The sequence below is a fragment of the Sphingomonas sp. IC081 genome, assembly GCF_006874585.1.
GTDB lineage: Bacteria > Pseudomonadota > Alphaproteobacteria > Sphingomonadales > Sphingomonadaceae > Novosphingobium.
Genome location: NZ_CP029762.1, coordinates 341,922 through 797,421, shown reverse-complemented (window position 1 = coordinate 797,421; position 455,500 = coordinate 341,922). Strand labels below are relative to the sequence as shown.

At 66.1% G+C, this 455,500-nt stretch carries 364 protein-coding genes, 1 pseudogene, 2 riboswitches and 1 other annotated feature (1 of these 368 running past the window's edge); of the genes and pseudogenes, 184 read left to right on the top strand and 181 right to left on the bottom strand.

From position 1 onward, the window contains the following. Positions 1–16 precede the first annotated feature (16 nt). Both DM450_RS21660 and DM450_RS21655 read right to left on the bottom strand, forming a co-directional pair. The gene (locus tag DM450_RS21660; protein ID WP_142639028.1) at positions 17–928 is read right to left on the bottom strand and encodes a 3'-5' exonuclease; all 912 of its coding nucleotides are present in this window, start codon (positions 926–928) and stop codon (positions 17–19) included. A 76-nt stretch (positions 929–1,004) separates the two neighbouring features. Further along, positions 1,005–1,673, bottom strand: a complete 669-nt coding sequence (locus DM450_RS21655) for an NUDIX hydrolase (protein ID WP_142639026.1) — start codon at positions 1,671–1,673, stop codon at positions 1,005–1,007. 72 nt (positions 1,674–1,745) lie between these two features. Here DM450_RS21655 and DM450_RS21650 point away from each other — a divergent pair, with 72 nt between their 5' ends. The 6 genes from DM450_RS21650 (at position 1,746) to DM450_RS21625 (ending at position 10,205) form a co-directional block, all read left to right on the top strand. After that, positions 1,746–2,645 (top strand): hypothetical protein, encoded by a 900-nt coding sequence (locus tag DM450_RS21650; RefSeq protein WP_142639024.1) that lies wholly within the window; start codon positions 1,746–1,748, stop codon positions 2,643–2,645. Position 2,646: 1 nt separating this feature from the next. Further along, positions 2,647–3,846 (top strand): adenylosuccinate synthetase, encoded by a 1,200-nt coding sequence (locus DM450_RS21645; protein ID WP_142639022.1) that lies wholly within the window; start codon positions 2,647–2,649, stop codon positions 3,844–3,846. Positions 3,847–3,859: 13 nt separating this feature from the next. Next, positions 3,860–4,432, top strand: coding sequence for a cysteine hydrolase family protein (locus tag DM450_RS21640; RefSeq protein WP_142639019.1), 573 nt, complete (start codon positions 3,860–3,862; stop codon positions 4,430–4,432). A 168-nt stretch (positions 4,433–4,600) separates the two neighbouring features. Next, positions 4,601–6,058, top strand: coding sequence for a Wadjet anti-phage system protein JetA family protein (locus DM450_RS21635; protein WP_142639017.1), 1,458 nt, complete (start codon positions 4,601–4,603; stop codon positions 6,056–6,058). After that, complete coding sequence (locus DM450_RS21630; protein WP_142639015.1) at positions 6,055–6,753, top strand: DUF4194 domain-containing protein; 699 nt, start codon at positions 6,055–6,057, stop codon at positions 6,751–6,753. Before DM450_RS21635 ends, DM450_RS21630 begins: the two co-directional genes overlap by 4 nt. Next, positions 6,750–10,205: an SbcC/MukB-like Walker B domain-containing protein gene (locus DM450_RS21625; RefSeq protein WP_142639013.1), complete on the top strand. Its 3,456-nt coding sequence runs from the start codon at positions 6,750–6,752 to the stop codon at positions 10,203–10,205. The genes DM450_RS21630 and DM450_RS21625 overlap by 4 nt, the downstream gene beginning before the upstream one ends. Before the next feature lie 16 nt (positions 10,206–10,221). On the opposite strand, the gene DM450_RS21620 is transcribed toward DM450_RS21625, so the two are convergent. The 3 genes from DM450_RS21620 to DM450_RS21610 form a co-directional block, all read right to left on the bottom strand. Beyond that, positions 10,222–11,142, bottom strand: coding sequence for a LysR family transcriptional regulator (locus tag DM450_RS21620; protein ID WP_142639011.1), 921 nt, complete (start codon positions 11,140–11,142; stop codon positions 10,222–10,224). Between the two features lie 397 nt (positions 11,143–11,539). Next, positions 11,540–12,475 (bottom strand): DUF4198 domain-containing protein, encoded by a 936-nt coding sequence (locus tag DM450_RS21615; RefSeq protein ID WP_242526485.1) that lies wholly within the window; start codon positions 12,473–12,475, stop codon positions 11,540–11,542. A 13-nt stretch (positions 12,476–12,488) separates the two neighbouring features. Further along, positions 12,489–12,995, bottom strand: a complete 507-nt coding sequence (locus DM450_RS21610; RefSeq protein WP_142639009.1) for a DUF2271 domain-containing protein — start codon at positions 12,993–12,995, stop codon at positions 12,489–12,491. Positions 12,996–13,437: 442 nt separating this feature from the next. On the opposite strand from DM450_RS21610, the gene DM450_RS21605 reads away from it, so the two are divergent. The 3 genes from DM450_RS21605 to DM450_RS21595 are packed head-to-tail and all read left to right on the top strand — an operon-like array spanning position 13,438 to position 17,672. Then, positions 13,438–14,067 carry a (2Fe-2S)-binding protein gene (locus DM450_RS21605; protein ID WP_142639007.1) on the top strand — a complete coding sequence of 210 codons (630 nt, stop codon included), beginning with the start codon at positions 13,438–13,440 and terminating at the stop codon, positions 14,065–14,067. Beyond that, positions 14,067–16,334, top strand: coding sequence for a molybdopterin cofactor-binding domain-containing protein (locus tag DM450_RS21600; RefSeq protein WP_142639005.1), 2,268 nt, complete (start codon positions 14,067–14,069; stop codon positions 16,332–16,334). Before DM450_RS21605 ends, DM450_RS21600 begins: the two co-directional genes overlap by 1 nt. Before the next feature lie 12 nt (positions 16,335–16,346). Then, a complete protein-coding gene (locus DM450_RS21595) occupies positions 16,347–17,672 on the top strand; it encodes a c-type cytochrome (protein WP_142639003.1) in 1,326 nt (441 codons plus the stop codon). Between the two features lie 62 nt (positions 17,673–17,734). Here the strand turns inward: DM450_RS21595 and DM450_RS21590 are convergent, their stop codons facing one another. After that, the gene (locus DM450_RS21590; protein ID WP_142639001.1) at positions 17,735–18,853 is read right to left on the bottom strand and encodes a PLP-dependent cysteine synthase family protein; all 1,119 of its coding nucleotides are present in this window, start codon (positions 18,851–18,853) and stop codon (positions 17,735–17,737) included. A 168-nt stretch (positions 18,854–19,021) separates the two neighbouring features. Between DM450_RS21590 and DM450_RS21585 the strand changes: the two genes are divergently transcribed. Beyond that, positions 19,022–19,477, top strand: coding sequence for an Lrp/AsnC family transcriptional regulator (locus DM450_RS21585; RefSeq protein WP_142639498.1), 456 nt, complete (start codon positions 19,022–19,024; stop codon positions 19,475–19,477). Between the two features lie 42 nt (positions 19,478–19,519). Here DM450_RS21585 and DM450_RS21580 read toward each other — a convergent pair whose 3' ends face one another. Both DM450_RS21580 and DM450_RS21575 read right to left on the bottom strand, forming a co-directional pair. Continuing rightward, on the bottom strand, positions 19,520–19,930 hold the full coding sequence (locus tag DM450_RS21580; RefSeq protein WP_142638998.1) for a cupin domain-containing protein: 411 nt from the start codon (positions 19,928–19,930) through the stop codon (positions 19,520–19,522). 26 nt (positions 19,931–19,956) lie between these two features. Further along, positions 19,957–20,940 (bottom strand): aldo/keto reductase, encoded by a 984-nt coding sequence (locus DM450_RS21575; protein ID WP_142638996.1) that lies wholly within the window; start codon positions 20,938–20,940, stop codon positions 19,957–19,959. 145 nt (positions 20,941–21,085) lie between these two features. On the opposite strand from DM450_RS21575, the gene DM450_RS21570 reads away from it, so the two are divergent. From DM450_RS21570 to DM450_RS21520, 11 genes are all read left to right on the top strand, one after another. Then, the gene (locus DM450_RS21570) at positions 21,086–21,979 is read left to right on the top strand and encodes a LysR family transcriptional regulator (protein WP_142638994.1); all 894 of its coding nucleotides are present in this window, start codon (positions 21,086–21,088) and stop codon (positions 21,977–21,979) included. A 253-nt stretch (positions 21,980–22,232) separates the two neighbouring features. Beyond that, positions 22,233–22,544: an STAS domain-containing protein gene (locus tag DM450_RS21565; RefSeq protein ID WP_142638992.1), complete on the top strand. Its 312-nt coding sequence runs from the start codon at positions 22,233–22,235 to the stop codon at positions 22,542–22,544. Further along, on the top strand, positions 22,541–22,909 hold the full coding sequence (locus tag DM450_RS21560; protein ID WP_142638990.1) for a response regulator: 369 nt from the start codon (positions 22,541–22,543) through the stop codon (positions 22,907–22,909). Before DM450_RS21565 ends, DM450_RS21560 begins: the two co-directional genes overlap by 4 nt. Further along, complete coding sequence (locus DM450_RS21555; RefSeq protein ID WP_142638988.1) at positions 22,906–24,960, top strand: chemotaxis protein CheA; 2,055 nt, start codon at positions 22,906–22,908, stop codon at positions 24,958–24,960. The genes DM450_RS21560 and DM450_RS21555 overlap by 4 nt, the downstream gene beginning before the upstream one ends. Before the next feature lie 2 nt (positions 24,961–24,962). Beyond that, complete coding sequence (locus tag DM450_RS21550) at positions 24,963–25,490, top strand: chemotaxis protein CheW (protein ID WP_142638986.1); 528 nt, start codon at positions 24,963–24,965, stop codon at positions 25,488–25,490. Between the two features lie 13 nt (positions 25,491–25,503). Next, positions 25,504–27,210, top strand: coding sequence for a methyl-accepting chemotaxis protein (locus tag DM450_RS21545; RefSeq protein ID WP_142638983.1), 1,707 nt, complete (start codon positions 25,504–25,506; stop codon positions 27,208–27,210). A 76-nt stretch (positions 27,211–27,286) separates the two neighbouring features. Then, a complete protein-coding gene (locus DM450_RS21540) occupies positions 27,287–29,095 on the top strand; it encodes a methyl-accepting chemotaxis protein (RefSeq protein ID WP_242526483.1) in 1,809 nt (602 codons plus the stop codon). Next, positions 29,092–29,577 (top strand): chemotaxis protein CheW, encoded by a 486-nt coding sequence (locus tag DM450_RS21535; protein WP_142638979.1) that lies wholly within the window; start codon positions 29,092–29,094, stop codon positions 29,575–29,577. Before DM450_RS21540 ends, DM450_RS21535 begins: the two co-directional genes overlap by 4 nt. An 84-nt stretch (positions 29,578–29,661) precedes the next feature. Further along, positions 29,662–30,474, top strand: a complete 813-nt coding sequence (locus DM450_RS21530) for a CheR family methyltransferase (RefSeq protein ID WP_142639496.1) — start codon at positions 29,662–29,664, stop codon at positions 30,472–30,474. Positions 30,475–30,478: 4 nt separating this feature from the next. Next, the gene (locus DM450_RS21525) at positions 30,479–31,579 is read left to right on the top strand and encodes a chemotaxis response regulator protein-glutamate methylesterase (RefSeq protein ID WP_142638977.1); all 1,101 of its coding nucleotides are present in this window, start codon (positions 30,479–30,481) and stop codon (positions 31,577–31,579) included. Positions 31,580–31,678: 99 nt separating this feature from the next. Then, the gene (locus DM450_RS21520; protein WP_242526482.1) at positions 31,679–33,409 is read left to right on the top strand and encodes a hypothetical protein; all 1,731 of its coding nucleotides are present in this window, start codon (positions 31,679–31,681) and stop codon (positions 33,407–33,409) included. 433 nt (positions 33,410–33,842) lie between these two features. Here DM450_RS21520 and DM450_RS21515 read toward each other — a convergent pair whose 3' ends face one another. Beyond that, positions 33,843–34,520 (bottom strand): TetR/AcrR family transcriptional regulator, encoded by a 678-nt coding sequence (locus DM450_RS21515; RefSeq protein ID WP_142638975.1) that lies wholly within the window; start codon positions 34,518–34,520, stop codon positions 33,843–33,845. Positions 34,521–34,631: 111 nt separating this feature from the next. Between DM450_RS21515 and DM450_RS21510 the strand changes: the two genes are divergently transcribed. From DM450_RS21510 to DM450_RS21500, 3 genes are read left to right on the top strand one after another with little or no spacing between them, the layout of a single operon-like run. Next, entirely contained in the window at positions 34,632–35,744 is a 1,113-nt protein-coding gene (locus DM450_RS21510) for an LLM class flavin-dependent oxidoreductase (RefSeq protein WP_142638973.1), read from the top strand. A 55-nt stretch (positions 35,745–35,799) separates the two neighbouring features. Next, positions 35,800–36,387, top strand: coding sequence for an NADPH-dependent FMN reductase (locus tag DM450_RS21505; RefSeq protein ID WP_142638971.1), 588 nt, complete (start codon positions 35,800–35,802; stop codon positions 36,385–36,387). Continuing rightward, positions 36,384–38,777 (top strand): beta-glucosidase, encoded by a 2,394-nt coding sequence (locus DM450_RS21500; protein WP_142638969.1) that lies wholly within the window; start codon positions 36,384–36,386, stop codon positions 38,775–38,777. Before DM450_RS21505 ends, DM450_RS21500 begins: the two co-directional genes overlap by 4 nt. Here the strand turns inward: DM450_RS21500 and DM450_RS21495 are convergent. Then, positions 38,757–40,919 (bottom strand): FUSC family protein, encoded by a 2,163-nt coding sequence (locus DM450_RS21495; RefSeq protein WP_242526481.1) that lies wholly within the window; start codon positions 40,917–40,919, stop codon positions 38,757–38,759. The genes DM450_RS21500 and DM450_RS21495 overlap by 21 nt on opposite strands. 320 nt (positions 40,920–41,239) lie before the next feature. On the opposite strand from DM450_RS21495, the gene DM450_RS21490 reads away from it, so the two are divergent. Beyond that, positions 41,240–42,208: a LysR family transcriptional regulator gene (locus tag DM450_RS21490; protein ID WP_142638967.1), complete on the top strand. Its 969-nt coding sequence runs from the start codon at positions 41,240–41,242 to the stop codon at positions 42,206–42,208. Between the two features lie 76 nt (positions 42,209–42,284). Here DM450_RS21490 and DM450_RS21485 read toward each other — a convergent pair whose 3' ends face one another. Beyond that, positions 42,285–43,451 (bottom strand): winged helix-turn-helix domain-containing protein, encoded by a 1,167-nt coding sequence (locus tag DM450_RS21485; protein WP_260610487.1) that lies wholly within the window; start codon positions 43,449–43,451, stop codon positions 42,285–42,287. A 109-nt stretch (positions 43,452–43,560) separates the two neighbouring features. On the opposite strand from DM450_RS21485, the gene DM450_RS21480 reads away from it, so the two are divergent. Beyond that, positions 43,561–45,612, top strand: coding sequence for a carbon starvation CstA family protein (locus DM450_RS21480; RefSeq protein WP_142638963.1), 2,052 nt, complete (start codon positions 43,561–43,563; stop codon positions 45,610–45,612). Next, positions 45,609–45,794: a YbdD/YjiX family protein gene (locus DM450_RS21475; RefSeq protein WP_142638961.1), complete on the top strand. Its 186-nt coding sequence runs from the start codon at positions 45,609–45,611 to the stop codon at positions 45,792–45,794. The genes DM450_RS21480 and DM450_RS21475 overlap by 4 nt, the downstream gene beginning before the upstream one ends. A 9-nt stretch (positions 45,795–45,803) precedes the next feature. Here DM450_RS21475 and DM450_RS21470 read toward each other — a convergent pair whose 3' ends face one another. Then, entirely contained in the window at positions 45,804–47,027 is a 1,224-nt protein-coding gene (locus DM450_RS21470) for an MFS transporter (RefSeq protein ID WP_242526479.1), read from the bottom strand. A 365-nt stretch (positions 47,028–47,392) separates the two neighbouring features. Here DM450_RS21470 and DM450_RS21465 point away from each other — a divergent pair, with 365 nt between their 5' ends. The 3 genes from DM450_RS21465 to DM450_RS21455 are packed head-to-tail and all read left to right on the top strand — an operon-like array spanning position 47,393 to position 51,134. Then, a complete protein-coding gene (locus DM450_RS21465; RefSeq protein WP_142638957.1) occupies positions 47,393–48,025 on the top strand; it encodes a gluconate 2-dehydrogenase subunit 3 family protein in 633 nt (210 codons plus the stop codon). Positions 48,026–48,027: 2 nt separating this feature from the next. Beyond that, a complete protein-coding gene (locus DM450_RS21460; RefSeq protein WP_142638955.1) occupies positions 48,028–49,722 on the top strand; it encodes an FAD-dependent oxidoreductase in 1,695 nt (564 codons plus the stop codon). After that, the gene (locus tag DM450_RS21455; RefSeq protein ID WP_242526478.1) at positions 49,719–51,134 is read left to right on the top strand and encodes an MFS transporter; all 1,416 of its coding nucleotides are present in this window, start codon (positions 49,719–49,721) and stop codon (positions 51,132–51,134) included. The genes DM450_RS21460 and DM450_RS21455 overlap by 4 nt, the downstream gene beginning before the upstream one ends. Before the next feature lie 62 nt (positions 51,135–51,196). On the opposite strand, the gene DM450_RS21450 is transcribed toward DM450_RS21455, so the two are convergent. Both DM450_RS21450 and DM450_RS21445 read right to left on the bottom strand, forming a co-directional pair. Further along, positions 51,197–53,659: a TonB-dependent receptor gene (locus DM450_RS21450; RefSeq protein WP_142638953.1), complete on the bottom strand. Its 2,463-nt coding sequence runs from the start codon at positions 53,657–53,659 to the stop codon at positions 51,197–51,199. A gap of 502 nt (positions 53,660–54,161) precedes the next feature. Further along, positions 54,162–55,025, bottom strand: coding sequence for a DMT family transporter (locus tag DM450_RS21445; protein WP_142638950.1), 864 nt, complete (start codon positions 55,023–55,025; stop codon positions 54,162–54,164). Between the two features lie 110 nt (positions 55,026–55,135). On the opposite strand from DM450_RS21445, the gene DM450_RS21440 reads away from it, so the two are divergent. Continuing rightward, the gene (locus DM450_RS21440; RefSeq protein WP_260610481.1) at positions 55,136–56,521 is read left to right on the top strand and encodes a PLP-dependent aminotransferase family protein; all 1,386 of its coding nucleotides are present in this window, start codon (positions 55,136–55,138) and stop codon (positions 56,519–56,521) included. Here the strand turns inward: DM450_RS21440 and DM450_RS21435 are convergent. Continuing rightward, on the bottom strand, positions 56,473–57,615 hold the full coding sequence (locus DM450_RS21435) for an AraC family transcriptional regulator (protein WP_142638945.1): 1,143 nt from the start codon (positions 57,613–57,615) through the stop codon (positions 56,473–56,475). The two genes, DM450_RS21440 and DM450_RS21435, sit on opposite strands and share 49 nt — an antisense overlap. A gap of 298 nt (positions 57,616–57,913) precedes the next feature. On the opposite strand from DM450_RS21435, the gene DM450_RS21430 reads away from it, so the two are divergent. Genes DM450_RS21430 through DM450_RS21415 form a run of 4 tightly spaced genes read left to right on the top strand, consistent with a single transcriptional unit; the run spans position 57,914 to position 60,769 of the window. After that, on the top strand, positions 57,914–58,444 hold the full coding sequence (locus DM450_RS21430) for a nuclear transport factor 2 family protein (RefSeq protein WP_142638943.1): 531 nt from the start codon (positions 57,914–57,916) through the stop codon (positions 58,442–58,444). Continuing rightward, positions 58,441–59,331, top strand: a complete 891-nt coding sequence (locus DM450_RS21425; protein WP_142638941.1) for an SDR family NAD(P)-dependent oxidoreductase — start codon at positions 58,441–58,443, stop codon at positions 59,329–59,331. Before DM450_RS21430 ends, DM450_RS21425 begins: the two co-directional genes overlap by 4 nt. Then, entirely contained in the window at positions 59,328–59,882 is a 555-nt protein-coding gene (locus tag DM450_RS21420) for a nuclear transport factor 2 family protein (protein ID WP_142638939.1), read from the top strand. The genes DM450_RS21425 and DM450_RS21420 overlap by 4 nt, the downstream gene beginning before the upstream one ends. Positions 59,883–59,887: 5 nt before the next feature. Continuing rightward, on the top strand, positions 59,888–60,769 hold the full coding sequence (locus DM450_RS21415; RefSeq protein ID WP_142638937.1) for an SDR family NAD(P)-dependent oxidoreductase: 882 nt from the start codon (positions 59,888–59,890) through the stop codon (positions 60,767–60,769). Between the two features lie 6 nt (positions 60,770–60,775). On the opposite strand, the gene DM450_RS21410 is transcribed toward DM450_RS21415, so the two are convergent. Further along, positions 60,776–61,819 carry a Gfo/Idh/MocA family protein gene (locus tag DM450_RS21410; RefSeq protein WP_142638936.1) on the bottom strand — a complete coding sequence of 348 codons (1,044 nt, stop codon included), beginning with the start codon at positions 61,817–61,819 and terminating at the stop codon, positions 60,776–60,778. A 326-nt stretch (positions 61,820–62,145) separates the two neighbouring features. Between DM450_RS21410 and DM450_RS26370 the strand changes: the two genes are divergently transcribed. After that, the gene (locus DM450_RS26370; protein ID WP_260610478.1) at positions 62,146–62,457 is read left to right on the top strand and encodes a hypothetical protein; all 312 of its coding nucleotides are present in this window, start codon (positions 62,146–62,148) and stop codon (positions 62,455–62,457) included. Next, on the top strand, positions 62,372–62,773 hold the full coding sequence (locus tag DM450_RS26060) for a TIM barrel protein (protein WP_260610477.1): 402 nt from the start codon (positions 62,372–62,374) through the stop codon (positions 62,771–62,773). The genes DM450_RS26370 and DM450_RS26060 overlap by 86 nt, the downstream gene beginning before the upstream one ends. A 3-nt stretch (positions 62,774–62,776) precedes the next feature. Here DM450_RS26060 and DM450_RS21400 read toward each other — a convergent pair whose 3' ends face one another. The 3 genes from DM450_RS21400 to DM450_RS21390 form a co-directional block, all read right to left on the bottom strand. Further along, entirely contained in the window at positions 62,777–63,397 is a 621-nt protein-coding gene (locus DM450_RS21400; protein ID WP_142638935.1) for a hypothetical protein, read from the bottom strand. 185 nt (positions 63,398–63,582) lie between these two features. Next, positions 63,583–64,416, bottom strand: coding sequence for an IS5 family transposase (locus tag DM450_RS21395; protein WP_142632654.1), 834 nt, complete (start codon positions 64,414–64,416; stop codon positions 63,583–63,585). 238 nt (positions 64,417–64,654) lie between these two features. Beyond that, positions 64,655–65,548, bottom strand: coding sequence for a LysR family transcriptional regulator (locus tag DM450_RS21390; protein ID WP_142638934.1), 894 nt, complete (start codon positions 65,546–65,548; stop codon positions 64,655–64,657). Positions 65,549–65,690: 142 nt separating this feature from the next. Here DM450_RS21390 and DM450_RS21385 point away from each other — a divergent pair, with 142 nt between their 5' ends. Beyond that, on the top strand, positions 65,691–66,638 hold the full coding sequence (locus DM450_RS21385; protein WP_221889493.1) for an alpha/beta hydrolase: 948 nt from the start codon (positions 65,691–65,693) through the stop codon (positions 66,636–66,638). Positions 66,639–66,673: 35 nt separating this feature from the next. Then, a complete protein-coding gene (locus DM450_RS21380; RefSeq protein WP_142638933.1) occupies positions 66,674–67,600 on the top strand; it encodes an alpha/beta hydrolase in 927 nt (308 codons plus the stop codon). A gap of 149 nt (positions 67,601–67,749) precedes the next feature. Here the strand turns inward: DM450_RS21380 and DM450_RS21375 are convergent, their stop codons facing one another. After that, positions 67,750–68,220: an Lrp/AsnC family transcriptional regulator gene (locus tag DM450_RS21375; RefSeq protein ID WP_142638932.1), complete on the bottom strand. Its 471-nt coding sequence runs from the start codon at positions 68,218–68,220 to the stop codon at positions 67,750–67,752. Positions 68,221–68,318: 98 nt separating this feature from the next. Between DM450_RS21375 and putA the strand changes: the two genes are divergently transcribed. Together putA and DM450_RS21365 are read left to right on the top strand one after the other, a co-directional pair. Beyond that, complete coding sequence (gene putA, locus DM450_RS21370; RefSeq protein WP_142638931.1) at positions 68,319–71,912, top strand: trifunctional transcriptional regulator/proline dehydrogenase/L-glutamate gamma-semialdehyde dehydrogenase; 3,594 nt, start codon at positions 68,319–68,321, stop codon at positions 71,910–71,912. Positions 71,913–72,296: 384 nt separating this feature from the next. After that, on the top strand, positions 72,297–72,845 hold the full coding sequence (locus tag DM450_RS21365) for a dihydrofolate reductase family protein (protein ID WP_142638930.1): 549 nt from the start codon (positions 72,297–72,299) through the stop codon (positions 72,843–72,845). A gap of 16 nt (positions 72,846–72,861) precedes the next feature. Here DM450_RS21365 and DM450_RS21360 read toward each other — a convergent pair whose 3' ends face one another. After that, positions 72,862–74,070: an MFS transporter gene (locus DM450_RS21360; RefSeq protein WP_142638929.1), complete on the bottom strand. Its 1,209-nt coding sequence runs from the start codon at positions 74,068–74,070 to the stop codon at positions 72,862–72,864. A 140-nt stretch (positions 74,071–74,210) separates the two neighbouring features. Between DM450_RS21360 and DM450_RS21355 the strand changes: the two genes are divergently transcribed. The 3 genes from DM450_RS21355 (at position 74,211) to DM450_RS21345 (ending at position 77,041) form a co-directional block, all read left to right on the top strand. Beyond that, positions 74,211–74,975 (top strand): hypothetical protein, encoded by a 765-nt coding sequence (locus DM450_RS21355; protein WP_142639486.1) that lies wholly within the window; start codon positions 74,211–74,213, stop codon positions 74,973–74,975. A 102-nt stretch (positions 74,976–75,077) separates the two neighbouring features. Next, positions 75,078–76,217, top strand: a complete 1,140-nt coding sequence (locus DM450_RS21350; RefSeq protein ID WP_142638928.1) for a GNAT family N-acetyltransferase — start codon at positions 75,078–75,080, stop codon at positions 76,215–76,217. Continuing rightward, positions 76,214–77,041, top strand: a complete 828-nt coding sequence (locus DM450_RS21345) for a proline dehydrogenase (protein ID WP_142638927.1) — start codon at positions 76,214–76,216, stop codon at positions 77,039–77,041. Before DM450_RS21350 ends, DM450_RS21345 begins: the two co-directional genes overlap by 4 nt. Positions 77,042–77,048: 7 nt before the next feature. Here the strand turns inward: DM450_RS21345 and DM450_RS21340 are convergent, their stop codons facing one another. The 5 genes from DM450_RS21340 to cobA are packed head-to-tail and all read right to left on the bottom strand — an operon-like array spanning position 77,049 to position 81,023. Beyond that, the gene (locus tag DM450_RS21340; protein WP_142638926.1) at positions 77,049–77,849 is read right to left on the bottom strand and encodes a phosphoadenylyl-sulfate reductase; all 801 of its coding nucleotides are present in this window, start codon (positions 77,847–77,849) and stop codon (positions 77,049–77,051) included. A 49-nt stretch (positions 77,850–77,898) separates the two neighbouring features. Beyond that, positions 77,899–78,330, bottom strand: coding sequence for a DUF934 domain-containing protein (locus DM450_RS21335; RefSeq protein ID WP_142638925.1), 432 nt, complete (start codon positions 78,328–78,330; stop codon positions 77,899–77,901). Continuing rightward, on the bottom strand, positions 78,323–79,957 hold the full coding sequence (locus DM450_RS21330; RefSeq protein ID WP_142638924.1) for a nitrite/sulfite reductase: 1,635 nt from the start codon (positions 79,955–79,957) through the stop codon (positions 78,323–78,325). The genes DM450_RS21335 and DM450_RS21330 overlap by 8 nt, the downstream gene beginning before the upstream one ends. Beyond that, positions 79,957–80,253, bottom strand: coding sequence for a DUF2849 domain-containing protein (locus DM450_RS21325; RefSeq protein ID WP_142638923.1), 297 nt, complete (start codon positions 80,251–80,253; stop codon positions 79,957–79,959). The genes DM450_RS21330 and DM450_RS21325 overlap by 1 nt, the downstream gene beginning before the upstream one ends. Next, the gene (gene cobA, locus DM450_RS21320; RefSeq protein ID WP_142638922.1) at positions 80,250–81,023 is read right to left on the bottom strand and encodes a uroporphyrinogen-III C-methyltransferase; all 774 of its coding nucleotides are present in this window, start codon (positions 81,021–81,023) and stop codon (positions 80,250–80,252) included. The genes DM450_RS21325 and cobA overlap by 4 nt, the downstream gene beginning before the upstream one ends. 571 nt (positions 81,024–81,594) lie before the next feature. On the opposite strand from cobA, the gene DM450_RS21315 reads away from it, so the two are divergent. Together DM450_RS21315 and DM450_RS21310 are read left to right on the top strand one after the other, a co-directional pair. Beyond that, positions 81,595–82,302, top strand: coding sequence for a helix-turn-helix domain-containing protein (locus DM450_RS21315; protein WP_142638921.1), 708 nt, complete (start codon positions 81,595–81,597; stop codon positions 82,300–82,302). 293 nt (positions 82,303–82,595) lie between these two features. After that, positions 82,596–83,543 (top strand): GGDEF domain-containing protein, encoded by a 948-nt coding sequence (locus tag DM450_RS21310; protein ID WP_260610475.1) that lies wholly within the window; start codon positions 82,596–82,598, stop codon positions 83,541–83,543. On the opposite strand, the gene metC is transcribed toward DM450_RS21310, so the two are convergent. Continuing rightward, positions 83,511–84,731 (bottom strand): cystathionine beta-lyase, encoded by a 1,221-nt coding sequence (metC, locus tag DM450_RS21305; protein ID WP_142638919.1) that lies wholly within the window; start codon positions 84,729–84,731, stop codon positions 83,511–83,513. The two genes, DM450_RS21310 and metC, sit on opposite strands and share 33 nt — an antisense overlap. An 89-nt stretch (positions 84,732–84,820) precedes the next feature. Further along, positions 84,821–86,245: a hypothetical protein gene (locus DM450_RS21300; protein ID WP_142638918.1), complete on the bottom strand. Its 1,425-nt coding sequence runs from the start codon at positions 86,243–86,245 to the stop codon at positions 84,821–84,823. 206 nt (positions 86,246–86,451) lie between these two features. Here DM450_RS21300 and queF point away from each other — a divergent pair, with 206 nt between their 5' ends. Then, positions 86,452–86,913 carry a preQ(1) synthase gene (gene queF, locus DM450_RS21295; protein ID WP_142638917.1) on the top strand — a complete coding sequence of 154 codons (462 nt, stop codon included), beginning with the start codon at positions 86,452–86,454 and terminating at the stop codon, positions 86,911–86,913. A gap of 148 nt (positions 86,914–87,061) precedes the next feature. On the opposite strand, the gene DM450_RS21290 is transcribed toward queF, so the two are convergent. Then, positions 87,062–87,316, bottom strand: a complete 255-nt coding sequence (locus tag DM450_RS21290; protein WP_142638916.1) for a hypothetical protein — start codon at positions 87,314–87,316, stop codon at positions 87,062–87,064. A 118-nt stretch (positions 87,317–87,434) separates the two neighbouring features. Here DM450_RS21290 and DM450_RS21285 point away from each other — a divergent pair, with 118 nt between their 5' ends. Continuing rightward, positions 87,435–89,000 (top strand): bifunctional GNAT family N-acetyltransferase/carbon-nitrogen hydrolase family protein, encoded by a 1,566-nt coding sequence (locus tag DM450_RS21285; protein WP_142638915.1) that lies wholly within the window; start codon positions 87,435–87,437, stop codon positions 88,998–89,000. Positions 89,001–89,013: 13 nt separating this feature from the next. On the opposite strand, the gene DM450_RS21280 is transcribed toward DM450_RS21285, so the two are convergent. Both DM450_RS21280 and DM450_RS21275 read right to left on the bottom strand, forming a co-directional pair. Beyond that, entirely contained in the window at positions 89,014–90,303 is a 1,290-nt protein-coding gene (locus DM450_RS21280; protein WP_142638914.1) for an HD-GYP domain-containing protein, read from the bottom strand. Between the two features lie 146 nt (positions 90,304–90,449). Then, entirely contained in the window at positions 90,450–92,102 is a 1,653-nt protein-coding gene (locus DM450_RS21275) for an alpha-amylase family glycosyl hydrolase (RefSeq protein WP_142638913.1), read from the bottom strand. A 299-nt stretch (positions 92,103–92,401) separates the two neighbouring features. Between DM450_RS21275 and DM450_RS21270 the strand changes: the two genes are divergently transcribed. From DM450_RS21270 to cobJ, 9 genes are all read left to right on the top strand, one after another. Then, positions 92,402–94,783, top strand: a complete 2,382-nt coding sequence (locus DM450_RS21270) for a glycogen/starch/alpha-glucan phosphorylase (RefSeq protein ID WP_185928850.1) — start codon at positions 92,402–92,404, stop codon at positions 94,781–94,783. Positions 94,784–94,797: 14 nt separating this feature from the next. After that, positions 94,798–96,987 (top strand): 1,4-alpha-glucan branching protein GlgB, encoded by a 2,190-nt coding sequence (glgB, locus tag DM450_RS21265; protein WP_142639484.1) that lies wholly within the window; start codon positions 94,798–94,800, stop codon positions 96,985–96,987. 63 nt (positions 96,988–97,050) lie between these two features. Then, entirely contained in the window at positions 97,051–98,310 is a 1,260-nt protein-coding gene (gene glgC, locus DM450_RS21260; RefSeq protein WP_142638911.1) for a glucose-1-phosphate adenylyltransferase, read from the top strand. Positions 98,311–98,369: 59 nt separating this feature from the next. Next, positions 98,370–99,827: a glycogen synthase GlgA gene (gene glgA, locus DM450_RS21255; protein ID WP_260610473.1), complete on the top strand. Its 1,458-nt coding sequence runs from the start codon at positions 98,370–98,372 to the stop codon at positions 99,825–99,827. Beyond that, complete coding sequence (gene glgX / locus DM450_RS21250; protein ID WP_142638909.1) at positions 99,824–101,641, top strand: glycogen debranching protein GlgX; 1,818 nt, start codon at positions 99,824–99,826, stop codon at positions 101,639–101,641. The genes glgA and glgX overlap by 4 nt, the downstream gene beginning before the upstream one ends. Positions 101,642–101,710: 69 nt before the next feature. After that, a riboswitch (cobalamin riboswitch) is annotated at positions 101,711–101,937 on the top strand. A 174-nt stretch (positions 101,938–102,111) separates the two neighbouring features. Next, positions 102,112–103,269: a precorrin-3B synthase gene (gene cobG, locus DM450_RS21245; protein WP_142638908.1), complete on the top strand. Its 1,158-nt coding sequence runs from the start codon at positions 102,112–102,114 to the stop codon at positions 103,267–103,269. Beyond that, positions 103,269–103,898, top strand: a complete 630-nt coding sequence (locus DM450_RS21240) for a precorrin-8X methylmutase (RefSeq protein ID WP_142638907.1) — start codon at positions 103,269–103,271, stop codon at positions 103,896–103,898. Before cobG ends, DM450_RS21240 begins: the two co-directional genes overlap by 1 nt. After that, positions 103,895–104,656 carry a precorrin-2 C(20)-methyltransferase gene (gene cobI / locus DM450_RS21235; RefSeq protein WP_142638906.1) on the top strand — a complete coding sequence of 254 codons (762 nt, stop codon included), beginning with the start codon at positions 103,895–103,897 and terminating at the stop codon, positions 104,654–104,656. Before DM450_RS21240 ends, cobI begins: the two co-directional genes overlap by 4 nt. Next, positions 104,653–105,402, top strand: a complete 750-nt coding sequence (cobJ, locus tag DM450_RS21230) for a precorrin-3B C(17)-methyltransferase (protein WP_142638905.1) — start codon at positions 104,653–104,655, stop codon at positions 105,400–105,402. The genes cobI and cobJ overlap by 4 nt, the downstream gene beginning before the upstream one ends. Here cobJ and DM450_RS21225 read toward each other — a convergent pair. Then, positions 105,378–106,127: a cobalt-precorrin-6A reductase gene (locus tag DM450_RS21225; protein ID WP_142638904.1), complete on the bottom strand. Its 750-nt coding sequence runs from the start codon at positions 106,125–106,127 to the stop codon at positions 105,378–105,380. The two genes, cobJ and DM450_RS21225, sit on opposite strands and share 25 nt — an antisense overlap. Between DM450_RS21225 and cbiE the strand changes: the two genes are divergently transcribed. The 4 genes from cbiE to cobF are packed head-to-tail and all read left to right on the top strand — an operon-like array spanning position 106,126 to position 109,266. Next, positions 106,126–107,334, top strand: a complete 1,209-nt coding sequence (gene cbiE, locus DM450_RS21220; RefSeq protein WP_142638903.1) for a precorrin-6y C5,15-methyltransferase (decarboxylating) subunit CbiE — start codon at positions 106,126–106,128, stop codon at positions 107,332–107,334. The genes DM450_RS21225 and cbiE overlap by 2 nt on opposite strands. Continuing rightward, positions 107,331–107,702 (top strand): cobalamin biosynthesis protein, encoded by a 372-nt coding sequence (locus DM450_RS21215; RefSeq protein WP_142638902.1) that lies wholly within the window; start codon positions 107,331–107,333, stop codon positions 107,700–107,702. Before cbiE ends, DM450_RS21215 begins: the two co-directional genes overlap by 4 nt. After that, the gene (gene cobM / locus DM450_RS21210; RefSeq protein WP_142638900.1) at positions 107,699–108,484 is read left to right on the top strand and encodes a precorrin-4 C(11)-methyltransferase; all 786 of its coding nucleotides are present in this window, start codon (positions 107,699–107,701) and stop codon (positions 108,482–108,484) included. Before DM450_RS21215 ends, cobM begins: the two co-directional genes overlap by 4 nt. 8 nt (positions 108,485–108,492) lie before the next feature. Continuing rightward, positions 108,493–109,266, top strand: a complete 774-nt coding sequence (gene cobF / locus DM450_RS21205) for a precorrin-6A synthase (deacetylating) (protein WP_142638899.1) — start codon at positions 108,493–108,495, stop codon at positions 109,264–109,266. Between the two features lie 243 nt (positions 109,267–109,509). On the opposite strand, the gene DM450_RS21200 is transcribed toward cobF, so the two are convergent. The 9 genes from DM450_RS21200 to DM450_RS21160 form a co-directional block, all read right to left on the bottom strand. Beyond that, the gene (locus tag DM450_RS21200) at positions 109,510–110,133 is read right to left on the bottom strand and encodes a response regulator transcription factor (protein ID WP_142639482.1); all 624 of its coding nucleotides are present in this window, start codon (positions 110,131–110,133) and stop codon (positions 109,510–109,512) included. Positions 110,134–110,135: 2 nt separating this feature from the next. After that, positions 110,136–111,812, bottom strand: coding sequence for a sensor histidine kinase (locus tag DM450_RS21195; RefSeq protein WP_142638897.1), 1,677 nt, complete (start codon positions 111,810–111,812; stop codon positions 110,136–110,138). Positions 111,813–111,903: 91 nt separating this feature from the next. Continuing rightward, positions 111,904–113,550, bottom strand: a complete 1,647-nt coding sequence (locus DM450_RS21190; protein ID WP_142638895.1) for a family 43 glycosylhydrolase — start codon at positions 113,548–113,550, stop codon at positions 111,904–111,906. Positions 113,551–113,567: 17 nt separating this feature from the next. Beyond that, a complete protein-coding gene (locus DM450_RS21185; protein ID WP_221889492.1) occupies positions 113,568–115,133 on the bottom strand; it encodes a GH39 family glycosyl hydrolase in 1,566 nt (521 codons plus the stop codon). Positions 115,134–115,301: 168 nt separating this feature from the next. After that, positions 115,302–116,882 (bottom strand): tryptophan halogenase family protein, encoded by a 1,581-nt coding sequence (locus DM450_RS21180; protein WP_142638893.1) that lies wholly within the window; start codon positions 116,880–116,882, stop codon positions 115,302–115,304. A 62-nt stretch (positions 116,883–116,944) separates the two neighbouring features. Continuing rightward, a complete protein-coding gene (locus DM450_RS21175) occupies positions 116,945–119,881 on the bottom strand; it encodes a TonB-dependent receptor (protein ID WP_142638891.1) in 2,937 nt (978 codons plus the stop codon). A 247-nt stretch (positions 119,882–120,128) separates the two neighbouring features. Then, complete coding sequence (locus DM450_RS21170; protein WP_142638889.1) at positions 120,129–120,929, bottom strand: GDSL-type esterase/lipase family protein; 801 nt, start codon at positions 120,927–120,929, stop codon at positions 120,129–120,131. After that, positions 120,926–121,864 (bottom strand): alpha/beta hydrolase, encoded by a 939-nt coding sequence (locus DM450_RS21165; RefSeq protein WP_142639478.1) that lies wholly within the window; start codon positions 121,862–121,864, stop codon positions 120,926–120,928. Before DM450_RS21165 ends, DM450_RS21170 begins: the two co-directional genes overlap by 4 nt. A gap of 76 nt (positions 121,865–121,940) precedes the next feature. Beyond that, on the bottom strand, positions 121,941–124,370 hold the full coding sequence (locus DM450_RS21160) for a glycoside hydrolase family 3 protein (RefSeq protein ID WP_142638887.1): 2,430 nt from the start codon (positions 124,368–124,370) through the stop codon (positions 121,941–121,943). Positions 124,371–124,507: 137 nt separating this feature from the next. Here DM450_RS21160 and DM450_RS21155 point away from each other — a divergent pair, with 137 nt between their 5' ends. After that, complete coding sequence (locus tag DM450_RS21155; RefSeq protein ID WP_142638885.1) at positions 124,508–125,602, top strand: LacI family DNA-binding transcriptional regulator; 1,095 nt, start codon at positions 124,508–124,510, stop codon at positions 125,600–125,602. A 35-nt stretch (positions 125,603–125,637) separates the two neighbouring features. Here DM450_RS21155 and DM450_RS21150 read toward each other — a convergent pair whose 3' ends face one another. From DM450_RS21150 to DM450_RS21130, 5 genes are read right to left on the bottom strand one after another with little or no spacing between them, the layout of a single operon-like run. Then, positions 125,638–126,486, bottom strand: coding sequence for an aldose 1-epimerase (locus DM450_RS21150; protein WP_142638871.1), 849 nt, complete (start codon positions 126,484–126,486; stop codon positions 125,638–125,640). Further along, on the bottom strand, positions 126,483–127,886 hold the full coding sequence (locus tag DM450_RS21145; RefSeq protein WP_142638868.1) for a sugar porter family MFS transporter: 1,404 nt from the start codon (positions 127,884–127,886) through the stop codon (positions 126,483–126,485). The genes DM450_RS21150 and DM450_RS21145 overlap by 4 nt, the downstream gene beginning before the upstream one ends. Before the next feature lie 58 nt (positions 127,887–127,944). Beyond that, positions 127,945–128,817: an SMP-30/gluconolactonase/LRE family protein gene (locus DM450_RS21140; protein ID WP_142638866.1), complete on the bottom strand. Its 873-nt coding sequence runs from the start codon at positions 128,815–128,817 to the stop codon at positions 127,945–127,947. 5 nt (positions 128,818–128,822) lie between these two features. After that, positions 128,823–129,608 (bottom strand): SDR family NAD(P)-dependent oxidoreductase, encoded by a 786-nt coding sequence (locus DM450_RS21135; protein ID WP_142638864.1) that lies wholly within the window; start codon positions 129,606–129,608, stop codon positions 128,823–128,825. Positions 129,609–129,625: 17 nt separating this feature from the next. Next, positions 129,626–130,753: a fumarylacetoacetate hydrolase family protein gene (locus DM450_RS21130; protein WP_260610470.1), complete on the bottom strand. Its 1,128-nt coding sequence runs from the start codon at positions 130,751–130,753 to the stop codon at positions 129,626–129,628. Positions 130,754–130,950: 197 nt separating this feature from the next. On the opposite strand from DM450_RS21130, the gene DM450_RS21125 reads away from it, so the two are divergent. From DM450_RS21125 to DM450_RS21105, 5 genes are all read left to right on the top strand, one after another. Further along, positions 130,951–133,176 carry a hypothetical protein gene (locus DM450_RS21125; protein WP_260610469.1) on the top strand — a complete coding sequence of 742 codons (2,226 nt, stop codon included), beginning with the start codon at positions 130,951–130,953 and terminating at the stop codon, positions 133,174–133,176. Next, positions 133,173–134,810 carry a DUF5597 domain-containing protein gene (locus tag DM450_RS21120; RefSeq protein ID WP_142638860.1) on the top strand — a complete coding sequence of 546 codons (1,638 nt, stop codon included), beginning with the start codon at positions 133,173–133,175 and terminating at the stop codon, positions 134,808–134,810. Before DM450_RS21125 ends, DM450_RS21120 begins: the two co-directional genes overlap by 4 nt. A gap of 27 nt (positions 134,811–134,837) precedes the next feature. Then, on the top strand, positions 134,838–137,735 hold the full coding sequence (locus DM450_RS21115; protein ID WP_142638858.1) for a TIM-barrel domain-containing protein: 2,898 nt from the start codon (positions 134,838–134,840) through the stop codon (positions 137,733–137,735). 230 nt (positions 137,736–137,965) lie between these two features. Next, entirely contained in the window at positions 137,966–139,615 is a 1,650-nt protein-coding gene (locus DM450_RS21110; RefSeq protein ID WP_260610468.1) for an alpha-L-fucosidase, read from the top strand. Between the two features lie 41 nt (positions 139,616–139,656). Next, positions 139,657–141,297, top strand: a complete 1,641-nt coding sequence (locus DM450_RS21105) for a DUF5597 domain-containing protein (RefSeq protein WP_142638856.1) — start codon at positions 139,657–139,659, stop codon at positions 141,295–141,297. 6 nt (positions 141,298–141,303) lie between these two features. On the opposite strand, the gene DM450_RS21100 is transcribed toward DM450_RS21105, so the two are convergent. From DM450_RS21100 to DM450_RS21060, 9 genes are all read right to left on the bottom strand, one after another. Next, positions 141,304–142,419 (bottom strand): pectinesterase family protein, encoded by a 1,116-nt coding sequence (locus DM450_RS21100; RefSeq protein ID WP_142638854.1) that lies wholly within the window; start codon positions 142,417–142,419, stop codon positions 141,304–141,306. Beyond that, positions 142,416–143,366, bottom strand: coding sequence for an alpha/beta hydrolase (locus tag DM450_RS21095; RefSeq protein WP_142638853.1), 951 nt, complete (start codon positions 143,364–143,366; stop codon positions 142,416–142,418). The genes DM450_RS21100 and DM450_RS21095 overlap by 4 nt, the downstream gene beginning before the upstream one ends. Positions 143,367–143,440: 74 nt before the next feature. Further along, positions 143,441–146,488 (bottom strand): TonB-dependent receptor, encoded by a 3,048-nt coding sequence (locus DM450_RS21090; protein ID WP_142638851.1) that lies wholly within the window; start codon positions 146,486–146,488, stop codon positions 143,441–143,443. A 58-nt stretch (positions 146,489–146,546) separates the two neighbouring features. Then, positions 146,547–147,554: a FecR family protein gene (locus DM450_RS21085; RefSeq protein WP_142638849.1), complete on the bottom strand. Its 1,008-nt coding sequence runs from the start codon at positions 147,552–147,554 to the stop codon at positions 146,547–146,549. Then, positions 147,551–148,156: an RNA polymerase sigma factor gene (locus DM450_RS21080; protein WP_260610467.1), complete on the bottom strand. Its 606-nt coding sequence runs from the start codon at positions 148,154–148,156 to the stop codon at positions 147,551–147,553. The genes DM450_RS21085 and DM450_RS21080 overlap by 4 nt, the downstream gene beginning before the upstream one ends. A gap of 101 nt (positions 148,157–148,257) precedes the next feature. Beyond that, entirely contained in the window at positions 148,258–149,973 is a 1,716-nt protein-coding gene (locus tag DM450_RS21075; RefSeq protein WP_142638847.1) for a methyl-accepting chemotaxis protein, read from the bottom strand. A 343-nt stretch (positions 149,974–150,316) separates the two neighbouring features. Beyond that, positions 150,317–150,958, bottom strand: a complete 642-nt coding sequence (locus tag DM450_RS21070) for a response regulator transcription factor (RefSeq protein ID WP_142638845.1) — start codon at positions 150,956–150,958, stop codon at positions 150,317–150,319. Positions 150,959–151,041: 83 nt separating this feature from the next. Further along, on the bottom strand, positions 151,042–151,410 hold the full coding sequence (locus DM450_RS21065; protein WP_207080205.1) for a response regulator transcription factor: 369 nt from the start codon (positions 151,408–151,410) through the stop codon (positions 151,042–151,044). A gap of 82 nt (positions 151,411–151,492) precedes the next feature. After that, a complete protein-coding gene (locus tag DM450_RS21060; protein ID WP_185928806.1) occupies positions 151,493–153,133 on the bottom strand; it encodes an ATP-binding protein in 1,641 nt (546 codons plus the stop codon). A 377-nt stretch (positions 153,134–153,510) separates the two neighbouring features. Here DM450_RS21060 and DM450_RS21055 point away from each other — a divergent pair, with 377 nt between their 5' ends. Both DM450_RS21055 and DM450_RS21050 read left to right on the top strand, forming a co-directional pair. Then, positions 153,511–154,191: a DsbA family oxidoreductase gene (locus DM450_RS21055; protein WP_185928805.1), complete on the top strand. Its 681-nt coding sequence runs from the start codon at positions 153,511–153,513 to the stop codon at positions 154,189–154,191. A gap of 84 nt (positions 154,192–154,275) precedes the next feature. Beyond that, a complete protein-coding gene (locus DM450_RS21050) occupies positions 154,276–157,350 on the top strand; it encodes a TonB-dependent receptor (protein WP_142638838.1) in 3,075 nt (1,024 codons plus the stop codon). Positions 157,351–157,418: 68 nt separating this feature from the next. On the opposite strand, the gene DM450_RS21045 is transcribed toward DM450_RS21050, so the two are convergent. After that, positions 157,419–157,694, bottom strand: coding sequence for a hypothetical protein (locus tag DM450_RS21045; protein WP_142638836.1), 276 nt, complete (start codon positions 157,692–157,694; stop codon positions 157,419–157,421). Between the two features lie 202 nt (positions 157,695–157,896). Here DM450_RS21045 and DM450_RS21040 point away from each other — a divergent pair, with 202 nt between their 5' ends. The 7 genes from DM450_RS21040 to DM450_RS21010 all read left to right on the top strand — a co-directional run bounded on the left by DM450_RS21040 (position 157,897) and on the right by DM450_RS21010 (position 167,663). After that, positions 157,897–158,451 carry an RNA polymerase sigma factor gene (locus DM450_RS21040; RefSeq protein WP_185928804.1) on the top strand — a complete coding sequence of 185 codons (555 nt, stop codon included), beginning with the start codon at positions 157,897–157,899 and terminating at the stop codon, positions 158,449–158,451. Beyond that, the gene (locus DM450_RS21035) at positions 158,448–159,470 is read left to right on the top strand and encodes a FecR family protein (protein WP_142638833.1); all 1,023 of its coding nucleotides are present in this window, start codon (positions 158,448–158,450) and stop codon (positions 159,468–159,470) included. Before DM450_RS21040 ends, DM450_RS21035 begins: the two co-directional genes overlap by 4 nt. Positions 159,471–159,937: 467 nt before the next feature. Further along, a complete protein-coding gene (proP, locus tag DM450_RS21030) occupies positions 159,938–161,437 on the top strand; it encodes a glycine betaine/L-proline transporter ProP (protein WP_142638831.1) in 1,500 nt (499 codons plus the stop codon). Positions 161,438–161,518: 81 nt separating this feature from the next. Then, positions 161,519–162,082 carry an RNA polymerase sigma factor gene (locus tag DM450_RS21025; RefSeq protein WP_185928803.1) on the top strand — a complete coding sequence of 188 codons (564 nt, stop codon included), beginning with the start codon at positions 161,519–161,521 and terminating at the stop codon, positions 162,080–162,082. Next, positions 162,082–163,047, top strand: coding sequence for a FecR domain-containing protein (locus tag DM450_RS21020; protein ID WP_142638827.1), 966 nt, complete (start codon positions 162,082–162,084; stop codon positions 163,045–163,047). Before DM450_RS21025 ends, DM450_RS21020 begins: the two co-directional genes overlap by 1 nt. A gap of 126 nt (positions 163,048–163,173) precedes the next feature. Then, positions 163,174–166,389: a TonB-dependent receptor gene (locus tag DM450_RS21015; RefSeq protein ID WP_142638825.1), complete on the top strand. Its 3,216-nt coding sequence runs from the start codon at positions 163,174–163,176 to the stop codon at positions 166,387–166,389. Between the two features lie 11 nt (positions 166,390–166,400). Beyond that, positions 166,401–167,663, top strand: a complete 1,263-nt coding sequence (locus tag DM450_RS21010; protein WP_142638823.1) for a purple acid phosphatase family protein — start codon at positions 166,401–166,403, stop codon at positions 167,661–167,663. Positions 167,664–167,760: 97 nt separating this feature from the next. On the opposite strand, the gene DM450_RS21005 is transcribed toward DM450_RS21010, so the two are convergent. After that, a complete protein-coding gene (locus DM450_RS21005; RefSeq protein WP_260610463.1) occupies positions 167,761–168,654 on the bottom strand; it encodes a glycoside hydrolase in 894 nt (297 codons plus the stop codon). A gap of 74 nt (positions 168,655–168,728) precedes the next feature. Continuing rightward, positions 168,729–171,665 carry a TonB-dependent receptor domain-containing protein gene (locus DM450_RS21000; RefSeq protein WP_142638821.1) on the bottom strand — a complete coding sequence of 979 codons (2,937 nt, stop codon included), beginning with the start codon at positions 171,663–171,665 and terminating at the stop codon, positions 168,729–168,731. Between the two features lie 308 nt (positions 171,666–171,973). Here DM450_RS21000 and DM450_RS20995 point away from each other — a divergent pair, with 308 nt between their 5' ends. Continuing rightward, positions 171,974–172,681: a hypothetical protein gene (locus tag DM450_RS20995; protein WP_221889491.1), complete on the top strand. Its 708-nt coding sequence runs from the start codon at positions 171,974–171,976 to the stop codon at positions 172,679–172,681. Here DM450_RS20995 and DM450_RS26360 read toward each other — a convergent pair. After that, entirely contained in the window at positions 172,664–172,795 is a 132-nt protein-coding gene (locus tag DM450_RS26360) for a hypothetical protein (RefSeq protein WP_260610462.1), read from the bottom strand. The two genes, DM450_RS20995 and DM450_RS26360, sit on opposite strands and share 18 nt — an antisense overlap. Positions 172,796–172,960: 165 nt before the next feature. On the opposite strand from DM450_RS26360, the gene DM450_RS20990 reads away from it, so the two are divergent. After that, positions 172,961–173,392, top strand: coding sequence for a hypothetical protein (locus tag DM450_RS20990; RefSeq protein WP_142638817.1), 432 nt, complete (start codon positions 172,961–172,963; stop codon positions 173,390–173,392). On the opposite strand, the gene DM450_RS20985 is transcribed toward DM450_RS20990, so the two are convergent. From DM450_RS20985 to DM450_RS20920, 14 genes are all read right to left on the bottom strand, one after another. Beyond that, positions 173,389–173,808 (bottom strand): TadE/TadG family type IV pilus assembly protein, encoded by a 420-nt coding sequence (locus tag DM450_RS20985; protein ID WP_185928802.1) that lies wholly within the window; start codon positions 173,806–173,808, stop codon positions 173,389–173,391. The two genes, DM450_RS20990 and DM450_RS20985, sit on opposite strands and share 4 nt — an antisense overlap. After that, on the bottom strand, positions 173,805–174,287 hold the full coding sequence (locus DM450_RS20980) for a TadE/TadG family type IV pilus assembly protein (RefSeq protein WP_142638813.1): 483 nt from the start codon (positions 174,285–174,287) through the stop codon (positions 173,805–173,807). The genes DM450_RS20985 and DM450_RS20980 overlap by 4 nt, the downstream gene beginning before the upstream one ends. A gap of 1 nt (position 174,288) precedes the next feature. After that, positions 174,289–176,376 carry a pilus assembly protein TadG-related protein gene (locus DM450_RS20975; RefSeq protein ID WP_142638810.1) on the bottom strand — a complete coding sequence of 696 codons (2,088 nt, stop codon included), beginning with the start codon at positions 176,374–176,376 and terminating at the stop codon, positions 174,289–174,291. Between the two features lie 214 nt (positions 176,377–176,590). Next, positions 176,591–176,983, bottom strand: a complete 393-nt coding sequence (locus tag DM450_RS20970) for a DUF6379 domain-containing protein (protein ID WP_142638808.1) — start codon at positions 176,981–176,983, stop codon at positions 176,591–176,593. Continuing rightward, complete coding sequence (locus DM450_RS20965; RefSeq protein ID WP_142638806.1) at positions 176,983–177,987, bottom strand: sugar phosphate isomerase/epimerase family protein; 1,005 nt, start codon at positions 177,985–177,987, stop codon at positions 176,983–176,985. The genes DM450_RS20970 and DM450_RS20965 overlap by 1 nt, the downstream gene beginning before the upstream one ends. 254 nt (positions 177,988–178,241) lie before the next feature. After that, positions 178,242–180,305 carry a TonB-dependent receptor domain-containing protein gene (locus tag DM450_RS20960; RefSeq protein WP_185928801.1) on the bottom strand — a complete coding sequence of 688 codons (2,064 nt, stop codon included), beginning with the start codon at positions 180,303–180,305 and terminating at the stop codon, positions 178,242–178,244. After that, entirely contained in the window at positions 180,302–180,613 is a 312-nt protein-coding gene (locus DM450_RS20955) for a hypothetical protein (RefSeq protein ID WP_221889490.1), read from the bottom strand. The genes DM450_RS20960 and DM450_RS20955 overlap by 4 nt, the downstream gene beginning before the upstream one ends. Next, a complete protein-coding gene (locus tag DM450_RS20950; RefSeq protein ID WP_142638804.1) occupies positions 180,610–180,933 on the bottom strand; it encodes a DUF3325 family protein in 324 nt (107 codons plus the stop codon). Before DM450_RS20950 ends, DM450_RS20955 begins: the two co-directional genes overlap by 4 nt. Further along, the gene (locus DM450_RS20945; protein ID WP_142638802.1) at positions 180,930–182,504 is read right to left on the bottom strand and encodes a PepSY-associated TM helix domain-containing protein; all 1,575 of its coding nucleotides are present in this window, start codon (positions 182,502–182,504) and stop codon (positions 180,930–180,932) included. Before DM450_RS20945 ends, DM450_RS20950 begins: the two co-directional genes overlap by 4 nt. A 38-nt stretch (positions 182,505–182,542) precedes the next feature. Further along, positions 182,543–185,035: a TonB-dependent siderophore receptor gene (locus DM450_RS20940; protein WP_185928800.1), complete on the bottom strand. Its 2,493-nt coding sequence runs from the start codon at positions 185,033–185,035 to the stop codon at positions 182,543–182,545. Between the two features lie 119 nt (positions 185,036–185,154). Next, the gene (locus DM450_RS20935) at positions 185,155–186,111 is read right to left on the bottom strand and encodes a FecR family protein (protein ID WP_142638797.1); all 957 of its coding nucleotides are present in this window, start codon (positions 186,109–186,111) and stop codon (positions 185,155–185,157) included. Next, complete coding sequence (locus DM450_RS20930) at positions 186,108–186,617, bottom strand: RNA polymerase sigma factor (protein WP_142638795.1); 510 nt, start codon at positions 186,615–186,617, stop codon at positions 186,108–186,110. Before DM450_RS20930 ends, DM450_RS20935 begins: the two co-directional genes overlap by 4 nt. Beyond that, entirely contained in the window at positions 186,614–187,228 is a 615-nt protein-coding gene (locus DM450_RS20925; RefSeq protein WP_260610656.1) for an energy transducer TonB, read from the bottom strand. The genes DM450_RS20930 and DM450_RS20925 overlap by 4 nt, the downstream gene beginning before the upstream one ends. Before the next feature lie 105 nt (positions 187,229–187,333). Further along, on the bottom strand, positions 187,334–189,532 hold the full coding sequence (locus DM450_RS20920; protein ID WP_260610461.1) for a TonB-dependent siderophore receptor: 2,199 nt from the start codon (positions 189,530–189,532) through the stop codon (positions 187,334–187,336). Between the two features lie 407 nt (positions 189,533–189,939). On the opposite strand from DM450_RS20920, the gene DM450_RS20915 reads away from it, so the two are divergent. Next, a complete protein-coding gene (locus DM450_RS20915; RefSeq protein ID WP_142638791.1) occupies positions 189,940–192,108 on the top strand; it encodes a TonB-dependent siderophore receptor in 2,169 nt (722 codons plus the stop codon). 4 nt (positions 192,109–192,112) lie between these two features. Here DM450_RS20915 and DM450_RS20910 read toward each other — a convergent pair whose 3' ends face one another. The 10 genes from DM450_RS20910 to DM450_RS20865 form a co-directional block, all read right to left on the bottom strand. Beyond that, positions 192,113–192,517, bottom strand: coding sequence for a Dabb family protein (locus DM450_RS20910; RefSeq protein ID WP_260610460.1), 405 nt, complete (start codon positions 192,515–192,517; stop codon positions 192,113–192,115). A 40-nt stretch (positions 192,518–192,557) separates the two neighbouring features. Beyond that, positions 192,558–193,607 (bottom strand): LacI family DNA-binding transcriptional regulator, encoded by a 1,050-nt coding sequence (locus tag DM450_RS20905; RefSeq protein ID WP_142638789.1) that lies wholly within the window; start codon positions 193,605–193,607, stop codon positions 192,558–192,560. A 68-nt stretch (positions 193,608–193,675) separates the two neighbouring features. Continuing rightward, positions 193,676–195,358 (bottom strand): GMC oxidoreductase, encoded by a 1,683-nt coding sequence (locus DM450_RS20900; protein WP_142638787.1) that lies wholly within the window; start codon positions 195,356–195,358, stop codon positions 193,676–193,678. A gap of 24 nt (positions 195,359–195,382) precedes the next feature. Next, positions 195,383–196,222, bottom strand: coding sequence for a sugar phosphate isomerase/epimerase (locus DM450_RS20895; RefSeq protein WP_260610458.1), 840 nt, complete (start codon positions 196,220–196,222; stop codon positions 195,383–195,385). A gap of 2 nt (positions 196,223–196,224) precedes the next feature. Next, complete coding sequence (locus DM450_RS20890) at positions 196,225–196,806, bottom strand: gluconate 2-dehydrogenase subunit 3 family protein (RefSeq protein WP_142639463.1); 582 nt, start codon at positions 196,804–196,806, stop codon at positions 196,225–196,227. After that, positions 196,803–197,642 (bottom strand): DUF1080 domain-containing protein, encoded by an 840-nt coding sequence (locus DM450_RS20885; RefSeq protein WP_142638784.1) that lies wholly within the window; start codon positions 197,640–197,642, stop codon positions 196,803–196,805. The genes DM450_RS20890 and DM450_RS20885 overlap by 4 nt, the downstream gene beginning before the upstream one ends. Before the next feature lie 14 nt (positions 197,643–197,656). After that, positions 197,657–198,583 carry a hydroxypyruvate isomerase family protein gene (locus DM450_RS20880; protein WP_142638782.1) on the bottom strand — a complete coding sequence of 309 codons (927 nt, stop codon included), beginning with the start codon at positions 198,581–198,583 and terminating at the stop codon, positions 197,657–197,659. Next, complete coding sequence (locus tag DM450_RS20875; RefSeq protein WP_142638779.1) at positions 198,580–199,884, bottom strand: MFS transporter; 1,305 nt, start codon at positions 199,882–199,884, stop codon at positions 198,580–198,582. The genes DM450_RS20880 and DM450_RS20875 overlap by 4 nt, the downstream gene beginning before the upstream one ends. A 61-nt stretch (positions 199,885–199,945) precedes the next feature. Next, positions 199,946–200,989 carry a sugar phosphate isomerase/epimerase family protein gene (locus DM450_RS20870; protein ID WP_142638777.1) on the bottom strand — a complete coding sequence of 348 codons (1,044 nt, stop codon included), beginning with the start codon at positions 200,987–200,989 and terminating at the stop codon, positions 199,946–199,948. A 14-nt stretch (positions 200,990–201,003) separates the two neighbouring features. Beyond that, positions 201,004–201,339, bottom strand: coding sequence for a c-type cytochrome (locus DM450_RS20865; RefSeq protein ID WP_142639461.1), 336 nt, complete (start codon positions 201,337–201,339; stop codon positions 201,004–201,006). Positions 201,340–201,518: 179 nt separating this feature from the next. Here DM450_RS20865 and DM450_RS20860 point away from each other — a divergent pair, with 179 nt between their 5' ends. Then, positions 201,519–202,673: a Gfo/Idh/MocA family protein gene (locus DM450_RS20860; RefSeq protein ID WP_221889489.1), complete on the top strand. Its 1,155-nt coding sequence runs from the start codon at positions 201,519–201,521 to the stop codon at positions 202,671–202,673. Here the strand turns inward: DM450_RS20860 and DM450_RS20855 are convergent. Further along, positions 202,668–203,471, bottom strand: coding sequence for a sterol desaturase family protein (locus DM450_RS20855; RefSeq protein ID WP_142638775.1), 804 nt, complete (start codon positions 203,469–203,471; stop codon positions 202,668–202,670). The genes DM450_RS20860 and DM450_RS20855 overlap by 6 nt on opposite strands. 272 nt (positions 203,472–203,743) lie before the next feature. On the opposite strand from DM450_RS20855, the gene DM450_RS20850 reads away from it, so the two are divergent. After that, positions 203,744–204,580 (top strand): LytTR family DNA-binding domain-containing protein, encoded by an 837-nt coding sequence (locus DM450_RS20850; RefSeq protein ID WP_260610455.1) that lies wholly within the window; start codon positions 203,744–203,746, stop codon positions 204,578–204,580. 21 nt (positions 204,581–204,601) lie between these two features. Here the strand turns inward: DM450_RS20850 and DM450_RS20845 are convergent, their stop codons facing one another. Further along, on the bottom strand, positions 204,602–206,839 hold the full coding sequence (locus tag DM450_RS20845) for a PKD domain-containing protein (RefSeq protein WP_260610454.1): 2,238 nt from the start codon (positions 206,837–206,839) through the stop codon (positions 204,602–204,604). A 278-nt stretch (positions 206,840–207,117) separates the two neighbouring features. On the opposite strand from DM450_RS20845, the pseudogene DM450_RS26355 reads away from it, so the two are divergent. Next, a pseudogene (locus DM450_RS26355) lies at positions 207,118–207,258 on the top strand (NAD(P)/FAD-dependent oxidoreductase); the annotation flags it as partial. 68 nt (positions 207,259–207,326) lie between these two features. Here DM450_RS26355 and DM450_RS20835 read toward each other — a convergent pair. Genes DM450_RS20835 through DM450_RS20825 form a run of 3 tightly spaced genes read right to left on the bottom strand, consistent with a single transcriptional unit; the run spans position 207,327 to position 213,110 of the window. Next, positions 207,327–209,153: a response regulator gene (locus DM450_RS20835; protein ID WP_142638773.1), complete on the bottom strand. Its 1,827-nt coding sequence runs from the start codon at positions 209,151–209,153 to the stop codon at positions 207,327–207,329. Continuing rightward, entirely contained in the window at positions 209,143–210,027 is an 885-nt protein-coding gene (locus DM450_RS20830; protein WP_142638771.1) for a CheR family methyltransferase, read from the bottom strand. Before DM450_RS20830 ends, DM450_RS20835 begins: the two co-directional genes overlap by 11 nt. After that, the gene (locus DM450_RS20825) at positions 210,012–213,110 is read right to left on the bottom strand and encodes a response regulator (RefSeq protein ID WP_142638769.1); all 3,099 of its coding nucleotides are present in this window, start codon (positions 213,108–213,110) and stop codon (positions 210,012–210,014) included. Before DM450_RS20825 ends, DM450_RS20830 begins: the two co-directional genes overlap by 16 nt. Positions 213,111–213,344: 234 nt before the next feature. Here DM450_RS20825 and DM450_RS20820 point away from each other — a divergent pair, with 234 nt between their 5' ends. Further along, the gene (locus DM450_RS20820; RefSeq protein ID WP_409529377.1) at positions 213,345–215,474 is read left to right on the top strand and encodes a prolyl oligopeptidase family serine peptidase; all 2,130 of its coding nucleotides are present in this window, start codon (positions 213,345–213,347) and stop codon (positions 215,472–215,474) included. 126 nt (positions 215,475–215,600) lie between these two features. Beyond that, positions 215,601–215,656, top strand: a sequence feature (sul1 is cis-regulatory element that is thought to sense ions involved in sulfur or methionine metabolism; They are found in Alphaproteobacteria). 72 nt (positions 215,657–215,728) lie between these two features. Next, positions 215,729–217,207 carry a SulP family inorganic anion transporter gene (locus DM450_RS20815; RefSeq protein WP_142638767.1) on the top strand — a complete coding sequence of 493 codons (1,479 nt, stop codon included), beginning with the start codon at positions 215,729–215,731 and terminating at the stop codon, positions 217,205–217,207. A 41-nt stretch (positions 217,208–217,248) separates the two neighbouring features. Here the strand turns inward: DM450_RS20815 and DM450_RS20810 are convergent, their stop codons facing one another. Further along, positions 217,249–217,713: a MarR family winged helix-turn-helix transcriptional regulator gene (locus DM450_RS20810; protein ID WP_142638765.1), complete on the bottom strand. Its 465-nt coding sequence runs from the start codon at positions 217,711–217,713 to the stop codon at positions 217,249–217,251. Positions 217,714–217,825: 112 nt separating this feature from the next. On the opposite strand from DM450_RS20810, the gene hmgA reads away from it, so the two are divergent. From hmgA to DM450_RS20785, 5 genes are all read left to right on the top strand, one after another. After that, complete coding sequence (gene hmgA, locus DM450_RS20805; RefSeq protein ID WP_142639450.1) at positions 217,826–219,133, top strand: homogentisate 1,2-dioxygenase; 1,308 nt, start codon at positions 217,826–217,828, stop codon at positions 219,131–219,133. After that, positions 219,130–220,422 (top strand): fumarylacetoacetase, encoded by a 1,293-nt coding sequence (gene fahA, locus DM450_RS20800; RefSeq protein ID WP_142638763.1) that lies wholly within the window; start codon positions 219,130–219,132, stop codon positions 220,420–220,422. The genes hmgA and fahA overlap by 4 nt, the downstream gene beginning before the upstream one ends. After that, the gene (maiA, locus tag DM450_RS20795; protein ID WP_260610451.1) at positions 220,419–221,063 is read left to right on the top strand and encodes a maleylacetoacetate isomerase; all 645 of its coding nucleotides are present in this window, start codon (positions 220,419–220,421) and stop codon (positions 221,061–221,063) included. Before fahA ends, maiA begins: the two co-directional genes overlap by 4 nt. Before the next feature lie 140 nt (positions 221,064–221,203). After that, complete coding sequence (locus tag DM450_RS20790) at positions 221,204–223,090, top strand: methyl-accepting chemotaxis protein (RefSeq protein WP_142638759.1); 1,887 nt, start codon at positions 221,204–221,206, stop codon at positions 223,088–223,090. A 312-nt stretch (positions 223,091–223,402) separates the two neighbouring features. Continuing rightward, positions 223,403–224,188 (top strand): BON domain-containing protein, encoded by a 786-nt coding sequence (locus tag DM450_RS20785; protein ID WP_142638757.1) that lies wholly within the window; start codon positions 223,403–223,405, stop codon positions 224,186–224,188. Between the two features lie 48 nt (positions 224,189–224,236). On the opposite strand, the gene DM450_RS20780 is transcribed toward DM450_RS20785, so the two are convergent. The 4 genes from DM450_RS20780 to DM450_RS26345 form a co-directional block, all read right to left on the bottom strand. Continuing rightward, positions 224,237–225,022 carry an EF-hand domain-containing protein gene (locus DM450_RS20780; protein ID WP_312846181.1) on the bottom strand — a complete coding sequence of 262 codons (786 nt, stop codon included), beginning with the start codon at positions 225,020–225,022 and terminating at the stop codon, positions 224,237–224,239. 196 nt (positions 225,023–225,218) lie between these two features. Further along, positions 225,219–226,226 (bottom strand): alcohol dehydrogenase catalytic domain-containing protein, encoded by a 1,008-nt coding sequence (locus DM450_RS20775; RefSeq protein WP_142638755.1) that lies wholly within the window; start codon positions 226,224–226,226, stop codon positions 225,219–225,221. Beyond that, the gene (locus tag DM450_RS26350; RefSeq protein WP_260610450.1) at positions 226,223–226,762 is read right to left on the bottom strand and encodes a sulfotransferase family protein; all 540 of its coding nucleotides are present in this window, start codon (positions 226,760–226,762) and stop codon (positions 226,223–226,225) included. The genes DM450_RS20775 and DM450_RS26350 overlap by 4 nt, the downstream gene beginning before the upstream one ends. A gap of 144 nt (positions 226,763–226,906) precedes the next feature. After that, complete coding sequence (locus DM450_RS26345; protein ID WP_260610449.1) at positions 226,907–227,236, bottom strand: hypothetical protein; 330 nt, start codon at positions 227,234–227,236, stop codon at positions 226,907–226,909. Positions 227,237–227,480: 244 nt separating this feature from the next. On the opposite strand from DM450_RS26345, the gene DM450_RS20765 reads away from it, so the two are divergent. Both DM450_RS20765 and DM450_RS20760 read left to right on the top strand, forming a co-directional pair. Continuing rightward, a complete protein-coding gene (locus DM450_RS20765) occupies positions 227,481–228,674 on the top strand; it encodes a hypothetical protein (protein ID WP_260610448.1) in 1,194 nt (397 codons plus the stop codon). Positions 228,675–228,691: 17 nt separating this feature from the next. Beyond that, complete coding sequence (locus DM450_RS20760; RefSeq protein WP_185928798.1) at positions 228,692–229,378, top strand: TetR/AcrR family transcriptional regulator; 687 nt, start codon at positions 228,692–228,694, stop codon at positions 229,376–229,378. Here the strand turns inward: DM450_RS20760 and DM450_RS20755 are convergent. From DM450_RS20755 to DM450_RS20740, 4 genes are all read right to left on the bottom strand, one after another. Further along, a complete protein-coding gene (locus tag DM450_RS20755) occupies positions 229,315–230,991 on the bottom strand; it encodes an ABC-F family ATP-binding cassette domain-containing protein (RefSeq protein ID WP_142638751.1) in 1,677 nt (558 codons plus the stop codon). The two genes, DM450_RS20760 and DM450_RS20755, sit on opposite strands and share 64 nt — an antisense overlap. 212 nt (positions 230,992–231,203) lie before the next feature. Next, positions 231,204–231,671: a YbaN family protein gene (locus tag DM450_RS20750; RefSeq protein WP_142638749.1), complete on the bottom strand. Its 468-nt coding sequence runs from the start codon at positions 231,669–231,671 to the stop codon at positions 231,204–231,206. Further along, complete coding sequence (locus tag DM450_RS20745) at positions 231,655–232,257, bottom strand: biliverdin-producing heme oxygenase (RefSeq protein WP_142638747.1); 603 nt, start codon at positions 232,255–232,257, stop codon at positions 231,655–231,657. The genes DM450_RS20750 and DM450_RS20745 overlap by 17 nt, the downstream gene beginning before the upstream one ends. A gap of 44 nt (positions 232,258–232,301) precedes the next feature. Next, entirely contained in the window at positions 232,302–234,572 is a 2,271-nt protein-coding gene (locus tag DM450_RS20740) for a TonB-dependent hemoglobin/transferrin/lactoferrin family receptor (protein ID WP_221889488.1), read from the bottom strand. Positions 234,573–234,880: 308 nt separating this feature from the next. Here DM450_RS20740 and DM450_RS20735 point away from each other — a divergent pair, with 308 nt between their 5' ends. Both DM450_RS20735 and DM450_RS20730 read left to right on the top strand, forming a co-directional pair. Beyond that, the gene (locus DM450_RS20735) at positions 234,881–235,687 is read left to right on the top strand and encodes a DUF4198 domain-containing protein (protein ID WP_142638745.1); all 807 of its coding nucleotides are present in this window, start codon (positions 234,881–234,883) and stop codon (positions 235,685–235,687) included. Next, complete coding sequence (locus DM450_RS20730) at positions 235,684–236,145, top strand: EF-hand domain-containing protein (protein WP_142638743.1); 462 nt, start codon at positions 235,684–235,686, stop codon at positions 236,143–236,145. Before DM450_RS20735 ends, DM450_RS20730 begins: the two co-directional genes overlap by 4 nt. A gap of 74 nt (positions 236,146–236,219) precedes the next feature. Here the strand turns inward: DM450_RS20730 and DM450_RS20725 are convergent, their stop codons facing one another. Together DM450_RS20725 and DM450_RS20720 are read right to left on the bottom strand one after the other, a co-directional pair. Beyond that, positions 236,220–238,604, bottom strand: a complete 2,385-nt coding sequence (locus DM450_RS20725) for a TonB-dependent receptor plug domain-containing protein (RefSeq protein WP_142638741.1) — start codon at positions 238,602–238,604, stop codon at positions 236,220–236,222. Positions 238,605–238,947: 343 nt separating this feature from the next. Beyond that, a complete protein-coding gene (locus DM450_RS20720; RefSeq protein WP_142638739.1) occupies positions 238,948–240,516 on the bottom strand; it encodes an EAL domain-containing protein in 1,569 nt (522 codons plus the stop codon). Between the two features lie 231 nt (positions 240,517–240,747). Between DM450_RS20720 and DM450_RS20715 the strand changes: the two genes are divergently transcribed. Further along, a complete protein-coding gene (locus DM450_RS20715) occupies positions 240,748–241,263 on the top strand; it encodes a GNAT family N-acetyltransferase (protein WP_142638737.1) in 516 nt (171 codons plus the stop codon). A gap of 48 nt (positions 241,264–241,311) precedes the next feature. Here DM450_RS20715 and DM450_RS20710 read toward each other — a convergent pair whose 3' ends face one another. The 3 genes from DM450_RS20710 to DM450_RS20700 form a co-directional block, all read right to left on the bottom strand. Further along, positions 241,312–242,343 carry a dipeptide epimerase gene (locus tag DM450_RS20710; RefSeq protein ID WP_142638735.1) on the bottom strand — a complete coding sequence of 344 codons (1,032 nt, stop codon included), beginning with the start codon at positions 242,341–242,343 and terminating at the stop codon, positions 241,312–241,314. Continuing rightward, positions 242,340–243,350 carry a DUF1611 domain-containing protein gene (locus tag DM450_RS20705; protein ID WP_142638733.1) on the bottom strand — a complete coding sequence of 337 codons (1,011 nt, stop codon included), beginning with the start codon at positions 243,348–243,350 and terminating at the stop codon, positions 242,340–242,342. Before DM450_RS20705 ends, DM450_RS20710 begins: the two co-directional genes overlap by 4 nt. 87 nt (positions 243,351–243,437) lie before the next feature. Further along, positions 243,438–244,325: a LysR family transcriptional regulator gene (locus DM450_RS20700; RefSeq protein ID WP_142638731.1), complete on the bottom strand. Its 888-nt coding sequence runs from the start codon at positions 244,323–244,325 to the stop codon at positions 243,438–243,440. A 153-nt stretch (positions 244,326–244,478) separates the two neighbouring features. Here DM450_RS20700 and pip point away from each other — a divergent pair, with 153 nt between their 5' ends. Further along, positions 244,479–245,429 (top strand): prolyl aminopeptidase, encoded by a 951-nt coding sequence (gene pip, locus DM450_RS20695; RefSeq protein WP_142638729.1) that lies wholly within the window; start codon positions 244,479–244,481, stop codon positions 245,427–245,429. On the opposite strand, the gene DM450_RS20690 is transcribed toward pip, so the two are convergent. Next, on the bottom strand, positions 245,411–246,334 hold the full coding sequence (locus DM450_RS20690; RefSeq protein ID WP_142638727.1) for a LysR family transcriptional regulator: 924 nt from the start codon (positions 246,332–246,334) through the stop codon (positions 245,411–245,413). The genes pip and DM450_RS20690 overlap by 19 nt on opposite strands. Positions 246,335–246,471: 137 nt before the next feature. Between DM450_RS20690 and DM450_RS20685 the strand changes: the two genes are divergently transcribed. From DM450_RS20685 to DM450_RS20665, 5 genes are read left to right on the top strand one after another with little or no spacing between them, the layout of a single operon-like run. Beyond that, entirely contained in the window at positions 246,472–247,587 is a 1,116-nt protein-coding gene (locus DM450_RS20685; RefSeq protein ID WP_142638725.1) for an FAD-dependent oxidoreductase, read from the top strand. 25 nt (positions 247,588–247,612) lie between these two features. Further along, entirely contained in the window at positions 247,613–248,515 is a 903-nt protein-coding gene (locus tag DM450_RS20680) for a VOC family protein (RefSeq protein WP_142638723.1), read from the top strand. 3 nt (positions 248,516–248,518) lie between these two features. Continuing rightward, positions 248,519–249,676, top strand: a complete 1,158-nt coding sequence (locus tag DM450_RS20675; RefSeq protein WP_142638721.1) for an alpha/beta hydrolase family protein — start codon at positions 248,519–248,521, stop codon at positions 249,674–249,676. Further along, positions 249,673–250,464, top strand: coding sequence for a cyclase family protein (locus tag DM450_RS20670; RefSeq protein WP_142638719.1), 792 nt, complete (start codon positions 249,673–249,675; stop codon positions 250,462–250,464). The genes DM450_RS20675 and DM450_RS20670 overlap by 4 nt, the downstream gene beginning before the upstream one ends. 2 nt (positions 250,465–250,466) lie before the next feature. Further along, positions 250,467–251,423: a fumarylacetoacetate hydrolase family protein gene (locus DM450_RS20665; protein ID WP_142638717.1), complete on the top strand. Its 957-nt coding sequence runs from the start codon at positions 250,467–250,469 to the stop codon at positions 251,421–251,423. 7 nt (positions 251,424–251,430) lie between these two features. Here the strand turns inward: DM450_RS20665 and DM450_RS20660 are convergent, their stop codons facing one another. Beyond that, positions 251,431–252,333, bottom strand: coding sequence for a LysR family transcriptional regulator (locus tag DM450_RS20660; RefSeq protein ID WP_142638715.1), 903 nt, complete (start codon positions 252,331–252,333; stop codon positions 251,431–251,433). A 121-nt stretch (positions 252,334–252,454) separates the two neighbouring features. Between DM450_RS20660 and DM450_RS20655 the strand changes: the two genes are divergently transcribed. From DM450_RS20655 to DM450_RS20585, 15 genes are all read left to right on the top strand, one after another. Further along, positions 252,455–253,246 (top strand): type 1 glutamine amidotransferase domain-containing protein, encoded by a 792-nt coding sequence (locus tag DM450_RS20655; protein ID WP_142638713.1) that lies wholly within the window; start codon positions 252,455–252,457, stop codon positions 253,244–253,246. 90 nt (positions 253,247–253,336) lie between these two features. Continuing rightward, positions 253,337–253,633 carry a putative quinol monooxygenase gene (locus tag DM450_RS20650; RefSeq protein WP_142638711.1) on the top strand — a complete coding sequence of 99 codons (297 nt, stop codon included), beginning with the start codon at positions 253,337–253,339 and terminating at the stop codon, positions 253,631–253,633. Positions 253,634–253,891: 258 nt separating this feature from the next. Next, a complete protein-coding gene (locus DM450_RS20645) occupies positions 253,892–254,365 on the top strand; it encodes a CopG family ribbon-helix-helix protein (RefSeq protein WP_409529376.1) in 474 nt (157 codons plus the stop codon). Positions 254,366–254,486: 121 nt separating this feature from the next. Next, positions 254,487–255,566: a putative urea ABC transporter substrate-binding protein gene (locus DM450_RS20640; RefSeq protein ID WP_142638709.1), complete on the top strand. Its 1,080-nt coding sequence runs from the start codon at positions 254,487–254,489 to the stop codon at positions 255,564–255,566. 40 nt (positions 255,567–255,606) lie between these two features. Further along, positions 255,607–256,422, top strand: a complete 816-nt coding sequence (locus DM450_RS20635; RefSeq protein ID WP_142638707.1) for an ABC transporter permease — start codon at positions 255,607–255,609, stop codon at positions 256,420–256,422. Next, on the top strand, positions 256,419–257,186 hold the full coding sequence (locus DM450_RS20630) for an ATP-binding cassette domain-containing protein (RefSeq protein ID WP_142638705.1): 768 nt from the start codon (positions 256,419–256,421) through the stop codon (positions 257,184–257,186). Before DM450_RS20635 ends, DM450_RS20630 begins: the two co-directional genes overlap by 4 nt. A 27-nt stretch (positions 257,187–257,213) precedes the next feature. Beyond that, the gene (locus DM450_RS20625; protein WP_185928797.1) at positions 257,214–257,687 is read left to right on the top strand and encodes a CopG family ribbon-helix-helix protein; all 474 of its coding nucleotides are present in this window, start codon (positions 257,214–257,216) and stop codon (positions 257,685–257,687) included. After that, a complete protein-coding gene (locus tag DM450_RS20620) occupies positions 257,687–258,511 on the top strand; it encodes an urea amidolyase associated protein UAAP1 (RefSeq protein ID WP_142638701.1) in 825 nt (274 codons plus the stop codon). Before DM450_RS20625 ends, DM450_RS20620 begins: the two co-directional genes overlap by 1 nt. A 14-nt stretch (positions 258,512–258,525) precedes the next feature. After that, positions 258,526–259,161 carry an urea amidolyase associated protein UAAP2 gene (locus DM450_RS20615; RefSeq protein WP_142638699.1) on the top strand — a complete coding sequence of 212 codons (636 nt, stop codon included), beginning with the start codon at positions 258,526–258,528 and terminating at the stop codon, positions 259,159–259,161. After that, positions 259,158–262,754: an urea carboxylase gene (gene uca / locus DM450_RS20610; RefSeq protein ID WP_142638696.1), complete on the top strand. Its 3,597-nt coding sequence runs from the start codon at positions 259,158–259,160 to the stop codon at positions 262,752–262,754. The genes DM450_RS20615 and uca overlap by 4 nt, the downstream gene beginning before the upstream one ends. After that, on the top strand, positions 262,751–264,520 hold the full coding sequence (atzF, locus tag DM450_RS20605) for an allophanate hydrolase (RefSeq protein ID WP_142638694.1): 1,770 nt from the start codon (positions 262,751–262,753) through the stop codon (positions 264,518–264,520). Before uca ends, atzF begins: the two co-directional genes overlap by 4 nt. A 29-nt stretch (positions 264,521–264,549) precedes the next feature. Further along, the gene (locus tag DM450_RS20600; RefSeq protein ID WP_142638692.1) at positions 264,550–265,479 is read left to right on the top strand and encodes a YncE family protein; all 930 of its coding nucleotides are present in this window, start codon (positions 264,550–264,552) and stop codon (positions 265,477–265,479) included. Positions 265,480–265,660: 181 nt separating this feature from the next. Next, entirely contained in the window at positions 265,661–267,073 is a 1,413-nt protein-coding gene (locus DM450_RS20595; protein WP_142638690.1) for an aldehyde dehydrogenase family protein, read from the top strand. 6 nt (positions 267,074–267,079) lie between these two features. Next, entirely contained in the window at positions 267,080–267,451 is a 372-nt protein-coding gene (locus tag DM450_RS20590; RefSeq protein ID WP_242526427.1) for a gamma-glutamylcyclotransferase family protein, read from the top strand. Between the two features lie 9 nt (positions 267,452–267,460). Beyond that, positions 267,461–268,354: a bestrophin family protein gene (locus tag DM450_RS20585; RefSeq protein ID WP_142638688.1), complete on the top strand. Its 894-nt coding sequence runs from the start codon at positions 267,461–267,463 to the stop codon at positions 268,352–268,354. Positions 268,355–268,359: 5 nt separating this feature from the next. Here DM450_RS20585 and DM450_RS20580 read toward each other — a convergent pair whose 3' ends face one another. The 5 genes from DM450_RS20580 to DM450_RS20560 all read right to left on the bottom strand — a co-directional run bounded on the left by DM450_RS20580 (position 268,360) and on the right by DM450_RS20560 (position 273,623). Continuing rightward, entirely contained in the window at positions 268,360–268,974 is a 615-nt protein-coding gene (locus DM450_RS20580) for an alpha/beta hydrolase (RefSeq protein ID WP_142638686.1), read from the bottom strand. Further along, positions 268,971–269,975 (bottom strand): glutathione S-transferase family protein, encoded by a 1,005-nt coding sequence (locus DM450_RS20575; RefSeq protein ID WP_142638684.1) that lies wholly within the window; start codon positions 269,973–269,975, stop codon positions 268,971–268,973. Before DM450_RS20575 ends, DM450_RS20580 begins: the two co-directional genes overlap by 4 nt. A 58-nt stretch (positions 269,976–270,033) precedes the next feature. Further along, positions 270,034–270,651 (bottom strand): YceI family protein, encoded by a 618-nt coding sequence (locus tag DM450_RS20570; RefSeq protein ID WP_142638683.1) that lies wholly within the window; start codon positions 270,649–270,651, stop codon positions 270,034–270,036. Between the two features lie 148 nt (positions 270,652–270,799). Further along, positions 270,800–272,764, bottom strand: coding sequence for a TolB family protein (locus tag DM450_RS20565; RefSeq protein ID WP_221889487.1), 1,965 nt, complete (start codon positions 272,762–272,764; stop codon positions 270,800–270,802). Between the two features lie 106 nt (positions 272,765–272,870). Next, a complete protein-coding gene (locus DM450_RS20560; RefSeq protein WP_142638681.1) occupies positions 272,871–273,623 on the bottom strand; it encodes an SDR family NAD(P)-dependent oxidoreductase in 753 nt (250 codons plus the stop codon). 208 nt (positions 273,624–273,831) lie between these two features. On the opposite strand from DM450_RS20560, the gene DM450_RS20555 reads away from it, so the two are divergent. Then, entirely contained in the window at positions 273,832–274,644 is an 813-nt protein-coding gene (locus DM450_RS20555) for an SDR family NAD(P)-dependent oxidoreductase (RefSeq protein ID WP_185928796.1), read from the top strand. A gap of 54 nt (positions 274,645–274,698) precedes the next feature. Here DM450_RS20555 and DM450_RS20550 read toward each other — a convergent pair whose 3' ends face one another. The 4 genes from DM450_RS20550 to DM450_RS20535 are packed head-to-tail and all read right to left on the bottom strand — an operon-like array spanning position 274,699 to position 283,308. Further along, entirely contained in the window at positions 274,699–275,499 is an 801-nt protein-coding gene (locus tag DM450_RS20550) for a FadR/GntR family transcriptional regulator (protein WP_142638677.1), read from the bottom strand. A 58-nt stretch (positions 275,500–275,557) separates the two neighbouring features. After that, positions 275,558–277,090, bottom strand: a complete 1,533-nt coding sequence (locus DM450_RS20545) for a GH39 family glycosyl hydrolase (protein ID WP_142638676.1) — start codon at positions 277,088–277,090, stop codon at positions 275,558–275,560. Positions 277,091–277,125: 35 nt separating this feature from the next. Next, a complete protein-coding gene (locus tag DM450_RS20540; RefSeq protein WP_260610644.1) occupies positions 277,126–279,858 on the bottom strand; it encodes a glycoside hydrolase family 2 TIM barrel-domain containing protein in 2,733 nt (910 codons plus the stop codon). Positions 279,859–279,888: 30 nt separating this feature from the next. After that, positions 279,889–283,308: a glycosyl hydrolase gene (locus tag DM450_RS20535; protein ID WP_142639437.1), complete on the bottom strand. Its 3,420-nt coding sequence runs from the start codon at positions 283,306–283,308 to the stop codon at positions 279,889–279,891. A 488-nt stretch (positions 283,309–283,796) separates the two neighbouring features. Here DM450_RS20535 and DM450_RS20530 point away from each other — a divergent pair, with 488 nt between their 5' ends. The 4 genes from DM450_RS20530 (at position 283,797) to DM450_RS20515 (ending at position 289,220) form a co-directional block, all read left to right on the top strand. Beyond that, the gene (locus tag DM450_RS20530; protein ID WP_142638674.1) at positions 283,797–284,114 is read left to right on the top strand and encodes a 2Fe-2S iron-sulfur cluster-binding protein; all 318 of its coding nucleotides are present in this window, start codon (positions 283,797–283,799) and stop codon (positions 284,112–284,114) included. 55 nt (positions 284,115–284,169) lie between these two features. Beyond that, positions 284,170–285,774 (top strand): cytochrome P450, encoded by a 1,605-nt coding sequence (locus DM450_RS20525; protein WP_142638672.1) that lies wholly within the window; start codon positions 284,170–284,172, stop codon positions 285,772–285,774. A 182-nt stretch (positions 285,775–285,956) separates the two neighbouring features. Beyond that, positions 285,957–288,473 (top strand): TonB-dependent receptor, encoded by a 2,517-nt coding sequence (locus DM450_RS20520; RefSeq protein ID WP_185928844.1) that lies wholly within the window; start codon positions 285,957–285,959, stop codon positions 288,471–288,473. A gap of 36 nt (positions 288,474–288,509) precedes the next feature. Then, positions 288,510–289,220, top strand: a complete 711-nt coding sequence (locus DM450_RS20515; protein ID WP_142638668.1) for a TetR/AcrR family transcriptional regulator — start codon at positions 288,510–288,512, stop codon at positions 289,218–289,220. Here DM450_RS20515 and DM450_RS20510 read toward each other — a convergent pair. Further along, positions 289,204–289,701 (bottom strand): TetR/AcrR family transcriptional regulator, encoded by a 498-nt coding sequence (locus tag DM450_RS20510; RefSeq protein WP_260610642.1) that lies wholly within the window; start codon positions 289,699–289,701, stop codon positions 289,204–289,206. The two genes, DM450_RS20515 and DM450_RS20510, sit on opposite strands and share 17 nt — an antisense overlap. On the opposite strand from DM450_RS20510, the gene DM450_RS26340 reads away from it, so the two are divergent. After that, complete coding sequence (locus DM450_RS26340) at positions 289,700–290,329, top strand: hypothetical protein (RefSeq protein ID WP_260610640.1); 630 nt, start codon at positions 289,700–289,702, stop codon at positions 290,327–290,329. The two genes, DM450_RS20510 and DM450_RS26340, sit on opposite strands and share 2 nt — an antisense overlap. A gap of 87 nt (positions 290,330–290,416) precedes the next feature. Here DM450_RS26340 and DM450_RS20500 read toward each other — a convergent pair whose 3' ends face one another. The 6 genes from DM450_RS20500 to DM450_RS20475 form a co-directional block, all read right to left on the bottom strand. Continuing rightward, entirely contained in the window at positions 290,417–291,481 is a 1,065-nt protein-coding gene (locus DM450_RS20500; protein WP_142638664.1) for a glycosyl hydrolase family 8, read from the bottom strand. 78 nt (positions 291,482–291,559) lie between these two features. Further along, positions 291,560–292,021, bottom strand: a complete 462-nt coding sequence (gene bcsD / locus DM450_RS20495; RefSeq protein ID WP_142638662.1) for a cellulose biosynthesis protein BcsD — start codon at positions 292,019–292,021, stop codon at positions 291,560–291,562. Further along, positions 292,018–295,473: a cellulose biosynthesis protein BcsC gene (locus DM450_RS20490; protein ID WP_142638659.1), complete on the bottom strand. Its 3,456-nt coding sequence runs from the start codon at positions 295,471–295,473 to the stop codon at positions 292,018–292,020. The genes bcsD and DM450_RS20490 overlap by 4 nt, the downstream gene beginning before the upstream one ends. Beyond that, a complete protein-coding gene (gene bcsA / locus DM450_RS20485) occupies positions 295,470–299,960 on the bottom strand; it encodes a UDP-forming cellulose synthase catalytic subunit (RefSeq protein WP_142638657.1) in 4,491 nt (1,496 codons plus the stop codon). Before bcsA ends, DM450_RS20490 begins: the two co-directional genes overlap by 4 nt. After that, complete coding sequence (locus DM450_RS20480) at positions 299,957–300,694, bottom strand: cellulose synthase operon protein YhjQ/BcsQ (protein ID WP_142638655.1); 738 nt, start codon at positions 300,692–300,694, stop codon at positions 299,957–299,959. The genes bcsA and DM450_RS20480 overlap by 4 nt, the downstream gene beginning before the upstream one ends. Continuing rightward, positions 300,694–301,110: a hypothetical protein gene (locus DM450_RS20475; RefSeq protein WP_142638653.1), complete on the bottom strand. Its 417-nt coding sequence runs from the start codon at positions 301,108–301,110 to the stop codon at positions 300,694–300,696. Before DM450_RS20475 ends, DM450_RS20480 begins: the two co-directional genes overlap by 1 nt. 370 nt (positions 301,111–301,480) lie before the next feature. Here DM450_RS20475 and DM450_RS20470 point away from each other — a divergent pair, with 370 nt between their 5' ends. Both DM450_RS20470 and DM450_RS20465 read left to right on the top strand, forming a co-directional pair. Continuing rightward, the gene (locus DM450_RS20470; RefSeq protein ID WP_260610637.1) at positions 301,481–303,382 is read left to right on the top strand and encodes a bifunctional diguanylate cyclase/phosphodiesterase; all 1,902 of its coding nucleotides are present in this window, start codon (positions 301,481–301,483) and stop codon (positions 303,380–303,382) included. Positions 303,383–303,487: 105 nt separating this feature from the next. After that, positions 303,488–304,819, top strand: a complete 1,332-nt coding sequence (locus tag DM450_RS20465; RefSeq protein ID WP_142638649.1) for a metal-dependent hydrolase family protein — start codon at positions 303,488–303,490, stop codon at positions 304,817–304,819. 56 nt (positions 304,820–304,875) lie between these two features. On the opposite strand, the gene DM450_RS20460 is transcribed toward DM450_RS20465, so the two are convergent. Next, on the bottom strand, positions 304,876–306,171 hold the full coding sequence (locus DM450_RS20460) for a sugar MFS transporter (protein WP_142638647.1): 1,296 nt from the start codon (positions 306,169–306,171) through the stop codon (positions 304,876–304,878). Between the two features lie 365 nt (positions 306,172–306,536). Between DM450_RS20460 and DM450_RS20455 the strand changes: the two genes are divergently transcribed. From DM450_RS20455 to DM450_RS20425, 7 genes are all read left to right on the top strand, one after another. Further along, the gene (locus tag DM450_RS20455; protein ID WP_142638645.1) at positions 306,537–307,529 is read left to right on the top strand and encodes a LacI family DNA-binding transcriptional regulator; all 993 of its coding nucleotides are present in this window, start codon (positions 306,537–306,539) and stop codon (positions 307,527–307,529) included. A gap of 75 nt (positions 307,530–307,604) precedes the next feature. After that, positions 307,605–307,934, top strand: a complete 330-nt coding sequence (locus DM450_RS20450) for an ArsR/SmtB family transcription factor (RefSeq protein WP_142638643.1) — start codon at positions 307,605–307,607, stop codon at positions 307,932–307,934. A 10-nt stretch (positions 307,935–307,944) separates the two neighbouring features. Next, complete coding sequence (gene arsC / locus DM450_RS20445) at positions 307,945–308,358, top strand: arsenate reductase (glutaredoxin) (protein ID WP_142638640.1); 414 nt, start codon at positions 307,945–307,947, stop codon at positions 308,356–308,358. Further along, positions 308,355–308,891, top strand: a complete 537-nt coding sequence (locus DM450_RS20440) for a GNAT family N-acetyltransferase (RefSeq protein WP_142638638.1) — start codon at positions 308,355–308,357, stop codon at positions 308,889–308,891. The genes arsC and DM450_RS20440 overlap by 4 nt, the downstream gene beginning before the upstream one ends. A gap of 4 nt (positions 308,892–308,895) precedes the next feature. Beyond that, the gene (arsB, locus tag DM450_RS20435) at positions 308,896–309,927 is read left to right on the top strand and encodes an ACR3 family arsenite efflux transporter (protein WP_142638636.1); all 1,032 of its coding nucleotides are present in this window, start codon (positions 308,896–308,898) and stop codon (positions 309,925–309,927) included. A 286-nt stretch (positions 309,928–310,213) separates the two neighbouring features. Then, the gene (pncB, locus tag DM450_RS20430; protein ID WP_142638634.1) at positions 310,214–311,527 is read left to right on the top strand and encodes a nicotinate phosphoribosyltransferase; all 1,314 of its coding nucleotides are present in this window, start codon (positions 310,214–310,216) and stop codon (positions 311,525–311,527) included. A 58-nt stretch (positions 311,528–311,585) separates the two neighbouring features. Beyond that, positions 311,586–311,693: riboswitch (SAM-I-IV-variant riboswitch) on the top strand. A 57-nt stretch (positions 311,694–311,750) separates the two neighbouring features. After that, complete coding sequence (locus DM450_RS20425; RefSeq protein ID WP_142638632.1) at positions 311,751–312,803, top strand: threonine aldolase family protein; 1,053 nt, start codon at positions 311,751–311,753, stop codon at positions 312,801–312,803. 30 nt (positions 312,804–312,833) lie between these two features. On the opposite strand, the gene DM450_RS20420 is transcribed toward DM450_RS20425, so the two are convergent. The 4 genes from DM450_RS20420 to DM450_RS20405 all read right to left on the bottom strand — a co-directional run bounded on the left by DM450_RS20420 (position 312,834) and on the right by DM450_RS20405 (position 315,830). Continuing rightward, positions 312,834–313,370, bottom strand: coding sequence for a hypothetical protein (locus tag DM450_RS20420; protein ID WP_142638630.1), 537 nt, complete (start codon positions 313,368–313,370; stop codon positions 312,834–312,836). Positions 313,371–313,570: 200 nt separating this feature from the next. After that, on the bottom strand, positions 313,571–313,840 hold the full coding sequence (locus DM450_RS20415) for a DUF3325 domain-containing protein (protein WP_142638628.1): 270 nt from the start codon (positions 313,838–313,840) through the stop codon (positions 313,571–313,573). Next, positions 313,837–315,396 (bottom strand): PepSY domain-containing protein, encoded by a 1,560-nt coding sequence (locus tag DM450_RS20410; RefSeq protein ID WP_142638626.1) that lies wholly within the window; start codon positions 315,394–315,396, stop codon positions 313,837–313,839. Before DM450_RS20410 ends, DM450_RS20415 begins: the two co-directional genes overlap by 4 nt. After that, on the bottom strand, positions 315,393–315,830 hold the full coding sequence (locus tag DM450_RS20405) for a hypothetical protein (RefSeq protein WP_260610635.1): 438 nt from the start codon (positions 315,828–315,830) through the stop codon (positions 315,393–315,395). Before DM450_RS20405 ends, DM450_RS20410 begins: the two co-directional genes overlap by 4 nt. Before the next feature lie 288 nt (positions 315,831–316,118). Between DM450_RS20405 and DM450_RS20400 the strand changes: the two genes are divergently transcribed. Next, complete coding sequence (locus DM450_RS20400; protein ID WP_142638624.1) at positions 316,119–319,340, top strand: autotransporter domain-containing protein; 3,222 nt, start codon at positions 316,119–316,121, stop codon at positions 319,338–319,340. Positions 319,341–319,391: 51 nt separating this feature from the next. On the opposite strand, the gene DM450_RS20395 is transcribed toward DM450_RS20400, so the two are convergent. From DM450_RS20395 to DM450_RS20380, 4 genes are all read right to left on the bottom strand, one after another. Then, positions 319,392–320,189, bottom strand: coding sequence for a transporter (locus tag DM450_RS20395; RefSeq protein WP_142638622.1), 798 nt, complete (start codon positions 320,187–320,189; stop codon positions 319,392–319,394). Positions 320,190–320,265: 76 nt separating this feature from the next. Beyond that, positions 320,266–321,369, bottom strand: a complete 1,104-nt coding sequence (locus DM450_RS20390; protein WP_142638620.1) for an MBL fold metallo-hydrolase — start codon at positions 321,367–321,369, stop codon at positions 320,266–320,268. After that, positions 321,366–322,280, bottom strand: a complete 915-nt coding sequence (locus DM450_RS20385) for a MipA/OmpV family protein (RefSeq protein WP_142638618.1) — start codon at positions 322,278–322,280, stop codon at positions 321,366–321,368. The genes DM450_RS20390 and DM450_RS20385 overlap by 4 nt, the downstream gene beginning before the upstream one ends. A gap of 71 nt (positions 322,281–322,351) precedes the next feature. Further along, the gene (locus DM450_RS20380) at positions 322,352–323,167 is read right to left on the bottom strand and encodes a tetratricopeptide repeat protein (protein WP_142638616.1); all 816 of its coding nucleotides are present in this window, start codon (positions 323,165–323,167) and stop codon (positions 322,352–322,354) included. A gap of 436 nt (positions 323,168–323,603) precedes the next feature. Between DM450_RS20380 and DM450_RS20375 the strand changes: the two genes are divergently transcribed. Next, complete coding sequence (locus DM450_RS20375; protein ID WP_242526433.1) at positions 323,604–323,870, top strand: hypothetical protein; 267 nt, start codon at positions 323,604–323,606, stop codon at positions 323,868–323,870. Between the two features lie 106 nt (positions 323,871–323,976). Here the strand turns inward: DM450_RS20375 and DM450_RS20370 are convergent, their stop codons facing one another. Beyond that, a complete protein-coding gene (locus DM450_RS20370) occupies positions 323,977–324,561 on the bottom strand; it encodes a TetR/AcrR family transcriptional regulator (RefSeq protein WP_142639429.1) in 585 nt (194 codons plus the stop codon). A 120-nt stretch (positions 324,562–324,681) separates the two neighbouring features. On the opposite strand from DM450_RS20370, the gene DM450_RS20365 reads away from it, so the two are divergent. The 3 genes from DM450_RS20365 to DM450_RS20355 are packed head-to-tail and all read left to right on the top strand — an operon-like array spanning position 324,682 to position 330,509. Then, positions 324,682–325,869 carry an efflux RND transporter periplasmic adaptor subunit gene (locus tag DM450_RS20365; RefSeq protein WP_142638613.1) on the top strand — a complete coding sequence of 396 codons (1,188 nt, stop codon included), beginning with the start codon at positions 324,682–324,684 and terminating at the stop codon, positions 325,867–325,869. A 3-nt stretch (positions 325,870–325,872) separates the two neighbouring features. Further along, the gene (locus DM450_RS20360; protein ID WP_142638611.1) at positions 325,873–329,088 is read left to right on the top strand and encodes an efflux RND transporter permease subunit; all 3,216 of its coding nucleotides are present in this window, start codon (positions 325,873–325,875) and stop codon (positions 329,086–329,088) included. 2 nt (positions 329,089–329,090) lie between these two features. After that, positions 329,091–330,509 (top strand): efflux transporter outer membrane subunit, encoded by a 1,419-nt coding sequence (locus DM450_RS20355; RefSeq protein ID WP_142638609.1) that lies wholly within the window; start codon positions 329,091–329,093, stop codon positions 330,507–330,509. 143 nt (positions 330,510–330,652) lie between these two features. Here the strand turns inward: DM450_RS20355 and DM450_RS20350 are convergent, their stop codons facing one another. Both DM450_RS20350 and DM450_RS20345 read right to left on the bottom strand, forming a co-directional pair. Further along, on the bottom strand, positions 330,653–331,297 hold the full coding sequence (locus tag DM450_RS20350; protein ID WP_260610633.1) for an OmpA family protein: 645 nt from the start codon (positions 331,295–331,297) through the stop codon (positions 330,653–330,655). Then, positions 331,294–333,132, bottom strand: a complete 1,839-nt coding sequence (locus tag DM450_RS20345; protein ID WP_142638607.1) for a cation:proton antiporter — start codon at positions 333,130–333,132, stop codon at positions 331,294–331,296. Before DM450_RS20345 ends, DM450_RS20350 begins: the two co-directional genes overlap by 4 nt. Positions 333,133–333,293: 161 nt before the next feature. Between DM450_RS20345 and DM450_RS20340 the strand changes: the two genes are divergently transcribed. Next, positions 333,294–333,764 (top strand): MarR family winged helix-turn-helix transcriptional regulator, encoded by a 471-nt coding sequence (locus DM450_RS20340; RefSeq protein WP_142638605.1) that lies wholly within the window; start codon positions 333,294–333,296, stop codon positions 333,762–333,764. Between the two features lie 55 nt (positions 333,765–333,819). Beyond that, a complete protein-coding gene (locus tag DM450_RS20335; RefSeq protein ID WP_142638603.1) occupies positions 333,820–334,728 on the top strand; it encodes an aldo/keto reductase family oxidoreductase in 909 nt (302 codons plus the stop codon). Between the two features lie 101 nt (positions 334,729–334,829). On the opposite strand, the gene DM450_RS20330 is transcribed toward DM450_RS20335, so the two are convergent. Then, complete coding sequence (locus tag DM450_RS20330) at positions 334,830–336,203, bottom strand: FAD/NAD(P)-binding protein (protein ID WP_260610631.1); 1,374 nt, start codon at positions 336,201–336,203, stop codon at positions 334,830–334,832. A 517-nt stretch (positions 336,204–336,720) separates the two neighbouring features. Here DM450_RS20330 and DM450_RS20325 point away from each other — a divergent pair. The 7 genes from DM450_RS20325 (at position 336,721) to DM450_RS20295 (ending at position 345,860) form a co-directional block, all read left to right on the top strand. Further along, on the top strand, positions 336,721–338,046 hold the full coding sequence (locus DM450_RS20325; RefSeq protein WP_142638601.1) for a dicarboxylate/amino acid:cation symporter: 1,326 nt from the start codon (positions 336,721–336,723) through the stop codon (positions 338,044–338,046). 108 nt (positions 338,047–338,154) lie between these two features. Next, positions 338,155–338,604 carry a heavy metal-responsive transcriptional regulator gene (locus DM450_RS20320; protein WP_142638599.1) on the top strand — a complete coding sequence of 150 codons (450 nt, stop codon included), beginning with the start codon at positions 338,155–338,157 and terminating at the stop codon, positions 338,602–338,604. Then, positions 338,604–341,051 (top strand): heavy metal translocating P-type ATPase, encoded by a 2,448-nt coding sequence (locus DM450_RS20315; protein ID WP_142638597.1) that lies wholly within the window; start codon positions 338,604–338,606, stop codon positions 341,049–341,051. Before DM450_RS20320 ends, DM450_RS20315 begins: the two co-directional genes overlap by 1 nt. Next, complete coding sequence (locus tag DM450_RS20310) at positions 341,051–341,263, top strand: heavy-metal-associated domain-containing protein (RefSeq protein WP_142638595.1); 213 nt, start codon at positions 341,051–341,053, stop codon at positions 341,261–341,263. The genes DM450_RS20315 and DM450_RS20310 overlap by 1 nt, the downstream gene beginning before the upstream one ends. A gap of 119 nt (positions 341,264–341,382) precedes the next feature. After that, complete coding sequence (locus DM450_RS20305; protein ID WP_260610629.1) at positions 341,383–343,884, top strand: TonB-dependent receptor plug domain-containing protein; 2,502 nt, start codon at positions 341,383–341,385, stop codon at positions 343,882–343,884. 8 nt (positions 343,885–343,892) lie between these two features. Further along, entirely contained in the window at positions 343,893–345,038 is a 1,146-nt protein-coding gene (locus DM450_RS20300) for a cytochrome-c peroxidase (protein ID WP_260610628.1), read from the top strand. Between the two features lie 297 nt (positions 345,039–345,335). Further along, positions 345,336–345,860 (top strand): energy transducer TonB, encoded by a 525-nt coding sequence (locus DM450_RS20295; protein WP_185928842.1) that lies wholly within the window; start codon positions 345,336–345,338, stop codon positions 345,858–345,860. A gap of 72 nt (positions 345,861–345,932) precedes the next feature. Here DM450_RS20295 and DM450_RS20290 read toward each other — a convergent pair whose 3' ends face one another. Next, positions 345,933–348,728 carry a TonB-dependent receptor gene (locus DM450_RS20290; RefSeq protein ID WP_142638588.1) on the bottom strand — a complete coding sequence of 932 codons (2,796 nt, stop codon included), beginning with the start codon at positions 348,726–348,728 and terminating at the stop codon, positions 345,933–345,935. Between the two features lie 197 nt (positions 348,729–348,925). Here DM450_RS20290 and DM450_RS20285 point away from each other — a divergent pair, with 197 nt between their 5' ends. Both DM450_RS20285 and DM450_RS20280 read left to right on the top strand, forming a co-directional pair. Continuing rightward, a complete protein-coding gene (locus DM450_RS20285; RefSeq protein WP_260610627.1) occupies positions 348,926–349,627 on the top strand; it encodes a response regulator transcription factor in 702 nt (233 codons plus the stop codon). Next, positions 349,624–350,952, top strand: a complete 1,329-nt coding sequence (locus DM450_RS20280) for a sensor histidine kinase (RefSeq protein WP_142638586.1) — start codon at positions 349,624–349,626, stop codon at positions 350,950–350,952. The genes DM450_RS20285 and DM450_RS20280 overlap by 4 nt, the downstream gene beginning before the upstream one ends. Here DM450_RS20280 and DM450_RS20275 read toward each other — a convergent pair. The 3 genes from DM450_RS20275 to DM450_RS20265 are packed head-to-tail and all read right to left on the bottom strand — an operon-like array spanning position 350,939 to position 355,515. Next, complete coding sequence (locus DM450_RS20275) at positions 350,939–352,342, bottom strand: efflux transporter outer membrane subunit (protein WP_260610626.1); 1,404 nt, start codon at positions 352,340–352,342, stop codon at positions 350,939–350,941. The genes DM450_RS20280 and DM450_RS20275 overlap by 14 nt on opposite strands. Positions 352,343–352,346: 4 nt before the next feature. Beyond that, complete coding sequence (locus DM450_RS20270) at positions 352,347–354,296, bottom strand: MacB family efflux pump subunit (protein WP_142638582.1); 1,950 nt, start codon at positions 354,294–354,296, stop codon at positions 352,347–352,349. 22 nt (positions 354,297–354,318) lie between these two features. After that, on the bottom strand, positions 354,319–355,515 hold the full coding sequence (locus DM450_RS20265) for an efflux RND transporter periplasmic adaptor subunit (protein ID WP_142638580.1): 1,197 nt from the start codon (positions 355,513–355,515) through the stop codon (positions 354,319–354,321). 325 nt (positions 355,516–355,840) lie between these two features. On the opposite strand from DM450_RS20265, the gene DM450_RS20260 reads away from it, so the two are divergent. Next, positions 355,841–356,074, top strand: coding sequence for a hypothetical protein (locus DM450_RS20260; protein WP_142638578.1), 234 nt, complete (start codon positions 355,841–355,843; stop codon positions 356,072–356,074). A gap of 158 nt (positions 356,075–356,232) precedes the next feature. Here the strand turns inward: DM450_RS20260 and DM450_RS25945 are convergent, their stop codons facing one another. After that, the gene (locus DM450_RS25945) at positions 356,233–356,409 is read right to left on the bottom strand and encodes a hypothetical protein (RefSeq protein ID WP_185928841.1); all 177 of its coding nucleotides are present in this window, start codon (positions 356,407–356,409) and stop codon (positions 356,233–356,235) included. Positions 356,410–356,747: 338 nt separating this feature from the next. Between DM450_RS25945 and DM450_RS20255 the strand changes: the two genes are divergently transcribed. The 8 genes from DM450_RS20255 (at position 356,748) to DM450_RS20220 (ending at position 364,346) form a co-directional block, all read left to right on the top strand. After that, positions 356,748–357,419: a hydrolase gene (locus tag DM450_RS20255; RefSeq protein ID WP_142638576.1), complete on the top strand. Its 672-nt coding sequence runs from the start codon at positions 356,748–356,750 to the stop codon at positions 357,417–357,419. A 113-nt stretch (positions 357,420–357,532) separates the two neighbouring features. After that, the gene (locus DM450_RS20250) at positions 357,533–358,369 is read left to right on the top strand and encodes an alpha/beta fold hydrolase (RefSeq protein WP_142638574.1); all 837 of its coding nucleotides are present in this window, start codon (positions 357,533–357,535) and stop codon (positions 358,367–358,369) included. Positions 358,370–358,395: 26 nt separating this feature from the next. Continuing rightward, the gene (locus DM450_RS20245; RefSeq protein WP_142638572.1) at positions 358,396–358,668 is read left to right on the top strand and encodes a DUF1427 family protein; all 273 of its coding nucleotides are present in this window, start codon (positions 358,396–358,398) and stop codon (positions 358,666–358,668) included. A gap of 92 nt (positions 358,669–358,760) precedes the next feature. Further along, a complete protein-coding gene (locus DM450_RS20240) occupies positions 358,761–360,608 on the top strand; it encodes an amidohydrolase (RefSeq protein ID WP_142638570.1) in 1,848 nt (615 codons plus the stop codon). A gap of 220 nt (positions 360,609–360,828) precedes the next feature. Then, positions 360,829–361,734: a glyoxalase gene (locus DM450_RS20235; protein ID WP_142638568.1), complete on the top strand. Its 906-nt coding sequence runs from the start codon at positions 360,829–360,831 to the stop codon at positions 361,732–361,734. A 3-nt stretch (positions 361,735–361,737) separates the two neighbouring features. Beyond that, positions 361,738–362,166: a DoxX family protein gene (locus tag DM450_RS20230; protein WP_142638566.1), complete on the top strand. Its 429-nt coding sequence runs from the start codon at positions 361,738–361,740 to the stop codon at positions 362,164–362,166. Between the two features lie 43 nt (positions 362,167–362,209). Then, the gene (locus DM450_RS20225; protein WP_142639418.1) at positions 362,210–363,532 is read left to right on the top strand and encodes an alginate export family protein; all 1,323 of its coding nucleotides are present in this window, start codon (positions 362,210–362,212) and stop codon (positions 363,530–363,532) included. A gap of 109 nt (positions 363,533–363,641) precedes the next feature. After that, positions 363,642–364,346, top strand: coding sequence for a YoaK family protein (locus DM450_RS20220; protein WP_142638564.1), 705 nt, complete (start codon positions 363,642–363,644; stop codon positions 364,344–364,346). A gap of 168 nt (positions 364,347–364,514) precedes the next feature. On the opposite strand, the gene DM450_RS25940 is transcribed toward DM450_RS20220, so the two are convergent. After that, positions 364,515–364,691 carry a hypothetical protein gene (locus DM450_RS25940; RefSeq protein ID WP_185928840.1) on the bottom strand — a complete coding sequence of 59 codons (177 nt, stop codon included), beginning with the start codon at positions 364,689–364,691 and terminating at the stop codon, positions 364,515–364,517. Positions 364,692–364,824: 133 nt separating this feature from the next. Beyond that, a complete protein-coding gene (locus DM450_RS20215; protein ID WP_142638562.1) occupies positions 364,825–365,718 on the bottom strand; it encodes a LysR family transcriptional regulator in 894 nt (297 codons plus the stop codon). A gap of 117 nt (positions 365,719–365,835) precedes the next feature. Here DM450_RS20215 and DM450_RS25935 point away from each other — a divergent pair, with 117 nt between their 5' ends. Continuing rightward, a complete protein-coding gene (locus tag DM450_RS25935; protein WP_185928853.1) occupies positions 365,836–365,976 on the top strand; it encodes a hypothetical protein in 141 nt (46 codons plus the stop codon). A 149-nt stretch (positions 365,977–366,125) separates the two neighbouring features. Here DM450_RS25935 and istB read toward each other — a convergent pair whose 3' ends face one another. Both istB and istA read right to left on the bottom strand, forming a co-directional pair. Then, positions 366,126–366,854 carry an IS21-like element ISSsp4 family helper ATPase IstB gene (istB, locus tag DM450_RS20210; protein WP_013831348.1) on the bottom strand — a complete coding sequence of 243 codons (729 nt, stop codon included), beginning with the start codon at positions 366,852–366,854 and terminating at the stop codon, positions 366,126–366,128. Continuing rightward, positions 366,841–368,355: an IS21 family transposase gene (istA, locus tag DM450_RS20205; protein ID WP_142632652.1), complete on the bottom strand. Its 1,515-nt coding sequence runs from the start codon at positions 368,353–368,355 to the stop codon at positions 366,841–366,843. Before istA ends, istB begins: the two co-directional genes overlap by 14 nt. 99 nt (positions 368,356–368,454) lie before the next feature. Between istA and DM450_RS20200 the strand changes: the two genes are divergently transcribed. Continuing rightward, on the top strand, positions 368,455–369,303 hold the full coding sequence (locus DM450_RS20200) for a LysR family transcriptional regulator (RefSeq protein ID WP_221889508.1): 849 nt from the start codon (positions 368,455–368,457) through the stop codon (positions 369,301–369,303). A 129-nt stretch (positions 369,304–369,432) separates the two neighbouring features. Here DM450_RS20200 and DM450_RS20195 read toward each other — a convergent pair whose 3' ends face one another. Then, positions 369,433–370,347 carry an alpha/beta hydrolase gene (locus DM450_RS20195; RefSeq protein WP_142639414.1) on the bottom strand — a complete coding sequence of 305 codons (915 nt, stop codon included), beginning with the start codon at positions 370,345–370,347 and terminating at the stop codon, positions 369,433–369,435. A 366-nt stretch (positions 370,348–370,713) separates the two neighbouring features. Continuing rightward, positions 370,714–371,589: a LysR family transcriptional regulator gene (locus DM450_RS20190; RefSeq protein WP_221889507.1), complete on the bottom strand. Its 876-nt coding sequence runs from the start codon at positions 371,587–371,589 to the stop codon at positions 370,714–370,716. Positions 371,590–371,697: 108 nt separating this feature from the next. On the opposite strand from DM450_RS20190, the gene DM450_RS20185 reads away from it, so the two are divergent. The 5 genes from DM450_RS20185 (at position 371,698) to DM450_RS20165 (ending at position 378,775) form a co-directional block, all read left to right on the top strand. Beyond that, a complete protein-coding gene (locus tag DM450_RS20185) occupies positions 371,698–372,756 on the top strand; it encodes an alkene reductase (RefSeq protein WP_185928839.1) in 1,059 nt (352 codons plus the stop codon). A gap of 110 nt (positions 372,757–372,866) precedes the next feature. Continuing rightward, positions 372,867–373,298, top strand: coding sequence for a hypothetical protein (locus DM450_RS26055; protein ID WP_221889506.1), 432 nt, complete (start codon positions 372,867–372,869; stop codon positions 373,296–373,298). 5 nt (positions 373,299–373,303) lie between these two features. After that, positions 373,304–374,017 carry an ImuA family protein gene (locus tag DM450_RS20175; protein ID WP_142638556.1) on the top strand — a complete coding sequence of 238 codons (714 nt, stop codon included), beginning with the start codon at positions 373,304–373,306 and terminating at the stop codon, positions 374,015–374,017. Next, positions 373,977–375,494: a DNA polymerase Y family protein gene (locus tag DM450_RS20170; RefSeq protein ID WP_142638554.1), complete on the top strand. Its 1,518-nt coding sequence runs from the start codon at positions 373,977–373,979 to the stop codon at positions 375,492–375,494. Before DM450_RS20175 ends, DM450_RS20170 begins: the two co-directional genes overlap by 41 nt. After that, positions 375,491–378,775, top strand: coding sequence for an error-prone DNA polymerase (locus DM450_RS20165; protein ID WP_142638552.1), 3,285 nt, complete (start codon positions 375,491–375,493; stop codon positions 378,773–378,775). The genes DM450_RS20170 and DM450_RS20165 overlap by 4 nt, the downstream gene beginning before the upstream one ends. Before the next feature lie 77 nt (positions 378,776–378,852). On the opposite strand, the gene DM450_RS20160 is transcribed toward DM450_RS20165, so the two are convergent. Next, entirely contained in the window at positions 378,853–379,158 is a 306-nt protein-coding gene (locus DM450_RS20160; protein WP_142638550.1) for a tyrosine-type recombinase/integrase, read from the bottom strand. Positions 379,159–379,293: 135 nt separating this feature from the next. Between DM450_RS20160 and DM450_RS20155 the strand changes: the two genes are divergently transcribed. The 4 genes from DM450_RS20155 to DM450_RS25930 all read left to right on the top strand — a co-directional run bounded on the left by DM450_RS20155 (position 379,294) and on the right by DM450_RS25930 (position 381,431). Continuing rightward, positions 379,294–379,584 (top strand): helix-turn-helix domain-containing protein, encoded by a 291-nt coding sequence (locus tag DM450_RS20155; protein WP_221889505.1) that lies wholly within the window; start codon positions 379,294–379,296, stop codon positions 379,582–379,584. Further along, on the top strand, positions 379,581–380,156 hold the full coding sequence (locus tag DM450_RS20150; RefSeq protein ID WP_260610624.1) for an IS3 family transposase: 576 nt from the start codon (positions 379,581–379,583) through the stop codon (positions 380,154–380,156). Before DM450_RS20155 ends, DM450_RS20150 begins: the two co-directional genes overlap by 4 nt. Then, a complete protein-coding gene (locus DM450_RS20145; protein ID WP_142637381.1) occupies positions 380,104–381,036 on the top strand; it encodes an IS5 family transposase in 933 nt (310 codons plus the stop codon). Before DM450_RS20150 ends, DM450_RS20145 begins: the two co-directional genes overlap by 53 nt. A 158-nt stretch (positions 381,037–381,194) precedes the next feature. Continuing rightward, positions 381,195–381,431 carry an integrase core domain-containing protein gene (locus DM450_RS25930; protein WP_409529375.1) on the top strand — a complete coding sequence of 79 codons (237 nt, stop codon included), beginning with the start codon at positions 381,195–381,197 and terminating at the stop codon, positions 381,429–381,431. 255 nt (positions 381,432–381,686) lie between these two features. On the opposite strand, the gene DM450_RS20135 is transcribed toward DM450_RS25930, so the two are convergent. Together DM450_RS20135 and DM450_RS20130 are read right to left on the bottom strand one after the other, a co-directional pair. Then, the gene (locus DM450_RS20135) at positions 381,687–382,457 is read right to left on the bottom strand and encodes a hypothetical protein (protein ID WP_142638542.1); all 771 of its coding nucleotides are present in this window, start codon (positions 382,455–382,457) and stop codon (positions 381,687–381,689) included. A gap of 14 nt (positions 382,458–382,471) precedes the next feature. Next, positions 382,472–383,164 (bottom strand): hypothetical protein, encoded by a 693-nt coding sequence (locus DM450_RS20130; protein ID WP_142638540.1) that lies wholly within the window; start codon positions 383,162–383,164, stop codon positions 382,472–382,474. A gap of 218 nt (positions 383,165–383,382) precedes the next feature. Here DM450_RS20130 and DM450_RS25925 point away from each other — a divergent pair, with 218 nt between their 5' ends. After that, positions 383,383–383,556, top strand: a complete 174-nt coding sequence (locus DM450_RS25925; RefSeq protein ID WP_185928837.1) for a hypothetical protein — start codon at positions 383,383–383,385, stop codon at positions 383,554–383,556. 63 nt (positions 383,557–383,619) lie between these two features. On the opposite strand, the gene DM450_RS20125 is transcribed toward DM450_RS25925, so the two are convergent. Then, the gene (locus tag DM450_RS20125) at positions 383,620–385,044 is read right to left on the bottom strand and encodes a sensor histidine kinase (protein WP_142638538.1); all 1,425 of its coding nucleotides are present in this window, start codon (positions 385,042–385,044) and stop codon (positions 383,620–383,622) included. 492 nt (positions 385,045–385,536) lie between these two features. On the opposite strand from DM450_RS20125, the gene DM450_RS20120 reads away from it, so the two are divergent. After that, a complete protein-coding gene (locus tag DM450_RS20120) occupies positions 385,537–387,480 on the top strand; it encodes a rhamnogalacturonan lyase (protein WP_185928836.1) in 1,944 nt (647 codons plus the stop codon). Positions 387,481–387,568: 88 nt separating this feature from the next. Here DM450_RS20120 and DM450_RS20115 read toward each other — a convergent pair whose 3' ends face one another. Beyond that, positions 387,569–388,624 (bottom strand): LacI family DNA-binding transcriptional regulator, encoded by a 1,056-nt coding sequence (locus DM450_RS20115; protein ID WP_142638536.1) that lies wholly within the window; start codon positions 388,622–388,624, stop codon positions 387,569–387,571. After that, positions 388,621–389,886, bottom strand: a complete 1,266-nt coding sequence (locus DM450_RS20110; RefSeq protein ID WP_142638534.1) for an MFS transporter — start codon at positions 389,884–389,886, stop codon at positions 388,621–388,623. The genes DM450_RS20115 and DM450_RS20110 overlap by 4 nt, the downstream gene beginning before the upstream one ends. Positions 389,887–390,049: 163 nt before the next feature. Between DM450_RS20110 and DM450_RS20105 the strand changes: the two genes are divergently transcribed. The 3 genes from DM450_RS20105 to DM450_RS20095 are packed head-to-tail and all read left to right on the top strand — an operon-like array spanning position 390,050 to position 396,374. Next, a complete protein-coding gene (locus DM450_RS20105) occupies positions 390,050–392,515 on the top strand; it encodes a TonB-dependent receptor (protein ID WP_142638531.1) in 2,466 nt (821 codons plus the stop codon). Between the two features lie 23 nt (positions 392,516–392,538). Beyond that, complete coding sequence (locus tag DM450_RS20100; RefSeq protein ID WP_142638529.1) at positions 392,539–394,095, top strand: tryptophan halogenase family protein; 1,557 nt, start codon at positions 392,539–392,541, stop codon at positions 394,093–394,095. Next, positions 394,092–396,374 (top strand): beta-glucosidase, encoded by a 2,283-nt coding sequence (locus tag DM450_RS20095; protein ID WP_142638527.1) that lies wholly within the window; start codon positions 394,092–394,094, stop codon positions 396,372–396,374. The genes DM450_RS20100 and DM450_RS20095 overlap by 4 nt, the downstream gene beginning before the upstream one ends. A 37-nt stretch (positions 396,375–396,411) precedes the next feature. Here DM450_RS20095 and DM450_RS20090 read toward each other — a convergent pair whose 3' ends face one another. From DM450_RS20090 to DM450_RS20080, 3 genes are read right to left on the bottom strand one after another with little or no spacing between them, the layout of a single operon-like run. After that, positions 396,412–397,908: an NAD-dependent succinate-semialdehyde dehydrogenase gene (locus DM450_RS20090; protein WP_142638525.1), complete on the bottom strand. Its 1,497-nt coding sequence runs from the start codon at positions 397,906–397,908 to the stop codon at positions 396,412–396,414. An 11-nt stretch (positions 397,909–397,919) separates the two neighbouring features. Next, positions 397,920–398,930 carry a dihydrodipicolinate synthase family protein gene (locus DM450_RS20085; RefSeq protein WP_142638523.1) on the bottom strand — a complete coding sequence of 337 codons (1,011 nt, stop codon included), beginning with the start codon at positions 398,928–398,930 and terminating at the stop codon, positions 397,920–397,922. Positions 398,931–398,968: 38 nt separating this feature from the next. Continuing rightward, the gene (locus DM450_RS20080; RefSeq protein ID WP_142638521.1) at positions 398,969–399,973 is read right to left on the bottom strand and encodes an ornithine cyclodeaminase family protein; all 1,005 of its coding nucleotides are present in this window, start codon (positions 399,971–399,973) and stop codon (positions 398,969–398,971) included. 150 nt (positions 399,974–400,123) lie between these two features. Here DM450_RS20080 and DM450_RS20075 point away from each other — a divergent pair, with 150 nt between their 5' ends. The 3 genes from DM450_RS20075 to DM450_RS20065 all read left to right on the top strand — a co-directional run bounded on the left by DM450_RS20075 (position 400,124) and on the right by DM450_RS20065 (position 404,478). Then, a complete protein-coding gene (locus tag DM450_RS20075) occupies positions 400,124–400,780 on the top strand; it encodes a FadR/GntR family transcriptional regulator (protein ID WP_142638519.1) in 657 nt (218 codons plus the stop codon). Positions 400,781–401,026: 246 nt separating this feature from the next. Further along, positions 401,027–403,804 carry a Tat pathway signal sequence domain protein gene (locus DM450_RS20070; protein ID WP_142638517.1) on the top strand — a complete coding sequence of 926 codons (2,778 nt, stop codon included), beginning with the start codon at positions 401,027–401,029 and terminating at the stop codon, positions 403,802–403,804. Next, positions 403,801–404,478, top strand: coding sequence for a DUF6250 domain-containing protein (locus DM450_RS20065; RefSeq protein ID WP_142638515.1), 678 nt, complete (start codon positions 403,801–403,803; stop codon positions 404,476–404,478). The genes DM450_RS20070 and DM450_RS20065 overlap by 4 nt, the downstream gene beginning before the upstream one ends. Positions 404,479–404,509: 31 nt before the next feature. Here the strand turns inward: DM450_RS20065 and DM450_RS20060 are convergent, their stop codons facing one another. From DM450_RS20060 to DM450_RS20050, 3 genes are all read right to left on the bottom strand, one after another. Next, positions 404,510–405,499: an alpha/beta hydrolase gene (locus tag DM450_RS20060; protein WP_142638513.1), complete on the bottom strand. Its 990-nt coding sequence runs from the start codon at positions 405,497–405,499 to the stop codon at positions 404,510–404,512. A gap of 68 nt (positions 405,500–405,567) precedes the next feature. Then, positions 405,568–406,569: a glycoside hydrolase family 43 protein gene (locus DM450_RS20055; protein ID WP_260610619.1), complete on the bottom strand. Its 1,002-nt coding sequence runs from the start codon at positions 406,567–406,569 to the stop codon at positions 405,568–405,570. 183 nt (positions 406,570–406,752) lie between these two features. Continuing rightward, positions 406,753–408,423, bottom strand: a complete 1,671-nt coding sequence (locus tag DM450_RS20050) for an alpha-N-arabinofuranosidase (RefSeq protein ID WP_260610618.1) — start codon at positions 408,421–408,423, stop codon at positions 406,753–406,755. Here DM450_RS20050 and DM450_RS20045 point away from each other — a divergent pair. Beyond that, a complete protein-coding gene (locus DM450_RS20045) occupies positions 408,411–408,704 on the top strand; it encodes a hypothetical protein (protein WP_142638511.1) in 294 nt (97 codons plus the stop codon). The genes DM450_RS20050 and DM450_RS20045 overlap by 13 nt on opposite strands. Before the next feature lie 140 nt (positions 408,705–408,844). Here the strand turns inward: DM450_RS20045 and DM450_RS20040 are convergent, their stop codons facing one another. Together DM450_RS20040 and DM450_RS20035 are read right to left on the bottom strand one after the other, a co-directional pair. Continuing rightward, positions 408,845–411,622 carry a TonB-dependent siderophore receptor gene (locus DM450_RS20040; RefSeq protein WP_142638509.1) on the bottom strand — a complete coding sequence of 926 codons (2,778 nt, stop codon included), beginning with the start codon at positions 411,620–411,622 and terminating at the stop codon, positions 408,845–408,847. 64 nt (positions 411,623–411,686) lie between these two features. Next, positions 411,687–412,838, bottom strand: a complete 1,152-nt coding sequence (locus DM450_RS20035; RefSeq protein WP_142638507.1) for a mannonate dehydratase — start codon at positions 412,836–412,838, stop codon at positions 411,687–411,689. A 350-nt stretch (positions 412,839–413,188) separates the two neighbouring features. On the opposite strand from DM450_RS20035, the gene kdgD reads away from it, so the two are divergent. Both kdgD and DM450_RS20025 read left to right on the top strand, forming a co-directional pair. Then, positions 413,189–414,118: a 5-dehydro-4-deoxyglucarate dehydratase gene (gene kdgD, locus DM450_RS20030; protein ID WP_142638505.1), complete on the top strand. Its 930-nt coding sequence runs from the start codon at positions 413,189–413,191 to the stop codon at positions 414,116–414,118. Positions 414,119–414,180: 62 nt separating this feature from the next. Continuing rightward, a complete protein-coding gene (locus DM450_RS20025) occupies positions 414,181–415,068 on the top strand; it encodes a LysR substrate-binding domain-containing protein (RefSeq protein ID WP_142638503.1) in 888 nt (295 codons plus the stop codon). Positions 415,069–415,254: 186 nt separating this feature from the next. Here DM450_RS20025 and DM450_RS20020 read toward each other — a convergent pair whose 3' ends face one another. From DM450_RS20020 to DM450_RS20010, 3 genes are all read right to left on the bottom strand, one after another. After that, positions 415,255–416,592: an MFS transporter gene (locus tag DM450_RS20020; protein ID WP_142639408.1), complete on the bottom strand. Its 1,338-nt coding sequence runs from the start codon at positions 416,590–416,592 to the stop codon at positions 415,255–415,257. Between the two features lie 106 nt (positions 416,593–416,698). After that, positions 416,699–417,880: a PAS domain-containing sensor histidine kinase gene (locus tag DM450_RS20015; RefSeq protein WP_260610615.1), complete on the bottom strand. Its 1,182-nt coding sequence runs from the start codon at positions 417,878–417,880 to the stop codon at positions 416,699–416,701. A 37-nt stretch (positions 417,881–417,917) separates the two neighbouring features. Next, entirely contained in the window at positions 417,918–419,255 is a 1,338-nt protein-coding gene (locus DM450_RS20010; RefSeq protein ID WP_260610613.1) for a sigma-54-dependent transcriptional regulator, read from the bottom strand. Between the two features lie 42 nt (positions 419,256–419,297). On the opposite strand from DM450_RS20010, the gene DM450_RS20005 reads away from it, so the two are divergent. From DM450_RS20005 to DM450_RS19990, 4 genes are read left to right on the top strand one after another with little or no spacing between them, the layout of a single operon-like run. Further along, positions 419,298–420,593, top strand: coding sequence for an efflux RND transporter periplasmic adaptor subunit (locus DM450_RS20005; protein WP_260610611.1), 1,296 nt, complete (start codon positions 419,298–419,300; stop codon positions 420,591–420,593). Positions 420,594–420,607: 14 nt separating this feature from the next. Further along, on the top strand, positions 420,608–421,285 hold the full coding sequence (locus tag DM450_RS20000) for an ABC transporter ATP-binding protein (RefSeq protein WP_142638501.1): 678 nt from the start codon (positions 420,608–420,610) through the stop codon (positions 421,283–421,285). Between the two features lie 11 nt (positions 421,286–421,296). Beyond that, positions 421,297–423,717: an ABC transporter permease gene (locus DM450_RS19995; RefSeq protein WP_142638498.1), complete on the top strand. Its 2,421-nt coding sequence runs from the start codon at positions 421,297–421,299 to the stop codon at positions 423,715–423,717. Next, positions 423,710–424,972, top strand: coding sequence for a TolC family outer membrane protein (locus DM450_RS19990; protein ID WP_142638496.1), 1,263 nt, complete (start codon positions 423,710–423,712; stop codon positions 424,970–424,972). Before DM450_RS19995 ends, DM450_RS19990 begins: the two co-directional genes overlap by 8 nt. Positions 424,973–424,992: 20 nt before the next feature. Here the strand turns inward: DM450_RS19990 and DM450_RS19985 are convergent, their stop codons facing one another. Further along, entirely contained in the window at positions 424,993–425,994 is a 1,002-nt protein-coding gene (locus DM450_RS19985; RefSeq protein ID WP_142638494.1) for a bile acid:sodium symporter family protein, read from the bottom strand. 97 nt (positions 425,995–426,091) lie between these two features. On the opposite strand from DM450_RS19985, the gene DM450_RS19980 reads away from it, so the two are divergent. Both DM450_RS19980 and DM450_RS19975 read left to right on the top strand, forming a co-directional pair. After that, positions 426,092–426,970: a LysR family transcriptional regulator gene (locus DM450_RS19980; protein WP_260610610.1), complete on the top strand. Its 879-nt coding sequence runs from the start codon at positions 426,092–426,094 to the stop codon at positions 426,968–426,970. An 82-nt stretch (positions 426,971–427,052) separates the two neighbouring features. Continuing rightward, entirely contained in the window at positions 427,053–427,835 is a 783-nt protein-coding gene (locus tag DM450_RS19975) for an IclR family transcriptional regulator (RefSeq protein WP_142638491.1), read from the top strand. Between the two features lie 612 nt (positions 427,836–428,447). On the opposite strand, the gene DM450_RS19970 is transcribed toward DM450_RS19975, so the two are convergent. From DM450_RS19970 to DM450_RS19945, 6 genes are all read right to left on the bottom strand, one after another. Beyond that, positions 428,448–430,022 carry an MFS transporter gene (locus DM450_RS19970; RefSeq protein WP_260610609.1) on the bottom strand — a complete coding sequence of 525 codons (1,575 nt, stop codon included), beginning with the start codon at positions 430,020–430,022 and terminating at the stop codon, positions 428,448–428,450. Between the two features lie 150 nt (positions 430,023–430,172). Beyond that, the gene (locus DM450_RS19965; protein WP_142638489.1) at positions 430,173–431,288 is read right to left on the bottom strand and encodes a glycoside hydrolase family 105 protein; all 1,116 of its coding nucleotides are present in this window, start codon (positions 431,286–431,288) and stop codon (positions 430,173–430,175) included. 62 nt (positions 431,289–431,350) lie between these two features. Continuing rightward, the gene (locus DM450_RS19960) at positions 431,351–434,377 is read right to left on the bottom strand and encodes a beta-galactosidase (protein WP_142638487.1); all 3,027 of its coding nucleotides are present in this window, start codon (positions 434,375–434,377) and stop codon (positions 431,351–431,353) included. 4 nt (positions 434,378–434,381) lie between these two features. Continuing rightward, positions 434,382–434,675, bottom strand: coding sequence for an L-rhamnose mutarotase (locus DM450_RS19955; RefSeq protein WP_142639398.1), 294 nt, complete (start codon positions 434,673–434,675; stop codon positions 434,382–434,384). Positions 434,676–434,783: 108 nt separating this feature from the next. After that, positions 434,784–436,271: a glycoside hydrolase family 28 protein gene (locus DM450_RS19950; RefSeq protein WP_260610608.1), complete on the bottom strand. Its 1,488-nt coding sequence runs from the start codon at positions 436,269–436,271 to the stop codon at positions 434,784–434,786. A gap of 55 nt (positions 436,272–436,326) precedes the next feature. Continuing rightward, on the bottom strand, positions 436,327–437,541 hold the full coding sequence (locus DM450_RS19945) for a rhamnogalacturonan acetylesterase (protein ID WP_142638483.1): 1,215 nt from the start codon (positions 437,539–437,541) through the stop codon (positions 436,327–436,329). A 310-nt stretch (positions 437,542–437,851) separates the two neighbouring features. On the opposite strand from DM450_RS19945, the gene DM450_RS19940 reads away from it, so the two are divergent. Further along, on the top strand, positions 437,852–440,755 hold the full coding sequence (locus tag DM450_RS19940; RefSeq protein ID WP_260610606.1) for a TonB-dependent receptor: 2,904 nt from the start codon (positions 437,852–437,854) through the stop codon (positions 440,753–440,755). 74 nt (positions 440,756–440,829) lie between these two features. Here the strand turns inward: DM450_RS19940 and DM450_RS19935 are convergent, their stop codons facing one another. The 13 genes from DM450_RS19935 to DM450_RS19875 form a co-directional block, all read right to left on the bottom strand. After that, the gene (locus tag DM450_RS19935; RefSeq protein ID WP_142638479.1) at positions 440,830–441,798 is read right to left on the bottom strand and encodes a glycoside hydrolase family 43 protein; all 969 of its coding nucleotides are present in this window, start codon (positions 441,796–441,798) and stop codon (positions 440,830–440,832) included. Between the two features lie 445 nt (positions 441,799–442,243). Then, positions 442,244–442,999, bottom strand: a complete 756-nt coding sequence (locus tag DM450_RS19930; protein WP_142638477.1) for a FadR/GntR family transcriptional regulator — start codon at positions 442,997–442,999, stop codon at positions 442,244–442,246. A 127-nt stretch (positions 443,000–443,126) separates the two neighbouring features. After that, entirely contained in the window at positions 443,127–444,335 is a 1,209-nt protein-coding gene (manD, locus tag DM450_RS19925) for a D-mannonate dehydratase ManD (RefSeq protein WP_142638475.1), read from the bottom strand. 516 nt (positions 444,336–444,851) lie between these two features. Then, positions 444,852–446,129 carry a phosphatidylinositol-specific phospholipase C1-like protein gene (locus DM450_RS19920; protein WP_221889504.1) on the bottom strand — a complete coding sequence of 426 codons (1,278 nt, stop codon included), beginning with the start codon at positions 446,127–446,129 and terminating at the stop codon, positions 444,852–444,854. A 198-nt stretch (positions 446,130–446,327) separates the two neighbouring features. Beyond that, complete coding sequence (locus DM450_RS19915; protein WP_142638473.1) at positions 446,328–448,412, bottom strand: prolyl oligopeptidase family serine peptidase; 2,085 nt, start codon at positions 448,410–448,412, stop codon at positions 446,328–446,330. A 72-nt stretch (positions 448,413–448,484) separates the two neighbouring features. Next, positions 448,485–448,964, bottom strand: coding sequence for a TonB-dependent receptor (locus tag DM450_RS19910; protein ID WP_142638471.1), 480 nt, complete (start codon positions 448,962–448,964; stop codon positions 448,485–448,487). Beyond that, the gene (locus DM450_RS19905; RefSeq protein WP_185928834.1) at positions 448,870–451,173 is read right to left on the bottom strand and encodes a TonB-dependent siderophore receptor; all 2,304 of its coding nucleotides are present in this window, start codon (positions 451,171–451,173) and stop codon (positions 448,870–448,872) included. The genes DM450_RS19910 and DM450_RS19905 overlap by 95 nt, the downstream gene beginning before the upstream one ends. 68 nt (positions 451,174–451,241) lie before the next feature. After that, on the bottom strand, positions 451,242–452,906 hold the full coding sequence (tnpC, locus tag DM450_RS19900; protein WP_142635963.1) for an IS66 family transposase: 1,665 nt from the start codon (positions 452,904–452,906) through the stop codon (positions 451,242–451,244). Between the two features lie 60 nt (positions 452,907–452,966). Then, positions 452,967–453,287: an IS66 family insertion sequence element accessory protein TnpB gene (gene tnpB / locus DM450_RS19895; protein ID WP_260610419.1), complete on the bottom strand. Its 321-nt coding sequence runs from the start codon at positions 453,285–453,287 to the stop codon at positions 452,967–452,969. Between the two features lie 17 nt (positions 453,288–453,304). Next, positions 453,305–453,661: an IS66-like element accessory protein TnpA gene (gene tnpA, locus DM450_RS19890; protein WP_142632478.1), complete on the bottom strand. Its 357-nt coding sequence runs from the start codon at positions 453,659–453,661 to the stop codon at positions 453,305–453,307. Positions 453,662–453,735: 74 nt separating this feature from the next. Beyond that, entirely contained in the window at positions 453,736–454,200 is a 465-nt protein-coding gene (locus DM450_RS19885; protein WP_185928833.1) for an STN domain-containing protein, read from the bottom strand. A 159-nt stretch (positions 454,201–454,359) separates the two neighbouring features. Further along, entirely contained in the window at positions 454,360–455,400 is a 1,041-nt protein-coding gene (locus DM450_RS19880; RefSeq protein ID WP_142638465.1) for a FecR domain-containing protein, read from the bottom strand. Beyond that, positions 455,397–455,500: the final stretch of an RNA polymerase sigma factor gene (locus DM450_RS19875; protein WP_260610605.1), read on the bottom strand. The gene runs 487 nt beyond the window's last position; the window shows 104 of its 591 coding nt (coding positions 488–591); the start codon falls outside the window, past its right edge — the gene reads right to left on this strand; its stop codon occupies positions 455,397–455,399. The genes DM450_RS19880 and DM450_RS19875 overlap by 4 nt, the downstream gene beginning before the upstream one ends.

The following is a 455,500-nucleotide window of genomic DNA, read 5'->3' as shown; positions in this document are numbered from 1 at the left end:
CCCCCCCCCCCCCCGGTCAAAAGCCCTTGTAGCGGTCGCAAGCGGTGACCGGGTGCAGCGCCGGGCTGCCGTGGCCGGTGTAGACCTCGGTCTTCAGCCATAGTTCCTCGGTCTCGCGCTCGGCTTCGGGAATTTCCTTCGACCAGAAGCGCATGATAGCATTCCAGCGGTAGCCGCGGGCCTTGAGCAGGTCCTTGGCGCCGAATGGGGCATCCACTGCATTGACGCGACAGCCCGGCTGCTCGGAGCGGGCGATGAGTTCCGCCATCACCGTGCGGCCGTCCGGCAGGCCGTGGGCCAGCAGGTAGATCAGCGCGAGGATGTCGTTCTCGGCCCGGTGGCCTTCGTAGAACCAGCCGCATTGCGAGACGAGGTACGCCAGTGCCCGCCCGTCGAAACCGAGTTCCAGCCAGTCGGGTTCGGCCATCGAACAGGCCCAGGCCTTGTCGGCGATGGCAGGCAGACGCCTGTCGACAAAGGGCCGGTCGAATGCGGCATTGTGGGCAACGATGAGGTCTGCCGAGGCCAGGATGTCAATGGCAGCCGCTTCGTCGATCGCCTGTCCGTCGAGCATGGCATTGGTGAGCCCGGTCAGCTTGGTGATGCGCGGATCGAGCACGCGCTCGGGGTCCTCGCGCCAGACGCGGGGCTGTCCGACCTGTACGATGCGTCCGGCCTCATCGTAGCGGAAACGCTGGACGGCGAGTTCGATGATGCGGTCCGCCTCATGGTCGAGCCCGGTCGTCTCGACGTCGAGGGCAACGCCGATGCGGCCCTCGCTGCCGGGGCGCGGCACGTGGAAGCGCGCAATCGGGCGCAGCTTGCGCAGCACGCGGTAGTCCTCGCAGGTGGCGAGAAAGTCGGCCGCGCGGGCAAGATCGTGGGCGGATGCCGCGCGGGGGGCTGCGGCTTGGGGGGAAGCAGGCATTGGAACAATCGATAGCGGCCCGCGCCGGTCAGGAAAAGGTGGCAGCAGCGCAGGGCGCGTCGGGGGGCGGTAGCGGTTACATCCGGCGGTCGAACACCGCGTGACCCGCTTTCAGCCGATAGAGCAGGGAGGGCCTATTGGCGCCGGGCTCGCGGCGTTTGGCGCCGCTTTCCTCGATGAAACCACGCTCCATCACCTTGCGGCGGAAGGCATCGATGTTGAGCGCTTCGCCAAGCGCGATCTCGTAGACCGTGTGCAACTCGGCGAGGGTGAACTCCGCCTCCAGAAAACGCGCGGGCAGGTCGGAATAGGCGCCCTTGCCGCGCAGCCGCGCCAGCGCGGCGGCGAGGATCGTGTCATGGTCGAACGGCATGCCGCCCGCCTCGTTCGCAGGCACCAGTTCGAGGCCGGGGACCTCCAGCGCCGGTTGCAGCGCGGCGAGCGGCGAAAGCGAGAAATAGGCGACGCTGGCAGACCAGCCGCGCGGATCGCGATTGGGACCGGAAAAGGTGGATAGCTGCTCCACGTAGAGTGCGCTGAGCCCGGCCTTGGCGGCCAGCACGCGGCGGGCGCTATCGCCGAGATGGCGGTCCTCGTCGGTGTGGACGTAACCGCCGATCAGCGCCGCGCGGCCCGCGAACGGGGCCTCGGGACGCACTGCGCGCAGCACGCAGAGACGGCCATTTGCGAGTGTCAGGGGCACGACGTCGACAGTCAGGATCGGTCGATCAGATTGATTGTTCATAAACTGCATATTGCATCTTATAAATTAAAATGCAAAATGACGTTTATTGAGTCGGAAGATGGAGACCAAGCGATGGGACATGGCAACTGGAGCGCGCGGGATTGGGATGCCTATGCTGCCGGATCGATCCACGGGCGGAGCCGCCGCGAACTGTTCGGCGCGCTGGGCATGGACAAGGCTTACGATCCCGCCCGCGTGACCTTGCGGGAATCGCGCGACAGCGGGCAAAACCCGGAAGCGACGCCGATCATCATCGGCGTCGACGTCACCGGATCGATGGGCATGCTCGCCGAGGAACTGGTCGTGCGCGGTCTCAATGAAACGTTCACCGCGCTGATGGACCGCCGCCCGGTAAGTGATCCGCACGTCATGGCCATGGCGATCGGCGATGCCTATTGCGACCGGGCGCCACTGCAGGTCACCCAGTTCGAGGCTGACTTGCGCATCGTCGAGCAGCTCCGCCAGCTCTGGCTGGAAGGCGGCGGGGGTGGCAACGACGGCGAGAGTTATTGCCTTGCCCATGCCTTTGCCGGATTGAAGACGGTGCATGACGCGCAGCAAAGACGCGGTCGCAAGGGTTTCCTGTTCACGGTGGGTGACGAGCCGGTGCTTGACGGGATCGAGCGTGACCAATTGGTACGGGTCCTGGGTCTTGATGCAAGGCGCGGCATTTCCGGGCGCGAGGCGGTGCGGTTGGCGAGCGCTGGATACGAGGTGTTTCACATCATCGTCGACGGCAGCTACGCGGCGCGTAACATGGCCAAGGTCAGGGCGTCCTGGGAAGCGATCCTGCCGGAGCGGGTGATCCACTTAAAGGACCCCACGCGGCTGGCGGAAACCATTGTCGCCACCATCGAGGCGGCGAGTGGTCGTCCTCGCCGCGCTGCCGGAGGCTTGGCCGCGCTGCTGCCGGAGCCGCTGCGGCGGTTTGCCGAAGGCGGGCTTGGCGGCCGCGGATGGGGGAGCGAGTGACATGCGCGCGCAGGCGGTGATCGGCGCCAGCTACGGTGACGAGGGCAAGGGGCGCACGGTCGACTGGCTCGCTGCCTCGCTTGGCCCGGAGGTGGTCGTGGTGCGCAGCAATGGCGGTGCGCAGGCCGGGCACACGGTCGAGACCGGCGGGCAGCGGCACGTGTTCCACCATATCGGCTCGGCGGCATTTCGCGGCGCGGCCACGCATTTCTCTCGCTTCATGGTGTCGCACCCGATCCTGCTCGCCGAGGAGTGCGCGGCGCTGGGCGCCAAGGGCCTCGCACCCCTTATCACCGCCGATCCGCGCGGCTGGGTGACGACGCCCTGGGACATGATGGTCAACCAGGCGGCCGAACTGGCGCGCGGCAAGAGGCGGCACGGCAGCTGCGGCCTCGGGTTCGGGGAGACGGTGGGGCGCTGCCAGCAGACGGCCTTTGCACTCACTGTCGCCGATCTGTGGAGCGCGGATCTGCGCGGCAAATTGCACGCGATCCGGAGTGCATGGTTGGGCGCTCGGGCAGCCGAACTGGGCCTCGATCCGCATGGCGGCCCGCTGGAACATGCATCGGCGGATGGCGTGCTGGAGCGTTTCCTGGACCAATGCGCCGCCTTCCGCTCACGCGTGGAACTCTCCGGTGATGCCGTGCTCGGCAGGCAGGGGACGGTGATCTTCGAGGCGGCGCAGGGGCTGCTGCTCGATCAGGGAGCCGAGGGGTTCCCCTTTGTTACCCGCTCCAGCACGGGGCTGGCCAATATCGCCGCGATTGCCGGCGAGGCGGGGATTTCCGCGCTCGAGGTGACTTACGCCACGCGTTGCTATCTGACCCGGCACGGGCGCGGGCCGATGGAGGATGAACGTGCCATCGATGGGTGGTTCGTGGTGGAGGATGCCACCAACCATGCCAACCCCTGGCAGGAGACGCTGCGGTTCGGCTTGCTCTGCCCCGAACGGCTGGGCGAACGCATTGCCGCCGATCTCGGGCTGGGTCGCGGCCTGGGCGGGGAACTGGCGATCACCGCTTCGCTGGCCCTGACCTGCCTTGATCAGGCGCGGGGCGGGTGTCTCGCCTGGCTTGAGCAGGGCACGGTTGTCACTGGGGATGCCGATGCACTTGCGGCAAAACTGGTGGCGGCGGCGGGCTTGCCGCTTGCCGTGCAGTTCGCCTCGCCTAACAATGATTTCACAGCCCAATACCGATGAAGGACCATCCGCCATGCGCAGTTTCGTAATCGTCGTCGACATGCAGCGCGATTTTGTCGAAGCCTCTGGCGCGCTGCCGGTGCCGGATGCCGAGGCCATCGTAGCGCCCATGCAGCAATGGCTTGCCGCGCTGACGCCTGCGGAAACGGCCGGCGTGCTGCTGACCTTCGACACGCATGATCCGGTGACTTATGCCGCCTCCAGCGAGGCCCGGCAGTTTCCGATCCACTGCGACAAGGCGACGCCGGGCTGGCAGAGCGTGCTCGACATTGCCGCCGTGGATGCGGGCATTCCTGTCTATACGCTCGACAAGGGGGTGTTCGACATGTGGGCGGAGCCCGGCCTGGAACTGGTGACGGAACAGGGCACGCGCATAGAGCGGGACCTGTTTTTCGGGACCTTGGTGGCATCGGGGATCGACAGCGTCACGGTCGTCGGTGTCGCCGCCGACTTTTGCGTGCGCTGGGCGGTAGAGGGGCTGGTCACGCGCGGGTTTGCAGTTGCAGTGCCAAGGGCGCTGACGCGCGGGATCGTCAGCGGTGTCGATGCCGTGTTTGCGCAAAACCCCGAGGTGGCGGTGGTGTAGGAGCGGACATCCGCCGGGTGGCGTTGCGTGCGGAACGGGTCGCCGCATCCCTGTTGATCGCCCTGTTTACAGTCTGCTCCATGCAGTTGCCGTGGCTGCCGCGCGCTCCTATGTGCCGCCCCCTTGCGCCGACCCGCTGATTCTCGCGGAGGCGATCATGGGATTTCGATGCAGAGCGGCGGTACTGGAGAAAATGGGCAGGAAAAGCGGGATGCGCTGTTCGGGCACCTGCCGCCCAGCCTTTTCGGGGTGCTGTCCTCGCCCGCGCGGCGTGACTATGCGCGCCTGATCCTCTGGGTCTACCGCGCGTTCTTCGGCGAGAACTACGCCGACCAGGTCCGCAAGGATGATCTTGTCGCCTTCATCGCCACCCAGATCGACCGGCTTTCCGACATTGCCGAGGACTTTTCGTCCGATGCCGCCAATGCCGATGCCAGCCAGAATCCGCACAACGTCTACCTCCGGCTGAAGCAGGCAGGCTGGCTGGTCGAGCATTCGCGCGGCTATGTGCAGATGGTCGATCTCGACGCCTCGGTCTCGATGCTGCTCGAAACGCTGAGCGCGATCGAGGAGGGCGAGGCGGTCCACTTCGGCGGGACCATCGCCGCGCTCGAAAGCGTGATCGAGCGGCTGGGCGACAATCCGCTCGACAAGGCATCCTCGCTGGCGGACGCGGCCTTGCGTGCGCGGCGGTTCCAGCAGCACCTTTCGGCGATCATCGGCAATTTGCGCGCGCACGAGCAGCGCATTGTTTCCGACCCGCAGCCCACGCGCATCCTGGCCAGTTTCTTCCACTTCGTGGAGGACGTGCTGATCTCGGATTACCGGGTCATCAAGACCACCAACAATCCGTTCCGCCACCGTAACCGGATCATCCAGATGATATCCGACTACGAGCATGATCCTGCCGTGGTGACGGCCTTTGCGCAGGGCTACGTGGCGCAGGGGCTGGCGGGAAGCCACGAGGCGGCGCTGTCGAAGGTCCGGCAGCATCTGGCGCAAGTGAAGCGGATCTTCGATGCGGCGGAGGAACGGCTCGACGATATCGACGCCTTCCGCAGCCGCCTCGAACAGCGGATTGCCCGCACCGTCAGCTACATGAACGAGGTCGATGGTTCGAGCCTGCTTCGGGTCACGCACCTGCTGCGCGATGTGGCCGCCGTGCCCTGCGACTGGGAGGAGCCTGTCGAGGTTCCGTCCGAACTCACCGATCCGGTACGGCACTGGGGGCCGGAAAGCCTTGCCTCGCCGACGATGCGGCGGCCGATCGCGGCGCCCAGCCCGGTGCGCCGGGCCGAGGTCGATCCTGCGCTTATTGCCTACGACCAGTCGCAGAAGGTCTATCTGCTGCAACTGGCGGTCACGCCGCAGAAGATCGCTGATTACATCGAGCGCAATCTGGGCGCGCGCGAGGGGCTGGATGCGGGCCAGTTCCGTATCGACAGCCCCGAGCAGGCGTTGCTGCTGCAAGGCGCCCGCCAGCTCGACATGTTTGGCAACAAGGAACTGCTGCGGCGCTTCCGCGTGGTCCACGATCCGGGCCGCGTCGTCGAGACTGACTGGTCGGCCTTTTCCGCCTTCCGCATCGAACGCATTTCCCCCGATTACCCGAGTGCAGAACAATGACCGCCGCCACGCTGTACGACCTTGAAGAGCTGCTGGAACGCCCGCAGAACCGCGATGTCTCCAAGGAGATGATGGTGCGCGCGGCGGATCGCCTGCTCGCCCAGCAATGCCTGTTCCGCGACGATTACAATGCCGCTGGCACCTACGACCTCGTCGTGCGCCACGCGGCCTATTTTCGCGGGCTGTTCGATGCGCTCGGGCGCGATCTGGTGATCCGGGCCGATGAGATGATGATCGAGCTGCGCCCGCAGGAGAGCCTTTCGCGCACCGTGCTTTCGGTCGACGAGACGATCGTGCTGCTGGCTTTGCGCGCCACGTTCGAACAGGGCGTGCTGACGATGAGCCAGGAGGAATTCGGCCACATCGAGACGACCTCGATGGAAGTGATGGAGCGCTATGACCAGTGGGTCGCCCGGCCGCGTCCGCCATGGGCGCGCGTGCGCAAGATCCTAGACGCGTTCCGCCGCCGCCGCTTCATCGATCTGGGCGACGAGATCGCGCTGGAAAACGGCGTCGGCATCACCATCCGTCCCTCGATCCGCAGCGTGACCGGCGATGCCTGGCAGACCCGCATCGAGGAATGGATCGCCGCGACGCAGGCAAGGCTCGCCGCCGAGGCGCAAGGGCAATTGCCCGGGAGCCATGCGGAAGAAGCAGCCCCGATTGAAGCGCGCGAACAGGAGATTGCGGAATGATCAAGCTCAGCCGCATCAACCTGATCAACTGGTACACCTTCGAACGCCTGTCGATCGACCTGAGGGGCAGCACCTCGCTGATCGGCCCCAACGGCGCGGGCAAGTCGTCGATTCTCGACGCGATCCAGGTCGTGCTGACCGGCAACAACCGCAACTACTTCCAGCTCAACGCCAGCGCCAATGTCACGGCCGGGCAGACGCGCAAGGTGGGCGAGAACCGCTCGGTCTTCGACTACTGCCTGGGCCGCGTGGCGGGCGAGACGCTGCGCTCCAACTGCATCAGCTACGTCTCGCTGGTGTTCGAGCGCGAGCACGACGGCAAGTGCTGGACCGTGGGCATCGGCATGAGCGCGGTCGATGGCGAGCAGAACGAGGAAGTGCTCGGCGCCTTCATCGCCCCCGACCAGTCGCTGCGCGACAGCGACTTTCTGGAGGACGTGGACGGTGCGCCCTACGTCCTGCCCTGGGGCGAACTAACGGCGCGGCTGCGCAAGGTTCCCGGCTTCGAGAACCTTGGCCACCGGCCCACCCACTTCACCCGCCGTGTGCTCACGGTACTGGGCGGCAAGGGGCATCACGCGGACCCGGAAAAGTTCCTCAAGACGCTGAAGAACGGCTTGCGCATCCGCGAGATGAAGTCGGCCACCGAATTCGTGCGCGAATTCCTGCTCGATCCCGCCGGGCTCGATGTGGAGGCGCTGCGCAAGTCGGTCTCGACGTGGCGCGGGCTGCTCAAGAAGATCGAGGACCTCGAAGTCCAGAAGCAGCAGGTCGGCGAGGCGATTGCCGCCTACCGTGAATTGGCCGACAAGACTTCCGAGGAAACCCGGCTGCGCTGGGTGGCCGGCAAGGCCGAGCGTGACCGGCTGGAAGAGCACTTGCGCCTCGTCACTATCCAGCACGAGAGCAAGCTGGAGGAACAGGCGCTGGCCGACCGCCGCCTGACCCGCACGCGCGAGGCCATTGCCCGTGTGACCGAGGAAATCCGCGAGATCTCGCGCGCGCTGGAAAACGACACGCGCGAACAGGCGATCCGCGAGTTCCGCGACCTCAACCTGCCCATCGCCCAGCGCGCCCATGCCGAGGCGGACAAGGACTATCAGGCCTATTTCGCCGCCATCGGCGGCGCGGCGGGCCTCGCCGACCGGCTGGTGCTGACGTACGGCGAGGGCGAATATCTGCGCGCGAAGGAAGCGCTGGAGGCGCTGCGCAGCCGGGTTGCGGGCGAGGCCGGGCTTGCCGCGCGCGATATCGACCAGATCGTTACCCGCCTTGTCGATCCGCTGGCGCGCTATGTGGCCAAAGCGCAGGACGCGCGCGAGGGCCATCTCCGGACCGGCGCCACGCTGCGCGGCCAGCTCCGCGAGAACCGCGAGCAGTTGCAGACCCTCGCCCGCGGGGGTGCGCTGGTCGAGGGCCCCACGGCGCGGCTGATCGACTATCTTGAAGCGCACGGCATTGCCGCAAGGCCGATTGCCGAACTGGTTGAGGTGACCAACGAGCGCTGGGTTGATGCGGCCGAAACGCTACTGGGCGCCGCGCGCGATGCGCTGGTGGTCGAGCCGCGTCAGGCGCAGGAAGCCATCGCCCTGCTGCGCCGCCAGCGCCGCGACTATCCCGGCACCCAGATCGTCAACACGACGAAGACGGGCGAGGGCACGCAAAGCGCCACGGCGGGCAGCCTTGCCGACGTGATCGAGACGGACAATCCCCACGCGCGGGCCTTCATCAACCGCCGCCTCAACACCGTGCGCCGGGTCGAGACCGAGCAGGACCTGTTGCGGCACGACCGCGCCGTCACCCCGGATTGCCTCTTCGCCTCGGGCGGCTCGATCGAGAACCGCCGCCCCGCGCAGGTCCATCGGCTGGGCAAGGAAGCCAGCCGCAAGAACATCCCGGTGCTGGAAGAACTGGTCGCCGGGCAGGAGCGCTCGCTCGCCAGCAGCGAAGCGCAGGCAGGTGCGCTGAAGGCGCTGGTCGAGGACATCCAGCGTTTCCTCGATGTCGCCGGAAGCCGCAGCCTCGACGACCTCGAACGCGCCCGCCAGAGCACGGCTGAAAGCGTCGCCCAGATCCGCGACAATATCCGCACCCTCGAAGGCGAGCGCCCGGTCGAGATCCGCGAGCGGCTGGTCGGCCTCAGGGCGGACCTTGCCGAATACGAGGAGGAACTGAAGAACGATGAGAAGGCGCAGCGCGTCTCCGGCCACCTCGTCGGCAGCGCCGCCGAAAAGCTCGCGGTCGCGCGGGACGAGTTCGCCAAGGCCGAAGCGATGTTTGCCGAACGCGATGTCCTTGCCGCCGCCGAGCGGGAAGCCGCGCTGAGGGACTTCGATTTCCTGCTGGCCGAACATGGCAAGGTGCTGCCCGCCCTGCGTAACGCCGCGCAAGATCAGGCCGCCAAGGCCCGCACGCGGGTCAACCAGCTGCTGGGACAGGCGCCGCAAAAGGCCTATGCCTATGCCCACGATGCCGGGATCGCCGGACAGTTCGACCGCGAGGCCGGGCCCGAGGCGCAGCTGGCATGGCTGGAAGGCCAGCAGGCTTCCATCGTCAACAATACGCTGAGCGAATACCGCGATCAGGCGCAGGAAGCGCGGACCTCGATCGAGACCTCGCTGAAGACCGACATGCTGGTCAAGCTGCACGACCGGATCGAGGGCGCCAAGCGGCAGATTCGCACGCTCAACCGCAGCCTGCAACTGCGGCCGTTCCACGGCGAACTCTACCGCATCGAGGTGAAGCCGGACCGCTTCTATGCCGAGATCGTCGAGATCGCGCGGCGGGTGCAGCTCAACAGCATCGACGTCGGCGCGCTGTTCGAGGAGGGCGGCGCCACGTCGGGTCTCGAACCCAGCCTGATGAAGGGCGTCGAGCGCATCAAGCGCATGATCGACGAGGGCGAGAACGTCGAGCAGATCAGCGACTATCGCAACTATCTGCAATTCGAACTGGTGACGACGACGCTCGACGGCCAGCGCGTGACTTCGGACTATGCCAAGCGGCAGGGCAGTGGTTCGGGCGGCGAGAAGCAGGTGCCGTTCTACATCGCCATGGCCTGCGCGATGTCGAGCGTGTGCCATTCCACCGAGGACAATCGCGACAACCTTGGCCTTGGCATCATCCTGTTCGACGAGGCGTTCAACGCGCTCGACGGCGGTAACGTCAATTCATGCCTGGCGCTGCTGCGCGAGTTCAACCTCCAGGTCTTCGCCTGCGCGCCGATCGAGAAGCTGGGCGTGTTCATGGAGCAGATGGACACGGTGCTTTCCGTACGCCGCGTCGGCACCACGACGATGCTTTACGCCGACTATCTCAAGGACGAGGGGCGTACCAAGTTCCGGGAGGCCAACCCGGCAAACGAGCCGTTCGACCTGTTCAAGCAGCGCTTCGAGGAGGACCGGGCCGAAACGGGTGACGTTCGAAATGCGGAGCCGCAAGTCGTGACGTGATCCGAGGCCGCACCCTTCAACGGGTTGCGAGCGGCGGGGCTTCCAGCGTGAAGAACGGCTGATCGGCATAATGGTCGATGAAGGCGCGCAGCGCCGCCGACATGCCGAGGCGCGTGGCGAAGACCATGTGCAGCACGGCGGCGGCAGTGTGCCATTGCGGCAGGACCCGTTCGAGGCGGCCGGCAGCAACGTCCTGCCGGCAGGCGCGTTCGTGCAGCAGGGCGACGCCAAGGCCTTCGAGCGCGGCGTCACGCACGATGCTGGAATCGTTGCTGCAAAGGCGCGGATGATGGAGGATGCGCCGCTGCTCGCCCTCGTCGTCGACCAGCTCCCAGCGGTGCTGCTCGGCATGTTCGCCGACGGAGAGGGTGGGCATCTTTGCCAGCATGTTGATCGAGACCGGTGCGGTGAGATCGGCGAGGAAGCGCGGGCTTGCCACCAGGATGCGCTGGCCGCGGCCTAGCTGGCGCATCGTCAGCGACAGGTCGGTTTCCTTTTCCAGTTCGACCCGCAAGGCGATGTCATAGCCTTCGCCGATGATGTCCACCCGGCGGCTGGTGAGGTGCATGTCGACCCGCACTTGCGGATAGCGGGTGAGGAACGAGGCCAGGCCCTCGGCCCCGAGGAAGCGGGACAGTCCGGGCGGGCAGGCGATGCGCAGTAGCCCGCTGACATCCTCGCGCGAGCGCTGGGCCACTGCGCGCGTGGCGGCGAGCCCTTCCTCGATGATCTCGCACTGGCGGTAGACTTCGAGCCCGACATCGGTGACGCGCACGCTGCGGGTGGAGCGTTCGAGCAGGCGTGCGCCAAGATCGCGTTCCAGCTTCGCCACCCGTTTCGACAGCTTGCCGCGCGCGTCGCCGGTGACGCGCTCCGCCGCCGAAAATCCACCGTGACGGACCACCATCGCGAAGCTGCGCAAGTCCTCGAGATCCATCCGGCGTCATTCCCTGTGCGGTTGTTGCCATTGCCTTGATTGTATCCCTTGGAGATACAGAATATTTCCCCAGGGAAACATGGTAATGCGCAGATTCCTGTAAGATTGCCCGTGGATTATGAGATTTTCAAGGGATTTTACGTCTCGCGGCGGTGTGCTAGACGGCGTCTTGCCTGATGTTTTTCAAGGTATTGTTTCCCGTCCGGTCACAATGATGTCTTTTCCAAAGGCCTGAGCGCTATAGCCGGTTTGCTGCGGCTTCGTCACGTGCGTTGCGCGGGCAACGCCATGATGTCTGCGCAAGGGGCACGCACGAAGAAGGCCGGCAGACGAGGTCTCGATCGGGACCTCGTCTGCCGGCCGTTCTCGCCTTCCGGGCGGCGGATGTCGGCCGGATTTACGGCGTCATCACTTCCAGCGTGGCGGCATAGGACATCTTGCGGGCCTCCGCGCGCTTGTCGCTCGGGCGCTTGTCCTGGGCCTCGGCGCTGATCCAGTACAGCCCGGCGCTTGGCCAGTTGATCGTCACGACGCCGTCGGCGCCGGTGGTGAGTTCGGTTTCACCCGTCTCTTCACGGTAGCGCACACCGCCGGCGATGACGGTGACCTTGACCCCGGCCGCCGGCTTGCCGTCGATCAGGAAGCGGAACTGCGCCACTTCGCCCGCCGCCACCGAGTTGGGGTGGGTGATCGGGACGAATTCCAGTCCGGTGCCGGTGGGCTTGAACACCGTGTCCGTCGGTGCGCCCGCCGTGACGAAGGTTTCGGTCTTGGAGATGTTCTCTGTCAGGTGGATGTCGGTCGCGTTGGCGGGGATGTCCTGCAGCGCAACCGGCGGCAGGCGGCGTTCGCCGCCGGGGCCCCCTGGGCCACCGGGGCCTCCCGGACCGCCGGGGCCGGCCATTCCTTCAGGGGCGCCAGCCGGGCGCGGCGGACCACCGCGGCCGCCGACGCGGCGCTCCACGCCGTCCAGCATGAAGGTGCCGCTCACCTGCGTCTGGCCGCTCGAAATCTTCCAGGTACCTTCCTGGTCGATCTTGAGGTCAAACACCGAGCGGAACCGCCCCTGGACCGCGTTGTAGGGCTCGGCGGGCGTGCCATCGGGACGGGTGGCGGTGATCGAGGCGAGCTGGATCGGTCGGTGGTCCATCGAGAAGACGTGGTCCGATCCGGCGGCGTCGAAGGTTACCACGCCGCTGGTTCCGGCGAGGCTGGTGGTCGAAGGCAGGATGAACGGGCTGTCCGCCTGCGCGGAAGGCGCGCCAATTGCGGCGAGCATGGGGCCTGCGAGCAGGGCGGCGGATCGGCGCCAGCGGCGAAGGGGCGAAATCATGGTCCTGGCTTCCTCAGCGGGTGGAGACGGTGACGGCGCCCAGTTCGGTCTTGCCGCTGGCCCGGCCGCCGCTCTTGGGTACGGTGATCGGCACCGAGACGAGTTCGCGCCCGCCGTGTTCGCGCGCAGCCTCGACGTTGAATACGTAATTGCCGGGGGCGAGGTCCTTGGGCAGCGGAATGGTGTACGTTCCGGGGCTGCGCGTCGCGCCGCTGATGCCGTCGGCGGGAAGGCGCATCGAGCGTCCGCCCTTGCGCCACCACGAACGCAGGTCGGTGAGCCACTTGGTGCCCGCCTCGTTGCCGCCGCGCTTGGCTACCTCGTACCACACAAAGACCGAGCGGATCTGGCCATTGCCGCCCACCGGCTCCAGCCAGCCTGCGACATAGGGCTTCTTGTATTCGGCGACAGGCACGCGCGGCAAGGTGACGGTGACACTGGCGGCGGACGCTGGGCTGGCGAGCGGGGTGACAGGGGCGACAAGCGCGCCGGTCAGCAATGCAAACTTGGCGTGACGCATCGGAATTACGCTTCCCTTCGTGAATGCAATGATCACCGGGACAGCGTCATCCCGAAGCGCCGCCATGCGCTGCGCCGCCCCTTTCGAGCTCCCCCGGTGCGAAAGGCCGTGCAGGCCCTCTGTTCCGTCGATTACGGCGATTGCGTAGCATTTGCAATAAAGGCACCATGGGTGGACCCGTAATAAATGGTATCAGCGCCATACCGCGCGGTGGTGAGATGGGCTCATCGTTCTGTTGAACGGAACGGTCCGGTCCGGCAGCGAAAAACATCGCGGCGGCATTGCCTTGGCAGCGAACGCGCGCGATACAATGTGCAACAGGGATCGCCCCGAATATCGGCCAGATCCGCGTTTCGATCGGCGACGGGTGACGTCTATTTCGCCGGCGCGGCGCGGATGATGTTCGCTGGCGGTCGCACGATTGGCGGACAGGTGAACCACGATGCAACTCCAGGTCAACGGACAGGCGCATGAGCTTGAGGCGGAGGCGGACATGCCGTTGCTTTGGGTGCTGCGCGACGAACTCGGCATGACGGGTACAAAATACGGCTGCGGGTTGGCCCAGTGCGGCGCCTGTTCGGTGCTGGTTGACGGGGTCATCACCCGCTCCTGCGTGACGCCGCTGGAAAGCGTGGCGGGCAAGGCCGTGACCACGATCGAGGCGGTGGAACAAGATGGCCTTGGCAAGCGCGTGGTGGATGCCTGGGTCCGGCACCAGGTGCCGCAGTGCGGCTATTGCCAGTCTGGCCAGGTCATGGCCGCCCTGGCGCTGCTCAAGGAAAAGGCAAGGCCCAGCCAGGAGGATGTCCGCGCGGCAATGGTGAACTTGTGCCGCTGCGGCACCTACAACGCCATCCATGCGGCGCTGACCGATCTTGCCGGGCTTTCCGACACCGCTGCCGCCGTGCCTGCAGACGGGGCGCAAGGCGGTGAGGGGCCGTCGACCGCGACAGTGGCTGCCGCCGTGGCAGGCGGCGCTGCGGTTGTCGCGGGCTCGGCCTATCTGCTGACCCGGCGCGGCAAGGCAGGCGAGACCGGGCAAGGCGCCGCGGATGGACAGGAGGACGCGTGATGGCCACTCTCCTCGACAGCGATACCGTAACCGATAGCGAGGCTCGCTTCGTGGCGCAGGATCCGGTCAACATCTCGCGCCGGGGCGTGCTGCTGGGCACGGCCGGTGCTGCGAGCGGCGCGCTGGTGATCGGTTTCGGCCTGCCTGTGGGCACTGCCCGCGCGCAGGCCGCAGCCCCTGCGCCGATTCCGGTGCGCGTCCCCGCGTTCCTTGAAATCCGCCCCGACAACACCGTGCGATTCCTCAGCCCGTTCATGGAAGGCGGGCAAGGCGTTTTCACCGCGATGGCGCAGATCGTCGGCGAAGAACTGGACATGGACCCGGCACGCTTCGTGGTCGAGGCGGCGCCTGCGGGCAAGGTGTTCCAGGTCATGGACGGGGGCATGCGCATCACCGGCGGCAGCATGTCGGTGCGCCTGACTTACGAGACGATGCGGCGGCTCGGCGCCAGCGCGCGCATGATGCTGCTTGAGGCGGCGGCGCACCGGCTGGGCGTGGCCGCGGCCGAACTCACCACCGAGCCCGGGCGGGTGCTCCATGCCGGTTCCGGGCGTTCGCTGGCCTATGGCGAACTGGCGGGCGGCGCGCTCGACCTCGCGGTGCCGGATCCCGCGATCGTCAAGCTCAAGGACCCGGCCACGTTCCGCTGGATCGGCAAGCCGGTCGCGCGGCTCGATATGCACGACAAGGCCACCGGCAAGGCGATCTACGCGATCGACTGCAAGGTCGAGGGCATGCTCCACGCAGCTGTCCAGCATGCGCCGCGCCTGGGCCTGACAGTGGCGGGCATCGCCAACGAGGAGGAAGTCGCGGCCATGCGCGGGGTCCATTCGGTACACCGTATCGGCGGGGCCGTGGCCGTCGTTGCCGAGCGCTGGTGGCACGCCAAGCGTGCGGCCGAGGCGCTGCGGGTGGAGTGGCAGGATCCGGGCAAGGACACCGATGTCCGATACATGCCCGCCGACTTTTCGACCGAGGCCTTTGCCGAGCGTCTCGCCAATGAAAAGGGCAATGGGCAGGACGCGGAAATCAGCGGGGACGCGGCCAAGGCGCTGTCCGGCGCTGCCACTGTGGTCGAGGCGACTTATCGCAGCCAGTACGTCCACCATGCCCAGTTGGAGCCGCCCTCGGCGCTGGCCAGTTTCAACCCGGACGGTTCGCTGGAACTGTGGATGCCCAACCAGGCGCCGGAGATGTTCCAGGCGGAAGTGGCCAAGTTTGCCGGGCTTGCGCCCGAACAGGTCAAGATCCACAGCCCGCTGCTGGGCGGGTTCTTCGGCCGCCATTTCCTCTATCCCGGCGGCAACCCCTATCCGCAGGCGATCCAGTTGGCCAAGGCGGTGGGCCGTCCGGTCAAGCTGATCTGGAGCCGCGAGGAGGAATTCCTGCGCGATCCGCTGCGGCCGATGGCGGTCGTGCGGTTCCGCGGCGGGCTCGACGACAAGGGCCGTCCGGTGGCGCTGGAAGCGGTCAGCGTGACCGAAGGGCCGAGCGAGGGCATTGCCAACAAGCGCAGCGCCGAACTGGACGATTCCGCGCTGGAAGGCATCACCAAGAAGGCTTACGCGATACCCGACAAGCGGATCGCCCAGCTTTTCGTCAAGAACCCGACGACGCTCGCCTACTGGCGCTCGGTCGGCAATTCGATGAACGACTTCTTCTACGAGTGCTTCCTTGACGAAATGGCCGACAAGGGCGGGCAGGACCCCTATGAATTGCGCCTTGCGCTGCTGGAAGGCAATGCGCGACTGACCAACCTGCTCCATGCCGTCGCGGAACTGTCGGGCGGTTGGAAGCGGGGTCCCTTCACGGCGGCGGACGGTAGCCGGCGGGCGCGAGGCATCGCCATGGCCTCGCCGTTCGGGACCGAGGCGGCGGCGATTGCCGAAGTCTCGATCGTCAAGGGCCAGGTCATGGTCCACGATGTCTGGGAAGCGATCGATCCGGGCAGCATTGTCAATCCGGCCATCGTCGAGGCGCAGGTCAATTCGGCCGTTACCCTCGGGCTCTCGCAAGTACTGCTCGAGGAGACCGTCTACGAAAACGGCATGCCGACCGCGCGCAACTACGATCTCTACCCGATCCTGCCGCCCGACCGCATGGCGCGCGTGCATGTGAAGATCGTCGAGAGCGGTGCAAAGATGGGCGGCATCGGTGAGCCGCCGTTGCCTGCGGTGCCGCCGGCGGTTGCCAATGCGGTCTCGGCGCTGACCGGACGGCGCGTGCGCAGCATGCCGCTGTCCCGCCACAGCTTCGATGCGGCGTAAGGAGAGGCGGCGTTGAAGACACGATACAAGATCCTGCTGCCCGCGCTTGCCGTCGTGGCAGCCGCGACGGCCTGGTATGTGAACCGCACCCCGGCTTCGCCGTTCGACGGTGTGGCCGCACCCGCCTTCACTCCGGCGCTGGTCAGGCAGGGCGAACAACTCGCCCGCGCGGCGGATTGTGTGGCTTGCCACGGCCTGCCGGACAAGCCTGCGTTCAGTGGCGGGCTGGAGATGGCGACGCCGCTCGGCTCGATCTTTGCCACAAACATCACGCCGGACAAGCAGGCCGGCATCGGCCAATACACCCTCGCCGATTTCGACCGCGCGCTGCGCGCGGGCGTCGCGGCGGACGGCCACCGGCTCTATCCGGCGATGCCCTATCCCTCCTACGTCAAGCTCACCGATGGCGATGTGAAGGCGCTCTATGCCTTCTTCATGGCCGGGGTGCCGGCCGCGCGGCAGCCCAACCGTGACAGCGAGATCCCCTGGCCGCTGAGCATGCGCTGGCCGCTGGCACTGTGGAGCGGGGTCTTCGCGCCTTCGGCCACGTTCGAGGCGCGCAAGGACAAGGATGCCCTGTGGAACCGGGGAGCCTATCTGGTGCAGGGTGCCGGACACTGCGGCAGCTGCCACACCCCGCGCGGGCTGGCGATGAACGAGAAGGCCTATCACGAAGGCAGCCGTCTCTACCTATCGGGTGGGCTGCTGGACGGCTGGTACGCACCGAGCCTGCGCGGCGACAGCAATACCGGCCTCGGCCGCTGGAGCGAGGAGGAACTGCACCAGTTCCTGAAGACCGGGCGCAATCGCCACGCGGTGGTGTTCGGCTCGATGACTGAGGCCTTCAACAACTCGCTGCAGTTCATGCCGGACGAGGATCTGCGGGCCATCGCGCATTACCTGAAGTCCCTTCCGGGCAATCCCGGCAAGGACGGCGCGGCCTGGAGCTACAGTGCGGCCGCGGGGGACAACCGCGCGGGCGCGCAGACCTATCTCGCCAAGTGCAGCTTCTGCCACGGCGTCGACGGGCGCGGGCAGGGGCAGTGGATTCCGCCGCTGGCCGGTTCCGCCTCCTCGCTGGCGAGCGAGGGCGCGGCCTCGGGCATCAATGCCGTGCTGAACGGGTCGGCGCGCGTCGTCGCGCAGGGCGTTCCCGATGCCTACCGGATGCCGCCCTTCCGCAACCAGCTGTCCGATCAGCAGATCGCCGATGTTTTGAGCTACGTCCGCAGTTCCTGGGGTAATACCGGCGGCACGGTTTCGGCCAAGGACGTGCGTAAGCTACGCAAGCGCACCGATCCGGCCAGCAGCGAAGTGATCGTTCTGCAGATGCATTGAGGCGAGCAGCGTGCCGGCGGCCGGGACTAGCCGGTGCCGGCGCGCTTTCGCTTCGGAAAAAGTCAGGCGGCCGCCCGCCGTGCAAGATCCGGCATCAGCGGCAGGAAGTGGCCGAGCCCGGGATGGGCATCGGCAGGGGTGAAGCCCCTCGCCTCGCACCATTGCGGATCGTGGCAGGTCGAACGGTATCGTTCGCCGGAATCGCACAGGATCGTCACCAGATTGCCGGTTTCACCGCGTGCTGCCATCTCGGCGACGATCTCCATGCAGGCGTGAAGGTTGACGCCGGTCGAGGGGCCGCAGCTCCGCCCCAGCAGCGCGCTCAGATGATGCGCTGCGGCCATTCCGGCGCCGTCGCGCACAACCACCATGCGGTCGATGACTTCAGGTGTGAACGAGAGTTCCACCTTGGCGCGGCCGATCCCCTCGACGCAGGACAGCGCGCCTTCGACGCGGCAGACCGAACGGTCGGCGAAGTGGCGATGGAACACCGACGCCTCGGGATCGGCCACGGCAAGGTGGGCGGAATGGCCCATGTAGCGGATGTGGCGTCCAAGCGTGGTGGCGGTACCGCCGGTGCCCGCGCCGCAGACGATCCAGCGCGGCAGGCCGCCCGGCACTTGGGCCATCTGTGCAAAGATGGCCTGCGCGATGTTGCCGCTGGCGCGGTAGTCGGTGGCCCGTTCGGCGAGGGTGAACTGGTCGAGGTGATAGCCCCCGCATTCGCTGGCGATCCGGGCAGCTTCGGACTGGATCGTGCGGGGATCGGCCACTTCCCGGCATGTGCCGCCCAGCGCCTCGATCTGCACGATCTTCTCGCGCGCGGTGCAGGCGGGCACGACGGCGAGGAAGGGCAGGCCGAGCAGCCGCGCGAACCACGCCGCAGAAACCGCAGTCGATCCCGAGGATGCCTCGACGATCAGCGTGTCGGGGCTGATGCGGCCATTGCAGAGCGCGTGGAGAAACAGCGAGCGGGCCAGCCGGTGCTTCAGGCTGCCGCTGGCATGGGCTGATTCATCCTTGAGAAACAGGCGGATACCCGGTGCATCGGTGAGCGGCAACTCGATTAGCGGTGTTTCGGGTGCGCTCGCCTGCTCGGCGCGCAGGTGGGCGATGGCCTGTGTCTGCCATTCCCGGACAGTGTGGTCCTGCTCCGCCGCGTATTCGATGTCCTGTGCCATGCGCGCTACTCCTCGTCTGCGCTGACTTTAGTGCGCTTGGCGTGGAAAATGTGTGCGAAGTTTGCGCAAAATAGGCGAATTGGCTTCCGTGTGATGCGGTATTTTTGACTTTTGCGCGTTAATTGTGCATTGGAGTGGGATTCCGTGATGAATCCGTGGACTGTCCTCATGCTCGACGACCGTGACTATCGCATTCTCGAGATGCTCCAGAGCGGTGCGGACATGCCGGTCCATGCCATTGCCGAACGGGTCAACATTTCGCCCTCGGCCTGTTCTCGGCGCATCGCCCGGCTGCGCGACGATGGCTACATCCGTCGCACCGTCGCCGTGCTCGACCGGCCGCTGCTGGACTTGCGCGGCACCGTTTACGTGATCATCCGCGCCCGTCATTCCGGGGATTGGCTGGAGTGTTTCCGTGCGACCGTGGCGAGTATTCCCGAAGTGCTCGAATGCCACCGGCTGGCGGGCAACTTCGACTATCTTCTCAAGGTCGTGGTCAGGGACGTCGCGCACTACGACGCGGTCTACAAGCGCCTGATCGCACGGCTCGATCTGAACGACGTTTCCGCCTACATCTCGATGGAGACGATCAAGGACGAGCAGGCGTTGCCGATCAGGTCCTGACCGGCAACGCCTGCTTCAGCGCCAGATTAGGAACCTGGGCGGTCAGCCCGTCGGCGGTCCGGCCAGATAGTCGTCGTCGCTGACCTGTTCCAGCCAGTCGACGGCACGTCCGTCGAGCATCTCGGCAATGGCGACGTGGGTCATGGCGGTAGTCGGCGTGGCGCCGTGCCAGTGCCTGTGGCCGGGCGGGCACCAGATCACGTCACCGGCGCGAATCTCGACGATGGCTTCGCCTTCGCACTGGGTCCAGCCGCAGCCCGATGTGACGATCAGCGTCTGGCCAAGCGGGTGGGTGTGCCAGGCGGTGCGAGCGCCGGGCTCGAAGGTTACGATGGCGCCGCCGGCGCGCGCGGGGGGCTCGCCTTGGAACGGGGAATCGATGCGCACGTTGCCGGTGAACCAGTCGGCGGGCCCCTTGATCGAGGGCTGACTACCGTTGCGGATGAGTTTCATACGAGGATGTCCTTCGGACGTCTGGATCAGCGGCCGACGCGGCCGGCGATCGAGGCGGGATAGCGCGCACCTTGCGCCGGGAAGGCGGCGAGCGCTTCCTCGATTTCGGCAAGGTCCGCAGGGGAGAGGGTGATGGCGGCTGCGCCGAGGTTTTCGGTCAGGCGATGCCGCTTGGTGGTGCCCGGAATCGGCACGATCCACGGCTTGCCGGCGAGCAGCCAGGCAATTGCGATTTGCGCCGGGGTGGCGCCGCGTGCCTCGGCGATGTCCTTGAGCCGGAAGACGAGCGCTTCGTTGGCCTTGCGGTTCTCCTCTTCGAAACGCGGCACGACATTGCGGAAGTCGTCGCCGCCGAAGGTCGTCTCGGCAGTGATGGCGCCGGTCAGGAAACCCTTGCCGAGCGGACTGAACGGGACAAAACCGATACCGAGTTCCTCACATAGCGGCAGGATCTCCGCCTCGGGCTCGCGCCACCACAGCGAGTATTCGCTCTGCAGCGCGGCAACCGGTTGCACTGCATGGGCACGGCGCAGCGATTCCGCGCCTGCCTCGGACATGCCGAAGTGGCGCACTTTGCCCTCGGCAATAAGGTCGCGCACAGTGCCGGCAACTTCCTCGACCGGGACGGCAGGATCGACGCGGTGCTGGTAGAGCAGGTCTATATGATCAGTGCCGAGACGGCGGAGCGAGGCTTCAGTCATGGCGCGGATCGTTTCGGGGCGGCTGTCCAGTCCGTCCATCGGCTTGCCCCCGGAAAAGCCGAACTTGGTGGCGATCACCACTTCGTCGCGCACGTCGGCAAGCGCCTTGCCGAGCAGTTCCTCGTTGGCATAAGGGCCATAGGCTTCGGCGGTGTCGAAGAACGTCACCCCCTGGTCGAAGGCCACGCGGATCAGCGCGATACCGTCGCTTTCCGAGACCGGTGGGCCGTAGCCGTAGCTCAGCCCCATACATCCAAGGCCGATGGCCGAGACTTCGAGGCCGCTCTTACCGAGTTTGCGCTTCTGCATGGATAACTCCTGGTTACATGCCCGCCGAGTTCGTGGCTTTGAACATTGTTCGGGCCTGGGCTTTGGGCTGAACCTGAAGATAGGTTGCGCGCGTCTGTGTGATTAGTACATCATTGATGCATGCGGCTATCAACATGAGTCATCAATGCAGCGCGACGAACTGAACGACCTTCACGCCTTCATCGCCATTGCGGAGGAGCGCAGCTTCACCCGCGCGGCGGCCAAGATGGGGATCTCGCAATCCGCGCTGAGCCACAAGATCCGCCGGCTGGAGGCACGGCTCGGCGTGCGCCTGCTTTCGCGCACGACGCGCAGTGTCTCGCCCACGGATGTCGGCGAACGGCTGCTGGGCGGCCTCATCCCGGCTTTTGCGCAGATCGAGGATCATCTCGATATGCTGGGCGAACTGCGTGAGAAACCGGCGGGCCTGATCCGCATCACTGCGCCGCTCCATGCCACCCGCACCGTGCTCTGGCCGGTCGTCGCCCGGCTCATGCAGGACTATCCGGAGGTGGAAATCGAACTGAGTGTGGATTCCGGGCTGCGCGACATTGTGGCGGACAAGTTCGACGCTGGCGTACGCCTTGGCGAACAGGTCGCACGGGACATGATCGCGGTGCCGATCGGCCCCGAACTGCGCATGGCCGCCGTGGCCGCGCCCGGCTATTTGCGCGGCCATGGCATCCCGCATGCACCGCAGGATCTTGCCGCGCATCGCTGCATCAACTTGCGCCTGACGACCGCTGGCGGATTGTATGCCTGGGAACTGGAGAAGGGCGGCCGCGAACTCAACGTGCGGGTGGAGGGGCAATTCACCTCGAACAATGTCGAAGTCATCATCGATGCCGCGATCGACGGGTTCGGGCTCGCCTTCGTGCCCGAGGACTATGTGGCACAGCACATTGCCGAGGGAAGGCTGGAGCGCGTGCTGGACGAATGGTGCGACCCGTTCCCAGGTTACCACCTCTATTACCCCAGCCGCAGGCAGCCGAAGCCTGCCTTTGCGCTCCTGATCGACGCGCTGCGGTACCGCACCTGAACGTTCCCGGGGACTGATGCGCCGGCATCATCCTCGTTTACCCTGAAAGCCATGCTTCGCGAGGCGCCCGATGGCGGCTTGCGGGAACCAGACGCGTGCCGCCGCGGATCGGGGCCAGCCTTTCGTTTCCCGAAGTTGGCTCAATGCTAAAAAATGTTCATCGCCGTGCGGTGAGGTCGGAATTTCTTTCTAAAAAACACACATCCCCGCGTTCCGACACGTTCGCACTCATCTTTCATGTCCAGTGGAAGCGATGCAACAGGCCATAACTGTACCATCTTCCGTAACCGTGCGTAGTGCGCATGAATTCGTGCAGGCAATTCTTGCCGGCTTTGAAAATGGCGAAGACGCCGTTCTCGACGTATCCGCCGTCGTTGAGGCCGATCTTGCCTTTGTCGAGATCCTCTACGCCGCGCGTGAGCAATGGGCCCGGGCCGGACGGGAATTGCGCCTCGTCGCACCCGTTACCGAGCCGGTCGTCGCCTTGCTTCGGCGCGCGGGATTCCTTGCCGAGCCCACCCCCCAGGACATCGATTTCTGGTTTCACGGAGACCTTCCGCAATGACTGCCGCTATCCTTACCGTCGACGATTCCCCCAGTCTGCGCATGGCGATCCGCATCGCGCTGACCGGCGCGGGCTATGACGTCACCGAGGCGGGCGACGGCGTGGAGGGGCTGAGCGCGGCCGCCGCGAAGAAGTTCGATCTCATCATCACCGACCTCAACATGCCGAACATGGATGGGCTGACGATGATCCGCGAACTGCGCAAGGCGCCGGAGCAGGCGGGCGTGCCGATCATCTTCCTCACCACCGAAAGCGACGATGCCATGAAGCAGCAGGCCAAGGCGGCGGGCGCCACCGGCTGGCTGGTCAAGCCCTTCGTGCCCGAACAGCTCATCAAGGTTTCGCGCAAGGTGCTGGGCCGGTGAGTTCGCAGGACCCGGTCGCAGCTTTCCGCATCGAGGCGGGCGAACTGCTTGACCAGATCGAGCAGGGCCTGCTCGATCTCGGCCACCGGCTCGACGACCGGGACCTTGTCGACGAAGTGTTCCGCGGGCTGCACACGCTCAAGGGCTCGGGTGCGATGTTCGGGTTCGATGCGCTGGCCGAGTTCACCCACCACTGCGAGACCGCGTTCGACCGCGTGCGCAAGGGGCTGGCCCCGGCGACGCAGGAACTGGTGGCGGTTATCCTTTCCGCGCGCGACCACATGCGTGCGCTGATCGACGGCGACGGCAGCGGTCTTGAAGCTACCGGCGCGGCCATCCTTGCTGAGCTTCAGGCCGCCATCGATGGCGTGTCGGATGCGCCGCTGGTAGCGGAGTCCACCGGGGCGGTTCCGGCTGTGCCGATGGCGGCTGCGGGTTCTGGTAGTGGCTGGCGCCTGTCGTTCCGCCTCCCCGCCGATGCCATGGCCAACGGCACCAATCCGCTGATGCTGCTCGACGAGCTGCGCGAGCTTGGCGAATGCCGCATCGTCGCGCGCACCGACAAGGTGCCGCCGCTTGCCGACCTGGTGCCGACCGAATGCCATATAGGCTGGGACGTCGAGCTGCGCGGGGACATCTCGCGCGCGGACATCGACGATGTGTTTATCTTCGTGATGGACGACATGGAGCTTTCCGTGACACCGCTGGAAGCTGCGGCGGACGACGGTCCGGGCGCGGCTCCCGTCGCCGGTGCCGATGGCTCGGCTGCCGTTCAGGATATCGCCCCTCCTGTCTTGGCCGCGACCGATTCCGCAGCCCCTGGAAAGTCCCCCGCTGCTACGCCGAGTGCTGCGCCAAAGTCCGGTGAAAGCGTGCGCGTGCCAGCCGAACGCCTCGACGAGCTGATGGACCGGGTGGGCGAGTTGGTGATTGTCCAGAGCCGCCTGTCGCAGCTCGCAAGCGGGCAGGCTTCGGCCTCCGGAAACGAGCTGGCGCTGCGCTCGATTTCCGAGGAAATCGAGCGGCTTGCAGGCGAACTGCGCGATACCATGATGGTGCTGCGCATGGTGCCGGTCGCCAGCCTGTTCAGCCGTTTCCGCCGTCTCGTTCACGACCTTGCGCGCGAGACCGGCAAGACCATCGCGCTGTCGACCGAGGGCGAGACCACCGAGGTCGACAAGACGATGATCGAGCGGCTCGCCGATCCGATGGTGCATCTCATCCGCAATGCCTGCGATCACGGTCTCGAAACGCCGCAGGACCGCCTTGCCGCGGGCAAGCCGGCTGCAGGCCAGGTCCATCTCTCCGCGCATCAGGCAGGCGGCGAGGTGCTCATCACCATCCGCGACGACGGGCGCGGCATCGACCGCGAGCGGGTCCGCGCCAAGGCCGAGGCGCAAGGGCTGATCCAGCCCGACCAGGCGATTTCCGACCACGACCTGCTGCAGATGATCTTCCATCCCGGTTTCTCCACCGCCGCGCAGGTGACCAACCTTTCCGGGCGCGGGGTCGGCATGGACGTGGTGAAGCGCACGATCGAGAGCCTGCGCGGCACCATCGACGTCACCTCGAAGCCGGGCGAGGGCTCAACCGTCGTGCTGCGGATCCCGCTGACGCTGGCGATCATCGACGGTCTGCTCGTGCGCGTAGGCGAGGGGCGCTACGTGATCCCGCTCGGTGCGGTCGAGGAATGCCTCGAACTCAGCCTCGAGGAAGACCTGCGCTCACGCGGGCGCAGCTTCATCACCTTGCGCGACCGGCTGGTGCCGTTCCTGCGCCTGCGCGAGATCTTCGATACCGGCACGCGGCCCGATCCGCACCAGAAGATCGTCGTCATTGCCACCGGCGCCGAGCGGGTGGGGCTGGTGGTCGACCAGATCATCGGCAGCCACCAGACGGTCATCAAGTCGATGTCGCCGCTGCACCGCGACGTCGCGACCTTTGCCGGGGCGACGATCCTCGGCGACGGCGGCGTCGCGCTGATCCTCGATGTCGTCCAGCTCGTCACCCTCGGCCAGCACCAGGAGGAGCGGCTGCGCGCCGCCGGATAACGATGCCTCAAGCAAATCCTGCCCAGTCCGCCAAGCATTGGGATGCCGACGGCCATCTCGAAGTGCTGACCTTCAACCTCGGCGAGGAGACCTTCGCGCTGGAGGCCACGCTGGTTCGCGAAATCCTTGACCTCCTGCCGGAAACCCGGGTCCCGGGTGCCGCGCCCTTGCTGGGCAGCGTGGTCAACTTCCGCGGCAAGATCATCCCGATCGCCGACTTGCGGCTCGCGTTCGCGATGCCTGCGGCCGAGGCCACGCTCGACAGCCGCATCGTGGTGATCGAGACCGAGACCGAGGGAGAGACCTTCCAGATCGGCATCCGCACCGACAAGGTACACGAAGTAGCGACCCTCAGCCGCGATGCCAGCGAGGAGCCGCCCGCCGTCGGCATGCGCTGGCGCCGCGATTTCGTGCGCGAACTGGTGCGCCGCGGCGACGGCGTGGTCGTGCTGCCGGATCTCGCCGCGATTTTCCGTTCCCTGACCGTCGCCGCCGAGGCCGCCGTCAGCCCGTCATCCACTCTTCACTGAAGCCGGGGGTTCCATGCGCGCAACCATCAAGCTGAAGCTCGGGGGGACCTTCGTGCTCCTCCTGATCCTCATGACCGCCACCATCGTTGTCGGGATTTCCCGCCTGACCACGCTCAACGATGCCATCGGCGAGCTTGTCGCCGGACCAGCCAAGCAGCTCGACCGGGCGCGGGCCGTCGATGGCGGCATCAGCATGATGATCCGCGCCGAGAAGAACTTGACCTTGGTCGACGACGCTGCGGCGCGCCGCGACCTCGAAGGGCAGATCGTCACCTGGCGCGAGAAGGTTGAGCAAGAAGTCCTGGATGGCGGAAACAACGCCTCGCCCGAAAGCAAGGCTGCCTGGGCGCAGCTGCGCGAACAGTGGGACGCCTTCAAGCCGGTCAATGCCCAGGTTGCCGAACTCAGTAAGTCCGACAAGGCCGCCGCCGTCGCCCTTACCCTGGGCGAATCGCGCGAGCGCGCCAAGGTGGCGAGCAAGACGGTGGAAGCGCTGATCCAGGCCGAACAGCAGGCCATGGCCCGGGCGGATGACGATACCGAAGTCACATACGGCGCGGCGCGCTCGCTGATGATCGCGATCGGCGTGGCGGCCTTTGCGCTGACGGCGATGGCAGCCGGCTATCTGGCGTTGTTGATCTCGCGCGGGCTGAACGCTGCCGGCGATGCCATGCGCCAGGTTTCCGAAGGGGATCTGACGCGCACGGTCGAGGTCCGCTCGAACGATGAGATCGGCGATCTGCTGGGCCATGTGAACATGATGATCGAGCGGCTGCGCGGCGTTGTCGGCGATGCCACGGTGGCGGCTGAGAACGTCTCGAACGGTAGTCAGGAGCTGTCGGCCAATTCCGAACAGGTCTCGCAAGGGGCCACGGAACAGGCCGCTGCTGCCGAACAGGCCTCGGCCTCGATGGAAGAGATGGCCGCCAACATCAAGCAGAACGCCGACAACGCGGCGCAGACCGAGAAGATCGCGCGCCAGTCGTCCAGGGATGCAGAAGCCAGCGGGGTTGCCGTCAACCGCGCGGTCGGCGCCATGCGCACGATTGCCGAGAAGATCGGCATCGTCCAGGAAATCGCCCGCCAGACCGACCTCCTGGCACTCAACGCCGCCGTCGAGGCCGCGCGCGCCGGTGAACATGGCCGTGGTTTCGCGGTGGTCGCCTCGGAAGTGCGCAAGCTGGCCGAGCGCAGCCAGCAGGCCGCCGCAGAAATCAGCTCGGTGTCGGGCGAGACGGTCGAGGCCGCCGCCGAGGCGGGCGAGATGCTCACCAAGCTGGTCCCGGACATCCGCCGCACCGCCGAGTTGGTGTCCGAGATCAGTTCCGCCTGCCGCGAACAGGACATCGGTGCCGCGCAGATCAACGAGGCGATCCAGCAGCTCGACCAGGTGACCCAGCAGAACGCCGGGGCCTCCGAGCAGATCTCGACGACCTCGGAAGAGCTTGCCGCCCAGGCGGAAGAGCTGCAGGCCTCGATCGCCTATTTCCAGGTTTCCGGGCAGGGAGGGCGTACCACTACCCGTCCGCAGGGCCAGCCCAGGGCCGGGTTCCAGCCGGTCCGCCCGACCGGGGGCATCGTTCGCAAGCCGGCGTCCTCCCGCCCCGCCCGTGCGCTGTCGGTTTCCGACCAGCAGGCCCGCGCCCGAGGTTTTGCCCTCGATCTCTCGACCGGTGGTCCGGACAGCGAGGACGAGGCCTTCAGCAGCCACGCGGCCTGATCTGCACTGATTTTTCGGCAATTACCCTCGAAGCAGGGTTTCCAAGGTTCCAACTCGCATGCGCGCAACGATAAAAATGAAGCTTGCCGTCACCTTCGGCATCATCCTCATCCTGCTGGCGGTGCTCGTCGGCGTCAGTGTCTCGCGTCTCAGCACGCTCAATACCGCGATCACCGACCTGATCGCGGGCCCCGCGGCCCGGCTCGAGCGCGCGCAGCAGGTTCAGGTGGCATTCGGCACGGCAGCGCGCAACGAACGCAGCATGACGATGACCAACGATCCGGTCCAGGTTAAGGAATTCGACGAAAAGGTCGTGCGTGCCCTGACCGAACTCGACCGCCTTAACGAAGAAGGCGAGGCGGATGCCCCTCCTGCGTCCGTGCAGGCCTGGCGTGAGATGCGCTCCGCGCTCGACAGTTTCAAGCCGGTCGATACGCGCATTCGCGATCTTGCGCGGGCGAATAGCAACGAGGAAGCAGCAAGGCTTGCCCTCGGCCCGGCACGGGTCGTGCTCGACAAGGTGAACAAGCAGGCTGACCTCCTGGTCGAGCGTGCCCGCGCCGACATGAAGCAGGTCGATCAGGACACCAACGCGCTTTATGCCTCCGCCCGCGCGACGCTGCTGACCGTGGCCGCGATCGCCATTCTCGGCGCGCTGGCAGGTGGTGTCTGGATCTCGCTGATCGTTTCGCGCGGCCTTGCCCGTGTCGCCACGGTGATCGACGCGGTGGCCATCGGTGATCTCGACAAGGACGTCGAAGTAACCTCGAACGACGAGATCAAGGATCTGGTCGATACCGTCAATCGCATGACCGCCAACTTGCGCGTGAGCGCCGGTCTGGCCGACAAGATCGCCGACGGCGACCTCACCGTCAGCCACAAGCCGCTGTCCGATGAAGACACGCTGGGCCATGCACTGGTGCGCATGATTGACCGCCTGCGCGGCGTCGTCGGCGATGCCAGCGTGGCCGCCAACAATGTCGCCAGCGGCAGCCAGGAACTGTCCTCGACGTCCGAACAGGTCTCGCAGGGCGCCACCGAACAGGCCGCGGCCGCCGAGCAGGCCTCGGCCTCGATGGAAGAGATGTCGGCCAACATCAAGCAGAACGCCGAGAACGCCGCGCAGACCGAGAAGATCGCGCGCCAGTCGGCGCAGGACGCCGAAGCCAGCGGCATCGCGGTCGACCGCGCGGTTGGCGCGATGCGCACGATCGCCGAGAAGATCGGCATCGTCCAGGAAATCGCCCGCCAGACCGACCTCTTGGCCCTCAACGCCGCCGTCGAGGCTGCGCGCGCGGGCGAACATGGCCGCGGTTTCGCGGTGGTCGCCTCGGAAGTGCGCAAGCTCGCCGAGCGCAGCCAGGGTGCCGCTGCGGAAATCAGCGCGGTTTCGGCCAATACCGTCGATGCGGCGACCGAGGCGGGCGAGATGCTTTCCAAACTGGTGCCCGACATCCGCCGGACTGCCGAACTGATCTCGGAAATCAGTGCCGCCTGCCGTGAGCAGGACATCGGTGCCGGTCAGATCAACCAGGCGATCCAACAGCTTGACCAGGTGACCCAGCAGAACGCCAGCGCTTCCGAACAGATCTCGTCGACCTCCGAGGAACTGGCCGCGCAGGCCGAGGAACTGCAAGCCAGCATGGCCTACTTCCGGGTCGATGATGTCGCGATCAAGGCTTCCGGCCGCCCGGCTGTCGCGGCGCGCGGCGGTGCCCCGGCTCGCAAGCCGGCGGTCAAGGGCGCGATCAAGGCTTCCGTAAGCACGGGCGCCAAGCGTCCGGCTCCGGTCAATGGCCATGCCCGCTCCAACGGTTTTGCACTCGATCTCGCGATGGGCGGGGCCGATGACCGCGACGACGCTTTCGGGATGCACAACGCATGAACGACACGCAGGAAATCCAGGCCGTGACGTTCGGCCTGGGGGCGGAAGTCTTCGCGGTGCCGGTCACGCTGGTGCGCGAGATACTCGACTACCGCGAGACCTTCCGCATCCCGGGCGGCCCGGATTACCTGCTCGGGCTCACCGACATGCGCGGCGAAGGGGTGACCACCATCGACTTGCGGCTGCGCCTCGGCCTGTCGCCGGTCGCGCCGACGCCGGCCACCCGTATCCTGGTGATCGACATTCCGCTTGAGGACCGCGTGCTGGTGCTCGGGCTGGTGGTCGACCGGGTGATCGAGGTCACCAGCTTCCGCGCCGACCAGATCGGCGGGGCCCCCGATGTCGGTGTGCGCTGGTCGTCGGACTACATCGGCGGCGTGGTGAAGCGCGACGAAGGCTTCACCGTGCTGGTCGAGATGGCGCGGATCTTTTCCTCGCAGGAGGTGGCGCAGCTGTCCTCCTGCGCTGCCGCGGCGGCCTGAGCCATGCCTGCCGCCGCGCCCCTCGCTTCCTCGCCGCCTGCTGCCCGCAGCGGTGCATCCGGTTCACCCGTCGCGGGCGACCGGTTGAGTTCGCGCAACTTCGCGCGGCTGGCGGCCTATATCTACGAATATTCGGGCATCAAGATGCCCGAAAGCAAGCAGACGATGCTGGAAGGGCGGCTGCGGCGGCGCCAGCGCGCGGCTGGTGCCGCGACGCTCGACGCTTATTGCGACTACCTGTTCGCGCAGGACAATCTGGCCGAAGAAGGCTCGGCACTGATCAACGCGGTGACCACCAACAAGACCGACTTCTTCCGTGAACCGGGCCATTTCGAATATCTGAGCGCGGTGATCCTGCCCGAACTCGCCGCGCGCGGGGTCAGGACCATCCGTGCGTGGAGCGCAGCCTGCTCGACCGGGCCGGAGCCCTATACCATGGCCATGGTGCTCGACGACCACGCCGAAAGCCATGGCGGTCCGGCCTACGGCATCCTCGCCACCGATCTCGATACCGACGTGCTGGAAACCGCGCGCAGCGGAATCTATCCGCGTGAACTGGTCGAGCCCGTGCCCGAGCACTTGCGCCGCCGCTACATCATGACCTCGCGCGATCCGGTGCGGCGCGATGTGCGCATGGTGCCGCAGCTGCGCAGCGCGATCGGTTTTGCGCGCCTCAACCTCATGGAGCCCCATTACCCGGTGGGCGAGCCGATGCATCTGGTGTTCTGCCGCAATGTCCTCATTTATTTCGACAAACCGACCCAGCGCCAGGTCGTCTCGCGCCTCGTCGATTGCCTGAAGCCGGGCGGATACTTGTTCCTGGGGCATTCGGAATCGATCACCGGCCACGGATTGCCGCTGACCCAGGTCGCCAATACCGTGTTCCGGAAGGCCTGATCCCATGCCGCTGGGCCAGAAGATCCGCGTGCTCGTCATCGACGATTCCGCCAGCGTGCGCCAGACGATGACGGCGATCCTCCAGGAAGACCCCGAGATCGAGGTGATCGGCGCGGCGCCCGATCCTTTCAGCGCCGCGCGCCGGATCCAGGAGGAAGTGCCCGACGTCATCACCCTCGACGTCGAGATGCCGCGCATGGACGGCATCACGTTCTTGCGCAAGCTGATGGCGCAGTGCCCGGTGCCGGTGGTGATGTGTTCCTCGCTCACCGAAGAGGGCTCGGAAACGCTGCTGCAGGCGATGGAGGCGGGCGCGGTCGATGTTATCCTCAAGCCGCGCATCGGTGTGGCCGACCATCTCGCCGAGCATCATCTCCAGATCCGCGATGTCGTGAAAGGCGCCTCGCGGGCCCGCGTGCGCGGCCGCCCCGCTCAACGTGACGGCGGGCGCGACGCGCAGCCGGACGGGCCGGCGAAGAAGCTCACAGCCGATGCCGTGCTGCCACCGCCGAGCGGGCGGGCGATGAGCCGAACCACCGAAATGGTGGTCTGTCTCGGCGCGTCCACCGGCGGTACCGAGGCGCTGCGGGAGGTTCTGGAGGCGCTACCCGCCAATGCCCCGGGCGTAGTTGTCGTGCAGCATATGCCCGAGAATTTCACGCGGGCCTTTGCGAGGCGCCTCGATGGGCTATGCGAAGTCGGCGTCAAGGAGGCTGCCGACGGCGATCCGGTGCTGCGCGGCCACGTGCTGATCGCGCCGGGCGGCAAGCACCTGATGCTGGAACGGCAGGGCGCGCGGTATCATGTTTCGGTCCGCGACGGGCCGCTGGTTTCGCGGCACCGGCCTTCGGTCGACGTGCTGTTCCGCTCGGCGGCGCGCTCGGCCGGGTCCAACGCGGTGGGCGTCATCATGACCGGCATGGGTGACGACGGCGCGCGCGGCCTGCTCGAAATGAAGCAGGCGGGGGCGCGCACCTTTGCGCAGGACGAGGCGACATCGATCGTTTTTGGCATGCCCAAGGAAGCCATCGCCCGCGGCGCTGCCGACCGGGTTATCCCGCTCGGCGCCATCGCCCGCGAAGTCATGACGGCGACCGCGCGATGATTCGCCGCCTTTGCGTCCCATCGGCGCCGCGAGTGCCGTTTTTGCCGCTTCACCACGATCCATTTGCAAAGCCCGGCGTCGTCCGGTTCGGAGGATGTCTTGTATCTCGCCACGCTCTCTGAGGATGCCGCCCAGGCCCCGCTGTCGCTGGCCGAACTGCGCGACGGGCTGTTCGCGATCGCCAGTGGACTGGACGCACGCTTCGTGGAGGCCGGCACCGCGCTGGCGCGGGCCTATGAAATCGTCGAGACCCTGATCGGCGCGCTGGAAAGCGTCACCAACGCCTTCCAGCGCGATGAGGCCGAGGCGGCTGTGGGCAATATGCGCAGCACCGCCGACCGGTTGATGCGTCTCCCGGAGATTCAGTCCGACCGTCGCGGTGCGCTTGTCGCCATCGAAAAGGCCGGCGCGGCGCTGGCGGCGCAGATCGAGCAGGTCAACCGCACGCTGAGCTTCCTGCGCATCTGCGGCCTCAACATCAAGGTGGCGGCGGCGGGTTCCGGCGACTTCTCGGGCTTTGCCGACATGATGTTCGACAAGATCGATCTCGGCGAGGCGGAAATGGCCAGCATCTCGCGCGAGATCGGATGCCTTACCGAAGCCGTGCCCGGCATGTACGAGGTCGAGGCGCAGCTCGGGGCTGAATGTGCGCGGGTCATTCCTCATATCCCGCAGCGTCTGGCCGACGATGCCGCCGGGCTTCAGCAGCACCAGTCGGCGCTTGCGGAGCGCGCGCTCAGGATCGCCGATGTCGCTCGCCAGATTCGCAACCAGGTAGGCACTGCGCTCGGTGCCCTGCAGATCGGTGACATCACCCGCCAGCGGCTTGAACACGTGGCCGACGGCCTCAACGACATCGAGCTGTTCCTGGGCGAGCCCGCAGGGCTTCCCGTCGCGACCGCCGAAGTGGTGAGCGGCCACGCAGTGGCCCTTCTGGCGGCGCAGGCGGCCGATACGCTGGAAGCGTTCCAGGGCGAATCCCGTCTGCTCGCCAGCAGTCTGCGCGGTCTCGGGCCGCAGGCGGCGAGCTTGCTCGACTTGCGCGCGGCTGGCGAAGAGACCGGGGGCGGAGCGGACGATGGGGTGTTCCTGCGCAAGCTGGAACAGAGCGTGGAGGAAGTCGCCAGCGTCACCGAACGGTTGAGTGAAGCCGACGCGCGCTCGACCCGGCTCAGTCATGTAGCCTCGACTACCGCGGAGCATCTCGCCCAGCGTCTGGCTACCGTGCACCGGATTACCCGCGACGTGCAGCAGATGGCGTGGAACACCGATCTCAGGTGCTACAGGCTGGGTGTGGACGGTCGCGGTCTTGCCGTCGTGGCGCAGGAAATCCGTGGGTTCGCCGCCACCCTGGGGTCGATCGCCAGCGGTATCGCCCAATCGTTCGAGGCGCTGGAACTGGCGGCAGTGGTCATGCGCGGTGCCGAGCACGAGGCCCCAGCTGACGCCGGGGTCGCGCTGTCGGAATCGCTCGGCTGCATCCGTGACGGCGGTGAACGCATGCAGTCAGGCCTCACCGCGCTCGATCAGGGCGCCCACGCGGTAACGGAGATCATCGCGGAGACGACCGGTAAGGTCGACTGCGAGGCCGAGGTGGGAACGGCGCTCATTGAGATCGCGGACCGGATGGCGATTCTCGGCAGCAAGAGCGAGGACATCCCTGAGGAGGGCCAGGTCATGTTGGAGGCGCTGCTGGGCACGATCGGCGCGCGCTACACGATGGCCCGCGAACGCGAAGTCCATCGCCGCTACCTTCCTGGTAGCGAAACGGAGGAACTGACGGCCACTGTCGACGGGGACGATGACGACTTCGACGACGGGTTGTTCTAGGTCGTAAACTCATAAACGGCACCATCGAGGCGCCCAAATGGCGAACAGCTCGGGCCGAAGTTGCCGCCGGGCGGGCTCGTTGCCCGTCCAAGGCAGATTCGGTTCCAGATGGAAGCCATTTGGGCGCCCCTCCGGGGTTTGACCAAAATGGCCCAGCGCGGCGTCGGGAAGTCTTGAAATATCGACATATTCCAGCGCCTTCCCTCCTGCCGCTGAGCCATTTTGCCTCAAACCTCGATGGTGCTGTTTATGAGTTTACGACCTAGCTTGCGACAGATCCGCATTGTCTGATGAATCGGAAAATGCGGAAAACCAAGGCCCTTGGAGCAGTCGGTTCGATTACATCGGATCAACTGCTCCAAGGGCTTCGTTCGTAGCCGGCGCTGCGAAATTCATGGTTCGCACATTCCCCGATGGTCGTTCGGGTGCTGCCTCAAAGATTTGTGGTGAGGTAGGCCAGGCACATTCGGCCGAGCTCTATCTTGAGTTCCTTCCAGTCCTGAGGATGAACCGATTCGCCGGTTGAACCGAGGCTCAACTGCCGGGCAAGGGTGGCGAAGATGATCTGGTATGCGGCGTTGGCCTTGCGCTCCTGATCGGAGCCTCCGAACTGGTCACGATATTCCAGCATCGCGTTGATGCCCAGCGCAGCGGCACGATTGGCGCTCTCCCTGCCAGGTCCGGCAACCAGGGGGTCGAAGGCGGCGCGGGCCATGCTCTGGCGCAGCAGCGGGGCCTCTTCACGCAGCAGTTCGGCATAGTTTTCAACGAATGCAGGCACGACCGTCGCCAGTGAAGATGATTGCTCGCGCACGCGCTCCATCATCGCGTTTTCACGCTCTTCCATGCGCTGCAAGTGGTTGCCGATGACCGCGCGGACAAGGTTCTCCTTGCTTTCGAACCGCAGGTAGATCGAGCCGATCGAGACATTGCCGGTCTGGCTTACCTCCTGGAGGGTGAATTCCTCGCTGCCACGCTCAAGCATCAGCTTTTCCGCAGCGGAAACCATGCGTTCGAGCGAGGCCTTGCTGCGTCCTTGCTGCGGTGTGCGGCTGACGGTGTCGACCGCCAGTTCTTTTTTGGCGGTCTTGGGTTTTGGGCGTGTTGACATGACAGCAACAAACAGCCTATCGAAATGCGAACGTCAATTCTAATTCGATCTTGTTTCACATGAGACCGTACGCCATCGCGGCGGCGGCGATGCCCCAAGGGAGGGGAGAAGATGCGTTTTTCCGTATTTCTGAATGCGCGTTCGCTCGGTCCGGATCAGGACCGGAAGCTGATGAAGGATCTGGAGGCCCATGCGAAGTTGGCCGCGGATCTCGATTACGACGCCATTTTCCTGCCGGATCACCACTTCAACGGGTACATGCCGGTGGCGAGCGACAGCTTCATCTTTGCCGGCTACCTTGCCGCGCAGATGCCCAAGATGCATTTCGGTTTTTCGGTCGTTTCGGTGCCGCTCCACCACCCGGTGCGGCTTGCCGAGCGAATTAATATTCTCGACCAATTGACCGACGGGAAGCTGCTGGTCGGCGTCGGTTCAGGCACGACGCCGGAAGAAATGATCGGTTTCGCGGTCGACTACAAGGATGCCGGCCGCATCTCTGACAACAACCTGGCGCTGGTCGAACAGCTCTGGGCCAAGCAGATGGAAGATCCTGCCGTCGTCATCGACAACGGCCCCTACAAGGGGCGTGTTCTCCAGCGGATCACGCCGTCGCCGTTCACGCCGGGCCATGCGCGGCTGATGCCGGTAGCGATGAAGGAAGCCAGTTCGCGCCGCGCGGCCGAAAACGGCTGGCCGGCGTTCATTCCCGCCTTCACTCCGCCAACGATCGGCGGGACCGAGCCGTTCACCCACGTCAAGAAGTGGTTTGACATCTACAAGGGTTTCCTGCTGGAAGCCGGGCACAGCGAGGACGTGGTGAAATCCGCGCTCGACTGGACGACGCACACCTATCAGGTCGTCCACGTGGCTGAAAGCGACGATCAGGCGCGTGAGGAACTGGAAGTGATCCTGCGCAGCTATCAGGATGCCATCGAGCGTGAAGCCGAATTCAACGCGCGCGCCGAAAGCGACGATGCCAACAGGAAGACCGACAGGACGCCCAATGCCCTGACCGACGACTGGATCGGTACCTGGTGCCTGTATGGTTCGCCGGAGACGGTGCTGGAGCACCTCACGCCTTATGCTGAACTCGGTATCGGTAACGTGCTGTGCGGCACCACCACCGGGCCGCTGACCGAGCAGCGGCTGGCCTACGGCGATCAGACGCTGCGGCTGATGGCGGAAAAGGTGATGCCGGCGTTCAAGGCCGCGGTCCCGGCCTGAACAAGGATAGGATGGCGCGGCCCGCAAGAAGACCGCGCCGCTTGAGGAGAAAGCGATGACCGAGAATTCGACCGCCGCGCCCCGGCGGATCGTCGGGCTGGGCGGAACCTTCCGTCAGGCCTCATCCAGCGAACGGATCGTGCGCGCCGTACTGGCAGAATGCGCCGCAATGGGCGCCGAAACCGTGATGTTCGACGGTCCCGCGCTCGCGGCGCTGCCGCATTTCAATCCGGAGCAGCCGGAGCGTACGGCGGAAGAACTGGCGCTTGTCGAAGCGGTTCGGATGGCGGACGGTATCGTCATCGGCAGCCCCGGCTATCACGGCGGCTATTCGGGGCTCGTCAAGAACGCCATCGACCTGCTGGAAGACTTGCGCGGCGATGCCCGTGTATATTTTGATGGACGACCTGTGGGGCTGGTTGTCACGGCGGCCGGATGGCAGGCCTGTGGAACCACGCTTTCGGCACTGCGCGACGTTGTCCATGCCATGCGCGGTTGGCCGACGCCGGTAGGTGTCGGGGTCAATTCGGCCGAGCAGAGGCCGTTTGCGCCCGACGGTTCGTTGATCGACGAAGCGGTTGCGCGTGCAGTGCGCGCCCAGGCTGAGCAGATCATGGGTTTCCGGGTGGAGGCCCTGGCATGAGCGCGTTTTCTCTTTCGCAGGCCTGCGCGCTTACGGCAGGCGAGGCGATGTGGTCCTCGTGTGCGGTGCCTGAGGCGGGCATTCCCTCCTTCACGATGTCCGACGGCCCGCTTGGGATCGCCAGCGGCAAGGTGGACGAACGCGATATTGCCCTGCTTAGCCCCTGCTCGACGCTGCTTGGAGCGACCTGGGATCGCGATCTGTCCCGCCGTATTGGCGCGCTGGTTGGCAGCGAGGCCGTTTCGCGCGGCGTGGATGCCGTGCTGGCGCCCAACCTCAATCTCGCTCGCAGCCCGCTGGCAGGGCGGGCCTTCGAGTACTTTTCGGAAGATCCGGTGTTGACCGGGGTGCTCGGCGCGGAATGGGTCAAGGGCCTGCAATCGACCGGCACCGGATCGATCGCCAAGCACATGGTCTGCAACGACAGCGAGACTGCGCGCGACGAGGTGGACGTTCGTGTCGACGAGCGGACCTTGCGCGAGGTGTACCTGCTGCCCTTTGAATATGCCGCAAGCGAGGGCTGTGCGGGGCTGATGGCGGCCTATAACCGTGTCAACGGGGCGTGGTGTTCGGAACAGGCCCATGTGCTGACGAAAGTGGTCAAGCAGGACTGGGGCTTCGACGGTCTCATCATGAGCGACTGGTTCGGCACCCATTCCAGCGAAGGCACGATCAATGCCGGGCTCGATCTGGAAATGCCCGGCCCTGCGCGCTTCATGGGGGAAAAGCTGGAGGCGGCGGTGGCGATGGGCGCGGTTGACGCCGCGCGCGTGGAAGACGCGGCAGCCCGCGTCGCATCGGTGGCGCGCCGGATCACCGGCAACAAGTCCCAGCCGGTGTCGCCGGATGCGGCGCAGGCTCTGCTTGTGGAGGCGGCGGCTGCCGGCTTTACGCTCCTGCGCAACGAAGGGGATATGCTGCCGCTCGCTCCGGGGGCGGTGAAGCGTCTGGCCGTGATCGGCCCCAATGCCTGGGCGCCGTGTTTTCAGGGCGGGACTTTCGCCAAGATCTCGATCTCGCCTGATGCGCCGACGCCGGTCGAGGTGCTGCGCGAGACGTATGGCGGCTGTTCGGAGATCCTGTTCGAGCCTGGCGTCGATCCGCAGCCGCGCCTGCCCAGCATGCGCGTTGTGCCGGCGCTGGATATCGGCGATGGTTCCACGCGCGGAATGACACTCGAATACTTTGGCGCGCCAGACTGTGCGGGTGAAGTGGTGTCGCGCGAGACACGCGATACGAATTCGCTGGTCTGGTTTGTCGGCGTGCACGATCAGGCCGATTTCGCGACGCCCGGTTCGGTGCGGGCAAGCGGGCGCTACAAGGCAACCCGCAGCGGAATGCACAATCTGCACCTTGGCTCCACGGGCGCCGCGCGTATTCTTGTCGATGGCGAGGAAGTGATGCGCGCGGGTGGCGAAATCCCGGCAGGTGACGTCATGGGCGTGCTCAAGCGCGGTGATTCCGATGTCCTGGCCCTGGACCTGGCCGAGGGGCAGACGGTCACGGTGACGGTCGAGTTCTCGTGGATCGGCGGGCGCGTGCAGGGGCTCTGGTACGGGCTGCGCGGTCCCGGCAGTGCGGAAGAGATGTTGCAGGCTGCTGTCGACGCCGCACGATCGGCCGATGCGGTATTCCTGATCGTGGGTGAAACATCCGACTCCAGCGTCGAAAGCAAGGACCGTGCGGACACTTTGCTGCCGGCCGAGCAACTGCGCCTGATCGACGCAGTGACGGCGGCCAATCCCCGTACCGCGGTGATCGTCAACGTCGGCCATGCCTTCGACTGCTCCTGGGAGCACCGGACGGCCGCGCTGCTCTCGGTCTGGTATCCGGGAGAAGGCTTCGCCCGGGCGCTCGCCGATGTGCTGTCGGGCGCTCGTGAGCCTGGCGGACGCCTGCCGGTAACGTTCGCGGCCAGCGAGGACGATTACCCCGCCTTCCGGCTGAAACCTGCCGCCGATGGGACGCTGGCCTATTCGGAAGGTACTCTGCTGGGCTATCGCGGACTTGTCGCCAAAGGAAAGGCGGCGCGGCATCCGTTCGGTTCCGGCGCTGGTTACGCCTGCTTTGCCTGGTCCGATGCCCGGATCGAGGACAACGTGGTAACGCTTACCGTCGCGAACGTCTCGGACCGCGACGGCAGCGACGTCGTGCAGGTCTACCGCGATTCTCCCGAATGCGCGCTGGTGGGTTTCACCAAGGTAGCCCTGGCCGCCGGGGAAAGCCGCCGTGTATCGGTACCGCTGGAACCCCGCGCACTGCAACGCTGGGGCGTTGAGGGGTGGGAATACCTTGCCGGCCCCCTCGGCCTGCGGGTGGCGCGCCACAGCGAAGAGGCGGGCATGGCGCTTGACGCAGCTGCCCTGGATCTATCCCGGGAGCACGGCTGAGCCATCCTCCCGCTGGCGGCGCATGGCCGGTGGAGGCGGCGCGTAGGATGCCAGATTGCGCCTGAGGCTGGTAAGCGCCAGCACGCCAAGGCGGCGCTGCTCGAGATCTTCCAGCGCCGCCACTTTCGCCAGAACCAGGTCGATCGCCCGAACCAAGGCAGGATCCGGGTCGATCGGCCGGTCGTCGCGTAGCTGCGTGAAGTGCTGCTCGACGTGCTTGAGCACGACCGCGACTTGCCGGGCGCTCCACGGCGATGCACGTTCCTGGAACGTGCGAAGGTCGTGGATGGCCATGCCAATGCGGGTGTCGGCGAGGATGTCGAGCAGGGGTTGGGTAGGGTCGATTGCGAGGTATTTGAGGCGCGGCGTCAACATCGCCACGCGGTCGATCATACGGCCGATCCAGGCATTGAGGTCGAGGCTGTCCCTGCCCCCCGCCATGCCCGCGAGCTCGCGCCAGCCCGAACGCACGAGCCGGATCGCACTGGAGCGTGTTCCGACCGAACTGGCGAAATTGAGTACAAAGACGGCAATGCCAACCCCTACGATTTGCGCGATGGCGAAGTTGGTGAAGGTCTGGAAATTGGCGTCGTATTCCTCGTTGAGGCCTACGAGGCCCGGCAATGTCAGCATGATGCCGATGGCAAAGATCGCGGTCGACGGGCGGGCCTGAAGGCTGCCGACGATCAGCATGACCGGCGCCAGAACGCCGACCATTGCCGGAAAGTCACTGAGCCGGGGCATCAGGACAAAGGCGTAGAATGCGCCGATCGGCATGGCGGCAAGGGTACCGTACAGCAGGCGGCTGGCGGTCGGTCCAGGGTTGTCGAGGTGGCTGAACAGGGCGCAGATGATGCACGCGATCACCACGGCGGTGCTGCCATCCGGCCAGGCCGTGGCGATCCACATGGCTGTGCCGATGCCCAGGGTTGCCATCGTCGCCAGCGCCGATCGCAGCGCCAGGCCATGGTCACGGTGCAGCGGCATGGCGCGGGCATTGCGGATGGCGGCGGCAATGTTCGGTGATGGCGCGGTGGTCGGGGAAAGGATGATCGCATGCAATTCACGCGCATCGCGGTGGATACGGATCAGATCCTGCAAGCGGTCGAGCAGGCTTAGACACAGCCCGGTCTCCCAGTCCCATTCGCTTTCGTCCCGCGGTTCCAGTGCATGGGCGCGGGCGATAAGCGCGTCGGCTTGGGGTATGGTCTCGGCGGCCGAGGAAAGGTCGTTCAGCCACAGGGTGATGTCGGCGATGAGGGCTGCGATATCCGGTGGCATGGCTTCAGCGGCGTGAAGCTGGCCGATGCGATCCTCGATGCCGCTCGCCAGCGGGAGAAGCATCGAGAGTCGGTCCTGCAATACGCGCAGAACCGCGACCCGCACGGTGAAGCGGGAGAGATCGAAAGGCAGCTGGACCGCCAACTGGTGCAATTCGTGGAGATCAAGAGCGAGCCTGCGGCGATCGCGGTCGAGCGTCGCCGCGTCCTCTGCATTGTCCTGCGCGGACAGCGCATCGCGCGACCAGCGTTCGGCGTCGGTCAGGATCTGGCTGGCGCGTTCGGCCAGCTTTGCCGAGACGGTGCGCGGGAATATCAGTGCGTTGACCACGGCACTGGACCAGATGCCGATGATGATTTCCTGCACGCGCAGGCTGGCGATGTCGAAGATCGTGCTCGGGTGGCTCACGGCGGCGAAGCCGATGATGCTGGCGGTGTATCCGGCGAGCAGGAACACGTAGGATCGCGGGGTGCGGTCCAGCATCGCCACATATGTGCACAATGCCAGCCAAAGGCCCAGCACCCAGGTCAGCAACTCCGGCGAGTTCACGAACTGGGGGACGAGGATGATGGCGACAAGCGCGCCGAAGACGGTGCCGATCATGCGGAAGACCGCTTTCGACAACATGGCGCCGGCCAGCGGCTGGGCCACGATGTAGCAGGTGATGACCGACCAGTAAGGCCGGTGCAGGCCGATCCGCAGCGCGATGTAGTAGGCCAGGATCGCCGCCGCGTAAGTCTTCAGGGAAAACAGGGCATCCGCCATCCCGGTCAGCGTTTCCGCCAGAACGGGACTTGTTTCCCGGGAACGCGGCAAGGCTGGCGTGGTGATGCTTTGCAGACGCGCGGTGCCGACGGCCATGGTGTCAGGCCGTCATCGGAACGATATGGCTGGATAAGGTTGCCGCCGGGGGTAGGCGCACGCCGATGCGGGGTTCAAGACAGGCAACTCTTGTTGTCTTATATCCACCGTTGCAGTCTTGGGGCATGAACATCAGCGCAGTTTAGGGGGAAGTCCGCCTGTTCGGCGGCAACCTGTCCAGGATTTGTCGGTCTCGCCGACCGCGCTGCCCTGGACCTTTCACCGAGTCGATGGAAGGACTGTGTTGAACTGACATTATATCGCTGCGATATGGATGGTGAGCGCTTGGCCCGCAACGAGCGGCTCTGGAGCGACGTGAAATGCAGAACATCGACATTCGCCAGCTGCGCTATTTTCTCGCGGTCGCCAACGAACGCAGCTTCACGCGCGCGGCGGAGCAACTGCACATGACGCAGCCGCCGCTCAGCCAGCGTATCCAGGAACTTGAGGTCTCGCTTGGATTGACCCTGTTCGAGCGCGGCACTCGCCCGCTGAAGCTGACCGAGGCGGGCAAGCTGCTCTATGAGCGGGCCAGCATGGTCATGCGCGGCATGCAGCAGCTGCAGGTCTCCATGCAGAACCTGGCGGCGCGGAAATCACCGCGCTTTGTGTTCGGGCTGGTGCCCTCGACGCTCTATGCGCGACTGCCCGAGGTAATCCGGCAGTTCCGCGAGATCGTGCCGCAAGTCGAGATCGGCGTGACCGAAATGGGCACCGAGGAGCAGATGGCGGCGCTGAAGGATCGCCGCATCGATATCGGTTTCGACCGGATCGTTGTCGAGGATCCGGGTATCCGTCATGTGCTGGCTCGCAATGAACCGCTTGTGGTCGCAGTCGCGAAGGACCATCCGCTGGCATTGCTGGGGGAGCCTGTGGAACTGGCAAGGCTTTGCCGGGAGCCATTGATCTTCTATCCCAGCGAGCCGCGTCCGAGTTTTGCCGACCTGGTACTCTCGGCGTTCGTTTCGCACGGGTTGATGCCTGATCAGATCCAGGAAGTGCGGGAACTGCAGACCGGGCTGGTCATGGTGGCGGCGGGCGTCGGTGCATGCATCGTGCCGCAATCGGTGCGGCATCACGGCCGGGGTGACGTGGCCTTCATCGACATCGCCGAACCGATTTCAGCGCCGCTGTTGATGCGTTTCAGGCAAGATGACACCGCGCCGGAACTGCGCCAATTGCTGACCCTGCTCGCACGGCTTTACGAGGAATGGGGCTGGCCGATCCCCGCCGAACTCGCGCGGATGCGCGCCGTTTCCGATCCGGCAGTATCGCGTCACGTTCCATAAAATTCCTGTTTTCCGCGTTCTCTGAGATATCAGGAAGGCCAGCTCGATTGGAAGGCGGGCTGACGCATCGGCAGGCTCATGGCTTCAGCGGTGCGAGTTCCAGCCCCAACCACGCAGCCATGGTTTCGAGTTCGGCGGACAGTTGCTCTCTTGCATCTTCTGGCGCGTCGGGTTCGAAATGCGCCGATTGCACGATCAGCATTGCAGCCTTGCGGTCGGCCTTGAGGTCGACCCGTGCGACCAAACGGTCGCCCAGCAGGAACGGCAGCACGTAGTAGCCGTGAAGGCGCTTTTCCGCAGGCACGTAGATCTCGATGCGGTAGCGAAAGCCGAACAGGCGCTCGGCGCGGTCGCGCTCCCAGACCAGCGGATCGAAGGGGGCCAGGAGAGCACGGCCGTCGATGCGGCGCGGGCGGCGGGCATCGCGGTGCAGCCAGCCATGCTTTCCGCCCGCCACGGAAACCGGAATCAGCACGCCTTCCTCGGCCAGCGCATGGATCGCGGGCCGGGCTTGTTCGGGCGACTGGCGGAAGTAGTCGCGCAGTTCCTTGTCGGTGGCGATACCGTGGGCGGCGGCGGCATGGGCGATGAGCGCGCGGTGGGCGTCGGCATCGGCGGGCGTGGGGAGCGCCATGACGGTGGCAGGGATCACCCGCTCGGTCAGGTCATAGAGGCGCTCGAAGCTGCCGCGCCGTGCGGCGGTGGTAATGTGACCCGCCCAGAACAGCCATTCCAGCGCGCGCTTGGTGTCGCTCCATTCCCACCAGCCGGACTTGCCCTTGTGGCTTTCGAAATCCGATGCGGCGAGCGGGCCGTCGATCCGGATGCGGTCAAGCAAGGCCATGGCCTCGGCGCGTCGTTCGCTGGCGTAGAGCCGCATCCGTCCCCAGCTGGCTTCACCGCGATCCGCCTGGTTCATGCGCCAGCGCAGCAGTGGCTGCAATTCGAACGGCAGCAGCGAGGCTTCGTGCGCCCAGTATTCGAACAGTGCGCGTTGGCGCCTGGGGCCCCAGGCCAGCGTTTCGAGATCGGCGCGATCATAAGCGCCGAGGCGCGAGAAGGCAGGCAGGTAATGCGCACGGACCAGCACGTTGACGCTGTCGATCTGGTGAAGGTGAACCTTGCCCAGCACGCGGCGCAGGTCGGCCGGTTTCGGCGCGCGCGCAGGCCGGGCGCCAAAGCCCTGCGCGGCAAGGGCGATGCGCCGGGCAAGCGGGGCGCCGATCTCTTCGAATTTCGTCACCGGACGAGAGGTATGGCCAAGTCCCGTCAGTGGCAAGCGGCCGACAGGGGGTTGCAGGCTCAGCCCATTCCTGCGCAAACGGCATTTCGAGCCGATATGGGAAGAGGATATGACCGTGCATCGAATTGGCTGGATCGTCATGGCCCTGGTGGCGACCGGATCGCTGGCGGTCGTGGCCCTGTCGCGCGGAGAGACGATCAGCGCGCTGTGGATTCTGGTCGCGGCGGTCTGTTCTTTCCTTGTGGCCTATCGCTTCTATGCGCGCTTCATCGCCCGGAAGGTCATGCGCCTCGATCCCGGACGAGCGACCCCGGCTGTCTACCGTGCCGACGGGCTGGATTATGTGGCGACCGACAAGCGGGTGCTGTTCGGGCACCACTTTGCCGCTATCGCCGGGGCCGGACCGCTGGTGGGGCCGGTGCTGGCCGCACAGATGGGCTATCTGCCGGGCACGCTGTGGATCATCGTGGGCGTGGTGCTGGCCGGTGCCGTGCAGGACTTCATGGTGCTGTTCATCTCGATGCGTCGCGACGGGCGCTCGCTGGGGGAGCTGGTGCGCATGGAAATGGGCCAGGCGGCAGGCGTGATAGCGCTCTTCGGGGCGTTCCTCATCATGATCATCATCCTGGCGGTACTGGCTCTGATTGTCGTCAAGGCGCTGGCGGCCAGCCCATGGGGGCTGTTCACCGTGGCGGCAACCGTGCCCCTGGCGCTGGCGATGGGCGGTTACACCCGGTGGATCAGGCCCGGGCGGATCGGCGAAGTCTCGGTGCTGGGACTGATCGGCCTGATCGCGGCGCTGGTCTGTGGGCAGTGGGTGGCGCAGTCGCCGTTCTGGGGGCCGCTGTTCACGCTGACACCGATCCAGCTGTGCTGGATCCTGATCGGCTATGGCGCGGTCGCCTCGGTGCTGCCGGTCTGGCTGCTGCTCGCTCCGCGCGACTACCTCTCGACTTTTCTCAAGATCGGCGCGATCGCGGCGCTGGCGGTGGGTATCGTCATCATGGCACCTGCGCTGCGCATGCCTTCAGTGACCGCATTCGCGGCGGACGGCGGCCCGGTCTGGGCGGGATCGCTGTTCCCGTTCCTGTTCATCACCATCGCCTGCGGCGCGGTATCCGGGTTCCACGCGCTGATCGCCAGCGGCACGACGCCCAAGCTGATCGCCACCGAGGCCGATGCGCCGATGATCGGCTATGGTGCGATGCTGATGGAGGCGTTCGTGGCGATCATGGCGCTGATCGGCGCTTCGATCCTCGATCCCGGCATCTATTTCGCGATGAACAGCCCGGCCGCGGTGATCGGCACCGAGCCGCATCAGGTGGCGCAGGCGGTGACCGCGATGGGGTATCCGCTGTCCGCCGACACGCTGGTGCAGACCGCGCGCGATCTGGGGGAGCACACGATCATTTCACGCGCGGGCGGGGCGCCAACCCTGGCGGTCGCCATGGCGGAGATCTTCTCGCATGTTGTCGGCGGGCCGGCGATGAAGGCGTTCTGGTACCACTTCGCGATCCTGTTCGAGGCGTTGTTCATCCTTACCGCCGTTGATGCGGGCACCCGCGCGGGACGGTTCATGCTACAGGACCTGATCGCCATCGCCGCGCCGCGTTTCGGCAAGAACGAAGGGGTGGTGCCCGGGCTTGTGGCGACAGGGCTTTGTGTGGCGGCCTGGGGGTTTTTCCTCCATCAGGGCGTGTCCGATCCGCTGGGCGGGGTGAACACGCTCTGGCCGGTCTTCGGTATCGCCAACCAGATGCTGGCGGCAATCGCCCTGATGCTGGGGACGGTGGTGCTGTTCCGCATGAAGCGTGATCGTTATGTCTGGGTGACGGCTCTCCCGGCGGCATGGCTGCTGCTGTGCACGGGCACGGCGGGCTGGCTAAAGCTGTTTGCAGCCGATCCCAAGGTGGGCTTCCTGGCTCATGCCGCCAGGTTCGAGGCGGCGGCGGACAGGGGGCAGGTTCTGGCGCCGGCAAAGTCATTGTCGGAAATGCGGCAGGTGATCCTCAATGACCGTATCGATGCCGCACTTGTCGCGGTGTTTCTGGCGGTGGTCCTTGCCTTGCTGGTGTTCAGCCTGCGCAGCGTCCTTGCGGCGCGTCGCAGCGCCGTGCCGACTGCCTGTGAGGTGATCGATGAAACGGTGGCGGCGGCATGAGCGATCCTCTCGCCACGCTGCGCAAGGCGCTGCACCTGATGGTCGGAATGCCCGATTACGAGGATTACGTCAGGCACATGCAGGCCCGCCACCCCGACCGCCCGGTCATGGACCGGAAGGCCTTTTTTCGTGATCGGCAGCAGGCCCGCTATGGTGGAAGAAACGGCGGGCGCTGCTGTTGAGGCTCTGGATCAGGCCGCGTTCGGGGCTCCGTGCGGCGTCTTGCCGCCCGTGAAGCCCACGCCGAGTGCGGCCAGTGCCACCACCAGCGACACGGTGCCCGCCGTCACGAAAGCGCCTTGCATGGAGCCGGTCGCGCCGCTGGCCTGATGGACGAGTGCGGGCGATATGAACTGGCCGAAGAAGAATGAGCCGGTCCAGATGCCCATGCCCCGGCCGCGATGCTCGAAGGGGAACTTGGTCTGGGCCCAGGCGATCAGCGAGGGCACGGCCATGCCGGCGCCGGTCTGCTGGATGGCAAGGCCGACAATCATCTCGCCCGGGTTGCGAGCCAGGCCGATGACGGCAAGGCCGGTCCCGAGGATGGCGAGGAAAGCACCCAGTTGCACGCCGTTGGAACGGCCCGACAGGATGCGGAACAGCAGCGCGCCGAGGATGACGAACAAGCTCGGCAGGAAGCTCATCTTGGCGACGGCGGCAGGATCGGTCACGCCCACTTCGCCGAAGGCGATGCTGCCGTTGACGATGAAGACATAATACTGTGCCGCCGAAAACAGCGTCAGCGCGCCGACGCCCAGCGCGGCGCCGAGCGGGAAGCGGGCCTTTTCGCCCGCCGGTGCGGTTGGCGCTTCGTCATGCGCGGCACGGCCCTGGGGTTCGTAGAGGAACACCAGCATCGCCAGATAGATCGGGAAAGCGACGAGGTAGACGAGGAAGCCGCCGTTCCAGCGGACCGAGGCGACAAGGCCGGACATCAGGATCACGCCCGAGGCCAGGAACGGCCCGATCACGCCTTGCAGAAACAGCCAGTTGCGGCGGCTTTCGTTATCCCAGTAGTCGCCGATCAGGGTGTTTACGATGGTGAGGATGCCCGCCTCGCACACGCCCAGCGCCAGACGGCTGGCGAAGATGTGGTTCAGGTCGTCGAGGAAGAACGGCAGGGTGCCGAACAGCCCGTAGAAAAACGTGCAGATCAGCAGCAGCCTCCGGCGGCCGAAGGTGTCCACGAACCAGCCCGCGAATGGTGCGAGGATCGCGATGGTAAGGCCCGGCGCAGTGACCATCAGAGGCACTTTTGCCGCTGCATCGGGGTCCGTTTTGAAGTGCGCGATCATCGACGCCACGATCGGGAACATCGAGACGATCGCGAAGATCGGGAGGAAAGCCGCGATGACGATCGTCATGCCCTGCGGCTTCATGGTGAGCTTTCTGAAGAATCGGGAAACCGGGTTCATGCCTCTCCGCCCGTGCCGCTGCCCGGCACTTAATTAGAATTTGTATTCCTGTTTGTTATCGGCGAATTTGATCGCGGTCAATGCAATCGAAGGCCTTGACCGATCGCCTCATCTAAAATTAGAACGATAATTATAAAAAATGTGAGAGGAAGCATGACAAGTCCGCGCCTGAGAACGGGTATGGTGGCCGGCGGATCAGGGATAACCATCGGCCTGATGCCCCGAATCGCCGCCAAACCGGGCCCCGAGATCGAAGGGGGTGCCGGCATGGGCGATGGTCAGCACGCAATGCGCCTCCTCGAAATGACTGCTCGGCCCAGCCGCAACGATCTCGCGCGCAACGCAAAACTGATGGGAGGCGGCCGATGAGCGGAGCCCACAAGGGCTGGAACCGCCGTGAGTTCACGGCCGGCGCGGCGTTGCTGGCGCTGGCGCTGGGCATCCCCGCGGCGGGCGTGAAGCTCACCGATCTCGATGCCGAAGACCTGCCGAGTGATCGCCAGCGCCGCCTGATCGCGGAAGTGTCCGACCTCGTGATCCCGCGCACCGATACGCCGGGAGCGATGGAGGTCGGCGTCGGCGATTTCGTGGTGCTGGCGCTTGCCCATGGGCTTGGCGGAACGCGCACGCCGATGGCTGCCGAGATGGTAACCGCCGCCACCGCTCCCTTCCGGCGCCGGGACGGATCGCTGCGCTATCTGCCCTGGCTGGAACATGTGCTCGACCGTGCGGCAGGCGGCGATTTCCTGCGCCATAGCGCCGCCGAGCGCACCCGCCTGCTGACCGCACTCGACGATGCGGCTTTTGCGCAGGGCGCGCCGCCTTCGCCGTGGAACGCACTGAAGGGGCTGATCCTCACCGGCTACTACACCAGCGAGGCAGGCGGATCGCAGGAGCTTCGTTACGAACTGGTCCCCGGTAAATGGGAATGGGACATCCCGCTCACCCCGGAGATGCGCGCTTTCTCCAGCGACTGGACTGCAGTGGATTTCGGCTGACAATGGAAAACAACACGCAATTCGATGCGATCGTCGTCGGCTCCGGCATAACCGGGGGCTGGGCGGCCAAGGAACTCACCGAGGCGGGATTAACCGTGCTCATGGTAGAGCGCGGGCGCAATATCGAGCATCAGACGGGCTACGAGACCGAGCTCAAGGCTCCGTGGGAAATGGAATATCGCGGGCAGGGCGACGCGGCGCTCTACGCCCGTGAATACCCGGTGCAGATGCTCAACCGGCATTTCAACGAGTTCACCGAGAACCACTTCGTCAACGATACCGAACAGCCCTACCAGAAGGCACCGGGCAAGGAGTTCGACTGGTTCCGCTCCTACCAGCTTGGCGGTCGCTCGCTGACATGGGGGCGGCAGTGCTATCGCTGGTCGGACTATGATTTTGGTGCCAACAAGCGCGACGGTTTCGGCACCGACTGGCCGATCCGCTATGCCGATTTGGCGCCGTGGTACGACAAGGTCGAGGAATTCGTCGGCGTTTCCGGCGCGGCGGAGGGACTGGCTCAGCTTCCCGATGGGCGCTTCCTGCCGCCGATGGAACTGAACTGCGTAGAGCAGGCCGCGCGTGAGCGTATTCGCGCGAAGTACCCGGACCGGGTGATGACCATCGGCCGCACCGCCAATCTCACCGAAGCGCGCCCGGAGCAAGGCCGCGGACATTGCCAGTACCGCAGCATCTGCGCGCGGGGGTGTTCCTATGGCGCCTATTTCTCCACGCAATCGGCCACGCTGCCGGCGGCGAAGAAGACCGGGCGGCTGAAGGTCGTTACCGATGCGCAGGTCCACAAGGTCGATTACGACCCGAAGACCGGCCGTGTCACCGGAGTACGCTGGATCGACACCAAAACCGGCGAGCACAAAGTGGCTTATGCGCGGGTCGTGTTCCTCAATGCAGGTGCGTTCAATTCGGTTCATCTGATGCTGAACTCGGCCAGCGAGGCGATGCCGCATGGCCTTGCCAATTCCAGCGGCGTGCTCGGCACGCATATCATGGACCATGCCAATACGATGGCGGCCATGGCGGTGATGCCCGGTTACGAAGGGCGCACCAGCTTCGGCAACCGCCCGACCGGCATCGTCATCCCGCGCTTCCGCAATCTCGATACGCTGGACGGGGACGGCTTCACGCGCGGCTATTCATTCCAGGGCGGTGCGCTGCAGGGCACCTGGACGCGCGGCAAGCGGATGGGTGGCATCGGCAAGGACTACAAGGAGGAACTGCACAAGATCGGCCCGTGGACGATGGTGCTGGTGGTCTTCGCGGATTCGATGCCGCGCGCCAGCAACCGCCTGACGCTGAGCAAGCGCGCCGATCCGCGCGGCGTGCGCCAGCTCGAGATCGCCTTCGAGCATGGCAAGGAGGAGCTGGCCGCGCTGGCCGATGCCCACCGCGAGGCGACCGCGATGCTCACCGAAGCGGGCGGGCATGTCATCATGGGGTTCGACCGGCCCGGTCACGGTGGCACCTCGATCCACGAGATGGGCGGCGCGCGCATGGGCTGGGACCCGAAAACCTCGGTTCTCAACCGCTTGAGTCAGGCCCACGATATCCCGAACCTGTTCGTCACCGACGGCGCGCAGATGAGTTCGTCGGCCTGTCAGAACCCTTCGCTCACGTACATGGCGCTTACCGCGCGGGCCTGTGCGACGGCGGTTTCGATGCTGAAGGAAGGCGTGATTTGACGGCGATCGTGTCGTCGGCACTACCGGCGGAACTGACCGAACGGCAAAAGTCGCTTGCCTACCTGACGCTGATGGTCGCGCTGGTGCTGGAGATCGTCGACGTTACGATCGTCAACACTGCGCTGCCGGTCATCGAGCGCGATTTCGGGGCGGCGGCAGCGCAGGCGCAGTGGGTGGCGGCGGGCTATTCATTGGCATTTGCATTGCTGTTGATGCTGGGCGGGCGGCTGGGCGATGCCTTCGGCTACAGCCGCCTGTTCATTGGCGGTGTGGCCGGCTTCACACTGGCGTCGCTGTTGTGCGGCCTATCCGCGAGTCCAGGGCAATTGATCGCCGCGCGCGTACTGCAGGGCAGTGCGGGCGCGATGATGGCGCCCCAGGTGATGGCGCTGATCCAGGTGCTGTACGGCCCGATGGAGCGGGTGGCCAAACTGGCTTGGGTCGGTGTGATCGGCGGACTATCCGCGATTTCGGGGCCGATCCTCGGCGGGATCCTGATCCACGCAAACCTGTTCGATACCGGTTGGCGCAGCGTATTCCTGATCAACGTGCCGGTAGGGCTGGCAGCGACGATGTTGGCTGCCCGGCTCCTCCCGGGCGCACGTTCCCCGCTTCCGCGGGGGATTGACGGCCGCGGTACGGCCTTGCTGGGTGTGGCCATGGCGGCTTTGCTCTACCCGCTCGTGCGCGGGCACGATCTTGGCTGGAAGCCATGGCATTTCGCGTTGCTGGCAGCTTCGCCCATTGCCTTGGCACTGGTATGGCGGCGGACTGTCCGCCGGGAGGGCAAGGGGGAGGCGCCGGTCTTTCCGACCGCGTTGGCGCGGCAGCGGCAATTCGTGATGGGGCTTTCGATTGCGCTTGCCTTCGGAATTGCGACGGGGGGATTCCTTTTTGTCTTTGCATTCGGCGCGCAAACCTTGCGTGGATATTCACCGCTTGAAACTGGACTTTTGCACGTGCCTTTCAGTGTCGGCGTGATGTTCGGGATCGCGTTTCTTGGCCGAAAGCTATTGGCTTTCTACGGAAGGTGGGTCATTTTCGGCGGCATTTCCTTGATGGCGATCTTTGCGGGCATGACGCTCTGCTGGATCGAGGGCAACATGCCCTACATATGGGCACTACCATGCCTTGGACTGGCAGGGGTGGGCATGGGCATGACGAGCGGCCCGCTGACGCCGGTGATGCTCGCGCGCGTCGATCCAGCGCACGCCGGTGTGGCCAGCGGCATCGTCAAGACGGTCCAGGAACTGGGAATGGCTCTTGGTGTCGCGATGGTCGGAACGGCGTTCTTCGCCGGAAGCGGGCGCACGATGCTGCCTGCCATTGCCGTGATCGAGGTGTTGCTGGTCATGGCGCTGGGCTTAGCGATCCGACTGCCCAGCGCATTGTTTCCAGAGCAGGAACGCTGACGCAAGTCAGGCCCGGAGTTCGAAAGTTCCAGTTCGAAAGCTCCGGGCCTGTTGTTGTCGTATCAGAACTGGAAGTTTACCGATGCCGAGAAAGTGCGCGGAGCACCGATGTAGGCGTAGGTCGTTGCGGTATTGGTGATGCCTGCATCGTCGAAAGCGCCGTAATAGAACTTGTCGAACAGGTTGGTCACGTTGAGCTGAACGAACGTCTTGTCGTTCAGGCCGAGGAAGCCCAGATTCAGGCGCGCGTCGAGATTGACGACGGTATAGGCCGGCACCTTGGCATCCCAGAGCTTGTTGCCCGAGCTGTCTTCGACAGCAACGTTCAGGCTGTTGTAGTAACGCGAGCCAGTTTTCTTGACTTCCACGCCCAGTGATGCGGGGCCGGCATTGCCTTCCAGGCGGCCACCGACGGTGTAGTGCGGGACGCCGCCTTCCATTTTGCCGGACGTTGCAGCGTAAGTGGACGTGCCGGTCTGTACGTCGTCGCGGATCTTCGACCAGAGATACGAGCCGAAGAGATAGGCGGAGATGTGTTTCTCGGGCCGGAATGCCAGGCTGCCGTCGATGCCGTAACGGTCGACCGTGCCGAGGTTGGTGTAGGTAGAGGTCTGGGTATCGGGGTTGTAGGCCGAGGAAAGGCGGTTCGAGAAGATCGTGTACCAGCCCGCGACCGAGGCCTGGAACATTCCCGAATGGTAACGCAGGCCGACGTCGAAGTTGTCGGTGGCTTCGGGCTTCGGATCGGCGGAACCGTCCGAATAGTAGAATGCGTTCGTGTAGAGATTGTCGGTGCCCGGGACCTGAAGGCCCTTCGAGTAGTTGGCGTTCAGCGACAGTGCCGGGGTGAAGTCGTAGGTGAAGCCCACGTTCGGCAGGACCCGGCTATAGTCGAACACCTTGTTCTGCGGCGCTGCGTAAGTCGTGGTCAGGCCGGCTTCGTAAGCGGCCAGACTGTCGGCGTCGGCAAGGCAGTTCACCGAACCGGTGCTGGTATAGGTCACGCAGTTCTGTGTCAGGTTGCGGCGGAAGAACGGCACACGCAGGCCTGCGACAAGATGGAGGGCGTTGCTGGCAAAGTCGCCCGAATATTCACCCGAAACCTGGTGCAGGATCGCATAGGAAAGGCGATCGCGCTTTTGCAGGACGTTGCCGTTGACGTCCGTCAGGGCGTCGCTGGTGTTGAAGTAGTTCGACGCGAAGCCGTCGGAATCGAGGTAGCCCAGTTCGCCTGTCTGGCGATGGCGGCCGCGATCATAGGTGTAGGCTACGCGGACGCGCTGGTTGTCGGACAGGTCGTAGCGGAGCGAGGCGATCACGCCGATGCGGTAGGTTTCGGTCTGGCTCGGGGCCGAGAGGCGGACCGAGTCCAGGGTGTCACCGTCACCGTTGAGGTCGACGCCGCCGAAGTAGGGGGTGCCGTTGATGTATCCGCTGGCAATGGTGCTGCTGTAGCTGCCTTCCTTGGCCACCACGGTGCCGCCACCGTTGGCCGAGGTGTACTGGAAGTAGGGATCAACCGTAAGCGTCAGCTTGTCGCTGAGCGTGAAGCGCGAATTGATGCGGATGTTCGCGGTCTTCGACGGGTTGTAGCGATATTCCCAGGCCGAACCGCAAGAGCTGGCGGCATCCGCCACGCTTTCCGTGCCGGAAGGGATGGTGCAGCGCGCGACGGTATAGGCGTCACGCTCATCGGCATTGGTGGGAATGCCGCTGGTATTGGTCAGCGCCCAGTCTGATGCCATGGTGTTGTGGTTGACGTTGTAATGGCCCGAGATCGCGATGAAGTCGCCGTTGTTGCCAATCGGCTGGTAGACCTTGGCGTTGAACTGGGTCTTGTCGATCTTGCCGATACCGCCGTAAAGGGCGTTGTAGGTGTCCTTGGAGGCCGAGACCCATGCGCGGGTCCCGGACGAATTCAGATCGCCGGTGTTGATCATGCCAAAGATGCGCATCTTGCCGTAGTCGCCAACCGTGCCGACCATGCGAGCGCCGAATTCGTGACTCGGATCGATCGAACGGTAGTTCACGGTCGATCCCGATGCCGATGCAGTCGGCGAATCGACGTCGGTGGTGCCAAGATTGACGTTGACCTGCTCGATCAATTCCGGATCAAGCTGCTGATTGGTATAGAGCGCGTAGTTTCCGGTGTCGTTGAGGGGAATCCCGTCAAAGGTCTGGGAAATGCGCGTATCATCGAAACCGCGGATCATCAGGCTGCCGCCCGAGGAGCCATAGCCGTCATAGCTCTGGAAGCTGACGCCAGGGATCAGGTTGATGATTTCGTCGATCGACTGGCCCGGCGTCTCGCGGCCGATCACGTCCTTGGTCAGGACCTGCTTGGCCTTCGGGGTGGCCGGGATGACGATGCCGGCAATGTCGTTCTGGGCCTTGCCGGTGACGACGATGTCCGAATTCTCGAAATCGAGCGAACCGGTGGATTGGGCGCGCGCCGGGGCGGAACCGAGCGCGCAGGCGATCGCGAGGCTCGCCGCCGAAGCGACGAGAAGGGAGCGTTTCTGCATTGGATCTACGACCTCATAGGTGCTCCCCCGCAAGGGGGAGCGTCATGGCTTCAGCATGCGTCTCCAAGCTCCTGGAAGCACAATCGTCCGCCAACGGTCGTCTTCAGCAGCCAGGGCGTCGCTGCTGCCGAAGTCATAATCGCCCCTGCATGACAGTGTCGAGACAGTGGTGCAGTGGTTTGGCGGCGTTTGTTGTGAAATTCTTGAAGTGAGGATTATTGGCAACGGTAAATTTCAACATTCATTTTTATTTCATTACTGTTGCTATTTGTCATTACCTTAATTTTGTGAAGAAATATTGATGACACTTGGTGGTTATTTTGTCGAAATAAGGAATATTGTTCAGAAAGGCCGTTCGAAAATGGCCAGCAGGGGCTTTCTCGAGGCGGTGCCGGCCCTTTCCCATACCCCTGTCACTCGCAGGACATTATCGATCGGTGGCGGGGGATGGGAAAGGACCGGTGCTGTTAAATTCGCATGTCGCGAATTTTCAAACGGTCTCTCAAGCGAAGCGCTTTGCGCCAGCGACACTGCCGATTACGACCATCGTAGCTGCCAGCATGAGCGATGAGACGTGCTCGTTCAGAAGCACGGACGCGAGTCCGAGGCCGAGGAATGGCTGGAGCAGTTGCAGTTGTCCGACCCGTGCGATTCCGCCCAGGCTTAGTCCGCGGTACCAGAAGATGAAGCCCACCAGCATCGAGAAGACCGAGACATAGGCCAGCCCGAGCCAACTGGATGTGCCGATTGCGGCGAGCCCGGCCTGGGGCCAGAACTGGATGGCGCCGAGAGCCGCGAGTGGTATGCACAGCGCCAGGGCCCAGCTGATGACCTGCCACCCGCCAAGTTCGCGGGTCAGCACCGCGCCTTCGGCATAGCCCAGGCCGCATACGGCGATGGCCAGGATCATCAGACCGTCGCCAGCGGCCGAGGAATGTCCATCGTTGGTAAGGGCAAAGCCACCCACCGCGAGCGCACCGATCAGGGCGAAGATCCAGAACGCCGGAGAAGGGCGCTCACCGGCACGGATTACTCCGAAGATCGCGGTACTGAGGGGGAGCAGGCCCATGAACACCAGTGAACGGGCCGACGACATGTGCTGGAGGGCAAGCGCAGACAGCAAGGGAAAGCCGATTACGCAGCAGCCCGCGACAACCGAGAGTTTTTGCCACTGCCGTCCTGTCGGAAGCGGTTGGCGCAGTGCCAGCAGCAGCAGGGCGGCCAGCAGGCCGGCAATCAGTGCACGTGCGCAGGTCAGCAGCAGAGGTGATATTCCCAGCACGGCAAGGCGCGTCGCCGGCATCGAGCCGCTGAAGACGATGACGGCCATGAGGCCGCTTCCCCAGCCTCTAAAGGAATTCTGCATGTGTGATCTCTCCAGGTCCGAGGGGGCGTGATCTAGCGAAAGCCGCTGGTCTTGCCAGCTACAGAGCGATACAGAATGATTCATCTGTACTGATATAGAGAGCGATACAATTGGCTGAGGTAACCCAGACTGGACGAGTCATCGAGGGCATCCGCAGTCGCATTGCGACGCGGTCGCTCTGTGCGGGGGACCGGCTGCCTTCGGTTCGGCGCAGCGCGGCCGATCTCGGCGTTTCACCGGCTACGGTGGTGGAGGCCTATGACCGCCTGGTTGCCGAAGGCCTGATCGCGGCGGTCCCCCGCTCGGGCTTTTTTGTCAGCCATCTGGCGGGGGCACCGCAGGGACCGGCCGCCCATGCGCCTTTGCGAGAGCATGAGATTGATCCTTTCTGGGTGTCTCGTCAGTCGCTCGATTCCTCCCAGTCGAGCGACAAACCGGGCTGCGGCTGGTTGCCGCCTGACTGGATGCCGCAGCGCGCCTTGCAGAAGGCGCTGCGCGAGGTCAGTCGGGATGGCGATCTGTTGACGCTTTACGGGACCACGGCAGGTGACCCCGTGCTGAGGCGCCAGATCGCCTTGCGATTTGCCGCCGAGGGGCTGGAGTGCGATCCGGATCGGATCCTGCTGACCCAGTCGGGATCGCAGGCGATCGACCTGATCTGCCGCCTGCTCTTGGCTCCCGGTGATACGGTGCTGCTCGACGATCCGTGCTACTTCAATTATCAGGCACTGATCGCCGCCCACAAGGTGCGGGCCGTCAGTGTGCCGTTTCTGCGCTCCGGGCCTGATCCCGCCGCGTTCGAGGCGGTTGTCGCGGCACAGCGGCCGCGCCTCTACATCACCAATTCGAACCTTCATAATCCGACGGGAGGCAGCCTCAGCCTGACGACCGCCCACCGGCTTCCGGGCATCGCGGCGGCGCATGGCATGGTGATCGTCGAGGACGATATCTTTGCGGATTTTGCGCCGGGCGTGCCTACCATGGCGGCGCTTGATGGTCTTTCGGGTGTGATCCGCATCGGCAGCTTTTCGAAGACGCTGTCGGCCGCCTTGCGCTGCGGCTACATCGCGGCGCGGCCGGAGTGGATCGATGCCTTGACCGACCTGCAACTGGCGACAGGTTTCGGCGGCCCGCCGCCGCTCGCCACGAGCGCGATTAGCAGGGTTCTCGCCGGCGGGGGGTTTCGACGCCACATGGAAGAACTTCGCCGCCGTCTTGCCAGGGCGCGGCAGGCCATGGCGCCTCGCCTCACGGCGATGGGGATCGTGCCGCAGGGAGAGCCAGTGGGGGGCTTCACTTTGTGGTGCCGCTTGCCCGATGGGGTGGACAGTGCCTTGCTTGCCAGGCGCTGTCTGGCCCGAGACGTCGTTCTGGCGCCCGGCAATGTCTTCAGCCCGAGCCAGAGCGCGACCTCGTTTCTGAGGATCAACGTCGCGCAGACGAGCGATCATGCGCTCTTGCAGTTGGCACTGTCGATGCGGGGCGAAACCCCTTGACCTGTTGCGACGTTCCCATGGTTCGACGGCCTGCCTGAAGCTGCGGTTCGTAGATCGGTGGGGCTCATGGCAAAGACCTGTCTGGAAAAGTGACTCAGCGCAGATTGCTCGGCGAAACCCAGCTTTTGGGAGATCTCGCAGATCGGGAGATCTGTCTGCTCCAGATAGAAGAGCAGGCGGTCGGCCCTGACCTCATCCTTGATCCGCTGGAATGTCAGACCTTCCTCGCGAAGGCGGCGGTTCAGCGTGCGCGGGTGCATGCCGAGGAGACTTGCCACAAGTTCGGTATTGCAGCCGTTCATCCAAAGCCGTGGCATGATGATCGCGCGGACTTGCATGCTGGCTGGGTGAGGCGATCCGCCGTGGTTTTTGTGTAGGTGTGCCACGGCCCGTGTCAGTTCGTGCCGATCGGCTTCGTGCACCGGGCAGGCCATGTCGTCGGCACGAAAGACGATGCCGTCCTCGTCCCGGACAAAGCGCACATCGCATCCGAAGTTGCGCCGGTAGGTTCCGGGGGAAGCAATCGCGTTGTGACGCAGGTGAATCGCGCGCGCCCGAACGCGTCCGGAGGTCAGCGCCTGGGCGCCCAGATGACCCAACAGGAGAAGTTGCTCGATGCTCTGGCTGCGTCGGGAATGGCCGGAAATCAGGAGGTCATGGCCGACAAAGACATGGTCTCGCGAGGCGCTTTGCCCGCGCCAGATCCGGCTGGCGCGCGAATGCGCGCCGCTATGGCGAACGGCCTGATCGATTGCTGCACCAAAAGTTGGCGAATGGCGCATCGCCCTGCCAACGACGGCGTGGGCACCCTGTCCGCCCTGCCGCCGCGCAAGACGCATGCCAAAATCGGGGAGGCCGAGGCGCGCGGCAGCGGTTTCCATGGCGAGGATCCACTGGGCACAGGTGACTGCGTTTTCCTCCTCGCAGCCAAATGGTTCGATCCCGGCCGTTTCAAGGATTTCGGCGGACTTGCCGCCAAGGCTGGCGACCAATTCGGGGAAATGGCGCAGGAGCCGGGCCCGTATGAAGTCGTCGCCTTGCAGGCATGCACTGCGGTGATTGGCGCCCCTGTGCGTGTTGCGATAGTCTTGCATCTCCACCTCGCGCGGCCCGCCGATCCGGTCTGCTTCTTGCTCTCATCATGGAGCCGACCGAGACGACGAACCGGGAGCTTGCCCCCTTCTTGTCGTTATGTCTGCACGGAGCGCGTCGCCTGTGCGTTTTCCGGCCAGGGTGCGGGTCGTGGCTGGCGGGCAGGGCGGATTGTCCGGATTCAACAAGCGGGGCCATGACCACATGCTCCATGAATGGGCGGGAATCGGGCGGCCTCCATGGATCTGCGCTCGACGACGTTCTGGCCACTCCGGCAAGGAGGGCTTCGGGAGAGGACAGATGGAAGCCTTGGTCCAACGGATGATTGACCGCGAGATGATCCGCGATTGCATCGCCCGTCTCGCCCGCGGAGAGGATCGGCGCAGTGCTGACGTTATCCGGACCTGCTGGTGGCCGGAAGCGCGTTTCGACTACGGCGTGCACAGCGGCAATTTCGAGGCTTATCTGGCCTGGGTGGTGCCGGGCGCCGATGCGATCAAGGATACCCAGCATCTGATCGGGCAGTCGGTCATCGAACTCGCCGGCGAGGTGGCGCAGGCCGAGACCCACGTATTCTCTTATCACCGCATCGATATGGGAAAGGGAGACCGCGATACCTGCATCGGCGGACGCTATCTCGATCGCTTCGAAAAGCGCAGCGGGGAATGGCGCATTGCCGATCGGGTGATGCTCTACGATTGGGAGCAGGATTGGGGCGCAGCGGCGGACTGGTCGCAGGGAGTTATGGGTTATCCCTTCGGTGCAGGGCATTTCACCGGCCGGGCCAATGGCGATTACAGCGAGCGCTGGTTCGCGGGAGACGTCGGATGAGCGCGCCGCTGGCAGGCAAGGTTGCGCTGGTCACCGGCGCGAGCCGGGGCATCGGCAAGGGGATCGCACTGGTGCTGGCCGAGCAGGGGGCGAGGGTCTACGTCACCGGGCGCACGGTCAACGAGGGGGATTATTATCTTCCCGGCACCGTTGGTGGGACCGCTGCCGAATGCGACGTGCGCGGGGCGGCGAGCGGTGGACGCGGTATTGCGGTCGCCTGCGATCATGGCGATGACCTAGCTGTCGCGGCTCTGTTCGAGCGGATCGCTGCCGAGGCAGGGCAACTCGACATTCTTGTCAACAACGCCTTCTCGCTGTCCGACGACCTGCTCGAACCTAAGGGTTTCTGGGAAAAGCCGCTGGCCAATCTGGAAATGTGGGATGTCGGCGTCAGGTCCAACTATGTTGCCGCCTGGCATGCGGCGCGGCTGATGGTGCCGCAAAAATCCGGGTTGATCGTGGCGATCTCGGGCTTTGCCGCCGTCACGTACACGTATGGGGTAATTTTCGGGACGTCGAAGACGGCGGTAGGCCGGATGGCGCGGGACATGGCGGTGGAGCTCGAGCCGCATGGCGTCGCCTCGCTCACGCTCTGGCAAGGACTTACGCTGACCGAGAAAGCCAGGGACAATCTGGCAAGGATGGGTGAGCGGATGACGACGTCGATCACCCAGATGCAGGGAAGCAGCGACGAGCATCCCGGCCGTGTGGTGGCTGCGTTGGCCGCCGATCCCGAGGTAATGAAGCGTTCCGGCGGGGAGTTCATCACGGCGGAACTGGCGCAGGATTATGGGCTGACCGATATTGACGGACAAGTGATAGCCTCCGCGCGGGCCTTGCGCGGATCGCCGCTCTGGCAGCCGATCGCGCAAGGAGTGGAGGCATGACGGCGGATCGTGACGCTCGGATCGATGCCTTGCTCGACAAGCAGGATATCCTAGAATGCCTCGCCCGCTTTTCGCGCGGGATGGATCGGTTCGACCGGGCCATCTACCTTTCTGCCTTCTGGGGCGATGCGGAAATGGCGGCGGGGCCTTTTGTGGGCAGTGCCGCCGACTGTTGGGACTGGGCTGCGCCGATGCACGAAGCGGGACAGCTCCTCACCCACCACGCCTTGCTCCAGAGCAGCATCGATCTGGATGGTGACACTGCCCATAGCGAGACGTACTACCAGTTTGTCGGCCGCAACCGCGACGAGAGCCTGTGGATCGCCGGCGGGCGGTATGTCGACCGGTTCGAACGGCGCGGCGGCGAATGGAAGATCGCGCTGCGCACCAATGTGATCGAATGGGGCTGCCTGCCGCCGCCAATGCCGGTACCTTTTGCCGATGTGCCCGATCTTGCGCTCAACGGCGTGTCGTGCCGGAGCAAGGATGACCCCTCGTATCAGCGGCCACTTACAAATCGGCGTGCCCCTGCCAATCCGGCGAAGGGGTGAGCGGCATGGCGCGCATTTCGGATGGATTGGCGGGCCGGGTCGCGGTCGTTACCGGAGCCAGTCGCGGGATCGGCAAGGGCATCGCCTGTGCGCTCGCGGACCATGGGGCGACGGTCTATATCACCGGCCGCACGGTTGCCGAGGGGCAGAGCGTCTTGCCGGGGACCCTGGCACAGACCGTCGAGGAAGTCGAAGCGCGTGGCGGCAAGGGCGTTGCGGTGCCGCTCGACCTGATGGACGATGCGCGGATAGACGCGCTGTTCCAGCAGGTGCGCCGGGACGAGGGGCGGCTCGACATCCTCGTCAACAACGCGATGGCCATTCCCGAGACGATGACCGGGCGTGAGGGGTTCTGGGAAAAGCCGCTGGACGAATGGCAGATATGGGATACCGGTATGCGCGCGGCCTATGTCGCGGCCTGGCATGCCGCAAGGATCATGGTGCCACAAGGATCGGGTCTGATCGCGGCCCTGTCGGGTTATGTTGGCGTGACTTATACCTATGATGTCGTGTTCGGCACCACCAAGGCGGCGACCGACCGGATGATGCGCGACATGGGCCACGACCTGCGCGGAACCGGCGTGACGGCGCTGTCGTTGTGGCAGGGTTTCACGTTCACCGAGCGGGCGACCGAGAACCTCAAGTTCGTGCCGGGTATGGCAGCGCAACTTGGCAGCACCGCAGGGTCCTCGCCGGAGTTTCCGGGGCGGGTGATCGCGGCGCTGGCGATGGATCCGGCGGTCGCTGCGCGCTCTGGCGGAACTTTCATCAATGCCGAACTCGCGGCGGAATATGGCGTGACCGATCGGGACGGAAAGGTCGTCGCATCCCTGCGCGATACGCGCGGCGCACCGCTCTGGGCGCCGGGCGATACGACGCGGGCCTGATCGGCGTTACGCTAATATTTGAAGCGCCCCGCGTTCGGCGGCGGAGGCGCGCATGGCATCCATCACTATCATGCAGGCGAGGCCGTCATGGAACGTGGGCGGCGTGATCGCGCCGGGCTGCGCTTTGGTTTCTATCGCCGCTTTCAATGCCTTGGCGAGACGGGTGAAAGGCTCCAGTTCGAAGGACGTCCGGGCGTCTGCCGCCAAGGGCAGGGCAAGCTCTGGCGGTACGTCCAGTTGGCCGGTTCCCGAACGGTTCGCTACGAAAACCTTGCCCGCCTCGATCCAGACGGTCCCTTTCGATCCCGCGCATCGGCACAGACCAGCGCCTTGCCCCCATGCCCCGGCGCTCTGCTGCATCGTGCCTTCGACCCCGCCTTTGGTGAGGAAGCGCATGGAATAGGTGTCTTCGGCCACATCGGTCCGGTCCGATATGGTGAGCAGATTGGCGCTCAGCGACTCGAAATCGCCCAGCCAGGCGCGGATCTGGTCGATCAGGTGCGAGCCGCTTGCGCCGAGCCAGCCGCCGCCTGCCTGCCTGTCGAACCACCAACGCGGCAAGCGGGCGGCCGGGTCGGCGCAGAAGGGGATGAACTGATCCATCGCGAGGAAACGCGGCTCGCCGATCAGGCCCTCACGGATAGCCTGCCCGAACAGGGCGCGTTCCGGAAGCCAGCGAAACTCATGCGAGACCATGTGTACGATCCGCGCATCCTCGGCGGCCTTGAGCAGCGCGGCGCCTTCCACGGCATCGAAAGCAAAGGGCTTTTCGCACAGCACATGGCATCCCCGCGCGATGGCGCGGTGCGCGAGCGCGGCATGGGTATCGGGCGTCGTCGCGATGGTGACGAGCCGGGCTCCCGTGGCGGAGATTGCTTCGTCGAGGTCGGTGAAGCAGGCCGGAACCGCATTTTCCGAAGCCTTGCGTTGTAGGCGCTCCGTATCGCGGCCCACAAGCGCCAAGACATTGAAGCCGGCGGCACGCAGCGCGGGTATGTGAACACGGACGCCGAAACCGGTTCCCACGACCATCGCTGCGATCTTGCCCATGCCAGCGTCTTCCTTGAACCTATGCGGACTGTCGAGCTGGCTGGGTAATATCCGCCCAAGCGATTTTCGGTGATGCCGGAGTAGCTCCCGACGAAACAGGATAGCATGCCCGTTCTTTTGCCGACCGCGAGAGTGAGAATGAGGCCGATCAGCCTGGAATTCGCGAGCACCTTTGGTTTGCCGCCGGTCGAGGCCGTGCGGCTGGCTCTCGGCTGGGCTTCCGGCACATCAGTACGCCACTTCAGCCTGCGCGTGCCAGCCTTGCGGGTTATCAGCGTTTCTCGCTGCGCGATGACATCGTGCTACGCCGGGATCTGCGTGCGGCGATGGCGGAAACGGGCGTAACGATTGCGTCCGGTGAAGGGGTTGCGATTGTGCCGGAACACGATGTGCGCGATCTTTATGCGGGCGATCTGGTGATCATGGAGGGGCTCGGCATTCCCCGCATCAATGTCGTCAGCCTTGATCCCGATTTGCCCCGTAGCTTCGATCATCTGGCGACGCTGTGCGAACTGGCGAGCGGTTTTTGGCATCGAGACGCTGATCGAATTCGTGCCGATCTTTCCGATCTGCAATCTGGAAACAGCACAACGCGCGATCGCCCATGTGGGCCGCCAGGATTGCCGGGTGGTGTTTGACACAATGCATTTCTGCCGGACGGGCGGGCGTACTGCGGATCTCGCAGCCCTTGATCCCGATGTGATCGGCTATATCCAGCTTTGCGACGTTCCTGCCCAGCGGGTTCTGGCCGACTACATGGAGGAGGCCATCTGCGAACGCCTGGCGTGCGGCGAGGGGGACCTGCCATTGGTCGAATTGCTTGCCTTGCTGCCGCAAGACCGGATCGTCGGCCTGGAAGTGCCGCAGCGCTCGCAGGAATTGGCCGGAGTTCCATTGGAGGAACGACTTGCGCATTGCCTCGCGGCAGCGCGGAACTTTGTCCACGCCGCCTAGACGCTATTGGACCTTTTTAACGCAGTCCGCGATGACCTTGCCGCTTCCTTCAGCCGTCAAAGGGATGTCCATGTCCACAGACGGATATTGCGAATAGAATTGCACTGTCCGGTCAAAAGAAGCGGGCGGGGCACCATAAACGACACGCAACCCCAGATTGTGTGGAATCGGGCTTCCATCCCTTGGTACCATGTTGAACAGATCGATCTTGTAATTCTTCGTCGCCAGCATGTCTGAAGGGTCGTAGATTGCAACATCTGAATTATCGATCTTGTACATCAAAGCGTCAAGATAGGGGCTGTTGTCTGATGTTGCCGCTTTATTGTCGGCCATAGACGAAAGGTAAATGGATAGCGTGGATTGACTGTCATCCGAATTATTTTTGATGCACTCGATTGTTACATCTACGTACTGCAGCTCATCCTCATTAATCCAGAATGATTTTTTTGAGAATGAGGTGGTGATTTTTGTAAAATCATCACTCCTGCTCTCGTAGCTAAATTCATCAGAAGGATCTTTTGAGCGACCTGTATAGATGGAAGGGTCGCAGCCAGCGAGGACGAACGCCAAAGCCGCAACGGTCACAGGGCGCATATTCGCATGCTCAGATCGCAGAAAAATCATAGATAGCCCCAGTATTCAAATTGAGTTTCTAATTACATAGCGCATCTCTGCGATCAACTGCCCGTGGCGATATGTCGGCTCTAGCCGGCCAGCAGATTCTCGCTTGATCGACCGCGGAGCCCGTTTGAAAATTCGCTTTTCGCGCATTTTTCAAACAGCCTCTTAGAGCCCGATTCAAAAGTGTCTCAAGCGTAGCAATATCTTGCGGTTCTGCGGATGAGCATGCGGATAGAAGCGATCGTGGCCCAGGCGGTAGACGAGGCGATGGTCGCCTCCCAGTCCTTTGCGAGGCGGCGGCACCGCCCCAGCCAGGCGAACGTGCGCTCGACGACCCAGCGGCGCGGGAGGACTTCGAAGCCCTCGGCCTTGTCGGAACGCTTGATGATCTCGATTACCCAATTCCCGACTTTGGCGAGTGCTCTCCTGAGCTTGTCTCCGGCGTAGCCACCATCGGCGAAGATATGGCGCAGCCAGGGGAAGCGCTGGCATATGCCTTTGAGCACGTCGACGGCGCCATCACGGTCCTGAATATCGGCGGTGTGCACGAGGATGGAGATCAGAAAACCGGAGGTGTCGGTCAGGATATGACGCTTGCGGCCTTTGACTTTCTTGCCCGCGTCATATCCACTCGGGCCGCCGCTTTCGGTCGTTTTCACGCTCTGGCTATCGATGATGCCCGCACTGGGAGAGGCTTCGCGCCCCTCGATCTCTCGCAGGTTCATGACCAGCAGCGTGTTCATCACCTCGAACAATCCCGCGTTACGCCAGGCGTAGAAATAGCGCCGAACCGTCGAGACCGGTGGAAAGCACTTGGGCAGCAGGCGCCAGGCACACCCGGCCGAAGCCAGATAGAGCAGCGCGTTGGCCACTTCGCGCATATTCGTGCTGCGCCGCCGACCGCCTTGCTTTGCCGGGGGAATGAACGGGGCCACCAGCGCCCACTCCTTATCCGTCATGTCGCTTGGATAACGCAGTCCCTTGCGGCTATGCTCCTCTCGAGCAATGCCAGTCCATGCCATTGATCACTCCATCTCTCGCAAGGACGGCGTGAATCATAACATGCTGGTATTGCTCAACAACTTTTGGATCGGGCTCTTAGGCAAGTGACTCAGCAGACGGACAGCTGTCTCCCCTTCCCCAATAACGACGAGATATTCCGCTACTCGCTCGTCTTCCGCATGCGGAAAGGGAAAGCGGCCGGTCCGCTCCGGGAGAGCCAAAATCGGCGGCTAAATGCCTTGGAAGGGGCGACCTCGGCTAGCCTCGGTGGCGTAGAGTATCGATCAACATCGTGAATGCGGCCGATGAATGCCGACGGTGCGGATAGTAGAGGTGATAGCCGGGCAGGTCCGGCGTGAACCGATCAAGGATCCGGATCAGGCGGCTATCGTTCAAATCGCGCTGAACCTGATCCAGCGGGAGATAGGCCAGCCCTAGGCCATCGAGAGCGGCATCGCGGATGAGGTCGATCGAGTTCAGCACCAGCGGGCCGTCGACGCGCACGCGCGTCTCCCGATCTGCTCCGACGAGACGCCATGCATTGAGAGTGCCTGAACTCGGCAGACGCAGATTGACGGCGCGATGGTCGATGAGTTGGGCTGGAGAGACGGGCGGTGCAGATCTGCTGAAGTAATCGGGTGATCCAACAATGGCCATCGGCGTGTCCGGCCCGATGCGGACCGCAATCATGTCCTTGGCGATCTCGCCGCCAAGTCGGACGCCCGCATCGAAGCGATCGGCTACGACATCGGCAAGGCCATAGTCGATGGTGATTTCCACGGTGATGTCGGGATTGTCGATCAGAAGGCGTTTCATGGCGGGGACCAGAATGGTCTTTGCGGCATGCTCGACGGCGGTGATGCGGATCGTTCCGGTGGGGCGGTCGCGCAAGTCGCTGAGTGAAGCCACGGCCGTATCAAGATCATGCAGCATGGGCCCCAGAGTCGCGATCAGGCGCTCTCCGGCCTCGGTTGGTGCAACACTACGCGTGGTTCGCGAAAGGAGCCGCACGCCAAGCCGCCCCTCAATTCGCCTCACGATCTGGCTGACGGCGGATTGCGCCATGCCAAGACGCGCAGCCGCACGCGTGAAGCTGCGTTCTTCCGCCACGACCACGAACGTCGCGAGATCGGCTATTTCGTCGCGCCTCATTGATCACCTCAATGATGAAACCAATACAAATTATCCATCTAATCGGTTCAATCCTGAAGGTCTAGGTTGCTTCTTGTCAGCAGCGAGCCGGGAAGCCGGTCACATGCCGACCAGCGCGGAACGGACCCGCAGGAGACTGGAAATGGAAAAGATCAGCTTCTTCAATTCGAACAACCCGACACTCGTCATGTCAGCTGTCATCAACGTTCCCGAAGGCTTCGACGCCGGCTGCCGCTACCCGGCCATCGTCGTCTCGCATCCTGGTGGCGGGGTGAAGGAACAGACCGCCGGGACTTATGCGCGCAAGCTTGCCGAACTCGGCTTCGTCACCGTGGCCTACGACGCCTCCTACCAGGGCGAAAGCGGCGGCGCGCCGCGCCAGCTCGAGAACCCGCATGTCCGCACCGAGGACGTCAGCGCAGTTATCGATTACCTTTCGACGCTGCCCTTCATTGACCAGGAACGCATCGGCGCCATGGGTATCTGCGCGGGTGCTGGCTACACCGTCAATGCCGCCATCCAGGACCGCCGGATCAAGGCGCTGGGTACCGTCAGCGCGGTCAACATCGGCTCGATGTTCCGCAACGGCTGGGACAATTCGGTCCGCTCGATCGATGCGCTGCCCTATGTCGAGGCGGGCTCGAATGCTCGCACGGCCGATGCGTCCGGTGGTGACATCGCCACGATGCCGTTGGCGCCGATGAGCGAGGCGGATGCGCCGAACGAGGAACTACGCCAGGCCTGGGAATACTACCACACGCCGCGCGCGGAATATCCAACCGCTCCCGGCTTTGCGACGCTGCGCAGCCTCAACCAGATCATCACCTACGACGCCTACCACATGGCTGACGTCTATCTTACGCAGCCGCTCCAGATCGTCGCGGGCTCCGTGGCGGGCAGCAAGTGGATGAGTGATGACCTGTTCGACCGGGCCGCCGCGACCGACAAGGCGATCCATGTCGTCGAAGGGGCCAACCACATGGACCTCTACGATGGCGCAGCCTTCGTCGAAGAGGCGGTTGCCGTACTCGGGACCTTCTTCCGCGACAGGTTTGCGGCAGCCGCCGCCGTCGAAACCGTCGCACAGTGATCGAACAGACCTCGGCCAATAGGCAGGAGAATTCCATGGAAACGGTCCGCATTCGCAATCCCGGCATGTACTGGGACATTGCCGCCAACATCCACGTCCCGCCCGCGTTTGACGCCAGCAAGCGCTATCCAGCGGTTATATCCAACCACCCAATCGGTAGCTGTAAGGAACAGACCGCTGGCAACGTTTACGGCGAGGCGTTGGCCCGGGCCGGCTTCGTGGTCATCGTGCCCGACGCCAGCTTCCAGGGCGCGAGCGGTGGAAGCCCGCGCTGGATCGAAGACCCCGAACAGCGCGTGAAGGACTATCGGGACGTCATCGATTACGCCCAGGCGCTCCCTTATGTGGATCCCGAAAGGATCGGCATCCTCGGGATCTGCGGCGGCGGCGGCTACTCGGTGAAGGCGACGATCATCGACAAGCGCATCAAGGCGCTGGTCACGATTACCGGCGTCAATTTTGGGCGGCTTTTCCGCGAAGGCTTCAGCGCCTTCGATCCGGTAGCGGCGCTTGAAAGCATGGCCGCACAGCGTTCGGCCCAGATTGCGGGCGGCGATGAACGGGTCAACAACTTCCTTCCTGCCAGTGTCGAGGAGGGCAAGGCCGTGGGCATCACCGACATCGATGTGCTCGAGGCGACCGACTACTATCGCAACCGCTGCGTGGCGGAAGGATCGGGGACCCGCATGCTGGTCTCGCACGGTGCGCCTGCCATCGCCTGGGATGCCTTTGCCTTTGCCGAGACCTTGTTGATACAGCCGATGATGGTCGTGGTCGGGGACAAGCCCGGCGGTTTCGGAGCCTACCGCGATGGCCTCGAAATCCACGGCCGCGCCGCCTCGACGGACAAGGAACTGGTCGTCGTCGAAGGCTCGTCGCACTACGACCTCTACGATCAGCCCGAGCCCGTGGGTGAAGCGCTGGAAAAGCTCATCCCGTTCTTCGAGAAGCACCTGGGCTAGGCGAAGCCGGTGTCACACTGAGTAGCCCCCATTTGCCCCCCGGCAGCGTTGCACGGCCTTGAAAGAGAACCACTCTTCCCGCGTCCGCGCGGCTCGCCGGGGGGGGCAAATGGGGGCTATCGTGACCTCGAGGAATTTGTCAACGCCGCCTAGCTACCGGTGTCCTTGACCGTTTCCATCGCCACATAAGTGGAAGTGCTGGAGACGTGCGGCAGGTTGGACAGCTTTTCGCCCAGAACCTCGCGATAACGGCGGATGTCGCGGGTACGTACCTTGAGCAGATAGTCGAAGTGGCTGGCAAGCATGTGGCATTCCTCGACCTCGGGAATGCGTTGGACCGCGGCGTTGAATTCCGTGAGGGCCTGTTCGCGGGTGTCGGAGAGCTTCACTTCGGTGAAGGCCACGTGATCGAGCCCGAGCGCTGCTGGATCGACCACGGCCTGGAATCCGCGGATCACGCCCGAATCGACCAGTCGGCGCAGACGTACCTGGCACGGCGTCTTGGACAGGCCGACCACGCGGGCGAGTTCGGTGACGCTCATCCGCCCGTCGTTTCTGAGCGCGGCGATGATCTTGCGATCGTGCTCATCCAGGGTGACTGATTTGACTGTTTTTGCCATTCATTTTGCCTACGTTGATCCGGAACATAAGTCCATATGGACTGATTTTACCTCATGAAAAGTCGGATTGCCAAGCGGACTCGCGATATTCTGCGCACATGACCCAGACCGCGCCTTTTGCCGCTTTCGCTCCTGCCGTTCGTGAACCCACCGAACTGCGCCGTGCCATCACCGCTGCCTATCGCAGGGACGAGGCCGAATGCATGGCCCCGCTGCTGGCCGCCGCGACGCTGCCCGACGCCACCCGCGCCGCAGTTCGTGCGACCGCCAGCAACCTCGTCACTACGCTGCGCGCCAATCACAAGGGGACCGGTGTCGAGGGGCTGGTGCAGGAATACTCGCTGTCGAGCGAGGAGGGCGTCGCGCTCATGTGTCTGGCCGAGGCGCTGCTGCGCATTCCCGACGATGCCACCCGCGACGCGCTGATCCGCGACAAGATTGCCGGCGGCGACTGGGGCGCACACCTTGGCAAGGGCAAGTCGCTGTTCGTCAATGCCGCCACCTGGGGCCTTGTCGTTACCGGCAAGCTGGTCGGTTCGGTGGACGACAAGGGCCTTGGCGCCGCGCTGACGCGCCTTGTCGCGCGTGCCGGTGAGCCGGTGATCCGCCGCGGCGTCGACATGGCAATGCGCCTGATGGGCGAACAGTTCGTCACCGGCGAAACCATCGACGAAGCGGTGAAGCGTGCCCGCGAACTGGAAGCGCAGGGCTTCCAGTACAGCTATGACATGCTGGGCGAAGCGGCGACGACGGCGGCCGACGCGGACCGCTACAACACCGACTACGTCAACGCGATCCACGCCATCGGTAAGGCCAGCGCCGGGCGCGGCGTCTATGGCGGCCCCGGCATCTCGATCAAGCTTTCCGCCCTCCACCCGCGCTATGTCCGCGCGCAGGCGAGCCGCGTGATGGGCGAACTGCTGCCGCGCGTGAAGGCGCTGGCGGTGATCGCCAAGGGCTACGACATCGGCCTCAACATCGATGCCGAGGAAGCGGACCGTCTCGAACTCTCGCTCGACCTGCTGGAGAGTCTGGCGCTCGATCCCGATCTGGCAGGCTGGGACGGCCTCGGCTTCGTGGTGCAGGCCTATGGAAAGCGCTGCCCCTATGTGCTGGACTGGATCATCGATCTGGCCCGCCGCGCCGGCCGTCGCATGATGGTGCGTCTGGTCAAGGGTGCCTACTGGGATGCCGAGATTAAGCGCGCGCAAGTCGATGGCCTTGCCGATTTCCCGGTGTTCACCCGCAAGGTTCATACCGACGTGTCCTACGTCGCCTGCGCGCAGAAGCTGCTGGCCGCGCCGGACGCTGTGTTCCCGCAGTTCGCCACCCACAACGCGCAGACGCTGGCGACGATCTACCAGCTTGCCGGGCCGGACTTTGCCATCGGCAAGTACGAGTTCCAGTGCCTGCACGGCATGGGCGAGCCGCTCTATTCGCAGGTTGTCGGCAAGGATAAGCTCGACCGTCCCTGCCGCATCTACGCGCCGGTCGGCACGCATGAGACGCTGCTGGCCTACCTTGTGCGCCGCCTGCTGGAGAACGGCGCGAACTCCTCGTTCGTGAATCGCATTGCCGATCCGGCGGTGCCGGTGGAGGAGATGGTTGCCGATCCGGTCGACGTGGTCCGTGCCATGCCGCACCCCGGCGCGCGCCATAGCGAGATTGCCGCACCTGCCGGTCTCTACACCGGCCGCCGCAACTCGGCCGGTATCGATCTGGCCGACGAGACGGCGCTCACCGCGCTGACCGCCGCGCTTCAGGCTTCCGTGACGCGCGAATGGTTCGCCATGCCCGCCAATGCGCAGGGCAAGGTGCGGGACGTGCTGAACCCCGCCGACCACCGCGACGTGGTGGGCAAGGTGATGGAAGTGGCGCCCGCAGCCGCCGCCGTCATGGTCGCGCGTGCTGCCATCAGCCGCTGGGGCGGTACGCCGGTGTCCGACCGCGCCGCCATGCTCGATGCCGCCGCCGACGCGATGCAGGCGCGGATCGGTGAGCTGATGGGCCTGGTCATCCGCGAAGCCGGCAAGTCCGCCGCCAACGCCATTGCCGAAGTGCGCGAGGCGATCGACTTCCTGCGCTATTATGCGCAACAGGCTCGCGCGACGTTCGGGGTCGAGCAAGTCGCCCTTGGCCCGGTGGTCTGCATCAGCCCGTGGAACTTCCCGCTGGCGATCTTCGCCGGGCAGGTTGCCGCCGCGCTCGTCGCCGGCAACACCGTGCTGGCCAAGCCCGCCGAAGAGACCCCGCTGATCGCCGCCGAAGCCGTGCGCATCCTGCACGAAGCCGGCGTTCCGGCCGACGCGCTGCAACTGGTTCCGGGCGACGGCAAGGTCGGCGCCGCGCTTGTGGCCGCGCCGCAGGTGGCCGCCGTCATGTTCACGGGCTCGACCGAAGTCGCCCGCCTGATCCAGAAGCAGCTTGCCGGTCGCACGTCGGCGGATGGCCGCGCCATTCCGCTGATTGCCGAGACCGGCGGCCAGAACGCGATGATCGTCGATTCCTCCGCGCTCGCAGAGCAGGTGGTGGCGGACGTCATCGCGTCGGCTTTCGACTCCGCCGGTCAGCGCTGCTCGGCGCTGCGCGTGCTGTGCCTTCAGGAAGACGTGGCCGACCGCACCTTGAAGATGCTGAAGGGCGCGCTCGCCGAACTCTCGGTCGGCAACACCCAGACGCTGGCGACCGACATCGGTCCCGTCATCACCGCAGAGGCGCAGACCAATATCGCTGCGCATATCGAGACGATGAAGGCGCGCGGCTGCAAGGTGGAGCAAGTGGCGATCCCCGCCGACTGCGCGCGGGGTACTTTCGTCGCGCCCACCATCGTCGAGATCGACAGCATCGCCCAGCTTGGCAGTGAGGTCTTTGGCCCCGTGCTCCACGTCGTCCGCTTCCGCCGCGACGATCTGCCGGGCCTGATCGATGCGATCAACGGCACCGGCTACGGCCTGACCTTCGGCCTGCACACCCGTCTCGACGCCACGGTCGAGCGCGTCACTTCGGCGGTGAAGGCGGGCAACCTCTACGTCAACCGCAACACCATCGGCGCCGTCGTCGGCGTGCAGCCGTTCGGCGGGCGCGGGCTTTCGGGTACCGGCCCCAAGGCGGGCGGCCCGCTTTATCTCGGCCGTCTGGTCACCAAGGCACCCGAAGTGCTCGGCCCGGCAGGACATGGCGCGCCGCTGGTGGAGGCCTTCGCCGCGTGGCTGGAGAGCGTGGGCGAGGCGAGCGCGGCTGCCCAGGCGCGCAAGATCGGTGCGGCATCCGCGCTCGGCACCGAGACCGAGCTGACCGGCCCGGTGGGTGAGCGCAACCTCTACGCGCTGCATCCGCGCGGCCGCGTGCTGCTGCGCCCGGCGACCCGCGCGGGCCTCTTCGCGCAGATGGCGGCGGTGCTCGCCACCGGCAACACCGCGACGGTCGAGGGCATGGCGGTTCCCGGCGGCCTGCCTGCCGGGATCGAGGCGCGCTTCCACCTCCACGCCGGTGAAGCCTTCGCGGCCTGCCTTGTGGAAGGGGATGCCGAGGCCGTGCGCGCGGCCTGCGAGGCCGTGGCCGAACTGCCGGGGCCGATCGTGCCGGTGCATGTCAGTGCCGGACCCAATGGCGCCTGGCTGCTGGAGGAGGTGTCCACCTCGATCAACACCACGGCGGCGGGCGGCAATGCCAGCCTGATGATGATCGGCTGAGGCGCGGCGTCATTGCTGCGATTCGGGCAGGCCGCTCCCTTCGCAGGGGGCGGCCTGCTGTCGTTTGAACGGCGCATTCGCGGCCAGCAGGCTGGGCTGGTTGACACAGTTGACACGGTCCACGGCAAAAAAGTCCGGGCTGTCACCTTGTCCCTCATCGAGAGGCCAAGCCGTTCAAACTGAACATGAAAGATTCGTCGTTCGGAGCATGGCGGCAGCCTGCCAGAACATGGCTAGGTAGGAAAACGATAGTCCCCCGCAACAATCGCCGCACCCCGTTCTGCGACCGACTCGTCCTTGTTCTTTCCGATTCCGGATATGGGCATTCTTCACAAGTAGGCGGCGAGCCACCACAGGAGTATGGTGTCTAGCGGAGAAATACCTATGGGCAGGATGATCGTAGAGGCCGCCACGAGCATCGACGGCTATTGGGTCGATGCCGAAGGCGTCAGCGTTTTTCCCATCGATGCGCAGCGCCGCGCTCGCATGGTGGCGCGTCTGTCGCAGTCCTGCGGGGCCGTGGTCATGAGCGCAAAGGCCTTTGCCGCCGCCGGCGAGCCGGACTGGTATGCCGACAACTACGAGCTTCAGGTACCGATCTTCGTGGTGACCGAGCGCGTTCCGGTGCCCGCCCCGCGCGAAAATGCGCGGCTGCGCTTTCATTTTCTGCCTGATTTTGCCTCGGCGCTGGCGGCGGCCGAGCGCGAGGCGGGGGACAAGGCGGTGCTGGTCATCGGTGGCGCCCGCACGGTGACTGCTGCGCTCAGCACCGGCAGGACCGACGAGATCTGGCTCCACGTCATGGCGCGCACGCTTGGCAGGGGCGCTCCTCTGTTCGACGAGGACATGCCTTTCGCGGACTATTTTGTGTCCGAGATGGAGAATACCCCCAGCGCCGTCCACATGCGGCTGGAGCGGCGCTGCCAGGCCTGATCGGGCAGCAACGGTTTCAGGCGCAGGCGGGCACCGCGTCGAGTTCCACCCCCCGCTTGTGATGCACCAGCGTCAGCAGGAAGATTGCCAGACCGCCGAGCGACAGGCCCGCGCCGATCCAGCCGGTGGAGGTAAGCCCCCACCCTGCCGAGATGGCCAGGCCGCCCAGCCACGGCCCCAGCGCGTTGGCGAAGTTGAAGGCGCTGTGGTGCGCGGCGGCGGCAAGCGCCTGCGCCTCGCCGGCCACGTCCATCAGGCGGGTCTGGAGGATCGTGCCGAGCCCGCCGGAGAAACCGACCATCAGGATCACCGGGATCAGCGACCACAGGCTTCCCGCGGCGAAGGGGAACAGGGCAAGGCTGAAGGCGCTGAACAGCAGGGCGCCGATGGCGGCACGGCTCTGTGCGCGGTCCGCGGCCCAGGCCCAGAACAGGTTGCCCACGGTCATGCCCACCCCGAATACCGCAAGCACAACCGGGACGAGCCCTTCCGACACCTTGGTAACTTCGATCATCGTCGAGGCAACATACGTATAGACCGCGAAGAGCCCGCCAAAGCCGATGGCGCCGGTCAGCAGCGTCAGCAGCACTTGCGGGCGGCGCAGCGCGCTGAGTTCGCGCGCGGCGCTGGCGCCTGCGGCGGGCGGCTGATGGGGAGCGAACAGCGCGACCGATGCCATCGTCATCAGCGCCAGCACCGAAACCACCGCAAAGCCCGCGCGCCAGCCCAGCGCCTGCCCCAGCCAGTTGGCGGCCGGCACCCCGATGATGGTGGCGACAGTCAATCCGGACATGACCATGGCCACGGCCTGGGCGCGGCGGTTCTCCGCCACCATCGAGGCCGCCACCAGCGCGGCGACGCCGAAGTAGGCGCCGTGCGGCAGTCCGGAAAGGAACCGGAACGCGATCAGCATCGGGTAGCTCGGTGCCAGCGCCGAAAGCCCGTTGCCCAGCGCAAACAGCGCCATCAGCCCGATCAGCAATGCCCGGCGGCCCATCCTGGCGGCCAGCACGGCGATGATCGGCGCGCCGACAAAGACGCCCAGCGCATAGGCGCTGATCGCGTGGCCTGCCTGCGGCTCGGTCAGGTGCAGGTCGCGCGCGAAATAGGGCACGAGGCTCATCGCCGCGAATTCGGTGGTCCCGATCGCGAAGGCACCCATCGCCAGCGCAAAGGTGACGAGGGCAGGGTGAGTATGGACGGTCTTGTTAAGCTGATCGGTCATGTTGCACTGCAATATTGGGGGCATTTGGCACTTAGTGGAGCCCGGCGCAAAGCCAAGGGATGATGTGTGTGCGTTTTTTGCACCTGAAAATTCGCGGCTTGCAACTGGGGGAGCGGGAGCCCGGTTACGTCCTCCAGGATATGAAGCAGGAAAATCAGGCCGGCACGGTCCTCAGCAAGGTTCCCGAGGTCACGCTTGGCTTCTGGATCATCAAGATTTTTGCAACAACGCTGGGTGAGACCGGCGGCGATACGCTGTCGATGACCTGCGACATGGGATACCTGCTCAGCAGCCTTGTCTTTGTGGTGCCGCTGGTCGTGCTGGTGCTGCTGCAGGTGCGCGCGCGAGGGTTCATCCGCTGGCTCTACTGGGCGACCATCATCGCTTCGACCACGGCCGGGACGACGATGGCCGATTTCGCGACGCGCTCGCTGGGGATCGGCTATCTCGGCGGCTCGTTGCTGCTGGGGGCGCTGGTCATGGCATCGCTGCTGACCTGGAAGCACGTGACGGGGACGATCGCGGTCGAAAGCATCGTCTCGGCGCGGGCGGAGTGGTTCTACTGGATCACGATCACCTTTTCGCAAACCCTGGGGACCGCGCTGGGAGACTGGGCGGCCGATGACGGCGGGCTGGGCTATCTTGGCGGCGCCGCGCTGTTCGGCGGATCGCTGGCGGCGCTGGAGGTGCTGCGCAGGTGTTCGCCGGTAAGCCCGGTGCTGCTGTTCTGGGCGGCCTTTGTCCTGACCCGGCCGCTGGGGGCGACGCTGGGCGATTTCCTCGACAAGCCGCTTGCGCATGGCGGGCTGGACCTCAGTCGACCCTGGGCAAGTTCTCTCCTCGCCTGCGCCATCGTGGTCATGGTGGCGGTCCTGCCGCAGCGTGCGGGCAGGCATCCCGGCTGATCCGGGACAAGGACGGGAGGTTGCGCAGATTTTAACTTCGGATAAGCAGATTTGCGCTATTCTCTTCGAGGGCTGCGAGATAGCCGCGAGGGGAACGAGGCCATGCGTCACGATGCATCGGTGGCCGAAGGAGTGGGCGAAGCATTGCTGGGGGCGCTGTCCGGCCTTGCAAAGTCGGTAAACGGCGCGCGTTCCCGCCAGGTTTCCGGCGTCGCCGACGAGGACTGGCGGGGGCTGGAACGGCACGCGCGGTTGCCTTCACAGCTTCTCGCGTTTCACGAAGCCTTGCGTGTGACGATGCTGGCAGGGCGCGTTGGCCTGCTTGCCCGGGTGCGCGATCACGGGCGTACGGTCGCGCTGCTGCCGCTCTGCCGCCGTCGTGGATGGATGTCGCGCTGGCATGCCGCCGGGGAACGCCAGGTCTACGAGCCGGTGGACGCCCTCTACCGTGACGGGGCGGCGGTCGCGGCCTTGGGCCGCGAACTTGCGCGGCTGCGGCGCCCCTTGCGGTTGGAACGCATCCCGGAGGATTCGCTGCTGGTCGGCGCGCTGCGGGCGGCGATGAAGGGCAGGGGCGTGCTGGTGATCCGGCCGGCCACCGGCTGCCCGACGATCGCGATCGAGCCCGGTGGCGGCGACCCCGAAACCCGCTTCAATGCCGGGCGGCGTTCCGACTTTCGCCGTGCCCGGCGCAAGGCGGACGCCGAAGGGGCGGTCACGTTCGAGCTGCACGCGCCCTCGCGAGAGCAATTCGGCACGCTGTTCGACGAGGCCATGGAAATAGAGCGTCGCGGCTGGAAGGGCGATGCCGGCACGGCATTGGCGTGCGATCCGGTGAAGGCGGCGTTCTTTCGCGATTTTCTGGGCCGCGCCAGCGATGAAGGGGCCTGCCGCATCGCCTTCATGCGGATCGACGGCAAGGCTGTCGCGACACAGCTCGCGGTGGAGTTCCAGCAGCGCTACTGGCTGTTCAAGATCGGTTTCGACCGTGCGTTCTCTCGGGTTTCGCCCGGCAACCTGCTGATGCTTCACGCGCTGAGCGATGCCACCGCGCGCGGACTGCTCGGCATCGAGCTGCTGGGTGAAGTGGAGCCCTGGATCATCGAGGGGTGGACGCGGGAAGCGATCGCCTGTCTCCGGTTGCAGACCTATCCGTTCAATCTCCACGGCCTCGCCGCGCTGGTGGCGGAGGCGGGCAACTGGGTGTGGCAGCGGCGACCGGGACGCAGGGTTCCCGCATGAGCGCAGGACTGGGCACAAGGCTGCGCACCGGATTGTCGCGCACGGTCGAGGCGCTGGCGCCCGCGCCGGACGCGGCTGCGGCGGCGAGGGCGGCGCTTGCCCTTCAAGCGCGCGGCATGGCTGCCACGCTCAGTTATTTCCCGGCATGGGACGGAGAGCCAGAGGGCATCATCGCAGCCGGTGAAGCGTTGTCCGCGGCGCTGGGCGAAGGGGCTCCCGGTACGTGCCTTGCCATCAAGGCATCGCCGCTGCATTTCGACAAGGACCTGCTGCGCGCCGTGGCCAGTCCCGCGGCATCGGCGGGCATGACGGTGGTGTTTGATGCACTCACCCACGTTCAGGCCGGGCCGACGCTGGATCTGGTCGAGTGGATGGCCCAGGCCTACGGCGCCAGCGGCGCCGCGCTGCCCGTGCGCTGGCGGCGCAGCCTTGCCGATGCCGAACGGCTGCGCGAAACGCCGGTGCGTCTCCGCCTGGTCAAGGGCGAGTGGCCCGACCCCGAGGGGGACGCCGGCGAACCGGGGCAGGCTTACCTCAATCTCGTGCGCATGCTCGCGGGCCGCAAGGCGCCGGTGGGTGTCGCCACGCACGATCCGGCGCTTGCCCGCGCCGCGCTGGAGATCCTGAAACCCTCGGGAACGCCTTGCGAACTGGAGCAATTGCGCGGCTTGCCGATGAAGCGCAGCACCGCGGTCGCGGCGCGGCTCGGCGTGCCGGTACGGCTCTATTGGCCATTCGGCCCCGGCTGGTGGCCCTATGCCGCCGAGAAGCTGATCGAGCGTCCCTACCTGCTGAAGTGGTGGGTTGCCGATCGCCTCGGTTGAGGCTGGGTCAGAGATCCAGATCGAATTCGGGAGCGCTCTGGCCGGTGCGGTCTGACGGGAGGGCGACGTGGATGCCGCACTCGGTCTTGTCGAACCCGCGCCAGCGGCCCGAACGCGGGTCTTCGCCGGGTGCGACCTTGCTCGTGCAGGGCATGCAGCCGATCGAGGGATAGCCCTGTGCCACCAGCGGGTGCGGCGGCAGGTCGTGCTCGGCGATATAGGCGGCGAGGCGCTCGGGCGACCAGTCGATCAGGGGGTTGATCTTGAGGCGGCCCTGCGTGTCGCTGGTGTCGATCTCGAAGCGGGGCAGCGTGGCGCGGGCCGAGTTCTGGAAGGCCTTGCGACCGGTGAACGAGGCGTCGTAACCCAGCAGCGCCTTTTCCAGCGGCTTGACCTTGCGGATCTCGCAGCAACCGTCGGGGTCGTAGGACCAGCGCAGCCCGTTCTCGTCCTTCTTCGCCAGTTCCGCAGCGTCGGGGACGAGGTTGATGAGGTTGGTCAGGCCGAGACGCTCGACCAGCAGGTCCCGGTAGGCGAGCGTCTCGGGAAAGTGCTTTCCGGTCTCCAGAAACAGCACCGGCACGGAAGGGTCGACCGCGGCCAGCAGGTGCAGCAGCACCGCGCTTTCGGCGCCGAAGCTCGATACCGTCGTGACGTCGCCCGCCATGCCTTCCTTGAGCAGCGTCTCGAGCATCTCGCTCGTGTCGGTGCCGCGGAACAGGCGGTTGAGCCGCACGGCATCGGCCTCGTCGAAACGAGGACCGGTGTCGATGCGGTCGCGGATACGGGTCACTTCGGTATGAGTCATCGGGTGGTCCCTTTTGACGGCGGTTTTCCGGTTGCTCTGGAGCGGAAAATCAGCCGTGGCGCTTGGCCCAGATCGCCGGGCGACCGTCAACGGCGGTGGCCTGGTAGACGTTTTCCCAACGGTCGAACGCGGTGCGGGCGTCCTGATCGTTGAGCGCCTTGTCGGGCGCGAAGGCATCGAAGCCGCAGCGCTTGAGGTGATGGAGCATGTCGATCACGAGATCGCCCACGGCGCGCATCTCGCCCTGGTAGCCCGCTTCGCGCAGGATACGGGCGGAGGAGTAACCGCGCCCGTCGGTCCAGGCCGGGAAGCTGACTTCCACCAGCGAGAGACGGTCCAGATGCGGCAGCAGGTCGCGCGCATCGTCGCCCGGCTCGATGCGCACGGCGGTGGCGTTGGTCTGCGCGGCGAAGGCATCGACGGTCACCGCCGGATCGTTGACCGCTTCGTCTTCACGGAAGCGGAATTGGACTTCAACCATAGATCGCTTCCTTGAACGGAGCCATGCCGATACGGCGATAGGTGTCGAGGAAGCGTTCCTCGCCCTGCTTGTTGGCGAGATAGACCTGCGTGGCCTTTTCGATGGCATCGACCACGCCGTCCTCGGTGAAACCGGGGCCGGTGATCTGGCCGAGCGAGGTATCCGCGCCCTCGCTGCCGCCGAGCAGGAGCTGGTAGTTTTCCAGACCCTTCTTGTCGACGCCGAGGATGCCGATGTGGCCCGCGTGGTGGTGGCCGCAGGCATTGATGCAGCCGGAAATCTTCAGCTTCAGCTCGCCGATCTCGGCCTGACGCTCGGCACTGCCGAAACGCTCGGAGATCTTCTGGGCCACCGGGATCGAGCGGGCATTGGCCAGCGCGCAATAGTCGAGGCCGGGGCAGGCGATGATGTCGCCCACGGTGTCGAGATTGGCGGTGGCAAGGCCCGCTTCGTCCAGCGCCTGCCACACGGTGTAGAGGTCGGCCTTCTTCACGTGCGGGAAGACGATGTTCTGGGCGTGGGTCACGCGCAGTTCGTCGAAGCTGTAGTCCTTGGCCAGCTGCGCCATCAGGCGGATCTGGTCGGCGCTGGCGTCACCGGGGATGCCGCCCACGGGCTTCAGCGAAACCGTGGCGATCACATAGCCTGCCTGCTTGTGGGCATGCGTGTTGCGTTCCACCCAGAGGCGGAAGTCGGGATCGGTCAGGTCCAGATCGTCCGAAGCGCCGGCTTCGAAGCCGGGATCGACGAAGTGCGCCTTGATGCGCTCCAGCTCGGCCAGCGGCGGCTCGATCGGCTGGGTCAGCAGGTGCGCGAACTCTTCCTCGACCTGGCGGACATATTCGTCGCGGCCCAGTTCGTGGACGAGGATCTTGATGCGCGCCTTGTACTTGTTGTCGCGGCGGCCATAGCGGTTGTAGACGCGCAGGCAGGCCTCGGCATACGTGATCAGCTGGTCCAGCGGCACGAAATCGCGGATCAGCGGGGCGATCATCGGGGTGCGGCCCATGCCGCCGCCGGCGTAGAACCGGGCGCCGATCTCGCCCGCGTCGTTACGCACCATCTTGATGCCGATGTCGTGCAGGCGCATCGCCGCGCGGTCGGTTTCCGAGGCGATGACGGCGATCTTGAACTTGCGCGGCAGCACCAGGAATTCCGGGTGGAAGCTGGACCACTGGCGCAGCAGTTCGGCATAAGGGCGCGGATCGACGATTTCTTCCGCAGCCGCGCCCGCATACTGGTCGGACGAGATGTTGCGGATGCAGTTGCCGCTGGTCTGGATGGCATGCATCTCCACCTTGGCGAGTTCGGCCAGGATGTCGGGCGTGTCTTCCAGCTTGATCCAGTTGTACTGGATGTTCTGGCGGGTGGTGAAGTGGCCGTAGCCGCGGTCATACTTGTCCGCGATATCGCCCAGCAGCGTCATCTGCGCGGAATTCAGCGTGCCATAGGGCACCGCGACGCGCAGCATGTAGGCGTGAAGCTGGAGGTAGAGGCCGTTCTGCAGGCGCAGCGGCTTGAACTGGTCTTCGGTCAGGTCGCCGGCAAGGCGGCGGCGCACCTGGTCGCGGAATTCCGCGACGCGCGTATCGACCATCTGCTGGTCGTATTCGTCGTACTTGTACATCAGATTACCCAGTCTGCGGCTGCGGGGTCGGAGGGCTTCAGCGTCAGGTCGAGGCGGACGGTCGGCCCGAGGGCGCGGATGCGCTCCTTGATATGGGCGGGGCGGACGCCTTCTTCGGTCTTCGCACCGTCGACGACATAGGCGCCGACGACATTGCGGGCCCCTTCCTCACGCGCGGCAAGGGCGGCGCCATGGTCGCCGACATCGGCGGAATCGTTGACATCCAGCGACCAGCTTACGCCGGTCCACCAGATGACCGCCCCGGTCTTGAGGTCGTTGCCCGTCAGGATCTTCACTGTTGTACTGCCTCCAGCGCTGTTGCGCTTACGATGGTGTCGGGCTGCGCGGTGACAGCACCGATGACGATGAGCGCGGGGCTGGCCACCCGTTCCCGCTCAACAAGCTCTGCAAGGCCGGCAAGCGACGCGCGCAGTACGCGCATGTCGCCGCGCGTGGCCTTTTCGATCACCGCGACGGGAACCTCGGGGGTCAGGCCGTCCGCAATCAGCTTTTCGGTGATCTGGGCGGCGGTCGCAAGGCCCATGAAGATCACCAGCGTCCGGCCCTTGCCGGCAAGGCCGGACCAGTCCTGATCGGTCAGGCCCTTGCACTGGCCCGCAACGAAGCTGACGATCGAGGCGTGGTCGCGGTGCGTCAGCGGGATCTGCGCGGCGGCGGCGGCGCCCAGCGCGGACGAGATGCCGGGCACCACTTCCACCGGAACCCCGGCGGCGCGGCAGGCTTCGGCTTCCTCGCCCCCGCGGCCGAACACGAAGGGATCGCCGCCCTTCAGGCGCACGACGTCATGGCCGGCCAGCGCCTCGCGCACGAGGAGGGCGTTGATCTCCTCCTGCTTCATGGTGTGACGCGAGCGGGCCTTGGCCACCGAGATCAGGCGCGCGGAGGGGCGCGCCATCGACAGGATCGCCGGATCGACCAGCCCGTCGTGCACGATCAGCGCGGCGTTCATCACCAGCCGCGCGGCGCGCAGGGTAAGCAGATCGGGATCGCCGGGGCCGGCGCCGACCAGGAAGACTCGTCCGGGAGAGGCGGGATTCGCTTGCATGATGGCGCACATGATACCGCAAGACCGGGGATACCAGCCAGAATGGCTTTGCAGGCAGAAAGGGAGGGTTTTAGGGGTATGAGCGGAGCGCGATTTTGTCCGGTTTTGGCCGGAATTTCGGGTTTCGTGCGTTTTGTCGGGGCGTTTGTGCACGTTAAGTCGCGGCATCTGCTATTATTAACTATGTGCGCCATGTCGTGACCGGTTCGTGACGGCATGGCGAGGGGTGAGTGACGATGATTCGAGGAAAGGCGGATGGCTATCCGTAGTAATTGAAGCCGCTTTTGATGCGGAATTGATCTTCGCATCGATGAACATGGCGTGGATACGAACGCATTGGTCGTATCGGAGGTCTTAACGGACTTCTCGACCTGACCCGTTCTGCGTATACATCCACTGTGGGTTACGACATTTTTCCAGATGTCGCTGTCGTGGGTGGATCGAACGGGTTGGCGCTCCAATTCGGCCGGGCCGAGCAGATCGGGCCGCTCCGGATAGGGAGGGTATTAGTCGGCGCGCTAACCGAATCTTAACCCAGGGAGGGGATTTTCTGCCTCCTGGAGAATGCGCAATGCCCATCGAGGCACATTTCGAAGTTAACCCCGAGGCTGCCGCATTCGTCGGCGATCGCGCCCGTGCGCCTCGTCGCAAGCTGATGCTGGAGACCCAGGGGGCCAGTTCGTCAGGGGCAGAAATGCCCGTTCTCATCCACAACTTCTCCGAAAGCGGGCTCCTGCTTGAAAGCGCCACGGCGCTGGCCGTGGGAGACACGATCGAGCTCGAACTGCCCGAAGCGGGGCAGACGCCGGCTCGGGTGATCTGGACCAGCGGCAACCTCTACGGCTGCGCGTTCGACCGGATCCTGCCGAAATCGGCACTGAGCGCGGCGCAACTGCGCAGTGCCGTCCAGCCGGGCATAGCGCTGGGCGATCAGTCCGGCGCGGGCGAGACATCCGGTAATGCGCCTGCGGCCATCGGCGGCGAAAGCCTGGGCGAGCGGTTGCATCGCCTGCGCAAGGAGCGCGGCTTCACGCAAGGCGAACTCGCGGCCCGTCTGGGTGTCAGCAAGCCCACGGTCTGGGCCTGGGAGCAGGGCCGTGCCCGTCCGATCGAGGAGCGGCTTGAGGCCATCGCCCGCGAATTGGGCGTCAATATCGCGGATCTGCGCCCGGGACGAACCGTGGCGGGACTGCCCGAGCTCATCGCGCGTTGCCGCGAGCAGATCGCGGCAGCGGTGGAAACCACGCCGGACAAGATCCGCATCATGATTGAACTGTGACCGGGGGCATTGCGGGCATCCGTCCGGCGGTGCCCGCAAATTCTCTGGCCGGCTTGAAATGTTGATGGTAAATATCGGAATAACAAGAATTTATTTCTATAAAGGTTGAATAACAGAACTAATCCGCCTTTCAGTTAAGGCGTTGTTCGGGTCGTTGCGGGGGGCGTTCGAATGGTGGGTGTATCAACTCATTTTTATGGGTGTGTATCTGCTGGTCGGCTCACTCTGATGGCTGCTTGTTCCTTGGGGTCGTTTCGCGGCCCAATGGCACTGGGGCACTTTTGAGTATGGGAATGGAATTCACATTCCGGGAGTCGTGGACACTTTTCGGCCTGCTGGCCGAGACGACCTCGGATATCATTCTCAAGACCGATCTGCAGGGCTGCATCGTGCAGGCCTCGTCCGGTATTGCCCGGCTCGGGGTGCGTATCGATCCGGCCGTCACCGGTCCGCACTTGCTGGATGTCGTCTCGGATTCTGCGCGCGCCGCAGTGGCCGAGGCGCTCGACGCGGCACTCGCCGGCGCGCAGACCGGCAACTGGGTCGAATTTCCCGCGATCAGCCTTGACGAGCGCGATACCTGGTACGAATTGCAGGCGCGGGCGCTGCTCGATGATGCAGGCGTGGTCTATGGCGCCCTGGCGGTAATGCGCAGCATCGACGAGAAGCGTGTGCTGAAGGACCAGCTGTTCGCCGCGACCTACACGGATCCGCTGACCCGGCTGACCAACCGGGCGGCCTTCATCTCCATGCTCGAACACATGATCGACACGCAGATGGATGGCTGCCTGGCGATGTTCTCGATCGATTTTTTCCGCACCATCAACATGAAGTACGGCCAGCATACCGGCGACGACGTGCTGCGCGTGTTTGCCGACCTGCTGCGCGAGATGCTGCGCAGCGACGACCTTATCTCGCGGATCGGTTCGGAGCGTTTTGCCGTGCTGCTGCCGCGCACCAGCCCGGAACAGGCGCAGGCGATCTGCAGCCGTGTGGTGGCGACGCTGGCGGACTTGCGGCAGACCGTAGGCGAAAGTCGCATGGCGATCACCGCCAGCGGCAGTGTCGCGCGGATCGGCGACAGTCTCGACAGCACGATCGAGCGCGCGGAACTCGCGCTGTTCTTCGCCAAGGCGAAAGGGCGCAACCGGCTTGAGATGGAAAAGCCGCGTGCGGTGCAGATGCAGCCGGACGCGGCTCTTTCCGGATCAGCCCTGTCCCATCGCTTCCAGAGCCTGTGAGATATCGGCGATAAGGTCGCCGGCATCTTCCAGCCCGATGGAGAAGCGCACGCCGTAGACGTCGGCGGGATTTTCCGCTTCCGGCGGCCAGGGCATGATGGAGCGATAGCCAGCCGGTGCGATGGGGATGCACAGGCTTTCGAAGCCGCCCCATGAATAGCCGATCCCGAACAGCTTCAGCGCATCGACGAAGCGGTTGCGCCGGGCCATCGTCACGTCCTTGAACACCACGCTCATCAGCCCGCTGCCGCCGGTGAAATCGCGCCGCCACAGGTCATGCCCGGGGGCGCCCGGCAGCATCGGGCAGAGCACTTGCGCGACTTCGGGGCGCTGGGACAGGAACTGGGCGATCTTCAGGGCGGTCTCGGTGCCTTGCGTGAGGCGGACGCCCAGCGTGCGCAGGCCGCGCAGCGCCAGCGCGGCATCGTCGGGAGAGACGATATTGCCGAGCTGCTGGGCGCGTTCACGCAGCTTGCCGTAGAGTTCCGCCCCGGCGCTGGCCGAGCCCATCATCAGGTCCGAATGGCCGCCGACATGCTTGGTCAGCGCCATCACCACGACGTCCGCGCCCTTGGTCAGTCCCTGGAAGCCGAGCGGGCTGGCCCAGGTATTGTCGAGTACCGAGAGTGCGCCCTTTTCGCGGGCGATGCGGGTCAGCGCGGGCACGTCGCAGACTTCCATCGACAGGCTGCCGGGCACTTCCAGCATCACCGCGCGGGTCTTTGTCGTGAAGGCGGCCTCATAGGCGGCAAGGTCGAGCGGATCGAAGAACCGGGTGGTGACGCCGAAGTCGGTCAGCAGGCCGAGGCCCATCGAACGGGTCGGGTCATAGGCATTGTCGGTGATGAGCAGTTCGTCGCCGGGGCGCAGCAGGGTGAGCATGACACCGACGATGGCTGCAACACCCGAAGGGTAGATCACCGTGCCTGCCGCGCCGGGTTCGAGCTGGGTGAGCGCATCGCAGAGCGCCCATTGCGTCGGCGCGCCGCGGCGGCCGTAGAAGAAGCGGCCGTCCTCATTGTGGCGCGGCCCTTCGGCCAGCGCGGCGGTATTTTCGTAGAGGTGCGTGCTGGCGCGCCAGACCGGGGGATTGACGACCGCGCCGGTCCAGTCCTTGCGGCGCCCGCCGGCAACGAGCTTGGTTGCGGGGGACAGGTCGCCGATATTTTCGAAATCGCTCAAGGGAATCTCCGCAAAATCCGCCCCTGGCGGATTTCAAATCGCACTTTGGGGAGCGTGACCCTAGACGCGGCGATCCGAGCGGTCGAGGGGCTGCGTCACTCCGCTGCTTGCGGAACGCCGCCTGCTGGCGCGGGCCCGGCATGGGAGCGGGCGCCGACGATCTCGCGGGCCTGGATCGGTGCATGGTCACGCGGGCCGGTGTCGATACGCAGGGGGGCAAGGCCTGCACCTTCGCCGGGTTGGCCGAGCGAGAACACGCGCCGCTCGATCGACCCGTCGGGCAGAGCGACAAACAGTCGCAGCAGCGGCACGAACAGCGTCGCATTGCCCTGCCGCAACGGGCGGATGGCATTGAGCGGAAGCTGGATTTCCCCCTTCACTTCGCGCGTTTCGCCCGGTGCAAGAGCATCGAAACGGTGGCGGACCGGGATCGAGGCGGGATCGGGGGCGAGTTGCTCGGCCTGCGAGAGCGAGGCGTGGGCGGAGATCATGTCCGCCGCGATCACCGCGCCTTCGGGAATACCGTCGGCCGGCGCGGTCAGCGCGGCGCGGTAGACCAGTGTCGCATAGACCAGCGACTGCCGCATCAGCACGGTTTCAAGAGCGATTTCCGGCTTTTCAATGTCGGCGGGAGAGGGCGCGAGGGGAGGCGTGGTGGTCGCGGCTGGAACCTGTGCAGGGACCAGCAGCGGTGCGAGCAGCGGATTGGCGCGCGGCGGGGCGGCAGGTGTGACAGGTGTAACGGGCACCGTCGTGGCCGCTTCGGCCTTGGGCTGAGCGGGCGCGGTGATGACGGGGCCTGTCGGCACCTTTGTGGCGGGTGCGACCTCCGCTTCGGGTGCCTGGGCAGTATCGCCGACTTCGGGTTCCGGCTCCGGCTCCGGCTCCAGGCCGGCCTCTGTCCAGGCCGTTGCCGGGGTAGCGCGACGGCGCAACAGGGCGAACACGCCGCCCGCTGCCAGCAGCAGCGCGACCGGGATTGCCAGCCACCATTCCGGCCAGTGATTTGACGGTGCGGCAGTCGGCTCGGTTTTGGGGGCATCGGCCGCGGCGAGGCTCGGCGTCGCTGCGAGCGGCGATGCCGAAGGCGCGGGCTGGGCGGCGGGCGGGGCTGGTGTCGGGGCCGGGGCCGGAGCCGGAGCCGGATTCGGGGTCGGGGCCGCCGGGCTTGTGCCCGCGCGCGGGGCAGGCGCGTCGGTGCGGCGAGCCGCTTCACCGGCGGGCGCGGTTGGTTTTGCGGCGGGCTTCTCCGGTGCCCTGGCCGTCGGAGTGCCGATCGCCGGGGGCGGCGGCGCAGGCAGCGTGACCTTCGTGCTGGGCGTTTCCTCGGGCGTATTGGCGGGGCGCGTGACGACCGGATTTTGCGAATCGACCGGGCCGGCAGGGCGCGCCGGGGCCTGCGTGGAATCGGCGCCGGGCTGAAGGCTCCATGTCGCCTGTGCCAGTGCGGGCGTCGTGCCCGCGACGAGAAGGACGCCCGCCAGCGCCGCCGTTGTAGAAAGAGTAGCCGTCCTGATCATCTTGCCCCGCATCATCCCTTCAGTGCGGAAGCCTTCGCGCGCTGAACCTTGTCTTAATGGAGGTCGCATATAGTCCATCGGCGCGATGAGGCGAGGGGCATCATAGCCGAATTGCGGCCCGGCTAGAAGGGCGCCGATGGCTCGCCAGCCCCCGGATGGGGCGCCAAGCCTTGAAGGAAGCAGGGCGGGCAATTATCAAGGCGCTCATGACCGACACATCCATCGCTCCGCTGCATCTCGGCCAGAACGTGCCGCTGCCCACCTCGCCCGAGGAGGCCGTGCTCGATTACGTTCCCAATCCGCGCCAGGGCAGCCTCTATCTGGTGCGTTTTGCCGCGCCGGAATTCACCTCGCTCTGCCCGGTCACCGGCCAGCCCGATTTTGCGCATCTCGTGATCGATTATGCGCCCGGCGAGACCATCGTCGAATCCAAGAGCCTCAAGCTGTTCCTCGGCTCGTTCCGCAACCACAACGGGTTCCACGAGGATGTGACGGTCGGCATCGGCCAGCGTCTGTTCGACGAGATGAAGCCGCGCTGGCTGCGCATCGGCGGCTACTGGTATCCGCGCGGCGGCATTCCGATCGACGTGTTCTGGCAGTCCGGCACGGCGCCGGAAGGCCTGTGGGTTCCCGATCAGGGCGTTCAGGGCTACCGCGGCCGGGGCTGAGCTTTCCCGATTGCCGATGAAACGGGAGCGCCGGTCTGTTCCGGCGCTCCCGTATTCCCCGATCTTTCCCTCCAGACGGCCTTGCTGGCCGTTTCCCCGGAAGTCCGCGTCGGGCGACGTTGGCCTTGGCTCCTCTCCAAGCCGTACCTTAGCGTAGACTGTTGATTTTCGAGAGATCGATCGACCTGCTGCCCAGAGCGGCCAATTGCCGCGTGGTCAGGCACTGGGCCTGCACGGTGGGAGCATCCGCCCCCAGTGCCACGTCCGAGCCCAGCGCCTCTTCCAGCCGCGCGGCGCAGGCGGCACGGGTCGGAAAGGTCTGCACGGGAACGGCGAGGCGCTGGCAGGCAGAGCCGTCGTCGCTGCAGCCGAACAGGGCAAGGGCGATGAGAGTGGTGCTCAAGTCTCTCTCCTTTCATCCCAAAGAACGGCAAAGACGCCGGAAATATCCCGTGAGGGCGCGAAAAAAGAGTCGCCGCCAGGGCTGGAACCCTCCGCCGTCCCGCGCGTAAGGTTGCTCCATGGACCAGATCAAAGCCAAGCTCATCATTCGTCCCGCCACCGTCGCCGACGCTCCCGCCATCGCCCGCCTCTCCAGCAAGGTCTACGGCACCGCCGATGCCTTCACCCGCGCGGAGATTCGGGGGCAGGTGATCAATTTCCCCGAAGGCCAGTTCGTGGCCGAGTACGAGGGCAAGGTGGTTGGGCACTGCGCGACGATGATCGTCACGGCCGATCAGGCCTTCCGTCCGCATACCTGGGAGGAGATCAGCAATGGCGGTTATGGCCGCCCGCCGGCCGACGATGGCGACGTGCTCTATGGTTTCGAGGTCTGCGTCGATCCCGATTACCGGCGCCTGCGCATCGGCCAGCGTCTCTATCGCAAGCGCAAGGAAGTCTGCCAGTATTTCGAGCTCAAGGGCATCGCCTTCGCCGGCCGGATGCCCGGCTATTCCCGCCGCAAGCGCCAGTATCCGAACCCGGCGGACTACCTGGAGGCGGTGAAGAACAAGAAGGTCCGTGACGCCGTCATCCAGTTCCAGATGAACGAGGGGTACGAGCCGCGCGGGATCCTGCCGGACTATATCCCGAACGACAAGGAAAGCGGCGGCAACGCCGTGATCATGTACTGGACCAACCCGCTTGCCCCGCGCGATACCGGCAAGGCCATCCCGGGTTTCAAGGAACGCGTGCCCTCCAGCGTGCGCGTTGCCACCGTGCAGTTCATGATGCGCAAGATCGAGACGATCGACCAGTTCGAGGAGCAGGTCGAATACTGGATCGACGTGGCTTCGGATTACGAGAGCGACTTCGTGGTGTTCCCGGAGCTTTTCACGCTGGAACTGCTCTCGATCGAGGAAACCAAGCTGGAACCCGCCGCCGCCATCGAGAAGATCGCGGACTACACAACGCGTTTCGTGGAATTCATGCAGCGCATGGCGGTCAGCTACAATATCAACGTGATCGGCGGCTCGCACCCCACCCGTGTGAAGCTGGGCGGGGGCAAGAGCGAGATCCGCAACATCGCCTATACCTTCCTGCGCGACGGCGCGGTGCATGAGACGCAGAAGCTGCACCCCACTCCGTCCGAGCGCAAGTGGTGGAACATCAAGGGCGGTTACGGCGCCAATGTGATCCCCACCGACTGCGGGCCGATCGGCGTGATGATCTGCTATGACAGCGAGTTCCCCGAACTCTCCCGCCACCTCGTCAACCAGGGCGCGCTGATGCTGTTCGTGCCGTTCTGCACCGACGAGCGGCGGGGCTTCCTGCGCGTGCGCTACTGCTGCCAGGCGCGTGCGGTGGAGAACCAGTGCTACGTCGTCACCTCCGGTGTTGTCGGCAACCTGCCGAACGTGGAGAACATGGACGTCCACTACGCCGAAAGCGCGATCCTGACGCCTTCGGACTTCCCCTTCGCGCGGGACGGCGTGGCGGCGGATACGGCGCCCAATACCGAGACGATCGCGATTGCCGATCTCAGCCTCGATGCACTGCTGACCGCGCGCCAGTCCGGCGCGGTGCAGAACCTCAAGGACCGCCGGTTCGATCTCTACCGCGTCGAATGGACCCAGCAGCCGGGCTGACGCGGCGCTGGCGTCAAAGGGTGCGCTGCAGGGTCGCCAATACCTTTTCACGCAAGGCGGTAGCCGATGGCAGGCCGTGGCTTTCGAGGTCGGCGATGCCGTCGATGGCATCCTCGCCGAAGCAATGACCGAGCGGAATGGTGTGTCCAGCGACATGGCGGCCCATCGCGGTGGAAAAGAAGGCATGGACGACAGGGAGTTCGGGCGCCTCGGGGTCCTGATCGACGACCATCGCGATCCGGCCGCTGCGCAGCGTGACAAAGGTGCCGATCGGGTAGACGCCCAGCGATTCCACGAAGCGGGCAACGATCTTCGCGTCGAAGCGCTCCGGCTGGCTCTCCATGTCGCGCAGCACTTGCGCCGGGTCGAGTGGAATTCCGGTGAGCGCGCCGCCGACGGCGAGGTCGAAATGGTCGCAGATCGCCGCCATGCGCGAAAACAGGTCGAGGTCGCCGCCCGCGACCATGAATTCGCTGCCTGCATTGGCGACGGATTCGTGGTGACGCGAGACGGCCCGAAGCACTTCGCCCGGCATGTCGCCCGCCGCCTCCAGCAACTGGCGCCCCACGACGGTGTGACGGGCCCACAGTTCGGCGGGGACCTCGCTGGCGATGCCCATGCCTTCGGAAAATTCGATGTCGAGCTGGCTGACGCCGACGTCGAGCAGGAGCCCGGCCAGTCCGGCGAGGCGGGATTCTCCGGGCGGCAGGCGCATCTGGCGGGCGAGCGAGACCATCAGCGCGCTGGTCGCCAGCATGTGGCGATAGATCGGTTCGTTTTCCGACTTGCAGCGCATCAGGCCGGAAAAGGCATAGGGATTTCTCTCTATGGAGGCGTGGATGTCCTCGACTACCGGTGCCACTTCGACCACGCGGGGGGCTTTGCCGAGCCGGGCTTCGAGGAAGACCCTGGAGATGACCTTGCGCGATTTGCCTGCCACCAGCCGGGCATTGCCGAATTCACGGGTGATCGGAATCGGGCCGGAGCGCAGCGCAGCACCGTTGGCGACCGGCGATCCGCGTAGCGGAGGCATGACCCGGCGCGGTGCGGGGCGCATGCGGAGCGGTCCGGACGGGGCTGCGGCAACGGCCATTTCCGCTTCGGCAGGAGTGTTTACATCGATACCGCGTTCGGTATCGATGATCACGGCGTCGATCTCGCTGGCCCTCACGATGTCCAGCCGCTCGCGATCGTCCACCACGAAATTGGCGCGCCAGAACGGATGGCGCAGCCAGTTGCCCTGGAACGACTGGATGTACATTCCCATTTCGACTTGCGACGGCAATATGCGCTTGAGAACCATTCCAAACCCGCGAGTGGAGGAGCCTACTTCGCGGATAGCGCGAACAAGGCTTTCCCGGCGTTCGCGCAAGGCTCGGTAAGTTCACGTATTATAGACGGATTTCTGGTTAACCGGAGTGCAGGGATAGGGCAAATTATCGTTTTTGTTCAGTTGGTTCCCAGCCATATGGCGCCATAGGCGGGGAGATGGTCGTGATCGGCCCCGTTTACCGATAGCACGATCATTCCTGTGGCGGACTCTGGCAGGTCGATAGGGCTGGCAGAGAGGTTGAACAGGCAGCGCACACGCGCGGTCCCGGCATCGCGTTCGAACATGAGCAGGTCGCCGTCTGCGGACCAGTCGACCAGCGAGCCATGGCGGAGTGCCGGGATCGCCTTGCGCAAGGCCAGCAGGTGGCGGGTGAAGTGCAGCAGCGATGCCGGGTCCGCTTCCTGAACGGCCACCGCGCGCGACAGGTTTTCAGCGGACATCGGTAGCCACGGCGTGCCGGTGGTGAAGGCGCCCTGCGCAGTGTCCTCCCATGGAATCGGCGTGCGGACACCATCGCGTGACAGCGTGAGCGGCCAGTTGGCGATCGCCTCGGGGTCCTGAAGCTGTTCATAGGGGATCTCGTCCTGCACGAGGCCGAGTTCCTCGCCCTGATAGACGATCACGTTGCCGCGCAGCGCCGTCAGCAGCGCCATTTTCACGCGGGCAAAGGCTGTGCGGTTCTCCGGCGCGCACCAGCGCGACACGGCACGAGGGGCGTCGTGGTTCTCGAAAGCCCAGCTTGGCCAGCCGCCAACCTCTCCGGGCGCGAGTTCCCAGCGGTCCAGCACATCGACCACGATGCCTGCCGTCAGTGCCGGGGCATAGAGGAAGTCGAAACCATAGGCGCTGTTGAGCCGGTGATTGCCCGAGGTATAGGCGCGCCGGTCCGCCTGAGGATGGTCGCCGCCGATTTCGGCGACGGTATGGATGGCGCAGAATTCGTCGCAGACCCCGCGCAGCTTCTCGACCACGGCAACCATGCCCGGGTGCGACTGGCTGTATTTCTTGATCTGGTAGTCGAAAGGGCGGGATCGCACGCGGCCATCCTCGGGCGCGGGCGGATTGTCGCGCAGTTCGGGGTCGTGCATCGCGTGGTTGAGCGCGTCGAGACGGAACCCGTCCACCCCGCGCTCCAGCCAGAACCGGGCGACGTCCATGATCGCGTCCTGCACATCGAGGTTGTGCATGTTGAGCTGCGGCTGTTCCTTGAGGAAGGTATGCATGTAGTACTGCCGCCGCCGCGCGTCCCAGGTCCAGGCCGGGCCGCCGAACACCGACTGCCAGTTGTTGGGCGGGGTGCCGTCCTCGTTCGGATCGTGCCAGACGTACCAGTCTGCCTTGGCGTTGTCGCGGTTCTGGCGGCTTTCCGCGAACCATGCGTGCTGGTCGGAAGTATGCGCGTAGACCTGGTCGATCAGGACTTTAAGGCCCAGTTCGTGGGCGCGCGCGACCAGCGCGTCGAAATCGGCCATGGTGCCGAAGACCGGGTCGATGCCGCGATAGTCGGCTACGTCGTAGCCGAAATCGCGCATGGGCGAGGTGAAGAACGGCGAGATCCAGATCGCGTCGACGCCCAGCGCCGCCACATAGTCCAGCCGGCGGGTGATCCCGGCAAGGTCGCCGACGCCGTCGCCATCGCTGTCCTGAAAGCTGCGCGGATAGATCTGGTAGATTGCAGCGCCCTGCCACCACGGCCGCGGCGGTGTTTCTTGGGCTGTTGCCGCAGGAACGGTCTCGGGGGAAGCCGCGTCGGTAGGATCGAGAGTCATGCGCACCTTTCGCGAAGGCCGGCGGAAGCGTCCGGTATAACAGCCGCGATCTTCGCTGGCGAATTTTTTGCGGCACCGCACAATCGCTCTTGCCGCGTCGCGATGCTGTGCTAGCCATGGTGGAGGAAGTCGGGAAGAGATGGGCGCGCACCGGGTTCGGGGCGTCCCGAAGATGACGTAAACCGCCGTTTCCGCCGACTTTTTTCAGTCCGGCGATCGGCCTGTTCAGGAGTGTGCCCGTGGCTACCGATCCTGTGTCAGACACTTCTCCGCTGGCTTGCGTGCAAACCCCGTCCGAAATGGACAAGCATATCGTTCGCGTCCTGCGAAACCGCGTGGGCAAGGACGAACGCGCGGCCAAGCAGTACGACTGGTACACCGCCTCGATCTACGCGCTGCGCGACAAGATCATCGACAGCTGGTTCGAATCGACCCGCCGCACCTACGATACCGGGGGCAAGCGGGTCTATTACCTCTCGATGGAATTCCTGATCGGTCGCCTGCTGCGCGACGCGCTCTCGAACATGGGCATGACGCGCGAGTTCGAGAAGGCGCTGGCCGCGCACGGGCTGGACCTGGCGGCGCTCGAGGAGCTTGAGCCCGACGCGGCGCTCGGAAACGGTGGCTTGGGGCGTCTCGCTGCCTGCTTCATGGAGAGCCTCGCCACGCTGGACATCCCGGCCTACGGCTACGGTATCCGCTACAAGAACGGCATGTTCCGCCAGCGCGTCGACGATGGCTGGCAGGTCGAGCTGCCCGAGACATGGCTGGCCCACGGCAACCCCTGGGAGTTCGAGCGGGTGGAAAGCACCTACCGCATCGGCTTTGGCGGTGAAGTGGTGGCAGAGGGCGAGGGCGTGTTCTGGCACCCGGCCGAGCAGGTCGAGGCGACCGCCATCGATACCCCGATCGTCGGCTGGCGTGGCAAGCGCGTGAACACGCTGCGGCTCTGGACGTCGAGCCCGCTCGATCCGATCAAGCTCGATGCCTTCAATGCGGGCGACCACTTCGGCGCGCTGGCGGAGCAGGTGCGGGCGGACAGCCTTGTGCGGGTGCTCTACCCCGCCGATTCCAGCCCTGCCGGGCAGGAACTGCGGCTGCGGCAGGAGTATTTCTTCACCGCCGCTTCCATTCAGGACATCGTGCGCCGTCACGTCCAGTACGAAGGCGATATCCGCACTTTGCCGGACAAGGTCGCGATCCAGCTCAACGACACGCACCCCTCGGTCGCGGTGGCCGAACTGATGCGGCTGCTGGTCGATGAAAACGGCCTTGAGTTCAACGAGGCCTGGGACCTGTGCCGCCAGACGGTGTCCTACACCAACCACACCCTGCTGCCCGAGGCACTGGAATCCTGGCCCCTGCCGTTGTTCGAGCGGATGCTACCGCGCCACATGCAGATCATCTATGCGATCAACAGCCGCGTGCTGAGGGAGGCGCGCAAGGCGGGCTGCGATGATGCGCAGATCGCGGCGATCTCGCTGATCGACGAGGGCGGAGAGCGGCGCGTGCGCATGGCCAACCTGGCTTTCGTGGGGTCGCATTCGGTGAACGGCGTGGCCGCGCTCCATACCGAACTGATGAAGGAGACGGTCTTTGCCGATCTCCACCGGCTTTATCCCACGCGAATTAACAACAAGACCAACGGCGTCACCCCGCGCCGCTGGCTGCAGCAGTGCAATCCGGGCCTGACCCGGGTGATCCGCGATGCCATCGGCGATGGTTTCCTTGACGACGCGGAAAGACTGTCCGACCTCAATGCGCTTGCGGGCGATGCGCAGCTGGGCGAGCGCGTGGCCGAAGTGAAGCGCGCCAACAAGGTGGCGCTGGCGGACTACATCAAGAAGACGATGGGCGTGCGCCTCGATCCCGATGCGCTGTTCGATGTGCAGATCAAGCGTATCCACGAATACAAGCGCCAGCTGCTCAACCTGATCGAGACGGTGGCGCTCTACGACCAGATCCGCAGCCATCCTGAGCGGGACTGGGTGCCGCGGGTGAAGATCTTCGCGGGCAAGGCGGCGCCGAGCTATCACAACGCCAAGCTGATCATCAAGCTGGCCAACGACATAGCCCGGCGCGTCAATGCCGATCCTTCGGTGGGCGGGCTGCTGAAGGTGGTGTTCGTGCCCAACTACAACGTCAGCCTGGGCGAGCGGATCTTCCCGGCGGCGGACCTGTCCGAACAGATCTCGACCGCGGGAATGGAAGCCTCGGGCACCGGCAATATGAAGTTCGCGCTGAACGGCGCGCTCACCATCGGTACGCTTGACGGCGCCAATGTCGAGATCAAGGATCATGTCGGCGACGACAATATCGTCATCTTCGGCCTTACTGCCGAAGAAGTCGCCAGAAAGCGTGCGGACGGTTACAATCCCCGCGAAGTGATCGAGGGATCGCGCGAGTTGAGCCAGGCGCTCTCGGCGATCTCGTCCGGGGTATTCTCTCCGGACGATCCCGATCGCTACAAGGATCTGGTTGGCGGCATTTACGACCATGACTGGTTCATGTGCGCGGCCGATTTCGATGCTTATGCGGCGGCGCAACGTTCAGTTGATGCCTGGTGGGAGGATACTTCCCGCTGGCGCAGCGCGGCGATACGCAATATTGCGAATGTAGGCTGGTTCTCGTCCGATCGGACGATTGCCGAGTACGCGAGAGAGATCTGGAAGGTTCTGTGACGTCACCGGAAAGTCTGAAACCACCCGAAAGTGCAATTGAGGCTCTCCTTCAAGGCGTTCATGCAGACCCGTTCTCGCTTCTGGGCGTGCTGCCTGGACCGGACGGCACGTTCCTGCGCGCGATCCTGCCGGGCGCCGAGGAGGTCGAGGCGTTCAGCCTCGACGGGCGCCGGATGGGGCGCCTCGGCAAGATCGACGACCGGGGGCTGTTCGAAGGGCGGCTGAGCGTAAAGCCGCAGCCGATCCGCTATCGCTGCTCGGCGGGAGAGAACGACTGGCTGGTCACCGACCCCTATACCTTCGGTCCGGTGCTGGGGCCCATCGACGACCTCCTGATCGCGCAGGGCACGCATTTCCGCCTGTTCGACAAGCTGGGCGCCCACATCATCGCGCATGAGGGCGCCAAGGGCGTTCACTTCGCGGTCTGGGCACCCAATGCCCGGCTCGTCAGCGTGGTGGGGGACTTCAACGACTGGGATCCCAAGCGCCACGTCATGCGCGATCGCAAGGACATCGGCGTCTGGGAAATCTTCATCCCCGACATCGGGGACTATCGCGCCTACAAGTATCACATCGTCGGCGCCGACGGGGTGGTGCAGCCACTCAAGGCCGATCCATTCGCGTTCATGTCGGAAATCCGCCCGGCCAATGCCTCGATGACCGCGCATCCGGCCAAGCTGGACTGGGGCGACGAGGCGCACCGCGATCACTGGGCCTCGGTCGATCCGCGCAAGGTTCCGGTCTCGATCTACGAAGTTCACGCCGGTTCCTGGCAGCGCGACCGCTTCAACTGGTTCCTGAGCTGGGACGATCTGGCGGAGCAGCTGATCCCTTATGTCGTCGAGATGGGTTTTACCCATATCGAGTTCATGCCGATCAGCGAGCATCCCTATGACCCGTCATGGGGCTATCAGGCGACCGGGCTCTACGCGCCGTCCTCGCGTTTCGGCGAACCGGCGGGGTTCGCGCGCTTCGTGGACGGTGCGCACCGGGCCGGGATCGGCGTGATCCTCGACTGGGTGCCCGCACATTTCCCGACCGACCAGCACGGCCTCGTCCGTTTCGACGGCACCGCGCTTTACGAGCATGCCGATCCGCGCATGGGTTTCCAGCCGGACTGGAACACGCTGATCTACAACTTCGGCCGGCGCGAAGTGGTGAGTTTCCTCGTCAACAACGCGCTGTTCTGGGCCGAGCGCTATCACGTCGATGGCCTTCGCGTGGATGCGGTCGCCTCGATGCTCTACCGGGACTATTCGCGCAAGGAAGGCGAATGGATCCCCAATGCGCAAGGCGGGCGCGAGAACTGGGAGGCGGTGGATTTCCTGCGCGCGGTCAACCGCGCGATCTACGGCCAGCACCCCGGCGTCATCACGATCGCCGAGGAATCGACCGCCTGGCCCGGCGTCACCCAGCCCGCCTACGAGGCGGACGATGGCCAGGCTGGTGCGGGACGCGCCAGTTCGCTGGGCTTCGGCTTCAAGTGGAACATGGGCTTCATGCACGACACGCTGCGCTACATGGCGCGCGATCCGGTGCATCGGCGCTACCACCACAACGACATCACGTTCGGGCTGACTTACGCGTTTTCCGAAAACTACGTCCTGCCGCTCAGCCATGACGAAGTGGTTCACGGCAAGGGATCGCTGCTTGGCAAGATGAGCGGGGATGACTGGCAGCAGTTCGCCAACTTGCGGGCCTATTACGGGCTGATGTGGGGCTATCCCGGCAAGAAGCTGCTGTTCATGGGCCAGGAATTCGCCCAGCGCCGCGAGTGGAGCGAGGAGCGCGCGCTCGACTGGAAACTGCGCGAAGCCCCCGCGCATGAAGGCGTGCGCAACCTGGTGAAGGATCTCAACCGCCTCTACCGCACCAAGCGCGCCCTCCACGCGGGGGACTGCGATGGCGGCGGGTTCGAGTGGCTGGTGGTCGACGATGCCGCCAATTCTGTCTTTGCATGGCTGCGCAAGGCGGCGGGTGCAAAGCCGGTCGCGGTCGTCGCCAACATGACCCCGGCAATGCTCACCGGTTACCGCCTGCCGCTGCCCCATGCGGGCAAGTGGCGCGAGATCCTCAACACCGATGCGCTGATCTACGGCGGCACCGGCAAGGGCAACATGGGGCAGGTCAAGGCGGCTGACGGCTATGCGACCGTCACGCTGCCGCCACTTGCCACGATCATGCTGGAATTCGACGAAAACTGATCAGGTCGTGAACTGGCCCCCTGTTCGGCACGGGGCCGAAGATGTGCAAGGAGAGTGTTTCAGATGCGTACCTCGGGATCGCCGCTCGCACGCGACGCCATGGCCTATGTGCTCGCGGGGGGGAGGGGTAGCCGGCTTGCCGAACTGACCGACAACCGGGCCAAGCCCGCGGTCTATTTCGGCGGCATGAGCCGCATCATCGACTTTGCGCTGTCCAACGCGATCAATTCGGGCATCCGCCGCATCGGCGTGGCCACGCAGTACAAGGCGCATAGCCTGATCCGCCACATGAACCGCGCGTGGAACTTCATGCGGCCGGAGCGCAACGAGAGTTTCGACATCCTGCCCGCCAGCCAGCGCATTTCCGAGATGCTGTGGTACGAAGGCACGGCGGATGCGGTGTTCCAGAACATCGACATCATCGCATCCTACAGCCCGAAGTACATGGTGATCCTGGCGGGCGACCACATCTACAAGATGGACTACGAATTGATGCTGCAGGAGCACGTCAATTCGGGCGCGGACGTGACGGTGGGCTGCCTTGTCGTACCGAAGAAGGAAGCCAGCGGTTTCGGCGTCATGCATGTCGACGAGCACGACGTGATTACCTCGTTCGTGGAAAAACCCAAGGATCCGCCGACGATCCCCGGCGATCCGGACAATTGCCTCGCTTCCATGGGCATCTACGTCTTCGATACCGAGTTCCTGTTCGAGCAACTGCGGCGCGATGCCGCCGATCCCGATTCCAGGCGCGATTTCGGCGGTGACATCATTCCCTACATCGTCAGGCACGGGAAGGCGCAGGCGCACCGTTTCACCAATTCCTGCATCCGCGCGGCGGAAGAGATCGAGGAGTACTGGCGCGACGTCGGCACCGTGGATGCCTATTTCGACGCCAATCTCGACCTGACCGACACCGTGCCCAAGCTCAATATGTACGACCGCGACTGGCCGATCTGGACCGACACCGTCGTCGCCGCGCCCGCCAAGTTCGTGCACGACGAGGAAGGACGGCGCGGCGAGGCGATTTCCTCGCTGATCAGCCAGGACTGTATCGTCTCCGGCTCGCTGGCACGGCGTTCGCTGCTGTTCACCGGGGTGAAGATGGGCAGCTATTCTTCCGTCAACGAAGCGGTGATCCTGCCTTACTGCAACATCGGCCGCCATGCGCGGCTCAGCCGGGTCATCATCGATTCCGGCGTGCGTATTCCCGAAGGGCTGGTGGTGGGAGAAGACCCCGTTCTCGATGGCCAGCGTTTCCGCCGCACCGACAATGGCGTATGCCTCATTACCAAGCGCATGATCGAGCGGCTGGAAATCTAAGGATTTGTTTGAAGATTCCGGCACAGGCGGATTTTCAGACACCGGAAGGGAAGAGTGCATTGAAGGTTCTGTCGGTCGCATCCGAAGCAGTTCCCCTGATCAAGACCGGCGGGCTGGCCGATGTTGCCGGCGCGCTTCCCTCGGCGCTGGCGCCAAACGGGGTGGAAGTGACGACGCTGCTGCCGGGCTACCCCTCGGTGCTCAAGGCGATCGGCCGGTCCCGCGCGGTTCATGCGTGGGATTCGCTGCTGGGGGTGCCGGCGCGGCTGCTTTCCGCGAAGATTGACGGCCATCCGCTGCTGGTGCTCGATGCGCCGGCCCTGTTCACCCGCGACGGCGCGCCCTACACCGATGGCGCCGGGCGCGACTGGGGGGATAACTGGCACCGCTTTTCCGCCTTTGGCCGCGCCGCAGCCGACATCGCGGGCGGCGCCATGGTCAGCCGGGGCAAGGCGAAGCGTTATGACGTTGTCCACGCGCACGACTGGCAGGCGGCGATGGCCTGCGCCTATCTGCGCTTCGCTCCGTTCGGCGGAGATGAGGGGCGGGTGCCTTCGGTGGTCACGGTCCACAACATGGCGTTTCAGGGCTGGTTCGGTTCCGAAGTGTTCTCCGGTGTCGGCCTGCCCGCCGAGGCATGGACGATGGAGGGCGTGGAATATCACGGCGGTCTCGGCATGCTGAAGGCCGGGCTCGCCTGTGCCGATGCGGTCACCACCGTCAGCCCCACCTATGCGCGTGAAATCCGTGCGGCGAACTTCGGCATGGGGCTGGAAGGGCTGGTGATCGCGCGGGGCAATGCCGTCAGCGGCATTCTCAACGGCATCGATACCGCGCTGTGGAACCCGGCCGAGGACGCCGCGCTCGCCGCGCGTTATTCCGCTCGGACGCTGGACAAGCGCAAGGCCAACAAGCGCGCACTGGAGGCCGAGTTCGGCCTCGACGAGGATGACGGCCCGCTGTTCATCGCGGTCACGCGCCTCACCTGGCAGAAGGGCATGGACGTGCTGCCCGAAGTGCTGGATCATCTCGTCGGCATCGGTGGACGGCTGGCGCTGCTGGGCTCGGGAGACCGTGCGATCGAGCGTCAACTGCGCGAAGGCGCGGCGCGCCATCCGGGCCGGGTGGGCCTGCGTTTCGGATACGACGAGGATTTGTCGCACCGCATGCAGGGCGGCGGCGATGCGATCCTCATTCCCTCGCGGTTCGAGCCTTGCGGGCTGACCCAGCTTTATGGCCTGGCTTATGGCTGTCTCCCCGTTGTTTCCCGCACCGGCGGTCTTGCCGATACGGTGATCGATGCCAATCCGGCCGCGCTCGCGGCGGGTGTTGCCACCGGCATCCAGTTCGACGGCGTGCATTACGACGCACTCTCGGCGGCGCTGACCCGCACGGTGGAATTGTGGAACGAACCGGACGTCTGGGCCGCGCTCCAGAAGAACGCGATGAAGGCCGATTTCTCGTGGACGGCGAGCGGCGCGGCTTACGCCCGGCTTTACCGCAAGCTGGCTGCATGAACCCGCTCGGCGTCGAGATCGGGGCCGACGCCACGCGCTTCACGGTGCGGGCGCCGCTGGCCGACATGGTCTGGTTGTGCCTGTTTTCCGGCGCCGAGGAAACGCGCCACGCGATGCTCCGGCAAGGCCCGGAATGGACGCTGGCGCTGCCGGGCAACCTGACCGGCGCGCATTACGGCTATCGCGCTGCCGGGGAGTGGGCGCCCGAGCGCGGGCTGTGGTTCGATCCGGCCAAGCTGCTGGTCGATCCCCGGGCGGTGGAACTGGACCGCCGCTTCGTGCAGGACCCGCGCCTTGCCGTCCACGGCGAGGATACCGCAGACATCGTTCCGCGCGCGCTGGTACCCGCCGCCGCGCCGCCGCCGGCACTCGATCCGCCTCGCTTCCGCTCGGGCGGGCTGGTCTACGAACTCAACGTCCGCGGCTTCACCCGTCTCCATCCCGATGTGCCCGAGCACATGCGCGGCACGGTCGCGGCACTGGCCCATCCGGCTGTGCTCGCACATCTGAAGAAGCTGCATGTGACGGCGGTGGAACTGATGCCGATCGTTGCCTGGGTGGACGAGAGGCACCTGCCGCCGCTCGGCCTCGTCAACGCATGGGGCTACAATCCGGTGGCGATGATGGCGCTCGATCCTGGGCTGTGTCCCGGCGGGGTGGCAGAGCTGCGCAATACGGTCGCCGCGCTCCATGCCGAGGGGATCGGCGTGCTGCTCGATATGGTGTTCAACCATACCGGCGAGAGCGACGGGTCGGGCGGCATCCTTTCGCTGCGCGGACTGGACAACGGCGCCTACGCCCATGCGCCCGATGGTGCGCTCATCAATGATACCGGCTGCGGCAATACGCTGGATTTCGCCAATCCGGCCGTGCGGCGGCTGGCGCTCGACGCGATGCGGCATTTTGCGAGCGCCTGCGCCGTGGACGGCTTCCGCTTCGACCTTGCGCCAGTCATGGCGCGCGGACCCGGGTTCGATCCTGCCGCGCCGATCTTTGCGGAGATCGCCGCCGATCCGGTGCTCTCGACGCGGGTGATGATCGCCGAGCCGTGGGATATCGGCCCGGGCGGCTATCAGCTTGGCAATTTTCCCGCCAACTGGCTCGAATGGAACGACCGCTTCCGCGACGACGTGCGCCGTTTCTGGCGCGGGGACGAGGGCATCGGCAAGCTGGCGACGCGGCTGGCGGGCTCGTCCGATGTGTTCGGCCCGCTTGCCCCGCATTCCGCCTGCCGTTCGGTCAATTTCCTTGCCGCGCACGATGGCTTCACGCTGGCCGATACCGTCGCTTACGAGCGCCGTCACAACTGGGCCAATGGCGAGAACAACCGTGACGGCCACGGCGAGAACTTCAGCTGGAACCACGGCGTCGAGGGTAGCACCGACGATGCGGCGGTGCTGGCGGCGCGCCAGGCCGATCTCAAGGCCATGCTCGGCACCCTGTTCGCCTCCACCGGCACCATCATGCTGACCGCGGGCGATGAATTCGGCCGCACCCAGCACGGCAACAACAACGCTTATTGTCAGGACAATGCGATCGGCTGGGTGGATTGGGAAGGCCGCGACCATGAACTGGAGGATTACGTCGCCGGGCTCGGTGCCGCGCGGATGACCTATCTGGCCGCCTTCCAGCGCTTCGAGGATCACGGCGCATGGCATGCCCCGGACGGCCGGGAAATGACCGTGGCTGATTGGGAGCGCCCCGGCGAGAACCGTCTCGACTGGGCCTATACCGGGGCGGAAGGCACCTTGCGCTTCACCGTCGACCGGCTTGAGCGGCGGGTTTTTGCCACCGCACGTGCGGCCACGGCCTGATTTCGGGAAGGCGCGTTGGCAAGCGCGGGTTTTTGTAATAAGCGATGCTCGCTCGCAGGCTTCGGCCTGCCGGGCAACGATCGCGCCGGTGCCCCGAAAGGGGCTTAAAAGGGAACGCGGTGCGGGTGGATCGTTCCATCCGAAGCCGAGGCTGTCCCTGCAACTGTAAGCGGTGAGCGAGATGACGAGGTCTTCCTGAGGGGAAGGCCGGCCACTGGACCTGCCAGGTCCGGGAAGGCCGTGCATCGAGCTTCGACCCGCGAGCCAGGAGACCTGCCGGCGCGTCGGTCGCTCTTGCCTTGGTCCAGGGAAAGGCCATGGCTCGGTACTCCGCGTGAGCGACGAAACCGTGCGGCTGGGGCTGCATCGGCGCGCAGGGAAGGGCGTAATGCGCGCGCCCCCTCCCTGTGTGCGGACCGGCGCGAGCCGGCAGGCCCCGGCCATCGTCGCTGCGCGCGTGGACCCTTGGCATGCCCGTTTCCGGGACGACCAAATGTGCGAGCCCCTTCGTGGTGCGTGGATGGTGCCCTTCGGCCTGGCGGCCGATGGAATCCGGCGACGGGCTGATCGTGCGCCTGCGCCCGCCGCTGGCCCGGATGACCCGTGCGCAGGCGCTGGGCCTGTGCGGCCTTGCACTGGGCCATGGCAGCGGCACGCTCGACCTGACGAGCCGGGGCAATCTTCAGCTGCGCGGGGTGCGAGAAACGGCCTTGCGCCCGCTGCTCGAAGGGCTGGCAGCCTTGGGGCTGATCGACGGCGATGCCGAGCGCGAGGCCCGGCGCAATCTGACACTGGCACCGGACTGGTCCGAGGGCGACGAGACCGAGGGTATCGCCCGCGCTTTCATGGACCGGCTGGACCGGTTACCCCCGCTGCCGGGCAAAGTCGGATTTGCCATCGATGCCGGTTCGCAGCCGGTTCTGGGACTGATCCCGGCCGATTTGCGCATTGAACGCGGTGAGACCGGCGCGCTGATCCTGCGCGCGGAGGGCCGCGAGACCGGGGTGCCGATCGCCATGGACCATGCCGCCGAAGCGCTGGTTGATCTTGCCCACTGGTTCGTGGATAGCGGCGGTGCGGTGTCGGGGCGGATGGCGCGCCATCACGCCGAGCTCCCCGCTTGGGCGCAGGGGGCTGTTCGCCCGGCTGCCCCGCGCGCGCCACTGGACCCGGGCCTTCACCCGCTTGGCGCCGCGTTCGGGGTGGCGTTCGGCAGCTTGCACGCCGAGGCTTTGGCAGAACTGCTGGACAAGACCGAGGCCCGCGCCGTCCGGCTCACGCCATGGCGCGTGCTGCTGCTGGAGAACGCCGCGCTTGTCCCGGCTGAGGGTTTCGCCACTGAGGCGTCCGATCCGTCGCTGCGTGTCGATGCCTGCCCCGGAATGCCGGCCTGCCCGCAGGCGAGCGTCGAAACGCGCGCTCTCGCCGAGCGCCTCGCGCCCCATGTGGCCGGGCGCCTGCATGTCTCGGGCTGCGCAAAAGGCTGCGCCCGGTCGCTTCCTGCCGCGGTTACCCTGACCGGACGCGGCGGCGCATTCGATCTTTCGTTCGATACTCGCGCAGGCGCCCCGGCGGTCATCGCCGGGCTCACACCCCACCAGATTCTCACGCATTTCGGAGCCGATTGATGCCGCACCATTACGAGACCGACGGCGCGGCGATCTATCGCCAGTCCTTCGCGACGATCCGCGCCGAGGCCGATCTCGCCCGCTTCGATGCCGACGAGGAGCGCATCGCGGTACGCATGATTCACGCTGCCGGGCTGGTAGACCTCGCCGCGCACATCCGCTTCTCGCCGGGTTTCGCGGCTGCGGCGATGGCGGCGGTGGCGAGCGGGGCGCCAATTCTCTGCGATGCGCGCATGGTCAGCGAAGGCATCACCCGCGCCCGCCTGCCTGCGGGAAATCCGCTGGTCTGCACCCTCAATGCGCCGGAGGTTCCGGCGCTGGCGCAGGCGATCGGCAATACCCGTTCGGCCGCCGCGCTCGAACTCTGGCGGCCGTATCTGGACGGGGCGCTGGTGGCGATCGGCAATGCGCCGACCGCGCTGTTCCATCTGCTGAACATGCTGGAAGATCCGCAATGCCCGCGTCCCGCGGCGATCATCGGCTGTCCGGTCGGCTTCGTCGGCGCGGCGGAATCGAAGGCGGCCTTGTGGGCGGAGCAGCCGGTGCCGTGCTGCGTGGTCGAAGGGCGGCTGGGGGGAAGCGCCATCACGGTTGCGGCGGTCAATGCGATCGGGAGCAAGGCGGAATGAACGCGGAAACGAGAATCGAGGCGAACGTCGCGGTGAAGACCGGAACGATCTACGGGGTTGGGCTTGGTCCCGGCGCGCAGGACCTGATGAGTGTCCGCGCCGACCGGCTGGTGCGCGGCGCACGCCACCTTGCCTATTTCCGCAAGGCCGGCCGCCCCGGACAGGCGCGCCGGATCGTCGAGGGCATGTTGCACGCCGATGTGGCCGAGTTCGCCATGGAATACCCGGTCACGACCGAGATCTCGCTGGCCGATCCGCGCTACAACGCCTGCCTGTCCGAGTTCTATGCCGCCTGCACCGAGCATCTCGGCACCCTGGCGCGCCGCGGCGAGGATGTTGTCGTCCTGTGCGAGGGCGACCCGTTCTTCTACGGTTCCTTCATGCACCTTCACGCACGGCTTTCGGGCGTGGTTCCGGTGGAAATCGTGCCGGGCATCACCGGCATGTCGGGCGCATGGACCGCCAGCGGTGCACCGATCACCTGGGGTGACGATGTGCTGACGGTGCTCATGGCCACGCTGCCCGAAGCCGATCTCGCGCGGCGGATCGCCGATACCGATGCGCTGGTGGTGATGAAGATCGGCCGAAATCTCGCCAAGCTGCGCCGCGCGGTCGCGGCGGCGGGGCGCGAGCATGAGGCATGGCTGGTCGAGCATGCCGCCATGGCCGAGCAGCGCATCACCCCGCTGGTCGAAGCGGAAGCCGTGACGCCCTATTTCTCGATCCTGCTGATCCACGGCAAGGGCCGCCGTCCGTGAGCGGGTGGATCGCGATCGCCGGGCTCGGCCCGGGCCGCGAGACGCTGGTCACGCCGGAAGTGTCGCAGGCGCTGGCCGAGGCCAGCGATGTGGTCGGCTACATCCCCTATGTCGCGCGGGTCGCCCCGCGCGCGGGGCTGGTGCTCCATGCCAGCGACAACCGGGTGGAACTCCAGCGCGCCGCCCATGCGCTGGAGATGGCGGCGGCAGGGAGGCGGGTGGTGGTCGTCTCTTCCGGCGATCCGGGGGTTTTCGCGATGGCCGCGGCCGTGTTCGAGGCACTGGAGCAGGGGCCGCCGGAGTGGCTTTCGCTGGACATCCGCGTGCTGCCGGGGATCACCGCGATGCTGGCGGCCAGCGCCCGCGCGGGGGCGCCACTGGGGCATGATTTCTGCGCGATCAACCTTTCGGACAACCTCAAGCCATGGGCGCTGATCGAGCGGCGCCTGCGTCTTGCGGCGGAGGCGGACTTCGCGATGGCATTCTACAACCCGCGCTCCCAGTCCCGCCCCGAAGGGTTCGCCCGCGTGCTGGACGTGCTGCGCGAGGCTTGCGGCGCGGATCGGCCGATCCTGTTTGCCCGCGCGGTGTCGACGCCCGAGGAACACCTGCGGGTCACGACGCTGGGCGAGGCAAGCCCGGACATGGCCGATATGCGCACCGTGGTCATTGTCGGGTCGAGCCGGACGCGGCTGATCCCGCGCGAGGGTGCGCCGATCCTCTACACGCCGAGATCGGCGGAATGAGGGAGCCAGTCGAACACGGCCTCCACGGTGTGCACGGTCTCGGTCGGCGCGGCGGCCGGGCGTTCGATCATCATGACCGGAATGCCGAGGCGGCGCGCGGCGATGAGCTTGGCCTCCGCGCCGCTGCCGCCCGCGTTCTTGCAGACGACAACGTCGATCCGGTGCTGTGCCAGCAAGTGCATGTCGTCTTCCGCCGTGAAGGGGCCGCGATCGCCGACAAGATGATGATCGGGAAGCGCGGGCTGCTGCCGGGGCCGGTCGACGAAGCGCAGCAGGTAATGGTGCTGGCCTTGCGCGGCGAAGGCCTCGACATGCATGCGGCCGAGCGCCAGCATCACCCGGCGCGGCGGTCCGGCCAGCGCGGAGACGGCGGCGGCGACATCGGGCACGGATTGCCAGCGATCACCCGGCTGCGGCGCCCAGCCGGGGCGGGTGAGCGTGAGCAGCGGCGTGCCGGTCGCCTCGGCGGCGGCCAGAGCGTTGCGGCTCATGGTGGCCGCGAACGGATGGGTCGCATCGATCAGGTGGGAGACGCGGTGGTCCTGCAGGTACTGCGCAAGGCCGTCCGCTCCGCCGAAGCCCCCGATCCGCACCGGGATCGGCTGGGCGCGCGGCGCCTCGGTGCGTCCGGCGTAGCTGAGCGTGGCGTCGAGGCCCCGATCCGCCATGGCGCGGGCGAGTGCGCTCGCTTCGGTGGTGCCGCCCAGGATGAGGATATGGGACATGACTGATTCTCCCGGGCGGGCCTGGCTGACGCTGATCGGCATCGGCGAGGATGGCCTTTCCGGCCTCCGCGCTGATGCCCGCGCGGTGCTGGCCCAAGCCGATCTGGTGACCGGCGCCGAGCGGCACATGGCGCTGGTGGGCGGACTTAAGGCCGAATGCCGGACATGGCCAGTGCCCTTTGCCAGCGGCGTCGACGGCCTGCTCGCCGAGCGCGGGCGGCGCACGGTGATGCTGGTGTCGGGAGACCCGTTCTGGTTCGGCGCGGGTTCGGTGATCGCGCGCCATCTGGCGCCGCACGAGTGGACGGCGATGCCCGGACGCTCGACCTTTTCGCTGGCGGCGGCGCGGCTGGGCTGGGCGCTGGAAACGACCGTCTGCCTTGGCCTTCATGCGGCCCCGCTGGCGCGATTGCGCCCCCATCTGGCGCCGGGCATGCAGGTGCTGGTCCTGGTGCGGGACGGCGCGGCGGTGGCGGAGTTCATGGCCTATCTGACAGCGCAAGGTTTCGGCGCGTCCGAGGTCACGGTGCTGGAAGCGCTGGGCGGCCCGCGCGAGCGCATTCGATCGATGCGCGCGGATGCCGAGCCATTTGCCGACACCGTACATCCAGTGGCGCTTGGCATCCGGTTCGCAGGGGACGGGGCGGTTCTGCCCCGAGCCAGTGGAGTGGCTGACGACTGGTTCCAGCATGATGGGCAGATCACCAAGCGCCCCGTGCGCGCGCTCACGCTCTCGGGGCTGGCGCCGCGTGCCGGCGAAAGGCTGTGGGACATCGGCTGCGGGTCGGGCTCCATTGCCATCGAGTGGCTGCTCGCTCATCCCGCCATGCAGGCGACCGGGTTCGAGGCCGATCCCGAGCGGGCGGAGCGGGCGCGGAGCAATGCCCGGGCGCTGGGGGTGGACCGGTTGGAGGTGGTGGAAGGGCGCACGCCCGAAGTTCTGGCAGACCGGCCGCCGCCCGATGCCGTGTTTATCGGCGGCGGGCTGAGCGAGGCCCTGCTCGAAACGCTCTGGGGGTTGCTCGGCAAGGGCACACGCATCGTCGCCAATGCGGTGACGCTGGAGTCGGAAGCCCTGCTCGCGAAGTGGCAGGCGGAGAAGGGCGGCGAATTGCTGCGGATCGAACTCGCGCAAGCGGCCCCGCTCGGCACGCGGCGCGGGTGGAAGGCGCATTATCCGGTGGTGCAGTGGAGCGCGGTGCGATGATCGTGGCCGGTTTCGGCTGCCGGCAAGGGGCGACTCTGGCCTCGCTCGAGAATGCGCTCGAGCTTGCCAGCGGGCAGGTGCCTGCCGTGCGCATCGCCATGCTCGCCGCGCCTGAGGACAAGTGCGGGTTGGTGGCCGAACTGGCCGCGCGGCTTGGACTTCCGGTTCTCGGCATCGCCCCGCACGCGCTGGAGGCGGCGGCGACAGTCACCCGGTCTGCCGCCAGCCTCGCCGCCCGCCGTACCGGCAGCGTGGCCGAAGCCTCCGCGCTCGCCGCGATAGGCGCGCCGTCACGCCTGATCGTCCCCCGTATCGTTTCGTCAGACCGGATGGCCACTTGCGCCATTGCCGAAGGAGCCTTGTCTTGACTGTCCACTTCATCGGCGCCGGTCCCGGCGCGCCCGATCTGCTTACCTTGCGCGGACGCGACCTGATCGCCGCCAGCCCGGTCTGCCTCTATGCCGGATCGCTGGTGCCCGCCGCCGTGCTTGGCCATTGCCCGCCGGGCGCGCGCATCGTCAACACCGCGCCGATGGACCTCGACGCGATCATCAAGACGATCCGCGAGGCGCATGAGGCCGGGCAGGACGTGGCGCGGCTTCATTCGGGCGATCTTTCGGTCTGGTCCGCCATGGGCGAGCAGGTGCGGCGCCTGCGCGCGCTCGCCATTCCCTTCACCGTGACGCCGGGGGTTCCGGCTTTTGCCGCCGCTGCCGCCGCGCTGGAAACGGAACTGACAGTACCGGCGCTGGCCCAGTCGGTGGTGCTGACCCGCACCCCCGGCCGGGCCAGCACGATGCCCGAGCGCGAAAGCCTGGAACGCTTCGCCGCGACGGGCGCGACGCTGGCGATCCACCTCTCGATCCACAATCTGGAGGCGGTGGTGCGCGATCTCCTGCCTTCCTACGGCGGCGACTGCCCGGTGGCGGTGGTCTGGCGGGCGAGCTGGCCGGACGAGCGGATCGTGCGCGCCACGCTGGCAACGGCGGAGGCGGCGGTGGCGGGCAGCATGGAGCGTACCGCGCTGATCCTTGTGGGGCCCTCGCTGGGCGCGCATGTGGAAGGTGAAAGCAGCCTTTATGCTGCGGGCTACGACCGCCGCTTCCGCCCGCAATCGGCGCAGTCGGTCTTTGCCGGCCGCGAGGACTGAGCGGGGCGATGATCGATCTGCACCTGATCGGCATTGGCACCGGCAATCCCGATCACCTGACGATGGCGGCGATCCGGGCCATGAACGGGGCCGACCTGATCCTGCTCCCGCGCAAGGGCGGGGAAGGGGATGGCAGAAGCGATCTCGTCGATCTGCGCCGCGTCCTTTGCGGCGCCGTGCTGACCCGGCCGGTGCGTGTGGTGGAGTTCGATCTTCCCGCTCGCGCCGCCGAGGGGCCCTATATCGAGGCGGTGCGCGACTGGCATGCCGCCATCGCCGCGGCCTGGCGGGCCGAGATCGATGCCCATCTCCCGCGCGGGGGCAAGCTGGCGCTGCTCGTCTGGGGCGATCCCTCGCTCTATGACAGCACCTTGCGCATTGCCGCGCGATTGCAGCGCGAAGGACTCGATCTGCGGACCCATGTCGTTCCCGGGATCAGCAGCGTGCAACTGCTGACGGCGGCCCATGCGATCCCGCTGAACACGCTGGCCTCGTCCGTCACCATCACCACCGGGCGGCGGCTGCGCGAACGGGGCTGGCCGGACGGCGCGGATACATTGGTGGTGATGCTTGACGGGGGCTGTGCGTTCGAAACGCTGCCGCCGGAAGGTATCGAGATCTGGTGGGGGGCTTTCCTGGGCTTGCCGCAGGAAGCGCTCGTCAGCGGGGCGCTGGCCGAGGCCGGGCCGCGCATAGCCCCGCTCAGGGCTATGCTGCGCGAGAAGCATGGCTGGATAATGGACATCTATCTGCTGCGACGGCCAGCGGGTTCGCGGCCTTGAGCAGTTTCCGATCCGATTGCATCGGATCAGCTGCTCTAAAATTCTGGTTTCGAAAAATGGCTGACAGGATGGGGTCGCCCATCCCGCCAGCCAGTCCAGGGTAAACCCGTGAAACGGGTCGCCCTTCGGGTCGCCTCGTAAAATCGTCGCACCTGGCGCAAAGCGCGGATCGCGCTGCAGCCTCTGGAAACAGGGACTGCTGCATGGCTGAAGGGAGTACCATCCGGGAAATTCCCGGAGACGTTATCGCGGCAGGGGAGGCGTTCCCTCACCGCGGCTGAGTGCGATCAGCTGGGCCAGCCCGTTGGTCTGTGTCTTGGCCACGATCGCGGCGCGGTGGTCCTCCACGGTGCGTGCCGAGATCGCCAGGCGGTCGGCGATTTCCTTGTTGCTGTGTCCGCGCACCAGCAGGTCGAAAACCTCCCGTTCGCGCCGGGTGAACAGGGACGTCAGGGTCAGGATCCGCCGTTCGCGTTCCGACCAGTTCAGCCCTTCGGAGACGGCGCTGACAAGGCGGTCGGTGTCGATCGGCTTCTCCAGATAGTCGAGCCCGCCATGGCGGCGCACGGCGTCGACGGCGTGGGTGGTGGTCGGCCAGGCGGTCATGAACACCAGCGCGAGCGCCGGGACGCGGCTGCGCAGGCTTTCCGCGAAAGCGAAGCCATCGGTGGTGCCGAGCTGGATGTCGCTGACGAGGCAGCCGAATACCTGTCCGTCCAGTGCCGTGGACACGGTTGCGGTGTCGAAGAACGCCTGCGCCGCGAAGCCGTGTCGGGTCAGTAGCCGGGCAATGGTGCAGGCGAGGTCTTCATCATCGTCCAGCACGGCGACCATGGCGGGCGGGGGCGCCGTGTGAGGGGATTGCATCGTCATGTCGGGGTTCCGGAACGCGGCGTGTAGAGTGGCAGCGAAACCACCATGTGCACGAAGCCCGGCTCGTCGTCGCGGACCAGCATGCCGCCGTGGGCCTCGATGATGGTGCGGGCGATGATGACGCCTATGCCCATCCCGGCCCCTGAGGCCGAGGGCGGAACGGGGCGGGCCGAAACGGCGTTGGTGATCCGGATGACGGCATCGTCGCCCCGCATCTGCGTGCTCATCCGCAGGGTGCGGTCCGCAGCAGCGGTGATGGCATTGCGCAGCAGGTTGACGATCGCCTGCGAGAGCTCGATTTCCTGGGCATGGACGGTGAGGTCGGGCGGAACCGGTGCCAGCACGAGCTGGCATTCCGCGCTGCGCAGTTCCGGCGCGACCATCTGCACGGATGATTGCAGCAGCATGCACAGCGGCAGGGGAGACGGCTCGTCCACGGAGCGGCCGCCGAACCGTCGCAGCCGCCGGACCAGTTCGGAAAGGGCATGGGCCTTGCGGTCGACCAGTGCTGCGCTTTGCGCGATGTCGGCATCGAGGTCGGCCGTGCGGCTCCTGAGATGGCCTGCCTCGATCGCCAATGTGGAGAGCGGTTGGCTGATCTCGTGGATCACCGCCACCGACATTGCCCGCAACGTCTTCAGCCGCTCCGCCTGGAACAGCAGGCGGTTGCGCCGGGCGAGCATGTCCTCGGCAATCTTCTGGGTGTCGGCGTAACAGCCCGACAGCCAGGTGACGATGGCGACGGCGGCGAGGCTGAGGTGCAGGTTCAGCCGCTCTCCATCGCCGAGCGGCCCGGCGGAATAGGGGAGGAACAGGGCAATGACGGCCAGGATCGTGAACCAGGCGGCGGTGCGGCCGTGGCGCAGGCCGATCCAGGCGCCTGCCAGGAGCAGCGGTGTCGGTTGCGCGCCGAGACCGGCGCGCCATAGCGCGACGGTCAGCCACATGGAGGCGCCGAGGATGACGGCGCCGGGCACGAGCAGGCGCCAGCCGGGCATGGCAAGGGCGCGGGGTTCGGTCGAGCGATAGAAGCGTGCGAGTGACAGCAACGGCGGTGCCAGCACCATGATGCCGAGCAGGTCGCCGAGAGCAAGGCCGGTCAGCGACACCACCAGCTGCACCCGGATTGCCGATGGTCCCGCCGTGGCAGGAAGCGCCAGTTCCAGCGGTACGAATAGCAGCGCATTGAGGGCTGGGGCCAGCAGCGCGGCGATACCCAGGCGCATGGGGGCAGCGGTAACCGGTTCGCTGCCGCCTTCGGCTCGGTGGCCCGACAGGCGGCCGGCCATGGAGCGGGCAATCGCGATCGCGGCAGCGTAGGCAAGGGCCGGGCGCATGATGTTGATGCTGTCGTGAATGACGCCGGAGCCGGTGAGCGGCAGCACCCCGGTCATCGCATCGACACAGAGTTCCGTGGCCATCAACCAAGGGGTGATCGCCAGGCCTCGCCGCCAGAGTGCCGCAAAACGCAGCCCGGCGGCGGGATACCATAGCGAAAAGAATCCGCCTCCGCCCCATGGGTGGGCAGCCCAATGCAATGCGGCGAAGGCCAGCCCGTAAAGCGCCAGCAGCAGAAGATCCGAGGCGTACTTGCGGACAAGATCCGCCGTCAGGTCTGCCGCGCCGGTCTGTGCGTCGCCTGCCTTCGCGGAAATCGTCTTGGTCCAGTCCATCACGGCACGTGCTTTGGCCGGTTTGTCGGAAGCGGGAAACCCGGAATATTCACGGGGCCCCGCTTCCGGCAAGCCGGGCTCGCGCAACGTGCTATGCGATCATGGCATTGGCACGGTAGCGGAAGTCGCGCAGGCGCACTTCGCCCTTTCCGGCGGCATAGATGCCCAGGCGCAGGCTGAGGAACCCGCCGAAGGTGTTGTGGTGCATTCCCGAGACTTCCATGCGCGTATCGTGGCGCTGCCAGCTGCGGCCCTCGTCATGTGAGAAGTGCCAGGTCACGACATTTTCCCGGTTGGTGAGGCGCAGGCGCAAGGTACGGGCGGAATGGGGGATCCCGGCCCACGGCAACTCCTGCGAGTATTCGAAGAGCTTGAGCGTCCTGGCCGTGAAGCCCAGCCCGACAAAGGCCTTGTGGTTGTAGAACAGCAGCAGGCCCGCCTCGGCATCCTCGCTCAGCAGGTCGAGCGTGATCTCGGCCTGGTAACTGCGATCCCCGGCGATGCAGGTGAGCGGCGGGGAATCCGCAGGGGAAGTGCCGCTCGCGGCGAGCACCAGGCCGCCGGGCCGGTATGCCGAGCGCTTGGCATCGCCGTCCGGCGCGAAAAAGGTCCACTGCAGGCCCATGCGATCCGCGGAGAAGTCGTCGGACAGAGCTGGAAGCGATGGACCCGGCTTGCCGCCAGCCGGTTTGGCAAGCGGCTGCGAGAGGTCGCCGCCGCGTGCCCTGAACCAGCCGTCCCCGGTCCACTCGATCGGTTCCAGCAATGTCTGGCGGCCAAGCGTGCGCAGGCCGTTCTCGTAGCCGTGGTAGACCATCCACCAATCGCCCGCCGGTCCTTCGACCAGCGTGGCATGCCCGCGCGACCACCAGGGCTCCGCCGTGCCTTGCGTGCGAACGATGGGATTGTACGGGCAATGCTCCCATGGCCCATGGACGGAGCGGGAGCGGGCGGTGATGACCATGTGCCCGGTGACCGGACCGGCAGTACCGCCGATGGCGGTGACAAGGTAGAACCAGTCGCCGCGGCGCAGCAGCTTGGGTCCTTCCGGCGCGAAGTTCTCGACGATCCAGTCGTCGGGATAGCGCCAGGGATCGTAGGCCTTTTCCAGCGGACCATCGGTGGTAAGGCCGTCATCGGTCAGCCGGACCTTGCGGATGCCGTTGGTGAAGAGATAGCGCCGCCCATCCTCGCCCACGACATGGCCCGGATCGATGCAGCCGGGAATGTCGAGGTCGACCGGATCGCTCCAGGGGCCGCGGATGTCATCTGCCCAGATCACGTAGATCGACCAGGGTTTGCCATCGGGGGCGGCCGGGAGATAGATGAAGTAGCGGTCCTTGTGCTTCACGAGATCGACAGCCCAGACGCTGCCGAGATTGTGCGTGAGGGCCGGGCCGATCGGCGACCAGTTCACCAGATCGCGCGATTGCCAGATCACCAGCCCGGGGTAGTAGTCAAAGGAGGAGAACGTCATGTAGTAGACGTCGCCGTCCTTCAGGATCGACGGGTCGGGATGATCGCCGGACAGGATCGGGTTGCGATACGTGCCGTTGCCGAGATCGGCCTTGCGCTGGCCTTCGGGGCCTGTTCCCCAGGTCGGCGCGCGGCCAGGCGCGCGTGCCGCCGCCTCGCTCGCGAGTGCAGGGGCCAGAGCGGCCAGAGCGGGGGGAACGGCGGCGGGCAGGGCCGCGCCGGCAAGCGCGCCCTTGAACATGGTGCGGCGGGTCAGGCTCATGGTATTTCCCTGGTCGGTCACGAGGCGGGTTTCAGCGTTACGAGCACGACGTCGTTGGTCTGCATCGGCAGTTCGACCAAGGCGGTGCCGTCACGGCCGACGGAGATGGTCTTGCCGGTTTCCGCCGTGTCGGCGGTTTCCTGGCGCAGGCGATCGAGCTGTGCGGCATCGACGGATTCCGGCATGCCCATGTCGATATAGAGCGAGAGCGGATCGTTGTGCCGATAACCGGTGCGGTGCGTCTCGAGCCGGTAGCGGCCCGGCGCGAGGTGCTCGAAGCGGATCGTTACCGGATCGCTCGCCCTTGATGGCTGGAGGCGGGTGTAGAACGGCTTGTTGCTCAGGGTCTGCTCGGGCTGGTGCCAATCCCAGACCACCGCGCTGACGGCCTTGCCCTCGCGCGAGGCGAACGTGAATTCGTCCGCCACCGGGATGGCCCGGCCGCGCAGGGCATGGAGGTACTTGTAGGCGAACCATGCCGGCTTGCGGATGCCCTCGCGGTTCATCAGTCCGAACCCGCCGTGGAAGGGCGTGGGCGGCGGACCGGGCTCCTCGAACAGGTCGGTGTAGGTCCAGTAGCTCATGCCCTGCACCATGCCGGCGGTCTTTTTGAGTTTGGTGAGGATGTAGGGCGCACTGACATAGCTGTCGTGCACGAAGTCGCGGGGGGTGTAGCTGGTGCTCCACTCGGTGAAATAGAGCGGGATGCCGGGATAGGCGGAAGCCTCGATCTGCTCGCGCACGCGCCGCACATCGCCGATGATCGCGTCGGGCGAGGAGGAGAGCTTGGTGTCCTGCTTGCCCTGTTCGTCGAGGAAACCGCCCTCGACGCCGTAGGTATGGGTCGCCACGAAGTCGACCGGCAACTTGTGCTCGGCCGCAAAGGCCAGGAATTCGGGGACCCAGGCCGCCCCGGCGGTTGCCGGGCCGCCGACACGCAGGCGCGGGTCGATGGCCTTGATGGTCCTTGCCGTATCGGCGTAGAGGTCAAGATAGGCGCGCTGGTCGGCGCCTTCCCAGAACCCGTCGAGATTGGGTTCGTTCCACAGTTCGAAGTACCAGCTGCGCACTTCCTCGGCGCCGTAGCGCGCGCGCAGATGGGTGACAAAGGCATGGATCAGCTTGCGCCACTCTGCCGGATGGGGGTGCGAGGTATTGCCCTTCCAGTAGAACAGCTGCTGGTCCGAAGTGCGGATCGCGGCCGGGCTCCAGCCCAGCTCCACGAAAGGTCGGATCTTTCTGGCGAGCAGCGCGTCATACAGCGCGTCGATGCCGCTCCAGTCGTAGACGATCTGCCCGTTTTCCTTGCGGACGGTACCCAGCACATCATGGAAGATGTCGTGGAAACGGATGTAGCGGAAGCCGAGTTCGTCGGAGGCGACCTGCAATTGCGCCTGGCTGTCGACGCGCCTCAGAGTGCCGGGGTAGTCCGATCCGACCGAAAGATCGTAGAACCGATCGACCGGCGCGCCGGCACGGGCAGCGTCGATGCGGACTACACGTTCGGCCGAGCTGGCGGCGCCAGCCGGTCCGGCACAGAGCATCGTGACCGGCGCAATGATGGAAAGGGCCAGAGTTTTCATGCATCTCCCTCAAGCAGATCCGAGCTGCTGTTTTGCGGAATGTTAGCGCAATCATTATTGATTGCAAGGTGTCACGTCGCTGGCGTTTCGGCTTGATGGACCCGTTTACTAGGACGGCGGCAAGAACGGGTTCTTGCCGCCGCTAGTCGCTGTTCCTGTCCTGCGAGGCTACGCGCGGATCCCGGCAAAGGCCTGGATCGTTGATCCCGGTTGCGGTGCGAGCATCTGGCGAGTGAGTTCGCGATTGCCGGGCAGGTTCGTTACGGCATATTCGCTCTGACGCCGCACTTGCTCGAAGGCTTCGCGGGCTTCGGGCCTCAGGCGCATGATTCCGGCCTTTGCCGACAGATCGGTCTTCCAGCCCATCCCGTAGAGGATGCATTGCCAACTGGTGGCGGGGAAGATGTCGACGTTGGGGTTGAAGTCCTTCTCGTTCGGCGGCCGGTGACGCCATCGGTCGAGCAGTTCGTTCAGGCTGTCCGGAACCGTTTCAGCCCGCACGTTGTCGCGCCAGAAATCGGTGTCCCGGCGCTGTGTCAGGCTGTAGTGAAGCTTGAGGAAATCACGGGCGCGTTCGTACCGTTCGAGCATGCCCCTATTGAACTGGCGCGCCGAAGTCTCATAGTCGCCTGCCCAGGGGAACAGGTTGGCAATCGCACCTGCAGCGATTTCCGCAAAGACGATGCCCGTTGCCTCCAGAGGTTCGAAAAACCCGCTGGAAAGTCCGACCGCGACGCAGTTCTTGTACCAGTTGACTTCGCGATATCCGGCATTGAACTGCAGGCGCCGCGTTGAGGCGGTTTCGCCGTGCGTGCCAAGATAGCTGCGCAGGGTTCGTTCTGCCGTTTCCGGATCGCAATGGGCAGAGGAGAAGACATAGCCAGTGCCTCGCCGGGTCTGGAGGCCGATGTCCCAGATCCAGCCGGCATCACGGGCTGTGGAAAGAGTGCAGGACTGGATCGGGGTGGTCGGCGTGTCGTAAGGCACCTGCGCGGCAATCGCGCTGTCGCAGAACAGCACGTCGGTGCAGCTTTTCCACTTCTGCCCCAATGCCTTGCCGATCAGTTCGGCTCGGAAACCGGAGCAATCGATAAAGAGGTCGGCTTCCAGCACCCCGTGCGCTTGAGTGCGCACACCCGCGATGGCGCCGTCCTCGGTGCAGAGCACTTCCTGCACGGTATCGGCAATGTGCAGAACACCGTTGGCGATGCCCTGGTCACGAAGCAGCAACGCCAGCGCCCCGGCATCGAAATGGAACGCGTAGTTAAGTACCCCGGCATATTCGGGATGATTGGCCAACTTGGGCGCACGCAGTGCGTCGACCGCGCGTTTCTGAGGTGTGCTGGCCTCATCCCAGGGCATGTCGCCGGCTTCGCCCAATAGCCAGTAGGGCAGGTATTCCGGCCCTCCCTTGCGATCGTCCGCTTCCTGGAAGCCGTGAAGATAATTGTCGGCACCGCCATGACCGGCGGGGTGCAGCCAGTCGACGAACTTCACGCCTTGCTTGAAGGTCGCTTCGCAGCGGCGAAGCAGGTCCTTTTCACGGACGCCGATACGCTCCAGCGTGCGGCGAATGGTAGGGAACGTGCCTTCGCCTACTCCGATGATCCCGATGTCGGGGGATTCGACGAGTGTGATGGAGATCCCGCCGGGCAGATCGGCCCCCAGCATCTTGGCGAGATAACCGGCCGTAAGCCAGCCAGCCGTACCGCCGCCTACCACGAGAATCCGCTTCACCTTGGCATCCATGAAACCACACGCTCCCCGATGTGGATCGGGCGGACCGTTTGGCCCGCCCGATGTTTCTTTTATCAGAACGTGACGTTGATGCCCATTCGGTAGCGACGGTCGCTCTGGAACCAGCTGCGTCCGTAAAGTTCGCCGCCGGGGTAGCCGCCCATCACGGTCTTCTGCGTGGCGTTCAGGATGTTCTGGGCCTGAAGCTGGAAGTTGAAATGGTCGTTCACGCGGAAGGTGATGCCGGCATCCAGGGTGCCGTAGCTGGCGCCATAGACCGGCAGGTTGGTTGCAACGCTGGTGGTAGCACCCGAAGCGTCAGTATAGACGTAGCTGTTGTTCGTGCCGCTTGCCGTGGTCGACTGCAGATAGCGCGAGCGCCAGCTGTAGGCGATGCGCAGCGAGAACGGGTCCTTTTCGTAAAGGAGCGCGGCGTTCACGTTGTGCTTCGACAGGCCCTTCAAGGGCACGTCGTTACGCTTCACGCCGTCGATGTCGAAGTAGAGGTCGCCGGGGTTCTTGCTGTCGATGAAGGTGTAGTTCGCTTCAACGCCGAAGCCTGCGAGCCAGCCGGGAAGCTGGTCGAAGAACGTGCGGCCGCCGAGTTCGATGCCCTTGACCGTTGCGGTTTCATCCGAGGTGTGGGCATCGTTGGTCGTGGCGAGCGCCTGTTCCGATGTGCCGTCGGCGAACTGAACCGTGATGGCGCGCTGGGCGGCGCCAAAGACGACGAGGTCCTTGATGCTCTTGTAGAAGCCGGCGATGTGCAGCGTCGTCCCGGGCTTGGGATACCATTCGAGCGACAGGTCGAAGTTGTTCGACATCGTCGGTTTCAGCGTCGGATCGCCGCTGGTGGTGGTGTAGTTGGCGAAGGTATTGGGAGCGCCATTACCACCCGAACCGGCGATCGTGTTGACCCCCAGGGTTCCCGATGCGCGCAGGTCGTAGAACGAGGCGTTGTCCATCGTGATGTTGTATGCGGCGCGAACCTTGACCGATTCCACGGGGGCATACGTCACGTTCACGGCGGGCAGGACACGGGTGTATTCTGCACCGGCACTGCGGATTTCCGCAGTATTGGCGACCGTATAGATCACACCGTCGCGTTCGAACTGCGTCGAGGTCTGCTGGAAGTAACCCGTGCTCTGGTTCTTCACGTTCACCACGCGCACGCCGAGGTTACCGGTCAGTTCGGATTCACCCCAGTTGGTGCCGAAGTTGACCATGGCGTAACCGGCCAGTGTCTTGGTCGAGTAGTTGGTCTGGTCGCCCGGCAGGATGAACCCGGGCGTACGACCCGGCGAACCGCCGTACAGGTCGAAGAAGCCCTGTACGCTGGTGTTGCGGATGAAGTCGATGGCAGGGAAGTACTGCGTTCCGGGCAGTTGGATATCGCCGCGGAAGAAGTCCTTGAACACGTGCGATTCGTAGTCGCCCGAACGCCCGTCGGCAAACGACACCACCGGCGAGCCGTTCCAGCCCTGGCCCAGTGCCGACCACGCGTAGCCGTTATCGAGGTCACGCTCGGTCCGCTTCGCCCAGCGTCCGCCGACCTTGACGGCCTTGAAGAAGCCTTCACCGACGTCATAGGTGAGGTCCGCCTGTGCGGAGTCCATCTTGCCTGCGTTGTCGTTGTTGTGGGGCATCACCGCCTGCCATGCGTAATTGGCAGGGTCGAGCAGCGCGGCTTGGGTGCTGTCGGGTACCGAGATCTGCGGCAGGCTGCCGCTCAGGTCGAGCCCGTAGCTGGTCGGGAAGTTGACGGTACGGAACACCGAGATACGGTCAACCGAGGCGGTGGACTTGGTGTGCTGGTACGAGGCCTGGACGGTGATCGGCAGGTTTGCCGGCTTCCAGTTCAACGAGCCCGAAATGTCTTCGGTCTTGTTCTTGCCCTTCCAGAACGCGGAAGTGCCGCCGCTCGAAATCGGTGCGCCGGTCGGCAGGCCGGTCGCCGGGTCACGCTGGAATACGGCCGGCGAGGAAATCAGGCCGCCATTCTCGTTGAACTGGCTTTGCGACGGATCGACTGCGAGGCTCTGCGAGGTGACGAACGAGCCGTACTCGAAGTCGGTGTTGCTGTACTTCGACTGGAAGTAGATGCCGGTTAGCGTCAGGTCCTGGGTCGGCGACCACTGCACGGCACCGTAGATACCGTCGCGCTTGCGCTGGTAGTTTTCCTCGCCGTAGGTGTAGCCGCCCGGAATGAAGTAGTCGTTGCCCTGGATATTGGTCCGGTAAAACTCCTCCATGCGCACGAACTGCGACTTCGTCGACAGCTGGCTGTGCGCGTAGTCGAAGACGAAGCCGAGATCGCCGATGCCGGTGTTGAACTTGCCGGCGACCAGGCCCGAGGCGGAATAGTCCGACTTCTGGGACAGATCGCCCATGCTGAGGTCCGCGCTGCCAGCGAAGTGCAGGCCGTAGCCATAGTCGAACGGCAGCTTGGTGCGCAGGTCGACCGCGCCGCCGGTACCGCCTTCGATCTGGTCGGCGGTCGACGACTTGTAGACGTCCACGGCCTGCATCAGTTCGGGGGTGACGTCGCTGAATTGAAGCGAGCGACCGCCATTGGCGCTGAAGATGTCGCGGCCATTGAGGCGCGAGGCGACGCCGGACATGCCACGAACCTGAATGCCGGAGCCTTCGGCCGAATAGTGGTCGGGGTCGTTCAGCGACTGGAAGCGGACGATCGTAACGCCGGGGACGCGTTGCAGGACTTCGGTGATCGAGTTGTCCGGCAACTTGCCGGCATCGTCGGCAACGACCGAGTCGACGATGGAGATCGCGTTCTTCTTGCGATCATCGGCGGACTGAAGCGCGGCGCGGCGACCGGTGACGACGATGGCGTCGGCCTCGGCAGTGGTCGGCGCCTGCGCGGCATCGTCTTGCGCAAAGGCCGCAGTCGGTGCTGCACATGCGAACAGCGCTGTGGCGGAAACGCTCAAACCCAGCGCGCTGCGACGATCAAGAGTCGCGATTCCGCGACGAATCTGTGTGAAAAACGCCATAACTGTGTCCCCTCCGGTCCCATGTGATATTGCGCTGCAACATGGTGATAGCGCTATCACTTCGTATTACATCTAGCTTTGCGGCGATTCTTTGACAGATTTGCCGTCGCTATGAGGATTGCCACTACCATCGGCGTAATAATGGCGCAACATGCGATTTGTTGACCGCTAACATCTTGCGGCAAACTGTGTCGATTTTGCTTCACTGTGTCGGGCGAACGCCCGTCAGCCGTGGCCGGCGTTGCCGTTATTTGCGACTTAGCGTCCGTTCGATTGCGACTTTTGCGATGGGTGCCATCCGGGCGTAACCCTCGGCCAGGGGGTGGACGCCGTCCTTGGTAAAGCGCTGATCCATCAGGCCCTGCTTGTCCGCCAGCGCCGAATAGTAGTCGGCAAAGGCGTAGCCGCGCGCCTTTGCCAGCGCCTGAAGCCGCGTGTTGATGCGGCGCAGTTCATCCGGTTTGCGCTCGCGGATGACGTAGTCCGCCGTGGGCGTGTTGGTGACCGGCAGGATCGAGCAGAGCACCACGCGGATGCCATGGCGATCGGCGATGTCGGCCATGGCTTCGATATTGGCGACGATGCCGTCTTCGCTCTCCATCTGGAGGAAGCCCGAAACGTCGTTGACGCCGCCCAGGATCACCACTGCGCGGGGCTGCAGGGCCACGACGTCCTGCTGGAAGCGCACCAGCATCTGTGCGGTGACCTGGGCGCCGATGCCGCGGTTCACGTAAGCCTTGCCGGGGAAGTACCGGCCGAGGTCCCACATGTCGGTGATCGAATCGCCCAGGAAAACGACACGATCGTCCCCCTTGGTCGCGGGCTTCAATGCCGCATTGGCGGGTGCGTAGAGATAGCGCTCGCCGAAGTCCTGCATCATCGAGGGTACCAGCTTTTCGCGGAACGGACCCGCCCATGGCCCCCAGTCGCGCGTGTCGGTAACGGTGCGGCGCTCGGGGCTGGACTGGTAATGTTGCGGTTCGCCAGCGCCGATCAGCAGCACGGCCGCGGGCAGCAACAGGGCAAGGGGGGCCTTCGGGGCCTTCATGCGGTGAAGACCCCGTGGCGCTTGCCGTAGGCGTGGAACAGGTCCGGCCAGGCGTGGGCGGGGGTATCGTTGCCGAGCCGGGCGCCAAAGCCATGCCCGCCCTTGTCGAAGCCGTGGAACTCGACCGGGCGCTGCTTGGCAAGCATGGCCGTGTACATGGCCATGCTGTTGCCGATGGGGACGAGGCCGTCGTCGCTCGAGGCGGTGAGGAAGACCGGCGGGGTGTCCGCGGTCACCCGGTTTTCGACCGAACCGGCCTGGCGCAGGGCCTCGCTTGCGTTCTGGCCGAGCAGATTGTCGCGTGAGCCGCCGTGGGTGAAGGGCTGCGAAAGGCTGACCACCGGATAGATCAGGCCGGCAAGGTCAGGGCGGGCCGAAAGCGTGTCGGCCTTGTCGACAGGCGCGTAGACCTGCTCGTCGAACCGAGTGGCGATCGACCCGGCAAGGTGGCCGCCGGCGGAAAAACCGAGCACGGCCACGCGCTTGGGGTCAATGCCGAATTCGGCGGCACGCGACCGCACCAGTCGCACCGCGCGCTGAGCGTCCTGCAGCGGCACGGTTTCGCGGTTCGCCCAGCCCTCGCAGGGGAGGCGGTAGGAGAGGATGAAGCAGGTGACGCCGCGCGCGGTGAGCCAGCGGGCCTGTTCCTCCCCCTCGTTGTCCCAGGCGAGGAAGCCGTATCCGCCGCCCGGCAAGAGGATCACCGCCGAGCCGTCACGATAGGCGGGCTGGCGCACTTCGAGGCTGGGGGCGGCGATGCCGGTGACCCAGCGGTCATCCCAGGCCGCGTCCTTGCTCTGCTGCTGAATCTTGCGGACGGGCAGCTTGGCTGGTGCGCCGGGGGCCTTGCCGGGCCAGAGCGGAAGCGAGGGGCCGGAATAGCCGATGGCGGTCGGCCCGGCCATGGCCTTGCCGGAGGTCATCGCCGCCGCCATGCCGGCAGCGGCTATTCCGCCCAGAAGGGCGCGGCGCGAAGTCGAGGGTTTGTTGTTCACGACGAGGCTTCCTTGATTACTGGGGGCAGACGGCACCGGCCGGATCGGTGGCGATGCGCAAGTCGGAAATCGTGATGGTGAACGGCGTGCTTGCGCTCAGGGTGAAGGGCTGGCTGATGCCGCCCAGATAAGTGCCGTGATTGCCGAAGCACTTCAAGGGAATGCGCAGCGAGGCCCACTTGCCCGGCTGTGCCAGCGCGGTGTCGATCCGGACCGGGCCGGAGCCCAGCGCCAGCGTGACCGGCCCCGTTGCTGCCTTGTCGACGCGGTAGACCACCTCGACGTTCATGTCGGCGTTGGCCTCGCGCTCCAGCGTGAGGTTGGGGCCGAGCACCGAGGCCTTCCCGGTGGGCGCAAAGGCCAACTGGATCGCGCCTTCCTGCCGGTTGGCACTGTCGACCAGCTTCTGGGTGACGCCGGCGCCGGTCTCGAGGCGGAACGGCTTGGCAACGATGCCGTCAACCACGAACAGGCTGGAATTGGAGGCCGAAGCGTCGATGCCCGGCTCCTCTCCAAGGACGCCGACATGACCGCCCTTGGCATAGGTCAGGCCATAGCCCAGCGCGAACAGCGGATCGTAACCCGCCTGACCCTTGTTGAGATTGAACTGGGCCGCCGTCTTGGGCCAGGAGAAAGACAGGGTGCCGCGGAAGTCGGTCTTGCCGCCGACCAGCACGTCGGCCACGCCGTTGCCTTCTGAGCCCGGGAACCAGGCGGCCACGAAGGCGTCGGAGGCATTGAGTTCCGGATTGACCCAGAGCGGGCGGCCGGAGAGGAACACCGCCACCGTCGGGATGCCGGCGGCCTTCAGCTTCTTCAGCAGCGCCAGCGACTTCTTGTTGCCGGGCTGGAATTCCAGCGAGCGGATATCGCCCCGCAGTTCGGCATAAGGTTCCTCGCCGAAGACGACCACGGCGACGTCGGGTTTTGTTGTAAAGCTGCCGTCGGGCGAAAGCACGGCCTTGCCGCCGCCGGCCTTCAGGGCATCGGCGATGCCGGTATAGATCGAGGTGGCGCCGGGGAAATCGGCATTGGTGTTGCCGTCACCCTGCCATGAGAGCGTCCAGCCGCCGGACTGGCGGCCGATGTCGTCCGCGGCGTCGCCGGCGACAAGCACGGTGGCGCTGCTCTTGATCGGCAGCACACCCTCGTTCTTGAGCAGGACAAGGCTCTCGCGCACGGCCTGGCGGGCAACGGCGCGATGCGCGGCGGAGCCCATTTCCTCGGGCTTGCCCTCGAACGGACGCGCGGCGTCGAACAGGCCGAGCTTCATCTTCACGCGCAGGATGCGGCGCACGGCATCGTCGATGCGGCTCATCGGGATCGTTCCCGCCTTGGCCGCGGCGAGGGTCGAATCGAACAGGCCCTTCCAGCTGTCCGGCGCCATGGCCATGTCGAGCCCCGCGTTGAAGGTCGCCGGGCAATCGGTGTTGGTGCAGCCGGGGATCTGGCCGTGGCCGTTCCAGTCGCCCACCACAAAGCCATCGAAGCCCATGCGGCCCTTCAGGACATCGGTGAGCAGCGCCTTGTTGCCGTGCATCTTGGTGCCGTTCCAGCTGGAGAACGAGGCCATGACGGTCATGGTGCCGGCGTTGACGGCGGCGGGATAACCGGCGTCGTGGATGCGGATCAGCGTCGCCTCGTCGACGCGGGTGTCGCCCTGGTCGATGCCGTCGTGGGTGCCGCCGTCACCGAGGAAATGCTTGACGCTGGCGGCCACGCGGCCTGCCTGGATGGTGGTCCGGGTGCCGGGCGCGCCCTGGAGGCCCTCGACCATGGGCCCTGCATAGGCGGCGACAAGGGTGGGGTCTTCCGAGTAGCCTTCGTAGGCGCGGCCCCACCGGTCGTCCTGCGGGACGGCAAGGGTCGGCCCGAAAGCCCAGTCGATGCCGGAGGCGGCGGTTTCGGCGGCGGTGGCCTTGCCGATCTCGCGCATCAGCGCGGGGTCATGCATGGCGCCCAGCGCGCTGTTGTGCGGGAACAGCGTGGCGCCCACGACATTGCTGTTGCCGTGCACGGCATCGATGCCGAACATGATCGGGATCGGCTCGTGCCCGGCGCGCTTCTCCAGCGCAACCGCATTGAAGGCGCGCGACGTGGCAACCCAGGCCGAGGCAGGCGAGCGATCCGGCGCGCCGATCGGCGGCGAATTGCCGCCCGCAAGGATCGAGCCGAGAGGGTATTGCTTGAGATCTTCCGGCTTGATCGAGGCGGTGTCGGCCTGGATCATCTGGCCGATCTTCTCGCGCAGGCTCATGCGCGCGATGATCGCGGTGATGCGGGCTTCGGTCCTGGCATCGACGAGTCCGGGGCTCTTTGCCGCAGGCCACAGCTCGGGATGGACCGGGGTCGGGGTGGGCGCCTTGGGCGTTTCAGCCTGGGCCAGCGCCATGGAGGCGCACGAAGCCAGGACAACAGTCTGCAACACGCGGTGAATACGCTTCATGACATCCTCGATATTTCCCAATGGGCCCTGTCTAGGCGATCCATGATGATTGCGCTACCATAAACCGTTCCCGCGGTTTTTCCGGTTTGCGTCACGCAGGCGCTTTGCAGGATTGAAAGTCGTGCTACAGGACGGTCATGTCCGACAGTGAGCGCAAACGCCGCAGCTCGAAATCCCGCCAAACCGGGGCCCCGACGATTGCCGACGTGGCCGCGCTTGCGGGCGTGTCGATGATGACGGTTTCGCGCGTCATCAATTCCGAGCCCAAAGTGCGCCAGGCCACCCGCGATGCCGTCAACGCGGCGATCGCGCAGCTCAACTACGCTCCGAATCGCGCGGCGCGCAGTCTTGCCGGGGCCTCGCAACTGCGGCTCGGGCTGCTCTATTCGAACCCGTCCGAGGCGTTCCTCAGCGCCTTTATCGTCGGCAGCCTCGAGGAAGCCGGACGGTCCGATGTTCAGATCATCGTGCAGAAGGTCGAGGACGGGGAGGATCTGGCGCAAGTGGCCGAGCGCATGGTCGCGGGCGGCATCCACGGCGTGATCCTGCCGCCGCCGCTCAACGAGGCGATGGAAGTGCTCTCGGTGCTGCGCAAGGCCAACATGCCGACCGTGGCGGTGACCACCGCCGAGCCGCACGAGGGCATCGCCACGATCATGATCGATGACCGCAGCGCCGCGCGGGAGATGACCGGGCATCTGATCGACCTCGGTCATCGCCGGATCGGCTTCATTCTCGGCCACCCGGATCTTTCCGCGAGCGGCGCGCGTCTCGAAGGTTACCGCGAGGCTCTGGCAGAAGCGGGCATCGCCTTTGATCCGGCGCTCGTTGCCCAGGGCTATTTCACCTATCGTTCGGGGCTGGATGCGGCCGAGGAACTGCTGTCGCTCGAGGACCAGCCTTCGGCCATCTTTGCCAGCAACGACGACATGGCCGCCGCCACCGTGGCGATCGCCCATCGCCGCGGGCTGGACGTGCCGGGCGACCTGACCGTCTGCGGTTTCGACGACGTGGCGCTGGCAACCACGATCTGGCCCGAACTCACCACGATCCAGCAGCCCATCGTCGAGATGAGCCGCCGCGCGGTGGAACTTCTGGTCACGATGCTGCGCAACAAGCGCAAGGCCGAGATCGGCGACCAGCGGATCGAGATCGAGTACAAGCTGGTGCGCCGTCAGTCCGACGCCGCCCCGCGCCGCCGCCCCGTCCTGCGCCCGTCCCTGGGCAACTGATCCGCCCCCTCGCGCGAGGGGGCAGAGCGGCGGCCTCAGGCGCTGCGGATTCGCATCGTGACGGTACGGGTCTCGCCGGGGAGCAGCGGTGCCGGGGCCTCGCGGTTGACGGCGTCGGGCATCGTGCTCTGCGGTTCGGCGCAGAAAAAGTCCTGCCCCGGCGGCACGTAGAGGTGCAAGTACGGGGTGTCCTCGCCCTCGAGCACGATGTCGCCGTCGCCGCGCTCGATGCGCAGCTGCCCCGCCCAACCGGCATAGCAGTGATCGACAAGGTCGGGACGCTCAAGGGCGGCGCCCTGTTTCCAGTCGCCCAGCGTATCCGCCGTGGCCCGCACGGTGGGCAGCATCTCGGCATCGGCCAGCCAGACGGCCTTGGCGGTAAAGGCGATCGCGCTCACGCCCCGGCGGGTGAACCAGGGGTGGAAGCCGAGGCCTGCAGGCATCGCATTGTCATCGGTATTGGTCAGTTCCAGGCGCGCTTCGAGGCCCTCGGCGGTAAGCCGGAAATGCTGGCGCAGGGTGAAGGCCCAGTTCCAGTCAGGCCCGGCGGCATGGTGGTGGAGCAGGGTGGCGCGGTCTGCTGCTCCGGTTTCCACCGACCAGGTGCCAAGCCATGCGGTGCCGTGCAGCGGATGCTTCTGCCCCGGCGCGTTGGGCGCCAGCGCATGGGACTGGCCTCGCCAGGTGAAGCGTCCGCCCGCGATACGGTTGGCGTAAGGGGCGAGCGGGAAGCAGGCGCTGTCGAAAGGCGCCTCGGCGCCTTCGGGCATCGGCCGCAGGATGTCCTGTCCGCGCCGGGTGAGGGCGCGGACCATGCCGCCATGAAGGGGATCGAGGACGAGGCGCCAGTCGCCTGCGCTCAGGACCACCCCGGTGCTGTTCATCCTTCCATGTCCTCAAGCTCGCGCCCGCGCGTCTCGGTGACGGTGGCCCGCACAAAGAAGAACGAGACGGCGGCGGCCAGGGCGTAGAACACGTACGTCACCGCCAGGCCCGGGCGTTCTGCGAGCGAGGGGAAGCTCACCGAGATCGCGGCGTTGGCAATCCACTGCGCAAAACCGGCAACGGCAAGCGCAGAGCCGCGGATCTGGTTGGGGAACATCTCACCCAGCATGACCCACATGACCGGGCCCCAGCTCATGTTGAAGAACACGACATAGGCATTGGCCGAAATCAGCGCGATCAGGCCCGAATGGCCGGGCAGGGCAAGCGCGCCGTCGGCGCCGGGAACGGCGGTGGAGAAAGCCCAGGCGACAAGGCCGAGCGTCACCGCCATGCCCGCCGAACCGATCAGCAGCAGCGGCTTGCGGCCGATCCTGTCGATCAGCGCGATCGCGGCAAGGCAGGCGCCGATCGATAGCGCACCGGACAGGATGTTGATCTGCAGCGCATTGTCTTCGGTAAAGCCGACTGCCTGCCACAGCGTCGCACCGTAGTAGAACACCACGTTGATGCCGACCAGCTGCTGGAACACGGCAATGCCGATGCCCACCCACAGGATCGGGCGGATCTTGCCGGTGGTCTTTTCGACGAGGTCCGACAGGCGCGGGCGGTGATGGTCGGCGGCGAGCGAGGCGTTGATTTCGGCCACCTTGCGGGTGGCCTGCGCCTCGCCGAACAGGCGCGTCAGCACTGCGTGCGCCTCATCCTTGCGGCCGCGCGCGACGAGGTAGCGGGGGCTTTCCGGGATCGAGAGCAGGGCCACGAGATAGATCGCGGCGGGAATGGCCTGGAGCCAGAACATCCAGCGCCAGGCGGGGAAGTTCAGCCAGAGGCTCGCGGTCGACCCGCCGGCCCAGCGCGCCAGCACGAAGTTGGCGACAAAGGCACCGGTGAGGCCGGAGATGATCATTACCTGCTGCACGCTCGAAAGACGCCCGCGCAGGTTCGCCGGGGTCATTTCCGAGATGTAGACCGGTGACGTGACGCTGGCAGCGCCAACGCCAAGACCGCCGATGATCCGTGCGATGATGAAGATCGCCGAAGAGCCGGCTGCGCCTGCCAGCAGCGCGGAAACCAGGAACAGCACGGCGGCCAGCATCATCGTGCCGCGGCGGCCGATGAGGTCGGACAGGCGTCCGGCGATGAAGGCGCCGATGGAGGAGCCGACAAGAATCGCGCCGACGTTGACGCCGATGCCCAGGCGGCCCAGCGCAAAGGCGGCTTCGAGGCCGTTCTGGGTGCCGTTGATGACGCCGGAATCGTAGCCGAACATGAAGCCGCCGATCGTCGCGACCGCGACGACGAGCGCGACCAGGCGCTTGTTGATATCGATCCTGTCCATCAGGATGTCCTTTCCCGGGGGCCCGCCTGCTGTTGTCTATGGCTGGGCCCGGTTGAATTCAGGTGTTCGCCTTGCGAGGCGGCGCGGCCGGGACGGCCGTACGGAAAGTGAAAAGATCGCCTGCAAGTGGCTGGCTGGCAAGCTGTTCTTCCGAAAGGCCCTGCCGCGCGCTGGTGGCGAAAGCGGTGCGCCCGTCGTTGCCGCCAAGCGCGATCTTGGTGACGTTGGAGACCGGGAAGCGCACTTCGTCGGTCAGGGTGCCGTCCGGGGCGAACCGCCGCGCGGTGCTGCCGGCATAGAAACCCAGCCAGACGCCGCCTTCGGCATCGCAGATCGCGCCGTCGGGATAGCCCCAGTCGGCACGGTCTTCGCCGTTGAAGTCGAGGAACAGCGTGCCCGCATCGGCCATGCCGTCTTCCGTGATCGCGTGACGGATGACCTTCCGGGCCAGCGTGTCGACATGGTAGACATGCGATCCGCAGGGCGAGATTGCCGGACCATTGGTGATCGTGACCGCAGCGAGCCCGGCCTCGTGCACGGCGCCGTTGTCGAGCACGAAGACCTTGCCGGTCTCGCTTTCCTCAAGGTTGTCCATCGTGCCGAACCAGATGCGGCCCCCGGCATCGATGGCGGCGTCGTTCAGGCGGTTGTCGGGCAAGTCGGCCTGGATGTGGGCGATCCGCTCGAACGTGCCGGATTCTGGCAGGAAGCGGTGCGGGCCGCTCCGGAGACCTGCGATCAGGCCGCCTTTCGCAGAGGGAAGCACCCAGCCGACATGCTCGGGAGCGGGCCAGTTTGCCAGATCGCGCGTCGCGGGATCGAAGCGGAACACGGTGTTGCGCTTGATGTCGACGAACCACAGGGCGCCGTCGATCCACACCGGGCCTTCGCCCAGTTCGGCGCCGACCGAAAGGAGATGTTCAGCCTGCATGGCGATCAGCGCCAGCCGGCGTCGACGAAGTAGTCGTGGCCGGTGCACATGCGCGCGCCATCGGAGCTCAGGAACAGCACCAGCGCGGCCACGTCCTGCGGCACGATGCGTCCCGGTAGGCACTGCGCGGCCATGATTTCGGCCTCGCCTTCGGGGGTGTACCATTTTTCCTGACGCGGGGTCTTCACGTTGCCGGGAACGATGGTGTTCACGCGGATGTTGTCGCCGCCGAGATCGCGGGCCAGGCTGCGGGTCAGGCCGGAAATCGCCGCCTTGGTGGTCTGGTAGAGCACCAGGTCGGGCAGGGCGAGATGCCAGGAGATCGAGCCGAAGTTGACGATCACGCCGCCGCCGGCCTCGCGCATCGCCGGCGCCACGGCCTGGGCGGCAAAGAACAGGTGGCGCAGGTTCACGTTCATGCGCTCTTCCCAGAACGCTGGCGTGACGTCGGCGATCTGGTGGCGGTCGTCGTTGGCGGCGTTGTTGACCAGCACGTCGATGCCGCCGAACTCCGCGACGATCGCGGCGATCGTTTCGCGCACGCTGTCGATGTCGACAAGATCGAGATGGCGGTAGACCGGCGCGTGGCGTGCGCTTTGCGCCAGGCGTGCGGCCAGTGCCTCGCCTTCGGCATCCTGGATGTCGACAAAGACCACTTGCGCGCCCTGCGCGACAAAGCCTTCGACAAGGCCCGCGCCGATGCCGGTGGCGCCGCCGGTGATGATGACGCGGCGATCCTGAAGTTCGGGGTAGATGGCGGTGAGGCCGCCCGAGGAAGTCTGAGTGAGCATGGTTCTGTTATGGTCCGTCATGCCGCCAGCAGGCCGCGGCGCGCCAGATTGGAAAAGAGTTCGCCGATCCCGAAGGTCCACGGTGCGGCCTCGGCCGAAGTGGTGACCGGGTTCACCAGTGTGCCGAGACGAGCGCTGGTGATGGTGACGGTATCGCCCACCTTGTGGGTGAAGCCGCGGCCCGGTTCGTCGCGGTCCTGGGTGGGGGCGAACAGCGTGCCGCAGAACAGCGCGAAACCGTCCGGGTACTGGTGCTCGCTCATCGACTGGCGGAGCAGGTCCTCGGGATCGCGGCTGATTTCGCGCATCGTGCTGTGGCCTTCGAGGACATAGCCGTCCTCGCCCTCGATGGTCATGGCAACGTCCGCCGTGCGCACGTCTTCCATGGAGAAGCCATCGTCGAACAGGCGGATGAACGGGCCGAGCGAACAGGACGCGTTGTTGTCCTTGGCCTTGCCCAGCAGCAGCGCCGAGCGCCCTTCGAAGTCGCGCAAGTTGACGTCGTTGCCGAGCGTCGCGCCTGCTGCCTTGCCGTCGGGGCCGGCGATCAGCACCACTTCCGGCTCAGGGTTGTTCCAGCCCGAATCCGAACGCACGCCGACCGGCGCATCGTGGCCGACCGAGGCCAGCACGGGGCACTTGGTGAAGACTTCGGCGTCGGGGCCGATGGCCACTTCGAGGTACTGCGACCACATGCCTTCGTCGATCAGGGTCTGCTTGAGGGCGTCAGCTTCGGCCGAGCCGGGCACGGTGGAGCGGACCGAACCGCCCAGCACCGCTTCGATCTTGCTGCGGATCTCGGCAGCCACGGTATGATCGCCGCGCGCACGTTCCTCGATCACGCGCTCCAGCGCGGAGACGGCAAAGGTCACGCCGCAGGCCTTGACGCACTGGAGATCGACCGGGCTCAGCAGATGTGCGGTTTCCAGCACTTCGATGCCGCCCATGAGTTCGCCGCCGCTGCGGGCATCGAGGGCGATCAGGGCCGAGGTGGTGGGGGCGACGCGGGCCATGTCGAAAACCTGGCCGCCGCGAATCAGGATCGGGGTCGGACCTTCGGCGGTCTCGATGCGTCCCAGGAAGATTCCGTCACGCCAGTCTTCGGGCAGGCCGCGATTTGCAACCGAACCATTATTTTTTGTCACCGCTATTCCTCTCCAGGTGTGTTAGCGTTATCTACGACGAGCAGCGCAACGTCAAGACGGGTCAAGGAAGCCGTCGCCCGCTGGTTTGGAAGCGAGAGGAAAAAGGGGAGGTCGTGAGCATCAGCGGGGCAAGGGGCGCGTCATTTGTGGCGCTCACAATGGCGATTGCGGCAGGGCTTGCTGCAGGCGCCGTGCCCGTGTCCGCAGACTCCAGTCCGACTTCTGGAATCGTTTCTTCGCCAAGAGTCGCGGTAGCCTACGACTGGCGTAGCGTGCGCGTGGGCGGCGGCGGGTTCACGCCCGGCATCGTTTTCAGCCCGGTCGAGCGCGGTCTGGCCTGGCTGCGTAGCGACATGGGCGGGGCCTATCGCTGGGATGCGGCCGCAAGGCAGTGGGTGCCGCTGCAGGATCGCGTGTCCGAAAGCAGCTTCATGGGCATCGAGAGCATTGCTGCCGATCCCGTCGATGCCGGGACGGTCTACCTTGCCGCCGGCATGAACTGGTCGGCGCCTGCCGCGATCTTCCGTTCCACCGACTATGGCAAGACCTGGCGGGAAACGCGGGTGCCCTTTGCGATGGGCGGCAACGAGAACGGACGCGGGCTGGGCGAGCGGCTTGCCATCGATCCCTTCGCACATGGCCGCCTGTTGTTCGGATCGCGCCATCAGGGCCTTTGGGCCAGCGACGATGCCGGGGCGAACTGGCGCAAGCTGGATGGCTTCCCGCTTGCCGGGCTGGGCCTGCCGACCAATCGGCGCGAGACGCATGGCGGGCTGTCGTTCGTGGTCTTCGACGCCAATGTGCGCGGCCGCGTCTTCGTGGGCAGTGCCGATCCGGGCGAGCGCCACCTGCTGCGCTCCGACGATGGCGGCAAGACATGGAGCGCGGTTGCCGGCGGTCCGGCGGCCGACATGCTGCCGGTCAAGGCCGTCATCGGCAGCGACGGCCTGCTGACGATCACCTATTGCGACGGCATCGGCCCCAACGGCATCACGCGCGGCGCGGTCTGGCGGTTTGACCCGGCGCGCGGGGCATGGCGCGATGTCACGCCGAAAGTCATGCCTATAGGGGGGCCGCAGGCTCCCGTCGGCGGCTACATGGGCGTGGCGGTAGCCGCGAGCGATCCGCAGACCATCGCGGTCAGCACCGTGGACCGGGGCAATCCGGTCGATACCGTCTGGCTCAGCCATGACGGCGGGGCGCATTGGGACGAACTCTGGAGGCGTTCGGTGCGCGACGTTTCGGCGACGCCCTTCCTCGATTTCGGCGGCAAGGCGAACTTCGGGCACTGGATCGCGGGTCTGGCCATCGATCCCTTCGACGCGAACCACGCGGCCTATGTCACCGGCGCGACGGTCTATGCGACGGGTGAACTGCAGAAGAGCGGCACCATGCAATGGGCGCCGTGGACGGGCGGGATCGAGCAGACCGCGATCATCACGCTGGTCAGCCCCACCGGCGGCGCGCATCTGGTTTCGGGTTTCGGCGACATCGGCGGCTTCCGCCATGACGACTTCACCGTCTCGCCCGCGCATCAGCATATCAACCCGTTCCTGTCGAACACCAACACGCTCGATTACGGCGGCCGCGCGCCGCTGGTGATGGTGCGCAGCGGCAATACCCATGCACGGGTGGTGCCCGATACCTCGCTGGCATGGTCGGCCGATGGCGGCGCGACGTGGAGCCCGCTGCACGTGCCCAAGGGCGCGCCGCACGGCGATGGCACGCCGCTGCCGGAGGAGACCGGTAATGCCGCGATCACCGTCTCGGCCGATGGCACGGCCTTCCTTGTCGAGACCGACCAGCCCCGCCTGACCCGGAATCGCGGCGCGACATGGCAGGTGGTGGGCGGATTGCCCAGCCGCACCCGCGTCACGTCTGACAAGCAGGACGCCAAGCGCTTTTACGCCATCGACTTCGCAAGCAACCGCGTGGTGCGCAGCGACGATGGCGGTGCCCGGTTCCACGCGCTCGCAGGCAAGGGCCTGCCCGCAGACCTTTCCGCGGCCCACAGCGCCAACCGCGAAGCGCCCGCGCCGATCCTCGCCGATCCGAACCGCGCCGGGGCCTTGTGGCTCAATCTGGGCGGCGCGCTCTATCGTTCGGCCGACTTCGGGGACAGCTGGCAGCGCACCGGGCAGGCCATCACCATCGAGCGCTACGGGCTTGGCAAGGCTGCGCCGGGGCGCAAGGATGCCGCGCTCTTTGCGCTGGGCACGCTGGGCGGGCTGCGCGCGGTCTGGCGCTCCATCGACGGCGGCACGACATGGCAGCGGATCAATGACGAGGCCCACCAATGGGGCCTGCGCATCCGCGTGATTTCAGGCGACCCGCGGCAGTTCGGGCGCATCTACATAGGAACCGATGGCCGGGGGATCGTCTATGGCGATCCCAAGACAGGGCCTGCGGAGGGGACGGAATGAAAAGCAAGGATTTCATCGCATCGCTCATGCTCGCGGCTGCCATCGGCGTGGCCGCGCCGGTTCAGGCGCAGGATGCCGCCACGCAAGTGCCGCGCCTTGAAAGCAAGAACGGCCGCCACGCGCTGATCGTCGACGGCAAGCCGTTCCTGATGCTGGGTGCGCAGGCGAACAATTCCAGCAACTATCCCGCGATGCTCGATGCGGTCTGGCCGGTGCTCGATGCGATGCACGCCAATACGCTGGAAATCCCGGTGGCCTGGGAGCAGGTGGAGCCGGTCGAGGGCAAGTTCGATTTCACTTACCTGCAGAACCTGCTCGACGCCGCCCGCGCCCATGACAAGCGGGTGGTGCTGCTGTGGTTCGGCACCTGGAAGAACACCAGCCCGAGCTATACGCCGTCGTGGGTGAAGCTGGACAACAAGCGCTTTCCCCGGATGAAGGCGCCGGACGGTTCGGACCACTACGTGCTGACGCCGCTGTCGCAAAGCACCATGGCGGCGGACCGCCGCGCCTTCGTGAAGGTGATGGAATACTTGCGCGATCATGACCGGCAGAACACCGTGATCATGGTCCAGCCCGAGAACGAGACCGGCTCCTACCGCGTGCCGCGCGACTTTTCGGCAGAGGCGAACGCGCTCTTCGCCAAGCCGATCCCGGCCGCGCTGGCGAAGAAGGTCGGCAAGTCCGGTTCGTGGGACGCCGCCTTCGGCAAGCAGGCCCCGCGCGCGTTCAACACTTGGTACGTCGCCCAGTTCGTCAATGCCCTGGCAGAGGCGGGCAAGGCGGTGAAGCCGCTGCCGATGTACGTCAACGCCTCGCTCGCCGGGCCGTCGAACGTGCCCGATCCCACCGGCGTCGCCAGCGGCGGTCCGCAGTGGGACGTGCTGGACATCTGGAAGGCCGCCGCTCCGGCGATCGACTTCGCCGCGCCCGACATCTACGATCGCAACAGCGCCAACGCCGTCCAGTACCTCGACAAGTATGCCCGCCCGGACAATGCGCTGATGGTGCCGGAAATCGGCAATGCGAAGGAATTCGCGCGCTTCTTCTGGCCCACCATCGGGCGCGGCGGCATCGGTTTTGCGCCTTTCGGCATGGATGACACCGGCTACTTCAACTACCCGCTCGGCGCGACCGCGCTGGACAAGGAGACCTTGGCCGCTTTCGCATTGCCCTATGGCGCGCTGGCGCCGATCGCCAGCGACTGGGCGAAGATCGCCTATGACCGTCCCACCTGGGGCGCCGCCAAGCCGGACGACGGCGCGGTGCGCGAAACGGTAATGGGCAAGTGGAAGATTTCGGCCGACTGGGGCCAGTGGCAGTTCGGCCAGAAGGACTGGACCTGGATCCCCACCAAGCCCGCGCCCTGGGCCGATCAGCCGGTCGGCGGCGTGGCCGTGGCCCAGCTTTCGGACACCGAATACCTCGTCATGGGCGATCACGTCCGCGTCAATTTCTCGCCCGCGAAGGGGGAGAGCAACGGCGTGATCGTCGCCGTGGAGGAAGGCACGTTCAAGGACGGCAAGTGGGTAACCACGCGGGTCTGGAACGGCGACCAGACCGACTACGGCATCAACCTGATCGACCGGCCGCAAGTGCTCAAGATCACCACCGGTTTCTATTCTTCCAAGTAATCGCCTGAACTGGCAGAGGATCTTAACATGAAGCAATTCACAATGGCCGCGCTGCTTGCAGGTTCGGCAATCGGCCTGATCCCGGCCGTGGCACTGGCGGCCGACGGCGGCGTGGAGAACGTGCCCGGCGGCGTGGCGGTGACGCCGCAGAGCGGCCCTTCGGACCGCGTCGAGGTGACGCTGCACGGTGACGGCATCTTCCACGTCGTCGCCCATCCGCGCGGCCTGCAGGCCCCGGCCGCCAGCGCCAGCCTGATGGCGCCCAATCCCCCGGCCTCGGGCAAGTACACGGTCAGCCAGAGCGGCGGCCACGTGCAGGTCAAGGCGGCCAAGGCAACCGCCGACATCGACCTCGCCAGTGGCCAGGTGCGCTTCCTCGACGCGGCCGGCAAGGAACTGCTGGGCGAGACGGCCTCCACCGTCTTCACCCAGACCAGGGCGGACGGCACCCCTTACGTCACCGTTTCGCAGCAGTTCAACCGCGGCACGGGCGAGGGGCTCTACGGCCTTGGCCAGCACCAGCAGGCGGTGATGGACTTCAACGGCGAGGACGTCGAGCTCGCCCAGCACAACATGGACATCGGCATTCCGTTTGTCGTCTCCAGCAAGGGCTACGGCCTGCTCTGGGATAACGAGAGCATCACGCGTTTCGGTAACCCGGCGCCCTATACGCTGGTTGGCGACAAGACCGGCATGAAGGTGACGAGCGGCGGCAAGCCCGGCTTCACCGCGCGCTATTACCTTGACGACAAGCTGGCGGTGGAGCGCCAGGAAACCTCGATCGACTACCAGTACCTCGACGATCAGGCGAAGTGGCCGGAAGCCGCCAAGGCCAGGACCGTCGCCTCGGAGCAGGGCCAGAACACCGCCGGCAATGCCGTGCAGACGCAGAAGGTGGTGTGGGAAGGCGATCTCCAGCCCGACAAGACCGGCACCCACAAGTTCCAGCTCTACGGATCGAGCTATTACAAGGTCTATGTCGACGGGGAGCTGAAGCTCGACCGCTGGCGCCAGAACTGGAACCCCTGGTACGCCAATTTCGAAGTGCCGATGACGGCGGGCAAGCCCGCGCACATCCGCATCGAATGGGACCCCAACGCGGGCTACATGGCGCTGCTCCACAACGATCCGCTGCCCGAGGCGGACCGCCATTCGGTCTGGTTCACCAGCGAGGTCGCGCGTGACAAGGACTACTGGTTCATCGCCGGCGGCGACATGGACGGCGCGGTGGCGGGCTATCGCCAGCTGACCGGCAAGTCGGAAATGATGCCCAAGTGGGTCTATGGCTTCTGGCAGTCGCGCCAGCGCTATGACACCGCGAAGGAACTGGAAGGCGTCGTCGCCGAGTACCGCAAGCGTCAGTATCCGCTCGACAATATCGTGCTCGACTGGCGCTACTGGACCGACGATTCCTGGGGTAGCCACAAGTTCGATCCCAGCCGTTTCCCCGATCCCAAGGCGATGGTGGACATGGTGCACGGCGATCACGCCAACATCATGATCTCGGTCTGGCCCAAGTTCTATCCGACCACCGACACGTTCAAGGAACTGGATGCGGCGGGCGCGATCTATCACGGCAATCTGCGTCAGGGTAACAAGGACTGGGTCGGCGTCGGTTACGCGAATACCTTCTACGATCCCTACTCGGCCAAGGGCCGCCAGATCTTCTGGCGCCAGGTGGAAGACCGCATCGCCAAGTTCGGCTTCGACGCCTGGTGGGCGGACGCCAGCGAGCCCGACATGCATTCGAACCTGTCGATCGACAAGCGCATCGATACCATGGGCCCGACGGCGATGGGCCCGGCGGCGGAGTTCTTCAACTCCTACCCGCTGATGAACGCGCGCTCGTTCTTCGACGGCTGGCGCGCCTTCAAGCCGGACGTGCGTCCGTTCCTCTTGACCCGCTCGGGCTTTGGCGGCCTCCAGCGCTACGGCGCGGCGGTGTGGTCGGGCGACGTGGCGACGCGCTGGTACGATCTGCACGCGCAGATCTCTGCCGGCGTGAACACCGCGATGTCGGGCCTGCCGAACTGGACGCACGACATTGGCGGCTTCTCGGTCGAACCGCGCTTTGCCGCCGAAAAGCCCAAGGCGGCGGACCTCGACGAGTGGCGCGAACTGAACCTGCGCTGGTTCCAGTTCGGCGCCTTCAGCCCGCTGTTCCGCAGCCATGGCGAGCAGCCCTGGCGCGAGATCTACGAAATCTCGCCCGAAGGCTCGCCCATGCGCGCCTCGATGGTGTGGTATGACGAGCTGCGCTACCGCCTGATGCCCTACATCTACACGCTGGGCGCGGACACCTACCAGAACGACGGTTCGATCATGCGCGGCCTCGTGATGGACTTCCCGAACGATGCGAAGGCCCGCAAGGCCAATGACCAGTTCCTGTTCGGCAAGGCTTTCCTGGTCGCCCCGGTCACCACCTACAAGGCGCGCGAGCGTGAGGTCTATTTCCCCGGCGATGCGGGCCTGACCTGGTACGACTTTGCCAGCGGCAAGGCCTATCAGGGCGGCAGCAGCGCCACCGTTCCGGCCCCGGCCGAACGCATGCCGCTGTTCGTGCGGGCGGGCTCGATCGTGCCGATGGGCCCGGTCATGCAGTACACCGACCAGAAGCCCGATGCCCCGGTGACGCTGGTCGTCTACACCGGCGCGGACGGTTCGTTCTCGGTCTACAACGACGATGGCCGCTCGGAGCAGTACCGCACCGGCGCCTGGGAGCGCATGCCGGTGCGCTATGACGATGCCACCGGCACCGTCACCATCGGCGCGCGTGAGGGCAAGGGTTATGCCGGCATGCCGCAGGCCCGCACCGTGCGGATCAAGTGGATCGTCCCCGGCACCGCCGTCACCGACCAGAACGGCTTCGACAGCGAAGTGCGCTGGACCGGCAAGGCGCTGCAGGTGAAGCGCCCCAAGCGCTGAGGGTTTGTTTGAAAATTCGCTGAAGGCGAATTTTGCGGCACCGGCCCACTCCCGCACCCGACCACCCACGAGCGTACCGTGATGGGTGGTCGGGCGGGGGAGTGGGCCGGTACCGCGCCGAAAATGCCCATCCGGGCATTTTCCAAACAATAGCCAGGCAAGATTTCAACGGGACCAGGAAGAGGATCTAAAACGATGGCCGGCGCACTCCTTCGCAGCAGGTGCACCCCGTGAAGGGGCTGAGGCCGGATCGTCGCCGCTTTCTGGCGGGCGCCCTTGCCGCAGGGGCCGCAGCACGGCCGCTTGCCGCGGCTGCTGGCTCGACGGGCGCGGCTGCCGGGCCGGTGCAGGCCAGCTGGGCCTCGCTGGTCGAGCACTATCGCTATCCCGACTGGTTCCGCGATGCCAAGTTCGGCATCTGGTCGCACTGGGGCCCGCAGGCGGTGCCCGAGCAGGGCGATTGGTACGGACGCTTCCTCTACATGCAGGGGCATCCGATGTACGAACACCACCTGAAGACTTACGGCCATCCGGCCGATACCGGCATGATGGAGATCCAGAACCGCTGGAAGGCGGAAAGCTGGGATCCGGAGGCGCTGATGCAGCGCTATGTGAAGGCGGGCGCGAAGTACTTCGTCTCGCTCGCCTGCCATCACGACAATCTCGACTGTTTCGACAGTTCGCACCACGCCTGGAACTCCAAGCGCGTGGGGCCGGGCCGCGATGTCGTCGGCACATGGGAGAAGGCCGCGCGGGCAGCCGGGCTGAAATTCGGCGTTTCCAACCATATCTCGCACGCCTGGCACTGGTATCAGCCGGCCTATGCCTACGATCCCGAGGGCCCGCGCAAGGGCGAGCGTTATGACGCCTATCGCCTCACCAAGGCCGATGGCGCGGGCAAGTGGTGGGAAGGCCTCGACCCGCAGGAACTCTATACCGGCCGCCACATGGTCGCTCCCGACGGCATCGATTCCATCGCGGCGATGAACGAATGGCACGACAGGAACGACGGCCAGTGGCTCGAAACCGCGCCGCCGGGGGACGAGACTTTCGCGCGCCAGTGGCTGCTGCGCCAGATGGACCTCGTAGCCAAGTATCGCCCGGATTTCTGCTATTTCGACAACTACGAACTGCCTTTCGGGCAGTACGGCCTTGCGGCGGCGGCGGACTACTACAACCGCTCGATCGAATGGCACGGCAAGATCGACGTGGTGCTCACCGCCAAGCAGCTGAAGTCCTACGCCCGCTTCGGGCTGGTGCAGGACGTGGAGCGCGGCTTTACCGACCATCTCTGGGACGAGCCCTGGCAGACAGACACCTGCATCGGCGACTGGTTCTACAACCGCGATCGCTTTACGCAGAAGAGCTATGTCGGGGCGCAGGGCGTGCTCCAGCGGCTGGCCGATGTGATCTCGAAGAACGGCAACCTGCTGCTCTCGATCCCCCAGCGCGGTGACGGCACCATCGATAGCGAGGAGGAGAAGATCCTCGACGACCTCGCCCGCTGGATGGCGGTGAACGGTGAGGCCGTGTTCGGATCGCGGCCCTGGCACACCTATGGCGAGGGGCCGACGGTGCTTTCGGTGGGCATGCAGAATGAGGGCGGATTCAAGGGCTTTGTCGAGGGCGACGTGCGCTTCACGGTGAAGGACGGCGCGCTCTACCTGTTTGCGCTGGCGGCGCCGAGGAAGCCGCTCTCCGTAAAGGCGCTGGGCCGCCGCGCGATGGCGCAGGCGGGCAAGGGACAGGTGGCGCGCGTCACGCTGCTCGGCGGCGGTGCGGTGCCGTTCCGGCAGGGGGCGGAGGCGATGGAAATCGACTTGCCGCAAGGGCTCGGCACGGTGCCGGTGGTGAAGATCGAGGGTCGCGGGATCGCCTGACCCTAAACGCACAGAACGATACCCTAAAGGAACCTAACGCGATGAGAGGCACCTGGAAAACCGCCACGATCTTTGGCGCGGCCCTCTGCGCCGCGCTGGCCGCAGCGTCGCCAGCGGCATGGGCCGCATCCGACGAGGTGCCCCATATCGTCACCCGCGATGGCCGTCATGCGCTGATCGTTGATAGCGCTCCCTTCCTGATGCTGGGCGCGCAGATCAACAACTCCAGCGCATGGCCCGCGACGCTGCCCAAGGTCTGGCCGATGATGGCGGCGATGCACGTCAACACCGTCGAGGTGCCGGTGGGCTGGGAGCAGATCGAGCCCGAGGAAGGCCGCTTCGATTTCGCCATCGTCGACCAGCTTCTCGAACAGGCCCGCGCGCAGAACGTGCGGCTGGTGCTGCTGTGGTTCGGCACCTGGAAGAACACCAACCCGCAATATACCCCGCGCTGGGTGAAGCTGGACAATGCCCGCTTCCCGCGCATGCGCCGCGCGGACGGCACCCTGCATTACGGGCTCTCCCCCTTCGGCAAGGCGACGCTGGCGGCGGACAGCAAGGCCTTTGCCGCGCTGATGAGGCGTCTGGCAGAGGTGGACCGGCAGAACACCGTCATCATGATGCAGGTGCAAAACGAGGCCGGTTCCTACGGCCTTGCGCGCGATCACTCGCCCGAGGCTGATGCCGCCTTCGCCGCGCCCGTGCCCGAAGCGCTGAGGAGGCGCCTCGGCAAGCCCGCCGGCAACTGGACGGCGCTGTTCGGCCGCGATGCCGAACTCTATTTCCATGCCTGGCAGGTCGCCGGCTACATCGACAAGGTCGCGGCGGCGGGCAAGGCGGTGAAGCCGCTGCCGATGTACGTCAACGCCGCGCTGCCCGGCGATCCCTTCACCTGGCAGGACCCGAACACCTACGCCAGTGGCGGCCCGGCCAATACCGTGATCGACGTCTACAAGGCCGCCGCCCCGCACCTCGATCTGGTGGCGCCGGACATCTACAATCCGAAGCACAAGGCCTATCTCGGCTTTCTTGACGCCTACACGCGGCCGGACAACGCACTGTTCGTGCCCGAGACGGGGCATGCGCCCGAATATGCGCGTCACTTCTTCGCCGCACTTGGCAGAGGTGCGATCGGCTGGTCGCCCTTCGGTCTCGACCCGCTGCGCTATCGCCCGAGCCTGCCGCTCCGATCGAAGCTGGATGACGAGGCGATCGCGCCGTTCGCGGCCAACTACGCGCTGTTCGCGCCGATGGCGCGCGTCTGGGCAAAGCTGGCCTTCGAAGGCAAGGTTTGGGGCGCGTCCGAGCCGGAAGACCCGGCCGATGGCCACCGGCAGGTGATCCCGCTGGGCAAATACGTCGCCACCGCCAGTTTCGGCACCGGCGACTTCGGGCCGACCGACCCCAAGGGCAATGCCCGGCCCACCGGCGGCGTCGCGATTGCCGAGATCGGGCCGGACGAATACCTCGTCACCGGCTACTTCGCCCGCGTGGAGTTCGGGCTGACCGATCCAAAAGCCGCCAACCTCATCCTCGACCGCGTGGAGGAGGGCACTTACGATACCGCAGGCAAGTGGCAGTTCCTACGCGTGTGGAACGGCGATCAGGTGGACTGGGGCCTCAACTTCACGGCGGCGCCGCAAGTGCTGCACGTGAAGCTGGCGCGTTATCCGATCCGCTAGGGCCGCCTAGGGCCGCTCTGGCATCCCGGCCATGATGTCGCGCCGGATCGCGGCGATGGCATGGGGGGAGACCCAGGTCATGCCGATGGCGTGGGCCGGGGCGCCGGGGCCGGTCGATCCGGTTTCGGCGAAGCGCGAATCCTGCGCCCGGAACACCTGCGTCATCGTGCCGTCGCGCGCGGTGCCGTTCATTTCGGTCCAGTGGTCGGGGTGGATGTGGCGATCCAGGAAGCAGTCGATGAACAGCGCCTGCCCCACCGCCTGCGGATCGGCGTAGCGGCCATCGGCAAAGCGGGTGGTGGGGTGCCAGGGCCGGGCGAGCGCCACCGCATGGTCGGGCACCCCGGCCTCGCGGGTCAGGCGCGAGCGGTAGAAGACGAGGCCGTGCGCCTGCGACAGCGGGGTCGAGGGGGCGGCGACAAAGGACTGGAATTCGCCGGGTGTGTAGGGCGCTGCGCGGATGCGGGTGCGCACTTCGCTGTCCTCGATCAGCAGCTGTCCATTGCCGAAGATGAAGTCGACATTGCCGGCGATCAGGCTCTCGCGGATCAGCGCGCGGCCGCCATTGGTGAAGACCGTGTCCTGATAGCCGAGCAGCGCTACCCGGTCGAACCGCACGCGGTCGCTGTCGATGTCGAGCAGCAGGGCGGCGGCCTGCGGGTTGGCGATCCTGGCCTCGGCACCTTCGGGCAGGCGGTCGTTGGCGAGGTAGTCGTAGGTGTTCTCGATGGTGAGGTCGCGCACCGCGATCTCGCGCGCGTTGATGGTGAGCGTGGCCGATCCCGGCGTGCCCCAGCCATTGCGGTGATAGGCCCTGGCGGTCTGCGCGACGGCGCCGAAATGGACGCGCGTGGCTTCGCGCCCGGCACCGATGAGGCGGACCCGGTCGCGGGTGATGACGGGTTTTTCGGCATAGTCGCCCGCGGCCACGCGGATGGTGATCCAGCGCCCGCTGTCATCGCGCACGGCGGCTTCGAGCGCGCTGCCGATCGAGGTGTAGCAGGGGGTCTTGCTGCCCTTGCAGTCCGGCTTCACGGTGAGTTCGGATGGGGGCGTAGCGGCCATGGCAGGCAGGGCGACGGCGCAGGCCAGCGATAGGGTGAGCAGGCGCAAGGCGATCATTTCGGGGCCTTTGCAGGGGTGAGGGGGCGCAGGAACGTGTCGATCTCCTCGGCGGTGCGGGAGAGCCAGGGCTCGAACAGCCAGAAGTCGTGCGGGGCGCCGGTGAAGGCGAATTCGCGGTTGGCGATGCGGTGCCGCTCGAGCGCGGCCAGTACCTTGTCCTTGCCCACCGTGAAGCGGGCGATGCCGCTGCTGACGATCAGCGTGGGCGGCGATTGCGGCCCTGCATGGCCGGCGGCGCCGGCCTCTCGCCAGCGCTGCGGCATGGCTTCGAAGCGGCCGCCCAGCCAGCGGGCGAAGGGGGACTCGGCGCCTGCCGCGTTCTCGAAATGGAGGGCGTCGGGATCGGCCATGTCGAGCACGCCGTCGAGGTCGACGAGGGCGTTGGCATGCACTTTGCCGAAAAGACCGGAAGGCCCCGCATAAGCGAGCAGGGCGGCCATCTGTCCGCCGGATGAGGCGCCGCCGACCGCGATGTGGGCGCCGTCGAGGCCGAATTCGGCGGCATGGGCCCGGGCCCAGCGCAGCGCCTCGGCAATGTCCTCCATTCCGGCGGGGTAGGGCGCTTCGCCGGAGAGGCGGAATTCGGGCAGGAACACGGTGTAGCCGCGCTGTGCCAGCAGGTTGGCAAGCGCGTAGAAATGCGTTTTCGCGCCCGAGCGCCATGCGCCGCCGTGGACCAGCATCAGGCCCTGCCCGTTGGCCGCTGCCGGGCGGAACACGTCGAGATGCAGCGTGCGGGTGCCCAGCGTCTTGTAGGGACGGTCGAACAGCACCGATTGCCCCTCGCGCCAGGTCACGGCGGGCCAGGCGATGCCCGGATACTGGTCGCGGTATTGGGCAAAGCGCTGGTCCACGGTGTAGCTATCGTCCACCTCGCGGGCCGGGGCGGGCAGGGCGAGCAAAGTCATGGCAAGCGCAAACGCCGGGCGGAACGGATGGGCCATCACGTCTCCTTCAGCAAGACAAGGGGGCCGCCGTCCGGGGGAGGACAGCGGCCCAGGGAGCAACTGATGCCGCGTCAGAACTGGTAGCGTGCGCCCACGAACCACTGCGCGCCGGTGCGGGAGAACTCGCGCACGAGGTACTGTGTGCCGTCGCCGGTGCCGTAGATCCGCTCGCGCTCGTTGGTGATGTTGATGCCCTGGATGTTGAAGCTGAGGCGTTCGGTCAGGTTGTAGTAGGCCGAGAGATCCACTTGCGTCGGGCCGTACTTGCGTTCCTGCACGTGGCCGTTGCCGCCCGGTTCGCTGAGCAGGTAGTCGTCGCGCTTGTTGACCGAGAGGCGCAGGCCCATCTTGCCGGTGTCGAAATAACCCGTGAAGTTGTACGAATTGGGCGAAAGCCCGGTGGAATCGTGCGCTTCGACATGGGTGTAGTTCGACGCGATGCCGAAGTTGGAGAAGATCCCCGGCAGGAACGTGAAGGGCAGGTTGAGCGTCACCTCGACGCCTTTCACCTTGTCGCCGTCCGACGAATTGACCGCCTTGTAGAAGGTGTAGGGCACTGAGGCCGGATCGGCATTGTAGGAGGCGTCGTAGCGCGGATCGGCGTAGATCGCCGCCCAGTATTCCTGCGGCACCATCTGCTCGACCACCGAGGTCTTGAGCGAGCGGATGATGTTCTTCTGGAACAGCCCCACGGCAAAGAGACCGCTCTTAGAGAAGTACCATTCGAGGCCGAGATCGAAGTCGTCCGAGAGGTAGGGCTTGAGATCCGGACTGCCGAGGTTGCTGACCGTGCGGGTGGTATATTCGAAGACCGGGCTGGCGATGTTGAGCGAAGCGAGGCCCGGGCGCGTCATCGAACGGGCATAGGCAAAGCGGGCAACCACTTGCGGCGTGACGTTGAGCGCGGCGTTGAACGAAGGCAGCAGGTTGTCGTAGTGGCGTTTCACCTCCACCGGCGATCCGGCGATGACCGCGCTCGATTCCACGTCGGTGCGCACATAGCGCAGGCCTGCGTCGAGGCGCAGGATCATCGTGCCGATGTCCATGTCGCCCATGACTTCGCCGTAGCCGCCGGTGGTCTTCTCGACCACTTTCCACCCCGCAGCGACATTGGCGGTGTAGCCGTCGTCGAACATGCCCGAGCCAGCGATGGCATCGAAGTCGATCACCGCGAAGGTCGGCAACCCGCCCGAGACCACGCCGTCGCCGAAGTGGCTGATCGGGAAGGCGGTCATGTAGTCCTGCGGCGCGAAGCTGGGCAGCGCGCCCTGTGCTTCGGAATAGCGCACCATGCGGCGGCTATAGGCAAGCCCCGCCAGCGCGGTGAAGCGGCTCTGCTGGAACCTGGCATTGGCCTTGGCGGTGAAGTTGTCCTTCACCACCTTGTTGAGCCGGTTGGCCGCGGTCAGCGCGTTGATGTAGTTTTCGGGATCGTTGGGATCGTAGTCGCCGTAATCGACCGACGCCACATCGCGGCTGCCGGTATAGTCATAGGCATAGTAGTGCGGCACCGAGCGGGCGTAGAAGCGCAGTTCGCTGCGGTCGGCGCTGTCGCGCGCCTTGCCGATCATGCCGTCGAAGGTCAGGTTCGTGCTGGCCTCGTATTCGCCGGAGAACACGAACTGGCTGAACTTCGAGGTCGAGGTCTGGTGGCGGCTTTCGTACCACGAGGTGACATCGTCGAAGGCGGCGGCGACGAGCTGCTTGCCGTCCGGCGCGACGGTGAAGGAAAGCGGGGTCTGGCCGACATAATTGCCCGCCGGGCCATGCGTGAGCAGCCACTCCATCGAGTTGTAGCTGTAACGGTCGTTGTCGAGCTGCGAATAGAGCGCGTCGAACGTCAGTTTCAGCCCGTCGAGCGGGCGCGCCTGGATCGAGCCCGAGAGGCCGAGGCGCTTCTGGTCGTTGCCGAAGAAGTCGGCGCGCGGCAGGCGCGGCGCCCAGAGGCAGTCGAGGCTGTCGGCGGCGCCGCAGTTCTCGGGGGTGCCGGTGACCTCGGGGTCGGTATCGGCCCAGCTGTCGCCGTTGACGAAGGGCGAGGTCCAGCGGACGCTGGAGAAGCCTTCCTGATAGACGGTGCGCTTGGAATAGGCGGCGGAGAACAGCACGCCGATGGTGTCGTCGGCAAAGGTGTCCGAGACCATGACCGTGGCGCGCGGGTCGATCTTGCGCGAGACGGTATTGTAGCCGCCCTGGCCCGAGGCGACGACGTGGAAGCCGGGATGGTCGAAGGGCTTGGCCGAATAGAGGTCGACGGTGCCGGCGATGCCGCCTTCCTCGATCGAGGCGCGCTGGGTCTTCTGCACGTCGATGCGGTTGAACAGTTCGGAGGCAAAGACGTGGAAGTCGAAGGCGCGGCCGGCGTTGAGCGTGAAGCCGCCGGAATCGAGGCCGTCGCTGCTGGCGGGCACTTCCATGCCGTTGAGCGTGGTGCGGGTGAAGTCGGGCGAGAAGCCGCGCAGCGTGATGTTGCGCCCTTCGCCGCCCTCGCGCGAGATGGTGACGCCGGGCAGGCGCTGGATCGATTCCGACAGGTTGAGGTCGGGCATCTTGGCCATGTCCTCGGCCATGATGCTCTCGACCACGTTGATCGACTGGCGCTTGACGTCCTGCGCGCGGATCAGGCTGCCGCGAAAGCCGGTGACGATGATGTCCTCACTGGTGACCGGCGCTTGCGGATCGGCAGATGCAGGTTCGGCCGCCGCGACCGGCTGTGGGGCAGCGGCGGGCGCGGCCGCCAGCGCGACCGGAACGGTGACAGCAGCCGCGCGGACCGGACTGGCGGGAGCGCGGCCATTGCCATTGGCGCTGCCGACAATCGCATAGGAGGCCGGGCCGGTGCGCCGCGCGGCCAGTCCGGTGCCCGCCAGCAGCCGCGCCAGTGCCTGGTCGACGCTCATTTCGCCGCGCACGGCATTGGTGCGCACGTCGCGGGTCAGCCGCCGCGCGGCGATGATCTGGATGTCCCCCTGGCGGCCCAGCTGGGTGATTGCCGTCTCGGCGCTCTGGGCATCGATGGCGAATTCGCGGGTCTGGGCTGCCGCCTGGACCGGAGAGGCTACGGCGTAGACGATGGCCGCAGTCGAGAACAGTGCGTGACGCACCTTGTTGTTATACATTATTATCCGCCCCAAAAATTGATTTTGCGGACTTCTTCGAGTCCGTACTATTCAAGAGTCACTCCGCCGAAAAATCCTTCCCGGAAAATGCATTTTCTTCGGCGGTATCGAGGAAAATACGGATGACCTCGGGATTGCTGGTGTCCAGCGCCACGCCAAGGCTGGCTTTCACCGCCTCGGCAAAACCTTCCGGGTCGTTGATGCGGAACAGCCCGTCGAACTGCTCGCGCGCGACGCGCGGGTCGGCGATGACGATCTGGCGGGGGTTGTAGCGGTTGAACTCGTTTGCGGCTTCGTAGAGCGTGCGCCCGTCGAGATCGATCATGCCGCCGCGCCAGGCCAGCGAGCGGTCCACCGACGTGGGAATGCCGGCTTCGTAATCGATCACCGCATGGGCGCTGAGCGTCGCGCGGTCGCCCGCCTCGAGGCGCAAGTGCAGGTCCGGCCCGCCCGCGGGCGCGGTGCTCCAGGTCTCGACCACGCCTTCGGTGACCAGCACTTCCACGCCGGTTTCGCGGCGCCGCACCGAAAAGGCGGTGCCGACCGCGCGCACCCGGACGTCGCCCGCCGCCACCACGAAGGGGCGGCTGGCATCCTTGGCCACTTCGAACCAGGCCTCGCCTTGCGCAAGTTCGATCTCGCGGCTGCGCGGGGCCATCGTGACCGCCAGTTCGCTGCCCGAATTCATCGTCATCACCGAACCGTCAGGCAGCGGCAGGCGGCGGATCTCGCCGAGTTTCGTTGCGTAGACGGACGGCCCGCCGCGCCAGTGCAGGCCGGTCATGACGAGCGCCGCCGAAGCCGCGATCCCGCCCAGCAGCCCGCGCCGCGCGAAGCGGGCGGGCCTGGCGGGGGCCGCTTCCCCGTTGTCCTGCATGAGCGCAGCGGTTTCTTCGGCGGGCGCGGCAGACAGCGCATACCACTGCGCCTGCACTTGCAGCAGCAGCCCCTGACGCAGCGGATCCTCGGCCAGCCAGGCCTGGAGTTCGGCCTCGTCCGCCTCGCTCCATGCCGCGCCGTCCATGCGCGCGACAAAGGCGGCGGCGCGATCATCGGCGCCGGTCATCGCCGGACCTCCCGGCGCGGGCCATCCGTGAGGCGCTGTTCGTTCTCGGCTTCGCAGGCGGCAAAGGCGGCACGGATCGCGCGCACGCCGTTCCACACCTGCTTTTCCACCGCCTTCTCGGTCATGCCGAGGTGGGCGGCGATTTCCTTCTGCGACCAGCCCTCGATCTTGCGCAGTTCCACCACCCGGCGGCAGCGTTCGGGCAGGCGGGCGATGACGGCGAGCACGCGCTCGTAGCTCATCCGGCTGGCGGCCTGCTCCTCCGGGGTGGGGGCATCCTCGTCATACCAGTTCTCGATCTCGCTGAAGGCTTCCAGCACCACGACCTGCTGGCGCTTCATCCGCCGCAGCAGGAGGTTGCGGGCGATCGCGAAGATGTAGGAGAGCGGCCGGTCGATGTGCTCGACCGAGGGCAGCATCGCTATGCGGCAATAGGCTTCCTGCATCACCTCGTCGATATCCTCCGGCGAGAGGCGCGAACGGGCCAGCCAGCGCCGGACCCGCGCCTCGTGGGGCACGATCTCGCGCGCGGTCCAGATCGCGATCCGGCGCCTGCGCGCGAGTTCCTGTTGTGCCTCCCCTGGCGTATCGCCCTCCCTCACATGCCGGGTTCAATTCCCGTTGTGCCACGTAAGAGACCGGGGGCGAGGATTTCCTTCCGGGAATGCGCAAATATTTTTCGAGGTGATGGGAAAGGGCGCTTTTACGCGACCTTGAAGGTGCTTGCCTGGGCGGCCAGGCGGTCGACTTCGGAGGTCAGGCTGCGCGCGGCGGCGGAGGTCTGTTCCACCATCGCGGCGTTCTGCTGGGTGGCGAGGTTCATCGCGCCGATGGCGGTGGTGATCTCGCTGACCGTTTCCGAGGCGGCGGCATTGTCGCCGGCGACGCCGCCGAGCAGGGCATGGACCTGTCCCATGTCCTGGGCGATGCCGGTGAAGGCCTCGTCCACCTGCTCCACCGCGCCCACGGCCGTCAGGATGCCGGTGCGGGTGAGGGTGAGCTGCTCGCGGGCGCTGCGGGCCTCTTCCTCCGAACGGATCGCCAGCGCCGAGACGAGATCGGCGACAACCGCGAAGCCGCGCCCGGCATCGCCGGCCTGCCCGGCCTCGACCGCCGCGTTCATCGCCAGCACGCGGGTCTGGAAGGCGATCTTGTCGAGCCCTTCGATCACGTTGTCGATGTCGCGGGTGCTGTCGGCCACCTGGCGCATGGCGTCGACGGCGCGGGCGGCAATCGTGCGGCCTTGGTCGACGGTGGTCATGGCCTGGTCGGCGCGGGCGACGGTGGCCGTGGCCGAAGCGGTGCCGGTGCGCAGGCGCTGGTCGATCTCGACCAGCGCGGCCGAGCTCTGTTCGAGGTTGGCCGCGTTGGCTTCGGTGCGGCGGGCAAGGTCTTCGGAGGCCTGGGCGATTTCGGAAGAGCCGCCGCGGATCGCATGGGTGCTGGCGGTGGTCGCGCCGATCAGTTCGCGCAGGCCCGACAGCGCCGAGTTGTAGTTGAGGCGCAGTTCCTCGTAGGAACCGGGGAAGGCGCGTTCGATCGCGGCGGTGAGATCGCCCGAGGAGAGCTGTTCGAGCCGCGCGGCGAGGGTCTCGACGACGTCGCGCTGCTGGCGGTCGGCCTCTTCCTTGGTGATCGCCGCATCGCGGAACACCAGCAGGGCGCGGGCGATGTCGCCGATCTCGTCGGGGCGCGCGGTATCGGCGATCTCGATGTGGTTATGGCCCTGCGACAGGCTGGCCATCGTCTCGGTGGCCGACTGCAGCGGCTGGAACAGGCGCCTCGCCGCGCGCATGCAGACCGCGGCGCAAAGCGCGGTGAGCACCAGCGCGATGATCAGGATCTGCCAGCCGAGCCGGGTCACGTGCGCATAGAAGCTGTCCTTGGGCACGCCGACGTAGAGAATGCCGATCACTTTGCCGCTGTCGTCGCGGATCGGGTCGTAGGCGGCGAAATAGGGCTTGTTGAGGATGCGGGTCTCGCCCCGGTAGGGCTGGCCCTTGCCAAGCACGGCGTCGCGCGCCGGGCCGGGATCGAGCGGCGTGCCGACCGCGCGGGTGCCGTCGTCCTTCTTGATGTTGGTGGCAACGCGGGTGGCGCCGCTGAAGATCGTGGCATTGCCGCCGACCAGCGCCTTGATCCGGTCGACCGCGGCATCGTCGCCGTCGAGGCGGGTATTGCCGACGTGCAGCACGCCGTCGCGCAGGCTGTAGCCCTTGCCCTGCGTTTCCAGCACGCTCCAGGCGACGCGCATGTTGGTGTCGAGCTGGGTCGCGCCCTGTTCACGGGCCGAGCTCATCAGCATCACGCGGGTGCTGATGAACAGGGTGCCGGCCAGCAGGGCCAGCGCGCTGACGGTCATCAGCGTGACTTTGGTAGACAGGTGCTGTCGGGCAAGGAAGGTGCGCAAGGAGGTCATGGTTGTGCATATCCAGAGGCAGCGGGCTGGACGAGGCCGCTGACGGTGGGGCCGGGGGAGGCTATGCAAACGTTATAGGCGGCCGATGGGTGGTATGGTCCGCAAACACAGCAAATTCCGACTTTTGCGCGCGCTCCGGGCACGGTGGTCTGGCCCGGCAAGCGCGGTGTTGTTGCCGGTGTCCGGGCATTATCCCGCTGTATTGGTATACTTTTCCGGGATGAACCGCCGCCCCGGCCCCGGCCTTGTTGCCGCTATGTAATTTTTCCCGTCTGCGCGCCGCCGGTCCGGGCCGGCCTCATCCCAGGGCAGGCGCCGGGCAATAGGCTCGGGAACCCATCAATCACGCCTTCTGGCGGGCCAGGAAATCGTGGATCCGGATGAGCTGCGCGAACGTTTTCGCTCCCAGCTTCTTCATCAGGCTGGATCGATGCAGCTTGACGGTGATTTCCGAGATGCCCAGTTCGCCCGCCACCTGCTTGTTGAGCAGGCCCCGGCAAACCCCGGCCATCACTTCCTTTTCACGCGGGGTCAGGCGGTCGTAAAGCTGCTGGCCGGCCTGCGCCTCGAGCCGGTCCGAGCGGCGTTCGCGGTCCCGGTTCAGGGCGGTGGTCACGGCGTCGAGCAGATCCTGATCGCGATAGGGCTTGGGCAGGAAGTCGACGGCGCCGGACTTCATGGCCATCACGCTCATCGGAATGTCGCCATAGCCGGTGACGAATATGACCGGAATGTCGTCGCCGCGCTCGACCAGCCGGGATTTGAATTCGAAGCCGCCGATCTGCGGCATGCGGACATCGACGACGAGGCAGCTGGTGACATCGGGAAGCGCGGCGTCGAGCACGTCCTGCGCGGTGCCGAAGCACAGGGTCTTCAGGCCGACCGACCGCAGCAGGCTGTCGATGGCTTCGCGAACCAGTTGGTCATCGTCGAGAATGATCACGAGGCCGGCTTCGGTATCGGCCGCGCCACTGCACGCGTTCATGCCATGGACTCCGTAGAGAGGGTGCTTTTGCGTGCTGTCCCGGTCACGGGGGATCTCCCGTATTTCGAAAGGGAAGGCAAGGCTCATGGGGCGATGGCCCTGGCGATCGCATCCAGCAGTTCATCGGGATCGACCGGTTTGGTCAGGAACATCATCGCGCCGGCCGCCAGGGCCTGCGCCTCGGCTTCCGGGGTGGGGAACGCGGTCATGAAGATGATCGGCACCTGCCAGCCCTGCCGAGCGATCCTCCTTTGCAGTTCCAGCCCGGTCATGCCCGGCATGTTGAGATCGGTGACCACGCAGCCGACTTCATCGCTCCGCTCGAATGCCAGCAATTGGCGGCCGCCTGCGAACATCGCCGTCGCCAGCCCTTCGGAGCGCACGAGGCTGTCGATGGATTCGCGAACCAGCGGATCGTCGTCGACGATGGCGATCAGGCGGGGAACCGGCACGATGCGCTCCCGATCTCGAGGGAAGGGCTCGGACGCAAGGGCATTGTCCGGAAAAAGGGGGGGGAGGGCATCTTCATGGGGCTCAGGCAGGTTCATGGGCTGGTGTGATCGGTATGGAAAAGCGGAAACGCGCGCCTCCTTCCTCCCGGTTGGCGGCCGAGATGGCACCGCCGTGCTGCTCGACGATGGACCGGCTGATGGACAGGCCGATGCCCATGCCGTCCTCGCGGCTGCTGAAGAAGGGTTCGAAGATGGTCTGCGGGTCGCTGAGAATGCCGGTGCCGCTGTCGGCGACGTCTACGGCGATGCTGTCCGCGGTCCGGAAGGCGTCGATCCGCAGGTCGCGAGGGCCGTCCGGGACCATGGTCATGGCCTTGCCGGCGTTGAGGATGAGGTTCACCAGCACTTGCTGCAACAGGATCCGGTCGCCCGTCACCGGGGGCAGGTCGGGCGGCAGGTCTAGATGCAGGGTAACCGCACTCTCGCGCAGTTCGCGGTCGAGCAGGGATGCGGTTTCGCGGATGAGCGAGGCCAGATCGAGTTCGCTCTGCTCGGCCTCGCCCTTGCGGAAGAGGCGGCGGACGCGGGCGACCACGTCGGCCGCGCGGGCGCCGCTGAGCGCGATCTTCTCGAGGCAGTCGGCCACCTCGGCCGCGTCCGGCGCTTCGCGGGCCAGCCAGCGCTTGCCGGAACTGGCAAAGGCCGAGATCGCGGTCAGCGGCTGGTTGATCTCGTGCGCGATGAATGCCGCGACCTGCCCCAGCGTCGTGGCGCGGTTGACTTCGGTCAGTTCGCTTTGTGCCTGCGCGAGGCGCCGCTGCATGCGGTAGCGCTCGGTCACGTCGATCGCCAGTATCAGCAGGCGGCTCCAGTTGTTGTCATCCTCCAGCACCGTGAGGCGCAGGACGACATCGACGATGGCGCCGGTTTCGGTAAGGAATTGCGCCTCTTCCTCGATGTCGCGCTGACCGGCTGCCAGCGCGCCGAGCAGGCGGCCGAGCGATCGCTCCGCGGCCGGGGTATGAAATCGCAGGAGGGAATGACCGATCAGCTTGTCCGGCGCGGAAACGCCGAAAAGCTGGATTGCCGCTGCGTTGGCATCCCTGACGAGGGAACGGGCCGCGACACGGTTGATCCCGTCGAGGTCGAGGGTTTCGGCCTGCTCCATCGTCGTCTTGGCGGCGGACAGGTCGATTTCCATCATCGGAAGGCCGGCGGCATGGAATATGGTGTGGTAGCGTTCTTCGGAACGGCGGCGGGCGACGGCTTCCGCGCGGGTCCAGCCGTAGAGCCGTTCGGCGCCTTCGTTCCAGTAGCGGATGGTGTCGTCCATCCCGCGCACCACGACGGTATCGTGGGTCAGTTCCAGCATCCTGGCCTGTTCGGACAGCGTATCGCGCGCGGAGCGATGCCGGATCGAAAGCATCGTGATCATGCCGATCGCAAAGAGAGCGACGCCGAGCCGCATGGCGGGCGAGCCGAAGGGCTCGTCCCAATGGCTGTACCAGAAGCCGAGCATCGCCAGCAGGCTGCACGAAGCGCCCGCCAGAAGTGTCGCCGCCGGACGGTTCGACCATGAGGCAATGAGCACCGTCGAGGTGTAGAGCACGGCCACCGCGCCCTGAAGGGGGCTGGCGATGTCGAGCGACAGCACGACCAGTGCGGAGACCAGTGCGGTCAGGCCGATCGATCGGTCCGATCGAAAGAGTGGTTTGCCCTTCAATTTCGTTGTGATCCCGGCACAATACCCTCCCGTTCGATCCATCGCTACGTCCGGCAAGGCCGCAGGGCGGGTGCCGCCCTTGAAATGCGCGGGCGGGCACATTCCGAACAGGCTCTCATAACGTCATGGTGCAACCCTATGCCAGAGCGGAGAACCCGCCGTAACTATACGCTGGTTGGGGGAAGCCCGCCGCGTGGCCGGGCGGCTGCTTGCTAGAGGAACCCGGAACGGCGTTCGGTCTCGACGATCCAGGCTTCCAGCAGGCTGGCGCTATCCAGCGGAATTTCACGCAGCCCCTCCTCGAAGGCTTGCCGTGTTCCTATGTGAGCGGGGCATCTGCCCGAGGTGGCGGACATTCAAGTTGAAGGAATGACGGCGTGGCACAAGACCTGAAAATCGATTTTGTCTCGGACGTGGTGTGCCCGTGGTGCGTGATCGGCCTCAAGGGATTGCAGGCGGCCCTGACGCGGCTCGAGGGCGAAGTCGCGGCGCAGATCCATTTCCAGCCCTTTGAACTGAACCCGCAGATGGTGCCCGAAGGCGAGAATATCGGGGAGCATATCGCCCGAAAATACGGCTCGACCCCGGAGCAGTCGGCCGCGACCCGGGCGATGATCCGGGAACGCGCCGATGACGTGGGCTTTACCATTGCCATGTCGGCGGACAGCCGGATCTACAATACCTTCGATGCGCACCGGCTGTTGTATTGGGCGGGGCTGGAAGGCGGCCGCGAGCCGCTTGAACTGGCGCTCAAGCTGGCGCTGTTCGAGGCCTACTTCACGCATGGATCGAACGTTTCGGATCGCGATGTCCTGCTGGCCGCCGTCAAGGATGCCGGTCTGGACTCCGAACGCGCGGCGCACATCCTTGACGGCACCGAATTCGCCGAGGAGGTGCGCAGCGCGCAAGAGCTTTGGCGCTCGCGGGGTATCAGCAGTGTTCCCGCGGTCATCGTCAATGACAAGTACCTGATCAGCGGCGGCCAGCCTCCGGAGGCTTTTGAACGGGCGCTGCGTGCGATCGTGGCGGAAATGCCCGACAAATCCAGCGTCGCATGAGCCCTGCGAAATCCGGGTATTGCGGGGTTTTCGCAGGGCCGTAGCCACTTTGTTGCACGTGCGAAATGTGGGATAGGCGCGGTGATGCGCCATCTCGCTACCGTCCTCACCGCTTCGTTCGTGCTGGCGCCCCTTGTGTCTTCTCCCTCGCTTGCCCGGACGGCGACGACGCAGCGCGTCAGCGTGCGCGCGCAGCCGCTCAAGGCGGCGCTCCAGGACGTGGCGCGGCGCTACGGGATCGAACTGCTGTTTTCGAACGATGTCGTGGCAGGGCGCGATGCCCCGGCAATCTCGGGGGACTTCACCGCCGAGCAGGCCCTGCAGGCGCTGCTGGCCGGATCGGGGCTGGAACTGAAGGGATCGGTCGAGGCGGGTTTTGTCATCGCGCCGGCCGAGATCGCCGGGCCTCCGGCACCGCCTCCCGTCCCGGACATTCTGGTCGTCGGCAAGCGGACGCAGAATACCGACATCCAGCGCCGTTCGAACGATGTGCAGCCCTATCAGGTGCTGACGCGGGAACTGGTGCGCTCCAGTCACACCCGAACGCTGGAAGAACTGCTGGGCAAGTATTCCTCGCAGGACGCCCTGGGGCTTACGTTGGCGCAGCAGCCCCTATCGTCGGCCGGGGCGCCGCGTTCCAATTTCAACCTGCGCGGGCTCGGAGGCGAGGACACGCTGGTTCTGGTCGACGGACGGCCGATGCCGCGCGTGCCGGGGCAGGGTTTTGTTCTCGGCCAGCCGGACGTGAACGCGCTGTCGCCCGAGGCGATCGAGCGCGCCGAAGTCCTGACGTCCACGGCGGGCGGCATCTATGGTCCCGGCGCCATCGGCGGCGTGGTCAATCTGGTCCTGCGCCGCGACTATCGCGGGGCGGAGGTTGCCGCGACCAGCGGGCTGACGTCGCGCGGGGATGGCCTGTACCGGCGCGTCGATGCGCGGCTGGGCTTCACGCCCGACGATGGCGCCACCGATGTCCAGATAACCTACAGCGGCGCGCGGGGCGATGGACTGACGAACGGGGATCGCGGCTTCGCCGAGAACGAGCGCAAGCTGCGCCACGCGAGCGGCGTGCCCTATTCCTGGAGCGAGTTGCCGTTGTCGAACTCGGCCAATGTCGCCAGTCTCGATGGGCGCGCGCTGATCCTGAAAGAGGCTTACGGCGGCCAGTCCCTCGGCAGCAACATCACCTACCTGTCGCCGCAGGATGCCCGTTCGGCCGGCGGCGTCGGCGCCGCCTTGAACGCCCATGCCGGCCGTCTCGACCTGTCCCTGCCGGATGGCAGGAGCGGCCGGGAGAGCAGTCTGGTCGCCGGGCAGCGCTCCAGCATGGTGCTGTTCAACGTGCGGCACACATTCGCTCCCGGGCTTGAGGCTTACGTCGATCTTGTCCGGCTCGGCAATCGCGGGCGGATCGCGTACGCACAAGGCGGGATCTACCAGCAGTTGAGTGCGGGCGATCCCCGCAATCCTTTCGATCAGGACATAGAGGTCGTTCGCGCAGTGCCCGGTATCGGCACCAGCGGCGGTACGCGGACATTGACCACCCGCCTGAGTGCGGGCGCGATCGTCGAACTTCCCGAAGGCTGGCGATCCAACATCGATTATAGCGTGGGTTCGGTCCGCCAGCGGACGGCCTTCAGCGGCACGACATACGGATTGAACGCGCTTTATGCCTTGTACGGCATTCCGCTGGCCGGTTATCCCGCGATAGATCCCTTTGCGGATGCCGCGGATTTCGGGGCCGCCATGGGCGCTTACGCGGTCCCCGCAGGCTATGATTTCAGGCAGGTCAACCGGATGACCGATGGCGCCGCGCGGTTCGCCGGACCGCTGGCCGACTTCGGGGCGGGGCCGGTCACTGCGACGATCCTGCTGGAACAGCGCAAGGAAAAGGTCGCGCAGAGCCGCTATGACGAACTGATTTCGCCCTACGGCATCCCGAACGGCGACACGGTTCCGGGCTATTCCGAACGCATCCGCTCGGCCTATCTCGAACTGCGCGCGCCGATCCTGGGCAACATGAGCCGCGCAGGGCAAGGCCGGGGGCTGGAACTGCAACTGGCGGTACGGCGGGATGCCACGCAGGTCAGGCTGCAACCGGGTTATCTCCAGGACCGGACCGGCGCGGCCGATGCTTTCGACAAGGCCGGCCGGGCCGCGATGACCTATACTTTCGGTGCCAGGGGCATCGTGGTTCCCGGCGTCCTCCTGCGCGCCAGCATCGCCACCGGCGAACAGACCCCGCCGATCCATGAACTGACCGGTGCTTATGTCATCGGCGAGAACGGTCCGGATCCCAGGCGGGGCAACACGGTCATCCAGGCACCTTACGATCTGGTGATGTTCTCAGGCGGCAAGATCACGCCGGAAAGGGCACGGGCCCTGTCCGCGGGCGTGGTGTTCACGCCGTTCCGCCAGGACGGCCCCTCCTTCAGCATCGACTACACGCACTTGCGCCGCAGCCGTGAAGTGGACGGGCGCTTCATCGGCAATGCCGGCTATTTCCTGTACCACGAGGATGACTACCCCGGCCGGGTGACGCGTCTGCCGCTGACGGCCGAAGATGCGGCGCGCGGCTATACGGGCGGCGTCATCACCCGCATCGACACGTCGTTTCTCGATCTCGGCTGGACGATCATCGATGCCGTCGATGCGCGCGCGCGCTATCCTGTCCGCACGGCGGCGCTGGGTGCCTTCACCTTGCGCGCCAACGTGACCTGGCAGCCGCGATTTACCCGGTTGCTCACGGCGGGAAGTCCAACCGTAAACTATGTGGACTATGCCGATGGCGCGCTGGAGTGGCGCGGCAATGGGGGTATCGACTGGACGGACGGGCCGATGAGCTTGTCCTTCAACGGACAGTTCTATGGCCGCTATCGCCCCATTCCCTCGGACGCGGCGCCTTCCCTGAAAGCCTCAGTCCTGGCTGCCCAGGGGCGGGAATGGATCGCCGCGCAAGCGATTTTCGACCTTGCGCTGGCGTACCGGGTGGAACTGCAGGGCCATGCTTCGCGGCCGCGTTTCATGGATGTGCGCCTCGGCGTGCTCGACCTTTTCGACCACAAGCCTGCCACCGTCGTCACCGCCGAGGGAAGTTACAGCTATTACGCCAATCCGCTGCGCCGCCGGTTCGAACTGACCGTCGCCATGGGGATATAGTGCGTCGGCACATGGATGCCTGCGTCGAGGTCCGAGAGAGCGTTTGGAAATTCGCCATTCGCGCATTTTCAAGCGGTCTCCCGGCTTTCCTGTTCTGCCGAGCGGATGATCTGCGCAATACTGCTGCCGCAGCTATCCAGCAGCCTGAGCAGGCTGCGCACCTCTTCGATGTCCGGTTCCTGGCGATCGACCCAGCGCTTGCACGCGCCGGCGATGAACAAGAGGCTCGTCACCGGCCCGCGCAGGCGGGTTATCAGGTCCGCCGTGTCCTCGCATGGCAGGGGCGGGTCGAGAACGCAGGCTTGCCCGTGCGTCTCGCCAGTAGGTCCAGCCGGTTCAGGCACGTTCTGCTCTCCAGGGATGAAATCTCGACATCGACAAGAAGGGACGCAGACAAAACGCAAATCCGCACGGCAGGACGAAAATAATTGCGCCTGGCGATGTGGATCGCCGGTCCGGGTGCGTCCCTTGTTCCGCAAGCCCCTGAAATTCTATGGATGGACGTAATCGCGCATGTGCCGGGCAGGGCTGGATTTCGAGCTTGAGATGGCGCAAACGCGCGTCATGGCCGATGATGAGATTCCGTCTGACATCCCGTCCGGAAAGGAAGGTCTGACCCCGGCCCAGGTTCAGGAACTGCGGACCGGTCTCCAGCGCTTCTTTCGGTGGCGGGTGAAGGAGACGGAGGACATTCCCGACCTCGTGCAGGATGTCTTCGTGCGGGTCCTTGGGCGAGTGCAGCCGGGGGATATCGAAAACCTGCGCAGCTATGCGTTCCAGGTGGCGGCCAGTGTCCTGGTCGACCGTAACCGGCGGTGCGCCGTTCGCCATCATGACGCCCATGTCGAGTTCGATCCGACCCGGTCCGCCCCGACCGAGATCGGCCCCGAACGGATTGTTGCCGGGCGCGAGGAACTGCGGGCATTGATGGCGCTGGTCGCGCAGATGCCGGAACGAACGCGCACGGTCTTCGTGCTGCGCAGGCTGGAGCACATGTCCTACAAGGAGATCGCCAGGCAGCTCGACCTTTCGGTCAGCGCCGTCGAAAAGCACATGGTGCGGGCGGCCGAGCGGCTTGCCGGGTTTGGAGAGCGGCCATGACGGTCAGGATCACCAGGGCCGAACTGGCGCGGCTTTCGCCCGGTGAGGCGGCCGCGCTGTGGCAGGTGCAGCGCGACACCGGGAGTCCGGTCGAGGCGGGCCTGTTCGATGAATGGCTGGCTGCCGATGCGGCCAATGCGGCGGCATGGGAGCGGCTCGGTTCGGCCTGGTCGCTGTTCGAGGACGCCGACGATCCGCTGTTCGCCGAACTCCGGCGCGAGGCATTGGCCGCAGGCCCGCAGGACGGTGTGCGGAACGCGGGCGGGCTATGGAAACATGCACTTGCCGCCTGTCTGGTGCTGGGGCTGGTCGCGGGCGCGGTCCTGTTCTTCGGGCGGAGCGACTGGGCGCCGGCCGGACCGGACATGCTGGCCGGGGAAGAAAGCGGCCAGCGCTACACCGCGCCCGAAGCGAGCAGGACGTTCGCCCTGGCGGACGGTACGCAGATGACGCTAGCCAGGGGCAGCGCGGCGCGCGTGGCCTTTGCCGGGGGCGAACGGCGGGTGTTTCTCGATCGGGGGCAGGCGCGCTTTTCGGTGACGCACGATGCGCGGCACCGTTTCAAGGTCATGGCCGGGCGCTGGTCGGTTGTCGATTTCGGCACCCGGTTCGAGATCGGAATTGCCGGTGACGAACTGCGCGTGGCACTGTTCGAAGGTTCCGTGCAGGTCGCGGGCAATGGCAATCCGCCGACGATGCTGGTTCCCGGCAAACAGCTCGTCGCCCGGACCGGAATGCCGGACACCGTCTCGGATATCGGCACCGTCGGTGCTCCCGCCGCGCACGGCGGGCTGGCCGAGTTCGAGGATGTGGCGCTGTCGGAAGCGGTCAAGCGGTTCAATGCGCTCAATGTCGTCCAACTGGTGATCGTCGATCCGCGCGCGGGGGCCTTGCGCATCACCGGCCAGTTCCGGCTCGACGATCCCATGCGGTTTGCCCGCACGATCGCGCAATTTCTGCCCGTGCGGGTGTCTCGCGTGAAGGCGGACAGGATAGAGATCGGCTATCGGGGCCGGTAAGAGCCCGTTTGAAAAATGCCTTTAAGGGCATTTTTTAGGCGGCACCGGCCCGCTCCCCCACCCTACCACCCGCAGGATACTACCAATGGGTGGTAGGGTGGGGGAGCGGGCCGGTGCCGCAAAATTCGCGTTTCGCGAATTTCCAAACGGGCTCTAAGGCCGAGCTGAAAGCCCCGAACCCGGCATGCCACTTTCGCCGCCTCGAACATGCCGTGCAGGGCAGTGGGACGAAGTGGCATGCCGGAGCGCCCGCCGCTTCGCGATGAAGGGCGGGATCGTCCTGCCCCGGCTGCCGCACGGCTCGTCCATCAACGTCCCCATGCATGCGATTACCCGTCTAGAGGCGCCCGGACCCGCTAGATGCCGCTTCCCGGCGTCGCTTCAGATCCATGGTCGAACATCGGCCTCATCCGCCATGTGCCGGGTGCGTCCTTTCGCGCCCGCTTTCGGCGGGAACGGAGAAAAACATGTCCGACAGACCGGCGCACAGCGCCAAATTCGGCTGGTTCAAACGTAGCAGCGAATTGCACATCGCCGACATCACCGTCGTCGACCGATCCACTCTCAACCGTGCCGTCGGCGCCGCTGCGCTTGGCAATGCGATGGAGTGGTTCGATTTCGGCGTTTACGGCTACATTGCGATCACGCTGGGGCAGGTGTTTTTCCCTTCCGGCAGCCCGACTGCACAGTTGATCGCCACTCTGGCGACGTTCACGGCCGCCTTCCTTGTCCGCCCATTGGGGGGGCTGGTGTTCGGACCGCTGGGGGACCGTTACGGTCGCCACAAGATCCTGGCGCTGACGATGATCCTGATGGCGGCGGGCACGTTTGCCATCGGCCTTATTCCGCCCTACGCGCAGATCGGCATGGCGGCGCCCCTCCTGCTGCTGGCCGCACGCTTGCTGCAAGGCTTCTCGACCGGGGGCGAATACGGCGGCGCGGCGACGTTCATCGCCGAATATTCGACGGACCGCCGCCGGGGGCAGATGGGCAGCTGGCTGGAATTCGGCACGCTTGGCGGATACATCGCCGGCGCCGGTACGGTCACCGCTCTCCAGATGACGCTCACGCCCGCGGATATGCTGGCGTGGGGCTGGCGCATTCCGTTCCTGATCGCGGGGCCGCTTGGCCTGCTGGGCCTCTACATGCGGCTCAAGCTGGAGGAAACGCCGGCGTTCCAGGCCTATGCCGACGAAGTGGACAAGCGCGAGGCAGGGCGTCCGAAGCTGGGCGACCTGTTCCGCGTACACCGGACGCAGCTGCTCAAGTGCATGGGGCTGGTTCTCGTCTTCAACGTCACCGACTACATGCTGCTGACCTACATGCCCAACTATCTCAGCGTCACCATGGGCTATGCGCAGAGCAAGGGCTTGCTGCTGATCATCCTGGTGATGGCGGTGATGATGCCGCTCAACGTGGTGGGCGGCCTCTTCAGCGACCGGCTCGGGCGCCGTCCGATGATCATCGGCGCCTGCGCCGCGCTGATCGTCCTGTCGATCCCCTGCATGCTGCTGATCGGCACGGGCAACGACGGGCTGATCTTCCTGGGCCTGATGCTGCTGGGCCTGGCGCTGGTCTGCTTCACCAGTTCCATGCCGGCGACGCTGCCGGCGCTGTTCTATACGCCCGTGCGCTACAGCGCGCTGTCGATCGCGTTCAATGTCTCGGTCTCGCTGTTCGGCGGTACGACGCCGCTGATCACCGCCTGGCTGGTCGAGCGGACCGGCGATCCGCTGATGCCGGCCTATTACCTGATGGGCGCCGCGGCGATCGGTCTTGTCACCATGCTGACGGTGAAAGAGACCGCCGGGATGCCGCTGCGCGGATCGCCGCCGGCCGTGGAAACCAAGGCGGAAGCCGTGGCCCTCGTGCAGGGGGACGATCCGGTTACCGTCGACCGGGCGCTGCCGGGAGAGGGCGGCGCGGCGGTCCATGCGGGGGCAGTCCCGACGGCCAGCGCCGCGTAAGACCCGCCGCGTCGCGCGGTGCATACTCAAACTGTCATGCTCTTTGGCTAACGGCATCGCTTTGCGAACGGGGGGCTGCCGGTGCTGGTTTCGATCAAGGAGGTGTCAGGCGAGCACGAGCCCGCCGCCGACAGGCGTGATGGGGACGCCGAAGGGCGCGACTGGGATGCCATTCGCGCCGCGGTGCTGCGGTTCGTGCGCGGCCGGGGCGCGCGGCCCGACGTTGCCGAGGACATCGCGCAGGAGACCGTGACGCGGCTCATCGACATCCTGCGGGCGGAGCAGGTCGGCAGCATTTTTGCGCTGGCCTTCCGGATCGCGGACAATCTTCTGGTCGATGTCTATCGCCGCGACAGCCGGCTATCGGAAGAAGTGGACGATGATTGGCGGAGCGAGGAGCCCTCGCTCGAACGTGTGCTCGATTCCCGCCGTGCCATCGAGGTGTTCCATCGCTGCCTGCGGCGGATGCCCGCCTTGCGGCGAGAAGTGCTGGTGCGCCGCCGGGTCAATCAGGAAAGTTGCAGGGCCATCGGCGATGACTTGTCGATGAGCGCCAAGGCCGTTGAAAAGCATATTACCCGCGGGATGGTCGATCTGCGCAAGGCTCTGGAAAAAGCCGGGATCGACCTGGGGGGAGAGGCGTGATGGCGGGCGAGGGCAACGTGATCGAACTTCAGGCCGCACGGTGGGTCGACCGCATGAACAGTCCGGTGCTCGACGCTGCCGATGCCGCCGCGTTCGATCGGTGGATCCTGGCCGATCCGCGCCATTGCGACAGCTATGCCCGGCTGAGCGCCTTGTGGCACTCCGAGGGGCTGGCTCAGGGCATGACATGCGCGGCAGGCGAGGCCGAAATGGCTGTCGAAGAAGACGAAGCGCCATCGGCGCACTGGATTACGCCCGGCACCACGAGGATCGCCGCGTTTCTGGCGATGGCGGGCTGCGCGGCCCTGGCGGCGATGCTCATGCCGGCGATGCTGGTGCGCGAGACCAGCTTCTCCACGCCGCGCGGGGTGACCCGGGACGTGGCGCTGGCCGATGGATCGCGCGTTCGCCTCGATGGCGATACCCGGATCCATGTCCGCATCACGCCATGGTCCCGGCAGGTCGCGCTTGCGCGGGGAGAGGCCTTTTTCGACGTGGCGCATGAAGGCTGGCGCAGCTTCACGGTGGACATGGGCACGGCGCGGATTTCCGTGCTGGGCACCGCCTTCGACGTGGACCGGGTCGATGCGGCGACGCACGTGATCCAGGTCTATCGCGGCCTGGTCAGTGTCGAAGCCGGCGCCGGACGGGAATGGCGGTTGCCGGCGGGCACCGGACTGGAGCTGATCGGGCACCGCGTGCGCAGCCTGCGTGACGTCACCGGCGTGCGCCCGGCCTGGACCGATGGCTGGTACGAAGCCAACGACACGCCGATCTGGCAACTGATCCAGCACGTGAACCGCAATGCCTCGCATCCGATCGTGCTGGCCGATGCTGGACTTGGCGAATTGCAGGTGACCGGCCGCTTCCGCACCGAGCGGCCGGAAGAAGTGCTGGAAGCGATCGGCGCGCTGCACGATCTTCACTGGCAGCGCATGGCGGATCGCTATGTGGTGCGCCGGTGAGATACTGCCGTGTCATCGTTTTTTCATAGTAAAGCCATGAAAATGTAAGAAAATTATTTTGTCGGGTTTGTTCGTGCTGGTCCGTCTGCCGGTTGAACAGTTTGTACTGACAGGGGGTTTTCTTCGATGTTTCGTTTCACTGGGCGCTTTGCCGGGGTGTCTTCGCTTGCCTTGACCATGGGTGGTCTGGCGGCCAGTTTGGCCGTTGCACCGCAAGTGCAGGCCGCGGATGCCCATCTGTATGCTTTCGCGATTCCCTCGCAGGACCTGGCGCGGGCCCTGCAGGAATTTTCGCGGGTGACCGGAACGCCGGTGGCCGCCTCGCCCGATGCGCTGCGGGGGCGTCGCAGCCAGGCGATTGCGGGCACCATGTCGGCGCAAGCGGCACTGGCGCGCCTGATCGATGGCGCCCATGTCGCCGCCCAGCGCCGCGGCGGCACGATCATCGTCAAGCCGCTGCCGGTTGCCGTCACCCCTGCGGCGGTGGCATCGCCGGCCCGTCGTGCGGCGACGTTCGGGCCTGCCGGGGCCCAGCTTGCACCGGTGGAACCGGCCAGCGAGGACATCGTGGTGACCGGCTATATCGAGGCCGTCGAGCGGTCGCTGGAGACCAAACGGAACAACGATACGGTGTCCGACACGATCACCGCGGACGACATGGGCAAGCTGCCCGCCAACAACGTCTCCGAAGCGCTGGCGCGCATGCCCGGGGTCAATGCCGTGCGCGATGCCACTACCGGTGAGGGCGACCGCATCACCGTACGCGGGCTGTCGACCGAACTGAACAACTACTCCATCAACGGCGTGCGCCTTGGCGGCGCCGGTTCGCGGGACAACAACTTCTACCGCGGCGTGCGCCTCTCGGTGCTGCCGCCGGACGGGATCAAGCAGATCACCGTCTACAAGACGCTGACGCCGGACCGCGACGGCGATGCGCTGGGCGGATCGGTGGACATCTCCACCCCCACCGCCTTCGATCAGGATCCCCGGTATGTGCGTCTTTCCGCCGAAGGAGGCATGCTCGACAAGTACGATCACCGCAAGTACGGGCAGGTTTCGGGCGCCGTCGCCCGCCAGTTCAGCGACAATTTCGGCGTCTATGTTTCGGGCAACTGGAGCCACCGCAAGTCGCAGTTCGAGCAGAACGGGGTCGACGGCGACAACCAGCCGGACACCTGGTATTCGGACAGCGAGACGCTGGGCTGGGATCCCAACCGCTTCGTGATGCGCGGCATGGACCTGGGCTTCGGGGAAACCGACGTGCGGCGCTGGGGCTTCAACACCAGCATCGACTATCGCTCGGATCACCACGATTTCCACGTTCGCGGCCAGTACAACAAGTACCAGAAGAAGGAATTCCTCAACCGGCTGAACTTTCGCAACGATACCGGCAAGAATTCGACCCGGCTGGTGCAGGTCGATTCCGCCAATGCCGGGCTTGCCCAGCCGGACGACACCGTCGTCGGCTATGACGACAAGCTGGGCCGCATCTACGGTTATACCACCGCGCAGATCGTCGATCAGGATGGAGACGGCCTGATCACCGATGCCGACCGCAAGAGCAAGTCGTTCTACAGTCTCTACGGGGGATCGGGCACCTGGGACCCGCAAGGTTTCCGTCTGCGCCGGTTCTGGGAAGCCACCAACGAGAGCGGCAACCTTGCAACCGCAAACGTTGGCGGCGTTTCCCGGTTCGGCACGGTGACGCTCGACTACGATGTGTCCTATTCGCAGTCGCAGGACAATCTGGACGACGGCTATACGCTCGAATTCCGCAGCGACAAATACGGCTGGCTGAGCAACACCGGGGTGCTGTTCAGCAGTTCCGACGATGCCCGTTTCCCCAAGTGGCTGCTGAATGCCGCCGGCATGGAGGCGGTGCAGGATCCATCGCAATATGCTTTCAGCAGTCTTGAAGGCGAAGTGGGGGGCAGCCGCGAGAAGCTTTGGCAGGCCCAGCTCAACCTCGAATGGAAGCCCGACATTTCCTGGCTGGAATCGATCAAGGCGGGCGGCAAGTTCTACGATTCCCGCCGTCACACGTTTTCCGGATCGTTCCTCGAACTGGAAGCCGACGGCACCATGGCGGACTTTTCCGATTTCTACGGCAAGGAAGTCACCAGCCTGTTCGGCGGCGCCTATAGCGGCCTCTATCGGCTGGGTACGACGATCGACAATTCCAGCATGCTGGCCGAACTCCAGCGCGCGGAAAAGGGTGAAAGCTCTATCTTCGAAGGTTTCGCCGTTGATCCCGCCAATGCCGAGATTTCCGACGAGGACAGCTTCCGCTTCAACGAGCGCGTGATCGCCGGTTATGCCATGGCCACTGCACGCTTCGGCAAGGCGCAAGTGATCGCCGGCCTGCGCCTCGAAGCCACCCGCAACCGGATCGAGGCCTACAACCTCGACCAGGTGCAGGGCCGGCGCTACACCACCGACAGTTCCAGCTTCTCCAACCTGCTGCCTTCGGTCCACGTCAACTACGATCTGGACGGCAAGACCAAGCTGCGCGGCGCGGTCTGGACCAGCTTCGCGCGCCCGGACATCGCCCGCATGAGCTCGGCGCGTGAATATGGCTATGACACCGATCCCGATGGCGACGGCGAACAGAACCCGATCTCGCAATGGATCCTGACGTCGATTTCGCAGGGCAACCCGAACCTGAAGCCGATGCGCTCGCTGAACCTCGACATGTCGCTGGAGCACTATGCGGGCCGGACCGGAGCCTATTCGGTGGCGCTCTACTACAAGCACATCACCAATTTCCTGTTCCGTTCCTCGTCCAGCAACATCCGCAACGGAACCCTGGGCGAGAACGTCAATCCTGAAGGCGTGGCGATCTCCATGCCGAACAATGGCAAGTGGGCCGAAGTCTACGGCGTTGAATTCAGTGCCCAGCAATTGCTGCACTGGCTGCCGGGCGTGCTGAGTTCGCTGGGCGTCGGCGGCAACCTGACCCTGCAACGCTCGAAGGCGGTGACCGGCCTGTCGTGGCACCCGGAAGGCTATACGCTGCCGCTGATGGAGACACCCGATACCATCGCCAACCTCCAGCTGTTCTGGGAACGCAAGGGTTGGGAAGTCTACGGCGCATGGAACTACCAGTCGAAGTTCATGGGCGGCATCCAGGACTTCGGCAACAACCCTTATGAACAGGCCTATAGCTTCGTGGACCTGACCTTGCGCAAGACCTTCCTGAAGAAGTCCTCGGTGCAGCTTCAGGTCCAGAACCTCTTCGATGCGCATACCTATTGGGAAACCGTATCGTCCGGAACCGGGGCGAGCCGCGCCTACATCAAGAACGGGCGCACGATCTCGCTCGGCTTCAATCTGATCTTCTGAAGGTATCGACAATGACCGTTCGCATCCTTGCCGGTGCCCTGCTTCTGGGCGCCGCTGTTCCCGCCGCCCTGCACGCACAGGAGACGCCGGTTCCGCTCGCCGCGGCAACCATCGCGCCCGAGCGTATCGTGCTCAATCTCACCGCCCGGTCGGCCACCGAGATGGCGGTGACCTGGCGTTCCGCTCCGGGATCGGCCGGACTGGTGCAATATGCCCGGGCGACCAGCGGCCCCGACTATGTGAAGACGCCGAAAACACAGGCGGCAACGACCGATGACGCCACCCTGCCCGTGCGCGAGGATCCTGCCTTTCGCGCCGCCTATCATTCGGCGGTCCTGAAGGGGCTCGATCCCGACACCGTCTATGCCTACCGCGTGGGAGACGGCGCACACTGGTCCGAGTGGTTCCAGTTCCGCACCGCGAAGAAAGAGGCGGCGCCGTTCCGCTTCATCTACATGGGGGACATGCAGAACAACATTCTGTCCGAAGCCTCGCGCACCTTGCGCATGGCGTTCCGGCAGGCGGGCGATGCGGCTTTCGTGATCCACGCCGGCGATCTGGTCAACCGGCACGACAGCGATGCCGAATGGGGCGAATGGTTCGCGTCGGGCGGGTTCCTCTATGCCCAGACGCCGCAGATGCCGACGCCGGGAAACCATGAATATGTGAAGGATGAAACCGCGCGGGCCGGCTCCTCGATCACCGGGCAGTGGCGCCGCCAGTTCACGCTGCCGGACGATGGCCCGGCGGACGTGCCGGCCGGGCGGGAAACCAACTGGTACACCGATTACCAGGGGCTGCGCCTGATCTCGATCGATTCCATGCAGGTGGACCGCGACGAGAGCGCCCGCAAGGCGATCGTGACCTGGCTCGAGGGCCTGCTGGCCGACAATCCGAACCGCTGGACGGTCATGTTCCTGCACTTCCCGCTGTTTTCCAGCGATCCCGACCGGGACAATCCCAAGGTGCGGGCGGCGCTGAAACCGCTGATCGACAAGTACCATGTCGACCTTGTCCTGCAGGGGCATGACCATGGATATGCCCGCGGAGCGATCGGCATCGACGGTCCCGTGGCCGATGGGCAAGGGGCGACTTACGCCGTCTCGGTGGCGGGGCCCAAGATGTACGATGTCGGCGCGCTGCCCTGGGCGCGCAAGTCGGCCTCGCGCACCCAGGCGTTTCAGGTAATCGACGTCAGCCCGGACGCGCTGACCTACCATGCCTATACCGCGACAGGTGAGGATCTGGATTCCGTGACGCTTCGTAAACGCTAGAGCGTTTTCCCGGCAGGCACCGGACGGCTCCATGCCGCCCCGTGCCTGCCGCCAGACGATGGACCGCGAGGAGCGTTGCCGGGCGGACGAACCGGCGTCAGCAGGCGCTTGCCTTGCGCGGTCTGGGCGGCGTCAGGCGGGCAGGGTGGTTGTAGAACGCGTCCGCGGCGATGTGGTGGCCGGGCGCGTAGACTTCGGCGAGAACCGCATGGAGCATCGGGTCGTAGGCGCGCAGGTCGCGGTCGGACAGCAGCACTGTACCGTCATGACGGAAGGCCATGTTGGAATTGAACCAGAACTGGGTACCTTCCGCCCAGTATTCCTGGATCGTCACCGAGGCATAGTCCCCTTTCCACAGGCCCTGGTCGAGGGCGTGGCGGTAGGCCTGCTCGACGCGGCCGTAGAGCGCCGGGTCGATGCGCTCCACCGCCGAGAGGATGTTGTGCGAGAATTCGTGGACGAGGATGTTCTCGCCGTAATAGCGCGTGCCCGGCACCGCGAGCAGGTTCTCGGCGGCGCCGGTGGTGTAGAGGCCGCCCATGCCGCGCGCGCGGGCGTTCCAGTACTGGGCATCGGTCATCGCCGCGATCCCGGTGGCGTAGTTGGCCCGTTCGCACGGTGTCAGGCGCGGATCGTCGGCGGCGGGTTTTTTCCAGTCGCGCTGTTCGGGCAGGTCCATGGTGCCCTCGTCGATCGCCATGACGCCGACGCGCGCGCCGCTGCGTACCAGTTCCGCCCGGATGTCGGGGCGCCTGGCGGTTTCGGCCAGCACGATGTCCCGCGCTACCCTCAGGGCCTCGTCGGGAACCTTCGCGGACGAGACGACCGGGATCCCGGCGGCATCGAGATACTTGGCGTAGAAGGGATCGAGGCCGAGCGAGGCCGGCGGCGGGGCGACTGCGGCGCCCGCCCCGGTGGTGCCCGGCGAGGCGGCGGCCAGCGCCGACCAAAGCGAAAGGGCCAGCAGGCCGCGCGGGAATGGGTGGGGCATAGCTCTTGTCTGGAAGGAAGGAAAAAGGGGGCGCTCCGGGAGCGTGTGTGCTCCCGGAGCGGAACCGGCCTCTCTTAGCGGTGGAACCGCAGCGAGAGGAAGAACGTCCGGCCGATGACGTCGTAGACGCCCGACTGGTAGCTCAGTTCGAAGTTGGCGCCGCCCGCTTCGGCGCCGGGGATCCGCGGCGGCTTGCGGTCGAAGGCATTGTTGAGGCCGCCCGAGAGTTCGATGAAGTCCGTCAGCGGAACCGATGCCGAGAAGTCGTTGTAGAAGACGTCCGGCGTCCAGACCTTGTTGTACTGTGCAGAGGTGATCGAAGTGCTGCTCTTCATCGGCGAGAAGTGGCGTAGCGTCCAGGTGAAGTTGAAGCCTTCACGGTTGTAGCTGGTACGCACCACGCCCTTCCACTTGGGCGAACCGAAGATCCCGGCATATTCGGTGATCGAGTTGGGATCGGCGGGGTCGAGCGTGTAGCGGCGGTTGAGCAGGCGCGTGTAGTTGGCGTCCAGCGACAGCGTGCCGGCATTGGCGCCGAGCCCGATCCGCTCCAGCGGCAGCGAATAGGCCAGGCCGAAGTCGATGCCGCGCGTCAGGTACTGCGCGAGGTTGAGCTTCTGGGTCTTGACCGATTCCAGGTTGCCGTTGGCATCGCGCTGGATCAGCGGGCAGAAGATGTTGTCGAGCGTGGGCTGGTCCACGCACTTCTCGATCAGGGTCTGCGCGCCGAAGGCGTCGATCGCGTTGCGCAGGTCGATGTTGTAGTAGTCGACCGTGAACGACAGGCCGGGCACGAAGCGCGGCTGCAGCACGGCGCCGATCGTCAGCGTCTTGGCGGTCTCGGGCTTGAGGTCGAGATTGCCGCTGGCGATGATGTCGCGGTAGAGCCAGTAGCTGGCGGTGTCGGCCGGGTTGATCGCCGCGCAGTTGGCCGCGGTGTACTGGGTCCGGGTGGAGCGGTTCGCCAGATTGTAGGTGTTGCACGGGTCGGTGATCCACAGCCCCGAGACGCTGTTGGCGGTGTAGAGTTCGCCGATGTTGGGGGCGCGTACCGCCTGGCCGTAGGTCGCGCGGAAGCGGATGTCGCGGATCGGTGCCCATTCGCCGCCGACCTTCCAGGTCGTGGTGGAACCCGCGGTGCTGTAGTCCGAGAGGCGCAGTGCGCCGTCGAGGGACAGCGTCTCGAAGAACGGCACCGCCTTCAGGATCGGCACGTGGAGTTCGCCGTAGACTTCCTTGACCGAATACTTGCCGACCAGCGTGCTGGCGGTGGTGCCGATCGTGGGATCGTAGAGCGGGCTGTCCGGGTTGTACTCGGGTATCGCGCCGATGTCGTTGCGTTCCTTGCGGTATTCGCCGCCGAGCACGACCTGCACCGCGCCGCCCGGCAGGTCGAACAGGCCGCCGGTGACATAACCCGAAAGCACCTGCTGGGTCAGCGTCGATTTCGACCAGTGCGAGGTGTAGGTGATGTAGTCGATCATCTCCGGGGTCAGGGTGACCAGCGGGTTGATCGGCACGCAGCCGTTGCCGGGATCGGTGAGGGTGCTGCGGCAGATGGCGTTGCCGTTGGCGTCGGTGGTGCTGTCGAGGCCGTTGTACCAGCGGTCGTAGGCGGTGGAGTTGACGTCGCGGACCTTCTGGGTGGTCTTGCCGTAGGAGTAGTAGGTCGAATAGGTCCAGGGCTTCGAGAACAGGGTGAAGTCACCCTCGGCGCCGGCCACGGCCTGGAACAGGGTGCGGTCGTATTCGGTGGTGGGGGCGGGCAGTTCCATGAAGCGCCGCGCGAACTGGACGCCGCCGGCGGGTACGGTGCCGCCGCTGGCCGCCTTGATCGCATCGGTGATGTAGGGGCTGTCGGCGGGGACCACATCGGTGCCGAACGCCGTCATCTGCAGGTAGCCGGCCTCGGACTTGTTGTGCGCGAAGGTGGCGTTGGCAAAGAGCTTGAGCGCGTCGCTGGCCTCGAAGCTGACCGAGGCGCGGGTGTTGATGCGCTGCGAGGGGACCGAGAGATACCAGCCGTCGTAGCGCCCGTTGTACTCGCCGCCGTCGGTCAGCAGGGTGCCGAGCGGATCGGTGGCGGTGTCGAGGTTGACCGGGACGGCATTGACGAAGCCGCCGGGGCCGAGGATCGGATCGCGCAGCGCGCCGGTCGTGCGGTCGATCGCATAGAGCTTGCCGCCCAGCACGACCTGGGCCGAATCCGAGGTGTTGATGTTGCGGACGTGGTCCTGCACGACATAGGGATTGTCGCGGCTGGAGCGCGAGTAGATCGGATAGCCATCCGCCGTCCACGGGCGGTCGGAACCGCTGACGGTGCCGGGGGTGTTTTCGTAGAAACCGTAGAGCGTGACGTTGCCGCGATGGTCGGCGAAGTTGGCGCCGGCCAGCATGTCGAACCCGTAAGTGTCCATGTCGCCGCGGGTCGAGGCGCTGTAGCGGGTATTGGCCTCGATCCCCGAGAAGTCCTTCTTGAGGATGAAGTTGGCGACGCCCGCGACGGCGTCGGCGCCGTAGAGCGCCGAGGCACCGCCGGTGATCACTTCCACGCGCTGGACAAGGCTGGAGGGAATGTTGCTGAGGTCGACCGCGGACGTGCCGGGGATCGCCGCGACCTGACGGCGGCCGTCTACCAGCACGAGCGTGCGCTGCGTGCCCATGCCGCGAAGGTCCAGGGCGTTGATGCCGGCGTTGCCGGCCAGGTTGCTGGTCTGGTTGGTCTGGGTGACCGCCAGCGCGGGCAACTGGTTGACGACATCGACGATGTTCTGGGTGCCGGCGGCCTTGATCTGGTCGGCATCGACGACGGCGATCGGCGAGGGACTGTCGGCGGCGGCGCGGCGGATGCGCGAACCGGTGATGACGATGTCGTTCGCCTGCGCGGTGCCGTCGCCGCTCGCAGAGGCGTCATCGGGCAGGTCCTGCGCAAGCGCGGTGGTAGACAGGCTGAGGCAGCTCAGCAGCAAGGCGCTGCGAAACACTGCCCGGGACGTTCCCCTGGACTTCATAACAATCTGCTCCCTGTTTGACCGCCGACGTCCGAGTCTACGGTAAATCGTATACCATATTACGGATATATGAATGTCAAGTAGCAGTGGCGTTTCAATCGTTTGGGCAAAGCGCACTCGGAATGCATCGGCGCTGTCAGGTACGGAAAAGGCGCGGAAGCGGGTCTGATCGGTGCTGAATGTGCCTTGAGCCCGGGGCGTCAGGGTACCGCGCGCGGACGACCGAAACGGGATTTCGCGGCGTCGGATTGTGCCCTTTGTCCACGCCGCCTAGAGTGCCGGGGTTTGGGACATGGGAGACGGCGCCAATGGCATGGTTGCACAGGGGGCGCGTGCTTGCTTGCGCAGTGGGGCTGTGGACGGCGTGCACGCCGGTGCTGGCCCAGACGCAGGACCAGGACCAGGACCAGGACCAGGACCAGCCCTCTGTCGCGGGCGACTATTCCCATTCGGAGATGGAGCTTGTTGCCGGGATCCGCCTGCAGGCGGACGGCAGGTTTCTCTACGGCCTCACCGTCGGCGCGCTGGACGAGACGGCGCAGGGGCGCTGGCGATGGGTCGGCAACCGGATCGAATTCGAAAGCGACCCGCGTCCGGTGGCGCCCACGATCACCGCAGGAAAAGTGGAAAGCGCGCCGGGAGAGCCGTTTTCCCTGCGCCTGCTGACGCCTGACGGCCACGACATGCCGGGGGTCGATCTGCGGATTGACTATGACAAGGGCGATCCGCTGGTTTCCTACATGGCGGGCGGGCCCTGGGTCGTGCCGGGCGATGAAGCGCACATCGCCCGTTCCGTGACTTTCAGCATGGCGCCCGTCCGTCTGCAGTCGCCGCCGCTTCCGCTCGATCCCAAGGACGGGACGGTGGCGATCTTCCTGCTGATACCAAACGATTTCGGCGTCGTTGACATGACCGGCAGCTATGCCGAAGTAGCGGGCGACGTGCTCACCTTGCATCGCGCCGAAGGGGAAATGCAGTTCCGGCGCGTGCGCGGCGGCTCAGAAATGGGCGAATAGCTGTCCCAGCGCCAGCAGGGCGCCGGTGGCGGCGACGGTGCTGCCGGCGGCCAGCTGCACCAGGTTGACGTTGCGCTGCAAAGGCAGGGCGAGGGCGTTTTCGATCGTGCTCATGGCATTGATCTAGCAGGCTTGACGTGCCGGTGATTGCGGGCAAATCCGCTCACACTCATGGCCATTTCCGCTTGACGATGTCTGGCGATTGTATCCGCTGTGGCAACAATTTGTCGTCCGCAGCGGGACTAACCGCGTCTGGCGCCGCGCGGTACGGCGGTGTCCATGACGCAAGACAAAAAACACGCGGGGATGAAAGTGGTCGCGGCCAGGAACGAGGCGCCCGAGGTGGCCGTTGCCGCTTCGCCGCTGGCCCTGTTCGATGAACAGGAGCGCAGCGTACTGGCATTGGCCGCGCGTGATCCGCTGGCTTCGATCGCCTTCGACAAGCGCCGGCGGCGTGGATGGCGGGCGCTGGTGTTCGGGGCGCCATTCAACTTCTGCCTGGCGAACGACCGGCTGGAAGTGCTGCGGGTGACGGCGATCCTGCTGCGCGAAGGCCGCATCGCCGCCGAGCCGTTCCAGCGGTTCCGCATGGCGGGTTTCTCGCGCGGCCAGTTCGATGCGCTGGCGGTGCTGTTTGCGGGAATTTCGGCGAACGTCCCGAGTTCATCCGCGTTCGCGTTCGATGTCGCGCACTACCGCGAGGCCGCTTAATCTTCGCTTGGAAGGACCGGGAAGCAGGCCTCGGCGGAAAGCGTGGTGGGCGCGCCGGGGACGAAACCGGTCAGCGCGGAACTGTAGGGGATCGTGATGGCGACCCGGTTGGCGCCGGTCAGCCCCTTGCAGGCGGTGTTCTCGGCGATCGTCACGTTGCTGGAGGCGACCCTCAGCCCCTCGTTCGCGGCGCAGTTGGCGGCATAGGCAAGCCGGGTCTGGCTGGTGGCGCAATCGGACGAGACGCTCATGCAGCGCACGGTCGCGTAGGCGACGTCCTTGAGCACATGCTGGCTCCACAGGAACCGCCCGGTCTCGATCAGGCCGATCAGCATGAAGATCAGCACCGGGCCGACGATCGCGAACTCGATCAGGGTGGCGCCGCGGGTGTCGCGCCGGAGGCGGCGGGCGATCATTGCAGGCGCACCGTCGTCTGCCGCACGATGTCGCTGGTCAGCGAGCGCGGCACCATGAACGGGGTGTATCCCGCGCGGGCGCGGATCGTCAGGTAATAGCCGGCGGTGGTGGTCATGCCCGAGCATGCGGAGGCGCAGGCCTGGGCGTGATAGGTGCCGTCCGCCTGCAGGCAGGCACATTCGCGCGCGGTGTTGCTGCAGGCATTGGCCTGCCCGTTGCAGCTGAGGCCGACGTCCAGCGCGGGGGTCTCGGACAAGGCGCGCATGGTGGCGGGAAGCTCGGCGTAGGGCACGCTGAGACGCGCGTTGAAGGCGCTGATCGCGGTGGCCGAGAGCGCCTCGTCCACCTTGGAGCGCTGGATGTAGTAGAGCGCGAAGTCGAGCCCGATGGAAATCACCAGGAACAGCAGCGTGCTCCACAGCGCGAATTCGACCGCGACGACGCCGCGCTCGTCGGCCAGCAGGGCGCCTCTGGCCATGCTACTTCACCAGCCGGATCTGCGGAGCGGTGGTGTCGCTGCCGCTGGCGCCGTCAATGTTCGACTTGCAGGCCGACCCGGTGGTGGTGCCGCCCGAGGCGTTGATCTTGTTGGCGATCAGCATGAAGCAGGTGCCGGAATTGCCGGAATCCCCGGTCGAGTTGCCGCCGCTCATCGTCACGGTGGCATTGGGCACGTGGACCACGCCGCCAAAGACATTGCTCGAGCCGCCGCCCCAGTTGATCGCGCTGGAGGTATTGGTGTGCACCAGCAGGCCGCCGATGGCACCGCCGGACACGGAACTGGCAGGGGCGGAAAGTTTGGTCTTGGCGCCGCCGGAAAGGTTGAGCGCGCCCGACAGCACGAAGGACACGTCATAGCCCACCATGTCGTAGCCCGAACCGTTGGCGCCGTAGGTCAGGCCGGTGCGCGGCGAGGTATAGGGCCAGGTGGTGCCGCCGGTGCCGTTGGTGAAGCTGCCCGCCACGGTATAGCGCCCGGCGCCGAAATAGGCGGAGCCGGCAATGGTCATGTTGCCGGCGATGGTGTGGTTGGGGGTCTGGCCGAAGACGATGCGGCTGCCGCCTTCGGTCGCGACATTGCCGATCGCCGAGAACGGCCCGTCGCCCATCAGCAGCTTGGCCGATCCCGACAGGGTGATCGCATTGCCGGAACTGCCCGCACCGATGACGATATTGCCATTGCCGATGACGAGTTCGCTGCCGCCGCCGACACTGACGCCGGACAGCACCGAGAAGTCGCCGTTGCCCAGCGCCGAACTGCCGCCGCCCGAGAGGGTCAGTGAACGGAAGGCATGGTTGCCCGCGCCCATGTCGAGATAGATGCCGCCGCCCAGCGATACCGGCGCGTTGATGGTGACATCGCCGCTTCCCTTCCTGTTGGTGCCGCTGAACGTCACGGTGCCGCTGCCGATCCACAAGGTGCCGTTGCCGATCGTGACCCCGTTCGAGCCGCTGTTGAAGCCGCCGTTCACCCAGATGTTGCTGTCGCCGAAGTTCACCGTGGAGCCGCCGCCGATGTTCACCCCATTGGCGATGGTGATGTTCGAGCCGGAGGCGAAGGTCACCTTGATGCCGCCGCCGACGATGAAGGCACCGATCGTGTAGTTGCCCTTGGGGATCACGTATTCGCCGGTATAGGGCCCGGTGCGGTAGGCGGTGACGGCCGCGCTCGGGCTCCACGACAGGTTCCATTCGCTGCCCGCGGGCGTGACCGGGTCGGACAGCGCGGGCAAGGGCGCATGATTGCCGATCTGGGCGATGGCGCCCTGCAGTTCGCTGCTGTTCGCCCAGGGGTCCGACAGCGCCGTGGCGACGTTGTGGCGGTCCTTGGCAGGCGGCAGGTTGGTGTTCCATGCCGGCACGTTGAGGCCGTTGGCGTAACGCAGCGAATTGGCGGTCAGGGTGCCATAGTCGAGCGAGATGCTGCCGCTGCCCGAGATGATGTCGCTGGCCTTGATCAGCGTGCCCTTGTTGGACACGTCCCCGGCCGCGGCGACCGAGCAATCCGAGGCGACGATCGAGGCCCCGCCCTGGACTTGCAGGGCGTCCGCGCCGTTGCTCAGCGCCAGGAAACAGGGCGCCGCATAAGGCGCCTCGCTGCTGACGATCGCGGCGGCATCGGCGGCGACCGAATAGTTGCCGGAAAAGCCCAGCACGGCAGCCAGCGTGAACGGCACCGCACGGGTGACGGTGACGCGTACCGAGGTGTCGCCGGCATTGGGAAAGTCGGTTAGCAGTTCGGTCCGGATGGTGGCGTCCGACAGGCCGTTGGCCACCGAGATCGAGCGGGCGGCGGCATCGATGTCGGCGCTTTCGCTGGCGCGGTATTCGAGCGCGGCGCCGAGCGCGGCCATGTCCGCCACGCGCTGGTTGAACAGGCGCTGGTTGTAGCCGCGGTTGAAATCGTAGCCGAGACCGACCGCCCCGATCACCAGCGGCAGCGACAGCGCCACCAGGGTGGAGACACCGCCAAGGGTCTCCCGCTGCAGTCGCCTGCCGCCCCAGAGCAGCGCGGCGAGCGCCTCGCGGCACCTCGCCGTGAGGAGGGGCGGAAGGGGGAGGGGCATCCCGAAAAGTTAGCTGACGAGCACAGGCATTGCGGGCGCTGGCGCTACAGTGTTTCCCCTATTGCAACAAGGAGTCCTTGTATTTCAAAGTATTGATTATACTGCAATGACCGTGCGCCCGCATGCAACCAGGGCGCGGTGATATGGCGGGGCGGGGCCTGTGCGCGCTGGTCGCGCCCCACCCCGCCCCGCCCCGCCTCGCCGCGCCTCAAGCCTACCGGCTCACCGAGACTGTCTTGGTATCGGTGTTGACCGCCGGAAACGGCAAGTAGGAAACCCGCAGTTGCTGCAGCATGCCCAGCTCGTGCTCGCCCTGAGGGAAGCCGCCGGGATGCGCCACCAGGATCGTGGCGGCAGCTCCGAAAGGCCAGCGGCGCTCGTAGGCGGTTTCCATCTCGTCGAGCGACAGGGCGCCTTCGCCCTCGTCGAAGCGCACCGCGTCGCGGGGCAGGGTCTCGCCATCGATGGACACGTCCAGTTTCTCGATCATCGAGAGGCCGAGGCCGCGATAATAGCCGAGTTTGGCCTCGAACGCGAAACCGGTGGGGGCCCCCTCGGGGCCGGTGTTGCGCAGCGAGGCGGCGTCGATCAGGTACTTGTCGAACATCAGGCGATCTCCCGCTGGCCCTCGGCCCTGGCAATGAGGTTTTCGAATAGGACGTGCTGGCGGCGCACCTGCTCGCGGCTGTCGACCGGCATGACGTCCTGCACCCAGCGATTGCCTTCGTATTCGCTGGAAAGCGTGCCTTCCCAGCCGCACTTCACCAGTTCGGGGATCACTTCGTCATAGGCGATGGTGGGGTCGGTACAGTCTTCCGTCATGCCGTAGAACTTGGCCTGGATGTGGCGGAAGTAGGGGGCGTAGTCCTTGATCCGCCGGGGGTTGGCGAAAGGCGCGTGGCGCAGGGTTTCGGCCATGGCGATCTCGGCCTTGTTGCCGCCCATCTTCACCGCGACTTCGTAGATCGTGTATTCGCACATGATCTTCGCCTCGTGCTGGTCGACGATGAACTGCGCCACTTCCGGCCGTGCCCCCTGTCGCTCGAAGCGGGCGCGGAATTCGGGCGGGTAGTGCTTCATGAAGATGCCCATGTCGGGCAGGATGCCGAGATGCTGCGTGCCCAGCCGGTCGGCGACCTCGATCGTGCGCAGGATCCAGGCATGTTCGAGATGCCAGGGGGCATGGACTTCCACGCCCATGTGGACGTCGAGCTGCTCGGCATAGGGCACGCACTTCTCGAGGATGTCGGGCCGCACGAAGACCAGCACGCGCATGTTGCGGATGCCGAGGCGGTTGCACAGCACCAGATCGCGGCGGATGCTCTCGACCTGCTCCTCGTCCGACATCGTCTCGCCCTTGCGCAGCTTGGTGTCGAGGAACATGTCGTAGCAGGTGAAGTGGGCGCCGTGGCGGGCCAGCATGTCCTGCCAGCGGGCCACTTCGCCGTCGTCGATGTTCGGAAAGCGCGGCATGTTCTGTTCGGGCAGGATCTCGATGCCCTTCGCGCCGATGGAGGCGGCGAAGGCGACGCAGTCCTCCACGCTCATCTGGCCCAGGAACATCTCTTCCTGAAAGCTGTAGAGGCTGACGCCCCGCTGGATCTTGGACATGGAAACGGCTTCTCCCGGGCGGGCCGTGACGGCGCACCATTATTAGAATTACAATTCTGTTTTATGATCCGGTCGGGGCTGTTGTCAACGCCTTGATGGAGCGCATCGAAAAGGGAATCACAAACTGGATGGCAGCGGGAGCGGGAACCCCTGACGCGGACGGCGGGGACTGGGAGGCGGGGACTGGCCGCGATGGCGCTGTTCCGTTCCCCGCCCGCGTCACCAGCGCAGAAAGAGGCTTTGTCCGACCTCTCTCACAGCGCCCTGGCCAGCGTCAGCGTCACCGAGGCGCCTTGCCGCCGACGTCGTTCCTCGCTGCCGGTCGGCGTGCCCGCGCGGCTGGGGGAATAGAAACGGCGCATCCGGTAGAAGTCCTGCCCGCCCAGCGCGGAGACGGCGAGCGTGGTCTTGAAGCCGGGGAGCGCGGTCGTCTCGACATAGCCGCCCCAGCTCTGGCCATCGCGCCAGCGCAGCCGTTCGGCGGTGTAGAACACATCGGCATATTCGGCGGCGGTGTAGGTCACCCCCCAGGAGGACCTGAGCGCGGGGAGGTCATGGCGCAGCTCCGCGGTGATGCTGCGCGGCAGCACGTCGTCCATGCGGCGATCCTCGCCGGTCACCGGATCGCGCATGCGCGAACGGCGCAAGGCGGCGTCCACGGTCAGCCGGGCGCCGCGCAGCACGGCCTCCAGCGGCAGCGTGCCCTGCGCCGTCACGCCCCATTGGCGGGCGTTGCCGATCGTCCCCAGCGCCTCCTCGCCGCTGGGCAGCAGGACATAGCCGAGCAGGCCGGTGTGCCACTGGTGCCAGCCTTCGAGGGCGAGGGCCCCGCCCTTGCCCCAGCGGTGGTCGAGCCGGGCCAGCGCGCGGGTCACGCGGGCGGGGCGCAGCCGCGAATTGCCGCCGAGCGGGCGCCCGTCGGTCTGGTTGACCGAGGCGGCGAAGTCGCTGAAGTCCAGCTGGTCGACCGTGCGGCGCATGGCGAGGCGCAGCTGCGTTTCGGCCGATGGCGACCAGACGAGGGCCGCCGAAGGCTTGAGGTAGGACAGGCTCTGCGCGCTGGCGGCCTCGCCGCTCACCGTGATCTTCGAGAATTCGGCCGCCATGCCCGCTTCCAGCGAGACGCGGCGGGCCAGCCGTACGGTGAGGTTGGCAAAGGCCTCCGCGCGCTGTTCGGACACGCGGGTGTCGGCGTTGCTGAGCGCTATGGGCACAAGGCCGGCGCCGCTGTCCTGGGCATAGTCGAGCCTGCTGGTCAGGCGGTTGTAGGCCGCTTCCGCGCCGAATTCGGGCCGGAACGCATGGTCACCCTCGCGGGTCAGGGTCAGGCGGCCGACCAGTTCGACCGGTTTCTCGCGCTGGCTGGACACGCCGCGATAGCCCGGTTCGACCAGATCGTCCGCGGTGACGTAGCGTTCGAGCGTGCCCAGCGCGACCAGCTTGGTGCTCCAGTCGTTGCCGAGGTGGCGGGTCCAGTCGGCGCCGAGTTCGCCGCTGCGGCTGCTTTCGCGGTAGGCGATGGTGCGGACGGAATCGGGCACTGCGTCTTCGGCGCCGTCGAAGATGTCGTAGCCGGTGTGCGAGGCGTAACTGTCCTTGCCGAGCCGCAGGTTCACCGTCAGCGTCCCCCCGCCAAGGGCGCCCGAGGTCGAGAGGGCAAGGCCATATTGCGGGGCATTGGCCGAGATCCGCTCGCGGCGCGTGCGGGTGAGGGCGGCGGCGGCATCGCGCTCCAGATAGACGGCGTGGGTGGGGTAGCGCACGGTCTGGGCGGAAAGCTCGACATTGGTCTGCCAGCCTGCGACCCGCCGCGCGTAGCTGATGCGGGCATCGGGCGAGACATGGCCGTCGGCGGTATGCGCCAGTGCCAGCGAGGCATTGCCGGAACCGCCCGCATCCGCGCGCAGGATCAGGTTGGCGACCAGCGTCTGGCCCTGCGCCTCGGCGGCGTCACTGCCACGCAGCAGCACCACCCGCTCGACCCGCGAGGCGCCGATCCGCCGAAGGACTTCGGTGATCCCGCCGCCTTTCACGGTCGGGCGCTGGCCGTCGATCAGGACATTGCCCGCAGCGCCGCCGAAACCGCGCACCGAGGAGCCCTCGGTGAGGAGGAAACCCGGCGTGCGCTCCAGCATGTCCAGCGCGGTCTGGGGCTGGAAGGGCTTGTAGAACTCGGCCGGGTAAACCGGGTCTGGCCCGCTGGGGGCAAGGGCGTGGGCCGCGTTTGCGGGCACCGGATCGCCGCTCTGCGGTTCGTCGCCGGAGGTGCCGGATGCCATGGCCGCGGCACCGGCGAGAAGCAGGGAAAGCGGGGTCATCGCGGGGTCGCCAGCAGCCAGCAGATCAGGCCGAGCGGCGCGGCGGCAGCGAGCAGCCCGCCCCAGGCGCGGGCGGGGCTGGCGGCATGGAACACCGCGATGGCGATCACCGCGAACACCGCGTAGCTCGCCAGCGTCGCGGCCGTGACCGCTTCGGCCCGGTCCATGCCAAGCGCGGCGAGGACAAGCGAGAGCGCCGCGGTGCCGATTGCGGTCACGCCGTAGGCGCCGAGCGTGCCGGCCAAAGTGCGCGAAGCGACCGTCCAGCGGCGGCGCGCCGGCGAGGGGTCGGGGAGGGGCTTGGTCATGCGCGGTTGTCCGGGTTTGCTGTCGGCTTTGTGGGGCGGAGACGGGCGAGGATAACCTCGCGATTGGTCTGGGCGGCGAGCGTGACGGCGGCGCCGAACGAGAGCCAGCCGAACCATGCAACCGTGCCATAGGCCCAGCCAAGGCCGGTGCCTGCGGCCAGGAAGGCACCGGCGAGCAGGGCGAAGCCGGCGAGCCGCAGCCGCCCACTGGTGCGGGCGGGCAGCTTGCGGCGCAGCCAGTCCTGCTGGTGTCGGGGCATGGCCAGGAGCAGCAGCGCAAAGCCGGCCAGCGCGAGACCCGCAACGATGATATGGGTCATGCCATGGCCTCCTCGTCCCGCCGCTTGCGGGCGGGCATCGCGCGGGGCTTGTGGCGGGCCAGGGTCCAGCCGGTGAAGGCAAAACCGGCGGCCAGCGCCAGCATCATCAGGTCGAACACGGCGAAAGTCCGGTCGCCCGCCAGCAGGCTGGGGATGACCCCGCGCGTGGTGGTCGCGGCATTGACGAGCGGGATCGCCGCATAGAGGGCCGTAGCCGCGGCCAGTGTCTCCAGCCATGCGCGCCGTGCCGGGCGCAGGAACGCCCAGACCAGCGTGCCACCCCAGGCGATGAACAGGGCGTTGATTTCCCAGTCGGCATGGCCGGGCAGGGTGGTGGGCAGCAGACGGTTGGCCAGGAAATAGGCGGCGATGCCGATCGGTGCGCCGCTGATGAAGCCGATGTTGAGCCGCTCGACCAGGCGGAAGCCGAAATGCGGACGGGCCGGATCGGGCAACCTGGCTCGCCGTTTCACGCACCACAGGCACAGCCCGGTCGCGGCCATGGCGACGCCGCCGAGCCCGGAGAGGAAGTAGAGCCAGCGCAGGCCGTAACCCGCGAACCATCCGGTGTGCAGGTCCACCATCACCCGGTGTGTCGCGGTCGCGCCGCCGGGATGGGACGGGGTGGACGGCAGCCGCGTTGCCGTCGCCGCGTCGAGATAGACGGAATCGGGCCGGCCTTCGCCCCATTGCGACCTTGCGGTGTAGAGCGTCGCCACGCCGGCCCTGTCGCCGGGGCTTGTGACCGAGATATAGGTCGGCAAGGCGCCGCCCCATTGCTGGCGGGCGGCGGCGATCATCCGGCCGATCGGGGCAACCGGCGCCGGCTCGCCGCTGGCTTCGCGTTCGGGGCCCTGCGGGAAGGTCGTGGCATAGAAGGCCTGCCGGTCCGGGAAGTTGGCGGAGATCGCCCAGGGCATCAGCGTGAACAGCAGGGTCGCCAGCCCCGTGTAGGTGATCATCAGGTGGAACGGCAGGGCCAGAACGGCGGCGGCGTTGTGCGCGTCGAGCCAGCTGCGCTGGCCCTTGCGCAGGCGCAGCATGAAGAAGTCGGTGAAGATCTTCTTGTGCGTCACCACGCCCGACAGGATCGCCACGAGCATCGCCAGCGCCGCCACGCAGACCAGATAGCGCGCCCACATGACCGACATGAAATGCAGGTCGAAGTGGAAGCGGTAGAGGAAAAAGCCGCCCCGGGTCTCGCGCACCGGGATCTCGGCGCCGGTTGCCGGATCGAGAGTGACGCGCGGGCCTTCGCGGCGGCCGTGGCCCCGGTCAGCCCCGGGCATCTGCCAGGATAGCTCCAGCCCGCTGCCGCCGCGCGCGGCGGGCAGCGAGACCGACCAGCTTTCCGCGCCTGCCGCGCGGGTCCGCAGCAGGGCATCGGCAGCGGCGAGGGCACGCGGGGTCACGCGGGTTTCGGCCGGCAGTTCGGGGCGCATCCAGGCATCGATCTCGTGCTGGAAAAACGCGGCGGTGCCGAACACGAAGATGACGTAGAGCACCCAGCCCGGCACCAGTCCGGCCCAGGTGTGCAGCCATGCCATCGACTGGCGCAGGCTCTGCTTCATGAGGCGCTCCTTGCGCGCCGTTGCGGGAACCGCATCGCTCAGAACCCGTACTTGACCGCGAAGGCCACGCTGCGCGGGCTGCCCAGCGAATAGGACGTTGCCCAGTAATCGAGCCCGCCGAGGTTCGCGACGTTGAGGTCGAAACGGATCGGATGACCGTCGATCTCGGTCTTGTAGTGCATGCCGAGGTCGACGATCGTGTAGCCGTCCATCTTCTGGAGATTGGCGCTGTCCTTGTACATCTTGCCGGCGTGATAGACGCCGCCGCTGACCGAGAAACCGTCGAGGCCGGGGATCTCGTAATCGGCATAGACCTTGGCCAGCGTGTCGGCGACGCCGGTGGGCTTCTTGCCCAGCAGCGCGGCGGTGCTGGTCTTCGTCACCTTGAGGTCCATCACGGTGCCGCCCAGCATCACGTTGAGGCGCGGGGTGACATGGCCGGTGACGGTAAACTCGACGCCCTGGTGGACCTCGACGCCGTCCTGGGTGCGGGTGATCTTGCCGTTCACCGTCTCGTCGAAGGAATTGGCCTTTTCGATACGGTAGAGCGCACCGGTGATCATGAGCGCGTCTATGGGCGCATACTTGGCGCCGACTTCGTACTGTTTCGAGACGTAGGGCTTCATGATCTCGCCCGGGTTGTTGTAGAGCGTGGCATCGTCGGGGACCGTCGAGCCCTGTTCCAGCCCTTCCATGTAGGTCGCGTAAGTGGTCACGCGCGGCGCGGGCTTGAACACCAGCGAGACGGTGGGCGTATAGGCGCTTTCGTTGTAGCTCGACGTGCGCGTGCCGGTCGCGCCGAAGTTGCGGGCCTTCACGGTGCTGCGGTTGACGCCCACCATGGCGCTCAGCTGCTCGGTGAAGCGGATGTCGTCACCCAGGATCACGTTGGTGTTCCGCGACCGGCTGGACGTGTAGAGCGCGCCCCAGGAATACGTGTTCAGCGTATCGGGCATGGCCCAGGTATTGAGGCCGTCGGGGTCGGTGAAGGCGGGCGAGAAGCCGGCGCTGACCGAGTTGGTGACATGGCGCTGCACCTGCAGCACGTCGCCCGAGGCGCCCAGCGTCAGGCGGTGGTGGATGCCCAGCGTCTCGAATTCGCTGTCGAGGTAGGCATAGGCGCCCTGCGCGGTGTTGTAGGACGGGGCGCTGCGCGAGGCCCAGCCCACTTTCCAGCCCACGTCCTCGAAATAGGCGGGATAGACGTTGATCGATTCCTGCGCGTCCCGCTTGTAGAGATAGGCGGCGCGCAGGCTGAAGGTATCGTTGAGCTTCCACCGTGCATTGGTGCCGATGCGGTCGGTCTTGACCTGGAGATAGGTCCAGTCCGGCGTCCAGGTCTTGCTGGAGTCCAGCGGTTCGATCCAGTGGTCGAGCGCGGCATAACTCGTATCGGCATAGGCGTAGAAACGCGAATCGATGCCGTCGATCCGGTAGTAGGTATGCGCCGCTTCCACTTGCAGCAGCAGGTCCGGCGTCACGTTCCAGTCCACCGCGCCGCTGAACAGGCTGCGGGCGACGTTCTGGTTCTGCTTGGCCGTCTCGCCATCCTGATAGGACAGGTTCAGGCGGTAGGCGAACACCCCGTCGCGGTCGATCCTGCCGCCGAGGTCGGCGTGGACAAAGAACTGCCGGTTGCCATAATCGCCCACGGTGATGTCGCGCGTGGGGCTGTAGGTCGGCCGCTTGAGCACATAGTTGGTCACCCCGCCCGGATTGCCGACGCCGTACAGGAAGCCGGACAGGCCGTTCATGATCTCGACATTGGCGAGTTCCTCCATCGAGATGCCGGTGAGCGTGGAGGACAGGCGCACGCCGTCCACCACGCCCTTCTGGGAATCGAAGCCGCGGATGGTGACGTAAGGCGTGCCGTAGACGGTCGATGGCGCGGAGTTCTGGACGACCGGGTTCATCTTGAACAGCTGGTCCATGTCGCCCGCGACGACACTCTCGATGAGGTCCTGCGAGAGCACGCTGATCGCATAGGGCGTGTCGATGACCAGCTTTTCGCCCCATGGGCCGGAGGCCGAGCGCGCGTCGATCGTGTCGGTCTGGCCCAGCACGACGATCGAGCCGTCCGGCCGCGCCTCGTCTGCGGCAGCGAAGCTCTCGTCCCCGCCGGACGGGACGGCGACGGCACTTTCCGCGCTGGCCGGGATAAGCAGCGTGTCGAGCGTCATCGCCCCGGTGGTGGCGCGGGCGATGGTCACGGCGGCGGGGCCGTTCGTGCGGGCGACAAGGCCGGTGCCCGACAGCAGCCGGGCCAGTGCGTCGCGCCAGGGCAGGCGGGCGTTGAGGCCGGGCGAGCGGCGTCCCTGGGTCAAGGCGGCATCGTAGTTCAGTTGCAGCCCGCTCTGCTGCGCAAAGCTGTTCAGGGCATCGCTCAGCGATCCGGCGGGAATCGCATAGACATTCACGTCCTGCGCGGCGGCATTGGCGGCAAACGCGGTCATGCCCCCTGCCAGGGTGGTGCCTGCCAGCAGCGCGGCGGCGAGCAGGCGCGCGCCGCCATGGCCGATTTTCTTGTACATTGGATTGACCCCCTGATGTTCACGAGGCGGCGCAATCACGATGTTGCGACGCATTCTCAATAATGAAGACGGGGCGGATCCGGAAAAGACGACCATGGGCGGAAAATAAATCTTGCACGTCAGCGGTGCAGCACGATCAGTCGATCCGAAAGCCGGAAGGACCTGAGCTTCAGGCTGCGTTCGATGCTGTCCACGGCGGCGAGCGGGTGGTCGAGGTCGTAGACCCCGCTGACCTTCAGCTGGGCCGCTGCGCCGACGACCGACAGATAGCCATGGCGGTGGCGGGCAATCTCGGCAACGACCTCGCCGAGCGGCCGGTTCACCGCGACGAGGCGGCCCTGGGTCCAGGCCGTGGCGCCGTTGCCGGCGGCCTCGACGGGCCCTAGTGCCTGCGCGCCGAAATCGACCCGCTGGCCTTCGTCGACAACTCCGGATTGTCCTCCCGCGCGGACCCGGACCCGGTGCTGGGTCACCACGAGTTCGGCGCTCCCGTCCCGTTCGCGCACGGCGAAGGCGGTTCCCAGAGCGGTGGCGCTGCCTCCCGCCGCCTCGACCGTGAAGGGGTGGCGGCGGTCCGGCGCGACCTCGAAGAAGGCGCTGCCTTCGAGCAGGGTAACCGTGCGTGCGTTGCCGGAAAAGTCGTGCGCGATGGCCGAACTGCTGCCCAGCGTCACGCGCGAGCCGTCTTCCAGCGTCACCACGCGGCGTTCGCCGACCCCGGTGGCGAAGTCCGCGCGCAAACGGGCCGGCCAGTCGCCGAGCGCGCCGAAGGCCGCCAGCACGATGGATGCGGCGACGGCCGCGCTGGTCCAGCGCCTTGTTCCCGCTGCACGCGGGGCGGCGGGGACGCGGGGGCGACGGGGCATGGTCCGGCGCACGGCGGGCAGCGGCGCCAGTGATGGGGCCGGTTCGGCGTCCATCAGCCCCCACAGCGCGGCCAGCTGTTCGAAGGCGCGGCGATGGGCGGGCTCGGCCAGCCAGTCCTGGAAGGCCCGTTCATCCTCGGCAGGCAAAGGTCCCGCGTCCCGGCGCACGATCCAGTCGGCGGCGGTTTCGGCGACGGCGGCGGGAATCATGCTTCCTCCTCGATTTCGCCGAGGCGGCTGGCCAGCGTCAGCAGGGCGATGCGCAGCTGCTTTTCGACCGCGCCCCGGGTGATGCCGAGGCGATCGGCGATGTCGGCCTGGTCGAGCCCGTCGAACTTGCGCAAGGTGAACACCTCCCGGCATCGCGGCGGCAGGTCCGCGACGAGGCCGCGCACCATGCGCAGCCGGTCCGCGGCAAGGACGCGGCGTTCGGCGTCGGGGCTGTCATCGGCTACGGCGATGCCGGCTTCCTCGCCGGCCAGCCAGGGGCGCCACTTGCCGCTCTCCCGCGCCCGGTCGTTGACCAGATTGCGGGCGACCCGGCAGAGGAAGGCGCGTGGGTTCTCGACCCGCCCCGATCGCAGCGCGGGGATCGCCCGCGCCCAGGTCTCCTGCACGATGTCGGCGGCGACCGGAGGCGAATCCACCAGCGAGCGGACGTAGGCGGAAAGGGCGGCCTGATGGCAACCGACGATGGCCGTGTCGCCCCCGCTCATGGCACGACCTGCCCATCGTCGATGAGGAAGGCGAGGGGCAGGGTCACCGCCAGTTCGTCCGGCAACCCGGCCGGGATCGGCGGGAACGGCGCGGCGCGCGAGACGATGTCCAGCGCCGCCTGGTCAAGCGCGGCATGACCGGTGCCGGAGACGATGGCCGCGCCGAGCAGGCGTCCTTCGCGGTCGATACGGAACAGCAGCGAGCCTGTCCCCTGTGCCTGCTGGCGCAGCGCCGCCGCCGGATAGCGCCGCTGGCCTTCCAGCCGCGCCATCAGGGCGCGGCGATAGGACAGGGCAAGGTCGGGCAGACCGTCCGCCATGCCGCCGTTTGCCGCAGGGGCGGGCTGCTCGCCGGCCGGGGGGCGGATCGGTGCCGCGGTGTGCGCGGGCAGGGGCAGGGCCATAGCGGCTGGCGGCGTGCCCGGAACTTGCCGCGGGCGCGCCGCAGGGACCCTGGGCTGCCTTCGGGCGGGATCGGGGGCGTGCACATCGAAGGTCACCAAGGTGGGCGGCGCCGGGTGATCGGCCCCGCCTGCTTGCAGCCAGCCGAACGCGAGCGCGGCCACCGCGACCGCCGCCACGTGGACCCCGGCGGTGACGGCAAGGGCCATGGCGCGCACCGACGCGCCGTTCCCGCCTTGTCGGGGCGGACGGCGCAGCCGGTACGGGAGGTGCGGCGCAGGCATTGCGCGATGTGCCGGCCTACCCGCCGGGCGTCACAGCGTGCCGCGCAGCGTCAGCGTGGCCGCGCGCGGTGTCGCATAGCGCGAACTGCCGATGTAGAGGCCCGAATAGTACTTCTTGTCGAAGACGTTATCCACGTGGGCGGTCACCGAGAAGCGCTCCGAGATGCGGTAGCTTGCCAGCAGGTCCAGCGTGGCGAGGCTGCCCTGCGTGTAGATTTCGCCGTTGGGGCCGGTGCCGTCCGCCGTCGTCTTGCCCTGCCACTTGAGATTGCCGCCCACCATCAGCGCCTCGAGCGCGCCGGGCAGCCGGTAGGCGGTGAACATCTTGAAGGTGTTCTTGGGGATCTGCGGGAGCTGGCGAACCCCGTCGCGGTCCTCGGCACGGGCATTGGCGAAGCCGCCGGCGACGCGCCAGCCGGGCAGGATCTCGCCGTTGACCTCGAGCTCGAAGCCGGACGATTTCATGCCGGATACCGCGTGATAGGCCGAACTGCCGTCGGGCGCGAAGATGCCCGGTCCGTCCGCCAGCGCGTAGTTGTCCTGCTTCATGCGGAATAGGGCGGCGCTGGCGCTCAGCCTACCGTCCAGCAAGTCGGCCTTGAGGCCTGCCTCGTAGGTATTGCCTTCCAGCGGCGCGATCATGTCGCCGTCGACGGTGCGCTGGGTCTGCGGTTCGAACACGCTGGCATAGCTGACATAGGCCGACACGGTGCGGGTGAGGTCCAGGACAAGCCCGCCGTAAGGCGTCAGCACCGCCTTTTCGTTTGATCCCGGCGTCCAGCTGCGGGGGCCGGACGCATCCTGCGTGTAGCTGTCCTGCCGCCACCAGGTGAGGCGCCCGCCCACGATGACCGAAAGCGGAGAGATCGGCTTCAGCCGCGCGACGCCCGAGGCGGCGGTGGTCCTTACGCGGTTGCCCGCGTAGCCGCCGCTGGGCGAAAGGTCGGGCCGGGCCGTCTCGCCGGTCGCGAAGAATTCGAAGGCGTTGACCGACTTCATGTAGTCGCCGCCTGACCACCAGCCGGGATAGGGCGTCTGGTCGTCGTCGAACTGCGCATGGCTCAGCGTCAGCGCGACGTGCTGTTCCTGGCCGAGCGCCTCGAAGCGGCCGCGCAGGTTCGCGTAGACGGCGTTGAGGGTGAGGTCGGAGGCCCAGCGGGTGGAATAGAGTGTGCCGCCAAGTCCGGTGTCCTTGTCGATGGCCCGGCCGAAGAAGTAGCCGATGGTCTCGTCATAGGAGCCGGCCTTGTGTTCGGCGTCGATCCGCAGCTGCCAGTTCTTGTCGAAATCGTGGGTGAGCGAGGCGAAGAGGTTGACGCTCTTGCGGTTGAAGTCGGACCATTCGGCGCCGCCGTTGGTCGAACGCGCGAAGTCGGTCGTCGTGCCGTCGGTGTAGAACAGCGGCACGCCCCCGCGCGAGGCACCGGTGTTGGTGAAGTTCTGGTACTCGATACCGGCGGTCAGCAGCGTGGTGGGCGTGAGGTCCGCCTCGACGACGCCGTAAAGCGCCTGGCGCTTGGCATGTTCACGGTCGATGAAGGTCTTGTTGTCCTGCCAGGCTCCGGCAACGCGGGCACGGATGCGCCCGTCAGCGGTCACCTTGCCGCCCACGTCGCCTTCGATGCGGACCATGTCCCAGGACCCGACGGTTGCGGCGGCGCTGGCGCTGAAGTCGGCCGCGGCGCGCTTGCGGACCATGTTGATCGCGGCGGAGGGCTGGCCGGTGCCGGTCATCATGCCCGCCGAACCGCGGATCACCTCGATCCGGTCGTAGGCGATCATGTCGGCGGTATCTTCGGTGAAGCCGTAGAGGTTGGTCGGGCGGGCAACCCCGTCGACAAGGTAGTTCTGCACGGCAAAACCGCGGGCGGTATAATTGGTGCCGTCGGTGCCGAGCGCGCTCGAGCGGTTGGACTGCACGCCGACGATCTGCTCCATCACCGCGGAGATGTCGTAAAGGCCCTGCTCCTCCATCCGCAGGCTGTCGACGACGGTGACCGATTGCGGGGTTTCGCGCGAGGAGAGGCTGAGGCCGGTGGTTTCGGTCTCGCCGGTGACAACGATCGTATCGTTTTCCGGATCGGCCGGCGCGGTTTCGGCCGCTGATGTTTCGGCAGCCAAGGTTTCGGGCGCCAAGGTTTCTGCCTTGGCGGAGGCGACGTCCATCGCCGCGAATGCCAATGCGGATGCGACGCAATAGCGAATAGAATGCGTGGTGATGCGGATCATTCGATGCCCCCTGTTCCCCCCGCCGGCCCTCCCGGCGTCGTTATGCGGGCGGGTCATTAATGCGAATAAGTCGCAATCGCAATACTTACGGTGAAATTTAAGTGCTTGATATGGCGCAGTGGGAATCGCGTCCGTGAGGTCTGCCGGTGATCCCGCGCACGCGTAATGCGTCGTTGCGGCAAGGCCCTCTGCCAGTCGGGTGAAGCGATGAGCGGGAACGCCGGGCCCTAAAAGCTTTGGTGAATATTTCGAAGGATGTCGTCCCTTTGCAGTGGGCAGGTTCCTGTGAATATTTCGATGTTATGATGCAACATTACATTGACCGAACCTCACGGCCCTGACACAAGCCCGCCCGATCACGGCGCCGGTGCGCCGCTTTTGCCGGGCAAATTCTCGAGGGGGGCTGCATGCATCGATTTACCGGAAACCGCAGGCGGCTCGCGCGAACCGTGCCTCTTGTCATCGCGCTGGCGCCGTTCGCACCGTTCGATCAGGCCGCCGCCGAGGAAGCGCAGCGGGAGAGTGACGAGCGCGCCGAAGCGATCACCGTGACCGGCGTGCGCCAGGCCTATCGCGGCAATTTCGCGGTTTCGGAAATTCCCCAGTCGATCGGGGAGATCTCGGCCGAGACCCTTGAGCGCAGCGGAATCCAGCGCCTGACCGATGCGCTGGACCTCAATGCCTCGGTCGTGCGGCAGAACACGCTGGGCGGGCTGTGGGACTCGTTCGCGATCCGGGGCTTCACCGGCGACGAGAACCTGCCGAGCGGCTACCTGGTGAACGGCTTCAACGGCGGGCGCGGCTTCGGCGGGCAGCGCGATACCGCCGGGATCGAGCGGGTCGAAGTGCTCAAGGGCCCGGCGGCGGCGCTGATCGGGCGCGGCGAGCCGGGCGGCACCGTCAACCTCGTGACCAAGCAGGCCGAGATCGGCCGCAGCTTCGGCAGCGCCTCGGTGCAATACGGGAGCTGGGGGCGCCTGCGCGGCGACGGTGACGTCAATGCCCAGCTGACCGGCGGCCTCACCGCGCGCCTGATCGGTTATGCTGAGCAGGGCGACACGTTCCGCGATCATGTCCACCAGTCGCGCTGGGGGTTCCTGCCCTCGATCGGCCTCGCGCTCGGCCCCGATACGCGGCTTACCTATGATTTCGAGAAGACCCGCGTGGACGTGCCGTTCGATCGCGGCATCGTGGTGCTTGACGGAAATTTCCGCACGGTGCCGCGTTCGCGCTTCCTGGGCGAGCCGGGTGACGGCGATACCACCGCCCGCGCCAGTGGACACCAGCTGCGCCTCCAGCACGAGTTCAGCGACCGCTGGAGCCTGCTGCTTGGCGGGAGCCTTCGCGATACCTTGCTCATCGGTTCCTCGTCCGATGCCGAAACGGTTCCCTCGCGCCAGGCGCTCTACGGCGATGGCCGCTCGCTTTCGCGCCAGCGCCGGACGCGCTACTACGATGCAAGCCACAAGGTCATCCGCGCCGAGCTGGCCGGGGAGTTCGAAACGGGGGGCCTGCGCCACCGCGTGCTGATCGGTGCGGATCATGACGCGTTCACCTACGATCAGGTGTTCCGCCGCTTTCGTCCGCCCAGCCTGACCACGGACCCGAGCGACGAGCAGGGCAACGTGATCGACATCCTCGATCCGGTCTACGGGCGCTTCGCGCTGCCGCAGACCAGTGTCATCACCGACCGCGTCGACCGGCAGCGCGCGAGCGGCGCCTATGTCCAGGACCAGATCACGATCGACGCGCGCCTCCAGCTTCGCATCGGCGGCCGCTACGACCACCTGACGCTGGAGACCGACAACCGCCTGAGCGGCGTCGACAGCCGCCGCCGGCGCAGCCGGTTCAGTCCGCAGGCCGGTCTCGTCTACCGGTTGAGTGCGCCGCTGACGGCCTATGCCGCTTACGGGCAAGGCTTCCGTGCCAATGTCGGCACCGATGCGGCAGGAGCGATCTTTGATCCGGAAACCAGCGAATCCATCGAGGCGGGACTGAAGTTCACCGTGCTGGGCGGGGCGCTGAGCGGGACACTCGCGGCGTTCCAGCTGACCAAGGCCAACGTGCTCGCCACCGATCCCAATGCGCCGGGCTATTCGCTGGCGATCGGCAAGGCGCGCAGCCGGGGCGTGGAATTCGATCTTGGCGGGCACCTGCCGGGCGGTATCGAGGTGCTGGTGAGCTATGCCTACCTCGATGCCGAGGCACGCTCACGCATGCAGGATCCCAATTTTCAGTTCCAGATCAATCCCGGCGATCCGCTGGTCAACATTCCCCGCCATAACCTTGCCATGCAGCTTGCCAAGGCCTTCACCATCGGGAACCGTCAGGCGCAGGTCGGCGCCGGCATGCAGCACCTGGGCAAGCGCCTCGGCGAGACCGGCAGCGACTTCACGCTTCCCGCGCATACCCTGTTCCGGGTTTTCGGCAGCGTGGAGGTGATGGACCGGCTCGAACTGTTCGGCTCGGTTGCCAACCTGTTCGATGCGCATTGGTATGCGAACAGTTACTCGCCGCTATGGGTCCAGCCCGGCGCCCCGCGTACCGGCACGCTGGGCCTGCGCGCGCGGTTCTGAAGGGTCATCTCAGGGCCATGTCGTAGACCACGACCCTTGCCCACAGATGGCTGCAAGCCTTGACGAAGGCCTGATGGATCGGGTGGTCCTGGTAGACCTTCTGGTCTTCGACGCTATCGAAGAACATCAGTTCGGAGACGTCGTAGCTGCCATCGACGACGTCGCGCGCCTCGGTGTCGGCGGGAATGCCGATCTGCAGGTTCCGGATCACGGGAATGGCTGACAAGGTGCGCAGGCCCGCCATCAACTGGTCGCGGTCTTCCGGTGACCCGGGGCGCTTGAGCCAGAAGAACACGTGGTGGACCAGCCCGGGCCGGGTCGCGGCGGCTTCGGCCCCGGCCGCCGAGAGCGCCATGGCGCTGCCGCCCAGCGCGATCATGGCCGCGACGTCCCGTCTGCTTGCATCCATGGTCTTGTTGTCCTTGTTCCGAGGTTGGCGGTGTCGGCGGTCATGACAAAGGCTCCGAAGTCCTGTGCGGGGCGATCGAGGCCCGTGTCACGATCGTATGGTCGAAGATCTCGTCGCTGACGTCGCTTCCGGTTTTGCCGAGCGCGGCGATCAGGCACTGGGCGGCGCGGTAGGCCATGTCCTCGACCGGCTGGCGAACGACCGTCAGCGGCGGCCAGAGCCGGGAGGCGAGGACGGTGTCGTCGAACCCGGTGACGGACAGCTGGCCAGGCAATTGCAGGCCCTGCCGGTTGGCTTCGGCGACTACCCCGGCGGCGAGGTCGTCACTGCTGCAGATGATGGCGCTCGGCGGGGAGGGCAGGGCGAGGAGCTGCCGTGCCGCCGTCTCGCCCGAGGCATAGTCGAACGCGCCGTGCCGCACGATGAGATCGGGCTCCTCCGCCAGTCCGGCTGCGCGCAGGGCTTCGAGAAAGCCTTCGAGGCGGGCGCCGACAACGCTGTAATGGTCAGGCCCGGCGACATAGGCGATGCGGCGGTGGCCGGCGGCGATGACGTCCCGGGTGAGCGCCCGCATGGCGCCGCGATTGTCGATCCGCACGGTGATGACATCGGCCAGCGCCGTACCCGTGGCGATGGCGGCGAGGGGGACGCCGAGTTCTTCCAGCACCGTCGATCCGCTGAGCTGTTCGGCAAAGGGCGGGATCAGCAGCAGCGCATCGGCGCCCGAGCGCACGAGGTCCTGCGCCATGCGCTCGGCTTCCGCGCGGCTGCTGCCCTCACCGTCGCGCAGCAGCAGTTGCAGGCCCTGGGCGTTGGTCGCGCGCAGGGCGCCCACCAGCACGGCATCCAGAAAGGGCGTGCGCCGGTCGCTGTAGAGCAGGCCCACGGTCGTCGCGCGCGACTTGGCCAGCCGCCGGGCCGCCAGGTTGGGGACATAGCCCAGTTCCGCGATCGCCGCGCGGACCGTCTCCACCGTGGCGGCACTGGCCCTGCCGGCGCCGTTGAGGACGTTGGACACGGTCATCGCGGATACGCCGGCGCGCTGTGCCACGGCGCGGATCGTCACCCCGTTCTCGTTACGCCGCGCCATCAGGTCATTGTCTCCATAGCCTCCGATAGCGTGTTTCCGCCGCCTTGCCAGCGCCGGAAACGGCAAAGTCAGATCGTCCCGGCCTTCATCGCGGCGACAGCGTGATCCACTGCCCGCGCGGTCAGCGCCATGAAGGTCAGCGAGGGATTGACGCAGGAGACCGAGGCCATCTGCGCGCCGTCGGTGACGAACAGGTTGGCGGCGTCGTGCGCCTGGTTCCACTTGTTGAGCACCGCGCTGTGCGGATCGTCGCCCATGCGCGCGCCGCCCATCTCGTGGATGGCATCGCCGGGCACATGTTCCTTCACCTTGCTCACCACGTTGGTCAGCCCGGCGCCGCGCAGCATCCTCTCGCCCTGCTCGCGCGCATCGGCCATCATCTTCAGTTCGTTGTCGCGGAACGTGACGTTGAACTGCATCAGCGGCACTCCGAAACGGTCCACCTTGTCCGCGCTCAGGGCGACGTGGTTGTCTTCGTAGGGCAGGCATTCGCCAAAGGCGCCCATCTGGAATTTCCAGCCGCTGTAGCGGCGCATGCCCTCTTTCATCGCGGCGCCGAAGCCGACCGGCCTTGACGGTTCGCGGTAGGCCGCGCCCTGGTAGCCATAGCCGCGGTGGAAGCCGAGGCCTTCGTCCCGCCCGTTGTTGCGGAAGCGGGGGACATAGATGGCGCCGGGGCGGCGGCCATATTCGATGAACTCCTCCATGCCCGGAATGTCGCCCTGCACGCCGACGCGGAAGATATGGTCCATCACGTAGCGGCCGAGCGTGCCGCTGCTGTTGAAATGGCTGCGCCCGGTGCCCTCGGCGCGGGAGTTCATCAGGACCTGCAGCGAGCCCATCGTCGAGGCATTGAGGAAGACGATCCTGGCGCGCACCACTTCCGCCTGCCCGGTCTTGGCATCGATGAAGCGCACGCCGGTGACTTTCCGGCTGGCGGGATCGTATTCGAGGCTGGTGACCACCGCATCGGAGCGCAGCGTCAGCCGACCGGTTGCCCTGGCGGCGGGCAGGGTGACGGCCTGGGTCGAGAAATAGGCGCCGAACGAGCAGCCGTTGCTGCACTGGTTGCGCAGCTGGCAGCGGGTGCGGTTCTGCTCGGGCTTGTCTTCGGTCATGTTGGACAGGCGGGCATTGATCATCTTGCGGCCCGGGAAGGCGGTTTCCAGCCGCTGCTTCATCCACTTCTCGGCGATGTTCATGGGCATCGGCGGCTGGAACTCGCTGTCCGGCAGGTAGTCGAGATTTTCCCGCGAGCCCGAGACGCCGATATATTTCTCGACGTAGCCGTACCAGGGCAGGAGGTCGTCATAACCGATCGGCCAGTGGCTGCCGATGCCCTCGCGCTTGTTGGCCTCGAAGTCGGCGGCGCTCCAGCGGAAGCTCCAGCGGCCCCAGATCAGCGACTTGCCGCCGACCGCGCCGGGGCGGATCCAGTAGAACTTGCTGCCTTGCGCAAAGTCGTAGGGGTTCAGCCGGTCGTTGTTGTAGAAGGCGCGGTTGCTGGGGGCGACGTAGCCGTGCTGGGCGATGAAGTAGTCGCTCTCGCGCAGGCCCTCGGGCATGATGTTGCGCGCCGGGACTTCGTAGGCGGGCTTGCCGTCGTAGGTGTAGTCCTCAAGATGCTCGACCATGTGGCCGCGGTCGAGCATCAGCACGCGCAGGCCCTTTTCGGTCAGTTCCTTTGCCGCCCAGCCGCCGCTGATGCCGGAGCCGATGACGATCGCATCGAACCTGTCGGTTGCCGCCATGATGTTCTTCTCCCGGATCGAAGGTCAGAAGCGCAGGGCGCTGAGGGTCTGGAAGCTCTTGGTGATGTCGGGCAGGAAGGGCGCGGGCGCCTGGTCGTTCTCGACATAGAAGTGCCGCGCGCCGGCAAGGCCGTTGAGCTTGAAGATCCCGGCAAAGTCGATCGTGCCGGCGCCCACTGCGGTCATGCTGCGGTCCGCCCGCATGTCCTTGACGTGGTAGGCGTAGATGCGCCCGGCGAGACGGCGGATCAGCGCCAGCGGATCTTCCCCGGCGTGGACGGCCCAGTAGATGTCCAGTTCGAAGCGGACGAAGGCAGGATTGCACGCCTTCAGCATCCGCTCGTAGAGGCTGACGCCGTCCGGCTTCACGGTGAACTCGAAGTCGTGATTGTGGTAGGCGAAGCCGAGACCGGCGGCCTTCAGCTTCTCGCCGAAGCGGTTGATGTTGACCAGCGCCGCGTCCCAGGCCTCGGCGTTGCGGTATTTGTCGACCATGTAGGGCAGGACGATGGTGTCCGCGCCCAGCGTGCGCGCCATCGCCACGCTGGCGTCGAAGTTGCCGAGCAGCGCATCGTAGCCGACGTGGATGGAGGGGCAGGAGAGGCCCAGCCGGTCCATGGTGCTGCGCAGCCGCGCGTGATCCATGGTGTCATAGCCGCCGCCGCCGTATTCCACTTCGCGGTAGCCGATGCGCGCGACGCTTTCGAGCGTGGCGACCGGATCGGCCGCGAACAACTCGCGCACGGTATAGAGCTGCAGGCCGACCTTCTTGATCTGCGCGGCACCGGCGAGGCCGGCAAGCAGGGGCTGGCTGGCAAGCGCGGCAAGGCCGCCGGCGCCCAGCATGAGGGAACGACGATTCATGATCATGCGGAATAGACCTTGTTGACCTGGGAATAGGGGAAGGCGCCATTGTATTCGCCGGGGACGGGCAGGTATTCGCGTTCCTGGGTGATGCCGATCTCGGAGGTGTAGTAGCCGACGACAACCATCTGCCGGAACGCCTTGAAGAACTCCTCGCCATCGGGAAACGCGTTGTTCATCGCCAGGGTCAGCAGCGCGTCCTGCTGTTCGGGGCTGGCCTGGGCGGCGGGGAGCTTGTAGTCCTGACGGCTGCGCGCGTCGATTTCGGCCAGGCCGGAGAGGATCGGCAGGCGATCTTCCGGCAGCGCCCAATCCGCCAGCAGCTTCTCGACATAGGCGGGAACCCCTGCGGCAATGGCGCCGGGGGTGTCGGTGGTGGGCACGATGCGTTCGCACAGCGCGGTCATCAGCGCGCGCTGCCCGGGCGTGAACACCTGGATGCTGGCCGCGCCCTCGTCGATTACCGGCATCGCGGCTCCGGTGGTGATCCCGGCGGCGCTCCCGGCTGCGCGGGCAAGGGGGGCAAAGAGCTGGGCGCCGAACATGGCGACCATGCCTGCAAGCGCGTTTCTGCGATCCATTATCGTGCTGCCCCCTTGAGGTCCTGCTGGAGGTCCTGAGCGATGGCCTCTTCCGGCAGCGGGCGGACCCAGATGTTGCGGAAAGACACCGGCGAATTGTGATCCTGCAACTGGATCGGCGCCTTGTCGGCGTGTGCCTGATACTGCGCGACCTTGCGCCAGACGGTGGTGCCCAGCATGGCCTGGTGGTTCTGCACTAGCACGCCGTTCAGCAGCACGGTGACATAGGCCGGGCGCAGCAGCGCACCGCCGGCGTCGAAGCGCGGGCGTTCGAACACGATGTCGTAGCTCTGCCATTCGCCGGGCGGCCGCGAGGGGTTCACCAGCGGCGGTTTCCACGCATAGACCGCGCCCACGGTGCCGTCGGCATAAGTCGGGTTGCGGTAACCGTCGAGGATCTGGACTTCATAGCGCTGCATGAACCAGATGCCGCTGTTGCCCCGGTCCTGCGAGGTCTTCTCGGGCGGGTTGGGTGAGCGGAATTCCAGATGCAGCTGGACGTCGCCAAATTCCTGGTTCGAGACGAGGTTGTTCTCGCCGCCGCTCGCCGCCCGCGAGGGGATCGTCATGACGCCGTTGGCCAGCGTCCACGGCGCGCGCTCGCCGTGCCAGGCATCGAGCGAGGTGCCGGAGAACAGGACGATGGCATCGGAGGGCGGGGCGCCGGGAGCGGCGGCCGGGGTGACTTCGGCCGGCGCGGGCCGGTCGGGATCGTGGACGTGCCATGTGCCGCCGGGCAGCATCGGCGTATCCCTGAACCCCGGCTTGTCCTGCGCCTCCACGCACGTGGCCGTCAGGATGGAGCCTGCCACCACCAGGCCGATCGGGACATGTCGCATCCACTCGCTCCCTTTCATGTCTTGTCGATGGCCCGGTAGGCGGCGATCAGGCGCTCCTCGCCCTCGCGGCCGGGGACGGAGTTGCCGTGCTCCATGCCGATCACGCCGTCATAGCCACGGGCGCGCAGCCACCGGGTGATGGTCGCGTAGTTGATCTCGCCGGTTCCCGGTTCCTTGCGGCCGGGATTGTCGCCGAACTGGATATAGCCGATCTCGGCCCAGCAGCTCTCGAGCGTCGGGATCAGGTTCCCGGACTGGATCTGCTCGTGGTAGAGATCCGCCAGGATCTTGACGCCGGGACCGTTTGCGCCGCGCGCGACCGCATAACCCTGCGCGATGGAGTGCATGAACACGCCGGGGTGGTTGGTGCGGGTGTTGAGCGGCTCCATCACCAGCGTCAGCCCGTGTGGCGCGACGATGTCGCCCGCGCGGCGCATGCAGTCGATGATGCGGCCGGTCTGGATCGCTTCGGGCACCTTGCGGTCCATGAAGCCGGTGACCACCGTCATGTGCCGCGCGCCGAGCCGTTTGGCGACCGCGATCGACGCGCGGATGTCGGCCAGAAACGCCTCCCGGTCGCCGTTGTCGTTGCTGCCCAGCACGGGGCGGAAATCGGACCACTTCGGCATGCTGGCGACAAAGACGCCCATCGTCATGCCGCGCTGCGACAAGGCGCGGGCCATGGCCTCCTGCTGTTCGACGGGCCGCTTGGCGGCCTCGTTGTCCTCCCAGGCGCGAAAGCCCTGGTCGGCGGCAAAGGCGATCTGCTCCAGCAAGGCGCCGCGACTGGCAAAGCTGCCCTCGTGCGGGGCATAGCCGAGCGAGAAATAGGCGGCGTTGGAACTGCCTTTGCCCGCAGCCGCATGCGCCCCTGCCGAAAGGGCCGGTGCAGCAGCGGCGGCCAGCCCGGTGGCGATCACGGTGCGCCGGGTCAGGCTCATGCCGCGCCCTCCGCCAGACCGCCGGTTTTGCGGGCGGCGCGCCGCTCGGCCAGCCAGATCACGCCGAACACGATCAGCAGCGTCAGCGGGACAAAGGTCAGCCGGGCAAAAGACTGCGAGGCGGCAGCATCTTCCACCGCCGTGAGCGCCGGGCCGGTGAGCTTGGTGAAGGCGTCCGGTCCGCCGGCAAGCTCGATCTTGGCCGCGTCGAACATCTCGCCAAGGCGCGGCAGCACAAAGAAGCTCGCCAGCGCACCGGCCGAACCGACCAGCCCGAGCGCCCAGGAATCGCCGCGCGGGTAGCGTTCGGCAACCGAGGCCAGCATCGTCGGCCACATCGCGCAGACGCCAAGGCCCCAGACCGTCGATGCCAGGATCGCGGAAACCGGGGACTGGGCCTGCGAAAGCAGGAACAGGCCGATCGCGGCGAGCAGGCTGGAGACCCAGAGCAGCCCCGGATTGGACAGGCGGCCGGCGATCCGTCCGGCGAAGTGGCGGAACACGAACATCAGCGCGCTGACATAGACCAGCAGCAGGATGCCGCGCATGCCGACGCGGTTGCTGAGCGCCACGTCGATCCACTGGCCCGGCGCCAGCTCGGAAGAGGCGGTGAGGAACATCGCCCCGAACCAGATGAAGAAGCTGGGACGGCGCACCACTTCCAGCATCATGTCCTTCATCGCCCGCTCGCCGGCCGCCGCGGGCGGCTCGGGGAAGCGGGTCGTGGCGGCGATCATGATGACAAGCACGGCGGGAAGGAACACCAGCGCCATGATCGCCTGCCAGGGCAGCAGCGGCGCCAGGAACACGCCGGCGAGCCCGCCGACGATGAGCCCGCCCGGATACCAGGCGTGAAGCACGTTGAGCCGGTGGGTGGTGTCTTCGGGATAGAGCCGCGCGGTCAGCGGATTGATCGATGCCTCGGCAAAGCCCCAGCCGATGCCGCTCAGCAGCATGCCCAGCCAGACGAGGTGGTAGACCGCCATGCCGCTGGCGAACAGGCCCGCCCCGACGATCAGGGTGGTGCCGATGAGGAAGGCGATCCCGCAGCCGATCAGCACGCGGCGGATGCCGATCCGGTCCAGCACCGCGCTGACCACAAAGACGGTGATCGAGAAGCCGAGGAACGCCGAGCCGAGCGCGGCGCCGATCATTTCGCCCGCCGAAATCGGCGCGACGGGGTCGATCCACTGCGCCTTCAGGCTGCTGGCGACCGCCGCGCGCAGCGACGCGCTCATCGACGCGGTGAAGAGCGCCAGGACGCTCAGCCAGAATAGCCTTTGCCGGTTTATGTCCGTCATGCCCGATCCTCTACCCATGGGCCCCGTGTTGTCTGTTATCGGGGACGTGTTTGCCGTGCCGTCAGGTCAGCCCCAGCCAGCGCCGGTTGTTGGCGGGATCTCCGCCCCCTGCGAAATCGTCGAATGCCCGCTCCGGACGGCGGATCATGTGTGCCGCGATGAAGGGTGCCCCCTCGCGCGCGCCGTCCTCGGGGTGCTTGAGGCAGCACTCCCATTCGAGCACCGCCCAGCCCTCGTAGCCATACTGGGTTAGACGCGAGAAGATGCCGGTAAAGTCGACCTGCCCGTCGCCCAGCGAGCGGAAACGGCCGGGACGATCCACCCAGTCGGCATAGCCGCCATAGACGCCCGCCCGCCCGGTCGGATTGAGTTCGGCGTCCTTGACGTGGAACATCCTGATGCGCTCGTGATAGATGTCGATGAACTGGAGGTAGTCCATCGCCTGCAACACGAAGTGGCTGGGATCGTAGAGAATGTTGGCGCGCCGGTGGCCGCCTACGGCATCGAGGAAACGCTCGAAGGTCAGGCCGTCGTGCAGGTCCTCACCGGGATGGAGTTCGAAGCAGAGGTCGACCCCTTCCTCGTCGAAGCTGTCGAGGATCGGCTGCCAGCGCCGCCCCAGTTCCGCGAAGGCCTCCTCCACCAGACCGGCGGGGCGCTGCGGCCAGGGATAGAAGAACGGCCAGGCAAGCGCGCCCGAGAAGGTGGCGTGGGCCGTCAGCCCCAGGCGGCGGCTGGCCTTTGCCGCAAGCTTGAGCTGATCCACCGCCCATGCCTGCCTCTGCGCGGGCTTGCCGCGCAGCTCGGCCGGGGCGAAAGCATCGAAAGCGGCGTCATAGGCGGGATGGACCGCCACCAGCTGGCCTTGCAGGTGGGTGGACAGCTCGGTGATCTCGACCCCGGCCTCGCGGCAGCGCCCGGCCAGTTCGTCGCAATAGTCCTGGCTTTCGGCCGCCAGCCCAAGGTCCATGCAGCGCGGATCGTTGCTGGGCACCTGGATGCCCTTGTAGCCGGCCTGCGCCATCCACCGGGCGGCATTGTCCAGGCTGTCGAACGGGGCGGCATCACCCATGAACTGCGCCAGAAAGATGGCCGGACCACGCATCGTGCTTGTGCCCCTTACTTCAGGCTCTTGAGATAGGCGACGATCGCGGCGCGCTTGGCCGGATCGGGCGTGGCGATCGGCATCCGGGTGCCGGGCACCTTTTTGGCCGGCGCGGCGAGGAAGGCGTCGAGCGTCTTGTCGTCCCAGCTCAGCTTCGAGCCCTTGAGCGCGGGCGAATAGTTGAAGCCAGGGGCAGCGGCGGCCTGGCGTCCGGCCACGCCGTTGAGGTTGGGGCCGACACCGTTCTTGCCGCCCTTGTCCACGCTGTGACAGGCGCGGCACGCGTTGAAGGCGGCGGGGGCGGTCTGCGCCGCGGCGCTGCCGGCGGTAAACAGGGCGGCCAGCATCATTGCTGCGGCGAGGGTTCTCGGGCGCGGGGTCATGGGGGGCAGGCTGAGGGGTGCTGTCATGCGCATCCTCGACTCTCCGTCTTATTTCTTATTGCCATATGTTTACCGGTAAATCATATCGGATCAAGGCTGAAATTCATGACTTTATGGTATTCTGAAAAATACAAGGGAGAGCGGTGATGAAACGGACCCTGCAACTGGCCATGGTGGGCGGAGGCGAGGGCGCCTTCATCGGCGCGATCCACCGCGCGGCGGCGGCGCTCGACGGGGACTGGCGACTGGTCGCAGGGGCCTTCAGCAGCGATCCCGCGCGCAACCGGCGCTCGGGCGACATGCTGGGCATTGCGCCGGCGCGCACTTATGCGTCGCTGGAGGCCATGCTTGCCGCGGAATCGGCTCTGCCCGAAGCGGAACGGGTGGATGCGGTGTCGATCGTCACGCCCAATCACCTCCACGCGCCGATGGCGATTGCCGCGCTGGACGCCGGTTTTCACGTCTTCTGCGAAAAGCCCATGGCGCTGAGCACTGCGGAAGCGCAGGAAATCGCGCAGGCTGCGGCGCGTTCCGGCCGTCACTTCGCGCTTGCCTTCACTTATAGCGGTTATCCCTTGATCGAGGAGGCGCGCGCGCGGGTCGCGCGCGGCGATTTCGGCAAGGTGCGGCTGGTCCAGGTCGAGTATTCGCAAGGCTGGCTCAGCCAGCCGATCGACCGGGACGGCAACAAGCAGGCCGAATGGCGTACCGATCCCGCGCGCGCCGGACTGGGGGGCTGTCTCGGCGACATCGGCACCCATGCCTTCCACCTTGCCGAACACGTATCGGGGCTCCGGGTGGAGCAGCTCTGTGCCGACCTTGCGACTCACGTTTCGGGTCGCCAGCTGGATGACGATGTCAGCGTGCTGCTGCGGCTCGATAACGGTGCGCGCGGCGTGCTTAAGGCCACCCAGGTTGCGGCCGGGGACGAGAACGGCCTGAAGCTGCGTATCCACGGCGAGGCGGGCGGTCTCGAGTGGTCGCAGATGGAACCCAACAGCCTGGTGCTGCGCTGGCTGGACCGGCCGATGGAAACCGTGCGATCCGGCGGTCCGGGGCTGGCGCCGTCCACCTTGCAGCGGCTGCGCACCCCGGCGGGCCATCCCGAGGGCTACATCGAGGCTTTCGCAAACCTCTACCGCGCCTTTGCCGCCCGTATCCTGGGCGATGCGCCGGGCCCGGACGACGCATTCCCATCCATCGCGGCGGGACTGCGGACCATGGCATTTGTCGAAAGCGTGGTCGCCAATGCCGGGTCTGACAGCAAATGGACGCAGCTGGAGTTTACGCCCGGGTCATGAGTTCAGCGCCTGGGCTTCGCCGCCTTCCGCGTTCAATCCCGGGAGGCCGCGGTCAGGCACCGTGCGCGCCTTGATCGTGTCGAAATCGGCTTCGTATCGCTTGCGCATGGTTCCGCAGAGACGGTCCCAGATCGTCGTGTAGCCGCCGTAATTGCCGGTGAAGTAGCGATGGTGCTGGTCGTGGAACGTCGCGGTGATGAACCACTTGGTAGCCCAGGTGCGGTTCCACCAGCGCGGCAGGAACTCGTATCCGGAGTGCACGTAGAGACCCATGACGATGTTGGTCGGCAGGATCAGCGCCATCGTGGCGGGATGAACGGTGAAGATCGCCAGGAACAGCGGCACGAAGCCGCCGTTGATGATCGATTCCAGCGGATTGACGGAGAGTGTCGTCAGCAGGTTGGGCGAGGTCGACTTGTGGTGAAGCTTGTGCACCCAGCCATAGAACGGCTCCTTGTGCATCCAGCGATGGAGCCAGTAGAAATAGGTGTCGAACAGGAAAAAGTACGCGCCGAACTCCAGCGCGATCATCCACCAGGGGGCAGGGCCGCTGTGGAAGGTGATCCAGCCCTGCGCCTTCAGCCAGCCAGTAGCGGCGCCAAGGATCTTGCCCGAGATCAGCAGGGTGATCACGGCGACGATCGCTTCGTTGCGCAGTGTCTTCCACTTGAACCCGCGCGGCTGGATCTTGCGGGCCTTGAAGAATCCGCTGACGATACCGGCAACCACGCCGGTGGCGACAAAGGCCCAGAGCCAGACGGTGAGCGCCTGTTCACCGGTGAAAAGCGTTTCGATCATGGCGGCGCTCAGGCCAGCGCGACGGCAAAGGCGATGGCATGGGCAAGCACGGCAAGCATGCCGGCAACAAGGACCGGGCGATACGGGATGGCGGGCATGGCGATCTCCTGAAGTCTCGTGCGGCCCCAACGGGAGGTACCGCCTGTCGGGTTTCAGGTGACAGGCCGCGATTGGCGGGCAATCGGTTTTACGTTACGTTGGCAAGGACGCCGCAAAGTCGGCGGAAATGCGGCGATTTTCCAATTGGCGCATCGTGAATGGGGAGATGCTGCGTGCGCTGGCTGCGCCGGATCCTGATCGAATTCTGGGCCATGGCGATCGCCGCCGCGATCATCGGTTTCCTGGGCCCCTTCGGCACCTATCTCGAGGGGGATTTCGTGGGCCGGGTCTGGCGCTGGTGGATGCACCTGATGGGCGCCTACGTGCTGGTGCGGCCCTCGATCCTGCTGTGGACCCGGGTGGCCGAGGCGACCTCCTTGCCCCGGCAGATGCTGGTCTATTGGGGGGTGTTTCTGTCGAGCTTTCCGCTGGCGCTCCTGTGGCGCTGGAGCGCGACGGCGTTCTTCCACCAGCTTGAAGGCTTCGCGGGTATCTTGCCCTTTGCGGTCTTGAGCGCGATCGGGGTTCTGGCGATCGTGGATCGTGCGCGCCGTCTCGATCACCGGCTGGCGGCCATGCTCAAGCCGGATCAGGCCGAGGTGCCGGCGATCGCGGCGGCAGGTGGCGCACCGCTGCCGCCGCCGGGTGATGCTCAGCCTGCGTCCGGCCCCGCACCGCGCCCCCCACCGCGTCTTGCCGCGCGCCTTTCTCCCGGTTTTCACGGCCCGATCATCGCGTTGCAAAGCGAGGACCACTACGTGCGGGTCCACGGCGTGCGCGGTTCCGAACTGGTGTTCATGCGGCTGCGCGATGCCATCGCCGAGATGGACGACTGGCCGGGGGAGCAGGTTCATCGCAGCTGGTGGATCACCCGCAGCGCAATCGCCGGAATCGCGGCCGACGGACGCAATCGCAGCCTCACCCTGGTCAACGGGGCGGTGGCGCCGGTGGCGCGCGATTCCGTTGCCCGTCTCGAACGGGCGAATTTCCTCACGCTCGGCACCGGGTAACGCTGCCGGACAGCCGCGCCGCTACTGCACCACGACCCGCATCCGGCCAAGATTCTGGATCCGGCCAAATACGGTCGTGCGACTGCCCTCGCGCTGGGAGACGCCGCGCAGGGTCGGGAAATAGGTGCCGGGCCTGTCGAACCGGTGGGTGATGGTGACCGTGGCGGTCTTGCTGCCGGGCTTGACCGGTGAGGAGACCGCGAACGTGCCGGCGCCTTCGAAGTCCCACTGCGCCGCAACGATCGAGCCGGAACCGGGCGGGACCTCGATGGTGCCCGTGAAGGTGACCGTTTGACCAGCGGCGATGTCCGCGCGGTCGCGGCCACTGGACGTGAGCGTGACCACCGGCTGGATGCCGAGCCGCGCGGTCGCCTCGGCGGGAACCACGATCTGCCCGTCCTCGTATCGATAGCGGGTCGAGGCGGGGGGCGCGATTCCCTTCTCCACCCACAGGGCAAGGTCGCGCAGCGCCTGGTTCAGTACCGGCACGTAGCTGACCGTGCGGGTCGGGTCCTCCTGGGTATCGCTGTCGCCATGCAGGGCCCGGTCGGTGAACCACAGCCGGAAGTGATCGTCGGTAGCGGCGCCGAAATGCTTTTCCACCCGCGCGCGATACCAGTCGGCCGACCAGGGGTAGGCTTCGCGGTCCCACAGCGATTCCACCAGGATCATCTTGCCTTCGAAATTGCCTTCCGGCACCGAACCAGCGGTGGCTTTGGTGAACAGCGGGCCCAGCAGCATCGGCCGCTGGGGGTAGATCGGCTTGCCGTCCGGCCCTCTGAACTGGTCCCAGACCCGGAATTCGGCGGCGGGCACCTGATGGCGGTGGTAGGTCTGGGCGGCGAGGAAGTTGCTGTTGTCGACCTGCACCGCGTCTCCCGCCGCGAGCCGGGCCGCGACGATGGGATCGACGATGCCGAAGATGGCCGTGTCGCCCTCGATCCTGCTCAGGGTGAGCCGCGCGCCTTTTGCGGCGCCGGACAGCACGATGAGGTCCCCGCCCAGGAACGGGATCGACGGCGGCGGCGAGGACAGGCGCACCGCGACGACGGTCTTGGCCTCCTTGTCCTGCATTGCGGCGTAGCTGTCATCGACGTTGCCGGTGGTCTTGCCGTTGGTAACGCCCGTTTCCAGATGCAGGCGCCGGGCCTCGGCGCCGGTTACCAGCGCGGCGATGGCCGCCTTGTGCTGCATCCGGTAGCCGCTGAAGCTCTCCGGGTGATCGAACCCGTAATAACCGGGTTTTGTCCAGAACTCGGTGAAGTAGGAGGGATCGGCCATCACCACTCCGCCGTAGAGCGCGGCAAACCCGTGGATGCCCATCGTCTTCCATCCGAACCAGGACTGGATGGGGAAACCCATGCGTGTCACTTCGCGCAGGGCGGCGGCCTGTTCGCCGGTCAACCCCGCATAGGGATTGCCGCTGCCGCCCGGCTCGACGGCATCGACGATCTGCGGGAACTTGCCGTCGAGCAGGCGCATGGCGTGCATGCGCACGGTGAAGCTGTTGGGGATGGCCATGCTGGAGCCCAGCACATAGGGCACCGCTCCGTCCCAGACGCCGCGGGTGTTCTCCATCGATCCGACGGTACGATAGGCGCCGCCGCTGCCGCCATAGGCATAGCCGTAGGGGCGCTTGCCCCCGTACATTTGCAGGGCCAGGACCCGCGAGTACCGGGCTGCGGCGGCATTGGCGCGGTAGGCGCCGATGGTCGGGTCCTTGGAGCCGAAGCCGGCAACGGCTGCCCCGCCGCCATTGGTTTCCACGAAATATCCGCCGCTGGCGACCGAGAAACCGATCTTGTCGTTGGCCGGGGATGTGGGGTGCTGCGCCAGGTTCTCGTTGTCCGGGGCCGGCGTGAAGTGCTGGAAGAACCGGCCCTGGTATTGCGACTTGGGCGGAAAATAGAACGAGAAGCGTGTGTCGGTGCCCTTGAAGCCGCCATGGACATAGCGGTGGCGGACCGGTGCATCGCGCCATTCGTCGACATCGACATAGGGCTCGGCGAAAAGCGGGTCTGCAGCGGGCGCGGTTGGTTCCGGCGTGGTTGCTGCCGAGGCCGTCGGTGCAGGCGTGGTTTCAGCCAGAACCGGCGTTATCGCCCCCGCAAGCGCCGCCGCAGCCCCGGCCAGGCCGAGGAGGAGCGTGCCGGTCGCGCCCGTCGCGCCCGTGCGGGGCAAAGCGCCGAGCGGCAAGAGTGCGCCTTCCGAGGTTCCGGTCAACGCGCGCTGACGGACGAATCCGCAAGTCCTTTTCATGTCCTCTCCCCTGTTCGGCGTCGGCGGGATTTCCTGCGCTGCCGGTGGTTCGCCGCTGCCTTCCTTGTCGCCTTCGCGATCTTCGCAAGCACCGGAACCACGGCTGTGGCAGACCGGCAGCCGCTTGGCGCACCAAAAATTCAGCATGCGAAATAATATCGGGACGCCGATGCCCGCCAGCGGCACGAGCATTCCGAGGGGCGGATCGGCATCGCTCTTCTTCGGGGTGATGGCGGCAATCGGGGTGAGGCTCTCGCCGGGGCGGTGCGCAGGACGGCATTGCCCTGCGCCAGAACGGTTCTGCCGGAACCGTCACGGTCATCGGCCGCGAGCCGGAATAGCCTTACGGGCGCCCGCCGCACTCCCAGGAATACTTCGCGCGGGAGGAGACCTTCAACCGCCTCCACATCCGCCCGCCGCCGAGGTGCCGGCCGATGCGGGAACGCCGCTCTAGGAACTGCTCTGAGGGAGGGGCGGGGGCGGCGCTTTACTGCGCCGCTTCGGCCGCCAGTTGCAGGACCATGGCATTGACCTCGGTGCCGAGGAAGGGCTTGCCCAGCATCGGCCGGGTGCTGTGCCCGGCTGGCAGGTGCGAGCGGTCGTAACCGCTGACGAATGCGAAGGGCGTCTCGCGCGCGGCCAGTTCGTCGGCGACGGGATCGATGCGCTCGCCGTTGAGATTGCCGTCGAGCAGGGCGAGGTCGGGCGCCGCCTCGCGGATCAGGGCGATGGCCTGTTCGCAGGTTGTTGCCGGGCCGACGGGGATCGCGCCGGAATCCTCGATCTCCATGAACAGTTCCATCGCCACCAGCGGTTCGTCCTCGACGACCAGGACCTTGAGGCCCCCCGCTGTCGTTGCGGCTGGCACGTTGGCGGGTTCGGGGCTGGTCGGGGGTGTCATCGCGGCACGCGGCTCCTTGCGGTTTTCGGCAGGCGGGGCGCTGTCGCCCATCGGCAGGGACAGGCTCCAGCAGAGGCCATCGGCGGCATAGTCCGCGACGACGCGGGCGCCATCGGCCGCCATGCCCTCTTCCATCAGCGTGGTGCCGAAACCGCGCCGCTGCGGGGCGGTGACCGGCGGTCCCCCGCGCTCGCGCCAGGTGAATTCGAGACGATGTTCATCCCGCCGCCACTGCATCGTGACGGTGCCGGTCTCGTTCGACAAGGCGCCGTACTTGTGGGCATTGGTCGTCAGTTCGTGGAGGATGAGCGCGAAGCGCAGCGCCAGTTCGGGGGGCAGGTCGATGTCCGCGCCCGAGAGGTGCAGGCGGTCTTCGCTGACCGCCCCGATCGCCACCTGCCCGGCGATCAGGTCCTTGAGGCTGGCCGCTTCCCAGGTCGCGGCGCTGAGCAGCGAATGGGCGCGCGACAACGCCTGAAGGCGGCCGGAGAAGGTGGTCTGGAACGCGTCCGGCGAGGCGGCATGGCGCAGCCCCTGCGAGGCGATGGCCTGCACCGTCGCCAGCGTGTTCTTGACCCGGTGGTTAAGCTCGCCGATCAGCAGCCGCTGGGTTTCCTCGGCCCGGTGGCGCGCGGTCACGTCGAGCAGTTCGATCATGACGCTGGCGCCGCGAAATCCGGTTCCGGCCAGCGACGAGCAGTACCACTCACCCTCCCGAACCTCGCCGTCGGCGCGGATGAAACGATGCTCCTGACGTTCGCGGCGATCGCCGCCTTCGAGCAGCGCCCGCATCGCCGCGATGAAGTCCGCGCGGCCGGTTTCCGCCAGGAACGGGGCGTCCTTGAGGCCGAGGCCCAGCATGTCCTCGGCGGTAAAACCGATCTCGCGCTCGGCGCTGCGATACCAGCTGGCGATGCGCAGACCGGCATCGATCTCCAGCACCGCGAGCGGGGAATTGTCGCCGTGTGCGCGGACCCGGCCGAGGGCGAGGCCCAGTTCGTCGCGCTGCCGGGCAATCTCGCGGCGCTGGCGCGCGAGTTCGACAAAGACCGCGATCTTGGAATTGAGTTCGGTGATGTCGAGGGGCTTGAGCAGATAGTCCACCGCGCCGGTCTCGTAGCCGCGAAACTTGCGTCGTTCGTCGGTGGCGACGGCGGTGAGGAAGATGATCGGCACGCCGCGGGTGCGCTCGGTCCCGCGCATCAGTTCGGCCAGCTCGAAGCCGTCCATCTCGGGCATCTGGACGTCGAGCAGGGCCAGCGCGAAGTCCTCGCGCAGCAGGGCTTCGAGGGCTTCGAACCCGGAGGAGACCGTCACCAGTTCGACGCCGGGCTGGTCCAGTGCGGCTTCCAGCGCGGCCAGGTTGTCGGGAATGTCGTCGACCGCGAGGATCTTGAGCGGCTCAGTGAGCAAAGGCGTTCTCCTCTGCCTGGCGGGCATTGCGCCGCCAGATCTTTTCCAGCGGCGCGAAGTCGGAGAAGCTGTCGGCTTCCCCGGAGAACTGCACCGTTTCCTTGGAACCCAGACCGAGGAATCCGCCTTGCGGCAACGACTGGGCAAACAGGCCGAACGCGCGGTCCTGCAGGACGCGGTCGAAATAGATGAGGACGTTGCGGCTCGACACGAACTGGACTTCCGAGAACACCGCGTCGCTGGCGAGGTTGTGGTCGGCAAAGACCGCGCGCTTGCGCAGCGAGGGATCGAAGCGGGCGACGCCGAAATTGGCGGTGTAGTAGTCCGACAGCGAGGCGCGCCCGCCGGCTTCGCGGTAATTGCGCGAGAAACCGGCGACCCGCTCGATCTCGAAGACGCCTGCCTCCGCCTTGGCCAGCGCGGCGGGGTTGATGTCGGTGCAGTAGAACATCGTGCGCTCGGCAAGGCCCTCCTCGCGGAACAGGATGGCGAGCGAATAGAACTCCTCGCCATTGGCGCAGCCCGCCACCCAGACCTTGATCGACGGCCATGTCCGCAAGTGCGGCACCACCTGTTCGCGGATGGCGCGGAAATACTCCGGATCGCGGAACATCTCGCTGACCTGGATGGTCAGGAAACCGATCAGCGCATTGAGGCTGTCGGGATCGTGGAGGATCCGGTCGAGCAGGCCCGACAAGTGCGTGCAGCCGAAATGCGACTGGGCCCGTTGCAGCCGGCGCAGCAGCGAGGCGCGCGAATAGTCGCGAAAGTCGTACTGGTAGCGCCGCCAGATTGCCTCGACGATGAGGTCGGCCTCGATGTTCTCGAGGGTTTCCTTGGGGCGCGGGGCGCGGCTCCTCATCGCGGCATCCATACGCGCACCAGGCTGAGCAGCTTGTCGACGTCGAGCGGCTTGGACAGGTAGTCGTTGGCGCCGGCCTCGATGCATTCGAGGTGATCGCGCTCCATCGCCTTGGCGGTGAGCGCGATGATCGGCAGGCGGCCCCACTGTTCGTGGCGGCGGATCTCGCGGGTGCAGGCCAGCCCGTCCATTTCCGGCATCATCACGTCCATCAGCACGAGATCGACAGGGGGCCCGTCGCTGTCCGCCGCGCGCGCGAGTTCGGCCAGCGCCTCGATGCCGTTGCGGGCAATGCGCACCGAGACGCCGTGGGGTTCCAGCACCGAGGTCAGCGCATAGACGTTGCGGATGTCGTCCTCGACGACCAGGATATGGCGCCCTTCCAGCGCGGCATCGCGGCCCAGCGAGCGGGCGAGCAGCTGCTGCTTGTCCTGCGGCAGTTCCGAGACGACCTGGTGGAGGAACAGCGTCACCTCGTCGAGCAGGCGTTCCGGGCTCTTGGCGCCCTTGACGATGATCGACTTGGAGTAGCGGCGCAGGCGCATCTCCTCCTCTTCGGAGAGTTCGCGGCCGGTATAGACGATGACCGGCGGGAAACTGACGCTTTCGTCGTGGGCCAGCCGGTCGAGCAGGTCCAGCCCCGACATGTCGGGCAGGTTGAGGTCCAGCACCATGCAGTCGAACGTGCCGTCCGCCAGCCGTTCGAGACATTCCGCCGCGCTCTGCACTTCGACCGTCTCGACATCGCGCGAGGCGAGCAGGTGGTGCACGGCATCGGCCTGGCGGGCATCGTCCTCCACCACCAGCACCCGGCGCAGGCGCTGGGCCATGCGGGCCTCGAGGCCTTCGAGCATGGTGACCAGCGTTTCACGGGTGACCGGCTTGAACAGGTAGCCCACCGCGCCGCTGGCAAGCGCGCCGTGATCGTCGTGGTCGGCCGAGACGATGTGCACCGGGATATGCCGCGTGCGGGTATCGCGCTTGATCCGGTCGAGCACCGAAAGGCCGGTGTGATCGGGCAGGTGCATGTCGAGGATGACGGCCTGGGGCAGGTATTGCCGGGCCAGCAGGGCCCCTTCGTCGGCGGTGGTGGCGATCAGGTACTGGAAGCCCAGTTCATGCGCGAGATCGCCGAGGATGCGGGCGAAGGCCACATCGTCCTCGACGATGAGGATGACGCGGGAATCGCCGCTCAGCGCCTCGCGGTCGTCGGGCACGGCGATCGCGCGCGGTGCGGCGGTGGGCGCGGCGACTTGCGGGGCGGGCGATCGGCTGGCCGAGCGGGGCAGGGCGGCGGTCTCGGCGGCGGCGAAGCGTTCGGGCACCTCGATCGCGAAAGTGCTTCCCTGGCCCGGCGCGCTGACGAGCGAGATCGTCCCGCCGAGCAGATGGGCCAGTTCGCGCGAGATCGACAGGCCAAGGCCGGTGCCGCCGAACTTGCGGGCAATGCCGCCATCGGCCTGGCGGAACGCCTCGAAGATCGCGTCCTGCTGGTTTTTGGCGATGCCGGGGCCGGTGTCGCGCACGGCAAAGACCACATGGCCGGGCTTGCCGGCCCGCACGCTCAGCGCCACTTCGCCGGCGGCGGTGAACTTCACCGCGTTCGAGAGGAAGTTCTTGAGCACCTGTTCGAGACGGAGCCCGTCGGTCTCGATGGCGGCGGGGGCGCCGGGGGCGATCTCGACCGAGAGACGCAGGCCCTTCTCGGCGGCGGGGACGGCAAAGGTATCCTCCAGCCGGCGGACGAGGGTGCCGACCGGCATCTCCGCCGGTTGCAGTTCGAGACGTCCGGCCTCGATCTTGGAAATGTCGAGGACGTCGTTGATGAGCAGCAGCAGGTCGTTGCCCGAGGACTCGATGGTCTCGGCGTAGCGGACCTGCTCGTCGGTCAGGTTGGCGCCGCGGTTGTCGGCCAGCAGGCGGGCCATGATCAGCAGCGAGTTCAGCGGCGTGCGCAGTTCGTGGCTCATGTTCGCCAGGAATTCGCTCTTGTAGCGGCTGGCCTGTTCCAGTTCCTCGGTCTGGTTTCGCAGTTGTGTCTGCGAGCGGGTCAGTTCGTCGCGCTGCGCCTCCAGCGACTGGGCCTGTTCCTCCAGCTGCGAATTGCTGCGTTCGAGTTCGGCCTGCTGCTCTTCGAGCTGGGCCTGCGACTGGAGCAGCAACTTGCTCTGCGCTTCCAGTTCGTCGTTGGTGGCGCGCAGTTCCTCGCTCTGGTTCTGGAGTTCCTCGGCCTGCTGCTGGGTTTCGGCAAGCAGCGTCTCGAGCCGGGCGCGGTACTTGGCGGCGCGCAGGGTCAGGCCCAGCGGCCCGGCGACAAGTTCCAGGAACGCGGCAAAGTCCTGCGGGAGGGCTTCGTCGGTATCGAGGAAGCCGAGTTCGAGAACCGCGTTGACGGCGTTGTCGACAACTGTGGCGCCCAGGACCAGCCGGGCGGGCGTGCCCCGGCCCAGTGCGGAGCCGAAAGCGAGATAGCCGGCGGGAACCTGTTCCACCAGTGTCGTGCGGCCGTGGGTGATCACTTCGCCGAGCAGGCCGGTGCCGGGCGCGATCTCCTCGGGCACCCCGGCGTCGGCGGGGACACCCCAGGTGGCGATGCGGCGATAGCTGCCGTCGCCCTGCACGAAGATGGCGCCGGCGATCGCGCCGAAACGCTCGCCGATGAAGGCGAGGGCGCGGCTGCCGACATCGGCGAGCGGCAGGTTGCCGGCGGTGGCGCGGGCGAGTTCGGCCTCGCTGGCGCGGAGCCATTGCGCGTGCCGGGTCTCGTTGCGGTAGCGGATCAACAGATAGCCGATGCCCGCCACCAGCAGGTTGGTGGTGCCCGAGAGTGCGCGGTTGATGAACGCGACTTCGGGGCCGAGGCCGTCTGGGGCCACGAAATAGGCGATGAACGCGCAGCCGATGCCGGCGATTGCGGCGAGCAGCGGGATGATCTTGCGCTGCGCGGCATAAGCCAGCACGGTGGGCAGCAGATAGAGCACGCTGACGCCGGTGCCGAGCGGCACCAGGATGTCCAGGGCAAGGCACAGCACGAGCGCGCCGGTAACCGCCGCGGCAATCTTGTTCTGCGGCGTGAATGCCGGGCCTGGTGTCATCGTCATACTCTGGGAGAGGAAACCGGCACGCGGCAAGACGGCGCGGCCCCCATCCCATGCGCGCGTCCGGATCAGGGTTCTAACGTATAAGTCGCCGGATGGTTCCCGGCCGCAGCGCATTGATTTTGCACGATGCGCTTTTGCCGCAATCGTGCGGCCTCCGGGCTTGCCAGTTGGCGCTCGCGCGCTAGGTTTCCGCGCGACCAGTCGATTGAGGGCACGATCTTGAAATCCATGCTGCGCGGCGTGTTCGCCACGTCTTTCCTGATGATGAGTCTCACCACCATGTCCCATGCCGCAACACCGTCCGATCCCGCCGCCCAGCCCTCCAGCGATCGCTGGATCTGGCTGGAGGATCTTGAGGGCAAGCCGGTGATGGACTGGGTGAAGGCGCATAATGCCGTCACCGAAAAGCGTCTTGAGGGCGATCCGCGCTACCAGGCCTTCTACGATCAGGCGCTGGCCATCTCCGGCGCCAAGGATCGTATTCCCGCGCCCCATTTCCTCGGCGGGCAGATCTACAACTTCTGGCAGGACGAGCAGCACTTGCGCGGCATCTGGCGTCGCACTTCGCTGGCGGACTACCGTTCGGCCGCGCCGCGCTGGGAGACGGTGCTCGACGTCGACGCGCTGGGCAAGGCGGAAGGCAGGAGCTGGGTCTATCAGGGCTCGGACTGTCTCGAGCCGGAGCAGCGCCTGTGCCTCGTCTCGCTGTCCGACGGCGGCGAGGACGCGGTCGAAGTGCGTGAGTTCGATCTGCAGACCCGCGCCTTCGTGCCGGGCGGTTTCCACATTCCGCGCGCCAAGCAGGGCATCGCCTGGGAAGACGCGGACCATCTGCTGGTCGCCACGGAATGGACGCCGGGCGACATGACCGGCTCGCTTTATCCCTATATCGTCAAGCGCGTCACCCGCGGCCGCCCGCTGTCCGAGGCGGTGGAGGTCTACCGCGGGCAGAAGAGCGACCTCGGCGTGTTCCCGGCGGTTCTCCACGATGCGCAGGGCCACCGCCTGGCCTACGTGTCGCGGGCGATCGACTTCTTCCACCAGCAGACCCTGGTCATGGCCGCTGACGGCAAGCTTCATGCCCTTGCCGTGCCGCAGAAGGTCGCGGTGGCGGGGCTGGTGGCGGGGCAGGTGGTGTTCCGCCTGGACGAGGCCTGGGGCGATCTGCCGGCGGGTTCGGTGGCAACGGTTCCGCTGGACGATCTGCTGGCCCGTCCCGAGGTGCTGAAGCCCCGGCTGGCCTGGAAGCCCGCCGCGCGCGAGGCGCTGGACGGCATCTCGGCCACGCGCGACCGGCTGCTGCTCTCGGTGCTGGACAACGTCAACGGGCGCCTGCTGTCGCTGGCGCCGGCGGTCGGTGGCGGCTGGAGCGAGCAGACCCTGCCGCTGCCCGACAAGATGGCGCTGAACTTCGGTTCGGCGGATTTCGGCAGCAATCTCACCTTCGCGTCGGCGGAAGGTTTCACCACGCCGAGCACGCTCTATCTGGTCGATGCCGCCGGCAGCGCGCCGGCCGAGCCGCTCAAGAGCCTGCCGCCGCGCTTCGACGCCGCCGGCCTTGTCGTCGAGCAGCGCGAGGCGGTGTCGAGCGACGGCACCGCGATCCCTTACTTCCTCGTGCACCGCAAGGACATCGCGCTGGACGGCTCCACCCCGGTCCTGCTCAACGCCTATGGCGGGTTCCAGGCGAGCTCGACGCCCCATTACCTCAATACCTACGGCAAGTTGTGGCTGGAGCGGGGCGGCGCCTATGCGCTGGCCAACATTCGCGGCGGCGGCGAGTTCGGCCCGCAGTGGCACGAGGCGGCGCTGAAGACCAGGCGGCAGGTCGCCTATGACGATTTTGCCGCCGTCGCGCGCAACCTGATCGACAGCCGGATCACCTCGCCGCAGCGGCTCGGCATCATCGGCGGCTCCAACGGCGGCCTGCTGATGGGCGTTGAGATGACGCAGCACCCCGAGCTGTTCGGCGCGGTCGTCATCCAGGTGCCGCTGCTCGACATGATCCGCATCGGCAAGATCGCCGCCGGCGCCAGCTGGCAGGGCGAGTACGGCGATGTCGAGGCCGATCCCGAAGTGCGCGCGTTCTGGGAGAAGACCTCGCCCTACCACGCCTTGCGCAAGGGGGTGACATACCCCGAGCCCTACATCTTCACCACGACCCGCGACGACCGCGTCGGTCCGCAGCATGCGCGCAAGTTCGCCGCGCGCATGGAGGAGCTGGGGCTGCCGTTCTACTTCTACGAGAACACCGAGGGCGGTCACGGCTCGGGCGCCGACATACGCCAGTCGGCCAAGACCACCGCCTTGTGGATGACCTATCTCACGCAGAAGCTGATGGATTCGCCCCGGCCCTGACACGGCCCTGACACGGGCCTGCCCTGACGCGGCCCGGCCCTTCCCGGACAGGGGCCGGCGGTGACACGAATGTCCCGCCGGCCCTTGCCATTTTCAGGCGATTTCGGGTAAGGGGCGCGTCATTCGCAAGGACCCGGTGAGAATCCGGGTGGCTATCCCGGCCGCCGATCCGCCGGGCAACCTCCACATGGACAGCCTTTCCCAGCTCCCGCTCGCGGGCGCTGCGCCATGTGTTGCGTTTCTTGACAGGCAAAATGAACTCCAGACCCTCCCGTTTCCGGACCGAATGGTTCGCCAGCGCCGGACAGGCACGCCGTGACGTGCTGTCGGGCATCGTCGTCGCGCTTGCGCTGATCCCCGAAGCCATCGGCTTTTCCGTCATCGCCGGGGTCGATCCCCGCGTCGGCCTTTACGCCTCGGTGGCGATCGCCATCGTCATCTCGCTGCTGGGCGGCCGCCCGGCGATGATCTCGGCGGCGACCGCGGCGGTGGCGGTTGTCGTCACCCCGCTGGTGCGCGATCACGGCGTCAGCTACCTTTTTGCCGCGACCGTGCTGATGGGCCTGTTCCAGATCGTGGCCAGTCTGCTGCGGCTCGACCTGCTGATGCAGTTCGTCTCGCGCTCGGTGGTCACCGGCTTCGTCAATGCCCTGGCGATCCTGATCTTCATCGCCCAGCTGCCGCAGTTCATGGGCGTGACCTGGCATACTTACGCGATGGTCGCGGGCGGCCTGGCGATCATCTACCTGCTGCCGCGCGTGACCCGGGCCGTGCCCTCGCCATTGGTGGCGATCCTCGTGCTGGCGGCGATCAGCATCGCGCTCGGCTTGCCGGTGCGCACGGTGGGTGACATGGGGCGCCTGCCCGAAGGCCTGCCGAGCCTGTCCCTGCCGCATGTCCCGCTGACGCTCGAGACGCTGCGGCTCATCCTGCCCTATGCGTTGACGATGGCGGCGGTCGGCCTGCTGGAATCGATGATGACCGCGCAGATCGTCGATGACATGACCGACAGCGAGAGCGACAAGCGGCGCGAATGCATGGGGCAGGGCGGTGCCAACATCGCCGCGGCCCTGGTCGGCGGCATGGGCGGCTGCGCGATGATCGGGCAGTCGGTCATCAATGTCGGCTCGGGCGGGCGAACCCGCCTGTCGACGCTGGTCGCGGGCGTGTTCCTGCTGTTCCTGCTGGCGGTGCTGGGCCCGGTCGTCGGGCGTATCCCGATGCCGGCGTTGGTGGCGGTGATGATCATGGTCTCGATCGGCACGTTCAGCTGGGCCTCGATCCCCAATCTGCTGCGCCATCCGCCGACCTCGTCGGTGGTCATGGCGGCAACGGTCGCGGTGGTGGTGGCGACCCACGATCTGGCGCGCGGCGTGCTGGTGGGGGTCCTGCTTTCGGGCCTGTTCTTCGCGGGCAAGGTGCAGCGCATGTTCGCGGTGGCGCGCGAGGAAGCCGCAGACCGGGTGACCTACCGGGTCAGCGGCGAGATCTTCTTTGCATCGGTTGCCCGTTTCGCGCGTGCCTTCACGCCGGAACCGGGGCGCCACGTGCGCATCGACGTGAGCGACGCGCATTTCTGGGACATCTCCGCCGTGGGCGCGCTCGACAAGGTCATCGCCCGCCTGCGCCGCGATGGGTCGCAGGTCGAGGTCGTCGGCTACAACGAGGCCAGCGCCAACCTTGTCGACCGCTTCGCACTGCACGACAAGCAGGTGGAACTGGCGGTGCATTGAGCGGGTGCTTGCGGGCGGCACCGGCCCGCTCCCGCTGACGTTCAGCCCGCCATGCCGGTCTCCCCGAGGCTGAGCACGGCGGCGTCGATCTCGCGCAGCATGGCCACAAGGCCGTCAAGCTGCGCCCGGTCGAACCGCGCGAGAATACGGCTCTCCAGTTCCAGCGCACGCGGCGCGATGCGGGCATGGAGATCCTTTCCATCGGCGGTCAGCGCAAGCAAGTGGGAGCGTTTGTCACCCGGGTTGCGGCGTTTTGCGATCAGCCCGCGCGCGGTCAGGGCGATGGCGGCGCGGCTCACCGTCACCTTGTCCATGCGGGTGCGCGCGCAGATGTACTGCTGGGTGATCTCGCCCGACTGGGCCACCCAGGATAGCACCCGCCATTCCGGAATGCCGATCTGGAACCAGGCCTGATAGGCCCCGGCGACATATTCGCTGACGAGCCCGGCGGTATAGGAAAGGCGGTAGGGAATGAAGCTGTCGAGCTGGAGCGGCGTGTCCGTCATCCGCGGATAGTATCATTTGACACCATTCTCGCAACCATGCAGGATGGTAACAAATGATACCAGATGGGAGACTCGGATGCGTGCGCCTCTGGCCGGTCCCGATCGCGGCATGATGACCGGTTTTGCCAATCACTTCGCGACCGAGGCGGTCGCGGGTGCCTTGCCGCAAGGCCAGAACTCGCCGCAGCAGGTGCCCTACGGCCTCTATGCCGAGCAATTGTCCGGCACTGCCTTCACCGCGCCGCGCAAGGACAACCAGCGCAGCTGGCTCTACCGCCTGCGCCCGGCGGCCCATCACCCGGCCTATCGGCCCTATGCGCGCGAGACGCTGCTGCGTACCGGTCCGTTCGGCGAGGTGCCGCCGACGCCCAATCGGCTGCGCTGGGACCCGCTGCCGATCCCGGCGGAGCCGACCGATTTTGTCGATGGGCTGGTGACGCTATGCGGCAATGGCGATGCGGCAACCGGCGTCGGCATCGGCGTGCACCTCTATGCGGCCAACCGCTCGATGGAGCGGCGCGCATTCTACAGCGCCGATGGCGAATTGCTGATCGTCCCGCAGCAAGGGCGCCTGCGCATCGTCACCGAAATGGGCGTGATCGCGGCCGTGCCCCGGCAGATCGTGGTCATCCCGCGCGGGGTGCGGTTCAGCGTGGAACTGCCCGATGGCGCCGCGCGGGGTTATGCTTGCGAGAATTACGGCGCGATCTTCCGCCTGCCGGATCTTGGCCCGATCGGCGCCAACGGCCTTGCCAATCCGCGCGATTTCGAGACGCCGCGTGCCGCCTTCGAGGACGACGACGCGCCCTTCGAGATCATCCAGAAGTTCGGCGGCACGCTCTGGACAACCACGCTGTCGCATTCGCCGTTCGACGTCGTGGCATGGCACGGCAATCTTGCGCCCTATCGCTACGATCTCGGCGCGTTCAACACGATCAACACCGTGAGTTTCGACCATCCCGATCCGTCGATCTTCACGGTCCTGACCTCGCCCTCGGACACGCCGGGAACCGCCAACTGCGATTTCGTGATCTTTCCGCCGCGCTGGATGGTGGCGGAGCACACGTTCCGCCCGCCATGGTTCCACCGCAACGTGATGAGCGAGTTCATGGGCCTCGTCCACGGCAGCTACGATGCCAAGGCGGGCGGTTTTGCGCCGGGTGGAGCCTCGCTGCACAACGCCATGTCCGGCCACGGTCCCGATCGGGCGAGTTATGAAGCGGCCGTCGGCGCGGACCTCCGGCCCCACCGGATCGAGGATACCATGGCCTTCATGTTCGAGAGCCGACACATGTTCCGGCCCACCCGTTTTGCGCTCGATACCCCGCTGTGCCAGCTCGATTACGATGACTGCTGGGCGGGTTTCCGCAAGGCGCAAGTGCCGCAGGCGAGCGGCGCCACTGGAGATGACAACACGTGACTTTCCCCCGGATCGACGAGACGCATGACGCTGCCCTGACCTGCTGGGTCGAGGGGGCGCAGGGGCATGGCGAATTCCCGGTGCAGAACCTGCCTTACGGGGTGTTCTCGCACGGCGACGCGCGGCGGCGGCTGGGCGTCGCCATCGGCGAGCGGGTGCTCGATCTGGCCGGGATCGCCGATCTCCTGCCGGTCGGGCGCGATCTCCTGGGCGCGGCCACGCTCAATGGCCTGTTTGCCCTGCCGGCGGCCGACCGGCACGCGCTGCGCCGCGCGCTGAGCGCCCTGCTGTGCGACGAAAGCCAGCGCGCGCGTGTCGCGCCGCACCTCCATCCGGCCGGCGAGTGCACGCTGCACCTGCCGGCGGCGATCGGCGACTACACCGATTTCTACGTCGGCATCCACCACGCCACCAACATCGGCAAGCTGTTCCGCCCGGACAATCCGCTGCTGCCCAACTACAAGCACGTGCCCATCGGCTATCATGGACGCGCCTCCTCGATCCGCCCCTCGGGCGTGCCGGTGCGCCGGCCTTGCGGGCAGCGCAAGGCGCCCGAGGCCGCGGCGCCGACGTTCGGCCCCAGCGCAAGGCTCGATTACGAACTCGAACTGGGCGTCTGGATCGGGCCGGGCAATGCGCTGGGCGAAACCGTGCCGATCGGCGAAGCGGCCGATCACATCGCCGGGTTCTGCCTGCTCAACGACTGGTCCGCGCGCGATTTCCAGGCCTGGGAATACGTTCCGCTGGGCCCGTTCCTGGCCAAGAACTTCCAGTCGACGATCTCGCCCTGGGTGGTCACGGCCGAGGCGCTGGCCCCGTTCCGGCAGGCACAGCCGCCGCGTCCCGAAGGCGATCCGCGTCCGCTCGATTACCTGTGGGACGAGGCCGATCAGGCGCAGGGCGGGCTGGGGGTGGAGCTGGAGGTCTTCATCACCACGGCGGCCATGCGCGCGGCGGGGCTGGCGCCGCACCGGCTGTCGCGCGGCCCGGCGAGCAACATGTACTGGACCGTGCAGCAGATCGTCACCCACCACGCCTCGAACGGGTGCAATCTGGCGCCGGGGGACCTGCTCGGCACCGGCACGATTTCCGCGCCGACGCCGGATGGCTATGGCAGCCTGATGGAGCTGTCCCAGGGCGGCAAGGTGAAAGTTGTCCTCCCCGGCGGTGAGGAGCGTGCCTTCCTGGAGGATGGCGACGAGATCGTGCTGCGCGCCTGCGCCCGCCGCGAGGGGTATGCCGCGATCGGCTTCGGCGAATGCCGGGCCCTTGTCGAGCCGGCGCGGTGAGCGATCCGCGCCTGCACGGCTACTGGCGCTCGGGCGCGGCCTACCGCGTTCGTCTCGCCCTGGGCCTTAAGGGTATCACGTATCGCCAAGTGACGCATGATCTGCGCAAGGGCGCGCAGGACGATCCGGCCTACCGCCGCCTTGCCCCGCAAGGGCTGGTGCCGGTGCTCGAAGCGGACGGGCTGACGCTGACGCAGAGCCCGGCGATCCTCGAATGGATCGAGGAGCGCTGGCCGGCGCCGCCCTTGCTCCCGCCCGACAGGGACGGGCGCGCCGCTGTTCGCGCAATGGCCGCGCTGATCGGCTGCGACGTCCATCCGCTCAACAACCTGCGCGTCCTGCAAAAGCTGCGAAGCGACTTCTCGGCCTCGGAAAGCCAGGTAAATGGCTGGATTGCCCATTGGATTTCCGAGGGTTTTTCGGCTCTCGAAGTGCTGGTGGGGCGCTATGGCGAGGGGCTGTGTCACGGCGACCGTCCCAGCCTTGCCGACTGCTATCTGGTGCCGCAGCTCTATTCCGCCGAACGTTTCGGGGTCGATCTGACGCCTTATCCACGGCTTCGGGCGATCGGCGCGCGCATGGCCGCGCTTCCCGCCGTGCAGGCTGCGCATCCCGCGCGCCAGCCTGACGGCGAGGGGTGACAGCCGCGAGGCCGACGCGTTTGTGACAGTTTGTGGCATTCGATTGCCGCGCCTCCGACCGGGAACCGTCCGCTGCGCCTATAATGCCGGAAAAGCCTGGCCGGAAACGGCCTCGCCCCTCCCGTGCGATTGGACTGCTCATGCTTGGATTTCTCGACAACTGGCGGTTGCCCAGGAAGCTTCTCGCGGCTTTCTCGCTGCTTGCCGCCATGCTCGCCGCCGTTGGCTTCAACGGCTATTTCTCGACCCGCGAACTCAATGCGATTGCCCAGAACCACGTCGAACACGGCATCGCCGGCATGTCGGCGCTGGCCGATGTGATCGACGAGGTCAAAGAGACCCGGATCATCGTCTATACCTACTACGCGGCAGTCGGCACGAAGCAGGAAGAGGCCGATATTCGCGAACGGCTGGCAACCACGCGGGCCGCGCTGGCGAAGTCGGTCGAGGAATACAAGCAGGTTGCGGATGACAGCTTCAAGGACGATGCGGAAGTCCTGAGCCAGAAGGTCGCCGCGCTCAACGATGCCAACGACCGGATGTTCGAACGCCGTGCCGCCGGCGACATGGCGGGCGCGATGGCCTTGCTCAAGGGCGATGCCCGTGCCGCCTCGCACGCGATGATCGACCAGACCGAGAAGCTGCTCAAGGAATCGCGGGAGGCCTCGAAGCGCCAGGCCGAGGCCGGGGAGGCCACGGCCACGACGGCAACCTATCTCGCCATATTTCTGGCCGGCATGGGGCTGGCTGTGATTGTCCTGATCTGGCTGGTGATCGACCGCTCGGTCGCGGTGCCGATGGGCCGGATCTCGCGCGTCACCACCTCGCTGGCCGAAGGCGGGCATGTCGAGGTGCCCTACCGCGAACGCGGCGACGAGATCGGCGAGATCGCCGAGGCGGTCGAGCAGTTCCGCGTTGCCGCCGAAGGGCGCGCCGAGATCGACGCCCGCAATGCGCAGGAGCAGGAAGTGGTCACCACCACGCTGCGCGCCAGCCTCCAGGCGATCAGCGAGGGGGACCTCACCCAGTCGATCAAGGCCGAGTTCCCGCCTGCCTATGCCGAACTGAAGACCAACTTCAACTCGGCCGTCGGCGCCTTGCGTGACCTCATCGGCGCGGTGACCGAAAGCACCCACGCCATCCGCACCGGCTCCAGCGAGATCGCCCAGGCCTCCGAAGACCTGGCCCGCCGCACCGAAAGCAATGCGGCGAGCCTCGAGGAAACCTCGGCGGCGATCACCCAGATGGACGGCCGCCTGCGCGCCACCGCCTCGGCGGCGGGGCGCACCGTGGAGCGGGCCGACGGCGCCATGGGCGTGGTCGAATCCGGCCGCTCGATCGCCGACGAGGCGGTCCAGGCGATGGGCCGCGTCAGCGAGAGCGCCAAGGGCATCGACTCGGTGATCGAGGGCCTCGACAAGATCGCCTTCCAGACCCGCGTGCTCGCCATGAACGCCGCCGTCGAGGCGGGCCGGGCCGGTGATGCGGGCCGCGGTTTCGCGGTCGTGGCCGACCTCGTCTCGGCGCTGGCGATGCGCTCGGAAGAGGAAGCCAAGCGCGCCCGCGAACAGCTCACCGCGACCCAGACCGACATCGGCACCGCCGTGGAAGCGGTGCAGCGGGTCGACGGCGCGTTGCAGAACATCTCGGGCGACGTTTCCGAGGTGCATTCGCTGCTCAGCAACATCGCCACCGACAACCAGGCGCAGTCCTCGACGATCACCCAGATCAGCGCGGCGATCGGCACGATGGACCAGGCGACCCAGCAGAACGCGGCGATGGTCGAGGAGACCTCGGCCGCGGCGCGCAACCTGAACAGCGAGGTGACCGCGCTGGCCGACCGTGCGGCGATGTTCCGGGTGAGCGGCGAAGTGGCCGGCTACAAGCCGCGCGCCGCCGCGCCCGCGCCCGCTCCGGCGCCGCGCGCGGTGCCGGCCGCGATCACCACCAGCCAGGTCGCCCCGGTCCGCAAGGCGGCGCCCGTCGCGCTCGCCACCGGCCAGGACGACGACTGGATGGACTTCTAGAGCGCTTTCCGATCCGGCCGCATCGGATCGACCGCTCCACGATTGTGATGCCACGCACGCCATGGCCGGTCTGGGTGCAAGACCGGCCATGATCTTCCAAGGGCCGCCCCGATCCCCGGGGCGGCCCTTTTTGCTGGGGCTTAGAGGGCCGTCCCGCGCAAAAAAAAATCGCTCCGCGCAGCGCGTGGGAGGGATAGAACGCGGGGCCTTGCGCGTTTGTCCTGAGGAGCGCGAAATGGCGTCCACGCCGGCCCGAACAGACCGATTGCGCGAACCCGTCGCGTAGACCGCGGAAACATCGGGAGAACAGCGATGAACAGGCGAGACTTGGGCGGCAATGTCGGCGGGGACCGCAAGCCGGGCGGCTATCAGGAAGGGCAGGCCGGCGCGATGCCGCGTCAGGCGCGGCAGTGGCAGGAGGGGCCGTCACGGCAGGCGGGCGGTCACTCGGAACCGGGATCGGCGCCGCGACAGGCCGAGCCGGAGCGGCCGGAAACCGGTTCGGCGTCCCAGCCGGGCCAATCCCCTTCCGGCGCCGAGCCTTCCTATCCCTTGCACCATTTCGACGCGGCGAACGGGGCCACGTTTTCGGAATTCACCAGCGAGCATTACGGCGGACGCGACTTTTCGGCGACACCGGGCGGGCTTGGCGGTGCGATCACCGGCGGCATGCACCCCAGCGACAGCTACCGCCCGACTTACGCCATGGGGCACTGGATGGGGCTCGACCACGATTACGGCAGCTGGCGCGCCTATGGCGAGCATCGCGGTTTCCTGCGCCGGGCGGGAGACGAGATCGCCAGCTGGTTCGGCAGTGATGCCGCCGCGCATCGCCGTGATCTCGATCACCGGGGACGCGGCCCGAGCGACTACACCCGGCCGGACGAGCGCATTCGCGAGGACGTCAACGACATGCTGACGGCCGACCGTCGCCTCGACGCCAGCCATGTCCGGGTGACCGTGATCGGCGGCGAAGTGACGCTGGAGGGAACCGTCGGCGACAGGGCGGACAAGCGCCGGGCGGAGGATCTCGCCGAGGCGGTCATCGGCGTGCGTCACGTGCAGAACAACCTGCGACCGGAGCGCTTGCCGGGTTGACTGGGCCGTTCTGGCCGCGCCGCCGTGTCCGGCGGCGCGGTTCCGGGGTCAGCAGCTCTCGCCGGGCGGGCAGGCGGGCGGCTTGCCGCCGCCACCCGGCGGAGGACCGCCGGGGCCGCCGGGGCGACCACGGGGGCCGCCGTCCAGTCGGCGTGCCTCGTCTTCGCTGAGGAAGCCGTCGTGATCGAGGTCGGCGGCATCGAAGCGCTTGTATTCGAGCGCGAGCAGTTCCTCCAGCGAGGCGCCGGCGTCGTAATTGGTGTTGGCCTGCGCGATCGTCATGCCGTTGATCGGCTCGATCAGGCGCGAGAGCACGCGGTCCTCGGCGTCCTTGCCGAGCTTGGGCATGATGCCGTTCACGACCGCGAGGCCGGACGTGTCGGCGGCGGCGGCATCGGAACTGGCCAGCGACCCCATGGCGCGCTGCCAGGTCTGGAATTCGGCGAGGCTGATGCTGCCGTTGCGGTCGGTGTCGATGGCCGCGAAGCGGTCGCGCACGGCCGCATCGCGGCGCTGGTCGACGATTGCGGTCACTTCCGCGACGGTGACGATGCCGTCGCGATTGCTGTCGGCTTCCTGGAACATCGCGGTGACGACCTTGGCGATTTCCTCGCGCTTGATCGGCTTCATCGGCTTGGGCCTCGCGGGGCCGCCGCCGCCGCCGGGAGGCCCCCCGGCGCCGCCCGGGCCACCACCCATTCCCCCGCCCATTCCGCCACCCATTCCGCCACCCATATCGCCCATTCCGCCCATGCCGCCGCTTTGAGCGAATACGGGCGCGGCGGCGAGAAGCAGTACGGCGCCTAGCAGGACCTTGCGCATAGAAAGGGTCATTCCTTTGTCAGAACCGGTCCGTCGGCCGCGGAATTTGCCCCTTTTTAAGGGGCGGGCCGGTCGGATCGCCGATGCTGTAGTTCGCAATTCACGCCGCGATATTTCACGAATGTTGCAGTACCTGCTGCAAGAAGACCTGCCGGGCGGGGCCTTACGGGTGGGGCCTTCCGGGTGGGGTGGGGTGGGGTGGGGCCGCCTAGAACGTCACATGCACCTTTGTTTCGGCATTCGGGCTGCGCAGCATGGCCAGCGTTGCAGGCAATTCGTCCAGCGTGACGGTGCTGGAGATTGTCCTTTTGGGATCGACGTGTCCCTTGTCGACCTGGTCCGCGATGTACAGGAATTCGCGCATCGAATAGCCGACCGAGAACTGGATCGACGCGCACTTGTGGGAGCCCAGGGCCGGGATCACCGGGTCGGGCGCGGTACAGAAGCCGAGGCTCAGGATCCGGCCCAGCGGGGCGACATGGCTCAGCGCCTTCATCAGCATCCCTTGCGCGCCGACACATTCGAGCACGACGGCCGGGGCCCAGCCCAGCGCCTCGAGGCGTTCGCCCGCTTCGTTCTCGCCAAAGGCGATGAAACGCTCCGCCCCCATGTCCAGCGCCAGCGCAGCACGGCGCGGTGAGCGAGACATGACCGCGATCCGCCCCGCGCCCATCCGGCGCGCCCAGTAGATCGCGTAAAGCGCCACGCTGCCCGCGCCCAGCACCAGCACGCTGTCCCCCGGGCGGATCGCGGCCAGCTGCACGCCGTAAAGGCTGATCGCCAGCGGCTCGATCAGGGCGCCGTCGGCCATCGACAACACCGCGGGCAGCTTTGTGGCGGCGCCTTGCGGGATCGCGGCCAGTTCGGAAAAGCCCAGTATGGCCGAGCCCTGCTTGTCCTGGCACAGCACGGCATTGCCATGGGCGCGGCAGCCGGTGCACCGTCCGCAGGCGAGGGAGGGCATCACGGCGATGCGGTCCCCGACCCGGAAGGCGGAAACCTCGCGGCCGAGTTCGACGATCTCGCCCGCATATTCGTGACCGAACTGCACGCCGCTGCCGTAATCCCATGCCCCGCCGCGGGTCATGGCAAGATCGGTTCCGCAGATACCGCAGCGCGAGACGCGGATCAGCACTTCGCCCGGGGCCGGACGCGGATCGGCGAGGGTCTCGATGGTCACCGGCCCGCCGTGGCCGGGATAGATGGCCGCTCTCACCGGCGTGGCTCCATGAGGTCGTAACGCTCGATATAGGTGCGGAACGGCTCGCGCGCCTGGTCTTCGGTCATTCCGAAGTCGGCGATGTCATAACGGTGCCGGCCGCGCGCCAGCTCGGGCCTGGCGGCAATCCTCGCCGCGAAGGCGGTGCGGGTGGCATCGGGAATGTCCATGGCGATGAACGCGTAGATCCGCTCCAGCACGGCCATCGGGTCGGCATGGAAATCGGCATGGATCACGTCGAGCACTTGCCCGGGATGAGCGCGCCGCACCCGGTCGGCCTTTTCGGTCGCCTCCGCCCGCTTGGCGACCTCGCGGATCAGCATCGTCTCGCGGCGCTCCTGCAGGCGGCCTTGCTCGAACATCGGATGCAGGTTCATCAGCAGCGAGACGAGGGAAGGGAGCGCCTTGCCCGGATCGCGATGGGTCTGGATCACGCGTGCATCGGGAAAGACCGCGAAGAGCAGGTCGAGGTTCTCGATATGACCGGGGTTCTTGAGCAGCCAGCGCCGGCCGGGCGCGCTGCTGCCGATCAATTGCAGGCAGCGCCGGTAATGGGCGTAGGATGGCGGCCGTGCGGCGGAACTGCGGATAGTCGCTCCAGTCCTCGATTGGTGGACGCGGCATCGGGGCATCGGCAAGCCAGGTCTGCAGCCCCTGGAAGCGCGGGTCGAGCGCAATCAGGCGGTGGAGGGCGTGGTGCCGGTGCGCGGAACCCCGGTGATGACCACCGGGCTGACGACATCGTGGCCCGCGAAGCCAGGATTTTCGCGCATGGCCCGGTAGGCATGGGCGCGGCCGCGCAGGGCGCACACGATCCTGCCCCATGCCGCGCGCCGGCCCTCGGCATGGAAGCGCGGGTCGTAGTCCATCGCGTGGAGGTAGGCGTCAAGGCCCGGGAGATAGTCGCCGGGGCCGAAATCATCGCTGTCGATTTCGGCGGCGACCAATGCGTGCAGCCTGTCGCCGGCGTGGCGGAAGGCGCTGGGGGGATCGTAGCTCAGGTCCATGACGGCATGCCTTCTCACCAATGGCGGCGGGGCGCTGCTGATGCCGCCGCCTGCTCCTGTTTGCGGCCGGGATGGTTCGGTAGGGCGATAAGATAGTCAATGCTGTCTTGCTGGGCCGCGGTGCCATATCCCGGGGGCGGTCATGCAGGCGCGGTCCTTGCCCGGGGGGCGTTTAGGTAGCGCACACTATCTAGGCCGAAAACGCATGAACGGCCTCGCTGAAATGGGCAAAGGGAGTGGACCCGTGGCGCATGAAACGGAAGCACAAGCGGCTCCGGCATCGATCCTCGAATGCCTGAGCGATCTCGAAAGCGCGGTGGCCAATCTCGGGCAGACCTGGCGGCCGGACGATCCGGCTTATCGCGCCGATCTCTACCGACAGACGATGAGCAGCCTGTCCTATGCCTATTTCATGTACTTCCACGCCGATGCCGAGCATCCCGATTGGGCGCCGCTGTGGAACCCGGCCTATACGCTGCAGCCCAATCCCGACGACATCTACGTGCAGAGCCCGATCCGGGGCGATCTGCGCTACCGGGTCGCGGGCAACCGGGGCACGTGCCGGATACTTTCGTTCACCACGCAGAAGGCGCTGTCCGGCACCGTCGATCACATGCCGCAACCCGGCGGTCATAACGAGGTGGACTGCGACGACCTCGGCATCGCGCCCGGCGAGGACTTCGAGATCCTGTTCAGTGCCGAGCGCCCCGCCGGCCACACCGGGCACTGGGCGCCGATCGATCCGCAGGCTGGCGGCATGTACGTGCGCTATCGCATGTACGACTGGGAAACCGAGACCGACCCGCAGCTCACGATCGAATGTCTCGATCCGGTACCGCCCAAGCCGCGCCTGTCGCCCGCCGAGATTGCCGGGCGCATGCGCGAGATGGCCCGTTTTCCGGGACGCAAGACCCGTCTCTACTATCCCATGCAGAACGGCGTGAAGGAGCGCGTGGGCTTCAACGTCTTCGAGCCGGTGCGCATGCCCGGGGCGCTGGTCAAGCAGGTCTACTGGCCCGCCTGTTTCCAGCTGGCCGAGGACGAGGCGCTGATCGTCGAGACCGAAATTCCCGAACGCGCGCCGTACTGGAACATTCAGCTCAACGATCCGCTCTTCAACGCGCTCGAATATGTCTACCGGCTTTCCAGCACCAACGGGGCGATGGCACGGCTCTCCTCGGACGGGCGGTTTCGCGGCGTCATCGCGCTTCGCGATCCCGGCGTGCCGAACTGGCTGGATCCGGCGGGCTATACCGAGGGCGGTATCTATGGGCGCTGGTACGATTGCAGCAGCGCGCCGGTGCCGACGATCACGCGCGTGAAACTGGCGGACCTTCGGGCGTACCTGCCCATCGACACGCCGGTCGTGACGCCTGACCAGCGGCGCGAGGAAATTGCCCGGCGCGTCCGGGCATGCCAACGTAGGCGGCGATGGTAGCCGCACGGAGCGAGAGTTTGCCGCGCAACAACGAAGCCACGAAGGGCGAGAGGCCCCGGCAGAGACGATCCCCCTCGCAGCTGCGCGAGGCGATCCTGCGGGCCGCCGAGGCGGAATACTGCGCGTTCGGATTTTCCGGGGCGACGACCGCCGCCATCGCGGCGCTTGCGCAGACCACCGAAACCCAGATCTTCCGCTACTTCGATTCGAAGGCGGAACTGTTCCGCGAAGCCATCCAGCGGCCGCTGGACCAGCATCTGCAGGCCTTCATGGCGGCCAGTCCGGCTGCCGGTGCCGCGCCGAGGGAGCTGCAGGCGCGATCCTACATCGCCGAATTGCAGGACTTCATCGAGCAACACCAGCGCATGTTCCGTTCGCTCATCGTGGCCGAGACCGGCAAGGATGCGGACGTGCCCGGCATGGGCGGTGTCGACGCGCTGCAGGCCTACTTCGCGCGCGGTGCCGACGTGGTGCGCCGCCGCACCGGCGGCGAGGACAAGCTGCCGCCGGAATTGATGGTGCGGATCAGCTTCGCCGCGGTGCTGGGCTGCGTGCTGTTCAAGGACTGGCTCTATCCCGACGGCATGGCGGACGACGCCGCGATCCGGGCGGCGATGACCCGCTTTGTCCTTGACGGCATCTATGCCGATGCGGCCGCCTTATCCGGGAGCGGCGACAAGTCCGCCGCCGGCACCGCGGGCTGAAGCTCCACGCGGCGGGTCACGCCGATGGCGGCGAGAAACGCCGGGTCGTGGCTCACCACCAGCAGCGCGCCGTCATAGCCGCCAAGGCCCGCTTCCAGCGCCGCGATGGAGGCGAGGTCGAGGTGGTTGGTCGGCTCGTCGAGGATCAGCAAGGGCGGCGGATGCGCGCCGCCCAGCACGCAGGCCAGCCCCGCACGCAGGGTCTGGCCGCCGCTGAGCGCGCCGACCGCCTTGTCGGCAGCCTCGGCGCGGAACTGGAACCGGGCCAGCGCGGCGCGGCAGGCGTTGTTGTCCATGCCCGGATTGAGGCGCGCGAAATTGTCCGCGATCGTCGCGCCGGGATCGAGCAGGGTCATGTTCTGGTCGAACAGCGCAAACGGCACATGGACCTCGACCTTGCCGCGTGACGGCGCGATCCGGCCCTCGACCAGCGCGAGCAGCGTCGATTTGCCGGTGCCGTTGGGCCCGGCGAGGGCGATGCGCTCCGGCCCGGTCACGGCAAGGTCGAACCCGTCCAGCAGCGGGCGCTGCGGCGTATAGCCGAACGTGACGCCGCGCATGTCGAGCACCCGCTGGCCGGGCTGGAGGCCGGTGGGCGCGAGCGTGACGGCGAGCGTTTCCAGCCGTTCCACCCGCGCTTCCGCCTCGGCATGGGCCTGCGCTGCGGTCTCCTGGAGCCTTGCTGCGAGGCGGGCGTGTTCACCGCCGCTCCTTTCGGCCCGGTCGCGCCGCATGCCCGCCAGGATGCGCGGCATGTCGCCCCGCGCGCCCTTGCGGCTGCCGGCGGCATCGCGCCGCTGCTGGCGTTCGCGGGCGACTTGCGCCTTGCGCTGCACGTCGCCGAGGCGGCGCTCGGCCCCTGCCAGGTCCTGTTCGGCGGCGGCAAGTTCCACCGCCTTGCGCGCGCGGTAGGCGCTCCAGTTGCCGCCATAGCGCGCCGCGCTCAGCGTGGTCAGTTCGACGATCGCATCCATGGCTTCGAGCAGTTCGCGGTCATGGCTGACGACCACCGCCCCGGCGCGCCAGCCTGCCATGAGGTCGAGCACGGCGCGGCGACCGTCCTGGTCGAGATTGTTGGTCGGCTCGTCGAGCAGAAGGAAATCGGGCTCGCCGAAGACCGCGCCCGCCAGCGCGGCACGGGTGCGCTGGCCGCCCGAAAGCGCGGCCAGCCGGGTCTGCGGCGGCAGTTCCAGTCCGACCCGGCGCAGCGTCTCGCCAACACGGGTGCCCAGCGTCCAGTCCGCCTCGGACAGTTCATCGAGGGTGGCGATGCCGGCTTCGGCACGTTCCAGCAGGGCGAGCGCGGGGGCGACGCCGAGCAGGTCGGCGACGGTTTCCTGCGCGTCCACCTGCACGATCTGACGCATGGTGCCGATCGATCCGGCGCGCGTGACCCGGCCGCGGTCGGGGGTGAGGGCGCCGGTCAGGAGGTGCAGCACGGTGCTCTTGCCCACCCCGTTGCGGCCGACCACGCCGCAGCGTTCGGCGGCAAAGTCGATGGAGATCCCGGACAGGACGGGCGTGCCGTCAGGCGCGGACCAGCTGGCATTTGCCAGCGAAAGCATGGGGGTGAGCGAACGCCCGGCGGCGGGCGAGAACGGGGGCAAGGACATGGAACTTCCTGAAGGCAAGGCGGGATGGGCATTGCGGTCAGGCAGGGATCACATGGTCTTGCAGTTCCGTTCGCTTGGTGGCCATCACGGTCGATGGGAAACAGGCTTGTAGCGCAGGACGGTCCGTGCAGGCAAGCATCAGGTGGGCAGGTCGTAGTGGGCAGGTCGATTGGGCAAGGTCGATTGGGCAAGGGCGCCTTCGATGGCGCCGTTCAGGGGTTCACGGCCTCGGCGCTTTCCGCTTCGGTTTCGCGCGGCGTCCGGCCCGGCTCGCGCCGTCTGCCGACCCAGACCGCGCATCCCAGCAGCACCAGCGCCACCGTGAGCGCGATGATCGGGCGCGGATGGGCGATGAGGCAGAACGAGGCGAAGCCGATGGTCATGCCGATCCATGAGGCATATTTGGCGTGACGCGGGATCGCCCGCTCCGCCCGCCAGGCGCGAAGCCCGGGGCCGAAGCGGGGATGATCGAGCAGCCAGGCTTCCAGCTTCGGCGACGAGCGGGCGAAGCAGGGCAAGGCAAGGATCATGAAATCCGTGGTCGGCAGCAGCGGGACAAAGATCCCGACCACGCCGATGCCGACCAGCGCCAGGCCCAGCACCAGCCAGGCCCAGCGGGATGCCCGCCCGCGTCGGAGCAGGTCCTCGGTGCTGCTCGGCCGCTCAGGCGAAGCAGGCATCGGCAAGCGACCGGACCCGTTCGAAGGCGGCCCTGGCTCCGGCGACGGCACGTTGTTCCTCCTCCGGCGTGAGATCGGCCGCGTTGAGTTCGGCAACAAAGGCACGCCAGTGCGCGGCCGGCCCTTCCGGCGCGGGAGCGAGGTGGCGGGCACCGTGATGGTCGGAAAGTCCGATCCTGGCCGCTTCCTTGCGCAGCAGCGCCGCCCCCATGTTCGACCCTTCCGCCACGTAGAGCCAGCCAAGGGCCTCGGGCACGTCGAGCGGCCCGCCCGGCGTGAAGGCAGGGGTGCCATGACCCGTCGGCAATTGCCGGCCGAGATCGGCGAGGTCCGCCTCGATGAGATCGAGGCGCTGGCGTCCGGCGAGGCCCGGCAGGATGTAGCGCAGCGCCTCGCTGGCGTAGAGCGCGGCGATGTCGCGGTGGAACAGGAACTGCATTTCCAGGAACCGGCCATAGCCCGGCAGGCTGGAGAAGGGATCGGCGGCCATGATCGCCTTGTCGAGACGATCGTGCATGTCGTGGGTCGCGGTGCGGAGCGCGTGAACCAGCGTGGGCAGCAGCGCGTTGTCGGCGGGTTGGGGCATGACGGGGTGCGGGCCTTTCTGGGAAGGATCGGGTCGGGGCGGGGTCAGAACGAGATCAGCGCGGTCGCCTTCACGGTGCGGCCGGGTTGCGAGTAGAACAGCTGCGGGATGCTGCCGCTGTCGGGCAGGTCGAGCGCGTTGAAGTAGGTCTTGTCGAGCAGGTTGTAGACGCCGACCTGGAGCCGCAGGCCCTTGGCAAAGGCGGGCTGGATCCAGGCGCTGGCATCGATGATGCCGTAGCTCGGCGTCTTGTTGAGGTCCGACGCGGGGTTCTCGACCTTGTTGCGCGATCCGGCGACCGTTCCCGAAAGGTCGAGGCCGAAGGTGTCGTGCGTATAGCCAAGACCCAGCACCGCCCGCAGCGGCGGGATGGAGTTCAGGTGGTAGTCGTCCTCGGTGTTCTTGCCGTTCGTATAGGCCAGCGAGGCCCAGGTCCGCCAATGCTTCGAGAATTCCCAGTTGCCGCTCGCCTCGATGCCGTAGATGCGCACGCGATCGAGGTTCATGTACTTGAACACACCGAAGGGATAGCTGCCCGACAGGCCGGCGGCGGCCGCCGTGGTCGTCACGGTGTCGATGAAGTTGCGGTACTTGTTGCGATAGTAGGCCACGCGCAGGCCCCGGCGGGCATCGCCGTAGTGGACGCCGAATTCGTAACCCTTGCTGGTTTCGGGCTTGAGTTCCGGCGTGCCGACGCTGACGTAGCTGCCGGTGCCGCCATAGGTGAGGTACAGTTCGGTCGCGGAAGGCGCGCGGAAGGCCTGCGCGTACTGGCCGTAGAGCGTCAGCCCGGAAAGCACTTCGGCCTCCACCAGCACCTTGGGTGACCAGTGGTGGTCCGAGGACCTGGCGGGCAGCCCTTCGTAGGCGGCATTCTCGGTATAGCTGGGCGTATCCTGCGGCGAACGGCGATAATAGTCGTAGCGGATGCCCGGGGTCACGTGCAGCCACGGCGCCGCGCCGACGCCGATGCGGTCCTGGAGGACGAGGCCGAGATCGGTGCCGTGCACGGTCGGCATGTCCGACTGGTTCACGTGCAGGAACGAGCAGGAATAGATCGCGGCGGTACAGTTGTCCTGCCCGGCGGCGTACTGGCTGGTATTGGTGCGATAGGCCTCTCCCGCGAGCGTGACCGCATGCGAGAACGGGCCGGTCTGGAAGTCGGTGGTGATCGCGCCGCTCAGGCCGTACATCTCGACCTCCAGGTCGCTGTCGCGGATGTACGTGCCGATGGGCGCGGTCAGGCGCTCGCCGGCGGTGTAGGTTTCGAGGTTGCTGCGCTGCCAGTAACCGGTCAGGTGCGCCTCGCGGATCGCGCCGCCGTCGCCCTGGTAGTCGTAGCTGCCCGAGATGCGCTTGCGCTTGGTCTTGTTCTGGGTGTTGTAGGCGGAATAGGTGGAGCCCACCGAGGTCAGCGTGTTCTCGTCATAGTCGCGCGAGAAGATCTCGCCGGTCAGGCCAAGGCGGTGTCCGCCGGGCAGGTACTGGTGCAGCTTCACCAGCAGGTTGAGCTGGTCGTAGCTGGCGGGATTGGCATCGGTGCGGGTCGATCCGGTGCCGCCGGTATCGCCCTGGTTCCTGGTCTCGTTGCCGTTCTGGTAGCCGCCCTGGATCAGCAGCAGGGTATCCTTGCTGCGCACGGCGGCAGCCTGGTTGATGTAGGCACTGTCGCTGGCGCTGTCATACGTGACCTTGCCAAGGCCTGCCTGGACCTTGCCGTCCACCAGCAGGTCCTCGGGATCGAGCGTGCGCAGCGCCAGCGTGCCGGCCAGGGCGCCGGTGCCGAAGAAGCTGGAATCGGCGCTCTTCACCACGTCGATGGCGGTGAGCGCGTTGAAGTCGAACAAGGCGACGCCGCCCTGCACGCCGCGCGCGCCGTCGTTGAGCCAGGGGGTGCGGATGCCGTCGATGGTGGTGAGCACGCGGTTGGCGTCGAGGCCGCGAATGTTGATCGACTGGTTCTGCGGGTTGAAGTTTACCCCGGCATCGACGCGGCGGGCATAGTCCGACAGGCTGTCGACCATGCGTTCGCGCAGGGTCTCGGCGGTCGTCGTGGTCGTGAGCACGCGGGGCTTGCCGCTGGCGCTGCGCTCGGCATCGGCGGTGTCTTCGGCCTTGGCCCTGACCGGGAACGAACCGAGGCGGACGGTATCGTCCGGGCTGTCCGCGGCCTGCGCCAGCGCCGGAGCGCCGGGGAGCAGAAGCATCAACGCGGCGGCCGAGGCCATGCCCCCGCCAATGCCCCTGCTGGTGCCCCCGTTGGTGCCACGGCCAATGCCGATCCTGCTCGTTCCTGTCAGCAGCGCGGTAATCATGTTCTGGACCCTTTCACGAATGAGAAGCAATAGCAATAGATGGACGTGATCGTGCCCAATAGCGGGCACGCCCCGGTGGCCGACATGCCGAGTGCAGGCCGGGCACAGGCTGGGCACAGGCTGGGCACAGGCCGCGCACACGGCGGGCGAACGGAGAGCCAAGCGAGGCGCATGGCGGGCGAGGGCAAGGCATCCGTCCGATGCCCCTGATTCGCTCCTCTATCTTAATGCTATTGATTCGCAATAGGATTTGTGGGACCAGCGCGACACGAACTTTCGCAGCCTGCTTCCAGAGGGAAGGACATTCCATGAAACAACAAGCCCGCTACCGGTCGGCTCTGGCGTGCGCCGCGCTGGCCGCCGCCTTCACGGCCCCGCCGGCCCTGGCGCATTCACCCTATCTGCTGCCGAACGGATTCACGCTCGCCGCGCAGGACCATGTCAGCGTCGAGGCCGCGTTCAGCGAGCATGTCTTCGTGCCCGCCATCGCCATGCAGTCCGACCTTTTCCACGTCGTCGCCCCCGATGGCGCCCGCACCGCGCTGAAACCGGTCGTGCTGCGCGACCTCACGGTACTGGAAGTGCCGACCCCGATGCAGGGCACCTATCGCATCAGCAGCGGCGCGCGCATGGGCCGGATCGCCAAGGCGGCGCTGATCGACGGGGTCTGGGAATTCATCGATCCGCGCCGCCCGCTGCCTGCCGGGGTCGCGCCGGTGGACATGCAGAGCGTGACCAGGGCCGAGGCCTACGTCACCCGCGGCGCGCCGACGGCCGCCGCGCTCACGCCGACCGGCAAGGGCCTTGAATACCGTGCGATCACCCATCCCGACGCGATCCGGGCGGGCAAGCCTGCCGAATTCCAGTTGCTGTTCGATGGCAAGCCGCTCGCCGGGGCCGATGTCGAAGTGGAAGAGGCGCAGGCTGGAGACGGTGAGAATGTGCGCCTGCCGCTGATCGTCAGCGATGCGCAGGGCCGCTTTGCCATCACCGCGCCGCGGGCCGGGCTCTACTTCGCCATGACCCGCCACCGGGTGGCCGCGAGCGGCGCCGATCCGGCGCGCAGCTACACGTACGCGCTCAGCTATTCCGTCACCGAGGGAGAACGACCATGACCCAGACCATCCTGCGCCGCGCCTTTTGCCTTTGCGCGGCGCTGCTACTGCCCTGCGCGGCCCATGCCGCCTCGCACGACCTGGCTACCTTCATCCGCGAGCAGGATCTCGACGGGGACGGCAAGGTCAGCAAGGACGAGTTCCAGCGCGGCCGCGACGCCGAATTCGCGCGGATGGACCGCAACCGCGACGGTGTCCTCTCGCACGACGAATATGTCGGCGACTACCGCGAACGGCTGGAGCGCGAACTGCTCGAACGTCCCGAAGCCGAGCGCGCGGACTTGCGCAGCCGACAGCTTCGCCAGGCCGATGTGCGCTTCCGGATCCTCGACAGCGATCACGGCGGCGGCATCTCGACCGCCGAATTCGCGGCGAGCGGCTGGGCCATGTTCCTGCGCCACGACACCGACCACGACGGCTGGGTCTCCATGGCGGACGTGCCCGCCCCTGCGGACTGATACCGTTCAGGGGCCTGAATTCCTTGGGGGGAAGCCGCGGCGAGGTGGGGGCACCGCGCCGCGGCAATTCCCGCTTACCAGTTGAAGCCGGCGCGGACGTAGAGATAGCGTCCGTTGAAGCCGAAGGGCGAGTAGTACGGGAAGCCCAGCACGCCGGTCGAGTTCAGCGCGGCGGGCACCTTGTGCGGGTAGACGTCGAACAGGTTGCTTGCGCCGATCGCCACTTGCGCGCCCTTGGCGGGCTGATAGCGCAGTTCCAGGTCGGTGATCGTGTGGGCGCCGGTGTTGTAGTCGTTCGCCGCCGTGGTTCCGGCCTGCAGCACGTCGCCGTAGTAGGTCGCGCGCAGCGTCGCGCCCAGCGGGCCGTTAGACCAGTCCACCGATCCCGTCACCTTCTCGCCGGGGGTGCCCTGCTCGATGGTCAGGATGCGGCTGCGGGCAAACAGCGTCGGCGCCGGATCGAGCACCGAGGTAGAGGTCGGCACCTTGGTCACCTTGACGTCGTTGACGTTGCCCGCGAGCGTCAGGTCGAAGGTGTTCTCCCCCGCATGCAGGCGGTAGTGGGCCACCGCGTCGATGCCCTTGGTGGTCGAGGCGAGGCCGTTGATGAAGAAGCGTGCCGCCGAGACGTTGAAGGGCGCCAGCAGGTCGGCCACTTGCGAACTGAAGCTGGCCTGGATGTTCTCCGAAAGGCCGAGCTGGTCGCGCAGGTGGATACGGTAGCCGTCGACGGTCAGGTCGAAGCCGCCGCTGCGCACGACAAAGCCCGCCGAGAGGTTGGTGGACTTTTCCGGTTGCAGCTTCTTGCCGCCCAGCGCCACGGCGACGTCGCTGGTCGAGGGATAAGTGCCGGTCAGGATCGGCACGCCGTTCTGCACCACCGAGGAGACCGAGGTGAAGTACTGCTGCTGGAGCGAGGGGGCGCGGAAGCCGGTGGAGGCAGTGCCGCGGACCGCGAAGGCTGGGCTGAAGTCGTAGCGCAGCGAGAGCTTGCCGGTCCCGGTCGAGCCGAAATCGGAATAATGCTCGCCGCGCCCGGCCAGGCCGACCAGCAGCTTGTCGGTCACTTGCGCCTCGAGATCGAGATAGATGCTCTGGTTGCCGCGATGCTTGCTCACTTCGTTGAGCGGCGAGAAGCCGAGGAAGCCCTGCGCACCCGGCGCCGCACCGGCCACCGGATTGTCGGCATAGTCGTAGGAGGCAGGCTCGCCCGCCTTGATCTCATACCCCTCGCGGCGCCCCTCCACGCCGAAGGCGAGGTTGAGCGACTGGAACACATCGAACTTGCGCGATACGTCCACGCCGCCGACCAGTTGGTCGTAGATCAGCGCGCCGTCGTAGAAGTCGGTCTGGGATGCGTTGCCGTAACTGTAGTTGGCGGTATCGAGCGTGCGGAAATCGATCCGGTTGCGGCCGTAGCTGACGTTGACGTCGACGTTCCAGTCGCCGAGGTCGCCTTTCAGGCCCAGCGCCGAATTGAGGTCCTTCGAGCGGGTGTTGATGAGCGGCAGGAAGCCATCCGGGTAGAGTTCGGACACGGCGGTGGCGGCAGAGGGCAGGCGCGGGAAGGCCGCGCTTTCGCTTTCGCGGTGCTGGTAGCCCAGCCAGCCGTAAAGCTGCCAGTTGTCGCCCACCGAGGTGCCGGCATTGGCCCAGAGGCTGTACTGCTCGACGGCGGGGTCACCGAAGCGGCCGGTCACCCGCGAAGGGCTGACGCGCGGGTCGAAGTCGGCGCGGTTGGTGGCGTCGCGGTTCACGTATTCGCCGGAAACGGTCAGGTAGCCGTCCTCGCCGAAGCCGAAGCCCTGCCAGGCCGAGGCGGTGATCGCGCGTTCGCCGGTCACGCTGCGGCTGCCGCGCGCGGTGTCCACGTCGGTATCGTAGAGGCCATAGGTCACGCTGGCGCCGCCGCCGCTGCGTGCCTTGCGCAGGCGCAAGTTGACGACACCGGCGATGGCGTCGGAACCGTATTGGGCGGAAGCGCCGTCGCGCAGCACCTCGATGGTCTCCAGCGCCACGGTCGGCACGGTGTTGAGGTCGACCGCGGCCGAGCCGCGCCCGACGGCGCCATTGGTGTTGAGCAGTGCGGCGGAATGGCCGCGCACGCCGTTGATCAGCACCAGCGTGGCGTCGGGCGAGAGGCCGCGCAGGGTGGCGGGGCGGATCGCGTCGGTGCCGTCGACGGCCGAGGGGCGGGGGAAATCGATGGACGGGGCGACGGCGGCGAGCGCGCTTCCGAGTTCGGTGGTGCCTTGCTGGCGCAGGCTGTTCGCGCTCAGCACATCGACCGGCGAGGCGCTGTCGAGCCGCGAGCGCCCTTCGGCGCGGGTGCCGGTGACGATGATGTCGGCGCCGGGTTCGGCGGCGTCGCCGCTCCCGGTCGCGGTCTGGGCCAGCGCGGGGAATGGCGCCCAGACGAGGGCTGCCCCCAGCGAGAGGCGGGTCAGGCTGATTTTCACGAAAAACTCCCTGTGGTCACGTTTGCGGGCCGGAAGGGGGGATTCCCGGCCGCGGGTACGATGGGCTGCGTTGTCGCATGCCCTGTTGGACGGGAACGCCGGACGAAAACGCGCGGAAGGCGGCGTCCCGAACCATTGACGCTGACTGGCGAGTGCTCGATTCGCAGCATTTGCCACTCAGGCGAATTCCCCGATGACGGGAAAGTCGCGCCAGTATCCCCTCGCGCTTTGTCGACCTATTTGATTGACATTATGCCGTCAAGGCGGGGAAGCGCCTGCGGGACATAGGAAATCTAGGATAAGCCTTAGCCGTACTTCGCAGGCGGACGGGCGGCGCGCATTTTCACGCCGCTGCCTTGTTGGTGCGATTATGAAACGCCACGAAATCGTCTGCTGGCAGCACCTTCGAGTACAGCCATCCCTGGGCAAACTCGACGCCGGCATCCTTCAGGTACGCTTGCTGTGCCTCGGTCTCGACGCCTTCTGCCACGATCTTGAAATTGAGGCTGTGACCCATTTCAATGATGTGCGGAATGACCAGGCTCGTTGCCGCCTGCTTGCCGATCGCACTGATGAACGATTTATCGATCTTGAGCGTGTCGAGCGGCAACGTCTCCAGCAATGACAGACTGGAATAGCCGGTGCCGAAGTCGTCGATCGCGATGACATGGCCTGCCGCGCGGGCGCGCTCGATGGTGGCACGGGCAGCGGCGGCGTTCATGAAGCCGCGTTCGGTTGCCTCGAGCCAGATCTGTTCGCTCGCCACGTCGGCGTCAGCCAGTGATTTCGCCAGCACGGCCAGGAAACGCCCGCTTTGCATGTCGGCGGAGGAGATGTTGACGGCAATGTGAATGCCCCGATACTCGCCCCCGCATTCGCCTTTCCAGCGCGCGAGATCGGCAGCGACGCACTCGATCGCATGGTCGGTCAGCGCCTCGATCAGGCCGGTTTCCTCGGCCAGTGGGATGAATATTTCCGGAGATATGGACGTCCCGTCCGGCCGGTTCCACCGCATCAGGGCTTCGGCGCCGACGCATCGGCCGGTCGATAGCTCGATGATGGGTTGGTAGAGGGTGATGAACTCGCGGTTTTTCACCGCGATTGCCAGTTCCTTGTGCGGTGAAAGGCGCTGACGTAATGCCCAGAGGACAAGCGCCACGAGAAGCGCCGAAGTGACGAGCCCGAGCGGGACGAGATACCATAACTCCTTCTGTGCGCGTGTTTCCGCAAGCGTATGATCGCTTATCGCAAATGCCCGCAGCTTTCCCTCATCGATCGAGGCGAACATGAACTGGCCCTGTCGCCCCGCCCCCTTGCGGCTGGCCACGCGCTCAAGGAGGTCTGTCGGCACCGGGCCGCTGACGGAAATTACCCGGCCATCGATCGAGGCGATTCCCAGCGTCATGTCGGTGTCGGTCAACACATCGATCATGCGCGCGGGATGCATGAGCGCGTTGTAATTTCCATGGCTTAGCGCATTCATGGCGATGCCGCCGGAGAGCCGTGCCGGCATCTTCAGGAACAAGCCGTAGCCATCGTCCAACTGCAGGTCGGGCTTGCCCATCGCGATCGGTTGTTCCGCGCGGCCCCAACTCGTGCAGGCGAGATGCCCGTTCATGAAAAAGCCGATCTCTTCTACAGAGCGTGTCGCAAGGGTAAGCTGGCGCATGCGTGCGATGTGCGCCGGGGCGCAATCGGAAAACCCTTCCCGTTCGAGCTGCCTGATGGCGTCGCGGGCGAAGTCGAGACTTCGATCGGTACGCTTGAGGGTCCACCCGGCATATTCCTCAAGGTGGCGTTTTTCGGATTCGGCAGCGCTATGCCGCGCGTAGATGGCGATGCCTGCCAGTGGCGTGACTGCCGCCAGCACGGCGAGCAAAGAGGCAATGGCGGCAATCTTGCGGCGGCTCATGCAAATCCCACATGGATGCGTTCTTGCCCGCGTTTGCAGGCTGTCGGAAGATCTCTATCCTGAGATAGGGCGCGGATGGGCGGCAAGCCCGATTTCAACAACAAATTCAATCGCAAAGCAGCATGGGGCGATGCTGCGCGACCACCTTGAGGATACCGCGAACAGGCTGTCTGGTGGAGGAGCGGGGAATTCGCTTTTCGCGAACATCCAAACGGCCTAGCGCCAGGAACCATGAGCAAGCCCGTGATCCGTCCTTTCGTGCCCGCCGACGAGCAGGGAGTCCTCGACGTGATCCTGCCGATCCCGCAGCAGGAATTCGGCGTGGCGATAACCGCCGAGGACCAGCCCGACTTGCGCGCGATCCCCAGTTGGTACCAGACCGGACGGGGCGCCTTTCTCGTCGCCGAGCATGAGGGCCGGATCGTCGGCACCATCGCGATGAAGGACATCGGCGATCTCGGATCCGGCACGGATCGCAAGGGCGGCGGCGCCTTGCGCAAGATGTTCGTGGCGGCGGACTATCGCGGGCGGGAACGGGGCGTGGCCACCGCCTTGCTGCACAGCCTGCTGGATGCCTCGCGGGCGAAAGGGATCGGCACGGTCTACCTCGGCACGACCGACCGGTTCCTCGCCGCGCACCGCTTCTACGAGCGCAGCGGCTTCCGGCCGGTCGCGGCGGAAGACCTGCCGGAGCGTTTCCCGCGCATGGCGGTGGATACGCGCTTTTATGCCATCGATCTGGGGTGAGGGGCTGGTGCCGCGAAATTCTCTTGTCGCGAATGTGCAGACGGTCTCTTAGGGCTGACCCCAGCCGAACGTCCCCGAAGCGGTCAGCACGCCGTCCTGCACGGTAAATCCACCCGGCAGATCGCGCGCCAGCCAGAGCGGGCCGTCCAGGTCGACAAAGCGGCTCATCGCGGCGAGCGGCCAGGCGGCGGCAACCGAGAGGGATGAGCAGAGCATGCAGCCGGTCATCACCCCCATGCCGGCGCGGCGCGCGGCATCGGCGAGGGCGAGCGCGCCGGTGAGGCCGCCGGACTTGTCGAGCTTGATCGTCACATAGGCGTAGCGGCTGCGCAGGCGGGCCACGTCGGCGGCGACGTGGGCGGATTCGTCGGCGGAGAGCGGGACCGGAGAATCGAAGTCTTCCAGCGCGTCGTCCGCCCCGGCGGGCAGCGGCTGCTCCAGCAGTTCGAGCCGTGCCTGTGCCAGTGCCGGCAGGACCCGTTCGAGCAGGGCCATGTTCCAGCTCTCGTTGGCATCGGCGATCAGCACCGCGTGGGGCACGGCGGCGCGGATCGCGGAGACGCGCTCGGCCACCTCGTGGGCATCGAGCTTGATCTTGAGCAGGGGGCCATTGCCCTTGCTTCCGCCTTCGTTGCCATCTCCCGCGCCATGCTCGGCGGCAATCGCGGCGGCGCGCGCGGCCATCGCCTCGGGACGGTCGATGCCGACGGTGACGGCGGTGCGCAGCGCAAGGGGGAAAGCGCCGAAATGCGCCGAGACCGGCACGCCGGAGCGCTTGGCCTCAAGATCCCACAGCGCGCTGTCGATGGCGTTGCGCGCCGCACCGGGCGGCACCGCGCCGAGCAGGGCCGTCCGGTCGATGCCGCCTTCGATCAGCGGGGCGAGGGCGGCGATCTGCTCGACAATATCGGGGGCGAATTCGCCGTAGCGGCCATTGGGGGCGCCTTCGCCCCGGCCGACGTGCCCATCCTGTTCGATGGTCACGTGAACCAGGTCGATCGCCTCGCGTGTGCCCCTCGCGATGGCGAAGGGCCGTGCGAGGGGGTGGTGTGCGATCGAGGCCGAAAGGCGGCGGATCACGCCGGGAAGCGGGCGATCAGGCGGTCGATCACGGCATCCATGCCGGTGACGACCGGATCGACGCAGGGCAGGCCGGTCTCGGCGGTGATCCGCGCGCGCAGGTCCTCGGCGGCAGCGGCGTCGAGCAGCGAGCCGTTGATCGACACGCCGATGAATTCGGCATCGGGGCTGGTCAGCCGGGCGCTGCGCAGGTTCTCCTCGATGCAGGCGGTAATGCCGGGCACCTGCATGTGCGGCAATCCGCGCATGTGCGGGCGCGAGGGATCGTGGCACATCACCATGGCCTGCGGCTGGGCGCCGTGGAGCAGGCCGAGCGAGACGCCCGCGAAGGAGGGATTGAACAGCGAGCCCTGCCCCTCGATCACGTCCCAGACACCGTCTTCCCGCGCGGGCGAAAGTGCTTCGGCGGCGCCCGCGATGAAGTCGGCGATCACGCTGTCGATGACCACGCCCTCACCGGCGATCAGCACGCCGGTCTGGCCGGTAGCGCGGAAGCGGGCGGGCAGGCCGCGGGCGTTGAGGGCATCGGCGAGGTGGATCGAGGTGTACATCTTGCCGACCGCACAATCGGTGCCCACGGTCAGGATGCGGCGGCCCGGACGCGCGGCACCGGTGCCGACCTTGAGGCCTTCGGGGGCGGCGCGCACGTCGATCAGCTGGCGGCCCAGTGCCTCGGCCCGTTCGCGGATGCGCGGCTCGGTGGCAAGGTGCTGGTGCAGGCCCGAGACGATGTCGAGCCCGGCGTCGAGCGCGGCGAGCACATGGGGGATCATCGCTTCCTCGAGCCGGCCGCCGCTGGTGGCGATGCCGAGGACAAGCGAGCGGGCACCGGCGGCGGCGGCCTCCACGGCGGTCATGCGCGGCAGGCCGAGGGTCAGGGTATTGTCCGCCTCGCCGAGTTCGCCGATGCAGTCCGCCCGGCGGAACGTGGCCAGCCCGCGCGAGGTCTTGATGTCGAGCGGGTTACGCTTGTCGCCGATGTAGAGGAGGAAGGGGCCGGGGATCATGGAGAGTGCTTTCCGTCTTGGTGTGACGGGGCCGTAGCACGGCTGGACGCCGGGTAGGCATCGCAATTCCGCGCCCATCCATAATCGTTACTTATGGACTTGCAAGCGATCGCGCAGAAAATCGAGGAAGTCGAGTGCAAGCTGCGAGGGCGGGCGCGCCTCCAGATAGGCCGCGTGAATGGCATAGGGCTGGGGCGGGTCGAGCCTGCGCATCGCCATGCCGGGCGCCTGCATCGCCAGCGCCGTGTGCAGGTCGACAATGGTCATGCCGAGCCCCGCACGCGCCATGGCGGCCGCCACGAAAAACGTACGCGAGGCGCCGACCGGATCGGTCTCGATCTCGCGGCGCGCCAGTTCGTCGGCCACGGCGCGTCCTTGCGGGCCGCTGTCGGCGGTGGAGATCAGCGCGCGCCCGGACAGGGCGGACAGCGGCAGCGGATCGAGCGCATCGGGCAGGTCGGCCTCGCGGAAGCAGGCGACCATCTCCCCCTCGCCGAGACGGGAACTGGCCAGCAGGGTATCGCGCGGCGGGGTGTAGCAGATGACAACGTCGGTCTCGTGCGCGCGCAGCTTGGCGGCCATGTCGTCGTGGTGGATCGTGTGCAGTTCGATCGAGACGCCGGGATGGCGCGCGAGATACCCCGCCAGCGCCTCGGGCAGCAGCTCCATGCCGAGCGCGGGCAGGGTGGACAGCCGCAAGGTGGTGCCCCGGCCATGGCGCATGTTGCGCGCGGTGTCGCGCATCTGGCGGACCTTCTCCTGGATGGCGTCGGCCTGCTCGTAGAGGGCATGGGCATCGGCGGTCGGCACCAGGCGGCCGCGGGTGCGCTCGAACAGCGGGAAGCCGAGCACGCTTTCGGCATGGCGCAGCAGGCTGGTGACGGCGGGCTGCGATACGTGCAGCAACCGCGCGGCGGCGCTGACCGAGCCGGTGGTGTAGACGGCGTGGAAGACTTCGATGTGGCGCAGGTTCATGCCGGGGGTTTGCCGGATCGGGGCAAGGTATGTCCAGTGGCAGGCTTTGGGTTGCCCGGGGACCTCCAGGTGTCGTTCTGGTAGGGTTCTGTGCGGTTCGAAATGCGCGGCCGGCCCCTTTCCAATTGCCGCCAGATGGCACAGGATAAGTCTATGCTTCGTACTCTCTATCCGCCGGTCGAACCTTACGAGACCGGCATGTTCGATACCGGCGACGGTCACTCCCTCTATTACGAGCGCTGCGGCACGCCCGGCGCGAAACCGGCGGTTTTCCTGCACGGGGGGCCGGGCGGCGGCATTTCCCCGGCGCATCGCGGGCTGTTCGATCCGGCGCTCTACGACGTCCTGCTGTTTGACCAGCGCGGCTGCGGCAGGTCGGTCCCGCATGCTTCGCTCGATTCCAATACGACCTGGCATCTGGTGGAAGACATCGAGCGATTCCGGGAACTTATGGGTGCGGAAACGTGGCTGGTGTTCGGCGGCTCCTGGGGCTCGACGCTTTCGCTCGCCTATGCCCAGAAGCATCCCGAGCGGGTCAGCGAACTGGTGCTGCGCGGCATCTACATGTGCTCCAGGGCAGAGCTGGACTGGTTCTACCAGTTCGGCGTTTCGCAGATGTTCCCGGAGAAATACGAGCGTCTCGTTGCGCCGATTCCCGAGGAAGAGCGCGGCGATATCCTTCACGCGTACCACCGCCGCCTGACAACCGGCCCCGAAGCCGAGCGGATCGAGGCCGCCCGCATCTGGAGCATGTTCGAGGGCGAGACCATCACCCTGCTGCCCGATCCCGCCAACTCGGCGCAGCATGACGATGGCCGCTTCGCGCTCGCCTTCGCGCGGCTGGAGACGCATTATTTCGTCAACGATTGCTGGCTCGAACCGGACCAGTTGCTGCGCGATGCCCACAAGCTGGGTGCGATTCCCGGGACGATTGTCCATGGCCGCTACGACATGCCGTGCCCGGCACACTATGCCTGGGCGCTGCACAAGGCCTGGCCGCAAGCGGACTTCCATCTGATCGAAGGGGCCGGCCACGCCTATTCGGAACCGGGCATTCTCGACCAGTTGATCCGCGCGACCGATCTTTACGCCGGCAAGGCCTGATCGTTTCGAGCGGCAGCGATCAGCCGGTCCTTGAACCATAGCATGCCCGCGTCGCTGGCGCGGGCGGCGTGGTACTGGATCATCTCGCGCATGGGCGGCATGGCCGGGAGAAACGCCGGAGCGGGCCGGATCGTCAGTGGCAGCAGCGGCGCGAAGACCCGCGCGAGCCGCTCGTGCATCAGGGCAAGCAATCCCGTGCCCGGCAGCAGCCAGGGCACCAGCGAGAACGAGGGTGCCGTCACCTCGATACGGCGGCGATCGTCCGTGGTGAGCATGTGCCGCTCGGCAAACGAGGGCACGCCGGTGATCCGTACCGCGACATGGCCGCAGGCGTAGTAGCGCTCTTCCGTCAGGTCCCCCAGAAATACCGGGTTTTGTGCCCAGCCGACGACGACGTGGCGTTCTTCGAACAACAGTTCGCTGGGGTGGTCGGCGATCAGGAACTGCTCGGGCGTCAGCTGGAAATCGAGCTTGCCGTCTTCCAGCAACACGCCGGTCTGGCGGGTCGGCAGGGCGATGTTGATGTCTACCCGCGGCGCCTCGGCCTTGAGGCGGGGCAGCAGCGGACCGAGCAGCACGGTGGCGACATAGTCCGACGCGGCGATCTCGAAACGGCGGTCGGAGGTCGCCGGATCGAACGCGGTCGCGCCCGAGATCAGCACGCGCAAGTTGCGCACCGCTTCCGAAACCATGGGCAGCAGCGCCAGCGCGTGGGGCGTTGCGACCATGCGCCGTCCGTGCGGCACCAGCAGCTCATCGTTGAGGGCAAGCCGCAGGCGGCCGAGCGCTGCGCTCATGGCCGATTGCGTGAGGTTCAGCCGCTGCGCCGCCCGCGTCACGTTCTGCTCCTCCAGCAGCAACTCCAGTGCGATCAGCAGGTTGAGGTCGAATTTGTCGAGGCGCATGAGGTATCGATTCTGTTTGTGATAAACGACAAAAACAAAAAATTTGATCTGTAGCAAGTGCCGGCCCATCCCGAAGCCATGACAAGTCCGGGGACGCCGGGCGTGCGGCCCACGCCGCGAGGGCGAGAGGAAGGCAGATGAAGGACCTGAACGTGCTGGTTGTCGGCGGCGGCATTGGCGGGCTTTCCGCCGCGATCGCGCTGCGGCGGGCAGGGCACGGGGTGACGGTGATCGAGCGCGATCCCACCTGGTCGGTCTATGGGGTGGGCATCATCCAGCAATCGAACGTGGTGCGGGCGATGGACCAGCTTGGCGTTCTCGATGCCTTTCTGGATGCCGCCTGCGGGTTCGATGCAGTGGAGATCTATATTCCCGACGGCACCCGCGTGGCCCGTATCCCGACGCCGACGCTGGTCGAGGGCAAGCCGTCGAACGTGGGCATCGGCCGCCGCGCCTTGCAAGCGGTGCTGGGCGGCAGCGCCCGGGAACTCGGCGCAGAGATACGTCTCGGGCTTACGGTAGAGGTGCTGGAGCAGGATGAAACGGGTGTTACCGCCCGCTTCCCGGACGGCAGCGAGGGACGATACGACATCGTCGTCGGTGCCGACGGGGTCTATTCGCAGACCCGCCGCATGGTGTTGCCCCATGCCGAGAGCCCCGAATTCACCGGCCAGTCGGTCTGGCGTTACAACTTTCCGCGCGCCGAGGGGCTCGATGCCCTTCACGTCTATAACGGCCCGACCGGCGTTGGCCTCGTGCCGATGTCGGCCGAGACGATGTACATGTACGCGACCACGCCCGAGCCCGGAAATCCGCGCTATCCGCAGGAGGGCCTCGCCGCGACGATGCGAAGCAAGCTGGCCGGAACCGCGCCCGCGATCCGCGAACTGGCCGAGGCGATCACCGAGGATGAAGGCGTCGTCTATCGTCCGCTGGAAGGCATGATGGTGCACGGGCCATGGCACAGCGGACGGGTGGTGCTGCTGGGCGATGCCGTCCACGCGACGACGCCGCATCTGGGGCAGGGCGCGGGCATGGCGATCGAGGATGCCCTCGTGCTGGCGGAGGAACTCTCCGCTTGTGACACGCCGGAACGGGCCTTCGAAGCCTATCGCGCGCGTCGCTACGAACGCTGCCGCTACATCGTCGAGGCCTCGCTGGCGATCTGCCACGGCCAGATCGGCAAGGGCCCGCCGGTCGACAATCACAAGGCCACTGCCGAGATGTTCGCGGTGGTCAGCCAGCCAATTTGACATTTTGATTCAAGGAATTGCAGCCATGAGCCGAGTGACCGAAATCCGCTATGTCGGATATGGCGTCGAGGATTTCGACGCCGAACGCGCCTTCTACACGCAGGACTGGGGATTGGAGGAAGTTGCCGCTTCCGACGACTATGTGTGGTTCAAGACGCAGGGGCATGACGAGCATCATGTCGTCCGCCTGCACAAGTCCGCCGCCAACCATGTCGAAGTGATCGCCTTCGCCGCTGACAGCCGCGAGGATGTGGAGGCGCTCCACGGCAAGGTCGTCGCCGCGGGCTGCAAGGTGATCTTCGCGCCGCGCGACCTCGACGCGCCGGGCGGCGGTTATGGCTTCCGCTTTTTCAGCCCCGACGGGCTGCCTTTCGAGATTTCGACGGGTGTCGAACGGCTCGGCAAACGCGACATGGCGCGCTGGGAAGGCATGCCGGTGAAGATCAGCCATATCGTCATGCACTCGCCCGATCATCAGGCGCTGGTGGCCTTCTTCACCGATGTGCTGGGCTTCAAGGTGAGCGACTGGCTGGGCGATTTCATGTGCTTCCTGCGCTGCAACGAGGCGCATCACCGCGTCGCCATCCTGCCCGGGCCGCCCTGCCTCAACCACGTGGCCTACGACATGCTCTCGGTGGACGACATGATGCGCGGCATCCACCGGCTGAAGCAGCGCGGCACCGATCTGCGCTGGGGGCCGGGGCGCCACACGGCGGGCAACAATACCTTCAGCTACTTCACGACACCTGCCGGTTTCGCGGTCGAGTACACCTCGGAACTCGAAGAGGTCGATTTCGAGACGCATGAGCACAAGGTTCACATTCCCGGCCCGCAGGTCATGGACCAGTGGGGCACCGGTGTCGGTGGCCCGCAGACGATGCCGCATCCCGCGCCCGACGCGCGGCTGTTCCAGGCCGCGGAGTTCTGATCGATGGCCCTCTTCGAATACTTCCCGAACTATATCTGGAACCTCTCGGTCGCGATCGCAATGGAATCGGGCGCGCAGCTCGGCGAGATCATCGATATGTGCCAGCCGATCCGCGACGCGGCGGGGAGCGGTGCCGATGCGGGCACGCCGCAGTTCATGAAGGCCTGGGCGGCGATGGGCGACAAGCTGCTGGAGCTTGCCGCCGAGGATGAGGCGAAGGGCCGTACGTTCTCTGCCTCCAACAAGCTGGAGCGGGCCTCGCTCTATCTCATCACGGCAGAGCGCATGCAGGGCCACGGCCACCCTGGCCGCAAGGAGACTTACGCGAAGGCGCGCGAGGCTTTCGATCGCTCTACGGCGCTGGGCAAACTCAACCGCGAGCGCGTGGAAATTCCGCTGGAGACCGGCACGATGCCGGCGCTGTTCACGCGTGCACCGGGAGACGGGCGCAAGCCGGTGGTGGTGTTCTGCAATGGCCTCGATAGCTGCAAGGAGCTGCTCTACTGGACCCGCCTGCCGCAGGAACTCGCACGCCGGGGGATCTCCACGCTCTGCGTCGATCAGCCTGGGTCGGGCGAGGCGCTGCGCCTGCAGGGCCTGCCGGTCGATCCCCATTCGGAAAGCTGGGCAAGCAAGGCGGTGGACTGGCTGGAGCAGCAGCCGGAAGTCGATCCCGCGCGCATCGGCATGACCGGCATCTCGCTCGGCGGCCACTTCGCGCCGCGCGCAGTCGCCTATGAGCCCCGCTTTGCCTCGGGCGCGGTCTGGGGGGCCAACCACAACTGGCGCGAAGTGCAGGACAAGCGCATGGCGCGTGAGGGCGAGAACCCGGTGCCGCACTACTGGGCGCACGTTCACTGGGCCTTCGGCGCCAAGGATCAGGACGATTTCCTCGCCAGGTCCGAGGCGATGAACCTCAATGGCCACATGGATTCCATCCGCGTGCCGTTCCTCGTCACCCACGGCGCCAGGGATCGCCAGATCAGCGCGGGCTATGCCGATGATCTCTACGACCAACTGGTCAACTCGCCGCGCCGCGAGAAGGTGATCTTCACCGACCGCGAAGGCGGCGTGGAGCATGTCGGCGCCGACAACATGGCATACGGGCGCGACCTGATTTCCGACTGGTTCGCCGAGACGCTCGGAGGAGAAACCGCATGACCCGCCGCTTCGTCGATCTCTCGATCTCGCTCTGCAACGACGTGGTCAGCGATCCGCCGTTCCTGAAGCCCGAAATCACCTACCAGACCCACATGGACACGGCGGGCGAACTGGACATGTTCTTCCCCGGCGTGACGGCGGAAGATACGCCGGATGGCGCCGGTTTCGCGGCGTCGGAATGGGTGAAGTTGACCACGCACAGCGGCACGCATCTGGACGCACCGTACCACTTCCACCCCACCATGAACGGCAGGGATGGAGAGCCGGAGCGCTCGATCACTATCGACGAAGTACCGCTGGAATGGTGCTTCCAGCCGGGCGTGAAGCTGGATTTCCGGCACTTCCCGGATGGCTACGTGGTCACTGCCAAGGACGTGGAGGACGAACTGGCCCGTATCGGGCATGAGCTGCAACCGCTCGACATCGTGCTGGTCAATACTGCGGCGGGCAAGGCGCTGGGCGAGCCGAACTACGTCAACCGCGGTTGCGGCATGGGTTATGAAGCGACGATGTACCTGACGGAGCGCGGCGTGCGCGTTACCGGCACCGATGCCTGGTCCTGGGACGCACCGTTCAGCTACACCGCGGAAAAGGTCAAGGAAACCGGCGATACCTCGCTGATCTGGGAAGGCCACAAGGCGGGCCGCGACATCGGCTATTGCCACCTTGAAAAGCTGCACAATCTGGAAGTGCTGCCGGGGCACGGCTTCACGGTCTCGTGTTTCCCGCACAAGATCAAGGGTGCCTCGGCGGGCTGGACCCGAGCCGTCGCGATCTTCGAGGACTGACCATGCGCCTTGCAACGCTGGAGAACGGTCGTCCGGACGGTGAACTTGTCGTCGTTTCGGCGGACGGCGCCCGCTATCTGGCTACGGCGGGATTGAGCCTGCTTTCGGCCATGGAGGGCTGGCAGGCCGCCCAGCCCGACCTGCTGCGGCTGGCGGCGCTGCTGGAGGCAGGCGGCGGCGGGCGGCTCGATCCTGCGCGTCTTCGCGCGCCGATGCCGCGGTCCTGGCAATGGCTGGATGGATCGGCCTTCGGCACCCACGGCGAACTCATGCAGATCGCGTTCGGGCTGCCGCCGGTCGATACCGACAGGCCGTTGATGTATCAGGGCATTTCGGATCGCTTCTATGGCCCCAGCGAACCGGTGCCGTTTGCCGATCCGGCTCACGGCATCGATTTCGAGGGCGAGTTCGGGGTGATCGTCGACCATGTGCCGATGGGGACCAGCGCGGATGAGGCTCTGGGGCACATCCGGCTGGTGGTACAGATCAACGACTGGTCCCTGCGCGCCATCGCGCCGATCGAGATGAAGACCGGGTTCGGCTGGATACAGGCCAAGCCACCCTGCTCGATGGCGCCTTTCGCGGTCACGCCCGATGCCCTGGGCACGGCATGGCGTGAAGGGCGGGTCTGCATGGATCTGCTCGTCGATCTTGATGGCAAGCGGTTCGGCGCGGCGAACGGCGCGGCGATGGATTTCGGATTTCATGAACTCGTGGCCCACGCCGCGCTGACGCGCGATCTGGCGGCGGGCACGGTGATCGGTTCGGGCACGGTTTCGAATGCCAACTATGCCGAAGTCGGCTCCAGTTGCATTTCCGAAGTGCGCGCGATCGAGATCATCCGCGACGGCAAGCCGTCAACGCCGTTCATGACATATGGCGATACCGTTCGCATGGAAGCGCGTCTGCCCGACGGGACGGCCCCGTTCGGCGTGATCGAGCAGAAGGTTTGCCGCTAGCCGGCCTTCAGGCTGCAAGCTGCCGCACCACATCGCCGATCAGGGATCGCAGCCAGCGATGGGCCGGATCGTGGCGATAGCGGACGTGCCAGGCGATCTCGACCGGGAACTGCCCAAGATCCACCGGGGCGGGAAGGACCTTCAGCCGCGGATCGTGGCGCAGCCGATTGCAGATCAGGCGCGGCAGCGTGGTGCAATAGTCGGTCACCGCGACCATTTCCGCCACGGCGAAGAAATTGGTCACCGAGATCGCCACATCGCGCTTGAGTTGCTGCTGTGCGAGCGCCTGGAACACCCCCGCGCGGATCCTTCCGGGCGGCATCACGTTGACGTGGCGCAGGTGTTCGAACTGATCGCGCGTGATGGCCTGGCCAACCTCGGGATGACCGGCGCGCACGACGCATTCAAGGCTCTCGTCCATGAGATGCTGGACGACAAGATTGTCCGGCGGATCGACGATGCGGCCAAGTACCATCGCGGTCGTCCCGGAAATGACGCCGGTCTCGCTCAGATCGTTGCCGTAGGGCGTCAGGCGCAGTCTTATGCCGGGGGCAACGTGTGCCAGACGCGCGACGATGGCCGGCACCAGTACGAACTCGACATAGCCGTTGGGCGCGATCGTGAAGAGCCGTTCCGCATGCGCCGGATCGAAGTCCTGCTGGCCGAGCACGGCATCGTCCAGGCGGGCAAGGGCGTCCGCTATCGCAGGGGCCAGTTCCAGCGCCACGGGCGTCGGCTGGATGCCGTAGCGTTCGCGGATGAACAACTGGTCCTGCAGCATGGTCCGCAGCCGCGCGAGGGCGTTCGACAGCGCGGGCTGGGTCATTCCGAGCCGCTCGGCCGCGCGGGTCACGCTCCGTTCTTCCATCAAGGCGACAAAGGTCGGCAGCAGATTGAGGTCGTAGCGCATTTAGAAATATGCTCATAGATATATCTAAAATCCAAGAAATAAAGTTCTGAAATGATCTCGGGAAGGCCATCTTGCGGGCATCGGCGGATCGCCCGCCAATTGCGAATTTTCGGAGGTTAAGATGACCAAGGGTAAGGTTCTCGTTCTCGGCTCCAACGCCACGCGGATCGAAGTGCAGGGTGGCTACGCCGACATCGGCCAGTATCTCAACGAAACCGTCGTGCCGGTCATGGCTCTGATCGCTGCCGGCTACGAAATCGTTCTGGCAACGCCGGACGGCGGCAAGCCGACCATCGACCCGGTTTCGGATTCGCCAATGCATTTCGGCGATGACGTGGCCGCCCATGAGCGGGCCAGGGCTTTCTACGAGAGCGATCCTTCGATGAACGCGGTCCTCAGCCTGGGCGGGGTGATCGAGCAGGGGCTCGACCAGTTTGCGGGACTTTTTGTGCCGGGCGGGCATGCTCCGGTCGTCGATCTCATGCAGGATGCCGATGCCGGTGCGATCCTGCGTCATTTCCATGCTGCTTCCCAGCCTACCGCGCTGCTCTGCCACGGTCCGATCGCGCTGATCGCGGCGATGGCGCAGGCCCCTGCATTCCGTGCGGCGCTGATTGCCGGCGATGAGGCCGGTGCCCGAAAGCTGGCGGGGGACTGGCCTTACGCGGGCTACCGGATGACGATATTCTCGGCGTCGGAAGAGGCTTTTGTCGAGGAGCATGTCTTCAAGGCGAAGATGCATTTCGAGATGCCGCAGGCGCTGGGCATCGCGGGCGGCAGCGTGATCGTCACCCCGGTCGACTTCGCACCCCATGTCGTCACCGATCGTGAACTCATCACCGGTCAGAACCCGGGTTCGGACCACGGCGTCGCCAAGGCCTTGATCGAGGCTCTCGACCGCGCGAATGCATGAACCAGCGGATGACCGGCGGGGCGCTTCGCCAGCGCTTCGCCGGTCATCCGGACGGGCCAGCCGGACTGGCGGCCAGCAAGGACAGGAACGATGACCGATACCGTGAAGATCATGGCAATTCTCACCGCCCGGCCGGGCAGGCTGGCGGACCTGCGGGCCTTGCTAGGCGGCATGGTCGCGGCCAGCCGCGACGAACCGGGCAATCTGCGTTATGACCTTTGGGTGGACCAGACCACGCCTGAACGCTTTGTGCTGGACGAGCTCTATGTGGATCGCGCGGCGGTGGAGGCCCATCGGGCGAGCGCGCACTTCCAGAATTATCTGGCCCGGATCAACGCGCTTGCGGATCGCAGCGCCCTGACGCTCGATCCGATTGCGGTTGCCTGAGAGCCGGCCCGAAAAGCGCCGCCGGGGCATTTTTGACGGGGCGGAGGCTTATGGGCAGGGAGAGGATTTGACTGTCATGTTGCAGACCCTTGGAGTAGGGCGGGTTTCTTGACGTTCGCCCCCCGGTACTCATCCTGTACGGCCGATTTCTTCGCGTTGTGCTGGCTGGAACCCGGACGTTTGGAAATCGAGGTTACCGATGATCGTTGAAAGGGATGCAGTTTGAGCGCCGATCCCGCCAGTCTTGCCCGGCTCAGCATGAGCCTGCCTGCCGATCTTTTCCGCCAGCTTGATGCAATGGTGGAAGAGCGCGGCCTGCCCTCTCGCTCGCAATTGATTTCCGAGCTGATCCGCCATGCGCTTGCCGAGCACGAGGCTCTCACCCGGCCGGAAGAGATGCTCGCCGGTACGATCACGATCGTCTATCGCGGGGACAAAGGGCGGGTGCGCCAGCAACTGGCACAGAGCCAGGCCGATTACCTCAAGGAAGTGATTTCCTCGCAGCACGTCTTCCTCGAGGATGACCAGTCCCTCGAAGTGCTGCTGGTGCAGGGACCGGCGACCAGGCTCAAGGAACTGTGCGATGCGCTGCGCAGCATTCGCGGCGTTCACCAACTGCAACTGGTGACGACCACCGCGCTCCTGCCGCCTCTGCACGAGCAGGACGCGGCGCACGACGGGCCGGTCCTTGCCGCACGCGGGCACAAGTTGAAAAGCGAAGCGACGGCCTGACCGGGCCGTCCAATTGGCTCGGATACGTGGAGGTTATTACAGAATCGCCATCACGTAATAATTTTCGATGGACAACCTTTCGAATCGCGGCAATGCTGCACTGCGAAAGGGGACCCGAGTCATGATCGTATCGATCCGCAGAATATCCAAGGCCGCATTGCTGGCGGGCGTGCTTCTTACCGCAGCCTGCTCGCAATCCGGCGAAGCGCCCAAGGCGCGCACGGAGTTCAACATCGGATGGTCGATCTACGCCGGCTGGATGCCCTGGCCCTATGCCCAGCAAGCCGGCATCGTGAAGAAGTGGGCGGACAAGTACGGTCTCAAGATCAACGTGGTCCAGGTCAACGACTACGTCGAATCGGTCAATCAATACACCGCCGGCAAGCTGGACGGCGTCACCGTCGCCAACATGGACGCGCTGACCATTCCGGCGGCTGGCGGCAAGGACACCAGCGCGATCATCGTCGGCGACTATTCGAACGGCAATGACGGCATCATGCTCAAGGGCGGCGGCGACCTGAAGTCGCTGAAGGGCAAGCAGATCAATCTCGTCGAGCTTTCGGTGTCCCACTACCTGCTCGCTCGCGGCCTCGCTTCGGCCGGGATGTCGCTCAGCGACGTCAAGACCGTGAACACGGCCGATGCCGATATCGTCGGCGCCTTCGCCAGCCCCGACGTGACGGCTGCCGTCGCCTGGAACCCGCAGCTTTCGGTCATGAAGCAGCAGGCGGGCGCCAAGGAAGTCTTCAGTTCGGCCAATATTCCCGGCGAGATCCTCGATCTTCTGGCGGTCGATACCGCCACGCTGAAGGCCAACCCGAAGCTCGGCAAGGCATTGGCGGGGATCTGGTACGAAACCGTGGCGCTGATGAAGCGCCAGGATGCCGAGGGCAAGGCCGCGCGCGCGGCCATGGCCAAGCTTGCCGGATCGACGCCCGAAGCCTTCGATGGCCAGCTTGCAACCACCTACCTCTACTCCGATCCGAAGGCCGCCGTTGCGGCCACGGAATCGCCTGCGCTCGTCACCACGATGACCCGCGTGCGCGATTTCAGCTTCTCGAAGGGGCTGTTCAAGGGCGCCACGTCCGCCGATGCGGTGGGCATGTCCTTCCCCGGCGGCAAGACCCTCGGCGACCCGCAGCACGTGACGCTGCGCTTCGACGACAGCTTCATGAAGATGGCCGCCGAAGGCAAGCTCTGAGAGTCTCGCACTTTCGCATCCTCAAGGTGAAAAGACCGCTATGCGTTGGGTAAATCGTCAAGTCCGGCGAGGGGACCGTATGCTTCTGGGATCGCTGCCGATCCTGCTGCTGGTCGTGGTCTACCTTGTCCTCGCGGCGAACCGCCATGCGGTGAACCCGGCGGACAAGATCCTGCCTCTGCCATCCAGCATGGCCGAGAGCATGTCGGCGCTGATGTTCGTGCCGGACCAGCTTTCCGGGCAACTGGTGTTCTGGGCCGATACGCTCGCCAGCCTTCAGCGGCTTGGCATCGGGCTCGGCATCTCGACGCTGATGGCGCTGGTGGTCGGTCTTGCGCTGGGTGTGCTGCCGCCGGTCAGGGCCACGTTCGGGCCGCTGGTGACGGGCATCGCGGTGATCCCGCCGATCGCGCTCCTGCCGATCCTGTTCATCGCGCTGGGACTGGGTGAAACGGCAAAAGTGGCGCTGATCGTCATCGGCATCGCGCCGGTCATGATCCGCGACATCGCCGCCCATGTCGGTTCCTTGCCGCGAGAGCAGATCATCAAGGCGCAGACACTGGGGGCCAGCAGCTGGCAGGTGATGATCCGCGTGGCCTTGCCGCAGGCGATGCCCCGGCTGCTACATGCACTGCGACTGGCGCTGGGTCCAGCCTGGGTCTTCCTCATCTCGGCCGAGGCGATCGCGTCCGACGTGGGCCTCGGCTACCGCATCTTCCTGGTTCGCCGCTATCTCTCGATGGACGTGATTATCCCCTACGTCGCCTGGATCGCGGTGCTGGCCATCGTGATGGACGTGATGCTGACGGTCCTCAGCAAGCGGCTGTTCCCGTGGGCACACGGAGAAAACCATTGAACACGCTACTCAGTTTCAAGGACGTCTGGGTCGAATACGGCGACAGGATCGTTATCGAGAAACTCACGCTCGACATCGAGGCCGGCTCCTTCGTATCCATCGTCGGCCCCTCGGGTGCGGGCAAGAGCAGTTTCCTGCGCCTGATCCTCGGGCAGGAAGCGCCGACCCAGGGCGAGATCCTGATGGACGGAACCCCGCTCCGTGCCGAGTGCGGGCCCGATCGCGGCATCGTCTTCCAGCGCTATTCGGTGTTTCCGCACCTTTCGGCGCTGCGCAACACGATGCTGGGCATGGAATGCGAGAAATCGCCCATCGCCACGCGGCTGTTCGGTGCCCGCCGCCGCGCTGCCCGCGAGGAAGCGGTGGAGATGCTGAAGGCGGTGGGCCTTGGCGACAGTCTCGATCTCTACCCCGCGCAGATGTCGGGCGGCATGCAGCAGCGACTGGCCATCGCGCAGGCCCTGGTGAAGCGGCCGCGCATCCTCCTGCTCGATGAGCCGTTCGGCGCGCTCGATCCCGGCATCCGGGCGGACATGCACACGCTGATCCGCCGTTTGTGGAGCGATTACGGGCTGACCATCGTCATGGTCACCCACGATATCCGCGAGGCATTCAGCCTCGGAACCCGCGTGCTGGCGCTCGACAAGCGTCGCCACGATCCGCACGCACCGCACCGTTTCGGCGCCACGGCGGTCTACGACCTGCCGCTGAAGGACCGCGTCGTGCATATTCCCGATGAGCGCGTCAGTATTACCATTGACTGAATAGGTAATAACTGGAAGGAGGTGCATATGAGCTCCGAATCCGCAAGCCTGGCGCGGCTCAGCATGAGCCTACCGGCAGACCTCTTCAGACAGCTCGACACGATGGTTGCGGAACGGGGCCTGCCGTCCCGTTCGCAGCTGATCGCCGAACTGATCCGCCACGCGCTTGCCGAGCATGGCTCGCTGGTTCACCCGGACGAGACGCTCGCGGGCACCATCACCCTCGTTTACCGCAGCGAAAAGGGCCGCGTCCGCCATCTGCTGTCGCAGACCCAGGCCGCCTATCTGAAGGAAGTCATCTCCTCGCAGCATGTCGTGCTGGAAGATGACCAGTCGCTTGAAGTTCTTCTCGTGCAGGGGCCGGCCGTCCGGCTGAAGGAACTGTGCGATGCCATCCGGCGGGTCCGCGGCGTGCAGCAGCTGGAACTCGTCACCACCACCGCTCTTCTGCCGCCGCTCCATGAGCAGGACGGCCACCCCCATTCGAACGGAGCGCATTGATGTCCGAAGTCCTCGCGAACCCGCTGGCCGCCCGCGATCATGCACGCAGCATGGAAGGCACCGTGGCCGAAAGCATGCCGGTGCTGCCCCCGGTGGCGGACGATCTGCCCGCAGGTGTCTCCCCGGAGGATCTCGTCTGGGAAGAGACCATCGCGGCGGGCGGTTATGCCACCCGGCGTCTTTCGCGCGGCACCCGGCTGCGACTGATCGACCTGCGCGGCGATGCCTGTGCCTCGCTGCTGGTGTTCAACGCCGAGATGCCGACCGAGCGCCTCAACGTGGCCGATACCGTGAAAGTGCAGTGGAACGCCTATCTCGGCGCTGGCAAGCTGCTGCTGTCCGACATGGGGCGGGTGCTGTTCAGCATTCTGGAAGACGATGCGGGCACGCATGACACCTTCTGCGGCACCTCGAACGCCGCCACCAATGCCGCCAAGTACGGCGATGGCAGCAACAGCGGCCTCTATCCCAACGGCCGCGACCGCTTCCTGCTCGGCAGTGCCAAGCACGGCCTCGGCCGCCGCGACGTGCATCCTTGCGTGACGCTGTTCAAGGGCACGCGGATCGAGGCCGACGGCACCATCACCCCGCTCGTGGGGCCTTACGAGGCAGGCCGCAGCGTGATCCTGCGCGCCGAGATGGACGTGATCGTGGTCATCGCCAACGTGCCCCACGTGCTTGACCCGCGCGAGGACTATGCAGTGACGCCGCTGCGCGTCTCGGCCTGGCGCGGCGCGGTGACGGGCGAGGACGATCCCGTCCGCACCGCCACGCCCGAAGGCCTGCGCGCTTTCAAGAACGTCGAAGACTACTTCCGCCGCTGAAAGGACACCGGATTATGAGCACCGATCCCCACATGTCCGGCCTTGACGGCAGCGTGATCCACGATGTCGTCGTCCCGGCCCGTGCGCCCTGGCTGCACCATATCGCCGCAGGACAGACGCTGCGCATCGTTGATCTCGAAGGCAATCAGGCCGTCGATTTCCTGCTCTATGCGGCCGAGGACGATGCCGAACGCTACAGCGCGCAGGATACCGTCTCCGCGCAGGGCAACCTGTTCCTGCGGGCTGGTACGAAGCTGCTGTCCAACGAAGGACGGCCAATGATGACCATCGCCGCCACCTCGGTCGAATACCACGACACTATCGGCGGCGCCTGTTCCTGCGAGTCCAACACGCTGCGCTATGGCCACCATACCAAGGCCGAACACGCCTGCGTGGAGAACTTCCTCGAAGCCAACCTCACCGAAGGGCGCGGCAAGCGGGACATCGTCTCCAACATCAACTTCTTCATGAACGTACCGGTCGAGCCGGACGGGTCGCTGGGTATCGTCGACGGAATATCCGCGCCGGGCCTGACTGTGGACCTGAGGGCGGAAATGGACGTGGTTGTCGTCGTTTCCAACTGCCCGCAGGTCAACAACCCCTGCAACGGTTTCAACCCCACCCCCGTCCGGATGATTGTCACCGCATGAGCTTCGACACGGTCCTGATCGCCAACCGAGGCGCGATCGCCACCCGCATCATCCGCACGCTGCGCCGCATGGGCCTGAAGTCCGTGGCGGTCTATTCCGAGGCGGACGAAGGCTCCAATCACGTTTCCGAGGCGGACGAGGCGGTCTGCATCGGCGGCGCCAAGGCTTCCGACAGCTACCTCAACATCCCCGCCATTCTCGCAGCGGCGAAGAAGACCGGGGCCGGGGCGATCCATCCCGGCTACGGCTTCCTGGCCGAGAATGTCGAGTTTGCCGAGGCCTGCGCCGCCGCCGGGATCGTCTTCGTCGGCCCGACCACGGACAATATCCGCACTTTCGGCCTCAAGCATAGCGCCCGCGCGCTGGCTGCCGCCCACGATGTGCCGCTGGCGCCGGGCACCGACCTCCTCACCGACGAGGAAGAGGCGGTCAGCGCCGCCGCGAAGATCGGTTATCCGGTCATGCTCAAGGCCACCGCGGGCGGCGGCGGCATCGGCATGCGCGTCTGCGAGGACGAGACGGCCCTGCGCGAAGGCTTCGCGGCCGTGAAGCGGCAGGGGCAGAGCAACTTCGGCGATGCCGGGGTCTTCCTCGAACGCTATATCGGCCGTGCGCGCCATATCGAAGTCCAGCTTTTCGGCGATGGGCAGGGCCGCGTCATGGCGCTTGGCGAGCGCGATTGCTCGCTCCAGCGCCGCAACCAGAAAGTGGTCGAGGAAGCGCCCGCGCCGCTGCTGCCGGACTCCGTGCGGACCGAACTGTTCGCTGCCGCCGTCCGTCTGGGTGAGGCTGCCAAGTACCGCTCGGCCGGTACGGTCGAGTTCCTCTACGATGCCGACCGCGCCGAGTTCTTCTTCCTTGAGATGAACACCCGCCTTCAGGTCGAGCACGGTGTCACCGAAATGGTGATGGGCATCGATCTTGTCGAATGGATGGTGCGCGGCGCGGCGGGCGATTACGCCTTCCTCGACCGCGAGACGCCGAAGCCGCAGGGCCATTCGGTGCAGATGCGGCTCTATGCGGAAGACCCTTCGCTCGATTACCGCCCCACCTCGGGCACGCTGACGGCGCTGGAATTCCCCGAGGATATCCGCGTCGAGACATGGTGCTCGGCAGGCAGTACGGTCAGCGCCTGGTACGATCCGATGCTGGCCAAGCTGATCGTCCACGCACCGAGCCGCGGAGTGGCGGTCGAGGCGGCGCAAAAGGCGCTCGACGCCAGCCGTGTGGACGGGATCGAGACCAATTTGCGCTGGCTGCGCGATGTGGTGCGCACCCCCGCCTTCACCAGCGGCGAGGTTTCAACCCGCGTGCTGGACGGCGTGGCCTATCACCCCAATTCGATCCGCGTGGTCAGCGGCGGCACCGCGACGACCGTGCAGGACTGGCCGGGCCGTCAGCACCTCTGGGCCGTGGGCGTGCCGCCTTCGGGGCCGATGGACGACCAGTCGTTCCGCCTCGGCAACCGTCTGCTCGGCAATCCGGAAGGCACGGCGGGTCTGGAAGCGACCGTGACCGGCCCGACGCTGTCCTTCGTGGCGGCGGCGCGCATCTGCCTGATGGGCGCGGATTTCGGCGCGACGCTCGATGGCGCGCCGGTGTCGCTGGGCGTTCCCACCGAGGTAAAGGCGGGCCAGACGCTGGCCATGGGCCGGGCATCGAGCGGCGGCATGCGCGGCTATGTGCTGTTCGCGGGCGGGCTCGACATCGCGCCTTACCTCGGCAGCCGCAGCACCTTCGAACTCGGCCAGTTCGGTGGCCACGCCGCGCGCCGTCTGCTTGCGGGCGATACGCTGCATCTGGCAAATGACGCCACCGACGCGCCGCTGCCCGAGGTGGTCCTGCCGGAGATCTCGACCGACTGGACCCTACGCGTGCTCTACGGCCCGCACGGCGCGCCGGACTTCTTCACCGGCGATGACGTCGAGACGTTCCTCGCGGCGGAATGGAAGGTGCACTACAACTCCAACCGTACCGGTGTGCGCCTGATCGGTCCCAAGCCGCGCTGGGCCCGCACCGATGGCGGCGAGGCGGGCCTTCACCCCTCGAACATCCATGACAACCCCTACGCCATCGGCGCGGTGGACTTCACCGGCGACATGCCGATCATCCTGGGCCCCGACGGTCCCTCGCTCGGCGGCTTCGTCTGCCCGTTTGTGGTGATCGCGGCGGACCGCTGGAAGATCGGCCAGTTGACGCCGGGCGACAAGCTGCGCTTCGTGCCGGTGAACATCGCGGATGCGACCCAGGCCGATGCCATGCAGCGCGGCCTTGTCGAAACCGGCGCAGTGCCGGCCTTGTCCCCGGCGCGGGCGGTGGAGACGCTTTCGCCCATCCTTGCCGAAATCCCCGAAGGGCCGGGCCGTCCGCGCACGGTCTATCGCCAGCAGGGCGATCGCAATATCCTTGTCGAATACGGCCCGATCGTGCTCGACATCGAGCTGCGCATCCGCGTCCATGCGCTGATGACCGAGCTGGAGCGGCTCGCGCTGCCCGGCATCATCGACGTGGTGCCCGGCATCCGCTCGCTCCAGTTGCACTTCGACGGGCAGGCGATGGACCAGAAGGCCGCGCTCGCCATGCTGATCGCGGCGGAAGAGCGGCTGGGCGATCTGGAGGACTTCGCGATCCCCTCGCGCATTGTCCACCTGCCGCTCAGCTGGCGCGATCCGGCGACGATCGAGACGATCGAGAAGTACATGGCGACCGTGCGCGACGATGCGCCCTGGTGCCCGGACAATATCGAGTTCATTCGCCGCATCAACGGCCTTGCCGATGCCGATGCGGTGGAGAACCTGATCTTCGAGGCGAACTACCTCGTGATGGGCCTGGGCGACGTCTATCTGGGCGCGCCGGTGGCAACCCCCGTCGATCCCCGCCACCGGCTGGTCACCACCAAGTACAACCCGGCCAGAACGTGGACGCCGCCCAACGTCGTGGGCATCGGCGGCGCCTACATGTGCATCTACGGCATGGAAGGGCCGGGCGGTTACCAGCTCTTCGGCCGCACGCTACAGGTCTGGAACACCTATCGCCAGACCGACGCCTTCACCGAAGGCAAGCCCTGGCTGCTGCGCTTCTTCGACCAGATCCGCTTCTATCCCGTGAGCGCGGACGAACTGGCCGACTGGCGCCGCGAATTCCCGGCGGGTCGCCGTTCGATCCGCATCGAGCCTTCCGAATTCCGCCTTGCCGACTACCGCGCCTATCTGGCCGAGAATGCCGAAGGCATCGCCGAGTTCGAGGCGAAGCGGCAGGCCGCCTTCGACGAGGAACGCGCCGACTGGCAGCGCCGGGGCGAGTTCGATCACGCCGCCGATGCCGCCGAAGCGGACGTGGCGGTGGAAGCGGCCATCGAGGTGCCGGATGGCTCCAATCTGGTCGAGGCGCCCTACGGCGGTGTCGTCTCGATGCTGCTCGTCTCGGCAGGCGACGTGGTGGAAGCGGGCGACAAGATCGCCGTGATCGAGGCTATGAAAATGGAATGTCCGGTGGAAAGCCCCGGCCGGGGCACGGTCGAAGTCCTCTACATGCGCGAAGGGCAGTCGCTGCAACCCGGTGCGCCCATGCTCGCGCTGAGGCAGCACGCATGAGCGCGCCGGATCGCCTGAGCGCGGCCGAGATTGCCGCTGCCGTCAATGCGGGCCGCACCAGCGCCGTGGCCGTGGCCGAGGATACCCTCGCCAGGGTCGAGGCTTACGACGCGGTTCAGCCGCAGATCTGGATCAGCCGCGCGGCGCGGGAAGATCTTCTCGCCGCCGCCCGCGCCATCGATGCCCGCGTGGCCGCCGGGGAGAGCCTGCCGCTGGCGGGCGTTCCCTTCGCGGTGAAGGACAACATCGATGTCACCGGCCTCGATACCACGGCGGCCTGCCCGGACTTTGCCTATCGCCCCGAAGCCTCGGCAACGGTGGTCGAGCGGCTGCTGGCTGCGGGCGCGCTTTGCGTCGGCAAGACCAACCTCGACCAGTTCGCGACCGGCCTTGTCGGCACCCGCAGCCCTTACGGCATTCCGCGCAATGCCTCCAACCTTGCCTATGTCAGTGGCGGGTCGAGTTCGGGCTCGTCGGTCACCGTCGCGGCGGGGCTGGTGGCCTTTGCGCTGGGCACCGATACCGCCGGTTCGGGCCGCGTTCCGGCAGCGTTTAACCACTTGATCGGCTTCAAGCCCACCAAGGGCCGCTGGAGCACGCAGGGCCTCGTCCCGGCCTGCCGCACGCTCGACTGCATCACCGTCTTCACCGACGACACCGCTGACGCGCGGCTGGTCGACAGCGTAGTGGCGGCGTTCGATGAGGCCGATGCTTATTCCAAACCGCTGGCGGACAAGCCGCTCGCCAGCAAGCGCATCGGCGTGCCGCGCCGCGAGCAGCGCGTGTGGTTCGGCGATGCCGAATCCGAATTCCTCTACGACCGGGCGCTGGAAAACCTCGCGCAGCTTGGCGAACTCGTCGAGATCGACCTCGCCCCGCTGCTGGAGGCTGCCCAACTGCTTTACGGCGGTCCCTGGGTGGCCGAGCGTACCGCTGCGGTCGAGGCGCTCTTGACGGCAAACCCCGATGCCATCGACCCGACCGTCCGCTCCATCGTCGAGCCCGGCGCGGATGTCAGCGCGGTGGAGCTGTTCAACGGCATGTACCGCCTTGCCGCGATCAAGCGCCATGCGGACCTGCTGTGGGGGGACATCGACATGATGGCCTTCCCGACCACGGGCACCACGTACCGCGTGTCCGAACTGCTGGCGGCGCCGGTCGCGCTCAACAGCAATCTCGGGCTCTACACCAATTTCGTGAACCTGCTCGACATGGCCGCGCTGGCCGTGCCCGCAGGCATTCGCGCCAATGCCACGGGCTTCGGGATCACCCTGATCGGCCCCGCCGACACCGACCGCGCCCTGCTGGACGTGGCCGACGCCTACCTTTCGGTCGCGGATCTTCCGCCGCCGCCATCACTCGATCTGGAGGGAAAGATGCAGACTGTGAAACTCGCCGTCGTTGGAGCCCATCTCAAGGACATGCCGCTCCACTGGCAGCTGACCTCGCGCGACGCCAAGTTCGTCGGCGCGTTCGAAACCGCACCCACCTACCGTCTCTACGCCATGGCCGACAGCGTGCCGCCCAAGCCCGCGCTGATCCATAGCGAGGACGGCGCGCCGATCGCCGTTGAAGTCTACGAATTGGGCGTGGCCGAGTTCGGCAGCTTCGTCGTCGAAGTCCCCGCCCCGCTTGCCATCGGTACGGTGACGCTGGCGGACGGTTCCAGCGTGAAGGGCTTCGTGGCCGAACCGCGCGCGATCACCGGCGCTGAAGACATCACCAGCCTCGGCGGCTGGCGCGCCTTCATCGCCCGCGCCGCCTGATCCTGTCGCCAAGCCCGAAGGGGGGACATATGCGCAAGTTCGGATTGATGGCTCTGGCGGCAGCCGGTGCTTTGGCGACGATTTCGACCACCGCCCATGCTCAGGAAGAGCAGGTCATCCAGGTGCCGGGCTTCGCGGATTTCCTGGCGGTGGACGGCAAGACCGTCTGGGCGACCAATCGCGGCAAGGTCGAGCAATGGTCGCGAGAGGGCAAACTTGCGGAAGTGCCGGTGACCCGCCCCTGCGGGGCCATGGCGATTGCCGAGGGCTCGCTCTGGGTGGCGGATTGCAAGGAAGGCGCGGTCAAGCGCATCGACGTGAAGACCGCGAAGCTGCTGGCGACGATCCCCACCGGCATTGCCAATCCGGCAGGTGAACTGAACGTCGTGGCCGGGGCGGGCTCGATCTGGGTCGCCAGCGACGCGGCGGGCAAGATCGCGCGGATCGATCCCGCCACCAATGTGGTGGCGAGTTCGGTAACGGTCGATCCGGGTACCTGGTATCTTGCGTTCGGGCTCGGCTCACTCTGGGCGGTCAGCGCCACGCAGCAGACCCTGCAGCGCATCGATCCGGCCACCAACACCGTTGTCGGCAAGGCGCCGCTCGGCAAGGAGCCGGGCTTCCTCGCGGCCGGGGAAGGCGGCGTCTGGGTGCAGGAACAGGGCGATGGCACGGTCGCGCGGATCGATCCCGCCAGCGTTGCCGTTACCGGCCGCGTCAAGGTGGGCGCCAACCTCAAGTGGGGCGATATCGATACCGGCGGCGGCAAGGTCTGGCTGCGCACGACTGACGATCAGGTCTTTGTGGCCATCGATCCGGCGACGATGACGGTCGAAAAGCGGGCTGGCAAGGCCGCCGGCAGCGGGGCGCTGCGTTATACGGCAGAGGGGCTCTGGACCACGGCGCATGACCAGCACACGCTGACATGGTGGCCCAAGTCCGTCCTTTTCGGGAAGTAGAACAGCCCTGAAGAGGGGCTGAGCATGACCTGAGCGTCCCATTGGCGCGGTTTTTACCGGAGCGCCAATGGGATCCGGCGCAGTTTTGCAGGTTCTGGGCGGACAACCGCGCCTGCGGGGTTGCCGCCGCCAGGCTTTTGGCCCATGCGCCTGCGGGCCCCTCTGTCGGCCCCCCGAGGTTATGCGCATGGATTACCAACTTCTCATCGGCGGCACGCTTGTGCCGGGCGCTTCGACGCTTGAAGTCGTCAATCCGGCGACCGGGCGCGTCTTCGCGCAGGCGCCGCGTGCCGACGATGCGCAGGCCGAGCAGGCCATTGCCGCTGCCCGCCATGCATTTCCGGCCTGGGCGGCGCTGGGCTATGCCGAGCGCGGCGCCTTCCTGGAGCGTCTGGCCGCCGCGATCGAGGCGCGGGCCGAGGATTTTGCCCGCATCCTGACGCTGGAGCAGGGCAAGCCACTCGATCAGGCACGCGGCGAAGTGGCCGCCAGCATTTCCGCCTTCGCCTACTATGCGCAACAGCAGCTCGAACCGCGTGTCCTGCGGGAAACCGCGAAGGAGCGCATCGTCGAGCAGCGCTATCCGCTGGGCGTGGTCGCGGCGATCACGCCGTGGAACTACCCGCTGCTGCTGCTGGCCGTGAAGATGGCCCCCGCACTGGTCACCGGCAATGTCCTCATCGCCAAGCCGGCCCCGTCGACCCCGCTGGCGACGCTGCTGCTCGGCGAAGTCGCTGCCTCGGTGCTGCCTGCCGGGGTGTTCCAGACGCTCACCGACGCCAACGACCTGGGCGCGCTGCTCAGCCGTCATCCCGGCGTTGCCCATGTCAGCTTCACCGGCTCCACTCCGACCGGCAAGAAAGTGCTGGCCAGCGCGGCCGACACCCTCAAGCGCTTCACGCTCGAACTGGGCGGCAACGACGCCGCGCTGGTGCTTGGCGATGCCGACATCGCCAAGGTCGCCCCGCACATCTACGCGGGCGCGACGACCAATTCCGGCCAGGTCTGCCTCGCCATCAAGCGGGTCTATGCCCCGCGCGGCAAGGTCGACGCGCTGTGCGACGCGCTTGCCGAACTGGCCCGCGCGGCCGTGATCGGCGACGGCATGGAGCAGGGCACCACCATCGGCCCGATCCAGAACCGCACCCAGTTCGAGAAAGTGCAGGCCTACATCGCCGAGGCGCGCGCGCAGGGCACCATCGTTGCCGGCGGCGCCCCGGTTCCGGGCGATGGTTTCTTCATCGCGCCGACCATCGTGCGCGACCTGCCCGACGATGCCCGCCTGGTGCGCGAGGAGCAGTTCGGCCCGGTCCTGCCGGTGCAGGCCTACGACGATCTCGACGCCGCGATTGCGCAAGTCAACGCCAGCGAATACGGCCTAGCCGCCAGCGTCTGGACGTCCGATGCCGAGCGCGGCCTCGCGGTCGCCTCGCGGATCGAGTGCGGCACGGTCTGGGTCAACCGTCATCTCGACCTGCCGTGGGACGTACCCTTCGGCGGGGCAAAACAATCGGGCATCGGCCGTCAGCAAGGTATAGAAGGCATGGAAGATTTCACCCAGCCGCGCATCGTCAACGTGGCGCTGGCCGAGTAAACGGGCGTGAGTGAACAAGTGGAACGCGTGAAGGACATCCTCGTCTTTTCCTATGGCACCCTGCGCCAGAGCGAAGTGCAGCAGGCGCTGTTCGGCCGCCTGCTGACCGGCGAGCCGGATGCCATGGCCGGCTGGCGCAGCCGCCTGATCGAGATCACCGATCCCGACGTCATCGCCAAGAGCGGCAAGCGCTGGCACCCGATGGTCGAGCGCAGCGACGATCCCGAGGATGCGGTGGAAGGCGTGGTCTTCCGCCTCACCGCCGAGGAACTCGCCCGCGCCGACGATTACGAGGTGGACTATATCCGCCATCCGGTGACCCTGCGCTCGGGCTGGGTGGCGTTTGTCTACGGCGATCCCGTCAGCGCGCGCGGATAGGGCGGCGCCATGATCGTCCGGCCCAAGCCCGGTCTGTGGGAAGTCGCCTTCGCGGTCAGCGGGTCGATCCTGCCCCGGATCGCGGGACGGCTGGCGGTCATCGCGCTGATTGCCGTGGCCGCGGTGCTTGCGGCCGAGGCGCATCCGGGCCTGTTCGCGCAGATCAGCGCCATTCCCTTCACGCTGATCGGCATTGCCCTGTCGATCTTCATGAGCTTCCGCAACAACGCGTGCTATGACCGCTGGTGGGAAGGGCGCAAGCTCTGGGGATCGCTGGTGATTGCCTGCCGTTCGCTGGCCCGGCGGGTCTCGATCCTGGACGAGGCCGAGCGCCGCCTGGTGCTGACGGGTGCCGCTGGTTTTGCCGCAGGGCTCGCCGCGCGGCTGCGCGGGGGCGATGAACCGGCCGCCATTGCCCGCCACTGCGAGGGCGCCCCGGTGACGGCGGTGAACCCGACCGACGCGCTGCTCCACGGGCTCGGCCAGCGCTGCCTGACGCTGATGCGCGACGGCCGTATCGCGCCGATCCACCATTCGCTGATCGAGGAGCAGCTGCACCTCATGGCGCAAGTGCAGGCGGGCTGCGAGCGCATCGCGCTGACCCCGGTGCCGTTCAGCTACTCGCTGCTGCTGCACCGCACCGCCTATATCTTCTGCCTGGCCCTGCCGTTTGCGCTGGCGGGCACGCTGGGCTGGTGGACGCTGCTGCCGGTGCTGCTGGTCAGCTACACGTTCTTCGGGCTCGATGCGCTGGGCGACCAGCTGGAGGATCCGTTCGGCCTCGAACCCAACGATCTGCCGCTTGACGCCATGGCGCGCACCATCGAGCGCGAGATGCTGGCGATCCTGGGCGAGGCGGACCTGCCGCCCCCGCTCGCGCCCGAAGGGGATGTCCTGCGCTGACGGTGTCAGCCGGTCGGGGCGAGGGATGCGGCGAGAAAGGCGGCGCCGATTTCCGCGCCTTCACGGCTGATGGTGTGGCCGAGGCCCGGCAGGATCGTGCTCCCGGCCGCGATGCCGAGGGCGGCAAGGCGGGTGGCGGCATCGGTGGTTTCGGCGGGCGGGATCACCGGATCGCTGCCGCCGTGGATCAGGGCAACGCGCGTGCGCGGTGACGGCGCGAACGGCCCGGGCGAAACGAGGCGGCCCGAATAGCCGAGCAGCGCCGCCACCGGCCAGCGGCCCGAGACGACCGCATCGAGCGCCATGATGGTGCCTTGCGAAAAACCGACCAGCGCGACGCGGTCCAGCCGGTCCTCGAGGCCCTGCGCGGCAACGATCGGGGCGATCACGCCGTCGAAGGCGGCGCGGGCGGCCTCGACACGGGCCGGGCGGTTGTCGGCAGTGACACCGGCAAGGCTGAACCATTGCCGTCCCGCCCCGCCGCCGTCGAACGCAAAGGGCGCGTCGGGGGACACGAACCGCGCTTCGGGCAATTGCTGCCGCCAGAGCTGGCCGAGCCCGGCAAGGTCGGCGCCATTGCTGCCGACGCCGTGGAGCAGGATGACAAGCGACGTGTTCACGCAGGTGTCTCCACCGGGGTGGTCGCTATCGGCGCAGTCTGGGCCGGGGGGAAGTCGGCAAGCTGCGGGCCGAGGGGCACGATCCCGTTGGGATTGAGCGCCTTGATCGAATAGTAGCCGCGCTTGATGTGATCGATGCTGACGGTTTCGCGCAGGCCGGGAAGTTCCAGCATGCGTGTCTGGTATGCCGAAAGCGCGGGATAGTCGGCGATACGGCGCAAGTTGCACTTGAACAGGCCGTGATAGGCCGCATCGAAGCGCACCAGCGTCACGAACAGGCGCAGGTCGGTTTCGGTCACGCGGCTGCCGAACAGGTAGGGACCACCCCCGCCCAGCCGCTGTTCGAGATCGTCGAGCGCGCCGAACACGTCGGCAAAGGCCTCCTCGTAGGCAAGCTGCGTCGTCGCGAACCCGCTGCGGTAGACGCCGTTGTTGAGGCGGGGATAGATCTCGTCGTTGAGGGCGTCGATCGCTTCGCGCAGGTCCGCCGGGTAGAGATCGAACCGGTCACTGGCGAGGGCGCCGAAGCCGGAATTGAACATGCGCAGGATGTCGGCGGATTCGTTGTTGACGATGGTATCGGTCTCGCGGTCCCACAGCACCGGAACCGTCGCGCGGCCGGTATAGCGCGGATCGGCGCGGGTGTAGATCTCGTGCATGTAGAGCGCGCCGTGGAGCGGGTCGCGGTCGCTGCCGGGATAGTCGCCGAAACGCCAGCCTTCCTCGGTCAGCATCGGTTCGACCACGCTGACGCTGACCACTTCCTCGAGGCCCTTGAGCGTGCGGGCGATCAGGGTGCGCGAGGCCCAGGGGCAGATCAGCGCGACGTAGAGGTGATAGCGCCCCGCCTCGGCGCGGAAGCCGCCGGTGCCGGTAGGGCCCGCCGCGCCGTCGATGGTGACCCAGTTGCGGAAGCCGGAGACCTGGCGGACAAAACCGCCCTTTTCATCGGTGGACTGGACCGGCTGCCAGTCCGCCGTCCACTTGCCGTCGACCAGCATGGAGGATCCTTCGGATGGAGGCGGGAGGAGCCTTGGCGGCCCCTCCCGGTTCAGGCGATCAGCCGACCTTTTCGAAGGCGGCGGTGATGCGGATCTGCACTTCGTCGCTGACGGCGGGCACGTACTTGCTCACGCCGAAGTCCGAGCGCTTGAGCGTGCCGGTGGCGGCAAAGCCGATCGTGTAGGCCTTGTCCATCGGGTTGACGCCGGCGCCGCCGAAGGTGGCATCGAGCACCAGCGGCTTGCTGACGCCGTGCATCGTCACCGTGCCGGTGATGCGGGCGGTGCGGGCGCCGGTGCGCTCGACCTTCTGCGAGACGAAGCGGATGGTGGGGTAGGTGGCGGCGTCGAACCAGTCGGCGCTCACCAGTTCGGAATCGAGCGTCGCATTGGTGGTGGAGATGCGCGCGACCGGCAGCGAGACGTCCAGCTTGGCATTGCCCAGCGCCTTGGGATCAAGCGAGAGCGAGCCGGTGGCGCCGGGGATCGTGCCGAAGTAGTCGTTGAAGCCGAAGTGGTTCACCGCGAACTGGGTCAGCGTGTGGTTGCTTTCGACCTTGTAGCTGCCGGCCTCGATGGTTTCGGGGGCGACGGGGGCTGCGGCGGACAGGAATGCGGGCGCGGCCAGTGCGGGAACGAGCAGGGCGAGCGAAGCGGCAAAGGGAAGGGCTTTCAAGGGGATGCTCCTGTGATCGGGTTGCTGCCGTCTATAGACGCGCCCGATTGCCGGGATAATCCGTCTTTATGTTTCATGACTTTCAACTGAGGGTGTGAAATGGAACCGGCGCGGCGGCCGCCTGCGCCGGTTCCGGTCGGCTGCGACCTCAGGTGCCGGGCGCGGGCTTGCGGTATGTCTTGCCGTCGATGGTGGTGACAAGATCGCCGTCCAGCGGCTCGCCCAGCGGGCTGATGACAAAACCGCCGGGCTCGGTGGTCTTTTTGGTGCCGGTCTGGGCCCCGCTCGCCCGCAGGTCCGAGTGCCAGACGATCCGGGCGCGCCCGTCCTTCATGACAAGTTCCGCGCTTTCGGTGCCGTCGATCACGTGGGCGCCGTCGTCGGTGAAGCCGGCGTAGCGGGCCGACACGAAGGAAATGCGGCCGCTCGCGGTCTTGCGGATCTCCACTTCGGCCTTGCCGCCCTTCCACCCGTCCATCGTGAAGCGCCCGGCCGGGGCGGAGGGATAGCGCCGGGGCATCGGATCACCGGCGCGGTAGGGGGTTCCCCAGGGCACCGCAATGGCCCCCGGCGCCACCTTGCGGCCAGGCGGCAGGGCGGTCCGATCCGGCAGCCGCGCGATCATCAGCCGGGTCCGCCGTCCGCCCGGTTCGCTGGAAGCCGGGCAGGGCAGCGGATTGGCGCCGCCGCAATCGGGCGAGATCACTTGCGCCTGCCAATAGACGACGTTTGTCCCGTCGGGCGACCAGGCCGGATCGGCGCGGGCATTCCAGTCGGGATCGCTGGCGCTGCCGGGCGCGCCGTTTCCGGCATTGAGCTGCTGCCCGCGATAGGTGCCCCGGTCGCCCCAGCGGTCGATCAGGATCGGCTGGAAGAACCGGCGCATGCCGTTGCGATAGCCATAGCGCGCGCTGAGCATGACCATTCGCGTCAGTTCGTCGGTCAGCGGCGGGATGCCCTGCATGGCGCCGTAGTACATGTGGCGCTCGACGGTGCGGTTGTCGAAGACCACGAGCCACTTGTCGTCGGGTGACATCAGGATCGGATCGGCATAGCCGGGTGCCGATGTCAGCCGGTGCGAATGGCCGGATTGCAGGTCGGTTATGAACATGTCGACGTTGCCGGATTCGGGAATGCCCATGCCGACCGCATTGCGGCCGTCGCGGGTCCAGCCCCGGGCTTCGCCGATCGCGCCCTTGACCGGGTTGTGGATCAGCACGCCGGGTCTTTTCGGATCTTCGCGAAAGGCGGCAAACTCAGGGGAGCGGCCATTGGTCAGCACCTGGACGTCGCCGAGTTCGTAGCGCGGGGCCAGCGGCAGCCCGCGGCGCGGCGCGGGGTTGAAGCGCAGCGTGCCGACCAGCCCGTGCTGGTCGATGTCGGGCCCCGTCGCGATCATGTGGCTCCACATCAGATGGCGGCCATCGGGATTGAGCCGCAGCTCGCGCATCGAGCCCCCCGGCCCGGAGCCGTCCGCGCTGGTGTTCCAGCGGATCGGATAGATGCGGATGCGATCGGGCGTGCAGCGCTCGTCGGCAAGCCCGTATGGCCCGCAATCGACGACGTTGGTTCCCGCGATCATCCTGGTGCCGCCCGGGAAAGGCTGGGGATGATCGAGGCTCAGCCAGGGCGATCCCGCCGGCACGGTGCGTCCATGCTCGTTGCTGCCGGCCGGGTTGGCATCGCGGCGCGCCTCTGCCGGAACCCCGCAGGTGATGCATTTCCAGCCATCGCCGTTCGAAAAGACCGTGCCGTCGGTCCGGATCGCGATGACCTGCGGCCCGTCGTGGGTCGGATCCCCGGCGGGAGCGCCCGCGAACTGGACGGTGAGCAGCACGTGCCGCCCATCACCCATGTAGGCAGGGCCCTCGACAATCCCGTCGTCGGCGGCGGACATGCAGCCGGTCCCGCGCGGGGCGACCGCCTTCGAACAGGCGCCCGCCGTTTCGGACGGCGCGGTGGGGGGCAGGGGGAGCGCGGAGACCTCCACCCGTTCCGGTTTTGGGGGGGCTGGCACCGCCGTGCCTGCAGCCGGCGCGGAAAATGCGCCAAGCGGCGCGAGCGCGGTGCCAAGACTGGCCAGAACGAGGGGGATGCGTGCGGATCGGGACATGACGGTTCTTCTCGAAAGCGGTCCATCCGGCGGCGCGGCGACGGACGGGTGAAGGGGGGGGCTGGCGGGCCGGGCGCGCCGCGCAGATCGCGGCGGCCTGCCTTCCTTATCCGATGAACATGCCGCCATTGACGGCCAGGACCTGGCCGGTGACATAGCTGGCGCCGTCCGAGGCGAGATATTCGCAGGCTGCCGCGATGTCGTCCGGGGTGCCGGGACGCGGGATCGGGATGTGCTGGGAGATGACTTCCAGCGGCGGGAAGGTCCCGGCCGCGATCCCGGCTTCGGCCATGGGCGTCGCCACCACCGAGGGGGGGATGGTGTTCACGGTGATGCCGCTGGCGGCAAATTCGCGGGCCAGCGAGCGGGTCAGGCCGATCACCCCGGCCTTGGCGGCGGCATAGTGGGCGCGGTCTGCGGCGCCGGATTGGCCTGCCTGCGACGAGATGGTGATGATGCGTCCCCAGCTTGCCGCGACCATGTCCGGCAGGGCGGCCTGCACCGTGTTGAACACGCCGGTCAGGTTGATGTCGATCATGCGCTGCCAGGTCTGCGCGGTGACGTCGAGGAAGCCGATGCCCTCGGAAATCCCGGCATTGGCGACCACGATCGCGATCGGGCCGAGTTCTTCGCGGATGGCGGCATAAGCTGCCTCCACGCTGGCGCGGTCGGCGACGTCGACCTTGCGGGCAAGGATGCGCGCTCCTTGCGCCCGCAGCGCCGCGCTTTCGCGTTCCAGCGCTTCGTCCTGAACGTCGAGCATGGCGACCGGATGGCCCTTGGCGGCAAACAGCCGCGACACGCCCAGCCCGATGCCCGATGCCCCGCCGGTGACGACGACGACACGATTGGCAACCATATCTTCTCTCCCGTTGGGCGCTCGGCAGGATGGGGCCGGCGCCTTTTCATGTGTGGCGTCCTGTCCGGTTACGCCTGTTTGTGCGATAATGTGGCGCACAACTTGCCAGCTGTCCAGCCTCGATATAGGCAATCCGGCGAGGGGATCCGGCGCCGCGATTCGACGTTGCGGCCATTGCCGGGGCCCGAAAACAACAGGAGAAATGGGGATGCCAGTGCCAGACGTTTCGGATCGCTCGCTCGATCAGCTGACCTCGCTGAAGGGCCGGGGCGCGGTTGTCACGGGGGCGGCGTGGGGGCTGGGCAAGGCCGCGGCGCGGCGGCTTGCCGAAGCCGGCGCGTCGGTGCTGATCGCCGATATCGATGAAGAGGCCGCCGCCGCAACTGCCCGCGAACTGGCCGGACGGTTCGGCGTCGATGTCGTCTCGATCCGCCTCGACGCGGGTGATCCGGCGTCGATCGTGGCGGCTGCCGACCTTGCCGAGAGCCGCTTCGGCACGCTCGACATCTGGGTCAACAATGCCGGTATCCCGTCGTTTCAGCCGCTGCTCGACCTCGACGTCGAGGAGTTCGATAACGTCCTGGCGATCAATCTGCGCGGCACCTTTGTCGGCGCCAGGGAAGCGGCGCGGCGGATGATCGCGCGGGGGCGCGGCGGGGTGATCGTCAACGTCGCCTCGCTGGCCGGCGTGCGCGGCATTTCCGAAGGGCAGGCTGCCTATTGCAGTTCGAAGCACGGCGTTGTCGGCCTGACCAGGCAACTGGCGATCGAACTGGGCGGGCACGGCATCCGCGTGCTGGGGGTGGCACCGGGATTCTCGCTGACCGAGAAGACCATGTTCATCGCCGAATGGGACGAGGAAACCATCAGGAACTGCCCGATCCCCGGCATCGGCGGCAGCCGCCTCGGACGGGTCGGCGTGGCCGACGACATTGCCCGGGCGATCCTGTTCTGCGCCTCGGACATGGCCATGTTCATGACCGGCAGCACTTTGCTGCTCGAAGGCGGAATGGCGGCCTGACGGTTGGCGGGCGGGGGCACTTGGGCGGCCCGGGGCAATGCTCCGGGGCCGCCTCTATTCGCCCGCGCCCGGCCGCAGGAAACGGGCCCGCGTGGCGGCAACCGACCGGCGCGCGGCGGCGACGGCCTGCTCCTCCACCGCGAAGAGCAGGTGCTGGAGTACCGCGTCGAGGTGCGCGTGCATGGCCGCGCGGGCGGCGGCGGGATCGCGCCGCTGCAGCGCGGCGAGGATGGCGCGGTGCTCCGCCACCACCGGCTTGACGTTGGCGGTGCGCGCCTGTTCGAGCAGCAGGCGGCATTCCGGCGAAGTGGAGCGCAAGGTCCAGAGCTGTTCGACGGTCCGGACGATGGCGCTGTTCCTGCCGGCGCGGGCGATCGTCATGTGGAAGGCCTCGTCGGCGTTCTCTTCGCCGCGCGCATCGGCGTTCTCCAGCGCGATCGCGGCAACGAGGTGCTCCAGCCGGTGGAGTTCCTCGTCGGTGATGTGGCGGGCGGCGAGCGCCGCGGCCTCGCCTTCGATCAGCAGCCGTGCCTCGATGAGTTCGAAGGGGCTGACGGTGAATTCGGGTTCCCGGTCGATGTCACCGGGCAGGCGGATCACGAAAGTGCCCGCCCCCAGGCGCGCCTCGACCAGGCCCAGCACCTCCATCGCCAGCATCGCCTCGCGCACGACCGGCCTGCTCACGCCCATGGCGGTCGCGATGTCGCGTTCCGCGGGCATGCGCTCGCCCACCGCGTACATGCCGGACTGGAGTTCGGCGATCAGCGCCTTCACCACCCGGCGGTAGAGCCTGCCCTCGCTCCCGCCTGCCGGATCCAGCCCGATGAGCGGCTTTGCACCCGCGATACCTGCCATAGCTTCCCGCCTTGCCGTTATGGTCGGACCAATTTTCCCTGGACGCCCCGCCATGCGATCAGGCGATCTCGACCAGGGCGAGCCCTTCGGCGGGCAGGTCGAGCGTGAGCGAGGCGTCGGCGCCGAGGCGGCGCGTTTCCACCACCGGCCGCGAGACCTGCCGCAACTGCGCGATCTGCGCGCGCGAGGGGTACCGGGGCGAGCCCATCGCCCGCCAGGCCGGCATCGGCGAGCCGCGCTCCCAGTCGACATAGTGTACCTGCGCGGTCCGTCCGCCCTTCAGCCCGTCGAACTGCACGGTCAGGCGCCTGGCACCGCCGACGATCTTGCGTTCGGAGGTCATGCCGGGAATGCCGCCGGGCTGATCGACTTCGGCGAGATTCCACACGAGTGCGCAGATCCTGCCTCGCTTGTCCTTCGCGGCCAGCGCCGGGCCCTGCGCGGCGAGCCGCTCGGTGCCGAGCCGGTGCAGCAGCCGGTAGGTATTGAACGAAGGTTTGGCGATGCCGTCGATCATCATGCTCCAGCCCATCGAGCCTTCCTTCAGCATGTAGTCGTCGACGCCCAGTTCCTCGTACATGCCGCTCAGCGTCCATTGCGACATGCCCGCGCAGTGCGCCATGCCGCCGGCGATGACGTGGGCGATCATCGCCGGGCTGTCGGACGACCATTCGGACAGCCACATCGGCTTGCCGGCGAACGGCCCGGCATCGATCGTGCGCCGGGCATCGGCAAGCGCGTCGGGGATGACGGCATTGACGCTGCGGCGCGGGCTGCCCTTGCCGAAGACCTCGTCCTGGTTGTCACCGGCGTAGACATGGGTGGCGAAGAAGTCGACGGGGGCGTTGTTGGCCGCGCACCACTCGGCAAAATCGCCGATCCATGCCGTTTTCGAGGTGGCGGGGCCGCCGACCTTGATCTGCGGGTCGACCGACTTGATCGCGACCGCGACGGCCTTGTACATGTCGAAATAGCGCTGCTTGTCGGCGGTCCAGAAGAACGAGAGGTTGGGTTCGTTCCACACCTCGAAGGGCCAGCTGCGCACGGCCTCCAGCCCGTAGCGATCGACCATCGCGGTGGTGAAAGACCTGACGAATCCGGCAAATTCGGCGTCCGAGGTCGGCGGCGTGATATTGCCGCCGTAGAAGCCGAACTGGGTTTTCCCGGAAGCGAGCTTGCCGGGCATGAAGCTCAGTTCCACATAGGGCGACACGCCAAGGTCGAGCAGGCCGTCGTAGACGCGGTAGACGTTCAGCCAGTTCGGTCCGCCGTTGCGGCGCATCTCGAGGATGCTCTTGCCGAACACCCCCAGTTCGTCGTTGAAGATGCCGTGGAAGCGTGCGCGCTTGATGCCCGCCTCCGCCACGGCGAGCCGCATGTCCTGCCGCCACTCCTCGCGCATGGTGATCGCCGCGCGGTCCGATCCGACACATTCCTCCCAGACGTGGGGCAGGGCGCCCGCAACCGTGCGGGTATCGACCCGCACCGTTTCGCCAGCAAGGGCGGCGGCCCCGCGGGCAGCCCGAGCCCCGCTGGCCGACAAGGCCGCGGCGGCGGCGCCTGATGCCAGAAACATGCGGCGATCCAACATGGCCAGTCTCTCCGGTATTTGCTGATGGGCGGGATTCAATGCGCGATCTCGATTCCGGCCAGCGCGGCGTTGCCCGACACGCTGGTGAAATCGAGCTTGAGGCGGCCGTTGCGGACAGTGACCGGGAAGCTGCGGAGCAGTTCCTTGAGCGGCGCCCCGGCCGCCCTGGCGATGTTAAGTCCCTGGATGACCGCCTCTCCGTTCGCGGTGACGGTGAGGGCCTGATCGGACGAGGCGGTCTTGCGCGGTTCGAAGAGGTGCAGCGTCACCGTCCAGCTGCCGTTCGGCAGGGGAATGTCGTAGCTATAGGCATCCCCGTCGCGCCAGTAGTCGAACAACGCCGGGTCGGCTGCATCGACCGTGCGGATCGGCGCCATCGAGCGCCCGCCGAAACCGACAAGGTTGAGCACGACCGGCTTGCCGCCTGTCACGAACGTGTCCGAACCGAAGTGGCGGCTGCCGAGATGCCCGCCGGCCAGTTCAAGACCGGGCAGTTCAAGACCGGCTGGGCTACCCGCATTGATGCGCAGTCCGCCGCGCTCCACGTCGGGCCCGTTCCAGGTGGCGCGGTCGGTCAGGGTCTTGCCGCCCTGCGTGGTCGTCACCACGGCGGCATTGGCGCCGGGCCGCAGCGCCACGTCTTTCCATTCGCAGACAAAGTCCCGGCAGGGCACTTCGCCGACCGGCCTGCCGTTGATCGTCAGGCGCGCGGACGGGGCGGTGGCGTAGGCCTTGACGTCCATCACCGGATAGGCGCGGTCCAGATAGCGCGTTCCGGCAAAGTGCAGGGCAGGGCTGTCGCTCCAGGCCACCTTGTAGAACCAGAAGGCATCCTTGCGGGTCTTGCGGTCCGCCGTGATCAGCCCCTTGTCGTTGAGGTCGACCGCGTCGCCTTCGTCACGCAGGTCGCTGGCAAAGTCGAACATCGCCCAGACCCAGCTGGCAAACACGAAATCGCGGGCGGCGATGCTCGGCCAGGACTGCTCGTGGACCCATGCCTGGTACTCTTCGGGATGGGGACGGCCGACAAAATTGACATAACCGCTGCGCACGTCGTCGCTGTGCTGGCTGATCGCGCCGCCCGCGCCGTATTCGCTGAGCGAAAGCGGCAGCCCCGGATGCTCGCGGTGGAGCTTGTCGAGCGTGTCGCCAAGGTCCTGACGGACCTCCAGGGGCTTTGGATAATACCAGCCGTAGTAGCGGTTGTAGCCGATCAGGTCGGTGGTTCCGGCCAGCGTCTCTCCGGCGGTCTGGACCAGCGTCAGCCCTTCGCAGCAATCGGCAAAAGTGGTCGGGCGATCGGGGTCTTCCTGCCGGGCGATGGCATTGAGGTGGGCGAGCAGGGCCTGCGGCTGCGGCGGCGCGCCTTTCTGGCCGAAACCCTTGGCCGAATCCACTTCGTTGCCGACCGACCACATCAGGATCGCGGGGTGGTTGTAGTTCTGCCGGATCTGCTCGCGCAATTGCTGCTCGGCATTGGCCCAGAGCGCATCCGAGCCCTTGCCGCCGGTAATGCTGGGGGTGGTGACGTAAGGCAGCTCGGCCCAGACCACCATGCCGGCCTTGTCGGCGAGATCGGACCAGGCATCGGCGTGCTGGTAATGGGCCTGGCGGATGGTGTTGGCCCCGAGTTCCTCGACCAGCGCCATGTCCTGCGCGTGCTGCGCGGGCGTCAGTGCCCAGCCCGAGCCGAGCGCGTCCTGATGGCGCGAGACACCGCGCAGCTTCACATGCCGCCCGTTCAGGAAAAAGCCCTTGTCGGCATCAAACCGGAAGGTGCGAAGGCCCAGCGGCTGCGACACCCGGTCCAGCACGGCCTTGCCGTCCGAAAGGGTGGCGGTGACCGAATAGAGGTAGGGATCGGCCCGTCCGTCCCAGCGATGGGGACGGGCCAGATCGAGCGCCGTGCGCTGCTCGCCGGTTCCGCTCGCCAGGGTGACCGGCTGGACGGTGCGGGCGACGACCTTGCCGCGCGCGTCGCGGATCTCGGTCGCGAGGGTGAGGCTGCGCGGGGCCGGGCCGGCATTGCGCAAGCGGGTGCGCACCTCGACGGTCGCGCTTTCGGCGGAAATCCTCGTCGCATGCGCGTAGACGCCCGGTCCGCCGTAATCGAGCGGATCGATGGACGCGGCGGGAAGCTGGAGCAGTGCAACCTCGCGGTAAATGCCTCCATGCACGAAGAAATCGCCGGAGAGCGGAATGACTTCGGAGGTGGAGCTGCCGGGCTCCACCTTGCTGTTGTCGGCGCTGACCACGACCAGATTGCGCTGGCCCGGCTTCCAGGCATCGGTAACGTCGAGGCGGAAGCGGGCGAAAGCGCCCTTGTGGGTGCCGACATGGTGGCCGTTTACCCAGACTTCGGCCAGCTTGCCGACCGCTGCAAAGTCCAGATACTGGCGGTCGCCCGGCTTCGCCTTTGGCGCATCGACCTGCAGGCGGTACCAGCCCAGGCCCTGCCGGTTGTCGGTCTCGGCGCCGCGCTTCTGGGCATAGGCCCCGATGCGGTTCCAGCTGTGCGGGACCGAGACCTGCTCCCAGTCCCGATCGTCGAAGCCGGTGGCGGTGACCGCCGCCGGAGCATCGCCGAAGTGGAAGCGCCAGCCATGCGACAGGTCGATTGCCGCTCGCCCGGTTCCTGGCTGCCTGGCTGCCTGCGTGCCTGCCTGCGACGCAGTGCGGTCCGCCGCCACGGCCGCGGGGGATATGGCTGTGGCGGCGATTGCCGAACCCAGCATCAGGCCTGTCAGTACCCGCTTGAAATCGCCCACTTTCCACTCTCCCTGTTGTCGGTTTCCGGTTCAGTCCCGGCGTTGTTCCAGCAGGCGCACGGGGCCCAGCAGACCGGACGGGCGCAGCGGCGCGTCCTTCCGGTAGGTCGCCGTGGCGGTCCAGGTCACTTTTGCGGCGCCGGGCTGGGCGTCGCCGATCAGCCGGTTGACCCACAGGTTCGCGACGCGGATCGTCAGGCGGTTCCCGCCGGGGCGGGCCTGCGCGCCGATGTCGATGCGGTAAGGCTGGTGCCAGCCGTATCCGGCCAGCTGTCCGTTGACGCGGACTTCGGCGATTTCGCGCGCCTCGCCGAGATCGAGCAGCAGCGGCATGCCCTTTTTCCACCCGCGCGGCGCCGTGAATGCCTTGGTATACGTGGCAATCCCCGAGAAATAGCGGATCGCGGGGTCGGCGTTCGCGCCGAGCGGGGCCAGTTCGGCCAGCCGGACTTGCGGCGGCGCGCCGCGCCCCGGCTCGAACGTGACGTCCCAGGCCCCGCCAAGGACCGCCGCTTCGCGCAGCTCGACCGGCGCGACGGTGCGGGAGGTAGCCGCACTGTCCTTGCGGAACACCACGTGCACCGCCTCGTCCGGGCCGAGCGTGAGCGGAACCGAGGTCACCCCTTGCGCGGCCGTGAAGCTCACCGGCTCCGAGCGGCCGGTTTCGGCATGCCAGAGTTCGGCTTCCTTGCCGGGGACCCGGAAATGCGCGGTGATCGTCTCGGCCCGGTTCGACTGATTGGAGATGAAGTAGCTGTCCCCGTCCGCCAGCTTGCGGTGGACAAAGGGAAGCACGGCCCCCGGCGCTCCGCCCGAGAAGGTGAAATCGGGCGCGATACCCGCCTGCGCAAGACCTGCGGCCAGGTCGCCGGTCGCGATCACCCGGCCCCGGCCGACCGGATTGACCGCCGCGCCCGGCCACAGTTTCTGCACCAGCGACCGGTAGCGGGCAGGGTCGGCGCCAAGGCCGGGATCGCCCACCGGCGGCGCGCCGATGACGGTCGCGCCCGCCTCCACAAGGTCGGCGATGCGCGCCAGCACACGAAGGCTCATCCTCCCGGCGGTGCCGCCGAGGTACAGCGCGCGGTATCGTGCCCCGCCCGCCGTCACCAGATCGCCGCCGTCATTGGCCAGCGCATCGATCAGGGCATCGGCGTTCACGAAGTCGAACGCGGTCCCGGCCGGAACCTCGCTGACCGGCTTGTCGCCGAACAGCGCGGTCAGCGGGGCTTCCTCGCCGTAGAAATAGGCAAGGTCGGCCCGGTTGACGCCCTGCTGGAGCATCAGCGAATTGCGCGCGACATAGTCCATCCACGGCCGCGCCAGTTCGCCCCAGGCTTCGTTGCGGTTGAAATCCTGACCGAAGATCGACAGCCGCAGACCCGGCTTCCGGTCGTCCACCGGCACATGGACGGAGGTATGGATGACCGGGCGATTGATGCCGGAGGCGAACGCGAGATCGATCATCCGCTTGAGATCGCCCGGCGCAAAGGCCCAGGGCGCCAGCATCGAGGTCAGCGATTCCGCCGCGACGGTTCGCTGCCCGTAAAGGTGGGCGACCGATGCCGCGCCCTTCATGTCGGCAAGGTAGGTCGGCTTGGGCCCTCGGTCACGCTGGAACGCCCACATCGCCGCCATCGGCACGTCGGTCCAGCGGCGCATGGCCATGTCGTCGCCAAGCTGCGGGCGGTGATCTTCCAGCGCCTCGCCGTAGACGACCAGCCCGTTGTCGTGCGCTGCGCTGGCAACCGTGCCGTAGTGCTCGCTGGCCAGCAGATCGGCCAGGGTCCGCCGGAAATCATGCAGGAAGCGCTCGCTGTCCTGCCGCGAGCCGACGATCGTCCCGGTCAGCGCGGCCATCCAGGGGACCGGATCATAACCGCGCAGCCGCTTGAACTGCGCGACCATCCGCGGCGTCCAGTTCGCCGCGCCCACCTCGATGCTGTCAGTGAGGATGGCGCGCACGCCCTTGGCGCCGATGAGGTCCGCGCCCACCGTCTGGCGATAGGTCGCCAGATAGTGATCCATGTAGCGGCGCACGGCTTCGCCATCGTACTTGTCCACTTCGAGGCCGGTTGCCTCCAGCGGAGCAGGATGGTTCATCGTGCCCACAAGCGAATAGCCGAAGCGGATGATGCGCCAGCGCCCCGGTGGCGCGGTCCAGTCGAGCGTGCCGTCGGCGTGGAGGCGCGGGGTCAGGTCGATGATCCGGTCCGGCGCCACGCCGGCGGAATTGGCAAGACCGGCGTCGAGCGCGTAATAGTCCGGCACGATGTCGAAGCCGGCCTTGGCCTCGGCGCGGTTGACGCGCTCTTCGGCGGACAGCGCGAATTCTGCGACCCGGATCGAGGCCGCCGGCTTGCCGCCGGAAAAGCCGGCTGCAAGCGCCGAAAGGTCGACGCCCGCAGGCGGCGGGGCAAAGTTCGGCAGGCTGCTGGCGTCCTGGAACACGATGCGGAAGGCCCGTGCCGTCACCGGCGCGAAGCTGCGGGTCGTCGGTACGCGTCCGAGCGGAATGTCGGTTACGGTTGTCCACTGCCCGGCAGCGGTTTGCGCTTCCAGGCTGGCCTTGAGGTTGGCGCCGATGAACTTGCCCGCGCCGCCGGGCACGAACAGGGTGAGCGCACGGATCGTCCGGGCCGCCGGATAGCGGGCTGTAAGGAGTGTCGGCTGCCTGGCGACTTTCGGCAGGTCGGCACCGGTTTCGAGGTCGCCGTCCGTCAGTGCTGCGGCATCGGCCGGCTGTCCTTCGCCGCTCGTAAACGTGGCTGCGGCGCCATCCGCAAGGGCCGGTTCTGCGGGCACCGCGACAACCACGGCATCGCGGTAGAACGGCGCGGGAACGTCGGGTGCCTTTTCGTTGATCGTCGAGTTGGTGCCCGAAGTCGCCGCGATCGACTGGTACGGGCCGGTCACCGAGGGCGGCATGGGGAGCGGGCGGGCGAGGCGCTTGCCGCCGCTCACGGTCACTTCGCTCCACACCAGCTTTTTCATGCCGTCGGCGGGCGTCACCCAGGGGCCGCCGGTCTCGGACCAGCCCGGCGATGAGGCAATCGCCAATTCGATGCCAAGGCGATCCGCCTCGCGCGCTGCGGCCCTGAAGGCAGACCGCCAGGCGGGCGTCATGTAGACCAGTCGCTGGTCGACGATTTGCGGGCTCTGGAGATTGACGTCGAATGCCTGCGCGCCGCCGATGCCGATCCGCTTCATCCAGGCGAGGTCCTTGAGCAGCCCGTCCACGGTGATGTTGCCGTTGATCCAGTGCCACCAGACCCGCGGACGCGCCTCCATCGGCGGGTCGCTGAACTGTCCTGCAAGCGGGTCAGCCTGATCGGGCGCGGCCGGGGACCCTGACTGGGCGGAGACCGGCCCCGAAACAGCGGCAACCGATAGCGACAGCGCCAGCCTGACCAGCGCCGACCTTGTCCGAAATTGCCCGTTCTTCGCCATGGATGTCATCTGCCTGCCAATTGCATCCGCAGCCGCACCTGCTCGAGGCGCTGCTGGCCATTCTCCCGAAATCGCCTCTTTGTGCGACACACTGTCGCCTATTGTTGCCGATATGCGCTGTCAAGTCGGTCAGGCCAATCCCGGCCATCGCGGTCAATGCAATAAGCCAGGTCATGCCGCATTGCGCCTGCAACGTCCCCGGAGCGGAAGGCACGGCTGCGGATAACGCCGCAGCGATCAACCGGCCATCCGCGAGGTGCCGCAGCGGCATGGCGGTTCCCTGCGCTCCGCCCGGACGCGGAGAATCGCGCCATTGGACCGTCTCGTCCGAGCATTCGCGTCGGGCGGGGCGCGATGGCATCGGCCTCTTCGCGGTTGACGTTATCCGTCCCGCCACGGTATGCGACACTGTATCGCATAAAATTCGCTGCGGCCTTTGCGCGGCGCAGCAGGCCCGCAAGAGGCCGGAACCTGGAAGAGGGCGAGAAATGGCATCGATTACCGTAATAGGCGTGTCCGGCGAGGAAAGGCTGCTCGAGGCCAGGACCGGACAGACGGTCATGGAAGTGATCCGCGACGCGGGCTTTGACGAGTTGCTGGCGCTGTGCGGCGGCTGCTGCTCGTGCGCGACCTGCCACGTGCACGTCGAAGGCGGTCCGGCCGAGGCACTGGCGGCGATGAGCGAGGACGAGAACGACCTTCTCGATTCGTCGAGCCAGCGTGGCGGCCAATCGCGACTTTCATGCCAGTTGCCGATCACCGAGGCGCTTGACGGACTGCGCGTGCGGATCGCGCCCGAAGACTGAACCAGACATATCGCTTGCCCGCCGACAGAGCGGCCAGGCAGCAGGAGTGGGAAAAATGACGGAACTGGCCGATCGGGACTATTTCACCGACCACGAGATCCTTGTCGATCCTTATGCCTATTTCGAGGCGGTACGGAGCAAGGGCCAGGTCTACCAGCCCCAGGGCAAGGATTATCTGATGGTCATGGGTTTCGAGGAAACCCTCGAGATCATGCGCAATTCGGAAGACTTCTCGGCGATTATCGGCCTGCAAGGCGCTTCCGCCCCGCTGCCGTTCACGCCGCACGGATCCGACATCACCGCCCAGATCGAGGCGCACCGCGACGCGTTTCACGGCGGCGACCTGCTGGTCAATCTCGATGACAATCCGCACCTGCAGCTGCGATCGCTTGTCAACCGCCTGTTCACGCCCTCGCGCCTCAAGGCCAACGAGGAGTTCATCCAGGCCTTCTCGGACGAACTGGTGCGGGACGCAGTGGCCAATGGCGGCGTGGAATTGGTCAGGACGATCGCGACGCCGTTCGTCACGCTGGTTATCGCCGATCTCCTCGGCATTCCCGCCGAGGATCGCCAGAAGTTCATGGACCTCATCGAGAACGCGCCGCCTCCCGGCAATCTCGACGGCGAACTCGACCTCAATGCCGAAGACCACCCGTTCGTGATCATGGGCGGGTACTTCGCGCAATATGTGGCCGATCGCCGCGCCAATCCGCGCGAGGACATCCTCTCCGAACTGTCCAACGCGCTCTATCCCGACGGCACGCTTCCTGACGAGATGGCGATCATCAAGCTGGGCATGTTCATGTTCGGGGCGGGGCAGGACACCAGCGCCAAGCTGCTGGGCAATGCGATGCGCTACATCGTCGATCAGCCGGGGCTGCAGGACCGGCTGCGCGCCGATCCCAAGCTCATTCCGGCACTGATCGAGGAAGTCCTGCGCCTCGAAGGTTCGACCAAGCAGACCGCCCGCCTGGCGCGGCGCGATACCAGGATCGGCGATCTGGCGGTTCCGGCCGGTACGAAGATCATGCTTTCGATCGCCGCTGCCAACCGCGATCCGGCGCGCTGGGAAGACCCGCAGGCGTTCAGGCTCGACCGTCCGAAAATTCGCGAACACGTCGCGTTCGGCCGCAGCGCGCACACTTGCGCGGGGGCGCCGCTCGCCCGCGTGGAGGTGCGCATCATTCTGGAAAAGCTGCTGCAATACACGTCCGACATCGATCTCGATCCTGCGGTGCATGGCCCGCGCGGTGCCCGCAAGCTCAACTTCGAGCCGAGCTTCATCATCCGCGGCCTTTCGGAACTGCACCTCAAGCTGACCCCGGCCGAAGGCGTTGACCTCTCGTCGACACGCCCCTCGGTGATCCAGAAGACCGCGGAAGCCGAAGTGCCGGTCGCGCCTGAGACACCGGCACCGGCATCGGCGGCGGTCGCGACGTCCGGTTACTCGACCGGCGTGACCAAGCTTGCCGTGCTCCTTGCCGATCCCGGCGCCAAGGCCGTGCTTGAACAGCACTTCCCCGGCATCACCACCGACAAGCGCATCGGCATGGCCAAGTCGATGACGCTGCGTGCGATCCAGAAGTTCGCGCCGGGCCAGTTCACCAACGAAACGCTCGAAGCCGTCGACCGCGACCTCGCCGTGCTGCCGGCGGCCTGAGCCGGCCGCCCACCAATCCGGGCCGGTGGGTTCCTGCATGGTTTCCACCGGCCCCATGCCGTAGGCGGCGCGAAAACTTCGCCCCGGCGAAACGGGCAAGCCAATCCAGCCTGATGGATTGACCGATGCGACACAGTGGCGCACAAAATTCGACAAGAAAAATCATATCGGGAGAGGATTCGATGCGTAGACAAGACGCGTTCATACTTGCTGGCGTGAGCGCGCTGGCCATGGTCAGTCCCGCGCGGGCGCAGGAGGCGGAAAGCACCACCGCCGCCGTGGGCGCCCATGCCGGCGCCACCAGCGATGCTTCGGTTGTGACCGAGATCATCGTCCAGGCGCGCCGCCGCGACGAGAGCCTTCAGGATGTGCCGCTGGTCGTGAACGCGGTGACGGCGGATTCGATCACCAAGCTGAACATCCGCAACTTCACCGAGATCAACGCGGTGGTGCCGGGTCTCCAGCTCACGCCCAACGCGAACGGCATCGGCACCTCGTCCTCGATCCGCGGCGTCAACCACGACGTCAACGTCAGCGCCGAAAACGGCACGATCCAGTACTATCGCAACGACGCACCGGTTCCCTCGAACTTCGTCATGCAGACGATGTATGACGTTGGCCAGATCGAAGTGCTGCGCGGTCCGCAGGGCACCTTGCGCGGGCGCTCGACGCCGTCGGGTTCGATCACGGCGACCACGCGCCAGCCGGATCTGGTGGAAGCGGGCGGCTACATGGCCGGCACGCTGGCCTCGGCTTCGGCCGCCAACATCAACGGCGCGCTCAACATTCCGATCATTTCCGATGTGCTTGGCATCCGCGTGGCCGGCCTCCACAGCTTCGATCGCGGCAACCGCGTCACCAGCGTCAACAGCGACGTGAAGCCGAGCAGCGAGACCAACGCCATCCGCGCCGCGGTTCGTTTCGAACCGACGCAGTGGCTGCGTCTCGGCTTCCTCTACGAAGGCATGCAGAACACCGGCACGCGGTTCGACCAGGTGCGTTCCGTCAGCCAGTACGATCCCGACTATGTGCCCTCCGCGGGCGCGCCGGATTACGGCGAGATCGGCCTCAGCGACCGCCTCTCGGTGCAAACGCGCCCGAGCACGACCTCGCAGAAGTTCCAGTTCTACAACTGGAATGCCGAAGTCGATGTCCTCGGCCAGCGCCTGATCTACGTGGGTTCGGCGACTTCGCAGAAGTACCATAGCTACGGCGTGCGCGACCTCGCGAACTTCTTCCCGGATCTCGCCGTCGCGCAGATCGCGGACACCAAGGGCACGACCAGCAGCCATGAAGTGCGTCTGCAGAACCTCGACCGGGTTGCCGGGCTGTTCGACTATGTCGCCGGGTACTTCCACTATGCGGTGCCGTCGCAGACCAACCTCGACGACCTCAGCATAACCCAGTTGCGCCTTGCCGGACTCGGCTTCCCGATCGCCGCGCCGAGCGTGACGGACACCCCGATCTACGTTGCCAAGGGTACGCCGACGGAAGATTCCTTCTTCGGCAACGTGACCTTCCACCTCACCGAAGCGACGGAACTGTCGGGCGGATTGCGGCGCATCCACTTTACCGACAACCGCGATGGCCTGTTCATCAGTTGTACGCCCGAAATGTACGCGGCGGGCAACTGCACGCGCCAGAACGGCACCCAGTCGGACGTCAACGAGAACGCCACGATCTACAGCGCCAGCATCAAGCATCGCTTCACGCCGGACCTCATGGTCTACGCCTCCACGGGGAGTTCCTGGCGTCCCCCGGTCGTGGCGATCGGCAATTTCACCCATGCGGACTACACCGCGAACGAGATCGCCCATATCTCGCTGCCTTCGGAAAGTTCGAAGTCCTACGAGATCGGCTTGAAGTCCGATTGGTTTGACCGGAAGGTGCAGTTCAACCTGACCGCGTACCATCAGGACTACAAGAACTACCCCTACCGCTCCGGCGGGGCAGGGATCGCCTATATCAACATCAACTCGGCCGGCGCGCCGACGATCGGCAACTTCAACTTCGTCAGCGCGGTGCCGATCAAGGTCAACGGCGTCGAGGCCGAACTCGCCTTCACGCCGACGCCGCGCTGGAATCTCGGGGCAACGGTCAACTTCGCACGCAGCCGTATCGGCAACGCGCTGCTGGCTTGCACCGACGCGCTGAACAACCAGAGCGGCGCGGTCGGCTCCGACGGCATTCCCGATACGGTCACGCCGACGCTGGCGCAGATGCAGCAGGCCTATGGCGGCGAGCGCGTGGCGCAATGCGCGGGCGGCGGACAGTCGGCGACCTTCCAGCCGGAATGGTCGGGCGTGTTCAGGGCCGAATACACGCTGCCCCTGAACAACGATGTCGATGGTTACCTGCGCGGGCTGTTCAGCTGGAAGGGCAAGTCCCGGACCGACTCGAACAATCCCTATGACAACGTCAAGGCCTATGGATTGCTGAACCTGTTCGGCGGCCTCAGGGCCCAGGATGGCGGATGGGAAGTCTCGGTCTACGCGAAGAACATCTTCGATACGACCAAGCTGCTGAGCCAGGACGATCTCGCGCAGTTCACCTCGGTGACCGACGTCTATCTCAGCCCGCCGACCTACAGCGTCTCGGGCATCGGATCGACGGTCTACAGCAGCCGCTATGCCGGTGTGGCGGTGACCGCACCGCGTGAATTCGGCGTGACGTTCCGCGTTGCGTTCGGCTCGCGCTAAGGTTCCTGCGAAAGGGAGGGCCAAGGGGCGTCCCTGATGATGACGAAGCAAGACGATGGCGCTGTCGCCAGACGGGAACGGGCCCGCCCGAAGAAAGGGCAGGGCCCCGACCTGGACCGTCTGGAACGCAGTGCGCTTGCGGCCTTTTCACGGCGGGGGTTCGCGGCCGTGGGGCTTCGCGAACTGGCAGCCTCGATCGGTATCGCGCCGACCCTGATCCTCTATCGCTACGGTTCGAAACTCGGCCTGTGGAAGGCGCTCGTGGATGAACTTGGCCTGCGGGTCGATCAGGCCTGCGCGGCAATGGACAGCGCGTTCGCGGCGGCGCAGCCGTTTCCGGACAGGGCCAGCGCCGCGCTTCGCCCCTTCGTGCGGCTCACTATCGAGATTCCGGAACTGGCGCCGCTGTTCATCGGTGAAATGTCGGAGCCGGGAGAGCGACAGGACTACCTTCTCGACAAAGTCTGGAGCCCGTTTCTCGCCTCGCTGCTGCCGATCATCCACGACGCCGAGCGTTTCGGCAATTCCGATCTCGGCGTCCCGAAATTTGCCGCATTTTCGATCCTCAGCATGATCTTTGCGGCGCAGTACATGGCGCCGGTGATCGATCTGGCAGCGGACGCGCCGCAGCATGACCCGCTCGCCCGGGTGCTGAGGCCGATCGAGCGCCTGCTGACGCTCGATCTCGCACAGGATCGCGACTGCGATCTTTCGTCCGGGCGAAGTCCCCTCAATCCGGCGCCATGATCGAGGTGGACAGCAGCCGGTAAAGGATGCGCGCGATTTGCGAGACGCTGTAGGTGCCTTCCGGCTGGCCGACCCACCAGGCCAGTGTCTCCGCGATCAGCGAGGCGGCGCAGATCGTTCCCAGTTCGGTGGGCAGCCAGGCGTTGATCGGCTGTTCGCCCTTGGCCACTTCCATCGAGACCCGCAGCCATTCCTCCCGCATGGCGCCGCCGGCGCCGCCGTTGAGCAGGATCGCCCAGAGTTCGCGGTGTTCTGCCACATAGGCGCAGAGGCCCTCGAAACCGGCTTCGTAGCTTTCGGCATCGCGGATCGACAGCGTCAACTGGTTGAGGCGGGCGATCTCGTCCTTGGCAATGGCGTCGAGCAGCGATTCCTTGGTTTCGTGGTGACGGAAGAAGGTGGCGTAATGGACCTTTGCCTCGGCGCAGATATCGCGCACGGTGATCTGGTCGAAGGGCTTGCGCTGGAGGAGTTGCAGCATGGCTTCCTGCAGCGCCTTGCCGGACCGCAAGGCGCGGGCATGGGTCGATCTCGATGATGCCAGTGGCTCGGATTTATGCGATACGGTATCGCCTAAAGCGCGATTCGGTTTTTTGTTTTCGGCCATCGGGTCGTGTGTGACGCAAAAAGGCCGGTTTGCGCAAGCGCTAGCCGGTCCAGTCCAGCCGGTCGCCCTGACCGGCCGGACTGAGCCAGCAAACTGGCCGGTCAACGTTCAGGGCCGCACAAGAACAGGCGGCCTGATCGCAGGCGATCAGGCCGGTACCATTGAAGAGAGGATTGCAACTATGCTTCGTCAAATTCTGATCGCCGGAACCATGGCCCTCGTCGCCCCGCCGCTTTCGGTGGTCTGCGCCGGGACCGCAGCGGCCGCCGCGGTGGCCCCCGCCTTTTCGACGTCGGACAGTTCGATCGGCACCCTGCTCGACAATCCGGCCACGAAGGCGATCCTCCAGAAGTATCTTCCCGATCTCGTCAGCAACCCGCAGATCGAAATGGCGCGGGGCATGACCCTGAAGCAGATCCAGTCCTATTCGGCCGACACCGTCACCGACGAGGTCCTGGCCAAGATCGATGCCGATCTGGCGAAGGTCCCCGCGCCCAAGTAAGCGCGTTCACGGGAGCCGCCCGCCGTGGCGGCTCCATCTTCGGCAATTGCCCCCAGGGCCGAACCCCGTAACAGGCAGCCGGGGTGGCTACAGGCCAGTCGGCAATTTTGCCAGCAGCTGCAGGGAGGCGGCATAGTAGTCGTCGTCGAGCGCGGCGGGCTGCGCCATGCCGAGCAGCAGCCCGGCCACTGCCGCGCCGCCGTTCGAAAGCGCGTAGTTCGCTTCCTCGCCGGTGACCACGTCGACCCATGCCGGGATCGGCTTGCCCCCGGCAAGGCAGGTGCGCCAATAGGCCGCGACGTCGGCTGCCAGCACCTTGCGATTGCCCAAAGCGGCGTAAAGCGGCACGCGGATCGCATCGTATCCGAAGCGGGGCGGCTTGTCGCTTGCCGGGGCAAGCTGTGCTGGGCCGCTGATGGTCATCCAGTCACAGGGAAGATGGCGCGCGCCGAAGCGGGCAAGGCCCAGCAACTGGGCGCAGTCATCGATCACCGGTCCCCATATGCCGGCGCCGTCGATGCGCGCAAAAGCGTCGAGCGCAGGCCACACGAAGTAGGACGGGTTAAGCGTGACGCCGCCGCCGGTGACAAAGCCCTGGAGGCCCGGCAGCAGCAGATGGCGCCCGTAGCGTTCGATCACGCAGTGGCTGCGAATGGCGGCGCGGATCGCCGCAGAGCGTGCAATGTAGTCCGGCCGGTCCCATCGTTTTCCGGCCAGGTGCAGCGCCCAGGCGATGACAAGGTCGCCGTCGGTGGCGTTGTTCTTGTCCGCCACCGGGTCGGCGGCGGCGGGATCGTAGCGCCAGCAATGGAGGGCGATGTCCTTGCGCGACAACTGCTCCTGCGTCCAGCGGGCGATCCGCTCGAAACTGTCGCGATCATTGGCGTTGTAGGCAAAGATCAGGCCATAGCTCTGGCCTTCGCTATGGCTGACCCCCTTGTTGCCGGTATCGACGATGCGGCCGTCGGCCATCATGTACTTGTCGCGATAGGCGGTCCAGGTCAGCATACGCGAGCCCCCCCGCGCCGGATCGCGGCTCTGCGCGCCGCCGTTGCAGGCAGCGGTCAGCGCCAGCATCGCGCCGAGCGTGAATTTCCGGCGATCGAGGGCGGGGAAGGCCGCAAACGGTTCGGTCCGGGTATGGCGTGTCATTCTGGTCTTCAAATCCTTGCGACTGTCACGAATTCGGCGTCGTTTGCCTGGGCCGTAAACCCATAACCGCCAAAAGATTTACCGACCGTGACGCACTTCCATGATGTCATCCTTCCAAAGCGCCTTGGTCGTCAGCGCGGCGCCGCTGCCCAGCGCGCGGAACCAGGCGTCGTAGGCGCCTTCGAGAATGCCCAGAAGCATCGCCTGCCAGGCATGACGCAGGTCGGGCACCACCGGTTCCGGCAAGCGGGCATGGCGCACGACGATCGCATCCTCACCCACGACGAGTTCGATCTGGCCCCAGTCCAGATCGCGCCAATAGGCGTTGATCCGGGTTTCGAGCACGCCGACGTCGCTGACGTCATCCAGCGGGACCAGCGCGGCGACGCGCCTGCCCACCGAGGAAAAGAACGCCCGCGCCTGCGCCGGCGGCGCGCGCTCGCCGATCTCCGCGGCGGTAAGGGTTGCCAGCAAGGCGACGCCGCCGATGCCGGAAACGTCGGTATCGTGCCTGGGTGGTGGAAATGACTGGAACTTCATCTGCCCGTGTTCCCGAAGTTCTGCCTGACGCTGAACAAGCTACGGAACTCGTTATAGGTTCCGAAGGTATTATAGCTTGTTTCGCCCCCGATCCGTGTTGTTGGCGATATCTTGTAATAAAGCGACAGCAGCGCGGAGAGCGCGAAGCCGGTCTTGCTGCTCTCGTCGTAGAAGGAGCGGACGTCGTTATCGTCCGCCTTGGCATCGTCGAGGTGCCCCTGCAGGTCCGCATCCGTGGGATAGAGCGGGCTGGCATCCTGGCTGTAGCTCTGGAAGCCGGGGGTGAACGAGGCGCGCATGTCGAACCGGTCGTTATTCAGGGTGTAGTTGACCGGGAAGCCCACCGAGATGAAGCTTTGCGGGCTGAAGTAGCCGCCGTTGCCCCAGGTGAAGTAGTTCTGGCTCTTGTCGTAGTCCTGGTAATTGACGTTGAGCCCGACTGTGAGTGCCGAATGCGGGCTGGCATAGGCCCGCAGGTAACCGCCGACGTTGGCCTCGAAGCCGTCATTGCGCACGACCCTGGTCCCGTTGAACCGGTAGTAGCGCCCCTCGCCATAGACGCCGCTGCCATCGCGGTCGTAGGACAGGCCGCCGCCGAAGCCGGTGCGCATGACCTGGCCCCAACGCTCCTTGCTGACGGGATCGACGACGCCGGCATAGGACAGCACGCTGTCGGTCACCGGCTTGCGTTCGGCCACCGCGCTCACCCGGAAGCCGGGGCTCACTTCTGGAGTGACGGCGCCGCGGAAGGTGACCTTGGTCTTGCCCATGCCGATCGGCGTGGTGCCCGCTTCGGCCTGGGCAAAATCGCTTTCGTAGCCGGCCGAGAAGGCCACGCCAGAGGCATTGACGCTGCCGGGACCGTCGAACTGCGCCTCCGTCTGGGCGACGATGTTGTCGGCCTCGATCGTGGCGTTCTGGCCGAACCGCGCCTGCCCGGACTTGCTGGGCGAACCGGCGTCGAGCACGGTCGCCTCGGCCTTGGCATAGACGCGGCCGGTCGGCACGTCGGTGGAGAAGCGGACCGAGCCCTTGATCTCGTCGAGGCGGCTCAGTCCCTTTTCGCCCGAGCGCTGGCGGTAGCCGGTATCGACATCGACACGCGGTCCGGTTTCCTGCGTCAGGTTGGCGAGCTGGGACTGGATCTGGGCCATGACCGGATCGGCGGGATAGGCGCTCGCCGCGTCTGCCGGGACCGGCTCGGACATGTAAGGCGAGGAATAGGCGATCGCTCCGCCTGCCGGGCTGGCTCCTGCGCCGCTTGCCAACGGGGCCTGATAGGGCGCGGCGGCATAGGCCTGGGCAGGCGCATAGGCTGGCGCAGCGGCCGAGGGCAGCCGGGTGCCGGAACCCAGGGCAAACGGATTGACCGCCTGCGGCGCCGCTACGGCCTGGTTGCGGAACGGATTGGCGCCGCCGGCCGGGCTCATCGCTGCAAAGGGATTGCCGCCTGCCAGCCCGTCGATCGAGGTGCCGCCCTGGCGGGCGGTGTAGAGCGCACGCGCTTCCTTGAGGTAGCGCGCCGCGGCACGGTTGTTCCCCCGTGACTGTTCGATGCGCGCGATGGTCATGCGCACTTCGTAGTCCTGCGGGAAGGCCCGCAGCACATCGTTCTGCGCCTTGCGTGAAAGGTCGTCGTCGCCGGCCGCCTGCGCGGTATCGGCCAGTCCGAGCAGGGCGTCGCGGTCCCCCGGCTTGCGGGCGAGCACCAGCTGCCAGGCCTGCGCCGCGCGTGCCGGCATCCGGCCGCTCTGGTAGAGGCGGGCAAGCCCGGCCAGCACGTCCATGTTGTCGGGTGCGGCGCTCCAGGCGGATTGCAGGATATCGAAGGATTCGGCAAAACGCCCCTCGAGCCGGGCGCGGTCGGCCTGCGAGACCATCAGCGCCCCGTTCATCCGGGCATAGGCGCGCTGGCTGTCCGCCGAGCCGCCGGCCAGCGATCCGGCGCGTTGCAGCATGTCGCGGGCAAGATCGTCGCGGCCGACGCGGGCCAGCGTGCCGATCAGCCCTTCATAGTCCTCGATGCCGGTGGCATTGCCGTGCGTCGCATTTTCCGCGACGGCAGCGGCACCGGCCGTATCGCCGAGGTCATAGAGCGCATTGGCGATCGCGGCCTGCTTGCCCACCGGAATGCCGCTCATCGAGCCGAGCTGGCGCAGGGAGGCGAGGGCCTGCGCGCTCTGGCCCGAAGCGCCCATGGCCTTGGCACGGGCGATTGCCTCGTCGGTCTTCACGCCCACCGCGAAACTGCGCATCTGGGCGGTGCGCTGGGTTTCCGGGATCATGTCGATGAGGCGGCTGGCCTCGGCCGGGCGGTCGAGGTCGGCGTTGAGCAGCGCGGCGGCATAAAGCGCGTCGGGCTTGCCCTTGGATACCAGGGAACGCAGCAAGGCCTCGGCTTCCGGGACGCGGCCGCGCTTGATGTTGAACTCGGCAAATTCGTAGCGGATCCACGGATCCTCGGGATCGGCGACAAGGCCGTTCTGGAACTCGCGCGTGGCGCCCAGGTCGTCCCCGGCAGCGGCGGCGGCAAGCGCGCGGCTGCGTGCCGCGCTGACCTGCAGGCGCCGGTCGTCGGCGCTGCTGGCGTTTCCGGTTTGCCCTGCCTGCCGATAGAGTTCGGCGGCATCGGCATGGCGGCCCTGCTGCTCGTAGATGTTGGCGAGCAGTTCGACCGCCGGGCCGGACTGCGGATAACCGGAGTGGACCAGCGCTTCGGCGGTGGTCTGCGCCGCCGTCAGATCGCCGCGCGCCAGGGCATCGCGGGCCTCGCCAAGGCCGGCAAAGAAGCGCGCTGCGGCAAGGCCGCTGCTCCATTGCTCGGCGCGGCCGAGGCGCGAGGCCTGCCCCAGCAGATCGGCCGATTCCGCAAAGCGGCTCTGGCGCAGGCGCACGATGCCAAGTCCGCCAAGCGCATCGGCATCGCGCGGATTGACCGCGAGCGCGCGCTGGAACTGGCTGGCCGCGCCGTCGAGGTCGCCCTTTTCAATAGCCGCGAAACCGGCCACGCGGGCCTGCCCGGCGCGGTTGCTGGCGGAGGAGGGGGCGGGTTTGGCCTGTGCGGGTTTGGTCTGTACAGGTTTGGCCGGGGTTGGGCCGGGCCGCGATGCCGAGGCCGCATTGCCGGTCTGGCGCGGCTGAGCGGGTTTGGCAGATGCAGTGGCGGCGGGTTTCGCCGCAGCCGGAGCGGCGGGCGTGGGAGCCGCCTTGCCACCGCCGTTCATGGCCTGGGCCACGGCCGGATTGTTGGGATCGAGCGCGCGGGCACGGCGCAAGGCCTGCTGGGCCAGATCCTCGCGCCCCTTGGAGCGCCAGTAGCGGGCCTGCTGCAGCAGCGCGGCGACGCCGCTATCCTGCGCCGAGGCGACACCCACGCTCACCACTTCCGCCCCGGTCGAGGCGAGCAGCAGCGCCAGGCAGGCCAGGCGCAGGGGTTTGCGGGCTACGGTCATGCGGTATCGTCCGTATTGCCGAGGCGGCGGGCAGCCTGGCCGCGGAAGTAGAGATAGGCAGGCCCTGCCAGCAGCACGGCAAGGGCAAGCGCGAAGATCGCCATCAGCATCGGCCGCTGGCTGAACCAGTAGGCCAGCTTCATCCAGACCGGCAGCGAGCCGGTCCAGTAACGGTCGCCGATCGCGAAGCTGGCCATGCCGTCGCCCTTGGTGACCGCGAGATCACCCTGGATCGAGGCGTTGAACTTCACGTCGGCCATGCCGTCGACGAGGCCGGGAAGGGCCGAGGGATCGTCGGCCAGGACGGCAACGACCGTGCGGTCCGAGGCGTAAGGCGAGCGGAAGCTGACGATGCCGGAAAAGCCCCGGGCGTTGTAGACCATCGGTGCCGCGTCGGCGGGATCGTCACTGCGCGTGCCGCCGAAGAGCGACGTGACGTATTGCAGCGGCGAGCGTTCCGAAACCTGGAGATGGCCGTTCACGAAACGCACCGGGGCGCTGTCGAACAGGGTGCCGCCGGCGAGCTGCGAGCCGCCGATCACCAGCAGGTCCTGGCTGTCGAGCCGCGAGGGATCGACGCTGGAGGTGATCGTGATCGCCGTTACCGGCACGCCGGTGGAATCGCCGAAGCGGCCCATCAGCCCGAGGAACGCCTCGACCGTCGCCGCCGAGGGGGCATCGGCCATCACGACGGTCGTCTCGGCAAGGTCGGGCGCCACCGTGAAGGGGAAACCGGCACCCGCGAACGTGGCGAGATCGGGCATCATGATCGCGTGGTAGGCGCTGGAGAAGTCGATCGTGCTGTCCGGATCAAGCGACGTGCGCACGTTTTCGGGCAGGGTGCCGGTACATTTCATCTTGTCGGCAATGACCATGTTGTAGTCGAACGTCAGTTCGTTCTGGCCGAACAGGTTGTAGCGCGGCAGCGGCAGCGACGCCGTGGAATCCTGGCTGCGCACGCCGTTCGCACCGAACAGTGCGCTCCACCAGGTGGAGCCCATCGGCAGCGACTTGAGGTACTGGCCGTTGAGCGAGACGTCGAGGCGCGAGGCGCGCTTGTCGAGCCACTGGGCGACCGGATAGCGATAGCCGAGGCTCAGCTTGCCGCCTTCACGCGGCCAGAAGAACAAATCGGGCGCGACGCGGAAGCTGGTGGTCAACGGGCCGGGGCGGAAGCCCATGCCCTGAAGCGCGTAGGCGGGCATGATCTCGCCCAGCTTTACCGGCCGGTCTGTCGAGACCCAGCGCAGCGCGCCGTATCGCTTCCAGGCCGGGATGCGGACGTCGTCGAAGTTCATGCGCTGGCCGCCGAACACGCCGCGCCCCAGCGCCACGGCTCCGGCGGCGAGGCGCAGTTCGCCGTCGCTGCGGCCCATCAGCACCAGCAGGGTACCCGAAGGATCGGCCGGGTTGCGCATGACGGCGGCCGAAGCGCCGCTGGGCGGCGCGATGGCGAGGCCGGGGATCGATTGGCCCTGCTTGAGGAAGACCACCGCATTGCCCTTGGGCAAGGCGCCGAAGACCGGCTTGAACGAGAAGCCCCGGTAGCTGGCGAGCGACCCCAGCCAGGAGGCGGTGGCCGCTGCCGCTTCCAGCTCGCCCTTGCGGGGCTGGCCGGCAAACACGAAGGGCACCGTCAGCGGCAGGTTCTGCCCCTTGTCGAAGAAGGGCAGCGGCATGCGCGCAAGGTCAGGCGCAAAGGGCAGTGGCTGATACTGGAAATCGATCCACGAGCGCACGTTGCTGATATTCGCCCAGAGTACCGAGTTGAACGGATCCTCGCAGTCGGTCGCGTAGTGGCCGACCAGGCGCAAGTTGAGCTGGTTGTCGCCCGGCAGGAACAGCGCGGGGTTGATCGCGATGCGCAGCGCGCGGCCGCCGGCATCGGCACGGGAGAGCGGGATCGTCTGCACCGCCTCGCCGTTGAGGATCACTACCAGGTGGCTCATGCTGTCGAGCATCATCGGCGACCAGGCCATCTGCAGGGTCATGACCGCCGAAGTCACCACACGGTCCTGACGCATGCCGAACGGTATGCCGATTTCCCCCTGGGTGCCCTGGAGGCGAATCGGGGTGGTGATGCGCATGTCCTTGAGCGTCAGCCGCTCCGCAATGGTGCCGGCCGCGGGCGCGGCTCCGGCCCCGGCTTCACCGTCGGCCGCAGCGGCGGCGGGCTTTGCCGGAACGGGCGCGGCGTGCACCTCGCGCGAGCCGAGCACGATCGTCGCCAGACCGAGCGCGAGTGCGCAGGCCAGCGCGGCTGCCTTGCCGAGGCTGATGCCCCGTGTCTTGCGGGTCGGCGAGGGCGAAACAGAGGCAGGGGCGGACGGCGTGGCCGCGACAGGGGCCGAAGGCGCGATGAGTGCGGCTAGCTCGGCTTCCCGGCGCATGGCGCGGCGTTCGGCAAAATTGAGGCGAAGCATACGTTTAATGGTCACCATGTCGACGATGATGATGTCGGCCAGCGAACGCAGGCCGGTCACCTGGACGTGCGGCGAGGCCGGTTGCCAGGCATCCGCACGGCCCATCACGGCGCGCACGAGGTGGCGTCCGGCCAGGACGTCAAGCTGTTCGAAGCGCACGAAGGCGCGGTCGCCGGTCGTGCGCAGGGTTTCCACCGGGATCGACAGGACTTCGTCGCCCATCGCCATGGTGATGTGCCGCACGGCATTGTCTCCCGCCGGTCGTCCTTGCGGCAGGGCAAGGGCGGCGCCGCCCATCGAGATGTCGAGGGTGCGCGTTTCCAGCACGTGCCCCGATGCGAGATAGGCCGTTACCGGCAGCTCCACGGGAATGCGGATGTCCTTGCGGGCCTGGCGGGTTTCGCGCGCCACCGAAACGGCGGCGATCAGGATCACGAGACTGAACACGGCCCACGAGATGTTCAGCACCAGCGTGTCGGTCTGGACGTTGAACATGTAGGGGAAAAACGCCCATTTGATCACGGCCAGCGCGATCCCGGCCAGCAGCAGGCCGATGGTGATGAGGTGAGGCTTGACGATCGCCCAGTCGAAATAGGTGCGATCGAGCAGGCTGCCCTTGTCGGTGACGTTGAACTTGCCCTTGCGGGGCTGGAACCATGTCATCAAGGTCGGCTTGACGAGGTGGAAGGCCAGAATGGTCTCGTAGACCTCGCCCCAGAACGGCCGCCGGTCCGCCCCTTGCGCGCGCAAGTTCGAGGCCGAGGCGCAGAACAGGTGCGGCAGGGCATAGGCGAAGATCAGCGAGGCCGAGGCCTGGATGATGTTGAGGCCAAAGATCAGGTAGGCGAGCGGACTGGTCAGGAAGGCGATGCGCGGCAGCGGATACTGGAAGTGCAGCATCGCGTTGAGGTAGCAGAGGCGCTGCTGCCAGGTGAGGCCGGGGCCGAACAGCGGATTGTCGATGCGCAGGATCTGCGTCATCCCGCGCGCCCAGCGGATGCGCTGGCCGACGTGCAGCACGAGCCGCTCGGTGGCGAGCCCGGCGGAAAGCCGCGCGCTGATGTAGGCGGTGTTCCAGCCGGTGCGCTGCAGCTTGAGCGCGGTGTGGGCGTCCTCGGTCACCGTTTCACCGGCGAAGCCATTGGTTTCCATCAGCGCTTCGCGGCGGATGATCGCGCAGGAGCCGCAGAAGAAGGCCGCGTTCCACAAGTCGTTGCCGCCCTGCACCGGGCCGTAGAACAAGTCGCCTTCGCCCGCCATGTCGTCGATCACGCCGGCGAGGTTGCGCTGGACCGGATCGGGCGAATACATGTGGTGCGGCGTCTGCAGCAGGGCGAGGCGCGGATCCTTCTGGAACCAGCCGACTGTGAGCTGGAGGAAGGCGCGGGTCGGCACGTGGTCGCAGTCGAAGATGGCGATGAGCTCGCCGTCGGTCTTTGTCATCGCCGCGTTGAGATTGCCCGCCTTGGCGTGCAGGTTGTTGTCGCGGGTGATGTAGCCGCAGCCTGCCTCACGCGCAAAGGCGCGGAATTCCGCGCGCTTGCCGTCGTCGAGGATAAAGACGCGGTAGCGGTCGGCCGGATAGTCCAGGTCCATCGCCGCGAACACCGTGTTGCGCACGATGTCGAGGCTTTCGTTGTAGGTCGGGATGTAGATATCGACCGTGGGCCATTCCTCGGAAGGGCCGTTGGGCTCGATCACCGGACGGTCGAGCGGCCAGCTGGTCTGCAGGAAGCCAAGCGCCAGGATCACCCAGGCGTAGAGTTCGGCGAGATAGAGCCCGCCGCCCAGCAGGAATTCGGGCAAAGTGCCGAAGGCCAGGGTCTGGGTCGTGCGCCAGAACATGTAGCGGGTCGACATCAGCAGCGCCAGCAGGCCAAGCGCCAGCGCGCCCTTCCGGCCCGGCCAGCGCCGCATGAGCAAGGTTCCGCCAACCGCGACGGCTGCGAAGATCCACTGCGCGTTGTTGTCGAGCGGCACGCTCACGACCAGCGCCGCGATCACCACGACCAGCGCGATCACGAGATAACGCAGTATTCCCCGCTGCAGAACCTTACCCGTCATGCAGCGCGGCTCGCCGCGGAGGGGGCGATCCAGACCGGATCGGTGGAATGAAGCGCGTCGACCAGCTTGGCCGAAATCGCGCGCACATCGCTGAGCGCGGCGCTGGCCGGGGCGTAGCGGGACAGCGGTTGCAGCATCGCCATGGCCTCGGGCACCGCTTCGTCGGAGCGGATGCGGCCGATCAGCCGCTGGCCGGCCAGCTCGCGCACGAAGGCGGCGCCGTGGCGGGACAGGCGGCGGGTCTCGTCAAGAGCGTTGATGACAAAGGCCGTGCGCGACAGGCCGTCGGTCCCGGCTTCGTCGAACATCTGCGGGAGCAGGGCGAGGCTGTCGGGCTGCACGGTCAGGGGGCAGACGTGGGCGCAGGCAGCCTGGGCGATGCGCCGGGCGGCGCGCCAGTCGCCTGACGGAACGTCCAGCACCATGACCCGGTCCTTGCCGGGCGATAGATAGCCAAGATCGTTCAGCATCGGCAGCAGGTCGGCGTCGTCGGCCGAACGGGTCCAGTGGCGCAAGTTGATGCCGCCGACCAGCACCGCCTCGTCGGCAGGCGCGGTCAGCGAAGGAAGGCTGATCGCCTGCGACAGGCCGAAATGAAGCGGCATGGTATCGCGCGCTGCAAACGTCAGCACGGTGACGTCGGCGCCTTCGGCGGACAGCCCCATCGCGAGATGCGCGGCGACAAAGGTCGTGCCGGTGCCGCCCTTGGGTCCGTGGCAGAGAATGACGGGCATCAGGCGTCTCCTTCGCGCGGAGCAGTGCCGGTGGCGGCACCTTCCGTCTCGACGGCGGCCGAAAGACGGCGCAGCAGCGCCCGGACGTCTCCCGACGAATCGGCGGGGCGCGGCGCGGGGGCAGAGGCTCTCGCAGCCGGTTCGGAGCCGTGTTCGTAGCGGCTGAAAAGGACCTGGATCTGTTCCTTGGGGGCTTCGGGCACCCGCTCGTCCGGGGCAGGAACTTCGCCAGTGCCGCGCGAGGCGGACTTGGAAACCTGCGGAGCGGCCTGATCCAGCGCCTGCAGGCGCGGATCGCGCAGCAAGGCCTCCAGGATCGGCCAGAGCTCCAGATCGGTAAACCGATCCTCGAATTCCTTGTAACTGAAATCGCTTCGGCCCAACCGGTCCAGAAGGTTTCTTGCATCAATCCGCATGGTGCCAGGTCCCCAGTCTCTTCCGCCATACTGATTAAAAGTGGTTAATATACTGTAAAATCACGCTGCAAAGCGATTTCGACAAAATCCGCGCATTTCGTTGTGCATTGCGGCATCCCACCGCCGGTCGCGGTGTGCGCGGGAGCGGTCAATCAAGCGCTCCAATTCGATTGGGCTGCGGTGATTTATTCCCATATTTCCAAGTAAATACATGGCAATTTTTAAAGACTTGTTGGACCTGCTCACGTTGCCTGCCCAGAGATTACGACTGTTATCTTATTTTTATGAAAGGGCGCATCAAATTGAGCGTCGCGTCCGCAATCGGGAACAATCTGCCTATAACGAAGATTTGACGTCAGAGGATCAAGACGTGGACAAGGAAGGCCTGCCCGACCTGCCGGTGGCGCAATTCCTGCGCCTTCGGCGGCATATCCCGCCGCTGTACGGCGTGCTGGCGGTCAACGCGGCAGCGCTCGCTTATACGCACCGTCACGTTGCACCGCCCTACCTGACGGTGGCGGTTGCCGGACTGCTTGTGCTTGCCTGTCTTCAGCGCATCTACGCCTGGACCCGCCCTATCGATCCTGCTGCGATCACCGGCGACCAGGCGCGCGCCATCATGCGCCGCACGACTGTGCTCGGCATCACGATGACGCTGGGATTCCTGATCTGGGCGCTGGCGCTCGATCAGTACGGCACGCCGGCCCAGCAGGGGCACGTGATGCTGTTCATTGCCGCCACTTTGCTGGGATGCATCTTCTGCCTCACTTATCTGCCCACAGCTGCGGTGGCGATCTCGATGATCGCGATCGGCCTGTTCACGCTCTATTGCGTGCAGCAGGGCAGTGAGGAGCGGTTGTCGATCGCCTGCTCAACCGGCCTGATCACCATCCTCATCCTGTTTGTCGTGCGCGACTGCTTCGCCTCGTTCGTCAGTCTGGAGGAATCGCGCAGCGCCCTGATCGTCGGCCAGCGCCGGGCGGAGCGCCTCGAAGCCGACAGTGCGCGCCTGGCACGTACCGACGCGCTGACCCAATTGCCGAACCGGCGGCGATTCTTCGAGGAACTCGAGGCATTGCTGAGCGGGGCGACGACGGAGACCCGCTTTTCGATCGGGTTGCTGGATCTCGACGGCTTCAAGCCGGTCAACGATACGCACGGCCATGCCCAGGGTGACCGGCTGCTGGCGATGATCGGGGACCGTCTGGCCGCCGTGTGCAAGGCGCACGAACCGGGCGTCAGTGTCGCAAGACTGGGGGGCGATGAATTCGGCTTCATCATCCAGGCCGAAATCGACGAGGCCTGCGACTTCATGCAAGGGGTCTGCCGGGTGGTGCAGGAGCCGGTGCCGCTGGACGGCATGCAGATCGCGGTCGGCGCCTCCGGCGGTGTCGCCGCCTATCCGCTTTCGGGCACCGATGCCAACAAGCTGTTCGACCGCGCCGACTTTGCGCTTTATCACGCCAAACGGCACCAGCGCGGCCACTGCGTGAAATTCTCCCACCTGTTCGAGCAGATCATCCGCGCCGATCAACTGGTCGAATCCGCGTTGCAAACGGCCGATCTCGCCCAGGAGATCGCGCTGGTCTTCCAGCCGATCTACGACATCCAGAGCAAGGCGGCGGTCTGCGTCGAGGCGCTTGCCCGCTGGACCTCTCCGGTCGCCGGGCCGGTTCCGCCGGAAACCCTGGTCTCGGCGGCCGAGAAGCTCGGCATCCTGCGCGTCGTCACGCTCGCGCTGTTCGACCGCGCGATTGCCGCCTGTGCGCAATTGCCCGCGCACCTCAGGGTTTCGTTCAACCTTTCCGCGGGAGACCTTGCCAATCCGGAGACGGTCGACGCGATCCTCGATGCCATGACCCGCAGCGGGCAACCGGGCAGGCGGTTCATCTTCGAGATCACCGAAACCGCCCTGATCTCGAGCTTCGCAACGGCGGTGCGCGAGATCGAGCGCCTGCGCGCGTCCGGCGCCAAGATCGCGCTGGATGATTTCGGCACGGGTTTTTCCAGTTTCAATTCGCTGCAGGAACTGCCGCTCGACATCCTGAAGATCGACAAGACCTTTACCGGACGGATCGAGGATCCGGCAGGGCGCCGGGTCATCCGGGGGATCCTGTCGCTGGCGCACTCGATGTCGCTGAAATGCGTGATCGAGGGGCTGGAAACCGAGGGTCAGCTGGAAGCGGCGCGCGAACTGGGGTTCCGCTACGGGCAGGGCTATTGCCTGGCACGTCCCGCCGCACTGGCCGAAATCGGCGCACGGATCGCCTGAGCAACACGCAAGGCGGGGACGACCGACGGCGGCTGCCTGAAAACACATTGACTGCGGCAAAGCGCCGGGCAACCGTGTTTTCACACTATTTCAGGGGGCTGTGCAATGAACCGGAAAACACTCTCACGCCGCGTGACGAAACTCTCGTGCAGCTTGCTGGCGCTGGCCAGCGCGATCGGTACGGCCGATGCCCGCGACGTGGTGATCCACGCCGGGCGGCTGATCGACGGCACCGGCGCGGCGCCCCGGCAGAACGTGTCGATCCTCATCACCGACCAGCGCATCACCGCGATCCAGCCCGGATTCGTGACGCCTGCAGGCGCGGAGGTGGTCGACCTTTCGGACAAGACCGTCCTGCCCGGCCTGATCGACACCCACGATCACATCACGGCCGGCTGGCATGCCGGCGACCCGATCCGCAACAGCGTGACCCGGACCAACTACCAGGATGCCATCGAGGCCACCGTGTTCACCCGCAACACGTTGCTGGCCGGGTTCACCTCGGTTCGCGATTGCGGGGCCGACACGCAGGTTGTCGTCGCGCTCAAGAAGTCGATCGAGGATGGCGTGGTGCCGGGGCCGCGCATGTGGGTGGCCGGAACCCCGCTCGGCCCGACCGGCGGCCACGGCGACGCGGTCAACGGCTTGCGGCCCGAATTTGCCGACATCCCGCATGTCAGCGACAACGTGATCGACAGTCCCGATGCCGCGCGCCTCGCCGTGCGCCGCCTGAAGCGGGAAGGGGCGGACCTGATCAAGATCATGCCCTCGGGCGGCGTCATGTCGATCGGCGACGATCCGCGTCATCAGTTGATGACCGACGACGAGATCAAGGCGGTGATCGACACCGCCCATGCGCTGGGCATGAAGGTCGCGGCCCATGCCCACGGCAAGGACGCCATCGATCACACCATCGCGCTGGGCGTCGATTCCATCGAGCACGGTTCTTATGCGGACGCGGCCAGCTACAAGCTGTTCAAGCAGCACGGGGCCTATCTGGTGCCGACGATGCTGGTCGGCGAGCGGGTCTACCAGCGGGCCAGGGAGCACCCCGAGCAGCTCAACCCGTCAACGGCGGAAAAGGCGCTCGCCATCGCGCCGCTGCTGCGCCGTAACCTGCACGATGCATATGCCGCCGGTGTGAAGATCGCGTTCGGGACGGATACCTTCGGTCTTTCGAGCCACGGCGAGAATGCCCAGGAATTCGCGCTGCTGGTCGCGGCCGGGATGACACCGATGGATGCGATCAAGACCGCGACCGGCAATGCCGCGGACCTGCTGGGCAGCGCGGATGTCGGCACCCTTCAGGCGAGGCGTTATGCCGACGTCATCGCGGTGGACGGCGATCCGCTCAGCGATGTGAAGGTACTGGAGCACGTCGGTTTCGTCATGAAGGGCGGCGCGATCGTCAAGTCCGCCGGACAGCCGCAGATCTGATCGCACGAACCCCGGTCGCCGCACGGCGGCCGGGGATCGATGCACAGGCGGCCGGATCAGGCGGAGGCAGGGCGCCGGGCCACGATGCCGAAACCGGCAATCACCGCATAGCAGAGCGCGGGCAGCAGCAGCGCGATGCCGAGGTCGCCGCCGGTCAGGTCGGCAATGGCGCCGGTCGCCAGCGGCACCAGCGCGCCGCCGCAGATCGCGACATTGATGATGCCCGACCCATCCGCCGCGCGGGCGCCGAGCTTTTCGCAGGCCAGGCTGAAGATCGTCGGGAACATGATCGAATTCATCAGGCCGACCGCCAGCAGCGCGTAACCCGAGACATTGCCCGCCGTCGTTACCGAAAGCGCCAGCAGGGCGATCGCCATAGCCGCGTTGAAGGTGAGGACCAGCGCCGGGTTGAGCACCCGCAGCACCGCAGAGCCGACAAAGCGCCCGACCATCGCGCCGCCCCAGTAGAGGCCGATCAGCTTGCCGGCGGACTGTTCGGGCAGCGCCATGACGTGGGGCTGCATGAGATAGCTGACGATCAGCGAACCGATCGAGACTTCGGCGCCGACGTAGAGGAAGATGCAAAGCGCGCCATAGGAAAAGCGCGGGCGCTTCAGCAGGTCGAAACCGGCAAAGCCGTTATGATCGCCGTGCTGTTCGGGCGGCAGGCGATTGCGGAAGGTCCAGACCGCGAGGGCGACGAGCGCGAGGGCGAGGGCAATGCCGAGGTAGCCATGGACGATCGCCTGGCTTTCCGCGCGGCGGTAGGCATCCAGCGCTTCGCCCGTGAGGTCATGGGCGGAGACCTTGGCAAGGCTGCCGAGGATCAGCACCGAACCGGCGAACGGGAACAGCGTCGTCCCGAGCGAGTTGAAGGCCTGCGCGAAAGTCAGCCGCGAACTGGTCGTTTCCGGCTTGCCCAGCAGGCTGATCAGCGGATTGGCGACAACCTGGACGATGACCACGCCCGCCGCCAGCACGAAATAGGCAGCCAAAAACAGCCAGTAGGTAGCCGTCTGCGAAGCCGGAATGAAGGCGAGGCAGCCCAGGATCATGATCGCCAGCCCGGCAACCGCGCCGCGCATGTAGCCGACCTTGCGCACCAGCATCGCGCCGGGAATGCCGATTACCGCATAGGCGGTGAAAAAGCAGAACTGCACCAGCATCGCCTGCGTGTAGCCCAGCGTGAACAGTTCCTTGAGCTTGGGGATGATCACGTCGTTCAGGCTGGTGATGCCGCCGAAGATGAAGAACAGCGCCATGACAAAATAGCGCAGTTCAGGCGCGTCGACGTAGCCACCTGGCACTTCGTCGTTCGATTCGCTCTGCGGGATAGCGGATGTAAGGGCCATGAGGGCTCGACCTGTTGCTGGCGGGCGCGTGGGACGCGCGTTTCAGGACTACGTTTCAGGAACTTATGGGAATGTCCGATGGCCTGCGTCGCCGCTGGATGCCCCCCGGATGAGCCGCTGCGTGGAAGCCCCTCCTGGCGGTACCGTGCCGGCGTCCGGCTTTATTCTCCCATATCGTTCTTGTTGTTGTCATCCGGGTGCAGGCATCGCTTGCGCAAGACCTGCACCCGGGTGCCAACGCTGTCGGTTTTGGAGGAGATGACAACGTTGTACCGAGCGTCTAGCCTGCATCGGCACGGGGATCAAGTCCGTCTTGATGACCACAAGCCATTCTCAGGACGACGCGAGTGTGCCACACGTGACGGATGGCCAGTATTCGTGACGTTGCCGCCGCAGCCGGCGTTTCCATCAAGACCGTGTCCCGCGTTGTCAACAAGGCGCCGAACGTCAGCGAGGACCTGCGCAGCCGTGTGAGCGGGGCGATCGAACGTCTCGGCTATCGGCCCAATCAGTCGGCGCGGCGCCTGGCGGGAGGCCGCTCCTTCATGCTGGCGTTTCTCTACAACAATCCGACCCCCGGCTATACGTCGGCCCTCCAGGTCGGTGCGGCCAACCGGTGCCGCGAGCTTGGCTATCACCTCGTCGTCGAGCCGATGCCGCTGGACGGGCCGGAACGCTTCGAGATTCTCGACCGCCTCGTCGCCGCGCTGCGGCCTGACGGCGTGTTTCTGGCCCCGCCGCTGTCGGACGACAAGGCGCTGCTCCAGCATTTGTCCGAACTCAATCTGTCCTGTGCGCGGCTCGCCGGCTCGATCATGGCGGAAAGCTTCAACATCCCGACGCCGGAACGGGCGGCAGGGCGCATGATCGCCGACCATCTGATCGAACTTGGCCACCGGCGCATCGGCGTGATCACGCCGCCTGCCGGTCACCGGGCGGCACAGGCCCGCGTCGAGGGTTTTCGCGACGGGCTGAGCGCCGCGACGGGGCTTGCGCTAGACCCGACGTTTGTTGCCGGTGATTTTGACTTTGCCTCGGGCGAGCAGGCGGCGGGACAACTGCTCGCCCAGGATCCGCCGCCCACGGCGATCTTCGCCACCAACGATGCGATGGCGCTCGGGGTGATGACCTGCGCCCATCGGCGCGGGCTTAGAGTGCCGGCGGATCTCTCGATCGTCGGCTTTGACGATACGTCGGCCAGCGCCACCACCTGGCCGCCGCTCACCACGGTGCGCCAGCCGCTGGAGGAGATGGGCAGGGCGCTGGTCGATGCGCTGGTCGGCGACGTCGACGAGGCGCCGGAGTTCCGCTTCGAACTCGTGCGGCGCGAAAGTACCGGTCCAGCTCCGGCAAGGTGACCGGCGGAAGGAAGAGGCATCGAGATTAATCGATGGGTTGTTGACCGCACCTCATGCATCGAATAATATCGATGCATGGATACCGAATCCGCGCTCTCCATGCTTGCCGCGCTGGCTCACCCGACCCGGCTCGACGCCTTTCGCCTGCTGGTCCGCAACGAGCCGGATGGCCTTGCGACCGGCGCGCTGGTCGACGCCTCGCAGCTGAGCCAGAGCACCTTTTCCAGCCATCTCGCGATCCTGGCGAAAGCCGGTCTCGTGCAATCACGCAAGCAGGGGCGCCAACAGATCCAGCGCGCCGACATCGATGCGCTGCGGGCCTTGCTGGTCTACCTGGCCCGGGACTGCTGCGAGGGGCGCACCGAGCTTTGCGCACCGCTGCTGGCCGAACTCACCTGCTGCTGACGAGGCGACCATGACCGATATCGTGATCTATCATAATCCCGACTGCGGCACCTCGCGAAACACCCTCGCCATGATCCGCGGCGCCGGCATCGAACCGCATGTCGTCGAGTACCTGAAGACGCCGCCGAGCCGCGAACTGCTGGTTCAGCTCATCGCGCGGGCCGGCATCACCGCGCGCGCACTGCTGCGCGAGAAGGGCACTCCATTCGCGCAGTTGGGGCTGGGCGACGAAAGCCTTGCGGATGACGCGCTCATCGATGCGATGCTGGAGCATCCGATCCTGATCAACCGCCCGCTGGTTGTCGCTCCGCTTGGGGTAAAACTGTGCCGGCCTTCCGAAATGGTGCTCGACCTGCTCCCCGCCGGGGCGCTACCCGCTTTCGTGAAGGAAGACGGCGAGGTCGTGGGAACCAAAGGGCGATGACACCGTCGCTTCGCCCGGTCCGGCGCACCGACGCTGCGGCGATCGCCGAGATTTACGCCCATCACGTCCGCCATGGCACTGCGACGTATGACGTGGTGCCTCCGGGCCTAGCCGAAACCGAGGCGAAGATCCTGGCCATCACCGCGCGCGGCTGGCCCTTTCTCGTCGCCAGCCATGGGTCCGAACTGGTCGGCTATGCCTATGCCGCGCAGTTCCGTGACCGGCCCGCTTATGCCTATGCCTGCGAGGACAGCATCTACGTGGCCCATGACCGGCGTGGCGGCGGTATCGGCAAGGCCTTGCTGACAGGGTTGCTGGCGGCGGCCGAGGCCCACGGCTTTCGCTGCATGGTCGCGGTCATCGGCGGCGGCGAGCCTGCTTCGGTCGCGCTGCACGCGGCATGCGGTTTCGAGCACGCCGGGCGGCTGACCGGCATGGGCTGGAAGGCCGGGCGCTGGCTCGACACGGTCTATATGCAAATCGCGCTAGGGGAGGGCACCGGCTCGGCCCCCGACAATTCAACGATGGAATGATCGCATGTCGCTGTTCGAACGCTATCTTTCGCTGTGGGTGGCACTGTGCATCGTTGCCGGGATCACGCTTGGTCATCTGGCGCCAGCGGCATTCGCGGCCATCGCCGCGATGGAAGTGGCCAGGGTCAATCTCGTCGTTGCCGTGCTGATCTGGCTGATGATCGTGCCGATGCTCCTGCGGGTCGACTTCGGCGCGCTGCACAGCGTGCGCCGGCACTGGCGCGGCATCGGCGTGACACTGCTGGTGAACTGGGCGATCAAGCCGTTCTCGATGGCGCTGCTGGGGACAGCTTTCCTCGGCTATCTCTTTGCGCCGTTGCTGCCGGCCGGAGCCTCGTCGTCCTACATTGCAGGGCTGATCCTGCTGGCCGCGGCACCCTGCACGGCGATGGTATTTGTCTGGTCCAACCTCGTCGACGGAGAGCCGAACTACACCTTGAGCCAGGTCGCGCTGAACGACCTCATCATGGTCGTTGCTTTTGCGCCGCTGGTCGGCCTGCTGCTCGGGGTTGCATCGATAACGGTGCCCTGGAACACGCTGATGCTGTCCGTGGGCCTCTACATCGTGGTTCCGGTGCTTGTTTCGCAGGTGCTGCGCCGCGCCCTGCTGCGTGGTGGAGGTGCCCGCCTGGATCGTTTTCTCTCGGCGGTCGGACCGTTCAGCCTGGCCAGCCTCCTGCTGACCCTGGTCCTGCTGTTCGGTTTCCAGGGAGAGCAGATCGTGCGGCAGCCGCTGGTCATCGTGCTCATCGCGGTTCCGATCCTGTTTCAGGTCTATCTTAATGCCGGAATTGCCTACGGGCTCAGTCGGCGTCTGGGTGTGGACTGGTGCGTCGCTGGGCCATCGGCACTGATCGGCGCATCGAACTTCTTCGAACTGGCCGTCGCGGCAGCGATCAGCCTGTTCGGGCTCGGCTCCGGCGCGGCCCTGGCCACCGTGGTTGGCGTCCTGGTGGAAGTGCCTGTGATGCTGTCCATCGTCGCCATGGTGAAGCGCACGCGCCCCTGGTACGAGCGCGGTGTCACCGCAGGGTGAGCATCATTTAACATAAGATATATTATCAGTTCAATCCCGCCTAACGGCCTAATATCTGGCAGGTTGCCGGCGGCAATCGCTTCAGCGACTACGCCCGCATGGGCGCACCGCTGGTCGCGCTCGTCGCGGGCTGCGCGGCACTGACGCTTTCGCTGCTCAACACCTGATCGGGGGGCAAAGATACCCGGCATCAGATCACCGAGATGGCGTTCGATGCGGGCGAACTCTCTCCTTGCGCCGCAGGGTTCATGACGGCAGACGCGCAGATCAGCCTTCAGGAGCTTGCATGAACGTCACCGATATCGCCAAGCGTACCTACGATCACGGATGGCGCCTCGATCCGATCGTCCGCAGCCTGCTGGACACAGACTTCTACAAGCTGCTGATGTTGCAGATGATCCGTCATCTCCATGATGACGTACAGGCCACCTTCTCGCTGGTGAACCGCACGCGCACCGTGCGTCTGGCCGATGTGATCGACGAGCAGGAACTGCGTGACCAGCTCGATCACGCGCGGACGCTGCGCTTTTCCAAGAAGGAGCTGATCTGGCTGGCGGGCAACAGCTTCTACGGCAAGGCGCGCATGTTCGCGCCGGACTTCATCGCCTGGCTCGCCGATTTCCAGTTGCCTGAATACGAATTGCGTAAGGTCGACGGCCAGTTCGAACTGCGCTTTCCCGGTCCCTGGACCCACACCACGATGTGGGAGATCCCCGCGCTCGCCATCGTCAACGAACTGCGCTCGCGCGCGGTACTGAAAGGGCGCGGACGCTTCGAGCTCGATGTGCTCTACGCCCGCGCCAAGGCCCGGCTATGGGACAAGGTGGAACGCCTGCGCGCCCTGCCCGACCTTGCCATCAGTGATTTCGGCACCCGGCGGCGTCATGGCTTCCTGTGGCAACGCTGGTGCGTGGAGGCGCTCAAGGAAGGGCTTGGCGACCGGCTCATCGGCACCTCCAACGTGCTGCTGGCGATGGACAACGACCTCGAGGCGACCGGCACCAATGCCCATGAACTGCCCATGGTCCTGGCCGCGATCGCCGGGCGCGGCGGGAACGACGCGGCCATTGCCGAGGCGCCTTACCAGGTTCTCGAAGAGTGGCGCGCCCATTACGACGGAAACCTGCTGGTCGCCCTGCCCGATGCCTTCGGTACCACGTCGTTCCTGCGCAACGCCCCCGACTGGGTTGCCGACTGGACCGGCTTCCGCCCCGACAGCATGCCGCCGATCGAGGCGGGCGAGCAGATCATCGCCTGGTGGCAGGAGCGCGGCCGTGACCCGCGCGAGAAGCTGCTGATCTTTTCCGACGGCATGGACATCGAGACCATCGAGCGGACCTATCACCACTTCCATGGCCGGGTGCGCATGAGCTTTGGCTGGGGGACCAACCTCACCAACGATTTCCGCGGCTGCGATCCGGCCGGCGGTGCCGGCCTCGAACCGATCTCGCTGGTCGCCAAGGTGATGCAGGCCGATGGACAGCCCGCCGTGAAGCTGTCGGACAACCCCGCCAAGGCCACCGGCACGGCGGCGGAAGTCGCTCGTTACCTGCGCATCTTCGGGCAGGAAGGGATGAACGCCCGCACCCCCGAAGTGTGACCTTTTGCCGGCGGCGGGATCGGTTCTTGACCACCCCGCCGCCGGCTTCTATTGGCGCTTTCAGCATCAAGAGTCGGGCCGACGTCCGACACCAACCTGCCTACCGGGCAAGGTGGTGCCTCCAGCAAGGAGGGATGTGGCCGAACCGGCAACAAAACGGGTTTCCTGCGCCACATTTCGTTCGTTCTTGCGCCCTGCTCCGCCTGAGCATGGGAAGACGCACGTGAACCGAGTACAGCAATTCGCCAGTGACAATTACGCCGGGATCTGCCCCGAGGCGCTGGAGGCCATGACGCTCGCCAATGCCGGTTCGGCGACGGCCTATGGCGAGGACGAGTGGACCCAGAAGGCCGCCGATGCCTTCCGCACGCTGTTCGCCAGCGATTGCGACGTCTATTTCGTGTTCAACGGCACCGCCGCCAACTCGCTCGCGCTCGCCTCGCTCTGCCAGTCCTACCACGGCGTGATCTGCTCTTCCTCGGCCCACGTCGAGACCGACGAATGCGGCGCGCCGGAGTTCTTCTCGAACGGCTCCAAGCTGCTGCTGGCGCCGTCGGACAACGGAAAGATCACGCCCGAGGCGATCCGCGCGCTGGCGACCGGCCGATCGGACATCCACTTTCCCAAGGCCCGGGTGGTGACGATCACGCAGCCCACCGAAACCGGCCTTGTCTATTCGATCGAGGAAGTGCGCGCGATTTCCGCGGTCTGCCGCGAACTGGGCCTCAAGCTGCACATGGACGGAGCGCGGTTTGCCCATGCCTGCGCCAGCCTCGGCTGCTCGCCCGCCGAGATCACCTGGCAGGCAGGCGTCGATGTGCTGTGCTTTGGCGGCACCAAGAATGGCATGGCGGTAGGCGATGCCGTGATCTTCTTTGACCGCGCGCTGGCCGAGGACTTTTCTTATCGCTGCAAGCAGGCCGGCCAGCTCGCCTCGAAAATGCGTTACCTTTCGGCGCCCTGGGTCGGCATGCTGGAAAGCGGAGCCTGGTTGCGCAATGCCGCGCATGGCAATGCCTGCGCCGCCTCGCTTGCCGCGCAAGTGGCCGATCTGCCCGACATCGACCTGATCTTCCCGGCCGAGGCCAACGCCGTGTTCCTCAGCGCGCCCGAGGCAGTCCTCGCCGAACTGCGCGCGCGTGGCTGGCGCTTCTACACCTTCATCGGCGGCGGCGCGCGGTTCATGTTCGCATGGGATGCGATGCCGGATGTGGTGAACGACCTTGCCGCCGACATTCGTGCCGCCAGCGCACTTGCAGGTCGGCGCGCCGCCTGAGCCGGAATGGTGCGCGGAGCCGTCGCTGCTTCAGGTGGCGGCTCCGCGCGTTAATGCGGCCAGCACGTGGCCCGGCACGGTATAGACCGCCTGGCGCTGCGCGCCGCGGTTGCAATGGTCCACCCGGTATCCCTGGTAATGGCGCTTCACCAGCCCCGCCTTGACCAGTTCCGATACCGCGCGGCTGACCGCCGTCATGCCCGAAATGCGCACCCGGTCGGCCACCTCGCATTCCACCATGCGCTCGGCTTCCTGCATATCGGCAGGCAGCATGCCTCGCGATGCAAGGTCGCGCCGGACCGCTTCGATGGTCGCCTTGCGGTAATGGTGACGGGCCGCACTGGGCGCGATGGCAGCGGAAAGCCATTCTCGGATAGGCACAAGTTGTTCGCCGTCCCGAACCAGCGGGCCCGCAGCCCCGCCCCTGCCCGCGACCCGCGTGATGAGGTCGAGCACCATGAAGGTGTAGCGCGGGCGGGCGGAGTGATCGGCGATCGTGCGCATGATCCCGGGCAGGTCCAGTCCGCGGTCGACCGGCAATGGCTGCGTGAACGGCAATTCCAACATGGAACGAATCAAGCACAGATGCGAATCGCTGTGAATCCACAATCGGCATCTTGCGCGAATTGTGGGTGAACTTTTCCATCTATGTCACTTTACCCTCATGTCACTTTGCCGGTGGAGGCTGGTAAAGTGACATAAGTGTCATCGGCTGCCCTCACAGGCGAGCGAGGGCTCTCGATGCGCCGGAGAGGACGCCTGCGTCCTTACCGGCGGCGCCAGTGAAGCACCGCGATGGTCAGCCACGCCCCGACGGAAAGATGCGCGAAACAGGCGACCGATCCGTATCCTCCCCCCAGAGCGGTAACATCGACCGCGAACGCTGAAACAAGCAGCACCCATCCCGAAATCCGCGCCGCAGTCGCCTGCCGCGCCGCCAGCGTCCGCCCGACCAGATCGCGCTGATGCCGCGTCATCGAGAGGGCAAGCGCGGAGAAGCCGCCGAGCGCCAGCAGGATTGCCGTAAAATGGATCATGCCTCTACGGCCTTGCTGCTTGCCGTCTTGCGCCGCGGGGCCGCTTCTGCCTGCGCGCTTGCGCTCCAGCGCCGGGTGAGTTTCAGGGCGGCAGCGCCAAAGGCAAACGCCAGCGCGGCCATGACCAGATCGAAACCGACAAACAGCCAGTCACCGTGCAGGACGTTGAAAGGGAAACCACGCGAAGTCGTCAGCGCGTTCACCACAGGCACCGCCCCGAAGAGCCCGGCCGCCAGCCACAGCCCCTCGATCCAGGCCCGGCGGGGCGGGCGAACCACGGCCCAGAGCAGCACGCCGAGCCAGACGAGGAACATCGTGTGCACTTCCCAGTCCGCCCGCGCCGCGAGTCCGGTCGGAAGCAGCCGGTTGGCGAGGAAATAGGCGGCGATGCCGGAACCAAGTCCGGCAATTGCGGCGACATTCAGACGCTCGACGAGGCGGAAGCCGAAATGCGGATGCTCGGGATCGGGCAGCCGCTGGCGGCGCTTCACCGTCCACAGCACAAGGCCGCTGCCCACCATGATCGTGCCGGCAATGCCGCTCAGGAAATAGAGCCAGCGCAGGCCAAGCTGCGCAAAACGTCCCGCGTGCAGACCGATCATCACGCTTTCGGTCCGCACCGCAGGGCCCGGAGCCGGGCTGCCGCCGATCTGCCGCCCCTGCACGTCGAACACCAGCACTTCCCCGCGCGAGCCAAGTGCATCCTTCGAGGCGCGGGTGAGTTCGATGGTCGCGGCCGCGTCGCCGGGATTGGTGACGCGCACGATCCCCACCTCGCGTCCGCCCCATGCCGCCGCGGCGCGGTGCATCAGCGGCGCCAGTTCGGGGAGGGACGCGGGCTTTCCGGCGGCGACACCGTCGTGCGAGGTACCGAAGACCGCCTCCTGGAACGTCGCGGGCGCGGCATAGTTCGCCAGCACACCCCAGGGCATGTACATCGAGGCCAGCGTGACGAGGCCGGTGAAGGTGATCATCGCATGGAACGGCAGGGCCAGCACGGCGCTGACATTGTGCGCATCGAGCCATGAACGCTGGCCCTTGCCGAAGCGCAGCATGAAGAAGTCCGCGAAGATCTTCTTGTGGGTGATGACGCCCGAGATGATCGCCACCAGCATCAGCATTGCCGCGATGCCGACAAGATAGCGCGCCCAGATCACCGGCAGGTAATGGAGGTCGAAGTGGAAGCGGTAGAGGAAATAGCCGCCGCGGGTCTCGCGCACGGTCACTTCCCTGCCCTGCTCGTCGACCACCGCCTCGCGGTAACCGCTGCCGTCGGCAGGCTGCCAGAACAACTGGGTGGTGGCACTGCGCCCGTTGGGCAGCGTCATGTACCAGTAGCCCGCCCCGGCGGCGTTCCTTTCGAGATAGCGCGCCGCGCCTTGCGCCGACGCCACCGGATCGGCCGCCCCGGTAATCTCGGGCTGCATCCAGCGGGTGATCTCGTCCTGGAAATAGGCGGAGGTGCCGGTCGCGAACATGGCGAACAGCAGCCAGCCCAGCACCAGTCCGGTCCAGGTATGGACCAGCGCCATCGATTGCCGCAGGCTTTCCCTCACAGTCGCCCCCCCGTCTCCAGCGAGAGCCACAACCAGCCCCCCATGACGGCAGCCGCCAGCACGAACCCGATCCACAGCCGGGCGATGGAGCGGACCGAGAACACCACGATCGCCAGCACCGCAAACACCGCGAAGGACAGCAGCGTGGCGGATTCGCTGGCCTCGACCGGCGGCACGCCCAGTCCTTGCGCCAGCAGGCGCGCCAGTGCTGCCGTCGCCAGCGAGGTCAGCAGGTAATTGGCGGGAATGGCTGCCAGCAGCCGCGCGGCGAGATTGCCGCGGCTGATACCTTTTGCAGCCTTCTGCCTTGGCAAGGGACTGGTCCTGTCGGAGCGGGCCATCTCGGCGCGGGTCATCGCCAAGCGCGCGGCCGGGCTACCGACGGGATCGGCAGGAGGTGCCGGTGGGCGCGAGCCGAAGCGGTCGGGACGCATGGCGGCATTTGGAGACACTCCCGATCTGGCCCAGAGAACGCTATTGCGAATTATTCGCATTGATTGCGTGCTATAGGCCCGGGCGCGGGGTTGTCAATGGCTGCCGCGCCTGGCGCGCATCACCCCCCCGCCCCCCCGGAAACACCCCTTCCGGACCTTTGACAGGGGCCATGGTGAATATCCCGTTAGTCGCCGGCTTTTATCCCTGTCTCGGGCCCGGATCACGCGGGGGCGGTCCTATAATACGAATTTCGCGGTGAAGTGCACACCGATATCAGGGGGAAATTCATGAAGTTAGCATACCGCGCCGCCGCATTTAAGGCTGCGCTCTGTTCCAGCGCGGCCATCGGGCTGCTGGCTGCCGCGCCCGCCTTTGCGGATTCGCAAGTGCTCGCAGGCAACTACATCACCATCGGCCTCAACGAAAAGGGCACGCTGGGCTACAATGGCGGCGTATCGCCCGGCATTCTCTACGACGGCACCGGGACCGGAGCCTTCAACCCCAGCTACGACTATCTGACCCCGGGCTCACCGTTCGAAGGATTCGTAGTTGCAGGCACTGGCGGCGGTTCGGCGTTCAGCATCAGCAACAACAATGCCTTCACCGCCACCATCACCGGCGGTACGCTGACCAACTACAACGGCGTCGAATACAACGGCACCACCTATGACCTGCGCGCCGTGTGGACCGCTACGGTGGCGGACCTGTTCACGATCACCAACGACTACTACTTCAACGTGACCGACCAGCAGGTCAACATCACCACCAGCATCACTGCGCTGAGCGACCTTACCGGGCTCTCGTTCTCGCGCGAACTGGATCCCGACGCGGTTGCGGCTGCCGGCGATTCCAGCGTCACCAACAACTACCTGGGCAACGGCTCGATTCCGGCAACCGACCTGGTCTATGCCGAGGCGCTCGTCTCCAAGTACGTGATCGGCCTCTATACCGACACCACCTATGAACATAATGCCGCCGTCACCGGATGGTCGCGCGACACCGCATCCTATCTCGCCGGCACCAATGTCGGCAACGGCGACAACACCATCGGCCTCGGCTTCTCGCTCGGCGACCTGCTGAACGGGGCGTCGCTGAGCTTCGACTATTCCTACATCTTCGGCACCGACATCGCCGCAGCCGTCGGCGGCGTGGGCAACATCACCGGCGACAACACCACCAGCGATCTGCTCAACGGCGCGGTGCTGCCGGTCATCGATGGCGGCACCCTGACGGTTGACGCTGCCGGCAGCTATTCGAGCGACATCGGCGTCACCTCGAACAACGGCACGATCGACACCAACGGCTTCGACGCGGCGCTGACCGGCGTGATCAGCGGCGACGGCGGCATCACCAAGACCGGCGCGGGCACGCTGGTGCTGACCGGCGCCAACACCTACACCGGCGGCACCACCATCACCGACGGTACGCTGGTCGGCAACACCACCAGCATCCAGGGCGCGGTGACCAACAATGCCGCACTGATCATCGATCAGGACAGCGACGGCACCCTGGGCAGCGACATGTCCGGTTCCGGCTCGTTCACCAAGGACGGCACCGGCACCGTCGTCCTGACCGGCGCCAACAGCTACACCGGTGGCACCACCGTGCTGGACGGATCATTGGTCGGCACGACCGCCAGCCTTCAGGGCGACGTTGCCAACAGCGGCACCGTGGTGTTCGACCAGACCACCGACGGCACCTACAGCGGCGCGGTTTCGGGCAGCGGCATGTTCGCCAAGACCGGTTCCGGCACCCTGACGTTGACCGGCGCCAATACCTACACCGGCGGCACCGTGGTGACCGACGGCACGCTGGCGGGTGACACGTCGAGCCTGCAAGGCCCGATCCTCAATACCGCCAACGTCGAATTCGACCAGGCTGCCGCGGGCGTCTATTCAGGCAGCATCAGCGGCACCGGCACCCTCACCAAGACCGGCGCGGGTTCGCTCAACCTCACCGACACCAGCGACTATACCGGCGCCACCACCATCGACGAAGGCCGCCTTGCGGTGAACGGTTCGATCGCCGGCTCGATCGTCACCGTGAACAGCGGCGGCATCGTGGGCGGTAACGGCACGGTCGGCGGTCTCATCGTCCGCACCGGCGCCACGGCGGCTCCGGGCAACTCGATCGGCCACCTTCACGTCGCCAGCGACCTGACGTTCGAGGTCGGCTCGACCTATGCCGTCGAAGTCAACGCTGCCGGTGCGGGTGACCGCATCTCGACCACGGGCGTCGCCACCATCGAGGGCGGCACGGTCGAAGTCCTGGCAGAAGCCGGCGACTACAAGCCCCAGGGCAGCTACGTGATCCTCTCCGCCGATGGCGGCGTGAGCGGCACCTTCGACGAGGTGACCAGCAACTTCGCGTTCCTCGTGCCGACGCTCAGCTACTCCGCCAATGGCGTGCTGCTGACGCTCACACGCAACGACGTGACGTTCGCCGGGGCCGGCACGACCGCCAACCAGATTGCCGTGGGCACCGCCATCGACGGCACGTTCGTGATCGGCACCCCGATCTATGACGCACTGGTGGGCTCCTCGACGAGCGAGATCGGCTCGGGCCTCGACGCGCTTTCGGGCGAAATTCACGCCTCGACGCTGTCGGTGGCGGCGGACGATGCCGCGAACCTGCGCCGCACCCTGCTGGAGCGTGCCCGCAGCGCCGCACCTTCGTCGGTGACCGGCGGCAAGATCGCGCTCTGGGCCGATGTCGGCGGCAACTGGAACGACAAGGACGGCAACGCCAATGCCGCCAAGGTCAGCGCCTCGGGTTACCGCTTCGTCGGCGGTGTGGAGCTGAGCCCCAGCGACAGCGTGAAGCTGGGCCTTGCCGGTGGCACCGCGCATCAGGACGTGACGGTCGCTCGCCGCGCCTCGACGGCGGATCTCGACGAGGTCTACGGCGCGATCTACGCTGCCGCCGGTTTCGGTCCGCTGACCCTGCGTGCAGGCGCCAGCTATACCGACCTCGACACCGAGACCAAGCGGACCATCGATTACCGTTCGCTTGAGGAATCGCTCGATGGCAAGGGCGGCGGCTCGGTCAAGCAGGTGTTTGGCGAGGCGGGCTACGTACTGCCGCTCGGCGCCGGTTCGATCGAACCCTTCGCCGGCTTCAATGCCCTGTGGCTCACGGGTGACCGTTTCCGCGAGACCGGCGGCACCGCCGCGCTCAAGGGCAGCCAGCGCACGCAGGGCTATGGCTGGACTTCGGCCGGTCTGCGCATGACCCTCGGCTCGGCCACCGCGCCGGTCGCGGTGCGCACGAAGATCGCCTGGGAACATGCCACCAGCGATGTCGACGTCGGCTCGCGCGTGGCCTTCCAGCAGGGCGGTTCGAGCTTCATCGTCGAGGGCGCACCGCTCTCGCGCGATAGCGTGAACCTCGACGCCGCCATCGAATGGCCCGCGACTTCGGCCTTCTCGCTGGGTGCGGGCTATACCGGCTCGATCGGCAGCCGCGGCGAAGACCACGGTATCCGCGCTTCGGCGACGGTCCGCTTCTGATCGCAGAATGAACGTTTCGGGGAGCGGCCGGTCCGCTCCCCGAGCGCTGCCTCAGAACCGCCGCGCGATGCCGAAATAGACTTCGACATCCGCCGCGTCGCGATCCAGCCCGGCATTTACGCCGAGATCCAGCTGCAGATCGTCCTGCGGCTGCCAGCCCAGCGACAGCCCGGCGAGATGCTGGACGCTATGGCCTTGGGGATCCTTGTCGCCGAGGATCTGATATTCCGCCGTCGCCGAGACTGCATCACTGACAGCCGCCGTCGCGCCGACCGTCTCGGCCACCGCGAAGTGGCGGCCATGGCCGTCCTCGTCCACGGCCGCATCGACCTCGCTCGTGCTGGACAGGCTCCAGGTGTCGCTGAGCTGATAGGACACCGGCACCAGCATGCCTGCCCCCCAGTCCCCGGCGCCCAGCGGGCTTCGCCCCACCGGCAGCGAAACATACGGCATGAGCGCCAGCGAGAACCCCGACCCGTCGGGATTGACCAGGTTGCGGCGCAGCGCCAGCGTCATGTCGCCGGTGCCGCTGCGATGATCGACGGTGTGGCCGACGCTGTCGCGGGTGCGCGCGAAGCCGAGCATGGTCCAGCCCACTTGCACTTCGGCGTGATCGGCAATGCCATAGCGCAGCAGCGCATCGCCCAGCGTGAAGCTGTCCTGCCGCTGCCCCTCGCCGCGCTCCAGCGTCCAGTCACCGAGGCCGAGTTCCAGCGAGAACTGCCCCGGTGCCATCGTGCAGGCTGGCGTGCCGATGCCGGGACGGTCGGGACAATAGCTTCGCTCCTGCGCTGCCGCCGCGGCCGGCAGCAGCGCCGTTGCCGAAAGAACGATTGCCGCAATTCTCATGTTCGGGACCCCATCGCTGACCACCGGGAAATCCGCGCGGCAGCTCAAGGTTCCTTATAGCAGCTGGCTCGCCGCTTCATCGATCGGCCGGCACATCCCAGGCCCGCCCCGCCTCCAGCGTGCGGAACCGCTCCGGCGCGATGGCATGGTCGGCCAGCGAGGCCGCCAGCCGCTTGGGCGCGTCGTTCACCCCTTCCTCGCCCAGTTCGAACGTCCCCCAATGGACGCCGAGCGCCCACGCGGGATGCAGGATCCCGAAAGCCGTCACCGCACCGCCCGGGTCGATGTGATTGCCGGTCTTCGCCTGGGTCAGCTTGTAGGGTGCGATCGGCAGGATCGCGAGACGGATCGGCCGTCCCGGCTCGACCGCCTGATGTGCCCAGATCATCTGACCGTCACCTGTGTCGCCGGAATAGTAGAGGTCCCCGCCCGAGGGCAGCCTGACCCGGAACCCGCACCACAAGGAACGATCCCGGTCGTCGTACCAGCGCTCGCTCCAGTGATGGGCGCGGGTGATCTCCACGTCGATGCCGGGCCGAAAGGCAATGGTCTGCCCCCAGTCACCCGCCTTGGCCGGGATGCCGTACTGTGCCAGCAGGGTATCGTTGCCGAGCCCGGTGATGATCGTGGGATGGTCCCGCGCCGCGATCTTCTCCAGCGCGTGCATGTCGAGATGATCGTAGTGATTGTGGCTGATCAGCACGAGATCGATCGGCGGCAGGTCGCGCAGCTTCACGCCGGGCTTGCGGACCCGCTCCGGTCCGACCAGTTGCACGGGGGAATCTCGCCTCGCCCAGACCGGATCGATGAGGATGTTGATGCCCTGGGTCTGCACCAGCGTGGTGGCATGGCCGATCCAGGTGACCAGCATGCGCTGTCCTGCCACCCGGCGCGGCGGCACGCTCTGGACGACCGGCACCGAGGCCGGCCAGCCATGATGCCCGGCGCGCCCCTCGGCGATGCGCAGGAACGTGCCGATGCCGTCGCGCTGGGCACCGCCGGTGCCTTCCTCGCCTTCCGGATTGAAGAAGTGCTCCCCATCGAAATGATCGGACCGGGGGCCGTGATAATAGATGCGCGAGAGCGGCGTGCGATTGCGATCAAGGCAGCCCGTCAGCGGAAAGGATGCCGCCAGTGCGGCGACTGCTGCCAGAGACAGCAGGAAACCACGGCGTCTCATCGAAAGCTGTACTCCACCCCGAGCGCACCGCTCCACTGGTTGGCGTTGCCGACGTCGGCCACGATCGGCGAGCGGCGGTAGGTACCAAGCAGCCGCTGGTAGCCGCCAGTGGCAAACACGCCCAATCCATGCAGCAGGTTGCCGGTCAGCGAATGAACGGCCATCGTGCTGAAATTGCAGTCCTTCCACCCGGCCCGGTCGGCGCCGAGGTAGACCGGCAGGCCGCTGGCGAGGCTGCCTGCCCGGTCGATGGCGTAATAATAGCGACCGAAGCCGGCGCCGACGTAATCGGCCGAGGCCGAGAACGACACGAAGGCATGTTCGGACAGCGGCGTGTCGTAGTCGACCTCGGGGCTCGCCACGTAGCTGCCATGCGCACCGGCGATGTCATGCTGGTAGGAAAGGCTGAGCGAAAGGGTGTCGAATGGGCTGGTTACGACCCCGGTGCGCTGAACCCCGATCGAGCCGCCCAGTTCCACGGCCTTGTCGAGGCGGCCCAGCGCCCGCACGGCAGGATTGTCCAGCTTGCCGGTCCGGTCGAGGCGCAGCGCGGCCAGCGGCCCAAGCTCCAGCTTCCATCCCGGCTGGCCGCTGGAAGGAACCGCATCGATGTAAATGGCAGTGCCCTGGGTGTTGAAGCTGATGCCGGAGACCTGCCCCTGGATGGCGGCGGTCGGGGTAATGCTCGAACTGTCGGCGCCGATGTAGTCCGGTGTCGACGCCATGCCGATGCCCACCGAAATGCGGTCGCCCCCGATCTTGAGGTCATCCGGCCGGCCGGACACGTCCTGCGCCATGGCCGGTGCAGCGACCAACGCGACCAGAATGGCCGGCAGAATTGCCGTATTGCGGACGCGGCCAATCGCGCCCCATTTCCCGGCCCCGCACCGGGTCGGCCGGATGGATGTCATTCCTTGCACGTCCTGATCCTTTGTTCGCCCCGCCAGGCGTCGGCATAGAAGCCGCCTATCGCGCCCGGCGCTTACCAGCCGTCGTTCTTCGCCGCGCTGTCGTCCCAGGAACCGTCATCGGCGATGCCGAAATCGCTGCCGCCCATGTCGGTATTGGAGCCCCCGACATCACTGTCATGCATCCCCAGTTCGCTTCGGTTTTCGCGCCGTTCTCCTGCGAACAGGTGGTCGATCGCTTCCTCGCCCGCCGCAAAACCCGCCCCCATCGCCGCGCCCGAAACCAGGTTGCCGAGCAGGCCCGACCCCATGCCTCCGGACACTCCGAAACCCGCACCGCCATAGGCCGATGGGTGCCATGCGGACTGCGTTTGCTGCGTATCCAGCGACGACGGTCGGCGGCGCAGCCAGAGGAACAGGCCGAACAGAGCTGCACCGATCCCCGCGATCATTGCCCATGGAACGTGGGGCGCGGCCGGTGGCGCCGGTTTCGCCGCGACGGAGATGCCCTCCGCCGATTCCGTGCCCAGCGCGAGCTGACGGTTCAGCTGCGCGACCGAATAGACATCCGCAAACGGCAGCCCCGGAGAAAGTTGCTCGGCCCTGGCCAGCTCCCGTCGGCCCTGTGCCGCGTGGTCTTCGCGCGCATAGAGTTCCGCCTCGACATAGTGGGCCTTGGCGCTGGAGGGATGGTCCTTGAGCACCCGGTCCATGCGGATCAGCGCCTGATCGACATGCCCGCTGGCGGCCAGCGCATGGATCTGGTCGATCGTCGGGTCGGTTCCGGCCGAACCGCCAGCCTTGTCAGGGACGGATTCGGCGGCAAATGCGCCAACGGGAAGCAGCGGCACGAACAACAGGGCGGCTATCAGCAAGCGGGCTTGGCGCATGGGAGGGTCTCATCACGTTCCGTTGCCTTGGCAACGACGGCCGAGCGAGGGCCGCTAGCCCCCTGCTGCGCCATCGAACATTGCGCCGAGTTCGCCGGAACCTGAAGAATCCGTAACCTCGGCGATCCGGTGAGCCACATGGCCGTTCGGTCGTGGTCATCAATCGGGTCAGGATCGCGGCCTGACACCCATGGCCCGTCGAGCGCCAAATTCATCAATCGGCTCAAGATATTGGTCGCTATCGATGCAGCCTTCCGGTGGCCCCACTGCAGGGCTGATCGGCCCCTGCCGACATAGTCATCGCGACCACCCCGCAACTTTCCCTTGCGTTTACCCCGGCTTCACGCAACGCTGTTACTCCAGAAGGGCAGAATCATCGCCCTCGGCACGCGGCATTCGGAACATAATCCGAAGCCTGGGAAGGATAGGGACGTCAATGGAAGGCATGGATATCATGGAAGTCGATTCCGGTGAAAAGGCCATCATCATCCTGCAGAGCCTGATTTGCTACCTGCGCGAAAAGAACGTGCTGAGCAGGGCCGATATCGAACAGCTCAAGGACCGGGTCGACGCGCGCATTTCCGCGGCGGAAAAAGCCATGCCTTGCGATGTCGCCACCGCCGCCGCTGCCGCGCGCGAAATGGCCAGCCTCGAACAGTTCTGCGGCAAGCGCTACGGCGGAAAGCACCGCAAGAGCCACTAAGGCATTTCCCAATCGGCTGGGAACTGCCCTGAGCTATCCTACCGCGCGGGGCCGTCAGGCCCGCGCGGCATGAGCATGTCAGGCACAGGTCCCGCCGGCGCGGCTTTCACATGTCCCTGAAGGCGGCTACGATCATTCGCGCGCTCTGTTCGGCGATATGCGCGCTGTCCAGACTCGGACGCGAAATGCTTCGGTGACCCAGGCCGAACAGGCAGCCCAGCAGCAACTCGGTCGCCCCTTCCAGGTCCTCGCCGTCGAGCCGCGCGTTGGCCGCCCTTGCAAATTCCCGCAGATAACCGCGAAACCGTTCGCACATCTCGCCGATGGTCTGGCCCACGCGCTCGTTGCGGAACCCTTCGGCGAGAATGTCGAACGACAGCGCCTCGTCCCCTTCGTCCATCACCTGAAGGAACAGTTGCCGGAAGGTCTCCAGAACAGTAAGTTCGCCGTCTGCGAGTTGCTGTCGCAATGCACCGATTTCGAGCAGTTTTTCGTCGAAATCGGTGCGAACGATAGCCTCGATGATGTCCGCCTTGCTCTTGAACGAGCGGTAGATCAGGCCGACCGACATTTCGGCAGCCGCTGCCAGCTCAGCCATGGAGGTCTGATGGAAGCCGTTGGTCGCAAACAGCTCTCTGGCCGCGATGCGAATGCGATCTGCGCTGGGCAGTTTTTGCTGCACTGCACCCATTTTCTGTCTCGATATGTATTTTTCGCTTGAATTCTCCATGGCCGATTTCTAGTGGCAATGCAATGTGAATGATCGTTCACTCTCAAAATCCCCCCCAACGATCGCGATGAAAGACCCATCATGCAAAAGGCGGTAACTGCAGGCATTCGCGCCTGTACCTCGGCCCCGACACTGGCTCTTGCGCTGGCTCTGGCACTCAGTGCATGCAGCAAGGAGCAACCGGCGGCACCCCCGGCCCCGACGGTCGGCGTGGTCACTCTCACCAAGGAGTCGGCCGAGCTCACCAACGAGCTTCCCGGCCGCATCGCCGCGCTGGAAACTGCGGATGTCCGCCCGCAGATCACCGGCGTGATCCGCCGCCGGCTGTTCACCGAGGGCAGCAACGTCCAGGCCGGCCAGCTGCTCTACGAGATCGAGGATTCACCCTATCGCGCCGCGCTCGCGCAGGCCAAGGGCTCGCTCGCGGTCGCCAACGCCACGATCAATTCCACCGCGCTTCAGGCAAAGCGGTACAAGGACCTGATCGCGATCAACGCCGTCAGCCGTCAGCAGTATGATGATGCGGCTGCCGCCGCGCAGCAGGCCCGCGCCAATGTCGCAGCGCAGCAAGGTGCTGTCCAGGCCGCGCAGGTGAACCAGAACTTCACCCGTATCCGCGCCCCCATCTCGGGCCGCATCGGCCGTTCGCTGTTCACTCCCGGCGCGCTGGTTTCGGCAGCGCAGGCAGACGCACTGGCCGTCATCTCGCGTACCGACACGGTCTATGTCGACGTTACCCAGTCGGCCGCGCAGATCGTTGACCTCAAGCAGGCGATGGCCTCGGGCGGCGTCAGCGAGGCCGAAGGCGCACGCATCCAGCTGATCCTGCCCAACGGCTCGATCTACCCGATCGAGGGGCGTCTCCAGTTCGCCGACGTCACCGTCGACCCTAGCTCCGGCTCGGTGATCCTGCGCGCGACCTTCCCCAACCCCAATGGCCTGCTGCTGCCCGGTATGTATGTGCGCGCCAGGCTGGTCGAAGGCCTGCGCCAGAACGTCGTGCTCGCCCCGCAGCAGGGCGTCACCCGCGATCCGCGGGGCCGTGCGACTGCAATGGTCGTGGGCAAGGACAACAAGGTCGAAGTCCGCCAGATCGAGGTCGACCGCATGGTCGGCGACAAGTGGATCGTCACCAAGGGCCTCAACATCGGCGACCGCCTGATCGTCGAGGGTCTGGTGAACCTGCGCCCGGGCACCGTGGTCAAGCCCGGCATGCCCCAGCAGGTCACCGTCGCGGCAGGCACGCAGGCAAACGGCGGGGCCCAGTAACCCATGTCCCGCTATTTCATCGACAGACCCATCTTCGCATGGGTCATCGCCATCGTCATGATGCTCGCGGGCGCCCTGGCGATCCGTTCGCTGGCCGTGGCCCAGTTCCCCGAAATCGCCGCGCCGGCGGTGCAGATCGCTACCAGCTATCCGGGCGCCAACGCCCAGACGCTGGAATCGACGACCACCCAGGTGATCGAGCAGCAGCTCAAGGGCATCGACCACTTGCGCTACTTCGCCTCGTCGAGCGACGGCGCGGGCAACCTCACCATCACCCTGACCTTCGAGCAGGGCACCGACCCCGACATCGCGCAGGTCCAGGTGCAGAACAAGCTGTCGCAGGCAACGCCGCTGCTTCCGCAGGAAGTGCAGCAGCAGGGCCTGCGCGTGACCAAGTCGACCTCGACCTTTCTCATGGTCATGGCCGTCTATGCCGATGACGGCATTCACGACCAGCAGGACGCGGGTGACTTCATCGCCTCTTCGCTGCAGGACCCGATCAGCCGCGTGAACGGCGTGGGCGACACCCAGCTTCTGGGTGCGCAATACTCCATGCGGGTCTGGCTCGATCCCTTCAAGATGGCCAACCTCGGCGTTACCGCGACCGACGTGACCGCCGCGATCCAGGCCCAGAATGCGCAGGTTTCCGCAGGTCAAATCGGCGCATCGCCCTCGCCCAAGGGGCAGGCCCTCAACGCCACCATCACGGCCCAGTCGCGCCTGCGCACCGCCGAACAGTTCCGCCAGATCATGCTGCGGAACAACACTGACGGCTCGGTTGTCCGCCTCGCCGATGTTGCCCGTGTCGACATGGGCGCGGAAAACTACAGCTTCGGCGCCAAGCTGAACGGCCATCCGGCCGCCGGTTTCGGCATCAAGCTGGCGCCGGGCGCCAACGCGCTCGACACCGTGGACGGCGTGAAGACCAAGATCGACCAGCTCTCGAAAAACTTCCCGAGCTGGGTGAAGTACAAGTTCCCGGTCGACAACTCGACCTACGTCAAGCTCTCGGTCGAGCAGGTGATCCACACCCTCGTCGAAGCCGTCGTGCTCGTGTTCTTCGTCATGTTCCTGTTCCTCCAGAACTGGCGCGCGACGCTGATTCCGACGATCGCGGTTCCCGTCGTCCTGCTCGGCTCCCTCGCGGTCCTCGACCTCGCCGGGTTCACCATCAACACCCTCACCCTGTTCGGCATGGTGCTGGCAATCGGCCTGCTGGTCGACGACGCCATCGTCGTGGTCGAAAACGTCGAACGTCTCATCCAGACCGAGGGGCTCAGCCCCAAGGAAGCGGCCCGCCGCTCGATGGACGAGATCAGCGGCGCGCTGATCGGCATCGGCCTCGTGCTTTCGGCGGTGTTCCTGCCGATGGCGTTCTTCGGCGGCTCCACCGGCGTGATCTTCCGCCAGTTCTCGATCACGATCGTCTCCTCGATGGTGCTTTCGGTGATCGTCGCACTGGTGCTGACCCCGGCGCTGTGCTCGACCATCCTCAAGGGCGCTTCCGACGGCCACGGCCATGGCTCCGGCCTCGCGGGTGGGAAGCAGACCGGCATTGCCGGGGTGTTCAACCGCTTCTTCCACTGGTTCAACACCACCTTCGATCGCGGCGTGGAACGCTACGGCAAGGCCGTCGACAAGGTTGAGCGCAACTGGGGCCGGACGATGCTCGTCTACGCCCTGATCGTGGCCGGCATGGCCTTCATCTTCCTGCGCCTGCCCGGCGGCTTCCTGCCGGACGAGGACCAGGGCATCCTGATCAACCAGGTCTCGCTGCCCGCCGGCACGACGATGGAGGAAACCGAGCGCACGCTCGCCCGGGTGCGCGATCACTATCTCAAGGACGAGAAGGCCAACGTGGCCGACGTCTTCACGATCTCGGGCTTCGGCTTCGTGGGTCAGGGCGAGAACGTGGGCCTTGCCTTCGTGCGCATGAAGGACTGGTCCGAGCGCAAGGGCAAGGACAACACCGTCAGTGCCATCGCGCTGCGTGCCAACATGGCGTTCCAGAAGATCACGTCGGGCATGGCGATCGCCTTTGCACCGCCCGCCGTGCAGGAACTGGGCAATGCCACCGGCTTCGAATTCCAGCTCGTAGACAACGGCGGCCTTGGCCACGACAAGATGCTGGAAGCCCGCAACCAACTGCTGGGCATGGCCATGGCCGACAAGCGCCTGGCGCAGGTCCGCCCCAACGGCCTTGAAGATACGCCCCAGCTCAAGCTGAACGTCGACCAGGCCGCAGCCGGTGCCCTCGGCATCGCCCAGGCGGACATCAACTCGACCATCAGCACCGCGATGGGCAGTACCTACGTCAACGACTTCATCGATCGCGACCGCGTGAAGAAGGTCTTCGTGCAGGCCGACGGCCAGTTCCGCACCAAGCCGGAATCGATCGGTCAGTTCTATGTTCGCGGCAGCAGCGGCGTCATGGCTCCGATCTCCTCGTTCGCGACGACGGAGTGGACTTATGGCCCAGCCAAGCTCGAACGCTTCAACGGCGTGTCCTCGCTGCAGATCATGGGTGCCCCCGCGCCCGGCGTCTCGACGGGTGAGGCGATGAACGCGATCGAGGAAATGGCGACCAAGCTGCCCGCCGGTGTCGGTCTTGAATGGAGCGGCATTTCCTACGAGGAAAAGACCTCGGGCGGTCAGGCCCCGGCGCTTTACGCGCTGTCCATGCTGATCGTGTTCCTGTGCCTTGCCGCGCTTTACGAGAGCTGGTCGGTACCGATCGCGGTCATGCTGGTGGTGCCGCTGGGCGTGCTCGGCGCGGTGATCGCGGCGAGGCTCGTGGGCCTCAGCAACGACATCTACCTGCAGGTGGGCCTTATCACCACCATCGGCGTCTCGGCCAAGAACGCGATCCTTATCGTCGAGTTCGCGGAAGAGAAGATGCGCGACGGTCTCTCCCCGGTCCAGGCCGCGCTCGAAGCCGGCAAGCTGCGCCTCAGGCCGATCCTGATGACCAGCTTCGCCTTCATCTTCGGCGTGCTGCCGCTCGCCCTGTCGACCGGCGCCGGTGCCGGTGGCCAGAATGCGATTGGCTGGGCCGTGGTCGGCGGCATGCTGTCCGCGACCGTACTCGCCATCTTCTTCGTCCCCGTGTTCTTCACCGTGGTGAAGCGCCTGTTCCGTGAACATCACGGGAAGGAAGAGCATGGCGACGAGGGCAACGATCTCGACGGCAAGGCTTCGGCTGAGCCGCAGGAGGCATGAAAATGCGTAATGTGAAAGCGCTCACCGCCACGTCGCTGGCGCTCGCGCTGGCGGCCTGCAACATGGCGCCCAAGTATGTCCGCCCCGATCTTCCGGTTCCCGAGACCAGCCCTGCGGGGCCGGTCGACGGCGCGAGCGATGCGTCTGCCGTTTCGGCCGATACCGCCTGGAAGGACTTCTTCACCGATCCGCGTCTGGCGCGGGTCATCCAGACCGCGCTCGACAACAATCGCGACTTGCGGATCGCGGTCGCCAATGTCGAACAGGCCCGTGCACAGTACCGCGTGCAGCGTGCCGACCTGCTGCCCGGCGTCGGCCTGAACGGCAGCGCCACCTATCAGGACCAGCCTTTTGCCCAGCAGTCGTCGGGCGGAACCGGCGGCGTATCGGGTCGGACCGACATCTACACCGCCTCGGTCGGCGTCTCGGCCTGGGAGGTCGACCTGTTCGGCCGCGTCCGCAATCTCACCAAGGCAGCACAGGAAAGCTACTTCGCCTCGGTCGAGAACCGCAACGCGGCGCAGACCGCGCTGATCGCCGAAACGGCGACCGCGTGGCTGACGATGGCCGCCGACCAGGAGCGCCTCCAGATCGCGCGCAATCTGGAAAAGGCCTTTGGCCAGACTCTCGATCTGACCAAGGCACGCTTCTCGAAGGGCGTGGCCTCGGAACTGGAAGTGCGCCAGGCACAGACCAGCTACGATCAGGCCCGTTCGGACATCGCCGCCGCGACCACGCAAGTCGCGCAGGACAAGAACGCGCTCGACCTCTTGGCTGGTACCAGCCTGGGCGCCGAGGACCTGCCGGGTGCCCTGCCCGAAAGCGACGTGACGCTGGCCAACCTGCCCGCCGAACTGCCCTCCTCGCTGCTGCTGCGCCGGCCTGACATTGCCGCCGCCGAGCACCAGTTGATCGGCGCCAATGCCAATATCGGCGCGGCGCGCGCGGCCTTCTTCCCGACCATCTCGCTGACCGCCGCGTTCGGGACGATGAGCCTGGGGCTGTCGAACCTGTTCAAGTCCGGCAGCGATTACTGGTCGGTGGCCCCTTCGGCCAGCCTGCCGATCTTCGATTTCGGCAAGAACCAGGGCAACCTGCGCTATGCCCGGGCCACGTACGACGCCATGGTCGCGACCTACGAGAAGAGCGTGCAGACCGGCTTCCGCGAAGTCGCCGACGCGCTCGCCCGCCGCTCGACGATGACGGCACAGCTGGAAGCACAGACCTCGCTGCGCAATGCGGCGCGCAAGAGCTACCAGCTTTCCGATGCGCGCTTCAAGGCCGGTGTGGACGACTTCCTGACCGCGCTTGACTCGCAGCGCACGCTCTACAACGCGGAACAGACGCTTGTTGCCACGCGCCTGACCCGCGCCAGCAACATGGTGGAGATCTACCGCGCGATTGGCGGTGGTCTCAAGTAGGCTTTTCGAGAATTCGGAACGATCGTCCCCCCGATCCTCCGAAAACCCCACCAGCGCATCCGACATGCCACCGAGAGGCTGGATGATGCTGTGGGACCGGGTTGGGCGTCACTGCCCGACCCGGTATTTTTTGCCTGACGCGCTCAGGTTCCGCCCGGCGCCTTCGATGATGGTGCAGGAGCCGGAGCAGCTGCAGGATCCGGCCCAGCCACCGGAATATCGACCCGGATCTCGACACGGCGGTTCCGCGCCCGTCCTTCGGGATCGTCGCTGCCGTCCAGCTTGCGGTTGGGTGCGATCGGCCGCGCCTCGCCCAATGGAATGACGGTGATGCGCGACCTGGCGATGCCCTTGCCTTCGAGGTAGCTGCGCGCCGCGTCCGCCCGGCGGCGCGATGCCGCCAGGTTTTCGGCATCGGACCCGCGGGAGTCGCTGTGGCCCCAGATCGTCACCTTGCCGCCTGCCTTGACCACCGGCTCGTCGAGCAACCCGTCGAGCAGGGCACGCCCCGCCGCGTCGGGGCTGCTGCCGCGCGCGGGATAAGGCACGGTCAGGTCGACCGCCTCGATCATCGGTGCCGGCGGCGGCGCGGTGTCGATTTCCGGGCGGATGATGGACTTCTTCGGCTCATCCACAGCCGCCTCGCTGGCATCGCCATCGTCCATGATGCTGTTCTGTGCGGCGGGCGATCCGCTCCCGGCACCGGCTTCTCCCTTGCCCGGGCCCTGCTGGCATCCGGCTAGCACCGCAACCAACAGCGATCCGGCGATGACGGGCGCGTTCTTCATGTCGCTGCCTCCTTCTTGTTGGAACTCTCGGGGCTTTCCGGAACCTCGCCATGGCGCGAGGGGCCGTAGGAAACGATGGTATCACCCGGCTGCGGCGTCGGCCGCGAGGCATGGGTGAAGAAGCGGATCTTGCCGTCCTTGCGCAGCAGGAACAGCATGTCCGCCTCGTCCGGGAGCGAGGCCTGGGCATCGGCAAAGTCGAACTGCTCGGAGATGCGGGTCTTGCGAAAGCTCCAGCCGGCCCGTTCGCGCTCGGCGATTTCCGAGACGCCAACGCCGGAGGCGAACATCGCACGCCCGCGCAAGGCTTCCGGCAGGCTGCGGTGATCCTCGTCATCGCCCATGCCGCCCAGTTGGTATACGGAATCCCGGCCAATATCGGGCGCAAACTCACTGCAGACGAGCGCGTTGTAGGCCTCGTTGTCGGTCGTTGCGACCAGCACCTGAAACTGCGTCAGGTCGAGCCGCTCCTCGGTGGACTCGGCCAGAATCTCACCGTGGTAGGTAGCAACGCCAGACTGCCGCGGCGACGACAGCCGCTGCCAGCTGGTGTCGGAGATCATCACCGGCACTTCGAGCTGGCGCATCTGCTCGGCCAGCGACAGGCTCCAGGGGGTGCTGCCGACGATCAGCAGGCCCTTCTTCCGCGCGCCGGTGACCTTGAGCCAGCGCGCAACGTGGCGGATGCTGAAACCATGTGCGATGATCGTCGCGATGACGACCGAGAACGACAGCGTCACCAGAATGCTGCCGTCGCCATAACCAAGCTGGTCGAGCCGCAATGCGAACAGGCCCGACACCGCTACTGCCACCACGCCGCGCGGCGCGATCCACGCCACCAGCAGGCGTTCGTTCCACGGGATCTTGCTGAAAGCCAGGCTTACCAGCACCGTCGCCGGGCGCACCAGGAACAGCAGTGCCAGCAGGAAGGCCAGGAACCGCCATTCGAACTGGCGCAGCACCGCAAGGTCGAGCGAGGCGGAAAGCAGCACGAACACGCCGGAAATCAGCAGAACGGTGATGTTCTCCTTGAACGGATGGATGTCGCGCAGTGAATCCAGCCGCATGTTGGCCAGTGCCACGCCCATGACCGTCACCGCCAAAAGGCCGGTCTCCTGCTGGATCAGGTTGGACAACACGAACGTGCCGATCACGGCCACCAGCAGGACCGGCGCCTTGAGGTATTCCGGCACATGGCCGCGCGGGAATGCCCAGGCGACCGCCCGTGCGACCGCATAGCCGATCAGCCCGGCCACCACCGCCGCGCCGAGCAGCGCCGCCACCACCGAAAGCAGTGTGCCGCCTTCGTCCACCCTGCGCAGATACTCATAGGTGATGACGGCACACAGGGCGCCGAACGGGTCGTTGACGATGGCTTCCCACTTCAGGATCGCACGCGGACGCGGAGCCACGTTGCTCTGGCGCAGGAGCGGGATCACGACGGTTGGTCCGGTCACGACCAGGATGCCCGCAAACAGGATCGCCACTGGCCAGACCAGCCCGGCGACGTAATAACAGGCGAGCGATCCCAGCACCCACCCCAGTGGAATGCCCAGGAACATCAGCCGCGTCACAGCGCCTTCGGTCTTGCGCAGCTCCCGGAAATTGAGGCTGAGGCCGCCTTCGAAGAGGATCAGCGCCACCGCTACCGAAACCATCGGTTCCAGCAGTTCGCCAAATGTATGTTCGGGCACGATCAGGCCGGTCACCGGGCCGGCGAGCACGCCTGCCGCCAGCATGAGGGCAATGGCGGGCCATCCGGTGCGCCAGGCGATCCATTGTGCACCGATCCCGAGAATTCCGATCAATGCAAAGACAAGGGCTTGCGTCTCCATAGGCATGGCATAACCATCGATGGCGCTTAAGGTAACCGCCGAAGTCCGAGATTTTTTGCATTTTTCGGATTTCGGTCACAATCGAATTCAGGCCAGCCCTTGCCCGCACATTTCTATCTGCCGGGCTTGAGCGGCGGTCAAACATCACGCTAGGTAGCGCAATGAGCGATCTCGAAACCATGCCTGGACACCTGATCCGCCGCCTGCAGCAGATTTGCGTCGCGCTTTTTACGCACCGGATGGGCGAAGCGGAGATCGACCTCACTCCGGTGCAATTTGCCGCACTCGTGACGCTCCGCCAGCACCCTGGCATCGACCAGCAGACCCTGGCCGGCATGATCGCCTATGACCGGGTGACCATCGGCGGTGTGGTCGACCGGCTCGTGCTCAAAGGGCTTGTCCTGCGTGAAACCAGCCCGACAGACCGGCGTGCCCGCGTGCTGGCGCTGACCGACCAGGGAAAAGACCTGCTGGGTGAAGCGGTCCCCCTGGTCGAAGGGGTTCAAGGAGAAATTCTCGGCGCGCTGTCCGCGGCAGAGCAGGCGACCTTTGTCGCGCTGCTGTCGCGGGTCACGGCAAGTGGTAACGAACTCAGCCGCGCTCCGTTGCGCCGCAGCAAGGCGGCTGGCTAGGCCGTCGCGCAAAGCGTCCTTTATTTCAGCAACCTCTATCGCACTGGTTGAGAACATGACCCTCCCCCTGTCGACCCAATCCGTTCCGCTCGGCAAGAGTGGAATTTCCGTTTTTCCGATAGCCTGGGGCATGTGGCGGCTCGCCCGCGCGGACGGCGATGACGATATCGGCGCCATCGTCGCGCGTATCGAGGCGGCGCTTGAGGCGGGGATCACCCTGTTCGACACAGCGGACATCTACGGCTGCGACGCGGCACTGGGCTTTGGCGGCGCGGAACGGCTGCTGGGCAAGGCGCTCGCCGGTCGTCCAGACCTGCGCCAACGGATGGTGATCGCAACCAAAGGCGGCATCGTGCCGGGCGTGCCTTACGATTCGAGCCCGGACTATCTGCACAAGGCGCTCGACGCCTCTCTCGAACGCCTGGGCCTGCCTTCGGTCGAACTCTACCAGATCCACCGCCGCGACTTCCTGGCCCATCCGCGCGATGTGGCCGAAACCCTCGCCGCCATGGTCGAAAGCGGCAAGGTCAAGGCCATCGGCGTTTCCAACTACAGCCCCGCGGAATTCGCAGCGCTGCAGGCCTTCCTGCCCTTCCCGATCGTTTCTACCCAGCCCGAATTCTCGGCGATGCATTATGCCCCGCTTTACGACGGCACCCTCGACCAGGCGATGGCCCACGATGCCGCCGTGCTGGCGTGGTCCCCGCTGGGCGGGGGACGTCTGGTTTCGGCCTGGCGAGATCCCGTCGCCAAGCTACTGGTTGCGCAGGGCGAGCGTTATGGCACCGACACTGCCGCCGCCGCACTCTCGTGGCTCATGGCGCACCCCTCGCGGCCGATCCCCATCGTCGGCACGCAGACGCCCGAACGCATTCTCTCCTCCCGCGATGCCCTGAAGGTCCAGTGGACCGCTTCGGAATGGTACAAGGTGCTGGAAACCGCGCGCGGGGAACGCCTGCCGTAACGACGCTATCGCCTTGCGACGCCAGTTGGTTCACGGCAAGATGGAAGCGGATCGGATGGAAGCGCGGAAGAACACCGGAGCCCTTGTTCCTTCCCTCCTTCTTAAAGCCCCTCACCCCCGACCCAATGCGCATCGGCCAGATAGCGCGCGAGGTTCCAGACTTGCCGCCGAATATCGGGCACGGCAACGATCTCCCACGCCTCGCCCTTGGTAACCGGCCCCACCGCGAAAAGCGTGTCCTGCGGCTTGCCATCGGCATCGCGCACGCGGCCGAGATGCTCGACATCCAGCCCCAAGCGATGCGCGTCGGGCCGAACCCTGCCCTGCGCGACAAGGTCTTTCACCAGCGGCAGGCCGCTGCGCAGAAGATCGCCTTCCGGCCCGGTGCAATTGATGACCCGGCACACTTCGATACGCCGGAATTCCTCCTCTCCGCGCGGGCGATAGTCCACCGCTACCCCTCGCCCGGCCACATCGGATCCGACCAGCTTGCCGGCCACGAACTCCAGCCTGCCTTCTGCCTCCAGCTCGGCCAGACGACGGGCCACGTCGGGAGCGAGGCGGTGGCGATGCACGTCCCAATAGGGGCGCAAATGACGCAGGAGACGGCGCTGCCCGGCAAGATCGTGCCGGCGCCAGAGGTTCTGGGTATGCGGGCGCTGCTCGTCCACCGCCGCGCGCCAGCCGATCGCCTTGGCCCGATCGCGAATCTGGCGGACCAGCGCCGAGCCGCGCGCATCGGGCGCGGGGACATGGTCCACGGCGGGACCGGTCTCGGCATGGGCATGGGGCTTCAGACCCCGCCGCGACAGCGCGGTGATGCGGCCCTTGAACCCCGCCTTGTCGAGCGAAAGGATCATGTCCGCCGCCGTCAGCCCGGTACCGATCAGCAGGACATGATCGAGCGCAGCGGCATCGGCAACCGCAGCGGGGTTCCACGGATCGGAAAAGCGCCGTTCGGGCGGAAGCGCCGCGAGTGCGGGATGCGGCGTCGGCGGAAAGTTACCGAGCGCCAGCACCAGTGAACGGGCGGCGATCTCGCTGCCGTCATCCAGCACGACGGTGACTGTGCGGTCCCCGAAACGCGCCGAAAGCGCTTCGGCATGGACGATCTGCGCCTTTGGCCCGGCGTCGGACAGTGCCTTGATAAGCAGTTCGCGCAAGTAGAGCCCGTAAGTGAGGCGCGGCACGAAGCGATTGGCCTGTTCCTCGCCGGCCTGTCCGATCCAGCGCAGGAAATTGGCCTGATCGTCGGGAAAGGCGCTCATATTTGCGGCGCGAACGTTCAGCAGGTGCTCGGGGCCCTTGGTGCCGAAGGCGAGACCTTTGGCAAGCTGCGCCTGGCTGCGCTCGATCAGCACCACCCGCACGCCCTGGCGGATGAGGTTGATGGTCAGGAGAGTGCCGCTGAACCCTGCGCCGACAACGGCGACGGGAAGGTCCTCGGTTTCGAATTGGGGGGGCATCCGTGTCATGTCAGCTCCAGCCTAACCGCATTACGGATCAATTATCAACTCAATTAGTAGAGAATGAGCACTTCCCATAAAGTCCGATAAAGTCAATATTTTGTATGGAGTTCTTAATTCGCTGCTGATGAGACAAGTTTGCTGCCTTGTCATCGCTGCTACACCTTTTGGGCCGATCCCCGCTTGCCAGGGCGATCCCGGCGATCCCCCTACCTTCCCCATTGACAGCACTTTGTCCACTGATATGGTCGACAATATGACGTCATCGTCATGACGCGCGTGCCGGTCGACCACGACAGCACCGCAACCCACATCCTGCCTGGTCCGGCCGCTGGCAGCATGGTTCACCAACAAAAATGCGGCGGGCCGCCCCGTTGCTAGCCGAACTTGGCGTAGACGAAGGAATTCTCGTGCCTGCCTGACGGTCCGCACGCCTATGCAGCGCCTTTCCAGCCACCATCTCTGCCATTACGCGCGTCGGCTCGTCGGGACCGTTTGCGCATCGTTCCAGTTCAAGAGTGCCCCCATGACGACCGCCGCTCAAACCGCACCATCTCTTCCCACCGGCAAAGCCGGGACGCTCAGCTTCGGCGCGCAAGTCCTCGTCGGCATGGCCATCGGCATCGCACTGGGCTTTGCAGCGCGATGGATCGGCCCGGACGCAACGGGCGGCCCCAACCAGCTGGCAGTTGCGCTCAAGACCCTGGGCAGCATCTTCATCGGCCTGCTGAGTGCAACCGTCCCGCCGCTGATCTTTGCGGCCATCGTCAGTTCGATCACCAATCTCAGGGATCTCGACAATGCCGCAAGGCTGGCGGGACAGACGCTCATCTGGTTCGCGATCACGGCGTTTATTGCCGTCGTGATCGGCATCGGCGTCGGCCTCATCGTCCAGCCCGGCACCGGCAGTCATCCGGGTCTTGCGACCGCGACAGCCCCGGCGACCGTGGGTACCTGGCTCGATTTCCTGAAGGGTCTGGTCCCCGCCAATTTCCTCGGGCTTGCGGCATCCTCCAAGGTCGCGGATACCGGGCAGGTCACCACCGGCCTCTCGTTCAACACCTTGCAGATCCTCGTCATCTCGCTTGCAGTCGGATTTGCGTCGCTCAAAGCCGGTGCGCGGGCGGAGCCCTTTGTCGCCTTCGTGCGCTCGCTTCTCGCGGTCGTCCGCACCATCCTTGGCTGGATCATCAAGCTGACCCCGATCGGTTCGGCGGCGCTGATCGGCGCTGCCATCGCGACCTATGGCTGGAGTACCCTGCTGCAGCTCGGCGGCTTCGCCTTTGCCGTCTATCTTGGCCTGTTCCTGGTTATCGGCGTCGTCTACCCCCTGCTGCTGACGCTCAACGGCATCAGCCCCGGCGCATTCTTCCGCGAGGCCTGGCCGGCGATCCAGCTGGCGTTTGTCTCGCGCTCGTCGGTCGGCACGATGCCGGTCACCGAACTGGCGGCGGAACGTCTCGGCGTGCCCAATGCCTATGCCGCCTTTGCCGTGCCGCTGGCCGCGACCACCAAGATGGACGGCTGCGCCTCGATCTATCCGGCGCTCGCGGCAATCTTCGTGGCGAATTTCTACGGCATGCCGCTGCACGGGCTGGATTACCTGCTGATCGTCGTGGTCTCGGTCTTCGGTTCGGCAGCCACCGCGGGCATGACCGGGGCAGTCGTCATGCTGACGCTGACGCTTTCCACGCTGGGACTGCCGCTGGCGGGAGCCGGTCTGCTGCTGGCCATCGATCCCATTCTCGACATGGGGCGCACGGCGGTGAACGTTGCCGGGCAGCTTCTTGTCACGCTGATCGTCTCGAAGCGCGAGGGCCTGAGCCCGTCAGCGAGCCCCGCGCTGACTTGATACCGGGCGATTGGCCCCGATATTCCGTTCGTTCCGCAAAAAGCCGTTGACTCTGGACCATGGTCCAAGGGCTAGACAGGCAGCGAAGACAACAACGGGGTCGATCCGGTGAAGCGTTTCCTGACCATCGGCGCATTGGCAAAACAGGCCGAAGTCAGCGCCGATACCATCCGCTTTTACGAGCGCGAGGGGCTGCTTGGCAGTCCCGACCGGCTCGCATCCGGCTATCGGCATTACGACGCAGACGCGCTAGCCCGCCTGCAATACATCCTCCGCGCCAAGAGCCTCGGCTTTACGCTGGGCGAGATCAAGGGGCTGCTCACTCTCGAAACCGACCGCGAGAACGGCGTCGAAGGTGTCCGGCAACGGGCCCAGGAACGCATCGCCGATCTTGATCGGCGGATCACCGAAATGACCCGCATGCGCGATGCGCTCAAGGCGCTCGCCGATGCTTGCCCGGGAAGCGGCGAACCGGAAGCCTGCCCGATTCTCTCCGCCCTGCATGGCGAGGAAGCGCCGGAATGCTGCGAGGGCGGCTCGGGCAAGGCCTCGTCGTGATGGCAAAGACGCAAGAGGTGACGCTCACCCTGCCCATCGGGGGGATGACCTGCGCAGGATGCGCGGCCACCGTGGAGAAAGTCCTGCGCCGCCTTCCCTCGGTCGATGCGCAAGTCAACTTCGCGGCCGAACGCGCCGCCGTGGCCTACGATCCTACACAAGTATCGCCGCAAGAGATGATCGCGGCCGTCGAGACGGCGGGCTATGAAGTTCCGCCGGAAACCGTGGTCTTCGACATCGGCGGCATGAGCTGCGCCGCTTGCGCCGCGGGTATCGAAACCGTGCTCAGCCGTGTACCCGGTGTTCTTGGCAGCACCGTGAACTTCGCCTCGGGCAAAGCCCGCGCCGACTATGTTCCCGGCGTGACCGATCCAGCAGCGCTCGCCGCAGCGATCGCCAGGGGCGGCTACCAGGCAGCCGAGGCGCGTGACCTGACTGCGGATGAAGTTGCAAACCGCGAGGCCGCCTCCCGCCAGGAATGGCGCCGCGAACGGGCATTGTTTGCGGTCGCGCTGCTCCTCACCCTCCCGCTCTTCGCGCAGATGGTGGTGATGCTCGACATGCGGCAGTGGAGCCACGCCCTGGGCGGACACCATGGCGAACTGCTGCCGCGCTACTGGCAGTTCGCGCTGGCCTCCCCGGTGCAGTTCTGGATCGGCGCGCGCTTCTACAAGGCCGCGTTCAAGTCCTTGCGGGCGGGCACTGCCAACATGGATGTGCTGGTGGCGCTGGGCACCACCATTGCCTACGCCTACAGCGTCGTCGTCACACTCGTCGGGCGGATGGACCTGCACGTCTATTTCGAGGCATCAGCCGCGATCATCACGCTGGTCCTGCTGGGGCGCCTGCTGGAGGCCAATGCCAAGCGCAAGACGTCCTCGGCCATCCGCGCCCTGCTCAAGCTGCGCCCGAAGACGGCACGGATCGAGCGCGAGGGCCGGATTATCGAAGTCGATGCCGGAACCCTTCTGGTCGGCGATGTCTTCGTGGTGGCGGCAGGCGATAGCGTGCCGGTCGACGGCGAAGTGATTTCCGGCCGCTCGAGCGTCGATGAAGCGATGCTCTCGGGCGAAAGCATGCCGGTGATGAAGGAGCCGGGCGCCAGGATCTATGCCGCGACCATCAACCAGAACGGCATGCTGCGCGCCCGCGCAACCGGTGTCGGCGCCGATACCGTGCTGGCGCAGATCATCCGCATGGTGGACGAAGCGCAAGGCTCGAAACCTCCGATCCAGTATTTCGTCGACAAGGTAACCGCCATCTTCGTGCCGGTGGTGATCGCCATCGCCGTGGTGACCCTGGCAGGCAACTGGCTGTGGAGCGGCGATTTCCAGACTGCCATGGTCAATGCGGTCGCCGTCCTGGTGATTGCCTGCCCGTGCTCGCTGGGCCTCGCGACGCCGACCGCGATCATGGTCGGCACCGGTATGGGCGCGAGGAACGGGGTGCTGATCCGCAATGCCGAAGTGCTCGAACGCGCACGGGCGATGCAGACCCTGGCAGTCGACAAGACCGGAACGCTGACCCGCGGCGCGCCCGAGGTAACCGACCTTCTTCCTGCCGACGGTCAGGACGGCGCCCGCCTCGTGGCCCTTGCCGCCGCGCTGGAACGCGGGTCCGAGCATCCGCTGGCCCGCGCCATCACGAACAAGGCGCAGGAACAACAGATCATCCTCCCCGATGTCGACCACTTCGACACGCTGCCCGGCAAAGGGGTCTCGGGCCGGATCGAGGGGCGGCTGCTCCAACTGGGTTCTCCGCTGTGGCTCGGCGAAGTTGCCGCGCCGCTGCCGCGTGCCCTCGCCGAACGGGTGGAAGCGGCGCAAGCACAGGGCCGGACGGTGGTCGGCCTTGCCGAAGAGGGGCGCGTGATCGGGTTCATCGCCATTGCCGACCGGCTGCGCGACAGTTCCGTTCAGGCGGTCCGCGAACTGCGCGCTGCGGGCATCGCCGTCGTCATGCTGACCGGCGACAACCACCACACCGCCGCCGCCATCGCCACGCAAGCCGGGATCACCCGTTTCGCCGCGGAAGTCCTGCCGCAAAACAAGGCCGAGGAAGTGCGCCGCCTGCAGGACCGCGGCGAAATCGTCGGCATGGCCGGGGACGGCATCAACGATGCCCCGGCGCTGGCGCAGGCCGATGTCTCCTTCGCCATCGGCGCAGGTTCCGACGTGGCGGTGGAGGCGGCCGACGTCGTGCTGGTACGCAACGATCTGCACGGCGTGCTCACGGCGGTGGAACTCTCGCGCGCGACGCTGGGCAAGATCCGGCAGAACCTGTTCTTCGCCTTCATCTACAACGTCCTGGGTATTCCACTCGCCGCCTTCGGGCTGCTCAACCCGGTCATCGCCGGCGCCGCGATGGCGCTGAGTTCGATCTCGGTGGTCAGCAATTCCTTGCTGCTGAGCCGTTGGCAACCCAAGCCCCAACCGGAGAATTCGTAATGAGTGCCGTGCAACTGACCGTCCTGGGCATGACCTGCGATGGTTGCGCCAGCCGTCTCAAGCGGGTGCTGGAAGCCCGCGGCGGCATCCATCATGCCGATGTGATGCGTGATCTCAAGCAGGTCGCGATCCACTACGACAGCGACAGCACCGACCGGGCAGCCATCGAAGCCGCGATCGGCGACGCCGGGTTCGAGGTCGCGCATGGCTGAAACGCTGTTTAGTAAAGAAGTGCTAATGAGAATCGCTTGCAATAAATAGGCAAGCGCGTTAGCGGCGCCCCCGTCAGAGACAAACAGGGGTCGTCATGCGCTTGAAAATGAGGGTTTTGTTGCTGGGATCGGCGCTAGCCGCACCCGCCAATGCGTTTGCACAGGAAACCGGCACCGCCGACGGCACCGAGCAAGTGCTGCCAGAAGTCGTCGCCGAAGGCGGGCAGGACGGCGGCGCCTACGTCATGGGCACTGGTGCCGACGCCGGGACAACCCGCATCACCGCCGGGGAAATCCGTGCGCGCGCCGCCGGATCGGGCGATGCCAACCAGTTGCTCAAGGCGCTCCCCACGGTCCAGTTCACCCGTGACGAGGGCCTTGCCACCCGGGAGAACATTCAGGACATTCGCCCCGCCGACATCTCGATCTCGGGCGGCCGCTATTACGAGAACCTCATCACCATCGACGGCATCGATGCCAACGCTCGCGTCGACATCACCGGTACCAGCCGGACCAGCAATGCGCTTGCCGCATACGAACTGGCAGGTGCCACCGCCCAATCCATCTGGGTCGATACCAATCTGGTCGGCGAAGTGACGCTGCGCGATTCCAACGTCTCTGCCGAATACGGACGCTTCACCGGCGGCGCACTCGACATCAAGACCCGTGCGCCGAAACGCGAATGGGGCGCAAGCGCGAACGTTTCCTATACCTCGGACGCGCTCACCCACTACCGTGTGTCTCCAGCCTCGCGCGCCGCGCTGGCCGACGATGAAATGCCCTCGCGGCCGAGTTTCGAAAAGTGGCGCTACGGGGTCAGCCTCGACGTACCGGTCAACCCGAACATCGGCCTGCTTCTGGCCTACAATCGCTCGACCGCCAACGTCGTCTACACCCGCGGAGCAGCCTATGGCGCGACCACGTTCGGTCAGTCCAGCACCAGCGACAACTTCATGGCCAAGATGGAAGCCGACCTCACCGGCGACCTCACCCTCTCGGGTCAATTCGTCTATTCGCCCTACCGCAGCGAAGCGGCATCGGCCAACGGCGTCGACAATGAGGTCGTTTCCAGGGGCGGCGGCATCACCAGCCAGCTACGGCTGGCGCACTCCGGCACCAGCGACTGGTCGCTTTCGGCCAACCTCACGCACAGCGACACCGGCCGCGATGCCTCGCCCTTCAACTATTCGGTGCCCTCGTGGAGCACCAACGGCAGCGTCTGCAGCAACACCAACTGCACCATCGGCGGCTTTGGCGACATCGACCAGACACAGGACGTCTACAACCTCAACGGCCGCTGGTCGCGGTCCATCGGTCCCGGCACTTTGGCCATGGGCTTCGATTACCAGCACATCGAGGCCATGCGCAGCCGTCCCGTGGATGGCGGCGCCTACTCGCGCGGAACATCGCAATCGGCGGCCTCCTCCATCGTCTGCGCCGACGGAAACAGCCTGACTTGCGTGACCGGAGAATACGCCCTTACCCAATTTACCGTCTATTCGGCCTATCGGGCTGAGGTTGCGCTCGACAGTGTCGCAGGCTGGGCGGAATATTCCGCGCGGTTCGGCGCGTTCTCCCTGCGCGCCGGGCTGCGCTACGACTACGAGAGTTTTCTCGGCAACCACAATTTCTCGCCGCGCCTTTCGGCCAGCTATGCGCTGCCATGGGACGGCTGGAGCGTGACCCTGGGCGCCAATCGGTATTACGGCCGCTCGATGCTGGCCTATGCCTTGCGTGAACAATACCCGGCCGCCGCCACCTATCTGCGTACGGGAACCAGCAGCGGCGGGCTTACGACCTACGCCGGTACGGACTGGTATCTTTCGTCGATGAGCTATTCCACCAGCTACTCGGGAAGCAAGACCAAGACCCCCTACTCCGACGAACTGTCGGCAGCCCTGTCCGCCCGCATTCTTGGCGGCGATCTGCGGGTCAAGGGCATCTACCGGGAGGGCAAGGACGAATTCGTCCGGGCGGCCGGCGAGCGCGAGTCGATCATTCTGCCCAACGGCAAGACCTCCACCGTCACCCGCTATGTCGTCACCAACACCGGTTTCAGCAGCTACCGCGGCGCATCGGTGGAATGGACGCGCCGCTTCGGCAAGCACGACTTCGCGATCAACACCAACTTCTCCAAAACGAAGTCCAGCAACGACAACTATCTCGACGCCATCGACAGTGAGCTGTTCGACGATACGCCGGTCCTGTTCCAGGGCAATGTCACCACGCTGGCCGAGCTTTCCGCCCTCAATCAGCGCGACGACATGGCCGCGCCGCTCATCATCAATGCCACCTGGACCGCCCGCTGGCTGGACGACCGGCTGACCACGAACCTCAACGTGCGCTATCGCAGCGGCTTCGACCAGATCGAGGATACCGGTGAAAGCCAGACGGTGGATGGCACCGCTTACGACGTCTACGACTACATCCATTATCCCAAGGCGATCGACGTCAACCTCAACGCGCAGTTCGAAGTGATCCGTTCGGCCATGGGCGTGCTGACGGCGGAAACGCGCATCGCCAACCTGCTCGACCGCATCCCCTCGCCGAACAGCGTCGCGACCACCCAGCCCTATCAGTTTGGCCGCTCGTTCTGGGTGGGCCTGAACTACCGGTTCTGAGCGCGCGCATGAATCTGCAACGACTTGTCCCGCGGGCGCTGTTACTGGCGTCCGCGGTCTTCGTGGCCGTGCAGGCATCGGGCGAGGGTCAGGCGCCAAGGGCGGCGCTACGGCAGGAACCGGCTGGACCGGAAACCGCACACGCTACACCCGGCGACTTGTCGGCGATGGATCTCCGGCGTCTCTACGCCGGACCGCCGCAAAGCTGGCCTCGCCCCTTGCTCGGTCCCGGCGCCGAATTTCGCGAGTTTGCACCGCTGCCCTCGCTGCCCGCTCCGGGCGAGCGCGAGAAGGCGCTCGCGGCAATCGGCAAACGCCTGTTCGACGATCCCCGGCTCTCCGGTTCCGGCCAGATCGCCTGTGCCTCGTGCCACAGTCCGGAACTGGGGCTGGGCGACGGCTTGCGCACCGCCTTCGGCCATGACCGGCAACGCGGGCGGCGCAACGCCCAGTCGCTCTATACCGCCGCCTGGATGACACCGCTGTTCTGGGACGGGCGCAGCCCGGATCTTGCCGAACAGGCCCTGCACCCGATCACCGACGGCGCCGAGATGGCCGCAACGACCGAGACGGTGCTCCCGCGTCTCAATGCCGATACCGGTTATCGCACCGCCTATGCCGCACTGGGGCAGGACCGCCCGATCACCATGAAGGACGTGACCGCCGCGCTTGCCGCGCACGAGCGAACCCTGCGCCCGCCGCGTTCGCGCTGGATGCAGGTCTTCGAGAAGGGCACGGGCGTGCTTACCGACCGCGAACTCCTCGGCCTGCACCTGTTTCGCACCAAGGCTGGCTGCGCGGCCTGTCACAATGGCCCGTTGCTGTCCGATCAGCGCTTCCACAACCTCGGCATAAGCTTTTACGGACGCCGTCTGGAGGACCTTGGCCGCTACGAGGTAACCGGCAAGCCCGAGGATGTCGGCAGGTTCCGCACGGCTTCCCTGCTCGGGGTGCGCAAGACCGCCCCTTACATGCATAACGGGTTGTTCCAGACGCTGGACAACGTCGTCGCGCTCTACAACGGCGGTGGCGGCAAGGACCGCCAGCAACCCAGCGGGAACGTTCCCGTGCCCAGCGCCGATCCCTTGGTCAGGAAACTGAACCTGACGGCGGACGAACGCGCCGCGCTAGTTGCATTCCTGGAAACACTCTGAACGCGATGCGCGGTATTCACAGACAATATGCTATTGCGAGTCACTCGCATATCTATTAGCGATCGCGCCATGTTGGGTTCGCGAACAGTTTCCGCAGGGCTGGCCGGTGGAGTACACGCCGCACTCCTGACCGCACTCCTGCTCTCGTGGCATGCCGCGCCGACGAGCGGCCCGGACGCCCGGCACGGCCTGACAGTGATGTCGCTAGCCGCGCCGCAGCAGCTAATGCAAGAGGCCGAGCCGACGCAGGCTGCGGCATCCCGGCAAGTGTCAAGGCGTGCTGAAGCCTCTCCGTTTGTGCGGCGACAGGACGTCCCGCCTCCGCTGCTGGTGCTGCCCGGAACCGAGACACCGGCAGCTCTGGCCATGCCGGGATCGGCCGACGTGCCGCCATCGCTGGACAGATCGATGCCGTCCGACGATGCCGCCGACAGCAGCCGCGTGCTCCTTACAGGAACGAAAGCCGCCGCCATGCCGCAAACCGGATCCGCAGCCTCGGCTGCCGAATCCCCTCCAACTCGCCGCACGGCCGCTTCCGACGGCTATGCCCTGCGCGTGTTTCGGCACATCCGCCGCTACAAGGCGTTCCCCGCCGCACTCGCCGGCAAGGGCTGCGAAGGCACCGTGCTCGCGCGCTTCTCGCTCACCCGTGAAGGACGGATCGACCGCCTGACGCTGGCCAGAAGCAGCGGCTTCGGCGAACTCGATCGCCTCGCGCTTGAGCAACTGCGGCAGGCAGCTCCCTTCCCGAAACCACCTTCCAGCGCTGCGGAAGCCGCGCTCAGCTTCCTGGTGCCGATGACTTACCGACTGGAAGCCTGAACGTCCCGCCGCCACGTGCAGCAGACCGGACGCCGCGCGATGTCATCGCGCGGCGTCCGGCATTGCTCACGCTCACTTGAACGTGAAGCGCGCGCCGATCGAGAAGGTCCGGGCCAACAGGGTGGTGGCAAGATTGTCGGTGGCCGAACCACCGGCATCGCCGAACTTGTAGTAGCTCTGCTGCTTCGACTTGGTGAGATTGGTCGCGTCAAACGTCACCCCGATGTCGTGCGTCACGTTCCAGGTCAGCTGGAAGTCGAGGCTTTCCTCGGACTTGTACCAGATGCCGATCGGGTTCGCGAACAGGCTGGCTTCGTTGTTGTGCAGGAAGCCCTTGCGCCAGACATAGGACAGGCGGGCGTTGAACGGCCCCCGGTCATAGGCCAGCGTCGCGTTGTACGACAGTTTCGACACATCGAAGAAAGCCGACTTGGTATAGCCGGTGATGTTGCCGGCCGAATCCGAGGTGGGGATGGTCTGGCTCGAATCCAGCACCGTCAGGCTGCCCTGGAAGCCGAGCCCATCGAGCACGCTGGGCAGATAGTGCGGGAAGTAGGTCAGACCCAGTTCGACACCCTTCAGCACACCGTCGGACGCGTTGACCGGTTTCGTCACCACGAAATAGTCGGTCGCCCCGGCAACGATGCCGTTGTCGGGAATATAGCTCATTACCGGCAGGCTGACCACAAGGCCGTCGATCTCGCGGCGGAATGCGGTAACGGTGATCGCGCTGTCGCGGTCGAAATACCATTCGAGCGCAAGGTCGTAGTTCTTCGAATGGGTCGGCTTGAGGTCCGCATTGCCTGCCGATCCGCTGCCATAGCCCACGCTGGTGAGGTCTCCAGTCAGCGAATAGGTCGGATTGACGTCGGTGAAGCTCGGCCGCCGCAGCGTCTCGCCATAGTTGAAGCGCAGGCGCAGCTTGTCGGTGATCGCATAACGCGCCGTGAAGCTGGGCAGGAACTTCGCCGAACCCGATCCCGCGCGGGTCAGGGCATAGTCATTGTAACGGTCGAAGAAGTTGTAATCGCTCGCCACGTTGACGTAGCGCACGCCGGCTTCGAGATCGAGCGGACGTCCGAAGATCGTCGCCTGAGCATCGGCCATGAAGTAGGCGGTCATGGTGATCTCGTCGATGTCGAAAGTCTTGTTGAGCGTCAGCTGGTCGGACGTTGTCAGCCCGTAGAGACCACGAACATAGTCGGCGTTATTGTAAAGCCATGAACCGTCCACGGTCATCCAGCTGCGGGGCACATCGGCCTCGCCGCTCATGAAACCGGAATTGGTGAAATAGGCCGCCTCGGGCAGCGTCGTCAGGCTGACTCCGAGGCTGTTCGCGTCGGCGGTCCGGCTGTAGCTCGAGGCCTTGCGGTCGTCGTAGCGCAGACCCGCCTTGATGCGGCGCAGGAAGCCTTCGTCCCAGCTGTAGTAGCCGTCCAGCTGTGCCGTCACCGCGCTGCCCTTGTCGCGCTCGGCGTTGTCGTAAAGCTGCGCGACGTTCCAGGTGGAGGCCTGGGTCAGCAGGGAATCGTCATCGAAGTGATAGGAGGGGACGCCGCCGCCGGAATTGAAGTCCGCGGTGATCTGGCTGGCCGTGCGATCGGTGCGCATGGCAATGAACGAGGTCTTGTAGACGCTGTCCTGATAGGCGAGATCCGCAGTGATCTTGCCGCGCCCGTCACCGACGTCCCACTGGCCGTTCAGGGCATAGACGTAGCTGTCGGTACTGTTCTTCGTGTAGTCGCCGCTGTTGAACCCGTAGACATCGTCCACCGTGCGCGACTTGATGATGTTGGTGCCGTCATAAGTCTCGAATGCACCGGGATTGCTCCAATAGTCGACATAGCTGAACATCATGTCGCTGTAGAGCGAGCCGCGGAAGCCCGTGTAATACATCTCGGCGGTATAGACCGAAGAGCTGTTCGGGGCCCACTGCAAGGCGACATTGAACGACGGCCGCTTGCGGGTACCGTACTGGTCGGTCGAGAACACCGCGTCGCGCGAGAGGTAATAAGGCACCTCGACGCCGTTGTAGTTGATCGTCGAACCCGGCGTGGTCGGCAAGCCTTCGTTGAGCCCGGGCGTCCAGCCCGAGAAGATTCGCTCGAGCGGCGACAGCCCGGATCCATCCGTTGGGTTTTCCGTCGCGAACGGCACCAGCGCGCCGGCCGTCACCGTTTCGTTGCGGTACTTGGTCTTGCTGTAGCTGCCGTTGACGAGGATGCCGATGTCGCCGATCCCGGTTTCCCAGCGGTCAGAGACCAGCAGCGCCACGTTGGGATTATAGCTGTCGGCAATCTCGTTGTAGGTTCCACGCACCAGGCCCGAGACGGCAAAACCGTCGAAATCGAACGGACGACGGGTCTTGACGTCGATCTGCCCGGCAAGGCCGGTCTCGAGCTGATCGGCCGAGCGCGTCTTGTAGACGTCCACCTGCTTGACGAGGTTCGCCGAGATGTCCTGAAGCGAGAACGATTGCCCCGTCGAGGTGAAGATGTTGCGGCCGTTCATCGTCGTGGCCGCGTCGGGAAGGCCGCGAATGGTGACGGTGGCGGCCTCGCCGCCGGCCCGGTCGGTGATCTGGATGCCGGTCACGCGCTGGAGCGCTTCGACGACGTTATTGTCCGGCAATTTACCGACGTCCTCGGCGACGATCGAGTCGACGATCTGCACCGAATCCTTGCGCACGTTGAGCGCGCCGACAATCGATGCTCGCACGCCGGTGACGATGATGTCCTCGGCGCTGGGCGCGGCGCTTTCCGTGCCATCGCCGCTGTTTGCAGGTGCAGAGTCCTGCGCATGAGCGACACCGGCAAGGCCGAGTGCCAGAATGGATACGGTGCAAAACGCAACTGGCTTGAGCGCCATGGATCAACCCTCCCTGAGGGGCTGGCCGATTACCATGCCCCATATCGACGACGCAGACCGCTTAATTAGTCTGACTAATTCGATATGACCGGCAATGCGCGATTTGTGGGTAAAGACTTCGCAAGACCTGCGTAAAGTTTTCGTAATGCGCACAGACACAGGCTGACAACCGGCGCCGATTGCGCCATCAGGATCGCGTGGAAGAGGACGCCAAACGCATATTGCTGATCGACGACGATCTCGAACTGGGCGCGATGCTCGGCGAGTATCTGGAAAGTGAAGGGTTTCGCGTCGAGATCGTGGCAGACGGACTGGCCGGGATGCAGCGGGCCGTGTCCGGCGAACACGACGCTATTGTCCTGGATATCATGCTGCCTCGCCTCAACGGCATCGAGCTGCTACGCCAGCTTCGCGAAACCAATGAAGTTCCGGTCATCATGCTTTCCGCACGCGGCGACGAGGTGGACAAGGTGATCGGCCTGGAACTGGGCGCCGACGATTACGTGGCCAAGCCCTGTTATCCGCGTGAACTGGTTGCCCGTATCCGTGCGAACTTGCGTCGCCATCAGCCGTCGGAACGCGGCGCCCCGGCCCCTGCCATGCTCACCGCCGGGCGGCTGGAAGTTCAGGTCGCCGCACGCAAGGCATTGTGGCAGGGCAAGCCGGTCGAGCTGACGGCATCCGAGTTCAACATCCTGCTGGTGCTGCTGCGTGCCGGCGAGGCGGTGGCGACCAAGGACGACCTGTCGCTGCGCGGCCTTGGCCGACCTCGCCAAAGTTATGATCGCAGTGTCGACGTTCATGTCAGCAACCTCAGGATCAAGCTGGAAGCCGTTTCGCAGGGCGGCGCGCGGGTCGAAACGATCCGGGGTGTCGGCTACAGATTGCAGGTGAAATGACCCGTCGGCGGCTGTTCTGGAAGATCCTGCTGGGTTTCATTTTCACCTTCCTGCTGATGACGCAGGCGGTGTGGCTGCTTTTTGCGCTCCATGACGACCGCGAGCGTGAGCTCCCTCCGTTCCTGATGTCCAGCCAGATCGGTCCCGCCGTGCTGGAGGCGGGTACCCAGGCGGTTCGTGCCGGCGGCCGTTCCCGGTTCGACAGCATGGTCGCCGATTTGCCGCCCGACCAGCGTGACCACATCCTGCTGCTGGATCCGGGCACGGCCAGACCATCGGCAGACGACCACGAGAATGCAGTGATCGACCGGCAGGTCAGCGACCCCGCCGGCCGCGCCTACGTCCTGCGCTTCCGCTATCACGCGAACGAACCGCCCTGGCGTTTCAACATCCCACCGGAGCTCCTGGTCATCGGCTTGCTCGCCGGGATCATCTTCAGCGCCTTCCTCGCCTGGTATCTGGTACGCCCGATCAACCACTTGCGGCGCGGCTTCCAGCGCCTGGCCCGGGGCGAACTGACGACCCGGGTCTCTCCCCAGATCGGCAGTCGCCGCGACGAAGTGGCCGACCTTGCCCACGAATTCGACAGCATGGCCGCCCGTCTCCAGCAACTCGTCGAAAGCCGCGACCGGCTGCTCCACGACGTGTCGCACGAACTGCGCTCGCCGCTGGCGCGGCTGCAGCTGGCCATCGCCCTTACGCGCCAGTCGCCATCACGCTTCGACAGTTCGATGGACCGGATCGAGCACGAAGTGGACCGGCTCGAGGGGCTTGTCGGCGAACTGCTCACTCTGGCCCGCGCCGAGAACGATCACCACCCGGGCGACGAGTATTTCGACATCACCGGCATCGCCGAGAGCATCGTCGCCGACGCCCGCTACGAAGCAGAGCCGCGCGGTATCGAGATCTCTTTCGACTCGCTGGCGTTCCCTCCGGAGCTGGCCGAGGATCCGCCCTGCGTGCGCGGAAACGCCGAACTGATCCACCGCGCCGTCGACAACGTCGTGCGCAATGCCCTGCGCTTCACCCCGCGCGACGGCCACATCGCGGTCCGCGCCGAGTACCTGCCGGAATCCCGCCTGTTTCGTATCTCGGTGATCGACGAAGGCCCCGGTGTCAGCGCGGAACTGGCCGGCGCGATGTTCGAGCCTTTCGTGCGCGGCATGCCCGGAGGCAGCAATCTCGGACTCGGACTGGCCATCGCCTCGCGTGCGGTCGCGGCCCATCGCGGCCGGATCTTTGCCACCAACCGCGACACCGGCGGTCTGGTCGTGACGATCGAGCTACCGGCAGGCGAACTGCCCGCTCCTGTTACGGCGCCGTAGCGTCGGCGGGATCTCCGCCGAGCGCCTGATAGACCGCGACTTGCGCCACCAGCTGATTGTAACGGTTCTGGATGAGGCCGGTTCGCGCGGTTCGCAGGCGTTCCTGGGCATCGAGCCAGTCGCGCAGGGGAATAGCCCCGGCGCGGTACTGCCGCGCATAAAGCGCCTCGGCATCACGCGCCGCCTCGTAGTTGGCCTGCGCGAAGCGACCCTGCTTCACGTATTGCTCGCGCGCAGAAAGGGAAACCTGCGTGTCGCGCAGCGCGTCGTAGAATGTCTGGCGGAAATCCTGAACGGCAATATCGTAATCGGCCCTGGCAATGCCGGTGCCGAGGCGCACTTTCTCCGGATTGAGTTCCGCCAGCGATAGGGCGGCTCCAAGGCTTGCGGCCGGATTGGAGAAGAACTTGAGCAGCGAGGAACTCGCGGTTCCCAGCGCCCCGGTAAGGCTGAAGCTGGGATAATAGCTCGCCGCCGTCGCATCGCTGGTCGCCAATGTCTTGCGCATGCGCAAGTCGGCGGCGGCAAGGTCCGGGCGCCGCGACAGCAGCGAAGCGGGAACCCCGGCGGCGATTTCGGGCAATGGCTGCGCGGGCAGCACCATCAGCTCGGTACCGTCATAGGACTGCTGGTCCAGCAGTGCGGCGATCGTCTTGAGCGCCGAGACACGCGCCTGCACCAGCTGCGTCTGCGCGGATTCCTGCGCCGCGACCGATTGCTGGGCATCGCGCAGTTCAAGCCGCGAGACCGCGCCTGCATCATATTGCCGCTGCACCAGTTCCAGCGCGCGGCGCACGTAGGCCAGGCTTTGTTCACCGATGGTGATCTGCTCGTTGGCATAGCCGAGCTGCCACCATGCCTCTGCGGTCGTCGCGATCAGCGAAAGGCGGGTTTCCGCCAGATCCTGCGCGCTCGCCCGGGCTTCCCATTGCGCGGCATCTGCCGCTGCGCCGAGCCGGCCGAACAAGTCCAGTTCCCAGGATACGCCAAGCGAAGCGGCACTGCTCTTGCTCCACGCCGAACCGCCCTGTAGCGCCTTGGAGGCATCCGTGGACAGGCTCGCCGCGCCGCTCGGGAACAGGCCCTGCCGTGCCTGTTCGGCCGAAAGATGCGCCTGCTTCAGCCTGAGCCCCGCTGCCGCAAGATCGGCATTGGCGGCCAGCACCTGGTCGACCAGCGTGGTCAGCCCGGGATCGCCAAACGCATTCCACCACGGCGCGCCCGCGGTCCTTGGCAAGCCCTGCGCGGCCTGATCCCAGGTCGCCGCCACAGGCAGTTCCGGCGCGGCATATTGCGAGCGCGTCACGCTCGCACAGCCCGCGGTGCCTAGTACAAGTGCCAGCGCGGTCAGCAGCGCGGGGCGAAAGAGCAGGATCTTCGGCTCGGACACGGGATCAGTCTCTCGAAAGGGCATCGACCGGGTCGAGCCGGGCCGCGCGGCGGGCAGGCAGGAAGCCGAAGACGACGCCGATGAGGGTGGAACAGGCAAACGCGGCCACGATCGAGGTCACCGAATAGGCCATCCGGAAGTCGATCGGCGTGAACGAGACGGCCACGCCCACCGCCAGCGACAGGCCGACGCCGATCACGCCGCCGATGAGGCAGACCAGCACCGCTTCGATCAGGAACTGCTGAAGAATGTCAGACTGGCGCGCACCAACGGCCATGCGCACGCCGATCTCCGCCGTGCGCTCGGTGACGGACACCAGCATGATGTTCATCACCCCTATGCCGCCAACGATCAGCGCGATCACTGCGATGGCGGCGATCAGCAGCGTCATCGTGTTGGTGGCATTGGTGATGGTCTGGCGAATGTCGTCGGAGTTGCTGATGAAGAAGTCGGTGGTGCCGTGGCGCTTGGCTAGCAACTGCGTGACCGCCGTTTCCGCCGCTGCCGTCGAGGTATCGTCGCTGACGCGCACGGTGATGCTGGAGAGATAGGTCTGCCCCAGCATACGGCTCATCGCCGTGGTGTAGGGCACATAGGCCGTCAGGCTGTCGCTGCCGCCGAAACCCTGTTGCTGGGTGCCGACCACGCCGACGATGCGCGCGGGCACCTTGCCGAGCAGCACGACTTTGCCGAGCGGATCCTCGCCACTGGGGAACAGGGTGTCGCGCGAGTTCTCGTCGATCACCACGTCCTGCGACAGTTCATGGACGCTCTGGGCATCGAACAGGCCGCCGGACACCAGTTCTAGGCCTCGCACACGGAAGTAGTCCGCGCCTACCCCGTTGACGTTCGCGGTGGCCGCCACGTTGCGGTAACGCGCGGTCACGCTGGTCGAGACACTGGGCGTAACACTGTCGACATAGGGAAGCTGGGCCAGGGCATCGGCATCGGCGTCCTTCAGCGTCTCGATCTTGGCCGAGCGCATGTCGCCGAAGCTCTTGCCGGGGTAGATCGTCAGCGTATTGGTGCCCAGGCTGCTGATGTCGGAGAGGATCTTTTCCTGCGCACCGCCGCCAAGCGCCACCACCGAGACAACCGAGGCGATGCCGATGATGATGCCCAGCATCGTCAGGAACGTGCGCAGCTTGTGCGCCGACATCGCCAGCACCGCCATCCGGAATGCCTCGCGGAATCGGTCGACCACCTGCTGCAGGCCGCTGGCGACCGGCGCGGCTTTCTGCACCGCCGGGCGAACGCCGCTTTCGCGCGTGCGGCGATCGTCGATGATCTCGCCGTCGCGGATCTCGATGATGCGGTCGGCGTGCTCGGCCACTTTCATGTCGTGGGTGACGAGGATGACCGTATGCCCCTCGGCGTGAAGCTCGCCGAGAATGCGCATCACTTCGACGCCGCTCGCGGAATCGAGCGCGCCGGTCGGCTCGTCAGCGAAGATCACCTCGCCGCCGTTCATCAGCGCGCGCGCGATCGAGACGCGCTGCTGCTGGCCGCCGGAAAGCTGCCCCGGCCGGTGCCCGGTGCGCTCGCCCAGGCCAAGCCGGGCGAGGATTTCGCGCGCACGCCCTGCCCGCTCGCCGCGCGCGCGGCCGGCATAGACCGCCGGCACTTCGACGTTCCCGAGCGCGGGAAGGTCGGTCAGAAGGTGGTAGCGCTGGAAGATGAAGCCGAAATGCTCTCGCCGCAGCGCCGCCAGTTCGTCCGGTTCGAGATCGCCGGTGTCGCGGCCGTTGATCCTGTAGGAACCGGAAGTCGGCCGGTCGAGGCAGCCGAGGATGTTCATCAGCGTCGACTTGCCCGAACCGGACTGGCCGACGATGGCCACCATCTCGCCCGCCTCGATCGACAGGTCGATGTCCTTGAGCGCGGCAAAGACGCCGTCGCCCGAGGGATACTCGCGCCGCACGTGCGAGAGGGAAATGAGTGGGGTACCGGTCATCGACGATCTCTCGACCCGCCGCTCAGACCGGGGGCGGGCCCATCGGCCCCTGGTTGCTCTTGGTCGCCGTGCTCGCCTCGCCGACAACCACGGATTCGCCTTCCTTCAGGCCGGAAAGAACTTCGGCACTGATGTTGTTGTCGATGCCGATGCGCACCTTGCGGGCCGCGATCTTGCCGTCATCACCCTTCACGCGCACCGTATAAGTCCCGTCCTTGCCCTTGGTGCCAAGCGCGGTCGAGGGGATCATCAGTGCATTGGCACGCCTGGCGAGAACAATGCTGACCTTGGCGGTCATCAACGCGCGCAGGCGGCCGTCCTCGTTGGGAACCTCGAACAGCGCGTTGTAGTAGATCGCCGAATCCGACGTGCTGCTGCTGGACGAAGTCGAAGTGCTGGAATCGACCTCGTTGACGATCGATTCAGGGGCAGGTTCGATCAGCCGAAGCTTCGCCTGATAGCGCTTGTCGGGATCGCCGAGGATCGTGAAGTAGACCGGCAGGTCAGGCTTTACGTTGATGACGTCGGCCTCGGACACTTCGGCCTTCACCGTCATGACGTCCAGCTTGGCAAGGATGACGATCGTCGGCGCCGACTGGTTGGCGTTGACGGTCTGGCCCTGCTTGGTGACGACCGAGACGACCACGCCGTCCATCGGCGCGGTGATCTTGGTGTAGCCCAGTTGAACTTCGGCAGTATCGACACTGACGGTTGCCGCACGGATCTGCGCCTGCAAAGCATCGTAGCTGGCCTGCGCGGACTGCAGTTCGGCGCGGGCAGCCTCGAAATCGGCCTGCGAGGTCGCCTCGCCCGAACCCAGTGCCTGCTGGCGGCGATAGGCAAGCTGTGCCTTGGCCAAAGTGGCCTTGGCCCCGGCCAGTTGCGCCTGCATGTTGGCCAGATCGGCCTTGGCGGTTTCCAGGCTGTTGGTCTGGGTCCGCTGGTCGATCATGCCGATCAGGTCCCCCTGATGGACAACATCGCCGACCGCCACATGCAGTTGCTCCAGCCGCCCGGACACCTGCGCGCCCACGCTGACCAACTCCTTCGGTTCCAGCGTGCCGGTGGCCTCGACCGTCTGCTCCATTTCTCCGCGCGTGACTTTCGCCGTCGCGACAACGGGCTCGGCGGGGCCGGAGAACAGCTTCCACGCAAGGAACAGGGCAAGGGCGGCGGCAACGGCGATGCCACCGATCACGAGACGGCGCTTGGTCGACATGGACGCCGGTATGGCGGCAGAACCCTGTCTTGTGGGTTAAGAGTTTGCGCAGGAATGTAAGGATTGTGTAAATTTTATCGCACTGAAACATGGACTTCGCGGCGACTGGCCAAGCTTGGCGTCCAACGGTGCCTTTGACGCGACGAGACCGCGACAGAGCCCGGGCTTTCCGTTGACTTTAAATTCTCTACCATTAAAGTTGAGAATGAAGCGAAGAAGCGTCGGCAGGCGCATTACCGCCCGCCAGCGTTCCGCGCTTCCCACTGTCCCGTCCGACTTTCGGGCTGCGGCAGAACGAGGAAGTATCGCAAGAGGAGAGACGCAAATGGCTCGGAACGATTATCATGTGATCCCGCAGGGTGACCACTGGACGGTCACGCTCCACGGCGTTGCCCTGGCCGTTTTCGCGGACATGAAGGCCGCGCTCAACCGCGCGATCGATGCCGCCCACCAGGCCGGCATGGCCGGACACGATGCCCAGGTGCTGATTGCCGATCCGGCACAGGATCCGCGCACCAAATGGATCTTCGGGCTCCATCCCTATCCGCCCACCGCGTAATTCCGGCTACCGACGGCGAGGCTGCCTTCCGCGACCGCCTCGCCGCCGGGACCATGGGCGCCTGCTTCTTGTCCGCACATCCCGCATCGAAGGGAACGCGGCAAGAAACGGCGCCCTGTTTGTATCCAGGCCCTGCCGAACATCCGGCGGCCCAGACCTCATCTCCGGCGGGCCGCCTTGAGCAAGGCGTAGCTGCTGATCGCGCACAGCCCGAGCGCGAGCACGAAACCACTCCCCGCACCCCATCTGGCCCCGGTCGGCCCGCCTAGAAACCCGCCAAGCGCCAGCCCGATCAGCGGCAGGACAACAAGGGCAAGGCATCCGATGGCGACCACGCATTCTCTCCTGTGAAACCGTCCACGCCGCCTAGCACCGCGACCGGGCCTTGCCTCGCCCATTTTTCGCAGGCGCCATTACATTTCCGCACTGCTGACCGCGTGGTATAACCCAAACCTGTCCTGTTGGATGAGCGCCCCCATACCAAGGTTGCCCCTACCAACGGTTGATACCCAGCGGACGCTCTTGGGGGCACAATCGCGGCGTTCGACGACATTTCAATTTCATCGAATGTTTTTAGCGATTTTATCCGGATTTTCCATTCGGCGAAACCGGGCAACAAAGGCTTCACCAGACGCCGCCCCGGCACTGACACTTTGAGGACAGGAGCTTACCAATGACCGTCACCGCAACCCCGACCGCTATCGCAACCCCCGGCAAGTCGCTGATCTCGCCTGACAATCATGCGCTTGTCCTGATCGACTTCCAGTCGCAGATGGCGTTTGCCACCAAGTCCATTTCGGCCGAACTCCTCCGCAACAACGCAGCCCTGATTTCGCGCGGCGCCAAGTCGTTCGGCGTCCCCACCATCCTCACCACGGTTGCCGAAAAGAGCTTCTCCGGCCCGATGTTCGACGAGATCACCGAAGCCTTCGACGGCCAGAAGATGCTCGACCGCACGAGCATGAACACCTGGGAAGACGAAGGCGTGATCGAAGAGATCAACCGCATCGCCAAGCCCCGCATCGTCTTCGCCGGTCTGTGGACCTCGGTCTGCATCGTCGGCCCGGTTGCCTCGGCCATCGACCAGGGCTTCGAAGCCTACGTCATCACCGACGCCTGCGGCGACATCTCGACCGAAGCACATGAGCGTGCGGTGGAGCGCATGATCCAGCTCGGCGCCGTGCCGATGACCTCGCTCCAGTACCTGCTCGAACTGCAGCGCGACTGGGCCCGCACCGAAACCTACGACAGCACCACCGGCATCGCGAAGAAGTGGGGCGGCGCTTACGGCATCGGCATCAACTACGCCAAGACCATGTTCGGCGCTTCGGAAGGCGCGCACTGATTTAAAGCTCGGGACTGGCGGCCGATCCCCCCATCCGGCCCTCACCGAAGGTCGCCGGTCCCCACCCTTCCCTCCCCAAAATCCCTCTCCCAACCCACCCAAGGATCAGCATCATGGCATACGTAACCACCAAGGACGACACCCAAATCTTCTACAAGGACTGGGGCCCGAAGGACGCCCAGCCGATCGTCTTCCACCACGGCTGGCCGCTCTCGTCGGAAGACTGGGATGCGCAGATGCTGTTCTTCCTCTCCAAGGGCTACCGCGTCGTCGCCCATGACCGCCGGGGTCATGGCCGCTCGGAACAGGTGAGCGAGGGTCATGACATGGACCACTACGCCGCCGATGCCGCGGCGGTGATCGAACACCTCGACCTCAGGAACGCGGTCCACATCGGCCACTCGACCGGCGGCGGTGAAGTGGCCGCCTATGTCGCCCGCTACGGCATCCCGCAGGGCCGCGTCGCCAAGGCCGTGCTGGTCAGCGCCGTGCCGCCGATCATGCTCAAGACCGAGCGTTACCCCGGCGGCCTGCCGATCGAAGTGTTCGACGGCCTGCGCGAAGGCCTTGCCGCCAACCGCTCGCAGTTCTTCCGCGATGTCGCCTCGGGCCCGTTCTACGGCTTCAACCGCGAAGGCGCGAACGTGCTGCCCGCCGTGATCGACAACTGGTGGCGCCAGGGCATGACCGGCAGCGCCAAGGCCCACTACGAAGGCATCAAGGCCTTCTCGGAAACCGACCAGACCGACGATTTGGCGGCGATCACGGTCCCCACCCTCGTCCTCCACGGCGATGACGATCAGGTCGTCCCCTACAAGAACGCCGGCGTGCTCCAGGCCGAGATCCTGCCGAACGCGACGCTCAAGATCTACGAGGGCTTCTCGCACGGCATGCTGACCGTCAACGCCGACATCATCAATCCCGACCTGCTCGCCTTCGTGCAGGCCTGACCCAGAGCCACCGGGGAGACCGAGCCATGAAACCCTACCTTCTCTCGATTGCTGCCGGGCTGCTGGTGGGCGTGGTCTACAGTCTCCTCGGTGTCCGTTCGCCGGCCCCGCCGATGATTGCCCTGATCGGGCTTCTCGGTATCCTGCTCGGCGAGCAGATCGTGCCGCTGGCGAAAAAGATCTGGGCGCACGAGGAAGTCGCCCAGTTCGTCCAGACCGACTGCCGCAAGCACGTTCTCGGCCGCTTGCCGGGCGACAAGTTCCCCTGCCGCACCTCCGACCACAAGGGCGAGGCGTGATCACCCGCCGCCATACATTCCTCGGAGCGGCGGCCACCTCCCTGCTGCCCTCCATGCTCACCAGCCAGACCGTCCGATCCAAGGAAGCCCCCATGACCGATACGATCATCGTCAACGCCAAAGTGACCACTCTCGACCGCGAGAACCCGCAAGCCGAAGCGGTAGTCATCCGTGACGGCAAGTTCCTGACCGTGGGCAGCGAGCAGGAAGCACGCGAAGCCGCCGCGCCAGGCGCCGTCGTGATCGACGCCAAGGGCCACCGCCTGATCCCCGGCCTCATCGACAGCCACATGCACATCATCCGCGGCGGCCTGAACTTCAACATGGAGCTGCGCTGGGACGGCGTGACCTCGCTGGCAGAGGCGATGGCAATGCTGAAGAGGCAGGTCGACAACACCCCCGCCCCGCAGTGGGTCCGCGTCGTCGGCGGCTTTACCGAGCACCAGTTCGCCGAGAAGCGCCTGCCGACCATCGCGGAACTGAACGCCGTCGCCCCCGATACACCGGTCTTCATCCTGCACCTCTACGACCGCGCGCTGCTGAACGCTGCCGCGCTGCGCGTCGTCGGCTATACCAAGGACACGCCGAACCCGCCGGGCGGTGAGATCGTGCGTGATGCCGCCGGCAACCCCACCGGCCTGCTGCTCGCCCAGCCCAATGCGACGATCCTCTATTCGACGCTCGCCAAGGGCCCCAAACTACCGCCCGAGTACCAGCTCAACTCCACCCGCCACTTCATGCGCGAAGTCAACGCACTGGGCGTCACCGGGGTGATCGACGCGGGCGGCGGCTTCCAGAACTATCCCGACGATTACGACATCATCGAGAAGCTCCACGCCGAAGACCAGCTGACCGTGCGCATCAGCTACAACCTCTTCACGCAGAAGCCGAAGGAGGAACTCGCGGACTTCTCGGACTGGGTGAAGCAAGTCAGCCCCGGACAGGGCGACGACACCTATCGCCAAAACGGCGCGGGCGAGATGCTGGTCTATTCCGCTGCCGACTTCGAGGATTTCCGCGTCGAACGCCCGGACATGCCGCCCAGCATGGAAGGCGATCTGGAACCCGTCATCCGCCTGCTCGCCGAGCATCGCTGGCCCTGGCGCCTTCACGCCACTTATGACGAAACCATCGGCCGCGCGCTCGACGTCTACGAGAAGGTCAACCGCGACATCCCGCTACAGGGCATCAACTGGTTCTTCGACCACGCCGAGACCATTTCGGACCGCAATATCGACCGCATCGCCGCGCTCGGCGGCGGCATCGCGGTGCAGCACCGCATGGCCTATCAGGGCGAATACTTCTTCGAGCGCTACGGCGCCAAGGCGGCCGAACGCACGCCGCCGATCGCCCGGATGCTGGCTGCCGGCATCCCCGTGGGCGGCGGCACCGACGCTACCCGCGTCGCCAGCTACAACCCCTGGGTCTCGCTCTCGTGGCTGGTCACCGGGCGCACCGTGGGCGGCCTCTCGCTCTATCGCGGCGACAACCGCGTCAGCCGCGAGAAGGCGCTGCGCATGTGGACGCACGAGAACACCTGGTTCTCCAACGAAGTGGGCAAGAAGGGCCAGATCAAGGCGGGCCAGCTGGCCGACCTCGCACTGCTGTCCGACGATTACTTCAGCGTGCCCGACAATGAGATCGTCCACATCCGCTCGATCCTGACGCTGCTGGGCGGCAAGGTGGTGCATGGCGAGGGCGACTATCGCCCGCTCGCGCCGGAACTGCCGCGCCCGATGCCGGACTGGTCGCCGGTCGCCACGTTCGGCGGCTATTACCAGACGCCCGAAGCCAAGCAGAAGCTGGCCTCGGCCTGCGGCTGTGCCAGTTCCTGCGGCGTCCACGGCCACGACCATGCCGCTGCGCTGGGCGCCAATGTTCCCGCAGCCGATGTCCAGACCTTCTGGGGTTCGCTCGGCTGCGGCTGCTGGGCCGTCTGATCCGATGCGGCCCCTCCGGGCGAGGAGGGGCCACATCAGCTACATTTCCATAATCTCGAACATATCGAACGATATTATTCGGATCGATAGCCGCTCGTCTGCGCCCTACACCGATCCCGGAAGCTCCGCCCATCCCCAGAATATGGGGCCAGAACAGGGAGGAGCAGTCCGAGACGACGATGAAACTCGCCCCCGAGAAACGCCCCTCAGGAGACCTTCGATGAAGCGCTTTGCCTTCCTCTTCGCCGCTGCCGTGATCGCCACCAGCCCGATCGCAGTTCCCGCCGCTATCGCCAAGCCTGCCGCCGCCTCGGCCGACTATTCGGTCGGCGCGCAGTACGACACCACCCACGTCTACGTCCCGCAGGATCAGTTCGACACGTTCGTTTCCAGCTTCGTCGCCACATTCGGCGGCACCACCAGCAAGCAGGGCGAATTCCAGGTGACGCCGACCAAGAGCCTCACCAAGTCGCAGCTGGTGCTGACGCCGGCGGGCACCGTCTCGGTTTTCGGCTTCAAGACGCCGATCCCCTACCCCTTCGGCGATGAGCGCACCGGCTATCTGGTCACCGACCTCGACGCCGCGGTGAAGTCCGCAGTCAGCCATGGCGCCGTGCGCCGTCTGGAAACCTTCCCCGATCCGATCGGCCGGGATTCCGTGATCCAATGGCCGGGCGGCGTGAACATGCAGCTTTACTGGCACACCGCCAAGCCGAGCTACACCCCGCTCGAAACCGTGCCGGAAAACCGCATCTACCTGACCGTCGATGCCGCCGATACCTTCATCAAGAGCTGGACCGGCTTCGCCCAGGCCAAGATCACCGCCGACGACAAGGCCGCCAATGGCGCCGAGATCGGCGAACCCGGCAAGACCATCCGCCGCGTCGCGATCACCAGCGGCTACGGCAAGATGGTGGTCTACGTCTCGGACGGCCAATTGCCCTGGCCCTATGGCCGCGACATGACCGGCTATGCGGTCGGTGACCTCAACGCAACGCTTGCCAAGGCTTCGGCAGCCGGCGTGGAAACGCTGGTCGCGCCCTACACGACGGGCAAGCGTCAAGCTGCCATCGTCCGCTTCCCCGGCGGCTACATCGCCGAGATTCATTCCGGCGAGGTGAACTGAGCCATGTCCGGCACCGGTACTCCCAAATTCGTTGCATCGGTGCTGGACTTCGCACCGACGGGGTTCCTCGCCCGCCTCCTGCTGGTGGGCGCTTACCTCGTCGGCGGACTTACCAAGCTGACCGACTGGCCCGGCGCCGTGGCGGAACAGGCCCACTTCGGCCTGACGCCTCCCGCGCTCTGGGCGGCGCTCACCATCGCGGTGGAACTGATCGCCCCCCTGCTGATCCTGACGGGCCGTCTCGTCTGGCTGGGCGCAGGCATGCTCGGCGTATTCACTTTCTTCGCCGCGCTGGTCGCCAATGCCTTCTGGGCCATGCCCGCCGGTCCCGAGCGCTTCGGCGCCACCAACGCCTTCTTCGAGCATATGGGCCTTGTCGGCGGGTTCATTCTGGTCGCGATCCTTGCTTACCGGGCGCAGCGCAGTGCCTAGGTTTCTTCCGCTGGCATTGCTCGCGGCCACAGTCCTGCCGGGTATGGCACCAACGGCCGCGCAGGCCGAACCCACCGAGGCATGGCAGGCGCCTACCCTCTCGATCACCCGCTACGACGAAGACTGGTCGGACCTCGCCGATACCGAAAAGCGCGCGCACCACTGGACCGGGCAATTCAAGTACATCCCCATCAGCGATGACGTCTGGCTTTCCACCGGCATCGAACTGCGTGTGCGCAACGAAAATCTGGAGAACAACCTCTGGGGCGGCGCTGAGGCGCCGAACGACAGCTACGTCTGGTTTCGCGCCTTGCCTTATGCCGATCTCCATGTCGGCAAGCTGCGGGCCTTCGTTCAGCCGATCGCCTCGACATCGGCCAGCGTCGCGCCCTCGCCGGGCCCGGTGGACGGCACCGGCGTCGACCTGCTGCAAGGTTTCGTCGAGGCCGACCTCGGCGCGATCACCCTGCGCGCCGGGCGGCAGATGCTCTCGCTCGGCACCGAGCGGCTGATCGGCACCCGCTACGGCCCCAACGTGCCGCTCGCCTTCGATGGCCTGCGCACGAATGTCACGCTGGGCGCGGCCACCGTCAGCCTGCTCGCGGTCAAGCCCGTTCAGGCACGCAAGGGTGATTTCAACGACCGCACCTCGCCTGACAAGTCGCTCTGGGGCGCCTATGCCACGCTGCCGACGCTCGACCTCTACTATCTCGGCTACCGCAACGATGCGGCGCACTGGGGCACCCGCACCGGCACCGAAACCCGCCACAGCCTTGGCGCACGCTGGCACGGCAAGCAGGATGACTGGCACTGGAACGTCGAGGGCGTCTACCAGTTCGGCCGCTTTGCGGACGGGCCCATCTCGGCCTGGACGCTCGGCACCGAACTCGGCCGTGCCTTCCCGGACGCCCCGCTGACGCCCGATCTCACGCTGCGCGTCAATGTCGTCAGCGGCGACAGGAACCGGTCAGACAACCGGCTCGGCACGTTCAATGCGCTATTCCCCAAGGGTAAGTATTTCGGCGAACTCTCGCCGGTCGGCCCCTACAACATCGTCAATGTCTATTCCTCGCTTGGCATGCAGCTGGCGCCGGATGTCTCGGCCAGCTTCGCCGCCATGGCCTATTGGCGCTATTCGCGGGAAGACGGGATATACGACATCCCCGGCAACCTGATCCGCGATGCCGGCAACAGCCGCGCGAAATTCGTCGGCAAGGAAGTGGAAGCGACGCTCGCCTGGCAGGCGACGGCCGAACTCGAACTTTCCGCATCGCTTTCCGCCTTTGCCCCCGGCCGCTTCATCCGCGAGACCGGCTCCGCCAAAACGATCCGCATGCTTGGTCTCGAAAGCAACTTCCGGTTCTGATCGGCATTCCATCGTTTCGAACGAAACGAACGATCTTATGCGGATACCGGCCATTGCGGCATGGACCTAGACCTGCGGCACTACCTCTCTTTCCCCCCCGGAGATCGCCATGACAGCAACACCGCCTCCACCAAGCTCATCCTCTTCGCTCCCACGGCTGCTGTTGCTGCTGTCCGCCACCACCGGCCTCGTCGACGCCGCGTCGGTGCTGGGGCTCGGCAAGGTCTTCACCGCCAACATGACCGGCAATGTCGTGTTCCTCGGATTCGCCGCGGTCGGCACGCCCGGCTTCAAGGTTCTGCCTGCGGTCATGGCGCTGCTGGCCTTCATGGGCGGCGCATGGGGGGCGGGCAAGCTAGCCCGCGCCCATGCCGCCTTGCCGCTGCGGCGCTGGCTTCTGCGCGCTGCGGTTGTCGAAGGCAGCCTGCTTCTCGCTGCCGCGCTGGTCGCGCTGACCATCGACGTCGCAGCCCAGGCGCCGGAAGCGGCCGTGCTGACGGTGATCGTGCTGACGGGCTTCGCAATGGGCCTGCGCAACGCCACGATCCGTGCCCTGAAGGTTCCGGATCTCACCACCACCGTGCTGACCTTGACAATTACCGGCATCGCCGCCGACCAGACCGGCCGTTCGGCCTCTCCCAACTTCGCGCGGCGTTTTGCGGCGGTGCTGTCGATCTTCCTTGGCGCGGCCCTTGGCGCGGCATTGCTGCGCTTCAACCTCGCGGTACCGCTGGTCGTGGCCAGCATCTTGGTGGTCGGCAGCACGGCGCTGTTCGCCCGCGATCCGGTCTCGGCCTTGCCTCACAAGGTATGAAAAGGGTGCGGGCCTGGCGCCCGCACCCACCCGGGCCGCACCCTGTTTATGCCCGGCGGTGCGCCGGGCAAAAAAACACCCGCCGGCATACCGTGCCGACGGGGTGACAATGGCGTGTCGTGATTGGGGTCGTGGTCCCGCGCCTGACGAGCCCGGCGGAGGAGCTATTCAGTTGACGAGCGCGCTTCCGGCCTTGCGGCGGCGCCAGGCGTGATCGGCAATCAGGCCCAGTGCGGCCATCGTCCCGCCGGTCAGACCCGCCGTGCTCAGCGCGATGATCACCGGCTGGGCCATATTGGCATAAGGCCGGGCGCGTTCATGAAGGTTCTCGATCATCCGGGTCATGGCACTGCTCCTGCATGGGGTACCGGAGGCTGCGCCTCATCGGACGTCCGGCTCGCAGATGCAGATGCGCCTTTTCAGGTTTTCGCGAAATCGCGATAATATAAATCCAAATGTTCGATAATATCGAAAAGCGTTAGATGAACCGCAGCTCCGCGTCGAGAAAATCCAGGAAGGCGCGGATGCGCGAGGCCATGCGCCGATGACCAACGTAGAGCGCGTGGATCTCCTCGTGATCACCGGGATTGAAGGCGCCGAGAACTTCCACCAGTCGCCCCGCCGCCAGATCGGCGGCGACGTGGAACTGCCCGAGCCGGGCGATCCCGCCGCCGGCGACCGCCATGAGCCGTACCACCTCCCCCGAATTGCCGAGGAACGCGGCCTCGACCGACCGCTGGACAAGCGCACCATCGATGCGGAACGGCCAGCTGTCGAGCGAGCGACGGAAGCTGAACTGGAGGCAGGCGTGCCGGGCGAGGTCGCGCGGGTGGCCCGGCATGCCCCGCGCCTCAAGGTAGGCGGGACTGGCCACCAGCGCCATGGCGCTGCGAGCCAGCTTCTTGGCCTTCAGCCCGGTGTCCCGCAGCGGGCCGATGCGGATCGCGATGTCCGCGCGCGCCTCGACCAGGTCGACCAGTTCATCGGCCAGCGCCAGTTCCACCCGCACTGCCGGATAGCGGGCCAGAAAGCGCGGCAGGATCGGCAGCAGGCACTGGGTCCCGAACGGCACCGAGGCGTTGACGCGCAGCGGCCCCCTCGGGGCTTCCTCGTTTGCCATGAAGCCGCGCTCCACTTCGTCAACTTCGGCGATGAGCCCGGAGACGCGCTCACGATAGACTTCGCCTTCGGCGGTCAGCGACAAGGCACGCGTGGTCCGGCTCACCATCTGCACGCCGAGGCGGAGTTCCAGCCGGGAGATCGCCCGGCTGACCGCGGACGGCGTCAGCCGAAGGGCCCGAGCGGCACCGGCAAAGCTGCCCGACTGCGCCACGGCGAGGAAAATCTGCATGTCGCCTAAGCGGTTGTCCATGGCCTTACTCGTGATTCCAATGCACTTCTAAGATGCATTGCCTCGATCTAATCATCAATGCCGACTTCGCCTATCTTCCGGTCATCCCTCTCCCCCCGACGTAAAGGAATGCCCCAGATGGACCTCAAACTCACCGGAAAGACCGCCCTCGTCACCGGATCGACGGCCGGTATCGGCCTTGCCATCGCCCAGCGCTGTCAACCGGCGCGCAAAACTGACCCCCTATCGGCGCCCAATATTGACCCCACCTTTCGGTAGTCTGGCGGTTATCCCGGTAGTCGATAGGAGGGGCCCACGGACGACGACGCGCACCGTCAGGTGTGCTGGCGGCGGCGTCCGTGGGAGGTCCCTGTTGACCCACCGGGTTAACCGCCGGGGATGGGGGTCCGGGGGAAGGGGTTTTCGGCTCAGTTCCGGTTTTTGAACCGCCAGCTGTCATTGCCCGTCTCGATGATGTCGCAGTGGTGCGTGATGCGATCGAGAAGAGCGGTGGTCATCTTGGGGTCGTGGAAGACGCTCGGCCATTCGCCGAAGGCGAGATTGGTCGTGATAATGACCGAGGTCTTTTCGTAGAGCTTGCTGATCAGGTGGAAGAGCATCTGGCCACCGGACCGGGCGAACGGCAGGTAGCCGAGCTCGTCAAGCACCACGAGATCAAGCCGCGAGAGTTGGGTGGCAAGGCTGCCGGCCTTGCCCAGGCGAGCCTCTTCCTCAAGCCGGTTCACCAGATCGACCGTATTGAAGTATCGGCCTCTGGCACCGGCGCGCACCACTGCGGCGGTGATGGCGAGAGCCAGATGAGTCTTGCCCGTGCCTGTTCCGCCGATCAGCACGATATTGCGCCGTTCCGGCAGGAACGAGCCCGTATGAAGCGAGCGGATCAGTCCTTCGTTGATCGGCGTGCCATCGAACATGAACCCATCCAGGTCCTTGATCGCCGGAAGCTTGGCTGCGGTCATGCGATAACGGATCGATGCCGCATCCCGGTGCGCCGTCTCCGCACGCAACAGGTCGCCCAACATCTCCATGACCGTTCTGTCTCGGCGGATGCCGTTGGTGACGGCATCATCGAAGGCCGCCACCATGCCCTTGAGCCCCAGCCCCTTGAGGGCGGCCATGATCTCATGCCGCTGCATCGAGGTCTCGCACGGTATCGTAGCGGCCGCAGTTCGCCTCTGGCGGATGCTTGAGCTTCAGGTTGACGACGACGTCCATAGCCTGGGCATCATGAGGCTCGCGGCGACGGGACAGGATGTTGAGGATGATCTCGTCGCTGATAGTACCGGCGCTGAGTGCCTCGCGCACTGCGGCCTCGACAGCCTCCAGGCCATCTTCGGGGACAGCGGCGAGGACGCGTACAAAGCGCCGGTCGGCATCGTCGCCCTTGCCCAACTTACGCCGCAATTGGGCCAGTGCAGGTGGGAGAGCCCAGTCCTGGAAGGGAGCACCATTGCGCAACGCACCGGGCTTGCGGGCGAGGATGGGCAGGTAGTGCCATGGATCGAAGATTGTCTGGTTCCGGCCGAAGACCCGTTCGTGTTCGGCCACGACAGCGCCGTCGCAGCGGATCACGATGCGCGTTGCATAGGCCCGCACCTGCACAGCCTGATGGGCCGCCTTTGCCATCACCGAGTACCGATTGCGATCGAAGCTCACGAGGCACGTCGAACTGGCTACGTGTTCGCTCTCGAAGAACCCGTCGAAGGGAACCGGTAGCGGTTGCAGCATCGGCCGCTCCACCTCCAGCGCCTGCGCGATCGTCATGCCTTCCTGGTCAGGATGCTGGTTGCGTTCCGCCCAGCGCCGGCACTCGGCTTCCAGCCAGATGTTCAGTTCCTCGAGGCTGGCAAAGCGCAGGCGCGGCTTGAACAGGCGCTCCCTACTGGTCTGAACCTGGTTCTCGACCTGACCCTTCTCCCACCCTGCGGCAGGACTACAGGCCACCGGCTCAACGCGATAGTGGTCCGTCATGATCAGAAACCGCCGGTTGAACAGGCGTTCCTTGCCGGTGAACACCGTCGTCACCGCCGTCTTCATATTGTCGTAGATGCCGCGCGTCGGAATCCCACCGAAGAAGGCAAAGGCGCGGGCATGTGCGTCGAACACCATCTCTTGCGTCTCGCGAGGATAGGCACGGACAAATGGTGCCCGTGACCAGCAAAACCGCATATGCGCGACCTTCACGCGCATTGGCTTGCCGGCGATCTCGACGTCCTCATGGCTCCAGTCGAACTGGTAAGCCTCGCCGGGCCGGTACATCAACGGGATGAACGCCTTGGTCATATCGCCGGCGTCAACGCGACGCTCACGCTTCCAGCGTGCAGCATAGCGCCGCACAGCGTCATAAGAGCCGCCAAACCCTTCGCGCTGAAGCAGATCATGGATCCGCGTCATGCGAAGCCGGTCACGCCGGGGCAGCCCTTCGTTCTCTTCAAGCAGTTCTTCCAGGCGAGTGCTGAAAGGGCCGGTCTGCGGCCGATGCTGTTCCTTGCGCTCGTAACTGGCATCCGCGTTCGGCGCCCGGATCGCCTTGCGCACCGTGTTGCGCGACAGCCGCAAATCCCGCGCTATCGCCTTGATCGGCTTACCGTCCCGGTGCTCCCGACGGATCCTCGTAATCGTCTCCACAACCAACATCCCTGTACCCGCCGTCCGGAACCGAAACGGCGGCGCTTCTCACAATGAGATGAAGGGGGTCAATTTTAGACGCCGATCACCCCGCTAAGGGGGTCAATTTTGCACGCCGCTCCACAGGCGGGCGAGCGGCTTGGCCTGACCCAACCGGCCGTAAGCGGCATGCTCAACCGGCTTCGCGAGACGTTCGATGATCCGCTGTTCGTTCGCGCCCAGCGCGGGGTTCTGCCCACACCTCGAGCCGAAGCTCTCGCGGAACCGCTTCGGCGCGCGCTCGGCGAAATCGAGGCCTTGCTGCAACCCGATGCCTTCGATCCCGCGACGGCGGAGCGGACCATCGGCATCGCCGCGACCGATTACGCACAGCAGGTCGTACTTCTCCCATTCCTGAGCGCCTTGCGCACGAGCGCGCCGGGCATCCGGATTGCAATCCGGCACGTTGCGATGGAGACGCTGGCGCTCGATATGGAGCAGGGCAAGACCGACCTCGCGCTCGTCACCCCGCAGATGGCGCCCGAGAACCTGCGTGCGCGCCACCTGTTCGAGGAACACTATACCTGCGTCCTGCGCCGTGATCATCCGGCAGCGGGGCAGGCTATGGACCTCGATACGTTCTGTGCCTTGGACCACGCCCTGATGTCGCACGACGGCACTCGGTTCCAGGGTGCGACCGATCATGCCTTGGCGGCCCTCAACCGCACGAGGCGGGTCATCATGACGGCCCCCAACTTTGGTCTGGTCCTCGATCTGGTACGCACATCCAACGCCTGTGCATTACTTCCCGCCCGCTTGGTAAAAGGTCAGAAAGGTCTGCATCTTCAGGAGCCCCCTTTGCCGGTACCCGGCTTTACGAAGATTCTGGTCTGGCACGAACGGACCCACCACGATTCCGCAATGGCCTGGCTGCGCCAGCAGCTAGCGAAGAGCGTAAAAAGCGCAGGCGACAACTAGATCTTGACGCTGAGTACGACCCCTCCCGGTCACTCAGCGCTCCAGTTTCGCTCCCCAGCAACGGACCGGCAGCTTTCCCATCGCCCTTCCGAGAGGATGCCGTGAAGAGACTTCCCGGTCTCGGGCACTTCACTGGTCAGGGGCTGTCTTTCTGGTCAGGAATCCCTGCATAGAAAGCCACGCGGTGAATTCGTCTAGCACGAGCGTTGTCGTGGTGTTTGGCTTTCCGAGCCCGAAACCATGGCCTCCCTGCTGGTAGCCATGAATTTCGACAGGCCGCTTGGCTGCGAGCCAGGCCTGCGCAATTGGAAAGCCCATCGAGGGAAACAGGGGGTCGTCGAGAGCGATTGCATCGAACATCGGCGATGCGTCTGCCGGAACGTCGATCTTTGCCTGCGGGCCATAGATGTACCCGAAGAAAGCAGGGCGTTCGCCCGACTTCGCGGCAAGGACGGTCTGGAGCGAGGTCATGGCGCCTGCCGAAAAACCGATCATGCCGACGCGGGCGGGGTCGACGCCCCATTTGGCGGCATGTTCGCGCACCATCTTCAGAGCGGCAAGGCCATCTTCAGTCGCTTGCGGATTGGTGAGCACCGGTTGCTTGGTCGGATCGGGAATGCCCTCCATCATCTTGGTCCAAACATATTTCCCGGCTTCGGCTTCATCCTTGGGGGTTGGCAACAGGCGATATTTCAGAACGAACGCGGCAATACCGCGATCTGCAAGGGCCTGAGCTACATCCCAGCCCTCGTGCGACATGGAAAGCGCCATGAAAGCGCCGCCGGGCGCCACGATCACAGCGGCGCCGGTCGCTTTGGCGGGATCGGGAAGAATCGGGGTCAAGGTGGGCCGCGTGACATTGCGAACCGCATAGTCCTTACCGAAGTATCGGGCCCAGTTCTCGTTGTCGGCAGATCCTGGCGTCTGGGCGCCATAGAGCGGGAGGGCGCCCGTCTCGACCGGCGCGCTTGCCGGAGCGGGTGCAGGATAGTCGGCAGGCTGCGCAGCAGCACTCCCTGCTGCTGCTACGCATGCTGTTGCCATAACAAAATATGCGGATTTACCAGTTGCCATCCACCATCTCCCCTGTTGTTGGGAAGGTGAATGACATCTACAAACGTAAAGGGTCAAATAGGCATATTTTGCAATCCCATAGTAATTTCCTATACCTCCGTGCTGGCCGGCAGTGACAACCACTGCATCGTGAAACCAAGCCAGGCATCAGCAAGCTACGACGCGGCGGAGCTGCATTGTAGATTTCCCTGCTCATTCCCCATTAACTATTCGGGGGCGCCATATGAAGAACCGACCCATCGCTGGCGTTCAGCAGTCGACTTCTGCATCACAGGTCCGGCCGGTCCGTCATGGTATGCGGCCCGGGTCTCGTGCCCATTTCGGGGCGCGACCGGGTCAGCGCTTCGAGGCCAGCTTTTCCCTCAGGAATTCGATGAAACGCTGAGTTTTGGCTGGAAGCAGACGGGTCTCGGTCAGGGCGTAGACGGACATGGGTTTGCCCTGCCATTCAGGCAGGATGCGTCGCAGTTGGCCGGAGCCAAGCTCGTCCGCCACGATTTCCTCGGGAACAAGGATGACGCCGAGGCCCAGGGTGCTCAGCCGCTTGATCATGCCGACATTGTTGAGGTGAAAGCGTCCGCCCACGGGAACCTCGCATCGGCTGTCGCCACGGGTGAGCGTCCAGCGCCCCTCGCGGATCATGCCCATGCAATCGTGCTGCTCGAGGTCTTCCGGACTGGTCGGCACCCCGCGCTGCGCGAGATACGACGGTGCGGCATAGAGGTGCGACACCAGCCGGGCCAGCGGCCGTGCGATGAGGTGGGAATCCGCAGGCTCTCCCATGCGGATGGCGATGTCGAAGCGTTCGCTTACGAGGTCGATGCGGCGCGGTGTCAGGTCGATGTCAAAGCTGATACCGGGGTATAGCTGCGAGAATTCTGCGATGAGCGGCGCCAGGTATGTCACCGCGAAGTCCACCGGCAGCGAAGCGCGCAGCACCCCTGTGGGCTGTGCCAGCATCTCGCCCAGTTCGAGATGCGCGAGACGCGCTTCCTCGACGATGCGCTTGCTGCGCTCGAAGTAGACCTGGCCCGCCTCGGTGAGCTCGATCCGACGCGTCGTGCGGTGGAGGAGCCTGAGGCCGAGAGCCTTTTCCAACATGCCGATGCGACGCGAGACCGTCGAGTTGGGCATGCCTAACACTTCGGCAGCGCCGCGAAAGCTCCTTGCCTTCACCACTTCGACGAAGAGCGCCATGTCGTCGAGATGCATCACCCAATTGCTCCATCAGTGGATCAATCTTCTCCAGTTTGCCGTCTTTATCCCGATCGTTCGCAGGGCGATAGTGCGCTCAAGCAATCCCCCCAACGGAGAAACCCCGTGAGCACCCTCTTCGAACCCGTCCGTGTCGGCCGCTATGCCCTGCCCAACCGCCTCGTCATGGCTCCGATGACGCGCAGCCGCGCCAACCTCGACGGAACCCCAGGTCCACTTGCCGCCGACTACTATGCGCAGCGGGCCAGCATCGGCCTCATCGTGACCGAAGGCACCCAGCCCTCCGACGACGGGCAGGGCTACATGACGACCCCCGGCATCTACACGGACGGACATGTCGCGGCCTGGCGCGCGACCACCGAAGCCGTCCACGCCAAGGGGGGGCACATCTTCATCCAGCTGATGCACGCTGGCCGCATGTCGCATCCGGACAACACGCACCACCGCCAGGGTGTCGCCCCGTCCGCGATCGCGCCGGGCGCGCAGATGTTCACGCCGACGGGCCTTCAGGACGCGCCGACACCGCGCGCGCTTTCGACCGATGAAGTGGCCACAACGGTTACTGACTTCGCGCACGCGGCGCGCTCTGCGATCGAGGCAGGGGCCGACGGGGTGGAGATTCATGGCGCCAATGCCTATCTTATCCAGCAGTTCCTCGCCCCCAGCGCCAACCAGCGCACCGACCGCTACGGCGGCTCGCTCGAGAACCGGGCGCGCTTTGCCATCGAGGTGGCGCGCGCCATTTCCGATGCGATCGGCGCCGACCGCACCGGCATCCGCCTGTCGCCCGGCACTCCGCTCTGGGGCATCGTAGAGGGGCCTGAGGGGCCGGACCTCTATCGTCATCTCGTCGCCGAGCTCGACAATCTGGGGCTCGCCTATCTCCACATCATGGACCAGGGTGACGAGGCGCTTCTCGTCGATATCCGCAAGCTGTGGAGCGGCATCCTGATCGTCAACCGCCCGGGGCGCCCGCGCGCCGAGATCGGCGGGGATCTGGCGACCGGCCTTGCGGACCTTGAATCCTATGGACAGATGGTGCTCGCCAATCCCGACTTCGTGGCTCGCCTCGAGGCCGACGCTCCTTTCAACAAGGCTGATCGGATGAGCTACTTTGGCGGCACCGAGACGGGCTACACCGATTATCCGGCACTTATCGCCTGAGGGAGGCTCGCGATGCCTGCGCCCCTTGCCGTGCAACACTTCAAACATGGCCAGCACTTTCGCGCTGAGGTGTTGTGCGGCGAGGATCGCGTCCTTCATCGGGGTCTATCATGCCTGCATGGATCGTGGCGCTCGAACGTTTCACCGGCGCCAATGCCGCCATGCTGCTGATCGATCACCAGGTCGGCACGATGAAATGGGTGAGCTCGCTTCCTATCGAGGAAATGAAGCGCAACGCGCTCATGCTCGCCAGGACGGCTCGTATCCTCCATGCTCGTGGTGCTCACCTCGAGCATGGAGGAATACGCGCGGGGGCCCTTCTGCCGGCGCTGCAGGGGGGGCAAATGGGGGCTATCGTGACCTCGAGGAATTTGCCCACGCCGCCTAGTCTCGCGACATCAGGAATCGGGCTGGACTGGAGCAAGCTCCCTATGCTCTTGATGGCATCGAGAATAGAACATAATAAGAACGAATGCGAATCGTCGATGCCCTCTCTATGTCTGCAGCCTTGGGCGAGGTTAAGCCTTGGGCGAGTCGCATAGCCTCGTTGGACGAGGCGTTGGGGGGAGGGCTTGGCTATGGGCAGGTCCACGAAATCTACGCAGCCGAGCCGGACGATGCCAGTTCAACCGCGGGGTTCGCGATGGCCGTCGCCATGGGCATGTGTATGCGAGCGGACCGGCCGAAACAGTCGGTGCTCTGGTTGCGGGAGCGGCGCTGGCTCAAGTCTGCGGGTTTTCTACAGGCCAATGGCTGGGCCGAACTGGGTGGTGCGCCCGAGCAGGGGCTGGTGGGTGTCGTTCCCGATACGCTTTCGCTGCTGCGCGCCGCAGCCGAGGCTCTGCATTGCGGCAGGCTGGGGGCCGTTGTCCTCGAAGGCTGGGGGAAAATGCCCGCGCTTGACCTGACGGCCAGTCGCAGGCTGGTGCTGGCGGCGGAGAAATCGGGCGTGCCCCTGCTCCTGCTGCGTATCGATGCGACGCCTTCGGCCAGTGCCGCGCGAACGCGTTGGCAGGTGGCGTCCGCGCCTTCGCGCGCCCTTCCGGGCCATGCCCCGGGCCTGCCGACATTCGACTTGACCCTGTTACGCCAGCGCTCCGGCCCTTCCGGCCTGCACTGGCGTCTGGAGTGGGACCGTGATCGACACAATTTCCGTGAAGCGCCGCTATCTGGCGCTGTGGTTTCCGTTCCTCTCGACCGACCGCTGGCGGATCAGGAAAATGCGCCGCAGTGGACTGGTGGGGGGCGTCACGCAGCCTGAGAGGGCGAGCGATGTGTCGCTGCCGCCGCTGGCGATGGTCGCCAAGGCCGGAGGCGCGCTCAGGCTTGCGGCGGTGGATGCCAGGGCACAGGCGCTGGGGGTTGCCCCGGGCATGACCTTGGCCGACGCCCGCGCCCTGGAGCCGGAACTTGTCATCACCGAAATGGATGAAGGTGCGGATCGCCAATGGCTTGACCGCCTGGCACGCGATTGCCTTGACTGGTCGCCGCGTGTCACATTGGCGGCCCCGGATGGGATCACGCTCGATATCGCGGGCGTGGATCACCTCTTCGGTGGGGAAAACGGGCTGTGCGCGCAGATCGAGGCGGCGATGGCGGCCATCGGCATGACGCTGCGCCATGCCATTGCCTCTACCCCGCAAGCGGCACAGGCGCTGGCGCGTCATGGCGCTCTGCCCATCCGTGACGAGCGCGCGGCGATCCGTGCGCTTCCAGTGCTGGCGCTGGGGCTCGATGCCAACTCCACGCTGGCGCTCAACCGCGCGGGGCTGAGGCAGATCGGCGATCTGGCAGCACGACCGTCAGCCACCATCGCAGCCCGTTTCGGCGCAGGTGCGATGAGCGCACTTTACCGCCTGACCGGAGAGGAACAGGCTCCGATCGATGTGCTGCGAGATCCCGAGCCGCTGCATTTCGAGCGCCGTTTTGCCGAACCCATCGCGTTGCAGGCCACGATCGCGGCGGTGTTCATGGCGTTATTGCAGGAGGCCGCAACCGTCTTGGCCGAACGCGATCTGGGGGGGCGCCGTTTCGTGCTGACGCTGTATCGCAGCGATGGAGCCCGCCATCGTCTGGCTATCGAGACGGGGAGAGCAACCCGTGATCCCACGCTGGTGCTGCGTCTGCTCGACGAGCGGATCGCCAGCCTTGCCGACCCGCTCGATCCCGGCTTTGGCTATGATCGCATCGGGCTCTTTCTGCCCGCGACCGACCCTTTACCAGCCAGCCAGCCGAGCCTTGAAGGCAGGGAAAAGGATGAGGCGGAGCTGGCAGAGTTGATCGAGCGGCTCAGCACGCGACTGGGGTCGGACTGTCTGCAGCGCCTTATTCCGCGGGATAGCCATTTGCCGGAACAGGCGCAGCTGGCCCTGCCGGCGATGGATGCACGCGCGCCGGTTCCCTGGCCGCGCCCGCCCGAGGGCGAGCCGCCGATGCGTCCGCTGTTCCTGTTCGCCCCGCCCCAGCGCGTCGAAGTGCTGGCCGAAGTGCCCGATGGTCCACCCCACCGCTTTCGCTGGCGGCGCAAGCTGCACGAGGTGCGGCTTTATGAAGGGCCAGAGCGGATCGCCAACGAATGGTGGCGCCACAAGGGCGGGGAATGTGCAGGCCAGGGTGGCCTGACCCGCGATTATTACCGGGTCGAGGATGTTCAGGGACGACGGTACTGGATATTCCGGCACGGGCTCTACGACGAGAAGCCCGATCCGCAGTGGTACATGCATGGGCTGTTCGCATGAGGGGAACTGCTTCCGCTCAGGGCGGCTTGCCTTTCGCGGAGCTGCTGGCTGCCAGCAACTACAGCTTTCTGCGCGGTGCTTCGCATCCGGGGGAAATGCTGGTGCGGGCGTGGAAACTCGGGATGGCCGGCATCGGCATTGCCGATCGCAATACCGTGGCAGGAGTGGTTCGTGCGCATGTCGCCTGGCGCGAGATCGGCGATGCCGCGAGCGGCTTCAGGCTGGTCGTGGGGGCAAGACTGGTGTTCTCGCCCGATCCCGACGATGGACATACGCCGCCCGACATCGTCGCCTATCCGATGACGCGGCATGGCTGGGGGCGACTGACCCGCCTGCTCACGCTTGGCAACCGGCGCGCCAGCAAGGGTGAATGCACGCTCCACTTGCACGACCTGCTGGATCACGCGCAAGATCTTGCCCTGATCGTCACCCATCCGGACCGGGTGACGCTGCGCGCCCTGCGCGATGCGTGTCCGGGGCGGGTCTGGCTGGCGGCGACAATGCCGCGCGCCGGTGCCGACGCGCGCAGGCTGGCCGAGCTGCGAGCCATCTCCGCCGCACTCAAGGTGCCGCTGATCGCCACCAACGATGCGCTTTATGCCGATGCCGACGCCCGCCCCTTGCAGGACATCCTCACTTGTATCCGTGAGGCCGCGACCATCAATACGGCAGGCAGGCGTCTGGCCGCCAATGCCGAAAGGCACCTTAAGCCACCTGCCGAAATGGCGCGCCTGTTCCGCGCCTGCCCGGAGGCCATCGCTGCCACGGCAGACCTCCTCAGCCGGATTTCCTTCACGCTCGACGACCTGCGCTATGAATATCCGCATGAACCCGTGCCGGAAGGATGGGAGCCTCAAGGCTGGCTGGAGCAGCTCGCCCAAGAAGGTGGGCGTGCCTTGTTTCCCGGCGGTCTGCCCGAAAGCTACCGCACCGTGCTGGCCGAGGAGTTCAGGCTGATCCGCCAGCGCGGCTATGCCTGCTATTTCCTCACCGTACATGACATCGTGCGCCATGCCCGCAGCCTCGATCCGCCGATCCTGTGCCAGGGGCGCGGCAGCGCGGCCAATTCGCTGGTCTGCTTTTTCCTGGGTATCACCTCGGTCGATCCGGTGCGCGAGAAGCTCCTGTTTTCGCGCTTCCTGTCCGAAGAGCGCGACGAGCCCCCCGACATCGACGTCGATTTCGAGCATGAGCGGCGCGAGGAAATCATGCAGTACGTCTATGCCCGCTATGGGCGTGAGCGTGCGGGCATCGCTGCCACCGTCATCCACTACCGCCCGCGCAGCACCTTGCGCGAAGTGGGCAAGGCGCTGGGGCTGAGCGAAGATGTGACGGCACGGTTATCTTCCACGATCTGGGGGAACTGGGGCGATGACGTCCCCGAAAGCCGCGTGGCGGAGGCCGGGTTCGATATCGGCAATCCGCAGATCGCGCGCCTCAAGACGCTGGTCGACCGGCTGCTGGGTTTTCCCCGGCACCTGTCGCAACATGTCGGCGGTTTCGTGCTCACTGAAGGGCGGCTCGACGAACTGGTGCCGATCCACAATGCCGCCATGCCGGACCGTACCTTCATCGAGTGGGACAAGGACGATATCGACGCGCTTGGTTTGATGAAGGTCGACGTGCTCGCGCTCGGCATGCTGACCTGCATCCGCAAGAGCTTCGATCTGATGCGGCAGCATGGCCTCGGCGATCTGGCCCTCGCCACGGTTCCGCTTGAAGACGCCCAAACCTACCGGATGCTGCAACGCGCGGACAGCATCGGCACCTTTCAGGTCGAAAGCCGCGCACAGATGGCCATGCTGCCGCGCATGCAGCCGAAAGAACTCTACGATCTGGTGATCCAGGTGGCGATCGTGCGACCGGGGCCGATCCAGGGCGGGATGGTCCATCCCTACCTGCGCCGCCGCAACGGGGAGGAGAAAGTCATCTTCCCTCGCCCCGCACCGCCGCACGATCCCGATGAACTGCGCGAGGTGCTGGGCAAGACGCTGGGCGTCCCGCTGTTTCAGGAGCAGGCGATGAAACTGGCCATCGTTGCCGCCGGGTTCACCCCGGCGCAGGCCGATGGCCTGCGCCGGGCCATGGCAACCTTCCGCAATCGCGGCACGGTCGATCATTATCGCGACCTGTTGGTCGGCGGCATGACAAGGCGCGGCTATACGCAGGACTTCGCCGAACGCTGCTTCGAGCAGATCCGCGGCTTCGGCGAATATGGCTTTCCCGAAAGCCATGCGCAGGCCTTTGCCTGGCTGGCTTATGTCTCCTCATGGCTCAAGTGCCATCACCCGGCGGTGTTCGTCGCTGCCCTGCTCAACAGCCAGCCCATGGGTTTCTACGCCCCGGCGCAACTCGTGCGCGATGCCCGCGATCACGGGGTCGAGGTGCGCTCCATCGATGTCAACGCCAGCGAATGGGACTGCACGCTCGAACGCAGTGAGGGCCAAGATGGAAAGCTGTCGCTGCGCCTCGGCTTTTCCCGCCTCGACGGATTTCGTCCACAGTGGGCGGAGGCGATCGTGGCGGCGCGGCAATCCTGCCGCTTCGTCTCGATGGAAGATCTGGCGGCGCGCGGCGATCTTCCTCCAGCCGCCCTGCGCAAACTGGCAGACGCGGATGCCTTGGGTTCGCTCGGCCTCACCCGGCGCGAGGCCTTGTGGGACGCGCGGCGCACGCCGCCTGCACAGCTTCCGCTCTTCGCCGCCACACAGGCGCCTGAACTGGGCAAAGAGGCGGATGCGGACCTGCCCGCTATGACCCATGCCGAGGAGATCGTGGCCGATTATCAGACCACCCGGCTCTCCTTGAAGGGCCATCCGATGCAGTTCCTGCGCGAAGCACTTGACCGCGAAGGCGTGACACGCTGCGCGGAGGCGAACCGCGCCAAAGACGGTCGCAAGCTGCGCGTGGCGGGCGTGGTGCTGATCCGCCAGCGCCCCGGCAAGGGCAATGCGGTGTTCATCACCATCGAGGACGAGACCGGTATCGTCAACGCGCTGCTGTGGTCGCGCGAGATGGAAAAGCAGCGCCGCGCCGTGATGGCGGCAAGGCTGATGGTGATCGAGGGGGAAATCCAGCACAGCAAGGAAGGCGTTGTCCACCTCATGGCCAGCCGGATCGTCGACCGCAGCGCAATGCTGCACGCCCTCGACGATCACACGCAAGCTATGGCAATCACGGCTTCTGCCGGCGACGAAATCCATCGCCTGCAAGCCCCTCGCGAACTTCGCAAGCACCCGCGCGATGTCCGCATCCTCCCAAAGTCGCGGAATTTCCATTGAGGCCGGGCAAAGGCCGCATGGTAGTGAATAGCAGTTACCGGAGCCTGGCTCCTCGCGCCGGCAGGAGCCAGGTAATCTCAGATTTCGGTGCCCTCTGCCAACGTCGGGGCATCCTCCACATCCACTCCGAGGTATCTGACCGTGCTTTCGATCTTCGTGTGCCCCAGCAAGATTTGGACCGCACGGAGATTTCCAGTCGCCTTGTAGATGATCGATGCCATGGTTCGGCGCAGAGAATGGGTGCCATAATCCTCGCAGGGCGAACCGATGGCCAAATCAAAGAGGGCACGGTCCCGGATCCGCCCATGCTGGTCGAGAAAGAAACGGATCGCCCATATCTGACGAGGCTTTAGCGGTCGCGAGCAGTGGAGTGAACCCCACAAGCTGGACCACGGGAACCTGAAAAACTGATACGCTGAATGGGCCTTGTTTGGAGAAGGCTCATGTCATCACGAGGACCCTACAGGCGGCATTCGACGCCGTTCAAGCTTCAGCTCTGCCAGGATATCCGAGCGGGAGTGATCGGCCGAAGGGATGCGCAGCGGAAATACGCTATCTCCGCCAACCTCATCCAGCTGTGGCTGACGCAATTCGATCGGGGCGAACTCACCAACGAGGAAGCCGAGGCGAGCGTGATCGCCGAGTATGAGACCAGGATCGCCGCGCTCGAGCGCAAGGTCGGGCAACTGACACTGGAACTCGACCTTGTCAAAAAAACGCCGCGCCCGCCGACCGGGACCGACAGCGGGAGATCCTTCATCGTCACCGGCCCCGAGACTGCTCGGTCAGACGGGGGTGCAAAGCCATGAACCTGCCGCGCAGCACCTTTTACTATCACTCGGTATCGTCGGAGAGTAGACCGACCGATGCTGAAGTCATCGCCTTGATTGAAGACATTCAGGATGAATTTCCTCGCTACGGCTACCGGCGTGTCACGCACGAGCTTCGGCGTCGCGGGCTGCTCGTGAACCACAAGAAAGTGGCGCGGATTATGCGCTTGGGCGAATTGGGGATCAGGCCGCGGCGACGCTTCGTTCGCACGACCGACAGCCGACATGATCAGCCGATCCATCCGAACCTCTACCAGAACTGCATCCCGGATCAGCCCGACCAGGTCTGGGTCGCCAATTTTACGTATATCCGTGTCGCCCAAGGCTTCTGCTATCTGGCCATCATCCTGGACGCCTGCAGTCGCAAGGTCGTCGGATATGCACTGTCGCAGCGCCTCGACACGCCGCTTGCACTGGCCGCTCTGCACTCCGCCGTGGCTTTGTTGCATAACAAGGTGATGGATTCCCTTGAGGAATCGGATGTCATAGATGGGCCGGATGCCCAGACCGACCCCGCCGAAGTATCGCACGACCAATTGGCCCGAATATAATGCAGCGCTCCGGCGGCGAGGCTCGCTGGATGTGTGGTTCGACCCAGGGATGGACTGGTTTGCGGCGCCCGATGGTCGGCCTGGTCGGCCGCTGCGGTTTTCGGACCGGGCGATCGAGTTCTGCCTGACGCTGAAAGGGTTGTTCCAACTCCCGCTGCGGCAGGTGACGGGTCTGGTCGAGAGCCTGCTAAGGATGGCGGGTCTGGACTGGCCGGCACCGGATTATACGACGCTGTGCCGGCGCCAGAAGAGTTTGTCGGTTGATCTGGGCGCGCGCGCCAGCGCGGGAGGCCTGCACCTGCTGGTCGACAGCACCGGGATCAAGATGATCGGTGAGGGGGAATGGAAAGCGAGGAAACACGGCGTTTCTTACCGCCGCCAGTGGCGCAAGGTGCACATCGGCATCGACGCGGAAACCTTCGATATCCGAGCGATCGAGGTCACAAGCAATGCCGTCGGCGATGGCCAGACGCTGCCCGATCTGTTGGCGCAGATCCCCGAGGATGAGACCATTGTCACCGTCGGCGGCGACGGTGCCTATGACACCAGAGGTTGCCACGCGGCCATCGATGCGCGCGGTGCCGACCCGGTCATCCCGGTTCGCCGCAACGGCAAGGCATGGACCGAGGACGGCCCCGGCGTCGAGGCCCGCAACGAGACGTTGCGCGCGATGAAACGCCTGGGCAGGGCAATTTGGAAGAAATGGAGCGGCTACCATCGACGCAGCCTGGTCGAGACCAAGATGCACTGCTTCAAGTTGCTCGGTCCGCGCGTCGCCGCGCGCACCTTTGAGCGTCAGATAACCGAGCTCAAAGTCCGTGCTGCAATCCTCAATCGCTTCTCGCAAATCGGAACGCCCAACACCGTACGGGTCGCATAATAATTACAAGTAATCATAATTTTACGCCTGTCACGCGTTATGCAACAAAGCCCTCCGCCGTAACCAGCAGAAAACCACCGCCGGGATGCATTCATCATACGGACAGAGGCTGCCAATACGCATCCCAGCTCTACCGCGATGCTCTGGACGCTGCCGGTTTGCGCGGATCCATGAGCAGCGTGGGCAATCCTTACCATAATGCTCAAGCCGAAAGCTTTATGAAGACGCTGAAAGTTGAGGAGGTTTACATCGGCGGCTACGAGACCTTTGCCGATGTCGCTGAGCGGTTGCCGGTCTTCATCGAACGCGTCTACAATGCCAAGCGACTGCACTCGGCGCTCGGATACCGCCCGCCCGAGGAATTCGAAGCGCTAATCGCCCAGAAAGCGGCTTAGTTCGATGGATGTCTCGTGGTCCAGCTTGTGGGGTTCACTCCAGTTGCCTTCATAAAACTGATAGCAAGCGAAACGCTGGGAGCGTCTGGATTCTTGAGTTGTGTACTCCGAAGCGGACCGAGCGAAAGATCCCAGAGACGTGGCCCCATCCGTCTGAACACCGTTTGACGGTTGGTCCGAAGGAAGATCAACCCAAGGCGGCAGTGGATTGGTTGGAGGCCGGCGTCTCACGCCGCGGACCTCCAACCAACCAGTTCAGAACTGAGCTTCCTCGACTTTCGGCTTGCGCTTATCGATCTCGAACTGCAGCCGCTCATCAAGCGCCGTTTGGCGCGCCTCATCCTCGTCCTCAAGACGGATGAACTTGCGCTCCAGGTCGACCTCCATGTTCGCCTGCTCCGTCAGCGGGTGGCACTCGGAGTTGTTCGCCGTGCACCACTTGAGGGATGAGCCTTCATCGATGCTGGCGGTATCCCCGTACTTCCGAAGGATCTGGGCACGAAACGCGTCTTGCGTCATATCCATGCTGTTCATCTGATATTCGATGCGATGAACTCTCGGCCCCTCCGGGAGCGCGAGGAACTCAACGGAGAGCTCTTGCTGATTCTTGCCACTGGCGTTGATGTAGAGGGGAACGTTGATCCGGGTGAGGTTCGGTCCCATCGAAACCATCCTCCTGACCTCGGTATCGAAGCTGTTCTGCTCGCCAACGTTCTTGATCGTGTAGCCGCCGGCCGCGATCGCCTTCTTGGCCTGGTCCGGCGTCATGCCCAGCCGGACTCCCGCAATGTCGAAATTACGAGGGTCAGACACATCGGCGGGATCGAGGGGGCCATTTGCCGTCTCGAACACCAATGGCGCGGACATCGACGCGACGTCTTTCCTGAGGCGGCTTTGAACTGATGCCTCGCCAAAGGCGCCGATGATCGCCCCGAGGGCATTTGCGGCATCGGACGCGGATTGCGCGAGTGCGGACTGCGACGGTGCAACCATGGCAAGCGCAGTGGTCGCGACGACGGACTTCATCCGTATGCCCATCGTCAGCGCCCCATCTCTCGAGCAACGCCGTTCATGGTAGCGCCTTGCTCGCTGCCATATGTCTCGCTGTACGGACCGGGACGGACAGGTGCCGGATCATGATACGGCATCACGCCGAAGTCGCCGTTGTCTCGCATGCGCGCCGCGCGGGTAACGCCTTGCTTGGTCGTTGCGTAGATCTGGATCGGCGGCAGTGCTTGATCGCCGATCGCAAAGCCTTCAACGACGACGACCTGAGGACCGCAAGCCTGGCCTTCGATCGGCTTGCCATCCACCAGGCGCAGACGTGCAGAGACAGTCGCTGATTTGCCAGTCAGCTTGTCGCTCCTGTTCGCGTGGAACACAAAGCGATTGGGGCCGTCGGCTTCCCAACCGAAGTCTTGTCCCCCGTTGGCCATGAGCGTCGTGAAATCGCCGACACGGGCATATCCATTCAGCACGAGGCCACCGGTGGGAAAGGCAGAGAGAACGCAGCTGTCGAGGAAGCCGTCATCAGGCTCGTTGGCAGCGTACTGCGCGCCGTCTACCGGCTGCTCATCTGGCACCTGAGGGCTATCCACGCTGGCCGTGGTATCGACCGCCTCGGACGCCGCTTCGCTGGTTGCGGATGCTTCAGGTGCCGGCTTCCCGCCACTGCAGGCCGAAAGCAGAATGATGGCCGCAGCAGTCGCCGCTGCGCCCGAAATCGACTTCATGGAACCCCCTATTGAAAAGTCTCAGGCGCATGTCTGAAATGCCCCAGAGGGCCACGACCTATTCAGTGCGATTGTAAAAATAGCGTTACAATGCAGTGGGTTCTTTTGACGGCAGGTACTCTGCATCGCCGCTCATGGCAGCATTTCGTGAGGTCCGGACGACGGGGCGGCGCTGATCTACACCGACATATCCAAGGCGCTCGAGCTGGAAAGGCCGCATGCTCTTCGACGAGCGCGAACGCAAGCTGTTCGGTCTTCCCGATAGCGACGACCTGCATATCGACCGGCTCCTGGTGCTTGTCCATGAACAGGACCGCGAGCGCGTGACACGGCCGGGACCGCCTCATCCAGATCAACGATCACCCGGCCGCCCATCGGCAGCATCCTTGTGAATGGTCGAGGGGAAGTGGGCGGGTGCCGCGAAATTCGCGTTTCACGAATTTCCAGACTGCTTCTTAGCCGATCAGGAATGCCGCGCGGTAGCGGAACCCGTCGGGGCGAAAGTCGAGTTCCGGCGGTTCGGCGCCGGAAGGGAGCAGGTTGCGCAGCAGCATCGTGCCGACGCCGGCGGGGCCGACGGGCGTGTCGGTGGGTCGGCAACCGGTCTCCATCCACTCGAACAACAGCCTCGACGCGCCGCCTGCGGTGTCCGGCGACCATGTCAGCGTCACCTGCCCCTCGCGGCCGAGGGCGCCGTGAAGCACGGCATTGGTCGCCAGTTCGTTGAGGATCAGGGCCAGCGAGCCGGTCATCTGGGCTGGAATGAAAACATCCGGCCCGTCGAGCGCGATGCGGGAAGTCTCGTCTCGTGCCGAAGAGCGGGCGATCACCTTCTCCGCCAGTTGCCCCAGCGCCACCGGCTCCCAGTCCTGGCTCGCAAGGATTTCGTGCGCGGCCGCCATCGCGTGCAACCGCCCGACAAAGGCCGTGCTCGCCTTGCCGGCCCCCGGCAGCGACCGGAATGTCTGCCGGGCAATGCCCTGGATCACGGCCAGGTTGTTCTTGACCCGGTGGTTCAGCTCTTCGATCAGCTCCCGCTGACGTTCGCGCGCCCTGGCTTGCAGGGAAACGTCATGCCCCTGCACGAAGACGCCCGACGAGGTGCCGTCCGGGGCGAGAATGGGCTGGCAGATGACGTCCACGCGGCGCTGCGCGTCCGCGGCCTGCGGATCGGCGTGAAGATCGAAGGGAATGTTCTCGCCGATGTAGGGAAGCCGGGTGCGCAGGACCTCGTCGATCTGCCCCGCGAACGGCGTCGCCGCGTCAGCGGGCAGGACGTCCGACAATCGCTGGCCGACCGGATTGGCGATGCCGAACATTTCGCGAAAGGCCTGGTTCGCGACGATGAAACGATGGTCCCGCCCGTCGAGGATGGCAATGAAACCGGGCGCCTGGTCGAAGACTTCCTTGAGCCACTCCGCCTCGCGGGCAAGATCGAAGTACCTCGCCTGCACCGCCTTGGCGCGGCCGACCAGACCGGCCTCGTCACGCAGCTTGCGCAGGCCATGCAACTCGGTCACGTCGACGGTGTGCTGGAGGATGAATTCCACCTCGCCGTCGCTGCCGAGCTGCGGGGTATGGGTCGCGCTCCAGTAGCGCTGTTCCATCACGCCGTCCGGCCGCGCGATGTCGTAGCGGATATGGGCAATCTCATCGAGGCTGCCGGTGTGCAGCACCCGGTCCAGCGACGAGCGCAGCAACTTGTAGCTGTCGGAGGATTCCTCGCTCGGGAAGGCATCGAACAGATAGCGGCCGACCAGATCCGTCCGCTCCCGCATCGTCGCGCGCAGGTAGGCATCATTCATCCAGGCGATCGTCAGATCGCGGTCCACCACGATGTAGGGATTCGGTGAACGGGACAGGAGCGTTTCGAAATCCATGAAGCTATAATTCCGCCAAACGCATCGAGTTCAAGCCGGAGACCCGGTTTCTTTCGCGGGCAAAGACCAGCCGCGCCACCAGCCGTTCACCGCGGTGCAACGCGGCGACTGCGGGAAGTGCCCCCGCGAAAGCTCGCCCGCAGAGATACCGGCACCATCGCTAGGCCTTACTGTTTCGATTGCAAGAGCAAACGTTTGGCAAGGCATCAACGATCGAAACCCATCATCCTGACGCGGTCCGTTGCCGGTGAGCCGCCGTCGGCACGGGGCAATGACACGCAGCCGCTCCCCTTGTCCATACCGATAGCAGGTCTTCCCCGCCATTCCACGCCGTGGACACATTGTCATGTCGGTGCCGCATCCGGCCGCCCGGCGATGTCCAGCGCGATCGCAGCGGCATGGTTAGCCTAGACGCCCGCCTGCCAAACCGATATGTGGGATGCAATATTATAATTTGGATCATGGCGATCCAACGCCCGGAGGATGTACGAAATGGCGGCACCGATCCGCACGTTTGCGCCCCTGCTCGGCCTTGTGGCCATCCAGCCGATCCTCCCGCAAGCCGCAAGCGCACAGCCCGCCCTCGCGCGCGTTGCCGATGAGCGCAGCCCGGCGGAACGGCTGGATCGCGGCGCGGTCGCCGTTCCGGCCCAGACCTCCGGCATCCTCGTGGACTGGCGGCTGCTTGCCAGCGATCCGAAAGATGCGCGTTTCCGCGTGCTGCGCGACGGCAAGCCGGTCCATGTCACCCGCCCCGGCGCGGCGACGGCGTTCGTGGATGTGAAGGGCACACCGCAAAGCACTTATGCGGTGGAACGCATCGGCGATCGTGCCGGTCCGCAGCCTGCGATGTCGTGGACCAGGGGTTACCTCTCGATCCCGCTGGTTCCGCCCGCCGACGGCGTGACGCCGGCAGGCGAAGCCTATTCCTACACCGCCAACGATGCCGGCGCAGGCGATCTCGACGGCGACGGGCAGTACGAGATCGTGCTCAAGTGGGATCCCACCAACAGCCACGACAATGCCCACACCGGCTATACCGGCGACGTCTTCCTCGACGCGTACAAGCTTGACGGCACAAGGCTCTGGCGCATCGACCTGGGGCGCAACATCCGCGCGGGCGCCCACTATACGCAGTTCCTCGTCTTCGATTTCGACGGCGACGGCCGCGCCGAAGTCGCAATGAAAACCGCCGATGGCACACTCGACGGCACCGGCAAAGTGATCGGCGATCCCGCGGCGGACTGGCGCAGCAGCGGCGGTGAAGTGCCGCAGCAGGACCGCACCGGCGCCAAGGTCCTCGCCGACGGCACCAAGGTCGCCCCGATGCAGGGACGCATCGTCAAGGGGCCGGAGTACCTCACGGTCTTCGAGGGCCTGACCGGCAAGGCGCTCGCCACCGCACCGTATGATCCGCCGCGCTATCCCGGCGGCAATCCCACACCCGAACAACTCGCCGCCGCATGGGGGGACGGCTACGCCAATCGCTCCGACCGCTATCTCGCCGGGGTCGCCTACCTCGACGGGCGCTTGCCCAGCATGGTCTTCGGACGCGGCTACTACGCCCGCACCGCCGTCGCCGCGTGGGACTGGCGCGGCGGCAAGCTGACCCGCCGGTGGCTGTTCGACAGTTCCAGCCCCGGCAACGCCGACTATGCCGGTCGCGGCAACCACCAGCTATCGGTCGCCGATGTCGACGGCGATGGCCGTGACGAGGTGATCTACGGCTCGATGGCGCTCGACGACGACGGCAAGGGCCTGTGGACCCGGCCGCTGTTCCACGGCGACACCATGCATGTGGGCGAGCTTGACCCCGCCCGCCCCGGCCTCGAAAAGTTCGGCGTCTTCGAGGATATCCGCCGCAACGGCGGAATCGGTTCGGCGCTGCTCGATGCGCGCAGCGGCGACGTGCTGTGGACCACCCCCGCCCGCGAAGACACCGGGCGCGGCCTCTCCGCCGATATCGATCCGCGCCATTACGGCGAGGAGTTCTGGGCCTCCAATTCCGACCGCCTGCTGGACACCCGGGGCCAGCCGATCGGCCCGCGTCCGCGCCAGACCAACTTCGCGATCTGGTGGGACGGCGACCTGCTGCGCGAATTGCTGGACGGTACGACGATCTCCAAGTGGGACTGGGAGCGCGGCGTCGCGACGCCGCTGCTGGCCCCGGAAGGACTCGCCGCGAACAACGGCACCAAGGCGACACCCGCGCTCCAGGCCGACCTTATCGGCGACTGGCGCGAGGAAGTGATCTGGCGCCGCGCCGACAACCGGGAACTGCGCATCTACACCACGCCCTACCCGACCGCGCATCGTTTCGTCTCGCTGATGCAGGACCCGGTCTACCGCGCGGGCGTGGCCTGGCAGAACACCGCCTACAACCAGCCGCCGCACACCGGCTTCTACCTCGGCGCGCCGCCGCCCGGCGGCAAGTGAGCCTGACCGCCGCAGCAATGGCTGCGCCCGGATCATCGGGCTGGCGCCGCTCTCACAGCGCCCTTTCGGACATTTTCCGAACAGACGCTCAGCGGGGAAACAACGGGCCGGTGCTTCCCCGCAGCACCAGTTCATGCGCGAGCCTGAACTGGAAGTCCGCCCCGGCCGCACTTCCCTCGCGGCGGAAACGCGGATCGGCCAGGATGTCCACCGCCGCCTTGGCCATCTCCGCCTTGGGTTGCCGCACGGTCGTGATCTGCGGCCAGGCGGTGCGCGACGAGGGGGCATCGTCGAACCCGCAGACCGAGAGGCGCTCGGGCACCGGAATCCCGCATTTCATCGCCGCAATCAGGACTCCAAGCGCCATGTCGTCGTTCGAGGCAAAGATCGCGCTCGGCGGCTCGGGCAGGGTCACCAGGCTTTCGCCAAGCTCCATCCCCGCGCGCGAGGTGAAATCGCCGCGCACGACCAGCCGCTCGTCGACCGCGCCCCCCGCTCCGGCCCCCGCTCCGGCCCCCGCTCCGGCCATCGCCGCCCGGAACCCCTCCTCGCGCCGGGCCGAGGCACTGTGCGTCACCGGCCCCTGGATAAACGCGATGGCGCGGTGCCCCAGGCCCAGCAGGTGCTCCGTCATCTCCCGCGCCGCGAGGCGGTCGTCCATGCGCACCGTCCCCACCCCGGGCGGCGCCGCGCTCGGCGCCACCAGCACGGTCGGCACGGCTGCCTCGGCAAAGATCGCCATCAATTCGGGATCGTCGCAGATCGGCGGCGCCACGATCGCGCCGTCCAGCCGCAGCGCCGCGATGGCGGCCCGCACTTCGTCCGCCCAGCCCCGGACGGACAGGTCGACCGGTTCCACCACCAGGTGATAGCTGCGCGAACGGCAGCCGATCAGCGCCCCGTGCTGGATATCCGCCGCATACCCCGACACCGGATCGTCGATGAACAGCCCGAGCAGATAGGACCGCGAACTCGACAGGCTGCGGGCAAAGGCGTTGGGGCGATAGTCCAGCTCGGCAACCACCCGCTGCACCGCCTCGCGCAGTTCCGCGCGCACGTGCGCCTCGCCATTGATGACACGCGACACCGTCTTGGGCGAGACACCGGCGCGGGCCGCGACATCCTTGATCGTGACAACACTCATGCCGACATCTTTCCTGGCCGCAGACACATCGCCGCAAACAGCGCGACCCCGGCATAGCAGAGCGCGGGCAGCAGCAAGGCCGGCAGGAGGCCGATGGCATCCGCCGCCGCCCCGGTCAACAACGGCACGATCGCGCCTCCCACCACGGCCATGCACAGCCACATCGACGCGAGCGGCGCGTCGGCCGCATCGGCGGGCATCGCCAGGGCGTAGATCGTGGGATACATGATCGCGTTGCACAGGCCGATGGCGATGAGCGCCGCAGCCCCCGCCGCGCCGGGAAGTCCTGCCGCCGCCGCTGCCAGAACGCCCGCCGCCACCGCCGCAACAAGCAGCAGCCGCGCCTCGGCGATCCGTGTCATCAGCCAGGCTCCGGCAAAACGCCCGGCCATGGCGCCCGCCCAGTAGAAGCTGACCAGCCGCCCGGCGCTCACCGGCGACAGGCCCAGTCGTTCTGGCAGCATCAGCACGTTGGTCATCAGTGTGCCGACCGTCACTTCCGCGCCGACGTAGACAAAGATGGCAAAGATGCCCCAGCACAGCTGGCGGTCCCGCAGCACCGCAAGGATCTGCCGGAGGCGGTTATCGGCCCGCGTCCCGCCCCCAGCGTCCTCCCGCGCCAGCAAGCGGCGATGACGCAGGTAGACTACCGCGAGAACCGCCAGAACCGCGCCGGTCGCCACGAACGGCAAGGCCGCGGCCGTGTCCCGCCCCTCTCCCCGGTAAACGTCGGCGAGCAGGAACGGCGCGCTCACCAGCGGGCCGAGCACCGTTCCCAGCGAATTGAAACCTTGCAGCAGATTGAGCCGGAACGCGGAGCGGCGCGACGGCCCGATCACGGTGACGACAGTATTCGACGCGATCTGCAACACCGTCTGCCCCGAGGACAGCAGCAACAGGGCGCCGAGAATGAGCGCGAAGTCCCGCAGGCCCTGCGCCGCCGCCAAGGCCAGGCAGCCCGCCGCCATCACCGCCAGCCCCGAGGCGATCGCCCGCATGTAGCCGATTCGCACGACGGCGAGCGCGGCGGGCAGCGCAAAGAGCAGGTAGCTGGCATGAAACGCGAACTGGACCAGCAGCACCTTGCCGTAGTCCAGCGCCAGAACCGACTTGAGCTGCGGCACCAGCAGGCTGACCGAGGCGCTCAGGAAACCGCCGATGAAAAACACCCCGACCGAGAGCGCCAGCAGCCGCCGGACCACGGATTCGGCGGGGTCCGAAGCCGTCGCCGGGATCGTGCTGGAAGAGGCGGCACAAGACATCGTGCAGACCTATGGCACCGCTCCAGAGATGGCAAATCGCAAGATCGACAAAATCGACACGGACGGCCGCCAAACTGACAACGATGTCAGAATGACGGTTGACATCGTTGTCAGGATCGGGTCATTGCAGCCTCACAAAGTAGAAACACATTGGGAGGATTTCATGACGAGGCACGATCTCGTCGCGGGCACGGCGCTCGCGGCTTGTCTTTTTTCCGTATCCGCAGCGCACGCCCAAGAGGCAGCTGTACCGCAGGCAGCCGCACTGCCGGCCGCCGCGCCGGTGACCGTTTCCGACGGCGACATCATCGTCACCGCCACGCGCCGCGAAACCACCCTGCAGTCCACACCGATCGCCATCTCGGCCTTCAGCCAGGACACCCTGACCAAGAACGGCGTGAAGGACGTGACCGACCTTGCGCGTTTCGTGCCCTCGCTCCAGTTCAACCAGCAGGGTGACCAGTCCGCCGTGCTGCTGACGCTGCGCGGCATCGGCAACGACAGCGCCTATACCGAAGTGGCCGACCCGGAAGTCGCCATCTATGTCGACGGCATCTACTCCCCGCGTTCGCAGGGCGCCTCGGTGCTGATGTACGACATGGAACGCGTCGAAGTGCTGCGCGGGCCGCAGGGCACGCTGTTCGGCCGCAACGCCACCGTCGGCGCGCTCAGCCTGATCTCCGCCAAGCCCAGGCTCGGCGTGTTCGAGGGCAATGTCGAAGTCACCGCGGGCAATTACGACCGGTTCGGCGTGCGCGGCGCGATCAACATCCCGGTCACCGACACGCTGGCCTTCCGCGTTGCCTTCGTCAGCGACCGGCATGACGGTTATGCCGACTATCAGCCCGCGCCCGATGTCGCCGGCATCAACAAGTCCGCCTTTGTCACCTCGGGCAAGAAGTACTACGCCGCCGACCAGCGCTCGGGCCGCGTCTCGATGCTCTGGCAGCCGGGCGAGCGCTTTTCCTGGAACCTCTCCGGCGAAGCCTTCTGGGACGACGGGGCCCCGGTGATCGGCCTGCTCCAGACCCCGCGCGCGGGCACCAGGCGCTGGTCGACGCTCAGCGATACCGCGCCCGATACCGACCGTTACTCGGTGGCGGTCCGCAGTACCATGAACTATGACGTCACCGACGGCATCCAGCTCAGCTACATCGCCGGCTGGTCCCGCATCGGCGGCAGCACCCGCACCGATGCCGACGCCGGCGCGCTCCCGCCAACCGGGGAAGTGGACGCCAGCGGCAACGACCTGCCGCTCGGCGCCTTCAACGAGAACGCCACGGTCTGGTCGCGCTACGACTTCCAGAGCCACGAGCTCCAGCTCAAGTCCTCGGGCGACAACGCCATCGACTGGATCCTGGGCGCCTACTACAGCCACGAAAAGAACAAGATCCGCTTCGATATCGACCAGCGCAACGGCTACCGCGACGGCACCTTCAGCTGGGCGGGCAGCTTCATCCAGGCCGATCGCCAGATCGACAGCCGCGCCGCCTTCGGCCAGGCCGTGTGGCACGCCGCCGACTGGCTGCGCGTGACCGGCGGCCTGCGCTACACTTCGGACAAGAAGAAGGACGTCGGCGGCCGCAACGTCATGTTCGACCATTGCCCCGACACCCTGCCCGCCGACGCCTGCCAGGGCGGGATCTTCGGCGCCTATCCGGGTGCGACGGCCGCCGAACTGGTCGACCTGCTGCCCGGCTACGCGATCTCCAGCAACGATGTGAAAGGCAAGTGGGACAAGCTGACCTACCTTGCCCGCGTCGATGCCGACATCGCCGCCGACACGCTGGGCTACGCCAGCATCTCGACCGGCTTCAAGTCGGGCAACATCCAGGACAATGCGGGCCTCACCGATCCGGAAACGCTGACCAACTACGAAGTCGGCCTCAAGACCCGCATGTTCGACCGCCGCCTGACGCTGAACCTGGCCGCCTACTATTCCGACTTCAAGGGATACCAGGTGAACCAGGCGGTCACCTTCCGCGACGATGAAGGCAACGTCATCCGCAGCCAGATGATCACCCAGAACGCCAAGGGCGCGAAGGCTTACGGCCTGGAAGCGGAAATGAGCGCGGCGCTGACTGGCAACGACCGCCTGAACCTTTCCGCCACCCTGCAGAAGACCCGGCTGGAGGATCTCGAAAGCGTCGACGGCCGCCTCTACGACGGCAGCAAGCAGTCCTCGATCGTGCAGCTGAGGGGCAACGAACTGGCCCATGCCCCGCGCTTCTCGGCAACGGCAAGCTACGAGCATGACTTCGTGCTGGCGAGCGGCGCCCGGATCACCCCGCGCGTCACCACCCACTACGAGACACGCAGCTGGCTGAGCTACTTCAACGGCGATGCCAATCCCTTCGTGAATGCCAACGATCCGGACGACAACATGCCCGATCGCGGCACCAACGGCACCTCGTGGGACAAGCAGAAGGCCTACTTCCGCTCCGACGCCTCGATCCGCTTCACCACGGCGGACGACAAGTACACGGTCGAGGCCTTTGTCCAGAACATCGAGAACGGGCACATCCGCACCGGTGCCGGCGCCTTTGGCGCGCCGCGCTACGATCCGGTGTTCCTCTCGAACCTGCAGCCGCCGCGGACCTGGGGCCTGCGCGCCCGCGCCAGCTTCTGACCGGCCACTGAAAGGACAGGACCATGACGAGCGACGATCCCTCTTCCGGTCGCATCGTCATCCTGGGCGGCGGCACGGCCGGATGGCTGGCCGCCGCCTACCTTGCCCGCACGCTGGGGATGCGCGACGTCGTGCTGGTGGAATCCAGCCGGATCGGCATCATCGGCGTGGGCGAGGGCACGTTTCCCACCATCCGCACCACGCTGGCGGGCCTTGGCATCGGCGAGGCGGAATTCCTCACCCGCGCCGATGCCACCTTCAAGCAGGGCGTGCTGTTCGAAGGCTGGGCCACGGGTGCCGACAGCTACTTCCACCCCTTCAACATGCCGGTGGGCGGCGAGGACGAGGCGCTGCTGCCGCACTGGATCGCCGCCGCCGAGGACCCCGCCCGCCCGTCATGGGCCGATGCGGTGACCGTGCAGGAACGGCTGATCCGCGCGGGCCGTGCGCCAAAGCGGCCCGGCGATCCCGATTTCTCGGGGCCGATGAACTACGCCTACCACTTCGACGCGGCCCGCTTTGCCGACTATCTGCGCGACATTTCCATCGCCGCCGGCGTCACCCGGATCGAAGGCACGGTGGCTAGCGCCGAACGCGCGCCCGATGGCGACATCGCGGCGCTGATGCTGACGGACGGCCGCCGCGTCGCAGGCGGGTTCTTCCTCGATTGCTCCGGCTTTTCCGCCCTGCTCATCGGCAAGACGCTCGGCGCCGGGTTCACCTCCTGCGCGGACCACCTGTTCAACGACCGGGCACTGGCCCTGCAGCTGCCCTACGATTGCCCGGACGCCCCCGTGCGCCCCTATACGCTGGCGACCGCGCATGACGCGGGCTGGACCTGGGACATCGGCCTCAGCGAGCGACGCGGCATCGGCTATGTCTATTCCAGCCGCCACTGCTCGGACGAGGATGCGGAGGCGACCTTGCGCCGCTACCTCGGCCCCCAGGGCGCCGCCCTCGCCCCGCGCCCGCTTCGTTTCGAGACCGGCTACCGCGAAACCCAGTGGATCGGCAACTGCGTGGCGCTGGGCCTGTCCGCCGGGTTCTTCGAGCCGCTGGAATCGACCGGCATCATGCTGATCGAGGCGGCGCTGAAGATGATCGGCGACTTCCTCGTCCCCGCCGACCAGACCGCCCGGAAGGCCGCCGCCCGCAGCTTCAACCGGCTCATGGCGGCGCGGTTCGAGCACATCGTCACCTTCCTCAAGCTGCACTACTGCATCACCCGCCGCACCGATACCGCCTACTGGCGCGACAATACCGATCCCGCCTCGATCCCCGAGAGCCTGCAGGACATGCTCTTGCAGTGGCGCCGCCGTCCACCCTCGCGGTTCGATTTTGTCGTCGACCTCGAGACCTTCCTGCCGCCAAGCTACCACTACATCCTCTACGGCATGGGTTTCGAGACCCGGCTTGCGGCGGGCGAGCGCCATTATCCCGGTGCCAGCGAAGCCCGCGAGGCCTTTGCCCGCGTCCGCACCGCGCAGAGCGGCGCGCTTGGCGCCCTGCCCGACCACCGCAGCCTGCTGAACCACTATCACGCCCGCACGGGCACCGCTCCAGCCAAGGTTTCCCGATGACTTCGAAGATTGCCGCCCTGCTGACCGCCCTCACCCTCGGCACCGGCCTGACCGCCCCCGTGCAGGCCCAGACACCAGTCCAGACACCCGTCCAGACGACCGCCAGCCAGTCGGCGGAATCCCGCGCCGAAGCGCTGGTCAAGGCGATGACGCTGGACGAGAAGCTGCAACTGATCCACGGCTACTTCCCGCCGCTGGCGAAACCGGTGCCGCCGATCGCCATGATCCCGTCGGCCGGGCACATCCCCGGCATCCCCCGCCTCGGCATCCCCACCTTGCGCGAAAGCGACGCCAGCCTCGGCGTCGCCAACCAGATCGAGCAGCGCAAGGGCGACGTCGCCACCGCGCTGCCCGCCAGCATCGCCACCGCCGCCACCTTCAACCCCCGCCTCGCCTACCAGGGCGGGGCGATGATCGGTGCGGAAGCGCGCGCCAAGACGTTCAACGTGCTGCTGGCAGGCGGCGTCAACCTCACCCGCGACCCCTGGAACGGGCGCAATTTCGAATATCTCGGCGAAGACCCGCTGCTCGCGGGGATCATGGTGGGCGCCCATATCAAGGGCGTACAGAGCAACCACATCGTCTCCACCATCAAGCATTTCGCGCTCAATTCGCAGGAGACCGGCCGCACCGTGCTCGACGCCCGCATCGATCCGGCGGCGCTGCGCGAAAGCGACCTCTTGGCCTTCGAGATCGGCATCGAGCAGGGCCAGCCCGGCTCGGTCATGTGCGCCTACAACAAGGTGAACGGCGACTATGCCTGCGAGAACGACTGGCTGCTCAACCACGTGCTGAAGCGGGACTGGGGCTACAAGGGCTGGGTCATGTCCGACTGGGGCGCGGTCCATTCGACCGAGAAGGCCGCGATCAACGGGCTGGACCAGGATTCCGGGCAGGAACTGGACGACCGCATGTTCTTCGACGACCGCTTTGCCGAGGCGGTAAAGGCGGGGCGCATTCCGATGAGCCGCCTCGACGACATGGTCCGGCGCATCCTGTTCGGCGTGATCGACAGCGGACTGATGGACGATCCGGTGCCCGAAACCCCGCAGCCGATCGACTATGCCGCCCATGCCGAGGTCGCCCAGCGCGCCGCCGAGGAGGGCATCGTGCTGCTCAGGAACGAAGGCGACCTGCTGCCGCTGGCGCGCAGCGCGAAACGGATCGTGCTGATCGGCGCCCATGCCGATGTCGGCGTGCTGTCCGGCGGCGGCTCGTCGCAGGTCCGCTCGGTCGGCGGCGCGCCGGTGGAGATCCCGCTCACCAAAGGCGCCGCCGCCTCCTTCGCGCGGATCACCTGGCACGCCTCCTCGCCGCTCAAGGCCATCAAGGCGCTCGCCCCCGGTGCCACGGTTGTCTACCTCGACGGCAGCGATCCCAAGGCCGCGGCACAGGCAGCCCGCGGCGCGGACATCGCCATGGTCTTCGCCTGGGCCTGGCGCACCGAAGCGCAGGACCCCGAAAGCATGGCCCTGCCGGACAACCAGGATGCGCTCATCGAAGCGGTCGCCGCCGCAAACCGCAAGACGCTGGTGGTCCTGGAAACCGGCGGCCCGGCGCTGATGCCCTGGGCAAGCCGCGTCCCGGCGATCCTGCAGGCCTGGTATCCCGGCCAGCGCGGCGGCGAGGCGATCGCCAATATCCTGTTCGGCAAGGTCGATCCCTCCGGCCGCCTGCCGATCACCTTCCCCGCCAGCGCCGCGCAGGCGCCCCGGCCAGAGCCGCTCGGCCTTGCCGAACTGCACGCCGCCGACGCACGCCGCGACGCCGGTGACAAGACCGTCTACGGCATGAGCGGCGGCGTCGCGCCCTTCTCGGCCGACTACCGCGAGGGCGCCGATGTCGGCTATCGCTGGTATGCGGCGAGGAACCAGCAACCGCTGTTCCCGTTCGGCTTCGGCCTCAGCTATACCCGCTTCGGCTATGCCAATCTCAAGGTCACCGACGGCGCCGGGCTGACGGTCGAATTCGATGTCACCAACAGCGGCCAGCGCGAAGGCGCCGACGTGCCGCAGCTCTATGTCGAGGCGGCCAGTGCCGCCGGCACCCGCGCCTACCGCCTTGCCGGTTTCGAGAAAGTCCGCCTGGCCCCGGGCGAGACCCGCCACGTGACGCTCACGGTCGATCCGCGCGTCATCGCCCGGTTCCAGCGAACCGGCGACGGCACCGAAAGCTGGAGCGTGGATGCCAGGGCCTATCCGCTGCGGATCGGCCATTTCGCCGGCGATGCCGCGCTGAGCGGGACCGCCCGCCTCGATGCCCTTAGCGTAAAACCGTAACACCGACCTGCGTGGGGCTTGACGTATCGCAGGTTGGTCAAGCCCGCGCGGCGGGTGCCTCTGCCCGGATGCCGCCGAGCGCCACGTACTTCATCTCGAGGTACTCCTCGATGCCGACCGCCGCCCCCTCGCGCCCGAGGCCCGATGCCTTGACGCCGCCGAACGGCGCCACTTCAGTGGAGATCAGCCCCTCGTTGACGCCGACCATGCCGAACTCCAGCCCTTCCACCACGCGGAAGATGCGCCCCATGTCGCGCGCGCAGACATAGGCGGCAAGGCCGAAGGGCGTATCGTTGGCCAGCGCCACCGCCTCCTCCTCCGCGGCGAAACGGAAGAGCGGGGCGACCGGACCGAAGGTTTCCTCGGCAAAAATCTTCGCGTCGCGCGGCACGTCTTTCAGCACCGTCGGCGCGAAGAACGTGCCGCCAAGCGCATGACGATGCCCGCCGCAAGCAAGCTGCGCACCGCGCGCCAGAGCGTCGCCGACATGTTCCTCGACTTTGGCAACCGCCGCCGCGTCGATCAGCGGGCCGATCGCGCTGCCGGGCACGGTTCCGGGGGCAACGACGAGCCTGGCGGTCTCGGCAGCCAGCCGCTCGGCAAAGGCGTCGTAGATGCCGTCCTGCACGAGAAACCGGTTGGCGCCGATGCAGGACTGGCCGCTGTTGCGGAACTTCGCCATCATCGCCGCCGCCACCGCCGTCTCGAGATCGGCATCGTCGAACACGATGAACGGCGCATTGCCGCCCAGTTCCATGCTGGTCCGCTTGATGCCCGGCGCGCACTGCGCCAGCAGCAGCGCACCGATCTCGGTCGACCCGGTGAACGAGAGCTTGCGCACCGCCGGATTGGCCGTCAGTTCGCCGCCGATCGCCCCGGCCGCCCCGGTGACGACATTGCAGACCCCGGCCGGCAGCCCGGCGCGCTCGGCCAGCACGCCGAGCGCCAGCGCGGTCAGCGGCGTCTGGCTCGCGGGCTTGATCACCCCGGTGCAGCCCGCCGCCCAGCCGGGAGCGGCCTTGCGGGTGATCATGGCCGCCGGGAAATTCCACGGCGTGATCGCGGCAAAGACCCCGACCGGCACCTTCTGCACCAGGATCCGGCGCCCGTCGAGGTTCTGCGGAATGATCTCGCCATCCACGCGCTTGGCTTCCTCGGCGAACCATTCCGCAAAACTGGCGGCATAGAGCACCTCGCCGCGCGCCTCGGCCAGCGGCTTGCCCTGTTCCGAGGTGATCAGCAGGGCCAGGTCGTCCGCGTGACGCAGCATCAGTTCGAAGAAGCGGCGCAGGATCACGCTGCGCTGCTTGGCGAGCATGGCCCGCCAGGCAGGAAGCGCCTGCTCTGCCGCCGCCACCGCGCGCCGGGTTTCCGCCGCCCCGGCTTTCGGGACACGCGCGATGAGTTCGCCATTGGCGGGATTGCGGACATCGATGGTTTCGCCGCTGTCGGCGGGCAGCCAGGCGCCGCCGATCAGCATCGCCTGGCGCAGCAGATCGGGATCGGCCAGCGGCAAGGTTACGGGTTGTTCCATGGCGCGTCCTTTCAGGCGGGGTTGCGACCGACAAAAAACAGCGCGTCGGCATCGGGGGTGGGATCGAGCCCGGCCGCTTCCTGGCCGCGCCGCAGCGCCGCCATGTCGCGCTGGTAGACCCGGGCGGTGGGATGGCGCAGCGGGCCGCCGTTGTAGCCCTGCAGCCAGCCCTCGTACTTCCACAACAAGCGGTTGATCAGGCCGCCTCCGGCCTGCGGCACGCTGGCGAACGCCTTGCGGGCAGGATCGATGCGGTGAAATTCCGCCGTCGCCTCGTCAAAGCGGCGCTCGCGGATCATGTCGAACACGCGCGGCAGTACCGGCCCGAAAAAGGCCGAGAAATTGGTACCGCAGAAGGGCACGTCGATCAGCTGGGCGAGCGGGATGAATTCGTGCTCCATCGGGAAGGAGATCACCACCTCGTCCTGAAAGGCGCGGTGCACCTCGATCGGTCCCATGATATGCGGCATGCCGCCCTCGGCCTTGATCGCCACGACATTGGGGCAATCGTCGACAAGGCGGCGCAGGAGATCGACCGGCATGTCGATCGGGCTGAACCGGCCAAAACCCCAGGTCGGGATCGGGAACAGCATCACGGCAAGGTCGGTCGCGTCGCAGAACGCCTTGGTATAGGCGTAGACCTCTTCCAGCGACTGGGGGTAAAAGCAGGGCGGATAACCGAGCAGGACAAGCTCCGCACCCGCCTCCGCGGCAAGCCGCGCGGCGACGATGTTGTCCTCCAGCGTGTTGAACACCGCGTGGTGGACCACGAAGATCCGTCCCGCCGCCTGCTCCACCATCACCTCGACGAAACGCCGGTACTCTTCCATCGACATCACCACTTCGGAACAGGCAAGCGCCCCCACGAAGCCGTGCGCGATCGTTGTCTCGACATCGTGGCGGGCAGCCTGTTCGTTGAGGGCGGTGCAATCGCCGGTCACGGTCGGGATCACGACATTGGCGACCCCCAGCATCTTCTCGCGCGCCCAGGCACGGGCTTCGGACTTGGTGTAGACGGGCATGCTGCGAACTCTCCGAAGGTTTTAGAGAACTGGGGCGATCACTTGCCTTTCGAAACGGGACGGATCGGTGCTGGAATGGTCGAACCGATCCCGAGCCGCCGGGCCCGCGCGGCGCACATCCCGGCCACGGCGAGGTCCTGGATCGCCCCGCCCACCGACTTGTAGAGCATGATCTGGCGCGCATCGCCGCGCCCGGAGTGCCGGCCGCCGACCACCTCCGCGAGGGACACCAGCTTGTCGGCAAAGGCCACGCCTTCGCTGTGTGCGGCGATCATGTCGCCGGTGTCATGGGCGACTTCCTCGACCATGTCCGCGACGATGAGGTCGGCGCGCGCAACCGCCACGGAATCGATCTCGCGCTGCTCGGGCAGCGTCGAGCCGATCGAGACAACGGTCATGCCCGGGCGCAGCCAGCGGCCGAGCAGTGTCGGCGTCTCGTCGCGCGACCGCGCCGCACAGATCACGAGATCGCTGGCCGCCACTGCCGCTTCGGCGCTGGCGGCTGCCGTCACCGCGATGCCCTTTTCCGCCATGGCCGCACAGAACGCGGCCCGGCTGGCTTCGCGCGGGCTGAAGACCAGCACCTGTGCGAGCGGTCCCGACTGTGCCAGCGCCTCGAGATGGGTCCGCGCCTCGAAGCCGGAACCGATCACCGCCACGCGCGGCCGTGACTGGGCAAGCAGCCGCCGCGCGGCCAGCGCCGACGTGGCCGCCGTGCGAAAGCCGGTGATGGCATTGCCGTCGAGCAAGGCATCGAGCGCCATCGTCTGCCCGTCGAACAGCGAAATGAGGTAGGACGCCGCCCCAGCCACGGGCGAAGCGGCGATCAGCTTGGCCCCCATGACCGCCTGCCCCGGCATGATCCCGGTCAGCGAACGCAGCCACACCCCTTCTCCACGCGCCATTGTCCTTGGCGGGAACCCCGCCTCCGCCAAGGGCGCTGCATAAGCCGCGCCCAGCGCGGCCACCGCCCCGGTCCAATCGAAGACCGACCTCACCTCGTGATCCGACAGGACCAGGGTCTCGTACAATTCGCGCTGCATGATGCCCTCTCCCGGCCCTGCGCCGCAGGGCCATGGCCTGCGTAACTTTTGCGGCGAATAATTTCACTATTGAAGCATGTCAATCTGATTATTGATTTGCTATCCTCAGCTGTCCGGCATTGTGGTACCTCGGCCGCAAAGGAGCTTTCCGTGTCCGATCAAGACCTAGTCCGGCTGCGCGCCCTGCTCGACGAGACCATCGAGCGCGGCGAGGAGCGCTTGCCGCCCGAACCGCGTCTGAGCGAGGAACTCGGCGTAACCCGCGGCCGCCTGCGAACCCTGCTCAAGCACCTCGAGAGCGAGGGCGCGATCTGGCGCCATGTCGGCAAGGGCACGTTCATCGGCCCGCGGCAGTTCATCGAACCCCTCGCCGTGGCGGCGAACTTCAGCGTCGACGATATCCTGCATGCACGCGGCGTGCTCGAACCGCAGCTGGCGGCCGAAGCGGCCATCCACGCCGTGCCCGAAGATCTCGCGGCGATGGACGCATGCCTGGCCGAAATGGCACTGTCACACTCGATGCTGCAGTGGAAACGGCTGGACGAAAAGCTGCACCGCACGATCGCGCAGGCCACCCACAACGTCCTGCTGGTGACGCTTTACGATACGCTCCGCGCCCAGATGAAGTTCACGCTCGATCGGCGGATCGACCAGGTTTTCGGGGCGGAACCCGGCCCGAAGGAAAACACCGACAACGAGCACAACAAGGTCGTCGAGGCGATCCGGAAGCACGACCCGCAAGCGGCCGAAACCGCCATGCGCGAGCACTTGCGGGCACTGCGCGCCAAGCTGTTCGGATTACGCTGAAAGGATTGGCACGCGCCGCGCACCTGCTCCAACGCTTCGCATGGCAAAATTGAGTGCATCAATACAAATTGATTTGCATGGCACTCCTCCTTCCGAAGGCAATCGCGGCAAGACCTGCCGGAACACGCGCGCAACGGATCCCGCCGCGCCGCATGGGGCACTTTTTTCTTTCGCTAGCGGTTGACGATAAAGACCACATGATGAAATACCATCCCACATAAGACATCGCTCAAAATGGGAGAGAGCATGAGCAAGCTGGTCTGGAGCCGCCGCGAGATGTTGGCGCAAAGTCTGGCAACCTCGGCCGTCGTCTCGTCGATGGCGCTCACCGCCGGGCAGGCCAAGGCCGCTCCCGCAGGCGCACTGGAGCCGCTGGGTTCCGGCATCGCACCGGGCGACGACGTGGTATGGCTCGATGGCAGCGCGCCTTTCGCCCACGAAGGCCAGTCATGGGGCCAGCCCTGGCCGCGCGGCACCCGATTCGACAGGCGCGGTTACGTTCTCGAAGGCGCCGGCGGCACCCGCGAGGCGCTGCAGACATGGCCCATGGCCTGGTGGCCCGACGGCTCGATCAAGTGGACCGGGCACGCGGCCGCCGCCAACGGCGCCCGCGCCGGTTCCCTGCGCGTCGCGCCCGGCAGCGCCCGGCCCGCACAGACGCTTTCCCTGCGCGAGGCAGGCGATGCCATCACCGTCACCGTGGGGCAGACCGTCTGGACGGTCGGCCGTTCGGGCGAGGCGCTGATCCGCTCCGCGAACGTCGGTTCGGCGCAAGTGCTGCAATCGGTGCGCCTGCTCGCCAGCGCGCAGGACCGCGCCGACGACGAGGACGGCGCCCCTGGGCTGACCCGCTGGACCAGCAGCATCGACAGCGCGACGGTCGAACAGAGCGGCCCGATCCGCGCCGTCATCAAGCTCGACGGCCGCCATCGCGGTGAGGCGAGCGACAGTGCGGGCGACTGGATGCCCTTCTGCGTCCGCCTCTACTTCCACGCCGGATCGGACAGCGTGCGGCTGGTCCACTCGATGATCTTCGACGGCGACCCGGCCACACGTTTCATTCGCGGACTGGCCCTGGAGGGCGGCGTGCCGATGCGCGGCGCGCTGCATGACCGCCACGTCCGTTTCGCGGGCGAGAATGGCGGCCTCTGGGGCGAGGCGGTGCGCCCGCTGACCGGCCTGCGCCGCGATCCCGGCAAGGCTTTCCGCGACGCACAAGTGGCGGGCGAGGCCGTCCCTCCGCTCGACCAGATGGGCGCGGCGGTGCGCCAGAACCTCGAATATATCCCGGCTTGGGGCGATTTCCGCCTGCGCCAACCCAATTCGGACGGTTTTACCATCGTCAAGCGCACCCGGCCGGGCTGCGGCTGGGTAGACGTCGACACCGCCGGGCGCGCACCGGGGCTGGGTTATGTCGGCAGCCCCTCGGGCGGGGTCGCCTTCGGCATGCACGACTTTTGGCAGCGCTGCCCGGTCGGCCTCGACATCGCCGATGCCGCCGGGGACACCGCGCGCTTCACGATCTGGTACCACGCCCCCGATGCCCCGGCGATGGACCTGCGCTTCTATCACGACGTCATGGGCATGGAGAGTTACGAGGCGCAGAACCGCGGCCTCGACGTGACGTATGAGGATTATGAACCCGGCTGGGGCGATGCCTCCGGGATCGCGCGGACCACCGAATTCCGCATCTGGGCGCTGCCCGCCACGCCGCCGCGCGAACGACTGGCGCACATGGGCAAGGGCCTTGCCACCCCGCCGCGCCTCGTCCCCAATGTCGCGCGGGTCCACGCGGCCGGGCTGTTCGGGCCGTGGAGCCCGATCGCCGCGGGAGGGGCGCTGCGCGGCAAGATCGAGGCGCGCGCGAAACAGGAACTCGATTTCTACATCGGGCAAGTCGAGCAGCGGCGCTGGTACGGCTTCTGGAACTACGGCGACGTCATGCACAGCTATGACAACGACCGGCACGTGTGGCGCTACGACATCGGCGGTTTCGCCTGGGACAACAGCGAACTGTCGACCGACATGTGGCTGTGGTACGGCTTCCTGCGCACGGGCCGCGCCGACGTGTTCCGGCTTGCCGAGGCGATGACCCGCCACACCGGCGAGGTCGACGTCTACCATGCCGGCCGCTTCAAGGGCCTGGGCACCCGCCACGGCGTGCAGCACTGGGCGGACAGTTCGAAGCAGCCGCGCATCTCCAACGCCGCCTATCGCCGTTTCTACTATTACCTCACCACCGACGAGCGCTGCGGCGACCTGATGCGCGCCCTGGTGGACAGCGATCATGCGCTCAAGACCGTCGACATCGGCCGCAAGGTGCTGCACCGGGCCGAACCGCTCGCCGGAACCGGCGCGGTGGTGGCCGACCAGCCGCTGCCCGAGGGCCAGATCTTCATGCAGTTCGGCACCGTCTGGGGCTCGCTGCTGGGCGCCTGGCTGACCGAGTGGGAGCGCACGCGCGACACCCGCTGGCGCGACCGCATCGTGGCCGGAATGCGCTCCATCGCCGCGTTGCCCAAGGGCTGGCTGGCGGGCGGCGGCGCGTTCGATCTCGCCTCCGGCCGCTTCGTGGGGGGCGGCAAGGAGGTCAACATGAGCCACCTCAACGGCGTGTTCGGCGTGTTCGAGATCACCGCCGAACTGCTGGAGCTCGTGGACGAACCGGCCTTCCGCAAGACCTGGCTGGAATACTGCGAGCTCTACAACGCCCCCGAGGCGGAGTTCCGCGCCCGCACCGGCGCATCGGGCAAGGGCCGCGCGCTGACGCAGGCGCATTCGCGCTACACCGCCTATGCCGGGGTGCAACTCGGCAAGCCGGAACTGGTCCGGCGTGCCTGGGGCGAATTCTTCGGCGCGGGCGACCGCGAAGGCCGCGACCAGTCGCGCGGGGCACACAAGGTCACCGGGGCCACGGTGCTCAAGCCGGTGGACGAGATCGCCGAAGTTTCCACCAACGACGCCGCGCAGTGGGGCATCGCCGCCGCCGTGAACCTGACGCTGATCGGGGATGCGCTGGAGTGAAACGCCTCGCCGCCGTCCTGTTGCTTGGGCTTCTGTCGGCAGCGGCGCCGCCGCAAACGGACGGCTTCCGCCACGGCCTGTCGCACTGGCGCGTCGAGGCGGAAGCGCCCTCGCGCGTCACCGTGCGGGACGGGGTGATGGACATCGATACGCCCGAAGGGATCTCGGTCTGGTGGGGCGAGGAACTGCGCGCGCCCGTCGCCATCGAATACGAGGTCATGGCCGTGTCGGCGGGCGGGCCCAACGATGCGGTGAGCGACGTCAACGCCTTCTGGATGGCCTCCGACCCGGCGGCGCCGGACGGATCGCCCCTCTCCCGCCCGCGCAGCGGGGCCTTTGCCGACTACGACACGCTCAGGACCTATTACCTGGGCATCGGCGGCAATCGCAACACCACTACGCGAATGCGCCGCTACGTAGGGGAACCGGGCAATCGTCCGCTGCTGCCCGAGCACGACCGGGCGGATCCGGCGGCGCTATTGGTGGCCAATCGCTGGGTGCCGGTGCGGCTTGCCACCGATGGCGGGACGGTGACGGTGGACTTCGGCGGCAAGCGGCTTTTCACGATGACCGACGCCGCGCCCTACCGCCGGGGCTGGTTCGCCCTGCGCACAACCAAAAGCCACCTGCGCATCCGCAATTTCCGCGTCGTGCCGCTTGGGACGAGCCGCTGAGAGACCGCTCGGAAGCGGCCTCCAGTGCCGATCACGCTCCCTCGGACGGGATCTTCAAGCCATGGCGCGCCGCGAAGCGGGCAAAACGCGTCAGCCACAGGCCCGCGCGGCCGTCCGGCTCGAACAGCGGCGCGCCGTGGCCGCCCTTCTCGATCACATAAAGCTCGGACGGAATTTTTGCGGCCCGGCATCCCTCGAACATGGCAAGGCTGTTGCCGCAATCGACCACGGTATCGTCCGCCGCATGGCCAAGCAGGATCGGCGGGGTCGCGGCGGGCACATCGAGTTGCAGCGAATAGCGCCGCGACAGGTCCTCGCCCGGGTTCGGCCCCAGCAGTTCGCTGCGCGACTGGCCATGGGCGAGCGGCGGCATCATGCTGACGACCGGGAAGAACATGCCCGCCACCAAAGGCCGCGCATCCTGCGCATCGGCGGCGTCCACCGGATCGTAGACTTTGGCCGCAAAGCGCGTGGCAATGCTGCCGCAGAGGTGTCCGCCCGCCGAAAAGCCGATGGTCGCCACATTGGCCGGATCGACGCGCCACTTCGCGGCATTGGCGCGGATCAGCCGCATCGCGCGCTGGGCGTCCTGCAAAGGCGTGTCCGGCCCGCCCGCCCAGCCGTCATGCGGCAACCGGTAGAGCAGTTCGAAGGCCGTCACCCCCTGCGATGCGAACCAGCGCGAGATCGCGGACGGCTTTGTGCCCATCGCCACCCGCGCATAACCGCCGCCGGGAAACATCAGCACCGCCGCCCCGGTGGGCTTGGTCGCCGGGCAGACCGTCAGCATCGGCGTCGCCACGTGCGGCCAGGCAAAATCGTCGGGATTGTTCTTGTTGGAGCGCAGCACCCGCTCCTCCTTCACGCCGCCCTTGGGCAGCCCCGGCGGCGATCCCGGCCAGATCGGGAAACGCTCGAACGCAGGGCCTTCGCCCGCCTGCGCCAGCGCGCGGGCCGGCAGCAGCGGGGCGGCGGCCAGCGCGCCCAGCGAGGTCAGGAACAGGCGGCGGTCATTCGGCATGGGGCACTCTCCCGGTAATGGCTTGGATGCGGGGCATGAAGGCGCGGGTGAAGCGGTAGTTTTCCGGCTCAGGGCGCGGCAAAATGCCGCTCCAGCCGGTCGGCTTCCGCCGGGGTGATGGACATGACCGCACCGTGCTTGGGCCCGGCGAAATTGGTCGCCTTCATCGGCGATCCCGGCTCGTTGAACCGGCCGAGATTGCGGAAATGCTTGAAGTCGCTGGTTTCGGAAAAGCCCATGTTGTTGGGTTTCGCGCCGAACACGTCATACATCAGCACATACGTATCCGTTCCCGAGCGGCGCCACAGGTTGGGCGCCTCGGTGCCCACCGTCTCGGGGTCGACGGGGGTGGGATCAAACGCATAGCCGCCGTTGATCCTGTCCGAAACCGCCTGCCGGAGATGGCCGGGCCGCTCGTGCGCGACGTAGAACAAGTGGAACTTGCCGCCGATGCGGGTGATGTCGCCGTCGATCGACCCGACGTTCGGCTTCGGATAGGCAAACAGGGCCTGCGGCGGCCGGGTCAGCGTGGTGAAGGCATCGTCGGCATAGGAATAGACCATGTGTTCGGTCCCGGCGCCGTCCCGCGTGGTGTAATAGACCATCATCTTGCGCGCCTTGGGGTCGTAGATCGTCTCCGGCGCCCAGGCCGCGCTCAGATTGGCGGTTTCGGGAAAAAGCCGGTCGACATGGACGATGGCATGGGTCCAGTGCACCAGATCGCGCGACTTCATGAAGATCAGCGAGCGATTGTTGCCCCAGCCGTGGGTCGCCTTGGGACGTTCCCATTCGGTATCGCGCAGGCCCTCGCGCTGGGCGTAGATGTGCAGGTCGGTCATGCTGAGATAGAACGCGCCGTCCGGCCCGCGCATGATGTGCGGATCGCGAATGCCCTGCTGTTCGGCAATGCCGCGGCCGCTGAGCACCGGCTGGCCGCCGTTGACGTCGGTAAACGTGTAACCGTCGCGCGAGACGGCGATGTGCAGCGAATGGGTCTCGTCCCGGATAGACCATGAGGTAGGCCGTGCGCGCGCGCTCCGGCGGCACCGGCGCCGCCTTCTGCCCGGCAAGGCTCGGCACGATCTCGAGCTGCCTCGCTGCGCCGGCAGCCGACCTGGCTGCGGCACCCCCGGCCGTGACCTGCGCCTCCCCGACCGCCGGCGCGCCGCAAAGCGCGGCCAATCCGGAGGCGACCAGCCCCACAACCCCTGCCTTCATGTCCTCTCTCCGCTTGCCCGGCCCTGCGGGGCCTTTCATTCGACTTCCAGCACGGTGACCGATTTCGACGGCAGCACCAGTTCCACCTCGCCGCCCGACAGGTGCACGGCCAACGGGCGCGGCACGAAGGGATCCGCCTTGTCGAAGGTGATCCGGGTATCGATGGCGTCCGCCGTCAGCACTTGCGCGCCCGCGCGGTGCCAGCGGCCACCGTCCAGATGGATCCGCAGGCGGTTCGCCCTTGCCGGGTCGAGATTGGCGATGGTGACGTGCAGCCTGCCGCCGGCATCGCGCGAGGCGGACAGGTCGATGCCGGCAAGCCGCACATCGCCATGGACGTAGTCCGGCGTCTCGACCTGCACGGGCAGCGCCGTGGCCCCCTGATGGACCTTGTACATGTCGAAGACATGGTAGGTCGGGGTGACGACCATCGCGCTCCCGCGCGTCAGGACCAGCGACTGGATCACGTTCACCATCTGCGCGAGGTTGGCCATCCTGACCCGGTCGGCGTGACGGTTGAAGATGTTGAGGCTCTTGGCCGCGATCAGTGCATCGCGCAGGGTACTTTCGAGATAGAGCTGGGAAGGCGCATCCTTCTCGCTTTCGAACCAGCCGCCCCACTCGTCCACCGCCAGCGCGACACGCCGGCCCGGATCGTAGCGGTCCATGATCTCGGCATGACGGCGGATCAGTTCGTCGGTAAGCGCGACCCGGGCCAGCGCCGCCGCCCAGCCGCTCTCGTCAAACCCGACGTTGCGGCCCTTGGCGTGCCAGTCGTTGCCCGCAAACGTGTAGAAATGCAGCGACAGCCCCCACATCAAGGGCGTGTCGCTGGTGAGGCCAAGCGGCGTCGGTTCCGGCCGCCACAGCATGGCCTGCGCCATCACCCGCTCGGTCCAGGCATAGTCGTCGGTATCGGCGCCGACGGCGATCAGCCTTGCCCGCGCGCCCGAATAAGTGCGCAGGAAGGCCGCGTAGTGGCGGAATGCCGCCGCGTACGTGTCGGCGCTCATGTTGCCGCCGCAGCCCCAGCTTTCGTTGCCCACACCGATGTAGGGGACCTGCCAGGGCGCGGGGTGACCGTTGGCCGCCCGCTCCTGCCCGGGCGCGCTGTCCTGCGGGGCCGTCATGTAGCGCAGCCAGTCATCCGCCTCCCGCACGCTGCCGCTGCCGAGGTTGACCGAGACAAACGCGCTCGCCCCGATCTGGCCGAGGAAGTCCATGAATTCGTGGGTGCCGAAGGCGTTGGTCTCGGGCGTCCTGCCCCATGCGGAATTGATCCCGCGCGGCCGCTTGTCCGCCGCCCCGATGCCGTCGCGCCAATGGTAGCCATCGGCAAAACAGCCGCCCGGCCAGCGGATGACCGGCACCCTGACCCGCCGCAGCGCGGCAACGACGTCGGAGCGGATGCCGCGCAGGTTGGGGATCGGCGAATCCGGCCCGACCCAGATGCCCTCGTAGACGCCGCGCCCGAGATGCTCGACGAACTGGCCGTAGATGTTCGGATCGATGGTGGGGCCGCCAGCTTCTACGGATACGGTCGCGCGCGACTGGAGCGTGGTGCGCGCGCCCGAAGCGGACCTTGCCCCGCCATCGCTTCCGGCGCTGGCACTGGCACTGGCACTGGCACTGGCGGGAGACGTCATGCCGCTCGCCGCCAGCAGCAGCGCAAACCCGCAGGCCAGGCTCCGGCGTGATCGAGACATCTCCCCTCCTTTTAGGCCGTAAACTCATAAATGGCGCCATCGAGGCGCCCAAATGGCGAACAGTTCGGTCCGAAGTGAGTGCCGGGCGGGCTGGTTGCCCGTCCAAGGTCGCTTCGGTTCGAAATGGAAGCCATTTGGGCGTCCCTTCGGGATTTGACCAAAATGGTCCATCGCTGCGTCAGGAAGCCTTGAAATATGGACATATTCCTTCGCCTTCCTTCCTGGCGCTGAACCATTTTGCTTCAAACCTCGATGACGCCATTGATGAGTTTACGGCCTAATTGTCGGACTAGAGATGATGCCTCATTTCGCAGTCGTCAACCACATTTCGGGACGAAAGGTCATATTTCGGGTTGATATGGGAGCTGGTAGCCAGACGGTCTGGATGGCGTCCTCCATCCAGACCGTCTTTATCCGGCCGTCACATCGTGAAGCGCACGCCGACACGGAACGTGCGGCCGATCGCGTCGAAGTCCGAGATGCCCGAAGGACCGTTGGCCACATAGGGATTGATCAGCTGGTTGAAGACGTTGGTGACGCTCAGATAGGCCTCCCAGTCGTGATCGACCGGCAGCTTTGCCGAAATCCGGGTATCGAACAGCACCTGTCCGGCAAAATGGCGCTGCGGCAGATCGCTGGCGAGCGTGCTCTTGTCATAGGCGCCGCCACCGATGAAACGCGCCTGGTTGAACAGCGAGACTGCACCGATGCGCAAGTCCGCCTGCCCGGTCAGGCGCCAGTGCGGCGCGGTGCCGATCTGGCCGGCACGGTCGATCGCCGCGACGCCCGGCGAGCTTTGCTCGTACTTGTCGATATAGTTGCCCAGCAGGCGCGCGGAGATCGCCGCGTCCTTCGCCAGCCAGGGCAGGTTCGAACGGTACCCCGCCTCGAAGTCGATGCCGCGCGTATTGAACGAGGCCAGGTTCTGGGTGACAATGTCGATCTGCGTCAGCACCCCGTTGGCATCGCGGCTGATGAGCGCACAGGCCGAGGCGCTGCCGTTGTAGCAATCGTCCATTTCCTGCTGGTACGAAAGCGAGGCGATCGCATCGCGGATCCGGATGTCGTAGTAGTCCGCCGAGACGTTGAAGCCCGGCAGGAACGAGGGCGAATAGACCGCACCGAAGGTCAGCGTATTGGCCACTTCCGGACGCAGGTCGGGATTGCCGCGCACCACCGAGCGGACGTTGGTCGCGGTCGTGTTGGTGAACGGATCGTAGACCTGCGGCTGATAGCTGGTGGTGCCGCGCTGGAACAGTTCGTAGAGGCTGGGCGCGCGGATGTCGCGCGAACGGGTGACGCGCAGGCGCAGGTCGTCGTAGAGCTGCCAGGTCAGGCCGGCCTTCCACGTCGTCACCGCGCCGCTGGTGCTGTAATCGGTACGGCGGACCGCGCCGTTGAAGTCCAGCGCGCGGATCAGCGGCAGGTCCTTGAGCAGCGGCACGTCGAGTTCGAGGAACGCCTCCTTGACGTTGTACCTGCCGCTCTGCGCCTTGGCATTGCCGACGCGGTAGGCGCCTTCGGCATTGGTGATCGGGTTGTAGGCCTCCGACAAGGGATCGACGACCTGGTTGAAGCTCTGGCGGCGGTACTCGACACCGGCCGCAAAACCGAGGTCACCTGCCCAGAGCGTGACCGGAGCCCCCGCGATCGAGGCGGCGGCGACGAATTCCTTGAACACCTGATCGGCGGTATTGGTACCGGTCACGTAGTTCAGGGCATCGCTGGACACGGTATTGGTGCCGAAGACATTCACCGGAACACAGCCGTTGCCCGGATTGGCCAGCGAGGAACGGCAGACGATGGCGCCGCTGGAAGGATCGACCACGGCATCGGCGGCATTGACGTAATTCGCCTGGATAAGATCGTGGTGGAGCGCCAGATTGCGCTCGTTGCGCGCGGCTTCGGCATAGACGTTCCACTTGAGCCCGCCCAGTACGTTGCCTTCCGCGCCCAGCACGCCGCGTATGGTCTCGTTCGCGACTTTCACGCGGGTGCGCGGCAGGTCGTCGTCATAGCGGCCCATGGTCACGGTGGTGACGCCCGCCTCGTCCATCATTTCGGCCAGCGCGTCCGGCAGATAGGCGTTATCGCGTGAGAGCTTGAGCGCCGTGGTGCCCAGCTGGTTCGAGTAGGAGCCGACCTGGTAGTCATTCTTGGTCTTGCCGTAATTGCCCTCGGCAAAGACGGTGAAGCTGTCGCTGACATCGAAGGCGAGGCGCGAATAGACGATCTTCTTGTCCAGCCCCGCGATCAGCGGCGCGAACTGCGGGCGCGGGCCATCGCCGCCGACCATCGTCGAGCTCGTGACGCTGGTGCCGTAGTTGAACGCCACCGGATTGCCGCCGGCATCGAACGTCGTGCCCTTCAGCGGGCCGCTGGTGATGAGGCCGCCGAAGTTCGCATTGGCGACACGCACGTCGCAGGCGAAATCGCGCTTGGTGGCCGAACCCGAAGGCAGCGAGATCGGCTGGCAGCTCTTCTGCGAGAACGGACGCGCCAGACGGTCATCCACGCCCGCATTGCGGAAGTATTCACCGCTGATCAGGAAATGCGCACGGTCGTCGGCAAAGCGCGCGCCATAGGCAAGCTCGATCTTCTGCTCGTCGTTGTCGCCGTAGGTCGTGATGCCGCTTTGGATGTTGCCGGTGAGGCCGGTGAACTTCTTGTTGATGATGAAGTTCACCACGCCGCCCACCGCGTCGGAGCCATAGGCCGCCGAGGCGCCGCCGGTCACCACTTCCACGCGCTCGACCAGCGCCTGGGGGAACATGTTGGTGTCCACCTGCCCGCTGCCGTCGCTGGGAATGAAGCGGCGGCCGTCGAACAGGGTGAGCGTGCGGGTGGTGCCGAGGTTACGCAAGTTGAGATAGGCGCCGCCCTGCCCGCTGGAGGTCTGCGCACCGCGCGGACCTGCCGAGGACGAGAGCGCCGGAAGCTGCTTGAGCGCTTCGCCCAGCGTGGTGGGGGCCGCGGCATTGAGCTGCGCCGCGCTTGTCACCGTCACCGGCGTCGGGCGGTTGAAGCCGGACAGCGGAATGCGGCTGCCGGTCACCACGATATCTTCGGTGGTGACGGAAGCCCCGGAATCCTGCGCATCTTCAGCAACAGCGGGAGTAGCATCCTGCGCCATCGCTGCCGTGTGGCTGAACAGGGCGAGCGCCGACACCCCGCCAAGAACGGTAAACCGCTTCATCATCTTAGGAAAACTCCCCTCCAAAGGATCTTGTCTGGATCGCCCGCCGGGCGTCGTTCTTGTATTCTCAGGTCAAACGCTGGGCCGATTGCAGCAGGCCGCGTATGTAGCCGTAGCAAAAGGCGAAATTCTCGGCCCGAGGCGTCCACACCGGCTTGCCGTCGACCACTTGCGGGTCGTCCATGCCGGGCACGTGATCGGGCATGATCATGCCGTCGTAGCCGACTTCCGCATAAGTCTGGAGCGCGCGGACCATGTCGATGTCGCCCTCGTCCGGGAAACTCTCGTTGAAGCGGTCGCGGTGGCCCTGGATATTGCGGAAGTGGACGTTGAAGATCTTCTTGCGGCTGCCGAACCAGCGGATCACGTCGAAGATCTGGCTGGCCGGATCGGTCAGGTTCTCGCAGACCGATCCCTGGCAGAAATTGAGGCCGTGATAAGGGCTCTCGTTGATCTGGACGAGGCGCTGCAGCCCCTCGACCGTGCCCAGCACATTGGTCACCCCCTGATAGCCGCCGGGCGGGGTGCCGGGGTCTTGCGGGTGGCAGGCAATGCGCACCCTGGTCTCGTTGGCGACCGGCACGATGCGGTCGAGGAAATAGGTGATCCGCTCCCAGAACAGGTCGGCATCGACCACCCCGGCGCGGGTCAGCGGGGTTGCGGGTTTCGCTTTCGACAAGTCCCACGCGAAGTAATGCGAACCGCCGCGCCCCTCGGCCGGCGCGGTGCGCAGCACGCCGAGCAGGCTCATGTTGTACTTCACCGCCGGGATGCCCGCCGCCGCGCAGTTGCGCAGCGTGGTCGCGAAAGCCTCGATGTCGCGGTCGCGCTCGGCCCCGTCGCCCAGCATGATCGCAGGGTGCTTCTCGCGGTCGATGTGGGTCGAGGCCAGCAGGTCCGGCTCCAGCATGTCGAGGCTGAGGCCGTGGCGCTGCGCCATGTCGCGCAGGCGCAGGAGCTCATCGACGGTCGGATAGAGCCGCCCGTCCGCAACCGAGGCGCGGGCACAGATATTGGTGACGCCGAAACGCGCGAAATCGGCAAAGTGCGCCTCGCTGGAGGGCATGCTCTGGCAGCCGAGCTTCATGAGATAGGGCTTGCGGCCCGAAGCGGCAGGCGCAACGGGCCTTGCGGAGCGCGCCGAGACCGCCTGAGCCCCACCGGCCAGCGTCAGCGATGCGCCCGCACCGGCTGCCAGCATGAAGTTCCTGCGATCCATCGTCACTCCCCGCGATTGGCGGCCGGCTGATCGTCCGGCCTGCTCTCTGCTTTGTGCCGCCGTGCTGGCGGTGGAAGGCTCATTGCGGGAATTGTCGCACAAATACCAATGCCAATTCTGGCTTGATCTATGCGGAACGCACACTGACAAACGATTGCCCGCCTGGCGGAGCGAGGCCACAATGCCCGCCAACACGGGCATTCCCGGCGATTACATGCGGTGAAGAATGTCGATCCAGCCAACAAGGGCATCGATCGATTGCCTAATTGGGTTGGACCCGATCCACCCCCTGCCATAACGCCCACTGGCACAAAGGTGTGCCTTACTGTTTTGGAAGAGGTCAGTTCACGATGTTTAGCCCCGTGGAAGTCGGATCGAAGCTGGGGACCGGCCTGCTGTCGTTTCCCGTCACCCATTTCGACGCCGAGGGTCGGTTCCTGGAAGCGGACTATCGCGCGCATTGCGCATGGATGCTGGAGCATGAACTGGCAGGCCTGTTCGCTGCCGGCGGCACGGGCGAGTTCTTCTCGCTGACGCCCGACGAAGTGGGCCAGGTGGTCGCCGCCGCCGTTGCCGAGACCGCCGGGCGCATCCCGGTCATCTCGGGCTGCGGTTATGGCACCGCGATCGCCGCCGACATCGCCCGCAAGGCCGAAAAGGCCGGGGCCGACGGCCTGCTGCTGCTGCCGCCCTATCTCATCGGCTCGAACCAGGAGGGCCTTGCCGCCCATATCGAGGCCGTCTGCCGCGCGACCGGGCTCGCCGTGATCGTCTACAACCGCGACAACGGCATCGTGAACGACGAGACGCTGGCGCGCCTGTGCGAGCGCAATCCCAACCTCGTCGGCTTCAAGGACGGCGTCGGCGACATCGAGCTGATGGCCCGCATCCAGGCCCGCATGGGCGACCGCCTGACCTATATCGGCGGCCTGCCCACTGCCGAGACGTTCGCCACCCCCTATCTGGCGATGGGGGTGACGACCTATTCCTCGGCGATCTTCAACTTCCTGCCCGAATGGGCGCTGCGTTTCTACGCCGCCGTCCGCGCGGGCGACCATGCCTTCGTGGTCGAGCAGCTCAATGCCTTCGTGCTGCCCTACATCGCCCTGCGCAACCGCGGGCGCGGTTATGCGGTGTCGATCGTCAAGGCGGGCATGCGCGCCGTGGGCCGCGATGCCGGGCCGGTGCGCACGCCGCTGGCCGACCTCACCGCCGCCGAGCACGAGGAACTGGCCGCCCTGATCGCGCGCGTAGCGGACGTGGCGCCGGTTGCGGCCTGATCGCTCGATAGCGTGAGTGTCACAGGGTGACAGGCCAGATCGGATGGCCTAGTCGGTTGGCGATGTTCGATCTCAGCCAATTGCGCTGCTTTGTCGCGGCCGCCGAGGAGCTTCATTTCGGCCGCGCCGCGCGGCGACTGAACATGACCCAGTCGCCGCTCAGCCGCCAGATCCAGCTGCTGGAGCGGATCCTCGGCGTCACCCTGCTCGAAAGGACCAGCCGGCAGGTGCAACTGACTCCTGCCGGCAGCGCCTTCCTGATCGAATCCCGCCGTATCCTGCGCCTTGCCGAAGGCGCCGCGCTCGCCGCCCGGCGGATTGCCAAGGGCGATGCCGGGCGCGTGGTGATCGGCTTCACCGCCGCCTCGGGCTACGACCTGCTGCCGCGCATCGTCGCGCAGGCGCTGGCCAAGCTGCCCAACATCGAACTCGAACTGCGCGAGATGGTGACGTCGGAGCAGCTCGACGCGCTGCTGACGGGCCTGATCGACCTCGCCTTCGTGCGCCCGCCGATCGACCGCGCCGAGTTCGACCATGTGCTGATCCACCGCGAGCCGATGCTGGCCGCCCTGCCCTCCGGCGACCCGAGGCAGGCCAAGGCCGCGCTCGACCTTGCGGACTTCGACGAGAAGCCGCTCATCATGTACAGCCGTCAGGGCGCCGGGTATTTCCACGAGATGCTGGTGAAGCTGTTCGCCGAGGCCTCGGTCACGCCCAGCTATGTGCAGCATGTGACGCAGATCCACTCGATGCTCGGCCTCGTGCGCTCGGGCCTTGCCGCCGCCATCGTGCCGGAAGCCGCCAAGAGCCTGCACATGACCGACGTGCACTTGCGCACGATCCGCACGACGCCCGAGGCGCCGGCGGAACTGCTGCTGGCCTGGCACCGCGAGAACGAGAACCCCGCGCTCGACGTGATGCGCCAGCTCTGCTTCGAAACGCTGCTTTGAAAATTCGCCTCAGGCGAATTTTAGCGGCACCGGCCCACTCCCGTCCCGAAGAACACGAAAAGGTCCGGCGGACCTTTTCGCTGAGGGGGCCGACCACCCATCAGGATGCATTCGTGGGTGGTCGGGTGGGGGAGTGGGCCGGTGCCGCTACGAAAATGCCCCTCAGGGGCATTTTCCAAACAGGCTTCAATCCGCCAGAGTAACCCGGCGGATCGGTCCGGCAATCACCAGGAAAGCCACGATCGTCAGCAGGCAGTGCAGGCCGACGAAGCCCAGCGCCCAGTCGAACGATCCGGTGGTCGCAACGATGTAGCCGATCACGATCGGCGTCACGATCCCGGCCATGTTGCCGAACATGTTGAACAGCCCATTGGCCACGCCCGACTGCTCACGCGGGGCCACGTCGGACATCACCGCCCAGCCAAGCGAGGCCACGCCCTTGCCGAAGAAGGCCAACGCCATCAGCGCGATGACCTGCCACTGCGCCTCCACGAAAGCGCAGGCGATGATCGCACTCGCCATGACCATGCCGACCGTCAGCGGCCCTTTGCGGGCAATGTCGAGCGAGCCGGTCCGCTTGAGCAGCGCGTCCGAGGCATAACCACCGACCAGCCCCCCCGCAAAGCCGCATAGCGCCGGAAGCGCGGCGGCAAAACCGGCCTCGACGATGTTCATGCCGCGTTCGCGCACGAGGTAGATCGGGAACCAGGTCACGAAGAAATAGGTCAGCACATTGATGCAGTACTGGCCGAAATAGATCCCCGCGAGCATGCGGTTGGCGAGCAGGCGGCGCATGTCGCGCAGGCTCGGAGCACGCGCCGCGCGGCCGCCTTCGTCCATATGGATCAGGCCGCCGCCCTGCTCGATCATGTCGAGTTCGGCGCGGTTCACCGCCGGATGCTGGACGGGGCTGCGGATATAGCGCCAGAACGTGGCCGCTCCGGCAAGGCCGATCGCGCCCATCACCCAGAACACGCTGCGCCAGCCGAAGGAATGGACCAGCCAGCCCATCAGCGGGGCGAAGGCGACCAGCGAGAAATACTGCGCGGAATTGAAGATGGCCGAGGCAGTCCCGCGCTCGCTGCCGGGGAACCAGGCGATCACCAGCCGCGCATTGCCCGGGAACGACGGCGCTTCCGCCGCGCCGACCAGCAGGCGCATGACAAACAGCATCGCAAAGACATGCAGCGCGAAAAGCCCGGCAAATCCCTGAAGCATGGTGAGCAGCGACCATGAAGCGATCGCGATGGTATAGACCTTGCGCGTTCCGAAGCGGTCAAGCAGCAGGCCCGCCGGGATCTGCGCCGCCACATAGGCCCATGCAAAGGCGGACAGGATAAAGCCCGTCTGCACCGCATCGAGCCCCAGTTCGCGCGAGGCCTCACTACCGGCGATGGAAAACGTGGAGCGGTCCGCGTAGTTGATCGTGGTGATCAGAAAGATCAGCGCAATGATCCGCTGACGCACCCAGGTGGGTTTTTCCGGCCGCTGCACATCCACCTCGGACGCGGCAATGCTCTGCATTTCCTTCACGCAAACCCCTCTCCCGCCGGATTTGCAATCGTTTCCCGGTCAGGTGTGAGGGGCTAGGGAATGCGCGGCGGCAAGTCCATCGTGAATGCCGCAGCGATCAAGCCAGAAATTGGCTGGACCCGCGAGGCTCCGGCAGAAGCAGCCGGAAAACCGTCAGATCGCTGCGATAGGTCGACAGCGTGCCGCCGTGGACTTGCGCGATCTGGCGCGCGAGGCTGAGGCCGATGCCGGTCCCATCCGCCTTGGTCGTGTGAAACGCCCGGAACACATGCGCCGCGTCCTGCGGGGCGATGCCGTTGCCATTGTCCCGAACTTCCAGGCAGAGCCCGCGATCGGAGCGGCTCACGGCAAGGCCGATCCGGGCATGCTCGCCGCGATCGGCAAGGGCGGCTTCCACCGCATTCTGGATCAGCGCCCACAGCGCCTGGCTGATCTGGTCCCGGTCCATCGGCCAGCAAAGGCCCGGCGCGGCATCGACGCAGAACGCCACCTGCGACCAGCGTCCGACGAACAGGCGCGTGAGGTCCTCCAGCAGCTGATCGAGCGCCACCGGGCGCAACTGCGGCGGCGGCAGACGGGCGAGAATGCGGTAGACCTCGACAAACCGCTGCAACCCTTCCGCCTGCCGGGCCAGCGTGCCGAGGATTTCGCGCAGCAGCGCCGTGTCGGGCGCGGGGCCATCGGGAGAGGGGCCGGCGGCAGCGGGGCCAGCAGCAGCAGGGCCAGCGATCGCGGCAACGCCGCTGTCCGCCAGCGACACGATCGGCGCCAGGCCGTTCAGCAGTTCGTGACCCAGCACCTGGATCATCTCGGCGGTCGCGCGCGCCTCGGCGGCGTTTTCCTCCTGTTCGATGTCGATCAGGGCAACGACGGTGCGGCCTTCGGCGGGAAGCACCACCCGGTCCAGCCGCCAGTTGCGGCCCGCGTGGCGCCAGTGGCCGCAAGCGCCATCGGCAAGCGCGGCGGGCATCGGCAGAACCTTGTCATCCGTCGCGAAGAGACGCCGCGCCGCACGGTTGAGCGCGCGCGCCGCCTCCCCCTCGATGGCGAGCATCGGGGTCGGCGCCGCATCGAGCAGCAGGCGATGCAAGCCCGCCTCACCCGCCTCCGCATCGAGTTCCGCCGCCGCCGCTGGCACGTTGCCGCGCCCGGTCCGCCAGACCTGCAGCAGGATGATCCAGGCAGCGACCAGCCCCGCCCCGGTCAAGCTGCCCCACATCGCCCGGTGCCAGGCCTCGCAGGCCGCCACGCCGCTGAGGGCAAGCCCGATCCCGCTCACCAATGCCCGCCATCCCGGCGGGCCCTGCAGGAACAGCCTAGAGCCCATGGCGCGCCATGCGGCGATAGAGCGCACCCCGGCTGAGCCCCAGCGCGGCGGCAGCGTGGGTGACGTTGTGGCGATGCTCACGCAAGGCGGCCTCAATCATCGCCCGTTCGGCATCGGTCAGGTCGAAACTGGCGTCGGCGCCTTCGGCAAGCCGCGACGCCGCCAGTGTGGCCGGTGCGGCCAGTGCGGCTGCATCGATGGTCCCGTCCTCGGCCAGCAGCACCGCCCGCTCGACCGCCAGCGCCAGGCCGCGCACCTCGTCGTCCCAGCGTGTCGCGGCGATCGCCGCTTCCGCCGCCGCCGTCAGCCGGGCGGACGGACGCGCGAAACGCTCCGCGGCAAGCCGCGCAAAATGGCGCGCCAGCAGCACGGCGTTGCCTTCCCGCTGCGCAAGCGGGGGGACCGCGATCTCGACCGTCGCGATCCGCCGCCGCATGGCCGGGGTCAAGCCGCCGAGGTCGTCGACGATGGCGATGCAGCGCAGCTGCGGCGGCAGGCGGTCGAGCAGGCGGGCCTGTTCCACTTCGCCCAGCCGGTCGGGATGGCGCAGGATCACCGTTCCCGGCCCCTGCGGCAGACCGGCCCAGGCGCTCCCGTCGCGCAGGTCGATCCGCGCCGGCTCGCCACCGCCATGCGCCGAGGCGGCATGGAGCGCCAGCGCGGTCAGCATGCGCCCACTGCCCGAGGGCCCGGTCACGGTCACCCCGGCCGGTGTCGGCGCGACTCGCCGGACCAGATCGCGCAGGCCTTGCATCACCGCGCTTTCCCCCAGCAGCCCGACCGGACCGGCCGCGCCGGAACTGGAACCGGCGCCCCCGCCCGCTACCGCACCTGCTACCGCGCCCGGCCCCACCGACGGTCCGCGCGCGATGGCGGCCTCCACTTTGGCCATGAGGTCGCCGTTGCGCCACGGCTTCATCACGAAGTCCCGCGCCCCGGCCTGCATCGCCGCGACGGCGATGCGGATGCCGCTATGCGCGGTGATGACCAGCACGCATGCCCCCGGATCGTCCGCGATGATCCTCGCGAGCAGGGCCAGCCCCTCCTCCCCGCTCGACTGGCCGGGGGTGAAATTCATGTCGAGCAGGATCGCATCGAAGCGGCGGCCGGCGAGGCGCGACAACGCCTCTTCCGGCCCGCTGGCGGTCTCGATCCGGCGCCCCGCCACGCGAAAGGCGATCTGCATGGCGCCCGCCACGGCCGGATTGTCATCGACCAGCAGGATCGCGCTGTCGCTTGACAGTCCCCCGGAGTGTCCATTTTCGGACACCATGTCCGCCTGCGGACGGCCATCGGCGCTGCGCCCTTCAAAAAGTCCAGCATTCATCGATGTTTAGGCTTTCAAGCAGAGTTGAGGGACACTGTCCTCATGATGACCGAACAGCCCGCACATGCAACTGTTTCCCCCGAGGCGGCGCCCGGCGCCCTGATGGACCGCAAGGTGGAACGCCGCCGCCCGCCGCTGTGGCGGCGGCCCATGGTGCTGGCGATCGCCGGGGGCGCGGTTGCCGCGGTCCTGCTGTGGCGCATGCTGCCGGCCAGCGGATCCACCGACATCGCCGCCGCCCAGATCGAGATCGGCACCGCGACCCGCGCGCCTTTTGCGGACTACCTGCCGGTGCGCGCGACGGTCGCTCCCAAAGTGACGACGCTGGTCGGGGTGCTCTCCGGCGGGCAGGTCGAGAAACTGCTGGTGCAGGACGGCGCCATGGTTTCGGCAGGCCAGCCGCTGGCCGTGCTCGCCAACCCCGAACTGCGGCTCGACGTGCTGACCCGCGAGGCGCAGATCGCCAGCCAGCTGGGCGGCGTGGCGGGCGAGAACCTGGGGATCGAGCGCAACCGCATCGACCGCGCCGGGCAGGTCGCCCAGGCCAATTACGACCTCATCCGGGCGCGCCGCGAACTCGCCATCCGCCAGCAGCTCTACGATCAGGGCTACCTCTCCGACGCGGGCGTGCGCAGCTACGCCGAAGAGGCCGCCTACCAGCAGAAGCGGCTGGCCCAGCTGCAATCGGGCAGCACCCGCGAGGCCGGGATCACCGCCACCCAGGGCGCCCGCCTCAACGACACCCGCGCGCGCCTCGAAAGCAATCTTGCCGCCGTGCGCGCCAGCCTCGATGCGCTGACGATCCGCGCGCCCATGGGCGGACGCCTCACCAACTTCACGATCCAGCCCGGACAGGCGCTGAAACCGGGCGACCCGGCCGGGCAGGTCGACAGCGAAGGCTCCTGGAAGCTGACCGCCGATGTCGACGAATATTACCTGCGCCGCGTGGCTCCCGGCCAGAAGGCAGTGGCCGAAGGCGCGCGCCTGACCGTCTCGAAAGTGCTGCCCGCCGTGAAGGACGGGCGTTTCCGCACCGAGCTGGACTTCGCCGGCGCCCCGCCTGCCGGGCTCAACCGGGGGCAGACGGTCGACATCCGCATCACCCTGGGCAGCACCGCCCCGGCGCTGGTCGCCCCGGTCGGCGGCTGGCTAGAGGCAGGCGCCGGCACCTCGGTCTTTGTGCTCGACGCCGACGGTGCCCATGCCCGCCGCCGCACCGTGAAGACCGGCCGCCGCAATCCCGAGCAGGTCGAGATCCTGTCCGGCCTCCAGCCGGGCGAGCGCATCGTCACATCCAACACCGCGTCGATCACCGGCGACATCCTCAATCTTCGGTAACAGGGAACATCCACATGATCCGACTGGAACAGATCCAGCGCCGCTACGTCTCGGACGAAGTCGAGACGACGGCCCTGCGCGACATCGACCTCGCGGTCGCCGCCGGCGAATTCCTGGCCGTGATGGGGCCCTCGGGCTGCGGCAAGTCCACCCTGCTCAACACGCTGGGCACCGTCGACCGCCCGACCTCGGGACGCTACCTGTTCGGCGACCAGGACCTGGCCGCGATGGGCGAGAAGGAGCTCGCCCGGTTTCGCGGGGCGATGCTCGGTTTCGTGTTCCAGAGCTTCAACCTGATCGACGAGCTGACGATCGAGGAAAACGTCGCCCTCGGCCTTGCCTACCGGGCCAACGGCGGGGATCGCCGCGCCCGGGTCTCGCAGGCGATGGACAAAGTCGGCATCGCCCACCGCGCCCGCCACTTCCCGCACCAGCTGTCGGGCGGCCAGCAGCAGCGCGCCGCGATCGCCCGCGCCATCGTCGGCGATCCGAAGCTGATCCTGGCCGACGAACCGACCGGCAATCTCGACACGGCCAACGGCGAGCAGGTGATGAACATCCTGCAGGCGCTCAACGAGGAAGGCGCCACCATCGTCATGGTCACCCACTCGCCAAGCCATGCCGACATGGCCCGGCGCCGCATCGACATGCTGGACGGGCGCATCGTCGCCTCGGCCATGCGCGCGATCTGAAGGGGCCTGCCATGAACCGCTTCGCGCTGCTTTCGCTCTACCGCTCGCTCACCCGTCACAAGCTCTATGCCGCGCTCAACGTCGGCGGGCTGGCGGTGGGCATCGCGGTGTTCCTGGTCCTCGGGCTCTATGCCCGGTTCGAGACCAGCTACGAGAAATGGCTGCCCCGCCATGACCGCGTCTACGTGGCGCAGACCGTCTGGAACCTGCCGGAAAGCCCGTTCAACGGCGCCTATCCCTACACGATGGGCGGCCTGCTCGAACAGCTGCGCGAGGACTTTCCCGGGGTCGTCGGCACCCGCATCCGGGGCGGTCGGAACGGCGGCACGGTCATTCGCGGCGGGGTCGCCACATCGGCCGACGTCGCGCAGGTCGACGCCTCGTTCTTCGATGTCTTCGACCTGCCGATGGTGCGCGGCAGCGGCAGCGCGCTGCGCCAGCCCGCCAACGTCCTCATCAGCGAGACGCTGGCGCGCCGGTATTTCGGCACCAGCGATCCCATCGGCCAGACCCTGACCATCGCCGTGGACAAGGCCGTCAACTACCGCGTCGCCGGTGTCTTCCGCGACCTGCCCGCCAACAGCGACTTGCGGATTTCGCTGCTGGTGCCGCTGCCCGCCACGCCGCCCTCGGAGCAATGGTTCCACTGGGGCAGTTCCTCACTCCAGACCTTCCTGCGCTTCGACACGCCTCAGGCCGCACGCGCGTTCGAGCAGAAGCTGCCGCCCTTCGTCGACCGGCGCGGCCTCGCCGACATGGGCAAGGATGCCTCCAAGATCCAGCAAATCACGCTGCTCCCGCTCACCCGGATGCATCTGGAACCGGCCGGGTCGGCCAGCGCCAGCGCCAAGATCACCGTGGTGACGCTGGCCATCGTCGGCCTGCTCACCCTGCTGGTGGCGATCGTCAACTACGTCAACCTGGCGACCGCGCGCGCCAACTTGCGCGCCCGCGAAGTGGCCATGCGCAAGGTCCTGGGCGCGGACCGGCTGGCCCTGGTGCGCCAGTTCCTCGGCGAGGCGGTGCTGACCGTGGGCATCGCCGCGCTGCTCGGCCTCATTCTCGCCGAACTCAGCCTGCCGCTGGTCAATGCGGCGGGCGGCCTCTCGCTGACCATCCCTTATGCGCTGGTGGTGCCCGCGCTGATGGTGCTGACGCTGGTCGTCGGCCTGCTGGCAGGCTTCTACCCGGCGCTGCTGCTCTCCCGCTATCCGGCGGCCAGCGTGCTGGCTTCCGCCCGCTCGCCCGGCGGCGGGCGCGTCGGCACCCGCGTGCGCGAGGGACTGGTGGTGCTCCAGTTCGGCCTCGCCATCGCCTTCATGGTCGGCACCGCGGTGCTGGTCGCGCAGACCCGCCATGTCCGCCAGTCCGACCTCGGTTTCCAGCGCGAGGGGCTGATGCTGCTGCTCTCCACCCGCGACAACCTGGTCGGCGCGGACCGGACCCGCATGATCGCCGCCGCGATCCGCGACCTGCCCTCGGTGCGCAGCGCCGCGATCGGCAACAATGCGGCGGGCGGCAGCGGCGAGGACAATGCCGACAACGTCCCTCTCCCCGGTGTTGCCGGTGACGGGCCGTCGCTGCGCTGGATCATCACCGGGCCCGATTTCTTCAAGGTCTACGGCGCCCGCGTCCTGGCCGGGCGCGTGTTCGACGCGGCGCACCGCGACGACGACGCACTGGCGCGCGACATGGCCAGCGGCATCAACATCGTGATCAACCGCCAGGCCGTGTCGACGCTGGGCTTCCGCTCGCCGCAGGAGGCGATCGGCAAGACCGTCGGCGGAAAGCGCCCGCGCACGATCATCGGCGTGGTCGAGGACATGCGCTTCTTTTCCCCGCGCCAGCCCAACAGCGCGACCTATTATGTCTATTACAGCCAGCCGGAGAAGGCCTTCACGGCGGTCGTCTCGATCCGCTACACCGGCGATCCGCGCGTGACGATGGATGCCCTGCGCACGATCTGGCAGCGCAGCGTGCCGCAAGTGCCGTTCGAGGCGGCGACCGCCGATACCCAGCTTACCAAGTTCTACGAGGCGGACGACCGGGCGACCCGGCTCTTCGCGATCGGCGCGGGGCTGGCGGTGCTGATCGGCTGCGTCGGGCTCTGGGGGCTGGCCTCGTACAATACCCAGATGCGGATCAAGGAAATCGGCATCCGCAAGACCCTGGGCGCCTCCTCGGCCGACATCGCAAGGCTGCTGGTCGGCCAGTTCCTGCGGCCGGTGCTGCTTGCCAATCTCGTGGCCTGGCCGCTGGCCTTTGTCGCCATGCGGACATGGCTCACCGGCTTCGACGACCGCGTGGCGCTCTCGCCGCTGTTCTTCATCGGCGGCAGCGTCCTGGCGACGGTGATCGCGGTGCTGACGGTGCTGGGGCAATCGCTGCGTGCCAGCCGCGCGGCTCCGGCCTGGGCGCTGCGCCATGAGTAGGCGCACCCTGTCCTGCGGGGCGGCCCTGCTGCTGCTCCTGCCGTTGATCCCACGGGCCTCGGCCGAGACCCTCGGCGAGGCCATCGCCTCGGCCTACGAGACCAACCCGCAACTGGCCGCCGCCCGCGCCCGGCAGGAAGCGCTTGCCGAGACGCCCGAGCAGGAACGCGCGCTGGCGCGGCCCACGCTGTCGGTCGAGGGCAATGGCGGGTACGACCGGCAGGGCTACGGCAAGGCGGCCTCGCTCACCGCGAACCTCGCCCTGCCGATCTGGACCGGCGGCCGCGTATCCTCGGCCCTGCGCGCGGCCAACGGCGACGTCGCCGCCGGCGAGCAGGCCCTGCGCGACAGCGAGGCCGCCATCCTGCAGGGCGTTGTCTCCGCCTATGCCGCGCTGCTCTACAACCAGCAGGCCGTGGAAGTGGCCCGCGTCGGCATCCAGCGGCTCGACACGCAAGTGGCCGAGACCCGCGCCCGCTACGACCTCGGACAGGCGACCCGCACCGACGTGGCGCAACTCGAGGCGCAGCGCGCCACCGTCGTCGCCAACCTCGCCGATGCCGAAGGCGCGCTGGCCACGGCGGAGGCGACGTACCGCGCGGCGGTGGGGCACGACGCGGGCACGCTGGTGCCCGATGTGCCGCCGCCGGCGGCGCTACCGGCGAGCAGGGACGAGGCGCGGCGCGCGGCGGAAGCTGCCAATCCCGCCCTGCTCCAGCAACGCCTCGCGGTTGCCGCTTCGGCGGCGCGGGTCGACCGGGCGCGGGCGGAAGGCGCCCCCTTGATCGATCTGGGCGGGGCGCTGGGACGGGGCGAGCGCTGGACGGACGGCAGGCTCGACGATTTCGAGAATGCCGCATCGGTGGGGATCACGCTGCGGGTCCCCCTGCTGACCGGCGGCCTCGTCGCGTCGCGGGTACGCCAGGCGGAAGCGAACAACCGTGCCGAGCGGTTTCAGGCCGATGCCGCCGAGCGCGACGCCATGCGCGGCGCCGACACCGCCTGGGCCGCGCTGAATGCAGCCGGGGCGCGCCTGCGCGCCAACACCGAGGGGCTGGCCGCCGCCGACCTTGCGCTCAAGGGGGTGCGGGCGGAATATGCATTCGGCCTGCGTTCGACCGTCGACATCCTTGTCGCCGACCAGAGCCTGCGCGCCGCCCAGCTGGCCGTCGCCCTCGCGAAATCGGACGTCCTGGTGGCTGAGGCCGGCTTGCTGCGGGCAGTGGGACGACTGGGGCGCACGGCCTACGAGTAATCCCCCAGCCTGCCACCCGCTCATGGTATCCTGCGGGCACCTTGCAAAGCGGAGTCCCGGCGCCGGCCGTAGCGCCGCGCCAGCCCCGCGCAGACAAACAGCTGGGCCTGATGGAACAGCATCAGCGGCAGCACGATCAGGCCCACGGCATGGCCGGGAAACAGGATCGCCGCCATCGGGATGCCGCCCGCCATGCTCTTTTTCGATCCGCAGAACACGATGGCGATCTCGTCCTCCTTCGAGAAGGCCAGCGCCCGGCTGGCCCAGGTGGTGACAAGCAGGACCAGTGCCAGAACCGCCAGGTCGATCAGCAGCACGAGCGCGATGCTGGCGGGCGAAAGCTGGTGCCAGATCCCGGCCACCATGCCCGCGCTGAAGGCGGCATAGACCACCACCAGCACCGATCCGCGATCGACGACCGCGGTCAGCAGCGCATGACGGGAGAGCCAGGCGCCGATCCACGGGCGCAGGGCCTGTCCCACCGCGAAGGGCAGCAGAATCTGCAGCGCGATGTCCTCCAACGCCTGCAGCGAAAAGCCGCCGCTGGCCGCCGGCAGCAATTGCGAGACGAGGATCGGCGTCAGGAACACGCCCAGCACGTTGGACAGCGAGGCGCTGCACAGCGCGCCGGGCACGTTGCCGCGCGCGATCGCGGTGAAGGCAATGGAGGATTGCACGGTCGAGGGCAGCAGGCAGAGGAACAGCAGCCCGGTGACGATATCGCCCGGCAGGTGGCCCCGCAGCAGCAGCGTCATGACGATGCCGATCAGCGGGAACAGCATGTAGGTGCTGGCAAAGATCAGCGCCTGCAACCGCCAGTGCGACAGTCCCGACCAGATCGCCTGCGGTTTCAGCCGCGCCCCGTAGAGCAGGAACAGCAGGGCGACGGCAAGGTTGACCGCCCGGTCGACCACCCCGCTCGCCCGCCCCGTCGCAGGCATCAGCGCGGCAAGCGCAACGGTGCCGATCAGCAAGAGCAGGTAGGGATCGAGGCGGGAACGGATCGTCGTCAGCAGGGCCATGGAAAGTCTCGTCTGGGAAGACGGCCCATCTGCGCTTGCGGGCAATGATCGACAATCCCGATAGCCACGATAACACTTATCATGAATAATGATGACCATGTCCGTTCCGAACCTCATTCCGGTCGATCTCCTCCAGGCCTTCGTGGCAGTGGTCGACGCCGGCAGCTTCACCCGCGCGGCGCGCGCGCTCGGCCTGCGCCAGTCGACCGTCAGCCAGCAGATCGGGCGTCTCGAAACGCTCGCCGGGCGGCGCTTGCTCGACCGCGACACGCACCGCATGGCGCTGACACCCTCGGGCGAGCGGCTGCTGGACCAGGCCCGCGCGATCATCGATTCGCATGTCCGGCTGGGCCAGACCCTGTCCGAAGCGCCCCTGCGCGGGCGGCTGCGCCTCGGGGCCTCGGAGGACTTCGTGCTGTCCGCCCTGCCCGACGTGCTCGCCACGTTCGCGCGGCGCCATCCCGAGGTCGATCTGGAACTGAGCGGGGGCCTCAGCCACGACCTCTACGATGCCTTCGACGCCGGGCGGCTCGACGTCATTTTCGTCAAGCGCCGGGCCGGTGACCGGCGCGGCACGAGGGCATGGCAGGAGCCGATCCGCTGGATCGCGCATCCGGAATTTCACCTCGATGCCCATGCACCGCTGCCGCTGCTGCTCTACCCCCCGCCCAGCGTCACCCGCGCCAGGGCGCTGGAAACGCTGGAAGGCTGCGGGCGTGACTGGCGGATCGCCTTCACCAGCGCCAGCCTCGCCGGGCTCAGCGCGGCGGCACGCGCGGGGATCGGCATCATGCCCCATTCGGAACGGCTGATGCCGCGCGGGCTGGCGGTCGTCCCTGCGGGAGCCACCCTGCCTGCCCTGCCGGACGTCGAATTTGTCGTGATCGGGCCGGGGCCGGGCAATCCTGCCGCCGACGGCCTGATCGCGACGATGCTGCAATGGGCGGGGATAGCGGCGGCCGTGCAATGCGGTTGACCTTGGCGGCGCAGGCACTAGATCATGTGGAACGGGTGGGTAAGCGTCCCTCTAAGTGGGGCGAACGAACGGATTACGAACTATGACGGCACAGCGCGAAGACAAGGCCGATGTCGAAGTGAAAGGCACGCAGACCTTGATGCGTGCGCTGGACATCATGGATGAGGTGATCGACGGCCCGATCCGCGCCGCCGATCTGGCCCGCAAGCTGGGCATGAGCAAGACCACCGCGCATCGCCTTGCCCAGGCGCTGAAATCGCGCGGCTATCTCTCGGTGACCAATGATGGCTTCGGGCTCGGCCCCAAGCTGCTCGAACTGGGCGTCATGGCCACCCAGCAGATCGACTACGTGCGCGTGGCGCGTCCGTTCATGGAAAAGCTGTCGGAGGACACCGGCTTCTGCGTCTTCGTGGGCAAACGCGAGGGCGACTGGTCCCGCCACCTCGACCGCGTGACCGGCCGCCAGCGCCTGCGCGTCGCCACCGCCCCGGGCGACCGCCGCCCGATCGCCGAGACGGGTCTTGGCAAGGCGCTGCTGCTCGATGAGCCGGAAGAGGTCTGGGAAGACCTCTACCGCCAGGCGAGCGGCGGCAAGGTTTCGGCCAGGGCGATGAAGGACTACGTGGCGCAGATGCGCGTGCACAAGGCGCGGGGCTATGTGCTGCACGACAGCGAACTGGGCGACGGCGTGCGTTCCATCGCCGCGCCGATCCGCGATGCCCGCCGCCAGATCTGCATCGCCCTCTCCATCGCCAGCGCCGCGCACTACCTGACCGACGACATCGTCGACGACCTCGTCGCCGCGATCGTCGCCACGGCGGGCGAGATCGGCGAGGCCGTCGGCTACCGCGCGCCGCGGGGATGAACGGTCGGGGGCGGCGAACAGGAACGCCGCGTTTGCTGACCTCGCAATCCCGCGCAGGCCGGGCTTGTTGAAGCCCGCGCAGCAACGCGCTGTGACAAGGCCGACCAGCGGATGGCACGCCCCGCGTGCGGGCTTCGACAAGCTCAACCTGAGCGGGGTTGGGTTAAAACACGGAGCGGCAGGACGCGCCCCATAGCGGACGCCGGCCGAGTGTGCCATGCTTGCGCCGTGACCTCCGTTCGAGCCATTCTTATTGCCACATTTACATGGATGGGTTCAGCATGCTCGCCGAGCATCTCATCAATGGCCTGCAAGGGCATGTCAAATTCAGATGCAGTGGAGTTGGCACGAGAACAAAAGCGCGGAATGCTAAGCCGTTCTTCCCTTCCTTATCAGCGCAATTTCGCGTCTGACGTCGCCGAGTTGGCGGAGGACCCCACCAACTACGTGGCTAAAGTTAGTTTCAAGGGTGCAGATGGTCGAACGCTTGTCGGATTGATCGAGCAAGACTGTTACGTGGGATGGACCGAGCACTGACCACTTCCCACCCAAACCAGCCCCCACTCCGCTCAGGCGGAGCCGGTCGAAGCCCCCCGGCAAGCGCACTTTCGCTCAGTTCACCCCATTGACCGGTTGCCCCAGATTGCCGCTCCGCTCGTCCTGTTCGACCAGCGGATTACGGCCCCAGAGCTGGTCGTAGCGCCAGCCCGACAGGTCCTCGACGACGGCGCAGGCCTCCGGGCTGCTCGGCGTGCGGGCGCCGGCGCGCAAGTGCTCGATCTCGCGCATCAGCACCGCGTGGGTGGCGGGCGAGAGGCGGAAACGGCGCGATACCAGCACGCCGAACAGCAGCATGCCCACCGTGCCCAGCCCCAGCAGGACCGCGATGGTGACAACCGCGCCGTGCGATTGCTGCGCCGCGCCCGAGACGAAACCGCCCGCCTGCATGACAAAGCCGACCCCGGCGACGGCGGCGGCCTGCGTGGCCTTGCGCACGAAGGTCATGACCCCGGCAAAGGCACCCTCGCGGCGGCGGCCGGTGACGATCTCGTCGACGTCGGCCATGTAGTTGTAGGTCGCCCAGGGAATGTAGTTGAGCGCCCCCCGGCCCAGCCCCGCCAGAGCGATGGGAAGCCAGATCATCGCGCTGCTGGCGGTGATCCCGGCGATCCACAGCCCGATCAGCGTCAGTGCGCCGGCGCCGAAGCTGGCGGCGGCGATCTGGTAGGCGCGGCTGGGCGAGGCCCGCAGCGCCATGTTGATGGCGATGATCACCGCCACGAACTGGACCATGTACATCGTGCCGAGCAAGCCGGAAGCGATCGCCGTGCTGCCCGCCAGCGCAAAGATCACGAAGAACGTGAACGCGGCGTTGAACACGTCCTGGCTGATGTAGCCGCCCAGATACATGCCGAGGTGCAGGCGGAAGGCGCGGATGCGCATGGTCGAGAACAAGTTGCGATAGAGCGCCTTGAGCGCCTCCAGCGGCCCGGCCGAGGGGCGCGGCCCCGCAGCCGGCAGCGCGCTGCCCGGTCCGTGACGCTCCCAGCTGAACAGGTAGAGCATCGCCGCCGTCAGCATGAACAGCGCCGCGAAGATCAGCCCCATGTAGAAGAAGGTGTCGGCACTGTCCCGACCCAGCGCCTCGATCAGCCAGAGCGGCAGGAAACCGGCCAGGATCGCCGAAGCCTGCCCGAACAGGATGCGCCAGCCGGCGAACTTGGCCTTGGTGCGATAGTCGCTCGACATCTCGGCGGCGAGCGTCTCGAACGGGATGATCTCCATCGCGTAGACCAGCTCGAACAGCACATAGCTGACAAGATAGTACCAGAACGTCTGCCCCGGCAGCCACATCAAGGCGAAACTGGGCAGCAGCGGGATCGCGGCGAGGATGAAGAAGCGCCGCCGCCCGAACCGGCGGCCGAGCGCGGTCATGCCGAAATGATCGGAGATATAGCCGATCATCGGCGAGGCGAAGGCGTCGAGCACACGCGCAACCGCAAAGATCAGCGCCGCCTGCCCGGCCGAAAGCCCGCAGAACTGGGTGTAGAAGATCAGCACCCAGCCCGAGATGACCGCCATCGACCCGGCCCCGAGCACGTCGTTGGAGCCATAGGCGAGGTAGTTTCTCAGGCGCACCGGGCGCAGGGCCAGAGTCTGGCTTTCGGGCACAGCAGGATCCTTCACCGTAATTCCGCACGTGACCCGCCTCTGTTTTCGGACGGATTTGCACGCGCTCTTTCGTTTTTCAGAGCATATTAAATAATGACACGCGGTTCGCCAGTATTTTGTCGGAGTAATCGCCGGGCGAGCATTGCCGCCCGCCCGGCCACTCCATCAGATGTAGGTCCGCAGGAACTCGGCCAGCGCGCAGATGGCCAGGCTCTGCCCGTAGGGCATCGAGGTCAGCGCGATGTCCTTGTAGAACTGCAGGGTGTCGCCCATCGCGGTGCCAAAGCTGACCTGCTGGAGTTCGCCCGCATCGTCGATGTTGGCCAGCACGCCGCGCACCGCGCGGATGCCCACCGCCTCGTATTCGCGCGGGAGGTAGCCCTTGCGGACGGCTTTCAGGATGCCATAGGCAAAGCCCGCCGTGGCCGAGGCCTCCAGATAGCTGGTCGGATCGTCGATCAGGGTGTGCCACAGGCCGGTTTCGGCATCCTGCGTGGCGGCCAGGGTGCGGACCTGGGCCGCCAGCGTGTCGATCAGGAACGAACGGAATGCATCGCCCGGTTCGAGATCGAGCAGTTCGATGATCTCGGGAATGGCGATCGTCACCCAGCAATTGCCGCGCGCCCAGAGCGCTTCGGCAAAGTTGTGGCGCCCGGTGAAGTCCCAGCCGTGGAACCACAGGCCGGTCTTGCGATCGGCGAGGTACTTGATGTGGACGAGGAACTGGCGCTTGGCTTCCTCGATGTACTGCGGCCGGTCCAGCAGCAGCCCGATCTTGGCCAGCGGCAGCACGCTCATCATCAGCGTGTCGTCCCACAGTTCGCCGGGATTCTCGTCGTTGTAGACGATGTGCTGGAAGCCGCCTTCCTCGGTCTTGGGCAGGCCGTCGGGCGCCATCAGCCACTCGGCCCAGGTGTCGAGATAGGGGATGTAGCTGGGATCGCCGTCCAGTTCGTAGAGGTAGGCCAGCGTGATGAAGGGGGCCACCGTGTTGATGTTCTTGGTGGGCGTGCCTTCGGCGAAGCGGTCGGCGAACCACTGGCGGATGATGGCGAGCGCGGCCGTGTCGCCGGTCTGCTCGAAATAGCGCCACATGCCGAACAGGCCGACGCCGTGGGTCCATTCCCAGCCGGCCCAGCCCTTGGTGTCGATCACGCGGCCATCGTCGAGGTGCAGCAGGAACTCACCGGTCTCGTCCTTGATGTGAACGAGGTTGTGCATCAGCTTGCCGATGGCGTCGGTGACTTCCGCGCGCGGAATGTCGTGCGTAAGCGCGGCCAATTAAGGTCTCCTGGTCATGGTTTCGGGGGCGCTCGCGGAGCGCGGAAGGACGGGGCGGCGGCTCATTTGAGCTCTGCCGGGGTCTGCGGGGCGGGCACCATGCGGACGGGCACGCCGCCCCTGACATTGTGCAGGGTGACGAGCTTCACCGCCTCCAGCGCATCGCCGGGGGCGCCGTCGCTGGTGACGGCCAGCGCCAGGTGGTTGGCGCCGTGGTGGTTCAGGATGCCCTCGGGGATCGGGAACAGGCGCTGCGGGCCGACGTGGGCGATGAACTGGCCCATGTTCCAGCCGTTGACGAAGATCAGCACACGGTACTTCGCGGCCGAGCGCGGCGTCTCGGTATCCCCGAAGGCGAGCGCGATGGTGGCGTCCTGCCCCATGGGCACGGCGAGGTCGAATGCGGTGCGATACCATGTCGTGCCCGGCTCCGCGCTGGTCGCCGGTACTGGCGCGGCGGTCCACCGGCTGTCGTCGAACAGCGGCAGGTGCCAGCCCATGCGCTCACCATGGAGGCCGCCACTGTTGGCCGGGCCGCGCACCGGGTCGGCCAGGTCCTCGCCGCCGCGCTGGCCCTGGATCTTCCACGCGATCGGCACCGCGAAGCTGCGCCCGCCGGGCTGCGAGATCGAGGCGGAGATCAGCCCGCGCGCTTCCTTGTGGAAGTCGTCGGAATCGAGGTCCCAGTTGTGGCCGTTGTTGCGCACCATCACCGAAAGCACATGGCTTCCGCCGGCCCGCGCCTCGGACGGAAGGTCCAGCGTGACGGTGCCGGTGGTGATCGGGCGGGGGAGGCCGCCCGGTGTCTCGGCCTGACCGATGAACTGGCCGTCGAGCCAGGCCTGCACCAGCCCCGAGCCGCCCGCGCCGTAGAACAGCGAGACGGTTCTGGCGCCGGGATTGCCCTCGAACTTGCCGCGATACCAGACGTCGCCCTCGTGGAAGCCATAGGCATCCATCGCCATGTTGGGCTGGCCGTCCGGGCGCTGGGTGATCGTGGCATTGGGGCGGCTGCCGCCGACGGCCTGCCAGCCACTGTCGTCGAATTTCGGATCGGCCTCCGGCGAACCCTTGGCCATGCGCCAGCCGCTGAGCGCGGGAAGCGTGATCGGAGCTGGGCCGGCAAGAGGCATGGTTGCGGCGAGGCTGCCGACGGTGGATGCCCTGGCGGGGACAGGCGCGCCGTTCCATGTCAGCGCGCGGACGGCGGCGGGGGCCCAGACTTCGAGACCGGCCGCTTCGCCGGTGTCACCGGTCAGCGCCAGCGCACCGGATTTGAACGACGCGCGCCGGACCAGCTGCGGACCACGCACCAGAACGGCGCCTGCCGCGGATTCGACGCGGGTGTAGCGGGCGGCTTCGGCCTCGTCGGCAAGGATCAGGATCAGGTCGCCGCGCCCGCCGCCGGTCAGGCGCAGCACGGTGCGGCCCCCATGCCCAGTTGCGTGCGCGTAGGTGACTTTCAGGTCGCCCTTGGTGTCGTTGAAGGCGGTTTCTGCCGCGCCTTCCAGAACCGTGACTTTCGGGGCCGAGGCATAGCGCAGCACGGTCTCGCCCGGCTCCCCGGCACGGCCGTAAAGCAGCAGCAGGTCGGCGTTTCCGGCCTTGGACACGGATTGCAATTCGGAGGTCGAATAGACCAGCCGCTGCCCACCAAGGTTCACCCCGGCGACCAGCCACTTGGCATCGAAGCCGTTGAGCTGCATCGGAAATGTGTAGCGTCCATCCGGCAGCGTCGCGGTCACCGTGAAGCGGTCATCGCTCTGCCCGTTCGACGGTTTGTGCGCCACCAGCAAGAAGCGCGCGTCGGTCTCCGGGCTCTTGTTGTGATAGACCTGAATATTGGGCGAAGAGACCTCGGGTGCGCCCGCCGGGATCATGCCCGCAAGGTCAGGGACCGAGGCGATCAAGCCGCCCAATTGCTTCATCTCCAGCGCCTTTTCGCGCAGGTTCCGCGCCTCGGAAATGGCGGCGCCATAGTCGTAGCTGGTGAACACCACCGGAGCCGGCAGCCAGCCCCAGCTGGTGCCGCCATAAGTCATGTAGAAACTCTGGATGCCGATGCCGTTGGCCAGATTGGTGCCGTAGAACACCCGCTGGAACCGCTTGCCGCGCTGGACCGCGTTGCACGCATAGCCGCCGTTGGACCCCCAGTAATCGAACCAGCCGCCGCCGAATTCGGCCAGGAATCCGGGCGTTTTCGGCGAAGCGGAGGCACCGCCTTTCGCCCCGCCGGTTCCGTAGAAACCCCAGTCCGGCGCGGCCACGCTGCGCGTCGGCTTGCCTTCCACCGTGCAGGTGCCGCCGGGGTAACCGTCGAACGCGTACATGTCGTTGGGGCCGTGGACGACCTTGTCGACCGGCGAACCCTCCGGCACCCAGTAGCCGTTACGGCCCTGATCGTTGTGGAAGATCGGCACGGTAATGCCCTCGGCGCGCGCCTTGGCGTAGAGGTGATCCATGTAGCGACGCTGCGCGGGCGTGGTCAGGGCGAGTTCGTTCTCGATCTGGTGGAGGATCACCGAGCCCTTATGGCCCTTGCCGTCGCCGTTGATCTGGTGGCGCGCAATGATCGCGTTGACCCGCGTCAGCCACTCGTCGGCGGCGGCCATATATTCGGGATCGTCGGTGCGGGCGCGGGCCTTCTGGTTGACCAGCCAACCCGGAAATCCGCCGCGCGACAGTTCCGCGTTCACGTAAGGCCCGGCACGGGTCATGACCCAGAGGCCCTCTTCCTCCGCCATCGTCAGCAGGCGGTCGAGATCGCGAATACCGCTGAAATCGTAGACACCCTGCTTGGGCGAGTGGTAGCCCCAGTCGAAATAGAGCGCGACGGTGTTGAACCCGCTGGCCTTCATCTTCTGCAGCACGTCACGCCAGAGATCCGGGCTGGGCAGGCGGAACGGGTGGAACTCGCCCGACCAGATCACCTGCCGCTTGCCGTCGATCATCAGTGAACGCGCATCGAACGAGATACGGCCGAAGGTCTGGACCGGCGCGGCAAGATCGGCAGTCGGCTTCGCGTCCTGCGCCAGAGCAGGCAGCGGAGCAGCGGAAAGAAGCAGGGCAAGAAGGAAAGCGCGCTTCATCGGCTCAGTCCATGTGGAACAGCAGCGGGAGCGGCCATTCCTTCGGCTGGTTGCCAGGCTCCACTTCCATCAGCGGGGCCATATGGTCCCACCAGCGGCGCATCACCGGGTGATCGGGCAGGGTATCGCGGGTATTGCCGGGAAGCGCGCGCAGCACCGCGAAAAGCGCGAGGCTCTGCTCGTCAAGGAAGATCGAATAGTCGCGAATGCCCGCCTCGCTCAGCAACGCGGAGAGTTCGGGCCAGATCGCATCGTGCCGGCGGCGATACTCATCGACCGTGCCGGGCTTCAACTGCATCCTGAAGGCGTGGATCGACCCCATCCCCTTATCCGGCACCACGACTCTCCCATGTTCCATTATATGGATTTCAATGCCGTTATTTGGTAGCCAGTCCCACCCCGCTCGTCAATCGCCATTCTTATGCAAAGGGGTGTTCGAAAAGGCCGAAAATGCGACGTTTTCGAGCCGGATGGGCCGACGCACCTCGTGAAGAAGCGTTTCCGCGTGAAACTTGTCCACGGTCAGGCGTTCCACATGACGGGCCCAAAGCGCCCAGGCCGGGAGCACCCCGAACATGCTGGGCTCGGGATAGGCAGCCGCCAGTTCAGCAATGTTTTCCTCGGCTTGCGGCGCGCTCCCCGGCACCGTACCCGCTTCGCCATAGACCAGGTGGATGTCTCGCATGACCAGCGATTCGATCGGCCGACCGGCCAGTCCGGCAAAGGCCGCAGGAAAGCGCGGATCGATTCCCCGCGCGTCGATCTCCGACAGAAGGACCTGCCGCACCCCGCCGATGCCGGTGCCGTCCGGCCCGCGCCGCCGGTCACCAAGGCGCACGAACAAGGGGGCCGTCGTCACGTCCCGCATGGTGAGACGGGTGGCGACGATGTTCTCCATCATGCCGCCGTCCACCGTTTCCAGTGCCAGGCCCCGGCAATGGGTGAAGCTGCAGTCCTGCACCTTAACGTTGCGATAGCCGCCGTTGCTTTCGGTACCGAGCTTGATCCGGCCGGTCACGCGGTCGCGGTCCGGTGCGAATTTTTGCGTCCTTGTCCGCGTCCCGTCGATCAGTGTGCCCATGTCGTAGCCGGACACCGCGCAATCACGGATCACCACGTTTTGAGCAGCTATCGGCTCGCCCAATGCCAGGCTGGACTTGACGACGATGCCGTCGTCGTTGGGGGAGTTGACCTTGCAACCGCGCACCACCGTGTCCTGCACGCAGTCGAGGTCGATACCGTCGCGATCGGTGTCGATCGTGAGGTCTTCGATCACCAGGCCGCGCGTGCCGGTGGCAAGGATCGCGAAATGCCCACCCTTGCTTACGGTGAAGCCCGAAAGACGGATATTGCGTCCGCGCTTGAGCGCGATCGCCTTGTTGCCTTTGCCGTCCATCGCCGCAATGGCGGGCTCCAGCAGGCCGATTTCCCTGGCGCTCATGCCCTGCATGGAGAGCGGACGCTCTCCGGCCTGCGCCTGCCAGCGCGCGCCGGGGCCGTCGCGAGTGAGGCCCAGGCCGTGGATCAGGCCGGAGCCTTCGATCACGACGTTCTCCACGTCCTCACCCCAGATCAGGCTGTTGCGCCAGTGGCTATGGCCGAAATCCTGATAGAGGCCTGAAGCGGGCTCGGGCGGGTCGTAGCTTCCACCGTGAAGCGCGGGGTCCGCCGCGATGATCGTTGCCCCATGCTCGAAGAGCAACCGGATCCGGCTCCTGAGGCGGATCGAGAAGCAGAGGTAACGACCTTTCGGCACCACAACCGTACCGCCGATGCGCGCGGCTTCGGCAATCGCCGCATTGAAGGCCGGGCTATCGATGGCCACGCCGTCGCCCTTGGCGCCAAAATGGCGAACGTCAAAGCGCCCTTGCGCGGCAAGCACGGATCGCGGCATCACTGACCCTATCATGCTGAACACGCAAAATTGGCGGCGGGGCAGATCCACCGCGTCAGCTCCCTTCCGGCTTGCCTTCATCCAGCGGAATGCTCGGCGCGATCGGCATGGCATCCGGCAAAGGCGGGTGCGAAGGATCGAAGTTCCGGAGCACCACGTAAGGCGCGAGTTCTGGGATCTGCTCGGCCACCTGCCGCGCAATCGCCGCGGCAAAGAGCCAGGCGCCGTAATTGTTGTTGTGCGTCCGGTCCTTGCCGTTATCGGCAAAGGCCTGCGGCGAGACATTGGGGCCGAGCGCCTGCATGATCGCGATGCTGTCGCGGTTAAGGTCGATCAGCGGGACTTTCTCGTCCGCCGCCACCTTGCGCACGGCAGCGGCATAGGCGCCAAGCGTGTCCTTGATCTTGCCGGTATCGTCGAAATTGCGCCGTTCGGGTGAGGTGACCAGCACCGGATGTACGCCGCGACGGCGCGCTTCGGCGATGTAACTGCGCAAGTAGGCGGGATAGGTCAGTTCCGGATCGAGATAGGTCATCGGCCATTCGGCCTTCTGGTCGTTGTGGCCGAACTGGATGAACAGCCAGTCGCCCGCGCGCATCTGGGTCAGCGCCTTGGAAAAACGCAGCTGGGCGATGAAGGACTTCATCGTCGCGCCGGACTTGGCGTGGTTGGCCACTACCAGGTGATCGTCGAGCATTGCCGGCAGCATCTGTCCCCAACTGGTGAAAGGCTCGGCATACTGGTCCGCCACGGTGGAATCACCGGCAAGGAATAACCGCGGCGCATCAGCGGGCTCGATGTGGATGGCTGCGACGCGCGGCTGGCCAAGGAATTCCAACGTCAGCTTGTCGTCCCAGCTGAAACTGGCGAGATCGCGCTCATCCAGCAGTACTGCCTGCCCGAACCGGGGTGCCCCTGCCGGTTGGCGCGGCAGCCGGGCGTCGCGGACATCGACAAGGAACGTACGCGTCACCATCTCTCCGCGCCGCGTCGCGACGTCACGCAGGAACAGGCGGCGGCTCTCCGCCTTGACGGTGGTTCGGCCCGCGCTGCGCTTGTCGCCAAGGGTCAGGGTGACGCGGTATGTGCCCTGCGGCAGCGACACGGAATACAAGAATTCACCGGAAGGATCGCGCCGCTCGGCCCCGTTTCCGCCCGGTTGGTAACCGGGCATTTCCTGTCGCACCTTGCCGGCCAGATCGATGTCGACGATCGGCGCGCCGCTGGTTGCGGAAGCGACAGCCAATGCCAGCGCCGTGGTCAGGGACATCGTCATCCTCTCCTTTTCGTGAACCGCCTTGATAACGGGACAATCCCATATGAAGGACCATTAATGCATATAAAGGGATGCAAGGAAGTCAATCCAAGGGACGTCGTTTCCCCGCGACGAGACGCTCCGTTTCTGCGGGAAAAATATCGAGACAGATCGATCAACAGCGATTTTGACTGGAAATGAGCGAACTTGAGATATATGGTAAAACTTGATCCCACATAATGGGACATTATAAAACAATAACGGGAGTGTGAAAATGGGAAGGGCAACCTCGAGGTCCATCAGGTGCAACCGGACGTCGGCATCGATGCTGGCGATGGCGGCGATGATGACAGTGTCGTTTCCGGCGTTTGCGCAGGAAGCTGCAGCGCCAGACGGTAACGCCCAGCAGCCACCCAGCGCCGAGGACATCATTGTCACCGGTTTCCGCGCCTCGCTGAACGCGGCGCTGGCCGACAAGCGCGATCAGACCGCCGCCATCGACACGATCAAGGCCGAAGACCTGGGCAAGTTTCCCGATTCCAATCTGGCCGAATCGATGCAGCGCATTCCCGGCGTCGCTCTCCAGCGCGGCGATGGCGGCGAAGGCAAGAACATCTCCGTGCGCGGGCTTGGCGCCGACTTCACCCGCGTGCGCATCAACGGCATGGAATCCGCGGCCCAGACCGGCGGCTCGGACATCTACGGGGCCGGCAACAATGGGCGCAGCTTCGACTTCAACGTCTTCCCGACCGAGATCTTCTCCGCGCTCACCGTGCGCAAGACACCATCGGCGGATGTCGAGGAGGGTTCGCTGGGCGCGACCGTCGATCTCAGCGCACCAAGGCCGTTCGATTCCGCCAAGGATTTCGTCCTCTCGGCCACCGCACGCGGCGTGTGGAACGAATTGTCGAAGCAGGTCGATCCGCGCGCGTCCGCCCTGGTCTCCAAGCAGTTCGGCGACAGCGGCTTCGGCGTGCTGGGTTCGATCGCCTACCAGAGGCGCCATACGCGCGAAGTGGGCTATTCGGCGGTCGACATTCTCTCGGCCAACCAGAACGGCATGTTCTGCTCTCCGCTGGGCTTTACCCCGCAGACCCCGGTCACCAGCGCGACGACCGGCGCCAGCGCCGCGAACTGCTCCACCGGCAATCCGCGCACAAGCGATCCTGCAGCCTACCAGACCGTCTATGACGCCCGCCGCGACGATCTGCCGAATACCCCCGGCAGCGGCGCCTTCTTCCCGCGCATTCCCCGCTACATCAATTCGCAGCAGTCGCAGGAGCGCATCGGCGGAACGATGACGCTGCAGTACAAGCCGGACGACGATACCGACATCTCGCTCGACCTGCTGTACTCCCGTTTCAACGTCACGCGCGACGACAATTACATCGAGGCGATATCGTTCGGTCGTTCGGCATCGAACCAGGGCTACCCGATGATGTCGCTCAAGGATGTCCAGCTTTCCGATCTGGGATCGGTAGAATATGCCCTGCTCGACGGCGTCGACGTACGCTCGGAAGGCCTGCACTCCGAATACTCGACCACGTTCAAGCAGGCCAACCTCAACTTCATGCACCGCTTCGGCGACCGGCTGACGGTGGACGGCAAGGTCGGCCTCAACCGCTCCGTCTGGCGCGACAAGGTCCGCATGCAGTACTACATGGATGCGCTCGATACCGACAACTTCTCGATCGACTACAGGGATGGCGGCCAGACGCCGGTACTGGGCTTCGGTTTCGACGTCTCCGATCCCACGCAGTTCCGTTACGGCGTCTCACCGGGCGCCGGGGTGGTCACCGGCGGATTCAGCCTTCAGGGCAAACCCGCCACCAACACCACCAACGGCGTATTGGGCGAGATCAACGCTCATTACGAAGTCTCGGATGCATTCAAGGTTCATATCGGGGGGCAATACCGTTCAAGCGACTTCAAGCAGCGCCTGACGACCTATTACACTGCCGATACACTGGTCCAGAACCTGCTATCCGGCACTTCACTGGCCGATCTCACCAAGCAGATCACCGGTGTGGACAGTCTCTGGGGCCATGGTGCTCCGTCGAGCTGGGCCACGCTCGACTGGCGCAAGCTTGCGAATACCTTCAACCTGTTCGACGCCCGCACCTGCACCGGCTGCGGCGAGATCAATCCGGGCGTCAAGGAAGAGGAATCGAGCGCCTACCTCATGGGCACGTTCGATTTCAGCGATGCGGTGGGCTTTGGCCTGCGCGGCGATGTCGGCTTGCGTTACATCCACACATGGCAGCGTTCGACCGGGTACCTCAACCTGGCCGACGCGACCTCGCCGACCGGCCTTGCCGGCCAGTTCCGCGCGGTTTCGCGCAGCTATGACGACTGGTTGCCCTCCGCCAACCTCGTCATCGAACCGACGCAGAACCTCCTGGTGCGCCTGTCCGCCGCCAAGGTCATGTCGCGCCCCGCGCTGACCGCGCTGGCGCCGACGGTGACGATCAACCCGGTGACCCGCTCCGGATCGCTGGGCAATCCCCTGCTCGAACCGATCCGTGCGACCACCTTCGACGCAGCCGTGGAATGGTACTTCCGCCCCGGTGCCCTGCTGTCGGCAGCGTTCTTCTACAAGGACATCAAGACATATGTGCAGAGCGTGAACTCGCTCGTGCCGTTCAGTTCGCTCGGCCTGCCCGATGCTCTGCTCACCGGCAGCAATACGATGCCCGACGAACTGTTCAACATCGCCACCCCTACCAACACGCCGGGCGGCCCGCTCAAGGGCATCGAGCTGAACGCCCAGATCCCGTTCAACTTCATGACCGGTTTCTTCAGTCACTTCGGCGTGCTGGCGAACTACACGCATGTCATGTCGAAGATCAATTACTGCCTCACCAGCTCCGGCGGCGTCTGCACGGTGACAACCAAGGACGACCTTGTCGGCCTGTCGAAGGACACCGCGTCCGGCACGCTCTACTGGGAGAACGCCAAGTTCTCGATCCGCGGCACGATCAACTACCGCGGGCCGTTCATTCGCGGCATTCCCGCCTCGCCCGGCAGTGATCTGGTCGGCAACCGGGCAACCACGTTTGTCGACGCCTCCGCTTCATACAATCTTACCGACACCGTGAAGCTGATCGTCGAGGGCACCAACCTAACCGACGAACAGAACAGCCTCTACACCGACAGCCAGCGGCAGGACACCCTGTTCCAGACCCGCGTCGGGCGCACGATCTCGGCTGGCGTCAATGTGAAATTCTGACCTCCCAGTTCCCGGCGGGGCCCTCCCGCGCCGGCACTCACGGCTCCCGGATCCTCCATCCGGGAGCCGCCTTTTCAGGATTTTTCAAGCGAAGCGGCAAGATCGGGCGCAATCCGCACGAGCGACCCGTGACGGCCGCCTTGCGGCATCACAAGGCGCTCCCCGACATCCTGCCAATGGATCATGTCGCGTGTCGATACCGCGCCCCAACGGCCGTCGCGGTAGACATCGTAATAGCAGATCAATTCATCACCAACCCGCACGGTCATGGGACCTTCCACCCAGGATGGCGTGAATGGCACGCCAAGCGGTGCAAATGGGCCGAGCGGACTGCGCGCCGAAGCGGCACGCAGCCATTTGCGGGGCGGCATGACGGTTTCGTCCTTCACCACCAGCCAGAGACCGCCATCGGGCGCGTGTGCAAACGTGCCGTCGATCACGCTGAAACCGGGATCGTAAAGCACTTGCGGCGGAGCAAACCTCTCGAAATCCGCCGTGGTCGTGTACCACAGCCGGTGATTGTATCCGTTTTCCGACGTACTCGCGGTTTCCGTGAAGCGGCCGTCAACCGTACTGGACCAGAAGATCACCGTTCGGCCCGAAGCGGGATCGAAGATCGCTTCGGGCGCCCAGCAATTGCGCGTACCCGGCACCGAAGCCATGACCGGAAGAGCCCGCTGCGGCGTCCAGTTGATGAAATCCCGGGTGGTGGCATGGCCGATCGTCACCCCCTGCCAGGCCGTAGTCCAGATGCAGTGCCAAGGCGCATCAACCCCCTCCCCCCTCCAGAGGAAAGGGTCTCGCAGCAGGTTTTTCTCGCCGACATGCGGCACCAGGAAGGGCCTGCCGCCGCCGAGCGTCCTGAATGCGAAACCGTCATCGCTGAGGGCCAGCTTCAGCCCGTCCGCCTCCCCCTTGCCGGTGCTGAAATAGGCAAAGAGCAGCGGGCCATCCGCCGGCTGCGCCCCCATACGCGCGGTGGCACAGCCCGCCAATGCCGTCGCGCCAAGGCAAAGCGCGCGGCGATCAATACAAAACGTCATCACTGTCCGTCCGTCGAGTTCATGGGCCGGGCGCGTGCCGGGACACCGGGGTCTACAGACACTGCAGCGCGATCTTCACCCACGGGACATCAGTCAGGTCGTGGTATCACGATCGCTGCCATCCCGACTTGGGAAAACTTGGCACAGTACCGGGCAGGAAGGTGCCGAAATATATCCATAATTCAAGACCTCCTGACGCATTGATGGACCATCTTGGGGAAATCCCGAAGGGACGCGCACAAGGCCTGCATCGCGAAGCGCCCCGCAGCGCACTCGCCGACGCCGCAACCCGGTATGTTCGCCGCTTGGCCGCATCGACGCTGCCATCCCAGGAGTCACGGCCCAGGAGTCACGGCCCAAGTGTTTGATCCCAGCGTGGAATGGGGTGAATTTGTCGCCAGCCCAGCGGCGGGCGCAGCCGCGATCACATGCTGAGACCAAACACCTAGGCGCCCGTAGATCCCACACCGACGATACGGCGACGCTTGTCGCCAATTTCACGCCTGGCCTTTTCGATCAACTCCAGTTCGGTGACGGCCAGCAGATCCTCGGAAACCCGGATCAGGTGCGCCCGCATCGCCTGTCGTGCACGCTCTCCATTGCGTTCGGCCAGGGCATCATAAATCTTGCGATGTTCATCCGACCGCGGGGTGATCCCGGCCAGCCTCGCCTGCTCGAACATGCGCCGGCTCAGCGGCGACTTTTCCCGCAAGTCCCACAGGCGTTCGATCGCCTGAAAAACCAACGAACTCTGGGTCGCCTCGGCTATGGCGAGGTGGAACTGCCGGTCCAGATCCAGTTCCGCGGGGGATGCCGGGCCCAGGGCTTCCATGCGTTCGAGAATCTGCCCAAGATTGACCAGTTCGTCATCGCGCATCACGGTTGCGGCGAGAGCGGCGGCCTCGCCCTCGAACATCAATCTCGCCTCGATCAGTTCGAATGCACCGACGTCGAGCTCATCCTTGGGCCTGGACAGAGGCACATGCTCCGCAACGTACACCCCCGAGCCGTGACGCACCTCGACAAGGCCCTGGATTTCGAGCGCGATCATCGCCTCCCGGACCGTCGGCCTGCTGACGCCGAAGCGCTCTGCCAGATCCCGCTCCGGCGGAAGGCGTGAACCCGCCAAAAATTGCCCGTCGCGCATCCCTTGCTCAAGTTCGCAAGCCACTCGCTGGTACAGTTTTACACGCCCTGTCATGCGAAGGCATTGTCACAAGCGGCACACGACAGCAAGACATCTTACCAATTTGCTCGCCATTCCACCCCGGCATCACCGTGCCCATCCAACGGCGAGGTTGCGCCGCGCCAGAGCCAGCCCGCGGACCTCACCAGTTCCACATCGTGCCGTCCTCAAGACGGGCGACGGGAAGGAAGGCCGGCTTATAGGGATACTTCGCCGCCAACTGCTCGTCGATGTCGACACCGTGGCCGGGCGTTTCGCCGCAGAACAGCTCGCCTTTCTCGAAGTGGTAGTCGTGCGGGAAGACCGCATCGGTCTCCGCCGTGTGGCGCATGTACTCCTGGATGCCGAAGTTGGGCACCCAGGTGTCGAAATGCAGCGCGGTCCCCATGGTCACCGGCGAAAGATCGGTCGCACCGTGGCTGCCGGTGCGGATCTGGTAGAGCGCGGCGAGATCGGCGATACGGCGCAAGTGCGTGACCCCGCCAGCGCCGACGATGGTGCATCGGATATAGTCGATCAGCTGGTTCTGGATCAGGTCCTTGGCGTCCCAGATCGTGTTGAAGATCTCGCCCACCGCGAGCGGGGTGACAGTGTGCTGGCGCACGAGACGGAAGGCCTCCTGGTTTTCGGCCGGCGTGCAGTCCTCCAGCCAGAAAAGCTGGTAAGGCTCCAGCATCTTGCCCAGGTTCGCCGCTTCCTGCGGGGTATAGCGATGATGGCCATCGTGCAGCAAATGATAGCCGAAACCGTACGTCTCGCGCAGCTTCTCGAACATCCTGGGGACATAGTTGAGCGCCTGCCTCGTGTCCCATCCGGTGACCGAGGGAAGCGCGGCATCGGCCGGTTCGTAATAGAGCTTGCCGCGCCCCACGCCGTAAGCGTCCTTGATCCCCGGCACGCCGGTCTGCGCCCGGATTGCCTTGTAGCCGAGTTCGATATAGTGGCCCACGGCATCAACCGTCTCAGCGATATCGCTGCCGTTGGCATGGCCGTAGACCATGACGCCATCCCGGCTTCGGCCGCCCAGCAACTGGTAGAGCGGCATGTTGGCCATCTTCGCCTTTATGTCCCACAGGGCCACGTCGACGGCCGCGATCGCGCGCATCGTCACCGGTCCGCGACGCCAGTAGGCTCCCTTGTAGAGGTATTGCCAGATGTCCTCGATGCGGCGCGGGTCCATGCCGAGGATGCAGGGGATCACGTGCTCTTCGAGATAGGCGACCACCGCCTTCTCTCGCCCGTTCATCGTGGCATCGCCGATCCCGTACACGCCCTGATCGGTCATGATCTTGAGGGTAACGAAATTGCGTCCGGGACAGGTCACGATAACCTTGGCGGAAATAATCTTCACGGCTTCATCTCCCTTGGCGCCTGCAGGCACCTGCCCGCCGCTCTATCATCTCAGTGGCCGCATTATTGGCCTTACCATCTAATGACAATAGATCAGATGAATTGATCGCGTAAAGGTAAACCTTAGGCGCCGATCCCATCCAGCCCCACATCGCACCCGCGCAGGGGAGCCATGGCAGTATGTCCCCCCTGCGGCCTCAAGCGGCGGCAAAGTCCGATTGTCCGTCCACACGGCCAAAGCTCCTCGACATGGTTCACCAACGATCGCTCGTTCGGCAATGCGGCGGAAGACTTCTGGCGCTGTACTGTGTCTTTCGGTCTTTTATACGCAAGGGCTCCCTGCGAGCGCCATCGCGCATGCTGGCACGGCATTGCCACCTCGTTCGTGGCGCGCCCTCCCCAATATGGCCGGCCCGAATATGGCTGGATCAGGTGTTCGCCGAAGCTTTCGGCATGAATCGGCGACTGGGAGAGGAAACAAGCAATCGCTATTTCGACACGATAGCCAGGAAACCGGTCACGGCTGCCTTTCGGCCACGCGGGGCGCGGGCCACAGCATCGGTGCTGCCTGGGCTGCGGCAAGATCAGCGGCGCCGGCTTCCTCCACCGGCAGGCCGGCGCAGCGGTTTGCCGTTCTGATCGCGTTGCATTGCGCCGCCACATGACCGGGCAACCGCACCGCAAAGCCGCCGGGGAAGCGCGGATCCGCCCATAGGTAATCGGTCGAGACCGCCTGAGCACCACTCGCCAGCGCCGCAGCGCGATGGGCGACGTCATTCGAACGGGCCTGCCAGGTATTGTCGTCAGCGCGCGTGCGCACGATGAAGCCCGCCTTGACGTCGGCAGCGATACGCGCGCCCTGCGTGACCGGGTTGTTGAGCGTCAGATAGGCTGCGGCGGGCGAGCTCTCGTCGGTATTGACGAAGGCGACACGGCCCTCGAGCGCCTGGCGCGCGCCCCGATAGGCCGCGACCTTTGCCTCGTTCTCGTCGAGCGCGAAGTAGAGCTTGCCGCGCGCACCGCCCAGTTTCGGCCAGTTTCCGGCGAGGACCGCCTCGCGCAGTGTGGCATATCGGCCTTGCACATCGTCCGGCGTGACCAGCATGTGCGCCGGCAGGACCGAGCGGATCTCGGCGTCGAAGGCATCGAAGGCGGCCTCGTCGAACGGGATCAGCGGCACCCCGCCGGGGACGGCATTGCCGTCCTTGGCATTGACGAGGATCATGATCGGTGCGTGATCGGGATGGCGTTGGGACCAGGCCTTGATCTCGCCAAGGCAGCGGCGGAACGTCACGCAGCTCGATCGGAAGTCGAGATCGGGCACATGCAGCACCTTGAAGCCGGGCTGTTCCATCAGCCTGGTCCAATCCGCGGGCAGCGCCGTGCCGGTCTGGCGTGCGATTGCGGGATGGGCATAGCGACCGCCTTGCGGATCGTAGACGACATCGATCTCCAACTGGCGCGCGCCCGCGTCCAGTTCCGCCGTCAGGGACTTGTGCGCATAGTCCAGTTCCTGCGCGATCTTTGGTGCGGCCTTGGCGAAGAGCGCATAGTCCGCTGGCGGGATCGCCTGCTTGTAGCTGTTGTGCGTGCCCACCGTGGTCACGTCGTTCATCTTGAGATTGCGGTCCATCCACGCCCTGGCGCAGCCTTCGCCCGCCGAGGCGGCATCGGGCGCATCCAGGCGGCAGGAGCGGGGCTTCGAGGCGGAAGCACGGGCTTGCACCGTTCCCACCTGCAATAAGGAACCCGCCAGCAACAGCATGAGGGACAAAGTGCGGATGGATGGCGACATGATACGACTCCGGTAATAGCGTGCCCGATGGTGAAACCCGAAGGGCAGAACTATTTGACGCGGCGATGACAGCGCGCCCGGCGGCGACGGCTGCCAGCGTCCGCATCGGGCCCCAGCGCGGCCCCGGCTGATCCTCAGGAAGCCCGCCTTGACCGGAGGAACCTCATGTCACGCCCCTCGATACCCGCGTGCCCAGTCTCAATCGGATTCGACTGAACCGGATTCCTCCAGCGGGTCGTTCGTTCTCCCCGAGGCGGAAGGAGCCTTTTCCGCCTCGTAAGCGGCATCCAGGACATGGCGCGAGAACCAGTCCATCTGCACGTTGATCTGGAACAGGCGGTGACGCAGTTCGCGGAAATTGTGCGGCTCCCGGGGCGCGAGATAGAGTTCGCTCTCTACGCCGAGCGCCGATAGCGCCCGGTAATACATCACCGCCTGGGCCGAAGGCACACGCTCGTCCTCGGCACCGGCCAGGATCAGCGTCGGCGTCTTCACCTTGTCCACCGAGGCAAGCGGCGAATAGTCCTGATAGAGATCGCGGCGCGCCGTGGTCCCGTATGGCGGCGTCACGAACCATTCCTTGCGCTGCCAGCGCGTGTCCGACCCAAGGTACATCGAAGGCCAGTCGACCGCACCGGCACCGACCACTGCCGCCTTGAAGCGGTCGGTCACGGTTTCGAGCCGTGCGGTCATGTGGCCGCCCGCACTCCAGCCCATCATGCCCAGGCGCTCGGGATCGGCCATGCCTCGCCGCACGAGTTCATCGACGCCGGACAGCACATCCTTGTCGGCATGGCGGAAATAGCCCGCGTTCATGCCTTGCAGGAAAGCATCTCCATAGCCGGTGCCGCCGCGATAATTGACGCTCAGCACCATGACTCCGCGCGCCGCCAGCAGCGGCTGGAAACGGCCGTAGGCAAAGACGTTGAACTGGTCCGCCGAACGCGGCCCACCGTGGCTCTGGACGATCAGAGGGTATGCCCGGCCCGCCACATAATCGAGCGGATAGGTGACAAGGCCCTCCAATGCCTGTCCGTCAGCTGCGGTCCAGCGGATCGCTTCCTGACGCGGCAGGCGGAAACGCCCGGCAATGCCGTCGTTGAGGTGTGTAACGCGGACCGGGCGCGGATGGCGCGGATCGAGGCGCACCACCTCCTCGGGCTGGAGTGCGCTGCGTTCGGTGTAGGTCAGCATGCGCCCGTCGCGCGACAAGGCGATGGCGGAAATCACGCTGTCCCCCCCTGCCAGCTTACGCCAGCGGCCGCCGCCGGCAGGCACGGCATAGAGACCGGTGCGCACGCCTTCCTGCGCGGTGAAATAGATCGTGCGGCCATCCGCCGACCACAGCGCTTCCTCGACCGCCCAGGGCGGGCCATCGGCGAGTTCGCGAATCTTGCCGCTGGCAATGTCGATCACGAAGAGGTTGGCGTTGAAAGTACCGTAATGCCCATCCCGCGCATTGGCGAGGAACAAGGCGGTGCGACCGTCTGGCGATAGGCGGCTGCTCATTTCCTGAAAGTCGTTGTCGGTCAGGCGCCGGTCTTCGGCGCCTTCGCCATGCACCCACAGTTCCGAAGCGGACTGGTCGTCCAGCAGCCGCGAGGTCGCCCGGCGATAGAGCACTACGCGGCCATCGGCGGAAAGGTCGAAACCGCGCACCTCGAAGTCACCGGTAATGACCTTTCCCGCCTTGCCGCTGGCCATATCGACCTTCCACAAGGCCCGGCGCATGCCGGGGGCCTCGAAGGCGAACATGTCGTCGCGCATCTTCTTGCGCTTGGCGAGATCCTTGTCGTCAGGCAGGCTGGCGAGGAACCAGATCGACTTGCCGTCCCCCGACCAGACCAGATCGGCGGGCGCCGTTCCGAGCGTGGTCAGCCTGCGCGCCTCGCCGCCATCGACCGGCAGAAGATAGATCTGGCTGACCTTGTCCCCCGCGCGCCGGTCGACAAACGCGATTGTCTTCCCGTCGGGCGACCAGGCCGCACCGCTGCCGCCCTCGCCCAGCATTCGCCGCGCCTTGCCCGAGGCGGTATCGACGCGCCAGAGTTCGCTGACCGTATGGTTCTTTTCCCAGTCCGCCTGCGTCACCCGGTAAAGGATCGAGGATCCGTCATTCGCCGGCAATGAGCTTCCCGCGCGCGCGATGCTCAGCAGATCCACCGCGCCCATCGTTTCCGGCGTGGTTGCAGGTTCACCCGCCTGGGCCATGGACGGGGCCAGGGCCGACGACAGGACGGCAGCCAGCAAGGTGGAACGGAACACGCGGGAAAAGGCGACCATGAACGTCTCGCAGAAACTTGCCCGGCGGCTCTTGCGGAGCCGCCGGGCGGGGATGGATTGTCGGCGGGAAAATCAGAACGCGAACTGCGCTCCGAGCGTGAACGAACGGCCGGTCACGCCATAGACCGAGTTGTAGTTGTAGGTGTTGCCGCTCTCGGTGCCGTCGGGAAGGAACGGTCCGTACTTGTTGAACAGGTTGCGGATCGAACCGAAGATCCTCAGGTTCGGATTGCGCAGCGGCGGAGTGATGCGGAAGCTCAGGTCATGGCGCCAGTAAGCCGGGACGTTGAGGTAGAGCGGATCAGTGATCCCGGCTTGCGCAAAGCTCTCGGCGGCCTCGTTGCTGTCCACTGCCTTGCCGATGTAGACCGTGGTCCACTTCAGCATGAAGCGCTTGGAACTCCAGCCGATGCTGGCCTTTGCCGAATCCTTTGACGTGCCGACTTCACCCAGCCAGTCATCCGAGGATTGGCTGGCGATGCCCTGGTACTTGGTGCCCAGTTCCAGACGATGGTTGTAGTTCAGGGAGAACTGGATGCTTCCGGGGATCACTTCCGGGCGGAACTGGAAGGCCACCGCCACGTCGATGCCGCGCGCGCAGTTCGTCGAGGTTTTCCTGCTGGTTGACCAGACGCGTGATCTGCCCGTCGCCATCGCGGGTGATCGCTTCGCAGAAGCGGTTGTCGGTGCCGGAGGTATCCGAATAGCACTCCAGCATCTGGTTGGTGTTCGACAGCGCGGAAATCGCGTCCTTCACGCGAATGTCGTAGTAGTCGACGCTCGCCTGGAAGCCCGGCAGGAACGCGGGATTGACCACAACACCCGCCGTGAAGGTATAGGCGGTCTCTTCCTTCAGATCGGCATTGCCCGCGTTGGGAGCGTTGACGCTGGTGCTGTCGTGCTTGAACACGCCGTCCGCCGCGATGGCAGCCGCGATGCCGGCGTTGGAACGGCAATTCTCCGCGATCGTGCCGGTGGTTGCCGCCGTAACCCCGCTACAGACATCGACGACGGTATCGTAGTCGTCACGCGGCGGCGAGTAGAGCTCCGTCGTATCCGGCGCGCGCTGGGCCCGGCTGAACGTGGTGCGCAGGTTCATGCCGCGAACCGGCTCCCACTGGGCCCCCATGCGATAGCTCATCGTCGTGCCGACGCCCGAAAGGTTGTAGTGCGCCACGCGCAGCGCACCATCAAGGCTGAGGCGATAGATCAGCGGCACATCGCGCAGCACCGGCACATTGGCTTCCACATAGGCTTCGCCGACCTTCACCGTGCCCGCATATTCGGGAATGTAGGCAAAGTTGCTGTAGCCGTTGGCGGTCAGTTCGTCGGTGTGGGTTTCAGTATGATCGCGGCGCAGTTCGAAGCCGGTGGCGATCTGCAACGGTCCGGCAGGCAGATCCAGCAGTGTACCGGTGAGGTTGCCGCTCAGCGTATGCTGGCTGTTGATCGCCTGGTACCAGACATTCCCGCGAATGTAGTCGGCAGCCGCATCGCTGATCGAGCCGATGCCGAACAGGTCGAGCGGAACGCAGCCCTCGGCGCGCGCCGCTTCATCGGCGCAGACGATCGAGCCATCGGCAAGCTTCGTGGCATTGAGCGCGTACTGCACGTGCTGGTAATTGACGCCGTTGGTGCGCACCTGGTTCTGCTCGAACCGGCCGAAACCGTACGTCACGTACCAGTTCCAATTGCCGAAGACAGTACCTTCGAACCCGGCCCATCCACGCCAGGTCTCGCGCTTGTTGTCGATCGCCATCTGGCCGACTTCGGTCAGGCGACGACGGAAATCGATGCCGGTACTGGTGGACGCGGCCGCAATCTCCGCAGGCACCAGGGGATTGCTGCGCGAGATTCGTCCCAGCGTGTACTCGTCCTCGGTTCCGTAAGTGGACGAGTTCGAGATGTAATAGGGCTCACGCACCGAATGGGTGGTGATCCGCGAGTAGAGCACGGTCGCCTTGAATTTCAGCCTGTCACTGAACTCGTACCCCATCTTGCCGGCCGCGCTCACGCTCTCGCGCGGGACGATCAGCGTGCCGTTGACGCGGGAATCGTAGCCGTTCTCGGCCGTCACGAAGCCGGACTGAAGGCCGTTCTCGTCATAGTAGTAGGCGCCCCGACTGTTGAGGAACCGCCCTCCCGGCGTGTAGGAACTGAGCGAGGGAGAGGATACCGTATTGGTGTCCGCATCGTAGGCAACCGATTGCAGCGCCCATTGGCGATCTTTCGCGCGCAGGATGTTCTGCTTCTCGTAGGTGGCCGTAGCCATCAGGTAGAGCCGGTTGTCGAGAAACTTTCCCCCGGCCGCCAGCGAGTATTCGGTTCCGTCACCGCCGCCGTCGTTGGTCGCGGTGCCGGCAACCCTCGCCTTGATGCCCTTCACGCCCTCATCGGTGATGATGTTGACGACGCCGGCAATCGCGTCCGATCCGTAGACCGCCGAGGCACCGCCAGTGCTCACGTCGATCCGGTCAACGAGAAACGTCGGGATCGTGCTGAGACTGACGGCGTTCGAATTGCCGACGTTGGAGACGGTGCGGTGTCCGTCGATGAGCGTCAGCGTGCGGTTCTGGCCAAGGCCGCGCAGGCTGACGGTCGAGAGGCCATTGGTCTGCGTCGAGGTCTGTCCAGCGGAAAGGTTGAGCCCCTGATCGACTCCGGGAATATCCTGAAGCGCCTCGGCAAGATCGCGAGTACGGCTCCGCTGAGGGCCGCCTTGCAGGTTGAATCCAGACCCTGGAGGTAAGCACTGGTGCAAGCTGTAGTGCTTGCACTGATGCGAGGGTGATGCGGTAAGCATACGCCGAGGACCGCGGCGAAGTTGGGTCAGGCGGCGAGATCGACCTTAGCGGACCGCCAGTTCCACGGGAGCAACTCGTCGATCCGGCTGATGGGATGATCGGCGATGCGGGCGAGGACGTCGGCGAGCCACGCCTGGGGATCGACGTCGTTGAGGCGACAGGTCTGGATCAGCGAATAAGCGACCGCCGCCCGCTGGCCACCGCGATCGGAACCGCAGAATAGCCACGATTTGCGTCCGAGCGGCACACAGCGCAGCGATCGTTCGGCGGCGTTGTTCGAGAGGCAGACCCTGCCTTCGTCGAGAAAGCGGGTGAACGCACTCCAGCGGCGCAGCATGTAGTTGATGGCCTTGGCGAGATCGTGGTTGCGCGAGATTCGGGCGAGCTGTGCGTTCAGCCATTCGTGGAGCTCGGTCATCAGCGGCGCGCTGAGTTCCTGACGGGCTGCGAGACGTTCGGCCGGGCTCTTGCCGTTGATGTCGCGCTCGATGGCGAACAGGGCATCGAGCTTCTGCACGGCCTCGAGCGCGATCGGATAGACGAGCCCGGCCTTCTCGCCGCGGCTCTTTTTACGTGCGGCACCTTCGACGTCGGCCAGCTCGAAGAATTTCCTCCTCGCGTGCGCGAAGCATCCAGCCTCGAGGATCGCCCCCGGCTGCCGGTTCGGAGCGTAAAGCTCGTTGTAGCCGCCATAGGCGTCCGCCTGCAGAATCCCGGACCAGGCCGCAAGATGGCGTCGTGGATGATCGCCGCGCCGGTCGCGCGAATAGTAGAAGACGACCGAAGGGGGATCATTGCCGCCGAAGGGCCGATCGTCGCGTACGTAGTCCCACAATCGCCCGGTAATCGTCTTGCCCTTGGCCATGATCGGCACGGTGGTGTCGTCGCCGTGCAGGCGCTCGGCGGCCAGTGTGTGGGCCTCGATCAGTTGGTATATTGGCATCAGCGCAAGACAGGCCGCGCCGATCTGGTCGGCGAGCGTCGAGACGCTGAGCGTCACGCCTTCGCTGGCAAAGCGCTCGGCCTGACGGTGAAGCGGCTGATGCTGGCCGTACTTGTCGAACAGCAGCATGGCGAGAAAGCTGGGGCCGGCCCATCCGCGCGGGGTGACGTGGAACGGTGCTGGCGGCTGCGTGATCTTCTCGCAATCCCGGCAGGCGAACTTCTCGCGCACCGTCTGGATGACCTTCCACGAGCGCGGGATCACCTCCAGCGTCTCGGTCATATCTTCGCCGAGCCTGGACAGCCGGTTGCCGCCGCAGGCCGGGCACGAGCACGGCGCGGCAACGACAACACGTTCGCGCGGAAGATGAGCGGGGAACGGCTTCCTGACCGGCTTCTTGCGCTCGAAGGCGGAAATGGCCGTCGTCTTCGCGGCGGCGGCTTGGGCGGCGAGTTCGTCCCCGGCCGCATCGGCTTCGAGGTCCTCGAGCTCAAGCTCGAACTGCGCAAGCAGCCGCTCGGTGCGTTCGGCGCTGGTGCCATACTGCTCGCGGCGTAGCTTGGCGTTCTGCAACTTGAGATGGGCGATCATGGCCTCGGTCGCACTCGCCAGAGCGCGGGCATTGGCCAGTTCGGCCTCGACGGCTGCGGCGCGTTGCTCTGCCTCGTCGGCCTTCAGAAGCGCGTTCGCCAGCAGCGCCTTGAGCGCATCAGCGTCATCTGGAAAGGGCGAAGCAGCGGCTTCCATGAAGGGAGTGAATCATCGTCAGCCCCTCCGATCAAGCCCGAAATGCGATCGCTTTACTAGCTATCCGGCGCTCTGTGGCCGCCAGGAATACTGCGGGTTGCGCCAATCGATACCGTCGAGCAGGCAGGCGAGTTGCGAACTCGTCAGCGACACCACACCATCCTTCGCCGAGGGCCAGATGAAACGCCCCTTCTCAAGCCGCCTTGAGTAAAGCGACATGCCGATCCCATCGTGCCAGATGATCTTCACCAGCGTGCCGCTGCGTCCCCGAAAGACCCACAGATCGCCGGCAAACGGATCCTTGGTGAAGTGCTGCTGGACCATCGCGGCCAGACCCTGCATGCCCCTACGCATATCGGTGTGGCCCATCGCGATCCACACTCGCGCGCCCGACGGGATCACCGTAGCGCCTTCAGCGCGGCTGCGGCCAAGGCAGGCGGCGTCGATGCCGAAATGCGCAGTTGCCGGCCATCAGGCAGTTCCAGCACGATCGCCGCCTCCGGTTCGGACAGCCCAGTGGGAGTCACGGTTGGCTCCGAAACTTCCTCGATGACCGCGGGGACGAACGCCGCTTCCGCCCGCCGCATGGCCGCTCGGCGCCAAATGTAAATCAGCCCCCGCGAAACATCGTATCGCCGCGCCACCTGCGAAACGACTGCGCCCGGCGAAAATGCCTCACGGAGAATCTCCAGACGTTCCTCGTCCGACCAATCCCGATGCCGTCGCGCACCATTCAACACCGTCACTTGCGTCATGATCGTCCTATCGTACGCTCAAATGAGCGACCAATAGGACGTCCTGACCACACATCCCGAACCGAGCAAGCGGGTCAGGCCGGACGGTTACGATCGCGATAACCGTGCTCGGAAATGTCCTCCTTCTGGAGCGCGACGACGGGAATCGGGGAATCGAACTCGGTGCGGCGAATGCGCGATCCCGTCACGACAAGTTCGGTCGGTGCTGTCCCGTCGTGATCGTCAACCGCCAGCGTTTCGGCGGCCGGCGTCTGCACGGCAGCGGGACGGCGAACGATGAACACGCCCGAGGCGCCCTGTTCCACCGAGAGCCCGGTCCCGCGGAGCAACTGCGTCAGCGCGGCTTGCGCGGTATAGCTGCCCTTGAGCCCGGCGGACTTGCGCCCCTTCACCGCCCCGCCGTCGAAAATCACCTGCTGGTGCGCTGCCGACGCGACGCTGCGCAGCGCGCCTGCCAGGCTTTGTGCAGGAATGTCGAAAGCAATGCGCTGTTCCTGCCCGAATGCCGGTGCGACCTGAACCATCAGCGCCGCAATCACGACACTTCCTGCACCCCAGCGGGATGCAGAATGAAACTTCCCCATATTTGACGACCCCTGTCTGAACGATTGTTGCCGAACGGTAAGACGCGTCAGATCCGTAAAGGGACAGACAGAAATTCGAGAAAATTCAAAAAGGCGCGTTGGTGCGTTGACGCCTCAACGCTTCTCGATCCGCCAGCCTTCCTCCATGACCTGCACCCGCAGCGGATAGAGCGCAGAAAGTCCATCGATGAAGGCACCGGCATCGCCTGCCCGGAACACCCCGTTCACCACCAGCGCCCCGGTCTCACCATCGGCCAGTTCGATGCGGCGGCGCGAATAGCGGTTCATGCGCTCCGCTGCGGCTGCAAGCGTCTCGTTCTCGAACACGAGTTCACCATCCTCCCAGGCCTCGGCCGGGGCCATCTGAAAAGCCGCGACTTTTGGCGGCTCGCCACCATCGGCCAGCGCAACCATCTCGTTGCCCGGGCTGAGCTGCGGCTCGGCGGCGAGGCGGCTCGGACGGAACTGCTCAGCCTGCATCCCCCCGCGTCCCGCCGTGCGATTGACCACCGCTACATGGCCTTCGAACAGTTGCACATGTACATCCTTTCCAAGCAGTTCGACCGAGAAGGACGTGCCTGTCGCAACCACGATGCGATTGCCTGCCGTGACGGTGAAGGGGCGCAAGGGGTCCTTGGCAACGTTGAACCGCGCGCGCCCCTGAAGCAGCACCAGCGAGCGCCGATAGCGCCCGAGATCGACGTCCACCGCAGAATCCCCATCCAGCGTCAATCGTGAACCGTCGTCGAGCAGAACAACACGCTGTTCGCCGATCCCGGTGACAAAATGCCGCGATCGCCCGGACAAGACAGACAACGCGCCAACAAACACCAGCATGATCGAGGCCGCCAGAGCTGCCGCGAAAAGTGACCTTCGAACCTCGCCCCGGCGGCGGCCACTGTCCGTACGGTTCTCGTAGTCACACAGCGCCGCGGTCCGCAGCGTAATGACCTCTGGTTCCTCACCGAGCCCATCCAACATGCGCGACATGCGGGACATGTCGGCAAAGGCATCGGCATTCTCCGGGTCGGCAAGCCATTCGTCGAACGCCAGTTGCTCGGCTTCGGTGAGCGAGCCGTCCGCGAGCGACAGATACCAGACCGCCGCTTCTGCCACGCGCGGATCGGGAGTGTCGGTAATGACGGCATCCCTCATTTCACATCTCCCATGCGGGAGGCGAGCAAGGCCATGGCCTTGGCAATCTGCTGCTTTACCGCGCTTTTCGAAATACCATAACGCTCCGCAATGGTGTCCT

Coding starts and splice junctions, on each gene's coding strand:
- DM450_RS21660 (WP_142639028.1), bottom strand. CDS start 928: ATGCCTGCTTCCCCCCAAGCCGCAGCCCCCCGCGCGGCATCCGCCCAC.
- DM450_RS21655 (WP_142639026.1), bottom strand. CDS start 1,673: ATGAACAATCAATCTGATCGACCGATCCTGACTGTCGACGTCGTGCCC.
- DM450_RS21650 (WP_142639024.1), top strand. CDS start 1,746: ATGGGACATGGCAACTGGAGCGCGCGGGATTGGGATGCCTATGCTGCC.
- DM450_RS21645 (WP_142639022.1), top strand. CDS start 2,647: ATGCGCGCGCAGGCGGTGATCGGCGCCAGCTACGGTGACGAGGGCAAG.
- DM450_RS21640 (WP_142639019.1), top strand. CDS start 3,860: ATGCGCAGTTTCGTAATCGTCGTCGACATGCAGCGCGATTTTGTCGAA.
- DM450_RS21635 (WP_142639017.1), top strand. CDS start 4,601: ATGCAGAGCGGCGGTACTGGAGAAAATGGGCAGGAAAAGCGGGATGCG.
- DM450_RS21630 (WP_142639015.1), top strand. CDS start 6,055: ATGACCGCCGCCACGCTGTACGACCTTGAAGAGCTGCTGGAACGCCCG.
- DM450_RS21625 (WP_142639013.1), top strand. CDS start 6,750: ATGATCAAGCTCAGCCGCATCAACCTGATCAACTGGTACACCTTCGAA.
- DM450_RS21620 (WP_142639011.1), bottom strand. CDS start 11,142: ATGGATCTCGAGGACTTGCGCAGCTTCGCGATGGTGGTCCGTCACGGT.
- DM450_RS21615 (WP_242526485.1), bottom strand. CDS start 12,475: ATGATTTCGCCCCTTCGCCGCTGGCGCCGATCCGCCGCCCTGCTCGCA.
- DM450_RS21610 (WP_142639009.1), bottom strand. CDS start 12,995: ATGCGTCACGCCAAGTTTGCATTGCTGACCGGCGCGCTTGTCGCCCCT.
- DM450_RS21605 (WP_142639007.1), top strand. CDS start 13,438: ATGCAACTCCAGGTCAACGGACAGGCGCATGAGCTTGAGGCGGAGGCG.
- DM450_RS21600 (WP_142639005.1), top strand. CDS start 14,067: ATGGCCACTCTCCTCGACAGCGATACCGTAACCGATAGCGAGGCTCGC.
- DM450_RS21590 (WP_142639001.1), bottom strand. CDS start 18,853: ATGGCACAGGACATCGAATACGCGGCGGAGCAGGACCACACTGTCCGG.
- DM450_RS21585 (WP_142639498.1), top strand. CDS start 19,022: ATGCTCGACGACCGTGACTATCGCATTCTCGAGATGCTCCAGAGCGGT.
- DM450_RS21580 (WP_142638998.1), bottom strand. CDS start 19,930: ATGAAACTCATCCGCAACGGTAGTCAGCCCTCGATCAAGGGGCCCGCC.
- DM450_RS21575 (WP_142638996.1), bottom strand. CDS start 20,940: ATGCAGAAGCGCAAACTCGGTAAGAGCGGCCTCGAAGTCTCGGCCATC.
- DM450_RS21570 (WP_142638994.1), top strand. CDS start 21,086: ATGCAGCGCGACGAACTGAACGACCTTCACGCCTTCATCGCCATTGCG.
- DM450_RS21565 (WP_142638992.1), top strand. CDS start 22,233: ATGCAACAGGCCATAACTGTACCATCTTCCGTAACCGTGCGTAGTGCG.
- DM450_RS21560 (WP_142638990.1), top strand. CDS start 22,541: ATGACTGCCGCTATCCTTACCGTCGACGATTCCCCCAGTCTGCGCATG.
- DM450_RS21550 (WP_142638986.1), top strand. CDS start 24,963: ATGCCTCAAGCAAATCCTGCCCAGTCCGCCAAGCATTGGGATGCCGAC.
- DM450_RS21545 (WP_142638983.1), top strand. CDS start 25,504: ATGCGCGCAACCATCAAGCTGAAGCTCGGGGGGACCTTCGTGCTCCTC.
- DM450_RS21540 (WP_242526483.1), top strand. CDS start 27,287: ATGAAGCTTGCCGTCACCTTCGGCATCATCCTCATCCTGCTGGCGGTG.
- DM450_RS21535 (WP_142638979.1), top strand. CDS start 29,092: ATGAACGACACGCAGGAAATCCAGGCCGTGACGTTCGGCCTGGGGGCG.
- DM450_RS21525 (WP_142638977.1), top strand. CDS start 30,479: ATGCCGCTGGGCCAGAAGATCCGCGTGCTCGTCATCGACGATTCCGCC.
- DM450_RS21515 (WP_142638975.1), bottom strand. CDS start 34,520: ATGTCAACACGCCCAAAACCCAAGACCGCCAAAAAAGAACTGGCGGTC.
- DM450_RS21510 (WP_142638973.1), top strand. CDS start 34,632: ATGCGTTTTTCCGTATTTCTGAATGCGCGTTCGCTCGGTCCGGATCAG.
- DM450_RS21505 (WP_142638971.1), top strand. CDS start 35,800: ATGACCGAGAATTCGACCGCCGCGCCCCGGCGGATCGTCGGGCTGGGC.
- DM450_RS21500 (WP_142638969.1), top strand. CDS start 36,384: ATGAGCGCGTTTTCTCTTTCGCAGGCCTGCGCGCTTACGGCAGGCGAG.
- DM450_RS21495 (WP_242526481.1), bottom strand. CDS start 40,919: ATGGCCGTCGGCACCGCGCGTCTGCAAAGCATCACCACGCCAGCCTTG.
- DM450_RS21490 (WP_142638967.1), top strand. CDS start 41,240: ATGCAGAACATCGACATTCGCCAGCTGCGCTATTTTCTCGCGGTCGCC.
- DM450_RS21480 (WP_142638963.1), top strand. CDS start 43,561: ATGACCGTGCATCGAATTGGCTGGATCGTCATGGCCCTGGTGGCGACC.
- DM450_RS21475 (WP_142638961.1), top strand. CDS start 45,609: ATGAGCGATCCTCTCGCCACGCTGCGCAAGGCGCTGCACCTGATGGTC.
- DM450_RS21470 (WP_242526479.1), bottom strand. CDS start 47,027: ATGAACCCGGTTTCCCGATTCTTCAGAAAGCTCACCATGAAGCCGCAG.
- DM450_RS21465 (WP_142638957.1), top strand. CDS start 47,393: ATGAGCGGAGCCCACAAGGGCTGGAACCGCCGTGAGTTCACGGCCGGC.
- DM450_RS21460 (WP_142638955.1), top strand. CDS start 48,028: ATGGAAAACAACACGCAATTCGATGCGATCGTCGTCGGCTCCGGCATA.
- DM450_RS21450 (WP_142638953.1), bottom strand. CDS start 53,659: ATGCAGAAACGCTCCCTTCTCGTCGCTTCGGCGGCGAGCCTCGCGATC.
- DM450_RS21445 (WP_142638950.1), bottom strand. CDS start 55,025: ATGCAGAATTCCTTTAGAGGCTGGGGAAGCGGCCTCATGGCCGTCATC.
- DM450_RS21435 (WP_142638945.1), bottom strand. CDS start 57,615: ATGCAAGACTATCGCAACACGCACAGGGGCGCCAATCACCGCAGTGCA.
- DM450_RS21430 (WP_142638943.1), top strand. CDS start 57,914: ATGGAAGCCTTGGTCCAACGGATGATTGACCGCGAGATGATCCGCGAT.
- DM450_RS21425 (WP_142638941.1), top strand. CDS start 58,441: ATGAGCGCGCCGCTGGCAGGCAAGGTTGCGCTGGTCACCGGCGCGAGC.
- DM450_RS21420 (WP_142638939.1), top strand. CDS start 59,328: ATGACGGCGGATCGTGACGCTCGGATCGATGCCTTGCTCGACAAGCAG.
- DM450_RS21415 (WP_142638937.1), top strand. CDS start 59,888: ATGGCGCGCATTTCGGATGGATTGGCGGGCCGGGTCGCGGTCGTTACC.
- DM450_RS21410 (WP_142638936.1), bottom strand. CDS start 61,819: ATGGGCAAGATCGCAGCGATGGTCGTGGGAACCGGTTTCGGCGTCCGT.
- DM450_RS26370 (WP_260610478.1), top strand. CDS start 62,146: ATGGCGGAAACGGGCGTAACGATTGCGTCCGGTGAAGGGGTTGCGATT.
- DM450_RS21400 (WP_142638935.1), bottom strand. CDS start 63,397: ATGATTTTTCTGCGATCTGAGCATGCGAATATGCGCCCTGTGACCGTT.
- DM450_RS21395 (WP_142632654.1), bottom strand. CDS start 64,416: ATGGCATGGACTGGCATTGCTCGAGAGGAGCATAGCCGCAAGGGACTG.
- DM450_RS21390 (WP_142638934.1), bottom strand. CDS start 65,548: ATGAGGCGCGACGAAATAGCCGATCTCGCGACGTTCGTGGTCGTGGCG.
- DM450_RS21385 (WP_221889493.1), top strand. CDS start 65,691: ATGGAAAAGATCAGCTTCTTCAATTCGAACAACCCGACACTCGTCATG.
- DM450_RS21380 (WP_142638933.1), top strand. CDS start 66,674: ATGGAAACGGTCCGCATTCGCAATCCCGGCATGTACTGGGACATTGCC.
- DM450_RS21375 (WP_142638932.1), bottom strand. CDS start 68,220: ATGGCAAAAACAGTCAAATCAGTCACCCTGGATGAGCACGATCGCAAG.
- putA (WP_142638931.1), top strand. CDS start 68,319: ATGACCCAGACCGCGCCTTTTGCCGCTTTCGCTCCTGCCGTTCGTGAA.
- DM450_RS21365 (WP_142638930.1), top strand. CDS start 72,297: ATGGGCAGGATGATCGTAGAGGCCGCCACGAGCATCGACGGCTATTGG.
- DM450_RS21360 (WP_142638929.1), bottom strand. CDS start 74,070: ATGACCGATCAGCTTAACAAGACCGTCCATACTCACCCTGCCCTCGTC.
- DM450_RS21355 (WP_142639486.1), top strand. CDS start 74,211: ATGAAGCAGGAAAATCAGGCCGGCACGGTCCTCAGCAAGGTTCCCGAG.
- DM450_RS21350 (WP_142638928.1), top strand. CDS start 75,078: ATGCGTCACGATGCATCGGTGGCCGAAGGAGTGGGCGAAGCATTGCTG.
- DM450_RS21345 (WP_142638927.1), top strand. CDS start 76,214: ATGAGCGCAGGACTGGGCACAAGGCTGCGCACCGGATTGTCGCGCACG.
- DM450_RS21340 (WP_142638926.1), bottom strand. CDS start 77,849: ATGACTCATACCGAAGTGACCCGTATCCGCGACCGCATCGACACCGGT.
- DM450_RS21335 (WP_142638925.1), bottom strand. CDS start 78,330: ATGGTTGAAGTCCAATTCCGCTTCCGTGAAGACGAAGCGGTCAACGAT.
- DM450_RS21330 (WP_142638924.1), bottom strand. CDS start 79,957: ATGTACAAGTACGACGAATACGACCAGCAGATGGTCGATACGCGCGTC.
- cobA (WP_142638922.1), bottom strand. CDS start 81,023: ATGCAAGCGAATCCCGCCTCTCCCGGACGAGTCTTCCTGGTCGGCGCC.
- DM450_RS21315 (WP_142638921.1), top strand. CDS start 81,595: ATGCCCATCGAGGCACATTTCGAAGTTAACCCCGAGGCTGCCGCATTC.
- DM450_RS21310 (WP_260610475.1), top strand. CDS start 82,596: ATGGAATTCACATTCCGGGAGTCGTGGACACTTTTCGGCCTGCTGGCC.
- DM450_RS21300 (WP_142638918.1), bottom strand. CDS start 86,245: ATGATCAGGACGGCTACTCTTTCTACAACGGCGGCGCTGGCGGGCGTC.
- queF (WP_142638917.1), top strand. CDS start 86,452: ATGACCGACACATCCATCGCTCCGCTGCATCTCGGCCAGAACGTGCCG.
- DM450_RS21285 (WP_142638915.1), top strand. CDS start 87,435: ATGGACCAGATCAAAGCCAAGCTCATCATTCGTCCCGCCACCGTCGCC.
- DM450_RS21280 (WP_142638914.1), bottom strand. CDS start 90,303: ATGGTTCTCAAGCGCATATTGCCGTCGCAAGTCGAAATGGGAATGTAC.
- DM450_RS21275 (WP_142638913.1), bottom strand. CDS start 92,102: ATGACTCTCGATCCTACCGACGCGGCTTCCCCCGAGACCGTTCCTGCG.
- DM450_RS21270 (WP_185928850.1), top strand. CDS start 92,402: ATGGACAAGCATATCGTTCGCGTCCTGCGAAACCGCGTGGGCAAGGAC.
- glgC (WP_142638911.1), top strand. CDS start 97,051: ATGCGTACCTCGGGATCGCCGCTCGCACGCGACGCCATGGCCTATGTG.
- glgX (WP_142638909.1), top strand. CDS start 99,824: ATGAACCCGCTCGGCGTCGAGATCGGGGCCGACGCCACGCGCTTCACG.
- cobG (WP_142638908.1), top strand. CDS start 102,112: ATGCCCGTTTCCGGGACGACCAAATGTGCGAGCCCCTTCGTGGTGCGT.
- DM450_RS21240 (WP_142638907.1), top strand. CDS start 103,269: ATGCCGCACCATTACGAGACCGACGGCGCGGCGATCTATCGCCAGTCC.
- cobI (WP_142638906.1), top strand. CDS start 103,895: ATGAACGCGGAAACGAGAATCGAGGCGAACGTCGCGGTGAAGACCGGA.
- cbiE (WP_142638903.1), top strand. CDS start 106,126: ATGACTGATTCTCCCGGGCGGGCCTGGCTGACGCTGATCGGCATCGGC.
- DM450_RS21225 (WP_142638904.1), bottom strand. CDS start 106,127: ATGTCCCATATCCTCATCCTGGGCGGCACCACCGAAGCGAGCGCACTC.
- DM450_RS21215 (WP_142638902.1), top strand. CDS start 107,331: ATGATCGTGGCCGGTTTCGGCTGCCGGCAAGGGGCGACTCTGGCCTCG.
- cobF (WP_142638899.1), top strand. CDS start 108,493: ATGATCGATCTGCACCTGATCGGCATTGGCACCGGCAATCCCGATCAC.
- DM450_RS21200 (WP_142639482.1), bottom strand. CDS start 110,133: ATGCAATCCCCTCACACGGCGCCCCCGCCCGCCATGGTCGCCGTGCTG.
- DM450_RS21195 (WP_142638897.1), bottom strand. CDS start 111,812: ATGGACTGGACCAAGACGATTTCCGCGAAGGCAGGCGACGCACAGACC.
- DM450_RS21190 (WP_142638895.1), bottom strand. CDS start 113,550: ATGAGCCTGACCCGCCGCACCATGTTCAAGGGCGCGCTTGCCGGCGCG.
- DM450_RS21185 (WP_221889492.1), bottom strand. CDS start 115,133: ATGAAAACTCTGGCCCTTTCCATCATTGCGCCGGTCACGATGCTCTGT.
- DM450_RS21180 (WP_142638893.1), bottom strand. CDS start 116,882: ATGGATGCCAAGGTGAAGCGGATTCTCGTGGTAGGCGGCGGTACGGCT.
- DM450_RS21175 (WP_142638891.1), bottom strand. CDS start 119,881: ATGGCGTTTTTCACACAGATTCGTCGCGGAATCGCGACTCTTGATCGT.
- DM450_RS21170 (WP_142638889.1), bottom strand. CDS start 120,929: ATGAAGGCCCCGAAGGCCCCCCTTGCCCTGTTGCTGCCCGCGGCCGTG.
- DM450_RS21165 (WP_142639478.1), bottom strand. CDS start 121,864: ATGGCGGCGGCGATGACCTCCGGCAAGGCCATGGCCGGGCCGACCGCC.
- DM450_RS21160 (WP_142638887.1), bottom strand. CDS start 124,370: ATGAAGCGTATTCACCGCGTGTTGCAGACTGTTGTCCTGGCTTCGTGC.
- DM450_RS21155 (WP_142638885.1), top strand. CDS start 124,508: ATGTCCGACAGTGAGCGCAAACGCCGCAGCTCGAAATCCCGCCAAACC.
- DM450_RS21150 (WP_142638871.1), bottom strand. CDS start 126,486: ATGAACAGCACCGGGGTGGTCCTGAGCGCAGGCGACTGGCGCCTCGTC.
- DM450_RS21145 (WP_142638868.1), bottom strand. CDS start 127,886: ATGGACAGGATCGATATCAACAAGCGCCTGGTCGCGCTCGTCGTCGCG.
- DM450_RS21140 (WP_142638866.1), bottom strand. CDS start 128,817: ATGCAGGCTGAACATCTCCTTTCGGTCGGCGCCGAACTGGGCGAAGGC.
- DM450_RS21135 (WP_142638864.1), bottom strand. CDS start 129,608: ATGCTCACTCAGACTTCCTCGGGCGGCCTCACCGCCATCTACCCCGAA.
- DM450_RS21120 (WP_142638860.1), top strand. CDS start 133,173: ATGAAAAGCAAGGATTTCATCGCATCGCTCATGCTCGCGGCTGCCATC.
- DM450_RS21115 (WP_142638858.1), top strand. CDS start 134,838: ATGAAGCAATTCACAATGGCCGCGCTGCTTGCAGGTTCGGCAATCGGC.
- DM450_RS21105 (WP_142638856.1), top strand. CDS start 139,657: ATGAGAGGCACCTGGAAAACCGCCACGATCTTTGGCGCGGCCCTCTGC.
- DM450_RS21100 (WP_142638854.1), bottom strand. CDS start 142,419: ATGATCGCCTTGCGCCTGCTCACCCTATCGCTGGCCTGCGCCGTCGCC.
- DM450_RS21095 (WP_142638853.1), bottom strand. CDS start 143,366: ATGGCCCATCCGTTCCGCCCGGCGTTTGCGCTTGCCATGACTTTGCTC.
- DM450_RS21090 (WP_142638851.1), bottom strand. CDS start 146,488: ATGTATAACAACAAGGTGCGTCACGCACTGTTCTCGACTGCGGCCATC.
- DM450_RS21085 (WP_142638849.1), bottom strand. CDS start 147,554: ATGACCGGCGCCGATGATCGCGCCGCCGCCTTTGTCGCGCGCATGGAC.
- DM450_RS21075 (WP_142638847.1), bottom strand. CDS start 149,973: ATGACCTCCTTGCGCACCTTCCTTGCCCGACAGCACCTGTCTACCAAA.
- DM450_RS21070 (WP_142638845.1), bottom strand. CDS start 150,958: ATGAACGCGTGCAGTGGCGCGGCCGATACCGAAGCCGGCCTCGTGATC.
- DM450_RS21050 (WP_142638838.1), top strand. CDS start 154,276: ATGCGCCATCTCGCTACCGTCCTCACCGCTTCGTTCGTGCTGGCGCCC.
- DM450_RS21040 (WP_185928804.1), top strand. CDS start 157,897: ATGGCGCAAACGCGCGTCATGGCCGATGATGAGATTCCGTCTGACATC.
- DM450_RS21035 (WP_142638833.1), top strand. CDS start 158,448: ATGACGGTCAGGATCACCAGGGCCGAACTGGCGCGGCTTTCGCCCGGT.
- proP (WP_142638831.1), top strand. CDS start 159,938: ATGTCCGACAGACCGGCGCACAGCGCCAAATTCGGCTGGTTCAAACGT.
- DM450_RS21020 (WP_142638827.1), top strand. CDS start 162,082: ATGGCGGGCGAGGGCAACGTGATCGAACTTCAGGCCGCACGGTGGGTC.
- DM450_RS21015 (WP_142638825.1), top strand. CDS start 163,174: ATGTTTCGTTTCACTGGGCGCTTTGCCGGGGTGTCTTCGCTTGCCTTG.
- DM450_RS21010 (WP_142638823.1), top strand. CDS start 166,401: ATGACCGTTCGCATCCTTGCCGGTGCCCTGCTTCTGGGCGCCGCTGTT.
- DM450_RS21005 (WP_260610463.1), bottom strand. CDS start 168,654: ATGCCCCACCCATTCCCGCGCGGCCTGCTGGCCCTTTCGCTTTGGTCG.
- DM450_RS21000 (WP_142638821.1), bottom strand. CDS start 171,665: ATGAAGTCCAGGGGAACGTCCCGGGCAGTGTTTCGCAGCGCCTTGCTG.
- DM450_RS20995 (WP_221889491.1), top strand. CDS start 171,974: ATGGCATGGTTGCACAGGGGGCGCGTGCTTGCTTGCGCAGTGGGGCTG.
- DM450_RS26360 (WP_260610462.1), bottom strand. CDS start 172,795: ATGAGCACGATCGAAAACGCCCTCGCCCTGCCTTTGCAGCGCAACGTC.
- DM450_RS20990 (WP_142638817.1), top strand. CDS start 172,961: ATGACGCAAGACAAAAAACACGCGGGGATGAAAGTGGTCGCGGCCAGG.
- DM450_RS20985 (WP_185928802.1), bottom strand. CDS start 173,808: ATGATCGCCCGCCGCCTCCGGCGCGACACCCGCGGCGCCACCCTGATC.
- DM450_RS20980 (WP_142638813.1), bottom strand. CDS start 174,287: ATGGCCAGAGGCGCCCTGCTGGCCGACGAGCGCGGCGTCGTCGCGGTC.
- DM450_RS20975 (WP_142638810.1), bottom strand. CDS start 176,376: ATGCCCCTCCCCCTTCCGCCCCTCCTCACGGCGAGGTGCCGCGAGGCG.
- DM450_RS20970 (WP_142638808.1), bottom strand. CDS start 176,983: ATGTTCGACAAGTACCTGATCGACGCCGCCTCGCTGCGCAACACCGGC.
- DM450_RS20965 (WP_142638806.1), bottom strand. CDS start 177,987: ATGTCCAAGATCCAGCGGGGCGTCAGCCTCTACAGCTTTCAGGAAGAG.
- DM450_RS20960 (WP_185928801.1), bottom strand. CDS start 180,305: ATGACCCCGCTTTCCCTGCTTCTCGCCGGTGCCGCGGCCATGGCATCC.
- DM450_RS20955 (WP_221889490.1), bottom strand. CDS start 180,613: ATGACCAAGCCCCTCCCCGACCCCTCGCCGGCGCGCCGCCGCTGGACG.
- DM450_RS20950 (WP_142638804.1), bottom strand. CDS start 180,933: ATGACCCATATCATCGTTGCGGGTCTCGCGCTGGCCGGCTTTGCGCTG.
- DM450_RS20945 (WP_142638802.1), bottom strand. CDS start 182,504: ATGAAGCAGAGCCTGCGCCAGTCGATGGCATGGCTGCACACCTGGGCC.
- DM450_RS20940 (WP_185928800.1), bottom strand. CDS start 185,035: ATGTACAAGAAAATCGGCCATGGCGGCGCGCGCCTGCTCGCCGCCGCG.
- DM450_RS20935 (WP_142638797.1), bottom strand. CDS start 186,111: ATGATTCCCGCCGCCGTCGCCGAAACCGCCGCCGACTGGATCGTGCGC.
- DM450_RS20930 (WP_142638795.1), bottom strand. CDS start 186,617: ATGAGCGGGGGCGACACGGCCATCGTCGGTTGCCATCAGGCCGCCCTT.
- DM450_RS20925 (WP_260610656.1), bottom strand. CDS start 187,228: ATGGCCCTTGCCGTCACCGCCGGGGTCCACGTGGCGGCGGTCGCGGTG.
- DM450_RS20920 (WP_260610461.1), bottom strand. CDS start 189,532: ATGATCCGCATCACCACGCATTCTATTCGCTATTGCGTCGCATCCGCA.
- DM450_RS20915 (WP_142638791.1), top strand. CDS start 189,940: ATGCATCGATTTACCGGAAACCGCAGGCGGCTCGCGCGAACCGTGCCT.
- DM450_RS20910 (WP_260610460.1), bottom strand. CDS start 192,517: ATGGATGCAAGCAGACGGGACGTCGCGGCCATGATCGCGCTGGGCGGC.
- DM450_RS20905 (WP_142638789.1), bottom strand. CDS start 193,607: ATGGCGCGGCGTAACGAGAACGGGGTGACGATCCGCGCCGTGGCACAG.
- DM450_RS20900 (WP_142638787.1), bottom strand. CDS start 195,358: ATGGCGGCAACCGACAGGTTCGATGCGATCGTCATCGGCTCCGGCATC.
- DM450_RS20895 (WP_260610458.1), bottom strand. CDS start 196,222: ATGAATCGTCGTTCCCTCATGCTGGGCGCCGGCGGCCTTGCCGCGCTT.
- DM450_RS20885 (WP_142638784.1), bottom strand. CDS start 197,642: ATGCGACATGTCCCGATCGGCCTGGTGGTGGCAGGCTCCATCCTGACG.
- DM450_RS20880 (WP_142638782.1), bottom strand. CDS start 198,583: ATGAGCCTGACCCGGCGCACCGTGATCGCCACCGGGCTGGCCGCCGCT.
- DM450_RS20875 (WP_142638779.1), bottom strand. CDS start 199,884: ATGACGGACATAAACCGGCAAAGGCTATTCTGGCTGAGCGTCCTGGCG.
- DM450_RS20870 (WP_142638777.1), bottom strand. CDS start 200,989: ATGCGTGGTCCGGCCATCTTTCTGGCGCAGTTCATGGGTGATGCCGCC.
- DM450_RS20865 (WP_142639461.1), bottom strand. CDS start 201,339: ATGATGCTGGCCGCCCTGTTTACCGCCGGCAGCGCCGCGGCGCAGACC.
- DM450_RS20860 (WP_221889489.1), top strand. CDS start 201,519: ATGAAACGGACCCTGCAACTGGCCATGGTGGGCGGAGGCGAGGGCGCC.
- DM450_RS20855 (WP_142638775.1), bottom strand. CDS start 203,471: ATGATCGAAACGCTTTTCACCGGTGAACAGGCGCTCACCGTCTGGCTC.
- DM450_RS20845 (WP_260610454.1), bottom strand. CDS start 206,839: ATGAAAAGGACTTGCGGATTCGTCCGTCAGCGCGCGTTGACCGGAACC.
- DM450_RS20830 (WP_142638771.1), bottom strand. CDS start 210,027: ATGGATGCCGCGATGAGGAGCCGCGCCCCGCGCCCCAAGGAAACCCTC.
- DM450_RS20825 (WP_142638769.1), bottom strand. CDS start 213,110: ATGACACCAGGCCCGGCATTCACGCCGCAGAACAAGATTGCCGCGGCG.
- DM450_RS20820 (WP_409529377.1), top strand. CDS start 213,345: ATGCTGCGCGGCGTGTTCGCCACGTCTTTCCTGATGATGAGTCTCACC.
- DM450_RS20815 (WP_142638767.1), top strand. CDS start 215,729: ATGAACTCCAGACCCTCCCGTTTCCGGACCGAATGGTTCGCCAGCGCC.
- DM450_RS20810 (WP_142638765.1), bottom strand. CDS start 217,713: ATGACGGACACGCCGCTCCAGCTCGACAGCTTCATTCCCTACCGCCTT.
- hmgA (WP_142639450.1), top strand. CDS start 217,826: ATGACCGGTTTTGCCAATCACTTCGCGACCGAGGCGGTCGCGGGTGCC.
- DM450_RS20790 (WP_142638759.1), top strand. CDS start 221,204: ATGCTTGGATTTCTCGACAACTGGCGGTTGCCCAGGAAGCTTCTCGCG.
- DM450_RS20785 (WP_142638757.1), top strand. CDS start 223,403: ATGAACAGGCGAGACTTGGGCGGCAATGTCGGCGGGGACCGCAAGCCG.
- DM450_RS20780 (WP_312846181.1), bottom strand. CDS start 225,022: ATGACCCTTTCTATGCGCAAGGTCCTGCTAGGCGCCGTACTGCTTCTC.
- DM450_RS26345 (WP_260610449.1), bottom strand. CDS start 227,236: ATGGACCTGAGCTACGATCCCCCCAGCGCCTTCCGCCACGCCGGCGAC.
- DM450_RS20755 (WP_142638751.1), bottom strand. CDS start 230,991: ATGTCCTTGCCCCCGTTCTCGCCCGCCGCCGGGCGTTCGCTCACCCCC.
- DM450_RS20750 (WP_142638749.1), bottom strand. CDS start 231,671: ATGCCTGCTTCGCCTGAGCGGCCGAGCAGCACCGAGGACCTGCTCCGA.
- DM450_RS20745 (WP_142638747.1), bottom strand. CDS start 232,257: ATGCCCCAACCCGCCGACAACGCGCTGCTGCCCACGCTGGTTCACGCG.
- DM450_RS20740 (WP_221889488.1), bottom strand. CDS start 234,572: ATGATTACCGCGCTGCTGACAGGAACGAGCAGGATCGGCATTGGCCGT.
- DM450_RS20735 (WP_142638745.1), top strand. CDS start 234,881: ATGAAACAACAAGCCCGCTACCGGTCGGCTCTGGCGTGCGCCGCGCTG.
- DM450_RS20730 (WP_142638743.1), top strand. CDS start 235,684: ATGACCCAGACCATCCTGCGCCGCGCCTTTTGCCTTTGCGCGGCGCTG.
- DM450_RS20720 (WP_142638739.1), bottom strand. CDS start 240,516: ATGAGCCGCCGCAAGATTGCCGCCATTGCCTCTTTGCTCGCCGTGCTG.
- DM450_RS20715 (WP_142638737.1), top strand. CDS start 240,748: ATGAGCAAGCCCGTGATCCGTCCTTTCGTGCCCGCCGACGAGCAGGGA.
- DM450_RS20705 (WP_142638733.1), bottom strand. CDS start 243,350: ATGATCCCCGGCCCCTTCCTCCTCTACATCGGCGACAAGCGTAACCCG.
- DM450_RS20700 (WP_142638731.1), bottom strand. CDS start 244,325: ATGAACCTGCGCCACATCGAAGTCTTCCACGCCGTCTACACCACCGGC.
- pip (WP_142638729.1), top strand. CDS start 244,479: ATGCTTCGTACTCTCTATCCGCCGGTCGAACCTTACGAGACCGGCATG.
- DM450_RS20690 (WP_142638727.1), bottom strand. CDS start 246,334: ATGCGCCTCGACAAATTCGACCTCAACCTGCTGATCGCACTGGAGTTG.
- DM450_RS20685 (WP_142638725.1), top strand. CDS start 246,472: ATGAAGGACCTGAACGTGCTGGTTGTCGGCGGCGGCATTGGCGGGCTT.
- DM450_RS20680 (WP_142638723.1), top strand. CDS start 247,613: ATGAGCCGAGTGACCGAAATCCGCTATGTCGGATATGGCGTCGAGGAT.
- DM450_RS20675 (WP_142638721.1), top strand. CDS start 248,519: ATGGCCCTCTTCGAATACTTCCCGAACTATATCTGGAACCTCTCGGTC.
- DM450_RS20670 (WP_142638719.1), top strand. CDS start 249,673: ATGACCCGCCGCTTCGTCGATCTCTCGATCTCGCTCTGCAACGACGTG.
- DM450_RS20665 (WP_142638717.1), top strand. CDS start 250,467: ATGCGCCTTGCAACGCTGGAGAACGGTCGTCCGGACGGTGAACTTGTC.
- DM450_RS20660 (WP_142638715.1), bottom strand. CDS start 252,333: ATGCGCTACGACCTCAATCTGCTGCCGACCTTTGTCGCCTTGATGGAA.
- DM450_RS20655 (WP_142638713.1), top strand. CDS start 252,455: ATGACCAAGGGTAAGGTTCTCGTTCTCGGCTCCAACGCCACGCGGATC.
- DM450_RS20650 (WP_142638711.1), top strand. CDS start 253,337: ATGACCGATACCGTGAAGATCATGGCAATTCTCACCGCCCGGCCGGGC.
- DM450_RS20645 (WP_409529376.1), top strand. CDS start 253,892: ATGAGCCTGCCTGCCGATCTTTTCCGCCAGCTTGATGCAATGGTGGAA.
- DM450_RS20640 (WP_142638709.1), top strand. CDS start 254,487: ATGATCGTATCGATCCGCAGAATATCCAAGGCCGCATTGCTGGCGGGC.
- DM450_RS20635 (WP_142638707.1), top strand. CDS start 255,607: ATGCGTTGGGTAAATCGTCAAGTCCGGCGAGGGGACCGTATGCTTCTG.
- DM450_RS20625 (WP_185928797.1), top strand. CDS start 257,214: ATGAGCTCCGAATCCGCAAGCCTGGCGCGGCTCAGCATGAGCCTACCG.
- DM450_RS20620 (WP_142638701.1), top strand. CDS start 257,687: ATGTCCGAAGTCCTCGCGAACCCGCTGGCCGCCCGCGATCATGCACGC.
- DM450_RS20615 (WP_142638699.1), top strand. CDS start 258,526: ATGAGCACCGATCCCCACATGTCCGGCCTTGACGGCAGCGTGATCCAC.
- uca (WP_142638696.1), top strand. CDS start 259,158: ATGAGCTTCGACACGGTCCTGATCGCCAACCGAGGCGCGATCGCCACC.
- atzF (WP_142638694.1), top strand. CDS start 262,751: ATGAGCGCGCCGGATCGCCTGAGCGCGGCCGAGATTGCCGCTGCCGTC.
- DM450_RS20600 (WP_142638692.1), top strand. CDS start 264,550: ATGCGCAAGTTCGGATTGATGGCTCTGGCGGCAGCCGGTGCTTTGGCG.
- DM450_RS20595 (WP_142638690.1), top strand. CDS start 265,661: ATGCGCATGGATTACCAACTTCTCATCGGCGGCACGCTTGTGCCGGGC.
- DM450_RS20585 (WP_142638688.1), top strand. CDS start 267,461: ATGATCGTCCGGCCCAAGCCCGGTCTGTGGGAAGTCGCCTTCGCGGTC.
- DM450_RS20575 (WP_142638684.1), bottom strand. CDS start 269,975: ATGCTGGTCGACGGCAAGTGGACGGCGGACTGGCAGCCGGTCCAGTCC.
- DM450_RS20565 (WP_221889487.1), bottom strand. CDS start 272,764: ATGTCCCGATCCGCACGCATCCCCCTCGTTCTGGCCAGTCTTGGCACC.
- DM450_RS20560 (WP_142638681.1), bottom strand. CDS start 273,623: ATGGTTGCCAATCGTGTCGTCGTCGTCACCGGCGGGGCATCGGGCATC.
- DM450_RS20555 (WP_185928796.1), top strand. CDS start 273,832: ATGCCAGTGCCAGACGTTTCGGATCGCTCGCTCGATCAGCTGACCTCG.
- DM450_RS20550 (WP_142638677.1), bottom strand. CDS start 275,499: ATGGCAGGTATCGCGGGTGCAAAGCCGCTCATCGGGCTGGATCCGGCA.
- DM450_RS20545 (WP_142638676.1), bottom strand. CDS start 277,090: ATGTTGGATCGCCGCATGTTTCTGGCATCAGGCGCCGCCGCCGCGGCC.
- DM450_RS20535 (WP_142639437.1), bottom strand. CDS start 283,308: ATGGCGAAGAACGGGCAATTTCGGACAAGGTCGGCGCTGGTCAGGCTG.
- DM450_RS20530 (WP_142638674.1), top strand. CDS start 283,797: ATGGCATCGATTACCGTAATAGGCGTGTCCGGCGAGGAAAGGCTGCTC.
- DM450_RS20525 (WP_142638672.1), top strand. CDS start 284,170: ATGACGGAACTGGCCGATCGGGACTATTTCACCGACCACGAGATCCTT.
- DM450_RS20520 (WP_185928844.1), top strand. CDS start 285,957: ATGCGTAGACAAGACGCGTTCATACTTGCTGGCGTGAGCGCGCTGGCC.
- DM450_RS20515 (WP_142638668.1), top strand. CDS start 288,510: ATGATGACGAAGCAAGACGATGGCGCTGTCGCCAGACGGGAACGGGCC.
- DM450_RS26340 (WP_260610640.1), top strand. CDS start 289,700: ATGGCTTCCTGCAGCGCCTTGCCGGACCGCAAGGCGCGGGCATGGGTC.
- DM450_RS20510 (WP_260610642.1), bottom strand. CDS start 289,701: ATGCTGCAACTCCTCCAGCGCAAGCCCTTCGACCAGATCACCGTGCGC.
- DM450_RS20500 (WP_142638664.1), bottom strand. CDS start 291,481: ATGACACGCCATACCCGGACCGAACCGTTTGCGGCCTTCCCCGCCCTC.
- bcsD (WP_142638662.1), bottom strand. CDS start 292,021: ATGAAGTTCCAGTCATTTCCACCACCCAGGCACGATACCGACGTTTCC.
- DM450_RS20490 (WP_142638659.1), bottom strand. CDS start 295,473: ATGACCGTAGCCCGCAAACCCCTGCGCCTGGCCTGCCTGGCGCTGCTG.
- bcsA (WP_142638657.1), bottom strand. CDS start 299,960: ATGACGGGTAAGGTTCTGCAGCGGGGAATACTGCGTTATCTCGTGATC.
- DM450_RS20480 (WP_142638655.1), bottom strand. CDS start 300,694: ATGCCCGTCATTCTCTGCCACGGACCCAAGGGCGGCACCGGCACGACC.
- DM450_RS20475 (WP_142638653.1), bottom strand. CDS start 301,110: ATGCGGATTGATGCAAGAAACCTTCTGGACCGGTTGGGCCGAAGCGAT.
- DM450_RS20465 (WP_142638649.1), top strand. CDS start 303,488: ATGAACCGGAAAACACTCTCACGCCGCGTGACGAAACTCTCGTGCAGC.
- DM450_RS20460 (WP_142638647.1), bottom strand. CDS start 306,171: ATGGCCCTTACATCCGCTATCCCGCAGAGCGAATCGAACGACGAAGTG.
- DM450_RS20455 (WP_142638645.1), top strand. CDS start 306,537: ATGGCCAGTATTCGTGACGTTGCCGCCGCAGCCGGCGTTTCCATCAAG.
- DM450_RS20450 (WP_142638643.1), top strand. CDS start 307,605: ATGGATACCGAATCCGCGCTCTCCATGCTTGCCGCGCTGGCTCACCCG.
- arsC (WP_142638640.1), top strand. CDS start 307,945: ATGACCGATATCGTGATCTATCATAATCCCGACTGCGGCACCTCGCGA.
- DM450_RS20440 (WP_142638638.1), top strand. CDS start 308,355: ATGACACCGTCGCTTCGCCCGGTCCGGCGCACCGACGCTGCGGCGATC.
- arsB (WP_142638636.1), top strand. CDS start 308,896: ATGTCGCTGTTCGAACGCTATCTTTCGCTGTGGGTGGCACTGTGCATC.
- pncB (WP_142638634.1), top strand. CDS start 310,214: ATGAACGTCACCGATATCGCCAAGCGTACCTACGATCACGGATGGCGC.
- DM450_RS20420 (WP_142638630.1), bottom strand. CDS start 313,370: ATGTTGGAATTGCCGTTCACGCAGCCATTGCCGGTCGACCGCGGACTG.
- DM450_RS20415 (WP_142638628.1), bottom strand. CDS start 313,840: ATGATCCATTTTACGGCAATCCTGCTGGCGCTCGGCGGCTTCTCCGCG.
- DM450_RS20405 (WP_260610635.1), bottom strand. CDS start 315,830: ATGCGTCCCGACCGCTTCGGCTCGCGCCCACCGGCACCTCCTGCCGAT.
- DM450_RS20400 (WP_142638624.1), top strand. CDS start 316,119: ATGAAGTTAGCATACCGCGCCGCCGCATTTAAGGCTGCGCTCTGTTCC.
- DM450_RS20395 (WP_142638622.1), bottom strand. CDS start 320,189: ATGAGAATTGCGGCAATCGTTCTTTCGGCAACGGCGCTGCTGCCGGCC.
- DM450_RS20390 (WP_142638620.1), bottom strand. CDS start 321,369: ATGAGACGCCGTGGTTTCCTGCTGTCTCTGGCAGCAGTCGCCGCACTG.
- DM450_RS20385 (WP_142638618.1), bottom strand. CDS start 322,280: ATGACATCCATCCGGCCGACCCGGTGCGGGGCCGGGAAATGGGGCGCG.
- DM450_RS20380 (WP_142638616.1), bottom strand. CDS start 323,167: ATGCGCCAAGCCCGCTTGCTGATAGCCGCCCTGTTGTTCGTGCCGCTG.
- DM450_RS20375 (WP_242526433.1), top strand. CDS start 323,604: ATGGAAGGCATGGATATCATGGAAGTCGATTCCGGTGAAAAGGCCATC.
- DM450_RS20370 (WP_142639429.1), bottom strand. CDS start 324,561: ATGGGTGCAGTGCAGCAAAAACTGCCCAGCGCAGATCGCATTCGCATC.
- DM450_RS20365 (WP_142638613.1), top strand. CDS start 324,682: ATGCAAAAGGCGGTAACTGCAGGCATTCGCGCCTGTACCTCGGCCCCG.
- DM450_RS20360 (WP_142638611.1), top strand. CDS start 325,873: ATGTCCCGCTATTTCATCGACAGACCCATCTTCGCATGGGTCATCGCC.
- DM450_RS20355 (WP_142638609.1), top strand. CDS start 329,091: ATGCGTAATGTGAAAGCGCTCACCGCCACGTCGCTGGCGCTCGCGCTG.
- DM450_RS20350 (WP_260610633.1), bottom strand. CDS start 331,297: ATGAAGAACGCGCCCGTCATCGCCGGATCGCTGTTGGTTGCGGTGCTA.
- DM450_RS20345 (WP_142638607.1), bottom strand. CDS start 333,132: ATGGAGACGCAAGCCCTTGTCTTTGCATTGATCGGAATTCTCGGGATC.
- DM450_RS20340 (WP_142638605.1), top strand. CDS start 333,294: ATGAGCGATCTCGAAACCATGCCTGGACACCTGATCCGCCGCCTGCAG.
- DM450_RS20335 (WP_142638603.1), top strand. CDS start 333,820: ATGACCCTCCCCCTGTCGACCCAATCCGTTCCGCTCGGCAAGAGTGGA.
- DM450_RS20330 (WP_260610631.1), bottom strand. CDS start 336,203: ATGACACGGATGCCCCCCCAATTCGAAACCGAGGACCTTCCCGTCGCC.
- DM450_RS20325 (WP_142638601.1), top strand. CDS start 336,721: ATGACGACCGCCGCTCAAACCGCACCATCTCTTCCCACCGGCAAAGCC.
- DM450_RS20315 (WP_142638597.1), top strand. CDS start 338,604: ATGGCAAAGACGCAAGAGGTGACGCTCACCCTGCCCATCGGGGGGATG.
- DM450_RS20310 (WP_142638595.1), top strand. CDS start 341,051: ATGAGTGCCGTGCAACTGACCGTCCTGGGCATGACCTGCGATGGTTGC.
- DM450_RS20300 (WP_260610628.1), top strand. CDS start 343,893: ATGAATCTGCAACGACTTGTCCCGCGGGCGCTGTTACTGGCGTCCGCG.
- DM450_RS20290 (WP_142638588.1), bottom strand. CDS start 348,728: ATGGCGCTCAAGCCAGTTGCGTTTTGCACCGTATCCATTCTGGCACTC.
- DM450_RS20280 (WP_142638586.1), top strand. CDS start 349,624: ATGACCCGTCGGCGGCTGTTCTGGAAGATCCTGCTGGGTTTCATTTTC.
- DM450_RS20270 (WP_142638582.1), bottom strand. CDS start 354,296: ATGACCGGTACCCCACTCATTTCCCTCTCGCACGTGCGGCGCGAGTAT.
- DM450_RS20265 (WP_142638580.1), bottom strand. CDS start 355,515: ATGTCGACCAAGCGCCGTCTCGTGATCGGTGGCATCGCCGTTGCCGCC.
- DM450_RS20260 (WP_142638578.1), top strand. CDS start 355,841: ATGGCTCGGAACGATTATCATGTGATCCCGCAGGGTGACCACTGGACG.
- DM450_RS20255 (WP_142638576.1), top strand. CDS start 356,748: ATGACCGTCACCGCAACCCCGACCGCTATCGCAACCCCCGGCAAGTCG.
- DM450_RS20250 (WP_142638574.1), top strand. CDS start 357,533: ATGGCATACGTAACCACCAAGGACGACACCCAAATCTTCTACAAGGAC.
- DM450_RS20245 (WP_142638572.1), top strand. CDS start 358,396: ATGAAACCCTACCTTCTCTCGATTGCTGCCGGGCTGCTGGTGGGCGTG.
- DM450_RS20240 (WP_142638570.1), top strand. CDS start 358,761: ATGACCGATACGATCATCGTCAACGCCAAAGTGACCACTCTCGACCGC.
- DM450_RS20235 (WP_142638568.1), top strand. CDS start 360,829: ATGAAGCGCTTTGCCTTCCTCTTCGCCGCTGCCGTGATCGCCACCAGC.
- DM450_RS20230 (WP_142638566.1), top strand. CDS start 361,738: ATGTCCGGCACCGGTACTCCCAAATTCGTTGCATCGGTGCTGGACTTC.
- DM450_RS20225 (WP_142639418.1), top strand. CDS start 362,210: ATGGCACCAACGGCCGCGCAGGCCGAACCCACCGAGGCATGGCAGGCG.
- DM450_RS20220 (WP_142638564.1), top strand. CDS start 363,642: ATGACAGCAACACCGCCTCCACCAAGCTCATCCTCTTCGCTCCCACGG.
- DM450_RS25940 (WP_185928840.1), bottom strand. CDS start 364,691: ATGACCCGGATGATCGAGAACCTTCATGAACGCGCCCGGCCTTATGCC.
- DM450_RS20215 (WP_142638562.1), bottom strand. CDS start 365,718: ATGGACAACCGCTTAGGCGACATGCAGATTTTCCTCGCCGTGGCGCAG.
- DM450_RS25935 (WP_185928853.1), top strand. CDS start 365,836: ATGGACCTCAAACTCACCGGAAAGACCGCCCTCGTCACCGGATCGACG.
- istB (WP_013831348.1), bottom strand. CDS start 366,854: ATGCAGCGGCATGAGATCATGGCCGCCCTCAAGGGGCTGGGGCTCAAG.
- istA (WP_142632652.1), bottom strand. CDS start 368,355: ATGTTGGTTGTGGAGACGATTACGAGGATCCGTCGGGAGCACCGGGAC.
- DM450_RS20195 (WP_142639414.1), bottom strand. CDS start 370,347: ATGGCAACAGCATGCGTAGCAGCAGCAGGGAGTGCTGCTGCGCAGCCT.
- DM450_RS20190 (WP_221889507.1), bottom strand. CDS start 371,589: ATGCATCTCGACGACATGGCGCTCTTCGTCGAAGTGGTGAAGGCAAGG.
- DM450_RS26055 (WP_221889506.1), top strand. CDS start 372,867: ATGCCTGCATGGATCGTGGCGCTCGAACGTTTCACCGGCGCCAATGCC.
- DM450_RS20170 (WP_142638554.1), top strand. CDS start 373,977: ATGCGCCGCAGTGGACTGGTGGGGGGCGTCACGCAGCCTGAGAGGGCG.
- DM450_RS20165 (WP_142638552.1), top strand. CDS start 375,491: ATGAGGGGAACTGCTTCCGCTCAGGGCGGCTTGCCTTTCGCGGAGCTG.
- DM450_RS20150 (WP_260610624.1), top strand. CDS start 379,581: ATGAACCTGCCGCGCAGCACCTTTTACTATCACTCGGTATCGTCGGAG.
- DM450_RS20145 (WP_142637381.1), top strand. CDS start 380,104: ATGCCCAGACCGACCCCGCCGAAGTATCGCACGACCAATTGGCCCGAA.
- DM450_RS20135 (WP_142638542.1), bottom strand. CDS start 382,457: ATGAAGTCCGTCGTCGCGACCACTGCGCTTGCCATGGTTGCACCGTCG.
- DM450_RS20130 (WP_142638540.1), bottom strand. CDS start 383,164: ATGAAGTCGATTTCGGGCGCAGCGGCGACTGCTGCGGCCATCATTCTG.
- DM450_RS25925 (WP_185928837.1), top strand. CDS start 383,383: ATGCTCTTCGACGAGCGCGAACGCAAGCTGTTCGGTCTTCCCGATAGC.
- DM450_RS20125 (WP_142638538.1), bottom strand. CDS start 385,044: ATGGATTTCGAAACGCTCCTGTCCCGTTCACCGAATCCCTACATCGTG.
- DM450_RS20120 (WP_185928836.1), top strand. CDS start 385,537: ATGGCGGCACCGATCCGCACGTTTGCGCCCCTGCTCGGCCTTGTGGCC.
- DM450_RS20115 (WP_142638536.1), bottom strand. CDS start 388,624: ATGAGTGTTGTCACGATCAAGGATGTCGCGGCCCGCGCCGGTGTCTCG.
- DM450_RS20110 (WP_142638534.1), bottom strand. CDS start 389,886: ATGTCTTGTGCCGCCTCTTCCAGCACGATCCCGGCGACGGCTTCGGAC.
- DM450_RS20105 (WP_142638531.1), top strand. CDS start 390,050: ATGACGAGGCACGATCTCGTCGCGGGCACGGCGCTCGCGGCTTGTCTT.
- DM450_RS20100 (WP_142638529.1), top strand. CDS start 392,539: ATGACGAGCGACGATCCCTCTTCCGGTCGCATCGTCATCCTGGGCGGC.
- DM450_RS20095 (WP_142638527.1), top strand. CDS start 394,092: ATGACTTCGAAGATTGCCGCCCTGCTGACCGCCCTCACCCTCGGCACC.
- DM450_RS20090 (WP_142638525.1), bottom strand. CDS start 397,908: ATGGAACAACCCGTAACCTTGCCGCTGGCCGATCCCGATCTGCTGCGC.
- DM450_RS20085 (WP_142638523.1), bottom strand. CDS start 398,930: ATGCCCGTCTACACCAAGTCCGAAGCCCGTGCCTGGGCGCGCGAGAAG.
- DM450_RS20080 (WP_142638521.1), bottom strand. CDS start 399,973: ATGCAGCGCGAATTGTACGAGACCCTGGTCCTGTCGGATCACGAGGTG.
- DM450_RS20070 (WP_142638517.1), top strand. CDS start 401,027: ATGAGCAAGCTGGTCTGGAGCCGCCGCGAGATGTTGGCGCAAAGTCTG.
- DM450_RS20060 (WP_142638513.1), bottom strand. CDS start 405,499: ATGCCGAATGACCGCCGCCTGTTCCTGACCTCGCTGGGCGCGCTGGCC.
- DM450_RS20050 (WP_260610618.1), bottom strand. CDS start 408,423: ATGTCTCGATCACGCCGGAGCCTGGCCTGCGGGTTTGCGCTGCTGCTG.
- DM450_RS20040 (WP_142638509.1), bottom strand. CDS start 411,622: ATGATGAAGCGGTTTACCGTTCTTGGCGGGGTGTCGGCGCTCGCCCTG.
- DM450_RS20035 (WP_142638507.1), bottom strand. CDS start 412,838: ATGGATCGCAGGAACTTCATGCTGGCAGCCGGTGCGGGCGCATCGCTG.
- kdgD (WP_142638505.1), top strand. CDS start 413,189: ATGTTTAGCCCCGTGGAAGTCGGATCGAAGCTGGGGACCGGCCTGCTG.
- DM450_RS20025 (WP_142638503.1), top strand. CDS start 414,181: ATGTTCGATCTCAGCCAATTGCGCTGCTTTGTCGCGGCCGCCGAGGAG.
- DM450_RS20020 (WP_142639408.1), bottom strand. CDS start 416,592: ATGCAGAGCATTGCCGCGTCCGAGGTGGATGTGCAGCGGCCGGAAAAA.
- DM450_RS20010 (WP_260610613.1), bottom strand. CDS start 419,255: ATGAATGCTGGACTTTTTGAAGGGCGCAGCGCCGATGGCCGTCCGCAG.
- DM450_RS20005 (WP_260610611.1), top strand. CDS start 419,298: ATGATGACCGAACAGCCCGCACATGCAACTGTTTCCCCCGAGGCGGCG.
- DM450_RS20000 (WP_142638501.1), top strand. CDS start 420,608: ATGATCCGACTGGAACAGATCCAGCGCCGCTACGTCTCGGACGAAGTC.
- DM450_RS19995 (WP_142638498.1), top strand. CDS start 421,297: ATGAACCGCTTCGCGCTGCTTTCGCTCTACCGCTCGCTCACCCGTCAC.
- DM450_RS19990 (WP_142638496.1), top strand. CDS start 423,710: ATGAGTAGGCGCACCCTGTCCTGCGGGGCGGCCCTGCTGCTGCTCCTG.
- DM450_RS19985 (WP_142638494.1), bottom strand. CDS start 425,994: ATGGCCCTGCTGACGACGATCCGTTCCCGCCTCGATCCCTACCTGCTC.
- DM450_RS19980 (WP_260610610.1), top strand. CDS start 426,092: ATGTCCGTTCCGAACCTCATTCCGGTCGATCTCCTCCAGGCCTTCGTG.
- DM450_RS19975 (WP_142638491.1), top strand. CDS start 427,053: ATGACGGCACAGCGCGAAGACAAGGCCGATGTCGAAGTGAAAGGCACG.
- DM450_RS19960 (WP_142638487.1), bottom strand. CDS start 434,377: ATGAAGCGCGCTTTCCTTCTTGCCCTGCTTCTTTCCGCTGCTCCGCTG.
- DM450_RS19955 (WP_142639398.1), bottom strand. CDS start 434,675: ATGCAGTTGAAGCCCGGCACGGTCGATGAGTATCGCCGCCGGCACGAT.
- DM450_RS19950 (WP_260610608.1), bottom strand. CDS start 436,271: ATGCCGCGATCCGTGCTTGCCGCGCAAGGGCGCTTTGACGTTCGCCAT.
- DM450_RS19945 (WP_142638483.1), bottom strand. CDS start 437,541: ATGTCCCTGACCACGGCGCTGGCATTGGCTGTCGCTTCCGCAACCAGC.
- DM450_RS19940 (WP_260610606.1), top strand. CDS start 437,852: ATGCTGGCGATGGCGGCGATGATGACAGTGTCGTTTCCGGCGTTTGCG.
- DM450_RS19935 (WP_142638479.1), bottom strand. CDS start 441,798: ATGACGTTTTGTATTGATCGCCGCGCGCTTTGCCTTGGCGCGACGGCA.
- DM450_RS19930 (WP_142638477.1), bottom strand. CDS start 442,999: ATGACAGGGCGTGTAAAACTGTACCAGCGAGTGGCTTGCGAACTTGAG.
- DM450_RS19920 (WP_221889504.1), bottom strand. CDS start 446,129: ATGTCGCCATCCATCCGCACTTTGTCCCTCATGCTGTTGCTGGCGGGT.
- DM450_RS19915 (WP_142638473.1), bottom strand. CDS start 448,412: ATGGTCGCCTTTTCCCGCGTGTTCCGTTCCACCTTGCTGGCTGCCGTC.
- tnpC (WP_142635963.1), bottom strand. CDS start 452,906: ATGGAAGCCGCTGCTTCGCCCTTTCCAGATGACGCTGATGCGCTCAAG.
- tnpA (WP_142632478.1), bottom strand. CDS start 453,661: ATGACGCAAGTGACGGTGTTGAATGGTGCGCGACGGCATCGGGATTGG.
- DM450_RS19880 (WP_142638465.1), bottom strand. CDS start 455,400: ATGAGGGATGCCGTCATTACCGACACTCCCGATCCGCGCGTGGCAGAA.